At 68.9% G+C, this 457,457-nt stretch carries 421 protein-coding genes, 5 tRNA genes, 1 other RNA gene and 2 pseudogenes (2 of these 429 only partly in view); 207 read left to right on the top strand and 222 right to left on the bottom strand.

Annotated elements, in window-relative coordinates; genetic code table 11:
* The 5 genes from FE263_RS07980 to FE263_RS07960 all read right to left on the bottom strand — a co-directional run.
* Window positions 1-2,335 carry the 5' portion of a family 16 glycosylhydrolase gene (locus tag FE263_RS07980; RefSeq protein WP_138325410.1) on the bottom strand. Its footprint begins 401 nt before the window's first position, so 2,335 of the gene's 2,736 nt are visible here — the first part of the coding sequence; its start codon is at window positions 2,333-2,335; its stop codon lies off the left edge, out of view.
* 541 nt (window positions 2,336-2,876) lie between these two features.
* On the bottom strand, window positions 2,877-3,425 hold the full coding sequence (locus FE263_RS07975; protein WP_240759200.1) for a YdcF family protein: 549 nt from the start codon (window positions 3,423-3,425) through the stop codon (window positions 2,877-2,879).
* The gene (locus tag FE263_RS07970; protein WP_138325711.1) at window positions 3,409-4,656 is read right to left on the bottom strand and encodes a class I SAM-dependent methyltransferase; all 1,248 of its coding nucleotides are present in this window, start codon (window positions 4,654-4,656) and stop codon (window positions 3,409-3,411) included. The genes FE263_RS07975 and FE263_RS07970 overlap by 17 nt, the downstream gene beginning before the upstream one ends.
* A 55-nt stretch (window positions 4,657-4,711) precedes the next feature.
* The gene (locus FE263_RS07965; protein ID WP_138325409.1) at window positions 4,712-5,455 is read right to left on the bottom strand and encodes a glycine betaine ABC transporter substrate-binding protein; all 744 of its coding nucleotides are present in this window, start codon (window positions 5,453-5,455) and stop codon (window positions 4,712-4,714) included.
* Window positions 5,456-5,586: 131 nt separating this feature from the next.
* Window positions 5,587-6,609 (bottom strand): aKG-HExxH-type peptide beta-hydroxylase, encoded by a 1,023-nt coding sequence (locus FE263_RS07960; RefSeq protein ID WP_171033996.1) that lies wholly within the window; start codon window positions 6,607-6,609, stop codon window positions 5,587-5,589.
* A 201-nt stretch (window positions 6,610-6,810) separates the two neighbouring features.
* Between FE263_RS07960 and FE263_RS22055 the strand changes: the two genes are divergently transcribed.
* The gene (locus tag FE263_RS22055; protein WP_171033995.1) at window positions 6,811-11,247 is read left to right on the top strand and encodes a beta strand repeat-containing protein; all 4,437 of its coding nucleotides are present in this window, start codon (window positions 6,811-6,813) and stop codon (window positions 11,245-11,247) included.
* Here the strand turns inward: FE263_RS22055 and FE263_RS07950 are convergent, their stop codons facing one another.
* Window positions 11,248-12,135, bottom strand: coding sequence for a ferritin-like domain-containing protein (locus tag FE263_RS07950; RefSeq protein WP_240759292.1), 888 nt, complete (start codon window positions 12,133-12,135; stop codon window positions 11,248-11,250). It lies immediately after the preceding gene.
* Window positions 12,136-12,435: 300 nt separating this feature from the next.
* Here FE263_RS07950 and sucC point away from each other — a divergent pair, with 300 nt between their 5' ends.
* Together sucC and sucD are read left to right on the top strand one after the other, a co-directional pair.
* Window positions 12,436-13,653 (top strand): ADP-forming succinate--CoA ligase subunit beta, encoded by a 1,218-nt coding sequence (sucC, locus tag FE263_RS07945; RefSeq protein WP_138325407.1) that lies wholly within the window; start codon window positions 12,436-12,438, stop codon window positions 13,651-13,653.
* Complete coding sequence (sucD, locus tag FE263_RS07940; RefSeq protein WP_138325406.1) at window positions 13,653-14,528, top strand: succinate--CoA ligase subunit alpha; 876 nt, start codon at window positions 13,653-13,655, stop codon at window positions 14,526-14,528. Before sucC ends, sucD begins: the two co-directional genes overlap by 1 nt.
* A 49-nt stretch (window positions 14,529-14,577) precedes the next feature.
* Here sucD and FE263_RS07935 read toward each other — a convergent pair whose 3' ends face one another.
* From FE263_RS07935 to FE263_RS07915, 5 genes are read right to left on the bottom strand one after another with little or no spacing between them, the layout of a single operon-like run.
* On the bottom strand, window positions 14,578-16,704 hold the full coding sequence (locus FE263_RS07935; protein WP_138325405.1) for a beta-galactosidase: 2,127 nt from the start codon (window positions 16,702-16,704) through the stop codon (window positions 14,578-14,580).
* Window positions 16,705-16,731: 27 nt separating this feature from the next.
* The gene (locus FE263_RS07930; RefSeq protein ID WP_138325404.1) at window positions 16,732-17,610 is read right to left on the bottom strand and encodes a carbohydrate ABC transporter permease; all 879 of its coding nucleotides are present in this window, start codon (window positions 17,608-17,610) and stop codon (window positions 16,732-16,734) included.
* Window positions 17,607-18,527: a carbohydrate ABC transporter permease gene (locus FE263_RS07925; RefSeq protein ID WP_205880306.1), complete on the bottom strand. Its 921-nt coding sequence runs from the start codon at window positions 18,525-18,527 to the stop codon at window positions 17,607-17,609. The genes FE263_RS07930 and FE263_RS07925 overlap by 4 nt, the downstream gene beginning before the upstream one ends.
* The gene (locus FE263_RS07920) at window positions 18,527-19,807 is read right to left on the bottom strand and encodes an ABC transporter substrate-binding protein (RefSeq protein WP_138325403.1); all 1,281 of its coding nucleotides are present in this window, start codon (window positions 19,805-19,807) and stop codon (window positions 18,527-18,529) included. The genes FE263_RS07925 and FE263_RS07920 overlap by 1 nt, the downstream gene beginning before the upstream one ends.
* Before the next feature lie 27 nt (window positions 19,808-19,834).
* Window positions 19,835-20,860: a LacI family DNA-binding transcriptional regulator gene (locus FE263_RS07915; protein WP_138325402.1), complete on the bottom strand. Its 1,026-nt coding sequence runs from the start codon at window positions 20,858-20,860 to the stop codon at window positions 19,835-19,837.
* A 184-nt stretch (window positions 20,861-21,044) separates the two neighbouring features.
* On the opposite strand from FE263_RS07915, the gene bioB reads away from it, so the two are divergent.
* The 14 genes from bioB to FE263_RS07845 all read left to right on the top strand — a co-directional run bounded on the left by bioB (window position 21,045) and on the right by FE263_RS07845 (window position 33,023).
* The gene (gene bioB / locus FE263_RS07910; RefSeq protein ID WP_138325401.1) at window positions 21,045-22,049 is read left to right on the top strand and encodes a biotin synthase BioB; all 1,005 of its coding nucleotides are present in this window, start codon (window positions 21,045-21,047) and stop codon (window positions 22,047-22,049) included.
* Window positions 22,046-22,678 (top strand): 7-carboxy-7-deazaguanine synthase, encoded by a 633-nt coding sequence (gene queE, locus FE263_RS07905; RefSeq protein WP_138325400.1) that lies wholly within the window; start codon window positions 22,046-22,048, stop codon window positions 22,676-22,678. The genes bioB and queE overlap by 4 nt, the downstream gene beginning before the upstream one ends.
* On the top strand, window positions 22,679-23,398 hold the full coding sequence (gene queC, locus FE263_RS07900; RefSeq protein ID WP_138325399.1) for a 7-cyano-7-deazaguanine synthase QueC: 720 nt from the start codon (window positions 22,679-22,681) through the stop codon (window positions 23,396-23,398).
* A complete protein-coding gene (locus FE263_RS07895) occupies window positions 23,395-23,946 on the top strand; it encodes a 6-pyruvoyl trahydropterin synthase family protein (RefSeq protein ID WP_138325398.1) in 552 nt (183 codons plus the stop codon). The genes queC and FE263_RS07895 overlap by 4 nt, the downstream gene beginning before the upstream one ends.
* Window positions 23,943-24,407, top strand: coding sequence for a preQ(1) synthase (gene queF / locus FE263_RS07890; RefSeq protein ID WP_138325397.1), 465 nt, complete (start codon window positions 23,943-23,945; stop codon window positions 24,405-24,407). Before FE263_RS07895 ends, queF begins: the two co-directional genes overlap by 4 nt.
* 103 nt (window positions 24,408-24,510) lie before the next feature.
* Window positions 24,511-25,926: an aminotransferase-like domain-containing protein gene (locus tag FE263_RS07885; protein WP_408886160.1), complete on the top strand. Its 1,416-nt coding sequence runs from the start codon at window positions 24,511-24,513 to the stop codon at window positions 25,924-25,926.
* A gap of 261 nt (window positions 25,927-26,187) precedes the next feature.
* The gene (locus tag FE263_RS07880) at window positions 26,188-26,670 is read left to right on the top strand and encodes an MSMEG_0572/Sll0783 family nitrogen starvation response protein (protein ID WP_138325396.1); all 483 of its coding nucleotides are present in this window, start codon (window positions 26,188-26,190) and stop codon (window positions 26,668-26,670) included.
* A 13-nt stretch (window positions 26,671-26,683) separates the two neighbouring features.
* Window positions 26,684-27,718 (top strand): Nit6803 family nitrilase, encoded by a 1,035-nt coding sequence (locus FE263_RS07875; RefSeq protein WP_138325395.1) that lies wholly within the window; start codon window positions 26,684-26,686, stop codon window positions 27,716-27,718.
* Window positions 27,639-28,760 carry an MSMEG_0568 family radical SAM protein gene (locus FE263_RS07870; protein ID WP_138325394.1) on the top strand — a complete coding sequence of 374 codons (1,122 nt, stop codon included), beginning with the start codon at window positions 27,639-27,641 and terminating at the stop codon, window positions 28,758-28,760. Before FE263_RS07875 ends, FE263_RS07870 begins: the two co-directional genes overlap by 80 nt.
* A 14-nt stretch (window positions 28,761-28,774) precedes the next feature.
* On the top strand, window positions 28,775-29,335 hold the full coding sequence (locus FE263_RS07865; protein WP_205880305.1) for an MSMEG_0567/Sll0786 family nitrogen starvation N-acetyltransferase: 561 nt from the start codon (window positions 28,775-28,777) through the stop codon (window positions 29,333-29,335).
* The gene (locus FE263_RS07860) at window positions 29,335-30,306 is read left to right on the top strand and encodes a sll0787 family AIR synthase-like protein (RefSeq protein WP_138325392.1); all 972 of its coding nucleotides are present in this window, start codon (window positions 29,335-29,337) and stop codon (window positions 30,304-30,306) included. The genes FE263_RS07865 and FE263_RS07860 overlap by 1 nt, the downstream gene beginning before the upstream one ends.
* Window positions 30,303-31,439, top strand: a complete 1,137-nt coding sequence (locus tag FE263_RS07855) for an MSMEG_0565 family glycosyltransferase (RefSeq protein WP_138325391.1) — start codon at window positions 30,303-30,305, stop codon at window positions 31,437-31,439. The genes FE263_RS07860 and FE263_RS07855 overlap by 4 nt, the downstream gene beginning before the upstream one ends.
* The gene (locus FE263_RS07850; RefSeq protein ID WP_138325390.1) at window positions 31,432-31,728 is read left to right on the top strand and encodes an MSMEG_0570 family nitrogen starvation response protein; all 297 of its coding nucleotides are present in this window, start codon (window positions 31,432-31,434) and stop codon (window positions 31,726-31,728) included. The genes FE263_RS07855 and FE263_RS07850 overlap by 8 nt, the downstream gene beginning before the upstream one ends.
* 2 nt (window positions 31,729-31,730) lie before the next feature.
* Entirely contained in the window at window positions 31,731-33,023 is a 1,293-nt protein-coding gene (locus FE263_RS07845) for an MSMEG_0569 family flavin-dependent oxidoreductase (protein WP_138325389.1), read from the top strand.
* Window positions 33,024-33,044: 21 nt separating this feature from the next.
* Here the strand turns inward: FE263_RS07845 and FE263_RS07840 are convergent, their stop codons facing one another.
* Window positions 33,045-36,341, bottom strand: coding sequence for an amino acid permease (locus FE263_RS07840; protein WP_138325388.1), 3,297 nt, complete (start codon window positions 36,339-36,341; stop codon window positions 33,045-33,047).
* A gap of 144 nt (window positions 36,342-36,485) precedes the next feature.
* Between FE263_RS07840 and FE263_RS07835 the strand changes: the two genes are divergently transcribed.
* The 3 genes from FE263_RS07835 to FE263_RS07825 are packed head-to-tail and all read left to right on the top strand — an operon-like array spanning window position 36,486 to window position 39,715.
* Window positions 36,486-37,178 carry a transaldolase family protein gene (locus tag FE263_RS07835; RefSeq protein WP_138325387.1) on the top strand — a complete coding sequence of 231 codons (693 nt, stop codon included), beginning with the start codon at window positions 36,486-36,488 and terminating at the stop codon, window positions 37,176-37,178.
* A 3-nt stretch (window positions 37,179-37,181) separates the two neighbouring features.
* Complete coding sequence (locus FE263_RS07830) at window positions 37,182-38,663, top strand: mannitol dehydrogenase family protein (protein WP_138325386.1); 1,482 nt, start codon at window positions 37,182-37,184, stop codon at window positions 38,661-38,663.
* Entirely contained in the window at window positions 38,660-39,715 is a 1,056-nt protein-coding gene (locus tag FE263_RS07825; protein WP_240759198.1) for an aldo/keto reductase, read from the top strand. Before FE263_RS07830 ends, FE263_RS07825 begins: the two co-directional genes overlap by 4 nt.
* On the opposite strand, the gene FE263_RS07820 is transcribed toward FE263_RS07825, so the two are convergent.
* Window positions 39,691-39,942 (bottom strand): DUF3297 family protein, encoded by a 252-nt coding sequence (locus FE263_RS07820; protein WP_138325385.1) that lies wholly within the window; start codon window positions 39,940-39,942, stop codon window positions 39,691-39,693. The genes FE263_RS07825 and FE263_RS07820 overlap by 25 nt on opposite strands.
* Window positions 39,943-40,081: 139 nt before the next feature.
* Between FE263_RS07820 and FE263_RS22050 the strand changes: the two genes are divergently transcribed.
* Window positions 40,082-40,345 carry a hypothetical protein gene (locus FE263_RS22050; RefSeq protein ID WP_171033994.1) on the top strand — a complete coding sequence of 88 codons (264 nt, stop codon included), beginning with the start codon at window positions 40,082-40,084 and terminating at the stop codon, window positions 40,343-40,345.
* 12 nt (window positions 40,346-40,357) lie between these two features.
* On the opposite strand, the gene FE263_RS07815 is transcribed toward FE263_RS22050, so the two are convergent.
* The 7 genes from FE263_RS07815 to atpH form a co-directional block, all read right to left on the bottom strand.
* Window positions 40,358-41,644: a class I SAM-dependent methyltransferase gene (locus FE263_RS07815; RefSeq protein WP_171033993.1), complete on the bottom strand. Its 1,287-nt coding sequence runs from the start codon at window positions 41,642-41,644 to the stop codon at window positions 40,358-40,360.
* 241 nt (window positions 41,645-41,885) lie between these two features.
* Window positions 41,886-43,010 carry a class I SAM-dependent methyltransferase gene (locus tag FE263_RS07810; RefSeq protein ID WP_171033992.1) on the bottom strand — a complete coding sequence of 375 codons (1,125 nt, stop codon included), beginning with the start codon at window positions 43,008-43,010 and terminating at the stop codon, window positions 41,886-41,888.
* Between the two features lie 82 nt (window positions 43,011-43,092).
* The gene (gene atpC / locus FE263_RS07805) at window positions 43,093-43,509 is read right to left on the bottom strand and encodes an ATP synthase F1 subunit epsilon (RefSeq protein WP_138325382.1); all 417 of its coding nucleotides are present in this window, start codon (window positions 43,507-43,509) and stop codon (window positions 43,093-43,095) included.
* A gap of 4 nt (window positions 43,510-43,513) precedes the next feature.
* On the bottom strand, window positions 43,514-44,989 hold the full coding sequence (gene atpD, locus FE263_RS07800; protein ID WP_138325381.1) for a F0F1 ATP synthase subunit beta: 1,476 nt from the start codon (window positions 44,987-44,989) through the stop codon (window positions 43,514-43,516).
* A 28-nt stretch (window positions 44,990-45,017) separates the two neighbouring features.
* A complete protein-coding gene (locus FE263_RS07795; protein ID WP_138325380.1) occupies window positions 45,018-45,902 on the bottom strand; it encodes a F0F1 ATP synthase subunit gamma in 885 nt (294 codons plus the stop codon).
* A 3-nt stretch (window positions 45,903-45,905) separates the two neighbouring features.
* Window positions 45,906-47,444 carry a F0F1 ATP synthase subunit alpha gene (gene atpA, locus FE263_RS07790; RefSeq protein ID WP_138325379.1) on the bottom strand — a complete coding sequence of 513 codons (1,539 nt, stop codon included), beginning with the start codon at window positions 47,442-47,444 and terminating at the stop codon, window positions 45,906-45,908.
* Entirely contained in the window at window positions 47,444-48,031 is a 588-nt protein-coding gene (gene atpH, locus FE263_RS07785; RefSeq protein WP_138325378.1) for an ATP synthase F1 subunit delta, read from the bottom strand. Before atpH ends, atpA begins: the two co-directional genes overlap by 1 nt.
* Before the next feature lie 63 nt (window positions 48,032-48,094).
* On the opposite strand from atpH, the gene FE263_RS07780 reads away from it, so the two are divergent.
* The 6 genes from FE263_RS07780 (at window position 48,095) to FE263_RS07755 (ending at window position 54,534) form a co-directional block, all read left to right on the top strand.
* Window positions 48,095-48,643 (top strand): 2'-5' RNA ligase family protein, encoded by a 549-nt coding sequence (locus FE263_RS07780; protein WP_138325377.1) that lies wholly within the window; start codon window positions 48,095-48,097, stop codon window positions 48,641-48,643.
* A 112-nt stretch (window positions 48,644-48,755) separates the two neighbouring features.
* On the top strand, window positions 48,756-49,379 hold the full coding sequence (locus FE263_RS07775) for a YceI family protein (protein ID WP_240759291.1): 624 nt from the start codon (window positions 48,756-48,758) through the stop codon (window positions 49,377-49,379).
* A 139-nt stretch (window positions 49,380-49,518) separates the two neighbouring features.
* Entirely contained in the window at window positions 49,519-50,760 is a 1,242-nt protein-coding gene (locus FE263_RS07770) for a class I SAM-dependent methyltransferase (RefSeq protein WP_138325376.1), read from the top strand.
* A 66-nt stretch (window positions 50,761-50,826) separates the two neighbouring features.
* Window positions 50,827-51,927 (top strand): glycosyltransferase family 4 protein, encoded by a 1,101-nt coding sequence (locus FE263_RS07765; protein WP_138325375.1) that lies wholly within the window; start codon window positions 50,827-50,829, stop codon window positions 51,925-51,927.
* Window positions 51,928-53,187 carry a glycosyltransferase family 4 protein gene (locus FE263_RS07760; protein WP_138325374.1) on the top strand — a complete coding sequence of 420 codons (1,260 nt, stop codon included), beginning with the start codon at window positions 51,928-51,930 and terminating at the stop codon, window positions 53,185-53,187. It abuts the gene before it with no gap.
* An 18-nt stretch (window positions 53,188-53,205) separates the two neighbouring features.
* Complete coding sequence (locus FE263_RS07755) at window positions 53,206-54,534, top strand: glycosyltransferase family protein (protein WP_138325373.1); 1,329 nt, start codon at window positions 53,206-53,208, stop codon at window positions 54,532-54,534.
* Here the strand turns inward: FE263_RS07755 and FE263_RS07750 are convergent.
* The 3 genes from FE263_RS07750 to FE263_RS07740 are packed head-to-tail and all read right to left on the bottom strand — an operon-like array spanning window position 54,531 to window position 57,433.
* Window positions 54,531-55,700 (bottom strand): glycosyltransferase family 4 protein, encoded by a 1,170-nt coding sequence (locus FE263_RS07750; RefSeq protein ID WP_138325372.1) that lies wholly within the window; start codon window positions 55,698-55,700, stop codon window positions 54,531-54,533. The genes FE263_RS07755 and FE263_RS07750 overlap by 4 nt on opposite strands.
* On the bottom strand, window positions 55,697-56,848 hold the full coding sequence (locus FE263_RS07745; RefSeq protein WP_138325371.1) for a glycosyltransferase family protein: 1,152 nt from the start codon (window positions 56,846-56,848) through the stop codon (window positions 55,697-55,699). The genes FE263_RS07750 and FE263_RS07745 overlap by 4 nt, the downstream gene beginning before the upstream one ends.
* 3 nt (window positions 56,849-56,851) lie before the next feature.
* Entirely contained in the window at window positions 56,852-57,433 is a 582-nt protein-coding gene (locus FE263_RS07740; RefSeq protein ID WP_138325370.1) for a hypothetical protein, read from the bottom strand.
* A 282-nt stretch (window positions 57,434-57,715) separates the two neighbouring features.
* On the opposite strand from FE263_RS07740, the gene FE263_RS07735 reads away from it, so the two are divergent.
* Window positions 57,716-60,730 carry a glycosyltransferase gene (locus FE263_RS07735; protein WP_138325369.1) on the top strand — a complete coding sequence of 1,005 codons (3,015 nt, stop codon included), beginning with the start codon at window positions 57,716-57,718 and terminating at the stop codon, window positions 60,728-60,730.
* Here FE263_RS07735 and FE263_RS07730 read toward each other — a convergent pair.
* From FE263_RS07730 to FE263_RS07720, 3 genes are all read right to left on the bottom strand, one after another.
* Window positions 60,727-61,794 carry a hypothetical protein gene (locus tag FE263_RS07730; protein WP_138325368.1) on the bottom strand — a complete coding sequence of 356 codons (1,068 nt, stop codon included), beginning with the start codon at window positions 61,792-61,794 and terminating at the stop codon, window positions 60,727-60,729. The genes FE263_RS07735 and FE263_RS07730 overlap by 4 nt on opposite strands.
* Window positions 61,795-62,054: 260 nt before the next feature.
* Entirely contained in the window at window positions 62,055-63,386 is a 1,332-nt protein-coding gene (locus FE263_RS07725) for an MFS transporter (protein ID WP_138325367.1), read from the bottom strand.
* Window positions 63,387-63,411: 25 nt separating this feature from the next.
* A complete protein-coding gene (locus tag FE263_RS07720) occupies window positions 63,412-65,757 on the bottom strand; it encodes a primosomal protein N' (RefSeq protein ID WP_138325706.1) in 2,346 nt (781 codons plus the stop codon).
* Window positions 65,758-65,826: 69 nt separating this feature from the next.
* Between FE263_RS07720 and FE263_RS07715 the strand changes: the two genes are divergently transcribed.
* The 4 genes from FE263_RS07715 to FE263_RS07700 are packed head-to-tail and all read left to right on the top strand — an operon-like array spanning window position 65,827 to window position 69,362.
* Window positions 65,827-66,498, top strand: a complete 672-nt coding sequence (locus tag FE263_RS07715) for a hypothetical protein (protein WP_138325366.1) — start codon at window positions 65,827-65,829, stop codon at window positions 66,496-66,498.
* A 14-nt stretch (window positions 66,499-66,512) separates the two neighbouring features.
* Window positions 66,513-67,508 (top strand): tyrosine recombinase XerC, encoded by a 996-nt coding sequence (locus tag FE263_RS07710; RefSeq protein ID WP_138325365.1) that lies wholly within the window; start codon window positions 66,513-66,515, stop codon window positions 67,506-67,508.
* Entirely contained in the window at window positions 67,498-68,463 is a 966-nt protein-coding gene (gene pip, locus FE263_RS07705) for a prolyl aminopeptidase (protein WP_138325364.1), read from the top strand. Before FE263_RS07710 ends, pip begins: the two co-directional genes overlap by 11 nt.
* 35 nt (window positions 68,464-68,498) lie before the next feature.
* Window positions 68,499-69,362 carry an aspartyl protease family protein gene (locus tag FE263_RS07700; RefSeq protein ID WP_240759187.1) on the top strand — a complete coding sequence of 288 codons (864 nt, stop codon included), beginning with the start codon at window positions 68,499-68,501 and terminating at the stop codon, window positions 69,360-69,362.
* A gap of 80 nt (window positions 69,363-69,442) precedes the next feature.
* On the opposite strand, the gene FE263_RS07695 is transcribed toward FE263_RS07700, so the two are convergent.
* Both FE263_RS07695 and FE263_RS07690 read right to left on the bottom strand, forming a co-directional pair.
* On the bottom strand, window positions 69,443-70,759 hold the full coding sequence (locus FE263_RS07695; RefSeq protein WP_138325704.1) for an ammonium transporter: 1,317 nt from the start codon (window positions 70,757-70,759) through the stop codon (window positions 69,443-69,445).
* Between the two features lie 77 nt (window positions 70,760-70,836).
* Window positions 70,837-71,175 (bottom strand): P-II family nitrogen regulator, encoded by a 339-nt coding sequence (locus FE263_RS07690; RefSeq protein ID WP_138325363.1) that lies wholly within the window; start codon window positions 71,173-71,175, stop codon window positions 70,837-70,839.
* Between the two features lie 267 nt (window positions 71,176-71,442).
* On the opposite strand from FE263_RS07690, the gene FE263_RS07685 reads away from it, so the two are divergent.
* On the top strand, window positions 71,443-72,678 hold the full coding sequence (locus FE263_RS07685) for a UbiH/UbiF/VisC/COQ6 family ubiquinone biosynthesis hydroxylase (protein WP_138325362.1): 1,236 nt from the start codon (window positions 71,443-71,445) through the stop codon (window positions 72,676-72,678).
* A 128-nt stretch (window positions 72,679-72,806) separates the two neighbouring features.
* The gene (gene cysE, locus FE263_RS07680) at window positions 72,807-73,619 is read left to right on the top strand and encodes a serine O-acetyltransferase (RefSeq protein WP_240759185.1); all 813 of its coding nucleotides are present in this window, start codon (window positions 72,807-72,809) and stop codon (window positions 73,617-73,619) included.
* Window positions 73,620-73,789: 170 nt separating this feature from the next.
* On the opposite strand, the gene FE263_RS07675 is transcribed toward cysE, so the two are convergent.
* Entirely contained in the window at window positions 73,790-74,680 is an 891-nt protein-coding gene (locus tag FE263_RS07675) for a TrmH family RNA methyltransferase (protein ID WP_138325360.1), read from the bottom strand.
* A 120-nt stretch (window positions 74,681-74,800) separates the two neighbouring features.
* Between FE263_RS07675 and FE263_RS07670 the strand changes: the two genes are divergently transcribed.
* A tRNA-Tyr gene (locus tag FE263_RS07670) sits at window positions 74,801-74,886 on the top strand.
* A 90-nt stretch (window positions 74,887-74,976) separates the two neighbouring features.
* Here the strand turns inward: FE263_RS07670 and FE263_RS07665 are convergent.
* Window positions 74,977-75,573, bottom strand: a complete 597-nt coding sequence (locus FE263_RS07665; protein ID WP_138325359.1) for a CDP-alcohol phosphatidyltransferase family protein — start codon at window positions 75,571-75,573, stop codon at window positions 74,977-74,979.
* A gap of 100 nt (window positions 75,574-75,673) precedes the next feature.
* Window positions 75,674-76,138 carry a MarR family winged helix-turn-helix transcriptional regulator gene (locus FE263_RS07660; RefSeq protein WP_138325358.1) on the bottom strand — a complete coding sequence of 155 codons (465 nt, stop codon included), beginning with the start codon at window positions 76,136-76,138 and terminating at the stop codon, window positions 75,674-75,676.
* A gap of 378 nt (window positions 76,139-76,516) precedes the next feature.
* Between FE263_RS07660 and FE263_RS07655 the strand changes: the two genes are divergently transcribed.
* Together FE263_RS07655 and FE263_RS07650 are read left to right on the top strand one after the other, a co-directional pair.
* Window positions 76,517-77,044, top strand: coding sequence for a helix-turn-helix domain-containing protein (locus tag FE263_RS07655; protein ID WP_205880304.1), 528 nt, complete (start codon window positions 76,517-76,519; stop codon window positions 77,042-77,044).
* Window positions 77,045-77,124: 80 nt separating this feature from the next.
* On the top strand, window positions 77,125-79,299 hold the full coding sequence (locus tag FE263_RS07650) for a TonB-dependent receptor (RefSeq protein ID WP_138325357.1): 2,175 nt from the start codon (window positions 77,125-77,127) through the stop codon (window positions 79,297-79,299).
* Here FE263_RS07650 and FE263_RS07645 read toward each other — a convergent pair.
* The gene (locus FE263_RS07645) at window positions 79,296-80,672 is read right to left on the bottom strand and encodes a hypothetical protein (RefSeq protein WP_138325356.1); all 1,377 of its coding nucleotides are present in this window, start codon (window positions 80,670-80,672) and stop codon (window positions 79,296-79,298) included. The two genes, FE263_RS07650 and FE263_RS07645, sit on opposite strands and share 4 nt — an antisense overlap.
* 153 nt (window positions 80,673-80,825) lie before the next feature.
* Here FE263_RS07645 and FE263_RS22045 point away from each other — a divergent pair, with 153 nt between their 5' ends.
* Window positions 80,826-80,996, top strand: coding sequence for a hypothetical protein (locus tag FE263_RS22045; RefSeq protein ID WP_171033991.1), 171 nt, complete (start codon window positions 80,826-80,828; stop codon window positions 80,994-80,996).
* Between the two features lie 149 nt (window positions 80,997-81,145).
* On the top strand, window positions 81,146-81,598 hold the full coding sequence (locus tag FE263_RS22790) for a hypothetical protein (RefSeq protein ID WP_205880303.1): 453 nt from the start codon (window positions 81,146-81,148) through the stop codon (window positions 81,596-81,598).
* Between the two features lie 35 nt (window positions 81,599-81,633).
* Here FE263_RS22790 and FE263_RS07635 read toward each other — a convergent pair whose 3' ends face one another.
* The gene (locus FE263_RS07635; protein ID WP_138325355.1) at window positions 81,634-83,178 is read right to left on the bottom strand and encodes a protein adenylyltransferase SelO; all 1,545 of its coding nucleotides are present in this window, start codon (window positions 83,176-83,178) and stop codon (window positions 81,634-81,636) included.
* A 166-nt stretch (window positions 83,179-83,344) separates the two neighbouring features.
* Between FE263_RS07635 and FE263_RS07630 the strand changes: the two genes are divergently transcribed.
* The 3 genes from FE263_RS07630 to FE263_RS07620 all read left to right on the top strand — a co-directional run bounded on the left by FE263_RS07630 (window position 83,345) and on the right by FE263_RS07620 (window position 86,211).
* On the top strand, window positions 83,345-84,874 hold the full coding sequence (locus FE263_RS07630; protein ID WP_138325354.1) for a GAF domain-containing protein: 1,530 nt from the start codon (window positions 83,345-83,347) through the stop codon (window positions 84,872-84,874).
* A 141-nt stretch (window positions 84,875-85,015) separates the two neighbouring features.
* Window positions 85,016-85,396: a histidine kinase dimerization/phospho-acceptor domain-containing protein gene (locus tag FE263_RS07625; RefSeq protein WP_138325353.1), complete on the top strand. Its 381-nt coding sequence runs from the start codon at window positions 85,016-85,018 to the stop codon at window positions 85,394-85,396.
* The gene (locus tag FE263_RS07620) at window positions 85,297-86,211 is read left to right on the top strand and encodes a response regulator (RefSeq protein WP_138325352.1); all 915 of its coding nucleotides are present in this window, start codon (window positions 85,297-85,299) and stop codon (window positions 86,209-86,211) included. The genes FE263_RS07625 and FE263_RS07620 overlap by 100 nt, the downstream gene beginning before the upstream one ends.
* A 15-nt stretch (window positions 86,212-86,226) precedes the next feature.
* Here the strand turns inward: FE263_RS07620 and FE263_RS07615 are convergent, their stop codons facing one another.
* Window positions 86,227-88,515, bottom strand: coding sequence for a TonB-dependent receptor (locus FE263_RS07615; RefSeq protein ID WP_138325351.1), 2,289 nt, complete (start codon window positions 88,513-88,515; stop codon window positions 86,227-86,229).
* A gap of 165 nt (window positions 88,516-88,680) precedes the next feature.
* On the opposite strand from FE263_RS07615, the gene FE263_RS07610 reads away from it, so the two are divergent.
* Window positions 88,681-89,841 carry an acyl-CoA dehydrogenase family protein gene (locus tag FE263_RS07610; RefSeq protein ID WP_240759175.1) on the top strand — a complete coding sequence of 387 codons (1,161 nt, stop codon included), beginning with the start codon at window positions 88,681-88,683 and terminating at the stop codon, window positions 89,839-89,841.
* Window positions 89,838-90,809 carry an ABC transporter substrate-binding protein gene (locus tag FE263_RS07605; RefSeq protein WP_138325349.1) on the top strand — a complete coding sequence of 324 codons (972 nt, stop codon included), beginning with the start codon at window positions 89,838-89,840 and terminating at the stop codon, window positions 90,807-90,809. Before FE263_RS07610 ends, FE263_RS07605 begins: the two co-directional genes overlap by 4 nt.
* A 61-nt stretch (window positions 90,810-90,870) precedes the next feature.
* On the opposite strand, the gene FE263_RS07600 is transcribed toward FE263_RS07605, so the two are convergent.
* Window positions 90,871-91,671 carry a class II aldolase/adducin family protein gene (locus FE263_RS07600; RefSeq protein WP_138325348.1) on the bottom strand — a complete coding sequence of 267 codons (801 nt, stop codon included), beginning with the start codon at window positions 91,669-91,671 and terminating at the stop codon, window positions 90,871-90,873.
* 78 nt (window positions 91,672-91,749) lie between these two features.
* Complete coding sequence (locus FE263_RS07595) at window positions 91,750-92,832, bottom strand: LLM class flavin-dependent oxidoreductase (RefSeq protein WP_138325347.1); 1,083 nt, start codon at window positions 92,830-92,832, stop codon at window positions 91,750-91,752.
* A gap of 176 nt (window positions 92,833-93,008) precedes the next feature.
* Here FE263_RS07595 and FE263_RS07590 point away from each other — a divergent pair, with 176 nt between their 5' ends.
* Window positions 93,009-93,950 carry a LysR substrate-binding domain-containing protein gene (locus FE263_RS07590; RefSeq protein ID WP_240759172.1) on the top strand — a complete coding sequence of 314 codons (942 nt, stop codon included), beginning with the start codon at window positions 93,009-93,011 and terminating at the stop codon, window positions 93,948-93,950.
* On the opposite strand, the gene FE263_RS07585 is transcribed toward FE263_RS07590, so the two are convergent.
* Entirely contained in the window at window positions 93,925-94,110 is a 186-nt protein-coding gene (locus FE263_RS07585; RefSeq protein WP_138325346.1) for a hypothetical protein, read from the bottom strand. The genes FE263_RS07590 and FE263_RS07585 overlap by 26 nt on opposite strands.
* A 376-nt stretch (window positions 94,111-94,486) precedes the next feature.
* Between FE263_RS07585 and FE263_RS07580 the strand changes: the two genes are divergently transcribed.
* The 3 genes from FE263_RS07580 to FE263_RS07570 all read left to right on the top strand — a co-directional run bounded on the left by FE263_RS07580 (window position 94,487) and on the right by FE263_RS07570 (window position 95,857).
* Complete coding sequence (locus tag FE263_RS07580; RefSeq protein WP_138325345.1) at window positions 94,487-94,726, top strand: hypothetical protein; 240 nt, start codon at window positions 94,487-94,489, stop codon at window positions 94,724-94,726.
* A gap of 70 nt (window positions 94,727-94,796) precedes the next feature.
* Window positions 94,797-95,177: a response regulator gene (locus FE263_RS07575; protein WP_138325344.1), complete on the top strand. Its 381-nt coding sequence runs from the start codon at window positions 94,797-94,799 to the stop codon at window positions 95,175-95,177.
* Window positions 95,178-95,251: 74 nt separating this feature from the next.
* Window positions 95,252-95,857 carry a DUF2459 domain-containing protein gene (locus tag FE263_RS07570; protein WP_171033990.1) on the top strand — a complete coding sequence of 202 codons (606 nt, stop codon included), beginning with the start codon at window positions 95,252-95,254 and terminating at the stop codon, window positions 95,855-95,857.
* A gap of 9 nt (window positions 95,858-95,866) precedes the next feature.
* Here FE263_RS07570 and FE263_RS07565 read toward each other — a convergent pair whose 3' ends face one another.
* A complete protein-coding gene (locus tag FE263_RS07565) occupies window positions 95,867-96,055 on the bottom strand; it encodes a hypothetical protein (protein ID WP_138325342.1) in 189 nt (62 codons plus the stop codon).
* Window positions 96,056-96,189: 134 nt separating this feature from the next.
* On the opposite strand from FE263_RS07565, the gene FE263_RS07560 reads away from it, so the two are divergent.
* Entirely contained in the window at window positions 96,190-96,654 is a 465-nt protein-coding gene (locus FE263_RS07560) for a cupin domain-containing protein (protein ID WP_138325341.1), read from the top strand.
* Between the two features lie 18 nt (window positions 96,655-96,672).
* Here FE263_RS07560 and FE263_RS07555 read toward each other — a convergent pair.
* Window positions 96,673-96,746 (bottom strand) — tRNA-Gly (locus FE263_RS07555).
* 204 nt (window positions 96,747-96,950) lie between these two features.
* Between FE263_RS07555 and FE263_RS07550 the strand changes: the two genes are divergently transcribed.
* The 3 genes from FE263_RS07550 to nusG all read left to right on the top strand — a co-directional run bounded on the left by FE263_RS07550 (window position 96,951) and on the right by nusG (window position 97,853).
* Window positions 96,951-97,027, top strand: a tRNA-Trp gene (locus FE263_RS07550).
* 90 nt (window positions 97,028-97,117) lie between these two features.
* Window positions 97,118-97,312, top strand: coding sequence for a preprotein translocase subunit SecE (gene secE / locus FE263_RS07545; RefSeq protein ID WP_138325340.1), 195 nt, complete (start codon window positions 97,118-97,120; stop codon window positions 97,310-97,312).
* 10 nt (window positions 97,313-97,322) lie between these two features.
* Entirely contained in the window at window positions 97,323-97,853 is a 531-nt protein-coding gene (nusG, locus tag FE263_RS07540) for a transcription termination/antitermination protein NusG (protein ID WP_138325339.1), read from the top strand.
* Between the two features lie 72 nt (window positions 97,854-97,925).
* On the opposite strand, the gene FE263_RS07535 is transcribed toward nusG, so the two are convergent.
* The 3 genes from FE263_RS07535 to FE263_RS07520 all read right to left on the bottom strand — a co-directional run bounded on the left by FE263_RS07535 (window position 97,926) and on the right by FE263_RS07520 (window position 101,754).
* Entirely contained in the window at window positions 97,926-98,567 is a 642-nt protein-coding gene (locus FE263_RS07535; protein ID WP_138325338.1) for a PqiC family protein, read from the bottom strand.
* Window positions 98,564-100,219, bottom strand: a complete 1,656-nt coding sequence (locus FE263_RS07530; protein ID WP_138325337.1) for a PqiB family protein — start codon at window positions 100,217-100,219, stop codon at window positions 98,564-98,566. Before FE263_RS07530 ends, FE263_RS07535 begins: the two co-directional genes overlap by 4 nt.
* A 128-nt stretch (window positions 100,220-100,347) precedes the next feature.
* A complete protein-coding gene (locus tag FE263_RS07520; protein WP_240759167.1) occupies window positions 100,348-101,754 on the bottom strand; it encodes a paraquat-inducible protein A in 1,407 nt (468 codons plus the stop codon).
* Between the two features lie 181 nt (window positions 101,755-101,935).
* Here FE263_RS07520 and FE263_RS07515 point away from each other — a divergent pair.
* Window positions 101,936-102,010, top strand: a tRNA-Thr gene (locus FE263_RS07515).
* A gap of 67 nt (window positions 102,011-102,077) precedes the next feature.
* Here the strand turns inward: FE263_RS07515 and FE263_RS07510 are convergent.
* The 8 genes from FE263_RS07510 to FE263_RS07475 all read right to left on the bottom strand — a co-directional run bounded on the left by FE263_RS07510 (window position 102,078) and on the right by FE263_RS07475 (window position 113,573).
* On the bottom strand, window positions 102,078-103,184 hold the full coding sequence (locus FE263_RS07510) for a sensor domain-containing diguanylate cyclase (protein ID WP_138325335.1): 1,107 nt from the start codon (window positions 103,182-103,184) through the stop codon (window positions 102,078-102,080).
* 80 nt (window positions 103,185-103,264) lie between these two features.
* Window positions 103,265-105,286 (bottom strand): ATP-binding protein, encoded by a 2,022-nt coding sequence (locus tag FE263_RS07505; RefSeq protein ID WP_138325334.1) that lies wholly within the window; start codon window positions 105,284-105,286, stop codon window positions 103,265-103,267.
* 5 nt (window positions 105,287-105,291) lie between these two features.
* A complete protein-coding gene (locus FE263_RS07500; protein WP_138325333.1) occupies window positions 105,292-106,815 on the bottom strand; it encodes an ATPase domain-containing protein in 1,524 nt (507 codons plus the stop codon).
* An 87-nt stretch (window positions 106,816-106,902) separates the two neighbouring features.
* Entirely contained in the window at window positions 106,903-107,697 is a 795-nt protein-coding gene (locus tag FE263_RS07495; protein WP_138325332.1) for a hypothetical protein, read from the bottom strand.
* A 197-nt stretch (window positions 107,698-107,894) separates the two neighbouring features.
* Window positions 107,895-108,698, bottom strand: coding sequence for a DUF2189 domain-containing protein (locus FE263_RS07490; protein WP_138325331.1), 804 nt, complete (start codon window positions 108,696-108,698; stop codon window positions 107,895-107,897).
* A gap of 45 nt (window positions 108,699-108,743) precedes the next feature.
* Window positions 108,744-112,133 (bottom strand): cobaltochelatase subunit CobN, encoded by a 3,390-nt coding sequence (gene cobN / locus FE263_RS07485; protein ID WP_138325330.1) that lies wholly within the window; start codon window positions 112,131-112,133, stop codon window positions 108,744-108,746.
* 13 nt (window positions 112,134-112,146) lie between these two features.
* Complete coding sequence (cobW, locus tag FE263_RS07480) at window positions 112,147-113,190, bottom strand: cobalamin biosynthesis protein CobW (RefSeq protein ID WP_138325329.1); 1,044 nt, start codon at window positions 113,188-113,190, stop codon at window positions 112,147-112,149.
* On the bottom strand, window positions 113,187-113,573 hold the full coding sequence (locus tag FE263_RS07475) for a DUF1636 family protein (protein ID WP_138325328.1): 387 nt from the start codon (window positions 113,571-113,573) through the stop codon (window positions 113,187-113,189). Before FE263_RS07475 ends, cobW begins: the two co-directional genes overlap by 4 nt.
* An 85-nt stretch (window positions 113,574-113,658) precedes the next feature.
* On the opposite strand from FE263_RS07475, the gene cobU reads away from it, so the two are divergent.
* The 3 genes from cobU to FE263_RS07460 are packed head-to-tail and all read left to right on the top strand — an operon-like array spanning window position 113,659 to window position 116,272.
* On the top strand, window positions 113,659-114,198 hold the full coding sequence (gene cobU, locus FE263_RS07470; protein ID WP_138325327.1) for a bifunctional adenosylcobinamide kinase/adenosylcobinamide-phosphate guanylyltransferase: 540 nt from the start codon (window positions 113,659-113,661) through the stop codon (window positions 114,196-114,198).
* On the top strand, window positions 114,195-114,809 hold the full coding sequence (gene cobO, locus FE263_RS07465) for a cob(I)yrinic acid a,c-diamide adenosyltransferase (protein WP_138325326.1): 615 nt from the start codon (window positions 114,195-114,197) through the stop codon (window positions 114,807-114,809). The genes cobU and cobO overlap by 4 nt, the downstream gene beginning before the upstream one ends.
* 11 nt (window positions 114,810-114,820) lie before the next feature.
* Entirely contained in the window at window positions 114,821-116,272 is a 1,452-nt protein-coding gene (locus tag FE263_RS07460) for a cobyric acid synthase (RefSeq protein ID WP_138325699.1), read from the top strand.
* Here the strand turns inward: FE263_RS07460 and FE263_RS07455 are convergent.
* Entirely contained in the window at window positions 116,257-116,721 is a 465-nt protein-coding gene (locus tag FE263_RS07455; RefSeq protein ID WP_138325325.1) for a hypothetical protein, read from the bottom strand. The genes FE263_RS07460 and FE263_RS07455 overlap by 16 nt on opposite strands.
* A gap of 100 nt (window positions 116,722-116,821) precedes the next feature.
* Between FE263_RS07455 and FE263_RS07450 the strand changes: the two genes are divergently transcribed.
* Genes FE263_RS07450 through FE263_RS07440 form a run of 3 tightly spaced genes read left to right on the top strand, consistent with a single transcriptional unit; the run spans window position 116,822 to window position 118,805 of the window.
* On the top strand, window positions 116,822-117,871 hold the full coding sequence (locus FE263_RS07450; protein WP_138325324.1) for an SPL family radical SAM protein: 1,050 nt from the start codon (window positions 116,822-116,824) through the stop codon (window positions 117,869-117,871).
* Window positions 117,872-117,905: 34 nt separating this feature from the next.
* Window positions 117,906-118,382: an MOSC domain-containing protein gene (locus FE263_RS07445; RefSeq protein WP_240759154.1), complete on the top strand. Its 477-nt coding sequence runs from the start codon at window positions 117,906-117,908 to the stop codon at window positions 118,380-118,382.
* A 48-nt stretch (window positions 118,383-118,430) separates the two neighbouring features.
* Window positions 118,431-118,805 (top strand): hypothetical protein, encoded by a 375-nt coding sequence (locus FE263_RS07440; RefSeq protein ID WP_138325322.1) that lies wholly within the window; start codon window positions 118,431-118,433, stop codon window positions 118,803-118,805.
* Window positions 118,806-118,827: 22 nt separating this feature from the next.
* Here FE263_RS07440 and serB read toward each other — a convergent pair whose 3' ends face one another.
* Window positions 118,828-119,721: a phosphoserine phosphatase SerB gene (gene serB / locus FE263_RS07435; RefSeq protein ID WP_138325321.1), complete on the bottom strand. Its 894-nt coding sequence runs from the start codon at window positions 119,719-119,721 to the stop codon at window positions 118,828-118,830.
* Between the two features lie 27 nt (window positions 119,722-119,748).
* Between serB and miaA the strand changes: the two genes are divergently transcribed.
* From miaA to FE263_RS07410, 5 genes are all read left to right on the top strand, one after another.
* Window positions 119,749-120,741 (top strand): tRNA (adenosine(37)-N6)-dimethylallyltransferase MiaA, encoded by a 993-nt coding sequence (gene miaA / locus FE263_RS07430; protein ID WP_138325320.1) that lies wholly within the window; start codon window positions 119,749-119,751, stop codon window positions 120,739-120,741.
* A 99-nt stretch (window positions 120,742-120,840) separates the two neighbouring features.
* Complete coding sequence (locus FE263_RS07425; RefSeq protein ID WP_138325319.1) at window positions 120,841-122,679, top strand: acetolactate synthase 3 large subunit; 1,839 nt, start codon at window positions 120,841-120,843, stop codon at window positions 122,677-122,679.
* A 4-nt stretch (window positions 122,680-122,683) separates the two neighbouring features.
* Window positions 122,684-123,199, top strand: coding sequence for an acetolactate synthase small subunit (gene ilvN, locus FE263_RS07420; RefSeq protein ID WP_138325318.1), 516 nt, complete (start codon window positions 122,684-122,686; stop codon window positions 123,197-123,199).
* A 44-nt stretch (window positions 123,200-123,243) separates the two neighbouring features.
* On the top strand, window positions 123,244-124,263 hold the full coding sequence (gene ilvC, locus FE263_RS07415) for a ketol-acid reductoisomerase (RefSeq protein ID WP_138325317.1): 1,020 nt from the start codon (window positions 123,244-123,246) through the stop codon (window positions 124,261-124,263).
* Window positions 124,264-124,281: 18 nt separating this feature from the next.
* Window positions 124,282-125,634, top strand: coding sequence for a hypothetical protein (locus FE263_RS07410; RefSeq protein ID WP_138325316.1), 1,353 nt, complete (start codon window positions 124,282-124,284; stop codon window positions 125,632-125,634).
* A 23-nt stretch (window positions 125,635-125,657) separates the two neighbouring features.
* Here FE263_RS07410 and FE263_RS07405 read toward each other — a convergent pair whose 3' ends face one another.
* Both FE263_RS07405 and cobD read right to left on the bottom strand, forming a co-directional pair.
* Window positions 125,658-125,861: a hypothetical protein gene (locus tag FE263_RS07405; RefSeq protein ID WP_138325315.1), complete on the bottom strand. Its 204-nt coding sequence runs from the start codon at window positions 125,859-125,861 to the stop codon at window positions 125,658-125,660.
* Between the two features lie 85 nt (window positions 125,862-125,946).
* Complete coding sequence (gene cobD / locus FE263_RS07400) at window positions 125,947-127,035, bottom strand: threonine-phosphate decarboxylase CobD (protein ID WP_240759150.1); 1,089 nt, start codon at window positions 127,033-127,035, stop codon at window positions 125,947-125,949.
* Here cobD and cbiB point away from each other — a divergent pair.
* The 3 genes from cbiB (at window position 126,983) to FE263_RS07385 (ending at window position 129,223) form a co-directional block, all read left to right on the top strand.
* Window positions 126,983-127,954 (top strand): adenosylcobinamide-phosphate synthase CbiB, encoded by a 972-nt coding sequence (cbiB, locus tag FE263_RS07395; RefSeq protein WP_138325698.1) that lies wholly within the window; start codon window positions 126,983-126,985, stop codon window positions 127,952-127,954. The genes cobD and cbiB overlap by 53 nt on opposite strands.
* A 31-nt stretch (window positions 127,955-127,985) precedes the next feature.
* A complete protein-coding gene (bluB, locus tag FE263_RS07390) occupies window positions 127,986-128,639 on the top strand; it encodes a 5,6-dimethylbenzimidazole synthase (RefSeq protein ID WP_138325313.1) in 654 nt (217 codons plus the stop codon).
* A gap of 77 nt (window positions 128,640-128,716) precedes the next feature.
* On the top strand, window positions 128,717-129,223 hold the full coding sequence (locus tag FE263_RS07385; protein WP_240759145.1) for a phosphate-starvation-inducible PsiE family protein: 507 nt from the start codon (window positions 128,717-128,719) through the stop codon (window positions 129,221-129,223).
* Here the strand turns inward: FE263_RS07385 and FE263_RS07380 are convergent.
* Both FE263_RS07380 and FE263_RS07375 read right to left on the bottom strand, forming a co-directional pair.
* On the bottom strand, window positions 129,185-129,892 hold the full coding sequence (locus FE263_RS07380; protein WP_138325312.1) for a haloacid dehalogenase type II: 708 nt from the start codon (window positions 129,890-129,892) through the stop codon (window positions 129,185-129,187). The genes FE263_RS07385 and FE263_RS07380 overlap by 39 nt on opposite strands.
* Before the next feature lie 83 nt (window positions 129,893-129,975).
* Window positions 129,976-130,575: a TetR/AcrR family transcriptional regulator gene (locus tag FE263_RS07375; RefSeq protein WP_171033989.1), complete on the bottom strand. Its 600-nt coding sequence runs from the start codon at window positions 130,573-130,575 to the stop codon at window positions 129,976-129,978.
* 84 nt (window positions 130,576-130,659) lie between these two features.
* Here FE263_RS07375 and FE263_RS07370 point away from each other — a divergent pair, with 84 nt between their 5' ends.
* The gene (locus FE263_RS07370; protein ID WP_138325310.1) at window positions 130,660-132,021 is read left to right on the top strand and encodes a carotenoid oxygenase family protein; all 1,362 of its coding nucleotides are present in this window, start codon (window positions 130,660-130,662) and stop codon (window positions 132,019-132,021) included.
* A 27-nt stretch (window positions 132,022-132,048) separates the two neighbouring features.
* On the opposite strand, the gene FE263_RS07365 is transcribed toward FE263_RS07370, so the two are convergent.
* Window positions 132,049-133,353, bottom strand: coding sequence for a DNA recombination protein RmuC (locus FE263_RS07365; RefSeq protein ID WP_138325309.1), 1,305 nt, complete (start codon window positions 133,351-133,353; stop codon window positions 132,049-132,051).
* Window positions 133,354-133,495: 142 nt separating this feature from the next.
* On the opposite strand from FE263_RS07365, the gene FE263_RS07360 reads away from it, so the two are divergent.
* From FE263_RS07360 to FE263_RS07340, 5 genes are read left to right on the top strand one after another with little or no spacing between them, the layout of a single operon-like run.
* Entirely contained in the window at window positions 133,496-133,942 is a 447-nt protein-coding gene (locus tag FE263_RS07360; protein ID WP_240759144.1) for an MbcA/ParS/Xre antitoxin family protein, read from the top strand.
* A 15-nt stretch (window positions 133,943-133,957) separates the two neighbouring features.
* On the top strand, window positions 133,958-134,647 hold the full coding sequence (locus tag FE263_RS07355; protein WP_138325308.1) for an RES family NAD+ phosphorylase: 690 nt from the start codon (window positions 133,958-133,960) through the stop codon (window positions 134,645-134,647).
* Window positions 134,644-135,579, top strand: a complete 936-nt coding sequence (locus tag FE263_RS07350; protein ID WP_240759143.1) for an alpha/beta fold hydrolase — start codon at window positions 134,644-134,646, stop codon at window positions 135,577-135,579. The genes FE263_RS07355 and FE263_RS07350 overlap by 4 nt, the downstream gene beginning before the upstream one ends.
* On the top strand, window positions 135,576-136,313 hold the full coding sequence (locus tag FE263_RS07345) for an ABC transporter ATP-binding protein (protein WP_138325307.1): 738 nt from the start codon (window positions 135,576-135,578) through the stop codon (window positions 136,311-136,313). Before FE263_RS07350 ends, FE263_RS07345 begins: the two co-directional genes overlap by 4 nt.
* Window positions 136,313-137,065 carry an ABC transporter permease gene (locus tag FE263_RS07340; protein WP_138325306.1) on the top strand — a complete coding sequence of 251 codons (753 nt, stop codon included), beginning with the start codon at window positions 136,313-136,315 and terminating at the stop codon, window positions 137,063-137,065. Before FE263_RS07345 ends, FE263_RS07340 begins: the two co-directional genes overlap by 1 nt.
* Before the next feature lie 75 nt (window positions 137,066-137,140).
* On the opposite strand, the gene FE263_RS07335 is transcribed toward FE263_RS07340, so the two are convergent.
* The 3 genes from FE263_RS07335 to FE263_RS07325 all read right to left on the bottom strand — a co-directional run bounded on the left by FE263_RS07335 (window position 137,141) and on the right by FE263_RS07325 (window position 139,548).
* Window positions 137,141-137,431, bottom strand: a complete 291-nt coding sequence (locus tag FE263_RS07335) for a hypothetical protein (RefSeq protein WP_138325305.1) — start codon at window positions 137,429-137,431, stop codon at window positions 137,141-137,143.
* A 119-nt stretch (window positions 137,432-137,550) separates the two neighbouring features.
* Window positions 137,551-138,549: a zinc-dependent alcohol dehydrogenase family protein gene (locus FE263_RS07330; RefSeq protein ID WP_138325304.1), complete on the bottom strand. Its 999-nt coding sequence runs from the start codon at window positions 138,547-138,549 to the stop codon at window positions 137,551-137,553.
* 78 nt (window positions 138,550-138,627) lie between these two features.
* Window positions 138,628-139,548, bottom strand: a complete 921-nt coding sequence (locus FE263_RS07325; protein ID WP_240759142.1) for a LysR family transcriptional regulator — start codon at window positions 139,546-139,548, stop codon at window positions 138,628-138,630.
* Window positions 139,549-139,651: 103 nt separating this feature from the next.
* Here FE263_RS07325 and FE263_RS07320 point away from each other — a divergent pair, with 103 nt between their 5' ends.
* A complete protein-coding gene (locus FE263_RS07320) occupies window positions 139,652-140,350 on the top strand; it encodes a pirin family protein (protein ID WP_138325302.1) in 699 nt (232 codons plus the stop codon).
* 18 nt (window positions 140,351-140,368) lie between these two features.
* On the opposite strand, the gene FE263_RS07315 is transcribed toward FE263_RS07320, so the two are convergent.
* From FE263_RS07315 to FE263_RS07300, 4 genes are all read right to left on the bottom strand, one after another.
* Window positions 140,369-141,286 carry a hypothetical protein gene (locus FE263_RS07315; RefSeq protein ID WP_138325301.1) on the bottom strand — a complete coding sequence of 306 codons (918 nt, stop codon included), beginning with the start codon at window positions 141,284-141,286 and terminating at the stop codon, window positions 140,369-140,371.
* A 215-nt stretch (window positions 141,287-141,501) separates the two neighbouring features.
* Entirely contained in the window at window positions 141,502-142,434 is a 933-nt protein-coding gene (locus FE263_RS07310; RefSeq protein WP_138325300.1) for an ABC transporter substrate-binding protein, read from the bottom strand.
* 58 nt (window positions 142,435-142,492) lie between these two features.
* Complete coding sequence (locus tag FE263_RS07305; RefSeq protein WP_138325299.1) at window positions 142,493-143,578, bottom strand: ABC transporter permease subunit; 1,086 nt, start codon at window positions 143,576-143,578, stop codon at window positions 142,493-142,495.
* A gap of 10 nt (window positions 143,579-143,588) precedes the next feature.
* A complete protein-coding gene (locus tag FE263_RS07300; protein ID WP_240759140.1) occupies window positions 143,589-145,163 on the bottom strand; it encodes a sugar ABC transporter ATP-binding protein in 1,575 nt (524 codons plus the stop codon).
* A 143-nt stretch (window positions 145,164-145,306) separates the two neighbouring features.
* Between FE263_RS07300 and FE263_RS07295 the strand changes: the two genes are divergently transcribed.
* Entirely contained in the window at window positions 145,307-146,050 is a 744-nt protein-coding gene (locus FE263_RS07295) for an SDR family NAD(P)-dependent oxidoreductase (protein WP_138325298.1), read from the top strand.
* Window positions 146,051-146,083: 33 nt separating this feature from the next.
* Here FE263_RS07295 and FE263_RS07290 read toward each other — a convergent pair whose 3' ends face one another.
* The 12 genes from FE263_RS07290 to FE263_RS07235 all read right to left on the bottom strand — a co-directional run bounded on the left by FE263_RS07290 (window position 146,084) and on the right by FE263_RS07235 (window position 159,895).
* Entirely contained in the window at window positions 146,084-147,904 is a 1,821-nt protein-coding gene (locus FE263_RS07290) for a flavin-containing monooxygenase (RefSeq protein WP_138325297.1), read from the bottom strand.
* Window positions 147,905-148,057: 153 nt separating this feature from the next.
* Complete coding sequence (locus FE263_RS07285) at window positions 148,058-149,005, bottom strand: cation diffusion facilitator family transporter (RefSeq protein ID WP_138325296.1); 948 nt, start codon at window positions 149,003-149,005, stop codon at window positions 148,058-148,060.
* Window positions 148,998-149,504 (bottom strand): hypothetical protein, encoded by a 507-nt coding sequence (locus FE263_RS07280; protein ID WP_138325295.1) that lies wholly within the window; start codon window positions 149,502-149,504, stop codon window positions 148,998-149,000. The genes FE263_RS07285 and FE263_RS07280 overlap by 8 nt, the downstream gene beginning before the upstream one ends.
* A 459-nt stretch (window positions 149,505-149,963) precedes the next feature.
* Complete coding sequence (locus FE263_RS07275; RefSeq protein WP_138325693.1) at window positions 149,964-150,908, bottom strand: ABC transporter permease; 945 nt, start codon at window positions 150,906-150,908, stop codon at window positions 149,964-149,966.
* Between the two features lie 5 nt (window positions 150,909-150,913).
* On the bottom strand, window positions 150,914-151,855 hold the full coding sequence (locus FE263_RS07270) for an ABC transporter permease (protein ID WP_138325294.1): 942 nt from the start codon (window positions 151,853-151,855) through the stop codon (window positions 150,914-150,916).
* Window positions 151,855-153,291, bottom strand: a complete 1,437-nt coding sequence (locus tag FE263_RS07265; RefSeq protein ID WP_408886156.1) for a sugar ABC transporter ATP-binding protein — start codon at window positions 153,289-153,291, stop codon at window positions 151,855-151,857. The genes FE263_RS07270 and FE263_RS07265 overlap by 1 nt, the downstream gene beginning before the upstream one ends.
* Entirely contained in the window at window positions 153,275-154,288 is a 1,014-nt protein-coding gene (locus FE263_RS07260) for an ABC transporter substrate-binding protein (protein ID WP_138325292.1), read from the bottom strand. Before FE263_RS07260 ends, FE263_RS07265 begins: the two co-directional genes overlap by 17 nt.
* Before the next feature lie 38 nt (window positions 154,289-154,326).
* Window positions 154,327-155,433, bottom strand: a complete 1,107-nt coding sequence (locus FE263_RS07255) for a mannitol dehydrogenase family protein (RefSeq protein WP_138325291.1) — start codon at window positions 155,431-155,433, stop codon at window positions 154,327-154,329.
* A 1-nt stretch (window position 155,434) separates the two neighbouring features.
* Entirely contained in the window at window positions 155,435-156,445 is a 1,011-nt protein-coding gene (locus FE263_RS07250; protein ID WP_138325290.1) for a zinc-binding alcohol dehydrogenase family protein, read from the bottom strand.
* The gene (locus FE263_RS07245; protein WP_205880301.1) at window positions 156,442-157,428 is read right to left on the bottom strand and encodes an ABC transporter permease; all 987 of its coding nucleotides are present in this window, start codon (window positions 157,426-157,428) and stop codon (window positions 156,442-156,444) included. Before FE263_RS07245 ends, FE263_RS07250 begins: the two co-directional genes overlap by 4 nt.
* Complete coding sequence (locus tag FE263_RS07240) at window positions 157,421-158,899, bottom strand: sugar ABC transporter ATP-binding protein (RefSeq protein WP_205880300.1); 1,479 nt, start codon at window positions 158,897-158,899, stop codon at window positions 157,421-157,423. The genes FE263_RS07245 and FE263_RS07240 overlap by 8 nt, the downstream gene beginning before the upstream one ends.
* Before the next feature lie 9 nt (window positions 158,900-158,908).
* Window positions 158,909-159,895, bottom strand: a complete 987-nt coding sequence (locus tag FE263_RS07235) for an ABC transporter substrate-binding protein (RefSeq protein ID WP_138325289.1) — start codon at window positions 159,893-159,895, stop codon at window positions 158,909-158,911.
* Window positions 159,896-160,042: 147 nt separating this feature from the next.
* Here FE263_RS07235 and FE263_RS07230 point away from each other — a divergent pair, with 147 nt between their 5' ends.
* The 3 genes from FE263_RS07230 to FE263_RS07220 all read left to right on the top strand — a co-directional run bounded on the left by FE263_RS07230 (window position 160,043) and on the right by FE263_RS07220 (window position 162,745).
* The gene (locus tag FE263_RS07230; protein ID WP_138325288.1) at window positions 160,043-160,972 is read left to right on the top strand and encodes a GntR family transcriptional regulator; all 930 of its coding nucleotides are present in this window, start codon (window positions 160,043-160,045) and stop codon (window positions 160,970-160,972) included.
* Window positions 160,969-162,246, top strand: a complete 1,278-nt coding sequence (locus tag FE263_RS07225; RefSeq protein WP_138325287.1) for an L-fuconate dehydratase — start codon at window positions 160,969-160,971, stop codon at window positions 162,244-162,246. The genes FE263_RS07230 and FE263_RS07225 overlap by 4 nt, the downstream gene beginning before the upstream one ends.
* A 70-nt stretch (window positions 162,247-162,316) precedes the next feature.
* On the top strand, window positions 162,317-162,745 hold the full coding sequence (locus FE263_RS07220) for an RbsD/FucU family protein (protein ID WP_138325286.1): 429 nt from the start codon (window positions 162,317-162,319) through the stop codon (window positions 162,743-162,745).
* 12 nt (window positions 162,746-162,757) lie between these two features.
* On the opposite strand, the gene FE263_RS07215 is transcribed toward FE263_RS07220, so the two are convergent.
* On the bottom strand, window positions 162,758-163,339 hold the full coding sequence (locus FE263_RS07215; RefSeq protein WP_138325285.1) for a nitroreductase family protein: 582 nt from the start codon (window positions 163,337-163,339) through the stop codon (window positions 162,758-162,760).
* Entirely contained in the window at window positions 163,336-163,908 is a 573-nt protein-coding gene (locus FE263_RS07210) for a glutathione peroxidase (protein WP_138325284.1), read from the bottom strand. The genes FE263_RS07215 and FE263_RS07210 overlap by 4 nt, the downstream gene beginning before the upstream one ends.
* Window positions 163,909-164,073: 165 nt before the next feature.
* Between FE263_RS07210 and hisB the strand changes: the two genes are divergently transcribed.
* The 7 genes and pseudogenes from hisB to FE263_RS07170 all read left to right on the top strand — a co-directional run bounded on the left by hisB (window position 164,074) and on the right by FE263_RS07170 (window position 168,749).
* Window positions 164,074-164,670, top strand: coding sequence for an imidazoleglycerol-phosphate dehydratase HisB (gene hisB / locus FE263_RS07205; RefSeq protein WP_138325690.1), 597 nt, complete (start codon window positions 164,074-164,076; stop codon window positions 164,668-164,670).
* A complete protein-coding gene (locus FE263_RS07200; RefSeq protein WP_138325283.1) occupies window positions 164,667-165,044 on the top strand; it encodes a hypothetical protein in 378 nt (125 codons plus the stop codon). Before hisB ends, FE263_RS07200 begins: the two co-directional genes overlap by 4 nt.
* A 25-nt stretch (window positions 165,045-165,069) precedes the next feature.
* Complete coding sequence (gene hisH, locus FE263_RS07195; RefSeq protein WP_138325689.1) at window positions 165,070-165,717, top strand: imidazole glycerol phosphate synthase subunit HisH; 648 nt, start codon at window positions 165,070-165,072, stop codon at window positions 165,715-165,717.
* Window positions 165,717-167,070 (top strand): annotated as a pseudogene (hisA, locus tag FE263_RS22500) (1-(5-phosphoribosyl)-5-[(5-phosphoribosylamino)methylideneamino]imidazole-4-carboxamide isomerase). The gene hisH and the pseudogene hisA overlap by 1 nt, the downstream one beginning before the upstream one ends.
* Window positions 167,064-167,840, top strand: a complete 777-nt coding sequence (hisF, locus tag FE263_RS07180) for an imidazole glycerol phosphate synthase subunit HisF (RefSeq protein ID WP_138325280.1) — start codon at window positions 167,064-167,066, stop codon at window positions 167,838-167,840. Before hisA ends, hisF begins: the two are co-directional and overlap by 7 nt.
* On the top strand, window positions 167,837-168,367 hold the full coding sequence (locus tag FE263_RS07175) for a phosphoribosyl-ATP diphosphatase (RefSeq protein ID WP_138325279.1): 531 nt from the start codon (window positions 167,837-167,839) through the stop codon (window positions 168,365-168,367). The genes hisF and FE263_RS07175 overlap by 4 nt, the downstream gene beginning before the upstream one ends.
* 1 nt (window position 168,368) lies before the next feature.
* The gene (locus FE263_RS07170; RefSeq protein ID WP_138325278.1) at window positions 168,369-168,749 is read left to right on the top strand and encodes a histidine triad nucleotide-binding protein; all 381 of its coding nucleotides are present in this window, start codon (window positions 168,369-168,371) and stop codon (window positions 168,747-168,749) included.
* A 29-nt stretch (window positions 168,750-168,778) separates the two neighbouring features.
* Here FE263_RS07170 and FE263_RS22040 read toward each other — a convergent pair whose 3' ends face one another.
* From FE263_RS22040 to FE263_RS07145, 6 genes are all read right to left on the bottom strand, one after another.
* Entirely contained in the window at window positions 168,779-168,925 is a 147-nt protein-coding gene (locus FE263_RS22040; RefSeq protein ID WP_171033987.1) for a hypothetical protein, read from the bottom strand.
* A gap of 86 nt (window positions 168,926-169,011) precedes the next feature.
* A complete protein-coding gene (locus tag FE263_RS07165) occupies window positions 169,012-170,280 on the bottom strand; it encodes an Hsp70 family protein (RefSeq protein WP_138325277.1) in 1,269 nt (422 codons plus the stop codon).
* A 10-nt stretch (window positions 170,281-170,290) separates the two neighbouring features.
* Window positions 170,291-171,082, bottom strand: coding sequence for a 5'/3'-nucleotidase SurE (surE, locus tag FE263_RS07160; RefSeq protein ID WP_138325276.1), 792 nt, complete (start codon window positions 171,080-171,082; stop codon window positions 170,291-170,293).
* Window positions 171,083-171,094: 12 nt separating this feature from the next.
* Complete coding sequence (locus FE263_RS07155; RefSeq protein ID WP_240759136.1) at window positions 171,095-172,666, bottom strand: DHA2 family efflux MFS transporter permease subunit; 1,572 nt, start codon at window positions 172,664-172,666, stop codon at window positions 171,095-171,097.
* A gap of 24 nt (window positions 172,667-172,690) precedes the next feature.
* Window positions 172,691-173,896, bottom strand: a complete 1,206-nt coding sequence (locus FE263_RS07150) for an HlyD family secretion protein (RefSeq protein ID WP_138325275.1) — start codon at window positions 173,894-173,896, stop codon at window positions 172,691-172,693.
* Window positions 173,897-174,006: 110 nt separating this feature from the next.
* A complete protein-coding gene (locus tag FE263_RS07145; RefSeq protein ID WP_138325274.1) occupies window positions 174,007-175,638 on the bottom strand; it encodes an FGGY-family carbohydrate kinase in 1,632 nt (543 codons plus the stop codon).
* Between the two features lie 121 nt (window positions 175,639-175,759).
* Between FE263_RS07145 and FE263_RS07140 the strand changes: the two genes are divergently transcribed.
* The gene (locus tag FE263_RS07140; RefSeq protein WP_138325273.1) at window positions 175,760-176,533 is read left to right on the top strand and encodes an SDR family NAD(P)-dependent oxidoreductase; all 774 of its coding nucleotides are present in this window, start codon (window positions 175,760-175,762) and stop codon (window positions 176,531-176,533) included.
* A 215-nt stretch (window positions 176,534-176,748) separates the two neighbouring features.
* Here the strand turns inward: FE263_RS07140 and FE263_RS07135 are convergent, their stop codons facing one another.
* From FE263_RS07135 to FE263_RS07120, 4 genes are all read right to left on the bottom strand, one after another.
* Window positions 176,749-177,300: a DUF5384 family protein gene (locus tag FE263_RS07135; RefSeq protein ID WP_138325272.1), complete on the bottom strand. Its 552-nt coding sequence runs from the start codon at window positions 177,298-177,300 to the stop codon at window positions 176,749-176,751.
* Window positions 177,301-177,311: 11 nt separating this feature from the next.
* Entirely contained in the window at window positions 177,312-177,839 is a 528-nt protein-coding gene (locus FE263_RS07130) for a hypothetical protein (RefSeq protein ID WP_138325271.1), read from the bottom strand.
* A gap of 533 nt (window positions 177,840-178,372) precedes the next feature.
* Complete coding sequence (locus FE263_RS07125; protein WP_138325270.1) at window positions 178,373-180,688, bottom strand: FdhF/YdeP family oxidoreductase; 2,316 nt, start codon at window positions 180,686-180,688, stop codon at window positions 178,373-178,375.
* Window positions 180,689-180,750: 62 nt separating this feature from the next.
* A complete protein-coding gene (locus FE263_RS07120; protein WP_138325687.1) occupies window positions 180,751-181,071 on the bottom strand; it encodes an ArsR/SmtB family transcription factor in 321 nt (106 codons plus the stop codon).
* 84 nt (window positions 181,072-181,155) lie between these two features.
* Here FE263_RS07120 and FE263_RS07115 point away from each other — a divergent pair, with 84 nt between their 5' ends.
* A complete protein-coding gene (locus FE263_RS07115; protein WP_138325269.1) occupies window positions 181,156-182,253 on the top strand; it encodes an NADH:flavin oxidoreductase/NADH oxidase in 1,098 nt (365 codons plus the stop codon).
* A 317-nt stretch (window positions 182,254-182,570) separates the two neighbouring features.
* Entirely contained in the window at window positions 182,571-183,398 is an 828-nt protein-coding gene (locus FE263_RS07110) for an O-fucosyltransferase family protein (RefSeq protein ID WP_138325268.1), read from the top strand.
* A gap of 25 nt (window positions 183,399-183,423) precedes the next feature.
* On the opposite strand, the gene FE263_RS07105 is transcribed toward FE263_RS07110, so the two are convergent.
* The 6 genes from FE263_RS07105 to FE263_RS22495 all read right to left on the bottom strand — a co-directional run bounded on the left by FE263_RS07105 (window position 183,424) and on the right by FE263_RS22495 (window position 188,458).
* A complete protein-coding gene (locus FE263_RS07105) occupies window positions 183,424-184,038 on the bottom strand; it encodes an SOUL family heme-binding protein (RefSeq protein WP_240759134.1) in 615 nt (204 codons plus the stop codon).
* Window positions 184,039-184,066: 28 nt separating this feature from the next.
* A complete protein-coding gene (vapC, locus tag FE263_RS07100; protein ID WP_138325267.1) occupies window positions 184,067-184,477 on the bottom strand; it encodes a type II toxin-antitoxin system tRNA(fMet)-specific endonuclease VapC in 411 nt (136 codons plus the stop codon).
* Window positions 184,477-184,701 carry a type II toxin-antitoxin system VapB family antitoxin gene (vapB, locus tag FE263_RS07095; RefSeq protein ID WP_138325266.1) on the bottom strand — a complete coding sequence of 75 codons (225 nt, stop codon included), beginning with the start codon at window positions 184,699-184,701 and terminating at the stop codon, window positions 184,477-184,479. The genes vapC and vapB overlap by 1 nt, the downstream gene beginning before the upstream one ends.
* An 83-nt stretch (window positions 184,702-184,784) precedes the next feature.
* Window positions 184,785-186,506, bottom strand: a complete 1,722-nt coding sequence (locus tag FE263_RS07090) for an ABC transporter ATP-binding protein (protein WP_240759133.1) — start codon at window positions 186,504-186,506, stop codon at window positions 184,785-184,787.
* Between the two features lie 138 nt (window positions 186,507-186,644).
* Window positions 186,645-187,871: a CCA tRNA nucleotidyltransferase gene (locus FE263_RS07085; protein ID WP_138325264.1), complete on the bottom strand. Its 1,227-nt coding sequence runs from the start codon at window positions 187,869-187,871 to the stop codon at window positions 186,645-186,647.
* On the bottom strand, window positions 187,868-188,458 hold the full coding sequence (locus FE263_RS22495; protein WP_408886174.1) for a DUF1285 domain-containing protein: 591 nt from the start codon (window positions 188,456-188,458) through the stop codon (window positions 187,868-187,870). The genes FE263_RS07085 and FE263_RS22495 overlap by 4 nt, the downstream gene beginning before the upstream one ends.
* Window positions 188,459-188,827: 369 nt before the next feature.
* Between FE263_RS22495 and FE263_RS07075 the strand changes: the two genes are divergently transcribed.
* The 6 genes from FE263_RS07075 to FE263_RS07050 all read left to right on the top strand — a co-directional run bounded on the left by FE263_RS07075 (window position 188,828) and on the right by FE263_RS07050 (window position 198,298).
* Window positions 188,828-189,775: an AAA family ATPase gene (locus FE263_RS07075; RefSeq protein WP_240759279.1), complete on the top strand. Its 948-nt coding sequence runs from the start codon at window positions 188,828-188,830 to the stop codon at window positions 189,773-189,775.
* The gene (locus tag FE263_RS07070) at window positions 189,772-190,830 is read left to right on the top strand and encodes a DUF58 domain-containing protein (RefSeq protein ID WP_138325262.1); all 1,059 of its coding nucleotides are present in this window, start codon (window positions 189,772-189,774) and stop codon (window positions 190,828-190,830) included. The genes FE263_RS07075 and FE263_RS07070 overlap by 4 nt, the downstream gene beginning before the upstream one ends.
* Before the next feature lie 7 nt (window positions 190,831-190,837).
* Entirely contained in the window at window positions 190,838-193,606 is a 2,769-nt protein-coding gene (locus FE263_RS07065) for a DUF4159 domain-containing protein (protein ID WP_138325261.1), read from the top strand.
* Window positions 193,603-195,804, top strand: a complete 2,202-nt coding sequence (locus FE263_RS07060) for a VWA domain-containing protein (RefSeq protein WP_171033986.1) — start codon at window positions 193,603-193,605, stop codon at window positions 195,802-195,804. Before FE263_RS07065 ends, FE263_RS07060 begins: the two co-directional genes overlap by 4 nt.
* Window positions 195,805-195,815: 11 nt before the next feature.
* Entirely contained in the window at window positions 195,816-197,855 is a 2,040-nt protein-coding gene (locus FE263_RS07055; protein WP_138325260.1) for a prolyl oligopeptidase family serine peptidase, read from the top strand.
* 137 nt (window positions 197,856-197,992) lie between these two features.
* Window positions 197,993-198,298, top strand: a complete 306-nt coding sequence (locus tag FE263_RS07050) for a hypothetical protein (RefSeq protein ID WP_138325259.1) — start codon at window positions 197,993-197,995, stop codon at window positions 198,296-198,298.
* 21 nt (window positions 198,299-198,319) lie between these two features.
* On the opposite strand, the gene FE263_RS07045 is transcribed toward FE263_RS07050, so the two are convergent.
* From FE263_RS07045 to FE263_RS07030, 4 genes are all read right to left on the bottom strand, one after another.
* On the bottom strand, window positions 198,320-199,036 hold the full coding sequence (locus tag FE263_RS07045; RefSeq protein WP_138325258.1) for a hypothetical protein: 717 nt from the start codon (window positions 199,034-199,036) through the stop codon (window positions 198,320-198,322).
* Window positions 199,037-199,144: 108 nt separating this feature from the next.
* On the bottom strand, window positions 199,145-199,543 hold the full coding sequence (locus FE263_RS07040; RefSeq protein WP_138325257.1) for a low affinity iron permease family protein: 399 nt from the start codon (window positions 199,541-199,543) through the stop codon (window positions 199,145-199,147).
* Window positions 199,544-199,568: 25 nt separating this feature from the next.
* Window positions 199,569-201,887 (bottom strand): transketolase, encoded by a 2,319-nt coding sequence (locus FE263_RS07035; RefSeq protein ID WP_138325256.1) that lies wholly within the window; start codon window positions 201,885-201,887, stop codon window positions 199,569-199,571.
* 160 nt (window positions 201,888-202,047) lie between these two features.
* Window positions 202,048-202,509, bottom strand: coding sequence for a hypothetical protein (locus FE263_RS07030; protein ID WP_138325255.1), 462 nt, complete (start codon window positions 202,507-202,509; stop codon window positions 202,048-202,050).
* A 170-nt stretch (window positions 202,510-202,679) separates the two neighbouring features.
* Between FE263_RS07030 and FE263_RS07025 the strand changes: the two genes are divergently transcribed.
* Window positions 202,680-203,225: a hypothetical protein gene (locus FE263_RS07025; RefSeq protein WP_138325254.1), complete on the top strand. Its 546-nt coding sequence runs from the start codon at window positions 202,680-202,682 to the stop codon at window positions 203,223-203,225.
* A 6-nt stretch (window positions 203,226-203,231) separates the two neighbouring features.
* Here FE263_RS07025 and FE263_RS07020 read toward each other — a convergent pair whose 3' ends face one another.
* The 8 genes from FE263_RS07020 to zapE form a co-directional block, all read right to left on the bottom strand.
* Window positions 203,232-204,215 (bottom strand): aldo/keto reductase, encoded by a 984-nt coding sequence (locus FE263_RS07020; RefSeq protein ID WP_138325253.1) that lies wholly within the window; start codon window positions 204,213-204,215, stop codon window positions 203,232-203,234.
* Window positions 204,216-204,261: 46 nt separating this feature from the next.
* Window positions 204,262-204,975 (bottom strand): pyridoxine 5'-phosphate synthase, encoded by a 714-nt coding sequence (locus FE263_RS07015; protein WP_138325252.1) that lies wholly within the window; start codon window positions 204,973-204,975, stop codon window positions 204,262-204,264.
* Window positions 204,972-205,958 (bottom strand): 4-hydroxythreonine-4-phosphate dehydrogenase PdxA, encoded by a 987-nt coding sequence (pdxA, locus tag FE263_RS07010; RefSeq protein WP_138325251.1) that lies wholly within the window; start codon window positions 205,956-205,958, stop codon window positions 204,972-204,974. Before pdxA ends, FE263_RS07015 begins: the two co-directional genes overlap by 4 nt.
* A 28-nt stretch (window positions 205,959-205,986) precedes the next feature.
* Window positions 205,987-207,768 carry a dihydrolipoyl dehydrogenase gene (gene lpdA / locus FE263_RS07005; protein ID WP_138325250.1) on the bottom strand — a complete coding sequence of 594 codons (1,782 nt, stop codon included), beginning with the start codon at window positions 207,766-207,768 and terminating at the stop codon, window positions 205,987-205,989.
* 54 nt (window positions 207,769-207,822) lie between these two features.
* On the bottom strand, window positions 207,823-209,127 hold the full coding sequence (odhB, locus tag FE263_RS07000; protein WP_138325249.1) for a 2-oxoglutarate dehydrogenase complex dihydrolipoyllysine-residue succinyltransferase: 1,305 nt from the start codon (window positions 209,125-209,127) through the stop codon (window positions 207,823-207,825).
* 126 nt (window positions 209,128-209,253) lie between these two features.
* On the bottom strand, window positions 209,254-212,187 hold the full coding sequence (locus tag FE263_RS06995) for a 2-oxoglutarate dehydrogenase E1 component (protein ID WP_138325248.1): 2,934 nt from the start codon (window positions 212,185-212,187) through the stop codon (window positions 209,254-209,256).
* A gap of 240 nt (window positions 212,188-212,427) precedes the next feature.
* Window positions 212,428-213,381 (bottom strand): malate dehydrogenase, encoded by a 954-nt coding sequence (gene mdh / locus FE263_RS06990; protein ID WP_138325247.1) that lies wholly within the window; start codon window positions 213,379-213,381, stop codon window positions 212,428-212,430.
* Window positions 213,382-213,619: 238 nt separating this feature from the next.
* A complete protein-coding gene (gene zapE / locus FE263_RS06985; protein ID WP_138325246.1) occupies window positions 213,620-214,783 on the bottom strand; it encodes a cell division protein ZapE in 1,164 nt (387 codons plus the stop codon).
* A 130-nt stretch (window positions 214,784-214,913) separates the two neighbouring features.
* Between zapE and FE263_RS06980 the strand changes: the two genes are divergently transcribed.
* The 7 genes from FE263_RS06980 (at window position 214,914) to FE263_RS06950 (ending at window position 220,548) form a co-directional block, all read left to right on the top strand.
* Window positions 214,914-215,210 carry a hypothetical protein gene (locus FE263_RS06980; RefSeq protein ID WP_138325245.1) on the top strand — a complete coding sequence of 99 codons (297 nt, stop codon included), beginning with the start codon at window positions 214,914-214,916 and terminating at the stop codon, window positions 215,208-215,210.
* A gap of 96 nt (window positions 215,211-215,306) precedes the next feature.
* The gene (locus tag FE263_RS06975; RefSeq protein ID WP_138325244.1) at window positions 215,307-215,954 is read left to right on the top strand and encodes a 2OG-Fe(II) oxygenase family protein; all 648 of its coding nucleotides are present in this window, start codon (window positions 215,307-215,309) and stop codon (window positions 215,952-215,954) included.
* A gap of 14 nt (window positions 215,955-215,968) precedes the next feature.
* On the top strand, window positions 215,969-217,444 hold the full coding sequence (locus FE263_RS06970) for a sensor histidine kinase (RefSeq protein WP_138325243.1): 1,476 nt from the start codon (window positions 215,969-215,971) through the stop codon (window positions 217,442-217,444).
* Between the two features lie 18 nt (window positions 217,445-217,462).
* The gene (locus tag FE263_RS06965; protein WP_138325242.1) at window positions 217,463-218,803 is read left to right on the top strand and encodes a sigma-54-dependent transcriptional regulator; all 1,341 of its coding nucleotides are present in this window, start codon (window positions 217,463-217,465) and stop codon (window positions 218,801-218,803) included.
* Between the two features lie 162 nt (window positions 218,804-218,965).
* Complete coding sequence (locus tag FE263_RS06960) at window positions 218,966-219,751, top strand: hypothetical protein (protein ID WP_138325241.1); 786 nt, start codon at window positions 218,966-218,968, stop codon at window positions 219,749-219,751.
* Between the two features lie 147 nt (window positions 219,752-219,898).
* Window positions 219,899-220,135: a type II toxin-antitoxin system Phd/YefM family antitoxin gene (locus FE263_RS06955; protein WP_138325240.1), complete on the top strand. Its 237-nt coding sequence runs from the start codon at window positions 219,899-219,901 to the stop codon at window positions 220,133-220,135.
* 26 nt (window positions 220,136-220,161) lie between these two features.
* Entirely contained in the window at window positions 220,162-220,548 is a 387-nt protein-coding gene (locus FE263_RS06950) for a type II toxin-antitoxin system VapC family toxin (protein ID WP_240759277.1), read from the top strand.
* Here the strand turns inward: FE263_RS06950 and FE263_RS06945 are convergent.
* Window positions 220,515-222,671, bottom strand: coding sequence for an NAD(+) synthase (locus FE263_RS06945; RefSeq protein WP_138325238.1), 2,157 nt, complete (start codon window positions 222,669-222,671; stop codon window positions 220,515-220,517). The genes FE263_RS06950 and FE263_RS06945 overlap by 34 nt on opposite strands.
* 185 nt (window positions 222,672-222,856) lie before the next feature.
* Between FE263_RS06945 and FE263_RS06940 the strand changes: the two genes are divergently transcribed.
* The 7 genes from FE263_RS06940 to FE263_RS06910 all read left to right on the top strand — a co-directional run bounded on the left by FE263_RS06940 (window position 222,857) and on the right by FE263_RS06910 (window position 228,864).
* Window positions 222,857-224,440: a phytoene desaturase family protein gene (locus FE263_RS06940; protein ID WP_138325237.1), complete on the top strand. Its 1,584-nt coding sequence runs from the start codon at window positions 222,857-222,859 to the stop codon at window positions 224,438-224,440.
* A complete protein-coding gene (locus tag FE263_RS06935) occupies window positions 224,437-226,065 on the top strand; it encodes a phytoene desaturase family protein (protein ID WP_138325236.1) in 1,629 nt (542 codons plus the stop codon). The genes FE263_RS06940 and FE263_RS06935 overlap by 4 nt, the downstream gene beginning before the upstream one ends.
* Window positions 226,065-226,862, top strand: coding sequence for a lysophospholipid acyltransferase family protein (locus FE263_RS06930; RefSeq protein WP_138325235.1), 798 nt, complete (start codon window positions 226,065-226,067; stop codon window positions 226,860-226,862). Before FE263_RS06935 ends, FE263_RS06930 begins: the two co-directional genes overlap by 1 nt.
* On the top strand, window positions 226,859-227,965 hold the full coding sequence (locus FE263_RS06925; RefSeq protein ID WP_240759132.1) for a glycosyltransferase: 1,107 nt from the start codon (window positions 226,859-226,861) through the stop codon (window positions 227,963-227,965). Before FE263_RS06930 ends, FE263_RS06925 begins: the two co-directional genes overlap by 4 nt.
* A 17-nt stretch (window positions 227,966-227,982) precedes the next feature.
* Window positions 227,983-228,420: a DUF2141 domain-containing protein gene (locus FE263_RS06920; protein WP_240759275.1), complete on the top strand. Its 438-nt coding sequence runs from the start codon at window positions 227,983-227,985 to the stop codon at window positions 228,418-228,420.
* Window positions 228,421-228,440: 20 nt separating this feature from the next.
* Window positions 228,441-228,623 carry a hypothetical protein gene (locus tag FE263_RS06915; RefSeq protein ID WP_138325233.1) on the top strand — a complete coding sequence of 61 codons (183 nt, stop codon included), beginning with the start codon at window positions 228,441-228,443 and terminating at the stop codon, window positions 228,621-228,623.
* A gap of 64 nt (window positions 228,624-228,687) precedes the next feature.
* Entirely contained in the window at window positions 228,688-228,864 is a 177-nt protein-coding gene (locus tag FE263_RS06910; RefSeq protein ID WP_138325232.1) for a DUF1328 domain-containing protein, read from the top strand.
* Between the two features lie 74 nt (window positions 228,865-228,938).
* Here the strand turns inward: FE263_RS06910 and FE263_RS06905 are convergent, their stop codons facing one another.
* The 3 genes from FE263_RS06905 to FE263_RS06895 all read right to left on the bottom strand — a co-directional run bounded on the left by FE263_RS06905 (window position 228,939) and on the right by FE263_RS06895 (window position 232,442).
* Window positions 228,939-230,435 carry an FAD-dependent oxidoreductase gene (locus tag FE263_RS06905; RefSeq protein ID WP_138325231.1) on the bottom strand — a complete coding sequence of 499 codons (1,497 nt, stop codon included), beginning with the start codon at window positions 230,433-230,435 and terminating at the stop codon, window positions 228,939-228,941.
* Window positions 230,436-230,659: 224 nt separating this feature from the next.
* Entirely contained in the window at window positions 230,660-231,613 is a 954-nt protein-coding gene (locus FE263_RS06900; RefSeq protein ID WP_276611180.1) for an NAD(P)-dependent oxidoreductase, read from the bottom strand.
* A 73-nt stretch (window positions 231,614-231,686) separates the two neighbouring features.
* A complete protein-coding gene (locus tag FE263_RS06895; protein ID WP_138325228.1) occupies window positions 231,687-232,442 on the bottom strand; it encodes an SDR family NAD(P)-dependent oxidoreductase in 756 nt (251 codons plus the stop codon).
* A 255-nt stretch (window positions 232,443-232,697) separates the two neighbouring features.
* Here FE263_RS06895 and FE263_RS06890 point away from each other — a divergent pair, with 255 nt between their 5' ends.
* A complete protein-coding gene (locus FE263_RS06890; protein WP_138325682.1) occupies window positions 232,698-233,579 on the top strand; it encodes an AraC family transcriptional regulator in 882 nt (293 codons plus the stop codon).
* 76 nt (window positions 233,580-233,655) lie between these two features.
* On the opposite strand, the gene FE263_RS06885 is transcribed toward FE263_RS06890, so the two are convergent.
* Genes FE263_RS06885 through FE263_RS06845 form a run of 9 tightly spaced genes read right to left on the bottom strand, consistent with a single transcriptional unit; the run spans window position 233,656 to window position 239,622 of the window.
* Window positions 233,656-234,615, bottom strand: coding sequence for a nucleoside hydrolase (locus FE263_RS06885; protein WP_138325227.1), 960 nt, complete (start codon window positions 234,613-234,615; stop codon window positions 233,656-233,658).
* 36 nt (window positions 234,616-234,651) lie between these two features.
* A complete protein-coding gene (locus FE263_RS06880) occupies window positions 234,652-235,212 on the bottom strand; it encodes a demethoxyubiquinone hydroxylase family protein (RefSeq protein WP_138325226.1) in 561 nt (186 codons plus the stop codon).
* Window positions 235,209-235,712, bottom strand: a complete 504-nt coding sequence (locus tag FE263_RS06875) for a disulfide bond formation protein B (protein ID WP_240759130.1) — start codon at window positions 235,710-235,712, stop codon at window positions 235,209-235,211. The genes FE263_RS06880 and FE263_RS06875 overlap by 4 nt, the downstream gene beginning before the upstream one ends.
* The gene (locus tag FE263_RS06870) at window positions 235,702-237,051 is read right to left on the bottom strand and encodes an alpha,alpha-trehalose-phosphate synthase (UDP-forming) (RefSeq protein ID WP_138325225.1); all 1,350 of its coding nucleotides are present in this window, start codon (window positions 237,049-237,051) and stop codon (window positions 235,702-235,704) included. Before FE263_RS06870 ends, FE263_RS06875 begins: the two co-directional genes overlap by 11 nt.
* Entirely contained in the window at window positions 237,039-237,797 is a 759-nt protein-coding gene (otsB, locus tag FE263_RS06865) for a trehalose-phosphatase (RefSeq protein WP_138325680.1), read from the bottom strand. Before otsB ends, FE263_RS06870 begins: the two co-directional genes overlap by 13 nt.
* A 55-nt stretch (window positions 237,798-237,852) precedes the next feature.
* Entirely contained in the window at window positions 237,853-238,488 is a 636-nt protein-coding gene (locus FE263_RS06860; protein WP_138325224.1) for a DUF2155 domain-containing protein, read from the bottom strand.
* Entirely contained in the window at window positions 238,485-238,691 is a 207-nt protein-coding gene (locus FE263_RS06855; RefSeq protein ID WP_138325223.1) for a hypothetical protein, read from the bottom strand. Before FE263_RS06855 ends, FE263_RS06860 begins: the two co-directional genes overlap by 4 nt.
* A 1-nt stretch (window position 238,692) precedes the next feature.
* Window positions 238,693-239,259, bottom strand: a complete 567-nt coding sequence (gene mlaD, locus FE263_RS06850; protein ID WP_138325222.1) for an outer membrane lipid asymmetry maintenance protein MlaD — start codon at window positions 239,257-239,259, stop codon at window positions 238,693-238,695.
* Window positions 239,260-239,262: 3 nt separating this feature from the next.
* Window positions 239,263-239,622 carry an NADH-ubiquinone oxidoreductase subunit NDUFA12 family protein gene (locus FE263_RS06845; RefSeq protein WP_138325221.1) on the bottom strand — a complete coding sequence of 120 codons (360 nt, stop codon included), beginning with the start codon at window positions 239,620-239,622 and terminating at the stop codon, window positions 239,263-239,265.
* 188 nt (window positions 239,623-239,810) lie between these two features.
* Here FE263_RS06845 and FE263_RS06840 point away from each other — a divergent pair, with 188 nt between their 5' ends.
* From FE263_RS06840 to FE263_RS06825, 4 genes are all read left to right on the top strand, one after another.
* Window positions 239,811-241,400 carry a TSCPD domain-containing protein gene (locus FE263_RS06840; protein WP_338086686.1) on the top strand — a complete coding sequence of 530 codons (1,590 nt, stop codon included), beginning with the start codon at window positions 239,811-239,813 and terminating at the stop codon, window positions 241,398-241,400.
* 40 nt (window positions 241,401-241,440) lie between these two features.
* Complete coding sequence (locus tag FE263_RS06835; protein ID WP_138325220.1) at window positions 241,441-241,908, top strand: RidA family protein; 468 nt, start codon at window positions 241,441-241,443, stop codon at window positions 241,906-241,908.
* A 20-nt stretch (window positions 241,909-241,928) separates the two neighbouring features.
* Window positions 241,929-243,095 (top strand): GNAT family N-acetyltransferase, encoded by a 1,167-nt coding sequence (locus FE263_RS06830; RefSeq protein WP_138325219.1) that lies wholly within the window; start codon window positions 241,929-241,931, stop codon window positions 243,093-243,095.
* 73 nt (window positions 243,096-243,168) lie between these two features.
* Entirely contained in the window at window positions 243,169-243,363 is a 195-nt protein-coding gene (locus FE263_RS06825; protein WP_138325218.1) for a DUF2934 domain-containing protein, read from the top strand.
* 24 nt (window positions 243,364-243,387) lie between these two features.
* Here FE263_RS06825 and FE263_RS06820 read toward each other — a convergent pair whose 3' ends face one another.
* Window positions 243,388-244,608, bottom strand: a complete 1,221-nt coding sequence (locus FE263_RS06820; RefSeq protein WP_138325217.1) for an NADP-dependent isocitrate dehydrogenase — start codon at window positions 244,606-244,608, stop codon at window positions 243,388-243,390.
* Between the two features lie 154 nt (window positions 244,609-244,762).
* Here FE263_RS06820 and FE263_RS06815 point away from each other — a divergent pair, with 154 nt between their 5' ends.
* Entirely contained in the window at window positions 244,763-244,987 is a 225-nt protein-coding gene (locus FE263_RS06815; protein WP_138325216.1) for a hypothetical protein, read from the top strand.
* Window positions 244,988-245,017: 30 nt separating this feature from the next.
* Here FE263_RS06815 and recA read toward each other — a convergent pair whose 3' ends face one another.
* The 7 genes from recA to FE263_RS06780 all read right to left on the bottom strand — a co-directional run bounded on the left by recA (window position 245,018) and on the right by FE263_RS06780 (window position 249,886).
* Complete coding sequence (recA, locus tag FE263_RS06810) at window positions 245,018-246,055, bottom strand: recombinase RecA (RefSeq protein WP_138325215.1); 1,038 nt, start codon at window positions 246,053-246,055, stop codon at window positions 245,018-245,020.
* 360 nt (window positions 246,056-246,415) lie between these two features.
* Window positions 246,416-247,492, bottom strand: a complete 1,077-nt coding sequence (locus tag FE263_RS06805) for an EscU/YscU/HrcU family type III secretion system export apparatus switch protein (protein WP_138325214.1) — start codon at window positions 247,490-247,492, stop codon at window positions 246,416-246,418.
* A gap of 111 nt (window positions 247,493-247,603) precedes the next feature.
* Window positions 247,604-248,386, bottom strand: coding sequence for a flagellar biosynthetic protein FliR (locus tag FE263_RS06800; RefSeq protein WP_240759126.1), 783 nt, complete (start codon window positions 248,384-248,386; stop codon window positions 247,604-247,606).
* A gap of 46 nt (window positions 248,387-248,432) precedes the next feature.
* Window positions 248,433-248,705 (bottom strand): flagellar biosynthetic protein FliQ, encoded by a 273-nt coding sequence (locus tag FE263_RS06795; RefSeq protein ID WP_138325213.1) that lies wholly within the window; start codon window positions 248,703-248,705, stop codon window positions 248,433-248,435.
* Between the two features lie 50 nt (window positions 248,706-248,755).
* On the bottom strand, window positions 248,756-249,094 hold the full coding sequence (gene fliE, locus FE263_RS06790) for a flagellar hook-basal body complex protein FliE (protein WP_138325212.1): 339 nt from the start codon (window positions 249,092-249,094) through the stop codon (window positions 248,756-248,758).
* A complete protein-coding gene (gene flgC / locus FE263_RS06785; protein WP_138325210.1) occupies window positions 249,091-249,498 on the bottom strand; it encodes a flagellar basal body rod protein FlgC in 408 nt (135 codons plus the stop codon). Before flgC ends, fliE begins: the two co-directional genes overlap by 4 nt.
* 7 nt (window positions 249,499-249,505) lie before the next feature.
* Window positions 249,506-249,886: a flagellar basal body rod protein FlgB gene (locus FE263_RS06780; protein ID WP_138325209.1), complete on the bottom strand. Its 381-nt coding sequence runs from the start codon at window positions 249,884-249,886 to the stop codon at window positions 249,506-249,508.
* Between the two features lie 419 nt (window positions 249,887-250,305).
* On the opposite strand from FE263_RS06780, the gene FE263_RS06775 reads away from it, so the two are divergent.
* The 3 genes from FE263_RS06775 to FE263_RS06765 all read left to right on the top strand — a co-directional run bounded on the left by FE263_RS06775 (window position 250,306) and on the right by FE263_RS06765 (window position 251,708).
* Window positions 250,306-250,593 carry a flagellar biosynthetic protein FliO gene (locus tag FE263_RS06775; protein ID WP_138325208.1) on the top strand — a complete coding sequence of 96 codons (288 nt, stop codon included), beginning with the start codon at window positions 250,306-250,308 and terminating at the stop codon, window positions 250,591-250,593.
* Between the two features lie 35 nt (window positions 250,594-250,628).
* Window positions 250,629-251,360 carry a flagellar type III secretion system pore protein FliP gene (gene fliP / locus FE263_RS06770; RefSeq protein ID WP_138325677.1) on the top strand — a complete coding sequence of 244 codons (732 nt, stop codon included), beginning with the start codon at window positions 250,629-250,631 and terminating at the stop codon, window positions 251,358-251,360.
* Between the two features lie 69 nt (window positions 251,361-251,429).
* Window positions 251,430-251,708, top strand: coding sequence for a hypothetical protein (locus FE263_RS06765; RefSeq protein WP_138325206.1), 279 nt, complete (start codon window positions 251,430-251,432; stop codon window positions 251,706-251,708).
* A 16-nt stretch (window positions 251,709-251,724) separates the two neighbouring features.
* Here FE263_RS06765 and speE read toward each other — a convergent pair whose 3' ends face one another.
* From speE to FE263_RS06720, 9 genes are all read right to left on the bottom strand, one after another.
* Entirely contained in the window at window positions 251,725-252,588 is an 864-nt protein-coding gene (speE, locus tag FE263_RS06760) for a polyamine aminopropyltransferase (protein ID WP_138325205.1), read from the bottom strand.
* Window positions 252,589-252,773: 185 nt separating this feature from the next.
* The gene (gene speD / locus FE263_RS06755) at window positions 252,774-253,235 is read right to left on the bottom strand and encodes an adenosylmethionine decarboxylase (RefSeq protein ID WP_138325204.1); all 462 of its coding nucleotides are present in this window, start codon (window positions 253,233-253,235) and stop codon (window positions 252,774-252,776) included.
* Window positions 253,236-253,371: 136 nt separating this feature from the next.
* Window positions 253,372-256,191, bottom strand: a complete 2,820-nt coding sequence (locus FE263_RS06750) for a hypothetical protein (protein WP_138325202.1) — start codon at window positions 256,189-256,191, stop codon at window positions 253,372-253,374.
* 7 nt (window positions 256,192-256,198) lie between these two features.
* A complete protein-coding gene (locus FE263_RS06745) occupies window positions 256,199-256,822 on the bottom strand; it encodes a protein phosphatase CheZ (protein ID WP_138325201.1) in 624 nt (207 codons plus the stop codon).
* A complete protein-coding gene (locus tag FE263_RS06740; protein ID WP_138325200.1) occupies window positions 256,815-257,201 on the bottom strand; it encodes a response regulator in 387 nt (128 codons plus the stop codon). Before FE263_RS06740 ends, FE263_RS06745 begins: the two co-directional genes overlap by 8 nt.
* Window positions 257,202-257,222: 21 nt before the next feature.
* On the bottom strand, window positions 257,223-257,855 hold the full coding sequence (locus FE263_RS06735) for a MotE family protein (RefSeq protein ID WP_138325198.1): 633 nt from the start codon (window positions 257,853-257,855) through the stop codon (window positions 257,223-257,225).
* A gap of 56 nt (window positions 257,856-257,911) precedes the next feature.
* Entirely contained in the window at window positions 257,912-258,361 is a 450-nt protein-coding gene (locus FE263_RS06730) for a DUF6468 domain-containing protein (RefSeq protein WP_138325197.1), read from the bottom strand.
* Between the two features lie 30 nt (window positions 258,362-258,391).
* The gene (fliM, locus tag FE263_RS06725) at window positions 258,392-259,372 is read right to left on the bottom strand and encodes a flagellar motor switch protein FliM (protein WP_456306566.1); all 981 of its coding nucleotides are present in this window, start codon (window positions 259,370-259,372) and stop codon (window positions 258,392-258,394) included.
* A 125-nt stretch (window positions 259,373-259,497) separates the two neighbouring features.
* The gene (locus tag FE263_RS06720) at window positions 259,498-260,001 is read right to left on the bottom strand and encodes a flagellar basal body-associated FliL family protein (RefSeq protein WP_171033983.1); all 504 of its coding nucleotides are present in this window, start codon (window positions 259,999-260,001) and stop codon (window positions 259,498-259,500) included.
* Window positions 260,002-260,177: 176 nt separating this feature from the next.
* On the opposite strand from FE263_RS06720, the gene flgF reads away from it, so the two are divergent.
* From flgF to flgH, 4 genes are read left to right on the top strand one after another with little or no spacing between them, the layout of a single operon-like run.
* On the top strand, window positions 260,178-260,918 hold the full coding sequence (gene flgF, locus FE263_RS06715; protein WP_138325193.1) for a flagellar basal-body rod protein FlgF: 741 nt from the start codon (window positions 260,178-260,180) through the stop codon (window positions 260,916-260,918).
* Between the two features lie 38 nt (window positions 260,919-260,956).
* Window positions 260,957-261,742, top strand: a complete 786-nt coding sequence (gene flgG, locus FE263_RS06710; protein WP_138325192.1) for a flagellar basal-body rod protein FlgG — start codon at window positions 260,957-260,959, stop codon at window positions 261,740-261,742.
* A gap of 23 nt (window positions 261,743-261,765) precedes the next feature.
* A complete protein-coding gene (flgA, locus tag FE263_RS06705) occupies window positions 261,766-262,788 on the top strand; it encodes a flagellar basal body P-ring formation chaperone FlgA (protein ID WP_171033982.1) in 1,023 nt (340 codons plus the stop codon).
* Window positions 262,785-263,507 (top strand): flagellar basal body L-ring protein FlgH, encoded by a 723-nt coding sequence (flgH, locus tag FE263_RS06700; RefSeq protein WP_138325189.1) that lies wholly within the window; start codon window positions 262,785-262,787, stop codon window positions 263,505-263,507. The genes flgA and flgH overlap by 4 nt, the downstream gene beginning before the upstream one ends.
* A 55-nt stretch (window positions 263,508-263,562) precedes the next feature.
* Here flgH and dksA read toward each other — a convergent pair whose 3' ends face one another.
* Together dksA and FE263_RS06690 are read right to left on the bottom strand one after the other, a co-directional pair.
* Window positions 263,563-263,976 carry an RNA polymerase-binding protein DksA gene (gene dksA / locus FE263_RS06695; protein WP_138325676.1) on the bottom strand — a complete coding sequence of 138 codons (414 nt, stop codon included), beginning with the start codon at window positions 263,974-263,976 and terminating at the stop codon, window positions 263,563-263,565.
* 163 nt (window positions 263,977-264,139) lie between these two features.
* Window positions 264,140-264,601, bottom strand: coding sequence for a flagellar assembly protein FliX (locus FE263_RS06690; RefSeq protein ID WP_171033981.1), 462 nt, complete (start codon window positions 264,599-264,601; stop codon window positions 264,140-264,142).
* Between the two features lie 136 nt (window positions 264,602-264,737).
* On the opposite strand from FE263_RS06690, the gene FE263_RS06685 reads away from it, so the two are divergent.
* From FE263_RS06685 to FE263_RS06675, 3 genes are read left to right on the top strand one after another with little or no spacing between them, the layout of a single operon-like run.
* Window positions 264,738-265,841: a flagellar basal body P-ring protein FlgI gene (locus tag FE263_RS06685; RefSeq protein WP_138325186.1), complete on the top strand. Its 1,104-nt coding sequence runs from the start codon at window positions 264,738-264,740 to the stop codon at window positions 265,839-265,841.
* Window positions 265,838-266,161, top strand: coding sequence for a rod-binding protein (locus tag FE263_RS06680; RefSeq protein WP_138325185.1), 324 nt, complete (start codon window positions 265,838-265,840; stop codon window positions 266,159-266,161). Before FE263_RS06685 ends, FE263_RS06680 begins: the two co-directional genes overlap by 4 nt.
* Window positions 266,158-266,538, top strand: coding sequence for a hypothetical protein (locus tag FE263_RS06675; protein WP_138325184.1), 381 nt, complete (start codon window positions 266,158-266,160; stop codon window positions 266,536-266,538). Before FE263_RS06680 ends, FE263_RS06675 begins: the two co-directional genes overlap by 4 nt.
* Before the next feature lie 114 nt (window positions 266,539-266,652).
* Here FE263_RS06675 and FE263_RS06670 read toward each other — a convergent pair whose 3' ends face one another.
* Both FE263_RS06670 and panC read right to left on the bottom strand, forming a co-directional pair.
* Window positions 266,653-266,832: a hypothetical protein gene (locus FE263_RS06670; protein WP_138325183.1), complete on the bottom strand. Its 180-nt coding sequence runs from the start codon at window positions 266,830-266,832 to the stop codon at window positions 266,653-266,655.
* A 1,217-nt stretch (window positions 266,833-268,049) separates the two neighbouring features.
* Window positions 268,050-268,889 carry a pantoate--beta-alanine ligase gene (gene panC, locus FE263_RS06665; protein WP_240759123.1) on the bottom strand — a complete coding sequence of 280 codons (840 nt, stop codon included), beginning with the start codon at window positions 268,887-268,889 and terminating at the stop codon, window positions 268,050-268,052.
* Window positions 268,890-269,092: 203 nt separating this feature from the next.
* Between panC and FE263_RS06660 the strand changes: the two genes are divergently transcribed.
* From FE263_RS06660 to FE263_RS06650, 3 genes are all read left to right on the top strand, one after another.
* Window positions 269,093-269,572: a DUF983 domain-containing protein gene (locus tag FE263_RS06660; RefSeq protein ID WP_240759121.1), complete on the top strand. Its 480-nt coding sequence runs from the start codon at window positions 269,093-269,095 to the stop codon at window positions 269,570-269,572.
* A gap of 66 nt (window positions 269,573-269,638) precedes the next feature.
* Complete coding sequence (gene mtnA / locus FE263_RS06655) at window positions 269,639-270,772, top strand: S-methyl-5-thioribose-1-phosphate isomerase (protein ID WP_138325181.1); 1,134 nt, start codon at window positions 269,639-269,641, stop codon at window positions 270,770-270,772.
* Window positions 270,769-271,653 carry a DUF2272 domain-containing protein gene (locus FE263_RS06650; RefSeq protein ID WP_408886152.1) on the top strand — a complete coding sequence of 295 codons (885 nt, stop codon included), beginning with the start codon at window positions 270,769-270,771 and terminating at the stop codon, window positions 271,651-271,653. Before mtnA ends, FE263_RS06650 begins: the two co-directional genes overlap by 4 nt.
* A gap of 37 nt (window positions 271,654-271,690) precedes the next feature.
* Here the strand turns inward: FE263_RS06650 and FE263_RS06645 are convergent, their stop codons facing one another.
* On the bottom strand, window positions 271,691-272,101 hold the full coding sequence (locus FE263_RS06645; protein WP_138325180.1) for a rhodanese-like domain-containing protein: 411 nt from the start codon (window positions 272,099-272,101) through the stop codon (window positions 271,691-271,693).
* 191 nt (window positions 272,102-272,292) lie between these two features.
* On the opposite strand from FE263_RS06645, the gene FE263_RS06640 reads away from it, so the two are divergent.
* Entirely contained in the window at window positions 272,293-273,279 is a 987-nt protein-coding gene (locus tag FE263_RS06640; RefSeq protein ID WP_240759273.1) for a cysteine synthase A, read from the top strand.
* A gap of 3 nt (window positions 273,280-273,282) precedes the next feature.
* On the opposite strand, the gene FE263_RS06635 is transcribed toward FE263_RS06640, so the two are convergent.
* Together FE263_RS06635 and FE263_RS06630 are read right to left on the bottom strand one after the other, a co-directional pair.
* Window positions 273,283-274,563, bottom strand: a complete 1,281-nt coding sequence (locus tag FE263_RS06635; RefSeq protein WP_138325178.1) for an MFS transporter — start codon at window positions 274,561-274,563, stop codon at window positions 273,283-273,285.
* An 8-nt stretch (window positions 274,564-274,571) separates the two neighbouring features.
* Entirely contained in the window at window positions 274,572-275,888 is a 1,317-nt protein-coding gene (locus tag FE263_RS06630; RefSeq protein WP_138325177.1) for a PRC-barrel domain-containing protein, read from the bottom strand.
* A gap of 159 nt (window positions 275,889-276,047) precedes the next feature.
* Here FE263_RS06630 and FE263_RS06625 point away from each other — a divergent pair, with 159 nt between their 5' ends.
* From FE263_RS06625 to FE263_RS06605, 5 genes are all read left to right on the top strand, one after another.
* On the top strand, window positions 276,048-276,815 hold the full coding sequence (locus FE263_RS06625; protein WP_138325176.1) for an SDR family oxidoreductase: 768 nt from the start codon (window positions 276,048-276,050) through the stop codon (window positions 276,813-276,815).
* Window positions 276,816-276,905: 90 nt separating this feature from the next.
* Window positions 276,906-277,625: a response regulator gene (locus FE263_RS06620; protein WP_138325175.1), complete on the top strand. Its 720-nt coding sequence runs from the start codon at window positions 276,906-276,908 to the stop codon at window positions 277,623-277,625.
* Window positions 277,609-279,054, top strand: a complete 1,446-nt coding sequence (locus FE263_RS06615) for an ATP-binding protein (protein WP_171033980.1) — start codon at window positions 277,609-277,611, stop codon at window positions 279,052-279,054. The genes FE263_RS06620 and FE263_RS06615 overlap by 17 nt, the downstream gene beginning before the upstream one ends.
* A gap of 82 nt (window positions 279,055-279,136) precedes the next feature.
* Window positions 279,137-279,754 carry a DedA family protein gene (locus tag FE263_RS06610; RefSeq protein ID WP_205880299.1) on the top strand — a complete coding sequence of 206 codons (618 nt, stop codon included), beginning with the start codon at window positions 279,137-279,139 and terminating at the stop codon, window positions 279,752-279,754.
* A gap of 223 nt (window positions 279,755-279,977) precedes the next feature.
* Window positions 279,978-281,042 carry an SDR family oxidoreductase gene (locus FE263_RS06605; protein WP_138325174.1) on the top strand — a complete coding sequence of 355 codons (1,065 nt, stop codon included), beginning with the start codon at window positions 279,978-279,980 and terminating at the stop codon, window positions 281,040-281,042.
* Here the strand turns inward: FE263_RS06605 and FE263_RS06600 are convergent.
* On the bottom strand, window positions 281,036-281,902 hold the full coding sequence (locus FE263_RS06600) for a 4-(cytidine 5'-diphospho)-2-C-methyl-D-erythritol kinase (RefSeq protein ID WP_338086683.1): 867 nt from the start codon (window positions 281,900-281,902) through the stop codon (window positions 281,036-281,038). The two genes, FE263_RS06605 and FE263_RS06600, sit on opposite strands and share 7 nt — an antisense overlap.
* A 16-nt stretch (window positions 281,903-281,918) precedes the next feature.
* Entirely contained in the window at window positions 281,919-283,715 is a 1,797-nt protein-coding gene (locus tag FE263_RS06595) for a tetratricopeptide repeat protein (protein WP_138325172.1), read from the bottom strand.
* 79 nt (window positions 283,716-283,794) lie between these two features.
* On the opposite strand from FE263_RS06595, the gene FE263_RS06590 reads away from it, so the two are divergent.
* Both FE263_RS06590 and FE263_RS06585 read left to right on the top strand, forming a co-directional pair.
* Window positions 283,795-284,613 (top strand): uracil-DNA glycosylase, encoded by an 819-nt coding sequence (locus tag FE263_RS06590; RefSeq protein WP_240759119.1) that lies wholly within the window; start codon window positions 283,795-283,797, stop codon window positions 284,611-284,613.
* 129 nt (window positions 284,614-284,742) lie between these two features.
* Window positions 284,743-286,614, top strand: a complete 1,872-nt coding sequence (locus tag FE263_RS06585; RefSeq protein ID WP_138325171.1) for a transglycosylase SLT domain-containing protein — start codon at window positions 284,743-284,745, stop codon at window positions 286,612-286,614.
* Here the strand turns inward: FE263_RS06585 and FE263_RS06580 are convergent.
* On the bottom strand, window positions 286,589-287,494 hold the full coding sequence (locus FE263_RS06580; RefSeq protein ID WP_138325170.1) for a DUF4436 family protein: 906 nt from the start codon (window positions 287,492-287,494) through the stop codon (window positions 286,589-286,591). The genes FE263_RS06585 and FE263_RS06580 overlap by 26 nt on opposite strands.
* Window positions 287,495-287,712: 218 nt before the next feature.
* Between FE263_RS06580 and FE263_RS06575 the strand changes: the two genes are divergently transcribed.
* From FE263_RS06575 to FE263_RS06550, 7 genes are all read left to right on the top strand, one after another.
* The gene (locus FE263_RS06575; protein WP_138325169.1) at window positions 287,713-288,822 is read left to right on the top strand and encodes a substrate-binding domain-containing protein; all 1,110 of its coding nucleotides are present in this window, start codon (window positions 287,713-287,715) and stop codon (window positions 288,820-288,822) included.
* Window positions 288,819-290,348, top strand: coding sequence for a sugar ABC transporter ATP-binding protein (locus tag FE263_RS06570; protein WP_138325168.1), 1,530 nt, complete (start codon window positions 288,819-288,821; stop codon window positions 290,346-290,348). The genes FE263_RS06575 and FE263_RS06570 overlap by 4 nt, the downstream gene beginning before the upstream one ends.
* On the top strand, window positions 290,345-291,328 hold the full coding sequence (locus tag FE263_RS22380; protein ID WP_205880298.1) for an ABC transporter permease: 984 nt from the start codon (window positions 290,345-290,347) through the stop codon (window positions 291,326-291,328). Before FE263_RS06570 ends, FE263_RS22380 begins: the two co-directional genes overlap by 4 nt.
* Window positions 291,325-292,323 (top strand): ABC transporter permease, encoded by a 999-nt coding sequence (locus FE263_RS22375; protein WP_205880297.1) that lies wholly within the window; start codon window positions 291,325-291,327, stop codon window positions 292,321-292,323. Before FE263_RS22380 ends, FE263_RS22375 begins: the two co-directional genes overlap by 4 nt.
* 37 nt (window positions 292,324-292,360) lie before the next feature.
* Window positions 292,361-292,816 (top strand): DUF4864 domain-containing protein, encoded by a 456-nt coding sequence (locus tag FE263_RS06560; RefSeq protein ID WP_138325166.1) that lies wholly within the window; start codon window positions 292,361-292,363, stop codon window positions 292,814-292,816.
* The gene (locus FE263_RS06555) at window positions 292,813-293,502 is read left to right on the top strand and encodes a hypothetical protein (protein WP_138325165.1); all 690 of its coding nucleotides are present in this window, start codon (window positions 292,813-292,815) and stop codon (window positions 293,500-293,502) included. The genes FE263_RS06560 and FE263_RS06555 overlap by 4 nt, the downstream gene beginning before the upstream one ends.
* A 72-nt stretch (window positions 293,503-293,574) precedes the next feature.
* Window positions 293,575-294,570 carry a methyltransferase domain-containing protein gene (locus FE263_RS06550; protein WP_138325164.1) on the top strand — a complete coding sequence of 332 codons (996 nt, stop codon included), beginning with the start codon at window positions 293,575-293,577 and terminating at the stop codon, window positions 294,568-294,570.
* Here FE263_RS06550 and FE263_RS06545 read toward each other — a convergent pair.
* The 4 genes from FE263_RS06545 to FE263_RS06530 all read right to left on the bottom strand — a co-directional run bounded on the left by FE263_RS06545 (window position 294,563) and on the right by FE263_RS06530 (window position 298,760).
* Window positions 294,563-295,387, bottom strand: a complete 825-nt coding sequence (locus FE263_RS06545) for an FkbM family methyltransferase (RefSeq protein ID WP_138325163.1) — start codon at window positions 295,385-295,387, stop codon at window positions 294,563-294,565. The genes FE263_RS06550 and FE263_RS06545 overlap by 8 nt on opposite strands.
* Window positions 295,388-295,410: 23 nt before the next feature.
* Entirely contained in the window at window positions 295,411-296,775 is a 1,365-nt protein-coding gene (locus tag FE263_RS06540; RefSeq protein ID WP_138325162.1) for a DUF2142 domain-containing protein, read from the bottom strand.
* A gap of 87 nt (window positions 296,776-296,862) precedes the next feature.
* The gene (locus tag FE263_RS06535; protein ID WP_138325161.1) at window positions 296,863-297,615 is read right to left on the bottom strand and encodes an SDR family NAD(P)-dependent oxidoreductase; all 753 of its coding nucleotides are present in this window, start codon (window positions 297,613-297,615) and stop codon (window positions 296,863-296,865) included.
* A 152-nt stretch (window positions 297,616-297,767) separates the two neighbouring features.
* Entirely contained in the window at window positions 297,768-298,760 is a 993-nt protein-coding gene (locus FE263_RS06530) for a LacI family DNA-binding transcriptional regulator (RefSeq protein WP_276611179.1), read from the bottom strand.
* A 154-nt stretch (window positions 298,761-298,914) separates the two neighbouring features.
* On the opposite strand from FE263_RS06530, the gene FE263_RS06525 reads away from it, so the two are divergent.
* On the top strand, window positions 298,915-300,105 hold the full coding sequence (locus FE263_RS06525; RefSeq protein WP_138325159.1) for a phytanoyl-CoA dioxygenase family protein: 1,191 nt from the start codon (window positions 298,915-298,917) through the stop codon (window positions 300,103-300,105).
* Between the two features lie 4 nt (window positions 300,106-300,109).
* Here the strand turns inward: FE263_RS06525 and FE263_RS06520 are convergent, their stop codons facing one another.
* The 4 genes from FE263_RS06520 to hpnH all read right to left on the bottom strand — a co-directional run bounded on the left by FE263_RS06520 (window position 300,110) and on the right by hpnH (window position 303,355).
* A complete protein-coding gene (locus FE263_RS06520; protein ID WP_205880295.1) occupies window positions 300,110-300,541 on the bottom strand; it encodes a GNAT family N-acetyltransferase in 432 nt (143 codons plus the stop codon).
* Window positions 300,542-300,555: 14 nt separating this feature from the next.
* Window positions 300,556-300,777 carry a hypothetical protein gene (locus tag FE263_RS22035; protein WP_171033963.1) on the bottom strand — a complete coding sequence of 74 codons (222 nt, stop codon included), beginning with the start codon at window positions 300,775-300,777 and terminating at the stop codon, window positions 300,556-300,558.
* Between the two features lie 6 nt (window positions 300,778-300,783).
* Window positions 300,784-302,073: a hemolysin family protein gene (locus FE263_RS06515; RefSeq protein ID WP_138325158.1), complete on the bottom strand. Its 1,290-nt coding sequence runs from the start codon at window positions 302,071-302,073 to the stop codon at window positions 300,784-300,786.
* A gap of 109 nt (window positions 302,074-302,182) precedes the next feature.
* Window positions 302,183-303,355, bottom strand: a complete 1,173-nt coding sequence (gene hpnH, locus FE263_RS06510) for an adenosyl-hopene transferase HpnH (RefSeq protein ID WP_138325157.1) — start codon at window positions 303,353-303,355, stop codon at window positions 302,183-302,185.
* Between the two features lie 392 nt (window positions 303,356-303,747).
* Between hpnH and dxs the strand changes: the two genes are divergently transcribed.
* The 5 genes from dxs to hpnK all read left to right on the top strand — a co-directional run bounded on the left by dxs (window position 303,748) and on the right by hpnK (window position 310,193).
* Window positions 303,748-305,862 (top strand): 1-deoxy-D-xylulose-5-phosphate synthase, encoded by a 2,115-nt coding sequence (gene dxs / locus FE263_RS06505; RefSeq protein WP_138325156.1) that lies wholly within the window; start codon window positions 303,748-303,750, stop codon window positions 305,860-305,862.
* Window positions 305,863-305,864: 2 nt separating this feature from the next.
* Complete coding sequence (locus FE263_RS06500) at window positions 305,865-306,482, top strand: ABC transporter substrate-binding protein (protein WP_138325155.1); 618 nt, start codon at window positions 305,865-305,867, stop codon at window positions 306,480-306,482.
* A gap of 66 nt (window positions 306,483-306,548) precedes the next feature.
* A complete protein-coding gene (gene hpnI, locus FE263_RS06495; protein WP_138325154.1) occupies window positions 306,549-307,883 on the top strand; it encodes a bacteriohopanetetrol glucosamine biosynthesis glycosyltransferase HpnI in 1,335 nt (444 codons plus the stop codon).
* Window positions 307,884-307,889: 6 nt separating this feature from the next.
* Entirely contained in the window at window positions 307,890-309,314 is a 1,425-nt protein-coding gene (gene hpnJ, locus FE263_RS06490; RefSeq protein ID WP_138325153.1) for a hopanoid biosynthesis associated radical SAM protein HpnJ, read from the top strand.
* A 33-nt stretch (window positions 309,315-309,347) separates the two neighbouring features.
* Window positions 309,348-310,193: a hopanoid biosynthesis-associated protein HpnK gene (gene hpnK, locus FE263_RS06485; RefSeq protein ID WP_138325152.1), complete on the top strand. Its 846-nt coding sequence runs from the start codon at window positions 309,348-309,350 to the stop codon at window positions 310,191-310,193.
* A gap of 10 nt (window positions 310,194-310,203) precedes the next feature.
* On the opposite strand, the gene FE263_RS06480 is transcribed toward hpnK, so the two are convergent.
* From FE263_RS06480 to tsaE, 7 genes are all read right to left on the bottom strand, one after another.
* On the bottom strand, window positions 310,204-311,088 hold the full coding sequence (locus tag FE263_RS06480; protein ID WP_138325151.1) for an aldo/keto reductase: 885 nt from the start codon (window positions 311,086-311,088) through the stop codon (window positions 310,204-310,206).
* Window positions 311,089-311,131: 43 nt separating this feature from the next.
* The gene (locus tag FE263_RS06475) at window positions 311,132-312,412 is read right to left on the bottom strand and encodes a cation:proton antiporter (protein ID WP_138325150.1); all 1,281 of its coding nucleotides are present in this window, start codon (window positions 312,410-312,412) and stop codon (window positions 311,132-311,134) included.
* Between the two features lie 70 nt (window positions 312,413-312,482).
* Window positions 312,483-312,809, bottom strand: a complete 327-nt coding sequence (gene trxA, locus FE263_RS06470; protein ID WP_138325149.1) for a thioredoxin TrxA — start codon at window positions 312,807-312,809, stop codon at window positions 312,483-312,485.
* A gap of 72 nt (window positions 312,810-312,881) precedes the next feature.
* On the bottom strand, window positions 312,882-316,457 hold the full coding sequence (gene addA, locus FE263_RS06465) for a double-strand break repair helicase AddA (protein WP_138325148.1): 3,576 nt from the start codon (window positions 316,455-316,457) through the stop codon (window positions 312,882-312,884).
* Window positions 316,454-319,486, bottom strand: a complete 3,033-nt coding sequence (gene addB, locus FE263_RS06460; RefSeq protein WP_138325147.1) for a double-strand break repair protein AddB — start codon at window positions 319,484-319,486, stop codon at window positions 316,454-316,456. The genes addA and addB overlap by 4 nt, the downstream gene beginning before the upstream one ends.
* Entirely contained in the window at window positions 319,483-320,295 is an 813-nt protein-coding gene (locus FE263_RS06455; RefSeq protein ID WP_240759117.1) for a nucleotidyltransferase family protein, read from the bottom strand. The genes addB and FE263_RS06455 overlap by 4 nt, the downstream gene beginning before the upstream one ends.
* Window positions 320,292-320,789 (bottom strand): tRNA (adenosine(37)-N6)-threonylcarbamoyltransferase complex ATPase subunit type 1 TsaE, encoded by a 498-nt coding sequence (tsaE, locus tag FE263_RS06450; RefSeq protein ID WP_138325146.1) that lies wholly within the window; start codon window positions 320,787-320,789, stop codon window positions 320,292-320,294. Before tsaE ends, FE263_RS06455 begins: the two co-directional genes overlap by 4 nt.
* A 76-nt stretch (window positions 320,790-320,865) precedes the next feature.
* Here tsaE and FE263_RS06445 point away from each other — a divergent pair, with 76 nt between their 5' ends.
* The 6 genes from FE263_RS06445 (at window position 320,866) to FE263_RS06420 (ending at window position 327,430) form a co-directional block, all read left to right on the top strand.
* On the top strand, window positions 320,866-321,912 hold the full coding sequence (locus FE263_RS06445) for an NAD(P)/FAD-dependent oxidoreductase (RefSeq protein ID WP_138325145.1): 1,047 nt from the start codon (window positions 320,866-320,868) through the stop codon (window positions 321,910-321,912).
* Entirely contained in the window at window positions 321,909-323,060 is a 1,152-nt protein-coding gene (gene alr / locus FE263_RS06440) for an alanine racemase (RefSeq protein WP_138325144.1), read from the top strand. The genes FE263_RS06445 and alr overlap by 4 nt, the downstream gene beginning before the upstream one ends.
* A gap of 34 nt (window positions 323,061-323,094) precedes the next feature.
* Window positions 323,095-324,345, top strand: coding sequence for a tetratricopeptide repeat protein (locus FE263_RS06435; RefSeq protein WP_138325143.1), 1,251 nt, complete (start codon window positions 323,095-323,097; stop codon window positions 324,343-324,345).
* Window positions 324,346-324,406: 61 nt separating this feature from the next.
* A complete protein-coding gene (locus FE263_RS06430) occupies window positions 324,407-325,660 on the top strand; it encodes a D-amino acid dehydrogenase (RefSeq protein WP_138325142.1) in 1,254 nt (417 codons plus the stop codon).
* Window positions 325,661-325,772: 112 nt separating this feature from the next.
* A complete protein-coding gene (locus FE263_RS06425) occupies window positions 325,773-326,522 on the top strand; it encodes a bacteriorhodopsin (protein ID WP_205880294.1) in 750 nt (249 codons plus the stop codon).
* A gap of 11 nt (window positions 326,523-326,533) precedes the next feature.
* On the top strand, window positions 326,534-327,430 hold the full coding sequence (locus FE263_RS06420; RefSeq protein ID WP_138325141.1) for a Brp/Blh family beta-carotene 15,15'-dioxygenase: 897 nt from the start codon (window positions 326,534-326,536) through the stop codon (window positions 327,428-327,430).
* Here FE263_RS06420 and FE263_RS06415 read toward each other — a convergent pair.
* From FE263_RS06415 to FE263_RS06390, 6 genes are all read right to left on the bottom strand, one after another.
* Window positions 327,420-328,598, bottom strand: a complete 1,179-nt coding sequence (locus tag FE263_RS06415) for an alpha/beta hydrolase (RefSeq protein WP_138325140.1) — start codon at window positions 328,596-328,598, stop codon at window positions 327,420-327,422. The genes FE263_RS06420 and FE263_RS06415 overlap by 11 nt on opposite strands.
* Window positions 328,595-329,164 carry an HPF/RaiA family ribosome-associated protein gene (locus FE263_RS06410; RefSeq protein ID WP_138325139.1) on the bottom strand — a complete coding sequence of 190 codons (570 nt, stop codon included), beginning with the start codon at window positions 329,162-329,164 and terminating at the stop codon, window positions 328,595-328,597. The genes FE263_RS06415 and FE263_RS06410 overlap by 4 nt, the downstream gene beginning before the upstream one ends.
* A gap of 95 nt (window positions 329,165-329,259) precedes the next feature.
* Complete coding sequence (locus FE263_RS06405; RefSeq protein ID WP_138325138.1) at window positions 329,260-330,546, bottom strand: AmpG family muropeptide MFS transporter; 1,287 nt, start codon at window positions 330,544-330,546, stop codon at window positions 329,260-329,262.
* An 86-nt stretch (window positions 330,547-330,632) separates the two neighbouring features.
* On the bottom strand, window positions 330,633-331,046 hold the full coding sequence (locus tag FE263_RS06400) for a hypothetical protein (protein WP_138325137.1): 414 nt from the start codon (window positions 331,044-331,046) through the stop codon (window positions 330,633-330,635).
* 251 nt (window positions 331,047-331,297) lie between these two features.
* Entirely contained in the window at window positions 331,298-333,127 is a 1,830-nt protein-coding gene (gene typA, locus FE263_RS06395) for a translational GTPase TypA (protein ID WP_138325136.1), read from the bottom strand.
* A 195-nt stretch (window positions 333,128-333,322) separates the two neighbouring features.
* Entirely contained in the window at window positions 333,323-334,321 is a 999-nt protein-coding gene (locus FE263_RS06390; RefSeq protein WP_138325135.1) for an adenosine kinase, read from the bottom strand.
* A 171-nt stretch (window positions 334,322-334,492) separates the two neighbouring features.
* Here FE263_RS06390 and FE263_RS06385 point away from each other — a divergent pair, with 171 nt between their 5' ends.
* Window positions 334,493-335,281, top strand: a complete 789-nt coding sequence (locus FE263_RS06385; protein ID WP_240759115.1) for a bactofilin family protein — start codon at window positions 334,493-334,495, stop codon at window positions 335,279-335,281.
* Between the two features lie 49 nt (window positions 335,282-335,330).
* Here the strand turns inward: FE263_RS06385 and FE263_RS06380 are convergent, their stop codons facing one another.
* Complete coding sequence (locus FE263_RS06380; RefSeq protein WP_138325134.1) at window positions 335,331-336,014, bottom strand: GcrA family cell cycle regulator; 684 nt, start codon at window positions 336,012-336,014, stop codon at window positions 335,331-335,333.
* A 258-nt stretch (window positions 336,015-336,272) separates the two neighbouring features.
* Window positions 336,273-337,457, bottom strand: a complete 1,185-nt coding sequence (rnd, locus tag FE263_RS06375) for a ribonuclease D (RefSeq protein WP_138325133.1) — start codon at window positions 337,455-337,457, stop codon at window positions 336,273-336,275.
* A gap of 144 nt (window positions 337,458-337,601) precedes the next feature.
* On the opposite strand from rnd, the gene aspS reads away from it, so the two are divergent.
* Genes aspS through FE263_RS06360 form a run of 3 tightly spaced genes read left to right on the top strand, consistent with a single transcriptional unit; the run spans window position 337,602 to window position 341,336 of the window.
* Complete coding sequence (gene aspS / locus FE263_RS06370) at window positions 337,602-339,440, top strand: aspartate--tRNA ligase (protein ID WP_138325132.1); 1,839 nt, start codon at window positions 337,602-337,604, stop codon at window positions 339,438-339,440.
* Entirely contained in the window at window positions 339,437-340,252 is an 816-nt protein-coding gene (locus tag FE263_RS06365; protein WP_138325131.1) for a cell envelope integrity EipB family protein, read from the top strand. The genes aspS and FE263_RS06365 overlap by 4 nt, the downstream gene beginning before the upstream one ends.
* Window positions 340,253-340,307: 55 nt before the next feature.
* Window positions 340,308-341,336, top strand: coding sequence for a glycosyltransferase family 2 protein (locus FE263_RS06360; RefSeq protein WP_138325130.1), 1,029 nt, complete (start codon window positions 340,308-340,310; stop codon window positions 341,334-341,336).
* A gap of 33 nt (window positions 341,337-341,369) precedes the next feature.
* Here FE263_RS06360 and FE263_RS06355 read toward each other — a convergent pair whose 3' ends face one another.
* On the bottom strand, window positions 341,370-342,080 hold the full coding sequence (locus FE263_RS06355; protein WP_205880292.1) for a glutathione S-transferase family protein: 711 nt from the start codon (window positions 342,078-342,080) through the stop codon (window positions 341,370-341,372).
* Between the two features lie 105 nt (window positions 342,081-342,185).
* On the opposite strand from FE263_RS06355, the gene FE263_RS06350 reads away from it, so the two are divergent.
* Window positions 342,186-342,749 carry a TetR/AcrR family transcriptional regulator gene (locus FE263_RS06350; protein ID WP_138325129.1) on the top strand — a complete coding sequence of 188 codons (564 nt, stop codon included), beginning with the start codon at window positions 342,186-342,188 and terminating at the stop codon, window positions 342,747-342,749.
* 5 nt (window positions 342,750-342,754) lie between these two features.
* Here FE263_RS06350 and FE263_RS06345 read toward each other — a convergent pair whose 3' ends face one another.
* The 3 genes from FE263_RS06345 to rpsD form a co-directional block, all read right to left on the bottom strand.
* The gene (locus FE263_RS06345) at window positions 342,755-343,027 is read right to left on the bottom strand and encodes a hypothetical protein (RefSeq protein WP_138325128.1); all 273 of its coding nucleotides are present in this window, start codon (window positions 343,025-343,027) and stop codon (window positions 342,755-342,757) included.
* A gap of 25 nt (window positions 343,028-343,052) precedes the next feature.
* Window positions 343,053-344,597: a peptide chain release factor 3 gene (locus FE263_RS06340; protein ID WP_138325127.1), complete on the bottom strand. Its 1,545-nt coding sequence runs from the start codon at window positions 344,595-344,597 to the stop codon at window positions 343,053-343,055.
* 297 nt (window positions 344,598-344,894) lie between these two features.
* Entirely contained in the window at window positions 344,895-345,512 is a 618-nt protein-coding gene (gene rpsD, locus FE263_RS06335; RefSeq protein ID WP_138325126.1) for a 30S ribosomal protein S4, read from the bottom strand.
* Between the two features lie 240 nt (window positions 345,513-345,752).
* Here rpsD and FE263_RS06330 point away from each other — a divergent pair, with 240 nt between their 5' ends.
* From FE263_RS06330 to tenA, 12 genes are all read left to right on the top strand, one after another.
* Window positions 345,753-346,880 (top strand): alcohol dehydrogenase catalytic domain-containing protein, encoded by a 1,128-nt coding sequence (locus FE263_RS06330; RefSeq protein WP_205880291.1) that lies wholly within the window; start codon window positions 345,753-345,755, stop codon window positions 346,878-346,880.
* On the top strand, window positions 346,880-347,620 hold the full coding sequence (locus FE263_RS06325; protein WP_138325125.1) for an SDR family oxidoreductase: 741 nt from the start codon (window positions 346,880-346,882) through the stop codon (window positions 347,618-347,620). Before FE263_RS06330 ends, FE263_RS06325 begins: the two co-directional genes overlap by 1 nt.
* A 267-nt stretch (window positions 347,621-347,887) precedes the next feature.
* Entirely contained in the window at window positions 347,888-349,255 is a 1,368-nt protein-coding gene (locus FE263_RS06320) for a hypothetical protein (RefSeq protein WP_138325124.1), read from the top strand.
* Window positions 349,256-349,380: 125 nt separating this feature from the next.
* On the top strand, window positions 349,381-350,391 hold the full coding sequence (locus FE263_RS06315; protein ID WP_138325123.1) for a substrate-binding domain-containing protein: 1,011 nt from the start codon (window positions 349,381-349,383) through the stop codon (window positions 350,389-350,391).
* Window positions 350,379-351,389: an ABC transporter permease gene (locus FE263_RS06310; protein ID WP_205880290.1), complete on the top strand. Its 1,011-nt coding sequence runs from the start codon at window positions 350,379-350,381 to the stop codon at window positions 351,387-351,389. Before FE263_RS06315 ends, FE263_RS06310 begins: the two co-directional genes overlap by 13 nt.
* A complete protein-coding gene (locus tag FE263_RS06305) occupies window positions 351,386-352,180 on the top strand; it encodes an ATP-binding cassette domain-containing protein (protein WP_138325121.1) in 795 nt (264 codons plus the stop codon). The genes FE263_RS06310 and FE263_RS06305 overlap by 4 nt, the downstream gene beginning before the upstream one ends.
* The gene (locus FE263_RS06300; protein ID WP_138325120.1) at window positions 352,177-353,169 is read left to right on the top strand and encodes a hypothetical protein; all 993 of its coding nucleotides are present in this window, start codon (window positions 352,177-352,179) and stop codon (window positions 353,167-353,169) included. Before FE263_RS06305 ends, FE263_RS06300 begins: the two co-directional genes overlap by 4 nt.
* Window positions 353,170-353,180: 11 nt before the next feature.
* Window positions 353,181-354,191 (top strand): carbohydrate kinase family protein, encoded by a 1,011-nt coding sequence (locus FE263_RS06295; RefSeq protein WP_138325119.1) that lies wholly within the window; start codon window positions 353,181-353,183, stop codon window positions 354,189-354,191.
* A gap of 9 nt (window positions 354,192-354,200) precedes the next feature.
* On the top strand, window positions 354,201-354,674 hold the full coding sequence (locus FE263_RS06290) for a DUF3455 domain-containing protein (RefSeq protein ID WP_138325118.1): 474 nt from the start codon (window positions 354,201-354,203) through the stop codon (window positions 354,672-354,674).
* The gene (locus FE263_RS06285; protein WP_138325117.1) at window positions 354,671-355,810 is read left to right on the top strand and encodes an anhydro-N-acetylmuramic acid kinase; all 1,140 of its coding nucleotides are present in this window, start codon (window positions 354,671-354,673) and stop codon (window positions 355,808-355,810) included. The genes FE263_RS06290 and FE263_RS06285 overlap by 4 nt, the downstream gene beginning before the upstream one ends.
* A 57-nt stretch (window positions 355,811-355,867) precedes the next feature.
* Complete coding sequence (locus FE263_RS06280; RefSeq protein ID WP_138325116.1) at window positions 355,868-356,290, top strand: Rap1a/Tai family immunity protein; 423 nt, start codon at window positions 355,868-355,870, stop codon at window positions 356,288-356,290.
* Window positions 356,291-356,351: 61 nt separating this feature from the next.
* Complete coding sequence (gene tenA / locus FE263_RS06275) at window positions 356,352-356,978, top strand: thiaminase II (protein WP_240759113.1); 627 nt, start codon at window positions 356,352-356,354, stop codon at window positions 356,976-356,978.
* Window positions 356,979-356,981: 3 nt separating this feature from the next.
* Here tenA and FE263_RS06270 read toward each other — a convergent pair whose 3' ends face one another.
* Window positions 356,982-358,223 carry an NAD(P)/FAD-dependent oxidoreductase gene (locus FE263_RS06270; RefSeq protein WP_138325114.1) on the bottom strand — a complete coding sequence of 414 codons (1,242 nt, stop codon included), beginning with the start codon at window positions 358,221-358,223 and terminating at the stop codon, window positions 356,982-356,984.
* A 324-nt stretch (window positions 358,224-358,547) separates the two neighbouring features.
* On the opposite strand from FE263_RS06270, the gene FE263_RS06265 reads away from it, so the two are divergent.
* A complete protein-coding gene (locus FE263_RS06265; protein WP_171033979.1) occupies window positions 358,548-360,947 on the top strand; it encodes a TonB-dependent receptor in 2,400 nt (799 codons plus the stop codon).
* Window positions 360,948-360,975: 28 nt separating this feature from the next.
* Here the strand turns inward: FE263_RS06265 and FE263_RS06260 are convergent, their stop codons facing one another.
* Entirely contained in the window at window positions 360,976-361,668 is a 693-nt protein-coding gene (locus FE263_RS06260; protein WP_138325112.1) for a helix-turn-helix domain-containing protein, read from the bottom strand.
* Between the two features lie 181 nt (window positions 361,669-361,849).
* Here FE263_RS06260 and FE263_RS06255 point away from each other — a divergent pair, with 181 nt between their 5' ends.
* From FE263_RS06255 to FE263_RS06245, 3 genes are read left to right on the top strand one after another with little or no spacing between them, the layout of a single operon-like run.
* Window positions 361,850-363,838 (top strand): serine hydrolase domain-containing protein, encoded by a 1,989-nt coding sequence (locus tag FE263_RS06255; protein WP_205880289.1) that lies wholly within the window; start codon window positions 361,850-361,852, stop codon window positions 363,836-363,838.
* Complete coding sequence (locus tag FE263_RS06250; RefSeq protein WP_138325663.1) at window positions 363,838-365,142, top strand: peptide MFS transporter; 1,305 nt, start codon at window positions 363,838-363,840, stop codon at window positions 365,140-365,142. Before FE263_RS06255 ends, FE263_RS06250 begins: the two co-directional genes overlap by 1 nt.
* A gap of 17 nt (window positions 365,143-365,159) precedes the next feature.
* Window positions 365,160-366,710 carry a serine hydrolase gene (locus FE263_RS06245; RefSeq protein WP_138325662.1) on the top strand — a complete coding sequence of 517 codons (1,551 nt, stop codon included), beginning with the start codon at window positions 365,160-365,162 and terminating at the stop codon, window positions 366,708-366,710.
* On the opposite strand, the gene FE263_RS06240 is transcribed toward FE263_RS06245, so the two are convergent.
* The 3 genes from FE263_RS06240 to FE263_RS06230 form a co-directional block, all read right to left on the bottom strand.
* On the bottom strand, window positions 366,685-366,939 hold the full coding sequence (locus tag FE263_RS06240) for a hypothetical protein (RefSeq protein ID WP_138325111.1): 255 nt from the start codon (window positions 366,937-366,939) through the stop codon (window positions 366,685-366,687). The genes FE263_RS06245 and FE263_RS06240 overlap by 26 nt on opposite strands.
* 33 nt (window positions 366,940-366,972) lie before the next feature.
* Complete coding sequence (locus tag FE263_RS06235) at window positions 366,973-370,335, bottom strand: S41 family peptidase (protein ID WP_138325110.1); 3,363 nt, start codon at window positions 370,333-370,335, stop codon at window positions 366,973-366,975.
* A gap of 189 nt (window positions 370,336-370,524) precedes the next feature.
* Window positions 370,525-371,472, bottom strand: a complete 948-nt coding sequence (locus FE263_RS06230; RefSeq protein WP_138325109.1) for a glycosyltransferase family 2 protein — start codon at window positions 371,470-371,472, stop codon at window positions 370,525-370,527.
* Between the two features lie 349 nt (window positions 371,473-371,821).
* Between FE263_RS06230 and FE263_RS06225 the strand changes: the two genes are divergently transcribed.
* From FE263_RS06225 to cysN, 4 genes are all read left to right on the top strand, one after another.
* A complete protein-coding gene (locus FE263_RS06225) occupies window positions 371,822-373,504 on the top strand; it encodes an ArnT family glycosyltransferase (protein ID WP_138325108.1) in 1,683 nt (560 codons plus the stop codon).
* Between the two features lie 120 nt (window positions 373,505-373,624).
* A complete protein-coding gene (locus tag FE263_RS06220; RefSeq protein WP_138325107.1) occupies window positions 373,625-375,400 on the top strand; it encodes a hypothetical protein in 1,776 nt (591 codons plus the stop codon).
* Between the two features lie 58 nt (window positions 375,401-375,458).
* Window positions 375,459-376,430, top strand: a complete 972-nt coding sequence (cysD, locus tag FE263_RS06215; protein ID WP_171033978.1) for a sulfate adenylyltransferase subunit CysD — start codon at window positions 375,459-375,461, stop codon at window positions 376,428-376,430.
* A 26-nt stretch (window positions 376,431-376,456) separates the two neighbouring features.
* On the top strand, window positions 376,457-378,331 hold the full coding sequence (gene cysN, locus FE263_RS06210) for a sulfate adenylyltransferase subunit CysN (protein WP_240759105.1): 1,875 nt from the start codon (window positions 376,457-376,459) through the stop codon (window positions 378,329-378,331).
* A gap of 174 nt (window positions 378,332-378,505) precedes the next feature.
* On the opposite strand, the gene FE263_RS06205 is transcribed toward cysN, so the two are convergent.
* The 9 genes from FE263_RS06205 to ffs all read right to left on the bottom strand — a co-directional run bounded on the left by FE263_RS06205 (window position 378,506) and on the right by ffs (window position 386,861).
* Window positions 378,506-380,332, bottom strand: coding sequence for an N-acyl-D-amino-acid deacylase family protein (locus FE263_RS06205; RefSeq protein ID WP_138325105.1), 1,827 nt, complete (start codon window positions 380,330-380,332; stop codon window positions 378,506-378,508).
* Between the two features lie 167 nt (window positions 380,333-380,499).
* A complete protein-coding gene (locus tag FE263_RS06200) occupies window positions 380,500-381,519 on the bottom strand; it encodes a cation diffusion facilitator family transporter (RefSeq protein ID WP_240759103.1) in 1,020 nt (339 codons plus the stop codon).
* 9 nt (window positions 381,520-381,528) lie between these two features.
* A complete protein-coding gene (locus tag FE263_RS06195) occupies window positions 381,529-382,476 on the bottom strand; it encodes a DMT family transporter (protein WP_138325104.1) in 948 nt (315 codons plus the stop codon).
* A gap of 119 nt (window positions 382,477-382,595) precedes the next feature.
* Complete coding sequence (locus tag FE263_RS06190) at window positions 382,596-382,988, bottom strand: dihydroneopterin aldolase (RefSeq protein ID WP_138325103.1); 393 nt, start codon at window positions 382,986-382,988, stop codon at window positions 382,596-382,598.
* 4 nt (window positions 382,989-382,992) lie between these two features.
* Window positions 382,993-383,778, bottom strand: coding sequence for an SDR family oxidoreductase (locus tag FE263_RS06185; RefSeq protein ID WP_138325102.1), 786 nt, complete (start codon window positions 383,776-383,778; stop codon window positions 382,993-382,995).
* Entirely contained in the window at window positions 383,775-384,368 is a 594-nt protein-coding gene (gene recR / locus FE263_RS06180) for a recombination mediator RecR (RefSeq protein ID WP_138325101.1), read from the bottom strand. The genes FE263_RS06185 and recR overlap by 4 nt, the downstream gene beginning before the upstream one ends.
* A 32-nt stretch (window positions 384,369-384,400) precedes the next feature.
* A complete protein-coding gene (locus FE263_RS06175; RefSeq protein ID WP_138325100.1) occupies window positions 384,401-384,724 on the bottom strand; it encodes a YbaB/EbfC family nucleoid-associated protein in 324 nt (107 codons plus the stop codon).
* Window positions 384,724-386,688 carry a DNA polymerase III subunit gamma/tau gene (locus FE263_RS06170; RefSeq protein ID WP_240759095.1) on the bottom strand — a complete coding sequence of 655 codons (1,965 nt, stop codon included), beginning with the start codon at window positions 386,686-386,688 and terminating at the stop codon, window positions 384,724-384,726. Before FE263_RS06170 ends, FE263_RS06175 begins: the two co-directional genes overlap by 1 nt.
* Before the next feature lie 74 nt (window positions 386,689-386,762).
* An RNA gene (ffs, locus tag FE263_RS06165) (signal recognition particle sRNA small type) lies at window positions 386,763-386,861 on the bottom strand.
* Between the two features lie 81 nt (window positions 386,862-386,942).
* On the opposite strand from ffs, the gene nudC reads away from it, so the two are divergent.
* Window positions 386,943-387,863: an NAD(+) diphosphatase gene (gene nudC, locus FE263_RS06160; RefSeq protein ID WP_138325098.1), complete on the top strand. Its 921-nt coding sequence runs from the start codon at window positions 386,943-386,945 to the stop codon at window positions 387,861-387,863.
* A 22-nt stretch (window positions 387,864-387,885) separates the two neighbouring features.
* The gene (locus tag FE263_RS06155; RefSeq protein ID WP_138325097.1) at window positions 387,886-390,330 is read left to right on the top strand and encodes a glycoside hydrolase family 31 protein; all 2,445 of its coding nucleotides are present in this window, start codon (window positions 387,886-387,888) and stop codon (window positions 390,328-390,330) included.
* Window positions 390,331-390,346: 16 nt separating this feature from the next.
* Here the strand turns inward: FE263_RS06155 and panE are convergent, their stop codons facing one another.
* The 7 genes from panE to FE263_RS06120 all read right to left on the bottom strand — a co-directional run bounded on the left by panE (window position 390,347) and on the right by FE263_RS06120 (window position 399,247).
* The gene (panE, locus tag FE263_RS06150) at window positions 390,347-391,258 is read right to left on the bottom strand and encodes a 2-dehydropantoate 2-reductase (protein ID WP_138325096.1); all 912 of its coding nucleotides are present in this window, start codon (window positions 391,256-391,258) and stop codon (window positions 390,347-390,349) included.
* 21 nt (window positions 391,259-391,279) lie between these two features.
* Complete coding sequence (locus FE263_RS06145; protein ID WP_240759088.1) at window positions 391,280-393,484, bottom strand: malate synthase G; 2,205 nt, start codon at window positions 393,482-393,484, stop codon at window positions 391,280-391,282.
* Between the two features lie 22 nt (window positions 393,485-393,506).
* Window positions 393,507-394,811: a glycolate oxidase subunit GlcF gene (glcF, locus tag FE263_RS06140; RefSeq protein ID WP_138325095.1), complete on the bottom strand. Its 1,305-nt coding sequence runs from the start codon at window positions 394,809-394,811 to the stop codon at window positions 393,507-393,509.
* A 2-nt stretch (window positions 394,812-394,813) separates the two neighbouring features.
* A complete protein-coding gene (glcE, locus tag FE263_RS06135; RefSeq protein WP_138325094.1) occupies window positions 394,814-396,043 on the bottom strand; it encodes a glycolate oxidase subunit GlcE in 1,230 nt (409 codons plus the stop codon).
* A gap of 14 nt (window positions 396,044-396,057) precedes the next feature.
* The gene (locus tag FE263_RS06130) at window positions 396,058-397,548 is read right to left on the bottom strand and encodes an FAD-linked oxidase C-terminal domain-containing protein (RefSeq protein ID WP_456306565.1); all 1,491 of its coding nucleotides are present in this window, start codon (window positions 397,546-397,548) and stop codon (window positions 396,058-396,060) included.
* Window positions 397,549-397,575: 27 nt separating this feature from the next.
* Window positions 397,576-397,887 (bottom strand): c-type cytochrome, encoded by a 312-nt coding sequence (locus FE263_RS06125; protein ID WP_205880287.1) that lies wholly within the window; start codon window positions 397,885-397,887, stop codon window positions 397,576-397,578.
* Between the two features lie 70 nt (window positions 397,888-397,957).
* A complete protein-coding gene (locus FE263_RS06120; RefSeq protein ID WP_138325093.1) occupies window positions 397,958-399,247 on the bottom strand; it encodes a PQQ-dependent sugar dehydrogenase in 1,290 nt (429 codons plus the stop codon).
* Between the two features lie 142 nt (window positions 399,248-399,389).
* Between FE263_RS06120 and FE263_RS06115 the strand changes: the two genes are divergently transcribed.
* Window positions 399,390-400,196 carry an IclR family transcriptional regulator domain-containing protein gene (locus FE263_RS06115; protein ID WP_138325092.1) on the top strand — a complete coding sequence of 269 codons (807 nt, stop codon included), beginning with the start codon at window positions 399,390-399,392 and terminating at the stop codon, window positions 400,194-400,196.
* Window positions 400,197-400,206: 10 nt separating this feature from the next.
* Here the strand turns inward: FE263_RS06115 and FE263_RS06110 are convergent, their stop codons facing one another.
* Complete coding sequence (locus FE263_RS06110; RefSeq protein WP_138325091.1) at window positions 400,207-400,956, bottom strand: LytR/AlgR family response regulator transcription factor; 750 nt, start codon at window positions 400,954-400,956, stop codon at window positions 400,207-400,209.
* Window positions 400,957-401,166: 210 nt separating this feature from the next.
* Between FE263_RS06110 and FE263_RS06105 the strand changes: the two genes are divergently transcribed.
* Window positions 401,167-401,583, top strand: coding sequence for a UrcA family protein (locus FE263_RS06105; RefSeq protein WP_138325090.1), 417 nt, complete (start codon window positions 401,167-401,169; stop codon window positions 401,581-401,583).
* A gap of 10 nt (window positions 401,584-401,593) precedes the next feature.
* On the opposite strand, the gene maiA is transcribed toward FE263_RS06105, so the two are convergent.
* The 4 genes from maiA to FE263_RS06085 all read right to left on the bottom strand — a co-directional run bounded on the left by maiA (window position 401,594) and on the right by FE263_RS06085 (window position 407,357).
* Window positions 401,594-402,274 carry a maleylacetoacetate isomerase gene (maiA, locus tag FE263_RS06100; protein WP_240759084.1) on the bottom strand — a complete coding sequence of 227 codons (681 nt, stop codon included), beginning with the start codon at window positions 402,272-402,274 and terminating at the stop codon, window positions 401,594-401,596.
* Between the two features lie 273 nt (window positions 402,275-402,547).
* The gene (locus FE263_RS06095) at window positions 402,548-403,777 is read right to left on the bottom strand and encodes an NRAMP family divalent metal transporter (RefSeq protein WP_138325089.1); all 1,230 of its coding nucleotides are present in this window, start codon (window positions 403,775-403,777) and stop codon (window positions 402,548-402,550) included.
* A 58-nt stretch (window positions 403,778-403,835) separates the two neighbouring features.
* Window positions 403,836-406,529, bottom strand: coding sequence for an MGH1-like glycoside hydrolase domain-containing protein (locus FE263_RS06090; protein ID WP_138325088.1), 2,694 nt, complete (start codon window positions 406,527-406,529; stop codon window positions 403,836-403,838).
* Window positions 406,530-406,571: 42 nt separating this feature from the next.
* A complete protein-coding gene (locus tag FE263_RS06085; RefSeq protein ID WP_138325087.1) occupies window positions 406,572-407,357 on the bottom strand; it encodes an RlmE family RNA methyltransferase in 786 nt (261 codons plus the stop codon).
* 180 nt (window positions 407,358-407,537) lie between these two features.
* On the opposite strand from FE263_RS06085, the gene FE263_RS06080 reads away from it, so the two are divergent.
* Window positions 407,538-407,611 (top strand) — tRNA-Gln (locus FE263_RS06080).
* A gap of 387 nt (window positions 407,612-407,998) precedes the next feature.
* Window positions 407,999-410,221 (top strand): putative bifunctional diguanylate cyclase/phosphodiesterase, encoded by a 2,223-nt coding sequence (locus FE263_RS06075; RefSeq protein WP_138325086.1) that lies wholly within the window; start codon window positions 407,999-408,001, stop codon window positions 410,219-410,221.
* A 12-nt stretch (window positions 410,222-410,233) separates the two neighbouring features.
* On the opposite strand, the gene uraD is transcribed toward FE263_RS06075, so the two are convergent.
* Window positions 410,234-411,136: a 2-oxo-4-hydroxy-4-carboxy-5-ureidoimidazoline decarboxylase gene (gene uraD / locus FE263_RS22865; RefSeq protein ID WP_138325085.1), complete on the bottom strand. Its 903-nt coding sequence runs from the start codon at window positions 411,134-411,136 to the stop codon at window positions 410,234-410,236.
* Window positions 411,137-411,152: 16 nt separating this feature from the next.
* Complete coding sequence (pucL, locus tag FE263_RS06065; protein ID WP_138325084.1) at window positions 411,153-411,992, bottom strand: factor-independent urate hydroxylase; 840 nt, start codon at window positions 411,990-411,992, stop codon at window positions 411,153-411,155.
* A gap of 331 nt (window positions 411,993-412,323) precedes the next feature.
* Here pucL and FE263_RS06060 point away from each other — a divergent pair, with 331 nt between their 5' ends.
* The 5 genes and pseudogenes from FE263_RS06060 (at window position 412,324) to FE263_RS06045 (ending at window position 417,367) form a co-directional block, all read left to right on the top strand.
* Window positions 412,324-412,536: a hypothetical protein gene (locus FE263_RS06060; protein WP_138325083.1), complete on the top strand. Its 213-nt coding sequence runs from the start codon at window positions 412,324-412,326 to the stop codon at window positions 412,534-412,536.
* A 102-nt stretch (window positions 412,537-412,638) separates the two neighbouring features.
* A pseudogene (locus FE263_RS06055) lies at window positions 412,639-414,012 on the top strand (nucleobase:cation symporter-2 family protein); the annotation flags it as partial.
* Between the two features lie 48 nt (window positions 414,013-414,060).
* Window positions 414,061-414,621 (top strand): 2-oxo-4-hydroxy-4-carboxy-5-ureidoimidazoline decarboxylase, encoded by a 561-nt coding sequence (locus FE263_RS22485; RefSeq protein ID WP_240759264.1) that lies wholly within the window; start codon window positions 414,061-414,063, stop codon window positions 414,619-414,621.
* A complete protein-coding gene (gene guaD / locus FE263_RS06050) occupies window positions 414,618-415,970 on the top strand; it encodes a guanine deaminase (protein ID WP_138325082.1) in 1,353 nt (450 codons plus the stop codon). The genes FE263_RS22485 and guaD overlap by 4 nt, the downstream gene beginning before the upstream one ends.
* 2 nt (window positions 415,971-415,972) lie before the next feature.
* Window positions 415,973-417,367, top strand: a complete 1,395-nt coding sequence (locus FE263_RS06045) for an 8-oxoguanine deaminase (RefSeq protein WP_138325081.1) — start codon at window positions 415,973-415,975, stop codon at window positions 417,365-417,367.
* On the opposite strand, the gene FE263_RS06040 is transcribed toward FE263_RS06045, so the two are convergent.
* The 4 genes from FE263_RS06040 to FE263_RS06025 all read right to left on the bottom strand — a co-directional run bounded on the left by FE263_RS06040 (window position 417,364) and on the right by FE263_RS06025 (window position 420,455).
* Window positions 417,364-418,116 carry a DJ-1/PfpI family protein gene (locus tag FE263_RS06040; RefSeq protein WP_138325080.1) on the bottom strand — a complete coding sequence of 251 codons (753 nt, stop codon included), beginning with the start codon at window positions 418,114-418,116 and terminating at the stop codon, window positions 417,364-417,366. The genes FE263_RS06045 and FE263_RS06040 overlap by 4 nt on opposite strands.
* Window positions 418,117-418,196: 80 nt before the next feature.
* Window positions 418,197-419,264 carry a calcium/proton exchanger gene (cax, locus tag FE263_RS06035; RefSeq protein WP_138325654.1) on the bottom strand — a complete coding sequence of 356 codons (1,068 nt, stop codon included), beginning with the start codon at window positions 419,262-419,264 and terminating at the stop codon, window positions 418,197-418,199.
* A complete protein-coding gene (locus tag FE263_RS06030; RefSeq protein ID WP_171033976.1) occupies window positions 419,261-419,665 on the bottom strand; it encodes a hypothetical protein in 405 nt (134 codons plus the stop codon). The genes cax and FE263_RS06030 overlap by 4 nt, the downstream gene beginning before the upstream one ends.
* A gap of 19 nt (window positions 419,666-419,684) precedes the next feature.
* On the bottom strand, window positions 419,685-420,455 hold the full coding sequence (locus tag FE263_RS06025) for a P-loop NTPase family protein (protein WP_138325078.1): 771 nt from the start codon (window positions 420,453-420,455) through the stop codon (window positions 419,685-419,687).
* Between the two features lie 152 nt (window positions 420,456-420,607).
* Between FE263_RS06025 and FE263_RS06020 the strand changes: the two genes are divergently transcribed.
* Complete coding sequence (locus tag FE263_RS06020; RefSeq protein WP_138325077.1) at window positions 420,608-421,834, top strand: GumC domain-containing protein; 1,227 nt, start codon at window positions 420,608-420,610, stop codon at window positions 421,832-421,834.
* Between the two features lie 8 nt (window positions 421,835-421,842).
* Here FE263_RS06020 and FE263_RS06015 read toward each other — a convergent pair whose 3' ends face one another.
* The 4 genes from FE263_RS06015 to FE263_RS06000 form a co-directional block, all read right to left on the bottom strand.
* Window positions 421,843-422,283 (bottom strand): hypothetical protein, encoded by a 441-nt coding sequence (locus tag FE263_RS06015; RefSeq protein ID WP_138325076.1) that lies wholly within the window; start codon window positions 422,281-422,283, stop codon window positions 421,843-421,845.
* Between the two features lie 108 nt (window positions 422,284-422,391).
* On the bottom strand, window positions 422,392-424,161 hold the full coding sequence (locus tag FE263_RS06010; RefSeq protein WP_171033975.1) for an outer membrane protein assembly factor BamB family protein: 1,770 nt from the start codon (window positions 424,159-424,161) through the stop codon (window positions 422,392-422,394).
* A gap of 4 nt (window positions 424,162-424,165) precedes the next feature.
* The gene (locus FE263_RS06005; RefSeq protein WP_138325074.1) at window positions 424,166-425,947 is read right to left on the bottom strand and encodes an alpha-amylase family protein; all 1,782 of its coding nucleotides are present in this window, start codon (window positions 425,945-425,947) and stop codon (window positions 424,166-424,168) included.
* A 2-nt stretch (window positions 425,948-425,949) separates the two neighbouring features.
* Complete coding sequence (locus tag FE263_RS06000) at window positions 425,950-426,381, bottom strand: hypothetical protein (protein ID WP_138325073.1); 432 nt, start codon at window positions 426,379-426,381, stop codon at window positions 425,950-425,952.
* A gap of 119 nt (window positions 426,382-426,500) precedes the next feature.
* Between FE263_RS06000 and FE263_RS05995 the strand changes: the two genes are divergently transcribed.
* The 3 genes from FE263_RS05995 (at window position 426,501) to FE263_RS05985 (ending at window position 429,659) form a co-directional block, all read left to right on the top strand.
* Window positions 426,501-427,889 (top strand): ethanolamine ammonia-lyase subunit EutB, encoded by a 1,389-nt coding sequence (locus tag FE263_RS05995; RefSeq protein WP_138325072.1) that lies wholly within the window; start codon window positions 426,501-426,503, stop codon window positions 427,887-427,889.
* Window positions 427,882-428,673 carry an ethanolamine ammonia-lyase subunit EutC gene (eutC, locus tag FE263_RS05990; RefSeq protein WP_138325071.1) on the top strand — a complete coding sequence of 264 codons (792 nt, stop codon included), beginning with the start codon at window positions 427,882-427,884 and terminating at the stop codon, window positions 428,671-428,673. The genes FE263_RS05995 and eutC overlap by 8 nt, the downstream gene beginning before the upstream one ends.
* Window positions 428,674-428,828: 155 nt before the next feature.
* Window positions 428,829-429,659, top strand: a complete 831-nt coding sequence (locus FE263_RS05985; protein ID WP_138325070.1) for a C2 family cysteine protease — start codon at window positions 428,829-428,831, stop codon at window positions 429,657-429,659.
* 6 nt (window positions 429,660-429,665) lie between these two features.
* Here FE263_RS05985 and crcB read toward each other — a convergent pair whose 3' ends face one another.
* On the bottom strand, window positions 429,666-430,058 hold the full coding sequence (gene crcB, locus FE263_RS05980) for a fluoride efflux transporter CrcB (protein WP_138325653.1): 393 nt from the start codon (window positions 430,056-430,058) through the stop codon (window positions 429,666-429,668).
* Between the two features lie 120 nt (window positions 430,059-430,178).
* Between crcB and FE263_RS05975 the strand changes: the two genes are divergently transcribed.
* Together FE263_RS05975 and arfB are read left to right on the top strand one after the other, a co-directional pair.
* Window positions 430,179-433,841, top strand: a complete 3,663-nt coding sequence (locus FE263_RS05975; RefSeq protein WP_240759082.1) for a hydantoinase B/oxoprolinase family protein — start codon at window positions 430,179-430,181, stop codon at window positions 433,839-433,841.
* A complete protein-coding gene (gene arfB / locus FE263_RS05970; RefSeq protein ID WP_138325069.1) occupies window positions 433,841-434,263 on the top strand; it encodes an alternative ribosome rescue aminoacyl-tRNA hydrolase ArfB in 423 nt (140 codons plus the stop codon). The genes FE263_RS05975 and arfB overlap by 1 nt, the downstream gene beginning before the upstream one ends.
* Here arfB and FE263_RS22785 read toward each other — a convergent pair.
* The gene (locus FE263_RS22785; protein ID WP_276611174.1) at window positions 434,260-434,385 is read right to left on the bottom strand and encodes a hypothetical protein; all 126 of its coding nucleotides are present in this window, start codon (window positions 434,383-434,385) and stop codon (window positions 434,260-434,262) included. The two genes, arfB and FE263_RS22785, sit on opposite strands and share 4 nt — an antisense overlap.
* 159 nt (window positions 434,386-434,544) lie before the next feature.
* Window positions 434,545-435,366 carry a universal stress protein gene (locus FE263_RS05965; RefSeq protein ID WP_171033973.1) on the bottom strand — a complete coding sequence of 274 codons (822 nt, stop codon included), beginning with the start codon at window positions 435,364-435,366 and terminating at the stop codon, window positions 434,545-434,547.
* 97 nt (window positions 435,367-435,463) lie between these two features.
* Here FE263_RS05965 and FE263_RS05960 point away from each other — a divergent pair, with 97 nt between their 5' ends.
* The 6 genes from FE263_RS05960 to FE263_RS05935 all read left to right on the top strand — a co-directional run bounded on the left by FE263_RS05960 (window position 435,464) and on the right by FE263_RS05935 (window position 443,300).
* Window positions 435,464-435,979 carry a MarR family winged helix-turn-helix transcriptional regulator gene (locus tag FE263_RS05960; protein ID WP_240759074.1) on the top strand — a complete coding sequence of 172 codons (516 nt, stop codon included), beginning with the start codon at window positions 435,464-435,466 and terminating at the stop codon, window positions 435,977-435,979.
* Window positions 435,976-438,123 carry an FUSC family protein gene (locus tag FE263_RS05955; protein WP_138325066.1) on the top strand — a complete coding sequence of 716 codons (2,148 nt, stop codon included), beginning with the start codon at window positions 435,976-435,978 and terminating at the stop codon, window positions 438,121-438,123. Before FE263_RS05960 ends, FE263_RS05955 begins: the two co-directional genes overlap by 4 nt.
* Window positions 438,123-438,317 (top strand): DUF1656 domain-containing protein, encoded by a 195-nt coding sequence (locus tag FE263_RS05950; protein WP_138325065.1) that lies wholly within the window; start codon window positions 438,123-438,125, stop codon window positions 438,315-438,317. The genes FE263_RS05955 and FE263_RS05950 overlap by 1 nt, the downstream gene beginning before the upstream one ends.
* A gap of 24 nt (window positions 438,318-438,341) precedes the next feature.
* The gene (locus tag FE263_RS05945; protein WP_138325651.1) at window positions 438,342-439,253 is read left to right on the top strand and encodes an efflux RND transporter periplasmic adaptor subunit; all 912 of its coding nucleotides are present in this window, start codon (window positions 438,342-438,344) and stop codon (window positions 439,251-439,253) included.
* A gap of 11 nt (window positions 439,254-439,264) precedes the next feature.
* Entirely contained in the window at window positions 439,265-440,782 is a 1,518-nt protein-coding gene (locus FE263_RS05940) for an efflux transporter outer membrane subunit (RefSeq protein ID WP_138325064.1), read from the top strand.
* A 133-nt stretch (window positions 440,783-440,915) separates the two neighbouring features.
* Window positions 440,916-443,300 (top strand): TonB-dependent receptor, encoded by a 2,385-nt coding sequence (locus tag FE263_RS05935; RefSeq protein WP_138325063.1) that lies wholly within the window; start codon window positions 440,916-440,918, stop codon window positions 443,298-443,300.
* Here the strand turns inward: FE263_RS05935 and FE263_RS05930 are convergent.
* Window positions 443,278-443,448 carry a DUF2256 domain-containing protein gene (locus FE263_RS05930; protein WP_138325062.1) on the bottom strand — a complete coding sequence of 57 codons (171 nt, stop codon included), beginning with the start codon at window positions 443,446-443,448 and terminating at the stop codon, window positions 443,278-443,280. The genes FE263_RS05935 and FE263_RS05930 overlap by 23 nt on opposite strands.
* A gap of 8 nt (window positions 443,449-443,456) precedes the next feature.
* On the bottom strand, window positions 443,457-444,245 hold the full coding sequence (locus FE263_RS05925; protein ID WP_138325061.1) for a phosphate/phosphite/phosphonate ABC transporter substrate-binding protein: 789 nt from the start codon (window positions 444,243-444,245) through the stop codon (window positions 443,457-443,459).
* Window positions 444,246-444,386: 141 nt separating this feature from the next.
* Between FE263_RS05925 and FE263_RS05920 the strand changes: the two genes are divergently transcribed.
* Window positions 444,387-445,364 carry a fatty acid desaturase gene (locus FE263_RS05920; RefSeq protein WP_138325060.1) on the top strand — a complete coding sequence of 326 codons (978 nt, stop codon included), beginning with the start codon at window positions 444,387-444,389 and terminating at the stop codon, window positions 445,362-445,364.
* A gap of 53 nt (window positions 445,365-445,417) precedes the next feature.
* On the opposite strand, the gene FE263_RS05915 is transcribed toward FE263_RS05920, so the two are convergent.
* From FE263_RS05915 to FE263_RS05905, 3 genes are all read right to left on the bottom strand, one after another.
* Window positions 445,418-445,603 carry an entericidin A/B family lipoprotein gene (locus FE263_RS05915; RefSeq protein ID WP_138325059.1) on the bottom strand — a complete coding sequence of 62 codons (186 nt, stop codon included), beginning with the start codon at window positions 445,601-445,603 and terminating at the stop codon, window positions 445,418-445,420.
* 125 nt (window positions 445,604-445,728) lie between these two features.
* Entirely contained in the window at window positions 445,729-446,037 is a 309-nt protein-coding gene (locus tag FE263_RS05910) for a putative quinol monooxygenase (protein ID WP_138325058.1), read from the bottom strand.
* A 117-nt stretch (window positions 446,038-446,154) separates the two neighbouring features.
* Complete coding sequence (locus FE263_RS05905; RefSeq protein ID WP_138325057.1) at window positions 446,155-446,703, bottom strand: hypothetical protein; 549 nt, start codon at window positions 446,701-446,703, stop codon at window positions 446,155-446,157.
* 357 nt (window positions 446,704-447,060) lie between these two features.
* Between FE263_RS05905 and FE263_RS05900 the strand changes: the two genes are divergently transcribed.
* Complete coding sequence (locus FE263_RS05900; RefSeq protein WP_138325650.1) at window positions 447,061-447,582, top strand: hypothetical protein; 522 nt, start codon at window positions 447,061-447,063, stop codon at window positions 447,580-447,582.
* A gap of 48 nt (window positions 447,583-447,630) precedes the next feature.
* Here the strand turns inward: FE263_RS05900 and FE263_RS05895 are convergent, their stop codons facing one another.
* From FE263_RS05895 to FE263_RS05875, 5 genes are all read right to left on the bottom strand, one after another.
* Entirely contained in the window at window positions 447,631-448,524 is an 894-nt protein-coding gene (locus FE263_RS05895) for a hypothetical protein (RefSeq protein WP_138325056.1), read from the bottom strand.
* A 10-nt stretch (window positions 448,525-448,534) separates the two neighbouring features.
* Window positions 448,535-449,818 carry an AAA family ATPase gene (locus FE263_RS05890; RefSeq protein ID WP_138325055.1) on the bottom strand — a complete coding sequence of 428 codons (1,284 nt, stop codon included), beginning with the start codon at window positions 449,816-449,818 and terminating at the stop codon, window positions 448,535-448,537.
* Window positions 449,815-450,444, bottom strand: coding sequence for a hypothetical protein (locus tag FE263_RS05885; protein WP_138325054.1), 630 nt, complete (start codon window positions 450,442-450,444; stop codon window positions 449,815-449,817). The genes FE263_RS05890 and FE263_RS05885 overlap by 4 nt, the downstream gene beginning before the upstream one ends.
* An 86-nt stretch (window positions 450,445-450,530) precedes the next feature.
* Window positions 450,531-451,772 (bottom strand): efflux RND transporter periplasmic adaptor subunit, encoded by a 1,242-nt coding sequence (locus tag FE263_RS05880; protein ID WP_138325053.1) that lies wholly within the window; start codon window positions 451,770-451,772, stop codon window positions 450,531-450,533.
* Window positions 451,772-454,981 carry an efflux RND transporter permease subunit gene (locus tag FE263_RS05875; RefSeq protein WP_138325052.1) on the bottom strand — a complete coding sequence of 1,070 codons (3,210 nt, stop codon included), beginning with the start codon at window positions 454,979-454,981 and terminating at the stop codon, window positions 451,772-451,774. Before FE263_RS05875 ends, FE263_RS05880 begins: the two co-directional genes overlap by 1 nt.
* A gap of 211 nt (window positions 454,982-455,192) precedes the next feature.
* Here FE263_RS05875 and parE point away from each other — a divergent pair, with 211 nt between their 5' ends.
* Window positions 455,193-457,250: a DNA topoisomerase IV subunit B gene (gene parE / locus FE263_RS05870; RefSeq protein WP_138325051.1), complete on the top strand. Its 2,058-nt coding sequence runs from the start codon at window positions 455,193-455,195 to the stop codon at window positions 457,248-457,250.
* Between the two features lie 54 nt (window positions 457,251-457,304).
* Window positions 457,305-457,457, top strand: partial view of a hypothetical protein gene (locus FE263_RS05865; protein WP_138325050.1) — the 5' portion only. It continues 369 nt past the right edge of the window; only the first 153 of its 522 coding nucleotides appear in the window; its start codon is at window positions 457,305-457,307; its stop codon lies off the right edge, out of view.

Here is a 457,457-nt window from a genome sequence, read left to right as displayed (position 1 = left end):
CGGTCACGCCGGTGCCCGCCGTACCGCCCGTACCGCCCGTGCCGCTCGCCGACGTGATGAAGCTCATGCTGGCGGTGAGGTTCGACTGGTCGAGTGTCAGCTGCAGGGTGTGGGTGCCGGCCGTGGTCGGCGCCGCGAGGACGTAGCGGAACGAGCCGTCCGCCGCATTGTCCTGGATCACACCCTTGTAGCTGCCGTCGACGACGTCGCGCACCGTGGAGGCCGAGCCGATCGCTCGGTTGCCGATGACGACGAGCTGGCCATTGGTCTCGGTGATGCTGGAGATGGTGAACGATTTGGCGACCGTGGGGTCGGTGATGGTGATCGCCGAGGATGCCGCGGTTGTCACCGGGCTGGCCAGGCTGCTGGCCACCTGCACGGTGTCGCCGGTGTTGGCGAGGTGCAGCGCCACGGTGCCGGTGCCGTTGACGATGCTCACCGCCTGGTAGCCGCTCTCGACCGCGCCGGACCTGGTCAGCACTTCGGCATAGACCGTGCCGGAATTGCCCGACGCGGCGAGGTTGGTCGTGGTTATGGTTTCGGTGACGGTGACGCCGGCGCCGACCTTGGCTTCCTGCACGGAACCGGGCGCGGAGACACTGATGGTGGGCTTCGGCGCCGGCGTTGTGGTCGTGGCGCCCGGCACGGTGAAGCTCTTGCTGGCGGTGAGGCCGGACTGGTCCAGCGTCAGCTCCAGCGTGTGGTTGCCGGCGGTGGTCGGCGCCGCGAGATCGTAGGTGAAGCTGCCGTCCGCTGCATTGTCCTGGACCACACCCTTGTAGGAGCCGTCGATGTAGTCGCGCACCGTGCTGGTCGAGCCGATGGCGCGGGTGCCGGTGACGACCAGCGTGTTGTTCACGTCGGTGATGGAGGTGATCGTGAAGGTCGGGGCGGACGCTACGACGGGCGTCGTCGGGGCGACCGGCGCGGTCGCGACCGGATCGGTGATCTTGACAGCTGCCGACTTCGCGGTGACCGACGGCGAGGACGTGCTGTTGGCGACCTGGACGATGTCGCCCGACTGCGCGAGATGCAGGGACACCGTGCCGGTGCCGGCGGCGCCGATGGCGACCGCCTGGTAGCCGCTCTCGACGGCGCCCGACGAGGTCAGCACCTCGGCATAGACGGTGGAGACACCGGTCGCGCTGATCGTCTCGGTAACGGTGACGCCGGCGCCGGCGCCGGCCTCCTGGACGGTGCCGGGTGCCGAGACCGCGAGGGTCACCGGGATCGTCGGCGCGGTGGGAGCGGTCGGCGCGGTGGGCGCGGTCGCCGCCGCATCGGTGATGGTGATGGCGCTGGAGTAGCCGTTCACCGCGGCCGCGCCCGAGGTGTCGCTCGCAACCACGAGGAAGTCGCCGGTGTGCTGGAAGGGAACGCTGATGGTGGCCGTGCCGGCGCTGTTCAGCGTCACCGCGGTCCAGCTGCTCTCGGCGCCGTAGGTCTTGGTGAAGACCGCCTCGTAGACCGTGGCGCCGGGCGTGCCGGTTATGATCTCCTTGACCGTGACGCCGGCGCCGACGCTCGCTTCCTGCACCGTGCCGGGTGCCGAGACATTGATCGCGGCGGTGTCGGCGATCGGGCCGGATGGGGTGGCGGTCGTGGTCGTCGTGGTGATGGTGGAGGTTGCGATGCCGGCGCGGCTGATCTGAGCGGCCATCACGCTACCGGCGCCGCCATCGGAGGCGAGATCGGCGGAGGATGTATACTGCGCCTCGGTGACATACATGCCGACCGAACTGTTCTCGTTCTCGGCGCCCATTCCCATCACCTGGTTGGAGCCGCCGTGCGCGTAGTCGGTCGGCACGGTCGAGCCGGTGACCTGGTAGATCTCCTTGCCGTCGATATAGAAGGTTAGCGATCCCGCCTCCCAATCCATCGAATAGACATGCAGCTTGGTGAGGTCGAGGCCGGTGGTGCCGTGCGAGCTGTAGCCGTTGTCGCTGCCAGCAGAGGACTGGTAGTAGTGCAGCGTGGACATGGCGGTCTTCGAGTTGTCGAACGTCTCCAGCATGTCCATTTCGGTGATCAGCCCGGGAGCGGCACCGTCGAGCCACTGGTCGTCGGCGCGCCACAGCAGCAGGTAGTCACCGGCGCCCTGCCCGGAATACTCGTAGCGCGCCGTATAGCTGTACAGTCCGTAGCCCTCGCCTGCACTTGCTCCTGACGGGCTCTGCATGATCCCCATCGGGGTGTAGTCGGATCCCGACGAGCCGAGCCAAAGTCCCGCGGACGACAGCGAGTGTTCGTCGGAGTTTCCCCAGATGGTGGTGAACGGGGTGTTGTACAGGCTGGTAGTGGTGGTGAAGTTGACGTCGAAGGAACCGTTGCTCATCACACGGCTCCCTGTGCGGGAGCATTACGGTGAACGCTGCCATCGGCCCGGACCGCCGAGTTGTGTGCGGTATCGTAATGAACATGGCTGGGATTGGTCATGGCTGGAATTCCTTCGGGACAATCGATCGGGGGGTTAATTCAAGTATTCGGGAAATTCGGGACCGCGGGTGGTCCGGCGGCCTGCTGTCAAAATCGACCGGCAAGCCTTTGATGCTGAACCACGACGCGAGCTAAACATCTGTAAATGAATAAAATCCCGACCGGATGTCGAATTACGCAGTCACTCGCTTCCGGCTGGTTTGCAAAGTCTCGTTATAATGTCTCGCGTTTTTGATAGTCACATCTTCGATAGCAGCGTTCGGCCACTAGGTAGCGGGGTTATTCCTGAACCGCAATCGAAACCCGCTCATTGGATGACGAAAAAATACCGATTTCGTGATCAGCCGGGAGCAGGATTTGTTCGATCAAGACCCGGATTGAAAACAATACTGTAAAATACAGTATTTCCACGAATCCGTGAGACCTCGTGGGCCACCATGTCATGACAAGAGGCGTCGGAGGCTCCGGCGCCTTGCGATCGCAAGCAGCATCAGCATCGCGTCCCACGGCAGCGCCGGCACTTCGCGCAGCCGCCAGTACCAGCGCTTGCGCCATCGCGAGGAGGCCGGCATCGGCGGTGGCGGTGCCGGACGGGCCGCAACCCCGGCAAGCCGCAGCAGCAGCACGCAGCGAGGCAGATGATAGGCGCTGCTGGCTGCATAGACCGGGCCGCGGTGGTCGCGCGCGCGCAGGATCGCGGCGCAGGCCAGCACCGAGGCGAGGGTGTCGCGCGCGGTGTCCTCGCGCACGATGCGGTGGTCCGCAACTCCGTGCTCGCGCAGCATCGCCGCCATCGCCGCCGCTTCCGATGGGCCATGGCGGCCGATGCCGCCGGTCGGAATGTAGAGCGGGCCCTGCAGGCGCCTGCCGAGAGCCAGCGCAGCTCGCACCCGGCCGGCCAGCGTCGGGCTGGGCGAGCCGTCCGGGCGCAGTCCGGCGCCGAAGATGACGATGGCAGCCGGAGCCGCCGGATCAGCCCGGGGCGGCAAGCAGCACGCGATTGAGCCGGATGAGCGTTGCGGCGGTGTCCCGCCAGGCCGGCTCGAACTGCGCCGGCGCCACGCCGCGCTGGCGCATCGCCTCCGCGATGCCCCCCACCGTGCGCTCGCCGTCGATCAGGCCGAGCAGGGCGCGGGCCTGCGCGGGCAGCGGTATCCGCACCGCCAGGCGTCCGAAGGCGTGCGGCAGGCTGCCGTCCGGGCCGATCTGCCGCGCGAGCTCGGCCGCCGGCATCTCGCGCGCGACCGGCACCGCGTGCGGCGCCGTCGGGTCGGGCGGCGGCGGCGCCTCGCCCGGACGCGTCACATAGGCGATGTGGGTGTTCATGTTGCCGGCGAGCGCCTCGGCCACGGCGGCGCGGTCGAACGGCGGCATTGTCTCCAGCCGGGTGCGCAGCCTCGCATCCGGCAGCAGCAGGGCCGGGTCGTAGCGGGCTGGTTCCAACAGGCAGGCGATGGCCAGGCCGGACGCTTCCACCAGGTGCCGCAACGCCGGCACATCGTAGGCACGGTCGCGCGGGTTGAGCAGCAGGTCGTACAGTCCGGCATCGCCACCGCTGAGATGGTCGCCGAAATTGCCGTTGGCATGCAGCCATGCCGAGCGCGGCAGGTTGCGCATCACCCGCCGGGCGACGTCGAGGCGCCGTGCCGCCGGCTCGGCGGCCGGCGCCAGCAACGCGAGCGCGTCCTGCAGCATGTAGACGCCGGTGCGGCCATGCGGCGCATACACCATCAGGCCGATGCCGCCGCCCGGCGCCAGCAGCGCCGCGAGGTCCCGCAGGGTGCGTTCCGGCTCCGGCAGGTGATGCAGCACGCCGCAGCAATCGATGTAGTCGAACGGACCGATGCCGAGCATGCCGGTCTCCGTCAGGTCGGCCTCGCGGAAGGCGATGTTGGCAAGCCCGCGCACCTCCGCCCGCGCCTTCGCGATGCCGAGCGCTGCGCGCGAGCGATCGAGGCACAGCACGTGGCCCGGACGCCCGGCCTGGGCGAGTTGCTGCGCCAACATGATGGCGCCGTCGCCGGTGCCGCAGCCGGCCACCAGCACGCGCAGCGGTTGCGACCGGGACCGGGCGGCGCCGAATACCCAGTGGTCGATCTCGCGCAGATGTCCCGGGCTGCCGACGATCAGGCGGGTCCGTTCTTCGCGGGCATCGCGCGCCGGGTAGGGGTAGGCCTCGTACTGTTCGGCAAGCGCACGATCGGCGGCATCCCCGGTCATGCCTGCCCCGGGGGCCCGCTCCTCCCCCGCCGCCGGCGTCTCAGCTCCATGCTTCTCAGGCACGCGGTGACAGCCGGCCGCGCTGCCAGGCCTCGGCGGCCTCCTCGGCGCTCATCCCACCCGAGCGCATGGCGTGCGCCAGCGCGCTCACCACCTTGTTGCCAAGCGTCAGTTCGTCGAGTTCGTCGATCAGGTCTGCGTCGAGCGTTCCGCGCAGGTCGGCGCGCAGCAGCAGCCGCGCCTCCTGCTCACCCCCAAGCACACCGCCCGGATCGAGCAACGGCCGCAGCAGCTGGGCGTGCATCAGGGCGTGCGGCTGCGACAGCGGCACGATGCGCGCAGGAACGGCCTCCTCCGCCCAGGCCAGCGCGGCTGCCGCCGTCACCGCCTCGACCGCGTAGCCCTGCCGTCGCAGCCCGCAGGCGTCGAGTGCCCGCTCCGACAGTGCGGCGAGCGGGGTGCCGGCCTCGACCAGGATGCGCCGGTCGAAGCCGGATGCCGTGGCGAGCCCTTCGATCGTCGCCACCTCGCCGCCGGCGACGCACCAGACGAAGCTCGGCCGGTACAGCAGGCCGAGCGGCTGCATGCGGCCGGAAGCCAGCAGCCTGAGGTCGGTTGCCGGCAGCCAGGCGGTGGCGAGCAGGTCGATGGCGCCCTCCTCGATCAGCCCCGGCAGCGCCGCCGGCTCGCAGGGCACGTACTCGACCTCGAGATCGTGCGCCTCGAGCACGCGCGCCACCGCGGCCGCGCTGGCCTCGTGCACGAGCGTGTCCGCATAGCCCAGCCTGATCGTGTCCATCTGCTTCCCTGCCTCTCGATCGGCGGTTCCAGCAGGTGCGGCCCCGCTTCGCAAGAGCCGGTCCGCCGGAGCCGCCTCGCGCGCGGTCGAGCAGCGCCGGCAGCAGACGGCTGCCGCGACAGCCGGATGAACTAGCCGGTTGCCGAGGCTGCCTGCATGAAGGCGGTCGCCTCGTCCATCACGCGGCCGCCGGTTGCGGTCGGCAGGCCATGCGCGCGCACCACCGCGGCGCCGGCGCCGAAGGCACGGCAGGCGGCGTCGTGCGCGTGGGCGGCCTCGAGACGCTCAGCGGTGTCGAGCACGTCCCCGGCCAGCAGGCGCTGCAACGCGAAGGCCATGCGGGCCGAGACGAAGCTGGCATGCAGGATGCCGTCCATCGGCCGCGGATCGCTGCGCAGCGGGGAGGCGTAGAGCACGGCCGGATCGTTGCGGACCATCGGCGCTCCCTTCGACAACCCGAACAACAGCGCGTGCGCCGCTTCGTGCACCAGGCCTGCGGCCATCGAGACGATGGTTGGATGTCGCCAGGGGTTCAGGAACGCCGTGCCGCGCACCGCAAAGCAGGTGGCGCCCCCGAAGCCGTCCGGGCGATGCGCGGCGGCGGCAAAGACGGTTTCGGTGACCAGCACGTCGGTCTCTGCGGCGAGCGCCGGATCGGCGGTGGCAAGCGCAGAGCGCGCCTCGGCAAGCCGGCCGCGGGCATCGTGGACGATGTCGGCCGGCGCCGGCGCCAGCGCCAGCGACGAGCCCGGCTGTGCGAGCAGCACGCGCCGCATGCGCTGCCAGTCGACGTCGGGCAGCGAGGCATCGCCGAAGCCCCGCACGCTGCCCGGGATCCAGGCGAGATCAACCGTCGCTATCTCTGCCAGCCTCCGTGCCAGCGCGTCGGGATCGTCGCTGCGTGCGGCCTCGAGGCAGGCCTCGTGGAGCACGAACACCGACGGCGCGATCGCTGCCGTATTCGCGAGAAGGCCGGCCTGGCGGCGGAGCGCTCCCTGGTCGATCGCGATCACCCCGAGGCAGCAGCGGCCGAGTTCGATCAGGCTGCCGGCGAGCAGCGCGGCGACCGCGCGGTCGATCCGGCGCACGCGATGCGCATCCGGAAGGAAACCGAAACCTGTCGTGTCGCGGTCGTCGTGATTCCTGTGGAACATGTTCCGGCCCCGCTCGGCGCTCGCCTGATCAGCGCAAGCATTCAAAAGATGCCCGCTGATGTAATCGAGCATAAACCATTTGCGAAATCATTACGTAATAGTTTCTAACAGCGGCGGGTTTTTGCCGCTCGGAAACATCGACTGTGTCGCCGTCACGCAGAGACCCGCGCCTTTATTGATAGGTCCAGTCCGATGATTGCAATGACCGACGACCGGCCTTCCGCCGGCGCGCCGCAACGCCGGCTGCAGTTCGATCCGGCCAGGCTGCTCGGCTTCGCGCCCTCCCCACCGATGGTCGGCGACGGCTTCACCGCGTCCAACTGGACCCAGTTGGAAGCCGACATCGTCGCGGTGAACGCGGAACCCGGCAAACAGACGATCACCCTGTCCGCCAACATCGCCGAGACCGGCAACCTGACCGCGATCGACCTCCAGGCGCTCGCCAGCCTGACGATCATCGGTGACGGCCATACAATCGACGGCGGCGGCCTGTATCGCGGCCTGTTCGTCGAGGCGGGCACCGTCGCGGTGCAGAACCTGACTATCAACGACGCCGTGGCCCAGGGCGGCGCCGGCGGCACCGACACCGTTGGCGGTGGCGGTGGCGGCGGTGGTGGCGCCGGGCTTGGTGGAGGTGTCTTCGTCGGCGCCGGAGCCTCCGTAGTCTTGGACGCGGTGAGCTTCACAGCGGATGCAGCAATCGGCGGCGCAGGGGGCGGCGGGGGTGCCATCCCGATCTTTGCCGGCGGTGCCGGCGGCGGCGGCGGCGGGCTGGCAGGCGCAGGTGGAGCAGGGTTAATCAACATCGGCGGGTCTGGCGGCGTGCCGGGAGTGGGTGTTCTTGCCGGCGGAGCGGGCGTTGGCGGCATTGGCGGCGGGGATGGACCCGGTGGAACGGGAGCCTTTGGCGGCGGCGGTGGCGGCGGCGGGGATGGCAATGGCCCGACCGGCGGTGGTAGCGGAGGCTTTGGCGGCGGCGGCGGCGGCTCCGACTTCTTCTCCGGCGCCCCCAGCGGGAGCGGCGGCTTCGGCGCAGGCAAGGGCAATTCGCTAGCTTCCCCGGAAACCGGGGGCGGCGGCGGCCTGGGCGCGGGCGGCGACGTCTTCGTGCAGGCCGGCGGAGCGCTGACCATTGGCGCCGGTTCGCTCGGCATCGCCACCGTCGGCGGCGGTGCGGACGGCGGCAGCGCCGGGGCGGCTGGCGCGGGCTATGGCAGCGGGCTGTTCCTGCAGGGTGGCCCGGTCACCCTGGCGCCGGCCACCGGACAGACCCTCACAATCGCCGGCACCGTGACCGACGAATACGGCTCCGATGCGGGCCAGGCCACCGGCACCGCGGGCGCGCTGGTGATCGATGGCGCCGGCACGGTGGCACTCGATGGCCTGAACGACAGCTATACCGGCGGCACACTGCTGGAGCAGGGCACGCTGGCGCTGGGCGCGCCGGATGCCGCCGGAGGCTATGGCCCGGAGCCGGTCGCCGTGAACGTCGGCAGCGAGGTCGGCGCGCCGGCCGTCATTCCCGGCGGCATCACCTTCAGGAGCGGCGGCGATCCGGCCACCCTCGCCTTCTCGACCGCCAATGCGCCCACCCTCAACACCCTGGTCGGCTTCTCCACCGGCGATGTCATCGACGTGACCGATCTGGCCGGCGCGGCCCCGGTGCTGTTCGTGGGCGACGGCAACATCCTCACCGTCACCGGCAGCGACGACCACAGCGTCACCCTGCAGATGGACCCGTCCGCGCCGCTCGGCAGCACCCCGTTCTATGCCGTCGCCGACGGCAATGGCGGCACCGACATCTCGCTCGCACCACCGCCGATGCCGGTGACCGCAACGCTGGTGTCGGATACCGGCGCGTCGTCGACCGACGGCATCACCAACACGGACACGCTGCACGGCACCGCGACCGCGGGCGCCACCGTCACCCTTACCGAGGGCAACGCCATCCTCGGCAGCACGACGGCGAGCGATCTCGGCGCGTGGAGCTTCGCGCCGACCCTGGCGGATGGCAGGCACACGATCGTGGCGACCGCATCCGGAACCGGCACCGGGTCCGCCTCGCTCGGCTTCGTGCTCGACACCGCCCGGCCCGTTTCGACGTTCGGCGACATCGTGACGCGCGGTGTGAATAGCGGCGCACTGGCCATCGACATCCCGGTGCCGACCGAAACCGCCGGCCCCGGCGCCGCCCTGAGCGTCACCATCGAGGAGCTGCCCCGCGATGGCACGGTGACCCTGGCGGGCGTGGCGATCGGCATCGGCGCCACGATGACCGCCGCGCAACTGGGGTCGCTCGACTTCACCCCGACCCCGAACCAGTTCAACGTCCCGGCCTCGGCCCTGCTCTATGCGGTGACCGATCTCGCCGGCAACAGCTCGCTCGGCGAAGCCTTCCTCGCCATCGGTCCCGCGGTCGGACTGCCGGTCCCGGCGGACGCCACCCCGGTCGCCGTCGCCGAGAATGCCGATGCGACGCCGCTCGGCCTGCTGACGCCGAACGATCCGGATTTCGCCTCCGACCTGCTGACCGTTGCCGTGGATACCCTGCCCGACAACGGCAGCGTGACCCTGGACGGCGTGGCGCTCACGGCGAACCAGTCGCTGACCGTGGCGGACCTGGCCGCGCTGGATTTCACGCCCACCACAGGCGTGTCCGGGCAGACTTCGAGCTTCACCTACAGCGTGATCGACCCGGCGGCGAACACCGCCACCGGCAGCGTGACGGTGTCGGTCGGACCCCCGGCGCCGTCCACGCCGGTCCTCGCCGCCGGCAGCGACAGCGGCGCCCAGGGTGACGGGCTGACCAACGACAGCACACCTACGATCGACGGCACCGGCATCGCAGGCGACACCGTCACGCTGTATGTCGAGCAGGGAAATGCCGGGCCGGGTGCGGCCATCCTGGGCTCCGGGACAGTCGATTCCGAGGGCAACTGGTCGATCGTGAGCAGTCCGCTTGCGGATGGCGCCTATACCGTGCTGGCCGCGCAGGCGGATGGCCAGGGCATTCGCTCGACCGCCTCCGGACCGCTGGCGCTCACCATCGACACCGTGCCGCCGCCGGCGCTGGCCGTCAGCCAGACCTTCTCGGACGGACTGCTTGCATCGGTCGGGCCGCAGGACGTCGTCACCATCTTCCAGGGCGACCGGACGATCGCGAGACTCGGGGCCGACGACAACGGCGACGTCGCCTTCCTGCCCTCGATCCTCGCTGCCGGCAGCTACAGCCTGACCGCGACGGTTACCGACGCCGCCGGCAATGTGTCGCAGCCGAGCACCCCGCTCGCAATCGTCGTGGAACCCGACCGCAGCTTCGCCATCGACACCGATGCCGGCGCGCCGGTCGTCAGCCGGTACAGCGACACCGACGTGCTGCAGAGCCAGGCCACCACCCAGCTGAACAACTCGGTCGTCACGCAGAGCTTCTCGCCGGCCGATGCGCTGGTGCTGACCACCATCACCAACCCGGCCAACCTGCTCGCCCAGAGCGTGTCGGCGGAGGCCACCACGCGCAACATCTACGACAGCGCGGGCACCCTGATCGGCACCGTGGCGGAGGCCGGGGCGGCAGACGGCATTGCGGCGCCCGGGTTCCTGACCGCACCGGTCGCGAATGGCGCCACCACCACCACCGATGCCGTCGCCAACGTGATCGACCTGACGTCGCAGAACCAGACGCTGGCGCTGTCAGGCAACGACACCGTGATCGCCGCCAGCGGCAACGACACCATCAGCGCCGGGGCGTGGGCGGTGTCGGTGACCGGCGGTTCCGGCCTGCTCACCTTCTACGGCGGGATCGGGTCGAGCACCGTGGCCGGCGGCGCCGGAACCGCCACCATCGACGGAGGTGATGGCGGCGGCAGCTTCACCGGCGGGGACGGAGGCTCGAACGTGCTGGCGGCGGGGCGAGGCAACACCACGCTCGCCGGCGGCGGCAGTCACGACCTGCTGTTCGGCGGCGCCGGCGGCAGCGCCCTGTTCGGCAGCAGCGGCGGCCACGACACCATCATCGGCGGTTCGGGCGTCGGCACCATCTTCGCCGGCACCGCGGACCTGGTCTTCACCGGCAGCGGGCAGTCCACCGTCACCGGCGGGACCGGTGGCGACGATACCGTGATCGGCGCCGGCAACGGCGAGATCTTCGGCCGCGGCACGGACAACGCGCTGTTCGCCGGCACCGGCTACGACACGCTGCATGCAGGCGGGGGTGGCGATACGCTGGTCGGCGGCACCGGCCGCTCGGTGCTCGTGGGGGGCGCCGGCAGCACCGAGTTCATCGCGGGCGGCGGTGCCTCGACGGTCATCGGGGGGACCGGCAGCGACACGATCTGGGGCGGCGCCGGAACGCTGACGGCATCACTGGGCGGCGGTGCCGACACCGTGGTGCTCGGATCCGGCACGACCACAGTCGACGGCGGCGGCGATGCCGACCGCTACGACATCATCGCCGGCGAGGCCGGCGGACGGGACGTGATCGCGGGCTTCAAGACCGGCATCGACAGCATCTCGCTGTTCGGCTACGCGGCGGCGCCCACGGTCACCGTGGCCGGCGGCAACACGACGCTCGGCCTCGCCGACGGCACCATGGTGACGCTGCTCGGCGTCAGCCAGCTCGCACCCGGCTCGGTGATCTAGCTATTCGGCGGCAACCTGGCGCTGCGGAGCGCCACGACGGGCGCTGCCATACCGCCGCGGCGGCCGACCCGGCCGGATCACCGTCTCGAACTTGCGGCGGCGGCGCTGCATCAGACCGAACGCCACGCGCGCCGCACCCCGGCAGACGCGGCCGTGCGGCCTGAAGCCGATGGTCTTGAAGATCATCGCCACCGCGCGGTCGAGATGACCCTGCCTGTAGAAGCCCATTGCGCGGGCCATGTAGGCGGCGATGCAGCGCTCGTGATCGTACGCCATGCCCACCGGCTCGTTGGTGGTGTGGTAGGCGAAGGCAAGCTCGTCATCCTCCGTCTCGGTGACCCGGCCGAGGGCGATGCGGGTGCGCTGCCAGACGCCGATCCGCTCGCGCTTCAGGTAACGGTGCATGTGGTCGTAGAACAGCTTGAAGTGCCGGTACTCGTCGGCGGCGATCTGCTTGCAGATTGCCTTCAGCACCGGCTCGGCGGTGGCGTCGGCGAGTGCGGTGTAGAACGACGAGGTGCCGGTCTCGACCATGCAGCGCGCGATCAGTTCGCCGGTGCGCGAGCCACGCACCGAGGCGTCGACATCGAGCGGGATGTGGTAGCTCGCGCGGTAGCGCGCGAACGCCGCCGGATAGTCCCATGACGGATCGGCCAGCATCGCCCAGCGCCCGAGCGCGTCGCCGTGCTGCACCTCCTCGATCGCCCAGTTGTCGGAGGCGGCCTGGAAGGCGACGTCGTCGGTGAAGACGTTGTTGAGATAGACCGCGTAGTCGGTGCCGTTGCGCTCGACCACCGAGGCCGCCTTGACCAGCAGCAGCACATCCGGATCGACCAGGCTGGGGTCGAAGCGGTCCCAGGCCAGGTCGTCGACACGCCAATGCTTCATATCCACGCCTCTAGCTCATGCAAGGCCGCCCTACCTGGCGCCGCGCCATCCGAACAGCGTGAGATGCCACGGGTTCGCATCCAGGCAAAGGGCGGACGGCAACCTTGTGGCGCCCGGGCCACAGATCGAACGGCCGGAGCCCCAGGTGACTTGTTCCCGTCGGAGTGCGATGATCCGGGCTGCGCACTCCGGCATCCGGGCAACCGGCGGCCGGTCGCTGTCCCGCGACCGCCTTGCGGGGCAGCGCTTCACTGACCTCGGCCCGATCGTCCCGGGCACCCGGAAGGAACCCCTGCTGCGATGAATATCCATGAATACCAGGCCAAGACCCTGCTGAAGGGTTTCGGCATGCCAGTGCTGGAAGGGCGCGTGGCGCGCTCTCCCGAGGAGGCGCTGATCGCCGCCCGCACCCTCGCCGGGCCGGTGATCGTGGTGAAGTCGCAGATCCATGCCGGCGGGCGTGGCGCCGGGCGCTTCAAGGAGGACCCGAACGGCAAGGGCGGCGTCCGCCTGGTGAAGTCGCCGGACGAGGCCGAGGAAGCCGCGCGCGCGATGCTGAACAGCACGCTGGTCACCAAGCAGACCGGCCCCGCCGGCCGCGTGGTGCACCGGCTCTACATAGAGGACGGCTGCGACATTGCGCGCGAGCTGTACCTCTCGTTGCTGGTCGACCGCTCCACCGGCCGGGTCACCATCGTCGCCTCCGAGGAGGGCGGCATGGAGATCGAGGAGGTGGCGTCGCACAGCCCCGAGAAGATCATCAGCCAGAGCATCGATCCGGCCACCGGGTTCTCCGGCTATGTCGGCCGCAAGGTGGCCCGGCAGCTCGGCCTCGCCGGCAAGACCGCCGCCGCCTTCACCCGCGTGGTGCAATCCGCCTACGACGCCTTCGTGAAGCTCGACTGCGCCATCATCGAGATCAACCCGCTGGTGGTGACCGGCGCCGGCACCCTGGTGGCGCTGGATGCCAAGGTCAGCTTCGACGACAACGCGCTGTTCCGGCATCCGGAGCTCGAGGAGTTGCGCGACGAGGCCGAGGAGGACCCGAAGGAGCTGGAGGCCGCCCGTCACGGGCTGAGCTACATCGCGCTCGACGGCAACATCGGCTGCATGGTGAACGGCGCCGGCCTTGCCATGGCGACCATGGACATCATCAAGCTGGAGGGCGCCGAGCCCGCCAACTTCCTCGATGTCGGCGGCGGCGCCACCAAGGAGCGCGTGGTCGCGGCCTTCAAGATCCTGCTGTCGGACCCGAACGTCGAGGGGCTGCTGGTCAACATCTTCGGCGGCATCATGCGCTGCGACATCATCGCGCAGGCGGTGATCGAGGCCTCGCGCGAGGTGAAGCTGCACGTGCCGCTGGTGGTGCGTCTGGAAGGCACCAACGTCGAACTCGGCCAGAAGCTGATCGACGAGAGCGGGCTGCCGATCATCAACGCCGACGACCTGTCGGACGCCGCGCGCAAGATCGTCGCCGCCGTCAAATCCGAAACCGCCAAGAAGGGAGCGCGCGCGTAATGGCGATCCTCATCGACGCCGACACGCGCGTCATCACCCAGGGCTTCACCGGAGCCCAGGGCACCTTCCACGCCGAGCAGGCGATCGCCTACGGCACCAAGATGGTCGGCGGCACCACGCCTGGCAAAGGCGGCCAGACGCATCTCGGCCTGCCGGTGTTCGACACCGTGATCGAGGCGCGCGAGAAGACCGGGGCCACCGCCTCGGTGATCTACGTGCCGCCGCCGTTCGCCGCCGACGCTATCCTGGAGGCGATCGACGCCGAGATCCCGCTGATCGTCTGCATCACCGAGGGCATCCCGGTGCTCGACATGATCCGGGTGCGCGGCGCGCTGCTGCGCTCCAGGAGCCTGCTGGTCGGGCCGAACTGCCCGGGCGTGATCACCCCCGACGCCTGCAAGATCGGCATCATGCCGGGTCACATCCACCGTCGCGGCAAGGTCGGCATCGTGTCGCGCTCCGGCACGCTGACCTACGAGGCGGTGGCGCAGACCACGGCGGTCGGGCTCGGCCAGTCCACCTGCGTCGGCATCGGCGGCGACCCGGTGAAGGGGCTCGACTTCATCGAGGTGCTGGAGATGTTCCTGGCCGACCCCGAGACGGAGTCCATCGTCATGATCGGCGAGATCGGCGGTGCTTCCGAGATCGACGCGGCAGCGTTCCTGCGCGACAACAAGGTCAAGAAGCCGACCATCGGCTTCATCGCCGGTGCCACCGCCCCGCCGGGACGTCGCATGGGCCATGCCGGCGCGGTGATCACCGGCGGCAACGACACCGCGGCGGCCAAGATAGAGGCGCTGGAGAGTGCGGGCGTACGCGTGGCGCCGTCGCCGGCGGTGCTCGGCCCGACGCTGCTGGAGGCGATCCGCGGCTAGGGCAGACCCTACGGACGCATGAGGGAGCGGGGGCAGGCCGCCTCCCCCCTCACACCGTGCGGTCCGGTCGCAGCACGCCGCAGCCATAGGGTTCGAGATCGAGGGTCCCGCCCTCGATCCGCGCGCCGGTGACAAGCTCGGTCGCCCGCGGGATCCCGGCAAGGGCGACCGGGTCGGACCGGGTATTCTGCACGAAGAGCAGCTGGCGATCCGCCGCCTCGCGACGGGTCACCTCGACGCCAGCCGGCAGGTTCCGCAGCAGGGGCTCGATCCCGGCGCGTGCGAAGAGCGGCGGGAAGATCATCTCGACAAGCTCCGGGGTGAGGAAGCTGCCGACATAGACGACGAGGCCGCGTCCGACGGCCCGCGCGGTGACGGCGGGGACGCCGGCGAGGAACCTGGTGCTCCAGGTGGCAATCGTCTCGGTGCCCTGGTCGGGTGCCAGGCACTCGTACCACCAGCCGGCATCGACCGTCCCGCCCGCGGTGGCGATCGCGTGCCGGCGGCGGGAGGATTCCGCCGGCAGCGCCGCCAGATGCGGTGGCGTGCGATGACTGGCCGGCAGCGCATTGGCGCCGGGCGGCGGCAACGGTCCGAACTCGGTGACGGCGACACCGGCAAGCTCGCGCAGCGCGCCCGGCGGGGTCGAGGCGATCATGTGGTTGTCCGGCGTGTGCGCTCCCGTCCGGGCGCCGATGACGAGCACGCCGCCGGCCTCCACGAAGGCGGCAAGCGGGGCGGTCCAGCGCGGCTCCCAGAGCGCCCAGTGCGGGACGAAATAGAGCTTCAGGCGTCCGATCTCGTCCTCGGGATGCACGAAGCCGCATGCGATGCCACGCTCGTAGCAATGGCGGTGCAACGGTCCCGACGCCTCCTCCGGGCCCGGCAATCCGAGCGGATAGGCCTTCAGCCCCTCCTCGTTGTCGAAGTCGGGGCCGGCGATGCCGACATCCATGTGCACGGTGGTGCCGAGGATGGTCGCCGCCATCCGGCCGACCTCGCCGGCGAAGCGGGCCGCCTCGTCGTAGCGACGGCGCGGCACGTCGTCGTGGTCGATCACCCCCATCCAGTAGATCTCGGCGCCGTAATGCGCCGGACGCCAGCGGAAGAACATCAGGCCGTCGACACCGCGGGCAATGGACGAATAGGCCATGCGGCGCATCTCGCCCGGTTCCGGAACGACGGTCGCAAAGCCGGGCTGGCTGCCGAAGCCGCTCTGCTGCTCGGGCACGACCAGGTTGCCGGCGGCACCGCGCACGAGATCGAGCTGGACCGCCTGCAGCCAGGCATGGCCGGCGCGCTGGAACTCGTCCTTCAGCAGCGGGTAGACGTCGTAGCTGAGAAAATCGAGGTCGTTCGCAAGCGCGCCGCGCATGTCGATGTCGCGTATCACGCCGATATTGTGGGTTATGAACCAGTCCGGATTGACGGCGCGCAGGATCTCGACCTGGTCACGCTGGAACATCGCGGTCGCATGCGCCAGGTAGCGGTGATAGTCGAGCACGTGGGACGGGTTCGCGGCGACCGGCGCCATCGGGTACGGCGGATCGACGTGATCGAAATCTAGATAGTCCTGCGCCCAGAAGCGACCGCCCCAGGCCTCGTTGAGGCGCTCGACGCTGCCATGGCGCTCGCGCAGGAAATCGCGGAAGCCCGAGGCTGCGGCGGCCGAGTATGATTCCGAATACGAGGTGTTGAGCTCGTTGTCGGTCTGCCAGCCGATGACACCCGGCATGTCGCGGTAGTGCTCGGCCATGATGCGCGTGATGCGGCGGCTGTGCTCGCGGTAGCGCGGGCTGGTGTTGTCGGCATGCTGGCGCGAGCCGTGCCGGTGCGGGGCGCCCGTCGCGGTGACACGCAGCAGGTCGGGCTCCGCATGGGTCAGCCAGCGCGGCGGCGTCGCCGTCGGGGTGCACATCATCGTGCTGACGCCGTGCGACGCGAAGACCTCGACCGCGCGGTCGAACAGGGCGAAGTCGTATTGTCCGGGGCGCGGCTCGAACAGGTTCCAGGCGAATTCTCCCATGCGCACGACGTTGAATCCGGCGGCGGCGATGCGCCTGGCGTCGCGCTCGAGAAAGGCCGGATCGACATGCTCGGGATAATGCGGCACGCCAAGCAGGAAGCGGTCGAGGCTGAGGGTCCGCCACGCGGACAACTTCCGATCGGTCTTCATGAAAAACTCCGGTCAGGGGGGCAGCGGCTATTTCACGCCGCCAGAGGCGAGACCGCCTCGCCAGAAGCGCTGGAGGCCGAGAAAGGCCAGCAGCACGGGAAGGATCGCGACCAGCGAGCCGGTCATGACCAGCGGGAACAGCGCCTGCGAGCCGCCGCCGGCACTTGCGGTCGAGTACCAGGACGCCAGCCCCACGGTCGCGGGATACAGGCTCGGCGTGCTGAGCATGACCAGCGGCAGGAAATAGTTGTTCCAGGTGGCGACGAAGGAAAGCAGCAGCACGGTGACCGCGGCGGGCGTGATCAGCGGGAATGCGATCGTCGCGAACACGCGGAACTCGCCGGCCCCGTCCAGCCGGGCGGCGTCGAGCAGATCCGCAGGCACGGCCTGGTCGACATAAACTCGCATCAGGTAGACGCCGAGCGGGAAGACCAGGGACGGCAGGATGACGGCGAGCGGCGTGTCGACCATCCCGACCTTGCTCAGGAGCAGGAAGATCGGGATGGTGAGCGCCGTCTGCGGGATCATCACCGCCCCCAGCACGATCGCGAACAGCACGCCGCGTCCGCGGAACCGGTAGCGCGAGAAGGCGTAGCCGGCGGCGCTGCACAGGGCCGTCGCGCCGACCGCGGAGACCCCCGAATACAGCGCGGTGTTCAGCAGCCACCGGCCGAAGATGCCATCCTGGAAGGTGAAGACCGTCCTGATGTTCTGCCAGAGCGCGTTGCTGTGGCCGAACGCGAAGCCGAAGGTCTCGAACAGGTCGGACTGGGTCTTGGTCGATGCGATCAGCAGGTAGACCAGCGGCAGCATCGTGTAGGCGAGCGGAACGACGAGCAGCAGGGTGCCGAGGCGGCGCGACCGCCCATAGGCGGCCGAACCGGGTCGCAGGCCGACATACGTCATGAGGTTCCGCCTTCGCGCGTGCCGAGCATGAACAGGTATGAAATGACGGCGATCACCGCGCCGAGCACGAAGGAGACCGCGGCAGAATAATTGTATTGCTGATCGGTGAAGGCGAGCGCGTAGGCATAGACGTTCGGCGTGTAATGGTCGCCGATCACGGACGGCGAGATCGCGTGCAGGAGTTGCGGCTCGTTGAACAGCTGCAGGGTGCCGATCACCGAGAAGATGAGGGTCAGGACGATCGCGCCGCGAATGGACGGCACCTTGACGCGCAGCGCGATCTGCCAGGGTGACGCGCCGTCCATCACCGCCGCCTCGGAGAGCTCGGCGGGAACCGCCTGCAGCGCCGAATACAGGATGATCATGTTGTAGCCGACATATTCCCAGGTCACGACGTTGGCGAGCGAGGCCAGCATCCAGTGCGAGGACAGGAAATCCGGCGCCGGAATGCCGAGCGCGTGCGCGGCCTGGGTGAAGGGACCGAAACTCGGGCCGTAGAGATAGCCCCAGATCAGGGTCGCAACCACGCTCGGCACCGCATAGGGCACGAAGAAGGCGAGGCGGAAGGCGTTGCGGAACCAGATCGTGCCGCGGTCCAGCATGATCGCGATGGCTAGCGCCAGCGCCAGCATGACCGGCACCTGGAACAGCCCGAACAGCGCCATGTGCGCGATGCCGGACCAGAAATTGGTGTCGCCGAGAACGTCGATGTAGTTCTGCAGGCCGCTGAAGCTGGTGCCGCCGGCGAGGGTGTCGCGGAACAGGCTGAGCACCAACGCATAGGCGAGCGGCACGATCAGGAAGCAGGCGAACAACACCAGGAACGGCGCCAGCAGCAGGATGGGTGCGGACCGCGGTCCGGGCCACTGCATCGCCCGGCTTCGCGGCGGGTGCGGGATCGTCGCGGTCGTGTCCATCAGGTGGCGACCGTGAATCCCTGCTGGCGCGCGAACCGCACCACTCGCGCCTGCAGCGTATCGAACGCGCCCTCGAGCGAACCGCCGCTGCTCGCCACCGCGCCGCACTCGTTGCCGATCTGCGCCACGAAGTAGTCGTTGAACGGGCTCCACTGGAAATCGGTACCGACCTGCGACGAGGCTTTCGCGAACACCTGGTTGGCCGCCTGGCCGCCAAAGAACGGGTACGGCGTGTCGAGGAAGGACTGGTCCTTGAGCAGGCTGTCGAGCACCGGGAAAAGGAACTGCTTGCTGGCGAACGCGCGGGCCGGCGCCGATTGGCCGAGCAGCCACCGGATGGCGGTCGCGGCTTCCTGCTTGTGCTGGCTGGTGGCGGTGATCGCTAGCGCCGAGCCGCCATAGTTGCCGTTGGACGGTGCAGCTGCGTTCCATTGCGGCAGCAGCGCCGCGCGCCACTTGCCCGCACTGGACTGCGCGAATTGCGACAGGAAGACCGGGCCCCACGCAGCGGTGAGCCAGATCGCATAGCGGCCGCGGGCGAGCGACTGGTACCAGTCGGTGGTGAAGCCGGCCGAGGTGTCGACTGCCCTGGCGTCGATCAGCTTCTGCCAGTAGGCGGCGAAGCGCTGCGTGGCGTCGCTCTTGATGCGTATCGTGAGGTGGTCGCCATCGACCTGGAACGGACGCCAGCCGGCCTGCCAGAGCAGACCGGTGACCCAGCCGCCGTCGGAGAAGGTCGCATTGGTCAGGTAGGTGTCGGGGGAGGTCTTGCGCAGCGCCTTGGCGGCATCGGCGAATTCGTCCCAGGTCCTGGGTGGCTCGAAGCCGTGCGCCTTGGCGATGTCCTCGCGGTAGATCTGGCCCATCGGCCCGCTATCCCAGGGCAGCGCGTTGATCCGCCTGCCCTCGGTCACCTCCTGCCACGTGTACGGCACGTACTGCGCGGACATGTCGGCCATGCCGAGTTGCGCGAGGTCGGCCAGGCCGCGCACCTGGGCGAAGGAGCGCACCATGTCGAGCTCGAGCTGCACGATGTCGGGAGCGCCGGTGCCCGCCTTCAGCGCGGTGCGAAGCTTCGCGTATTCCGGCCCGGCCTGCCCGGCGTTGGTGAGCTGGAACTTCAGCCCCGGATTGGCCGCCGTGCACATGTCGAGCTCGACCTGCAGGTTCGGAAGCCAGCTCCAGACCGTCAGCGTCACCGGCTCGGCGGCGCGGGCCCGCGGCGCGAGGGCGGCAAAGGCCGAGGCTGCGAGCAGCGAACGTCGATGGATTTTCTTCATTTTTGTTCCTCCCTGGCTGGTTTTCGTTCAGGTCGAAGGTGGCGCCGTGCTGGCGCGTCGGATCAGCCGCGGCGCGCCGACCACGCGCAACGCGTCCGATGGTACCCCGTCCGGATCGGCGATCAGGTCGAGCAGCAGGTTGACCGAGCCCTCCGCGAGCGACGCGGTCGCGATATCGACCGTGGTGAGCGCGGGACGCATCTCGGCCGCCATCCAGATGTCGGTGATGCCGACGATCGAGAGCGCGCGCGGGACCGGGCAGCCGCGTTCTGCGGCGGCCTGCAGGGCGCCGATCGCCAGCAGGTCGTTGGTGGCGAGCAGCGCCGTGATGTGTGGATCGCTCTCGAGCAGCCGGCATGCGGCGCGGTAGCCGCCGCCGATGCTGTCCTCGTCGACCACGATCCGCGCCTTCGGCAAATCGATGCCCGCCTGGCGCAGCGCGGCAACGGCGCCGGCGAGACGCATGTTGTGGATCGGGACCCCGCTCGTGCCGCCGGTCAGGATCGCGATGCTGCCGTGCCGAAGCTCCAGGAGATGCTCGGCGGCAAGGCGACCGGCGGCGCGGAAATCGACGGTGACGCATGGCTTCGACGGGTAGGCGTCCGGCGCTTCCCAGATGGAGAGCACGGCGGGGACGCCGGCGGGAAGCATGGACAGCAGGTTCTTGCGGCCAAGATCGCTGCCGAGCACGATCAGGCCCTCCGAGAGTGGGCCGGCAACGGCATCCAGATAGGCCGTATCCAGCGTCCCGTCAGGCCTAGCCGCGTTGCAGACCAGCAGGAAATGGTCGCGCCGCCTGGCTGCGTGCTCCGCCTCGAGGGTGAACTGCGCATAGAACGGGTTCGTGATGTTGGTGAAGAACAGCGCGATGGTCGGCGCGCGCCCCTCGGCGAGCGCGCGGGCAAACAGGTTGGGGCGGTAGCCGAGTTCGTTGGCCGCCGAGCGCACGCGTTCGGCGGTCTTCACGCTGACCGATCCACGGCCGCGCAGCACGTTGGAGACGGTCGCTCCGGAGACGCCGGTCCGGCGGGCAATGTCGATCAAGGTCGGCAATGCCGCCCTCCCCGATTAAACGCTTAACCCGATCATACGGAGCGAGCCGCGGCGGTCAAGAAGGCGATAGTCCCGGCCCGGTTGGCGGGTGACGGCGGCACCTCGAGCGCGAGCGTTGCGCTTCAACCTGGGCGGCAGCTGTGGCAGAAGCCGGCTAGAAGATAGCCATAGAGGATCGTGGATCATGCCGGATGGTGGATCAGGCCGACCCGGGCCGGTGTCGGCGACGCGTCACGACTGGACCCGCGACGAGGTGGCGGCGCTGATCGCGTTGCCGTTCCCGGAGCTGCTGTTCCGGGCGCAGACGGTGCATCGCGCACGTTTCGACCCCACCGAGGTGCAGATCTCCACCCTGCTCTCGATCAAGACCGGTGGCTGCCCGGAGGATTGTGGCTACTGCTCGCAGAGCGTGCATCACGAGAGCGGGCTGAAGGCCAGCAAGCTGATGCAGGTCGAGGCGGTGCTCGCCGAGGCGCGGGCGGCAAAGGCCGGTGGCGCCAGCCGGTTCTGCATGGGTGCCGCCTGGCGCTCGCCGAAGGACCACGATCTGGAGGCGGTCTGCGCCATGATCGAGGGTGTGAAAGGGCTCGGACTGGAGACCTGCGTGACGCTCGGCATGCTGAGCGGGCCGCAGGCCGGACGGCTGCGCGAGGCCGGGCTCGACTACTACAACCACAACCTCGACACCTCGCCCGAATACTATGGCAGCGTGATCACCACGCGCACCTACCAGGACCGGCTGGACACGCTGAGCCATGTGCGCGACGCCGGCATCAACGTCTGCTGCGGCGGCATCATCGGTCTTGGCGAAAGCGAGGATGACCAGGCCTCGCTGATCGCCACCCTCGCCTGCCTGCCGCAGCACCCCGAGAGCGTGCCGATCAACCTGCTGGTGCGCGTCGCCGGTACCAGGCTCGAGGACGCCGTACCGGTCGACCCGATCAGCTTCGTGCGCATCATCGCCGCCGCCCGCATCACCATGCCGGCGAGCATGGTGCGGCTGTCGGCGGGACGCGAGAGCATGAGCGACGAGGCGCAGGCGCTCTGCTTCCTCGCAGGCGCCAACTCGATCTTCTACGGACCCAAGCTGCTGACCACCCCGAATGCGGTTGAGAGGCAGGACATGCGGCTGCTCGACCGCCTCGGGATGGTCCCGATGCAGATCGGTGGTACGGCGCCGGCATCATGAGCTACGCGGTCAAGGAGCTGTTCGCGACGTTGCAGGGCGAAGGCGCGCAGGCCGGGCGGGCGTCGGTGTTCTGCCGCTTTGCCGGCTGCAACCTGTGGTCCGGGCGTGAGCAGGACCGGGCGACGGCGACCTGCCGGTTCTGCGACACCGACTTCGTGGGCATCGATGGCGAGGGTGGCGGGAGATTCGCCGACGCGGCTGCGCTGGCCGATGCGATCGCCACCTGCTGGGTCGGGGGCGCCGAGGAGCGCTATGTCGTGTTCACCGGCGGCGAGCCGCTGCTGCAGCTCGATGCGGCACTGATCGCGTCGGTGCATGCGCGCGGCTTCACCATCGCGGTGGAGACCAACGGTACACTGGAAGCGCCGGACACGCTCGACTGGATCTGCGTCAGTCCGAAACAGGGCGCCGAGTTCCGGCAGCGTGCCGGGCACGAGCTGAAGCTGGTGTATCCGCAGCCCGGCCTGCCGCCGCAGCAGTTCGAGGCGCTGGAGTTCCGGCATTTCTTCCTGCAACCGATGGACGGGCCCGACCAGGCCGCCAATACCCGCGATGCCGTCGCCTACTGCCTCGCGCACCCGAAATGGCGGCTCAGCGTGCAGACACACAAGATGATCGGGATCGCCTGAGTGCCAGGCACCTTCATCACCGACCAGACGGCGCTGGTGCTGTTCTCCGGCGGCCAGGATTCCGGCACCTGCCTGGCCTGGGCGCTGGACCGCTTCGCGCATGTCGAGACGCTGGGCTTCGACTACGGCCAGCGTCATCTGGTCGAGCTGAGTTGCCGCGCCGCGGTGCGGGATGGGCTGATACGGCTGCACCCGGAATGGCGCGCACGGCTCGGCGACGACCACACGCTGTCGATCGACGCCCTCGGCCAACTCTCCGAGACCGCGCTGACCCGCGATGCCGAGATCATGCTGGGCGAAAACGGCCTGCCGAACACCTTCGTGCCCGGCCGCAACCTGCTGTTCCTGACCTTCGCGGCGGCCCTCGCGGTGCGACGCGGTGCGAGGCACCTGGTCGGCGGCATGTGCGAGACCGACTATTCCGGCTATCCCGACTGCCGCGACGACACCATCAAGGCGCTGCAGGTGGCGCTCAATCTCGGCATGGACCAGCGCTTCGTGCTGCACACGCCGCTGATGTGGCGCGACAAGGCGCAGACCTGGCAACTCGCCGACAGCCTCGGCGGTGCGCCGCTGGTGGAGCTGCTGCGCCGGGAAACCCATAGCTGCTATCTCGGCGATCGCAGCCTGCTGCATGCCTGGGGATATGGCTGCGGTCATTGCCCGGCCTGCGACCTCCGGCGCCAGGGCTGGGAATGCTACGAGGCCGCCGCCGCATGACCTCGCCGCAGCTGATGTTCAGCCGGCGCTTCTCGATGGGCCATCGCCTGATCCGGAGCGGTTCGGAGTCCTGCGCGTTGCCGCACGGCCATAACGAGACCGTCACCGTGCGGCTGCAGGCGACCTCGCCGCAGCGGCTCGACGGCGCCTCCAACATGGTGCTGCCGTTCGCCCGCGCGAAAACCACCTGGCATCGGTGGATCGACGATCATCTCGATCACGCCCTGCAACTCGGCGAGGACGATCCGCTGCTCGGCTGGTTCCTCGCCAACGAGCCCGCGCGCGCCAGCCGCATCGTGCTGACGCCCGGCGATCCCACCACCGAGCTCATGGCGTGCCTGATGATGTCCAAGCTCGCGTCGTTCCTGCAGGCGGATGGCGACCTGCTGCGCTGCGTCGAGATCCGTCTCGAGGAGACGCCCACCAACAGCGTGGTTTTCGACGGCGATCCGCTCGCCATGCTGCCCGCCACACGCCCGGCCGTGCAATGCTGGTGGCGCCGCGCCGACATGAGCTTCGCAGATCCGGTCAGGACACTTGCCGCATGAACGATCCATCCATCGCAGGCCTGACCCAGCTCGGCCAGCCGACCGTTCAGCCCGCGAGCCCGGAGCAGGCGGTGCTGGAACGGGTGTCGGCACCGCATCCCGGCAGGCAGTATCTGGTCCGTTTCACCGCGCCGGAATTCACCTCGCTCTGCCCGATCACCGGCCAGCCGGATTTCGCGCATCTGGTGATCGACTACGTGCCACGCGACTTCATCGTCGAGAGCAAGTCGCTGAAGCTGTACCTCACCAGCTTCCGCAACCACGGCGCCTTCCACGAGGCGTGCAGCGTGCAGATCGCGACCACGCTGGTGGAGCGGCTGGACCCGGTCTGGCTGCGCATCGGCGCCTACTGGTATCCGCGCGGCGGCATTCCGATCGACGTGTTCTGGCAGACCGGGGCTCCCCCCGCCGATGTCTGGATCCCGGCGCAGGACGTGCCGGGCTATCGCGGGCGGGGCTGAGGAAGCTCGCCCGCAGCCGCAAGGCTCCTCTGGCGCACCGCTTGCAGTGATCGTCCGGTCCCCGACATGCCGACAGGCGGTCGGGAGATCGGAGCAGATCGCGATGCAGGCGCCCCAGGACGAAGCCCTCATGGTCGTCTGGGGCCAGCGGCTGGCAGAACGCGGCGGGCCGCTGTACCTCGCGATCGTAGAGGTCCTGGAGCAATCGATCCGCACGGGTGAGCTGCGCGAGGGTGCGCGCCTGCCGCCGCAACGGGCACTGGCGCGCGGCCTCGCCGTCGACCTGACCACCATCACCCGCGCCTTTACCGAGGCCAAGCGGCGCGGCCTGCTCGATGCCTCGGTGGGGCGCGGCAGTTTCGTGCGTTCCGGCACCGGAGCATCGCGCTGGCGCGACGACCGCCAGGCGGTGATCGACCTCACGATGAACCTGCCGCCGGTGCCGGTGCAGCCGTCCCTGCAGCGCATGCTGCAGGATGGGGTGGCCCGGCTGCTGCGTCGGCAGGATGTCAGCGTGCTGATGTCGTATCGCCTCACCGTCGGCGCGCTCGAGGAGCGCCAGGCCGGCGTGCAATGGCTGCGCCCACTGCTGGGGCACCGGCCGGTGGACGAGATGCTGGTCACCCCGGGTGCGCAGAGCGCCATGGTGGCGGTGGTGAGCTCCATGCTGCAGGCCGGCGATGCGCTGGTCGCCGAGCAGTTCACCTATCCCGGCATCCGTGCGCTCGCCGCCCAGCTCGGGCTGGTGCTGTCCGGGGTCGGCATGGATGCCGAGGGCATGCGGCCGGACATGCTGGACCGCGTGCTGCGCGAGAGCGGGGCCCGCCTGGTCTACTGCACGCCGAACATCCAGAACCCGACGACCGCGACCATGTCGCTGCAGCGCCGGCACGACATCATCGAGGTCGCCGCCCGGCACAAGGCGATGATCCTCGAGGACGATCCGTACGGCCTGCTGCCGCACGATCCGCTGCCCGCGCTGGCAAGGCTGGCCCCGCCGCGGGTATTCCATGTCGCCACCGTGTCGAAGACGCTGTCGCCCGGCCTGCGCACCGCCTTCCTGGTGGCGCCCGGCCCCGACCAGGCGCAGCGCCTGACGGCGGCGCTGCGCGCGACATCGCTGATGGGCGCCGGCCTGCTGACCGGACTGACCGCGGACTGGATACGCAGCGGGCAGGCCGGCGCGCTGCTGTCGGCAATCCGCAGCGAGCTGGTGGCGCGACAGGAGATCGCGCGCAGCATCCTCGGCGAGAACTCGTGCTGCGCGCATCCGGCCGGCCCGCATGTCTGGCTTCGCCTGCCGCCGCACTGGAGCAGCACCGACTTCGTGACCTACGTGCGACGCCAGGGCCTGGCACTGGTGCCGAGCGATGTCTTCACCGTGGCGGGCGATGCACCCGGCCGCGCCCGCATAGCACTCGGAACCGCCGCGGATCAGGGCGCGCTGACGGAGGCTCTCACCGCCGTCGCCGCAGCGCTCGGCCACAAGCGCGCCCAAGGCTACCACAACGTGGTCTGAGCAGAACCTGGGCACGGGATGCGAACCGCGTGCAGCTTGTGCCTTCGATGAAGGCAGCCAGAAGCCGCCTGATCCAATCCTGCCTATTGCTCGCCCGGTTGTCTTGCATTGTATGGCAGCACGACCGTCGCTTGCCCTGATTGTATGGATCCCGGAGACGATCGGGACACTGGCACGGCGCTTGCGCTGCAGGCTGCGGGACAGAGGCCGCGGGATCCGCATCGGGCGGACCGCCCGCCAACCCTGTCGAGGGTCACCGCCATGCCGAAAGTCGAGAAAGCCCCGAACGTCACCGGCGACTATCTGGTCGACTACGAGGAGAAGGTGTTCGAGGACGTCCAGGCGAAAGCCGGCGAAAAGGCGCTCGTCACCTTCCATACGGTCGCCTTCGAGGGCTCGATCGGTTTCGTGAACCTGCTGCAGGCGACCCGCCTGAAGCGCAAGGGTTTCGAGACCACCATCCTGCTGTACGGCCCCGGCGTGACCCTCGGAGTGCAGCGCGGATTTCCACGTCTCGGTGACGAAGCGTTCCCCGGCCACCAGAACTTCAACAAGCAGATCACCAAGTTCATCGAGGAGGGCGGCAAGGTCTATTGCTGCCGGTTCGCGCTGCAGGCGCTGTACGGCCATGGCGAAGGCTCGCTGATCCCCGGCATCATCCCGATCGCGCCGCAGGACGTGCTCGACCTGGTGCTGCTGCATCGCCGCGACAACGCCTTCATCCTCGACACCTGGACCCTCTGAGCAGGCGCCGGCGATGGCCGCGACCACCAGGCAGAAGATAGTCCGGGCCGCCGCGATCCAGCTCTGCCCGGTGCTGGAAAACGGCGACGGCACGGTGGAAAAGGTGCTGTCGGCGATCGCGGAGGCGGCGGCGCGCGGCGTCGAGATCGCGGTGTTTCCGGAAACCCTGGTGCCGGCCTATCCATACTTCTCCTTCGTGCGTCCGCCGGCACAGATGGGCGCCGAGCACATGCGGCTCTACGAGCAGGCGGTGAGCGTGCCGGGTCCGGTGGTGAACGCGGTCGGTCAAGCGGCCCGCGCATGCGGCATGGTGGTGGTGCTTGGCGTCACCGAGCGTGACCACGGCTCGCTGTACAACACGCAGCTGGTGTTCGACCGCGACGGCACCCTGCTGCTGAAGCGGCGCAAGATCACGCCCACGTTCCACGAGCGCATGGTCTGGGGTCAGGGCGACGGCGCCGGCCTGCGCGTGGTGGAGAGCGCGGTCGGCCGCATCGGCGCGCTCGCGTGCTGGGAGCACTACAATCCGCTGGCGCGCTACGCCCTGATGGTCCAGCACGAGGAAATCCACTGCGCGCAGTTCCCGGGTTCCATGGTCGGCCAGATCTTCGCCGACCAGATGGAAGTGACGATCCGCCACCATGCGCTGGAAGCAGGCTGCTTCGTCATCAACGCCACCGGCTGGCTGACGCCGGAGCAGATCACGTCCATCAGTCCGGACGAGACCCTGCAGAAGGCGCTGCGCGGCGGCTCGTGCTCGGCGATCATTTCGCCCGAGGGCGTGCATCTGGCGCCGAAGCTGACCGAGGGCGAGGGCATGGTGGTGGCCGACCTGGACATGGCGCTGATCGTCAAGCGCAAGCGGATGATGGACAGCGTGGGACACTACGCAAGACCGGAACTGCTCCGCCTGCTGCACGACAAACGCGAAGCGCACGTGGTGCGCGCGACAACGGGGAGCCGACACGATGGCGATGCAACCCTTGCTGGATACGACGAGCCGCACCCTGATCACCGACCTGCAATCGCTCGGCCTGCGCCTGGCTGATGCGGATGCCGACGGTGTCGGCCTGCACAGCCGCCGCGGTGGTGCGGGGCCGTCCGACCACAAGGCGATCAGCATCGGCGGCCAGACAATCATGGTGCCGATCCATACTCATGCCGCGGGCCTCTCCCCGTTCTCGGCGAGGCCGCCCGGACCGGAGGGTGTGACCACCCTGCTGCAGGACGGCCGCGCGGTGGCCGAGATCGCGTTCCCGCGCCAGCCGCGCTTCTACCGCATGCAGACCTTCGACGGCGTGCCGTATTGGAAGATCGCCCTGCTGCACGGCCGGGATACGCTGGCGACCACCGTGCTGCAGACCTGCATCCGCTACCGCGATCGCCGCACGGCGTGCCAGTTCTGCGCCATCGGCCAATCGCTCGATGCCGGCAGGACGGTTGCGCACAAGACGCCGGACATGCTGGCGGAAGTCGCACGCGCGGCGGTGCTGCTCGACGGCGTGCGGCACATGGTGATGACCACCGGCACGCCCAATATCGACGACCGCGGCGCCGCCGTGCTGTGCGACAGCGCCTTCGCGGTGAAGGCGGCGATCGACCTGCCGATCCAGGTGCAGTGCGAGCCGCCGCGCGATCCGGCCTGGTATGCGCGGCTGCACGCCGCCGGCGCCGACAGCCTCGGGATGCATCTCGAAGGCGCCACCCAGGCGGTGCGCGAACGGATCATGCCCGGCAAGGCGACCGTCTCGGTCGAGCGCTACATGGAGGCGTTCGCCCACGCCGTGCCGGTGTTCGGGCGCGGCCAGGTCAGCACCTACATCCTGGCCGGGCTCGGCGACACCCCGAACGAGATCCTGGCGCTGTCGGCGCGACTGGTGGCACTCGGCGTGTATCCGTTCGTGGTGCCGTTCGTGCCGATTTCCGGCACGCCGCTGCAGGACCACCCGGCGCCGGCGCCCGCGTTCATGCGCGCGGTGCTGGGTCCGCTCGGCGCCATGCTGCGCGACGCCGCGATGTCGTCGAGCGACGTCAAGGCCGGCTGCGCGCGATGCGGCGCCTGCTCGTCGCTGTCCGCCTACGAGCACTGAACAGGGGCCGCGCCATGCCGATCTGCGACGAGACGGACGCGCCGTTCCTGCCGGGCGAGTACGCCATCCTGATCGCGCGCCATCCGTGGGAGCGGGCCGGGCATTTCGCGCTGCGCCGTCAGGTGTTCTGCCTCGAGCAGCAGTTGTTCGAGGGCAGCGACCGGGACGCCATCGACGACGACGCCACGCCGATCGTGGCGACGACCACCATCCTCGGCAGTCCGCACAGCGTCGTCGGCGCGGTCCGCATCCACCAGGAACAACCCGGCCTCTGGCGCGGGTCGCGGCTTGCGGTGCATGCCGATCATCGCCGGATCGGCAGGCTCGGCACCGAGCTCATCCGGCTTGCCGTGTGCACCGCGCATGCGCGTGGCGCGACCCGGTTCCTGGCGCAGGTGCAGGTGCAGAACGTGCCGCTGTTCCGGCGCCTGCACTGGATGTCGCTGGAGGAGATCACGCTGTGCGGGCTGCCGCACCACGTCATGCAGGCCGACCTTGCGCGGTATCTGCCGCACGGGCTCGACCGCACCCGGCTGATCCGCCCGCTGGACCCGGCGGCGAGGCAGGCCGCCTGATGGACCTGGAACGCCTCGCCCTGGCGCTGCGGGACGGACCGGCTTTCGCCGCCAAGCGCGACATCGCGCCGGTACTGCGGAGCCTCGCACTCGGCGAATTCGACCCCGAGGCCGGACGGGCGATCGCGATCGGCGACGACTGCGCGGCGATCCCCGACGGCGACGGCACCCTGCTGCTGGCCATCGAGGGCTTCCTCGGCAGCCTGGTGGAGGCGATGCCGTGGTTCGCCGGCTGGTGCGGGATCATGGTCAACCTGTCCGACATCGCAGCGATGGGCGGGCGGCCGATCGCCGTCGTCGACGCGCTCTGGGCGCCGGACCAGGCGCACCGGGAGCCGATCCTGCGCGGCCTTGCCGACGCGTCTCGCGCCTATGGCGTTCCGGTGGTCGGCGGCCATACCGGGGCGGGTGCCGCCGCCAATCTCGCGGTGGCGGTGCTCGGCCGGGCGCAGCGCCTGCTGACCAGCTTCGACGCCAGTCCCGGCGACCTGCTGGTGGCGGCGGTCGACCTGCGCGGCGCGTGGCACGAGCCGTATCCGTTCTGGGACGCCGCCAGCCGTGGCGCGCCGCCGGAGCGGCTGCGCGCCGACCTCGACATCCTGCCGCGCCTTGCGGAAGCCGGGCTGTGCCGCGCCGCCAAGGATATCAGCAATGCCGGCCTGGCCGGGACCGCGCTGATGCTGGCCGAATGTTCCGGCATCGGCATCACCCTCGACCTGGAGCGCATCCCGCGTCCGCCCGGCGCGGGTATCGAGCGCTGGCTTGGCGCCTTCCCGAGCTACGGCTTCCTGCTCGCGGTGACGCCGGACCATGTGCCCGCGGTGCTGCAGGCGTTCGCGAGCCGCGACATTGCCGCCGCGGTCATCGGCACCTGCGAGCCCGGCAGCCGGCTCGACCTGCTGCATGAGGGCGTCCGCGCCACCTGCTGGGATCACGCCGAACACAGGCTGCTCGGCTGCGCGCCGCCATGAGCATCGCCATCCTCGCCCACTCCACCAACCCGCGCGGCGGCGTGGTGCACGCGATGCAGCTCGCCGAGGCGCTGTGCGACGCCGGCCACGATGCCACCCTGATCGCGCCGGACGCCTCGGGGCGCGGCTTCTTCCGGCGCACGCGCTGCCCTGCCCTCGCCATCCCCGCGCGCCCGGAGCCGGACACCGTCTCGATGGTGGCGCGCCGGATCCGGGAAATCGCCGACTTCCTGCAGGCACCCGCGACGCGCCGCTTCACCCTGTTCCAGGCCCAGGATTCGATCTCCTCGAACGCGCTGGCCGATCTTGCGGAACGCGGCGTGATCGAGGGCTACTTCCGCACCGTGCATCACCTCGACCGCTTCGAGGATGCGCGCCTCGCATCCTGGCAGGAGCGTGGCCTGCGCGGCGCCCGCGCGGTCGGCGTGGTCAGCCGCCTGTGGCAAACCCGCCTGCTGGAGAGCCACGGCATCGAGGCTACGCTGCTCGGCAACGGCGTCGACCGCGCACGCTTCTCGCCGGCGCCGGACGGACGCGAGGCGGCGCTGCGGTCGCGTCTCGGCCTGCGCGCCGGCGACCGGGTGGTGCTCGCCATGGGCGGGATCGAGGCGCGCAAGAACACGCTCGGCACGTTGCAGGCGGTGCTGTCGCTCGCCGCTCGCGACCCGTCGCTGCGGATGGTGGTGGCCGGTGGCGCCAGCCTGCTCGACCATTCCGCGCAGCGCGCCGCGTTTGCGGCCCTGCTGTCGGCATCGGGGCACGCGGATGCCATCGTGCAGGCCGGGATCATCGACGATGCCGACATGCCGGCGCTGTACCGCATCGCCGACCTGCTGGCCTGCCCGTCCCTGGAGGAAGGCTTCGGCCTGTGCCCGATCGAGGCGATGGCCTGCGGATGCCCGGCGCTGGTGTCGCGGATCGCGCCCTTCACCGAGCATCTCGAAGCCGACGAGGCGGTGTGGGTCGATCCGCACGATGCCGGCAGCATACGGGACGGCATCGTGCGGGCGCTGCGGCCGGACATCGCGCTTCGCCTGCGCAGGCAGGGCCCGGTGACGGCCGCACGCTTCGACTGGAACACTGTCGCGGCCCGGCACCGGGATTTCTACGCCAGGGAGACGATCGATGCCTGAGATGCGGTTCAGGATACGCTGGCCGGATGGCACCGAGGCGCTGTGCTATTCGCCGTCGCTGGTGATACGCGATCATCTCGACCCGGGCCGCGATTATCCGGTGGCGGAGTTCGTCGAACGCAGCCGCATCGCGCTCGGCATCGCCAGCGAGCGCGTCAGGGCACGCTACGGCATGGCGTGCTCGCGGGCGCTGTCGCAGATCGATCGCATCGAGCATCGCGCACGCGATTTCGCAACCCGTCCCGACAGCAGGGTGACGGTGCTGTCGTTCCATGACGGGGGTGGCTGACGATGGACGCCGTTGCTGCCTTATCCGTCCCGGCCCGCATCCCGGTCGCCATCGTCGGTGGCGGCCAGGCCGGCCTGTCGCTGAGCTGGCACCTCAAACACGCCGGCATCGCCCATGTCGTGCTGGAGCGCGCGACGCCGGGCCATGCCTGGAGACACGAGCGCTGGGACAGTTTCTGCCTGGTGACGCCGAACTGGCAGTGCACCCTGCCGGGATATCCCTACCAGGGCGACGATCCCAACGGCTTCATGGTCAAGGGCGAGATCGTCGCCTATCTCGACGGCTTCGTGCGCAGCTTCGATCCGCCGGTCCGGGCCGGCGTTTCGGTCGAGCGCCTCGCCGGTGCCGGCACCGGCGGCTACCGGCTCGAGACCAGCGCCGGGCCGATCGAGGCCGGCCAGGTGGTGATCGCCACCGGCGGCTACCACGATGCGATCATCCCGCCGTACGCGAGCGCGATCGATTCCGCGATCAGGCAGCTGCATTCGTCGGACTACCGCAATCCCGCGTCGCTGCCGCGCGGCGCCGTCCTGGTCGTCGGCACCGGACAATCCGGCGCGCAGATCGCCGAGGATCTGCATCTCGCAGGGCGGGCCGTGCATCTCTGCGTCGGCGGGGCGCCGCGCGTCGCCCGCTTCTACCGCGGCCGCGACGTGGTCGAGTGGCTGCACCTGATGGGCTACTACGACATCCCGGTCGAGAAGCATCCCCTGCGCGAGGGCGTGCGCGACAGGACCAACCACTACGTCACCGGTCGCGACGGCGGCCGGGATATCGACCTGCGTCGCTTCGCGCTCGAGGGCATGACGCTGCACGGCACGCTGTCCGGCGTGCAGGCAGGCCGTGCGTCGTTCCTCGACGACCTCGCCGGCAATCTCGACGAGGCCGACCGCACCAGCGAGGGCATCAAGCGCAGCATCGATGCCTGGGTGGAGAAGCAGGGGATCGAGGCGCCCACCGAAGCTCCCTACGTGCCGCCCTGGCAGCCGCCACTGGGTGCGGCGCCGCTCGACCTCGCGGCGGCCGGCATCGGCAGCATCGTCTGGTGCATCGGCTTCAGGCCGAACTACCGCTGGATCGAGGTGCCGGTGTTCGACGGCGCCGGACGGCCGACCCATCATCGCGGCGTCACCCCGCAACCGGGCTGCTACTTCCTCGGCCTGCCCTGGCTGCACACATGGGGCTCCGGCCGCTTCTCCGGCATCGCGCGCGACGCCGCGTACCTTGCCGAACGAATCGCCGCGACCGTCGCCGAACATTCTTTCGAACAGGCGCCGACGCAGGAGCCGGCATAGGCGCCCGCATCGGGCCGGTGCTCAGGCGGCCTGGCCCTCCAGGCAATCCATGGTGGTGGCTGTCCGCGACGACAGCATCGCGACGACCTCCGCCTCCGGCAGCGGCTTCGAGAAGAGGTAGCCCTGGCCGAAGTCGCAGCCCATCTGCGTAAGCTGCAGCGCCTGTTCCTGGCATTCGATCCCCTCGGCGACGACCTGCATCCCCATGCCGGTGGCCAGCGCCATGACCGTCTTCACGACCTGCCGGCTATCGGTGTCCTCCACCATGCCGGACACGAAGGAGCGGTCGATCTTAAGGATGTCGATCGGAAACCTGTGCAGGTAGCTGAGCGAGGAATAGCCGGTCCCGAAATCGTCGACGCTGAGCTGCACGCCGAACAGCTTGAGCTGCGAGAGGATGTGCACCGCCCGGGCCGGATCACCCATCGTGCCGCTTTCGGTGATCTCCAGCTTGATCGTGGCAGGATCGACGCCGGTCTCGATCAGGATCCGCTGGATCTCTGGCACCAGGTCGTGTTGCGCGAACTGCCGCGGCGAGATGTTCACGCTCATGCCCAACTTGCGCTCCTGGCCGAACCGCTGGTTCCATATCAGGCTGGTCAGGCAGGCTTCGCGCATGACCCACAGTCCGAGCGGCACGATGAGGCCGGTCTCCTCGGCGACGGTGATGAAGTCGCCCGGAAAGATGAGGGGACCGCCAGGGACCTGCCAGCGCACGAGGGCCTCGAAGCCGACGATCTCCGCGGTCGGCAGGGCGACGATCGGCTGGTAGTGCAACAGGAATTCCTGGCCTTGGAGGGCGCGACGCAGGTCGTTCTCGAGATGCATGCGCGTCGTCACCGACGCGAGCAGGAACTCGTTGTAGACTTCCACCCGGCTCTTGCCGAGGCTCTTGGCGCGATACATCGCAAGGTCGGCGTCGCGGAGGATGTCGGACGCCGAGCCGGATCCGCCGCAGCTGGTGGCGACGCCGATGCTGGCCGACATGTGGACACAGTCACCGGCGATCATGAAAGGCGTGCCGAGGGCAAGCTGGATGCGATCCGCCACCTTGACTGCATCCGCGGCCGACTGGATGCCGCCCATCAGCACGATGAACTCGTCGCCGCCCAGCCGGGCCAGCACGTTCCTGGCATCCTCGTCCGGCGCACCGCGGTCGGCCTTGCGCAGGAGCAGGCTACGGAAGCGGCTGGCAACCTGCATCAGGAGATCGTCGCCGGCCGCGTGGCCCAGGCTGTCGTTGACGATCTTGAAGCCATCGAGATCGATGAAAAGCAGGCCGCAGGCACTTCCCCCCTGATCGCGTTGCCGGGCAAGAGACCGTTCCAGGCGCTGGATGATGAATGCGCGGTTCGGCAGTCCGGTCAGGGCGTCATGCAGGGCTTCATGAACCGCCACTTCCTTGGATTCGAACAGGTCGTTGCGTGCCTTGCGCAGCCCCTCGCAGGCGCGGTTCAGTCCGATGGCAACTTGCTTCACGCCGTGCTGCAGCAGGTTGAAGCTCTCCGCCATGGCGCCGAGCTCGTCACGCGAGGCGACGACGACCGGGACGATGTCGATCGAGGCATGCGCCGCCTGCAGGTTGCCTTCGCCAAGCGCGTTCATCGCCGTCGCCAGATCCCGGATGGTTCCGGATGCAAGGCGCATCGCCGCCGCGCTGACCTCGTTCGCGGAGTGGGCAACCATGCCGGGCAGCACGATGCCGACGGTCACGGTCAGCATCGCGACCGCCACGAAGATGTCCTCGAGTACCACGACGAGGCTGCCGTGCAGGTTCGGGATCGAGGCGACGGCGAGGATGTAGCCCACGGAGTCGATCGCCAGCACCAGCAGCATGGCCCCGGTCAGCTTGACATGCAGGCTGCGGCCCAGCTGCAACCCCAGCCCCTTGCGGGACCGGTCCTCCAGCATCCGCATGGCGTACAACCCGGCACCGGCCAGGGCCATCAGGAGCCCGAACACCACGGTGGGCAAGCCGAACTGCTCGAACCCGAGCAGCGCGCTGCAACACCAGACGATCGCGGCGCAGACACCAAGCCCGATGGTGCCGCGTGGCGCCCGATAGGGCCGCGCCGCCCCGGGAGCGTCGCGCCGCAGCAGCCATACCGCGACGCTGGGCAGGCCGATGCCGATCAGGTAGGTGAAATTCGCCGCGGCGATCAGCCAGATCGGGTCGCCGATCAGCAGGAACAGGATGGCGAAAGCCGCGGTCAGCAGGATCGCCACCCATGGCGCATCGGTGCGTGAACGCCAGCCCAGGATGGTCGGCAACAGCCCGTCCTCGGAGAGCTGCGCCAGTGCCCGCGAAGCGCCGCTGACCGCCTGCATGGCGGCGGGCAGCATGTTGAACATCATGAAGCCGATCGCCGCCGACTTCGCGAAGCTGCCGAAAACCGGTGCGAATGTCGGGCCGAGAACCTGCCCGAGATCGCGGCCAAGGGCGTCCGGTCCAAGCGTGCCGAGCCAGACGAGCGGCAGGAGCACGAAGTAGACCGCCGCCATCAGGGCGCTGGCGAGCATCGCGCGCGGCACGTTGCGCTTCGCATCGATGGTCTCGCCGACATGGCACGTCGCGGTCTCGAACGCCGGAGCCCCGAACCCGACCAGGTACAGCCCGGCCATCACCGACGTGATGGACCCGAACCAGCCAGGAAACGGCGAGGTCAGGTGGAAATCCACCGCCTGCGTCCAGTGCATCCGGCCCGACAACAAGGGTGCCAGCATCGAGATGAAGGCGAGCGTGGCGGCGGCGACGGCCACCGGTATGGCGAGCCGGGCGGACCATACGATGCCGCAGAGATTGAGGGCGGTGCAGGCCAGCACGAGCACGCAGGCGATCGACCAGACCGGGACGCCGGGGAGGCACCACTGGCCGATGGCGGTCGCCGACAGGATCGCGGTGATCCCGCATGTCGGCACCCAGCCCCACCAGTAGCAGACGCCGGTCAGCGCCGACAGGATCGGGCTGTAGGGACGGAAGGCCTCGGTGCAGGCCGCCGCGATGCCACCGACCCGGTTGGGCGACATCAGCACCAGCTCGGTCCAGCCCGGGGCCGCGGCATAGCCGAGCAGCAGGCCCAGGATCAGGAGAAGGATCGCGGCGCTGCCCTGCCCGGGAATGTGGCCCTGCCCGACGAACAGTGCCGCGATGAGGAACAGGCTCTGGTTGCTGCCGCCAATGGCCAGCGCCGTGGTCCCGAGCCAGCCCAGCCGCCTCGGATGCGGCCGCGGGCACGCTTCATCGCCGGGTGATACCGCCTCATGCACGACGATCTGCCGATCCTCGTTCATCCCGGCCTGCGCGATGCTGCATGTCATGACCGATACTAGGCAGCGAGTGCTCAAGAAGTGCTTAAGGTGCCGGTACCGACGCTCAGGCGGGTGCGAACTTCGGCCATAGGCGACCGCCCGGGGCCGGGCTAGTTTTCCGGCTGTCGTCAGGCAACGAAAACGCAGGCAGCCATGGTCTTAACGTCGGATCCCTCCACGCAGCCGGGCGTGCGGCTCTTCCTCGACAGCGCCGATCGCGGCGCCTGGGAGCGCTGGCTGCCGAGCGGGATGTTCTTCGGGATCACCACCAACCCGACCATCCTGGATGCCGCCGGCCTCGCCTGCCGCCTGCCGGTGATCGCCGACCTCGCGCGCGACGCCTTCGCGCTCGGCATCGAGGAGCTTCAGGTGCAGACCTGGGGCACCGACACCTTGCCGCTGGTGCGCAACGGCCTTGCCCTCGCCGCGCTGTCGCCGCGCATCGTGGTCAAGGTGCCGGTCACCTTCGAGGGCGTTCGGGCGGTGGCGGCGCTGCACCGCGAGGGCGTCCGCACCACCCTCACCGCGGTCTATGCGCCGCACCAGGCACTGACCGCCGCCGCCGCCGGCGCCGACTACGTGGCGCCGTATTTCGGTCGCATGGGCGATCTCGGCCACGACGCACTCGCCGCGATCGTGGCGATGCGCGATATCCTGGCAGCCTCCGGCCGCGCCACCCGGCTGCTGGTGGCCAGCATACGCAGCGCCGACGACCTGGCGCGCCTCGCCGCCGCCGGGCTCGATACCTTCACCTTCGGCACCAAGGTGGCCGAGGGGATGTTCTCCGACGAGAACACCGCCAACGCTGCGGCAACCTTCGAAGCCACCGCAGCCAGGGGCGCCTGAGCCATGGCCGACAGCAACCTGCTCGCCACCCTGCCCGCCGGCATCGCCCGCCCGGCGTACGATCGCAGCCGCGTCCGCGCCGGCATCGCGCATCTCGGCGTCGGCAACTTCCACCGCAGCCACCAGGCGTTCTATCTGGACCGGCTGCTGGCCGACGCATCGCAAAACGGCTGGGGCATCCTCGGCATCGGCATCCAGGACACCCACCCGGAGCGCGACAAGGCGCTCGCGCTGCAAGCCCAGGACGGCCTCTACACCCTCACCATCTGTCCGCCGGATGCCGCCGCCGAGACCGTGCTGATCGGCGCCCTGGTCGAGTATATGCACCTGCCGAACGACCCCGAGGCTGTGCTGCGCCGGCTGGCCGAGCCCGCGATCCGCATCGTCAGCCTGACCATCACCGAGGGCGGCTACAATCTCGACGAGCATGGCGGCTTCCGGCTCGAGCAGCCCGATGTCGCCGCCGATCTTGCCGCGGCAGGAACCGGGACCGCGCCGCGAACGGTGTTCGGCCTTGTCGTCGAGGCGCTGCATCGGCGCCGGACCAGCGACACCGGCCCGTTCACGGTGCTGAGCTGCGACAACCTGATGCATAACGGCCAGGCCGCACGCGCTGCCTTCGTGGGCTTCGCACGCGCCCGCGATCCCGGACTCGCCGACTGGATCGAGACCGAGGTCAGCTTCCCCAACAGCATGGTGGACGGTATCGCGCCGTTCGTGTCCGCCGACGATGCGGCCCGCCTGAACGACCGCAGCGGCGCCGCCGACCGGGCGCCGGTGTTCCGCGAGGACTTCACCCAATGGGTGCTGGAGGACCGGTTCTGCGCCGGCCGTCCGCCGCTGGAGCAGGTCGGCGCGCAGTTCACCGACAAGGTGGACCCGTACGAGCTGGTCAAGCTGCGGATGCTGAATGCCGGCCACACGGTGATGGCGCTGCCGTCGATCCTGCTCGGCCACCAGCTGGTGCACGAGGCGATGCAGGACGAGCTGGTGAGCCGGCTGGTCGAGCGCTACCTGTCGGAGGACGCAGCACCGCACCTGACCGCGCCGCCCGGCATGGCCACCGCCGACTATGCGGCGCTGCTGCTGCGACGGTTCCGCAATCCCAACATACGCGACCAGGTCAGCCGGATTGCCGGGCAGAGTTCGGCCAAGCTGCCGGTGTTCCTGCGTCCGACCGCCGAGGCGGTGCTGGCATCCGGTGGCGATCATCGCCGGATTGCCTTCATCGCGGCTGCCTTCGTGGAGTATCTGCGCGGCCAGGATGATTTCGGCCGCAGCTTCCCGGTCGCCGAGCCTGCCCTCACGGTGCCGGACCTGGCACTCGCCGCGCGCCACGACCTCACGGACTTCCTGCGCATGAGCCCGTTCGCCGGCTGGAGCCTGGAGCGCTATCCCGACTTCATCGCCGAAGTCGGCCGGCAGCGCTCGGCGATCCGTGCACAGGGCACCCGTGCGGCGCTGCAGGCCCTGCTGCAGCCTTGATCCCGACACGATCCCTCGGTCGCTCCGGGCTTGCGGTCAGCCGGCTCGGCTTCGGCGCCAATGCGATCGGCAACCTCTACGTCGCACTCGACGAGAACGATGCACGGGATGCGGTGGACGCCGCCTGGGACAGCGGGGTGCGCTACTACGATACCGCGCCGCTCTACGGCCACGGCCTGTCGGAGCGCCGGCTCGGCGACCGGCTGCGTGTCCGGCCGCGCGACGACTATGTGCTGTCGAGCAAGGTGGGGCGGCTGCTGCGGCCGCACGGACGCACCACGCCACACCGGCTGTCGGTGGCGGAGGGCGGCATCTTCGAGGGCGAGCTGCCGTTCCGCCCGGAATTCGACTTCTCGTACGACGCCACCATGCGCTCCTTCGAGGACAGCCTGCAGCGGCTTGGGCTGGCACGCATCGACATCCTGCTGATCCACGACGCCGACGAATGGACGCATGGCGACGCCATCGGCGACCGGCTGCGGGAGGTGGAGACTGGCGCGTTGCGTGCCTTGCGGCGGCTGCGCGACGAGGGGGCGATCTCGGCGTTCGGCGCCGGCGTCAACCAGGCCACCGCCTGCGAGCGGCTGATGGATCTTGGCGAGTTCGACTGCTTCCTGCTCGCCGGCCGCTACACGCTGCTGGAGCAGGATGCGCTCGACGGCCTGCTGCCGCGCTGCATGGCGCAAGGCGTGTCGATCATCCTCGGGGCGCCGTTCAATTCCGGCATCCTGGCGACCGGCGCCATTCCCGGTGCGCGCTACAACTACCAGCCGGCCGATACCACGATCCTGGAGCGGGTCGCGCGCATCGAGGCAGTCTGCGGTGCGCACGACGTGCCGCTTGCGGCGGCGGCGCTACAGTTCGTGCTGGCGCATCCTGCGGTCGCCAGCGTGATCCCCGGCGCGAGATCCGCCGCCGAGGCGCGCCGCAACGCGGAGCTGGTCGCAACGCGGATCCCGGTGGCGCTCTGGGACGACCTGCGGGCCGAGCGGCTGCTACGTCCGGATGCGCCCTCGCCGGCTACGGTTCAGGCCGGAGCGTCCTTGAAGTAGGGCTCGACGGTGCCCTGCAGCTTCATCGTCATCGGCGCGCCGGTGCGGGTTACGGTCTTGCCGACAGTCAGCCGGACCCAGCCCTCGCTGACGCAGTACTCCTCGACATTGTCCTTCTCGACGCCCTTGAAGCGGATGCCGATGCCGCGGGCGAGGATGTCGGCGTCATGATATGGGCTCGTGGGGTCGACCGAGAGCCGGTCGGGGGGCGTCGTTGCGGTGCTCATGCTCGTTCTTCGTCCGTCGTTCGGGCCGGTCATAGATCGTCCGCACCGTGATGGCGAGACCGGGGGGTGGCAGGCCATTTATGTTTGCAATCGAAACAAAAATCCGCTAGCGTCTCGTTATTGAAGCGGAACCCCTGTCATGCAGATCGCCTCCATAGCATCTCCGCCGGTCCGGGCAGCGTCATCGCCCGCCGCCCCAGCCGTGGCTGAAGCGGCGCCGGCCATCGCTACGGCTCCACGTGTGCTAAATCCGGACCTGCATCTCGATCCCAGCCTGGGCATCGTGGTGACCGAGTATTTCAACCAGCACGGCGACGAGACGCAGCAGTTTCCGACCCACAAGGCAATCGAACGCTACCAGATGTTCGGGATGACGAAGACCAGCGCCGGTTCGGCATCGTAAGGTTCCGGCTCGTCAGGACAAGGCGGCCGAAGCGGAACCTGCGGAGAATTTCAACGAGCATTCGAAATCGATTATTGCGCGGTCGATCGCAAGCCCGCTCCTCTCGACGAAGTCCTGCCATTCCGGCAGCTCGAACATCTGCTCGTTGAAGCCGTTCGACAGCTCCGCGATATAGGCCGGCTCGAGCGGGTTGACGACACAAGGCTCGCGGACCGCCACGAAGCGACCGTTCGGTGACAGCAGCGGAGTGAGACGCTTCAGGAACTCACCGGGCAGCGGGATGTGGTGCAGGGCCGCACAGATGCAGATGATATCGAAGGTCCCCTCGCTGAAGGGAGGATACATCATGTCGAAGGCACCGAACGCTGCCCTTCCCTCGAGTACTGCCGGGAAGCGGCCATGCATGACAAGGGCAAGGGCCTGCATGACGTGGGAGATGTCCGAGACCACCACCTCGGTGTCGGGATCGGCGATCCGCATCGACATCGGATGGATGCCGGCACCGACCTCGAGGATGCGCGGGCGCGCCACCCCGGCATCGCGAAGCCCAGCCACGACCTCACGCAGGAAGTCGTCGCCGCGCTCGACATCCGCCTGGACATCGAACTGCTCGCGTCGGTCACGGCGCAGGGCCGGAAAGCCGGGGAGATCCGGCGGCGTGGCGGTGACCCGCATCTCCAGCACCGGCGACGCGTCGAACCACCGGACGGTGTCAATCGCGACAGCCGCCGGGGCCGGACGCCGCTGCCATGGCGGCTTCCATCCGGACGGCGCCGGCGGCGACGCCACGCCTTGCGTCACCAGCAGGAAATGGAACCGCACGAGATGCTCGCCGGTGGCGCCCGGCGGCAGCCGCACCAATGCCGGGATGGTCAGCTCGGCGCCGGGGTGGAGCGGGACAGGCAGGGCCGACCGGCTCGCCTCGAAATCCATCGGCTCGCCGAGCGGCGTGAATAGCCGGTAGCTGAGAAACAGCCTGGTCGTCTCGTTGGTGAACAGCGGCAGTCGGGAGCCATTCCGTAGCCGGATCGAACGATACTCGCCCTCGTCGCTGCGCAGGGTGCCGGGCTGATGCGATGTCAGGCAGGTCACGTGCTTCAGCGCGTCCTCGATCTGCTCCGCGGTGAGCGACACGACCTGCCTGGCTTCGGGCTGCGCCTCGAACCGGGCGAAGAAGTTGGCGAACTCGGGATGCGACGGCGTACGGTACTTCACCAGGCTGACGAGTGCAGCCTCGACTTCCCGGCGATGCGGTTCGCCGATGCGGAACGCCTCCATCACCCGGTCCGGAATCGACACCACCTCTTCCGGCCGCATCAACAACGGCACGCCACTTTCAACCGGGTAGATGGCGGCACATCCGGTGCAGGTGAAACAGGCTTCCGAAGCAGCAAGGACGGCAGCGCAGGCCGGACAGCGCAGGTGACCGGAAGCAGCCAGCGTTTGCCACAGCGTAAGCTGGCTGGTGTGGTCTGGTTCAGAGTGGGCCAGATCGGGACTCACGGGCAGCGACCTCCGTTTCGGGCAGTCAGCGACGGCTTCATCGCCGAACACGCACCTGCTGCAAGCGCTGCACCAGGGACCGCAGCGGCGCCGTGACGCGCCATGACGTCGAGCCTTCGAGGGCGGCGACCTGCTGCAGCGCGACCTCCAGGCGATCGCGCAGGCCTGCGGCTTCCGCCTCGCTCCTGGCCCGCTCCGCTTCGCTGCGCATCAGCGCCGCATGGGTCCTCTCGTAGCGAACCGGCGTCGCCCAGGTCGATAATCCGCCATCCTCGCGTGTGAGGTCGGGCTCGGCTGCGAGCAGCCAATCTATCTGGGACTGCTGCTCCAGCAGGGCATTCTTCAGCAGCTCGACCCGCCTTGCCTCCAGGACCTCCGCGGTCATGGCGGCCGTCCGTTGCGCGGCACCCCGTCGCAGCCAGACAAAGAACTCATGCGCTCCTGGAGCAGCCGAACGCTCCACATGCAGGTCGATCTTGCCGAGCCTGCTGAGTTCCAGGATCAGCAGCTCGAAACTCTTCGGCACGAAATGCCAGGCGTGCAGGTCGTGGTAGTTTTCCGAGCTTTCGTAGAAGGCGTAATGGTCCGCTGCCTTGTTCAGGCTATGCAAAAGCCGGATCCCGCGGATCGGGTGCTGGCCCCAGGATTCTACCCCACCGTCCGTTACCGCGTAGGCGTAGTGGTCGAACGCGCGCTCCCCGGTATGACGGGTGCGTCGCTCGGCGTGTGCCTCCAGGACCTGCCCGGTCGTCGTCAAAGGCTGGAAGTAGTCGAAGCAGTATCGCTTGTCGGGCACCGCCAGCACCACGGCGCCATCAGGCTTGAGCAAGGTCTGCGCGGCCTGCAGGAATGCCACCAGGTCGGGCGTGTGCTCGATCACGTGGCTCGCAAGAAAGATGTCGAAGCTGCCATGCTGCGCCTCGGGCACCGCATCGCTCAGCGACCCACCCTTCCAGACGAAGTCCACCGTCTCGATCCGGCCGGGATCGATGCCAGGAAGGCCGGCGTATTTCTCGACGAGGCCTTCGCGGCTCAGGTGATCGATCGTCTGGCTGTTCCAGCCGTCCGCCTTGGGTGCGATCGGATTGAAGCTCGGCCCGATCTCGATGATGCGGCTGTCCCTGGGGTATGCACCCAGCAGGGTTTCGGTTCGGCTCGACACGCTCGGACACTCCTGGCCCATCCGCCGCTGTGCGGACGGCAGGCCGCCTGGTCCGCTTCCGGCAACCTCTCTGTTCGACGCCCTACCGCTCCGCCGCCTCGACATGCGCCCGTGCCGACTGCAGACGGTCGAGATACGGGTCGAGCGTGGTGATGTCGGACTTGTCGGCGTTGTCGTAGGCGCGCTCCGCCTCGGCCAGCCTCGCCTCGCCTTCGGAGCGCGACAGCTCGCGCAGGGGCGTCGCCTCGTCGGCCAGGATCGTGCAGCGATCGCCGGTGATCTCGGCAAAGCCGCCGGCGACGAAGAACTGCTCGCTCGGAGTGGCCAGCCCACGGCCTGCGTCATAAAGCGAGACCAGCCCGCCGCGCAGCAGCACGATCATCGGCGCATGCTCTTCCATCGCCGCGAGGTCGCCCTCGGATCCCGGCATCACCACCATCTCGACGCTGCGCGACAGCAGGCGCTTCTCCGGGCTGACGATCTCGACCTCGATCGGCACCGGATCAGTCCTTCTTCTTGGAGGCTTCGTGCTTGGCCACCGCCTCGTCGATCGAGCCCACCATGTAGAAGGCGCTCTCCGGCAGGTGGTCGTACTTGCCGGCGACGATCTCCTTGAACGAGCGCACGGTGTCCTCGATCGAGACCAGCTTGCCGGGTGCGCCGGTGAATACCTCGGCGACGTGGAACGGCTGGCTCAGGAAGCGCTGGATGCGGCGCGCGCGGGCCACCGTCTGCTTGTCCTCCTCGGACAGCTCGTCCATGCCCAGGATCGCGATGATGTCCTGCAGCGACTTGTAGGTCTGCAGGATGCGCTGCACGTCGCGCGCGACCTGGTAGTGCTCGTCGCCGACGATCTTCGGGTCGAGCGAGCGCGAGGTGCTGTCCAGCGGATCGACCGCCGGATAGATGCCGAGCTCGGCGATCGAGCGGTTCAGCACCGTGGTCGCATCCAGATGCGCGAACGATGTCGCCGGCGCCGGGTCGGTGAGGTCGTCGGCGGGCACGTAGATCGCCTGCACAGAGGTGATCGACCCCTTCTTGGTCGACGTGATGCGCTCCTGCAGCGCGCCCATGTCGGTCGCCAGCGTCGGCTGGTAGCCCACCGCCGACGGAATGCGGCCGAGCAGCGCGGAGACTTCCGAACCCGCCTGGGTGAAGCGGAAGATGTTGTCGACGAAGAACAGGACGTCCTGGCCTTCCTCGTCGCGGAAATACTCGGCGACGGTCAGGCCGGACAATGCCACGCGCGCACGCGCACCCGGCGGCTCGTTCATCTGGCCGTACACCAGCGCCACCTTGGAGCCCTCGGTGTCATGCTCGTTGAGCTTGATGACGCCGGCATCCTTCATCTCGTGGTAGAGATCGTTGCCCTCGCGGGTGCGCTCGCCGACGCCTGCGAACACCGACACGCCGCCATGCGCCTTGGCGATGTTGTTGATCAGCTCCTGGATCAGCACCGTCTTGCCGACGCCGGCGCCGCCGAACAGGCCGATCTTGCCGCCCTTCAGGTAGGGGCATAGCAGATCGACCACCTTGATGCCGGTCACCAGGATCTCGGCCGACGCCGCCTGCTCCTCGAAGGAGGGGGCGTCGCGATGGATCGGGTAGTGCGCCACCGCCGTCACCGGGCCGCGCTCGTCGATCGGCTCGCCGATGACGTTGAGGATGCGGCCGAGCGTGCCGGGCCCCACCGGCATCATGATCGGCGCCCCGGTGTCGGTCACCTCGGTGCCGCGCACCAGCCCGTCGGTGCTCTCCATCGCGATGCAGCGCACCTCGCGATCACCGGTCTCCTGCGCCACTTCCAGCACCAGGGTCTGGTCGCCCACCCGGCAGGTCAGCGCATTCAGGATGTAGGGCAGGTCGCCGGTGAACTGCACGTCCACCACCGGTCCGCGCACCTGGGTGACGCGGCCGACGACGTTGCCTCCGGACGGCTTGGCCTGGGTCTGGGTGGGAGCCTCGGTGGTGTAGGACATGGATCAGTTCCTTCGGCGAGATCGGGTCTCAGACGGCATCCGCGCCGGAGATGATCTCGATGAGTTCCCGGGTGATGTTGGCCTGGCGGGTGCGGTTGTAGGTGAGCGTGAGGCGGTCGATCGCCTTGCCAGCATTGCGGGTGGCGGAATCCATCGCGGTCATGCGGGCCCCCTGCTCGCCGGCGGCGCTCTCCAGCATGGCGCGGTAGATCTGGATCTGCAGGTTGCGCGGCAGCAGACGGGCCAGGATGGTCTCCTCGTCCGGCTCGAACTCGTAGGTTGCGCCCTGGTCCTCGCCACGCTCGTTGTCGTTCGACGGTAAGGATAGCGGGATCAGCTGCAGCTCGGTCGGCGTCTGCGACATGACGTTGTTGAAGCGGTTGAACAGCAGCGTGCAGACATCGAACTCGCCGGCCTCGAACATACGCACGATGCGCTCGCCGAGTTCGTTGGCGGCGCCGAACGCCACGTCCTTCCCGGCAGAGCCGGGCACCCGGTCGATCACCTTCTGGCCGAACTCGCGCGCGAGATAGTCGGCCCCCTTGCGCCCCACCGGCAGGATCTTGACGGTCTTGCCCTGCCCCTCGAGCCGGCGCGCCAGGTTGCGGGTGGCGCGGCCGAGATTCGAGTTGAAGCCGCCGGCGAGCCCGCGATCCGAGGTCACCGGCACCAGCAGATGCACCTGGTCCTTTCCGGTGCCGGCCAGCAGCGGCGGCGCACCATCGCGACCGATGACGCTGCGCGCGAGTGCAGCCAGCATGCGCTGCATCGCCTCGGCATACGGGCGCGCGGCCTCTGCCCGGGCCTGCGCCCGGCGCAGCTTGGAGGCCGCCACCATCTTCATCGCCGAGGTGATCTTGCGCGTCGACTTGACGCTGGTGATCCGCCCGCGCAGCTCCTTCAGGGAGGCCATGCGTCAGTCCTGCGTGAAGCGCTTGGCAAAGCCGGTAAGGAACTGGGTGAGCTTCTCCTCGGTATCCTTCTTGATCTCGCGCTGGTCGCGGATGGCTTCCAGGATGCCGCCGCCATCGGCGCGCAGCTCGGTCAGGAAGTCGCGCTCGAACTTCACCACGCGCTCGACCGGCACCTTGTCGGTGAAGCCGCGGGTGCCGGCGAACAGTACGGCGACCTGCTCCTCGACCGGATACGGCGTATTCTGCGGCTGCTTGAGCAGCTCGGTCAGGCGCGAGCCACGGGCAAGCTGCTGCTGGGTCGCGGCATCGAGATCGGAGGCGAACTGCGAGAACGCCGCCATCTCGCGATACTGCGCCAGCTCCAGCTTGATCTTGCCGGCGACCTGCTTCATCGCCTTGATCTGCGCTGCCGAGCCCACGCGCGACACCGAACCGCCGACATTGACCGCCGGCCGGATGCCGCGGAAGAACAGTTCGGTCTCGAGGAAGATCTGGCCATCGGTGATCGAGATCACGTTGGTCGGGATGTAGGCCGAAACGTCGCCGGCCTGGGTCTCGATCACCGGCAGCGCCGTCAGCGAGCCGCCGCCGAACGCGTCGGACATCTTGGCGGCGCGCTCGAGCAGGCGCGAATGCAGGTAGAACACGTCGCCGGGATACGCCTCGCGCGCCGGCGGACGACGCAGCAGCAGCGACATCTGCCGGTATGCGACCGCCTGCTTGGACAGGTCGTCATACGCGATCAGCGCGTGCATGCCGTTGTCGCGGAAGAACTCGCCCATCGCGCACCCGGTATAGGGGGCGAGATACTGCATCGGCGCCGGATCGGACGCGGTGGCGGCGACCACGATGGAATATTCCATCGCGCCGTTCTCCTCGAGCGTGCGCACGATCTGCGCCACGGTCGAACGCTTCTGGCCGATCGCGACATAGATGCAATAGAGCGACTTCTTGTCGTCGCCGAGGTCGTTGACCTTCTTCTGGCCGATGATGGTGTCGGTGACGATGGTGGTCTTGCCGGTCTGGCGGTCGCCGATGATCAGCTCGCGCTGGCCACGTCCGATCGGCACCAGGCTGTCGATCGCCTTGATGCCGGTCTGCATCGGCTCCGACACCGACTGCCGCGGCATGATACCGGGCGCCTTCACCTCGGCGCGGCGGCGCTCGACGTTGGTGAGCGGTCCCTTGCCGTCGATCGGGTTGCCGAGCCCGTCCACCACGCGCCCGAGCAGGCCGCGCCCGACCGGCACGTCGACGATGGTGCCGGTACGCGCCACCGTGTCGCCCTCGCGAATGGTGCGGTCCTCGCCGAACACCACGATGCCGACATTGTCGCTCTCGAGGTTCAGCGCCATGCCACGCAGGCCGGAGCCGGGAAAGCTCACCATCTCGCCCGACATCACGTTCTGCAGGCCGTAGGCGCGCACGATGCCGTCGCCGACGCTGAGCACGGTGCCGGTCTCGGCGATATCGGCCTCGCTGTCGAAGGAGGCGATCTGCTGCTTGAGGATGTCCGAAATCTCGGCGGGACGGATTTCCATCACGCGGCTCCCTTCATGGCGTAGTGCAGGCGGGCGAGGCGCGACTTCAGGCTGGCATCGTACAGACGCGCGCCGATGCGCACGACGAGGCCGCCCAGCAGAGCCTCGTCCACGCTCTCATGGATATCGACGCGGCCGTAGCCGGCTTCGGCAAGCCGGGCGCGCAACTGGGTGCGCTGCAGGTCGGTCAGGGCATGCGCGCTCGCCACCTGCGCCACGGTGATGCCGCGCCGGCTGGCGACCTGGGTGGCGAACGCGGCCAGGATCGCCCGCAGCGCCGGCAGCCGGCGGTTGTTGGCGATCACGCCGGCAAAATGACGGATGGTCTCTCCGAAGCCCTGGCGGTCCAGGATCGCCAGCGTCGCGTCCCGCGACTGCACGACATCCAGGGTCGGGCTGGCGAGCAGGCTGCGCAGCGGCGCGCTCTGGTCGATCAGCCGGACCAGCGAGGCGGCCTGGTCGACCACCTCGTCGAGGCGGCCCTGCTCTTCGGCATAGTCGTAGAGGGCGGTCGCGTAGCGTCCGGGCATTCCACCCGCGTGTGCGGCACCTGTCGTTGCGCCCTCTGGCACTTGCGGCGTTCCCATCTACTGCGTTGTTTTCCGGCGGTGGACTGCCGTCCCTGCTGCGGGGCGTCTAGCATGGGGGGCATGACCACGCAACCAATCGGCAGCCCTCCGGACGCGCTCCAGCCGGCCTCGCTGCTGCTCACCCTGACCCTTGCCGAGCCGGCGCAGTCGACCTTCCAGGCGCTTCGCAACCGGCACTTCCCGGCCGACCGCAACCTGGTGCCGGCGCACGTCTCGCTGTTCCATACCCTGCCCGGCGCCGAACGCGGCGCGATCGTGCGCACCCTCTCGGGCCTCGAGGTGGCGCGCCCGGCGATCCTGGTGCAGGCGCCGCACCCGCTCGGCGCCGGAGTCGCCTTCCCGCTAGCATCGCCGGAACTGCAGGCCCTGCGTGCGCGGCTGGCTGCCGCCTGGGCGCCATGGCTGACGCGCCAGGACCGGCAGGGCTACCGGCCGCACGTCACGGTGCAGAACAAGGTCGGCCGGGAGCAGGCGGCAGACACCCTGGCCCGGCTGTCCGACGGCTTCGTGCCCTGGTGGACCGAGGGCGCCTGCGTGCGGCTATGGCGCTACCTGGGTGGCCCCTGGGAAGCGCTGGAGCGGTTCGAGCTGCAGCCGCGCATGGAATGACAAGGCCTTGCATCCGGCCGGGGCCTCAGGGCTAGGCATCAAGCCGGGTTGAGCAGCCGGTCGCGGTGGGGCAAGTTGCGCATCTCATTGCGATTGGAACGCCCGGATGACGATGACCGCTCCCGCGATCGGAATGGCCGCACTCGCCGTGTGCGCCCTGGCGCCGGCTCTGGCCGCGGCCCAGGCGCCGTCTCCGGCGAGCAGCGATCCGGCCAGCGTGCAGGGCGGCAGCTACGCCATCGAGCCGAACCACACCCAGGTGCTGTTCAGCGTCTCGCACATGGGGTTCTCGACCTTCCACGGCCAGTTCACCCAGTCGTCGGGGTCGCTCAGCCTGGATGCGAAGTCGCCGGCCGACAGCCGCTTCGAGATCCACGTGCCGACGCGCTCCGTGCTGACCAGCAACGCCAAGCTCACCGGCGAGCTCAAGAGCGATGCCTGGCTGAATGCCAAGGCCGACCCGGACATCACGTTCAGGTCGACCAGGGTGACGCCGACCGGCAACGGCGAGGCGGATGTCGCAGGCGACCTCACGCTGCACGGGCAGACGCATCCGGTGACGCTGCATGCCAGGCTGGTCGGCGCCGGGGTGAACCCGCTCGACAAGAAATACACGGTCGGATTCGACCTGAGCGGGACGCTGCAGCGGAGCGATTTCGGAGTTAAGACCTATGTGCCGTTGATCGGCGACACGGTGACCCTGACAATCGCCGGCGTCTTCGAGAAGCAGGCATAGCGTCGAACTCCCTGACCGGGTGACCGCATAATCCTCTGCTTCGTCGCGGCGGATCGTGCGCACGCGGTGACGGCGTCATCACCGCTGCCACACTGCGGCACCCGCCGACATCCCGAATTCCAGCCATGGAAGCCCAGTCATGGATCAATCGAGCATAGCGTCCGCGGGTCAGGCACTTGATCCCGACGCCGTCATCCAGTCGACGTTGCAGGACCGGGCCTTCCAGGAGTTCCTCACGCTCTTCCTGCAGAAGGACGTGAAGACATGGAGCACGGAGCGGGAAAAGGCGCTGCTGTACGGCCTCGCCGCTTCCCGCGCCTCCGACGGCGTGATCGTCGAGCTCGGATCGTATTGCGGCGGCTCGGCCTCGTTCTTCGCCAAGGGGCTCGACAGTCGTGCCGGGTCGGGCCGGGTGGTCTGCGTCGACCCGCTGCTCGGGGCACCGCCCTGGCTCTGCCTGCCCGCGGGGATGTTCACCCTCGACGTGCTGCGCCGCAACCTCGGAAGCCTCGGGCTGGAGCACAGGATCGACCTGAAGGTTGGCGACAGCTACTCGGTCGGTGCGGCGTGGCCCGCCGAACCGATCGATATCCTGCTGATCGACGGCGACCACAGCTTCGAGGGGGCGATGCGCGACCTCGAATGCTGGGCCCCCAAGATCAGGGACGGCGGGATCCTGCTGTTCGACGACATCGACAACATCCACGAGATGCGGGTCCTCGACGAGATCATGAAGCAGATGTCGACGCTTGCCCGGATCGGCACCGTCGACGGCATCGGTGTTTATCAGGTCAGGGGCGGCCAATGGGCGCTGCTCGACGAGTTGCGCGGCCTGCTCGACCTGCGCGGCATCCACCGGCCGTGGTCATTCGATGCCGTCCATGCCACGCCCGTCGCGTCGCCCTACAGGCATACCAGGTACTGGACCGATCCGACCTTCGATATCGGCTACGACCTGGGCTACCTGGCGGTCGCGCAGAAGGGTGACTACGGGATCTTCGGGACCCCCGCGGCAGAGCTGAAGCAGTTGATCATGTCGATCCAGACCGACCGCGGCGGCGGCGACCTGCATGTCGGTGCCAGCCCCGCAGGCTACGGCACCGGTTTTCGCCTGATCGGTTGCGATCCGCATGATGCGCCGCAGATGGTGCGGCTGCTGCTCCCCGGCGGACTGGTGCTGTGCGCGAGCGAAACCCCGATGGCAACCGAGGAGGCGGAGCGCCTCTGCGAGGTGATGCGCAAGGCCGGCCTGGACGGCGTCGGTCAGGGCGGTGGTGCGAAGCCGCTGTTCTGGGGCGTCGCCGGCATCAGTGCGCTTCCGGCCACCAGGCTGGTCGAGGCGCTGATGGCGGTGCGGCGCCCTGCAAGTCCGGTTGCATGAGAGGCGTGTTCGCAGGACCCGCCTGCAGCGCCTGGCCTGCTCCCGTCACCGGGGTGGCCTCCTGAGATGCTGCGGGTTGCGCATCTCACTCCGGCCTACTTCTCGGATCTCTCCGTCGTCGGTGGTGGCGAGCGCTACGTGTACTACCTGGCGCATGCGCTCAGGCAGGCGACGGAAATCGACCAGACGGTGTTCTCCATCGGCGCCACGGCGAGGAGCTTCAACCAGGAGGGTATCCCGGTGAAGGTGCTGCGCAACGAGTCGCCCTCGCCCGAGCCGATGGAGGGCTTCTCGTCCGCGCTCTGGACCCAGCTCAAGGGCTTCGACCTGGTGCACGTGCACCAGTCGCTGTCGCTGTTCGGCACCTACTCGACCCCGATCGTCCGCTCCCTCGGGATCCCGATGGTCGGCACCGACCTCGGCGGCGGCGAGAACGCGCTGATGCTGCAGGGCCGCGGTCTCGAGCTGTTCGGCGGCATCCTGTCGATCTCGCGCTATGCCCACAGCCTGGTCGACGGCTACTTCAGCGGCCCGCACGAGATCCTCGTCGGGCCCGTCGATACCGATCGCTTCTGTCCGGACGAGACCATTCCGCGCGATCGCAAGACCGTCCTGTGCGTCAGCCGGATTCTCCCGCACAAGGGGATCGACCGGGTCATCAAGGCCCTTCCGGACGGCCTGCGGCTGATCATCGCCGGGCGCGTCTATGACCAGCACTATTACGGGTTGCTCAAGGAAATGGCTGCCGGCAAGGACGTCAGCTTCGAGCACGACGCCGACGATGACCGGCTGCTGCGGCTCTACCGGACCGCCGGCCTGTTCATCCAGGCCTCCACCGCGCTCGACATCTACGGGCGTGTGATCGGCAAGCCCGAACTGATGGGACTGACCAGCCTCGAGGCGATGGCGTGCGGCCTGCCCGCGGCGGTGGCCGATACCGGCTCGCTGCCGGAACTGGTGCCCGATCCGCGCTTCGGCCGCATATTCTCGAGCCACGAGGAGCTTGTCGGCCTGCTGACCGACTATTCCTATGGCATCTGGCCTGCCCCGGGCGCCAGCGCCCTCGCCTGCCGGCATGTGGTGGCGAACCACGGCATGGCGGCCATCGGCTCGCGCCTGGCCGCGTTCTACGCGAGCCTGGTGCCGGAAAAGACAGCGACCTCCTGAATGCGCATCCTGTTTCTCAACAACCTGTTCCCGCCGCTGGTGATCGGCGGCTACGAGATCGCCTGCGCGAACGTCGCGCGCGCCCTGGCAGGCCGGGGTCACGATATCCGCCTGCTGACCACCTGGTCGCACCTGCCGCTGCTGGCGGATCAGCCCGCCTGGGTGGATCGCAGCCTGGACCTGCAATGGTTCATCCCGCATCTCAGCCCGGAGCCGAAGGTCCAGGAGCGGGCGATCCACGCCTCATTCTGCACGATCTATCCCAACACGCTTCGCCTGCTGCAGGTGGTTCGCGAGTTCCGCCCTGACATCGTCTACGTCTGGAACGTCGCGGGGATCGGTGGCGTGGCGCTCCTGGATCTGCTGAACCAGGTCAAGGTGCCGTGGGCGATCCACCTGATGGACCGCATTCCCGCCGAACTGAAGGCCCACGTGCCGCCCACGATCCTGGGCCTGTTCAACGCCCAGGGCGCTGAGCTCTATGCCACGGCCCGCATCATCTCCATGAGCCAGCATCTGGTCGACGAGATCGAGCAGGTCGGACATATCGGCTTCCCGCAAGGCGTGGATCTGATACCGGGCTGGGCGGACGAGACCGACGCCCTGCCCCATGAGCCTTACCTCAGGGATGGCGAGGCGCGTTTCGTGACCGCGGGCACCGTGCGGCCGCACAAGGGGATCGACCTGATCCTGCAGGCGAGTTCGGCGCTCAAGATGTCGGGACGCGAGTTCAAGGTCGACATTTACGGAGATGGCGAAATCCAGCGCTACGTGGATATGGCGCGGACGCTGCAGGTCGACGACCGCGTCAGCTTCAAGGGCTCGCGCCGGCAGCCCGAACTCCTCAAGCTCTATGCCGAATACGATTGCTTCCTGTTCCCGACCTGGGAGCGCGAACCGTTCGGCTTCACCCCGGTCGAGGCCGCGGCCAGGGGCGCCATTCCGATCATGACGCGCAACTGCGGCGCATCCGAGCGGCTGGTCGACGGCGTGCACTGCCTGAAGATCGAACGCAACGTCGAAGACCTCATCGAGGCGATGACGATGATCACCGACCGGCATGTCGACCTGGAGGCGATGGGCCAAGCCGGACATCGCCTCGGCACGTCCGACCTGTCGTTCTCGCATTCCCTCGACCGCGTAGAGGCCGTGCTGCGCGGCCACGCACGCGACTGGCAGACGGCGCTCGCGGACGATCCCAAGCTACCGCTGCTCGCCTTCCTGAAACACAATCTCTCGCTGGCCTTGAGATTCGGATAGTCTAGAGGAGTTCGCTGGATGGACCTTGGCCGGATAAAGCAGCGGGGACGATCGAAATCCCTGCTGGGGTGGCTCACGAACCCGGTCCGCTCGGTTTTCTGGAAGCTTGCGATCCCTTACTACGAGGGGATCGCCAGCGAGGTCGATGTCGACCAGAAGCGCAACCTCGCGACAAAGCTCTCGGACTGGCAGGACGACCTGCTCGACCGGCTGGAGGAAGCCGTCCTGCCGCAGCTCGAGACCCGGATCGCCCCGAAACTGTTCGAAAGCCTGCAGCCGGAGCTGTCCCGCAAGCTCGAGTTGTCGATCGGCGACCGCGTCGGCGCGCTGGCGGTCGAGCGGCTGAAGGCGCTTGTCGCGGAACGGCTGGAAGTCCTGGTGAACGCCCGCATGACCGGCGCGCGCAAGGACATGGTAGCGCTCGCCCACCGGCTTTCGGGGCTGGAAAGCGAAGCCGGGAACAGCCAGGCAAAGCTGCAGGCACTGCGCGTTTTCTCCGAAGGCCTGGATGTAAAGGTGCTGTCGGAGGTGCAGGCTGCACGCGCCTTCACGCAGGCCCTGCAGCTCGAGAAGAACAACGAGATCGCCTCGCTGCGTGACGCGGTCAACGGCCTGTCGGCGCAACTCGCCGAGAGCTATGTCCGGTATGGTCTCCTGGCACAGAGGATCGAGGCGCTCGCCGGGCATGGCCGGTCGGGCCAGGCCGAGGAAATCCAGGGCCCGCAATCCGGCGGCCGGCAGAACCGTACCCTGATACAATACGCCTCCGGACCGGAGCACGAGAACCTGTTGGCGCTGACGTTCGAAGTTCATTCCCGATACTGCCGGCAGCACGGCATCGAGTATTGGATCGACAACACCCCCGATACCAAAGGCCGCTCACCGCACTGGCGCAAGGTCGAATTGCTCATCGAGGCGATGGCGCAGGGGTACGATCAGGTCGCCTGGGTGGATACCGACTGCGTCATAGTCGATCCGTCAGTCGATATCTTCGCGGCGAGCGGCTTCGGGATCGCCGTGTGCGAGAGTTTCGACAGCCCCACGATCGAACGACACCTCAACACCGGTGTTCTTCTTGCCGGACGCTCGGACGCGACGATCGAGTTCCTCAAAGCCTGGAACGAGATGCCGACCGGAGGAAGGTGGGAGGACCAGTCCGCCTTCATCGACCTGATGGCCACTCGCCCGTATCGCGACCTGCTGACCGTCCTGCCGAACCGCTTCAACTGCCTGGCTGAACATATGGAAGCTCGCGAGCCGATCATCAGGGCCTTCCATGGCGATCCGGACCGGGCTCAAAAGATCGCCGCACTGATCAGGCAGATCGGGATAACGCCGGGGCTCTAGTCGCGGCCATCTGCGAACAGGCCCTGGATGATGGCCTCGTAGGTCCTGTCGTAGTTGAAGCCGCCGGCCCGCACGCGGGCACGGGCGATGAGGTTGTCGATCGCGCCGGACGCCCGGTCCCGCCTGAGCGACGCGTAGGCCTCATGCAGCGACGCCACGCTGTACGGGTCGAAGTAGTAGCCGCAATCGCCCACGACCTCCGGCATCGAGCTGGAGACCGAGCTGAGCACGGGCGTGCCGGTGGCCATCGCCTCCAGCAGCGGCAGGCCGAAACCCTCGAAGACGGACGGGTAGATCAGCCCTGCCGCCCCGACCAGCAGGGCGGTGCGGAACGCCTCGTCCACGAAGCTCGTGAACACGATGCGGCCCGCCGCCAACGCCCCCTGCAGCCCGCGTTCCGCCGCCTGTGACGTGAAGCTCTGGCCCCAGGCCTGGCGCCCGGCAAAGACGATGCGGACCTCGTCGAGGATTGCGGGATGCTCGGCGGCCCATTGCAGTACCAGGGCAGCGTTCTTGCGCGGCTCGATGGACCCGAGCACCAGCAGGTACGGCTCGACCGGCCGCCCGCCGAGCAGCCCGCGCATCCGGTCGACCAGGCCAGGCTCGATCGCGTTGCCGAGCAGCGCGACCCGGAGCCGTTCCGGGCCGACGCCATAGATCCAGGCGAGGTCACGGGCGGTCGCTTCCGAGATGCAGAACAGGATCTCGGTGCACGCGATCTGCTCGGCAAGATCCGCCACATACATGCCGGCCGCCTCGGGCGGATGGCATTCTGGCGTCAGGATCATCGAGAGATCGTAGACGATCTTTCCCTCATACGGGTACAGCTTCCGGGCCGGACGCAGATCCGTATACAGGCCGACGGTCCGGTGCAGCATGCGGCTCTCGCGCAGGCTGTCGCGTATCGCGCGGGCGGGTTCGAAACGCTCCGGCCGCCCGTTCAGGCTGCTGCCGCTATGCTCGTCGAGACATCGGCGCACGCTGTCATGGTCGATCCAGCTTCCGTCCAGCTCGAAATACAGGTCGAGCCAGTCTTCCCGCAGGAAACGCTTGCAGAGCTCGGCGATGACGTTGGGAATGCCGGTATAGTATCGCTCCCGCAATGGCCCGATGTCGATGACCAGGGGCCGCCGTTCCGCCGAGCCGCCCGCTGCGCGATTGATCATGGCGTATTCCGGGCAAGGCGGATCGTGAGCTGTTCGAGGTTGGCCGCGAACGCGTCGATGCCGAACCTTTGCCCGGCCAGCGAGCGAGCCAGCATCGCCTTCTGCGTGCGAGCGGCGCCGTCGAGGGCGGCGGCGGCCAGGACGGCGTCGCGTACCGCTCCGGGCAAGGGAGGATGGCAGGTCAGCTTCAGGTCCCGCGCGATCGGCTCGTCCTCCCCGTCATAGCGTGCCTCGCCGGTCTCGATCGTCACCGCGGCCTCCGGTGGCAGGAAGCTCGCGGTGCCGGAATGCCGGCTGGTCACCAGCGGCACGCCTTCCAGCATCGCCTGCACCAGTGGCAGGCACAGGCCGGAGGCGACATCCAGCTGCAGGAAGAAATCGGCGTCGTCGAACAGGCCCTCGATCTGCCTCGCACGGATCGGCCCGGCGCGGACATCGACGACCCCGTCGGCGAGCACACCGCGGGTCATCCCCGCCACACAGGCGACCACCTCGTCGTGAAGGCGCGGCTCGTCGTCCTGCACGTGGATCACGAGGCTGAGCCCCGCCCGCTGCCTTGCTGCCTCGATGAAGCCCGCCAGCATGGGTTGCATCTGGCGACGCGCGCGACCCGGTGCGACGAGGCCGAGGAAACGGCCGCCGTGCCTGCTGGCCCGGGGCGGCGCCGCTCCGGTCGGTGACGGGACATGCGGTGGCATCGTCATCGCCCGGTCGACGCCGGCCGCGCGCAGCGCATCGCGGGTGAAGTCGGTGCAGCACAGCACGGCATCCGCCATCCGCAACACCCGCACCTGGTCGGCGAACGGATCACCGCCATACGGCGTGTTCGAGAGTTCCGGAAAAGCCCAGTCGCACACGTAGAGATTGGGAAGTCCGTGAAACGGCCTCAGGTGCTCGATCGGCTTGACCGCAAGATGCCGGTCGCCCTGCCGCGCGCCGAGGATCTGCCGGGCAATTGCGGTCTGGTAGATCTCCGGCCTTGCCACCGGCGCGACGTCGTAGCCACAGGCCGCAAGACTATCCCGATAGAGCGCGGAGAGCGCCTTCCACTCAGGATGCCGCGGCCGGCCCGTACCCTCGTCCCGGCGCTCCGCCTGGATGACCAGCCGCTCCTCGAGGATGGTGTCGCTGACGAAAATCCGCGCCATCGTTCAGAGCGACCGGGAGAGCTGGTACAGCCCCTCAAGCGTCACCAGTCCCGCCGCCTCGCCGGTGGCAGGCCCGGACGGGAGGACAGGCCGGAGCACTGCGCCGGTATCCGGACGGTGCGACGTTTCCGCTTCGGACGTCGTCGAGCCGGCAGCCGGCGGCGCCGCCGGATCACCTGCAGCCGGTGCGGGCAATAGCGCCCGGTCCCGCATCGGCAGCATCGCGGCGAGCCTGCGCTTCAGGCGGCTGGCGAGGCGGACGAGGGTCGGAACGCGCCGAGGCGCCGGCTGGTCCCGCAGCGCATTCACCTCAGCCTGCAGGCCGAGGGCCCAGGCATGGGTTGCCGCGATGATGCCGTGCAGGCGATCGATCTCGACACGCTGCTCGACTGCTTCGGCTTCCATGCGGGCGATCCGCGCCTGTTGCACGGCCGCTTCCGCCTCCTCGGCCAATGCCCATCGGATGAATCCGGCCAGCCTCGTGCGATCCGCATGCAGGCCATCCGTCCCGATCTCCGCTCCCGGCACCACGATGCGGTCGATCGCCGGCGAGGCTGTCGCGGGCGCTGCTGAGCGATGAGCCATCCGATCTCCGAGTCCAGGTCACTGTAACGATCAAAAACAGCGTCATCCATATGACAAGGTGCCGCGAGGTCGTGAAGTCCCGGTCGCCACGGCGGCGCAGCCGGTTCAAGCCCCTCGCCCGCGCGGCGTCGAAGATTGACTGGCGGGTGATCGGGCTCTAGAGCCCGGACGCTTCTCTGTTCAGGCATCGGGATACACTGGAGCACAGGCTGCAGCCTGTCCTGGCACGGGTTTGCGGTTGAGCGACAGGACGGCTGCGACGACGGCCAGCGGAGGTATTCGATGACCTTGGAGAAGACCAGGCGACGGATCCATCTGCTTCGCATGGGCCTGTCCACGCTGCCTGCGATCTACCGGCAGGAACCCAGCCCGCGGCGGGTCGCCGGCAAGATCTGGTTCGTCACCACCCGCCGGGGCCTGGTCGGCCTGCGGCAATGGCTCATCGAGTCGCTTCCGCCTCCGGAGCCGGCCAGCGTTCCCGCGCCGGAGGCGATCGAGGTCGCCGCCGATCCCGCCCCGGAGCCGGAGGCGCCGCCCGCCGCCGATCAGCTCAAGGTGATTTCCGACGAGGAGTATGCGGCGTGGCTCGAGCGCTACAGCCTGCTGCAGGATCACGAGGTTGCGGCGGCCCGGCGGCACCTGGCGTCGCTCGACCTGCCGGAGCTGCTGATCCTGGCGGTGATCCCCGCCTCCGGCGTGGCGTCGATAACCGCCATGGTCGCGTCCTGGCAGGCGCAGATCCATGCGGGATGGCGCGCCGCGATCGTGATCCCGCCCGACCTGGACCCGGCCGATGCGGAGCTCCTGCGCTCCGCCGTCGCCGAAGATGCAAGGGTCTCGGTCGTATCGAGCGCGGAAGAGATCGAGGCGGCGCGCGCGCAGGTCGGATACACTCTGCTCTGCTTCGAGCCGTGCCTGCTGAACAGCCTCTCCGCCTACATGTTCCTGGAGGCAGCGGCCCGGACCGGGGCGTCCATCGTCTATTCGGATAACGATCACGTCCGTGACGATGGCAGCCGCTGCGAGCCGCAGTTCAAGCCGCAGTTCTCGCCGGAATACCTGGCGCGCTACAACTATGTCGGCAATTGCCTGCTTATCTCGCGCGCGGTGCCGATCACGTCCGCCGAGGCGGCAGCGCTACCGACGCTGACGCTCGCCGACTTCGACAGGCTGGTCGCACGCCTGGTTCTCGACATCCCGGAAGCCGACCGCCGCATCGAGCATCTGCCGTTCCTGCTGTTCCACGTTGCCGGCAGGCCGGCCAGAGCCGAGCATGACCTGCCGTCGTTCGCCGACACCGGGCCGTCGGTCTCGATCATCATCCCGACGCGCGACGGGCTCGACCATCTCAAGCCCTGCATCGACAGCATCCTGGACAGGACGGCCTACGACCTCGAACTCGTCGAGATCATCGTCATAGACAACAACTCGACCAGGCCGGAAACCTTCGCCTACCTCGAGGAGATTGCCCGGCGTCCGCGTATCTCCGTCGTCCGCTATCCCCACCCCTTCAACTTCGCCGAGATCAACAACGTCGGCGCGGCGGCCGCGACGGGAGACATACTGGTCTTCCTGAACAACGACACGCTGGTCCATGATCCGGCCTGGCTCAGCAAGCTCGTGGGCCATGCGCGGCAGCCGGGCGTCGGCGTGGTCGGCGCGAAGCTGCTGTTCCCGGACGGCACCATCCAGCATGGTGGCTGCGTCGCCGGCGCCAGCATGGGCACGGTGCAGCATCTGCTGAGCTTCCTGCGGCCGGAGGATGTCGGGCGGATCGACCATACGCGGGAGATCTCGCTGGTGACCGGCGCGTGCATCGCGATCCGCAGCCAGGCGTTCCACCAGGTCGGCGGCTTCGATCCGATCCTGCGCATCACCTGGAACGACGTGAAGACCTGCCTGGAATGCCTCGCCGCCGGGCTTCGCAACATCTATATCGCCGATCCGCTGCTGATCCACGACGAGTCCAAGACCCGGGAACTGGACAACACCGCGGCGCACTACGTCCGCTACTTCAGCGAAGGGCACTACACACGGCGGAATGCGCGCCGGTTCTTCCATGACGATCCGGCGTACAGTCCGAACCTCTCGGTCGACAAGGCGGTCGATCTGGCGGAGCCGCCGCGGGTGCGACGCCCCTGGTCCCGCCCGGCCGGACCGCGGCCGCGCATCCTGCTGCTCAGCGTGGTCTGGAAAGTCGGTTTCGGCGTGCCGGTGGTGATCCAGCAGCATGCGCGCAAGCTGGTGCAGGCCGGCTACGAGGTCATCATCGGGGGTCCGGCCGCCGACAACGAGATGAGCTTCCCGGGATGCGAGCGCGCGATCCTCGGCTCGGCGCTTGATGCCGCCGTCTACGCCTTCAGGAGCGACGTGTCGCTTGTCGTGGCGCACACGCCGCCCTTCTTCGAGGTGCCGGTACTGATCGGCGGCCACATCCCGGTGCTTGCCTACGACTACGGCGAACCGGCGGCGGAGTTCTTCCCGGAGCCGACCCGTTCCTACCTCATCAATGTCGGCTACCAGAAGCGGGCGGCGGCGGCGCTCACCACCACGATCGCCACCATCTCGCAGGCGGTGAAGGACGAGACGCTGAACAAGGATGCGATCGTGGTCGGCCTCGGCAACTCGCATCTGCCATCATGGACGGAAGAGCTGCGGCCGGACCGCGCGCGCATCCGTGCGGGCCGGGGCTGGGAGGATTGCTTCGTGATCCTCACCGTCTGCCGCTTCCACGAAAACGAGCGGGTCTACAAGGGCCTCGACAAGATCTCCATGATCCTGCGCGAGTTTCCCTATCTCTATCCGGACCACTCGAAGCGGCTGGTCTGGGCGCTTGCCGGCGCCGGCACGCCGACCGACGTCGAGCAGGCGGAGCGGCTCGGCTTCACGGTGTTTCCCAATCTTCCGGACGCGGACCTCGCCGATCTCTACAAGGCGGCCGACGCCTACATGGGATTCTCCCGATGGGAGGGCTACAATCTCGGCATATCCCAGGCGCTGGCGATGGGATTGCCGACGCTCGGCTCCGACATCCCGGCGCACCGCGAATTCGGCATTGCGACCACCAATAGCGTGCTGGTCGCCAGCGCCTGGCTTGCCGGTGAGATCGACCGGCGCGCAGCGTCGTCACTGGAGCACCGGGTCGCCACGGTCTACGACTGGGACCGCAGGGCCGAGGATTTCGTTGCCGTCGTCGATTCCATGCTGCAGCAGTCGATGGCATCCCACCCAAGGGCCGGAGCATCGTCCGCGGTCTGGGAGGATTTCCCGGACATCATGAAGGCCGACGACGACTAGAAGGAGGCGCCGGTCACCGCGCCGGTCGAGAGTTCAGCCCGGGCCTGCGACGGCGGGCGATCCTGCATCCGGTGGGGTACGTCGATCATGTCGCGCAGGCGACGTGCGGCGGCAGGGTGTTCGGCCTTCAGGATCATGCAGATCTGCCGGCATATATCCTCGGTCCCGGCCGGAAGCCGGACCGGAGCGTTCGACCGGACAGGAACGAAGCCCGAGAGGTCGATATCAAAGCCGGTGATGTCCTGGATCGAGCGTTCGAGAAGCCTTCGCATGGGTGCGGTCTCGAGGCATGAAGCCTCTATGACGAGATCGACATGAGGTTCGCACAAACTCTCCGCCACCAGTTGCATCGCCAGGAAGGCTGCGATCAGCGTCTGTATCTCCAGCTTGCGGGCGAGGTCATTGTAGTGGCCTACGCACTCCCCCAGGCCGATGTCACTCGGGATGTGGGGGATGTCCAGGAGGCCGCACAGCCTCCGCAACGGACCGCGCTCGGCGCGGCTCAGCGCGTAGAGCGGTATCATGAGGAAAGTGGGGTTTCCGGTTTCCTGGTGCAGGCGCCAGCCGGAGTGGAACTGTTCCATCGGACACCGGCGAAGCATGATCTGTATGGCCGCGGGAAAATACCGCCGCAGCCACGCAGCACGTCCGAGCGCGCGGGTGAACTTGAGGACCGGTTGCCGCTCCTTCTCGTTCGCCAGATCGATCAGACCCTGCAGATACCTCTGCAGTTTCCGGTTCGGGACGGCGGGGGGATCGAAATACCCCTGCAGGGCGAAAGCCTTGTCGAATAGCCGGACGCCGCCTGGGTTTCCCTGCAGGAGCGGCCTGAACTCCGCGAAATACGGCTCGTCGAGTGCGGGATGGTGCAATCCGGCGTCACGCGGCCGCATCCGTTCGAGTTGGTCGATGGAGAGCGTCGCCAGAACCTCGTTCAGCGGCTCGTAGAAGGCCATCACGGCCGGATCGATCCGGAAGCGGCTCCATAGCCAGGTGCCGCTCGTGCGGAAGCCGGTCTGGAGGAACACGGGTGGATCGGTGAACGAGGAGAACTTGCCCGGCATCGGCCGATCGTCGTTGATACCCGAGTTGCGCTGCAACAGTTTTGTTAACGTTCTATGACGGGTAGATGCACATTATGGTGTCCCGCAACCCCGGGGAAACCTCGGCATGCCGCTCGGCGCACGGACGGTTTCGCGCGCACCGCATACGATGTAAATTCTCAGGATGAACGAGCGGAGCCGGCTCGGGCATTGTATGGATTGCCGGACTGCATCGCCGCACGACGCTCAGTATGGCGACTTGCTGCCAGGCCGATCCCGGGTCAGTGTCCCCCGACCACCGCCCCCGCCGCGCGGTCGGCGTCGAGTTGCCTTTGCACATCGTCCGGAAGCGTGAGGAACCAGGCCAGGACCGCGCTCCCCAGATACATTCCGGCATAGATCGCCATCACTCCGAACACGCCGACCCTGGACTGGAACAGGGCAACGACTGCAGGGCCGATCCAGACACTGGCGCCGGCGCCGAGGTTGAGCATCGACATCGCCGCCGGTTTGTCCTCCGGCGCAAGATACGGCATCAGCGCCGACAGCGGCACGTATCCTGCCAGCGTCAGCCCGTAGAACGCGCCCGCCGCCAACGTGAGCAGCATGCCGTCGGGGCCGTAATGCGTCGGCACCCAGTACAGCAGCAGGGTGCTGACCGTGCAGCCCAATCCGCCGATCAGCATCACGGTCCGGCGCCAGGTCAGCCAGTCGCTGACGATGCCGGACAGCAGGTTGCCGATGATGTTGCTGGTGAAGATGCATGCCGTCACTTCGAGCCACTGGCTCAGGGTGAAATGCAGCACCTTGGTGAAATAGATCGGCAGCATCACCAGCAAGCCGAACTCGGCGGCAGTGTTCACCGCGCGCACGATGCAGCCGATGCCGACCTTGGGATGGGCGCGCACGATGGCGAGGCTCGAGAACAGCGCCCGGACCGGATGCTCGCCGGCATCTGCGCGGCGCTCCGAGCCGCTCGGATCGCGCACCCCGAGCAACGCGACCAGGCCGCCGGCGATCACCACGCCGAGGGCCAGCCAGAGCGTGCTGTAGGAGCCGATCAGCGGGATCGACACCCGCGCCAGGATCGAACCCAGGGTCGGCAGTCCACCGGTGAAGGCGAACCAGAACCAGCCCACCGCGGAGCCGAGCCGGTTCGGATGCACCGTGATGACGATCCAGACCAGGAAGCCGAACGCGAACAGCGGGTAGCCGAAGCCGCGCAAGCCGTAGAACAGCAGCATCAGGCCGTAGCTGTGCGACGGGATCGCAATGGCCAGGAACAGCACCTGGAACACCACCCAGATCGCGAGCCCCGCCATCATCACCCGGCGTGGCCCGATCACGTCGGCGAGAGCCCCGGACAGCCAGGAGGAAATCGCCGCCGCCACGCCATAGACCGTGACCAGCACTGCAACGTCGTGTTCGACCAGGCCGCGCCGGACCAGGAATGGCGACAGGTAGGCACTCTCCACGCCGTCGCCGATCATGAACACCAGGGTGCCGACGAAGCCCCAGAACAGGGCGGTCGGCAGGCCGATGCGGGCGAGCAGGGCGTTCTCGTGCCCGCCTCCCGGCCCGGTTCCGGCGGAGACGTTCCTGCGATCGGCCATGACGGATATCCTTCCGTTTCGATCCCTACAGAAATGATACCGGATCGACATCGATGTCGACCCGCACGCCGCGTCCCGGCTGCACCTGCGCCAGCCACTCGCGCAGAATTGGTTGCACCGCCACCTCGCGCCGGGTGCGCAGCAACAGACGGCGCCGGTGCCGCCCGCGCAGGATCGCCAGCGGAGCAGGCGCCGGTCCCAGCACCGTCACCGCCTCGCCACGCGGCGCCGCCCGACCCAGCGCGCGCGCGGTCTCGTCGGCGGCCTCGGCGCTGTCGGCGCTCACGATCAGCGCCGCCAGCCGGCCGAACGGCGGCCAGTGCCCCGGACGGCGCGCCTCCGCCTCGCGCCGCATGAAGGAAGCGAAATCGTTGGCGATCAGCGCCTGCATCACTGGATGCTCCGGCGTGTAGGTCTGCAGCAGCACCTGCCCCGGCGCCTCCGCCCGCCCGGCCCGGCCACCGACCTGGTGCAGCAGCTGCACCGTGCGCTCCGACGCGCGCAGGTCGCCGCCGGCGAGGCCGAGATCGGCATCCACCACCCCCACCAGCGTGAGATGCGGAAAGTGCCAGCCCTTGGCGACGATCTGGGTGCCGATGATGAGGTCCACCTCGCGTGCCGCGATCCGCCGTACCGCCTCCGCCGCCGCGTGCGGCCCGGGCAGCGTATCGCTCGCCATCACCAGGATGCGCGCCTCGGGGAACGCAGCCGTCGCCTCCTCGGTGATGCGCTCCACCCCCGGGCCGATCGCGGTCAGGCTGCCCTCTGCCCCGCAGGCGGGGCATTTCGGAGGAACCGGCTCGGTATGGCCGCAATGGTGGCAGGTCAGGATGCGCCGGGCGCGATGCTCGACCAGCCAGGCGGTGCAGTTCGGGCACTGCACGCGGTGGCCGCAGGCACGGCAGAGCGTCAGGGGGGCATAGCCGCGCCGGTTCAGGAACAGCATCGCCTGCTCGCCACGGGCGAAGGTGGCGTCGATCGCCGTCTTCAGCACCGGCGACAGGAACAGCCCGCGCCCCGGCGGGGCATCGCGCATGTCGATCGGCGCCACCGATGGCATGCTGGCGCCGCCATGCCGCGCCGCAAGGGTCACGCGCCGGTAGCGGCCGGCCTCGGCATTGGTCAGCGTCTCAAGGCTCGGGGTGGCGGAGACCAGCAGGATCGCCGCCTGCGACAGCCGCGCCCGCACCACCGCCATGTCGCGGGCATTGTATGTGACGCCGTCCTCCTGCTTGAAGGCGGTCTCGTGCTCCTCGTCGACCACGATCAGCCCGAGGTCGGTGAACGGCAGGAACAACGCCGAGCGTGCGCCGACCACCACCCACGCCTCGCCGCCGGCCACCGCACGCCAGGCGGCGCGACGCTGCTTCGAGCCGAGATCGGAATGCCAGACCGCCGGCGGGGTGCCGAACCGGCGCGTGAAGCGATCCAGCCACTGCGACGACAGCGCGATCTCCGGCAGCAGCACCAGCGCCTGCCGGCCCTCCGCGATGCAGGCCGCGACCGCCTCCAGGTAGACCTCGGTCTTGCCCGATCCGGTCACCCCCTCGAGCAGCGTCACCGAGAAGCGCCGCTCATGCACGGCCCGGCGCAGCATTCCGGCATTGGCCTGCTGGTCGTCGGACAGGACCGCAGCGTCCGGGTGCGCCGGGTCCGGGCGATGGAACGCAGCCTCCCGCCGCATCGGCACCTGCACCAGCAGCCCGGCCTCCGCCATGCCGCGCAGCACGCCGGCGCCGGTGCCGGCGGCGCGGGCCAGCTCGGCGGTCTCGCGTGGTGCGGCACCCTCCGGCATCGCCGCCAGCACCCTCGCCCGGGACGGCGTGATGCGGGCGTCCTCCGGCGGCGACGGCGCGCGCTGCCAGCCGACGACCGCGCGGACCGGATCGTAGGCGTTGAGCCTGAGCGCCATCGCCATCACCAGGCCGGGCGGCGTCAGGGTGTAGCCGGCGACCCAGTCGACGAAACGGCGCGAGGCTACCGGCAGGGGCGGCACGTCGAGCACGGCGCTGACCGGCTTCAGCCGATGCGCCGGCACCGGCGGGCTCGGCGGGGTACGGAACTCCGGCGGCAGCGCGGGATCCTCGTCCCACACCACGCCGACCTCGGCGCGCCGGTTGAGCGGCACCATGACGACGTCGCCGGGCTGCAGCGCCAGCTCCGGAGGGGCCAGATAGTCGAAGGCGCCGGCGAACGGGTAGGGCAGCAGCACCTTGACCCTGGCAGCATCCGTGACCTGCGCCTCGCCGGCTTCCTCCTGGCCCAGCAAACCTGCCACCCGCTCCGGCTTTTTGTTCTCGTGCGGCGGCGCTGCGGCTAACCTAGGGCTCGTGATGACCAGGAACTCTTCTTCAGGCGGGCGTGGCCGCATTGCGTCACGCGGGAACGATCGGGCCCGCATCCTGCGGCCCGGCGGTTCGCCCGGCAATCGGAACCCTGCGTGAACCGCGACCTGCCGGACGCCGACGCCGTCGCACGCTTCCTGCGCGACAACCCGGAATGGCTGGCCGGCCAGTCCGACCTGTACCAGCGGATGGCGCCGCCGCGACGCGTGCATGGCGAGATCCTGGCCGACCACATGGCGGCGATGCTGGACGAGGCACGCCGCCAGGCCGCAAGCGCCGATGCCCAGGCGGCCGGCATGCTGCGGGCGCTGCGGGCCGGCGCCGGCCTGGCCGGACAGGTGCAGGAATGCATCCTGGCCCTCGCGCGCACCGATGACCTTGCCGCCTGCATCCTGAACGACATGCCGGCGCTGCTCGGCATCGACGCCGCCCTGCTGTGCAGCGAGGGAGGCACGCCCGCCTCCCTGCAGGCGCGCGGCCTGCCGCCGGGTGCGGTGGCCGAACTGCTCGGCCGGCGCGACGTGGTGCTGCGCGCCGGGCCCGACGACCGGTTCGCCTTGCATGGCGAGGCCGGGCTGCTGGCGCAGCACGACGCGCTGCTGCGGGTGTCGGCGGCCGGCATGCCGCCGATGCTGCTGGCGCTGGCGGCGCGTGACGATACCATCCTGAACGACGCCCAGCGCGACGGCGCCGGGTTTGCCGCACTCGGCTTCCTCGGACGCGTGCTCGCCGCGCGCATCGAGGCGCTGTGGGACGCGGTCTCCTGAGCACGCCGTCCGGGATGAGCGGCGCCGAGGCTCTCGATGGGTTCCTCGCCTGGATGCGCGACGAAAGGCGTGCGTCGTCCAACACCCTGGTGGCGTACCGCCACGACCTGGCGGGCTTCCTCGGCTTCCTGACCCGGCATCTCGGCGCCGAGCCCGACCTCGCGGCGCTGGCGAGCGTCACGCACACCGACCTGCGCGCCTGGCTTGCCTCCGAAGCCACCCGCCTCGCCGCCGCCGCGCGACGCCGGCCGCGCTCCAGCCCGGACGGCAACAACCGCAGCCGGGCGCGCGAGGCCTCGGCGTTGCGCGCCTTCTTCCGCTACCTGGCGCGCCGGCATGGGGTCGAGAATGCCGCCCCCGGCCTGCTCGCCGCTCCGCGCCCGAAGCCGCGCCTGCCCAGGCCGCTGACCGTGGCGCAGGCGCTCGAGCTGCCGGCGGGGATCGCCGGCGAGGCCACGAACCGGTTCGCGGCGCTGCGCGACGAGGCGCTGTTCACCCTGCTGTACGGCGCCGGCCTGCGCATCGGCGAGGCGCTGGCGCTGGATTGCGGCATGGTGCCGGCGACCACCGACACGCCGTTGCGGGTGCGCGGCAAGGGCGGCCGTACCCGCCTGGTGCCGCTGCTGCCTGCGGTGCTGGCGGTGCTGCATCGCCTGCTGGCCCTGCATCCCGCAGCCGGCGCCGGGGGCCCGCTGTTCTGCGGCGTGCGTGGCGCGCGGCTGGACCCGGGGGTGGCGCAGCGCACCCTGCGGACGTATCGCCGGCTGGCAGGCCTGCCGGAACATGCGACGCCGCACGCGTTGCGGCACTCCTTCGCCACCCACCTGATGTCGGGCGGCGCCGACCTGCGCGCCATCCAGGAGCTGCTCGGCCATGCCAGCCTGTCCACCACCCAGCTCTACACCCTGGCCGACGAGACCCGCCTGATGAAGGTGTGGGAGACGACGCATCCACGGGCCAGCAGGCGAGCGGCCGTTCCACCGATAAAGGACGTTCCCGATGCCGGCTGACGCCCCGCCACGCGGCTTCTACCCGCCGGTCGAGCCGTACGCGCGCGGCCACCTCGACACCGGCGAGGGTCATTCGATCTACTGGGAGCTGTGCGGCAACCCGGACGGCATCCCGGTGGTGTTCGTGCATGGCGGTCCCGGCGCCGGCTGCTCGCCGATGCAGCGGCGACTGTTCGACCCCGGGCGCTACCGGATCCTGCTGTTCGACCAGCGCGGCTGCGGCCGGTCGACCCCGCATGCCTCGCTCGACAACAACACCACCTGGCATCTTGTCGCCGACATCGAACGCCTGCGCGAGATGCTGCGCATCGAGCGCTGGCTGGTGTTCGGCGGCTCGTGGGGTAGCGCGCTGTCGCTGGCCTATGCGCAGGCGCACCCCGACCGCGTCACCGGCCTCATCCTGCGGGGCATCTTCACACTGCGACGCGCCGAGCTGCTCTGGTACTACCAGGACGGCGCCTCCTGGTTGTTCCCCGACCTGTGGGAGCACTTCCTGGCGCCGATCCCCGAGGCCGAGCGGCACGACATGATGGCGGCCTACCGGCGCCGCCTGACCGGCCCGGACGCCGAGGCACGGCTGGCGGCGGCGCGTGCCTGGAGCCTGTGGGAGGGCCAGACGCTGACCCTGCGCCCCAGCCCGGACCTCGCCGTGCAGCACGCCGACGACACCTACGCCCTCGCCTTCGCCCGCATCGAGAACCACTACTTCGTGCATGGCGGCTGGCTCGAGGAGGGCCAGCTGCTGCGCGACGTGCCGCGCATCGCCCACCTGCCGTGCGAGATCGTGCAGGGCCGCTACGACGTGGCGACCCCGGCACGCACCGCCTGGGAACTGCACCGCGCCTGGCCCGCCGCCCGCTTCCACATGATCGACGATGCCGGTCATGCGACGACGGAACCGGGCATCCTGTCGGCGCTGATCGCCGCCACCGACCGGTTCGCGGCACGCGGCTGAACGCCGCACTCGCCCTGGCGGCCCTGCTCCCGCTGGTGGCGCCTGCCGCCCCAGCCTGCGCCGCGATCTGCGTGCGTGATCCGGTGGCGAGCCTGGAGCTGCGCGACGATGGCGGCTTCCTGTCGGTCGCCGCCACCATCGCCGGCCGGCCGGTTCGATTGATGCTGGATACCGGATCGGATGCCGGGCTGGTGCGCCCGGAGGCGGTGCCGGCGTTCGGGCTGGCTGCGGCCGGCATCGGCCAGGTCCGGCTGCACGGCACCGGCGGCAGCCTGTCCGCCGCGCTGGTCGTATTGCCGCGCCTCGCCTTGGGTCCGCTCCCGCTCGGCGACGTCGCGGTGCCGGTCGGCGACCTGCCGGGCGCGCCGAACCTGACGCCGCCGGTGATCGGCTTCCTCGGCGGCGACGTGCTGGGCCGTTTCGACCTCGACTTCGACATCCCGCACGGGACGCTCACTCTCTACCGGGTCGCGCTGCTGTCCCTCGCCTGCGCGCCGCCGCCGGCCTGGTCCGGGCAATACCGCAGCGTCGCCCTGCAGCGCCACGGCGTGCTGCTGTCGCTGCCGGCGAGCCTGGATGGCCACTCCATCACCGCCCTGCTCGATACCGGCGCACGCTCGCGCATCGTGGACGGGCGCACGGCGCTGGCGGTGGGGGTGGGTGCCGAGCGCCTGGCGGCGGATCCCGGAGGCCTCACCAGCGGCATCGACATGCGCGAGCAGACCTACCACTGGCACCGCTTCGCCTCGCTCGCCATCGCAGGCCAGACCCAGCTGCGACCGGTGCTCACCGTGGCGCCGCTGCCCGGCCCGTTCGAGATGCTGCTCGGCACCGACTGGCTGGCCGGGCAGCGGGTGTGGATCTCGTACTCGACCGACCGGATGTTCGTGATGCGGTGACGGTGCGCCCGCGGCCGTGAACGGAAACGGGCGCTCCTCGCGGAGCGCCCGTGCCGTCGGATGGTTCGAGTGTGGTCGGGTTACTGGATGCTCTCGCCGTGCAGGGTCATGTCCAGGCCCTCGAGTTCCTGCTCGTCGGTGACGCGCAGGCCGATGGTCAGGTCGATGATCTTGAGCAGCACGAAGGACAGCAGGCCGCTCCAGATCAGGGTGATGCAGACCGCCTTCGCCTGGATGATCAGCTGCGCGATGCCGCCGACGGTTCCCGCCGGCGACGCGTCGGTCGCAGACAGCGGCCCGTAGGCGAACACGCCGGTGAGCAGCGCGCCGACGATGCCGCCGACGCCATGCACGCCGAAGCAGTCCAGGCTGTCGTCGTAGCCGAGCATGTGCTTGAGGGTCGAGGAGGTCCAGAAGCAGATCACGCCGGCGGCGACGCCGATGATGATCGAGGCGCCCGGCAGCACGAAGCCCGAGGCCGGGGTGATGGCGACGAGACCCGCCACCGCGCCGGAGATCACGCCCAGCACGGTCGGCTTGCCCTTGGCGATCCACTCCGCGACCATCCAGCCGAGCGCGGCCGCGGCGGTCGCGATCTGGGTGACCGCCATCGCCATGCCTGCCCGGCCGTTCGAGCCGACCGCGGATCCGGCGTTGAAGCCGAACCAGCCGACCCAGAGCAGCGAGGCGCCGATCACCGCGTAGGTCAGGTTGTACGGCGACATGTCGTCATGGCCGTAGCCACGGCGCTTGCCGAGCACCAGGGCGCACATCAGGCCGGCGATGCCCGCGTTGATATGCACGACGGTGCCGCCGGCGAAGTCGATGGCGCCGAACGCGCCGACCCAGCCGATCGGGCTCCAGACCCAGTGCGCGATCGGCGCGTAGACCACGAGCGACCACAGCACCATGAAGATGCACATCGCGCTGAACTTCATGCGGTCGGCGAAGGCGCCGGCGATCAAAGCGGGGGTGATGATCGCGAACGTCATCTGGAACATCATGTAGACGCTCTCGGGGATCGTCATCACGGTGGCGTTCGAGCTGCCCGCCCCGAGCGTGAAGCCGATGTCCGAGCCCTTGGTGATGTTCGAGCCGATGCCGTTCAGCATGAAGCGCGACAGGTCGCCGATGTAGGGCGAGCCGGTGGTGAAGGTCAGGCTGTAGCCGATGACGGTCCAGGTGATGGTCACCAGGCAGCAGATCGTGAAGGCCTGCATCAGGGTGGCGAGCACGTTCTTCTTGCGCACCATGCCGGCGTAGAACAGTGCCAGGCCCGGCACCGTCATCATCAGCACCAGAGCGGTGCTGGTCAGCATCCAGGCGGTGTCGCCGGTGTCGATCTTGGGCGGCGGCGGCGGCGGGGCCGGGGCGGCGGCCAGCGCCGGGGCAGCCATGCAGAGCAGCGCGGCCAGGGCGGCCGTGGTGATGCCTGCGGTGGCCACGGACAGGCCGTGGCGGTTGCGGATGATGCTCACAGCGCGTCGTCTCCGGTCTCACGGGTGCGGATGCGAACGGCACGGATGATCTCGGAGACAAAGATCTTGCCGTCGCCGATCTTGCCCGTATGCGCCGATTGCAGGATTGCATCGACGACCTGGTCCACCATGTCGTCGGTGACCGCGACCTCGATCTTCACCTTGGGGAGGAAACTGACGTGATACTCCGCGCCCCGGTAGATCTCGGTCTGTCCCTTCTGGCGACCAAATCCCTTCACCTCCGACACGGTCAGCCCCTGCACGCCCAACGGCGTCAGCGCTTCCCGTACGTCGTCGAGCTTGAAGGGCTTGATGACTGCTGTAACGAGCTTCATCCCACCTCACTCTGCCTTGGTCTCAATGCCTCGGCTGTTCCCGCCCAGCCCCCACCGGACCGAGCTGCCGCCCTTCCGGACACGAGCCGGTTTGACACGGGCCCGTTCCAAAAATCGTGCCAGAGCAGAGGTCCCGGCAGGGCCGGAACCCGCAGGCTGCCGGCCCGCCTCGCCCGCCATGCCCAGGGCGGCACGCGGGGTTCCGGCCGGCCTGTTTACCGGCCACACTGTTCGTTCCGACCGCCCAATTTTTAGGCATGCCCCACTATGGCTTCTGATCACGATCGCCCACCCGGGGCCACCGACGTCCGGGACGCAGAGGTCGACGTCTGCATCGTCGGCGCCGGACCGGTTGGGGCAACGCTGGCCTGCCGGCTGGCGGCCGGCGGGGTCCGGGTCGCGGTGATCGATCGCGCGGCGCTGCCGCCGATGGAGCACCCGGACTTCGACGGCCGCGCCTACGCCATCGCCGCCGGTTCCCGCCGCCTGCTGGAAGCCGCCGGGGTCTGGGAACGGCTGCCGCGCCCGTCCTGTCCGATCGAGGGCATACGGGTGTCGGACGGCAGGCCCGGGCAGCCCGCCTCGCCGCTGTTCCTGCACTTCGACCAGCCGGCGCCGGGCGAGCCGTTCGGCTGGATGACCGAGGCGCGCAGCCTGCGGGTGGCGTTGAACGACACGCTGCATGCCTCCGCACTGGTGCGCCTGCAGGCGCCGGACGAGGCGCGGGTGGTTCGCGGGCCGGCCCACGCGACCATCGTCACCAGCTCGGGCACAACCTTGCGGGCGCGGCTGGTGGTGGCGGCGGAGGGGCGCGAGAGCAGGCTGCGCGCCGAGGCCGGCATCCCGGTTACGCGCTTCGCCTATCGCCAGACCGGCATCGTCAGCGCGGTGGCGCACGAGCGGCCGCACGGCAACATCGCACTGGAGCATTTCCTGCCCGGCGGGCCCTTTGCCCAGCTCCCGATGTCGGGTGGCGAGGCCGGGGAGCATCTCTCGGCGATCGTCTGGACCGAGCGCGAGGCACCGGCGACGCGGCTCGCCAGCCTCGACGACGCCGCCTTCGGCCGCGAACTGCAGCGCCGCCTCGGCCACCATCTCGGTGCGGTGCGTCCGGTAGGCCGGCGCTGGACCTACCGGCTTGGCGCGCTGCACGCCCATCGCTACGTCGCCGGACGGCTGGCCCTGATCGGCGATGCCGCGCACGGCATCCACCCGATCGCGGGGCAGGGCCTCAACCTCGGCTTCCGCGATGTCGTTGCACTTTCGGCGTTGGTGATCGAGGCTGTCGCCGCCGGACGCGACCCCGGCGAGGCTGCCCTGCTGGCGCGCTACCAGGCGCAGCGGCGACCGGCCAACCTCGCCATGCTGGCCGCCACCGATGTGCTCGACCGACTGTTCAGCACCGACAACCCGGCGCTGCGGCTGGCGCGCGGGCTCGGCATCGGCGCGGTGCACCGCCTGCCACGGCTCAAGCGCGCCTTCGTCGCCCAGGCTATGGCTTGAAACAGGACGCTACGGGGAAAGCAAGGACCTGGCCCGGGCGCCAACGATCACGCGATTCGCAACACGCCCGTGCACGCACTACTCTCTCTTGAACCGCAGCAGGCGCCGGACCACAGCACATCATGGACATGAGCGTCACCACCACCGACACGGTGGCCGTCGACCAGCTTTGGGACCGCCTGCGCAACGAGGCCGGGGCCTGCCACGACCCGATCATGGCCAGCCTGATCGAGCTGAACCTGCGTGTGCATCGCAGCTTCTCGTCGGCGCTCGCCGCCCTGCTCGGCCGCAAGCTGGCGGACAGCGCCGTGCCGTCGCGCGCCCTGATGGAGCTGGTCACCGAGGCGCATCTCGCCGACCCGCTGATCGTGGAGGCCGCCGCCGTCGACCTGGTGGCGATCAAGGAGCGCGATCCCGCCTGCCCCGACCTCACCACGCCGTTTCTCTTCTTCAAGGGCTTCCAGTCGCTGCAGGCGTACCGGGTGGCGCACTGGCTGTGGGCGAACGACCGCCGGCATCTCGCGCGGCACCTGCAGAGCCGCGTGTCCGAGGCGTTCGGCCTGGACATCCATCCGGCGGCAAAGCTCGGCCGGCGCATCCTGATCGACCACGGCACCGGCATCGTGATCGGCGAGACCTCGGTGCTGGAGGACGACGTCTCGCTGCTGCAGGGCGTGACCCTGGGCGGCACCGGCAAGAACGAGGGCGACCGCCATCCCAAGATCCGCCGCGGGGTGCTGCTCGGCGCCGGCTGCAAGATCCTCGGCAACATCGAGATCGGCGAGGGCGCCAAGGTAGGCGCCGGCAGCATCGTGCTTGAGGCGGTGCCGGCCTACACCACGGTGGTCGGCAACCCGGCCCGTCGGGTCGGCACCAAGCACTCGTCGATGCCGGCCTTCACCATGGACCAGACGCTACCCCCCCTGGACTACATCATCTGAAAGACCGCACCGGGCTGGGCCATGTCGGTCATCCGACGCGGCTTTCCGCGCTTCCGGTACTCACGGCCAGGAGGCCGATCCGCTCCGGTTCTATACAGCCACGCCGGGCGGCGCCCAAAGGGCGCCTCTGACATGACCTGGCCCAGCCCGGCGCGGTTTTTTCGTGCCGTTCAGGCAGACTGGCTCTGGCGTATCAGTTCGTAGAGGGCTACGGCGGCAGCGTTGGAGACGTTCAGGCTTTCCATTCCGCCCGGCATGTGCAGGCCGGCGATCTCGTCGCAGGTCTCGCGCGTCAGCCGGCGCAGGCCCTCGCCCTCGGCGCCCAGCACCAGGGCGACGCGACGTTCGCGGAAGGCGTCGCCCACCAGCACGCCACCGCCGGCGTCGAGGCCGACTACCCAGAGCCCGGCCGCCTTCAGGGCGACCAGCGTGCGCGACAAATTGACGGCGCGCAGCAGCGGCATGGTCTCGAGCGCGCCGGATGCCGCCTTGGCGAGCGCCCCGGTTTCCTCCGGCGCATTGCGATCCTGCACCACGACCGCCGCCGCCCCGAACGCCGACGCCGAGCGCAGGATGGCGCCGACGTTGCGCGGATCGCTGACCTGGTCGAGCACCAGCACCGGACCGGGACGCTGCAGCGCCGCCTCCAGGGTGGGAGACGCCAGCGGATCGGCCTGCAGGGCGGCCCCCTGGTGCACCGCGTCGCGCCCGACCAGGGCGTCGAGCCGCGCCCGATCGGTGCGCTCCACCGCCAGCGGCCAGGGCGTACCGTTGCGGGTGCCGAGGCGCTGCGTCAGCGTCGCCTCGGCCTCCTCGGTCAGGAGCAGGCGGCGCAGCCTTCGCTGCGGATTGCGCAGCGCCGCCTCGACCGGATGCAGGCCATAGAGCCAGAGACCGCCGCCACTGCCTCTCGGTGCCGCACCGGACCGGGCGGCCCCATGCGTACCGGCATGGGCGCGGTCGGGCTGGGTTTGCGACGATCGGGGACCGGGCGGCCTTGCCTTGGCGGCGGGCGGGCTGGCCGGGCGGGTGGTCTGTCCTGCAGGGGGTCTGGATCGCATGCGGCGGGAGCATAGAGGGCACCGTCGGGGACGTCACGGCGCCTGGAGCACCGGCCGGGCTCGGCGGGCCCGAAACCGACATTGACACGCCAGGCGATCAGCCTTAGTCCGCCTCCCACCGGAGGGGTGCCCGAGTGGCTAAAGGGGGCGGACTGTAAATCCGCTGGCGTACGCCTACGTTGGTTCGAATCCAACCCCCTCCACCAGCGGTCGCCAGTGACCGACAATGTCGGTCTCGCGCTCAAGCAGGACCCGGTCGTTTCGAGGCCATCGGTCGCTACCTTCCAGCCTCGTGGCTAATTCCCCTCGCTGCCTGCCAAGGTCGCGGACGGGCGAACGGCGAAGCAGACGACGGCGGCGGCAAGTGGCGTGCAGGTCCCGACCAGCAACAGCACGATGTCGCTCCAGCCGCACCAGATCGCCAGCGGGAGAAGCAGCATGGCATCATCGGGATCGAACGGCCGGCGCCGTCCCGGATCCGGATCGGGACGCGAGACGTTGAGGCGCCAGAACAGGGTGATCACGCCAAGCGCTCCGCTCAGGCCGAGAAGCGGCGACAGCGAAGGCACGAGGGCCGCGCGTGTCCCGATGCCGAGGCCGATGAACGTCGCCATCGTCGAGAAGCAGTCGGACACGAGGTCGTAGCGCGATCCCATCACGCTGAAGCGGCGCGTGTGGCGAGCCAGGGCTCCATCAAGGCGATCGAGGATGCAGGACACCAGAAGCAGGGCGGCGCCGACATCCAGCCAGGGTCCGCCATAGGCGACGGCAACCGCAGCCGCCAGCGCTGTCGCGAGGCGCACAGACGTCACGTGGTCTGGTGTGATCGGGGTAGACGCCAGGCGCACCACCAATGGATCGAGGGATCGATGCAGCAGGGTGTGGTGGCTCATGGCGTCAGGCTGGTCCGGAGGCGGCCCTGCTCAACCTCGCGTAACCGTGGGAGTTGCTAGCTTCCCGGGACGCTGGCGCATCACCGACAGCACCGTCGCGTCAAGGCTGCATCGGGCGGTCGGCGGTCGCTTTCTTGTCCAGGCCGTTCACCAGCCTGGTCAGCAGGTCACGCAGCATCGCCACTTCGGTAGCCGTCAGGTTTCCCTGCAGCCGCTGTTCGACTTCCCCGTTCAGCCGGATCATCTCGGTCCACAGTGCCTGACCCTTGGCCGTCAGGTGGATCAGGCGGGCCCGCCCGTCGGTCGGATCCGGTGCCAGTTCGACATAGCCGAGGGCTGCGAGATCCTCGACCAGGTAGGTCATGCTCTGCTTGGTCATGCCGGCGCGTGCCGCAATCACGCTGACACGGCTGCCGCCGTCCTCGAGATGACGGAACACCGCGCCATGCGATGGCCGGATGTCCCAGTATCTTCCAAGCGCCAGCGCATCGTAGGTCCCTGCGACGAACACGTCATAGACGCGCCGCAACAGCAGCCCGAGCGGTCTCGAGGTTCCGACCGGCATGGTTCTTCGACGTGCTCCCGAACTGAAGCTTGACAGCTTAGTAAGTAATTCTGTCTAATATGGTTCACGGTAGAATGCCGTAACCAGCACGGTAGCCAATACCCTCATCCTGGTCAGCCACCGGATGGTTGACGAACCTGCGATTGCTGCGCGGTCCGAAGGCGCAGCCCGGAGCTACACAATGGGCAACGCCCTCCCGGAGAAACGTCAAGGGCACGACACACGGACGGCCGCCCGGCATGCAGCGCGACGAGCGAAGGCAGGTTCGATTGCGGTGGATGGCCGCATGCCATCGCCTGGCCTCCGGCATGAACCCGTCGGCCGCGACCGGATCGACCGCAGCAACGATCGAGCGCTCGAGGAAACGAGGATCGGGCCGTGACGAAACATATCCTTCAGGTCCGTCGCAAGAACCTGAAGCTGGGCCTGTATCCGATGGACGGCCACTACTACACCTGCAACGCGCTCAAGCCGAAGCTGGATGACGAGATCCAGTTCTGGCTCGAGACGGCGCCGGACACCTGGATGTGCGGCTGGACGTTGGTGTTCGGACGGGACTTTTCCTTCACCACCGCGATCAAGGTCGGCGAAACGATCCAGGTGAGACTTCCGGAGGCCGGCGCAACGGACGGATCGAAGGCCGTTCCCCATGCCGTGGGCCGCAACTCGGTGCAGCTGGGCGAGACCCTCAGGCGACTGCGGCAGCGGGCCGGCCTTACCCAGAAGGCGGTAGCCGTAGCCTTGGGCTTCTCCATGCCGAGCGTGATCGCTGCAGTCGAGGCAGGTGCGGCGCCGGTCGAGGTTCGCCACTGGAAGAAACTCGCAAGGCTCTACGATGTGAGCCTGACACGCATGGCCCTGCTCATGCAGACGATGGGAACCGACGCGGACGAGGAAAGAGCCTGATCATCCCTCATGGGAGTCCTGGACAGCCTCGATGAATTGAACCTACAACGTTATAGTATAACGTTGCACTGCCCGGCCCGATGCGTGTTCCTGTCCGACCCCTTCTCCTGCTGATCCCGTTCGCCTGCGCGGGTGTCGCCTGCCCCGGAGCACGGGCACAGACGGCGCCGGGTGCCACGCCGCAGGATACGGTGGTGGCCTCGACCTTGCCGGACCGGCCGGAGCAGATCACCGTCAGGCTCGACTTGGCGCGGGCGGGGCTGCAGTCCGACACCGGCGCCGAGGTCTATCGCTTCGGCCCGTCCGCGCTACGCACCATCCCGCAGGGCGACAACACGCCGCTCAACCAGGTCCTGCTGCAGGCGCCCGGCGTCGCGCAGGACAGCTTCGGCCAGATCCACGTACGCGGCGACCACAACGAGGTGCAGTTCCGTCTCGACGGCGTGCAGCTGCCGGAAGGTCTGGCGGTGTTCGGCCAGAGCCTGGAGACCCGCTTCGCACACGACCTGTCGCTGGTCACCGGGGCGCTTCCTGCCCAGTATGGTTTCCTTGATGCCGCCGTCATCGATATCGACGTCAAGAGCGGCAGCAACTCGCCCGGAGGCGAGGTATCGCTCTACGGCGGGGCACGGGACTATCTCCAGCCCTCATTGGCGTACGGCGTCGCATCCGGGCGCTGGGACCTGTTCGTCACCGGGGACTTCCTGCACACCCGCGTCGGCATCGAGAACCCGACCAGCACCTTCGAGCCCATCCACGACCTCAGCAACCAGTACCACGGCCTGGCGAAGCTGACCTTTACCGCCGATGCGGATACGCGCCTCAGCCTGGTGGCCGGCGTGTCCGATGCGGAGTACCAGATCCCCGACAATCCCGGCCAGGTCCCCGGGCTCGGCCTGTCCTATGACGGCATCACCGGCTTCGACAGCCGCAACCTTGCCGAGCACCAGAAGGAGATCACCGATTTCGGCATCCTGTCGCTGCAGAAGGTGATCGGCAGCCTGACCCTGCAGAGTTCGGTCTTCACCCGCTACAGCAGCCTGTACTACTCGCCGGATGCGGTCGGCGACCTGCTGTTCGACGGCATCAGCCAGACCGCGGCACGTTCCGTGATGTCGACCGGCTCGCAGACCGATGCAGGCTGGCGGATCGACGACAGCCACACGCTGCGTGCCGGCGAACAGGTTTTCGTGGAGCGCAACGTTTCGAGCACGCACTCCGTCGTCTCGCCGCAGACCGGTACCGATGACGCCGGCAATCCGGTATTCGGCAGCACGCCGCTCTCGATCGACGACGGCTCCGGCAAGACCGGCATGGTCTACGGCCTCTACATCCAGGACGAATGGCGCATCCTGCCCCGGCTCACCATCAACTATGGCGTCCGCTTCGACGGCGTCAGCGAATATGTCAGCGCGACCCAGCTCAGCCCGCGCGTCAACGTGGTATGGCGGCCGACCTGGACCACCACCGTGCATGCCGGCTATTCGCGCACCTTCACGCCGCCGCCGTTCGAGCAGGTCACCAGCAACAGCATCGGCAGCTTCGTCGACACCAGCGCCGCGGCGTCGGTGCTGCGGAACGACAGGGTGCAGCCGGAGCGCGACAACTACTTCGATGGCGGCGTCGACCAGATCGTGCTGCAAGGCCTGCATCTCGGCCTCGATGCCTACTACAAGCAGGCCGCCAACCTGATCGACGAGGGCCAGTTCGGCGCACCGATCATCCTGTCCGCGTTCAACTACGCGCATGGCGAGGTGCACGGCTACGAAGCCAGCACGACCTACGATCGCGGACCGCTGTCGCTGTATGCGAACGTCGCCTGGTCGCGCGCCATCGGGAAGGACATCGTCTCATCGCAATTCGACTTCACCGCCGGCGAACTGGCCTATATCAGCAACCGCTGGATCCATCTCGATCATGACCAGCGCTGGACCGGATCGGGCGGCGCCGCCTGTTCGCTGTTCCACCGAACCGATCATCCGCTGCGCGCTTCCGCCGACCTGGTGGTCGGCTCCGGCCTGCGCGCCGACGGCGAGGTTCCGAACGGGCGTGCGCTGCCGGGCTACTACACCATCAACCTCGCCTTCGTGCAGAGCTTCGGGAGCCTGGCAACGCGCGGCACCAGCCTGCGGCTCGACGTGCTGAACCTGCTCGACCGCCGCTACATCATTCGCGACGGCAGTGGTGTCGGTGTCGGTGCGCCGCAATATGGACTGCGCCGCAGCATCCTCGCCGGGATCACGCAACGCTTCTAGTCGGTGCCCTCGAACGTCCGCAGCATGCGCGTGGCCGCGGCAACGGCTTCGGCCACCGCCGGACGGCGATAGTGCCAGCGCGGATCCGGATCCGGCGGATGGATCGCCATCGTCGCATTGGCCTCGAACAGCAGCACCGATCCGCCGGCGTCGATCGCAAAGTCGATGCCGGCGTAGTCGAGGCCGAGTTGCGCCGCGATGCCGCGCAGCGCCGTCATCGCGCGCACCCCGAGGCAACCCTGCATGTCGGCAAGGAAGCGGCGCTCCTCCTCGCGGTAGCACGCATCCTCCGCCATCGCCGCGGTGAAGTAGTGCACCTTCCAGTGCCTGCTGAGGGCGAGGTGCAGCGGGTACAGTTCGCCGCCGATCAGCATGACGCGATACTTGTGCCAGAGCCCGTCGGGGCGGCGCGCATCGAGCCTCTCCATGGCGAGGAGTTCGTCGCCCGGCAGCGACGCCGCCGCCTTCGCCAGGCCCGCCCCGGACGTGACCTCGATGAAATGCCGCCCCGTATGCAGCCCCGGCACGCGGAGCAGCAGCGGAAAGCCGAGCACCCCCGCCGCCGCGATCCGGGCGCGCGGCAGGCAGAGCATGCGCGGCGTGACCACGCCCGGCACCGCGGCCAGCCTGCCGGCGTTGTGCAGCCTCGTGGTGCGGCACACGTGCGCCGGCTGGTTGATCACCGGCGTCCGGTCGTCGGCCAGCAGCCGCTCGGCGCAGGCAAGGGCTACCCCGCCCAGGTCGGCGTCGCCGATCGCGTTCACCACCAGGGCATGCGGCGGCAGCGGGCTGCCCTCCGGATGATATTCGGGGCAGAGCGTCGTCACCGCATAGCGACGATCGTCGATCCAGCGCCGCACCGGGACATTGCCGCCGCGCGCACATACCAGCAGCAGCAGGCCGATGCCGTCGCCCGGCCCGCGATAGCGGCGCCGGCTCGTCGCATGGCCTGCGAAGCCGCGATGACGGGCCAGTGCCGCCGCCGCCGGATCGCCTTCCGCCTCCAGCAGCTGCGCCATCGCCTCGTGGGCCGGCCGGCATGCCGGGTCCGCCGCCAGCGCGCGGTCGAGATGCACCCGGGCCGCCGCCACCTCCCCATCCTCGAGCAGCAGGATGGCGAGGGCCGCCTGCGCCACAGCATTGTGCGGATGATGAAGCGCTGCCTGTTGCCAGGCGGTGCGGGCGGCGGACCGGTAGCCGCCGGCAAGGGCGAGCGCTCCGAGTTCGACCAGCGCCGGACACAGCGTCGGCTGCGTCCGCAGCAGGTCGAGATAGGCGGCCCTGGCGGCATCGTCCGCTCCGCTCGCGGCGAGATGGCGGGCCTGCGCCAGATCGCGCCGGGTCGCCGCCGCGTCCGCCTCGCCGTGCATCATGGCTCCCCGCCCCGGCCCTGCCGCGTGCTGCGACGCTAGGGGTGCGCGGTTAACACTTCCTCAAGGCGTGACTGCGCGAAGAGGCAGCTTTTGTCGTGCATTCGCTATATGATGAAGGAAAGGCAATCGAGCCGCAGGGAGACCTCCACCGCCATGCCCTTCGACGGGATCGATTTCGAGCCGAAGCGTGAGAAGCGCGAGCGCGCCGGTCCGAGCGACAACCTGGTCACCGTGCTGATCGTGCTCCTCGCGATCTGCATGCTGGTGACGCCGATCTCGATCGCCGGTCTGGTCGATACCGTCCGCTACCTGCACGGCAACTGACGTCCCTTGCCTCGCGTCTGCAGGAGCCCGACCCGTTGACACGGGAGCGGTTCACCGGGATGTGAGACCCGGTGCAATGTTCGCGTTACGTTGCCGGACCATATTCCGTCAGGCGATCATCGTTGTCGATCAGCTTGGCCGGAATTGAAATGAAGCAGTTGTCACCATCATCTTCCGTCCTGTCGCCGGTCCGCGTCGCCAGCCGGGCGGCACGCCTGTCACGCCTCTTCGGCGCCGCAGCGCTCCTCGGCGTTGCCGGGTGCACCGTGACGCCGTACGGCTACGGCTATGGATATGGCTACCCCGGCTACTACTACGGTGGTTACGGCGGCGGTTACGGCTATCCGTACTATGGCTATGGTTATCCGGCCTACTACGGCGGCTGGACATGGGGCGCTCCGTATTTCGGCTACGGCCTGGGTTACTATGGCGGCTTCTACGGACGCGGTTTCGGCTACGGCGGCTACCGTGGCGGCTATGGCGGTTACCGTGGTGGTTATGGCGGCTACCGCGGTGGCTACGGTGGCGGCTATGGCGGGTTTCACGGAGGCGGGTTCGGCGGCGGCGGCCATGGTGGGTTCGGCGGCGGCCACGGCCGCTGATGGCGATGGCCTGATCGCGACCTGAGGTATCTTCCTCAGGTCCCGCAGAAGGTCGCCGCGACGACCTGTTCCGGGCGCGGCGGCAGTGCATACGCCGCACGGCCCGGCTGATTGTCGAACGGTCGCCGGAGAACCTCGACAAGATCCTCGAGCGGCCCGGTCGTCCCGGTCTCGGCAGCCACCAGGGCGTGCTCGACCTGGTGGTTGCGCGGGATGAAGGCGGGGTTGACATTGCGCATCGCACGCAGCCGCTCCATCGGTTCACCCGCTTCCTGCGCGGTCCGCTGTCGCCAGGTGGCGAGCCAGTCGTCCACGGCCATCGGTTGCGCGAACAGCGAGCGGAACGCCGCCATCGCCTCCTCGCCGGCACCGGGCGCCGCGAGGTCGGACAGGCGCCGGAACGTCAGGGTGAAGTCGGCACCCTGCCCGGCCATGATGGTCAGCAGGTCATGCGCCAGCGTCCGGTCCGTGTCCTGTCCGGTCATCAGCCCGAGCTTGCGCCGGAATGCCGCGTCCCAGGCCGCCTGGAACCGGTCTGGGAAGGTCGCAAGGGCCGCGTTGGCGGCATCGACCGCTTCCTGCGGGTCGCTGCCCAGCAGCGGCAGCATGGCTTCCGCCAGGCGCGCCATGTTCCAGTGTCCGATCTGCGGCTGGTTGCCATAGGCATAGCGACCGCCGGCGTCGATCGAGCTGTAGACCGTGCCCGGATGGAAGCTGTCCATGAAGGCGCAGGGCCCGTAGTCGATGGTCTCGCCGGCGACCTGCATGTTGTCGGTGTTCATGACGCCGTGGATGAAGCCGACCGACTGCCAGAGCGCGATCAGCGCTGCGGTCCGGGCGACCACCTGCTCCAGCATGGCGCGATACTGCGTGCCAAGCGGCGCAGGATCCGACGATGCGACCTCCGGATAGTGTCGCGCGATGACATGGTCGGCCAGCAGGCGCAGGCCGTCGACATCCTCGCGGGCCCGGAAGAACTGGAACGTGCCGACCCGGACGTGGCTCCTGGCCACCCTCGTCAGCACCGCGCCCTGCAACGGACGCTCGCGCCGGACGGTCTCGCCGGTTGCCACCACCGCCAGCGACCGCGTGGTGGGAATGCCGAGCGCCGCCATCGCCTCGCTGACGATGAACTCGCGCAGCGCCGGGCCGAGGGCGGCACGGCCATCGCCACGACGCGAGAACGGGGTCGGTCCGGAGCCCTTCAGCTGGATGTCGCGTCGCACCCCATCGCGGCCGATCACCTCGCCCAGCAGCAGCGCCCTGCCGTCGCCGAGCTGTGGCACGAAATTGCCGAACTGGTGGCCGGCATAGGCCATCGCCAGCGGCTCGGCGCCTTCCGGCACCGTGGCTCCCGCCAGCACCTGCACCGCATCCGCGTTGCCGAGGCGATCCGGATCGACGCCCAGTTCGATCGCCAGTCCCCGGTTGAGGCAGATCAGGCGCGGCGCCGAGACCGGCGTGGGATCGACACGGGCGAAAAAGCGCGACGGCATCCGGGCGTAGGAATTATCGAAGGCAAATATCGCTTCTGGATGAGAAACGACATCCCGCAATACGGTATCACTTGCGTCAGGCATAGCTGATCATCTCTGTGCATCCTGGGACTACTTGAACTTCAATGGGAAGTCGGATCGAGAACTTCAAGAGGGGGAATATACTCGTGATACTCAACAATATACTTAGTGGTTAACGGGTAATTAACCTACGGTGCTGCATTCTTCACCCGGATGAGGCGGTTCTTCTATGGATGTCCATCCCGAGACGAGCGCCGATGGATCGCCTCGCCGCGACGCTCCTGGCGACCCGAAACTGCAACCGGAGCCGCCCGCGGGCAAGCTGCCTGTCGTCTTCGACCCGGACCTCTGCGAGCGCGAGGCCATCCATATCCCGGGTGCGATCCAGCCGCACGGGGCGCTCCTGGCCACCCGCCCGTCGGGCTGGCGCATCACCCACTGCAGCGCCAACCTCGCCGAGATCCTCGGGCGGACGCCGCATTCCGTCCTCGGGACCCATCTTGCGAGCATCGTCGGCCCCGCAGCCCAGGGCAGCCTGCGCGACCTGCGACCCTACGCCAAGATGTCGCTCGGGAGGTTGGCGGCGGATGCCGTGCCGGGTAGCGCCGTTCCACGCCGTACGCTGCAGCTGAGCGCCTTCCATTCCGGCGACCGGGTGTGCATCGATTTCGAACCGGTCCGCCTGGACGCCGGCCAGCAGCCGCCGGAAGACCTGCTGCGATCGGTGCTGGACAGCTTCAAGTCCGCCACCAGCCAGGACAGCCTCTGCGCGCTCGCCGTCGCCGGCCTGCAGACGATCTCCGGATACGACCGGGTGATGGCCTACCGCTTCGACCGGACGGGACCCGGCAGCGTCGTGGCCGAGGCGCACGCGCCGCATCTGGAGTCCTGGCTCGGCCGGCGCTACCCGGCCAGCGATATCCCGGCGCAGGCGCGGCGCCAGTACATGCTGCAGCGGGTCGGCGCGGTGGCGGACAGCCGCTACGAGCCGGTGCCGCTGCTGACCGGTCGCCGGCTCGAGGATGCGACGCCGCTCGACCTCACCTACAGCGCGCTGCGCAGCGTCTCCCCGGTGCATCGCGAATTCATGTGCAACATGGGCACCGCCGCCAGCCTGACCGTCGGGCTGTCGCACGGCCCCGACCTCTGGGGGCTGCTGATCTGCCATCATGCTGCGCCGCGCGTTGCCGGGCCGGACCTGCGCGCCGCGGCCGACCTGATCGGCCAGGTGGTGTCGCTGCTGCTCGGCAGCCTGAACGAGGCTGAGAGCTTCGCCGCCCGCAATGCCAGCCAGACCACGCTGCATGACATCACCGAACGGCTGTCCCGGCCCGAGGCGCTCGCCGAGGCCCTGGGGCACGCTCACACGGCGTTGTTGCGGCTCGTCGGGGCAACCGGCGTGGCAGTCCGCATCGGCGGGGTCTGCCGGTGCTATGGCCAGACCCCCGGCCCGGTCGTCGCGGCGGACATCGTCACCGTCCTGCAGGCGGTGCCGCGCACCGGCAACGACCTGATCGCGGTCGACGGGCTGAGCCGGCTGGATCCGAAGTTCGCGTCGTTCGCCGCCATCGCCAGCGGTGCGCTGCTGCTCACCCTCGATGCCGCCGCCGAGGACGTCATCCTGTGGCTGCGCCCGGAACGCAGCCGCACCACGACCTGGGGTGGCAACCCCGACGCGCATGGCTCTCTCGACCGCGAGACCGGCAGGATCACCCCGCGTACGAGCTTCGCTGCCTGGATCCAGTCCATCGCCGGCTAGTGCGACCCGTGGAGCGCGATCGACGAGACGCTGGCACACGACCTGCAGGCGGCGATCGGCAGCGAGACCGAACACCGCACGAATTCGGAGCAGGCCTGGCTCGAGCATTACCGCAAGCTCAGCGACAGCCTCGAGCAGCGTGTGCTGCAGCGCACGCAGATCCTGGAGGCGGAGACGCAGGCGCGCCAGCGCGCCGATGCGATCCTGCAGCAGGCGCAGAAGATGGAGGCGATCGGACAGATCACCGGCGGTGTCGCGCACGACTTCAACAACATGCTGGCCGTGGTGCTCGGCAACCTGGAGCTGACGCAGGCGCGGACCAGCGACCCGGTCATGAAGCGGTTCATCGCCAACGCGCAGCAGGCGGCCGAGCGCGGCGCCAAGCTGACCGACCACCTGCTGGCCTTCGCGCGCAGCAGCCGTTGCGGCGCGAGCCGTGCGACCTCAACCGCCTCACCACCGACTTCGCCGAGCTGGTCCGGCGCACCGTCGGCGCCGGCATCGAGGTCAGGCTGGCGCTGACCGAGCCGCTCTGGCCGGTGATGCTGGATGCGACGCAGTTCGAGATGGCGCTTCTCAACCTTGCGGTGAATGCCGGCCGGGCGATGCCGCAGGGAGGGGTGCTCGAGATCGCCACCCGCAACATCGCAGCCGGCGACGAGGAGCTGCCGGCCGACCTCGAGGTCGGCGACTATACCTGCGTCACCGTACGCGACGACGGCGCCGGCATGCATCCCGAGGTCGCCGCCCGCGCCTTCGAGCCGTTCTACACCACCAGCGCGGGGGGCAAGAGCACCGGCCTCGGGCTGAGCCAGGTGTATGGCCTGTGCAAGCAGCTCGGTGGCAGTACCAGGCTCACCAGCCGGATCGACGGGGGTACCAGCGTCAGCCTGCTGCTGCCGCGCGCCCAGCACGCCCCCGCCGCCAGCGCAGTGGCCGAACCGCTTCCCCCGGCACCGCCCGCCTGCTCGCCCCCCGGGGATGCCAGGCTGCTGGTGATCGACGACGATCCGGAAGTCCGCGAGGTCACCGTCGAGACGCTGCGCGCGCTCGGCTTCGACGTGGTGTCCGCGGAAAGCGCGAAGCTGGGCCTGGACATCCTGCAGAGCGGCGTGCGGCTCGACCTGGTGGTGACCGACTTCTCGATGCCGGAGATGAACGGCGTCGAGTTCATCCGGCACGCGCACCGGTCGCATCCGGGCCTGCCGTGCCTGCTGGTCACCGGCTACGCAGAGACCAGCGCCTTCGCCGACGCCATCGCCGGCGGCATCACCATCCTGCGCAAGCCATACCGGATGCGGGAACTGGCCGACACCATCCAGCGCCTGAGGGCCTGACGCCGGCGGCCAGACTCACAGTGTGTAGCGCAGCGTGAACATGACGGTCCTCGGGTCGGCGTAGCTCGCGGCCCAGATGACCGGGATGCCGTTGCCTTGCACGAAGCTCAGGCTTTGCGGATAGCGGCGGTCCAGGATGTTCCTGGCGGCCAGCGTCGCGGTCCAGTTCTGGTGCGGACTGGTCCAGCTGATCAGCGCATTCAGGTAGGTCTGCTCGGGCAACTCGGTCTGCGAATTCTCCAGTGCATCGGTGAACACCGCGGTCTGGAAACTGATGTCGCCGGCGAGCCGGACCTTGCCGGGGATCTGCCTGGGCAGCGGCAGGATAAGGTTGCTGGCGATATCGAACTGGAACCGCGGGCTCTCCGGCAGCCGCTCGCCGCTGTGCGGGGTGTTGTTGATGGCCAGCCCGGTGGCGTAGAGGCTGCTCGAATAGCTCCCGTTGAAACGGTCGAGCTCCGCGAACAGGTAGGAGGCGGTTGCGTCGATCTCCCAGATCGGCAGCACATGCCACGCGGTCTCGATCTCGGCGCCGAGCGAATGGCCGTTGCCCGCATTGTAGCGCCGGCTGAGGCCGGTCGACGGATCCAGCGTGGTGATCTGGATGTTCTGGAAATCGTTGTAGAACAGTGCGCCGTTCAGCATCAGCCGGCCGGGCAGCGGATCGCTCTTCACGCCCACCTCGTAGGTGGTCACCGTCTCCGGGCCATACGGCAGCAGCGCCTGGTTGCGCCCCAGCGCAGTCGGCGTCTGCGCGCGGTAGTCGTAGCCCGCCGACTTGCCACCCTGGGAGATCGTCACGTACGGCGCCACATGCGGCGCCAGCTGCCAGTCGAGCGAGCCCTTCGGCAGCAGCCGCGACCAGGACTGCTGCGCGCTCGCGGTCCAGTCCTGCCCTCCGGGCGGTGCGTTGAACAGAGCGCCGAGATCGCCGGCGACGTTGGCCACATAGCCCGGGGTGGAGCCGAGCGAGTTCAGCACCTCGGAGTTCGAATGCTGCTCGTAGTTGTAGCGCAGACCGACCGAGGCGGTCAGGGTCGGCAGCACCTTGTACTGTGCAAGGCCATAGGCCGCGTAGTTGCGGGTGATCTGGTCGATCAGCGCCTGCACCGGCTGGAAGCGGATGTTCGATGCGACATTGGTCTGCGTGCCGAAGGTGTTGTTGGCGCGGCGTGCCGTGTACCAGTCCTCGTAGAAGAAGTAGGCGCCGGCGGTGAAGCTGAAGCGGCCATAGTCGCCGGTGAGCTTGGTGTCCTCCTGGTAGCTGCGGTCGCGATAGTACAGCAGCTGCGAAGTGCGGGCGTAGGGATCGCCGGTGTTGTCGTAGTAGCCGGTATCGTCGTAGCCGCGTATCCCGGTCACCGACGACAGCCGCAGATGCGGATCGAGCTGGTAGCCGACGGTCCCGGTGAAGCCGGCCTCGCTGTAGTTGTTCTTCGGGTAGATCGAGGAATACAGGCCGTATCGATACGGGTTCAGCAGGTTGCCGTAGCCGCGGTTGGTGCTGCCGTCGCTGGTGCCGTCGAAGCCGAGCGTGATGTCGAGCGCGTCCGTCGGCGTGAAGCGCAGCTTGCCGTGCGCCTGGGTGTAGTCGATATCGTTCTCGTCCTGGTCGAGCGTGTAGTTGTGGTCTACGCCGTCGCGCGCATGATGCTCGACCGCGAGGCTCGCATAGACACGGTCCGGCACCAGCGCGCCGCTGGCGGCGAAACCCGCCACCCACTCGTCGTAGGTGCCGTAGCCGGTCTGCGCGGTGAAGCGTGTGGTATCGTCCGGCACCACCGTGCCGATGCGCACCGCCCCGCCCTCGGCCTGGTGGCCGGTGGTGAAGCCGACCGGACCGCGATCGATCTGGATTGCGTCGATGTCGAGCAGTTCCTGCATGGTGCCGATGGTCCGCGGCAGGTACACGCCGTCGATATAGGTGCCGACCGACGGTTCGCCCTGTGCGTCGAGTTCGCCGATGCCGCGGATGAAGTAGTTCGAGTTGGAATAGCCGACGGTGGCGCGCGGCTGGTACAGGTTCGGCGTGAGGTTGGTGATCTGGCGGGTGGTGCCGATCGCGAGCTGCTGCAGCTTGCCGGCGCTCAGCAGCGAAGTGGACGCCGCCACATGCTGCAGGCGGTCATGCCGCAGCGCGGAGCGGCCACGCCCGACCACCTCGACATGCTCCGCGACCGGCGCCTTCCTCTGCCGCACCTGATGGCGGGATGCGGCTGGGGGGTCTGCGGGGGCGGCGTCGGCAGGGCCGGATGCGACGCAGGCGATCGAGGAGATGAGAAGCAGGGTGCGGCGACGGGACATGGTGATCCGGCTGGTGATGGTCGGGCCGGTATCACGTCATTCAACCGCGTGCTTTTCAATAAACCACTTTAATTAATCGTTCAATGTATCACATCACCATTTATCACATGTGGAGACGAGTGGTTTCGCACTATGCTCGGCCCGACAAGCCCGGAGACCGAGCCGTTGGACGGCATTGCCCTGATCGAAGCGACGGACCGCACCGACCTGCAGCACCTCGTTGCGCGTTTCGCCTCCCGCGCGGCGCGACATGACGAGACCGCGACGACTTCGCGCGAGAACCTCGCCGACCTGCAGGCGGCCGGCCTGCTGGCGCTGACGGTGCCGCATGAGGCGGGCGGCGGCGGCGGTGGGCTGGCAGCGGCGGCAAACGTGGTCGGGCGCGTCGCCGAAGGCGATCCATCCACCGCGTTGATCCTGTCGATGCAATACCTGCAGCACGCCGCGGTCGCGCGCTCCACCCAGTGGCCGGAGCGGCTGCGCGCCGTCGTGGCCCGTGCAGCCGTCGAGGATGGCGCGCTGCTGAACGCCTTGCGGGTCGAGCCGGATCTCGGCACCCCGGCGCGCGGCGGCCTGCCGGCGACCGTGGCCCGTCGCACCGGCGACGGCTGGGCGGTAACCGGCAGCAAGATCTACTCGACAGGCTCGACGGTGCTGCGCTGGGGCGTGGTGTGGGCACGCACCGACGAGGACGCGCCGCGCGTCGGCGGCTTCCTGGTGCCGATGGACGCACCGGGCGTCAGCATCGAGCGCAGCTGGAACCAGCTCGGCATGCGCGCCACCGAAAGCCACACGGTGCATCTCGACGATGTGCGGCTGCCGCCCGACCATGCCGCCGACATACGCCCGCCCGCCGCCTGGGGCGCGCCCGATCCGGTGCAGTCGGTCTGGGGCAGCATCGTGATCGCCTCGCTGTATGACGGCGTGGCGCGCGCCGCCCGTCGCTGGCTGCTCGGGTTCCTGCGCGACCGGGCGCCGACCAACCTGGGTGCTCCGCTCGCCACCCTGCCCCGCTTCCAGGAGATCGTCGGCGAGATCGACGCCCTGCTGCTGGCCAACCGGCTGATCCTGGCGGCTGCGATCGCGGAAGAGGCGGCGGGCGGGACAACGAATTCGGCACAGGGCGGCCTGGTGAAACACCTGGTGACCGAGAACGCGATCCGGGCGGTGGAGAAGGCACTGGCGGCAACCGGCAATCCCGGGCTGAGCCGGGACAACCCGCTGGAGCGGCATTATCGCGACGTGCTGTGCGCGCGCGTGCACACGCCGCAGGCGGATGTCTCGCTCGGGCTCTCCGGACGCCTGTCGCTGGCGGCCGCACCATGAGTCCGGGCACGATTCCGACCCGCCGGGAACTGCTCGCCGGGGCCGCCGCCGCCTCGATGTCGCTGCTGTCGCCGGCGCGCGCCGCCGCGGCGACCACGCTGCGCGTCGCCACCTTCCGCGGCCAGGACCAGACCCTGCTGCCCGGCACCGGCCAGGATCGTTTCCCGTACCGGGTGGTGTTCAGCGAGTTCAATGCCGGCAACCTGATCACCCAGGCGATCAACGCCGACGCCATCGATGTCGGCGCCTGGAGCGAGATCCCGCTGGTGTTCGCCGCCGCCGCGCATTCCGACGTGCGGGTGGTCGCCGTCATGGAAGGACCGACCACCGGCCAGGCGGTACTGGTTCCGAAAGGCTCGGCGGCGCGCTCGATCGCCGACCTCAAGGGTAGGCGCGTCGGCTACATACGCGCCACCACGGCGCATTATTTCCTGATCCGCATGCTGGCACAGCACGGGCTCGGCTTCAGCGACATCCAGCCGGTGGCGCTGGGCATGAGCGCCGGCCTGACCGCGATGAAGTCCGGCGCGCTGGATGCCTGGGCGACCTACGGCTACGCGATCCCGGAGATCATCCAGCAGACCGGTGCGCGCGTGCTGCAGAACGCGGTCGGCATCCTGTCGGGCAACTACCTGATCGGCGCCAATCCGCGCCGGCTGGGCGATCCGGCCTTCCGCGCCGCCACGGCCGACTACATCGAGCGGCTGGGCCGGGCCTACACGATCCTCGACGCCGACAAGGTGCGCTGGGCGAAGCTGGTGGCACCGGTGGTGGACGTGCCCGAGCCGTACGTGCTTGCCACCCTGCGGGAGCAGGAGCGGCCGTACCGCCTGCGCGCCATCCGGGCCACCGACATCGCCAGTGCCCAGGACGTGTCGGACGTCTTCGCGCGCGCCGGGCTGCTGCCGCCCGGCGTGCGGGTTACGCCCTACTTCACGGATATCCTGAGCCCGCTGCTGAACGCCTGAAGATCCGGTCGCCGCCGTAGCCGGGTTGCCCGGCGGCGACCGGTCGGCAGGGAATTCGTGTTCAGTCCAGCAGGTCGGGTTCGGCGGCGGTGATCAGCTCGTAGAGCGGCTGGAACGAGAACGCGCCGCCGCGATGGGTGCCGGTCTGGCTCGCGGTATGCAGGGCGATGTCGTGCGCGATCGGCCTGGGCTTGCCGGCGGCATCGGCGAGCAGCTGTGCATGGGCGGCGTTGTCCATCGCGATGAACCACCAGGCGGCGGCCTCGACCGTGGGGCCGACGGTGAGCAGGCCGTGGTTCTGCAGGATCAGCGCTTTCTTGTCGCCGAGCGTCCTGGCAAGCCGCACGCCCTCGCTCTCGTCCAGCACCACGCCGGTGAACGGATCGAACAGCGCATGGTCCTGGTAGAACGCGCAGGCATCCTGGGTCAGCGGATCGAGCAGCCGGCCGAGGGTGGAGAACGCCTTGCCGTACGTGCTGTGGGTGTGGGCCGCTGCTATCACGTCCGGACGCGCCGCATGGATCGCGGAATGGATGGTGAAGCCGGCGGTGTTGATCGGCTGGTCGCCGATCAGGATGCGGCCCTCGTGGTCGACCAACTGCAGGTCGGACACCCGGATCTGGCCGAAATGCCTGGCCAGCGGATTGATCCAGAACTGCTCGGGGAACTCCGGATCACGCGCGGTGACATGGCCGGCCAGGCCCTGGTCGAAGCCGTAGCGCGAGAACAGCCGGAAGGTGGCGGCGAGCTGCTGCTTGCGATGCAGCCGCTCCTCCTCGAACGTCGCCGCGGGCGGGCGCTCGCGGAGTTGGAACTGGCGCGGCGCGCTGCCTGGCTGCCGGGTACCGGTGATGGCGTTCATCGCAAACTCCTGTCTGGATCGGGGGATCAGGCGGCGGCGGTATGGTTCGGCCTCACGCGGCGGCGGCCTGGTTCGGCCTCACGCGGCGGCGGCCTGGCCAGTCTCGCGGGCGACCAGCGCCCGGACGCGCGGCAGCAGGTCGCGGCCATAGAGGAAGGCGTCGAGCAGCGGATCGAAGCCGCGTATCAGGAAGGTGGTGATGCCGAGCCGGTAGTAGTCGAGCATGGCGTCGGCCACCTGGTCCGGGGTGCCGACCAGCGAGGTCGAGTTGCCCTTCGCACCTACGAGGGCGGCGATCCCGGTCCACAGCCGCTTGTCCAGCCGCGTGCCCTGCGCCGCCGCCGCCAGCAGCCGGCGGGAGCCCTCGTTCTGCGGCGCCTCCACCACCTTGCCCGACGCACGCTGCAGGTCGCGCGCCTCCTCGAGGATGCGGTCGGCGCGAGCCCAGGCGGCCTCCTCGGTGTCGGCGACGATCGGCCGCAGCGACAGCGAGAAGCGCGGCGTGCGGCCATGGGTGGCGGCGGCCGCGCGCACCCGGGACAGGCTCTCGCGCACCTGCTCGTAGGTCTCGCCCCACAGCGCGTAGATGTCGGCGTGCTTGCCGGCGACCGCGATCGCCTCGTCGGAGGACCCGCCGAAATAGATCGGGATGCCCTCCGGCCGGTACGGCTTGATCGCCGAGAAGGCGTTGCTGGTGCGATAGTAGCGGCCTGCGTAGTCGAACGGCCTGGTCGCGGCCCATTCCGCCCGCACCACGTCGAGATACTCGCTGGTGCGGGCGTAGCGCTCGGCCTTGGTGGTGTAGTCGCCATCCGCCTGCAGCTCGGTGTCGCTGCCGCCGGTGATGACATGCACCGCGACCCGGCCACGGGTGATGTGGTCCAAGGTCGCCAGCTGGCGGGCCAGGATGGTGGGGGCGTTGAAGCCGGGCCGGTGGGCGATCATCACCCCGAGGCGGGTGGTCACGCTGGCGGCATGCTGCGCCACCAGGATGCTCTCCGGCGAGGTCGAGTGGAACGCGAACAGGGTGCGGTCGAAACCCGCATTCTCGTGCAGCTTGGCCGCGGTCTCGACATGCACGAGGTCGATCGCCTCCGGCGGCGCCTTGATCGTCTCGGACTGGTTGGTGTTGCCGATATAGCCGATGAACTCGACAGCCATGCTGACCTCCACCCGGACATCGTGGACCGGGGCATGTGGAACCGGGACATAAAAGACCGGAAACGATCGTGGATTCTGGATGGGCCGCTTAAACCACGTTGATATAGCGCGCTCCAAACCACTATTGTCAAAGCGACGATTTCACGATGCTCATGGAAGTCGCACAGGAGGTCGGAGTGCAATCGACAACGCGACACAACGTGATGCCGCTGCGGGCAGTGGCCGGCCCGGCCATCCGGCCGAAGCACATGGCGACCAACGTGCCGACCGATCTGCTGCGCTCGTTCATCGCCATCGTGGATGCCGGATCGATGGCGCGCGCCACCGGCGTGATCCTGCTGACCCAGTCGGCCCTGAGCCTGCAGATGAAGCGGCTGGAGGATCTGCTGCAGCAGAGGTTGTTCCAGCGCAGCGGGCGCTCGCTGCTGTTGACGGCGGCCGGCGAGGAACTGGTCAGCCTCGGTCGCCGGCTGCTGGCGCTGAACGACCGTATCGTCGCCTCGCTGGGCAGCGAGCCGGAGCCGGAGCCGCTGCAGCTCGGGCTGGTGCAGGACTTCGCCGATACCGTGCTCCCCGGCGTCCTGGCCTCGTTCGGGGCGAGCCATCCGCGGTGCCGCCTGCAGGTCCGGGTCGCCGGGTCGGCGGAGCTGCTCGACCGCTTCGAGGCGTCGCGGCTCGATGTGGTGATGTGCGTCGGGCGCCACGGGGAGTTGCGCCACGGCACCAGCGAGGTGGTGGCGGACGTGCCGATGCGCTGGATCGGCAATCCTGCGCTGGTGGATGCCGAGGAGTTGCCGCTGGTCCTGCTGGAGCCGCCCTGCGCCTTCCGCACCGCCCTGCTGGAAAGCCTGGACCGCGCCGGACGTCCGTGGCGGATCGTGCTGGAAACCTCGACCTTGCCCGGATTGCGGGCGGCGTTGCGCGCGGGCATCGGGATCAGCTGCCGGACTACCGGCTATGCCGTCTCGGAGGAACTGCCGCTGCTGGCGCCGGGCAGCCTGCCGCCTCTGCCCCGGATCGACTACGTGCTGCTCAACCGCGCGCCGGAGCGGGCGCCGGCGCTGGAAATCGCCCGTCTGCTGACGGAAGCCGTCAGCGCTCGTCCCGCTTCAGCCTAGCCTTCGCGGCGTCGATCTCGCTGGTGCCGGGGTGTTCCGGCGCGAGATCGGGGGGATTGTCCGGAAAGCCGCCATGAGAGTCGGTGCGGCGGCGCTTGTTGTCTTCCTGACCTGGCTTGGTCTCGTAATCGGTTTCTTTCGGGCCTTCTGCGTCGGTCATCGCCTGCGGTCCTGCTGCATGTCGAGGCGATAACCCGGATCTGCCGCGGCGGCTTTTCCAGCCGGATGTCACAGATGCTTGTGCCTTGCGGCTGCACCGGCACGCCCGATATGGGAAACACCTGGTTCTGGCAGCGGTGCAGGGGCTACCCGGCACAATTGCGTCAACGTAGCGACGGGTTGCCGTCGGGCATTCCATTCCCGCTCGAGCCGGGGCATATCACGGCGTGCGATCCCGATCGAGGGAGCGGGCTGATGCCGCGTCCGGTCCCGGTGTCGCAAGTCATTCATGACCGGGAAGGTCAGGGTCCTCTGTCAGGCAGGGGGTCCAATTTCGCGCGCCCAGTTCGCGCAGCACGTGCAGGAGGCATTCGAAGATGGTCAAGCGTCGCAAAGAGGAAGAGATAGCCGGCGTCCTGGAATTCGAGGGGCGGACCAGCGAGGATCCGGAATTCCTGGAGTGGGTAGCCGGGCACAAGGCGACCAACGGCGGCAAGATCCGGGTCAGCCAGGGCGGTCGCGGCGTTCGCGTCATGTTCGCCAAGGAAGCCGACATGGTGCTCTGGCAGGCACGATCCGATCAGGCCGCGAAGCGTAAGAAATCCGCAACATCCTGAGGCGAACTTCGCTACCTACCGGGAGTTGTATGTGCTCTAGGCAGAGCCAACCGGTGGGACTCAACAGAGCGTGTGCATTCTGCTCGTCGAAGACGAGGCGATGATCCGGGAGATCATGGCCGAAAGCCTGCAGGATGCAGGCTTCGAGGTCATGCAGGCCGAGGATGGCGAGCGGGCGGCGGATCTGATCCGTCATCCCCCGCTGGTCTTCTCTGCCCTGGTGACCGATTTCCATATGCCGGGCACCATCGATGGCGCCGGCGTCGCCGAGTGCATGAGGCGATGCTGGCCCACCGCGCCGGTGGTGATCGCATCCGGCCGTCCGGAGGTGTTCCGCCCCCACTGGCAGAGCCAGCACGGCTACGGTCTGCTCCGCAAGCCATACCTGCCGCACCAGCTGGTCGAGATGATGCGCAGGCTGCTGCCACTGCCGCCCCGGGCCACGCCATAGCCGACTGGCGGATCCGCATCTGCGCGGCGTTGGCCGGATCGCTTGCCGGATGCGCGATCGGACCAGTCCGGTGCGTGCCGGGAGCGCTGCCCCCGGATCAGGACCAGGTCACCGTCATCGATCAGGGCTGGCACACGTCGATCGCCCTGCCCGCACGAGAGCTGAGCGGCGGACTCGCGGTGTATCGCCGCATCTTCCCCGGGGCCGCCTACTTCGTGTTCGGCTTCGGCAAGCGGACCTTCATGATTGCGCCGGTCGAGGAGCCCGGAGAATGGCTGCTCGGCCCGTTTCCCGGGCCTGGCGCCATCCAGGTGGAGGGACTGTCGGCGCCCGCCTCGGTCGCCTACCTGCCGCCGGTCACCACCGTGACGCTCCCGCTCCCCGCAGATGGCGCGCACCGCATCGCCGAGGCGATCTGGGACAGCCTCAGGCACGAGGCCGACGGCATGCCGGTCAGTATCGCTGCCCGGCCATGGCACGGGACGCTGTTCTACGCCACCACCGCCAGTTACGGGCTGGACCACACCTGCAACGCCTGGACCATGGAGATGCTGCAGCGTGGCGGCGCCCTGGCAACCGCCGGCAGCGTCGTGCTGGCAAGCCAGGTCATGTACCGGGTGCGTGACACGCGGGGCAGCGTATGTCCGCTGCCGCCTGGCGGGAAGGCGGCAGCGCGGTGATGTCGGGCGTCAGTTCGGGCAGGGCGGCGCGGTACCATCCGTGCAGGCCGGGACCTTGGCCCCGGACGGCATGATCACGTAGACCGGGCGAGCCGGGGCCGAGCCGCCGCTCGACGAGAAGCAGCCAGCCAGCAGGCCGGTCATGCTCACGACCACGATCGCGCGCCCCATCGTCGACATCACTCGTGCGCTTCTCATCATCTTCTCCTGTGCCATACCGTGGGACGGTTCCTACTGCAGCGGCAGGCCGTTGCAACCCACCAAGGCCTCGCTCAGGCAAGCTTGTTCGCGCAGGCTTGTCCCCGCCACGCCATCGCGACAGCATGCCGGCCATGCCCGATCTTCCAGACCTGCGTGACCCGGCGATACCCGCCACCGTCGTCATGGCCGCACTCGGCCTGCAGCCGCATCCCGAAGGCGGCCATTACCGCGAGGTCTGGAACCCGGCCGATGCGGATGGCGGCCGTGGCGTCGTCAGTTCCATCCTGTTCCTGCTCGCCGCGGGAGAACGCTCGCACTGGCACCGCGTCGATGCGACCGAGATCTGGTTCTGGCAGGGCGGCGCTCCCCTGCTGCTCGGGATAGCCGGGCCGGTCGCCGGCCGGCGGACGATCCGGCTCGGTCCGGACCTCCGGAGCGGCGAGGCGCCGCAGGGACTGGTGCCATCGGGCGCCTGGCAGGAGGCGCGCAGCCTGGGTGCCTGGACACTGGCCAGTTGCGTCGTGGCGCCGGCATTCCGCTTCGCCGGATTCGAGCTTGCGCCGTCCGGCTGGGAGCCACCACCGGGTCCAGCATGAGGTTCGGGGGCCGGCACGTGGAGCGGGCGGAGGGAATCGAACCCTCCTCGGTAGCTTGGAAGGCTACTGCATTACCACTATGCTACGCCCGCGCAGGAGACGTGCTGCGCTTCTAGCGCCGCGACCTGCCGGGCTGCAAGCCTCGCTTCCCGGCGCGGGCAGCGCAAGCGGCGCCGACGCGACAGGGTCTTGACTTTGCACCGCGCTCAGCTTCTTTACGCCCCCTGCGCCGGGTTCAGGCAGCGGTCCGGCCCACCTTCGCGGGTGCGGCAGGATGGCGGTGAAGGCGGCGATGCAGGGGTGTAGCTCAATTGGCTAGAGCGCCGGTCTCCAAAACCGGAGGTTGCGGGTTCGAGACCCTCCGCCCCTGCCACTTGCCCGCCCGGCCCGGCGGACCCGGTTCAACAGGTTCGGGTTGCCGGGTTCATCCGGTTCGGTTTGGTCGAGTTCTGGAAGGTGCGGCGTGACGGTCAGTCCTGCGAAATTCGTGCGCGAGGTGCGGTCGGAGGTGACGAAAGTCACCTGGCCGACGCGGCGTGAGACGCTGGTAACGACCGGCCTCGTGCTGGCGATGGCGGCCATAACGGCAGTCTTCTTCTTTGCGGTCGACCAGATCATCGGCCTGGGCGTGCGCGCCCTGTTCGGCCTGGGAGGCTGAGGAGCGGGTCATGACGAAGCGTTGGTATGTCGTTCACGTCTATTCTGGCTTCGAGAAGAAGATCGCCCAGCAGATCAAGGAGCAGGCCGCCCAGAAGGGCCTGGCCGATCATTTCGACGAGGTGCTGGTGCCCTCCGAGGAGGTGCTCGAGGTGCGGCGCGGCCAGAAGGTCAGTGCCGAGCGGAAGTTCTTTCCCGGCTACGTGCTGGTCAAGATGGAGCTGACCGACGACGCCTGGCACCTGGTCAAGGACACACCCAAGGTTACCGGCTTCCTGGGCACCCGGATGCGTCCGTCGCCGATCAGCGAGGCCGAGGCCGAGCGGATCATGAAGCAGACCCAGGAGGGTGTGGAGCGTCCGCGTCCGTCCGTGCTGTTCGAGATCGGCGAGCAGGTGCGTGTCGCTGACGGCCCGTTCACCAGCTTCAACGGCACCGTCGAGGATGTCGACGAGGAGAAGGGTCGCCTCAAGGTCAGCGTCTCGATCTTCGGCCGCTCCACCCCGGTCGATCTCGAATACGGCCAGGTCGAGAAGGTCTGAGGCCTGCGTCCACTGCCGGCCGATAGTTGGCCGGAAGCGGGGCGGTAGCTCTCGGGGCGGCTGCCCCGGCTGTCAGGCGGGGGGCAGCGCGGCCGGGGGAACCGTCCGTGCCATCGTGGCGATCTGGTCGGCGACCTGTCCGACCAGAGCGCTGAGCGCGCCCACCAGCTCCGAAGTGCCCGGACCGGTCGGCTCGAGATGCAGATGCAGGGACCGGGTGATCCCTGGACCGCTATCCGGCTTGTGCACCGAGATGGTCGCCTGCAACTCGGCACGGCCCTCGGTATCGGCGGCAAAATGCTCCACATCCAGCTCCACCAGAAGCGCTGGCGAGTTCGAGATCGCGCTGCCCTGGGTGAACACGGCTGTGCCGGGCAGTCGCTGGTTGAGGTCGAGCGCCAGCGTGCGGCCGATCAACTCGTCCAACGAATCCGCCCAGGCGGCGTCCTTGATGGTGACCAACCGGTAGTCCGCGTTGTTGCGCACGATGTGGTCACGCTGCAGGCTCGGCGTGATGGTCGGTGTCCGCACCTCGAGGTTCAACGGCCCGCCCGGCGCCGCCGTCCCGGGTATGAAGGCCAGCGTGTAGTAGGTCGGGTCCGAACCACCGCACGCAGCCAGCGGCAGCCCCGCCCCGCCCAGCATCGCGCACGCGATCAGGTTGCCCAGCAGGGCGCGACGGTGGAGCGACGATACGGCCGGCAGTGTGGTCATGGGGTGCTCCGGCCGAAGATCAGCGACGAGGGATGGCGGTTCAGGTAGTCGGTAAGCGCTCGGATGGAGCGTGCCGTCGAGCCCAGCTGGTCGAGGGTTCGCTGCAGGCTGTTGTGGAAGTCCGAGTTGCCGCCGTAGGACGCGAGCGCGCCATTGGCGTTGTCGATCGCTTTCTGCAACTGATCCGAGATCGCCGGCAGCTTCCGCATGAATGGCGTCAGGCCCTGGTCGGCGTTCTTCACCAGGTGATTGGTGCTGGCCAGCGTCTGGTCGAGTTCCACCAGTGCCTGCTTCAGCTGCGGGCTGGCCACGGTGGCGTCGGCATGGGCGAGCAGGCTGCTCAGGCTGTCGCCGATCTGCGACAGCGGCAGCGCCGCCAACTTCGCGGACACCGTCGACAGGCTGTCCATGATCCCGGCCATGCCTCCCGGCTGGCTCGGCAGCACGATGGCATCGCCCTCGAGCGAGATCTTCTCGGGCTGCGCCTTGGGCACGAAGGCCAGCGAGATCATGGCGCTGCCGGTCAGCAGGTTGGAGGTATCGGTCTCGGCGCGCAGGCCGCGATTCACCATGGCCTGGGTGATGGTGAAGATCGAGTTGCCCTGCATCTCCTGCTCGGACAGCACCCGCTCGGGCTGCACCTCCATCGCCACCCGCACCTGGGCATCACCGGTGTTCTGGTCGATCTCCAGCTTGACCTCGGTGACCTCGCCGACCTGGATGCCGAACATCTCGACCGGACTGCCGGTATCGAGACCCTTCACCGAGGAGCGCAGGTAGGTCACGACCTGGACTCGCTCGTGGTAGCCGGCAGTGTCGGCAGCCTGCTTGCTCTCGTAGAGCTTGAACACGGTGCCGCTTGGTGCCTGCTCGGCGTGCAGGCCGCGGCGTTCGCTGGGCAGCCCGAAGGCGACGCCGCCCGATATCAGCGCCTGCAGGCTCTCGACCTGGAGGTGCAGCCCGCTGCTGCCGCCGAAGTCGACCCGCAGCCCGGACACGTCCCAGAAGCGGGTGTCGCGGCGCAGGTAGCCATCGAATGGATGCTTGACGAAGACCTGCACCGGGATCGGGCCACGCCCGTCCGGCGGCAGCTTGTAGCCCAGCACCTCGCCAGCCTGCACGTCGCGGAAAAACACCGGCGACCCCTGGCCGATCGAGCCGAGCGACCCGGTCATCAGGGTGAAGGTCTGGCCGGGCTCGTCCGAACGGACCCCCGGCGGTGAATCCAGCCCGACGAAATTGGTCTGGCCCGGCTCGCCGCCGCCCTTGCCCGGATCGATGGCGATGAACGCCCCGGAGACCAGGGTCTCGAGGCCGCTGATGCTGGCGCCGTCGAGGCGCGGCCGAACGACCCAGAACTTGGCGTTCTTGGTCAGCATCGGCGCTGACTGCGCACGCATCTGCACGCGCACGTCGACATGCTGAAGGTCGCGGCTCAGCTCGATGCCCTCGACGGTACCGAGGCCGACCGACTTGTGCTTGACCTGGGTCTGGCCGGCGGTGAGGCCGTCCGCGTCGTTGAACTGGATGGTGATCTCGGGACCGCGCCGCGAGATGGTCTGCCAGCCGAGATAGGCACCGATCGCGACAACGATGATCGGGATCAACCAGATCAGCGAGAACCGCGTCGGGCGTGCTCCGGCCTCCGGCACGCCGCCCTGGCCTGGGGGCGATCCGCCGCCCGATGATCCGCCCTGGCCGCCAGTAGCCTGGCCACCCGCTTGGCCACCTGCACCCTGGCCCGCCCCCTGCTGGCCCGGGGTGCCGCCTGTATTGCCGCTCACGCCTGTGCTGGCTCCGCCGTTGCGGGGCCCTGTGGCCGCCGCGTTTCTCCGAAGGCCGGCCCGTTCAGGCCGGCTGCGTCCCACATGACCCTCGGATCAAAGCAGTCGGCCGCAAAAATCGTCAGTATCACAACTGACGCGAAAGACATCATTCCCGCGTCGGCATTGACGTTCGCCAAGGCATTGAAGTGCACCACGGCCACCAGGATCGAGATCATGAACACGTCGATCATCGACCAGCGGCCGACAAAATCGATGATCCTGAAGATCTTGGACCTCAGCACCAGCCGGCTGGCGGACCCGCGCCAGGTGGCGAAGCACATTATGCAGAGCCCGAGCACCTTGAGCACGGGAACCGTGACGCTGGCGAAGAACACCAGCAGGGCAAGCGGCAGCATGCCGGAGTCGTAGAGTTCGCCCACACCCTGCAGGATGGTGTGATCGCCGCCGCGGCCGAGCTTGATGATGGTCATCACCGGGAAGGCGTTCGCCGGCAGGTAGAGCACCACGGCGCTGAAGATCAACGCCATGGTCCGCCTTACGCTGTCCGGCTTGCGCCGGTACAGCCTGGCGCCGCAGCGTGGGCAGCCGCCGACGCAATCCTCGCAGGACAACCTCGCCTGCGAGACCGACACCAGGCCGCAGGACAGGCAGGAGACCATGTGCTCCGGCGGCGGCGGCACCTCCTCGAGGTCGATCTCCGGACCGAACGGGCGCTGCACCGGGTGCCGGTGCGCCAGCCGGACCTTGCGGCGTGACCAGATCACGTCGGTGTCCAGCGTCGAGTCCGTTACGCCGAGTGTCAGCATCAGGCCGCCAAGCGCATACACCGCGGTGCCGACCTGGATGTCCGCAAGGTCGATCAGCTTGGTGTAGGCGACCAGCACGCCAAGCATGTAGACCTCGATCATCGACCAGGGCCGTAGCCGGTCGTACCAGCGCATCATCGACGTCACCCGCAGCGGCAGCCGGTGATGCAGGGCGCCGAACAGGATGCCCAGCATGAGCATGATGACGATCGCGGGGAACACGATGGTGACCAGCGCGATCAGTCCGCCGGCCAGTCCCCAGCCATCGCGAAGCAGCTCGATCGGCCCGGTGAACAGGGTGATGGTGCGGCTGCGGCCATAGATGCTGATGGTCATGAGTGGCTGGGTGATGCTGAGCAGGTAGAGCACCAGCGAGGTCAGGCAGAACGCGAGCGGGGTGGCGATCGGCGGATTGGTGCGGCGTCGGCCGAGCATGGTCTCGCAGCGGCTGCAATGCATGATCTGCCCAGGTTGCAGGTCGGTCGACCGCTGCACCAGGCCGCAGACCGGGCACTCGCAGAATTGCGGCATCGCGCGCAGGGAGGAAGAGGGCGGCCGCAGCATGGCGCCGAGACGGGCCGAACGGGTGCTCACAGCACGGTCGCCCGGGCGGCGGAAATCAGGTCGGGCACCGGGCGGTCTCCGTGTCAGGCGCCCGGGCAAATGGTGCGGGGCAGCGCGGTCGACAAGCAATCTGGCACAGAAACATCAACAGGCCATGAAAGACCGCAGGTTGCAGCAGCACCGGGGAGTTTGTATAGGGCGCATGCAGTCTGCCGACATAGCTCAGGGGTAGAGCAACTGATTCGTAATCAGTAGGTCCTCGGTTCAATTCCGAGTGTCGGCACCATTGCGAGCCGAAGATGCAGGCCATCCCCGCGCTGCCAGCCCGGGCAGACCCCGCCGGTGCACGCTGATCAGGGCCGCGAGCACGATACGCCCGCGACTGGTGCGAACCGGGCGTGTCCGGGGTTTACGTGCCCGGCGCCGCAGGCAGAGGAGACTGCCGCCGCCGCGGGTGGCTCGGGGGCGGCCACGACCCTGCCGCGGCCCGCCTGCTTGGCGGCGTAGAGCGCCTTGTCTGCCGCCAGCAGCATTTTCCCGGCGTCGCGGTGCGGCGGTGCGCAGGCGTATCCGATCGAGCCGCCGATGGTGAACTCCGCGCCTTCCAGCACGACAGGTGATGCAAGGGCCGAAAGGATGCGCATCCCCAGCCGTTGCGGCGCGCTCGGCGGGAACGGGCCACGCATCAGGATGGCGAACTCGTCGCCGCCGAGCCGCCCGGTCAGGTCGGTCGGCCGGATGACGCTGCGCAGGCGGCAGGCGACGTCGCGGAGCACCGCGTCTCCCTGCGCGTGCCCGTATGTATCGTTGATGATCTTGAAGCGGTCGAGATCCAGGCAGAGCACCGCGCACCCGGTGCCGGCGCCCGCGGCCTGCACGGCACGCTGCAGTTCCGGTTCGAACCAGGAGCGGTTGGCCAGGCCGGTCAGGGGGTCGTGCAGCGCCGCGCGTTGCATCTGCTGCAGGCTGTGGTGCAATTCCAGGACCGATCCCACTCCGGTGGCCAGGGCGGCAAGCTGCCGGCGGCCGGCGGCATCCATCAGGCGCGGCCGCACATCGATGATGCACAGCGTGCCGAGCGCATGCCCTCTCGCCCCGACGATGGCGGCTCCGGCATAGAACCGGATGTGCGGACTGCCGGTGACCAGATCATTGTCGGCGAACCGCGCATCCAGCCGGGCATCCTCGACCACCATGACCTCGTGCGGGGCCAGGATGGCGTGGGCGCAGAACGACATCTCGCGCGACGTCTCGCAGACCGCACCGAGACCGATCTCTGCCTTGAACCACTGGCGCTCCGCATCGATCAGGGAGACCAGCGCGATCGGCACCTCGAAGAACGCAGCCGCGAGTTCCACGAAAACCTGGAACCGTGGGTCCACCGGAGTGTCGAGGATCTCGTAGGACAGCAGCTCGGCTAGGCGGTCGGCTTCATCTCGTGGGGTCGCGGCCATGGGCATAGGCGTCGGTCCCGAAGGGGTGAGGACGCCGACTATGCCTGTTGCCCGTTAATGCCCGGTGAAGGGATCCCGATAACCGGTCACAACCCGCCAAGCACCACGCGCAGCTTCTGCGCCAGCTCGTCGCGGCGATACGGCTTGTTCAGCACCGGCAGGTCCTGGCCGATCGCCTGCCCGGCAGCGCCATCGCCGACATAGCCGGAGGTGAGCAGCACCTTCAGCCCGGGCCGCAGCCGTTGCGCCTCGACCGCCAGCTGCGCGCCGTTCATGCCCCCCGGCATCACCACGTCGGAGAACAGGATGTCGATCCGCTCCGGCCCGCGCAGATGCTCCAGCGCCTCGCGGGCGTTGCGCGACACCACGACCTTGTAGCGCAGCTCCTCCAGGCTCTCGACGGCCATGCCGAGGACCTGCTCGTCATCCTCGACCAGCAGCACGGTGTCGCCGATGGACGCCCGGCGCAACGGCACCATGCCCGCCGCATCCTGCCGCTCCTCGACCATTTCATCGTTGGAACGCGGGAAATGAAGCCGGACACTGGTGCCGACGCCGGGCGTGCTGTCGATGACGACGTCGCCGCCGGCGCTTCGCATGAAGCCGTAGACCTGGCTCAGGCCGAGGCCGGACCCCTTGCCGACCTCCTTGGTGGTGAAGAATGGCTCGAACGCCCGCTTGAGGGTCTCGTTGTCGATGCCGGCGCCGCTATCGGTCACGCAGACCATCACGTAGGCGCCGGGCGCGATGCCGCGCTCGGCGACAGCCTCGGTCGGCAGATGGACGTTGCGGCATTCCAGGCGGATGGTGCCACCGTCCGGCATCGCGTCGCGCGCGTTCACCACCAGGTTCAGCACCGCGGACTCGAATTGCGCCGGATCGACCCGTACCGGATGGACCGCCGGATCGAGCTCCACCTGCAGGTCGATCGCCTCGCCCACGGCGCGCTGCGCCAGCGCCCGGAACTCCAGCAGCAGCCGGTTCGGATTGAGGGTCTCGGGGCGCGACATCTGCCGGCGCGAGAAGGCCAGCAGCTGCTGGGTGAGCTGCTCGCCGCGACGCGCCGCCGTCATCGCCGCCTCCGCCAGCCGCACGATGCGGTCGGTGCGATCGGGGCGGCGGATCATCATGTCCAGGCCACCGACGATGACCGTCAGCAGGTTGTTGAAGTCATGCGCGACGCCGCCGGTGAGCTGGCCGATCGCCTCCATCTTCTGCGCCTGGTGCAGAGCATCCTCGGTGCGCCGTCGGTCGGTGGTGTCCATCACCACGCCGGCCATACGCACCGGCTCGCCATCCTCAGCGTATTCGACACGGCCACGGACGTCGATCCAGCGCACCGCGCCATCGCCGCGCCTGATGCGGCACTCGATCTCGAGCCCGCCATTCAAGATCGCACGGTCGAACGCACGCCCGACCGCGTCGCGATCCTCCTCGACGACATGCCGCAGGAAGATCGCGCGTCCCCACTTCGGCTGCTGGCCCTCGACCGGCAGGCCGAAGATCCGGTCGTGCCGGCGAGAGCGGCGCGCAGTGTCGTGGCGGAGGTCCAGGTCCCACGATCCCATGCCGGCGCTGTCGAGGGCGAAGGCCAGTGTCTCGCGCGCCGCCTCGAGTTCGCCGGTGCGCTCGGCGACGCGCAGCTCCAGCGTGTCGTTGAGCTGCCGCAGCGCATTCTCGCTCTGCTCGCGACCGGCCAGCAGGTCGCGCGTCTGGTATTGCCGCCGCCGCGCCCGCAGCGCCGAGGTCGCGGCACTGGTCAGGGTCTCGGCGTTGATCGGTCGCTCGAGCAGCACGACGTTGCCCAGTCGATCGAGCAGGGCTGCGGCGCGCGGCGGCCTCGAACCGGTCTGCCGTGTGGCGAGCACGATAAGCGGCAGGTCCGACCACGACGGCTGGCCTGCGATCCAGTCGAGCACCGGCTCGAGATCCGCACCGGACAGGCTCTCCTCGGTGACCACCGCGCCGCCGATGTTGCCATCCAGGCTCTCGCGCAGGCCGGCGAGGCCGGCACATACCGTGCAGACGATCCCGGTGCGCTGCAGCACCTGCCCGATAATGGCGGCGTCGCGCCCCCGCGGCGCGAGGATGGAAAAGTGCTCGGGCAAGACGCCTAGTCCGACGCCCCCGCAGGCCGTCCGGCTGCCGGCGCCAGCAGGTCGAGATCGCCCTTGTAGGATGGCAGGCCGCTCAGCACGCCCTCGAAGTCGTGCAGCGCCTCGCCGACCTGCAGCCCGTGCGGCCCGAGCTTGAATTCGCGGATGGTGCGCTCGTGCGCCCGGGTGCGGCTCTTCACCGTCGAGATCGCGGTCCGCACCTCGCCCCGGGCCTCGAAGAAGCGGAACAGCAGGATGCTGTCGCTGAGATAGCTGAGGTCGACATCCGACCGCACCTCGCCGATCAGGCCGTGCTGGCCGAGGATCATCACCGTGTTGGTGCCCTGCTGGTTCAGGTAGTTCAGCAGCTCGTGCATCTGCAGCAGCAGGTAGTGCTCGCCCGGCATCGCCTGCAGGTAGGCGTTGAGACTGTCCACCACGACGAAGGTCGCATGGCGCCCCTCCACCGCCTCGCGGACACGCCAGGCGAACTCGCCGGGCGACAGCTCGGCCGGATCGATCTGCTGGATGGTCAGCCGGCCGTCGTCGACATAGGGCTGCAGGTCCATCCCCAGGGCGGCGCTGCGCGCGATCAGGGTGTTGATGCCCTCGTCGAAGAGGTAGTACGTCGCGCGCTCGCCGCGACGCAACGCCGCCAGCATGCAGTTCACCGCGGTGGTGGTCTTGCCGACCCCGGAGGGCCCGGTGAGCAGCGTGTTGGTGCCGGCGACCAGACCGCCACCGAGCAGGGCATCGAGCCCCGCGTTGCCGGTGGAGTTCGGCACCGCCTCGAAGTCGCGGTGGTGCTGGTTGGCGACCAGGCGCGGAAACAGGTGCAGGCCACCGGTGTCCAGGATGAAGTCGTGGTAGCCACCGCGGAACTTGATGCCGCGCATCTTGACCACCCGCAGCCTCCGGCGCTCGGCGCCGAACTCGCGCGGCGCCTGCTCCAGCGAGATGACCCCGTGCGCGATGCTGTGCAGCTGCAGGTCGGTGGGCTCCGAGGTTCGGTCGTCGAGCAGCAGCACGGTGCATTGCCGGCTGGCGAAGAAGTGCTTGAAGGCGAGGATCTGACGACGGTAGCGCAACGGATTCTGTGCCAGAAGCCGCATCTCGGACAGGCTGTCGAACACCACGCGCGACGGACGCAGCTCCTCGACGCGCTGCATCACTTCCCGCGTGGTCTCGCCCAGCTCCACCTCGGATGGATGCAGGATGGATTGCTCGCGCTCGGGATCCAGGCCGACCTCTCCGACCATCTCGAACAGGGTCAGGTCCTCGAGCGACCAGCCATGGCTGGCAGCGACGGCGCGCAGTTCGTCGGCCGTCTCGGACAGCGTGATGTAGAGGCCCGGCTCGCCGCGTCGTGCGCCCTCCAGCAGGAACTGCAGCGAGAGGGTGGTCTTGCCGGTGCCGGGCGTGCCTTCGACCAGGTAGACGCGGTCCTTGGTCAGCCCGCCGCCGAGGATGTCGTCCAATCCCTGGATCCCGGTGGGGGCACGCGAGGCCTGCGGCAAGCCGCTGGGCAAGTCTTCAGGCATCATTCACCACGTGGACCGGAGGTCGTTTCCCCTACCATAGGCCTTCAGTCTTCAACAATCGCCGGCTGGCAGCCGCCGGGACCGCGTCTAGCCCTTGCTCTTGATCCACCACTTGACCGGCTGCGGCTCGCGGGTGCTGACCCGCGGCTTGGCCTGCTGGCGGCGGACCCTGGGTGGTATTGCGGCCGCCTCGGCAGGACCCGGCTGCACCCCGAGCGGCGCCGCGGCTTCGATCGCCTGAGCGGGGGCCTGGGCAGCGGCAGGCATGGCGGCCAGCGGGGCGGCAGGCGGCTCGGCCTTCTGTGCGAGCAGGGCGGCCGCTTCCTCCTGCGACACGCGCAGCGATGCGCGCGTCTCGTTCAGGTCGATCTCGAGATGCGCAAGACGGGTCTGCGCGTTCTGAAGGGCGAGCCGTGCCTCGGACAGGGCACGTTCGGCATCCTCGCGGGCACGCCGCTCGCGCGCCAGCTCGTCGCGGGCGGCATCGAGCACGGTGCGGCCCTGATCGCCGGCCTCGTGGTGGCTGCCCTGATGGCCCGGGCCATGCGCCTGTCCGGGGCCGTGCGCCTGGCGATCCCGCCCGGCATACTCGACCACGACATCGCCATCCTGGACGAAAGCCGGGCGCTTGAGCTTGTGCATCGGCGACGCAGCGCGGCGCTGCAGTCCCGCCGACCCGCCGCCGGACTGGGTCTGGCCGCCTTGGCGGAACGGATCGCCGTTGCGTCCGGCATCATGCTGCTGGGCGTCGTGCCCGGGCGAGGCGCCACCCATTCCGCGTCCCAGACGGGCGAGCGCCTGGCGGACGCCCTCTTCGGACAGCGAGGTCTCGGATTGATCGTCCGCGTCGGTCGTCCCGCGCAAGACTAGCTTCTCAGGCAAGCTGGATCCTATCGAACTTGGATAAAAACATAGAATTCATCTCGATCAGCGTTACGACGACATCGATCCCGCCGGCCTTCCGGCTACAGCCCGATCGTTGTCTCGTTCACGATGTGGACGAATACTTGCTGGATAGCAGCATTCCAAGGCGCCGACAACAACACGCGGCGCGAGTCCCGGCGGCGCTGTCGGGACCGCTAGCGACGCTCCAGGGCCGGGGCCTCGACCAGCCGGCGGTACAGATGCCAGGTGGCATGGCCGAGCACCGGGATCGCCACCGCCAGGCCGACCAGCAGCAGCAGTCCGCCGATCAGCAGCGACACCGCCACGATCAGGCCCCAGAGCAGCATCGTCAGGGGATTGCGCGCCATCACCGCGAGCGAGGTGCGAATCGCCGTCGGCACGTCGACGTTGCGATCCAGTATCATCGGGAACGACACCACGCTGATCGACAGGGTCAGGATCGCGAACAGCAGTCCCATGAAGTTCCCGAGAACAATCAGTATCAGTCCCGAGGCACTGACCATCTGGTATGTCATCTCGGACAGCGATCCCATGCTGTCGGGGTCGAACAGCGCGGTATAGGTCGAGCGCGCCACCACCATCCACAGCATGAATACTACCAGCAGTACCAGCGCCATCTGGATGATGTGCGGCAGCGCCTTGGACTGCAGCACGGCGAAGGCATCCCGCCAGGACACCGGCAGGCGGCGCTCGCGTCGCCGGCTGATCTCGTACATGCCAAGCGCCGCCACCGGGCCGATCAACGCGAAGCCGGTGGCCATCGGGTAGAACAGCGGCAGGACCCGGTAGCCAGCGGTCAATTTTGCAGCCAGCACGGCGACCACAGGATAGATCACGCAGATGAAGGCGAGCTGCGTCGGCACCTGGCGGAAATCATCGAAGCCGGCGCGCAGCGCCGCGAACAGGTCGGCGGGGGAGATACGCCGGATGACGACCGCAGGAGCCCGCTCACGCCGAGCCGTCAGGGAAACACCCATCACGCACTCCGTCACGACTGGAACCGGCTCCAGGGCCACGCAAGACTAGCATCGTTCCGGTCCCGCGCCAGGACTATCAGGGACGACGGGGTCCGCTCCGGCCCGGGCGTGCAGCGCCATCACGACCGAGTTCGCCCGCGGTTGCCACAGGCCGCGGGCGATGGCGTCGCAGAAGCGGGCGTGCATGTCGGCCCGGGCGTCCGGGTTGCTCCGCCGCAGGAAGTCGTCGACCGCCGGATCGCCCAGGGTGGCCGCGTACACCAGCTCGTACTGGCGGTCGAGCCGGTCCGGCAGGGTCCGCCCGAATGCGTGCAACCCGGCGACGCCGCGGGCGATCTCGGCGGCGCCGCGATAGCCGTGCCGCATCATGCCGGCGAGCCAGTCCGGATTGGCCAGCCGACCACGGGCGACGCGCGCCACCTCCTCGGCGACGCCACGAAGCCGCAGGGCATCCGGCCGGCTGCTGTCGGCATGATAGAGGGCAGGCGCGGCGCCGAGCAGGGCGGCGGCGGCGGCATAGCCACCTTCGTGGGCCGCGTAGTCCGGACTGTCGAGCACGTCGGTGCCGGCATGGTCCTGCTGGTGCAGCAGTGCCTGGCTGGCGGCGACACGTTCGGCGAAGGCATTTCCCGCAGGACGCCCGGCGGCGACGTCCGCGCCGGCATAGGCGGTCGCGGAGGCGTCCAGGTAGGCCTGCCCGATGGCGTCGCGTCCGGCGTTGCCCAGCACGACCAGGGCGCCGGCGCCGTAGGCCCCCGCCGCCGGGCCGAAGATGCGCGCCGGCGCCGCCTCGCCGAGTGCCGCAAGCGGATTGAACTCGGGGCTCTCGCCACGCGAGGCCACCGCGCGCACCGCCTCGTCGAACAGGAGCATCTGCGCCTCGAAGCTGTCGCGGAACAACCCGGACACGCGCAGCGTCACATCGACGCGCGGGCGGTCGAGGAGTGCCAGCGGCACGATCTCGATCCCGGTGACGCGGCCGGATCCCTCGTCCCAGACCGGCCTCGCCCCGATCAGCACCAGCGCCAGCGCCAGGTCCTCGCCGCCGGTGCGCAGCGTGGTGCTGCCCCACAGGTCGATCACCAGCGAGGCAAGCTCCTCGCCGCTCTGCTGGCGATGGCGCTCCAGCAGCAGCGACGCCATCCGCTCGCCCAGCACCATCGCGCCGCGGGTCGGCACCGCGCGTGGATCGATCGCATAGAGGTTGCGCCCGGTCGGCAGCACGTCGAGCCGGCCGCGGCCGGGTGCGCCGGCCGGTCCGGCTGGCACGAAGCGGGCGTCGAGGGCTGCCAGCAGCGCCTCGCCCTCGCCCCGCACGGATGCCTCCAGGGCGGCATCGACCTGCGCGGGGTCGGCCGCCGGGGTGCCGGCGAGCAGGCTGTCGCGCAGGGCACCGAGGGCCGGCGGCGTCTCGCCGAACACGTGCAGCCCGTCGCGTATCTGCAGGTCCTTCACGTCGCACAGCCAGGCATCGAGCCGGGCCAGCGCCTGCTCGTCGTCGAGCTCGCGGTCGGCGCCGCTCTCGGCAAGCAGGCCGAGATCGCCGGCACGGGTCAGGATCTCCTGGCGCAGCATGGCGCCACGGCGGCGATCGAGGCCGTCGGCGGCGGCATAGTCGTCGATCAACCGCTCCAGCGCGCGCGCGCCCTCGCCCGCCTGCGCCTGCACCATCGGCGGGGTCAGGTGGCCGATGCAGACCGCGCCCAGCCGCCGGCGCGCCACCGCGGCCTCGCCCGGGTTGTTGACGATGAACGGATAGATCACCGGCAGTCCGCGCGTGAGGGCCACCGGCCAGCACTCCGACGACAGCGCCGCCGCCTTGCCGGGCAGCCATTCCAGGGTGCCGTGGGTGCCAAGATGCACCATCGCGTGGATGTCCAGCCCGAGGCGCAGCCAAAGCATGAAGGCGACGTAGGCGTGTCGCGGTGGGGTGTCGGCGTCATGGTAGCCGGTGCGGCGGTCGCCGCTGCTGCCGCGATCGGGCTGCACCGCCAGCGTGACGTTGCCGAACCGCAGATGGCGCAGGCGGAAGCTGCCCCCCGAGCAGGCAGGGTCCCGGCCGGGCGCGCCCCAGGTGCTGTCGAGCGCGTCGTTCAGGGTGTCGGGCAGGGTAAGGCGCAGCCGGGCATACTCGTCGAGCGACAGGAACGGCGCCGGTTCGGCATGGCACAGCGCGTCTGCCAGGCTGGTCTCGTCGCCCGGTGGCTCGACGCGATAGTCGGTGCAGTGCAGGCGATGCAGGATGGCGCGCAGGCTGGCGAAGCTGTCCAGCCCGACCGCGTGCGCCTGCTGGCCGCCGATGCCGGGATAGTCGGACAGCACGATGGCGATGCGGCGCTGCGGCGCCGGCGTGCCGCCGAGCCTGGCCCAGCCGGCGGCGCGGTCGGCGGCCAGCGCGACGCCGTCCGCATCCGGCCGGTTGATGGTCCGCGCGAGGCCGGCCGCCTCGCCGCCCCCGTCCTCGGCCGCCTTGAACGAGATCGCCGCGGTGAGCAGCCGGCCATCGAGTTCCGGCAGCACCACCTGCATGGCGAGGTCGGTCTGCGACAGGCCGCGGCTGCTCGCCTGCCAGGCCTCGCGCGCCGCCACCGCGAGCACGACCTGCAGCACCGGCACGCCGACGCAGTCGAGCGGCGATACCGAGGTCACGGGGTCCTTCGCCGAGAATGCGGTGGCGCTGAGGATCACCGCCGGACGCCAGGCGAGCAGGCGCGAGACCACGAAGGCCGCCGCCTCGGATTGCTTGAGGCTGCTGGCGAACAGCGCGCGCACCGCAAGCCCGCGCGCCCGCAGCGCCCCGGCCAGTGCCAGCACCGCGGTGACGTCGCCGGCGGCTAGATGCGAGCGGTAGAACAGGATGACGGCCAGGGGAGCGCCGGCCGGTCGTGGTCCGGGCAGCTCGAATTCCCCGGCCTCCGGCAGTTCCTCCGGCATGGCGCCGTCATCCGCGTCCAGGCCTCCGAGATGGGCGGCGAGCGCCAGCGCGTGACGGGCGTTGCGGGTACCGCCCTGGCGCAGGAAGCCGTCCATGCGTTCCCAGTGCGCGGGCGATACCGTGCTCCATTCGGCGAGCCGCGGGTCGCGCCGCTCGCAGCCCGGCAGCAGCAGCAGCGCGATCCCATGCGTCCGGCAATGCGCCGCCACTTCCTCGACGCCGTAGCGCCAGTAGTCAAGGCCACCAAGAAGCCGGATCACCACGCACCGCGCCGGCGCCACCACCTGCTCGATCAGCAGGTCGACCGACATCGGATGACGCAGCCGCGACAGGCTCTCGAACCTGGTCGCGATGCCCGGAAGGTGTCCTGCCGCCTGCCGCCAGGTGCCGAGATCGCTGTCGGAGAACGACAGGAACAGCAACGGCGCGTCCGATGGTCCCGGATCGTACGCTGCCTCTGCCTCGTCGAGCGACCGGCTCTCGCGTACCAGCAGGTGCATCCGGAGCCCGGCCTCAGGCCGGCTGCAGCGCCGCCGCCGCGACGGTGCGTTCGATGGCGGCGCGGTCCAGGCCACGGAGGCCGATCACCACGATATGTCCGTCGCGCGGTTCGCCCGGCGCGAAGCCGCGGTCGTACTGCTGGCGGAACCGGGTGCCGACCCCCTGCACCGCCAGCCGCCGCGGCTTGCCGCGCACCGCGGCGAAACCTTTCATGCGCAGGATGTCGTGCTCGGCCGCTACCTCGGCCAGCACCGCGACCAGATGCTCCGGTGTCTCGACTTCGCCCAGCGTCACCACCAAGCTTTCGAAATCGTCGTGCTCGTGGTCGGCGTCGAGATCGTGGTGCGATGGCCGGCCGTCGAGATCGTCCTGTGCCGATGCCCCCAGGCCGAGCAGGATGGCGGGATCGAGCCGACCCTCGCGGGCGCGCAGGATCTTCACCGCGCGCGGGATGGCGGCGGCGATGTCACGCTCCAGCACGGCGCAGGCGGCATCGTCCAGCAGATCGGTCTTGTTCAGCACCACGAGATCCGCCGACAGCAGCTGGTCCTCGTAGACCTCGGCGAGCGGGTTGTCGTGGTCGAGCGACGGGTCCTCGGCGCGCTGCCGGGCCACCGCCTCCGGATCGTCGGCAAAGCGACCGGCTGCCACCGCCGGCGCGTCCACCACGGTGATGACGCCGTCGACCGTCATGCGGGTGCGGATGCTCGGCCAGTTGAACGCGCGCAGCAGCGGCTTCGGCAACGCCAGCCCGGAGGTCTCGATCACCACGTGCCCGGGTGGATCGGCGCGGTCGAGCAGCTTCTCCATCGTCGGCAGGAAATCGTCGGCGACGGTGCAGCACAGGCAGCCATTGGCCAGCTCGATCACGTCGTCGTCGGTGCAGCCCTCGATCCCGCAACTCCGCAGCGTGTCGCCATCGATGCCGAGCGCTCCGAACTCGTTGACGATCACCGCGATGCGCCGGCCACCCGCATGCTCCAGCACATGGCGCAGCAGGGTGGTTTTCCCGGCGCCGAGGAAGCCGGTGATGATGGTGGCCGAAACCAGGCTCATGCAGTGTTCCCCGAGAGGTCTGGAAGTGCCGGGATGCGCCCGTGCACCATGGTCGCGAGCGAGGCCGGGCGACGGGACGGCATCACCACCCCGGTCGCCGACGCCGCATAGATAGCCGCGTAGTCGAGCAAGTCGGAGGCATTCTCGATCTCGAGGCCGCCGAGCAGGTAGCTCCACTTGCCCGGCATGGCGATCGACGCCGAACAGCCGCCGGCGCAGTTCGACAGGCACTTCGCCTCGAGCACCACGACGGCGCCATCCTCGCGCGCCTGCGCCAGCGCCCGCAGATGGGCATGCAGACGTGCGCCGGGTGCCTGGTCGCCTTCGCGCACCTCGTGGCCGGCCCGGCAGGTGGTGCAGACATGCAGGATCGCCACGTTCATCGTCTGCTCTCCTTCGTGCCTGGATTGGTTGGTGCGGGGAACACAGACTAGGCTTGTGCTCCCAGACCGGTCAAAGCCCCCACCCTTGTCACAGCCTCCCACGCACCCTCCCCACCTTTCCCTCGTTCTCGGCGGCGCGCGCTCCGGCAAGAGCCGCCACGCCGAGGCCATGCTGACGGCAATCCCCGAACCCTGGCTGTATGTCGCCACCGGCGAGGCCTGGGACGACGAGATGCGCGCCCGCATCGAGATCCATCGGTCCCGTCGCGCCAGGGGCTGGCGGACGGTGGAGGCGCCGCTGGCGCTGGCCGAGGCCCTGGCGGATGCGGCGGCGATGCCGGCGCTGGTGGACTGCCTGACGCTCTGGCTCACCAACCTGCTGCTCGGCGAGCATGACGTGCCGGAAGCGGTCGACCGGCTCGAGCAGGCGCTCGCCGCCCGGACCGCGCCCACCGTGCTGGTGGCGAGCGAGGTCGGGCTCGGCATCGTGCCGGAGAATGCCCTGGCGCGGCGGTTCCGCGACGAGGCCGGGCTGCTGCACCAGCGCCTCGCGCGCCTCGCGGACCATGTCGTGCTGGTAGCCGCCGGGTTGCCGCTGGTACTCAAGCAGGAGACCGCTGGATGACGGATGATGCGGACGAGGCAGCCCGCCACCGGGTCAAGATGGAACATCGCAAGGCGGTGCAGGACCGCGAGGTGGCCGGCAAGACGATCGCCTCGCGCGGCCTGCTGATCGTCCATACCGGCCCGGGCAAGGGCAAATCCACTGCCGCCCTTGGGTTGATGCTGCGCATGATCGGGCGCGGGCGGCGCACCGCCATGGTGCAGTTCATCAAGGGGGCGTGGGATACCGGCGAGCGCCGCGTGCTGGAGGGCTTCGGCGAGCTGGTCGAGTGGCACACGATGGGAGAGGGCTTCACCTGGGAAACGCAGGACCGCGACCGCGACGTCGCCGCCTGTGCCCGCGCGTGGGACACCGCCTGCACGCTGCTCGCCCGCGACGACCTCTCCCTGCTGGTGCTCGACGAACTCAACATCGCGCTGCGCTACGGCTATCTCGAACTCGACACCGTGCTGGATGCCCTCGCGGCGCGGCCGCCGATGCTGCATGTCGTGGTCACCGGCCGCAACGCGAAGCCGGCCCTGCTGGAGGCCGCCGACCTGGTCACCGAGATGACCCAGGTGAAGCATCATTTCGCAGCGGGCGTGAAGGCGCAGGAAGGCATCGAGTTTTGAGCCTGGCCCTGATGATCCAGGGCACCGGCTCGTCGGTCGGCAAGTCCACGCTGGTGGCCGGACTTGCGCGGGCGCTTACGAAACGCGGCCTGCGCGTGCTGCCGTTCAAGCCGCAGAACATGTCGAACAACGCGGCGGTGACCTCGGATGGCGGCGAGATCGGCCGTGCTCAGGCGCTGCAGGCGCGGGCCTGCGGCGTGGCGCCGACGGTGGACATGAACCCGGTGCTGCTGAAGCCGCAGAGCGAGGTGGGTGCACAGCTTGTCGTGCTCGGCCGCGTGCAGGGCAACTTCAGGGCACGCGAGTACCAGGCGCACAAGCCGTCGCTGCTGCCGGTGGTGCTGGACAGCTTCGAGCGCCTGCGCGGGGCCGCCGACATCGTGCTGGTGGAGGGCGCCGGCAGCGCTTCGGAGACCAACCTGCGCGCCGGCGACATCGCCAACATGGGTTTTGCCCGCGCGAGCGATACGCCGGTGGTGCTGCTCGGCGACATCGACCGTGGCGGCGTGATCGCCAGCCTGGTCGGCACCCAGGCGGTGCTCGATGCCGACGACGCCGCCTGCATCAGGGGCTTCATCGTCAACCGGATGCGCGGCGATGCGTCGCTGTTCGACGAGGGCATGCGCACCATCGCGCGCCATACCGGCTGGGCAGCCCTCGGCCTGGTGCCGTTCCTGGATGCGGTGCGGGCGCTGCCGGCGGAGGATGCCGCCGACCTGCACGGCACCGCCGCCCATCCGCAACATGGCAGCCTGCTTATCGCGGTGCCGATGCTGCCGGGGATCGCCAACTTCGACGATCTCGACCCTTTGCGCGCCGAGCCCGGCGTGACGCTGGTCATGGTGCCGCCCGGTAAGCCGCTGCCGACGGGTTGCGCGGTGGTGATCCTGCCCGGCTCGAAGGCGACGCTGTCCGACCTTGCCGTGCTGCGGGCGCAGGGCTGGGACATCGACCTGCGCGCGCACCATCGCCAAGGCGGCCGGATCCTCGGACTATGCGGCGGCTACCAGATGCTCGGGCGACGCATCGCCGATCCGGACGGGATCGAGGGGCCGGCGGCGGAGGCGGAGGGGCTGGGCCTGCTGGACATCGAGACCGTGCTGACGCCGCACAAGCGGCTGTCGATGGTCTCGGCGACCCTGGCGGACGGCGAGAGCGTGCAGGGCTACGAGATGCATCTCGGCTTGACCCGGGGACGCGATACCCGGCGCCCCGTGCTGCTGATGCCGGACGGACGGCAGGACGGCGCCATCTCCCCGGATGGACTGGTATCCGGCACCTACCTGCACGGCCTGTTCGCCGCCGACGACGCGAGGCGGGCCTGGCTCGGCCAGCTCGGGCTACCGGCCGCGCCGCGCCGTCACGAGGCCGGGGTCGAGGCGGCGCTGGACGCGCTGGCGGCGCATCTCGAGTCGCATGTCGACATCGACAGGCTGCTCGAGATCGCTCAGAGCCGCCCGTAGGCGCGGCTGGACGGCGACAGCGGCACCAGCGAGTAGCGCAGGTTGTCCTGCGAGAGATCGACACGGCCGTTCGGACCGAGCGGCACCAGCACCCGGTTCGGCAACATTGCGTACGTCGATATCTGGCTGTTCGGCAGGTTGTGCAGATGAAGGATTGCGGGACCGGCGGGACCCTGATCGCGGGTGATCGTCCAGCGATCGCCCCAGATCAGGTTGCGGTCGCCGAGATTGTCGAACGTGGTCTGCGCCTGGATCGCCTGGATGTCGTATTCGCCCTGGGTGTCGCCCGGGTTGCCGTGCAGCACCAGGTCGACGAAGGACGGGCTGATCCCGAAGCCGGTCGGCTGCCGGCCCTGCCAGCTTCCGAACACCGGCCCGGTGGGTTCGCAACCCGCGACCGCGCCGACGAGGGCCAGGATCGAGCAGGTGCGGAGAAACTTCGACTTCATGACGTAATGCCTATCGGCTGACGGTGCGGAACGGCCGCATCCCCCGTCCGGTTCAGGCGACCCCTTGGCGGCCTGTCGTTGCCATACGACATGGGACGCCATGCCCGATTTTCGACCATGGATCCCAAGACGTGTGCTGGTCACACCGGCCGCGCTGCGTTTCGAGCACGGCAGCGCGATGGTGGAGCGGGCGGCGCAGGCCGGGTCCGAGATCGTGCGCCTCGCCTCGGACCGCCTGAGCGGGCTGCCGGACAGCTACCGCGACGCGAAGAGCACGATGGCGGTGGTGGTGGCCTCGCCGAGCCGCCGCCGTCCGCAGCCGATCCCGCCGAGCGCCGACTGGCGGTTCGACCTCGCCGAGGGCTGCCCGGCGCATTGCCAGTACTGCTACCTGGCGGGCTCGCTGGCCGGGCCGCCGATCATACGCGCCTACGCCAACCTGCCGGAGATCCTGGCCGAGCTGCCGCCGTTGCTGGGCCAGGGCACAGTCACCTCGCGCTCGACCGCGCGCGCCGCCGAGGGCACCACATTCGAGTGCTCCTGCTACACCGATCCGCTCGGCATCGAGCACCTGACCGGCAGCCTTTCCGCCTGCATCACCCGGTTCGGCGCATGGGACGCGCCGGTACAGCTGCGCTTCACCACCAAGTTCGATGCCGTGGCGCCGATCCTTGGCCTCGCGCATGGCGGGCGCACGCGGATCCGGTTCTCGCTCAACGCCGCGTCGGCGGAGCGGCTGGAAGGTGGCGCGCCACGCATGGACCGGCGGCTGGCGGCGCTGCGCGCGGTGGCGCAGGCGGGCTATCCGGTCGGGCTGACGATCGCGCCGATCCTGCCGCTGCCGGGCTGGCGGCAGGAATACGACCGGCTGCTTGCTCTGGTGGCGGAGGCGCTGGACGGCGTGCCCGACCCTGCCCTCACCGCCGAGCTGATCACCCACCGCTTCACCGACAAGTCGAAGGCGGTGCTGACCGGCTGGTATCCGGGCAGTCCGCTGCCGATGGACGAGGCCGCCCGCACCCGCAAGCTGACCAAGTTCGGCACCGGCAAGTGGGTGCTGCCGAAGGCCGAGATGAGCGAGATGCGCGGCTTCATGACCGCGGCGCTGCAACGCCGGCTGCCCGAGGCCGCGCTGCTGTACTGGACCTGATCCGCTGCTGAACCCGTCCTCGCCACTGGCGGCCTTGCTCGACGCGCCGGCGAGGCCCGGCGTGGTGCGCTGGATCGGCGTACGCCCGCAACGTCGGCTGCCGCTGGTGGCAGTGCCGGAGGTGGCGCTCGATCCGCAGCTTGGCCTGGACGGCGACCATTATGCCGGCCGTGGCAGCCGCAACCGCCAGGTCACGCTGATCGCCGCCGAGCAGCTGGTCGCGATCGCTTCCTACCTCGGCCTGGATCGCATCGAGCCCGGGCGCCTGCGCCGCAACCTGGTCGTCGCCGGCTTCAACCTGCACGGCCTGAAGGGCCACGCGCTTCGGGTCGGCGACGCGGTGCTGGAAGTTACCGGGGACTGCCACCCCTGCTCGCGCATGGAGGCCGAGTTCGGCCCCGGCGGCTACAATGCGGTGCGCGGCCATGGCGGCGTCACCGCCCGGATCCTCGCCGGCGGCATGGTCCGTCTCGGCGACGCGCTATCGCGCGTAATCCCGATGCGCGCATGATCCCGTCGCATTCGGCAGGCATCGCCTGAGCCGAGCTGGAGAGCGACCATGGACATCCCGGTCATGCCGCACCACGATCAACGCAAGATGTTCCGGGTTCCGGTATCCTGGTCGTCCCGTGCCGTGCTGCATGCCAGCACGCGCGGCGAGGTCGAAACCCCGGGGAAGATGCTGCTCGACCTGTCTGCCAGCAGCCAGCAGGACATCATCGCCTTCCTGCGACGCAACCTGGATGCGACCGTGACAGGCGGCATCCTGCAGCTGGTCTATCTGCCGCCTCTCGACGACCGGGAAGAAAGCCTCGACGGCGCCTCCCGGTGTTTCATGTTCGGCCGTCACGGCGAGGCCCTGGTCCTGGACCAGCTGAAGGCGATGCTGCAGGAGAAAGGCCTGGTGGAGGCCAGGGCCTGGCTGGAGTTCTGAGCCGCAACCCGAACGACGCCGTTCAATCCTCGCGGAAGGCGGAGACCGGGTAGCCCTGCGCGAACAGCAGGGCGCGCAGGTCGGCGTGGTCGATGCGGGTCTCGATCGCGGCCGCCACCACCGGCTTCGCATGGAATGCGACGCCGAGCCCGGCTTCCGCCAGCATGTCGAGATCGTTGGCGCCGTCGCCGACCGCGAGCGTCGCCGAGAGCCGCAGGCCGCGCGCGGCAGCGAGCTCGATCAGCCGGGCGCGCTTGGCACTGCGGCCAAGGATCGGCTCGCCGACCTCGCCGGTCAACGCCCCGTCCGCTTCCAGCAGCGTGTTGGCGTGATGCTCGTCGAAGCCGCAGAGCGCCGCGATGCGCGACGTGAACCAGGTGAAGCCGCCCGACACCAGCGCGCAGCGGGCGTTGTGCGCCCGCATGGTGGCGACCAGCGTGCGGGCGCCGGGGGTAAGCGCGGTCGCTGCCAGCACCCTCTCCATCGCCGCCGTCTCCAGGCCGCGCAGCAGCGCGACGCGCGCACGCAGTGCCTCGGCAAAGTCGATCTCGCCGTTCATGCTGCGCCGGGTGATGGCGGCGACCTGCTCGCCGACCCCGGCATGGGCGGCAAGGTCGTCGAGCGTCTCGGAGGTGACGATGGTGCTGTCCATGTCGGCGACCAGCAGCCCCTTCCGGCGACCGCGGGCGCGGGTGATCAGCACGTCGACCGACTGCCCGGTGAAGGCGGCGCGCAGCACCGCCGGACTGGGCTGGCTGAAGGAGTGCGCCGGACAGGGGATATCCACCGCCTCGCCCGGCGACAGGATGAACGGCTCGCCGCCGCCCACCATCTCGCGCGCCACCCGGATCATCGCCGGGGTCAGCGTGGCAGCCTTGCGGTCTGCGACCAGGGTGAGGATACGGGGGAACGCCATGGTCGGGCGTGTGGCAGGGATGGGTCGGTGAATCAAGCGCACGCGGGGGACGCTCTTGTCGTCGCCGGCCCCACCTGCAGCGGCAAGTCGGCGCTGGCGCTCGCCCTGGCGCGGGAACTCGACGGCATCGTGATCAATGCAGACTCGATGCAGGTCTATCGCGAGCTGCGCGTGCTGACGGCGCGGCCGACCGCAGCCGAGGAGGCGGCCTGTCCGCACCGGCTGTACGGCGTGCGCCCCGCCGCCGAGCCGGGCAGCGTCGCCTGGTGGCGCCACGAGGCGCTGGCGTGCCTGCACGAGGCCTGGTCACTGGGAAAGCTGCCGATCCTGTGCGGCGGCACCGGACTGTATTTCCGCGCCCTCACCGACGGGCTGAGCGCGGTGCCCGATCCTGGCGAGGCGGCCCGCACCGAGGCCCGTGCCCTGCTGGACGAGATTGGGCCCGCCGCCTTGCACGCCCGCCTGTCGGCGCGCGACCCGGACACCGCCTCGCTGCTTCGCCCGTCCGACGGCCAGCGGCTGGCGCGCGCCTGGGAAGTGCTTGCCGGCACCGGGCGCGGCCTGTCGGCGTGGCGCGACAATCCGGGCCTGCCGCCGGCGCCGGCCCGGTTCACCGCCCTGCGGCTGAACCCGGCGCGGGCGGATCTGCGTGCCGCCATCGCTGCGCGCTTCACCTCCATGCTGGCAAACGGGGCGCTCGAGGAGGTGGCGGCGCTGCTGGAACTCGGACTGCCGGAGGAATTGCCAGCGATGCGGGCGCACGGCGTCCCGGAGCTTGCCGGCGTGCTGCGTCGTGGCGATCGACTGGAGGAGGCGAGCCGACGCGCGATCCTCTCGCAAGGCCAGTACACCAAGCGGCAGGCGACCTGGTTCGCGCATCACGATCTCGCCCCGAAAACCCGCACACACATAATCGATCAGCGCATACCTGATATGACGCAATTTTCGGAAAGGCAGTGGCAAGAAATCTTGTCATTTGTTCGAAGCAGCGTTGACGCGCCGCGCCAACCTCGCCCATAACCCCGGCACCGCGCACAACCCGTGCTGCCGTAGCGGCCTTGCCGCTTCGTCAACCGACCAGCGGAGCACGATCTTCCGATCCTGCTCCGGGAGCAGGACATGAACGCAACCACCGACCTCGGGGACCGCCGCCAGCATGCCGGCCAGGACGGCACGGCGGTCTCGACCCCGTCGCTGAACGGTGCCGAGGTGCTGCTCCGTGTCCTGCAGGAGCAGGAGGTCGAGGTGGTGTTCGGCTATCCGGGCGGCGCGGTGCTGCCGATCTATGACGCGCTGTTCAAGCAGAACTCGATCCGCCACATCCTGGTGCGGCACGAGCAGGCCGCGGTGCATGCCGCGGAAGGCTACGCGCGCTCCACCGGCAAGACCGGCGTGGTGCTGGTGACCAGCGGGCCGGGTGCGACCAATGCGGTGACCGGGCTGGTCGACGCGCTGATGGACAGCATCCCGCTGGTGTGCCTGACCGGCCAGGTGCCGACACACATGATCGGCAACGATGCCTTCCAGGAAGCCGACACCACCGGCATCACCCGGCCGGCCACCAAGCACAACTACCTGGTGAAGCGCGCCGGCGACCTCGCCCGTACCGTGCACGAGGCGTTCTACGTGGCGCGCAGCGGCCGGCCCGGTCCGGTGGTGGTGGACCTGCCGAAGGACATCATGGTCGGTCCGGCCAGCTACACGGTGGCCTCGACCGCGCCACACCGTTCGTATCGTCCGATCACCGAGCCGCGCATCGAGGCCATCCGGCAGGCGGTGGCGCTGATCAAGCGCGCGAAGCGGCCGCTGTTCTACACCGGCGGCGGCGTGATCAATGCCGGACCCGCCGCCTCCGAGGCGCTCGGGCGGCTGGTGCGGCTGACCGGCTATCCCTGCACCTCGACCCTGATGGGGCTTGGCGCCTACCCCACCACCGACCCGCAATTCCTCGGCATGCTCGGCATGCACGGCACCTTCGAGGCCAATCTCGCGACGCACGGCTGCGACGTGCTGATCAATCTCGGCGCCCGCTTCGATGACCGCGTGACCGGACGGCTGGATGCGTTCTCGCCGGGTTCCGCCAAGATCCATGTCGATATCGACCCGTCCTCGATCAACAAGATCGTGCCGGTGGATGTCGCCGTTGTGGGCGACGCCGGACGCGCCATCGAGATGATGATCGAGGCCTGGCACGAGGACCGCGCCGAGCCGGACCGCGAGGCGCTGGCCACCTGGTGGCGGCAGATCGAGGCGTGGCGCGGCATCGACAGCCTGCGCTACAGCCAGGACCCGTCGCCGTCCGCCATCATCAAGCCGCAGCATGCCGTGAAGCGGCTGTACGAGCTCGCGCGCGAGACCGGCCGCGACAGCTTCGTCACCACCGAGGTGGGCCAGCACCAGATGTGGGCGGCGCAGTACTACGCCTTCGAGAAGCCGAACCGCTGGATGACGTCGGGCGGCCTCGGCACCATGGGCTACGGCCTGCCGGCGGCGGTCGGCGTGCAGGTGGGGCATCCGGAGGCGCTGGTGATCGACATCGCCGGCGAGGCCAGCACGCTGATGAACATCCAGGAGCTTGGCACCATCTGCCAGTACCGGCTGCCGGTGAAGCTGTTCATCCTGAACAACCGCTACATGGGCATGGTGCGGCAGTGGCAGGAGCTGCTGCACGGGTCACGCTATTCCGAAAGCTACAGCGAGGCGCTGCCGGACTTCGTCAAGCTGGCCGAGAGCTTCCACGGCACCGGGATGCGCGCCACCTGCCTCGGCGAGCTGGACGACACCATCCGTGCGATGCTCGCGCATGACGGCCCGGTGATCGCCGACATCTGCGTCGACGAGGCGGAGAACTGCTTCCCGATGATCCCGTCGGGGGCGGCGCATAACGAGATGATCCTGGGACCGGACCAGAACGAGCAGGCCGCCAGAATCACGGTCGAAGGGATGATGCTGGTATAGGCCGATGGCAAGCACGGACGAGACCGAGATCACCGCCGTCATCTCGGTGCTGGTCGAGAACGAGGCCGGTGCGCTGGCGCGGGTGATCGGGCTGTTTTCCGGCCGCGGCTACAACATCGAGAGCCTGACGGTGGCGCCGGTCGAGGATGGCCGCAACCGCAGCCGCATCAATATCGTGACCTCCGGCACCCCGATGATCATAGAGCAGATCAAGGCCCTGCTGGATCGGCTGGTGCCGGTGCATCGCGTCGCCGATCTCACCAAGGATGGTCCGCACGTCGCCCGCGAGATGGCGCTGATCAAGGTGGTCTCCACCGGCGAGCTGCGTTCCGAGGCGCTGCGCATCGCGGATGCGTTCCGGGCGCGTCCGGTCGACACCACCACAGGCAGCTTCGTGTTCGAGCTGACCGGCGCCACCGACAAGCTCGATGCCTTCATCGAGCTGATGCGCCCGCTCGGACTGGTGGAGATCTCGCGCACCGGCATTGCCGCCATCGCGCGCGGTCCGCATACCATCTGATTTCCAGGCTTCCGACTTCCCCAACAGCAAGAGGAACTGCGCCCATGCGCGTGTACTACGACAGCGACGCCGACGTGAACCTGATCAAGTCCAGGAAGGTCGCGATCGTCGGCTATGGCAGCCAGGGCCACGCGCACGCCAACAACCTCAAGGATAGCGGCGTCACCCAGCTCGTGGTCGCCCTGCGTCCGGGTTCCGCCGGCATCGCCAAGGCCGAGGCCGCCGGCCTCAAGGTGATGAGCCCGTCCGAGGCCGCCGCCTGGGCCGACGTGGTGATGGTGCTCACGCCGGACGAGCTGCAGGGCGATCTCTATGCCGAGCACCTGGCGCCGAACCTCAAGCAGGGTGCCGCGATCGCCTTCGCGCATGGCCTCGCGGTGCATTTCCGCGTCATCGAGCCGCGTCCGGATCTCGACGTGTTCATGATCGCGCCGAAGGGCCCCGGCCACACCGTACGCTCCGAGTACGAGCGCGGCGGCGGCGTGCCCTGCCTGGTGGCGGTGGCGCAGGATCCGTCCGGCAACGCGCTGGAGATCGCGCTGTCGTACGCGAGCGCGATCGGCGGCGGCCGGGCCGGCATCATCGAGACCAGCTTCCGCGAGGAATGCGAGACCGACCTGTTCGGCGAGCAGACGGTGCTGTGCGGCGGCCTGGTCGAGCTGATCCGCGCCGGCTTCGAGGTGCTGGTGGAAGCCGGCTACGCGCCGGAGATGGCGTATTTCGAGTGCCTGCACGAGGTGAAGCTGATCGTCGACCTGATCTACGAGGGCGGCATCGCCAACATGAACTACTCGATCAGCAACACCGCCGAATACGGCGAGTATGTCACCGGCCCGCGCATCGTCACCGCCGAGACCAAGGCGGAGATGAAGCGGGTGCTGCACGACATCCAGAGCGGCACCTTCACCCGCAACTGGCTGCTCGAGAACAAGGTCGGACAGGTTGGCTTCAAGGCGACCCGCGCCCGCGTCAACCAGCACCAGATCGAGGAGGTCGGCGAGAAGCTGCGCGCGATGATGCCCTGGATCGGCAAGAACCGCCTGGTCGACAAGACCCGCAACTAGCCGCCCCGCCACCAGGCGATGTTCAGCAGGTGGCAGCGCTGGCTGCTGCTGGCCGGCTTCGCGTTGCTGGTCGCGCTGCGTCTGCCGCACACCTGGGCGCACGGTCGGTTCCAGGACGAGGAGGCCACGGTCTTCCTCGCCTACGCCTGGCATCGGCCGTGGCTGGACGCGCTGCTGCGTCCCTTCGCCGGCTACTGGAACCTCGCCGCCAACGCCACCACGCTGCTGGTGGCGTCGCTGGTGAAGGCGGGCGCGGTCCCGCTGGAGCGTGCGCCCTATCTCACCATGACGATGGCGCTCGCGGTGCAGATGATGCCGGCGGTGCTGATCCTTACCGGCACGGCAAGCTGGCTGCGTTCCCGCCTCGCGGTGATCGGATCGCTGCTGATGATCGCGATCGCACCCTCCACCGAGGAGGTGTTCCTCAACGTCCTGCACATCCAGTTCCACCTGGCACTCTGCGCGGCGCTGATCCTGGCCCTGGATGCGCCGCGCCGGCGGATCGTGCAGGGCGCGTATGGCGCGTTGCTGCTGCTGGCGCCGCTGTGCGGGCCGGTTTCCATCGTCCTGCTGCCGCTGTTCGCCCTGCGCGCGCTGCTCGATCGCGACAGGCGGCGGCTGGGGCAGCTGGCGGCGCTCGCCGTCGGCGCTGCCATCCAGATGCTGCTGTTCTATGGCCCGAGCCCGCTGCGCGGCCATCTTCTCGATCCCGGCACGCTGGCGGCGACGCTGTTCGTCCGGCTGCTCGCGCTGCCAGCCCTCGGCATGCCGGTCGCGCGGGTGATCGGCTACCTGCTCTGGCAGTCGGAAATCTCAGGCGGCCATGGCTGGTGGATCCCGGCGGCGTCTGCCGTGGCCCTGTTCGGCCTGCTCGCCGTGCAGGCGGCGCGGCGGAACGACGGCGCGGTCTGGCTGGTGCTGGCCTGCCCGTCGATCGCGTCCGCCTCGTTCGGCTTCGGCATGATCATGCTCAACAGCTTCGCGCCGTTCGACCTCGCTGCCGAGCGCTACGATTTCCTGCCGCTGGTGCTGCTTGGCCTCGGGTTGATCGCACTCGCGATGCGCGAGCGATCGCCGGGTCGGCCGGTCCATGCCGCGCTCTGCCTGCTGATGCTGTGCACCGGCGCCCTGCACTACACGAAGCCGTTTCCGGCGTTTGCCCAGGGCCCGTCGTGGCCGGCAGAGGTACGGGCCTGGCAACTCGACCATCGCCACGCCCTTGCGGTCTGGCCGCAGCCCTGGGCTGCCGACCTGTCCGACCAGGCGCGGTCCTGCTCACCGCCGGGACGCGATCCGGCGGCCTCGACGGATCCGCGCTACTGCGAGAGCGGCTGGGCCGCCGGCTTCTACCGCCGCGCGACGTCGCGGTAGATCGTCCGGCCGCAGCCGATCCTTCAGCGTGCCCTTGTCTCGTCGGTGGCAAAGCCGTCGCGACCCTGGCTCGACGCGATCTCGCCTGATCGGGCACCCTCGTTGCGCACGATGCGGTAGCCGGCACGGTTCAGCGACCGGATGCCCAGCAGGTCCAGGCCCGGCACGGCATCGCGTATGGCCATCAGGTCGGCCTGGCTGAGATGAGTGGTGCTGCTCTCTGGCATCGGGCTGGTCCGTTCGAACGTGGTGTGGAGTCGGCGGGTCGATCCGGCCCGGTAGCGCGTTTCGACCGTCGCACGTTAGGCCTGATTAAGACAGCGCAGCGGTGGCCAAAGCCCCCTCGAGACGAGCCCACCCTCCGGAATCGCCAGGCAGTCCCAACCGCAGCAGGTCCGGTTGGTGTTCGAACCTGCGTACCAGCACTCCTGCCTCGCCCAAATGCGCATACAGCCGCGTTGCCTGCCGCACCTGGTAGAGGCGAAACAATGCCGTGCCGCCGCGGGAACGCCATCCGTATCGAAGCAGCAGCCGGTCGAGTTCCGCGCCGTCCCCAAGCAGTCGCTCGGCCATGCCGGCGCGCCATGCTTCGTCCGCCAGCGCGGCGCAACCGGCCTCGATGGCGAGGCCGCCGATCGCCCAGGGGCCGAAGGCGCTGCGCAGCCGCCCCGCGAGGCCGGGCGAGGCCAGCACGAAGCCGAGCCTGATCCCGGCCAGCCCGTAGGTCTTGCCGAACGAGCGCAGCACCAGCAGCCCGGGATGCGGCAGCGCTGTGCCGAGGCTCGCCATGTCGGGTTCCAGGTCGAGGAATGCCTCGTCGCAGATCAGCACGCCGCCCTGCCGGGCCAGCCCGGCGGCCAGGGCGAGCAGCCGCACCCGATCGGACCGGGCGCCATCCGGATTGTTCGGATTGCACAGCACCGCCGCGGTGCCGGGCAGCATCGCGCCGCGCTCGAACGCTTCCAGTCCGGCCGCCGCCTCGACCGGCCGGCCGGCATGGCGCCAGGCGGCCGCGTGCTCGGCATAGGTCGGCGAGAGGATGACCGCGCGGCTGCAGCCGAGCAGATGCGGTAGCAGGCTGATGGCGATCTGCGTGCCGGGCGTCGCCACCACCATGTCCGGGTCCGCGACCCCATAGGCCCGGGCCGCCACCGCCTGCAGCCGCGACAGCTCCTCGGGCTCCGGCAGCCGGGCCAGCCGTGCGGGATCGATCGGAGCGAGCGGATAGGGGTGCGGGTTGATCCCGGTCGAGAGATCGAGGAACGGCTGTGGCGCGGAAGGGAAGCGCCGGCGTGCCTCGATCAACCGGCCGCCATGTGCGATGCCCGCGGCGATGGCGGGTGCAGGCATGGTGACGACCGGGTTGGGAATTGCGCTGGCCGGACTGGTGATCGAAGGCATCCTTGGCTATCCGCCGCCGCTGTTCCGGCTGTGGCGCCATCCGGTGGTGTGGATCGGCGCCCTGATCGGCTGGCTGGATCGCAGCCTGAACCGGGAGAACTTGCCGCAAGCCCGGCGACGGCTCAACGGCGTGCTTGCCCTGCTGCTGGTCGCGGGCGCCACGGCCCTGGCCGGCGGCCTGCTGCAGGCACTCGCGCTGGACCTGCTGCCCCGCACGGCCGGCATCCTGCTGTGCGGCCTCGTCACCAGCAGCCTGCTGGCGCAGCGCAGCCTGTACAGCCATGTGTGCGCGGTCGCCGACGCGTTGCAGGCGGAGGGGCTGCAAGGCGGGCGCGCGGCGGTTTCGCACATCGTCGGACGCGACCCGGCCAGCCTCGACGAGCCGGCGGTGATCCGCGCCGCCATCGAGAGCCTGGCCGAGAACTTCTCCGACGGGGTGACCGCCCCGCTGCTGTGGTGCGCCCTGCTCGGCCTGCCCGGCATCGCCGCCTACAAGGCGATCAACACCGCCGACAGCATGATCGGTCATCTGAGCGAACGGCATCGCGCCTTTGGCTGGGCTTCGGCACGGCTGGACGACTGGGTGAACCTGCCGGCCTCCCGGCTGGCCGCCGCCTGGATCGCGCTGGCGTCGCCACGGCGGCTGGCCCGCTGCTGGCGCATCGTCCGGCGCGACGCCCGGCTGCATCGTTCGCCGAACGCCGGCTGGCCGGAAGCCGCGATGGCCGCCAGCCTCGGCCTCCGGCTCGCCGGCCCGCGCGACTATGCCAGCGGGCGGGTGGACGATCCCTGGATCGGCGACGGCGACCGGCCGGCGAGCCTGGCCGACCTGCGGCGCGCCCTGGTGCTCTACCGCCGCGCCTGCGCGCTGCAGCTGCTCGTGACCGCGATGCCGCTCGCCCTGCTTGCGGCTGCTTGACCGGGCCTGCAAAGCCGCCTTGGTTCCACCCATGCCGCTGACCCCGCTCGTATCCCCGGAGTTCGACGACGCATTCCGCGGGCACCTGCACACGCTGTTCCGCTGGCGACGCGACGTCAGGCACTTCCGCACCGACCCCCCGCCCGCCGGCCTGCGCTCCCGGCTGATCGAGAGCTGCGCGCTGGCGCCCTCGGTGGGGCTGAGCGAGCCGTGGCGGCTGGTGATGGTGGACGACCCGTCGCGGCGCGCCGCGGTGCGGGACAATTTCGTTGCCAGCAACCGGCAGGCCCTGCAGTCGGTGCAGGCCGGCCGCTCGGCCCTCTATGCCAGTCTCAAGCTGGCCGGGCTCGACCGCGCGCCGTGGCAGCTTGCGGTGTTCTGCGAGGCCGATCCGGTGCAGGGCGGTGGTCTGGGACGGCAGAGCATGCCGGAGACGCTCGCCTACTCGGCGGTGATGGCGATCCACACGCTCTGGCTGGCGGCGCGCGCGGAGGGTGTCGGCCTCGGCTGGGTGTCGATCCTCGATGCCGGGGCGATGACCGCGGCACTGGACGTGCCGGCGTCGTGGCGCTTCGTCGCCTATCTCTGCATGGGCTACCCCGCCGCCGAGGACGACGTGCCGGAGCTCGAGCGGACCGGCTGGGAGACCCGCGGCGATCCGGGCGTCATGATCCTCCAGCGCTGATCCGTCGTTGCGCCGACGTGACAGCGTGTGGCATCGCGTCTACCAGTGCGACAAGACTAGAGGTGGGACACTCTGCCGTGGCCGGTTCAGGGATGGAAAACTCGCTCTACGATCGCTTCGAGCACGCCATCGTGCTTGTGCTGACGGCGGCGGTCGTCGTCCTGGTTGCGCTCTCGACCTATCACCTGATTGCCGCGGTGATCCTGCTGGTGATCGACGACCGGCTCAACCCGGCCGACCCGGGGACCTTCCAGCGCGTCTTCGGCATGTTCTTCACGGTGGTCATCGGCCTCGAATTCAAGCACTCGCTGGTGACCGCGGGCGGCCCGGAAAGCGTGGTGCGGGCACGCTCGATCATCCTGATCGGCATGCTGGCGACGGTGCGGAAATTCATCGTGCTCGATCTCGGCACCGTCAATGCGCTGGAGCTGTTCGCGATCGCCGCCGCCGTCCTGTCGCTCGGCGTGGTCTACTGGCTGGTGCGCGACCAGGACGGCAAGATCGCCGTGTTCAGGGCGCGGCAGCACGCCCGCGAGGAACATCCCTCAAAGTCGGCGCCGGATGATCTGGTCCGCCACTCCTGACAGGCCGTTCGACACGATCTCCGGCTGCGGCACGCCCGGCAGCCTGAGCGCCGCATGACCCGGACGCTGCACCAGCGCGGCCATCCAGCCGGCAGCCTGGGCGCCGATGGTGTCCCAGCCATGCGCCGCCACCAGGCATAGCTCGCCCGGAGCGACATCGAGCGCCGCGGCGACATGGCGATACGTCTCCGGCGCCGGCTTGTAGCGATGCACCGCATCGACGCTGAACATGCGCTCGAAATGGACGTCCAGGCCGCTGCGCTCCAGCGGGCCGCCCTGCGGATCGGGGGCCGAGTTGCTGAGCGTCACCAGCCGCAGGCCGGCCCCGCGCAGCCGTTGCAGCGCCGGCACCACGTCGTCGTGCGGCGCCAGGTCGCGCATCCGCGCGCGCAGCTCGTTGAGGTCGGATGTCTCGATGGCGATCCCGCGCGTCTCGCCCAGCATGCGCAGCGTGCCGGCGCCAAGCTGCGGGAACGCCACGTAGAGACCGGCGAGCGTCACCGACTGCGCGTAGAGCAGCAGCTGGTTGAACCAGTCCTGCAGCGCGCGCGCCTCGCCGAACAGCCGCACGAACAGCGGTTCCAGCCCCGACAGGTCCAGCAGGGTTTCGTTGACGTCGAACACGATGAAGGATGGGGCGATGACGGAAGGCTGGACCTGGTCGGGCATCGGGACGCTCCGCAACAACAGCCTCGACTATCGCATGACCTGCGATGGCCGGCTGGAGGTTTCCGGTGTCGTTCGGGCGCGCATCACCAGGTCGGTGCGGGGGCCGGGGCCGGACGTCGCCCGGCATCGGCCGACAGCACCGCATCCAGGATCTGCTCGTCGCTCAGGGCCGTGCGCGATGCGATCGACTGCAGGCGCCCGTCGATGGCCAGCAGCGACAAGCCGTGCACCAGCGACCACCGCGCGGTCGCGGCGAGAAGCCGGGTGGTGTCGGGGTTCTCGCCGGCCAGCAGAGCGAACGCCGCCTCACGCGCCGCCACCAGTCCTGCATGCATGCGGTCGAGCTGGTCGGAGCGGAACATCAGCAGAAACAGGTTCGGGTTCTCGCGGGCGAAGGCAACGTAGCCGCGCCCCAGGCCGCGCCGCCGCGCGCCGCCACCCCGCCGGACGGTCGCGGCCTCCGCTGCCATGCGGTCGCGCAGCCGTGTGAAACCGACGGCGGCCAACGCGCTGAGCAGCTCCGCGAAGTCCCGGAAATGGTGCGCCGGCGACGCATGCGAGACGCCAGCCTCGCGCGCCACCGACCGCAGCGTCAACGCGCCGATGCCGTCGCGCCGCAGGATGCGCTCGGCCGCCTCCAGCAAGGCGCCATGCAACGAACCATGGTGATAAGGCCTGGGCATCCGCATCCTTACACTGGAAAGTTCAAGCTTGACGAGCCCCGTCCGGCTCCGCATCCTGACACTGTCTGGATTGGAGTTCGAACAATGGTCGATCTTCATGACGGCAATCTCGCGCCGGTCTCCATCGAACGGGACGTGGCGGCGCTGCACGTCGAAGGCGAACTGCCGCGCGATCTGTGCGGCGCCTTGCTGCGCAACGGTCCCAACCCGCAGTTCCCGACCGATCACCCGGGCGCGCACTGGTTCACCGGCGACGGCATGCTGCACGCCATCCGCCTGCATGCAGGCGCCGCGTCGTACAGCAATCGCTGGATCCGCACGCCCAGGTTCCTGGCCGAGCGCGCCGCCGGCCGTGCCCTGGACGGCGGCTGGGCCGGCGCAGACGGATCCGGGCGGACCTTCGCGGCCGGCGCCGCCAACACCCATGTCGTCCTCCATGCCGGCAGGCTGCTTGCCCTCGAGGAACAGCATCTCCCGATCCAGATCGATCCCGGCACGCTTGCCACCGTCGCAAGCTGCAGCTTCGGCGGTGCGCTGGACGGACCATTCACGGCGCATCCGAAGATCGATCCGGCCACCGGCGAGATGATCTTCTTCGGCTACCACGCGGACGCGCCGCGCGGCGCTGGTCTGCTATGGGGCGTGGTCGACCGGTCGGGACGACTGGCCCGGCTCGAACGCTTCGCCGCACCCTTTGCCAGCATGGTGCACGACTTCATCGTGACGCCCTCGAGCATCGTGTTCCCGATCATGCCGCTCACCGCGAGCCTGGCGCGGCAACAGGCCGGTGCGCCGCCGTACCTGTGGGAGCCGGAGTACGGCACGCATGCCGGGATCATGCGCCGCGATGCGGGCGTCGACAGCCTGCGCTGGGTGCGTGCCGAGACCGGCTTCGTGTTCCACGTCATGAACGCCTGGGAGGAGGGGCAGAACGTCGTCGCCGACCTGATCGAGCACGCGGCGCCACCGCTGTTTCCGAGGGCGGACGGCCATGCCCCGCCGGCCGGCCAGGGCGGGCGACTGTCGCGCTGGACCATCGATCCCGCCTCCGATCAACTGCGTGTCGAGGTCCTCGACGAGATCGGCGCCGAGTTCCCGCGCATCGACGACCGCTTCGCCGGACGGCGCACGCGGCACGGCTGGATGGCGGCGAGCACGGATGGGCATGCGCTCGACGCGGTGGCGCATCGCGACGACGTCAGCGGGGCACGCCGGCTCTGGAGCGTTCCGGATGGCGACGCGGTCTCGGAACCGGTGTTCGTGGCGCGCGGCCAGGAGGAAGGCGACGGCTGGGTGCTGGCGGTGGCCTGGCGGGCTCGCGAGGCCGCCAGCGACCTGGTCGTGCTGGACGCGCGCGAGGTCGGGCGCGGGCCGGTCGCCAGCGTCCGCCTGCCGCAGCGGGTTCCGTCCGGCTTCCACGGCAACTGGATCGGTGCGGCCCCCTGAGGATCCCCGCCGGCCCGCACCCCGGTGTCAGGGCTCCGACCCTGCCCCGGCAACCGCGTCGGCCTCCAGCGCATCGAACGGGAGATCGAGCAGCGACGCCGCCTCCGCCGCATCCGGCGCCTCGATGCCGCGCAGCTTGCGCGCTACCACGCGGGTGCGCCGGCGCGCCTCCTCGATCGAGCTCGACATCGCCGACGCGTTGCGCCCGAGCTTCTCGAGTACACCATCCATCTTGACCATCTCCTGCCGCGTGGCGCCGAGCAGCTGGCTGATGATCTCGGTCTTCTCCTCCAGCGCCAGCGTCACGTAGCCCAGGTGGATGGTGCGCAGCAGCGCCGGGATCAGGCTCGGGCCCATGATCATCACGCGCTGGGTGCGGCCGATCTCGTCGATCAGGCCGGGCACGCGGGCAATCTCGGCATACAGCCCGTCGGTCGGCAGGTACAGCACCGCGAACTCCACGGTGATCGGCGGCACGATGTATTTCGAGGCGATCTTGCGCGCCTCGAGGCGCACCATCTGCTCCAGCGCACGCCGCGCGGTGCGTTCGCCATCGGCATCGACCTGCTCGACCGCCTGCAGCAGCCGCTCGTAGGCCTCGGTCGGGAACTTGCTGTCGATGGCCAGCAGCGGCCGGACCGCACCGGGGCCACCGCCACGCATCGGCATGCGCACCGCGAACTCCACCACCTCGGAGCTGCCCGCGCTGAGCTTGCAGTTGCTCTCGTAGGCGCCGGTCGGCAGCACGTCGTCGAGGATGGCGCGCAGCTGCGCCTCGCCCCAGCCGCCGCGAGTCTTGACGTTGGAGAACAGCCGCTTGAGGTCGCCGATCTGGGCGGTCATCGCCGCCACCTCGCCCATCGCCTTCTGCACCGCGCCGAACTGCTCCAGCACGCGCTGGAAACTGGTCTGCATCTGCTTCTCGACGGCGGCATGCAGCTGTTCGTTGACCGAGGACTGGATGGCGGCAAGCCGTCGCGCCGACTGCTCGGACATCTCGCGCAGGCCGTTCGCCATCGCCACCCGCGCCTCGCCCTGCTCGCGCGCCATCATCGTGGTCAGCGTGCCGAGCCGCTCGCTGACGTCGTTGCGGTTCTGCTCGATGCGGCCGACCAGGATGCGCTCGATCTCGCCAAGGCGGATCGCGGTGCGCTCGGCATCCGCCACGCGCGCCGCCTGCTCGCGTTCCGCCAGCACGCCGAGCCGGTGCAGCATGTCGGCCTCCTCGCGCGGGGCGGGATCGTGCAGCGCGCGCAGCACCAGGAAGCCAACGACGAGGGTCGCAACCGCAACCAGGAGCGCCAGCGAGGCCAGCAGGACGGCAACGGACATCGGCGCGACTGCAGCCTCTCGTATCGTATCGCCCCAAGCTGTAGCCGGGTGGCCATCCATCGCGCCAATCGGCGGCGGCGGATCGTCTTGAAGTCAATTGACGGCATCCCTATAGTACTCGACTCTCAGGATCAACGTCGCCATGCAACCGCCCGCAATCGTACGGCAGACCGACCCTGCTTCCATGGGTTCCACGGCCCCGGGCTCGGCCCACTACGCCGATCCGGTCAGCCAGGAAGAGGCCGCGGCCATGCTGCGCGCTTCCTTCAACCTGTTCACGCGCTGGCAACTCGATGCACAGCAGAGCCGCCGATTGCTTGGTTCGCCCAGCGAGCGAACGTTCCAGCGCTGGAAGGCCGGCGACATCGCCAGCATCCCGCACGACACCGTCTGCCGTCTCGGCGACCTGATGGGTATCCACAAGGCGTTGCGCTACCTGTTCACCGATCCGCAGCGCGGCTACGACTGGATACGCAAGCCGAGCCCTGCCTTCGGGGGCCGTTCCGCCCTCGACCGCATGCTGCAGGGCGCGCCGACCGATGTCGCCGCCATACGCGGCTATCTCGATGCGGAACGGGCCGGCTGGTAGCCGGACGCCGGAACCTTGCGCCTGCGCTGGAAGAAATCGCATCGCATCATACGCACCGTCTATCCGACGGTGCATCTGTTCGAGGACATCGCCGACCCCGCCGACTGGGACAGGATCGCGCGAGCCGAGGCCCGCAGCAATCCGCGGCTGCGCGACGAGATCGGCAACCTTGCCCTGGTGCCGGTGCATCGCCGGGTCGGCGGCGCTACCGCGACTTTGGTGATGGGAGCCTTCACCCATGCCTCGACGCTGCGTCCGAGCCGCTTCTCGGACGGCAGCTTCGGCGTCTGGTATTGCGGCGACCGTTTCGAGGTGGCGCTGGCCGAGACCGCCTACCATTTCGAGGAATTCATGCGCGCAACCGGCGAGCCCGCCGCGGACGCCGATTTCCGCGAGCTCACCTGCGCCATCTCCGGCAATGTACACGATCTGCGCAAGTCGGATCCGGAACACACCCTTGCGCCGGACGACTGGAGCGCGGGACAGAAGCTCGGCCGCAGGCTGCGTGACCAGGATCTCGACGGTGTGGTATATCCGAGCGTGCGCAGCCAGACGGGTTTTGCGGCCGGAATGTTCTGGCCGAACTGCGTGACGCTGCCGGTGCTGCAGTCACGGCAGTTCCGCTATCGCTGGGACGGCAGCCGGATGACCGCCTGGTTCGAGCACGGCACCCGCGACTGGGTGCCCTACGAGGTGTTCGCATGAAGAACCCACCGGACACGAAGCCCGCCAGGTCGATGCCGGAGTTCTTCCCGGGCTTCGCCACCCATCGCATCGAGACCGCGACCGGCGTTACGATCCATGCCCGCAGCGCAGGGGGTGGTGCTCCGGTGCTGCTGCTGCATGGCTATCCGCAGAGCGGCGCCACCTGGAATGCCGTCGCCCCTCGCCTTGCTGCAGCGCGCCGGGTGGTGGTGGCCGACCTGCGCGGCTACGGCGACAGCGGCAAGCCGGACAGCACGCCGGATCATGCCCCCTATTCGAAGCGTGCGATGGCGGCCGACATGGTGGCGGTGATGCGCGCCCTCGGGCACGAACGCTTCGCCGTCGTCGGACACGATCGCGGCGGCCGTGTGGCGCATCGCATGGCGCTCGACCATCCGGGTGCGGTCGCGCGCCTCGCCGTGCTCGATATCGCGCCGACGCTGACCATGTACGACCGTACCGACTTCGCCTTCGCCCAGGCGTACTTCCACTGGTTCTTCCTGACCCAGCCAGCACCTTTGCCGGAACGCCTGATCGAGGCGCAGGCGGCTTTCTTCCTGGACTGCCAGTTGCGGCGGCAGAGCAGGACCGAGGGCGTGCCGGTGGCGGCGGTGGCGGCGGAATATCTGCGTTGCTACACGGCACCCGGCGCGATCCACGCGATGTGCGAGGATTATCGTGCCGCCGCCGGCATCGATCTCGAGCATGACCGCGCCGACGACGCCGCCGGACACCGCATCGCCGCGCCGCTGCTGGCGCTTTGGGGAAGCAAGGGTACCGTCGGCGCGCTGTACGACGTGCTGCAGACCTGGCGCGACAAGGCTGCCTCGCCCAGCCTGGTCACCGGCACCGCGCTGCCCTGCGGCCATCTGCTGCAGGAGGAGCAGCCCGACGCGGTGCTTGCGCGATTGATGCCGTTTCTCGACACGTGAGATCGGACGATCGTCCGCCCGGTCTCGAAATCAGCGGTCTCACCCTGCGCTACGGCTCGCAGACCCTGTTCGACAACCTCGCCCTGACGGTGCCGGCCGGGCAATATACCGTCATGCTGGGGGCCAGCGGCGTCGGCAAGAGCAGCCTGCTGCGCGTCGCCGCCGGTCTTGCCGCCCCCGATGCAGGGCGCATCGTGGCCACGGACGGTCTGCCGGTCGCCGGCCGCATTGCCTGGATGGGGCAGCGCGACCTGCTGTATCCCTGGCTCTCGGCGATCGACAACGTCACCCTCGGCGCCCGGCTGCGCCATGAGCGGCCGGACCGCGCGCGTGCCCTGGACCTGCTCGGGCGGGTCGGGCTGGCGGACCGTGCCGGGTCGCTGCCGGCCGAGCTGTCGGGCGGCATGCGGCAGCGCGCCGCGATCGCCCGCACGCTCTACGAGGATCGTCCGATCGTACTGATGGACGAGCCGTTCTCGGCGCTCGACAGCATCACCCGTGGCCGCGTGCAGGACCTGGCGGCCACCCTGCTCGCCGGTCGCACCGTGCTGATGATCACGCACGACCCGCTGGAGGCCTGCCGGCTCGGCGAGCGGCTGGTGGTGCTGTCGGGAGCGCCGGCAACGCCTGGCGAACCCGTCGTCCTGCCCGGCGCGATCCCCCGCCCGGCCGACGATGCCGAGGTGCTGCGGACCATGGCGAGCCTGCTGCGCACCCTTGGCGCCGCAGCGTGATGCCGAAGCTCGCCGTCGCGGTCCGCCCGCTGCTCACCCTCGCCGGCCTGCTGGCGGTGTGGTGGGGGGTCAGCCGGAGCAGCGGCATCCCGGCTTTCCTGCTGCCCGACCCCGGCTCGGTGGCGACGGCGCTCTGGCACCAGCGCGACCTGCTGGCGTGGAGCACGCTGACCACCCTGACCGAGACCGTGCTCGGCCTGCTGATCGGCACCGGGCTCGGCGCGACGGGTGCGCTGGCGATGGTGTTCTCGCCACGCCTGGAGCGCTGGCTGATGCCGCTGCTGCTGCTCAGCCAGGCGGTGCCGGTGTTCGCCCTCGCCCCGCTGCTGGTGCTGTGGTTCGGCTTCGGCATCGCGTCCAAGGTGGTGATGGCGGTGCTGGTGATCTTCTTCCCGGTCACCGCCGCCTTCGCCGACGGGTTGCGGCGCACCGCGCCCGGCTGGCTCGACCTCGCCCGCACCATGGGCGCCTCGCCGCTGGCCATCCTGCGCCATGTCCGGCTGCCGGCGGCGATGCCCGCGTTCGGTGCCGGATTGCGCATCGCCACCGCGATCGCCCCGATCGGCGCGGTGATCGGCGAATGGGTCGGCGCCTCGGCGGGGCTCGGCTACGTGATGCTGAACGCCAACGCACGCATCGAGACCGACGTGATGTTCGCCGCCCTGTTCGTGCTGGCGCTGATGACGGTGCTGCTCTGGACCCTGGTCGACCGGCTGCTGCGCCGGCTGCTGTATTGGGTGCCGGAGGGGTGAGGTCTCGACCATGATCGAAGCATGTCGGTCCGGGCAGGCCCTATCGGCAGCGGCGTGTATATTCCGCCCCGGACGTCAGGGATCCCGTAGCTGCTCCTCGGCCTGTCCCGTCACCGTGGTCTTGGTCCGAGGCCACCCTCGCCCACGAATATACGGTACCCAGGCCAACGCCAGACCGACCGTCAGGGTGACAGCGAAACCTCTAGCGTGAACTAGTCCCTCGCCACCCCGAACGGTGACGGCGGCCACCACCAGAGCGGCGAACAAGGCCGCTCCAGAGGCAAGGACGGCGCCGAATACACCGGCGTGCAACCAAAGCACGACCAGTGTGGCGAACAGGACTACACCGACGACGAATTCAAGCATGCGAGATCCGGACTGGCTTCGAGTTATCGATCCAACTTGTTCCGCTCGCAATACTATTTTCAGGCGTGATGGCCGTGCGCTAGTCCGGTCCTCAATGTGACAGGAGGGGGATTGCCTCCTTAATCGCCGACCGTCACCACGATCTTGCCGACCTGTTCGTTGGATTCGAGGAAGCGGTGCGCCTCCACGATCTGCTCGAGCGGGAACGTCCGCGCGATCACCGGCTTCAGCCGGCCGGAGGCGAGCCCCTCCAGCACGTAGCTCTTGCCGGCTTGCAGCCGCGCTGGATCACGGCTGATCTCGAACAGGGTGTAGCCGCGTATCGTCAGGCCCTTGCCGAGTGCCGCGAACAGCGGGAACGGCGTCGGCTCCGGGCTGAGTGCGCCATACTCGAACAGGATGCCGCCTTCCGACAGCGCGTTCGCCAGCTTCTCGACGGTCGGGCCGCCGACCGGGTCGAAACCGATACGCGCACCCTTCCCGTCGGTCAGCCGCTGCACCTCGGCGACGAGGTCCTGCTCGCCGGTGCGTATCACCGGCACCCCGGGCGCCGCGCGCTCGAGGGCCGCCTGCTTGGCGCCGCTGCGGGTCAGGGCGATCGGCCTGGCGCCGGCGGCGAGGCTGATCTGGATCGCGGCGAGGCCGACGCTGCTGGTCGCGGCCGGGATCAGCACGAAGTCGCCGGTGTGCACGTGGGCGAGATCCACCAGGGCGCCCCAGGCGGTCAGGTACTGCATCCAGGACGCTGCGGCCTCGTTGAAGCCCAGATGGTCCGGGTTCGCCACCACGGCATGCACCGGAGCGATCACCTCGTCGCCATACATGCCGTACTGCATCATCGAGAAGGCCGGGATGGTGCTCACCGCCTGCCCCGGCCTGAAGCCGTCGACACCGGGGCCGACCGCATCCACGATGCCGGACGCCTCGTAGCCCAGCGTCGACGGCAGGGACGGGGTCTCCAGATACTGGCCGAGGCGGAACATCGCCTCCGCCCGGTTCAATCCGATGGCGCGGACCTTGATGCGGACCTCGCCTTCGCGGGGCTCGCGGCGGGGCTGCTCCTCGATGCGCAGGACCTCGGGTCCACCGGTCTCATGGAAGCGTACGATACGCGGCATGGCGATCTCCTCGTGTGGGGAAGCAGGTTGTCCGCCCTGCCCGGCCGGCACGCAATGTCGGGTCGGGCCGAACCGGGATCACGACAGGGTGCGCGACCAGACCACCGCACCCGGCGCGAAACGCTGCGCCAGGAAATCGAGCAGCACGACGATGCGCGGCGGGCGCGGGCCACCCGGCAGCGTCACGAGATTGAGCGATGCCTCGGGCGCCGACCAGTCGGGCAGCACGATGACCAGCCTGCCGTCCCGCACCGCCTCCCACGCCAGGAAATCCGGCTGCAGCGCCAGGCCGTGGCCGGCCTCGGCGGCATGGGCGAGCGCGTCCGCGTTGGTCGCGGTGAGCGGTCCGCCGACCTGCACCGCCACCTGCTCGCCATCGCGGCCGGTAAAATGCCAGGTCTCCCCGCTGGCGAGGTAGCTGTAGCCGAGGCAGGCATGCCGGCGCAGGTCATCCGGATGCAGCGGCGTGCCGTGACGGGCGAGATAGGCGGGTGCTCCCACCACCCAGCGCCGCACCGGGCACAGGCGTCGCGCCAGCAGGCTGGAGTCCGGCAGCCTGCCGATGCGCAGCGCGATATCGACACCGCCGGCGACGAGATCCACCACCCGGTCGTCGAGCTGCAGGTCGATCGACATCTCGGAATAGCGCGACAGGAAGTCCGGCAGCGCCGGCGCCACGTGACGCAGGCCGAACGACATCGGCGCCCCCAGCCGCACCCGGCCGCGCGGGGCGGAAGCCCCGGCATGGGCCTGCGTCTCCGCCGCCTCGCCCTCGGCCAGGATGCGGGCGGCGCGTGCAACCAGTGCATGGCCGGCCTCGGTCAGCGTCACCTGCCGCGAGGTCCGGTGCACCAGCCGCTCGCCGAGCCGCGTCTCCAGCCGCTGCAACGCCTTCGACACCGTGGCGGTGGAGAGCTGCAACTCGCGGGCGGTGGCGGCAAACGAGCCGGTAGCGGCAATCCGGGCGAAGATCGCCCAGGCCTCGAAATCAGGCAGCACCGGCAAACCTCACGAATGGAAACGATGCGTTGCCATTGTTTCCATATTCTTCATGCCGGTCGAGCCCCATGTTCGCCCTGCATCCAACGAGGAGGATTTTCCAATGCTCGAACACCGGCCGTTCACCAGCCTGGGCGGCGCCGACCATGGCTGGCTCAAGGCGAAGCATCATTTCTCGTTCGCGAGCTACAACGACCCCAAGCGGATGGGCTGGGGCGCCATACGGGTGTGGAACGACGACGAGATCGCGCCGCAATCGGGATTCCCGCCGCATCCGCATTCCGACATGGAAATCATCACCTACGTCCGCGACGGCGCCATCACCCACCAGGACAACCTGGGCAACAAGGGACGCACCGAGGCCGGCGACGTGCAGGTGATGTCGGCCGGGTCCGGCGTGCGCCATGCCGAATACAACATGGAGGATGCGACCACCCGCATCTTCCAGATCTGGATCCTGCCTGATGGACGCGGCGGCGCGCCGTCCTGGGGTGCCAGGCCGTTCCCGAAGACCGACCGCTCCGGCCGCTTCGTGACGCTGGCGAGCGGCTTCGCGGACGACGCCGACGCGCTGCCGATCCGTGCCAGCGCCCGCGTCATGGGTGCGACGGTGAAGGCCGGCGAGACCGTCACGCTCGACATCGATCCGGCCCGGCATGTCTATCTGGTGGCGGCGCGTGGCTCCGTCACGATCGAAGGCACCACGATCGCGACCCGTGACGGCGTGGCGATCACCGGCAGCGAGCGGATCGAGATCCAGGGCGTCGAGGATGCCGAGATCGTGCTGGTGGATGCGGCCTGAGCCGATGCCGGTTCGCGGCTAGCGGCTGCCGAGCGAGGCCTGCATGCCGAGCCGGACGACGGTGCGGCGAAGCGTATCGAGGCCGGTGGCGCGCTCCTGCTGCATCAGGGCAAACGGGGTGCTGCCATCGAACGGCGCCGCTTCGAGCGGCTTGCGCAACCACTCCCTTGCGCTGATCTGGAGCATGCCCAGGCGGTCATCCAGTTCGTGCAGGCCGGCCAGCCGGGCGGCCTCGGGCGGGCTGAGCCGGAAGCGTGGACGGGTGCCCTTTTTCGTCAGGCCGCCGGCGTGGCCGAGCAGGTCGAGGGCGTCGAGATCTGCGACCTGCCACTTGTCCATCAGCGCCCAGAAGGACGCCGAGGATCCGCTGCTGGCTTGCTGCGCCACGCTGATGGTGGGACGTGTGATGGGTGTCGCGGGGATGGGCTCGGGCTCCGGTGCCGGATCGGGTGTCCAGCGACTGGGCGCTATCGTGGCGGGCGCGTGGGCCTCTGCAGGCGGCGGCGGCGGCAGCAGCAGGGAGATGCGTCCGGCGGGCTCGTCGCCGCGCAGATCCACCGCGAACAAACTCACCAGATCGTCCAGCAGGCTGCCGATCTCGTCGATGCGGGCCTGCACCGCGGACCGTCCGGGCGTCGGCGCCGGGCCGCCATCCCGTTGCGGCGCCGTCGGAGGAGCTGCGTCCGCCATCGCGAGCAGTCGCGCGCGGTATGGATTGCTGGTGTCCAGGGCCTTCGCCGAGGGCAATGCGGTCGGGTCCCAACGACCTGATCCGGCCGTCTGCACCGCCTGCAGCAACCGGCTTGCCGCCGCGCCGCTCAGGGTGCCGGCATTGCGCATGCGGCCCCGCTGCAGCAGCAGGCGCGCATCATCGATATCCGAGGCCGCCAGACGCAGCAGCCCGGCAAGCACACGAGAGACGGACTTGTTCGGCAAATGCAACCGTCACCGGGTGTCGGAAGTTAGCTTCTGGTCTCCCCACCACGAGCCGCCTGTGGTGGCAACCCTGCGAGCGAGGTGACTTCCATGCTGATCGTCCTGTGCATGTTCCTGCTGATCGTCCCGACCGTCGCCGTCGCGATGCTCGGATCGCGGTAGGTCCCAACTCCAACTCCGGCGCCTCGTCAACACGAGGCGCCGGTTTCGCAGTTTTAGTGCTGGGTCCAGCCGGTGTAGCTTGCCACCGTCTGCGCGTTGACCAGCTTGGGCGCCATCAGCGTCACCTTCTCGGCCGGCGGATGGCCGTCCATGATCCCCACCGCCGTCTTCAGCGCAAGGCTTCCCATCGTATACGGATCCTGCGAGGCGGATGCCTTCACCAGTCCACCGGCCTGGATTGCCTGGACGATATCCGGCGCCCCATCAACCGACGTGATGACGATGCTGTCGCGATGGGTCTGCTTCGCCGCCAGGCTGGAGCCGATCGCCTGCGGGTCGTTGATTGCGAACTCACCGGCGATGTCCGGGTAGCGGATCAGGTAGCCCTGCATCACCGCCATGCCGCCCTCGCGCGAGCCCTTGCCGTCCTGGTCAGCCGACAGCAGCTTCACGTCGGGCGCCTTCGCCAGCGCCTCCTTGCAGCCTTTCACCCGGTCGGTGACCGAGGAGACCTGCGGACCGTTCTGGATGATGACGTTGCCCTTGCCGCCGATGTCCTTCAGCAGCTCCTCGCAGGACAGACGGCCGGCGGCGACGTTGTCGGTCATTACCGTGGCATCGGCGCCGGTGGCGGCCACGTCGGCGGCGACCACCACGATGCCGGCCTTCTGCGCGCGCTTGATCGCCGGCAGGATGGCGTTCGGATCGACCGCGTTCAACACGATCACCTGCACGCCCGAGGCGATGAAGTTGTCGATCTGGGTGAACTGCTTGTTGAGGTCGTAGTCGGCCGAGACCGCGACCACGCGCGCGTCCGGGTTGAGCGACTTGGCCTCCGCGGTGATGCCCTTGGTCATGGCGACGAAATAAGGATTGCCGAGCGAGCCGAGCGTAACGCCGACGCTCTCGAGCTTGGCCGCCATGGCAGGCTGCGCGGCTGCCAGGCCGAGAGTGGCAGCCGCCGCGAGCAGAAGGGTCCGGGACATGTCTGTGTTCCTTGGAGATTTTTCGTGGAGTGAAGGTCGCAAGTCGGTCCCGGCGGGTTCAGGTGCGCGCGCCACCCTGCTGGCGGAACCGGTCCAGGGCCACGGCGCCGATGATCACCAGCCCCTTGACGATGAACTGCCAGATGTCGGAGACGCCGAGCAGGATCAATCCGTTCGATAGCACAGCGATGATCAGCGCGCCGATCAGCGTGCCCCAGATCGAGCCGATGCCGCCGACGAACGAGGTGCCGCCGAGAATGACCGCGGCGATGGCGTCGAGTTCGTAGGACTGGCCGAGCTGCAATCCGTTCGCCGCATACAGCCGCGCCGACGACATCACGCCGCCGAGGCCGGCAAGCAGGCCGGACAGCGAATAGACGAACATCAGGATGAGCGGCACGTTGATGCCCGACAGCCTCGCCGCCGCCGGGTTGCCGCCGACCGCGTAGATGCGCACGCCGAGCACGGTGCGCTTGAGCACGTACCAGGACACCAGGATCACCGCGACGGCGATGATCGCAAGCCACGGGATCGCAACGCCGGGGAATATCGTCAGCCCGTCGTTGCCGATCCAGGCATAGGACAGGTTCGGATTGAAGATGGTGTTGTCGGCACCCATCAGGCGCGCAAGGCCGCGCACCGCGGTGAGCGAACCGAGTGTCACGATGAAGGGCGGAAGTTTTCCGTAGGCGATCAGCCCGCCGTTGAGGCCGCCGATCACCAGGCCGATCAGCAGGCACACCGGGACCGCGAAGCCGCCGCCGATCGACCACAGCGAGGCGATCAGCGCGCCCATCGCGGAGGCCGCCAGGATGGAGCCCACCGACAGGTCGATGCCGCCGGTCAGGATCACGAAGGTCATTCCGGCCGCGAGCACGCAGTTGATCGAGGCCTGCTGCGCCACGATGGACAGGTTCTGCCCGGTCAGGAAGCGGTGACCGCCGAACAGATGGAAGCCGATGGCGAGCAGGATCAGCACCGGCAGCATGCCGGCGGCCTGCAGGGTGGAGCGCAGCCGGACCTGTCGCGCCGACAATCCGGCACCGCCGAACGGCGCCTCTGCCGTGGCCGCGCTGGAAGTCGATACGCCGGAAGCGGCCGTCGGCACGGCCTTGGTGGGAACGTCGCTGTCGATCGGTTGCATCGGCGTTTTCCTAGGCCGCTTCCATGCCGGCGGCGTGTGCCATGATGTTCTGCTGGGTGATTGCCTCGCCGCCCGCACCCCCGACGCTGCCGACGATGGCGCCCTCGCGCATCACCAGCACGCGGTCGCAGATGCCGACGATCTCGGGCAGCTCGGACGAGATCACCAGGATCGCGATCCCCTTGCGCGCAAGCTCGTCGATGATGCGGTAGATCTCCGACTTCGCGCCGACATCGACGCCGCGCGTCGGCTCGTCCAGGATCAGCACCTTCGGACCGGTCTCCAGCAGGCGGGCGAGCAATATCTTCTGCTGGTTGCCACCGGAAAGGCTGCCGACGGTAACCAGCGGACTGGCCGCGCGCACACGCAGGCTGCGGAACGCATCGGTCGCACGTTGCGCCGCCCGCTTCAGGTCGAGCGCCATGCCGCCTTTCGCGTCGCGCGCGATGACGCCGAGATTGATGTTGGCGCCACACGACATGTCGAGGAACAGCCCGAGCGCCTTGCGATCCTCAGTGAGATACGCGATCCCCCGCTCCAGTGCCTCGGCCGGGCCGCTGACGGTGACCGGTACGCCGTCGAGCCTGATGGTGCCGCCGGTGGCGCGATCGGCGCCGAAGATCAGGCGCGCCAGCTCGGTGCGCCCGGCGCCGACCAGCCCGGCCAGCCCGAGCACCTCGCCGCGGTTGATCGAGAACGAGCATGGCTTCACCCGGCGCCCGCCATCGGTCAGGCCGTCCACTTCCAGCACCAGGTGCGGGTGCACGACGTCGGGGTCGTGCTCCTTGGTGTAGAAGCTCGACAGGTCGCGCCCGACCATCATGCGCACGATGGCCTCGGCGTTGATGTCGCGCTTGCCGAGATCGCCCGCGTAGCTGCCGTCGCGCAGCACGGTGACGCGGTCGGCGAGCTCGTAGACCTCGGCCATGCGGTGGCTGATATAGATGATCGCGATGCCCTCGGTGCGGAGCTGCTTGACCAGCCGGAACAGCCGGTCCGTCTCGCGCGAGCTGAGTGCGGTGGTCGGCTCGTCGAGCACCAGGATGCGCGACTTGCCGTGCAGCGCGCGTGCGATCTCGACCATCTGCTGCTCGGCGATGGACAGCGTGCCGACCAGCGCGCGCGGACCGAAGGGCGCCCCGAGGCGTTCCAATACCGGCGCGCAACTCGTCTCCATCGCGCGGCGGTCGATGCGCCCGCCGGCATGGCTGATCTCGTCGCCGAGATAGATGTTCTCGGCGACTGTGAGGTTCGGCGCGAGGGCCAGCTCCTGGTAGATGATCGCGATGCCGGCGCGCCGGGCGGATTGCGGCCCGTCGATCACGATCGGATTGCCGTCGATCAGGATCTCGCCGCCGGCATCAGCGCGATGCGCCCCGGACAGGATTTTCATCAGGGTGGACTTGCCGGCGCCGTTCTCGCCCATCAGAGCCATGATCTCGCCGCCCCAGGCCTTGAGACGGACGTCGCGCAACGCCTTCACCCCGGTGAAGGTCTTCGAGATGCCGCGCATCTCGATCGCCGGCACGCCCGGCGCCGGATTGGCGGGGTCGTAATTGCCCTGGTCCACGGTCGTATTGTCCACCGGCTCGCTCCTCCCGGGAGCGTGATTGTTGCAGGCATAGAAGCCGTTGGGCGGGATGGATGCAAGTGGCGGCGGACACCCGCTTGCGCTCGCCGCCGGGCATCCCATTATCCTACCGGTCAGTATGTTAATGGAGGACAATTATGGCTAGGTTGAATGGCAAGGTCGCGATCGTCACCGGCGCTTCAAAGGGCATCGGCGCCGGCATCGCGCTGAGACTGGCGGCGGACGGTGCAAGCGTCGTCGTCAACTACGCACGCAGCGTGGACGGTGCGGAACGCGTCGTCTCGGCGATCAGGGAGGCCGGCGGACAGGCGACGGCGGTGCAGGCCGACATCTCGCAGCCCGAGCAGATCAAGACATTGTTCGAGAAGTCGAGGGCCGCATTCGGTCATGTCGATATTCTTGTCAACAATGCCGGGATCTACGAGTTCGGAGATCTCGCAAGCATCACCGCGGAATCGATCGACCGCCAATTCGGATTGAATGTCAGGGGCCTGATCCTGGCGACGCAGGCGGCGGCGGCGGCGTTTCCGGCCACCGGCGGCGTGGTGGTCAATATCTCGTCCGGCGCCGGTGTCACGCCGATCGCGCAGGCGCAGGCGTACAGCGCAACCAAGGGCGCGGTCGACAACCTGACCCGCTCGCTCGCACTCGAACTCGGGCAGCGCGGCATCCGTGTGGTGGGCGTGGCTCCCGGCCTGACCGCCACCGAAGGCACCAGCGAGATGGGCGAGGAAGGTGCCGCGCCGTTCGTCGCGCGCACGCCGCTCGGACGCATCGGGACGCCGGCCGACATCGCCGACGCGGTCGCGTTCGTGGTGTCCGAGGATGGTCGCTGGATCACCGGCGAGACGCTGCAGGTCGGCGGCGGGCTGCGTCTCTAGATCGGACCAGGATGATCGGCGAGGTGCTCCCCCTTACGACAGGTGGTGCACCTCGCCGAGGCCGTACACCGGCGTCGAGATACCTTCCAGCCGCGCCTTGAGCTGCAGCGCCAGGTAGAGCGAATAATGGCGCGACTGGTGCAGGTTGCCGCCGTGGAACCACAGGCCGTCCTGACGGGTCGGCTTCCACATGTTGCGCAGCTCGCCCTCCCACGGCCCCGGATCCTTCAGGGTGCCTGAGCCGAGCCCCCAGCATTTTCCCACCCGGTCGGCAACCTCCTGGCTGATCAGCCGCGCGGCCCAGCCATTCATAGACCCGTATCCGGTGGCATAGACGATGAGGTCGGCGGGCAGTTCGGTGCCGTCGGTCAGCAGCACCGAGCGCTCGCGGATCGCCTCGACCCCGACACGGCTTTTCAGCTTGATGCTGCCGTTGGCGATCAGCTCGGACGCACCGACGTCGATGTAGTAGCCCGAACCGCGGCGGACGTATTTCATGTACAGCCCGCTCTCGTCGTCACCGAAATCCAGCATGAATCCGGACTGCTCGAGGCGCGCGTAGAATTCGGCGTCGCGGTCGCGAATGGCCCGGAACACCGGCGTCTGCAGATCCGGCATGACCCGGTACGGTTGCGAGGCAAAGATCAGGTCCGCACGCTCCGTGGTGATGCCGCTGGCGACAGCCTGCTCCGAATAGAGCACGCCGGTGGCCAGCTCCATCAGGCTGTCCGACCGCGCCACCAGCGTCGACGTACGCTGCACCATGGTGACGTCGGCGCCGTTCTCCCACAGGTCGGCGCAGATATCGTGCGCCGAGTTGTTCGACCCGATCACCACCGCCTTCCTGCCGCGCCAGGCCTCCCCGCCCGGATGTTTGCTGGAATGGTGCTGCTCGCCGGTGAAGCTCTCCGCACCCGGATAGGCCGGCACGTTCGGCAGCCCGGACATGCCGGTCGCCAGCACGAGATGCTTCGGACGCAGGGTGATCTCGCTTCCCCCGCGCTCGACGGTCACCTCCCACTCCTGGGCGTCATCGTCGTAATGCGCCTTGGTGCAAACGGTGGAATGCCAGCAGGCCAGCTCCATCGTCTTCTCGTAGGCCTCGAGCCAGTCGGCGATCTTGTCCTTCGGCGCGAACACCGGCCAGTGCTCCGGGAACGGCAGGTACGGCATGTGGTCGTACCAGACCGGGTCATGCAGGCAGAGCGACTTGTAGCGGCGGCGCCACTGGTCGCCGGCATTGGGATGCGCGTCCACGATCAGCGTCGGCACGTCGAGGTTGCGCAGCCGGGCGCCGAGGGCGAGCCCGCCCTGGCCGCCGCCGACGATCAGCACGTAGGGCTGCGTGGTGACGCCGAGCGACGCCGCCTCGGCCTCGCGCCGGTCGCGCCAGCTCTGCCGCCCGGGTGCCACGCCGTGCGCGGCGCCGAGCGGACGCGTCGCGCCGCGCTTCTCCTCGTGGCCCTTGAGCTCGTCGGCGGTGGTGAGCAGCGTCCAGCACAGGCCGTCGCGCAGCCGCAACAGGCCCTTGCCGCGGGCGACCGCGGTCTCGAAGTCGAACCAGGCGGTGACCACGCCATCCGCCTCGGTCGCCGGCTCGCTCATTCGCCAGTCGTGGGGCTTGATGTGCGGGAGGGTGGTGTCGAGCATGGCGGTGATCTCGTCCCGCCCCTCCAGGGTCTTGATGTTCCAGGTGAAGGCGATCAGGTCGCGCCAGAAGCCGGCGGGCTCGAACAGCCGGGCGGCCTGGGCACCGTCGTTGGTGCGGAGGGCGTGGTCGAACTGCCGTAGCCAGTCGGCGGCGGCGCGGCTGGGCGCATCGAGGACGGTGGCGGGCTCAAGGGTTGTCGACATGGCGGACCTCCTCGGAATGGCTGGCTGGCCTCCGGGCGGCACCGTGCGGCGCCTGGACATGCCGGGCTGTGTCCCGACGCATGCACTGCCTCCCGTATTGTTCGTTGAGGGAAGCATCCACCCGAAACCGGGCCGAGGGCAATGGCGGTGCGGTCAGACCGCGGCGCTGCGCAATCCCGACCGGTGCGCCTGGGTCCGTTGCGCCTCGACGAAGATGCGGGTCATTTCCGGATGGGCGCGCTGGATGCCCTGCTCGATCCGGGTCACCGCATCCTGCACCGCGCCGGCGGACATCTCGTCCTCGAAATCCAGGCTGAGTGCGAGCAGGACGTCGCTCGGGCCGAAATGCATCGACATGACATCGTTGACCCTGCGCACGCCGGGCTGCTGCGCCAGCCGGCGCACGTTGTCGCAGATCTCCGGCGCCGCCGCCTCGCCGGCCAGCAGGCCGTGGCACTCGCTGGCGAGGAACCACGCGGTGCAGGCCAGCAGGATCCCCACCAGCACGGAGGCGATGCCGTCGAACACCGGCGCGTGCAGCAGCTGCGACAGCAGCAGGCCGCTTGCCGCCACGCAGATGCCGAGCAGCGCTGCGGAATCTTCCATCAGCACGGTGAACACCGTCGGGTCCTTGCTGTGCCGCAGCGCCTCGAACCAGCCGCGCCTGTCCTTGCTGCGCCTGAACTCGCGCAGCCCGATCACCAGGGTGGTGCCCTCGATCAGGAACGCGGCGCCCAGCACCCAGTAGTTCACCCAGATGTCGGTCACCGGTCGCGGCGAGACGATCTTCAGCACACCGCCATAGATCGACACCCCGGCGCCAAGGCCGAAGATCAGGATCGCGACCACGAAGCTCCAGAAATACAGCCGCAGCCCGTGCCCGAAGGGATGGCTCGCAGTCGGACGCTGCGCCGCCTGGCGCAGGCCGATCAGCAGCAGGCCCTGGTTGCCGGTATCGACCAGCGAATGCGCCGCCTCGCTGAGCATAGCCGAGCTGCCGGTGAACAGGCCGGCGGCAAGCTTGACGGCGGCCACGGCAAGGTTGCCGGCCAGCGCCGCGTAGATCACCAGCCTGGAGCCGGCAGCGGCGCGCTCAGCCATGCGCGGCGACGGCCGGCTCCAGTTCGATTCGTGTGGCCGGCCCGTCGTCCGGCAGGATCTCCAAGCGCACGGGACGGTTCTCGCCGATGTCGTGCCAGTCTGCGCGTATCTGCCGGGCCTGCCTGCCGATGCCGAGTTCCGACGCGCCGAACACCACGCGCTGCAACTGCAGGCAGCTGGCCGCCTCCAGCACTACGCGATACGGCCGCTTGCCGGAGGTGCCGACCAGCGCCACCGGCTTGCCGGCATCCTCGGCGGCGGCAACCGCGGTGGTGAACACCCGCGTCTCCCAGTCGCCGACGATCTGCTCCGCATCCTCGCCCTCGCCCTCGCCCGGTGCGCCGGCGTGGACCGCGACCAGGACGACATCCTGCCGCGCCGGATCGTTCTGCTCGAGCAGGCGGGCGAGATGGGCGAGCTGGTCGGGGTCGTGTATGCCGACCACCGTGGCAGGGAGGACGAAGCGCGCGATGGTGGAGGGGGATTTTGCTCGGCTCATCGCGGGAGCGCCCGGCGAGTCTTGGCCAGTAGGGCGCGGACTACGCGTAGGACGGATGCTTCAACGGGAGACTCGAACCAGCGGAGCATCATGTGCAGTATCCTGGCCGATGCGGACGTAAAGCGGCGATGTGCGTTTGACAAGATGTACGTAAAGTCTGCGTAGTGACGCCGCCTGCTACATCAGGCGGATGGACGGCTTGGTCGGGCCGGATGCGTGCTTGCGGTGCCGACGATCAGAACTTAGGGCTACGCGGTGACGACGAGCGACGCCGCCTCCGCCTCGTTCCGGTCGCGCGAGCTCCGCCGCCCGGGTGCCACGCCGTGCGCGGCGCCCAGCGGACAAGTCGGGCCGCGCTTCCCCTCGCGGGCGTTGAGTGTGCCGACATGGCGTTGAGCGTCGGGCCAGTTGAATAACCGGGACTAATTCGCGGGCATCTCATCGCGATCTACCGCGCAGTCACGCCGCCCGCTCTCCCCCCGCCGCAGTAATCACTCCGATAATCACCAGCCCCGTCAACACCATCCGGGTCCCGGCCCCGAACCCCAGCGTGTTCAGCATCGACACCAGCAGGAACAGGAATAGCGCCGCCCCCCACACCCCCGCCGGGCTAGCCCGGCCGCCATTCACCGAGGTCCCGCCGATCACAACCACCGCGATCGAGGACAGTAGATACTCCACCCCCATATCGAGTGACGCTCCGCCGGAGAAGCTCGCCAGCAGCACGCCGCACACGGCGCTGAGCACGCCAGACAGCGCATAGGTCGCCACCGCCACCAGGTTGACCTGCAGCCCCGCCAGCCTTGCCGCCCGCCGGTTCTGTCCGATCGCCGACACCGTGCGTCCGAAGATTGTCCGCGCCAGCACCAGGGACACCAGCAGGCTCAACGCCAGCGCCACCAATGCCGCCAGCGGCAACCCGAGCGGTGCTGCGGTGGCGAACCAGGCCAGCGCCGGCGGCGGCTTCACCAGCAGCCCGCCGCCGATCTCGATGGCGATGGACTGCACGATGAAGCTCGCCGACAGGGTGGCCACGATCGGCGGGATGCGCAGCAGGAACACCAGCCCGGCATTGGCGAGCCCGACCGCTGCACCCGCCGCCAGTGCCGCCAGGATGCCCGGCACGATGCCACCGTTGCTGCCGTCCATCACCTTCATGCCGATGACGCCGGCGAGCGCGATGGTGGACGGAATCGACAGGTCCACGTTGCCGGGGCCGAGCGTCACCACCACCATCTGGCCGAGGCCGACGATCACGTAGAAGGTGCCGAACGCGAGGGCCGCGGTAAGCGCCCCGCCGGCGCCCTGCCCGGCCGCGACCGCCGCCACCAGCCAGACCACGATGGCGGCAGCGAACGACCATGACCAGGGCTGCCGGACCAGCCAGCGCAGCCGCGCGGACATCGCACTCACGCCTCGCGCTCCCGGCCGGTAAGCGCTCGCAACGCCAGCACGGCGATCAGGATCGCGCCCTGTGCGCCAACCTGCCAGTCGGCACCGAGATGCAGGAAGGTGAGCGCGGAGCTGGCCAGGGCAAGAGTGAGCGCGCCGATCACCGTGCCGATCGGCGCGATGCGGCCGCCGAAGAAGCTGCAGCCGCCCAGGATCGAGCCCGCCACCGACAGCAGCGTGTAGCGCTGCGCGATGTTGGCGTCGGCCGACGTGGTCAGTCCGACAAGTGCCAGCCCGGACAGCACGCCGAAGCAGCCGGCCAGCGCGTACAGCGTCATGCGCGCACGCAATGCCGACCAGCCGGCGCGTTCCACCGCACGCGAGAAACCGCCCATGCCGCGCAGCACCACGCCAAACGAGGTGCGCATCATCAACACGTGGGTGAACAGGCCGATCACCACGCAGGCCACGATCGGCAGCGGCACCAGCGGCATGTGGAAGCCCACGAAGCTCGCGAGCCAATCCGGCGCGTTGCCGCCCGGCGACGGCAGCAGCAGGATCGCGAGCCCGAGCCAGACGAACGAAAGCCCCAGCGTGACGACGATCGACGGAAGCTGCCGCCACTGCACCAGCGCGCCGACCGCGGCATAGCCCGCGATGCAGCCGAGCAGCGCCAGCACGCCAAGCCAGGGCCGGTCATGCAGCCAGGTCGCGGTGATGCAGGCGACCAGCCCGACGAAGCTGCCGATCGACAGGTCGAGGTCGTTGATGGTCAGGAACATCATCTGCGCGATGGTGGCGAGTGCCAGCGGCACCGCCAGGTTGAGCATCAGGTTGAGGCCGAAATAGCTCATCGTGCGCGGCTGCAGCCAGAAGATGGCGCCGAGCAGGATCACGAACGTCGCCACCGGCAGCAGCAGGCGCGCATCGACACGCACGGGCAGGACTGCACGGCCCATCAGAACGACGCCTGCAGCACGCGTTCCTCGGTGATCTCGTCGGGACCCAGTGCCGCCATGATGCGGCCCTCGCGGAACACGTAGACGCGGTCACACTCGTACAGCTCGTCCATCTCGGTGGTGTACCAGAGGAAGGTGCGTCCGGCCGCCGCCTGCGCGCGGATCATCGCATAGACATCCTGCTTGGTCTGCACATCGACGCCGCGCATCGGGTCGTCCATCAGGATGATGCCCGCGTCGCTGTCGAGCGCGCGCGCGAACAGCGCCTTCTGCTGGTTGCCGCCCGAGAGCGACAGGATCGGGTTGCCCATGTCGGGCGCACGGATCTTCATCCGGCCGCGCCACTCCTCCGCCGACGCCTCTTCGCTCGCGAGGTTCAGCAAGCCGTGCCGCAGATGCTTGCGATAGGCGCCCACGGATATGTTCTCGCCGATCGACCACAGGGGAAAAACGCCGTCGCGCTTGCGGTCGCCGGCGACCATCGCCATCGTGCGCGCCGAGAACAGGTCGACCAGGAACTCGGTCTGCCCGTGCCCCGCGAGGCCTCCGAGGCCGATCACCTCGCCCTGGTTGGCGACCAGCGGCTCGCCACCCTTTGGGGTCGCCCGCAGCACCTGGCTGCTGCCGGTGCGACGATCCGCCGCCAGGCGCGCTACCGAGGCCCGGTGCGTGCCGCCGCTCATCAGCGCAACCAGGCTGTCGCGATCATGTACGCCGGCGGGATCGCAGCCGACCACGCGGCCGTCGCTCATCACCGCGATGCGGTCGGCACTCTCCAGCACCTCGTGCAGCATGTGCGTCACCAGCAGCACGCTGCAGCCCCGCTGGGTCACGCGCCCGATATGCGCGAGCAGTTGCGACGCGGTGGAGGCGTCGAGCGACGAGGTCGGCTCGTCGAGAATGACCAGCCTGGGTGCGATGTCGGTGGTGGTGAAGGCGCGCGCGATCTCCACCATCTGACGCTCGGTCAGCGACAGCGACGCCACCGTGGCGCCGGCGCGTATGCGGTGGCCGGGAAACACCGTGTCGAGTGCTGCCTCGATCAGGGATGCCGCCCGGCGCGACCAGTTCCAGCCACGCAGGCCGGGATGCACCAGACGCGTGTTCTCCGCCACCGTCAGGTTCGGGCAGAGCGACAATTCCTGGAACACGCAGCGTATGCCGAGCGCCCGCGCCGCGCGCGGATCGTGCACAGAACCGGGCGCGCCCGCGACCTCCATGCTGCCCGATGTCGGGGCGAGCGCCCCGGTCAGCAGGTTGATCAGCGTCGATTTGCCGGCGCCGTTATGGCCGACCAGTCCCAGGCACTCGCCCGCCTCGATGGTGAGATCGACGCCGTCCAGGGCGCGGACCGGGCCGAAGCTCTTGGCGATTTCGGTGAAACGGACCAGGCTGTGCGCCCGGTCCGCATGGCTTGACTCAGTGGCCAACGGCACGCAGCTGCTCGGCATCCTGCTGGGTGTAGAGCTTGTTGGCGAGGCCGCCGCTCGGGGTCTTGGCCAACGTGTCGGCCAGCGTGTCCTGGCTGATCTTCAGGTACGGAACCTGCAGATCCTTCGGCGGCGGGTGGCCGTCGAGCACCTGCTGCGCCACCCAGAACGCCAGCGTCACCACGCCCGGCGCGATGCTGGACGACATCGTGGTGTAGCCGTCCTTGTCGTGCTGCTGCTTCCACCAGGCGAGTTCGTCCTGGCGGTTGCCCATGATGATGATCGGCTCCTTCCGGCCGGCTGACGAGAACGCCTGCGCCGCGCCATAGCCGTCGCCGCCCTCGGTCAGCACGCCGGCAATATCGGGCAGCCCGGGCAGCACGCCGGCGACCGCCTTCTGCGCCACCGTCTGCGTCCAGTTGCCGTAGACCGTGCTGACCAGATGGAAGTTCGGATGCCGCTTCAGCTCGTCCAGCATGCCCTGGTTGAAGGCGTCGTCGATCGAGGTGCCGGCGAGGCCGCGTATCTGGATCAGGTTGCCACCCTGCGGCAGCCGCTGCGCGAGATACTCGACCTGCTCGGCGCCCATGCCCTTGAAGTCCACCGTCAGCCGCCACGCGCACGGCGCGGTGACGACGCCGTCGAACGAGATCACGGTGATGCCGGCATCGCAGGCCGACTTGATCGCGCCATTCAAGGCATTCGGCGAGGCGGCGTCGATGACGATGGCGTCGTAGCCCTGCAGGATCATGTTCTGGATCTGCGCGGCCTGCTCGGTGACCTGGTTCTCGGCGGTGGTGAAGGCGGGCGCCTCCTTGACGATGCCCATCTTCACCGCCTGGCCGGTGGCGTCCGTCCAGCTTGTCAGCATGGTCTGCCGCCAGCTGTTGCCGGCATAGTTGTTGGACAGCGCGATCCGCTTGCCCGCGGTGGCTGCATCCGCATGCGCCGCCGACAGCAGCAGCATCGCGGCGAAGCCAAGACCTGCAATCCTGCTCGTCATCGAACCTGGTTCCTTGTTGCTCGTGTTGCTTGTCATGGTCACGCGGCCGCCTGCAGGACCGCTCGCAGCCGGTCCATGCGCTGCTCCGGCGCCACCCGCCGCGCCAGGTCCAGCACGCCGCCGATGCGGATGCGAACCTTGCTCTCGTGGTTGCGCGCGATGTCGGCGAGACGGTGGTCGAGGAACGGGTTGCGGAAGCGGTCCATGGTGGTGGCGCGATAGGCGGGCGCACCGTCGTCGCCGACGGCCGCGAATACCGGCAGAACTTCCTGCTCGTGCACCGCATCGAGAAAATCGCGCTGCTCCGGGATCTCCAGGATCTCGCGTACCGTCATCTCCGGCGGCAGGCCGTCCTGCTGCCAGCGCGACACCAGCACGCTGTGGCCGAGATTGAGGATGAACAGCTTGCGCTGCTCGTAGCGCTCCAGCGACGCCGCCACCTCGATGCAGGGATGCCGGCAGAACGGCACCAGGCCGGGCTGTGCCTCGATCGCCCAGAGCGCATACGGTTCGGCCACCGCGCCGATCGGCTGCAGCGGCGTCGGCACGATGCGGTCGACCAGCGTGTTGACCCAGCGGCAGCGCACCTGCAGCCACTCGCGGAACCCGTCCGGCGCATCCCATTCGCGGCTCGCGGCGAGCACGATGTCGCGCAGCATGCCGCCGTTGCCGACCTGCAGCTCGCACGGATACATCTCCAGCGGCTCGGCGCGATGCCGGTAGCGTGCCAGCAGCAGCCGCGCCAGCCGCGCCGGAAACGAACGAGCGTGCAGGGGCCCCTGCGCATCGTCGGGGTGCAGGTCGTAGCCACGCTCGGCGGTGTTTGAGACCAGCACCCGGGCCTCGTGCACCACGATATCCTCGATCGCGTCCCAGTCCCGTGCGGCCTGCAGCGCGCGGGTCACGCTCGACACCTCGACGCGCCGGTCCACCACGGCGCCGTTCTCGAGGCCGCGTATCTGCACCGGGAACGGCCCGGCATTGAAGGCGGCCACGCGACGCGCGCTGTCCGCGCTGTCGGTGGTCTGCACCACGGTGATCGGTCCGGGCGCGTCGCCGGAGGCCAGCGCCTCGGAGACGAACAGGTCGACATGCGCCTGCAGGAAGCGGCTGGTGCCGAACTGCACGATGGGGGTGACGGTCACGCTATACCTCGATGGTGGCCTTGATCACGCCCGCCTCCGGCCGTAGCCAGCCCGGAAACTGCGCCACCGCCTCGTCGAGGGTTGCATGATGGGTGCGCAGTGCCGCGACCGGGATGCTGCCCTCGCGCATGCGCGTCACCACCTCGGCGAAGTCAGCCGGCAGCGCGTTGCGGCTGGCCAGCAGCGTGGTCTCGCGCTTGTGAAACTCCGGATCGGAGAACCCGATCTCCTCGCGCACCACGCTGAGCAGCACGTAGCGGCCGCCATGGCCGACATAGCGCAGCCCGTTGCGTATCGAGCCGACGTTGCCGGTGGCATCCACCACCACGTCGAAGAATTCTCCTCGTGTCGCCTCGGCGAGCTTTGCCTCGGCGTCGGCGTCGGCGAGCAGCACCGCATCGGCGCCGAGCGCGGCGAGCGCCACGTCGAGCCGGTCCTGCCGGCGGTCGATGACGCTGACCTTCGCCCCGCGGGCCTTGGCGAACAGGATCGCCGCGATGCCGATCGGCCCAGCTCCTACCACCAGCACTCGGTCCTGCGCGGTGACCATCCCACGTGCGATGCCGTGCGCGCCGATGGCGAGGAATTCCACCATCGCCGCCTCGTCGAGGCCGATACCGTCGAGCGGCACCACGTTCCCCGCCGGCACCGCAAGCAGTTCCGCCATGCCGCCATCCTGGTGCACGCCGAGGACGGAGATGTTGCGGCAGCAGTTGGTCAGCCCGCGCCGGCAGGCACGGCATTCCCCGCACGACAGGTATGGCACCACGTAGGCCGCCTGCCCCGGCCGCAGCGCACTGCCGGACGGGGCATGCACCACCTCGCCGGCAAGCTCATGCCCCATCACGCGCGGATATTGCAGGAACGGATGCGAGCCCTCGAAGATGTGCAAATCGGTGCCGCACACGCCGACGCGCCGGATACGCAGGATCGCCTCGCCGTCAGCGGGAACCGGATCCGGCCGCTGCACCACCAGGAGGCGACCCGGCGCCTCGCACAGCAGAGCCTTCACGAACGCCTCCGGCGGCGCTGGTCGAAATACACGATGACGATGATCAATCCCCCGGTGATCACCCGCTGCCAGAACGGGTTCACGTTGAGCAGGTTGGCGCCGTTGTTGATCGTGGTCAGCAGGATCGCGCCCAGCACCGGCCCGATCACCGTGCCGACCGCGCCGAACAGCGAGGTGCCGCCGATCACCGAGGAGGCGATCGACTGCAATTCCCAGCCATCGCCGGTGGTGGCGACGCCGATGCCGATACGCGACGCGGTCAGGATGCCGGCGAACGCCGCCAGCGTCGCCGAGATGATGTAGGCGAGATAGATCGTGCGCCCGACATTGATGCCGGACAGGCGCGCCGCCTCCGGATTGCTGCCGGCCGCATAGATATGCCGGCCCCAGCGCGTCTGGTGCAGCAGCAGCCCGGCCGGGATCGCCACCAGGATCACCATCCAGAACAGGTTCGGAATGCCCAGCACGGCGCCGCGCGAGAACGCGCCGAAGCTGCGCGGAAACCCCGCGATGGTCTGGCCGCCGGTCATCAGCAGCCCGATGCCACGGAGCGCGGTCAGGGTCGCCAGCGTGGTGATGAACGGCGGCAGGCGCATCTGCACGATGGCGAAGCCGTGGAACATGCCGATGGCGACACCCATCGCCAGGGTGATCAGGCACGCCAGCGCGATCGGCACGTGCGCCACCAGCAGCATCGCCACCACCGTGCTGGCTAGGCCGACCACGGCACCCACGGACAGGTCGATGCCGGCGGTGATGATGACGAAGGTCTGGCCGATCGCGATGATGGTCCAGAGCGACGCCTGCCGCATCAGGTTCACGAAATTGCCGGTGGTGGCAAAACTGTCCGTCGAGATCGCCAGGATCACCCAGAGCAGCAGCAGCAGCCCGAGCAGCGTCAGGCTGAGCAGGAAGGCGAAGCGCTTGCGGGCGCCGGATTTCGGCACCGGCAGACCCGGCACCTCGCGCGCGACTTCAGACACCGATCGCCTCCCTGAGGATGGTTTCCTGCTCCACCTCGCGTGGCCGGTAGCTCGCCACCAGCCTGCCGGCGCGGAACACGTGCAGCCGGTCGGCGAGGTCGCGCACTTCCGGCAGGTAGGACGAGATCAGGATCACGCCGGCGCCGTTATGCAGCAGCTTGGCGATCAGCTTGTAGATCTCGACCTTGGTGCCGACGTCGACGCCGACGGTGGGCTCGTCGAAAATAAACAGGTCGGCGCCATGGCTCAGCCATTTGCCGATCACGATCTTCTGCTGGTTGCCCCCGGACAGCGTCGCGGCCAGCGCACCCTGCGAGGCGGTGACGATGCGCATGTCGCGTATCTGCCCGCCGGCAGCGCGACGCTCGGCGCCCGCATCCATCATGGGCCCGCGGCTCAGGCGGTCGAAGATCGGTGCGTTGAGGTTGAACCCGACACCGAGATTGAGGCACAGACCCTGGTCGCGCCGGCTTTCCGGCACCAGCGCGATGCCGAGATCGATCGCCTGCCGCTCGCGCCTGATGTCGACGCTCTTGCCCTTGAACTCGACGGTGCCGCCAGTCGCGCGGGTGCGGCCGAACAGGCACTGCACGAACTCGCTGCGGCCGGCGCCGACCAGGCCATACAGCCCGACCACCTCGCCCTTGCGCACATCGAGGCTGATATCGTTGAAACCCGGCCCGCTGAAATCGGTGACGCGCAGCAGCGTCTCGCCCTGCGACACCTCCTCCTTGTAGTGCACTTCCTCGATCGAGCGCGCCACCATGTCACGGATCAGCGCACGCTCATCGGTCTCGGCGGTGACATGGGTCGCGATCAGCACGCCGTCGCGCAGCACGCTGACCCGGTGGGAGAGCTCGAAGATCTCCTCCATGCGGTGGCTGATATAGACGATGGTGACGCCATCCGCGTTCAACCGGCGCACCAGCCGGAACAGCTGGTCGGTTTCCTGGCGGGTCAGGTAGCCGGTCGGCTCGTCGAGGATCAGGAAGCGGGTGCCGCGCATCGCCGCCCGCGCGGTGGCGACCAGCTGCTGCTGGCCGATGGTAAGCTCCCCGAGCATGGCGCCGGCGTCGATGTGGAAGCCGAGATCGTCCAGCACGCGCTGCGCCTCCCGACGCATCCTGCGCTTCTGCAGGAAGCCGCCGCCGCTGCGCTCGTCGCCCAGGAACATGTTGGCCGCGACATCGAGATGCCGGCACAGCACGACTTCCTGGTGCACCGCATTGATGCCGAGCGCAATCGCGTCGTGCGGGGTGGCCAGCGCAACCTCGTCGCCGCGCCAGCGGATTTCCCCGCCGGTGCGCTCATATGCACCGGTGAGGATCTTGATCATGGTCGACTTGCCGGCGCCGTTCTCGCCGACGAGGGCGTGGATCTCACCCTCCTCGAAGGCGAGGCTGACCGCTTTCAGCGCGTAGGTGCCGGTGAACCGCTTGTCGACACCACGCAGCTCCATGATCGTGGTCACGGCAGTTGCTCAGTTCAGCTTCGGGTTGAGCAGCTCCTGCGAGCGCGGCGTGTCGAGGTTCGCCTTGGTGATGACGTTGACGCCGGTATCGACATTCTTCGGCACCGGCTGCCCGCGCGACGCCGCAAGCGCGGTCTTCACCCCGTCATAGCCCATGCGATACGGGTCCTGCACGATCATCGCCGCGATGGTGCCGTCCTTCAGGAAACCGACGAGCTTCTGGTCGCTGTCGAACGCCACCGTGCTCAGCTTCGGCGGATGGATCTCGGCGATCGCCTGACCCGCACCCTCGCTCATGGTGAGGTTGGACGCGAAGATGCCGACCAGGTTCGGATGCGCGGTCAGCAGGTCGTTGGCGATATTGAGCCCGGTGGTGACCTGGCCGTCGCCGATACGCACCGCGATGATCTTCAGGTCAGGGAATTTCTTTCCGAGTTCTTCCTTGAAGCCCTGCGTGCGCTGGTCGAGGGAGCCCACGCCCGGCAGCGAGACGATCACCGCGACGTCGCCCTTGGCGCTGCCGTTCTTGGCGGCGATCGCGGCGCCCAGCGCATCCGCCGCCTTGCGGCCACCCTCGACGTTGTCGGTGGTGAGGAACGAGGTGAACGCATCGGTGTCGGCGGCGCTATCGATGCCGATGATCTTGACCGACTTGGCGGCGTCGGTGATCGGCGCACCGAGGGCGGCGAACTGCGTCGGCGAGATCACGATGGCGGCCGGATGCTCGGAAACCGCATTCTCGAGAGCGGTGATCTGGCCGGGGATGTCTGCTTCGCTCTGCGCGCCGAGCAGCGGCACGTTGACGCCGAGATCCTTGCCGGCCTTGCGCGCTCCGGCCTGCACGATCTGCCAGTATTCCGCGGTGGTGTCCTTGACGATCACCGGAATCGTTTCGGCAGCCCGCACCGCGCCCGCGACCGGCGCGCCTGCGATAAGCGCGGCACCCGCCAGCGCGCCGAGTGCGCGACGACGCCCGGTCGACGATATAATGCTCATGTCGTTCTCCCTGTTCGGCTCTCTCGGCCGGTCACCCGGGCGGGTATTGCCCACCTGTGTTTCTTATAGGATAAGGAACAGGCCACGCTGTCAACAGGCACAACGATACGGGCATCCCGCAAGAGGACAGCCTGGCGACTGGGAAGAATGTCGAAGCCGAACACCCTGTTCAAGCAGGCATATAATCGCAGCCTCGACCTGATCGCGGACCAGGCGGCGCTGCCGTCGGAGCCGGAGCTGAGCGCCGCGCTTCAGGTCAGCCGGACCACCATACGCGCCATCCTGCACCGCCTCGCCGAACAGGGCCTGCTGGCCCCCGTGCCGCACGCCAGGCGCATCCTGCGGCTGCCGGCGGAACAGGATTATTTTCCGAAGGACGAGGTCGATCCGATCGCGGTAGTGATCGAACGCCGCTTCATGCAGAAGATCCTCGCCGAGGGGAGCCTGCCGGGCGGCAGCATCAATGAACTGGAGCTGGCGCGCGAGGTCGGCGTCAGCACGTCGTCGGTGCGCGAGTTCCTGATCCGCTTCAGCCGGTATGGGCTGATCGAGAAGCGACGCAACAGCACCTGGATCCTGAAGGGCTTCACCCGCGCCTTCGCGCTGGAGTTGACCGAGGTGCGCGAGATGTTCGAGCAGCGCTCGGCGAAACACTTCATCGGCCTGCCGCCGGAGCATCCGGCCTGGCGGGACCTCGCGCAGATCGAGGCGCTGCATGATTCCGCGCGGCGGCACGACCCGATCGACGAGGCCGACTTCGCCATCCTCGACGAACGCTTCCACCGGCTTATCCATGCCGCGTCGGACAACCGCTTCGTGACGGATTTCTACGACGTCATCGCCCTGGTGTTCCACTACCACTATCGCTGGAACAAGTCGGATGCGGCCCGTCGCAACCGGGTCGCGATCGACGAGCACCTTGCCTATATCGCCGCCCTGCGCAGCCGCGACCGCGTAGCGGTGGACCGTGCCTGCCGCACGCATCTTCGCTCCGCACGACAAACGCTGCTCGCCTCCATCGTGTTCGTCGACGAGCCTTCCGTCCGTGCAAGCCAGACCCTGGAGACATCACCATGACCCGGATCACCGGACTGCGCAGCCTCGACATCCGGTTCCCGACCTCGCTTGGCCTGGACGGCTCGGATGCGATGAACCCGGACCCCGACTATTCCGCCGCCTACGCGATCCTGCTGACCGACGATGCGTCGCTGGAAGGCCACGGCCTCACCTTCACCATCGGTCGCGGCAACGAGATCTGCTGCCGCGCCATCGACGCCCTGGCGAGCCGCGTGATCGGGCTGGACCTCGACTGGATACGCGAGAACCCGGCGCGGTTCTGGCGGCACGTGACGTCCGACAGCCAGCTGCGCTGGATCGGTCCCGACAAGGGCGTGATGCATCTCGCCACCGCCGCGGTGGTGAATGCGGCGTGGGACCTCTGGGCGAAGGCGGATCGCAAACCGCTCTGGCGGCTGGTCGGCGAGATGAGCCCTGCCGAACTCGTGCGCTGCGTTGATTTCCGCTACATCACCGACTGCATCACGCCGGACGAGGCGATCGAGCGGCTGCAGGACAGGCAGGCCGGCAAGTCCGAGCGGATCGCGACGCTGCTGAAGCACGGCTACCCCTGCTACACCACCTCGGCCGGCTGGCTCGGCTATGACGACGCCAAGCTGACGCGGCTCTGCGAGCAGGCGGTGGCGCAGGGCTTCACCCATATCAAGATGAAGGTCGGCCACGACCTAGCGGACGATATCCGGCGCCTGCGCATCGCGCGCGAGGTGATCGGGCCCGACCGCCGGCTGATGATCGACGCCAACCAGGTGTGGGATGTCGGCCAGGCGATCGACTGGGTGCGGCAGCTCTCGTTCTGCAACCCGTACTTCATCGAGGAACCGACCAGCCCGGACGATGTCGAGGGCCATCGCGCCATACGCGAGGCGGTGGCGCCGGTGCGCGTCGCCACCGGCGAGATGTGCCAGAACCGCATCCTGTTCAAGCAGTTCATGATGCGGTCCGCGATCGACATCGTGCAGATCGACAGCTGCCGGCTGGGCGGGGTCAACGAGGTGCTGTCGGTGCTGCTGATGGCGGACAAATACAACCTGCCGGTGTGGCCGCATGCCGGCGGCGTCGGGCTGTGCGAACACGTCCAGCACCTCTCGATGATCGACTATGTCGCGATCTCGGGCACCATGCAGGACCGGGTGATCGAGTATGTCGATCACCTGCACGAGCACTTCCTCAACCCCTGCATCATACGCGACGCCGCCTACCAGGCCCCCACCGCGCCCGGCTACTCGACCACGATGCGCTCGCAGGCACTGGAAACATTCCGGTTCAGAGGCTAAGCAGACTGCTCAAAATAGACACAGTCGAAATCGGCTCGTCATGAAATCGGGCTGGGAGAGCGTTCGTACCATGCTGCGTGGAATTGACCCCCTGCTCACCCCCGGCCTGCTGCATACCCTGGCCGCGATGGGCCACGGCGACCGCATCGCCATCGTCGACGCCAACTTCCCGGGGGCCTCGAATGCGCGGCTGCTGCACGAGTTGCCCGGCATCGATGCCGGTGCCGTACTGCGCGCGGTGCTGTCGCTGCTGCCGCTGGATGATTTCATCCCCGACCCGGCGGTGACGATGCAGGTGGTGGGCGACGCCGACATCGTCCCGGAAGCGGTGCGGGACTTCGCCACCATCCTGGCCGCGCATGACGGACCGAGGCCCGCCAGCGTCGAGCGCTTTGCGTTCTACGAGCTTGCCAAGAGCGCCTTCGCGATCGTGCAGACCGGCGAGACCCGCCTCTACGGCAACATCATTCTCGCCAAGGGCGTCATCAAGCAGTTCTGACGCTCGCCTGGCTCACGCTTCGGCGTGCGCCGGCCAGACGACGACATGCCCGGCCAGCGACGGGCGCGGCGCGGCTTGCGGCGGCTCCGCCGGCGTGCCGACGAACAGGAAGCCGGCGAGCGTATCCGGCGCCTCGAAACCAAGTCCGGCCTGCACCAGCGGATCGTAGGCATTGGCGCCGGTTACCCAGATCGCGCCGAAGCCGGTGGCATGGATCGCGTTCAGCAGGTTCATCGCGCCGGCGCCGACCGCCAGCATCTGCTCGGATTGCGGCACCTTGTGGTCGACGCGAAGGCGGGCACCCAGCGCGATGGTCAGCGGCGGGCGCAGGAACTTGCCGCGCTGCTTGTCGATCAGCGCGGCCGGCGCCTCCGGGTCGCGTGCCCGCAGCGCGGCCTCGACGAGGTCCGCCATGCGGGTGCGGGCCTCGCCGCGTATCAGCACGTAGCGCCAGGGCGTCAGGTGGCCGTGGTCCGGGGCGCGCAGCCCGGCCGCGAGAATGCGCTCCAGCACGTCGCCCTCCGGCGCCGGCTCGACCAGCCTGGACACCGACACCCGCGACAACAGCATGTCGAGACCGGCGAAATCCGTCATCCGGCGTGGCCGGCGGTCTGAGGCTGCTTCGCGAGCTCGGTCTTGACGGCGTCGGTGACCAGGGCGTGGTCCGGCGGCACGTCCGGGGAGAAGCGGGCAACGACGCTGCCGTCGCGTCCGATCAGGAACTTCTCGAAGTTCCAGAACACGTCCTCCGGCGGCGGCGCGTGGCCGAAGGAGGCCAGCCGCTCGCGGAAGGCGCCGTCCGGATTCTGCTGCGCCTGCGGGGCCGCCTGCAGCAGCGCCGCATAGAGCGGATGCCGGTCCGGCCCGTTGACTTCGATCTTGGAGAACATCGGGAAGTCGACGCCATAGGTGCTGCTGCAGAACTCGGCGATCTCGACGTCGCTGCCGGGCTCCTGGCCGCGGAATTGGTTGCACGGGAAGCCCAGCACGGTGAGGCCGCGCTCCCGGTGGTTGGTATAGAGCGTTTCCAGCGCGTCGTACTGCTTCGTCAGTCCGCACTTGGAGGCGACGTTGACCACCAGCAGGACGTCGCCGGCATAGTCCCCGAGGGTGGCATCGCTGCCGTCGATGCGCTTGACCGGGATGTCGCGGATCGCTGTCATGGGACTTCTCCTGGGCTGTCGGCCGTCCAACCCGCAACCTGACGTGCCGCCGCGACCCAGACAAGGGGCCGGGCGCCGTCCCGGTGCGGCCCGGTGGCATCGGACGCGGCCATCCTGTAGGAGTTTGCCGTCATGGATGCAGACCCCGCCCCCACCTCGGCTCCCATCGCGACCCGCCGCACGGCCGAGGTGCGGCGCGTGACCGGCGAGACCAGTATCGCGCTCACCCTCGGGCTCGACGGCAGCGGCCAGACCCGTATCGCCACCGGCATCGGCTTCCTCGACCACATGCTGACCGCACTCGGCAGGCACGCCCTGTTCGACCTCGCGATCGAGGCGCGGGGCGACCTGCATGTCGATTTCCACCACACCACCGAGGATACCGGCATCGCGCTCGGCCAGGCCTTCGCGCGCGCCATCGGCGACAAGCGCGGCATCCGGCGCTACGGGCACGCGGTGGTGCCGATGGACGAGGCGCTGGTGGAAGCGGCCATCGACATTTCCGGCCGCTCGTTCCTGGTCTGGGACGTGCGGTTCCCGCGTGACAAGATCGGCGAGATGGATACCGAGCTGTTCGAGGAGTTCTTCCGCGGCTTCGCCTCCAATGCCGGCCTCGCCCTGCACGTCACGCAGAAGGCGGGCAGCAACAACCACCATATCGCCGAGGGCTGCTTCAAGGCGGTGGCACGCGCCCTGCGCATGGCGAGCGAACCCGATCCGCGCGCGTCGGACGCCATCCCCTCGACCAAGGGTGTGCTGTGAAGCTGTACAGCTCGCACTTCCACCCGCCGGACTCGCCGCGTGCCGGTGCGCCGCCGGTGCTGGTCCGGGAGGGCATCGCCTGGCGCTGCATCGTCCTCGGCTGGCTCGGGCTGCTGTTCGCCGCCTGGATGCCGGCGCTGCTGGTCGGCGCCGTCAGCCTGCCGGTCCTCGCACTGACGCGCCACCTGCCCGGGCACTGGGTCATGCTGGCCGGTATCAACATACTGGTGGCGTTCTTCGCCAACGACCTGCGGCGCTGGGACCTGCGGCTGCGCGGCTTCACCGTCGGTCCGCTGGTGGCCGGGCGCGATGCCGGCGAGGCTCTGCTGCGCCTGCTCGATCACCGGCCGGAGCTGCTCGGAGGCGGTGCTTGACCCGCGCTGGGCCGGAACGCGGATGATGCGGGTCGCGGTGGTCGACTACGCGGGCGGCAACCTGGCGTCGGCGGCACGGGCGCTCGAGGAGGCGGCCCGCCTGGGCGGCATCGACGCCAGTATCTCGATCACCGACGACCCTGCCGAACTGCGCGCCGCCGGGCGCATCGTCCTGCCCGGGCAGGGCGCCTTCCTCGACTGCGCGACCGGCCTGGGCGCGGTGCCCGGCCTGCGCGATGCGCTGGTCGACGCGACCGACGGCGGCACCCCCTTCCTCGGCATCTGCGTCGGCATGCAGCTGATGGCCGATCGCGGCCTGGAGCATGGCGAGACCCGGGGTCTCGGCTGGATCGCCGGCGAGATCGCGCCGATGCGGGTGCCCGGCCTGCGGCTGCCGCAGATGGGCTGGAACGAGCTGCTGTTCACGCCGGGCGCGCATCCGCTCACCGCCGGCCTGCAGCCGGGCGACCACGCCTACTTCGTGCATTCGTATGCGCTGCGCGCGCACGCGGCGGACGATGTCATCGCCACCACGGACTATGGCGGCCCGGTGCCGGCGCTGGTCGCACGGGGGAATCGTGCCGGCACCCAGTTCCATGTCGAGAAGAGCCAGGCGGTCGGGCTGCGCATCCTCGCCAACTTCCTGCTCTGGTCGCCGGCGGGGGATGCCTGATGCAGGCCGATGGATCCAACGCTTCCGTACCGAGCCGGCTGGCGGTCGAACGGGTCACCGGCCTGGACGACGACGACATGCAGGGGCTGTGCGAGGCGACCTCCGCGGCAATCCTCGACGGCGGCGGCTTCGGCTGGGTGAAGTCGCCGGGCCGCCAGGTGCTGGAGCGCTATTTCCGCGGCCTGCTGATGGTTCCGGAACGCACGCTGTTCGTCGGCCGCCTCGACGGCATCATCGTCAGTGCGGCGCAGCTGGTGCGGCCGCCGCGCAACAACGAGGCGCAGGCGATGAGCGCCACCCTGATGCACAGCTACGTGGCGCCCTATGCGCGCGGCCACGGGCTCGCCCGCATGCTGACCCGCGAGGTCGAGAGCTGCGCGCGCGCGATGGGCTACCAGGTGCTCAATCTCGACGTGCGCGAGACCCAGGTCGCGGCGATCGCACTCTATCGCAGCCTGGACTTCACCCACTGGGGTACCCACCCGCACTATGCGCGGGTCGGCGGCCGGGTGGTGCGCGGCCTGTTCTTCACCAAGCGCCTGCAATCGGGCGGGATCCTCGATGCCTGAGACTTCCGTGGTGTCGGGTGGCAACCGGCGGCTGACGCTGTATCCCGCCATCGACCTCAAGGACGGCACCTGCGTGCGGCTACGTCGTGGCGAGATGGCCGGCGCCACCGTCTACTCCGACGATCCCGGTGCGCAGGCCCGTGCCTGGGGCGAAGCCGGCTTCGGGTGGTTGCACGTGGTCGACCTGAACGGCGCCTTTGCCGGTCGCTCGGTCAACGAGGCGGCGGTACGCGCGATCCTCGCCGCCGCCCGGGTGCCGGTGCAGCTCGGCGGCGGCCTGCGCGACCTCGCCGCGATCGAGACCTGGCTCGAGGCCGGCATCGCCCGGGTCATCCTCGGCAGCGCCGCGGTGAAGGACCCGGCGCTGGTGCGTGAGGCGTGCCGCCTGCATCCCGGCCGCATCGTCATCGGCATCGATGCCCGCTCCGGCAAGGTGGCGACCGAGGGCTGGGCGGAGACCTCGGAGCTGAGGGCCATCGAGCTGGCGCGGCGGGTCGAGCAGGAGGGTGCGGCGGCGATCATCTTCACCGAGATCGAGCGCGACGGCATGCTGTCAGGCCTCGACCTGGAGCAGACCGCCGCCCTGGCCGGGGCGGTGCGCATCCCGGTGATCGCCAGCGGCGGCGTCGGCACGCTCGACCACCTGGTGGCGCTTTGCGATGTGGCCCGCGACCGGCTGCCGGAGCATTCCGGGATCGAGGGGGTGATCGTCGGGCGTGCGCTCTATGACGGCCGCATCGACCCGGCAGCGGCGCTCGCGGCGCTGGGTGGCGCCGCATGCTGAAGCTGCGCGTGATCCCCTGCCTCGACGTCAAGGATGGCCGCGTCGTCAAGGGCGTGAACTTCGTCTCGCTGCGCGATGCCGGCGATCCGGTGGAGCAGGCCGCGATCTACGACGCCGCCGGCGCCGACGAGCTCACCTTCCTCGACATCACCGCCAGCCACGAGCAGCGCGACACCATCCTGGACGTGGTGAGCCGCACCGCCGCGCGCATCTTCCTGCCATTCACCGTCGGCGGCGGGGTGCGCTCTCCCGAGGACATGCGCCGCCTGCTGCTTGCCGGCGCCGACAAGTGCGCGATGAACTCGGCGGCGGTGGCGCGCCCGGCCCTGGTCGCGGAGGCGGCGCGCAAGTTCGGCAGCCAGTGCGTGGTGGTGGCGGTCGATGCGCGCGCCGACGGCCATGGCGGCTGGGAGGTGTTCACCCATGGCGGCCGCACGCCGACCGGGCTGGATGCGGTGTCCTGGTGCCGGCAGGTCGAGGAGGCTGGCGCCGGCGAGATCCTGCTGACCTCGATGGACCGCGACGGCACCCGCTCCGGCTTCGATCTCGACCTGCTGGGCGCGGTCTGCAAGGCGGTGCGGGTGCCGGTGGTGGCGTCCGGTGGGGTCGGCGAGCCGGCGCATTTCATCGACGGCGCACGGGCCGGAGCCTCCGGGCTGCTGGCCGCCAGCGTGTTTCATTTCGGCCAGTTCACGGTCGGCGAGGTGAAGGCCGCGCTGGCCGCGGCGAGCCTGCCGGTCCGTCTGCAGACACAGGAACAGACTGCATGAGCAAGGACGCCAAGGGCGGTGGCAAGGGGGCGAAGGCTACCGGCCGGGCGGCGGGCAAGACCGCGTCCAAGCCGCCTGCCAAGTCCGCACTACGCAAGAAGGTGCAGCGGCTGACCAGCGCCAAGACGCAAGGCCTCGCGGCGAAGCCATCGAAGTCCGCGTCGCTCGAGACCGGCTCGACGGCTTCCGTCCTCGACCGGCTGTTCGAGACAGTGGTGGCCCGTCGCGACGCCGATCCGAACGTCAGCCATTCCGCCCGCCTGCTGTCGCGCGGCACGCACAAGGTGGCGCAGAAGTTCGGCGAGGAGGCGGTCGAGTGCCTGATCGAGGCGGTCGCCGGCAACGGCGACAAGCTGATCGGCGAGAGCGCCGACGTGCTGTACCATCTCATCGTGCTGTGGGTGGATGCCGGGCTGCGGCCGGATGCGGTGTGGAACGAATTGCGCCGGCGCGAGGGGGTCAGCGGCATCGCCGAAAAAGCGTCGCGGTCCCGCTGGGTGCCGGCCGGACGCAATACGGGAGAATGAGATGACGGTTTCCGGCCTGGGCCCCTACGACAACGGAAACATCTTCGCGCGAATCCTTCGCCACGAGATCCAGGCGACCCTTGTGTTCGAGAACGAACATGCGGTGGCGTTCAACGACATCTCGCCGCAGGCGCCGACGCATATCCTGGTGATCCCGCGCGGCGCCTACGTCTCGTTCGCCGACTTCGCCGCTCGCGCGGGTGATGCGGAAATTTCAGGCTTTTTCCGGGCGGTCAGTACGGTTGCCACCCAACTCGGTCTGGATGCCTCGGGCTATCGCCTGCTGAGCAATATCGGAGACCATGCCGGACAGGAGGTGCCGCATTTCCACGTTCACCTGTTCGGTGGCAAGCCGCTCGGGCGGATGCTGGCTTCGAGCTGAAGCCTGCCGCCGCCCGCGCAGTCAACCGGTCAGGAGCTTTCGCCCGGGTGGCCCTTCGACACGCCGTTGTTGTTGAAGGTGCCGGTCGGGCCGGAGTTGGTGTTGCCGGACGTGCAGGCGCCGAGACCGATCAGCAGGGTGCCGATCAGGATCCGACGGATAAGCTTGGCGTGCATTGGGAGAGGCCTTTCCTCGTAATCGACTGTACTGCGCGTGCAACGACTGCAAGGGGCCGGATTTCCCATCCTGGAATGTGACAGCTTCATTGTGATCGCAGCCTGGCCCGCCCGATCAGCGCCAATCCCTCCGCAACCGAAACGAACTCGCCGCCGCCGGACACGCGCCCTGCGCCGAAGCGCTGCTCGAACATGCCGCGCACCGCGGGCACGAACGAGGTGCCTCCGGTGAGGAACACCCGGTCGATCTCGTCGGCGCGCATGCCGGCCCGGTCGAGCGCCCGCCCGACTGCCGCCGCCATGCGGGCGAGGTCGGCGGCAATCCAGCCTTCGAACTCGTGCCGCGCGATACGGCGCTCGACAGCGAAATCGCCATGCTCGAAGCGCAGCACTGCGAAGTCCGCGTGTGAGAGCTCCGCCTTGGCGGCACTCACCGCCTGATACAACGGATAGCCCATCTCATCCTCGATCAGGCGTATCAGCGTGCGCAGGCGTTCCGGATGCTCGCTGGCCGCCGCCACCTCGGCGATCTCGCGCAGCATGCGCGGGGTGCGCATCAGCGACAGGCGGTGCCAGCGCGCGAAGCCGGAGAAATATTCCGGCGGCACCGGCAGCGCGTTGCCCATGATGGAATAGCTGTCGCCGCGGCCGAGCAGCGGCGAGATCGCCTGGTCGATGATGCGGGCGTCGAAGCTGTCGCCGGCGATCCCGACGCCGGCACGGCCGAGCGCCGTGATGACCGGCGCCGGTTGGCCCGGCTCGAAGCGCAGCACCGAGAAGTCGCTGGTGCCGCCGCCGAAATCGCCGATGAGCACCGTCGCAGCCGCATCCAGCTCCTGGGCGAAGCGGAACCCGGCTGCCTCCGGCTCCAGCGCCACCTCGATCCCCCGGTGTCCGGCCTGCGCGAAGCTGGCGCGCAGGCGGGCCTCCCCGAAAGCGTCATCGGCGAACTCGCCGGCGAACTGCACCGGACGCCCGACCACCAGCATGGCGTCTGTCGTCGCTTCGCCGAGCAGGTCGCGCAGGAACAGTGCGACCATCTGCTCGAGGCCGTGCATGCGTCCGAAGATATTGGTCTGCACGAAGCTCTTCTGGGCAAGATAGCTTTTCATCGACATGATCAGCCGGCTGTCGAGCGGATCGTCGAGATAGGCCTGCACCGCCGCCGGCCCGGCTGCATGGTGCAGCAGGCTGCGTCCCCGTGCATCCTCGCTCCAGAAGCAGAGCACGGTGCGGAAGGCATGCAGCTGCGCCTGCCCGAATGCGTGCATCCGGGTGACGATGCTGCCATCCGCCGCAAGCTCGGCCACCACGCTGTTGGTGGTGCCGAAATCGATACCGAGAAGAGGTCGCATCAGGAGAAGGTCAGGCCGCTCCGACGGCGTCGCGCAGGCGGTCCAGCACCGCATCGTCGGTACGCTCGAAGCGCAGCGGCGTCACCGAGATCGCGCGGCGGTCGAGCGCCGCCGCCTCGCTGTCGGCGGCATCCTGGCGCGACCGACGGCTGATCTGCAGCCAGTGGTAGTCGAGCGTGCGCGGATCGGCGCGCGACAGGATCTCGATGCCGTCGAGCAGCCCCTCGCCCTGGCGCGTCACCGTCAACGGGCCGGCCTGGTCCGGCGCGCAGGCCGGAAAGTTCACGTTGAGGCAGGCGCTGCCGCTCCAGCCGGCCCCGCCCTTCGCACTTTCCGAAAGCCGGCGGATCACCGGCCCGGCGAGTGCAGCGGCGGTCGGCCACGGCACCGCGGCGCGATCCTCGAAGGCCTGGCTGAGCGCGATCGACGGCACGCCGAGCAGCAGCCCGGTCATCGCCGCCCCCACCGTGCCGGAAAACACCGTCTCGACGCCGAGATTGGCGCCACGGTTGACGCCGGACAGGATCATGTCGGGCGCCGCATCGCGCAGCAGATGCCGCACGCCGAGCACCACGCAATCCGCCGGCGTGCCCTGCACCGAGAAGCGCCGCTCGCCCAGCGTCTCGATGCGCAGCGGCGCGTGCAGGCTGAGCGAGTGCGAGGTGCCGCTCTGGTCATGCGCCGGCGCCACCACCCAGACCTCGCGGGCGAGGGTGGCGGCCACCTGCTCCAGCACCGCCAGCCCGGGGGCGGCGATGCCGTCGTCGTTGGTCAGCAGCACGCGCTCGAAGATCGGTTCCAATGTCGTGCTGCCCTAATGCGCGGCCGGTGCCTTGCCACCGCCACCCGGCTTGTTCGGCGACAGCAGCCAGCACAGCGGCACGATGGCGAAGCAGGCCACGGCAAAGGTATGGAAGGCGTCGTTGTAGGCCAGCGCCGAGGCCTGCTGGATGAATTCCTGGTAGATCTGGTGGGTGACGCCGCCATCCAGCGACGCCTGCGACCGCCCGAGCTGCGTCAGGTATTGCCGGGTGTGGAAGTTGTAGTCGTTGTACGGCTGATGGAACGGCGTCATCCAGTGCACCATGTGCGCCTCGCGTATCTGCGTGCGCTCGGTAATCAGCGAGGTCGCGCACGAGATGCCGATCGAACCCATGACGTTGCGCATCATGCTGAACAGCGCCGCAGCGTCACCGTTCAGCTCCTTCGGCAGCGTCTGGTAGGTGACCACGCTGATCGGCACGAACAGGAAGGCGAGGCAACTCGCCTGCGCCATGCGGTAGAACACCAGGGTGCGGAAGTCGATCGACAGCACCAGGTGCGCGGAATACATCAGGGCCGCGCCCATGATGAAGAAGCCGAAGGCGATGACGAAGCGCGCCTGCACCCGCTTCAGCACCTGTCCGATGAACGGGATCAGCACGATGATGCCGAGCGCGCCCGGTGACAGCACCAGTCCGGCCAGGGTGGCGGTGTAGCCGATCACCTGCTGCGAGAATTGCGGCACCAGAACAGCCGACGAATACAGCACGAAGCCGACGGCACCGATCAGCAGCGCGCCCACGGCGAAATTGCGGTCGCCGAACACGCGCAGGTCGACCACCGGCTTCTTCACCGTCAGCAGCCAGCCGATGGCGCCGAGGATGCCGGTGACGGACAGGAAGGCCAGGATGCGTATGAACGGCGAGCCGAACCAGTCGTCGTCCTCGCCGCGATCCATCATCACCTGCAGGCAGCCAAGTCCGAGGATGATCAGCGACAACCCGACCACGTCGATCGAGGATTTGCGCTTCTGCGCCCAGGGCGGATCCTCGACCAGGGCGGCCACCGCCAGCACGCCGGCGATGCCGATCGGCACGTTGATGAAGAACACCCAGCGCCAGGACGCATTGTCGGTGATGTAGCCGCCGAGCGTCGGACCGAGCACCGGGGCGACGATGGTCGCGAGTGCGGTGATCGCGAACGCGCCGGAACGCTTCTCCGGCGGGAAGGTGTCGAGGATGATGGATTGCTGGTTCGGCTGCAGGCCACCGCCGAACAGCCCCTGCAGCATGCGGAATATGATCAGTTCCGGCAGGTTCTGCGACATCCCGCACAGGAACGAGCACACCGTGAACATGGCGATGCAGATCATGAAATAGCGCTTGCGGCCGAGCACCCGGCCGAGCCAGCCGGACACCGTGAGCACGATGCCGTTTGCGGCGAGATAGGCGGTCAGCGCCCAGGTGGCGTCGTCATAGGAGGTCGAGAGGTTGCCCGCGATGTGCGGCAGCGCCACGTTCACGATGGTGGTGTCGAGCACCTCCATGAACGCCGCCACCGTGACCACGATGGCGATCAGCCACGGGTTGGCCTTCGGCTTCCAAGGCTGCTGCGAGCCGCTCACCGGGCCATCCTCATTCGCCCGCTCTCATCTGCCCGAGGCCGACTTGGTGTCGACGGTCGGCTCGACCGAGATGCCGAGCGGCAGCGGGATGTTCGGGTTCAGCCCGTCATCGATGATGATCTTGACCGGCACGCGCTGCACGATCTTGACGTAGTTGCCGGTGGCGTTCTCCGGCGGGAAGGCGCTGAACGCGGCGCCGGAGCCGTTCTGGATGCTGTCGACGTGGCCTTCCAGCTTGAGGGACGGGTAGGCGTCCACCGAGATCTTCACCGGCTGGCCGGGGCGGATGTCGTTGATCTGGGTTTCCTTGAAGTTGGCGGTGATCCAGACTTCCGGCTCGACGATCGAGAACAGCGACTGCGCCGCCTGCACATAGTTGCCGCGCTCGACGTTGCGCTGCGAGATCCAGCCGTCGTGCGGGGCGCGGATCACCGTCCATTCCAGGTTGAGGTTGGCGAGGTCGAGCTGCGCCTGTGCCTGCGCGAGCGATCCCGCCTGCTGGGTGATGCGGGTGGTGGCATTGCCGATGTTGCTCTGGATCGGCGTGTTCTGCTGCACGGTGCCCTGCGCCTGCAGCACCTGGCCCTGCGCCTGCTTCAGTCCGGCGGTCGAGTTGTCGACCGCCTGCTGCGTGGTGGCGGCGCGGGCGATGTTGTGCTGGCGCTTGTATTCGGTCTCGGCGTTGAACTCGTTGGCCTCGGCGATCAGCAGCTGGCCCTGCGCCTGCTTGAGCTGGCCCGGGAAGTTCTGCTTCGCCACCTCGACCTGGTACCTGGCGCCTTCCAGCTGACCCTTCGCCTGCTCCAGCGTTGCCGCCGCCTGGTCGTGGGTGGCCTGGTAGTTGCGCGGGTCGATGCGCGCCAGCACCTGGCCCTGATGCACGAACTCGTTGTCGTTGACGTCGAGCTCGACCACGTAGCCGGCGACATGCGGCGCGATCGTGATGGTGCGGCCGGCGGTGAAGGCGTCGTCGGTGCTCTCCTCGAACCGGGTGGTCCACCAGTAGAAGAACCCGCCGACCACGACGATGATGATGAACAGGATGAGTCCGAGCCGCACCCAGGGCTTGGCCTTCTGGCGCGACTGCTCGCGCTTCTGCTCCTGCTCGCTGGCCTTCTTGTCGTCGGGATTCTTGGCAGAGTCGTCAGGCTTGCCCTGCCCGGAGGACTTGCCCTGCTCGGCGGACTTGTCCTGATCCTTGTCATCCCCGGAAGAGTCGTTCTCAGCCATTCATGCCTCAAAGTTCGCCCAAGGGGATGCAGCACCCGATCCGATCGGGCGCTGACCGACCCGTTCGGTCAGTTTTAGACATGAACCGGCGGGGCCGGCAACCGCGCCGGTCAGGCTGAAGACATGAGGGCGCGATAGGCCAGCTGGTCCTCGGTCATGCGCAGGAACACCCGGTACTTGCGGTCGTGGAAATCCCGCACCGCCGGATCCGGCTCGATGATGCGGCCGGCGCGGGTCATCGCCGCCATGCCATCCTGCACGGAGGCATAGGCGCCGCCGGCCACCGCGCCGAGCACCGCGGCGCCCAGCAGCACCGCCTCCGGCTCCTCCGGCAGCACGATGCGGCAGCCGGTGGCATCGGCGTGCTCGCGCAGGAAAGTCGGGTTCTTGTTGTGACCACCGGAGGCCAGGATGGTGTCTATGCGGTAGCCGGTCGCGTTCAGCGTCTCGACGATGTGCCGGGTGCCATACGCCAGCGCCTGCAGGGTCGCCAGATAGAGGCGGGCCAGGTCGTCCGGACCGGCCGACAGGCTCAGGCCGGAGACCATGCCGCGCAGGCTGCTATCCGCGCGTGGCGAGCGGTTGCCGTGGAAGTCCGGATCGACATGCAGCCCGGCCGCGAGCATGGCCGGATGCGCGACGCCCTCGGCCTGCGCCATCGCCGCCAGCCGCTCGTTCAGCACCGGGTAGATGCTGCCCTGCTCCGGCTTCAGCCCGGCATAGGCGGCATGGGTCTGCACCACATGGTCGACCAGGCTGCCGACCGCGGACTGTCCGGCCTCGTTGAGCCACATCCCCGGCACCATGGCGGAGAAGTACGGCCCCCAGATGCCCGGGACGAAGCGTGGCGCGTCGGACACCGTCATGTGGCAGCTCGAGGTGCCGCCGACGAGCGCAAGGCGCTGGTCGAAGCCGGGACCATCCGGAAGTGTCACGCCGATGGTGCCGATCCCGCCGGCATGGGCATCGATCGCAGAGGTGCCGATCGGGGTGCCGGCCGGCAGTCCGAGCGCCTCGGCGGCCTCATGGCCTAGCCCGTCGCCCTGACGGGTGCCGATGGGCAGCACGTCGCGGCCGATCCGCGCGAACCCTTCGTCGGCCAGCATGCCGAGGCCGATCGCCCGGAAGAAATCATCGTCCCAGCGCTGCTCGTGGCCCAGATAGGTCCATTTGCAGACCGTCGAGCAAAGCGAGCGCGCCTCGGAACCGGATGCGCGCCAGGTCAGGTAGTCCGGCAGGTCGAAGAACAGGGCAGTCCGGCGGAACGCGTCCGGCAGCGTCTCGGCCAGCCAGAGCAGCTTCGGGGTCTGCATCTCGAGCGACACCCGGCCGCCGACATAGCGCAGCACGTCATGGCCGCCCTGGTTGATGCGGTCAGCCTGCGCCTCCGCCCGGTGATCCATCCAGACGATGACGTTGCGCGCATCCTCGCCGTCCGCATTCACCGCGACCGGTCCGCCCGAGGCATCCACCGCCACCAGCGAGCAGGTCGCGTCGAAGCCGATGCCGCCGATCCTCACCCCTTCCCCGCTGGCCGCCACCGCCTGCCGGACGCAGGCGCAGACCGCGCGCCAGATATCGTCGCCCGACTGCTCGACATGGTCAGGGCGCGGCCGCCAGGTGCGGATCGGCTCGACATGCTGGCCGAGAGCCTTGCCGCGGGCCGTGAATACCCCTGCCCTGGCGCTGGTGCTGCCCACGTCGACGCCGATGAAGGCGAGTTCGCCTTTCGCTGCGCTCATCCTGTCCTCCCTGAGGGGTGCGAAGATGACGCCGGACCGCGCCGAGGGCAACGTGCCGACCCGGTGGACTTGACGCCCCGACGAGGCGCTACGCATCGTGCCGGCCAAACGGAGGAACATCATGTATCTGGAAAAGTACAAGCTAGACGGCCGCATCGCGGTCATCACCGGCGGCGGCCAGGGGATCGGCTACGCCTGCGCCCAGGCGCTCGGCGAGGCCGGCGCCACCGTGATCCTCGGCGAGATCGATCCCGCTCGGTCGGAGCAGGCGGCGCAATCCCTGCAGGCGCTCGGCATCAAGGCGTTCGGCGAGACGGTCGACGTGACGAAATCCGAGCAGGTCGCGGCACTCGCCGAGCGGGTGAAGGCGGCACACGGCACCCCGCACATCCTGGTCAACAACGCCGGCATCGCCAAGAGCGACGTCCGCGCCGAGGATACCTCGGACGCGCACTGGCGCCTGCACATGGACGTCAATCTCGATGGCGTGTTCTGGTGCTGCCGCGAGTTCGGCCGCCTGATGCTGGCCGAGGGGCGCGGCGCGATCGTCAACATGGGCTCGATGTCGGGCGAGATCGTCAACAAGCCGCAGCCGCAGAGCTTCTACAACGCCTCCAAGGCGGCGGTGCATCACCTGACCAAGTCGCTGGCCGCCGAGTGGGCCGCGCGCGGCGTGCGGGTCAATGCGGTGGCGCCGACCTACATCGCCACCCCGCTGACCCTGTTCGGCAAGGAGAACAAGGAAATGTTCCAGACCTGGCTGGACATGACCCCGATGGGCCGCCTCGGCGAGCCGGACGAGATCGCCTCCACCGTGCTGTTCCTGGCGTCCGATGCGTCCAGCCTGCTGACCGGCAGCATCGTGCTGGCCGACGGCGGCTATACCAGCTGGTGAACGAACCAGGCATTCCCGACTGCCGGATCATGTCCGGGCGGCTGTGAAAGCAGTAGGATCCGCATCAGCGTCCTGCGTCAGCTGGCACGTGACGCTGATGCGAAATCACCGCAAGGTGCGCAGCGAGAGCGTTCTTCGGGGATCGGCTATCTCGCAGAACCTGGCACAGGCATTGCCAGGCATGCGCGAGATGGATTGCGAAACGCTTAGGCGCCCTACCTCGCGTGTGCAGACCCGACCCCATCGATCGCGGTGTCCCTGGTCTTCCCCAGGGCTGCGGCATCAACCTCTGCCTCGCCAGTCCTTTCCAGCAGTGTTCTCGCACCCATCGAGAGGTTCCGTGTGGCGATTGCCTCGCTTTCCGTCACATCCGTCTCGGCCCCCTTCTTGGCCAGGTCTCGGTCGATATAGTCGTTCTCCCGTGCCACGCGGGTCTTCACCGCCTGCAGATCAAGCACCTGGCGCTGGATTGCCAGCGCCCTCAACTGGTCCTGGTAGGACTGGTCCCGCTGCTGGCTTGCCCTGGCCGATGCCACGCGCTCGTTCTCGCGCGCAAGCCGGGCATCGGCCTGCGCCTGCGAGTGCCTGGCCTGGACCTGGCGATCACGCTGTTCTCGCTCCCGCTGGTCCGCCTGCGCGGACCGATACTGCTCCTCCTGTTGTTGCTGCGCGGAGAAGACCGCATCGATCTCGCTTGATGGCACCTGCGCCAACGCAGGCAGCGGCGCGAGAAGGACCAGTCCTAGACACCAGGGTCTGAAGATCATCGTCGCACTGCCTAGGTCTTGGTGATGACGGGGCAGCTCGCATTCGGCTGGATGCGTGTCACCGTAGGCGAAGTCTCGATCATAATCGCCCGGCCTGGAACATACTCGCAGATCTTACCAACCTGCGCCGAGTTGAAGGTCTGCCCGTCCTCGACGTACGTGATGGAGACGCCGGCCACCAGCACACTGTCAGGAACGATGGAACCATCGGCCACCCCGAGCGCACCGCCGCCGACGGCGCCGAGCGCTCCGACTGCAAGAACATCGTGTTGCGCAAGTCCACCGCCAAGAAATGCGCCGCCCACGGCTCCGAGAAGCCCGACCGCAAGCTGCGCAGTCTGTCGGTTTGCGGAGTTGTCCACCTTGACACGAGCCGGCATGACGGCGAGCACCGTCACAACCTTGGCGGCCTGCCGCGAGTTGACCTGGTCGGATGTATAGACGTCCGCTCTCGCATCTTCTCCGGGAGCCTGGCAGGCCGTTAGTGTCGATACGAGTAGGAACGTGGATACGATGGTCGCTGAATGAAGCTTGAGCATCTGTCTGTTCCAGTCATGTTCTTGTTTTGTACCCTTTATGTTCTACATGGCTTTGGTGAGTGGACCTTTAAGGCAGCCAATGCGTTGTTGAGCGATCTAACCGTCGTGCTGCATCTGCCCAGGCAGGACCCTGTCGCAGAGGAACCCGACTCCAGGCCCTCCCCGGTAGCCGACAGCCTTACAAGGATGGGCCGGTTCGCCGAGTGGAACCGACTGGACGCGTCGAACCGAGACGCGAACCTCGACGATCGGACATCGTTGCGGAAGTAGTGTCCGTCGACCGGGATGTCCGCTTCTACCGACGCAGGCGTCCAGCAAGGCGATGGCCGTTGCGCCCGCTTGTACGCCAACGACACCGCCGGCTCGCATCCAGTCTCGTGCCTTTCCTGACGAGACAAGCTGAAGGTGCGAGATCAGCGCCCAAGGGCATTGCTGATCTGTCCGCCAACTTGTGCGTCACAGGAGGGCGGAGCAGTCTTCAACCTGATGGCGACCTAGCAACGATAACGTGGATCCCGCCTTCTCTCACGTTGCTAAGCAACCTGGGCGGCGCCGGTCTGGGTGCCGGTCCGCTCGAAGCCTGCCCGGTCCGGACCGGTATCGGCCACCACGCGCACCGGGATCGACTTCGCCGCCGGGGTTCCGGACAGTTGGTCGAAATGCTCGAGCGGCAGCAACGGATTCAGTTCGGGATAATAGGCGGCGATCGAACCGCTCGGCAGCGGATAGGTCAGCAGCGTCAGGTTGCCGACACTTCGCACGATCCCATCCCCGGTGATGGTCTCGACCCGGACCTTCGACATCGGCGACAGCCCGCGCTCGCGCATGTCGCCCTCGCTCATGAACACCACCATGCGGTCGTTGCGGACACCACGGTAACGGTCGTTGTAGCTGTAGATCGTGGTGTTGAACTGGTCGTGCGAGCGCACCGTGGCGAGCCGCATCATGCCAGGCTCGGTGATCGGGTTGTTCATCGCCACGCCCTCGAACACCAGAAAATTGGCGCGCCCGCTTGGCGTGCGCCAGACCCGCTCGCGCGCGCCGTTGTAGAGATGGAAGCCGTGCGGCTGCTTCAGGCGCTCGTTGTAGTTCGCGAACAGCTTCGGGTAGACCTCGGCGATGGCGTCGCGGATCAGCGAATAGTCGGCGACATACTGCTCCCAGGGCACCACGCTGCGCGGGATGGTGGCACGCGCCATGCGGCAGACGATGTCGATCTCGGACAGCAGGTCGGGGCCCGCCGGCTCCAGGATGCCCTTCGACGCCATCACGTTGGACATCGCGTCCTCGATGCTGATCGACTGCCGCCCGGTCTTCTGCACGTCGTATTCGGAGCGCGCGATGCAGGGCAGGATATAGGCCTTGCGCCCGTGGATGACGTGGCCGCGATTGAGCTTGGTGGTGACCGCGACCGTCATCCGGAGGCGCGACATCGCCTCGTAGGCGATCGGCGTGTCCGGGATGGCGTGGATGAAGTTACCTCCCATGCCGATGAACACCTTCGCGGTGCCGGCGATCATCGCGCGCACGGTATCCACGACATGATGGCCATGATCGCGTGGCGGCTCGAAACCGTATTTCGCCTTCAGGTTGTCGAGATATTCGGCGGTCGGCTTCTCGTCGATGCCGACGGTGCGGTCGCCCTGCACGTTGGAATGGCCGCGCACCGGGCAGATCCCCGCCCCCGGCTTGCCGAAGTTGCCTTTCAACAGCAGCAGGTTCGCGATCTGCTGCACCGCGCGGCTGCCCTGCTGGTGCTGGGTGATGCCCATGCCGAAGCAGATGATGGTCGCCTTCGAGCGCGCGTAGATCGCGGCCACCCGGCGTATCTGCGCCTGCCCGAGGCCAGAGACCGCCTCGATCTCGCTCCAGCCGGTTGCCTCGATATCGGCGGCCAGCGCCTCGAAGCCCTGGGTATGCTGCTCGATGAACCCCTGGTCGAGCGCGTCCGGCGTTTCGAGCAGCACCTTCATGATGCCCTTGAGTACCGCCATGTCGCCGCCGATGCGGACATGGCAGAACTCGCTGGCGATCGCAGTGGAGCCGAAGGTCGCCATCTGCACCGCGTTCTGCGGCTCGGTGAACTTGATCAGCGCCTGCTCGGGCATCGGGTTGATCGCCACGATCGGCACGTTGCGATGCCGTGCGGCAACCAGCTCGGTCATCATGCGCGGCGAGTTGGTGCCCGGGTTCTGGCCGATGATGAAGATCGCCTCGGCGCGGGCGAAGTCGCTGATCACCACGGTGCCCTTGCCGATGCCGATCGAGTGCGGCAGCCCGCGGCTGGTCGGCTCGTGGCACATGTTCGAGCAGTCCGGGAAGTTGTTGGTGCCGAACTCGCGGATGAACACCGAATACAGGAAGGCGGCCTCGTTGGAGGTGCGCCCCGAGGTGTAGAATTCCGCCTGGTCCGGATTGTCCAGCGCCCGCAACTCGGCGCCGATATCGGCAAATGCCGCATCCCAGCTGCACGGCACGTAGTGGTCGGTTGCGGCGTCGTAGCGCATCGGCTCGGTCAGCCGACCCTGCTCCTCCAGCCAGTAGTCGCTCTGCAGCGCCATCTCGCTGACCGTGGTGCTGGCGAAGAACTCGCGGGTCACCCGCTTGCGGGTGGTCTCCACCGCCAGCGCCTTGGCGCCGTTCTCGCAGAACTCGAAGGTCTTGACCCGGTCCGGCGTCGGCCAGGCGCAGCTCGAACATTTGAATCCGTCCGGCTTGTTCATCGCCAGCAGGGTGGTGGTGCCGCGGGCGATGACGCTCTGCTCGCGCAGGATCTTCGCGGTGGCGCCCAGCGCACCCCAGCCGCCGGCCGGATGCATGTAGGTCTTGTAGCTGGGCTGGTCGGACATCGCAGGCTTCCTTGGTCGCGCGTGAGGTTCTGGTCTGGCTGGTCCGGTTTATTGACCCAGGCTTAACATGGTCCGGACGAAAGCGCTTCCGTGTCGACGATTGCGGCCAGCAGGCCTGGGAACCGCCGGTCGAGTTCTGCCCGTCGCAAGGCGTTCATGTGGGTCACCCCGTCGCTGCGGGTCCAGACCAGGCCCGCCTCGCGCAGCACCCGGAAGTGGTGCGAGACGCTGGATTTCGGACGCCCGCCATCGAGCGCGCCGCAGCTCGCCTCACCCTCGCGGGCAAGCTGCCTGACGATGCCGAGGCGCACGGGATCACTCAGCGCATGGAGCACACGCTCAAGCAGGAAGGTTTCGGGTCCGGGATGGCTGAACGCCCGCATCAACGTGACGCTACCACGCAGGCGCCTATCTTGCCATCGTTCGATCAGTATAGAACTATCGAAAGGACCGACGGGAGCAAGACCATGGCTGGACTGTTCGACCCCTACACGCTCAAGGGCGTGACGCTGCGCAACCGTATCGCGGTCTCGCCCATGTGCCAGTACATGGCCGATGACGGCATGCCGAACGACTGGCACCAGGTGCATCTGGCCGGCCTGGCGCGCGGCGGTGCCGGGCTGGTGGTGGTGGAGGCGACCGCAGTGGCGCCGGAAGGCCGCATCACCCCGGGGTGCACCGGGTTGTGGAGCGACGCCCACGCGGAGGCATTCCGGCCGCTGGTGCAAGCAATCCGCAAGGCGGGATCAATTCCCGGCATCCAGATCGGCCATGCCGGCCGCAAGGCGAGCGCCAACCGGCCTTGGGAAGGTGACGACCACATTCCGGACGGCGATCCGCGCGCCTGGCCGACCATCGCGCCCTCCGCGGTGGCCTTCGGCGGCGGCCTGCCCAAGGTCCCGGCGGCCATGAGCCTGGAGGACATCGCCCGGGTGCGCGACGATTTCGTGCAGGCGACGATCCGTGCCCGTGATGTCGGCTTCGAGTGGCTGGTGCTGCATTTCGCGCATGGCTACCTGGGCCAGAGCTTCTTCTCGACGCACTCCAACCGGCGCGACGATGCCTATGGCGGCAGCCTGGAGAACCGCAGCCGCTTCCTGCTGGAGACGCTGGCGGCGGTGCGCGCGGTGTGGCCGGAGGACCGCCCGCTGACGATGCGGTTCGGGGTGATCGAGTTCGACGGGCGCGACGAGCAGACCCTGTCGGAATCAATCCAGTTGATCCGCCAGGCCAAGGCGACCGGTCTGGACTTCCTCGATGTCAGCGTCGGCTTCTCCACCCCGGAGGCGAAGATCCCCTGGGGCCCGGGCTTCATGGCGCCGGTCGCCGCCCGCATCCGGCGCGAAGCCGACATCCCGGTAGCGACCTCCTGGCTGATCAGCGAGCCGCTTCAGGCGGATAGCATGATCCGGGAGGAGCAGCTCGATCTCGTCATGCTCGGACGCCCGCTGCTGGCCGACCCGCACTGGCCATATGCCGCCGCCCTCGAACTCGGCATCGACCGCGCCGCCTGGACCCTGCCACCCCCGTACGCGCACTGGCTCGAGCGCTACCGGGCAGCCTGATACGCCAAGTATTTCGGTTCCAGCAGCATCATCCGATCGACGATCGAAACCACCGGATGATGCTCCGGCGCCGGAAGTGCAACGTTTTCCGCCATTTGCCGATCAGCCGCGATTGCCGGCCGCCTACATAATGGCGGGTCCGCCGCGCCATCCGTTGTGATAGCTATCCGTAAGCGTCAAGATGTAAAACAAGCAGAGAGGAAATTCCCACCGCAACTGCCGTTCAAGCAATCCTTGAAAGTCGGGTCTTGCGATCAGGGCTAGAACGCTAGGGGTAAGGCGCGGTGTCAAAGCCTCCGGTTGTCATCCACAACGTCTTGAACAGCAACTTTGCCAATCTCCTGATCAAGTATATCTACGCCAAGAAGCTTCAACGCGCAGTACCGGGCAGCATTCTCTCGAACTACATCATACGACCCTGGCAGATCGATAACCCCGAAGTCTCGCAGCAAGAACCGCGGATGGTCGAACCCGGCGACGATCATAGGATCGACCACGAGCGGGTTGTCTATTTGGCCCGGACCGGCTCGATAGAACGCGTCAATCTTCGTGGCCATCTTCAGCGGATGGAGAATCTTCTACCCAGGGAAGAGTGCAACATGCTTTTTCCTGCTCTGGACGCAGGACAATTGTCCTTCGGCGGCCAGTTCGTCGTCTGCCCTGTTCGAGGCGGCGAGGTATTGGATGCAAGGCATCCTGGTTACAGCCTGCTGCCGGTCGGATTCTACCAGGAGGTAATCCAGATGACCGGCCTGCATCCGGTCTTCATGGGGCAGACGGAGGACAACGCCTACATGAGGGAACTGCGGGCTGAATTTCCCCGCGGGGTGTTCCTGCCACCACTCGGGCCGCTGGCCGATTTCGAAACCATCCGCTGCGCCAGCAACCTGGTTCTGCCATTGAGTACATTCTCCTGGCTGGCCGCCTGGCTTTCGAATGCCCGCCAGATCGTGCTCCCCGTTTTCGGCCTCTTCAATCCGGAGCAATATCCGGATGTCGATCTGCTGCCGTTGGGCGACGACAGATATTCGTTCTACCAGTTCCCGTTCCACCATGCCGTCTCGCTTGAACGCTACGCCAAGGCACATGCCGATCTGCAGGGACGTTGGCGCAAGGTCGAGCCGGGGTCATTCGCACATCTGTGACCGCTCGATCAGCGAGCCCAGGCGATCACCGTGCGGCGCTGGCAAGCCGCACCACGGCCTCGTTGCGCCGCAGTGCCGGGATCGTCCAGGGCGGGTCGTAGAACCACGCGAATGGCAGGCCGTCGATGCGCAGCCCGGTGCCGGCGAGGCCTGACAACAGGCGGGCGTCGGCATCAGCGACCGCGGCGCGTGTAGGCGTGCCGGAGTAGCGCAGCACCGCGACGGTCTCGGGTGGCGCCTCCACCAGGGCGACGGCCGCGTTGTTCGGCACCGGCAGGCTGGCGATCGTGCTTCCGGCCGGCATGAAGAACCGCACCCGCCACTCGCCGGAGCCGGCGCGGCTCTGGCTCACCGGCGCGGTCATCCCGATGGACCGGGACTGGGCCACCGGGGCGGTCATGGCGATGCTGCGGCGGTCGCGGTTGCCGCCGAAGATGTAGCCCGCCAGCCGCTCGAAGCCGACGCTGCGCGCCCGGATCTCGTCCCCCGAGACGAGCGTCTCGGCGGCGACGCGCGGACCGTACTGCCGGATCTCCACCGCTCCGAGCCTGCGCTCGACCGTGTAGGCGGGCTCGTGGACCGTGCGGACCCCGAACACCGAGCATCCCGTGGTGAGCAGTCCGGACAGGATCGCCGCCATGCACCCTCGCATCATCCTGTTCGGCATCCTACACCGCCGCAGCCAGCCAGTCTTCGCAGCGCAGCCCATCGACCCGCTGGAACTCCCCGAGGTTGCCGGTCACCACCACCAGCCCCCGGCTGCGGGCGTGTCCCGCGATCATCAGGTCGTAGGCGCCGATGACGTTGCCACTGCGCTCCAGGCTGGCCCGGATGTCCGCGGTGTGCGCCGCTGCCGCGCTGTCGAACGGCAGGACGCTCAACCGGCTGGCGAAGTTCTCGACCAGCCGCCGGTTCTCGGCCGGATGCGCCGACTTCTCGGCGCCATGGAGCAGCTCGAACAGGACCACGTCCGACGTGCCGAGGGCGGTCGCCTCGGCATTGAAGCGTGGCCGCAATCCCGCCGGCCGGTCGCGCATGACTCGTATGCAGAGGTTGGTGTCGAGTAGGTAGCGCAGCATCAGAAGCTGTCGCGGACCTGTGCCTCCGGCTGCCCGCGCTCACCCAGATCGACACCGCCGGCCTCGAAGAAATCGTCCCAGGATGCATCCACCGGCACGATGATCCGGCGCGGGCCATCCTGCAGGATCGTCACCTCGCGCACCTCCGAGCCGAAGGCGACCGCTTTCGGCAGGCGGACCGCCTGGGAGCGGTTGGACAGGAACAAGGTTGTCTGCGCAAGCATCGGACGGCCTCCATATCCACGAGGGATATACATAGCTTGTTGGCTGCGAAGTGCAAGGAGCTCTTGTCAGGCCCGCCCGGCAATCAGAGCTGCAGCCCCTGCGTACGCACCAGCCGCGCATACAGCCCGTCCCGCTCCATCAGCTCAGCATGGGTGCCGCACTCTGCCGCACGGCCGTCGCTGAGTGCCACCACGAGATCAGCGGAGCGCACCGTGGACAACCGGTGCGCCACGATGATGGTGGTGCGGCCGTGCCGCAGCCGGGCCAGCGCGTCCTGCACCACCGCCTCGCTCTCCGTGTCCAGGGCGCTGGTGGCCTCGTCGAGCAGCAGCAGCCGCGGATTGCGCAGCAGCGCCCGGGCAAGCGCCACCCGCTGCCGCTGGCCGCCCGAAAGCCGCTGGCCGCCGGTGCCGACCCGGGTCTCGAAACCCTCCGGCAACGCGTCGATGAAGTCCTCCGCTGCCGCCGCCCGCGCCGCCGCCCGTACCGCCGCCTCGCTCGCTTCCGGACGGCCCATGCGTATGTTGGCGCCCACAGAGGTGTCGAACAGCAGCGTGTCCTGGCTGACATAGGCGATGGTGCCGCGCAGGTCGGCCAGCCGCAGCCGGCGCAGGTCGATGCCGTCGAGCAGGATGCGGCCGCCGCTGGCGTCGTGCAGGCGCGGGATCAGCGACAGCGCGGTCGACTTGCCCGCCCCGGACGGCCCGACGAGGGCCACCGTCAGTCCGGGGGCGGCGTCGAAATCCAGGCCGCGCAGGCCCTCGCGGCCGTCCGGATAGACGAACCAGACATCCTCGAAACGCAGGTGCCCGCGCCCCTCCGGCAACGCCACCGCATCCGGCGCCTCCGACACGTCCGGTGGCTCGTCGATCACCGTGAAGATGCGCACCAGCCCGGCGAGGCCCTCCTGCACCGCCGCGTTCAGCGAACCGAGTGCCCGCAGCGGCCGCGAGGCCAGCAGCAGCGAGGCGACGAAACCGGAGAAATCGCCCAGCGTCGCGCCGCCGGCGGAAGCACGCCAGCCGGCGAAGCCGAGCACGGCGGCGACCGCTGTGCCGCCCAGCACCTCCAGCACCGGATCGACCCTGGCGCGGCCACGGGTGATGCGCAGCATGGCGCCGTGCAGCAGGTCGAAGGAGCGGTCGGCACGCTGCTCCTCGGCCTGCTCGAGGCGATACACCCGCACCGTACGGGCCTGCGCGAAGCTCTCGTTCAGCAATGCCGCGGTGTTGCCGATCTGCTCCTGCATGCCGCCCGAGGCGCGGCGCACCCGCTTGCCGATGCGCTGGATCGGCACCGCCGCCACCGGATACAGCAGCGCCGCGATCAGGCTCAGCTCCCAGTCCATGTAGATCATCGCCACCACCAGGCTGACCACGGTGACGCTGTCGCCGAAGGCGTTCACCGCGCGGATCATCGCCTCGCGTATGGTGATGGCGTCGGTGGTGAAGCGGGCGGCAAGCTGGGCCGGCGCCTCGCGCTCGATGCGGGCCACGTCGGCGCGGATCAGGTGGGTGAACATCTTGCCCTGCAGGCCGCGTATGACGATCAGCACCAGGTTCTGCACGGCGATGGTCTGGCCGTACTGCGAGGCGGCCTTGGCGGCGGTGATCAGCACCACCAGCGCCGGCACCTGGTACAGGATGCGCGGATCGTGGGCGGCGAACATGTCGAGGGCGCGGCTGATGACGAACGGATAGAGGCCGGTCAGTCCGGCCATCAGGGCGGTCAGCGCGCCCACCGTCACCAGCCTGCCGCGATAGTGCCGCACCTCCTCGCGCCAGAGCCGGCGCAGCAGGGCCATCGAGGTCTGCTCGGCCGCCACTTCCGAAGCCCCCGACCCTGAGCGAGGCGCTGGCCGGCTGGCGGCCTCACCTTCTGTCAGCGGCACTGCATCCATGGCCGCCCTCTAGCAGCACCGGCTGCGCTCTGGAAGCAGGCGCTACTTCGCAAGCACGCCGGCCTCCCGGGCGCGGTCCAGGCAGTGGGCGAGGCAAGCCGCATGATCGGCGCTGCAGCCGCCCTGCAGCCACCAGCCGCGCGTCGCCGCCAGCAACCGTCCGAGCGCGGGACCGGCGGGCAGCCCGATAGCCAGCAGGTCGCGCCCGGCCAGTGGGAACACCGGCGGCGCCATCGCCCGCAGCCGGGCGCACACCGCGCACCAGCCGCCCGGGTTTCCGCCGTCATGCCGAAGCCAGCCGCGGCCGAGCAACAGGCTGGCCGGCTCGTCCGCCAGCATCCGTCGCAGCGCCGCATCGTCGAGGCCCGCTACCGGCGCCGGCCGGTCGGCCAGCAGGGCGGCCAGCTGCTCCGCCTCCGCCCGGGACAGCCGGAGCGCATCCGCAACCGGTCCGGCCGGGCCGCGAACCAGGGCGGCGAGGCGCAGCACCGGATCGCCGGCGACTTCCTCCGGGATCGCCAGGTGCGCCAGCCGCCGGACCAGCCGGTCCGCCGCCGCACCGCCAGGCAGCAGTCGGTCGAGCACGCCGAGCGACTGCATCAGCAGCAAGGTCGCCGCCGGGTCGGGGGCCAGCAGGATGCGACGCAGTTCCGACCACACCCGCTCGGCGGACAGGCCGTCGAGCGCCGGCAGGGCGGCGGCAATGGCGTCGACCGCCTCCCGGTCCGGCGCGCCGGTGCCGTAGCGGGCCTGGAACCGGAAGTAGCGCAGCATCCGCAGCGCGTCCTCCTCGATGCGCTTCGAGGCGAGGCCCACGAAGCGCACATGGCCGGCGGCAAGGTCGGCGGCCCCGCCGAAATAGTCGTGCAGCACGCCATCGCGGGTCAGCGACATGGCGTTGATGGTGAAGTCGCGGCGCGCCGCATCCTCCCGCCAGTCCGTGGTCCAGGCGACCACGGCGTGCCTCCCGTCGGTCGCCTCGTCGCGCCGCAGGGTGGTGATCTCGATCGGATGGTCGAGCACCAGGGCGGTCACCGTCCCATGGGCGAGTCCGGTCGGAATGGTGCGCAGGCCGGCCTGGCTCAGACGCTGGATCACCGCGTCGGGCGGCAGCGGGGTGGCGAGGTCGATATCCATCGATGGCCGCCCGGCGAGCAGGTCGCGCACCACGCCACCGACCAGGCGCGCCTCCGGAAGCACCTTCCAGACCTGGTCGAGCGCATCCTTTCCAGCCAGCCGGGAAACGCCGAACCCGGCGTCAAGGGTCACTGATCGTCCGGCGTCAGTGGTCCGATCGGGAAGAACACGCCGCGGCTCCACACGCCGGCGCAGTCGCGCCCCCGGCAATGGCCCGGGACGGAAATCGCGGCCAGTTCGTAGTAGACCGCGCGCGACACCCTGGCCTGGATCGCCGCGGCACCCTCGCCGCGAACATGCAGGTATGGCGCCGGGCCGTGCCCCTCGGCGCAACGCGGGCGCTCCCAGTCGACCGTGAGCGCATGATCGGGGCCGGCGCAGATGATTTCGTCGATGTTGGTCCTGAAGGAGAGCGTCTGGCTGCGTCCGGCGCCCTGCCAGTCCAGCTCGACCGCGACGAACGGTACGTCCTCCACCTCGATCGAGCCGCGCTCGACCGGGGTCTCCAGCCAGTAGGTGCCCTGCCCGTCGCGCACCAGGACGCTGGAGAACAGGCACACCAGCGGCTTGCGGCGGATCGGCGAGCCCCGGTACAGCCAGGTGCCATCCCGCTGGATCAGGAACGGCAGCGCTCCGCACTGGGCCTGGGTCCTGGGCGCCCGACCGGCGGCAGGCTGCGTGGGGGCAAGGGAGCAGTCCGCACGGTAGCCCTGGCGGATCGCGGGGCCAGGGGGCAGCAGCGCGTCGAAGACGGCCGGGCCGTGCTTCTGCGGCACCGTTCCGAACCGATCTGAACCCTCAGCACTCACACGCTCTTCCCATCGTGTTGACTTGCAGTTCCTCGATATAGGGAGCGCTGACCGCTTGATGAAAGCCCCGGACCTGTCAGATTGAGCAGGTGCCGGCGTCGTCCGGGCGGTGCCGCGATCGTTGTTGTATCCTGGCATCAACCACCCCAAGAGGCATCGGCAAGCGCCGCCGGCCGGAGGATCGCGATCATCGACAAGGATCAGGCGGGGGAACGCCACGGCACCGGCGCAGACCGTCCGGACGATGCCGCAGCCGATGCGGTCGCGCAGGCCGACCGGCTGACCGGGCGCCTCGGCGAGGTGCGGGCGCAGATCGGCCAGGTCATCTACGGCCAGCAGCAGGTGGTCGGCGAGGTGCTGGTCTGCCTGCTCTCGGGGGGCCACGGCTTGCTGGTGGGCGCCCCCGGCCTCGGCAAGACGCTGCTGGTCGAGACGCTGGGCACCGTCCTCGGCCTCGCCGCCAAGCGGGTGCAGTTCACCCCGGACCTGATGCCCGCCGACATCACCGGCAGCGAGATCCTGGATGAGACCCAGGACGGTCGGCGCGGCTTCCGCTTCGTGCCCGGCCCGGTGTTCTGCCAGCTGCTGATGGCCGACGAGATCAACCGCGCCAGCCCGCGAACGCAGTCGGCGCTGCTGCAGGCGATGCAGGAGCACCGGGTGGCGGTGGCGGGCGTCGACCATCCGCTGCCGCGCCCGTTCCATGTGCTGGCGACGCAGAATCCGATCGAACAGGAGGGCACCTACCCGCTGCCGGAAGCGCAGCTCGACCGCTTCATGCTGCAGATCGACCTCACCTATCCGAGCGAGACCGACGAGCGCGCCATGCTGCTCGCCACCACCGGCGCGCGGGCGGGGGTGGCGAAACCGGTGCTCGGTGCCGGCGAACTGGTGGCGGCGCAGACCCTGATCCGTGGGTTGCCGGTGGGCGAGACGGTGGTCGACGCGATACTGCGCCTGGTCCGCCAGGCCCGGCCGGAGAGCAGCGACGACCGCCGGCTGGCGCGCGACATCGCCTGGGGGCCCGGACCGCGCGCGGCGCAGGCGCTCATGCTGGCCTGCCGGGCGCGGGCCCTGCTGGATGGCAGGCTGTCGCCAAGCATCGAGGATGTCATCGCCCTGGCGCAGCCGGTGCTGCGGCATCGCATGGCGCTGACCTTCGCGGCGCGCGCGGAGGGGTCCACCCTGCCGGGCCTGATCGACGGCCTGTTGCAAAGGCTTGGATGAGCTTCACCGCCTCCTGGCGGTGGCCGCGGGGCCGCGGTCGTGGCGTCGGGGCGCCGGCCACCGGGGAGCCTGATAGCCGGCGGGCTGGCGCAGCTCCCGCGACCGCCTCCCCCCGCTCCCCGCATGCGGCCCTCGCCGAGGCGCAGGCGATCGGGGCGAGGCTGCCGGCGCTGCTGGTCGCTGCCGAGCAGGTGGCGAGCACGGTCGCCCAGGGCGTGCATGGCAGGCGGCGCGCCGGCATGGGGGACAGCTTCTGGCAGTACCGGGCGGCGGTCCCGGGCGAGCCGGCCACGCGGATCGACTGGCGGCAGTCGGCCCGGTCGAGCCGTGCCTATGTCCGCGAGATGGAGTGGGAAGCGGCTCAGACCGTCTGCCTGTGGCCCGACCTCTCGCCCAGCATGCGCTGGCGTTCCACCCGGCAGCTGCCGACCAAGCTGGAGCGGGCGGAGCTGCTGCTGCTGGCCCTGGCCTCGCTCGCCCTGCGTGGTGGCGAGCATGTGCGGCTGGCGACCGGCGCCGGACGCACCGGGCGGGTGTCCGGGCAGCATGCGCTGGCGCGGCTGGGCGACCAGCTCCTGCATGCCGGAGCGCTGGCGGAAGAGCGCGATACCAGCCCCGGCCTGCCCGATCCGGCGCTGGAACTGCCGCGCCGCTCGCGGCTGGTGCTGGTCGGCGACCTGCTGGCGCCGCCGGACCGGATCGAGGCGCTGTTCGTCCGGCTTTCCGCGATGCCGGTCGGCTGCCATGTGCTGCAGGTGCTGGATCCGGCCGAACTCGACATGCCCTATCGGGGCCGCGTTCGCTTCGAGGGACTGGAGGGCGAGGCGCCGATGCTGGTACCGCGCGCCGAGGATGTGCGCGGCCCCTACCTGGAGGCGCTGCACCGGCACCAGGAGGCGCTCGCCGCCCTTTGCCGCAATGCCGGCTTCGGGCTGACGCTGCACCGCACCGATACGCCGCCGCAGACGGCGCTGCTCGACCTGCACCAGGCGCTGTCGGCGCAGCGTGCCGGAGCACCCGCCGCAGCCGTCCGCCCCGTCGGATCCATGTCGTGACCCTGGCATGATCCTGCTCGCCCCCTGGCTGCTGCTCGCCGTGGCGGCGCTGCCGGTGCTGTGGTGGCTGCTGCGCGCCATCCCGCCGGCACCGCGCCGGCAGGCTTTCCCGGCCATGCTGCTGCTCGCCGGCCTGGCCCAGCGCCGGCAGGAAACCCGTCGCGCGCCGCCCTGGCTGCTGCTGCTCCGGCTGCTCGCCGCCCTGCTGCTGATCGCCGGACTGGCGCAACCGGTGCTGGTGCAGCACGGCACCTCGCGCAGCGGCAGCGGCGGGATGCTGGTGGTGCTGGACAATGGCTGGGCGGCGGCAAGCGAGTGGCCGCAGCGCATCGCGGCGGTCGACGCCGTGCTCGACCAGGCCGGACGCGATCACCGGGGCGTGGCCCTGCTGACCACGGCTCCCCTGGCGGCGGGGGCGGGCATGCCGCATGCCGCTCCGGCCCTGGTCCCCGCCTCCCAGCTGCGCGCCATGCTCGATGCCATGCGGCCAACCGCCTGGAACACCGATCGTGGCCACGTCGTGCTGCCGGGTTCGGGGATCGGGCAGGTGATCTACGTCGCCGACGGCGTCGCCACCGCCGCGGACCCTGGCTTCGGCGCGGCACTGCGGCGGCTGGCACCGGTTACGGAACTGCGTGCCGACACCGCGTCCCTGCGCCTGCTGCTGGCGCCGCTGCCGCAGCCGGACCGCCTTGTCGTCCGGGTCGGCGCGTTGCCCAGACCCATGCTGCGCGGCTTCACGGTACGCGCGGAAGATGCGCAGGGCGGCGTGCTTGCACGGGTGCAGGGACGCATCCCGTCCGGTGCAGGGGTTGGCGACGTGGCGCTCGTGCTGCCGGTCGAGCTGCGCAACCGCATCGCCCGGCTGGCGCTCGACGGCGTACCCGGTACCGGCGGCATCCGCCTGTTGGACGAGGGCGACCGGCGTCGCCCGGTCGGGCTGATCGGCGGCGGTGGCTTCAGCGACACGCCGCTGATCGGCCCGCTGTTCTATCTCGAGCGTGCGCTGTCGCCGGATACCGAGCTGCGCACCGGCGACGTGGCGCACCTGCTGTCGCGCCAGATCTCGGTGCTGATCGCGCCGGACGGCGCCCTGGACGATGCCGCCAGCCGCGACCGGGTATCTGCCTGGGTGCGTGGCGGCGGCATGCTGGTCCGCTTCGCCGGCCCCCGCCTCGCCGCTCTCCAGCAGCAGGCGCCGGACCAGGCAGCGCCGGACGACGCCGATGCAGACGATGCAGGCGCGCAGGTTGCCCGGAATGCAGCCGACGACCTGCTGCCGGGCCCGTTGCTCGGCGGCTCCCGGACCCTGGGCGGGGCGATGTCCTGGACCCATCCGGCGACGCTGGCACCGTTCCCGCCGGATAGCCCGTTCGCCGGCCTTGCCGTGCCATCGGATGTCAGCGTCAGCCGGCAGGTGCTGGCGCAGCCGGCGGCCGACCTCGACCGTCGCACCTGGGCCAGGCTGTCCGACGGCACCCCCCTGGTCACCCACGTGCCGCTGGGCTCCGGTCAGGTGGTGCTGTTCCACGTCACCGCCACCGGCGACTGGTCCAGCCTGCCGTTCTCCGGCCTGTTCGTGCAGATGCTGCACCGGCTGGTGGAGCGCTCGGTCGGACAACTCGCACAGGACCGGGATGCCGCCGGTGGCGACGTCATGCTGGCGCCGTTCGCGACATTCGACGGCGATGGCGTGCTGGGACCGCCGCCGCCCTCGGCCCTCGGCGTACCGGCGCACGCCATCGGCCACGTCGCCGCCTCCGCCGCCCACCCGCCGGGACTGTATGGCCCGCGCTCCGACCGCCGGGCGCTGAATGCCGGCGACGCGCTACCTGCACTGGCTTCGAGTGCCGCAATCGGCACCCAGTCCGATCTCGCCGACCGTGCCCCTGACCGCCCGCTCGGCCCATGGCTGCTGGCAGGCGGGCTGCTGCTGCTGGCCATCGACCTGCTCGCGACGCTGTGGCTACGCGGCCTGCTGCGTCTGCCTGCCCGCACCGGCGCCGCGGCAGCGCTGGTGCTGCTGTGCCTGGCAGGAAGGCCCGCGCATGCCGATCCGGTCCCGGCCGCGGCGGAGGAGACCCGTCTCGGCTTCGTCGTCACCGGCGACGCGCACACCGACCTGGTGTCGCGCCAGGGCCTCGAAGGGCTTTCGAGCTATGTCAACGCCCGCACCTCCGCGGTGCTCGGCCACCCGGACCCGGTGCAGCCGGGCCATGACGACCTCTCGTTCTACCCGTTGCTGTATTGGCCGGTAACCACCGGCGCGCATCCCGACCCCACCGCGATCGCCGCCCTGAACACGTACATGAGCCATGGCGGCATCCTGATGATCGACACCCAGGCCGGCGCCGAGCCCGGCCTGGCAAGCAATCCGGGTGACGAAGGCGACGGCGCGCGCGCCCTGCGGCAGGCGACGCGCGGGCTCGACATTCCGCCGCTGGCACAGGTCGGCACCGGCCACGTGCTGGCGCACAGCTTCTATCTGCTGCACGCCTTCCCCGGCCGTACCGTCGGCGCGCCGGTCTGGGTGGCGGCCGGCGCCGACCAGGGCAACGACAACGTCAGCCCGGTGATCATCGGCGCCAACGACTGGGCCGCCGCATGGGCGGTCGACGAGACCGGCGGGACCCCGTACGCGGTCATCCCGGACGGCGAGGCGCAGCGCACCATGGCCTACCGGTTCGGTGTCAATGCGGTGATCTATGCGCTGACCGGCAACTACAAGGCCGACCAGGTGCACGTCCCCGCCCTGCTGCAGCGCCTCGGCGAATGAACGCAGCTTCCCCGGCGGCTATCTCGCAAGCAGGCGGCGTGCTGTCGCACGTGGCTTCGGTGGGCTTCGCGCCGCTGCTGCCGACGCCGCTGCTGATCACCCTCGCGATCCTCTGTGTCCTGGCGCTCGGCATCGGCTTCGCGCTGCGGGCCGGCGGCACCGCCTGGCGCCTGGCCGGCTTCGCGCTGCTGCTCGGCTGGCTCGCCGGCCCGCATCTGGTCCGCGCCACCTGGCAGGCGCTGCCGGAGACCGGGCTGCTCGTGCTGGACCAGACCGCCTCGATGTCGGTCGCACAGCGACGCCAGCTTGCGCAGGCCGCCGCGACCCGGCTGCGCGAAGAGGCCGGCCATATCCCCGGACTGACGCTGCGCACCGTCGTGGTGCCGCCGGGCAACCCCGCGACCGGCGGCGGCACCAGGCTGTTCGCGGCCATCGGGCGAGCCATCTCGGATGTGCCGGCTGGCCAGCTGGCCGGGGTGATCGCGGTCACCGATGGCCAGGTGCACGACGTGGCGCAGGCCGCGCAGGATCTCCCACCGGCTTCCGGAGCCACGGCGGCGGCGGTGCCGTTCCAGGCGCTGATCGTGGCGTCCGGCGAGCAGACCGACCGCCGGCTGCGGGTCCTGTCGGCGCCGCCCTACGCCATCATCGGCCATGACGCGACGATCCGCGTGCAAATCGAGGATCTCGGGCCGCCGACGGCTGGCCAGCCGGATGCGGGCGCGCATGCCACGCTGACCCTCAGGCGGGACGGCGAGACACCCATCACCCATGAGGTGCAGGTCGGCGTGGCGCAGGACATCACCCTGCCGGTCACCCATCCGGGGCCGATGCTGGTGCAGCTCACCGCATCCACCCTGCCCGGCGAGGTCTCCACCCTGAACAACCAGACGGTGGTGCAGATCAACGGCGTGCGCGACCGGCTGCGGGTGCTGCTGGTGTCGGGCGCGCCGAACCAGGGCGAGAGGGTCTGGCGCCGGCTGCTGAAGGCCGACCCGGCGGTCGACCTGGTGCATTTCACCATCCTGCGGCCGCCCGACAAGGACGACACCACGCCACTGAACGAGCTGGCGCTGATCGCCTTCCCGACCCGCGAGCTGTTCCAGGAGAAGATCGACAGCTTCGACCTGATCATCCTCGACGGCTTCGAGAACCGCGGCATCCTGCCGCTCGCCTACCTGCAGAACATCGCCGACTTCGTGCGCGGCGGCGGTGGCCTGCTGCTCACCGCAGGGCCGGAGTTCATTGGCCGTGGCAGCCTGCAGGATACGCCGCTCGGCGACATCCTGCCGGTGCATGTCCCCGAGGAAGGCGGCCTGGTGCAGCAAAGGTACCGGCCGGCGCCCACCACGCTCGGACGGCGCCATCCGGTCACCGCGGACCTGCCGCAGATCCCTGCCGCCGATGCCAGCGGAGAAGCCGGCTGGGGTCCGTGGTATCGCGCCCTGCGGTCCGACCAGTCGCATGGCGAGGTGCTGCTCACCAGCCCGGACGGCGCCGGCGGGCAATCGCCGCTGCTGGTCCTCGACCATGTCGATCGCGGGCGTGTCGCGGTGCTGCTGTCCGACCAGATCTGGCTGTGGTCGCGTGGCGAGGGCGGCGGCGGCCCGCAGGCGGAGCTGCTGCGCCGGATTGCGCATTGGCTGATGAAGGAGCCTGACCTCGAGGAGGAGCAGCTGCGGGCCCGCATCGAGCAGGGCCGCCTGCTGGTGACGCGCCGCTCGATCGACGCCCAGGCGGCGCACGACGTGCAGGTGGTGGCGCCGGACGGCGATCGCGGCAGCCTGCAGCTGGCCTCCGCCGGTGGCGGCCTGTTGCGCGGCAGCGGCAAGGCGGAGGCGCCGGGCATCTGGGAGGTCACCGACGGTACGCGGCACGCCTATGCGGCGGCGCTGCCCGGCGATCCCGAGGAGATCGCCGACCTGCGTGCCACCGCGACCAGGCTGGCGCCGGTGGCGGCCCGGACCGGCGGCGGCATCGCATGGCTCGGCGACGATCCGGCGCAGACCGTGATACCGCAACTGCGGCTGGTGCAGCGCGGGGCTAACGCGCATGGCGATGGCTGGATTGGCCTGGCCCGCACCGGCGCGCATGTGGTGACCGGCACGCGCACCGATCCGTTGCTGCCGGCATGGCTGGTGCTGCCGGTGCTGCTGGCCCTGCTGTTCGCCGCCTGGCGCCGCGAAGGCCGGACCTGAGGGGACACGACATGACCGACCTGCCGACACTCGCCGACCCCGACCGCGACCCCTGGCTCTGGCTCGAGGAGGTCGAAGGGGAGCGCGCCACCGGCTGGGCGGACGCGCAGACCGCCGCCACCCTCGCGCGCTTCGGCGGTGCCCGATACGACGCCGACCGCGAGACGCTGCGGCTTCTGCTCGACCGCCCCGACAACCTGCCGGTGCCGACGCGGCGTGGCGGCCTGCTGTTCAACTTCTGGCGCGACGGTGCGCATCCGCGCGGGCTCTGGCGCCGCACCACGCTTGCCTCCTATCGCAGCGCTGCGCCGGAGTGGGAGATCCTGCTCGACATCGACGCCCTGGCGACCGACGAGGGCGAGGACTGGATCTGGCAGGGTGCGTCCACCCTTCATCCCGATCATCGGCGCGCCATCGTCTCGTTGTCGCGCGGCGGGAGCGACGCCTCGGTACTGCGCGAGTTCGACCTTGTCGGGCGGCGTTTCATCGTGGGCGGCTTCACGCTTCCCGAAGCCAAGGGCGGTGTCGACTGGCTGGACGGCGAGACGCTCCTGCTGTCCTCCGCCTTCGGCGGCGCTACCGCGTCCGGCTATGCCAGAACGGTCCGGCTCTGGTCGCGCGGCACCGATCCGGCCAAGGCCACGGTACTGATCGAGGTGCCGCACGAAAGCATGGGCGCCGGCGGCGGCTACGATCGCGAGGAGGACCGGCTGGTGTTCACCGACCAGACCGGCTTCTTCGACAGCACGATGTGGCTGGGAGACCGCAACGGACCTGCCGAGCGCATGCAGTGGCCGACGGACGCCTCCGCACGCTGGAGCCGTGGCTGGCTCGCGCTGCGGCCGCGCACGGCCTGGACGCTGGGTGATGCGACCCATGCGCCGGACAGCGTGCTGGTGATCCGGCTGGCGGATTGGCTTGCGGGCAGCCGCGAGGTGCGGGTGGCGTTCACGCCGCAGCCGCGCCGCGCCCTGCAGGGCATGTTCTGGCTCGATGGCCGGCTGTTGCTGAGCATCCTCGACGAGTTGCGTCCGGTGTTCGTGCTGCTGACACCCGGCGGCTGGGAGGAGCGAACCATCGAGGGCCTGCCGCAGGTCGGCACCGCAAGCGCCTGGCCGTTCGATGCCGAGGCGGAGGAGAGCGACGGCAGCCTGCTCGCCGTGGTGCAGGATCCGGTCACCCCGCCAACGCTGCTGCTGGTGCCGCCGGATCTCTCGGCGCCGGCGGTGCTGAAGCAGGCTCCCGCCGCTTTCGATGCGACCGGTCTGGTGGTCACCCGGCACGAGGCTGTGTCGTCGGACGGCGAGCGCATCCCCTACGTGCAGACCGGACCGGCGACGCAGGATGGCAACGCCCCTGTGCATCTGTCCGGCTATGGCGGCTTCCGGCTGTCGCGACTGCCGACCTACGGGGTCGCCACCGGCAAGCTCTGGCTGGAGCGCGGCGGCACCGCGGTGGTGGCCAACCTGCGCGGCGGCGGCGAGTTCGGCACCCGCTGGCACGAGGCCGGCCGACGCGAAGGCAAGCGGCTGTCGCACGACGATTTCGCCGCAGTCGCCGCCGACCTGGTGCAACGCGGCGTCACCAGGCCTGCGCGGATCGCCGCCGAGGGCCGCTCCAACGGCGGGTTGCTGATCGCCAACATGCTGACGCGCTACCCCGGGCGGTTCGGCGCGCTGTTCTGCACCATCCCGCTGATCGACATGCGGCGCTATTCGAAGCTGCTCGCGGGTGCGAGCTGGATTGCGGAATACGGCGACCCGGACGTGGCGGCGGACTGGGCGTTCCTGGGACCGATGTCGGCGTATCATGCAGCCGAGCCGGGCCGCCCCTATCCGCCGATCCTGCTCGCCACCGCGCGACGCGACGACCGCGTGCATCCGGGCCACGCGCGCAAGATGGCGGCCAAGCTGCTGTCGATGGGCTACGACGCGAGCTTCTACGAACCGGCCGCGGGCGGCCACGGCTACGGCAAGGACAATGCCGAGGTGGCAGGCTTTGTCGCTCTGGGGTTCGAGTTTCTGCGCCGGTCGATCGGCTGGCAATCTTGAGGTCCGGAGCGTGGCCGCCCCGGCTGGCGGCTCCACCCTTTCGCGTCGTTGGCCACACTATTGTCTCAAACTCCCCATAGCTCTCGCGTTGTGGTCGAGTGTGATCGCAGGCGCCCCCACACGGCGCGGGAGGAAACATGGACAAGAACGTACTCTTTCTGCTGGGCGCCGTCGGCGCCCTCGCGAGCGCCGCCCCGGCACGTGCCGAGATGGCGACAATCGACAACGCCCTTACGCCGGCTGCCTCGTATGCCGATCTGCTCAAGCCGATCCCGAACGCGCTGCAGGTGCTGCATAGCGAAGCCGCCGCGGCCGAGGCGGCCCCGCAGGCCACGGCGCCCGCGGTGCAGGATGTGCAGCTGCTCCTGCCTCACCACCATCACCACCACCACCGCTATCACCGCCGCCGGCACTACCATCACCACCACCACCGCCCCTACTGAGCAGGTGGCACCGGCGCCGGGCTATCCGCCGCCGGACCGGCTCCCCCTGGCTGCCGCCAGCAGCCGGCGGTAGGTGCCGTCGAACACCGTGCTGGTCGCCGAGGTCCACTGGCTGTCGGCGCCAAGCGACGAGCGGCTTTCATAGATGCGGCGCGACTGCAATTCCCGCTCCGCCGCTTCTTCCTCCGACATCGGCACCAGTTCGGGTGCGTCTTCCTCCGAGACCAGGGTGATCTGCATGAACGGCTCGCCGGGCCGGAACACATGCGCCTCGCCCTCCCGGGGGGCCTTGAAGACCGCGAAATAGATCATCGGCCACCAGTGGCGGATGATCGCCGGTACGGCGATCGGAGCGGTGCCCGTCGTGTCGGTAAAGAAGCGCGGGTGCGGCTCCGTCTTGAGCGCGAGGCCGTCCGCGACCTTGAGGTCCAGCAGAAGCTGGTAGGTGAAATATTCCGTGCCGAAGTTGCGGAATGGCGGCCGGCGCTCGTCCCCGCTGCCGAAATCACCCTCAAATTCAAGCTTTCCATCGCGCCTGCTTACCCGCAGCTCGTCCGGGTGCGGATAGCATAGCTCGATGCCGGCGCGCGCCGCTTCGGTGAAGGGGAGGCAATGCCAGGCATGCTCCATCGAGCCGTCCCGTCTCGGCTCGGACACGCCGGCCCAGCCGGGCACCTCCATCCTGGTGCGGCGGGGAACCAGTCCGGGCTGCTGCGACCTGTATTTCACGACCGGCATGCCCGACCTCCGCTTGTTGCCACGTCAAAATAGTTGTGGTCCGGTCCGCCGGTCCCGTGAGGCACCCGCCGCCGCATGGCATTTCGCGGTTGGCTGGTGCCAGGCAACTCAGCCCCGCCCCATCGCCTCCCGGTTGCCCGGGTCGTCCGGCTCGCTCTTGTGACGCCGGGCAAGCTCGACGAAGCCGCCCTTGATGCGCTCGAGCTCGTCGGCTTTCATCTCCTCGAGGTCGAGCAAGGCGAGCCGTGCGCCTTCGGTCACGCGCAGCAACTCGTCGATCTTGACCTGCAGCGCATCGGTGTCGCGATTCTGGGTGTTCTGGATCAGGAACACCATCAGGAACGTGACGATGGTGGTGCCGGTATTGATCACCAGCTGCCAGGTATTGCTGTAGCCGAAAAGCGGCCCGGTGACCGCCCAGATGATGACCAGCGCGGCGGCGGTGATGAAGCTCAGGGGTCGTCCGCAGGCGCGTGCCGTGGCTTGCGCCAACCTGTCGAAACTCATGCCGCCACCTCGATCCGATCCGCGGTCACGACGCAGCCGACAGCCGCCGCCCGCCATGACGCTGCACCGCGCGCACGATCGAGTCTACGTCGATGCCGTTCAGGGCATAGAGGTCGGCGATGGTGCCGGTCTGGCCGAACCGCTCCACACCGAGCGACACGGTGCGATGGCCGCACACCGAACCAAGCCAGCCGAGCGTCGCCGGATGGCCGTCCGTCACCGTCACCAGCAGGCAATGCCGCGGCAGCCGGGACAACAGGCGCCCGACATGGCTCTCCTCGCTCTCGCCGCGCTGTGCCGCGGTCCAGCCCGACAGCAGCCGGTCGGCCGAGGTGATCGCCAGAACGCCGATGTCGCGATAGCCGTCGCCGAGCCGGCCCGCCGCCTGCAGAACCTCGTGGCCGATGCAGCCCTGGTAGGCGAGCACGATCTCCGCATTCGGGCCGGGCTCGCGCCACCAGCTGGCGCCGTCGATCACGTCGCGCGCAAAATCCGCGCCGCTCCGGCGCGACGGCTGCGGCAGCGGCCGCGTGGTCAAACGCAGATAGATCGATCCGCCATCCTCCTGCTGCATGTACACGAAGGCCCAGTCCATCAGGACGGACAGTTCGTCCAGGTAGGCCGGCTCGTAGGCGACCAGCCCGGGCTGGCTGATGCCGATCAGCTGGCTGCCGATCGACTGGTGCGCGCCGCCTTCCGGCGCCAGCGTCACCCCCGACGGCGTGCCGACCAGCAGGAAGCGCGCATCCGAATAGCAGGCATAGTTCAGCGCATCGAGGCCGCGGGCGATGAACGGGTCGTACACCGTCCCGACCGGCAGCAGGCGCTCGCCGAACAGCTCGTGCGAGAGGCCGGCGGCGGCCAGCAGCAGGAACAGGTTCATCTCGGCAATGCCGAGCTCGAGATGTTGCCCGGTGTCGGCGAAGTGCCATTTCTGCGTCGACGGGATGCGTTCGTCCCTGAAGGTATCGGCAAGCTTCGCGCGGGCGAACAATCCGCGCCGGTTCACCCACGGGCCGAGATTGGTCGACACCGTGACATCCGGCGAGGTGGTGACGATGCGGTCGGCGAGCGGGCTGCCGGACGCGCCGATGCGGTCGAGGATCTTTCCGAAACCGGCCTGGGTCGAGAGCTCGGCATCGTCGAGCGGCACCGGACCGGCACTCTCCGCCATTGCGGCCTGGTAGCGGCGCGGGCCGCCGGCGAAGAACGGCACGTTGTCCAGGAAACGATGCAAGGCGGCGGGGTCGTCGACGGTCGCGAGCGGCTCCCATTCGTCACCCGGCGCGACGCCCATCCGGGACTGGAAGTCGGCCATCTGGTCAAGCGTCATCAGCCCGGCATGGTTGTCCTTGTGCCCGGCGAGCGGCGTCTTCCAGCCCTTGATGGTGTAGGCGAGGAACACCGTCGGCCGATCGTGGTCGATGGCATCGAACGCCGCCGCCAGCGTCTGCACGCACTGGCCACCGAGATTGTTCATCAGCTCGGCGAGTTCGTCGTCGGTGCGGCGGTCGAGCAGCGCCGTCACCGGTCCCTGGTCGCCGATCGCGTCGAGCAGCCGGCGTCTCCAGGCAGCACCGCCCTGGTAGGTCAGCGCCGAGTAGAGCTGGTTGGGGCACGCATCGATCCAGGCGCGCAGCCGGTCGCCGCCCGGCTCGGCGAACGCCGCCTGCTGCAGCGCGCCGTATTTCAGCCGAACCACGTCCCAGCCGAAGGCGCCGAAGATCGCCTCGATGCGCTGCCAAAGCCCCTCGCGCACCACGCCGTCGAGGCTCTGGCGGTTGTAGTCGATGATCCACCAGCAATTCCGCAGTCCGTGCTTCCAGCCCTCCTGCAGGCACTCGTAGATGTTGCCCTCGTCGAGTTCGGCATCGCCGACCAGCGCGATCATGCGGCCCGGCTTGCGCCCGGCCGTCCAGGCGCGCGAGGCAAGATAATCCTGCACCAGCGAGGCGAAGGCGGTGACGGCGACGCCAAGCCCGACCGATCCGGTGGAGAAGTCCACGTCGTCGGTATCCTTGGTGCGGCTGGGATAGGACTGCACGCCGCCGAGGCCGCGGAACCGCTCCAGCCGTTGCCGGGTCTGGTTGCCCATCAGGTACTGGATGGCGTGGAACACCGGACCGGCATGCGGCTTGACCGCCACCCGGTCCTCGGGGCGCAGCACGTGGAAGTACAGCGCCGTCATGATCGAGACCATCGAGGCGCAGGAGGCCTGATGGCCACCGACCTTCACATCGCCATCCTGCTTCGGCCGCAGGTGGTTGGCATTGTGGATGGTCCAGCAGGCAAGCCAGAGCAGGCGCTGCTCGAGGGTCTTGAGGTGCGTGATCTCGGTGGCCATGCCGGTCCCCCACGGACGTGCCGGCCGTCTGGCCAAGCAGCAAAGAAGGATAATGCATGCGGTTCTTGAGCACAGCCCTTGCACGGCTTCTGAAGGAGATGTGTCTATCGATTTCCAGAGGCGCGAAGGAAGATCGCTCACCGATGTGAATGGTCCCTGATCAGCGCTCCGGAGCTCCGATCTTGACCTCCACGTTCACGGAGGGGCCATGGGTTGCCGACCTACGCACGCTCGACGGTATGTCAGACATCGGCTTGAGCTTCAAAATGCCGAGCTGCGAAAGACGCGTCTCGATGCTGCCTCGGGTGCGACCAAAATGTTCTGCGAGACGCTTATAGCCGAAGCCCTGTTTCCAGAAGGAGGCCAACTGGGCATCCAACTCTGCGCTCCAGGCGGTATTTGTTTTGGGATGGTTGATATCACCGTCAGGCCGAGAAGTCGTTTTGGGGAAAAGGCTCCGCACGCCCCTGGCGACCTCGCGCCACTCCGTCTCGGTCAGATCCATCACCTGACCCGAGGGCATCGTTAGCTTTGCCCTTGCACCATCCAGGGTCTTGATCCGCTCGAGACGCATGACCGACGACCCGGCGACCCATTCTTGATCAGGAACGACTCTCAACATCTGTTTGGACCTACCTGTCGGCCGCACCCTGCGATCCTCAGGGAGTTCTAGCCGCCAAGGTGTGAAGGAAGTGCTAGGGAAAGCATCGAGGACACTTGAACTCGCCGCAGCATCCCTGGCACATCGGTTTACGTATCAATCACGGTCGTGACCGGGTGATGGAGAGTGGCTTGACGTCGACCCTCAGGGTAGCACGGGAATTAAACTGTCTCGCGCTGGCGCTTATCCTCGCCGGCTGCGGCTACGGTGCGTCGCGTGACGCGCACAAGGCGCAGATCGGGATGATCGGCATGTCTGCCAACGACGTGCAGGCCTGCGCCGGGCCGCCGGACAAGACGGTGCAGCTCAACCCCACGACGCAGCTGTTTTCGTACGTCTACAAGCCGTCGGCCACCGGGGGACTGACCGTCGACCTGCCGCTCAACCTGGGCGGCATCTCGCTCGGCGGCAGCGGCACCTATTGCAGCGCCAATCTGCGGCTGGTCGACAACAGGGTCACCGACCTGCATTTCACCGGCGACAACGACAAGGCGGTCGGCGAGGACGGCGTCTGCGAACCGCTGGTCCGTGGCTGCCTGCGCCAGCCGGAGCCGACCATGCAGCCAGCCAGCACCTGGTCGAGGGCGTCCGGCTTCCATCCACCCCCGGAGCCGGCCCAGCCCGCAGCGGCCGAGGTCACCGCCGCCCCGGCCGCCGCCACGCCAGCGAAGAAGTAGCCCGGTTCAGAAGCCGGCCACCGCGTGCGGCACGTAGTCGGCCTCCAGGCGCTCGATCTCGGCATGGTCGAGGTGGAGGGTCAGGGCCTCCAGGGCGTCCTTCAGATGGTGCTCCTTGGAGGCGCCGATGATCGGGGCGGTGATGCCCGGCTTGTGCAGCATCCAGGCCAGTGCCACCGCGGCGCGTGACGCACCGCGCGCCTCGGCCACTGCACCGACCGTATCCACGATCTTGCCGTCGGCTTCGGCGGTCTGCTCGTACAGCTTGCGCGAGAACGCATCCGTCTGGTCGCGCTTGGTCTCGCCTGCGGCGGAGCGCGGACGCGCCAGCTTGCCACGCGCCAGCGGGCTCCACGGAATGACGCCGATCCCCTCCTCGCGGCAGAGGCCGAGCATCTCGCGCTCTTCCTCGCGATACAGCAGGTTGAGATGGTTCTGCATGGACACGAATCGCGTCCAGCCATGCCTGTCGGCGAGATAGAGCGCCTTGGCGAACTGCCAGGAATACATCGACGACGCCCCGATGTAGCGCGCCTTGCCGGCCTTCACGACGTCGTGCAGCGCCTCCAGCGTCTCCTCGATCGGGGTGTGCGGATCGAACCGGTGGATCTGGTACAGGTCCACGTAGTCGGTGCCGAGCCGCGTCAGCGACTGGTCGATCTCGGACAGGATCGCCTTGCGCGACAATCCGCCGCCGTTCGGATGCTTGGCCATCACGCCATGCACCTTGGTCGCCAGCACGATCTCGTCGCGCTTTGCATATTCCTTCAGGGCGCGGCCGACGATCTCCTCGCTCGATCCGGCCGAATACACGTTGGCGGTGTCGAAGAAATTGATGCCGGCTTCCAGCGCCTGCCTGATGAACGGCCGGCTCTGCTCCTCGCCCAGCGTCCACTCATGCGGCCCACGGTCGGGCTCGCCATAGGTCATGCAGCCAAGGCACAGCCGCGAAACCTTGAGGCCGGTGCGGCCAAGATTGACATAATCCATGCAAAAACTCCTCCAGCTCCGGGCCGATGCAATCAGCCCCGTCGTCTCAAGCGCGGGCTGCCTGGATCAGCCCGCGCATATGCCGGACAACGTGCGGCAGGCCGTGCAGGATCGCTTCCCCGATCAGGAAGTGCCCGATATTGAGCTCACGTATTTCAGGAATGGCAGCCACCGGACCGACGTTGTCGAAGGTCAGGCCGTGCCCGGCATGCACTTCCAGCCCGAGACGGGTCGCGAGCCGTGCGCCCACACGCAAGCGGTCCAGCTCGGCCTCCGGATGATGCGCATAGGCGCCGGTGTGCAGCTCGACCACCGCGGCCCCCAGTGTCGCCGCCGCCTCGATCTGCGCAGGATCGGCATCGATGAACAGCGACACCCGGATGCCCGCCGACGACAGGCGGGACACGATCGGCGCCAGCGTCTCCATCTGGCCGGCGGCATCCAGCCCGCCCTCGGTGGTCACCTCGGCGCGCCGTTCCGGCACGATGCAGCAGGCATGCGGACGCAGCGCATCGGCGATGTCGGCCATCTCGGAGGTCGCCGCCATCTCCAGATTGACCGGCGCCTCGATGCCCGCCGCGATGCGCCGCAGGTCGTCGTCGCGTATGTGGCGGCGGTCCTCGCGCAGGTGCAGCGTGATGCCGTCGGCGCCGGCTGCGATCGCCGCCCGCGCGGCGTCGAGCGGATCGGGATGCAGGCCACCGCGGGCATTCCGCACCGTCGCCACGTGGTCGATGTTGACGCCCAGGCGACAGGTCATGCAGCTGAACTCCGGTTGCGCGCGATGGTGTCGGCAAGACGCAGCGCCTCGACCAGGCTGACCGGCGACGCAATGCCCCGGCCCGCGATGTCGAACGCCGTGCCGTGATCCGGCGAGGTACGAACCAGATCCAGGCCCAGCGTCACGTTGACCCCGCGCTCCATGTCGAGCGTCTTGAGCGGGATCAGCGCCTGGTCGTGATACATGCAGATCGCCGCATCGTAGCGCGCGCGGGCCGCCGGCGTGAACATGGTGTCGGGCGGCATCGGCCCGACCACCGCGATGCCCTCGTCCGCCAGAGCGCGCATTGCGGGCTCGATCAGGCTGGTCTCCTCGGTTCCCATGCGGCCGCTCTCGCCGGCATGCGGGTTGAGGCCTGCCATCGCCAGCCGTGGCGAGGCGATGCCGAAATCCCGCACCAGAGCGTCGCGGGTGGTGCGCGTCACCCGGATGATCTCCGCCGTGGTGAGCGTCTCGACCGCGCGGCGCAGCGAGCAATGCACCGTCACCGGCACCACGCGCAGCGACGGGCCCGCCAGCATCATCACCTCGGCGCCGGGCGTCTGCATCAACGCGCCGAGATATTCGGTGTGGCCGGGATAGGCAAAGCCCGCCGCCTGCAGCACCGCCTTGCTGATCGGGTTGGTCACGATCCCGCTCACCACGCCCGCCTGCGCCAGCGCAACCGCGCGCGCGATGCTGCCGGTGATGGCAGGGGCATTGGCGCTGTCCGGCCGCCCGGGCACTGCCGTAGCCGCGAGGTCGATCGGCCACACCGGCAGTGCGTCGGCGAAGATTGCGGCCGCCTCCACCGGATCCGACAGCACCGCCAGAGGACAATCGGCGCCGCCGGCACAGGAACGCAGCCAGGCAGGATCGGCGATGATCAGGAATGCCGGCCCGGTCGAGCGCAACATCCGCCACGCGGCGATGGCGATCTCGCCGCCGATCCCGGCCGGGTCCCCCATGGTCAGCGCCAGCATCGCGTCCCTCCGCCGGCCGTTTGCGTCGTCAGATATGCAGCGCGCGTCCCTCGACGGCGAGCGCCGCTTCCTTGACCGCCTCGTTCAGCGTCGGATGCGCGTGGCAGATGCGCGCCACATCCTCCGAGCTGGCCCCGAACTCCATCGCCGTCGCCAGCTCCGCGATCAGCGTGCCGGCGTCCGGACCAAGGATGTGCGCGCCCAGGATGCGGTCGGTCTTCTTGTCGGCCAGGATCTTCACGAAGCCATCGGTCGCCGCCATCGCCCGCGCACGCCCATTGGCGGTGAACGGGAACTTGCCGACCGTGTAGGCGACGCCGTCCGCCTTCAGCTCCTCCTCGGAGCGCCCGACCGCCGCCACTTCCGGCCAGGTGTAGACCACCGACGGGATCACCCCGTAATTCACGTGCCCGGCCTGCCCGGCAAGGATCTCGGCCAGCGCCACGCCCTCGTCCTCGGCCTTGTGCGCCAGCATCGGTCCCGAGATCACGTCGCCGATGGCATGGATGGACGGGATATTGGTCGCATAGTGCGCGTCGGTCTTCACCCGCTTGCGATCGTCCAGTTCGACGCCGACGTCCTCCAACCCGACGCCCTCGCTCACCGCGCGCCGGCCGATCGCCACCAGCACGACGTCGGCCTCGATGGTGGTGGCCTCGCCACCCTTGGCCGGCTCCACCGTCAGCGTGACACCCTTGTCGGTGGTCTCGGCCTTGGTGACCTTGGACCCCAGCCTGAACTTCAGCCCCTGCTTGTCGAGCACGCGCTGGAACGACTTCGCGATCTCGTTGTCGAGACCGGGAACGATGCGGTCGAGATACTCCACCACGGTGACCTCGGCGCCGAGCCGGTGCCAGACGGAGCCGAGCTCCAGCCCGATCACGCCGGCGCCGATCACCACCAGGTGCTTCGGCACGCTCCCCAGCTCCAGCGCTCCGGTCGAGGTGACGATGCGCTTCTCGTCGATCTCGATGCCGGGCAGGCCGATGCTGTCGCTGCCGGTGGCGATCACGATGTTCTTGGCGGAGAACGACTTGCCGTCCACCTCGACATGGTTCGGGCCGGTTATCTTGCCGGCGCCCTTCAGCCAGGTCACGCCGTTCTTCTTGAACAGGAACTCGACGCCCTTGACGTTGGCATCCACCACGCCGGCCTTGCGGGCGTGCATCCTGGCGAGGTCGAGCCTGATGCCCTCCACCATGATGCCGTGCTGCGCGAAGCTCGACTCGATCTCGTGGAAGTTCTCCGACGACTGCAGCAGCGCCTTCGACGGAATGCAGCCGATGTTGAGGCAGGTGCCGCCGAGCGTCGCACGCTTCTCGACGCAGGCGGTCTTGAGCCCAAGCTGGGCCGCGCGCAACGCACAGACATAGCCGCCCGGACCGGAGCCGATGACGATCAGGTCGTAGTCGGTATCGCCGACTTCCTTCGCAGGCGCGGCCGGAGCAGCGGTAGGCGCCGGCGGTGCCGCCTTGGCGGGACTGGCCGAGGTCGCGGGCGTTGCCTCCTTCGCCGCCGAAGCCGGCTTCGACTTGGCCGCGGGATCCGGAGCCTTGCCGCCCGCCTGGACTCCGCCGGCCTCGATCGTCGTCAGCACGGCGCCGACCGCGACCTCCTCGCCCTCCTGCACCGCCAGCGGACCCAGCACGCCGGCCTCCGGCGCCGCCACCTCGACGCTGACCTTGTCGGTCTCGAGCTCGACCACCGCCTCGTCGGCCGCGACCGCATCGCCCGGCTGCTTGATCCAGCGCGCCACCGTCGCGGTCGTCACGCTCTCGCCCAGCACGGGCACCTTGATCTCGGTCGCCATGGTATCGTGTGTGTCCTGATCTCTTCTGATGCCGCAGAGGTGGGGAGCCGGGCGCTAGATCTCCAGCAGCAGCCGGCGCGGATCCTCCACACCTTCCTTGACACGCACGAGGAAGCTGACCGCTTCCTTGCCGTCGACGATGCGGTGATCGTACGAAAGGGCCAGGTACATCATCGGCCGGATCACCACCTGTCCGGCCACCGCGATCGGCCGGTCCTGGATCTTGTGCATGCCCAGGATCGCCGATTGCGGTGGGTTCAGGATCGGCGTCGACATCAGCGAGCCGTAGATGCCGCCGTTGGTGATCGAGAAGGTGCCACCGGTCAGCTCGTCGAGCTTGAGCTGGCCGTCGCGCGCCCGCTTGCCGAAGCTCGCAATGCCGCGCTCGATCGCAGCGAAGCCCATCTGGTCGGCGTCGCGCAGCACCGGCACCACCAGTCCGTTGGCGCCACCGACGGCGATGCCCATGTGCACGAAATTGCGATAGATCACGTCGTCGCCGGCGATCTCGGCATTGACCGCCGGAAACTCGCGCAGGCCCGCGATGCAGGCGCGCACGAAGATCGACATGAAGCCGAGCCGTGCGCCGTTGTGCTTCTTCTCGAACGCCTCGCGATACTCGGCGCGCATCGCCATCGCCGCACTCATGTCCACCTCGTTGAAGGTGGTGAGGATTGCTGCGGTGTTCTGCGCATCCTTGAGCCGGCCGGCGATGGTCTTGCGCAGCCGGGTCATCTTGACCCGCTCCTCGCGCGGATCGTCGGCGCGCGCGGCAGCCGGCGCCGGAGCGGTCTTCGCCGCCGGTGCCGCCGGACGCTCCAGGAAGGCGAGCACGTCGCCCTTGGTGATGCGGCCGTCCTTGCCGGTACCCTCGCCGACATCGCCGGACCTCACGCTGCGCTCGGTCATCAGCTTGGCGGCGGACGGCAGCGGAGCATGGCCGGCGACATCGGCCGGTGGCGTCGCCGGACGGGAAACCGGGCCACTGGTGCGCGGCGGCGGATTGACCCCGCCCGAGGGGTTGGCAGCCTCGCGCGCCGGCTTCTGTGCCGCGGCGGGCGCCGGAGCGGGTTCGGCCGGAGCCTGAGCCGGAGCCGCCTGGCCGGTGGGCTTCGCGCCGGAGCTGCCCTCGACCGTGGTCAGCAGCGAGCCGACCTCGACCTCGCCGCCCTCGTCCACCGCATGGGCGCCGAGCACACCGGATTCCGGCGCCGCGACCTCGACGCTGACCTTGTCGGTCTCGAGCTCGACCACCGCCTCGTCCGTGCTGACGGCGTCGCCGGGCTGCTTCAGCCAGCGCGATACGGTTGCGCTCGTGACGCTCTCACCCAGCGTCGGAACCTTGATCTCGGCAGACATGCGCTTCCTTCGGTCTTTGCAGGCGCCCCGGCCTGGGCGTCATGCGGACGTTCCTGCGGCTTTCCGGGCAGGATCTGCTGGTCGGGGACTGGAAGGCCCCACGGTGCTGTTCGGGTCAATCTGCGCTCAGGCGGATGCCCCGTCGAGACCCAGCGCCTCGCGCACCAGCGCCGCCTGCTCGCTGGCATGGGTGCGCGCGAGCCCGGTCGCGGGGCTGGCAGCACCCCGGCGGCCGACATAGACCGGCCGCGTCGACTTGTGGCCGATGGCGGCGAGCACCGCCTCGATGCGCCGGTCCAGGAACGACCACGACCCCATGTTCTCGGGCTCCTCCTGGCACCAGATCACCTTCGCGTTCGCGTACGGCTTCAGCGCCTCGCCGAGCTCGTAGTCGCTGAACGGATAGATCTGCTCCAGCCGCAGCAGCGCCACGGTGTCGGCCTTCTGCTCGCGGCGCTCGGCCAGCAGGTCGTAGTAGACCTTGCCCGAGCAGATCACGACGCGGGTCACCTGCTCCGGCGCCGCGATGGTGTCGGTCTCGCCGATCACCGGCAGGAAATGCGTGCCATCGGCCATGTCGGCCACCGCGCTCACCGCCAGCTTGTGCCGCAGCAGCGACTTCGGCGTCATCATGATCAGCGGCTTGCGGTAGTTGCGCTTGAGCTGCCGGCGCAGGGCGTGGAAGTAGTTCGCCGGCGTGGTGACGTTGCAGACATGCATGTTGTCCTCGGCGCAGAGCTGCAGGTAGCGCTCCAGCCGGGCAGACGAATGCTCCGGACCCTGGCCCTCGTAGCCATGCGGCAGCAGCATCACCAGGCCGGACATGCGCAGCCACTTGGTCTCGCCGGAGGCGATGAACTGGTCGATGATGACCTGCGCGCCGTTGGCGAAGTCACCGAACTGCGCCTCCCACAGCACCAGGGTGCGCGGGTCGGCCAGCGAGTAGCCGTACTCGAAGCCGAGCACGCCGAACTCCGACAGCAGCGAGTTGTAGATCTCGATGCCGGCCTGGTCGGGGCCAATATTGTTCAGCGGCACGTATTCGTTCTGGTTGGACTGGTCGATCAGCACCGCATGGCGATGGCTGAAGGTGCCGCGCTGGCAATCCTCGCCGGACAGCCGCACCCGGTGGCCCTCGACCATCAGCGAGCCGAATGCCAGCGCCTCGCCGGTGGCCCAGTCGATGCCCTGCCCGGAGGCGAACATCGCACCCTTGGCCTCGATCTGGCGCACGATCTTGGGGTTGGCGTCGAAATCCGCCGGCACCAGCGACAGCGCCTGCCCGACCTCGTCGAGCACGTCGCGGGAGACGCCGGTCAGCTCCTCGTGGCCGTTCTCGCCTGGCTGGTGCACCAGCGGCTGCTTCATGCCGGACCAGCTGCCCTCCAGCCAGTCCGCCTTGTTGGGCCGATAGGATTTGGCCGCCTTGAAGGAGTCCTCGAGCTTCGCCTGGAAGGCCTCCCACTGCGCCGCGGCATCCTCGGCGGAGATCGCCCCCTCGCGCACCAGTCGCTCGGCATACAGCGTGCGGCTGGTCGGCCGCGCCCGGATCGCCTTGTACATGGTCGGCTGGGTGAAGGCCGGCTCGTCGCTCTCGTTATGGCCGTAGCGGCGGTAGCACACGATATCGAGCACGATGTCGGTGGCGAAGCGCTGCCGGAATTCGGTGCACAGGCGGGCGCAGAACACCACCGCCTCGGGCTCGTCGCCGTTCACGTGCAGGATCGGCGACTGCACCGCTTTCGCGATGTCGGTGCAGTACATGCCGGAATAGGCATGCGCGGAGACCGTGGTGAAGCCGATCTGGTTGTTGACGATGAGGTGGATGGTGCCACCCGTGCGGTAGCCGATGAGCTGGCTCATCGCCATCGTCTCGTAGACCAGGCCCTGGCCGGCGAATGCCGCGTCCCCATGCATCAGGATGCCCATCGCCGACCGGCGCGTGGCGGTGTCGCCCGACATGTCCTGGTAGGCGCGCACCTTGCCGACCACCACCGGATCGACCGCTTCCAGGTGCGACGGGTTCGGCTGCAGCGAGATGTGCACCTTGTGGCCGGCGATCTCGACATCGACCGAAGTGCCGAGATGGTACTTCACGTCGCCGGAGCCCTGCACGTCGTCGGGCTTGAACGACGCGCCGCCGAACTCGCTGAAGATCGCGGTGTACGGCTTGCGCACGATGTTGGCGAGCGTGTTGAGCCGGCCACGGTGCGGCATGCCGATGGTGATCGAGCGCACGCCGTCATGCGCCGCCTCGTCGATGATCGCCTGCAGCGCCGGGATGGCGACCTCGCCGCCCTCGAGCCCGAACCGCTTGGTGCCGACATAGCGCTTCTGGCAGAACGCCTCGAAGCCCTCCGCCTCGGTGAGCTGGCGCAGGATCTCGTTCTTCTGCTCGGCGGAATACATGTCCCGCCAGCGGCCACCCTCGATGCGCTCCTGGATCCAGTCGCGCTGTGCGGGGTCCTGCACATGGGCGAACTCGACGCCGACCGGGCCGCAATAGGTGTGCCGGATCGCCGCCAGCACCTCGCGCATGGTGGCGGTCTCGCCGCCGAGCAGGTTGGACATGGCGTGGCCGAGATAGATCGGCCGGTCGAAATCGTCCGGCCCGAAACCGTAAGTCGCCGGATTGAGATCGGCATGCTGCTTGGGGATCTGCAGGCCGAGCGGATCGAGTCGGGCCTCCAGATGGCCACGCACCCGGTAGGCGCGGATCATCTGCATGGCGCGCAGGCTGTCGTCGGCGGCGGCGCGCACTGCCTCGGCGGACGGCGTGCCCCCCGCCTTTGCGTCCCCGGGCTTCGGCGCGGCATCGTCCTTGACCGGCGCCGGCATCGGCCGGGCCGCCGCGGGCTCGACCTCGAAGTGCCGCGGTGCCCAGGAGGCTCCGGAGGCATCCTTGGCGATCGCCAGGCCTTCCTCGCCGAGGGCCGCAAACAGGTCGACATAGCTGGGATCGACGCTGTCCGGATCCTCGACCCACCTTGCGTAGAGATCGGCCAGGTAGGCGGCATTTCCGCCGCTGAAAGCCGAAGCGAGGATATCGATGCCCGCCATGAAGAACTCCTAGCAACGCGCCCGGCGCGCTGGTCGCGCCGGTCCGGAACCGTGCGGAAGAGATAATACCGTGATCACACTACCGTCGCGTGCATTCACCCGTGGCAGGCATGCTGTCAGCGCATGGACGCTGGCGTCAGCATGCCGCCAGGTCGGGGTTCGAGCTTCAGGTTGGCAGGACGGCATCGTCTGCAAGCACGCAGGATCCGGCCAGCAGGAGCCGGCAGGATCCGTGCTGGTTCAGGCGCCGATCTTGCGGAAGTCGGCCAGCAATTTCTTGACCGCCTCGCAGGAGGCATCGAATGCCGCCTGCTCGGCCGGCTCCAGCTTCACCTCGATGATGCGCTCGACGCCGCCGGCGCCGATCACCACCGGCACGCCGACGTAGAAGTCGGTCTGGCCGTACTCGCCGGACAGCTTCACCGCGCAGGGCAGCACCCGCTTCTTGTCGCGCAGGTAGCTCTCGGCCATCGCCACCGCCGAGGCCGCTGGCGCGTAGAACGCCGAGCCGCGCTCGAGCAGCTTGACGATCTCGCCGCCGCCGTTGGCGGTGCGGGTCACGATGGCGTCGATCTTCTCCTGGGTGGTCCAGCCCATGCGGATCAGGTCGGGCACCGGGATGCCGGCCACCGTCGAGTAGCGGGTCAGCGGCACCATGGTGTCGCCGTGGCCACCCAGCACGAAGGCGGTGACATCCTCGACCGAGACGCCGAACTCCTGCGCCAGGAACAGCCGGAAGCGCGAGCTGTCGAGTACGCCGGCCATGCCGACCACCTTGTGCGCCGGCAGGCCGGACTTCTCCTGCATGACCGCGACCATGACGTCGAGCGGGTTGGTGATGACGATCACGAAGGCGTCCGGCGCGTGCGCCTTGATGCCGTCCGCCACCTGCCCGATCACCTCGGCGTTCTTGGCGAGCAGGTCGTCGCGCGACATCCCCGGCATTCGCGGGAAGCCGGCGGTCACGATCACCACGTCGGCGCCCTTGATGGCTGCATAGTCCGAACCGCCGGTCAGCGTGGCATCGAAGCCGTCGACCGGGGAGGACTGGGCCAGATCCAGCGCCTTGCCGGCCGCGACGCCGCCGAACACGTCGAACAGGACGACGTCGCCCAGCTCCTTCAGGCCGATGAGGTGGGCGAGCGTGCCACCGATGTTGCCGGCGCCGATCAGCGCGATCTTGTTGCGGGCCATTGGGCTTCCCTCAGGAGGTTGGTTCCAGGCGCGCGGGAGAGCAGCGCCGACACGCTTGCAATGCGGCTGCTTGCTAGTCCCGCTTCATAAAGTCGGCAAGACCCGCGGACGTCCCCCTCAGGGCAGATGAGACACATCCAGGTACGCCTGCCCCCCCTTCAAGGCAGGTGAGGCAGATCCGGGTATGCCTGGCCCCCCTCAGGGCAGATGAGGCAGATCCGGGTATGCCTGGCCCCCCTCAGGGCAGATGAGGCAGATCCAGGTATGCCTGGCTCTGCATCTCCTCCAGGCGCGAGGCGGTACGCTCGAACGCCTTGGCGCCCTCGCCGCGCTGGAAGATGCGGTCGGGGCGGTCGGCGGCGGAAGCCACCAGCTTCACCTTCTGCTCATAGAGGGCGTCGACCAGGACGATGAAGCGGCGCGCGACGTCGAAATTCTCCGGCCCGAGCCGCGGCACGCCGTCGATCACCAGCGCCGGGTAGCGCGAGGCAAGCGCCAGGTAGTCACCGGCGCCGAGCGGTCGATCGCACAGCGTCTCGAAATCGAAGCGGGCGACGCCGCCGGCGGCCAGCGGCACCACGAACGGGCGCCCCATCACCGTCAGCGTCTCGGGTCCGGCGACGGCATCCTCCGCCAGCTGGTCGAAGGCCGCATCCAGCCGCAGCTCCGCGCGCGCATCGGCGGGCACGTGCCAGGTAGCCATGCCGCGCAGGCCGCCTCGCCGGTAGTCGCGCGGGCTGTCCAGCAGCACGGTGTCCATCTCGCGCCGGATGGTGGCGATGAAGGGCCTGAAGGCGTCGCTGCCGGGGCGGCCCTGGAACAGATCCTCAGGGCGGGTGTTCGAGGTCGCCACCACCACCACCCCGCGCTCGAACAACGCGTCGAACAGCCGGCCAAGGATCATCGCGTCGGTGATGTCGTTGACCTGGAACTCGTCGAAGCAGAGCAGGATGGCGTCGGTGCTGATCGCCTGCGCCAGCGGCGGGATCGGATCGGTGAGCGACGGGTCGGCACGCTTCATCGCATGCAGCCGGCGATGCGCGTCCTGCATGAAGCGATGGAAGTGGATGCGCTGCTTGCGGCGCACCGGCGCCACCTCGAAGAACAGGTCCATCAGCATCGACTTGCCGCGTCCCACATCGCCGACCAGGTAGACCCCGCGCGGACGGGCGGCGGTGCGGCTGGCCCGTCCGAACAACCCGCGCAGGCCACGCCGGGCGGCATGGGCGGCGGGATAGGTCCGCAGCTCCTCGAACAGCTGGTCCAGCCGGGCGGCGGCACGCTGCTGCTCCGGATCGGCTGCAAGCTGGCCGTCGGCGACGCGCTGGCGATAGGCAGCCAGCGGACCCGCCGCCACCGCCTGGGTCTCGGGCATCTCCGTCGGCGACAGCTTGGAGCTCATCCGGCGGCAATAGCGGTCGGCGGTGGCGGGATCAACGATCGCTGTGCGCCGCTGTCACTGAATCGCGATCAGGTAACCCTTGGCCCACCCCATCCATTACGGAATTGTCTCAATCAGGGCCGACGTACAGATGTCGCTTTTCCATTCCGCCCGCTTCAGCCTCTGCCTTGCCGGCTTTACCGCCGTCATGCTGTCGGGCCCGGGTGGCGCCATGGCCGCGACTCCCGGGGAAGGCCTGCGCATGACCATCGAGCGGCCGCATTTCACCTGCGAGAGCGGCGGCAGGACATTATCCAGGGTCGCCTACCATCTGCACGAGGCCGCACCCCAGCAGGGTGTGTTGCCCTGCTGCGACGGCCAGATCGTCTGCGCGCAGTTCCTCTCCACCAGCACGGTGGTGCGCCCCGGCCAGCGCTGGCACAGCTAGGAGCGCCTGCGGGAGGGGGACCATCCTGCGACACGGCTTGAAGCGGCGGCCGCACGGCTCTACGTCCCCGCAAGCACCAGGGATCCGCACCAGGCCATGCTCAAGACCGACCTCCTCGATCTGCGCTACGATGCGCTGCTGGCCACACCGGTGGCGAACGACCCATTCGCGCACGTCGTCGTGCCCGGCTTCGTGCCGGACGAGACGCTGCGCCGGATCGTTTCGGAGCTGCCAGCGATGTCGAGCGGCGGCTCGTTCCCGCCCTCCTCGCTGCGCCTGCAGCCGATCGTCCGAGCCCTGGTCGATGAGCTCGAGGGTCCACGCCTGCGCGACGGCATCGCCTCGAAGTTCGGGCTCGATCTTGGCCACAGCCCGACGATGCTGACGCTGCGTGGCCGGACGCGCGAGAAGGATGGCCGCATCCATCGCGACTCCGTCGCCAAGCGGGTGACCGTGCTGCTGTACCTGAACCCGGAAAGCAAGAGCTGGGCGCGTCGCGAAGGCTGCCTGCGCCTGCTGCGCAGCGGCACCGACCTCGAGGACTATGCCGTCGAGGTGCCGCCGGTGAACGGCACCCTGCTGGTGTTCCCAAACGGCGCCAACACCTGGCACGGCCACCGGCAATATGTCGGCCGTCGCTATGCGATCCAGCTGAACTACATGGCCGAGGGTCCGAAGGCGCGCAGCGAGATGCGACGCCACCGGTTCTCCGCGTTCGCGAAGAAGTTCGCCTCCGCCTCCTGACGCCGCCCGCCCGCATGCACTCCCTGCGGGCCAGGCTGTGGACGCTGTGGCTGCTGGCGACGCTGGTGGCGCTGCTGGTCGGCACCCTGCTTGTCCAGCTGGCACGCAACTCGGAAACCGCCATGCGGGCGCGGGCCGGCGCCGAGCTCAGCCATGCCTGCGACCTGATCCACGACAGCTTTGCCTTCTATGCTACCGGATGGAGCGGCGACGATGCCGGGTCCAGCGCGACCCGGCACGACCTCGATGCCGTGCTGGCCGCTGCCCTGGCAGGCCAGTCGGGTGTCTCGGGCGGCTTCTGGCTGCGCGAACGCGGCGTGCTGGCGGCCCGCATCGCCGGCAACGATCGGCCGGATGCCGCGCAGGTCGCGAGAGCCGCCGAGCTTGCGGTGTCCGGCGAACGCACTGCCAGCGTCCGCGGCCGATCCGGCGATGACACGCTGGTGGCTGCCTGTCCCCTGGCCGGCCCGTTCCCGGGCTTTGCCGCCTGGACCGCCACCCGCCCGCCCTCGACAGGGCGCGACCGGCTCGGACTCGGTCTTGCCGGGCTGGCGGTGCTTGTGCTCGGCATCGCCGGCTGGCTGGTCTGGATCACCATCGGCTGGAGCCGGCGCATACACGGCATCGAGGTTGCGCTGCAAAGGCACGATGTCGAGGCGCTGCCGGTGCTGGCGCCCACCGGCGAGCGCGAGCTCGACCGCATCGTCAGTGCCCTCAACGATGCCGGGCGACGCCTGGAAGCCGCCCGGCAGCGCAATGCCGCCCTCAGCGAGCGCGTCGCGGTGGCCGAGCGGCAGGCGCTGCTGGGGCGCATGGCTGCAGGCATCGCGCACGAGATACGCAATCCGCTGGCCTCGATGCGGCTGCGTGCGGAGAACGCCCTGCATGGCGAGGCCGCCCGCCGCGACCCGTCGCTGAAGGACCGCGCACTACAGGCCGCGCTGCAGCAGGTCGCCCGCATCGATGGGCTGGTCACCGAACTGCTGACCATGGCCGAGCGACGCCAGCCGCGACGCCGGCCGGTGCCGGTGGCGGCGTTCATGCAGGAGCGGCTGGCCGGGCTGCGCGACCTCGCCGAGAGCAGCCAGGTGGAACTTGCCGCCGATCCGCCGCCACCCGGCGTGGACTGGCCGATGGATGACGGGCTGATCGGCCGGGCCCTGGACAACCTGCTGCTGAATGCCGTCCAGCACAGTCCGCCGGGGGGCACCGTGCGGCTGGCGGCGCTGCAGGAGCCGGCGGGACTGCGCTTCACCGTAAGCGATGACGGTCCCGGGGTGGCAGCCTCGATGCTGCCGGACCGGTTGTTCGAGCCGTTCGCCGGCGAGCGGCCGGATGGCACCGGCCTCGGCCTGGCCATCGCGCGTGAGCTGGCCGCAGCGGACGGCGCCGAGCTGGGTCTGGTCCAGGCTTCGGCAAGAGAAACCAGACGGAACGGCGCGGAGGGCGCGGTCTTCAGCCTGCTGCTGCTGGCCGATGCCAGGCCTTAGGACCAGGGTCGTGAGCACATGAGCCGCGTGCTGGTGATCGACGACGATGCGGCGCTGCGCGAGAGCCTGGCGGAGACGATCGAGGATCTCGGCCACCAGCCGGAGACGGCTGCGCATGGCGAGGCCGGGCTCGTCCGCATCGCCGGCGGCGGCATCGATGCGGTGCTGCTCGACCTGCGCATGCCGGGCCTCGGCGGGCTGGAGGTGCTGGCCCGCATTCGCGCCCTGGCGTCGCCACCGCCGGTCGGGGTGCTGACCGCGCACGCCACCGCCGCCAACACCATCGAGGCGATCCGGCTTGGCGCCATCGACCACCTGACCAAGCCGGTCGGGCGCGATGCGCTGGCGACCCTGCTGGGACGATTGCTGCGATCGGCCACCGCGACAGCGCCGGCGGACGCGGAGCAGGCGGCGCGCGAGCCGGAGACGCTGGTCGGCGCCTCGCCGCAATGGCGCGAGGTGCAGAAGGCGATCGGGCTGCTCGCCGACAGCGACGCCAGCGTGCTGATCACCGGCGAGACCGGAACCGGCAAGGAGGTGGTGGCGCATTCGATCCACGCGCACGGCCGTCGCCGCCGCAAGCCTTTCGTCGCGGTCAACTGCGCCGCGATCCCGGCCGAGCTGCTGGAGAGCCAGCTGTTCGGCCATGTGCGGGGCGCCTTCACCGGCGCGGTGTCGGACCGGCCCGGCTCGTTCCGGGAAGCCGATGGCGGCACGCTGTTCCTCGACGAGATCGGCGACATGGACCTGGTCATGCAGGCCAAGCTGCTGCGCGCGCTGCAGGAGCGCGTCGTGCTGCCGGTCGGCGGGCGGCCGGTGCCGGTCGACGTGCGCATCCTGTCGGCGACCCATCGTGACCTGGCCTCCCGGGTCGCCGGGGGCCGCTTCCGCGAGGACCTGTTCTACCGCCTGGGCGTGGTGCCGCTGCACCTGCCCGCCCTGCGCGAGCGCAGCGCCGACATTCCGCTGCTGGCCCGGCATTTCCTGCGCCTCGCCGATCCCGCATCGCCCCGCCGGCTCGGCGACGCGGCCAGCCGGCGCCTGCTGGCGCACGGCTGGCCCGGCAACGTGCGCGAGCTGCAGAATGCCATGCAGCGGGTCACCGCCATGGTCCGGCAGCGGGAGGTCGACGCGTCGGATATCGCCTTCCTCGGCGCAGGGAAGGGAGCTGCGCGTGACGACGCCGAGCCTGGCCCCGGGGAGACCCTTGACCAGGCGGTCAGCCGGCTCGAGACGGCGATGATCCGGCGTGCGCTGGCGGACAGTCATGGCAACCGGACCGAGGCGGCACGGCGCCTCGGGATCCACCGGCAGCTGCTGCACACCAAGCTGCGCCGCTACGGGCTAGACGCCGGCTGACGCCGTCCGGATACCGGACGGCCCGACCGGATGCCGGACGCTCGGAAGCCACACTGTCCGCGTCCTTCGCGTTCTTTTTCAATGGCTTGGCCGATGGCACAAGGCTTGGAACAGGAGTGTCGAGGGGCGCAGTCGTGCTCCGGAACCACAAGGACCAGCTTCATGACCAAGAAGTCCCATCTGGCGCCGCTCGCGGTGACCCTGCTCTGCGGCGCTGCCACCATCGCGGCGGCACAGGTCGTCTCCCGGGAGGGTGGCTATGATTACGGCCAGCTCCCCACCTTCCGCGGCACGGTGTCGCAGTACGACCTCACGCCGCGCGGCGATATCGACGGTCTGCTGCTGGCCGATGGCACCGAGGTGCATTTCCCGCCCCACCTCGGCACCCAGGTCGCCGCTGCGATCCGCCCCGGCGACAAGGTGACGATCCAGGGCCTGAAGGCGCGCATGCTCCCGCTGGTGCAGGCGATGGCGATCAAGGCCGACCATGGCGGCGCCATCATCACCGATAACGGTCCGCCCGGTGGCCCTGGTCCTGGCCCTGGCCCTGGTCCTGGTCCTGGTCCCGGCATGCGTGGCCCCGGCGGTCCGCCGCCGCCCGGCGGTCCGGAGGCGATGGGTCCGCAATCGACCATCACCGGCGTCGTCAAGCAGCAGCTGCACGGTCCGCGTGCCGACCTCAACGGCGTCCTGCTGCAGGACGGCACCGAATTGCACCTGCCGCCGCCGGAAGCCGACCGGCTGTCCGACCAGCTGAAGCCGGGGCAGACGATCACCGCGCGTGGCGACTTGCTAGTGAACGGCCTCGGACGGGTGATGGCTGCGCGGGCGATCGGACCCACCGCCGACCATCTGACAACCATCGCCACCCCGATGCCGCCACCGCCGGACGGTCCCGGCGACGTGCCGGACGGTGGTCCGGGTGGCAGCCCGCCGCCGGCGCAGTAAACGGGGAAGCAGGTGGCGGCGTCGGGCCTGCTCCGACGCCGTGGCCCCGGCAGATATGTGGCCTGCACAAATTGAACCAGGTGAATCTGGTCCGACTCAGTCCGCGGTCCGACTTGGTCCGCGGGCCAGCTTAGTCCGGGGCCGACCATGCAGACGCTCAACATCCATGCCGCCGAGACGCAGTTCTCCCGGCTCGTCGAGCAGGCAGCCGCCGGCGAGGAGATCGTCATCGCGCGTGCCGGCAAGCCGGTGGCGCGGCTGGTGCGCTTCGACGCGGCACCGCCCGGAGCCCGTCGCGAACCCGGATGCCTCGCCGGGTTGCTGACGGTGCCGGCAGGGTTGGATGCGCCACTGCCGAACGACGTGCTCGCCACCTTCGAGTAGCACCGGAAGGACCGACGCCCGTGCGAATGCTGCTCGACACCCACCTGCTGCTCTTGGCCCTCGGCGAGCCGGGTCGCCTGGACCGCGGCACCCGCGACCTCATCGCCGACACCGGCAACGAGGTGCTGTTCAGCGCGGCCAGCATCTGGGAGATCGCCATCAAGACGGCGCTTGGACGCTTCGACTTCAAGGTGGCGCCGGAGGCCATCGTCGACGGAGCCCGTCGCACCGGCTTCACCGGACTGCCGGTGCGGCCGGCGGCGGCGGCGCTGGTCGCGAGCCTGCCACCACTGCATCGAGACCCGTTCGATCGCCTGCTGGTGGCGCAGGCAATGACCGAGCCGGCGCGCCTCTATACCGCCGACCCGATGCTGCCACCCTACTCCGAGCTGGTCTCGCTGGTTGCCTCGTAGGACCCCTCGCCGCCGGACAGGACCTCCGGAACGTTGCGCGCCAGTTCCTCGAGCCAGACCCGGGCATTGCCGTCCGAAGGCGCCCGCCAGTCACCTCGCGGCGACAGCGACCCGCCGGTGGACAGCTTGGGCCCGTTCGGCATCGCCGAGCGCTTGAACTGGCTGAACCCGAAATACCGGCGCAGGAAGAGTTCGAGCCAGTGACGGATCTCGCCGAGCGTGAAGTCGCGCCGGCGGTCGTCGGGGTATCCCGCCGGCCAATGGCCGAGCGCTGCATCGCCCCAGGCCCGCCAGGCCAGGAAAGCAACCTTGGAGGGCCGGAAGCCGTAGCGCAGCGTATAGAACAGGTTGAAATCCTGCAGCGCGTACGGCCCGATCTTCTGCTCGGTGCTTTGCAGCACGGCATCTTCGCCGGCCGGCACCAGCTCGGGCGAGATCTCGGTGTCCAGGATCAAGCCCAGCACGTGCAGCGCCGGCGGCTCGAACTGCCCGGTGGCGATCGACCAGCGGATCAGGTGCTGGATCAGCGTCTTGGGCACGCCGGCATTGACGTTGTAGTGCGACATCTGGTCGCCGACGCCGTAGGTGCACCAGCCCAGCGCAAGCTCCGACAGGTCGCCGGTGCCGAGCACCAGCCCGTCATGCTGGTTGGCGAGGCGGAACAGGTAGTCGGTCCGCAGCCCGGCCTGCACGTTCTCGAAGGTGACGTCGTAGACCGGCTCGCCACGGGCGAAGGGGTGGTCCATCTGCTCGAGCATCAGCCGCGCGGACGGCCGGATGTCGAGCACCGCGTGCGCCACGCCGAGCGCCTGCATCAGCGCCATGGCGTTGTTCCGGGTGCCGTCGCTGGTCCCGAAGCCGGGCATCGTGTAGCCGAGGATGCTGGTGCGCGGCAGGCCGAGCCGATCCATCGCCCGGGCCGCTACGATCAGCGCCTGCGTCGAATCCAGGCCGCCCGACACCCCGATCACCAGCCGCCGCATGCCGGTGGCGCGCAGCCGCTGTTCCAGGCCGGAGACCTGGATGTTGTACGCCTCGAAGCAGTCCTGGTGCAGCCGGGCGGCGTCCGAGGGTACGAACGGGAACCGCTCGATGGGCCGATGGAAGCCGATATCCCCGGTCGGCGGCTCAAGCGTGAAGCCGATGCGGCGATAGGGCGCATCCCCGCTCCCGCCCCGGCGGTGCCGCTCGCCCCAGCGGTTCTGCTCGAATGTTCCCATGCGGGCGCGCTCCTGCCGCAGCAGGTCGAGATCGATGTCCGCGATCGCGGTGCGCGGGCCAGCCGGGAAGCGCTCGGTCTCGGCCAGCGGGGCGCCGGCTTCGAAGATCGAGACCTGGCCGTCCCAGGCGACGTCGGTGGTGCTCTCGCCCTCTCCGGCGGCGGCGTAGAGATAGGCGCACAACCCGCGCGCGGACTGCGCCTGGCACAGCAGGCGGCGCATTTCCGCCTTGCCGACGGTGATGTTGCTTGCCGACAGGTTGCAGGCCACCGTGGCGCCGGACAGTGCGGCGAGGCTGCTCGGCGGCACCGGCACCCAGAGGTCCTCGCAGATCTCCGCGTGCACGACCAGGCCGGCGACGTCCCCGGCCTCGAACAGCAGGTCGGTGCCGAACGGCACGTCCGCCCCCCCGAGCCGGATGCTGCCGCCGGCGAGGCCGGCACCGGCGGCGAATTGCCGGGCCTCGTAGAACTCGCGATAGTTCGGCAAGTAGGATTTCGGCACCACGCCGAGGACGCGTCCGCGATGGATGGCGACCGCGCAGTTGAACAGGGCGCCGTCGCCGCGCAACGGTGCACCGACCAGGATCAGCGGCAGGAACCCTACCGAATGCACCCGCAGGCTTTCGATCGCCGCCTCGACCGCGTCGAGCACGGCGTCCTGCTGGCGCAGATCCTCTATGGTGTAGCCGGACAGGCCGAGTTCCGGGAACACCGCGACGGCGGCGCCCTGCCCGCCGCATTGCCTGGCCAGCGCCGCCGTCGCCTCGGCGTTGGCGGCAGGATCGGCGAGGCTGACCGGCAGGGTGCAGGCCGCAACCCGTACGAAGCCGTGCCGGTAGATCGAGCGGAAGTCGGGCGAAGCGCCGGCCCGGGGGTCCGCTGGGGAGGACGATGCGTTCACCCTGCTCTCTTGGACATACGGACGGACGGTTGCAAGGGCCGGCCATGGTCCGGGCTGCTTCCTTGTCCACACGAAAACATGGCCACTGCCGCGTTGGAACGAAAGATGCCACAAAGCTGTTGCAGGCCCGATGAACTGGAGAGCGGGAGAGATGACGGAGCCTTCGCACCGATGAGCAGGCGGCAATGAGCAGGGCCGTATCGATCATCGGAGCCGGACCCGGAGGCCTTGCCAGCGCGATGCTGCTGGCCAACGCGGGCGCCGACGTCACGGTCTACGAACGACACGCGCAGGTCGGCGGCCGCTCCGGCACCGTCGAAGGAGCATCGCCGCAAGGCCGGTTCCATTTCGATATCGGACCGACCTTCTTTCTGTACCCGCGCATCCTTTCGGACATCTTCGCCGAGTGCGGCCGCTCGCTGGAGGACAGCGTCGAGCTGATCCGGCTGGGGTCGCACTACGACCTGCTGTTCGAGAACGGGCCGCGCATGACCGCGACCAGCGACATCGAGGCGTTGCAGCGATCGGTCGCCACCATCTCGGAGCACGACGCCGCCGCCATCCCGGCCTTCCTGGCCGACAACCGCGCCAAGCTGGAGGCCTTCCGGCCGGTGCTGCAGCGTCCGTTCGGCAGCTGGCGCGACCTGCTGAGGCCGGACATGCTGCGTGCCTTGCCGCTGTTGCGCCCGGGCCGCTCGGTCGACCGCGACCTGAAGAGCTTCTTTTCGGACCCGCGCGTCCGGCTCGGCTTCTCGTTCCAGAGCAAATACCTCGGCATGTCGCCGTATCGCTGCCCGAGCCTGTTCACCATCCTGGCCTTCATGGAATACGAGTTCGGCATATTCCATCCGCGTGGCGGCACCGGTGCGGTGATGCGCGCCATGGCGGACGCGGCGCGCCAGATGGGGGTACGCTTCCGGATGAACGAGCCGGTGCGAGAACTGCTGATCGAAGGCCGCCGCGTCACCGGGCTACGCACCGATGCCGGTGTCAACAAGTCCGACGCCGTGGTGCTCAACGCCGACTTCCTTGCCAGCATGACGAACCTGGTGCCGGATGCGAAGCGCCGGCGCTGGACCAACCGCCGCATCGCACGCAAGCAGCTGTCATGCTCCACCTTCATGCTGTACCTGGGCATACGCGGCACCCTGCCCGACGTCGCTCACCACACGATCTTCCTGTCGCGTGACTACGAGCAGAACTTCCGGGAAATCAACGAGGGCCGCATCGCGCCACAGGTTCCGTCCTTCTACATGCAGAACGCCTGCGTCACCGATCCGGCGCTGGCACCGCCCGGCTGCTCCACCCTGTATGTCCTGGTGCCGGTCGGCCATACCCGCGAGGGTGGGCTCGACTGGAGCGACGCAGAGCGCGCGCGCTACCGGGCGCTGGCGCTGAAACGGCTGCGCGATGCCGGTTTGCCGGACATCGAGGACCGTATCCTGTTCGAGAAGGTCATCACCCCTACCGACTGGGAAGCCGATCTCGACGTTCATCGCGGCGCGGTTTTCAATCTCGCGCATTCGTTGCCCCAGATGCTGAATTTCCGGCCGCATAACCGCTTCGAGGATCTCGACGGCGTGTATCTGGTGGGCGGTGGCACCCATCCGGGCAGCGGCCTGCCGGTGATCTTCGAAGGTGCCCGCATCAGTGCCCGCCTGCTTGCCGATGATATCGGTCTCAGGCAGGTAAACACCGAAATGACCTGGTCCGATCGTCCCGCCGCCGCCTCCCCGGTCGAGGCGCTCGCAGAAAGGAACCCGCTTTGAGCCTCTCTCGTGCGTCGTCCGGCCCGGTCGGAGTGATCGGCGCCGGCCTCGGCGGTCTCTCGGCTGCCTGTACGCTGGCGGCACGTGGGCACAAGGTCGTGCTGTTCGACAAGAACCCGTGGCTCGGCGGCAAGGCCGCCGTGCATAGCGACCAGGGCTACCGCTTCGACATGGGCCCGACCATCCTGACGGTGCCGTCGGTGCTGGAGCGTATCTTCGCCGAGGCCGGCGAACGCATGAGCGATCATCTCGATCTTCGCCGCATCGATCCGCAGTGGCGCTGCTTCTTCGAAGATGGCAGCGTGCTCGATCTCGATCAGGATCCACGCCAGATGGCGGCCCGGCTGCGGCAGTATTCGCCGCAATCCGAGAAGGGCTACGGCGACTTCCTCGCGATGAGCGAGAACCTGCACGAGGTCAGCAAGAAGTTCTTCTTCTGGCGCTCGGTGCAGGACATCGGAGACACGCTCGATTTTCGCAAGAACTTCGACATCAAGACGCTCAAGGATGTGCTGAGCCTGCGCATGGGCTCGACCGTGGCGCGCGAGATACGCAAGCGGGTGCCGGACCCCCGTGTCGCGCAGATGCTGGATCATTTCGTGCAGTATGTCGGTTCGTCGCCGTATCTGGCGCCCGCCGTGCTGAGCAGCATCGGCCACATGCAGACACAGGAAGGCGTCTGGTATCCGATCGGTGGCACCCGCGCGGTGCCGGAGGCGCTGACCGCGCTGGCCGAGCGGCTCGGCGTGGACATCCGCCCCGATACCGGCATCGCACGCATCGTGCGCGAGCATGATGGCCGTGATGCCCCGGTCACCGGCGTGGTCACCGAAGCAGGCGAGACGGTGTCCTTGCGCGCCGTGGTGTCGAACATGGACAGCGTGCGCACCTATCGCGAATTGATCGGTGGCGAGGCGGATCGCCGCTTCACCGGGCGCAAGTCGCGTGAGGCAGCCTGCTCCGGTGTGGTGCTGTATCTCGGCCTCGACCGTGCGTACGAGCATCTGGCGCACCACGACTTCGTCTTCTCGCGCGATCCGAAGGAGGAGTTCGACTACATCTACCACAAGGGCGAACCGGCTCCCGATCCGACCTGCTATATCGCGGCACCCGCGCGCACCGAGGCAGCGGTCGCCCCGCCCGGCGGTGACGCGCTCTACATCCTGGTGCATGCACCCTACCTGCGTCCGCACCATGACTGGTCGCAGATGCTGCCGGCCTATCGCCGGGTGATCTTCGACAAGCTGGCACGTACTGCCGGCCTGACCGATCTCGAAAGCCGGATCCGCACCGAGCGGGTGCTGACGCCTGCGGATATCCACGAGCGCTATCGCGTGTTGGACGGCGCCATCTACGGGCTCGCCAGCCACGGCCGCTTCATGGGGGCGTTCAAGCCCGGCAACCGGTCGCGCGAGGTGCCTGGCCTGTATCTCGCCGGGGGCGCCGCGCATCCTGGTCCCGGCATGCCGATGGTGATGATGTCGGGCTGGATCGCAGCGGACGCGCTCGATACCGACGCCAGGTCCAATTCGGGATCGGCGGTCGCCACCGGAAGCCGGTTCGGTCGCAAGCGATCGGCTGGAACTCCGGCCAGCCAGCCTGCCCTGGTGCGCCAGGGCAGCTGATGGCGTCTGGGAGCGATCCGGTCGCGCTGCGGTCGGAGCCGCTGTTCCGGCTATTCGCCTCCTATTTGCGCTTCAGCTTTTCCCGCAGCTTCCATGCCGTGCGGTTGTCCGGCGCCTTGCCGGCTTGGCCGCCGCAGCAACCGGTCATCGTGTACAGCAATCACCCGTCCTGGTGGGATCCGGCGCTGTTCATCCTGGTTACCGACCAGATGTTCCGCGGCCGGCCCTGCTTCGGCCCGATGGATGCGGCGTCGCTCGAACGCTACGGTTTCTTCCAGCGCCTCGGCGTGTTCGGCATCGAGAAATCGTCGCTGCAGGGCGCCCGCCGCTTCCTGCAGGTCAGCCGGGACGTGCTTACCCGCAGCCGCGGTCCGGCCGGGCGGGGGATGGTCTGGATCACCGCCGAGGGTGGCTTCACCGACCCTCGCAGCCGGCCTATCACCCTGCGTCCGGGGATCGCGCATCTCGCCCGCTCCATGCCGGACGCGCTGCTGGTGCCACTGGCAATCGAATACGGGTTCTGGAACGAAAGCCGCCCGGAAGCGATGATCCGATTCGGCACGCCGATGGTCGCCGATGCCGGCCTGCGAACTGCGGAGTGGACGTTGCGGCTGCAGGGCGCACTCTCGGCGGAAATGGATGCGCTGGCGCTCGACGCCATGAGCCGGGACAGCGCTCGCTTCCAGCGCGTGCTGCGTGGCCGGAACGGGGTATCGCTACCATACGACCTGTATCGCCGGCTGCGTGCCCTGCTGGCCGGAAGGCCGTTCTCTCCGGCGCACGAGGAGGAGGCTTGAACACCCTGATGATGCTGGGCAACCTGTCGCTCGGCCTTGCGACCCTGCCGATGCTGGTGGCACTGAGCAATCTCGGGCTCATCCGCCGCCCCGGCCTTGCACAGCTGCCGCTGGAGATCTCGGTGCTGATCCCGGCCCGCAACGAGGCCACCAATATCGGCGAGGCGGTCGCCTGCGTCCTGGCCAGCGCCGGCTGCACGATCGAGCTGCTGGTGCTGGACGACGATTCCACCGATGCGACCCCGGAAATCCTGGCTGCCATCGACGATCCACGGCTGCGTGTGCTGCATGCGCCAGGCCTGCCGAGCGGCTGGTCCGGCAAGCAGCATGCGTGCGCCGTGCTGGCGCGGGAGGCACGGCACCCGCTGATGGTGTTCCTGGACGCCGACGTGCGACTGGCGCCGGACGCGCTCTCCCGGATGGGTGGCTACATGCAGGTCCATCCGGCGCTGGGTCTCGCCAGTGGTTTCCCCCGCCAGGTGACACGGAGCTGGTCGGAGTGGCTGCTGCTGCCGCTGATCCATCTGCTGCTGCTCGGCTACCGTCCGCAGGCGCTCGATCGAGATCCCCGCATCGCCGGTTTCGCCGCCGGCTGCGGGCAGTTGTTCATCGCCCGGCGCGAGGCCTACCAGCGGGTCGGTGGCCACGCCCGCATCCGCGCCTCGATGCATGACGGGTTGACCTTGCCGCGCGCGTTCCGCAACGCAGGCTTCGGCACCGGCCTGTTCGATGCCACCCGACTGGCCAGTTGCCGGATGTATGCGCGGTTCCAGGAGGTCTGGGACGGACTGGGCAAGAACGCCACTGAGGGGATGGCGACGCGGCGGGCGCTGCCGATCTGGACCATCCTGCTCGGCGGCGGTCATGTGCTGCCGTTCGTGTTGCTGATCGAGAGCCCGGCAAGTCTGGTCGTCTGGGCGGCCTGCGCGCTGAGCCTGGGACTGCGCGGGTTGCTCGCGTTCCGCTACCGCCAGGATGTGCGCAGCGTATTGGCCAGCCCGTTCGGGGTGACGATGCTGCTGGTCCTGCAGTGGAACGCGCTGGTGCGTGCGGCACGTGGGCGAACGGCAACGTGGCGCGGCCGCGCCTATCCGATGCAGTAGGGAATTCCACCTTGAGAGTGATCGTTTCCCTGAAGTCGGGTCTTGGCGCGCTGGTCATCGCCGGATTGCTGGCCGGCGTGGCGCAGGCGGCGAGCCTGCAGGTCGTGGTCGGAAATATCCGTGATGCACGTGGTCATGTCCGCATCGGCGTCTGCACCCGGCAGGAATTCCTCGGCGACCTGTGCGTCCACCATGCCGTGGTTGCGGCCCATCCCGGCACCGTGACGGCGACCATCGACGATATTCCCCCGGGGGCCTATGCCGTCGCGGTCTATCAGGATGTCGACGATAGCGGGCACCTCAAGCGCGGTTTCTTCGGGATGCCGCAAGAGGATGTAGGATTTTCGCGCGATCCCTCGCTAGGATTGGGGCCGCCGGGTTTCGATGCGAGCGCGTTGCGCATCGGCGACGTCGGTGGGCGTATCGTTGTCACCATGCACCATTTCGGGAGCTGAACCCCCTCATGCACAAATTCATGCAACGCGCACTCGCGCTCCCCCTGCTGGCGACGCTGGCCGTGGGCGTTCTACCGCTCGTCGGCCAGACCGCCATGGCGCAACCTGGCCCTGGGTTCGATCGCGATCATCGCCCCCCGCCGCCGCCGCGCCATTATCGTCGCCATCACCACTACTACCGGCACGTGCTGCCGCCGCGGTAAATTCGGCGCAGGCAGCAACTCTCGCAGTTCTGATAAGTTACGACCCGAGGCAACGGAGGCTGTCATGGAACTGCTTCACTGGACCCTGGTGTTTCTTGTCATAGCACTGGTCTGCGCCGTGCTTGGCTTCGGCGGGTTCGCCGCTACTTTTGCCGGCATCGCGAAGATCCTGTTCTTTATCTTCCTCATCCTGTTCGTGGTCAGCCTGGTGATGGGCCGCGGACGCGGAAGCCGTCTCTGAAGCGCGTCGCCTGACGAAAAACAGCCGTAGGAAACGGGCCTGATCTTCCGGATCGGGCCCGTTTCGTTTGACTATCAATCCGGCACGCCGTCGAGGCGATGCGCAAGCAGGGCGGTTTCGGCCTCGCGCTGGCAGGCGACGATGCCGACGACGGTGGCGCCGTCATACTGGCGGGCCAGGAATACTCCCTCTTCGAGATCACCATCGATCTCGACGCGGTCGAATTGTTCCGGATGGCCGAGATACTCGAACCGCTTGCCGAAATGGTAGGTCCAGAAGAACGGCGGCTGCTCGAAGCGCGCGTTGCCACCCAGCATGTTGCGTGCGGCGATGCGCGCCTGCTGCTGCGCCACACGCCAATGCTCGATGCGTACGCCCTCCTGCTTGCCATATGGAAACCTCGTCACGTCGCCGGCTGCGAAGATGCCGTCCGTGGCTCGCATATCGGTCCCGACCGAGATGCCGCCGTCGGGCGACAGTCGGAGCGACGCCGCAAACGCGGTAGCAGGCCGCACGCCGAGACCTGTCAGCACGACGTCGGCCTGTAACCGGGTTCCGTCATCCAGGATCGCCGCCTGCACCCGGACCGCACCCTCGATTGCCACGATCCGGCGAGGTGAGGCAAAAGCCACGCCGTGCGTCTCGTGCAGGCGCCGGAACATGGCACCGATCTCGCTGCCGAACTGCCGCTCGAACGGCGTCTCCTTGTCGCTCACCACGGTGACCGCCACGCCACGCTCGCGCAAGGCCGATGCCGCTTCCAGGCCGATGAAGGAGGCGCCGGCGATCACCACCCTCGCGCCACCCTCAAGCGCCGGCAGCAGCCGTCGTGCATCGTCGAGCGAGCGCAACAGATGCACCCCGGGCAGGCCGGCACCCGGCACATCGAGCGGACGGGCCTTGCCGCCGGTGGCGATCAGCAGGGCGTCGTAGGCGAGCACCGTGCCGTCGGTGAGCGTGACGTTGCGCGCCGACTGGTCCAGGGCGGCTGCCTCGCCGTTGATCCGTTCGATGCGGTGGCTCTCCCAGAACTCGTTCTCGCGCAACGGCGCCACCTCGTCCGGCGGCATCGCACCCTGCAGCACGAACTTGCTGAGCGCGGTGCGGTCGTACGGCGGATCGGCCTCGGCACCGACCAGGATGACGCGGCCGGTGAAGCCGAACTCGCGCAGCGCGGCCACGGCGGCGGTACCGGCGGCTCCCGCGCCGAGCACCAGCATGGTGCGGGCATCGACCGGTCCCGGCGCCACCGCCGGCGCCGGCGGCAAGGGCTCGTCCGATACCCGGACATCGCCATCGGCGATCTCGACCGGATAGCGGGTGAGCGGATCGAGCGCCGGCGGTTCCAGCAGCGAGCCATCCGCGATCGCGAAGCTCGCCTTGTGCCATGGGCAGACCAGCCGTCCGTCGCAGACCGCGCCCTCTTCGAGCGGAGCGCCGGCATGCGGGCAGTCGGCCCCGAAGGCATGCACCACCTGCCCGTCCCGCAGCAGCAGGATCGCGGTTTCGCCGATCTTCACCCGGACCGGGCGAAGCTGCTTCAGCATGTGCAGCGTTGCGACCTTCTGCATCGAACGGACCTCCTCGACCCAGCAGCCGGAGCGCCCGGCGGCGGCACGGGTTGCCTGGGGCCGTGCCGCCCGCCCAGGCGCCCCTGGCGAAAACCGGAGGCTGCGGCTCGGGTCATCCGCCGCTTGCAGACGCGGGCCGCTTCGCTGGATCGGCGCTGTCGCGGGGCGTCGGCACCGGGATCGAAGCGTGGTGCAAGATCGGGCGGCCCTGCCGCCTCGTGTCGTCAGGCGCCTCGCCGGCTGTCGGGATCGAGGGTGAATTTCGCCATCGCCGACCAGTCCTCGTTGCCGTACCCTGCATCGACGGTCTCGCGCATGCGCCCATGAACCGCGTCGAGCATCGGCAGGTCACGGCCGATGCCCGCGGCGGCCTCGGACGCAAGCCGGAGATCCTTCAGGCCGAGTATCGCCTTGAAGCCCGGTTCATATCGCTTCTGCGCGATGTTGGCAGAATAGGTCTGGTAGGCGCGGCTGCCGAACAGGGTGTTCAGGATCAGCTCGAAAAAGCCGCTGCGATCAAGGCCATGCGCTTCCGTGAGGACGACCGCTTCCGCCATCGCCTCGATCGCCATCGTGATCATCATGTTGCAGGCGAGCTTGGCGGCATTTGCGGTCGGGGCATCGGAGCCCATCTCCCAGATGCGGCCGCCGATGACATCCAGGATGGGACGCACCTTGTCGATCGATGCCGGGTCGCCGCCGGCGAGGATGTTGAGTTCGCCCTTGGTGGCGACGTCCGGGCGGCCGAGCACTGGCGCCGAGACGTAGCCACGGCCTGCATCCTGATGTGCGGCGACAAGCTCGCGGGCGAACGCCACCGAGATCGTAGAGGCTACGACATGCACCATCCCTTCGCGGCCGCCGGCGAGAAGGTGTCGGTCCAGCACGACGCTGCGAATGGCATCGTCGTCGGACAGCATCGTCATGACGGCGTCCGCATCGAAGGCCTCGGCGGCAGAGCCGACCATCTGTACACCTTCGATGGAGCCGCCCGAGCGATTCCAGGCTCTGACCTGGTAGCCTGCTGCCGCGAGATTGCGTGCCATGGCGCTGCCCATGGCACCGAGACCAATAAAGCCAACCTGCATCTGGAAGAAACTCCTTGAAGAGGAGGAAACGGGGAGAGTGCTACCGGGCCACGAAGCCGGGTCGGCTTCCTGCCTGGAGCCTGATCTTATCGATCAGGCTCGGCTTGTCGTCAGATAGGGCAGCCGAGTCCGATCGAATGGGATCGCCTGATCGGATGCTGCTCTAGATGGTCTGACCGCCTGAGACTTCGATGCGCTGGCCGGTGACCCAGCGGTTGTCGGCGCCGAGCAGGCTCGCAATCATCGGCCCGATATCGTCCGGCACGCCGACGCGGCCAAGCGCCGTCATGGCTGCGAACTGGCGGTTGAGCTGCGGCATGTCGCGCACCGCACCACCCAGGAAATCGGTCTCGATTGCGCCGGGGGCGATTACGTTCACGGTGATCCCGCGCGCGCCGAGTTCCTTCGCCAGGTAGACGCTCAACACCTCGACTGCGCCCTTGGCCGCGGAATAGGCCGAGAAGCCGGGCACCGAAACGCGGGTGAGGCCGGAGGAGAGATTCACGATACGGCCGCCGTCGGCGAGGACAGGAAGCAGGGCCTGCGTGAGGAAGAACACGCCCTTCACATGCGTGTCAAACAGGGCGTCGAACTGCGCCTCGGTAGTCTCGGCGAAGCTCGCCATCTCGCCCTGGCCTGCGTTGTTGATCAGGTGATCGAGGCGGTCGCGGCTCCAGGTCTCCCGAAGTGCGGAGCGGACGGTTTTCGCGAACGACCCGGCGCCGGCGATGCTGGTGACGTCGAACTGCAGTGCCACGGCCTTGCGGCCCAGCGCCTCGATCTCGGCGACGACGGCGTCCGCCTCCCCGGCGCCGTTGCGATAGGTCAGGATCACGTCACCGCCGTGGCGCGCGATGCTGAGGGCGGTGTTGCGGCCAAGTCCGCGGCTTGCACCGGTCACGAGTGAGATGGTGGTCATCGGGATGCTCCGTCAGGATGAGTGTTGCGGTGCCGCCTTATGCATCCGCGACGACAGCCCGTATTGCCCAATGCTCCGGCATTCTTGCCCGATAATCCGATCTGGAGGAGATCCTGCCAGGCGCGGAGGCGTTTTGATCGTTTCGCTGCATGGTTTGTCTGGAATACCGCGATCTGATGCAGGAATAGTTGATTGCCCGATCGTAGCATCCCACACTGTAGCGATGGAACGTCCTGCGGTGTCGCCGTGAACCACATGCTGCTCGATGCCGTGCGTCGGCACGCCGCGGCGCATTGCCGCAATGGCGTCGCGCCCACGCCTGTTCCAGGTCTCACGGTCCTGCGCGAGACGATGCCGACCGCCTTGCAGTACGGGGTATCCAAGCCGCTGGTGGCGATCGTTCTCCAGGGCGGCAAGCGTGTGACGATGGGCGACAGTACCTTCGACTTCGGGGCCGGGGAGTCGCTGTTGATCACCACGGACGTGCCTACCGTCAGCCAGATCACGAGGGCAAGCGCGGGTGTTCCCTATTTCTCCCTTGTGGTGGACCTGGATCCCACCGTGATCGAGGGGCTGGTGACGGAGATGGGCTCCGTCCCCTTCGCGTCCGGACAGCCGGTCCGCGTCGATGCGACCGATGCCGAAGTGACCGACGTGGCGCTGCGGCTGATGCGTCTGCTCGATCGTCCTGCGGCCCTGGCCGTGCTTCGGGACCAGCTCGTTCGCGAACTTCATTTCTGGCTGTTGTCGGGGCGGCATGGCGGCGCCGTACGAGCACTCGGCGTCACTGACAGCTATGCCCAGCGTGTCGCCCGCGCCGTGGCCATCATTCGTTCGGACTACACCAGGGCTTTGCGTGTGGAGGTGCTCGCCGAGGCAGCCGGGATGAGTGCGTCAGCCTTCCACGAGCATTTCCGGGCGATCACGTTGCTCACCCCGTTGCAGTTCCAGAAGCAGCTCCGCCTGATCGAGGCGCGACGCATGCTCATCGCCGAGGGCGTGACGATCGGCAACGCGGCCTACGAGGTCGGCTACGAAAGCGTGCCGCAGTTCACCCGCGAATACGGACGAATGTTCGGGCTGCCGCCGGCCCGTGACATCAGGGCGGCTCGAACACGTCTGAGAGCCACGGCTTGACCGGGCGAGCGTCGCCGGCCTGACGCACACAGCCTCTCGAACCACTCCGGAGGGGCGACCTCCATGGCAGCGACAGCTAGCGCGAGGCGGACGGATCCTGGAGCCGGCTGCGCAACAGGCCAAGTAATCTGGAGCGGTCGACATCGAGGCAGGCCCGCACATTGGCGCCGCCGGGCTGCTCCACCGTCGCACCATCGTCGCGCACGGCCAGTCGGAGCGGCACCGGACGGCAGACCGACGCATCGAGCAGCCAGGCGACCGGCACCACGTCGAACACCACCGGGACCGGGCCCCAAGGATTGTTCACCGACCACTGGGCGTAGAGCGCGCCGAGCGCCCGGTCGAGCGGATCCGGCCTGGCGAACACCGCCTGTCGCATGGCGAGCGGCACCGCGACCTCGGTGGCGTCCAGCGGCATCAGGACGATGCTTGCGCCGCTCGCGAGAAGCCGCCGCATGTCCCGCGTATCGGCGCGGATGTTGTATTCGGCGCCCGGCCCGGCGCTGGTGGTGCCCGGCACCCGTCCGTAGCCGCGGCGCACCGATCCGCCCATCATCACGACCTGGCGCACCCGCCTGAACGTGACCGGATCGCGCGCAATGGCGGCGCCGATGGTGCTGAGCGGCGCGATGGCGATCAGCGTGATGGTGCCGGCGGGGGCCGCGCGCAGCCGGTCCAGCAGAAGCGCGACCGCGTCGGGTGCGGGCGCGCCGGAACCCGCCGCCGCCCACTGCGCCTGGGTGAAGCGCGTAGGATCGGCGGTCGACGGGCCGGTCCCGATCGCCACGCCGTCGCGGCTGGCGGAATGCAGCAGCCGCCGCACCAGCCGCGTCCGCAGCGCGGTGTCGCCATAGCTGGTGGTGACCGCCTGCAGCCTGATCTCGGGAGATCGCAGCACCAGTGCCAGCGCGAAGGCATCGTCGATGTCGTCGCCGATATCGGTGTCCAGGATGACCGGACCGATCGCTGCTGCGCGTGCATTGCCGGCCCACATCAGGAGCGGCAACAGTGCCACGCAGCGCATCAGCCACCGCATGGGCCGCCTGCCGGGATGCGCGGACGGCGGCGTGCGCTACAGGATCTCGCTGACCGCGATGGCCGCGCGGCAGCCGAGCTTGATCACCCGGGACATGGCGCGATAGGCCGGTGCCAGTTCGGCCTCGTTGGCCAGACCGATATCGCGATGCTCGAGCTCCTCGGCACGGAACTGCTCGATGGTGTCGCGCAGTTCGCCTTCTTCCGGCCCGAGGACGGCAGCCTGAGCCGCATAGTGCTCGTCGATCGCCTCCTCGACGGCCACGGTGCACGCCATTGCCGCCCGCTCGCCGATCGCCGCGGTCACCGCTCCCAGGGCGAAGCCGGCCACGTGCCAAATCGGCAGCAGCGCCGTCGGACGCACCCGCCGCCGCGCCACCAGCGCCTCGAACACCTGCTTGTGGTGGGTCTCCTGCTCCTTCATGTGGCGGAGGATGTCGCCCTTGGCGCCGCGGCCGAGCACCGCGAGCTGGCCGGCATAGATGCGTTCAGCACCATACTCGCCGGCATGGTCGACCCGGATCATGCGGGTGATCCGGGTGGCCTGGTCGGGTTCGCCGGGCTGCGTCACGGGTGGGGAATACTGGACCTGGCTCATGCTGACCTCCGGGGCCGCCACGTGATGACGGCGACGATGACGGACATGGTGGCGGCGAACATCAGATCCAGCGTCGCCATCGAGATCGGCAGCCAATCGATCAGGCGGTTCGGCGCATCGCACGGCTTGACCGGCCGCAGCGGCATCGAGGCAAGCCGCTCCGCCATGCTGCCGCCCGCGCCGAGCCGGCTGAAATGCGGTGCCTGGCAGGCCGGCAGCGGATCCGGCCACCAACCCTGCTCGACGCCGACATGGGTAAGCGCGAGCGCGATCGCAGCCAGCAGCGGCAAGGCGAGCAGCCACGCCAGGATCCGCGCCACCCGCGCCGGCGCCAGCAACGCGGCCAATCCGAGCAGGACCAGGATACGGTACGGCCAGCGCTCCAGCAGGCAGAGCGCGCAAGGCGCCATCGACATCAGGTGCTCGGCGATCCAGGCCGCTGCCAGCGCGGCGAAGCCGCCGGCCGCGGCCACCGCGCCGGCGCGTCGTTCAGCTCGCACGCGGCTGCTGTTTTCCGAGTGCCGCGAGGAAGCTCTGCGCCCAGGTCCCCGCGGTCACCTGATGCACCGCGCGATCCATCGCACGCCAGCGCTCGATGCGCTCGGGCTGCTCCATCGACAGCGCCTGATGCAGGCCCTCGGCGATCTCGTCCGGGTCGTACGGATTGACCATCACCGCCTCGCCCAGCTCCGGGGCGGCGCCGGCAAAGCGCGACAGCACCAGCACGCCGGGGTCGGTGGCGTCCTGGGCGGCGACATACTCCTTGGCGACAAGGTTCATGCCGTCGCGCAGCGGCGTCACCAGCGCCACCCGTGCATAGCGATGGAACCCCGCCAGCGTCGGGCGGGGGATCGCACGCGTGATGTAGCGGATCGGCATCCAGTCGAACTCGGCCCACTCGCCGTTGATCCGCCCGGCCTGCTCGTCGAGGCGCCGGCGCAGCGCCTTGTATTCGGCGACATCGCCGCGCGACACCGGCGCGACCTGCAGGAACGTGACGCGGCCGCGATGCTCCGGGAAACGCTTCAGCAGCCGCTCGTAGCCCTGGAAGCGCTGCGGCAGGCCTTTCGAATAGTCGAGCCGGTCGACGCCGAGGATAAGCGCGCGGTCGTGCATGCTCTCCTTCAGGCGTTCCAGATCGGGGCCGCCGACAGCCTTCTCGGCCTGCGCCGCGAACTCGTCCGGATCGATGCCGATCGGGAACGCGCCGGTGGCGGCGGTGACATTCTCGGCAGCGAGTGCCTGGTCGACATGCAGCCGGTCCTCCTCGGTCTGCAGGCCGATCAGCTCGTAGCTGGCCAGCGAGCGGATCAGGTGGGCAGCCCCGGGCAGCGCGCCGAACAGCGCTACCGGCGGGAACGGCGTGTGCAGGAAGAAGCCGATGCGATTCCGGACCCCGATCGCGCGCAGGGCCTCGCCGAGCGGGATCAGGTGGTAGTCCTGCACCCAGATCACGTCGTCCGGCTTCAGCAGCGGCGCCAGCGCCTTCGCGAAGACCTCGTTCACCGCGAGGTAGGTCTCGAGATCCTCGCGGCTGTACTCCACCAGCCCCATCCGGTAGTGGAACAGCGGCCAAAGGATGCGGTTCGAGAAGCCCTGGTAGAAGCCCTTGTGCTGCTGCGGGGTGAGATCGATCGTCGCGTACGTGACGCCGCCCTGCGTGCTGGTCTTCGGCTTCGTCTCGCCGTTCTTGCCGGCGCTGATCTGTCCGGACCAGCCGAACCACAGGGTCGGCTGTCCCTGGATCGCATCCTTCAGCCCGACCGCGAGCCCACCTGCCGGATTGCCACGCTCGCGCGGCGACGGCACCCGGTTGGAAACGACGACTAGACGGCCCACGCCCGCTCCTCCCCGGCGGCGAGCGCGGTCAGCCAGCGCCGCACGCTCTCCGGCTCGTCGAAATCGGCCGGGATGCGATAGCCGGTGCCGCCAAGCGCGATCGCGGCCCGGATGCCGTCCTCATCGGTCACGTCGTCGCCGATGAACACAGGCAACCGCCCGAGGAACGGCTTCTGCTGCATCAGGGCGTGCACCGCCGAGCCCTTGTCGGTGCCGTGCGGCCGGATCTCCCAGGCCATCTTCGCGGTCTGCACGTGGAATGCGCCACCCGAGCCCTCGGCCATGCGCTCCGCCGCCTCGCGCAACGCACCCTCGGCCTCTGGTGCTGCGCGATAGTGCAGCACGAAGCCGGTCGCCTTGCGCTCGACCCGGGCGCCCGGGTGCGCGGCCACCAGGGCTTCCGCCGCCTCGAGCCATGCCGCGGGGACCGGCGGCACCGGTACCCGCACCAGCTCCGCATCCGGGTTGCGCCGCATGGCGATGCCGTGCTCGCCGGCCACCGCGTACGGGACGCCGGGCAGGAACTCGTCGATCTGCGCGATCGGCCGGCCGGTGACGACGGCCAGCGCGTCCCCGCACAGGGCCCGAAGACGACGCAGCGTGTCGGACAGCCCGTCCTGCACGCGCACCAGTTCCGGCGCCGGCGCGATATCGACGAGGGTGCCATCGAAATCGAGCAGGAAGGCAGCGCGCTCGATTGGCGGCAGCTTTGGCCGGCTGGCCGCGGCTTCCGGGTTGGCGATCATCCGGGAACGGCCGTCATCGAGACGTTGCATTGCATGGGCCGGCTCGCCTGCCTGTTCAGTTCTGGGGCGCCGACGGTGCCGCCGGCGCGGACGGATCGGGCTGCCCGGTGGGATAGACCGGATCCGGCGTCTGGTCGACGCCCCCCGGCGCACCGACGGGCGGCGGCGCAGGCTCCGCCTGGATCGTCGGCAGGCCCGGCTGGCCCGCGTCGGTAGCCGATCCGGCGGTGCCCGCCGCCGGCGCAGGAGGCGCCGCTGCCACCAGCGGCGGCGCCGCAGGGGCGACGTCGCCGCCCGAGCAGGCGACCAGCCGGACCCCGTAGACCGGGCTTTCGAAGATATCGACATAAGGCTCGGCGGCGAACATCCAGCCCGAGAACGGCTTCGTGTCCGGATGGCGGTCCTGCACGCCGATCGATGCGGCCGCGTCCGGCGACAGGCCGGGCGGGTGCACCAGGCAGTTCTGCGCGGTGATCGTCAGGCTCTTGTAGGTGCCCGACTTGCCGGCCTCGATGGTCAGCGTCTCGGTATGCGCGTCGAGCTTGTCGAGGACGCGCACCACCGCCTGCGCCTTGCCCTGCCAGGTGTCTGGCGGATACATCGTGGGCGGCGTCACCAGCTCCGCGGCATGCGCCGGCGCGGCCAGGACGAAACCGGCAGCGAATGCCGGGGCCAGACGGAGCCTCCTCACGAGGCTCGCATCGGAGGCTGGAGGGAAGCCACCATGCGCGTCAGGATCGACCGCATGGCCTCCGGATCGACGCCCATCAGCACCGCATCCTCGAAAGCGTCCCGCAGCACCCCCTGCAGCTCGGCATGATTCTCCTCGAGCACGCGCAGCTTTTCCCGGCAGGAAACCGGCGAGCCATCCGCCTGCGGCCACGCCTCGCTCATGTCAGTGGCTCGGCAGTTCGTCGGACGGGCTGGCGCCCTGGCCACCGGCAGCGGGTTGCCTGGCCGCCTTGTTCGCCTCCGCCTGCTTGGTCATCGTGTCGGTGACGGTGAAGATGAACTTGCTGAGCAGCTGCTCCAGGCTGATCGAGCCCTGTGTCTGGGTGATCCGTCCGCCCGGCGCGAGGAAACCGTCGGCACCGCCCGGCGCCAGCGCCAGATACTTGCCGCCCAGCAGGCTGTCGGACGTCACCACGATCGAGCTGTCCGGCGGCAGCTTGATGTCCGGTCGCACCGTCAGGGTGACGATCGCCTGGTAGGTCTTCGGGTCGACAGTCTCGGCCACCACCTGTCCGACGTTGACGCCGGCCATCCGCACGTCGGAGCCGACATCGAGGCCGTCGACATGATCAAATTGCGCCACCAGCTGGTAGCCGGTCTGCGACCGGCGGCCGTTGCCGACCACCGCCGCGGTGATCAGGGCCACCAGCACCACCAGGACCACGAGGCCGGCGAGCAGTTCGACCGGATCGTGTCGACGCGCCGGGGCGTCCGTCATCACCTCAGCCATATCTCAGCTATCCGGTGTCCAGGCTTCGTAGTCGCCGGTCGAGGTCGGACGCCGGCCGCCATTGTAGTCGCTGCCGGGTGGCCGGTAGCCGCCGGGTTCACCGGTCAGGTTGGGCTGGAAGGGCAGCTGCCATGGCTTGCGCGCGGTCGGCGGCAGCGGATTCTCATCGGCATTGTGCAGCCAGTTCCACCACTCCGCCGGCACCGCGGAGGGGTCCTCGCCGGGCCGGTAGATCACCCAGCGCTTGATCCGCTTGTGCGCGACGCGCGGGCGGCGATCCTCGTAGTAGGCGCGGCCGTCCGCATCCTTGCCGATCAGCCGGCCCCTGAACATCGTGAAGAGTCGCGTGCCGATGGTGGTCATTTGGTGAATATAGCCACCCCGTACAGACCGGTCCATCCGCGCCCGGGCGAGGCCAGGCGGCGGCCTCTGCCGGACCCTGGCCGCGGCGGCCGAGTTATCCCCCATATCCCCAACATCCTGTGGCATGTATAGATTGCAGGCCCAACATACAGCTTGGGTGCCACGTCCGGGTTCGCTAGCATCCCGGCATGAACAGCCAGCCAACCCGCCGAGCCCTGCCCCGGATGCGTCGCAAGCAGATGCTGACGAAGAACCGGGCCGCCTCGTTCTGGAACGGGGTGCGGATGCGAACCCTGGCCGCCAGCCCCGACCCGGACGAGCCGCCGCGGATGGTGACGGTGCCGGCCGACTGGGACCAGGACGCCGGCGCCGCCTTTGCCGCGATGGCGCCCGGGACCGGACGGGCTTCGCTCGCCGACGCATCGATGCTGTGGGTCGGACCGCTGGCCGATCATCCGCAGGCGTCGCACGGCCTCGCCACGCGCCTGCTGGACCTGCTGCTCCGCCGCGCCGCGGCCCCGCTGCCGGCGGTGTGGCACGGTCTGCGCGGATCGGCGCCCGGCTTCGTGCTCAACCTGGCGGCGTTCGCACAGCCGGAAGGCGGGCTGGAGATCGACGATTTCGTGCAGGCCTGCGAGACGCTGGCAGAGGCGATGCACCTGCTGCAGCCGTCCGGACAGACGCCATGCTCGCTGCTGCTGAGCAACCTCGATGCCTGCCTCGCGGCGCTAGGCCTCGACTATGACAGCGACCCGGCGCGCGCCGTCGCCGCCTGCCTGTGCGCGCTCGCCACCACCGCGATGCATCCGCACAGCGTGCCGTCGCGTCCCGGTGCGTCGGCCGGCAGCGTACCGCCGGCCAGCCCGGTGCCGGGACTGACCAGGTTCGCCCTTGCACGCTGGCAGGAGGCTGCCCTGCGCGGCCGCCGGTCCGGTCGCAGCCCGACGCACGAGCTGCTTCCGGAGACCGGACCGATCGAGACCGGCCTGACCGCACCGGGCCATGCGCTGGCCAGCTGGACCGATGCGCTGCTCGGGGTCGAGGCCTGCGGCGCTGCGCCGCTGTTCTCGCCGCTGCGGCCGGATGGCAGGCTCGCCGCGAGCACTCTGGCTCGACTGGCGGCACGCGGCATGAGCCCGGAAGCCGCCCTTGCCGCCAGCCTCGCCGGCAACCCGGTGGTGGCCATCGCCGGGCCGGCGGCTACGGAGACGATGCATCGCGCCATCACGCCTTTCCTGGACCGGGCCCCGGAGGCGCCGACGGAGGTGCAGGCGCCGATGCGCGCGGCTGCCGGCGGCGGTCGTCGCGAACTGCCGGCGCGTCGCAGCGGATTCACGCAGAAGGCCACGGTGGGCGGACACGCGATCTACCTGCGGACCGGGGAATACGAGGACGGCCGGCTCGGTGAGCTCTCGATCGCCCCGGCGCGCGGCAGCCCGGTGCAGCGCGGCCTGCTCGAAGCGGTCAGCCAGGCGGTCAGCCTTGGCCTGCAACACGGGGTTCCACTCGAGTCGTACGTCGAGACCTTCGCCTATGCCCGCCTCGGCCCGGGCGGTGCAGTCGAGGGCGACGAGGCGGTGGGCAGCGCAACCTCCACGCTGGACTACGTGTTCCGCACCCTGGCGCACGCCTATCTCGGCCGCAGCCTGCCGGACCAGCCGCAGAACGCGGTGCCGGCGGAGGAGCCGGACGACGCGTTGCTGCCGCTCGATCTGCCGCGTGAGACCCATCGGCCCTCGGGACCGCGCCGGCGGCACGGATTGCGGCTGGTCGGTTGATCCGGTAGCGAATGTGGCCTCGGTGGTTGAAGGAGCGCGCATGAGCACTGGCAACGTCACGAACCGGCTCGCGAACCTCGGCATCGTCCTGCCGCAAGCCGCCGCTCCTGTCGCCAACTACGTGGCCGCGGTCATCACCGGCAATCTGCTGGTCATCTCCGGCCAGCTGCCGCTGGTCGACGGCACGCTCAGCCTGCGCGGCAAGCTCGGCGGCGAGGTCGATCTCGAGCAGGGTGTCGCGTGCGCGCGTGCCTGCATGGTCAATGTCCTGGCGCAGCTGCAGGCGGCGACGGGTTCGCTCGAGCGGGTGGTGCGCGTGGTACGGCTGGGCGGCTTCATTGCCTGCACGCCTGACTTCACCCAGCACGCCGCGGTGATGAACGGCGCTTCCGACCTGGCGGTGGCGGTGTTCGGGGATGCCGGCCGCCATGCAAGATCGACCATCGGCGTCGCCTCGCTGCCGCTGGACGCACCGGTGGAAGTCGAAGGCCTGTTCGAAATCGGCTGAAGGCGCTCCATATCGGCTCCATGCCTGACCAAAGCCTCTCGCTCAGCCTGCATCCGGCCATCAAGAGCATCGAGCCCGAGAAGTGGGACCGATGCGCCGGGACCGACAACCCGTTCGTCAGCCATGCCTTCCTGTCCGCCGTCGAGGATAGCGGCTCGGCCGGCTCGCGCACCGGATGGCTGCCGCGACATGCGGTGCTGAGCCAGGGTGCGGAGATCCTCGCCGTCGCGCCGATGTACGCAAAGTCGCACAGCTACGGCGAATACGTCTTCGACCATGGCTGGGCGGCGGCCTTCGAGCGCGCCGGCGGCCAGTACTACCCGAAGCTGCAGGTGGCCTCGCCGTTCAGCCCGGTGCCGGGACCGCGACTGCTGATCAGCCCCACGGTGCCGGCCGACCGACAGGGCGCCATCATGCAGGCGATGGCGGAGGCGCTCAGCCAGGCCTGCACCGAGCTGTCGCTCTCGTCCGTCCACGTGACCTTCTGCCGGCCGGAAGAATACGAGAGCCTCGGCGAGGCAGGCTGGCTGCAACGCCTGGGCACCCAGTTCCACTGGGAGAATGCCGGCTACGCCAGCTTCGACGACTTCCTGGCCGGCTTCAATTCGCGCAAGCGCAAGGTAGTGCGGCGCGAGCGGCGCGACGCCAATTCCTGCGGGCTGGTGTTCCGCACCCTGCGCGGCAGCGAGATCACCAAGGCGCACTGGAAGGCGTTCTACCGCTTCTACACCTCGACGGTGGATCGCAAGTGGGGCAGCGCCTACCTGACCGAGCGCTTCTTCCCTTTGCTGTCCGAGCGGCTCGGCGACCGGGTGGTGCTGATGCTGGCAGAACATGAGGGTCAGCCGGTTGCCGGCGCACTCAACCTGCTCGGACGCGACGCACTGTATGGCCGCAACTGGGGCTGCCTCGGCGACTGGCCGTTCCTGCATTTCGAGCTCTGCTACTACCGGGCGATCGACTTCGCGATCGAACACGGCCTCGCCCGGGTTGAAGCCGGCGCCCAGGGTGAGCACAAGATCCAGCGCGGCTACCTGCCGAAGCCGACCTACTCGGCGCACTGGATCGCGCACCCGGGCCTGCGGCGAGCCGTCGCGTCGTTCGTCGACGAGGAGCGCGAGGCCCGGCTGCAGGAGATGGAGGCCCTGGCGGAATACTCACCCTACCGCCAGGAAGCGCCTGAATGAAAACAGGATTGTTAGCGCAACGAGAGGTGGCCCGGGTCGTTTCACGGTCATCCGGGGCAGGACATCACGAGCGATGAATGACGAACCCAACCGAAACGACGAGCGGGTCAGGGTCAGGGCCTACGTGCTGTGGGAGCGGGACGGCCGCCCGCACGGGCGCAACGAGGCATACTGGGCCGAGGCGCTGCGCCAGATCCAGGACGAGGAGCGCGAGAAGAGCGAGACGGCCGACGGCGTCACCGCGGAAAGTCGGCCCGACCATCACTAGCCGGGCCGATGATCGCGCCGCAGGTCAGCTGCGCTTCGAACTCGCCTGCATGTTCTCGTCGATCTTGGCGAGGAAGTCCTCGGTGTTGAGCCACTTCGCCTCGGGTCCGACCAGCAGCGCGAGGTCCTTGGTCATGAAGCCCTGCTCGACGGTCTCCACGCAGACGCGCTCAAGCGTCTCGGCGAAGTTGGTGACGTCCGGCGTGTTGTCGAAGCGGCCGCGATAGGCAAGGCCGCGGGTCCAGGCAAAGATCGAGGCGATCGGATTGGTGCTGGTCGGCCTTCCCTTCTGATACTCGCGATAGTGCCGGGTCACGGTGCCGTGCGCCGCTTCGGACTCTACCGTGTTGCCATCGGGCGCCAGCAGCACCGAGGTCATCAGGCCCAGGCTGCCGAAGCCCTGTGCCACGATGTCGCTTTCCACGTCGCCGTCGTAGTTCTTGCAGGCCCAGACATAGCCGCCGGACCATTTCAGCGCGGCGGCCACCATGTCGTCGATCAGCCGGTGCTCGTAGGTCAGGCCGAGCGCATCGAAATCGGCCTTGAACTCCGTCTCGTAGATCTCCTGGAACACGTCCTTGAACATGCCGTCATAGGCCTTCAGGATGGTGTTCTTGGTCGACAGATACACCGGCAGCTTGCGGTCGCGGCCGTAGGTGAGGCTGGCGCGGGCGAAGCCGGTGATAGAGTGCTTGGTGTTGTGGATGCCGAGCGCCACGCCCGGCCCCTTGAAGTCGTGCACTTCCATCTCGAGCGGCGCGCTGCCGTCGGCAGGCGTGTAGGTCAGCGTGACCCGGCCCGGACCGGGGATCTTGGTCTCGGCAGCACGGTAGATGTCGCCATACGCATGGCGGCCGATGACGATCGGCTGCGTCCAGTGCGGCACCAGGCGCGGCACGTTCGAACAGATGATCGGCTCGCGGAAGATGGTGCCGTCGAGGATGTTGCGGATGGTGCCGTTCGGCGATCGCCACATCTTCTTGAGCTTGAACTCGGTGACCCGCGCCTCGTCCGGCGTGATGGTCGCGCACTTCACGCCGACGCCGTAGGTCCTGATCGCATTGGCGCTGTCGACCGTCACCTGGTCGTCGGTAGCATCGCGATGCTCGATGCCGAGGTCATAGTATTTCAGGTCGATATCGAGATACGGCAGGATCAGCTTCTGCTTGATGAAGCTCCAGATGATCCGGGTCATCTCGTCGCCGTCGAGTTCGACGACCGGTTCCTTCACCTTGATCTTGGCCATGCTCTGCATCCTGTCGGGTGGCGATCCGGAGCGCTGCCCGGATCAGTTCGACGCCCTCCTTCGCATCCCGGACCCAGAGCGGCAAGCCTGGCCACTTGCGAACGATTATCAATCGCGCATAGGCTGATAGGGGCGCAGCCGAAGGATCACGCCCATGCAACGCTTCCTTAGCACCGGCCCCGCCCTGGTCGCCGCCCTGATGTCGGCGGAGCGTCAGGCTGGACCGGCACCGGCAGGCAACCGGACGCCGGGGGAGATCGCGTCGCTGCTGGCGATCCGGCTGCAGTTCGCGCGCCGGCCGCCGCGCCAGAGATCGGCCCCGGCCGGGTTAGACGCCGACATCCTGGGCGTTGATTTCAGGCGCGGGATCCGGGCCTGAAACGGGAGACTCCGATCAGGCCGCGCATGTTCAGTCAGCCGCGTCGGCGGCGTCCTGCTCGTCGGGCGCCACCAGCATGGCATTGGCGACCACGCCGGCCTGCTCGCGGACCTTGCGTTCGATCGCCTCGGCCATTTCGGGATGCTCGCGCAGGAACTGCTTGGAGTTCTCGCGTCCCTGCCCGATCCGCTGGCTGTCGTAGCTGAACCAGGCACCCGACTTCTCGACGATGTTGGCCTTGACGCCAAGATCGATCAGCTCGCCCATCTTGCTGACGCCTTCGCCATACATGATGTCGAACTCGACCTGCCGGAACGGCGGCGCCATCTTGTTCTTCACCACCTTGATGCGCGTCTGGTTGCCGACGACCTCGTCACGCTCCTTGATCTGGCCGATGCGGCGGATGTCGAGCCGGATCGAGGCATAGAACTTCAGCGCGTTGCCGCCGGTGGTGGTCTCCGGGCTGCCGAACATGACGCCGATCTTCAGCCGGATCTGGTTAAGGAAGATCATCATCGTGTTGGAGCGCGAGACCGTGCCGGTGAGCTTGCGCAGCGCCTGGCTCATCAGGCGGGCATGCAGTCCGACATGGCTGTCACCCATGTCGCCCTCGAGTTCGGCGCGTGGCACCAGCGCCGCCACGCTGTCGATCACCAGCACGTCGATGGCGCCGGAACGCACCAGCGTGTCGGCGATCTCGAGCGCCTGCTCGCCGGCATCCGGCTGGCTGATCAGCAAATTGTCGACATCGACCCCGAGCTTGCGAGCATAGCCGGGATCAAGGGCGTGCTCGGCATCGATGAACGCGCAGGTGCCGCCACGCTTCTGCGCCTCGGCGATCGCATGCAGCGCCATGGTGGTCTTGCCGGAGCTTTCCGGACCGTAGATCTCGACGATCCGTCCACGCGGCAGGCCGCCGATGCCGAGCGCGATATCCAGACCGAGGGAGCCGCTGGAAATGACGTCGGCGATCTCGCTTCCGCGTTGCCCGAGACGCATCACGGAGCCCTTCCCGAAGGCCCGTTCGATCTGGCTGAGCGCTCCCTCGAGCGCCTTCGACTTGTCCATGCTTGTTTCCTCAGGGCCCGGATGCCGTAGGGCCGAATGATGTCCAGGAAGGTCTCACAGGCCGACACGTCGCCGCAACGCCACGACTCGGCACGCTATCGCTCAACTCATAATCGAAGGTTAACGGGCCTGCCGCCGATCCAGCCAGACTGGCCCGGCGGGCTTTCGGCACCAAAGGGACTTCCGGCACCGGGTAGCGTCCGGCCAACAAGTTTTCGGTATGTGGATATTAACCAATCATCAGGCTTTTGTTCTCGTTTGTTCTACTAGAACAAACCATGATCAGGCAAGTGATTTTGTGGCTCATTCCGTGGCTGACCCCGTGCCTCGTTCTTCGGCTCATCGAACCCGCCATGCGGGCTAGCGGACTGCAGGCGGTCCCGGCGGTGGCCGTCGCAGGCGCCACACGTAGGCAATGATGCCCGCCACCGCCTGGAAGTGCTCGCGCGGGATCTCGGCATCGAGCGGGAGCGCATACAGCGCACGTGCCAGCGGCGGGTTCGACACCAGCGGCACCTTGTTGTCCATCGCCAGCTCACGAATGCGCGCCGCGATCTCGCCCGCCCCCTTCGCCACCAGCTTCGGCGCAGACTTGCCGCCGGTCTCGTAGACCAGCGCGACCGCGTAGTGCGTCGGGTTGGTCACCACCACCGTCGCCTTCGGCACCTGGTCCATCATGCGCCTGCTGGCCCGCTGCCGCCGCATCTGCTTGATGCGTCCCTTGACCAGCTGGTCGCCCTCGCTCTCCCGGAACTCGTCACGCAGCTCCTGCTTGCTCATGCGCAGCTTGCTGGTGTGCCGGTACCGCACCCACATGACATCGAGCACCGCGATTGCGCCCTGCACGGCGAGCAGCATCAGCGTGGCATCGAGGCTGAGCCGGAGCGCGCGCGCGGCGAGCGTCCCCGCATCCCAGTCGGATGATCGCCACAGCACCGGCAGCAGTCCCGCCAGCACGTGACGCAACGCCATCGCGAAGGCGATCAGCTTCACGACCGCCTTGCCGGCCTCCACCGCGGTCTCGCCGCCGAAGATCCGCTGCAGCCCACGCATCGGGCTGACCCGGCTGAATTGCGGCATCATCGCCGTCGGGCGCAGCAGCAGGCCGGTCTGCAACACGGTCACCACCAGGGCGCCGGCGGCTGCGGCCAGCACCGCCGGCCCGGCCATCGCAGCGCTCGCCATCAGCGCCTCCCGCCAGACCGTCGCGGCGCCGTTACCGGACAGGTCGACAAATGCGACATTCGCCATCATGCCGCGCATCTGCATGACGAAGCGACCGGCCCGGTCCGGCAGCGTCATCATCATCGCCAGTACAGCGACCCCGATCCCCGACAGCGCCTGCACTTCGCGCGAGATGGCGACCTGCCCGTCCTCGCGCGCCTTGGCGAGCCGCTTGGCGGACGGGGCTTCGGTCTTGTCTTCGCGGTCGGCCACGAGAGGACCCTAGAGCGGCAACCGACCGCTCGGGATCGCTTCGCGATGCCGAGTGCCGGATAGCGCCGTTCCAACGCACGACACGCGGAGCATGATCGATCGCATCATGCCCTAGCGGCCCGGCAGGGTGTCGAAACCCGTCTGCAGGGCCTGCATCCAGTTGTGCAGGATCGGTCCAAGCAGCAGGCCGAACAGCAGCAGGCCGCCAAGCACCTGACCCGGCAGGGACAGCTGGTAGACCTGCAAGGTCGGCAGCAGCCGGGCCAGAACGCCGAGCATCAGCTGCCAGAGCAGTCCGACCAGCACCAGCGGCGAGGCCAGCCGCAGCGCCAGCGCGAAGCTGTTCTCGGTCGCCACCGCGACGCTCTGCACGATGTCACCGGTGGGCAGGGGCATGCCCGGCGGCAGCAGGCGATAGCTTCCGGCCAGCGCCCCGAGGGGCAGCGCATAAAGGCCCGAGGACAGCACCAGCACCGGTGCCACGATCGCCAGCAGCCGGCTGAGCGCACTGGTCTGCGAGCCGAGATCGGGGTCCGGCTGCAGCACGCTGGACAGGCCGATCATGGTCGAGATGATCTGGCCCGCGATCGGCAGCGACAACGCCAGCAGCCGCGCGAGCCAGCCGATCAGCAACCCGCACGCCAGTTCGGCGGCAATCAGCGCGACCAGCTGCGGCACCGGAAGCTGCGGCGCCGGCAACAGCGTCCGCACGCCCGGGTAGATCAGCACGGCGATCCCGACCGCCAGGGCCGCGCGCACAACCATCGGGATCTCGCTCTCGCCGATGCCCGGCAGCACCATCACCGCGGCGCTGACGCGGCACAGCACGAGCATCAGGCCGAAGGCGAGCCCAGGCAGCGCCGCCAGCAGGGTGGCCGCGTCCGATCCGTTCACCGGCGTCCATGCCAGCGATACACCACCGCGGCGATCGTCCGGGACATCATTGGCCGCCCACGGCGATCAGCCGGTCGAGCAGCCCATGCGTGAAGTCGGTCAGCGTCGCGTACATGAACGGGCCGGCGAGCATCAGCGCAGCACCCAGCGCCAGCACCTTCGGCACGAAGGCGAGCGTGCTTTCGTTGATCTGGGTGACCGCCTGGATCAGCGACACCACCAGGCCCACGCCCATCGCCGTCAGCAGGCCGGGTGCCGCAAGCTTCAGCACCACGACAAACAGGTCGCGCAACACCACCGCGACATCGACTTCCTGCATCGCGGGGCTCCGTTGACTGCGCACCGGGATCTGTCCGGGAACGCAGCCTGCTAGATTTGCATCTTCATGACGTCTTGATAGGCCTGCACGACGCGATCGCGTATCGCCACGGTGGATTGCAGCGCGAGTTGCGCACGCGACACCGCGGTCACCACATCGGTGATGCTCGCCTCGCCGGCGATCCCCTTCGCAGACTGCAGGTCCGCCTGCTGGCCGCTCTCCACGACGCCGTGCATCGCCCGCTCCAGCGTTGCGCCGAAGCTCGAGAGACCGTCGGCGGAGGCGCCGTCATCGCCTTCGTCGACACCGACGGGTGACGTGCCGCCCTGCACGCGGGCATAGGCGCTGACCGCGCTCGATGCGCTCAGCGAGAAAGGATCGCCGCTCATTTCAGCATGTCGATCGTCCGCGTCAGCATCGAGCGCGTCACCTGCATGACATTCAGGTTGGCGCTGTACGAGCGCTCGGCCTCGCGCATGTCCATCAGTTCCACGAAGCTGTTGACGTTGGGCATCTTGACGTATCCCTGGGCGTTCGCCGCCGGATGCGACGGGTCGTACTTCATGGTGAAGTCAGTCATGTCCTTGCCGATCCGCTTGACCGACACCGTCTGCGCCCCGGTTGCGGGATCGAGCACCTCGGCGAACGTCACCGTCTTGCGCCGATACGGATCCGCTCCCGGCGCCGAGCCGGTGGTATCCTGGTTGGCGAGGTTCTCGGCGATGACGCGCAAGCGGCTGGTCTGCGCCTCCATGCCGGCCGAGGAGATATCGAGCGCCTTGGAGATGTCCATCTTCCGATCAGCCCTTGCCCAGCGCCGTCGAGAACATCGCCATGTACTTGCTGTAGATATTGGTCACCAGGCGCTGCTGGTTGTCGGTCTCGGCAACCTTGGTCAGCTCGTCTTCCACGGAGACACGGTTGCCATCCGGCGATCGCTCGTGGCCCGGCACCTTGATCGTGCCGAACGCGTTGTCGGTCCCTCCGAGATGCATCGCGTTGGTGCGCACCGGCGCCACCATGAAGCCCGACAGCGCGGCCTCGAACGGACGCTCGTCGCTCGGCTCGAAGTTCGGCGTATTGGCGTTGGCGACGTTGCGCGCCAGCACACGCTGCCGGTCCTCCAGCCAGTCCAGCTTGCGCTCCGCAAGGGAGAACAGGTCGCCCGATCCGGATGTCATGATACAGCGCCTTCCCCCCTACAGCCGCAACATTGCAGACACCTCCTTATAATTCGTTAACGGAGGTGACATGCCTCTACACGGATCGATATCGCAATGGATGCGCCGGCATGTCATACTGGCTGGATGTTGCAACGCCATGAGCCTGCCCGGCCGGCAAGAACGTCCGGCGGCACGCCATCCAAGGTCGAGATGCCCGCGCAGGCGCCTGTTCCGACCTCGGCGGCCAGCCACGCCATGTTTCCGGCAGGGCAAGACATCCGCCTCGATGGGCCGCCAATAGAAATCGGACGGCTCCGCGAGCGGGCATCCGCTCACCATGCAGATAAGCGGGTGCTCTCCCGGCCGTGCCTGCTGGCGGTACGGGCCGATGTGGAACGCGTCACCGTATTGCTGCAATCCCTGCAGGAGGCGGCGGGATGTCCATCCACGACCTGCTGACGATCGGCTCCGGGCTTGCGGCGGTCATCGTCATGATCCTGCTGGTCCGCCACGGCACCCGGCTGACCGGGCACCTCGCCCGGCGCGGCAAGGCGCAGACGATGCTCGCGGTGCGGGCGTCGCTGGCGATAGACGGGCGACGCCGGCTCAGCCTGGTCGAATGCGACGGGCACCGGCTGCTGCTGCTCAGCGGCGGCGCGAACGACGTCATGCTCGGCTGGCTGCCAGCCGAGGCGCCGCCGCCGCCCCGGAACCCCTCGTCTTGACACCCATCCGGTGGCGCGACGGACTGCGGCTGCTGATGTCGGCGCTTGTGGTCGCGATCACGCTGGCAATCGGGGCGGTGCCGTCAGAGGCGCAATCGGTCAGCATCGATCTCGGCCAGGCCGGCGCGGCGGGCGCCACCGGGCGGCTGTTCCAGCTGACCGCCGTCATCACGCTGCTATCCCTGGCCCCGAGCCTGCTGGTCATGGTGACCGCCTTCACCCGGATCGTCATAGTGCTGTCGCTGCTGCGAGGCGCGCTGGGGGCGCAGGGCACCCCACCGAACACGGTGATCATCGGCCTGACGCTGTTCCTGACCTTCTTCGTGATGCAGCCGACGCTGGACCGCGCCTGGAGCACCGGGATCGCGCCCATGCTGGCGGGCCAGATCGGCGAGATCGAAGGGGCAAAGGCAGCCGCCGAGCCCTTCCGCCATTTCATGCTGCTCAATGTCAGGCCGCCCGACCTGACCCTGTTCCTCGACATCGCCCACCTTCCTCCACCTCCGGTGGCTGCCGATACGCCGTGGCGCGCCCTGGTGCCGGCCTTCATGATCGGCGAACTGCGGCGCGGGTTCGAGATGGGCTTCCTGCTCTACATGCCGTTCCTGGTGATCGACATCGTGGTCTCCAGCGTCCTGATGAGCCTCGGCATGATGATGCTGCCACCAAGCGCCATATCGTTGCCGTTCAAGCTGATCTTCTTCGTGCTGATCGATGGCTGGCACATGATCGCCGGCAGCCTGGTGCAGAGCTTCGCCACCGGCTGATCGAGTAGCCCGGGAAGCCTGAACCGCCGGGGAGGTGCCACGTTCATCTCCCGCAACAGGAGATGCCCGATGAAGCAGCCGCATACCGAGGACGGCGTCCAGCACAGCGATGGTCAGCAGGACACCGGTAACCACAAGAAGCCGGATGCACCGGATGCGGGTGGCGCCGATCGCTTCGGCGGCACCCGGGCCGGAAGCGGCAACGTCGAGGGTGGCAGTTCGACGGATAGCAGGCAGTCAGGTCCGGATATCGAACGCCTGCGCCCGCTCGAGCAGGGCGGCGAGGACGTAACCGGACCCGATCATGCCAACCGGGCAGCCGAGCGGGACGAGCGCGGCCGGCTGTAAGGCCAGCCTCGTTCCGTCAGCCGGGCAGGCACTTGGCGATGTATGGCGGCAGCACAAACGCTGCCGCCTGCACTTCGGGCGACCAGTAGCGAGTGGTGCCCAGGATCCCGGCCCGGGTGGCCCGCTTGCGAAGTACTGTTGCGTCCGTCTCGATACCATGGCCCTTCGAGGCGACACCAAGCGTCATGAAACCACCGACATAGGTTGGCACCGCCGCGACATAGGCTGAAACGTGGGGAAAGAAGCGAGCGCGACGCTCGCTTGTCTCACGCAATTCATCGGACTGCATGAACGGAACGCCGCACTGGTTGACGATGATACCGTCGGCCGTCAGCACGCGCGCGCAATTCTCGTAGAACTCGTCGGTGAACAGGACCTCGCCGACGCCTACCGGGTCGGTACTGTCCACGATGATCACGTCGAAGCTCGCGGCGGGTGCGCGCACGACATAGTCGATGCCGTCCCCGATGATCACATCGCCCCGGGGATCCTGCCAGGCCTCGCCGGCAATGTTGGGAAGAAACTCCTTCGAGAGCCGGATCACTTCGCCATCGATCTCGACCATGACGGCACGCGTCACGGTACGGTGTTGCAATACCCTGCGCAGCACCCCGCCATCCCCGGCGCCAATGATCAGGACGTTCCGGGGATCGGGATGCCCGAGCAGGGGAACGTGCGCCAGCATCTCCTGATAGACGAACTCATCGCGCTCGGTGATCTGTATGACGCCGTCCAGAACCAGTACACGGCCATGCGTCTCGCTCTCGAAGACGACGATGTCCTGGTATGGGGTCCTGACCCGGGCAAGCTCGTGAAGAACACGGAACCGCTGTCCCCAAGCTTCGTACAGGCTCTCGTTGATCCAGACAGCTTCCGTCATGGCTTGGTCCCTGCTTGCATTCGTTCGGGTCACCCAACGGGCGAGAGCGTCCGGACGTATCGGTTATCGGCCGACGCCAGAAAAAAGGCCGGGTTGACCCCGGCCTTCGTCCGAACCGCTTCCACTCAAAGAATAAAGCTTGAACCGGCCCGTGACAGGTTCAAGTCAGGCGTAGGCAGGCCGTCTCAGAAGACGCGACCACGCCTCTGTTCATCGAGATCGATACGCGCGGCCTGGAACGTACGCTGCAGAACCGGGATCGCGAGATGCGGATCACAGGCGCCGCACATGAATATGTCGACGGCGGCAAAGCCCCGCTCCGGCCAGGTGTGGATCGAGATGTGGCTCTCGGCGAGCACCACTACGCCGGAAACTCCACCATTTGGTGTGAAATGGTGGAAATGACTGTGCAGGATCGTGGCACCGGCGGTGACCGCGGCCTCGCAGAGCGTCCGATCGATGACAGCAGGGTCTCCAAGATTCTTGGCATCCCAAAGGTCGACCAGCAGATGCATGCCGGCAAACTTCATTCCGTCCTTTTCGACGAAATAGTCTTTACAATCCGCATCCTCGCAGGAGGAAGCAGTTGAAATCTGGTTATTGCTCGGAGAATCCGAGACCATCCCCAGTTGAGCAAGTGCGTTCATCACGTACCCCCGAACCAGTAGACGGCCTGTTGGGCGAAATCGCCCCCTTGGGCCAAGAGCGGCGGGAAATAGGTCCTACCGCCCCCTGACGCAAGCCCTTTCTAAGACCGATGTGCGATTAGGCGGTTCCTTCCGCCTATTTACCAAGCGCTTTGACCGCAACCGTCATGCGATGGAGCGCCGCCAGATCCTCACCGGCGTCAGGTGGCTGGTCGGCTGCGGTCAGCAACTGGAAGAGCGCCACGGTATCGGGATCGGTCAGGCGTCCCTGCACAGCATTGCGGACCTGCGCCTGGCGCAGAACGTCGCCTGCGCGGGAGGCGGCGGACGCGAGCCTGAGTAGAAGATCCTGTTGTTCGTGCGAAAGCGGTCCGGTGGCCGATATCGAAAGATCAGACAGTTTCGACAGTTTGGCAGCGGCGTCGCGCCACTTTCCCTGCTTCATCAGCAACTCTGCCGCCAGATCCAGCGCCGCCGCCGATGTCAGATCCTTCACTTCAGCCAGCGCCTCGTCAACGCGATCGTCAGCCGCGAGCCCTCGCGCCAGCAGCATCCGGCGCTGCTCGACGACATCCAAGGGAAGATCCGCTCCATCGGAGTCCTGTAGTGCCTGGCGCAGACCGCTTAGATCGTCACGCTGAAGATCGAGGCTGGCGAGCTTGGCCCCGAGCTTAGCTTTCTCCAGTCCGGGCTTGGCCGCACTCATCAACGTCCTGACCAGCGGAACAGCCTGCGCCGGCAGATCCAGCTCACCGAGCCGATCAACCAGATATTGCGCGAGGCGCTCGCCATCCGGTCCCTTCGGCACCAGATCCATGTTGGCCTCGATCATGGCAGCTTCCTTGAAAGCGTTATCGGACCCCGTCCCTGCCGGCGCTGCCGCGAGCTGTCTCAGCACCTCGCCGGCACGCACCCTGATGGCATCCTGCTGCTCGGGAAACAGCGCGGCGGTCTCGCGCAGCAGCACCAGCGCCTCGCCCCACTGCTGCGCCTGCACCCTCAGGTCGGCGAGGTCGAGGCGGGTTGGAAGCTCTTGACCAGCGATCCGTGCGTCCAGGAGGTGGCTGTCCAGAATGTCCGCCGCCTTCGCGGCCGTGATGTCGCCGTCGTGAAGGCGCAAGGCAACAAGCTTCTCGGTCGCCAGGTCGGCGATCCGCAGGTCGAGATCGGAAGTGAGTTTCTTCAGCGCCGTCGCGGCGTCGCGATCGTGACCTCGACGCACCGCAAGAATTGCCTTCGCATAGGCGACCGACGCTCCGTCGGGGAGCTTTTCTACCAGCGCCGCCTCGGGATCGTTGCCACCTCCCACCAGGGATTCCGCAACGACTGGTAGCAGAACTGACAACAGCGGCTGCGGATAGCTCTGCAGCAGCGCCATGTTCGCCGCGAGCAGCCGTGCTGCGTCGGCACGTGCCGGATCAGCGCGCGCCAGGCTGATCCCGTGCCAGACTGCCACTTCCGGACTGTCGGTGTAGCCTGGGTCGCTCGGACAATCATCCTCCTCCGGCTGGCGGTCCAGCACGCTTGCGGCCAGACGCACGATCCGTGTCAGCCGGGCGCAGGCCTGCCTCGCATCGTCCGCCACTCCCACCTGCGCCAGGGTGAAGGCCTCCGCCGCGTCACCCAGGGACAAGGCGGCTTCGGCAGCCACCAGACGTTGCTTGAACCGGCTACCGGCGGGCGCGGCGGCAGCGGCGGCGACAGCCTGCTTCAAGCGGCGATACAGCGTCTCCCGTGTCCCGCGGCGCAGCAGCAGGATGCGAGCACCGGTAGCGTCCGGTAGAAGCTGCACGTCCTCGCCGCCAGGCGGCAAAGCAAGCGCCGGCGGGTCCAGTCCAGAAACAAGGAAGGCCGATCGCGTCGGTCGCATCTCGATCCGGTCGGAGAGCGGTGAAATGACCACTCCGAGGGTGGTTGCATCTATCGTGTAGGCATGTCCCCTGCGGGCATGTTCGAACGCCTCGGCCCCGGATCGAACGGTCCCGACCAGCAGGTTATCCCCCGTATGAGGATCGGGCACGATCACCACCCGACCGGGGCTCGAGACGGGAAGACGCAGGTTCTTGTCATAGAGGACCGGTTCGATCGGGACAGTCTTGCGGTCCGCAGGCGCAGTCTGCAGCAACCAGCCGGCCGGAACCCGCTGCAGCAGGAGTTGCGACGCATCCCGGTCCGGGAGCGTCAGGAGTGTCGCCTCGGGCAGCAATCCGATGCTGGCCCCGGTCGCGAGCTTCTCGCGCGAGACCTGGGACAGATCCAGTATCCGCGCCGCATCGAAGACGACCACAGTGTCGGAGCCGCTCGCGAAGGCGGCTGCCCCGACTCCCTTCTCGAACGGCAGCAACAGACCGGGGCCCCCACCGAGCCCGAAGCTGGCGCCATCCACCAGGGTGGCGCGCAGGAAGGCGGATCCTGCTGTTGGTAACTGCTCTGTTGGGCTTACCCGGCTGGACTGATCCGGCGAAGAGGCAACTCCCGGCTGCGGCGAGGGCGGCGGACCAGCCGGGCGCTCACCTTCCACGATCGCCACCAGAGGAACCGGAAGTCCAGGCAGCATCGCGGTGTTATCGGTCGCCAAGGGCACTGGACCGGCCTCCGGAACCACCTTGAGAAGCAGTTCCTCACCGGCGTGGCTCACCACCACCCGGTTCGACTTGCCGATGTCAAAGCGCAGCAGGCCTCCGGTGACCGTGATCCGGCTCATGCTGCGCGTCTTGTCCACCGCAGGCTGTACAAGGGTCTCACCCATGGCACGCAGGACAACATGACCATCCTGCTGGATTAGCGAGAAGGCTCCGACTGACCGCAGACGCACTGTCAATACGCTGCCGTCATCCTGTTCCGAGACTGAGACTTGCGCGCGCCGCGTGCTGGCAAGGCAAGTCCGCCCACTTGCGCCGATTGCCAGCAGGACGACGATAGCTGCCAACGCCCCCGAGATGAACTTGCGTGTCAAGCAGATTTCAGTCGAAGCTCGCCAGCAGCTTGTCGACATCGGATTGGTCCATTGCACTGCGCGCCAGTTGCGGGCCATTCAGCAGGCCGTCACCCTCGACGACCGGCGACGATGTGGACGCCGTGATGGACGCCTTGCCGAACGTCATCACGATGCGCGCGATCGTCGTCTCGATCGTCTTCAGTGTCGACACGACCTTGGTGATCCGCTGTCCTGTAATGTCCTGGAAGCTGCAGGACTCGTAGATCTTGCTGGTTGCATCCTGCAGCTTGCGGGCAGCCTCGCCCTCCAAGGTATCGCCGAGCATGTCGAGGGTCTCGCAGGCCTCGAGAATAGACTCCGTCGCAGCAGCGGTATGCGACACGATTGCATCCAGCTCATCGGTAGCACAGGGGATGTAGCTGACGGTGATATCGTCGACCTTGAGGGCCGCGATCTCCAGCCGGGCCGTTGCCACCGCCTCGCCCAGGGCGCCGATCTCATGCAGAAGCGCGGTTTCGCGATGACTGATGTCCCCCGTCATGCTGCCCAATACCGCCAGCACCACGTCGGTCACCAAATCCGGCTGGCCAACGGGATAGCGCCGTTTCAGGTCGACCAGTCGATCGGCAAGGTTCTGCACGTCATGCATTGCCCAATACCTTCTCGATCTTGCCCTTCAGGGTCTCGGCGTTGAACGGCTTCACGATATAGTTCGAAACACCCGCCTGCTTGGCAGCCACGACGTTCTCGGTCTTGCTCTCGGCCGTGATCATGATGAACGGAAGCGTCTTCAGGCGCGTGTCCTTGCGAACCTCGGTGAGGAGCTCCAGGCCCGTCATCGGCTGCATGTTCCAGTCGCTGATCACCAGGCCGTAGTTGCCCACCCTGAGCTTGCTCAGCGCCTCGCCGCCATCCATCGCCTCTTCGACATTGTTGAAGTCGATCTGCTTCAACAGGTTGCGAATGATCCTGAGCATCGTCTTGTAGTCATCAACGATCAAGACGTTCATTGATTTGTCCATCGACATGATTATTCCTGCCTTGATTAACTACTTGTTGTTGGAAGAGACCTGTTGTGGCTCCGGCACGTCTTGTCTGGTGCGCATCTGCGCCAGCATCTGCGTTGCCATCCTTGCCCGCTCTGGCTGCATTGCGGCAAGCACAGCCGCCGCCTTGCGCTCGTTCATTCTGTCGAGCACCTCGAGCAGGACATGGATGTCCAGCACGTCGAATATCGCCGCTGCGTCACGCGGCTTCATCGCTTCGTAGACCTTGACCAGTCCGCTCCAGTTCGCGCTCTGTCGCTGCTTGCGTGCCCCGTCCAGCTCCTCGAGACTGCTCTGCAGGCTGGCAAGCCGATCGATCCTGGTCTCGAGCTTTGCCTCCGCCGCCTCGATGACTGTCTTGCGATCGTTGATTTTACGCTCCCGCGCATCCAGCTGTTCGCTGCGCTGCCGTAGCTCCTGCAGCAATGCACGTTCTGTGGCATCGACCTCGACCGCCGGCGTCGTCTTCCCGCTGCCGCCGGGTGCGATACCTACGGCCGCGACCGGATTGGCTCCGCCAGACTTCGCCGCGGCAACCTTAGGAGGCGCCGCCGGGCTCGACGCTGCGGGGCCATCGAGAGCCGCCTTCGCCTCGCTGGCGAACGTCACCACCTTGGCAGACAGCAACATCGCCATCACAACGATCGTCATAGGCAGCAGGCGTGGAGGAGAAGCCCGGAGTTTCATGGTCTTCACCGCGCCATACGGAGGGCACGGAGGAGTTCTTTCTCAGCCTGGCTGCGAACCCGGCTTTCCTCGGCCAGGACCGGCTCACTCGCAATCGCTTGCAGGACCGGCGTCCGGACGGGATCGGCCGCCACCGCCACCGTCGGCGGACGCCCTTTCCTGACCAGCCCATCGAGCTGATCGGCCAGCTTCTCGCCGCGCTCGGTCAGGAAGCCGAGATCGTTCTTCAGGATCTTCGCCTGTTCGACATGCCTGGCGATCTGCCGCCCGGCGCCGTCTGCTACCGTTCGCAGCCGCTCGATGCTGCCCTCCGCCTGACGGGTACTCTCGTTGAAGCCCAGCACGAGCTTCTCCAATTCCGCCCGGTCCCGCCGCAGCACTCCGAGCGCCCGCTCCAGTCGCACCGCGTGAAACAGCACCATGACCAGGAGCCCGATCAACAGCGCGTCAAGCATCGTTTGCATGTTGGTCATCCCGCTTCCATTTCAGACCCTGCGGAGGCTGGCTGGGTCGGCGGCATTCTGCGGCCGCCCAAGCACCTGATCGATCCGCACCGCAATCCGGTTCTTGCGCCGACCGACGCGTCCTTCGAACAGCGTGACAGGGCCGCAGCGGAGCTGCACCGGCGCATCGGGGCCGTGCCGGAGAGTGAACTGGTCCCCCGGCTTGAGGGCAATCACATCGGACAGCCGCATGAGCTGTTCATCGAGCACTACGTCCAGATCGACTTCGGTGCTCCAGAGCTCCTCGGCGAGATGGGTTTCCCAGATCGAGTCTCGACCGAACTTCTCGCCCATGAACTGCTGCAGCAGCAGCTCGCGCACCGGCTCGAGTGTGGCATAGGGCAGCAGCAGTTCCATGCATCCGCCCCGGTCCTCCATATCGATGTGCAGCTTCGCCAGGACCGCGGCGTTCGACAGCCGGGAGATCGCTGCAAAGCGCGAGTTGACCTCCAATCTTTCGAACCGAAAGCTGATCGAGCAGAGCGGATCGAAACTGGCGGACAGGTCGGCGAGTACGACCCTGATCAGCCGCTCGACGAGCATGCGCTCGATCGTGGTGTACGGCCGGCCCTCGATCCGCATCGCGGCCGTGCCGCGCCTGCCTCCGAGCAGCACATCAACGATCGAGTAGATCATCGCGGAGTCGATGACCATCAGGCCGTAGTTTTCCCACTCCTCTGCCTTGAAGACGGCGAACATGGCCGGTAGCGGCACGGAGTTGAGGTAGTCGCCGAAGCGAAGCGATACGACGTTGTCGATCGACACCTCGACGTTGTCGCTGGTGAAGTTCCTGAGGCTGGTCGACATGATCCGGACGAGCCGGTCGAAGACGATCTCCAGCATCGGCAGGCGCTCGTACGAGACAAGACCCGAGCTGATGATACGCTGGATCCCGCTCTCGCCGGTATCGTCCCCGGCTACGTCGCCAAAACCGAGTAGCGAGTCGATTTCCGCCTGGTTCAGGATCCTTGCGGGCTCGCTTGGAAGCGCAGCGCCGGCGCTGGCGGCCTCGACCTCGGCGTCGCCGGCTGTCGCATCCTCCTCGGTCTCGGCACCCCAGGCGGCGGCGAGCGCGTCGTCGTCATCGCTCATTGGATCAGGACCTCGACGAACAGCACGTCCAGGATCTGGACCGGCGCCACGATGCTGTCGATGCGGTTGATCAGGGCCTCCCGCAGGCGATACGTCCCCTCGCCGCCATGCAACTCTTCCGGCCTCGTGCTGCGCAGGTAGGTCTGGAAAGCATCAAGGATGCGGGGCATGTTGCTGGTCACCGCGGCCGCGTCAGCCATATGTGCGATCTCGATCTTGGCGCGCAGCTTGACGAAGACCGCACGATGCGTGCCGGTGTCGAGGTTTGTCACGACGTCTGCCACATCCAGCAATGACGGTTTCTCGTTGACCGCCGCGACTTCGTGCTTGGCCTTGCCGCCTCCGAGCAGATGAGGAAGAAGGCCAGAGAACCACAGACCGGCGATTATGGCTGCAACAAGGATGACTACAGCTACAAGTAGGAGTAGCTTTTTCTTGCCGGATTTCTTGGTCCCCGGTTCGGTGACCTCAAGCTCCTCTGTAGTGGCGGCCTTGCTCATCACTGCCTTCCTGGGATGATCGCGAACAGCAAGGCCTGAGGCCGTTCCGCTGGTTTCCGAAGCATGCGCCCGACAGGTTAAGAACTGGTGTGTAGTCGTTCCCCACCCGGATCGGCGCCCGCTAACCATTTGGTAGGGTTTACGGAGCAGGATGAGGCCTCGCGAAAGGTCTCATCATGGAAAATCCAACCTACATCGCGCTGTCCCGGCTGGATGCCCAGCAACGCACGATGGATGTTATTGCGTCCAACATGGCGAACGCCAACACCGCTGGCTACAAGACCGAGCGCGTCCTGTTCAGCGACTACCTCGTCTCGCAGAAGGATACCGACGTCGCGCCCGGCGGCCGTGTCCTTGCCTTCACCCAGGACCGGGCGACCTATCGCGATCACACCGCAGGGTCGCTTACCCAGACCGGCAACCCACTCGATCTAGCACTAGGCGGCAACGGCTTCTTCTCGGTCCAGACGCCGTCAGGCGTACGGTTGACCCGCTCCGGCAGCTTTGCCCTGCAGGCAGACGGCACGGTGGTCGACAGTGCAGGCAACAGCCTGCTCGATAGCGGCGGAAGCCCGATTCAGCTACCGCCGGGAGACAGCAAGATACAGATCGCGGCCGACGGGACCATCAGTGGCGCCAGCGGCCAGATCGGCAAGGTCGGGGTCGTCGACGTGACCGACCTCAATGGCTTGACGCCGGAGGGAGGCAAGCTGTTCCGCAGCACAGTCCCGCCGCAGCCGGTCGCTCAGCCAAAGATCGTCCAGGGTGCCATCGAGTCGAGCAACGTGCAGCCGATCTCGGAGCTCACCACCATGATGCAGACCGAGCGCGACTTCCAGTTCGTGACGCAGTTCGTGCAGAGCGAGAATGAGCGCCAGCAGAACAGCATCGACAAGATTACCCAGACGCAGAGTTGAGCAGGCTCAGCGCATCGGTCGGCAGGCAGGAGTAGGACATGCGCGCACTTGATATTGCCGGCACCGGGATGCAGGCACAGCAGACCAACGTGGAGGTCATATCGAACAACATCGCGAACATGACAACAACTGGGTACAAACGGCGCAGGGCAGAGTTCCAGGATCTGATGTATCAGAACCTACGCCGCGTAGGTTCGAACAGTTCCGATAGCGGATCGGTTGTGCCGTCGGGTGCGCAGATCGGCCTCGGCGTCAAGACCGCCGCGATCTATCGCATCAGCGAGCAGGGAACGCTGCAGCAGACCAGCAACAGCCTCGACCTGGCAATCCAGGGCAACGGCTATTTCCAGGTTACCTTGCCGTCCGGGGATACCGCCTACACCCGTGACGGAACGTTTGCACTGGCCGCTGACGGCACGATCGTGACGTCCGACGGCTATTCCGTAGCCCCCGGGATTACGGTGCCAGCCAATGCGCAGAGCGTCACCATCAATGGCTCGGGTCAGGTTCAGGTGACGATCGCCGGGCAGACTGCCGCATCGACTGTCGGACAGATCCAGCTTGCGGTATTTCCGAACGAGGCGGGTCTCGATGCGCAGGGCGACAACCTGTTGCTGCAGACGACGGCTTCGGGAAGTCCGACCAACGGCAATCCGAGTGCCGCGGGATTCGGCAGCGTCATGCAGGGCTTCGTAGAGGGTTCGAACGTCAACGTCGTGACCGAGATCACCAGCCTGATCACGGCACAGCGTGCCTACGAGATGAACAGCAAGGTCATCACGGCGTCCGATGATCTCATGCAGACCCTGACCAACCTCAAGTGATGAGGGTCCACCGGCTCCCTGTCATGCTTGCCGTCGCGTTGGTGGCAATCACGCCGGCGGATCACGGACGGGCTGCCCAACCGCGCCTCGTTGTCAGCCTGCACTCGGATACGGTCAGGCTTTCGGACCTGTTCTCCGGTCTCGAGCCCGGTCAGGATTGCACGATCGGCCCGGCCCCGGCCGCCGGACAGCGGATCGTCATCGCAAAGGCGCAACTCGTCGCGATAGCAGGCCAGTTCAGCGTCGACTGGCAGCCCGGCGACAGCTCCCCTAGCGTCATCGTCGAGCGGAGGGGCCGCCAGGTTCCTCGGGAACAGATCCTTCCTGTCATCCAGGCCGCCCTGGTTGGCCTAGGCGCCCCAGCCGACAGCGAACTTTCGGTAAGCAACTTCATGGCTCCGCTGGTGCCGGCGGAGTTCAGCGGGTTGCCGGACATCGAATCCCTCACCTACGACAACGGCAATGGCCAGTTCATTGCGCAACTGGCGTTCGACACCCCGGGGTCCGAGCCTGTCCGGCTTCGCATCGCCGGCACCGCCGAGGAACTGGTCGAGGTTCCGGTGCTGTCGCATCCGCTGGCGGCCGGAAGCGTCATCGGGCTCCAGGATCTCCGGACGATCCGCGTCCGGCGTCGCCTGGTGAGCGAACGGCTGGTGCTGGTGTCGACAGATGCCATCGGGATGGCGCTGCGGCACCAGATGATCGGCGGCTCGCTGATCACCCACGATGCGCTGACCAGGCCGCTTCTGGTTTCACGGGGGATGCCAGTCCTGCTGCGTATCGAGGGCGCCGGTCTTACGCTGACGATGCAGGGGGAGGCGATCGATGGCGGAGCGCTCGACGACCGCATCCACATCCTCAACAGCAGCTCCCGCGCGGTGCTGGTGGCGCAGGTGATCGGCCCAGGACTGGCGCGCGTCGATCCTGGAGCCGCGCCTGTCATGCTGGCATCGGCGCAGGGCGGCCTGCCCCCGTCATCCTCCCTGCCCTCGTTGCGCGAACCGGCCCAGTCTGTAGCATTCGAGCCGGGGAGCTCCGGCCCGTGATCCGGCTGCTGCTGCTATTTCTGCTGCTGCCGGCTGCCGGCTGCGGCGCACTCTCGCGGCTGTCCGACCTGGGGCGGCCACCGGCGATGACCGCCATCACGGATCCAACGGTCGCACGCGACTACAAGCCGCTCAGCATGCCGATGCCTGCGCCGGAACAGGCACCTACTCAGGTGGCCAGCCTGTGGCGACCCGGTAGCCGGGCCTTCTTCCGGGACCAGCGGGCGGCTCAGGTCGGCGATCTGCTGACTATCCTGGTCGAGCTGACCGACAACGCCGACTTCGAGAACAATTCCACTGCCACCCGGGCAGGCAGCGAAGCCATGGCGATCCCCAATCTGTTCGGCATCAAGGGAAAGATCATCTCGAAGGTGACCGGCGCAGGATCGCTGTCGACCAACAGCAACAACAGCAATGTTGCAACGGGCAGCCTGAAGCGGAACGAGACCATGACGCTTCGCCTGGCTGGCACGATCACCCAGGTGCTGCCGAACGGGAACCTGGTGGTAGCCGCGCGCCAGGAGGTCCGCATGAACAGCGAGTTGCGAGTGCTCCAGGTGAGCGGCATCGTACGGCCGCAGGATATCGCCAGCGACAACACCGTGACGCACGACCGCATGGCCGAGGCCCGGATCTCCTACGGCGGCAAGGGGCAACTTACCGACCTGCAGACACCACGCTACGGCCAGCAGCTCATGGACATCGTGCTGCCGTTCTGACCGGAGCAGCCGGCGGCTGCGGTCCTGCCCCCGGGGAGCGCAGCCGCCCGACCTTTCAGTCGTCGCGATGCACCTTTTCCATGCGTTCGTGACGCTCCTGGGCCTCGATCGACAGCGTCGCGATCGGCCGGGCTTCGAGACGCTTGAGGCCGATAGGTTCACCGGTCTCCTCGCAATAGCCGTAGACGCCGTTCTCGACCCGGCGCAGGGCAAGGCCGATCTTGGCGATCAGCTTGCGCGCCCGGTCGCGGGTCCTGAGCTCCAGTGCGCGATCGGTCTCGACGCTAGCCCGGTCTGTTATATCAGCCTCGTGGATACCACCCTCGGACAGGCTGGCGAGGGTGCCATCGGCCTCCTTCAGGAGTTCCGCCCGCCACTTGAGCAGCTTCAGCCGGAAATACTCGGTCTGGACGGGATTCATGAAATCCTCGTCGTCGGACGGCCTGTAGTCTGGAGGCAAGGTGATCATCATCGCCGACCCTAAAGACACGCTAGCCCGGGGCCGATGCCCCGTCAGCAGTTCAACCGATGGCCATGACCCCGCGCACGTCGCCGTGATCTGGCAGATCCGCGCGGCTTATAGCCACACGGAAGGCCCGCGCCAAGAGAAGAAGCCGGTCGTCACCGTTCGGTCACAGGAGCGGGCGGTGGGCTGCTGTCAGCCGGCCAAGCCGGATGCTTTCGATGCCGGCGCGCAGGCGGATCGAGACGAGGATGCCGGCCAGGCCAGGATCCTCGGCTTCCGGAAGATCGGAAAGTGACGCTCGCAGCCGCAGGAGAGCCGCCTCCGCATCACTAGCATCGAGCAGATCGCGCTGGATGGCGGCCAGGGCGGCCAGCACGTCCCGTCCCCGCCGGCGGGCCTCACGATCGGTGACCCGTCCGGCCCCCTGATGCGGGGGCCCGATTTCCTGCAGTGCCAACATGCTTCCCGCCAACGCAACCGTCGCGCGTGCGGTGGCGTCGTTGCCCGCTCGCTGTACCAGGGGCGGTTCTGCAACCACCGCGAAATCCGGGCCGAGCCGAGCGCCCTGGCGGGTCTGCAAGGATGCTTCAGGCGGCGGCACGACGGCGCCAATGGCCGTAATCGACATCGGATTGTTCCCCATGGCCTGACAGTCGGCGCCCAGAGCCTCATCCTATCATTTCGAAGCCGGCTCGGTCGTTGAGAGTTTCTTCGTACTTACCAGGCATGCTCGGCATTGAAGAAGAGTATCGCCAAGGATCCGCATGCTGCTCGCGCGCCTACTTTTCCTGTTGCTGATCGTGCTTGCGGCCCGGCCCGCCGGCGCCGAGCAAGTACGCATAAAGGATATCGCCGACTTCGAGGGTATCCGCAGCAACCAGCTGATCGGGTATGGCCTGGTGGTCGGACTGAACGGCACCGGCGACCGGTTGAGCAACTCCGTCTTCACCCGTGAGTCGCTTATCAGCATGCTCGAGAGGCTCGGCGTGAACATCCGCGACCAGGAGGCCAAGCTCCAGACCAAGAACATCGCGGCAGTCATGGTGACGACGGATCTGCCTGCCTTTGCCCACGGCGGCAGCCGGATCGACGTCACCGTCTCGGCGGTCGGGGACGCGACCGATCTGTCGGGAGGCACACTCCTGGTGACACCGCTGATGTCTGCGGACGGCGAAGTCTATGCAGTCGCACAGGGACAACTGGTGACAAGTGCGTTTTCCGCCAAGGGCGCCGGAGCATCGGTGACGCGCAACATTCCGACCAGCGCACGGATGGCCAATGGCGCAACGGTAGAGCGCGAGGTCGCTGTCGATCTGAGTGCGCGCACCGACATGCACCTGTCGCTTCGCAACCCCGACCTCACCACGGCGGAGCGGATCGCCGCGGTGATCGACAAGGGTCTTGGACAGGCGGTCGCGCGCGCCACGGACCCCAGGACGGTCGTGCTGGCGCTCAGCGGACGCGATGTCGTCGGCACGCTATCGCAGATCGAGGACATGCTGGTCGAGCCGGACAGCCCGGCGGTCGTCGTCGTCGACGAGGCGAGCGGAACCATCGTGATGGGAGACAACGTCCATATCAGCACGGTGGCCATCGCCCAGGGCAACCTTACCATCCAGGTTGCCGAGACGCCGGAAGTATCGCAGCCGGGATCGCTTTCCGGAGGCAAGACGGTGATTGTGCCCCGGACCAGCGTCCAGGTGGATACCGGTGCGGGCAAGCGGCTCGGGATCCTGGAGAACGGACCGAGCCTGCGTGACCTGGTGAGCGGTCTCAACTCCCTCGGCGTCGGCCCGCGCGACATGATCAGCATTCTGCAGACGATCAAGGCAGCGGGGGCTCTGCAGGCCGATCTGGTGGTGCGATGACAACTGGCAGCGGAACACCAGCAGTTGGCGAAGGCGCCTCGACCGCGGGCCTGGCCATCACCCCCAAGTCCGAAGCGGTAGACCCGCGGGTGTGGAAAGCGGCGAAGGATTTCGAGGCGATGGCGATCGGGCAGATGCTCGAGCCGATGTTCTCCACCGTCGACACGACGCAAGGTGAGTTTGGTGGCGGAGTGGGCGAACAGAACTTCAAGCCGATGCTCGTGACGGAGATGGCGAAGGCGGTGGAGCAACGCGGTGGTCTTGGCCTGGCAGCGCCGGTTTATGCCCAGATGCTGAAGATGCAGGAGAAGAAGAGTTGAGCCCGCTACCGGCCACCAGACAGTTGCTCGACGTTCTGGAGGCAGAGAATTGCGTCCTGCGCCGGCTCGATCTGCCGGCGGCGGCTGCGCTGCTTGCCGACAAGCAGCATGCGATCGAGTTGTTCGACCGGGCCTGGTCGTCGCAACCGATACCTCCGCAGCCGGATCCAGAATTAGGGAGCCTGGCTCCCCTGCTCCGCGCCGCTGCGGCGGAGAACCGTAGATTGCTGGAGCGCGCCATGACGGTGCAACGCCGCATCCTGTCATTGCTGGCGCAAGCGGCCCGGGATCAAGCTCCGGAAGGACGGTATGGAGCACAGGGCAGCCAACGCTACACCCGGAGCGAATCACCGTTTGCGCTCAATGCACGCGCCTGATGGTTAAGGTGATAAGCCGGCCGAGCCCACCGTAGACTGGAGCGGCCCGGCCAAGCACCGCAATCCGGCCGGACACTTCCATGCCCGGCCGGATCTCGGCTTCACCTCAGCCTGTCACTCGTTGTCGAGATGCTCGTTCGCGAAGACCTCGCCCTCGTGGACCTCGTCAACCAGATCGGTATCGGTATCAGGCGTCTCGCTGGAGACCTCCTTGCGACCGCGGCGGCCTGGGGATCCGCCTCGCAGCGTCTCGGCAGCCTGCTTGCGTGTGGTCGCACTCGGCGAGCGCCGCATCTTGACCGCCGCGTCGCTTCGCGACGTCGAGGCACGCGGTTCGCTACCCGAAGCGCCGGATGCCGTGCCACGAGGCTTGCGTGTCGCGGTCGTAGTCGCTGCCTTACGTCCGTTGGAGGCCTTGGCCTTGCGGGTCGTGCTGGCACGCTCGGGACTCTTGCGGGAAGCAGCCCCCCGCGTGGTTGCCGTACGGGCCGCTGCGGCAGCACGCGGCTTACGCGCCGTGGTGCCACGCGTCGTAGTGCTCGCCGTGCGCTTGCTCGTACGCGAGGTTGCCGTCTTGGCTGTGCGTGCCGGTTTCCGCGTCGTCGCAGTCTTGGTTGTGCGGGTCGATGTGCGAGCGGCAGTCCGCTTGGTTCCGGTCTTGGTCGCGCTTGCCCGCGCCGTAGCCGTCCGCGCCGTTGCACTTCTACCCGTTCCAGTCCTGGTCGAGGCGGTCCTGGTCGTAGCGGTCCTGCCGGTTGCAGTCCGGGTGGTGGAGGTCTTCCGCGGCGCCGTCTTGGTAGCAGCGGTCTTGCGGGCAGGTGCTGCCCGGGTTGCAGTCGCACGCTTCGTGGTCGTAGCCGCACGCTTCGTGGTCGTAGCCGCGCGCTTCGCCGTCGTCGTCGAGCGCTTGGTAGCTGCGCGGGTCGCGGTCGCTTTCGCTGTCCGTTTCGCCGGCGCCTTCACGGTAGCCCGGGTCGACGTCTTGGCGGCGGCGGTCCGGCTCGAACCGCCACGCGCTGTCGCAGACTTGCTGCCGGGCTTCTTGGCAGCGGCCGAGGCCGTCGCAAATGTCTTACCAGTCCGGGTGGTGCGCGCGGCGGAGCCGCTCCTGCCGGTTCCCGCTGTCCGGCGTCCCCCAGCCTTCACGGCCATGGCCTTGGCGCGTGGAGTCTTGTCGCGCGGGCCCGGCGTCTTCGAGCTGTCATCGGTACTCATCGTGTGGCCTTTCTGTAGTCCTGTGTAGGTCGGGTTCCGGACGGTGGGGACGCTCGGCGTGATGCTCATTCCTGACCGTGATACTATCGGTCACCTGCCGGACAGGCGCTGCGACGATCCGCGAATCGCGACTCGGACGCGCACAACACGTAAACCTATTCCCCGACCTCAGATAACTGTCAATCAAAAGCAACCGTTACTGAAAAGTTCCGGCTGATGTTGCAGTTCGGGCGCGAAGCCCGGCCACGAGGAAGCGGTAACGGGATTACCGCTGTCTCCCGACTGCTTCAGGAAACTTACAGACCGGTGCGCCTGGGGCCGCCGGGCAGGACCACTTCGAGATTGTCGAGAAGGCGGACGCTTCCGAGACGGGCAGCCGCCAGCAGTCGCGCCCCGGGCATCAATTCGGCGGCGGGATGGAGCGAACCGCCATCGACAAGCGCGAGGTATTCGACCGAGAAACCGCGCAACGTGAGATCCTCGCGCGCCGTGGCCAGGCACACATCCACCTCGTCGCCATCGAGGATCGCCTGCGCCAAACGCGACAGGCATCGATACAGCGCCGGCGCCCGCTCACGCTCCTGCTCGCCCAGGAAGCGGTTCCGCGACGACATCGCGAGCCCGTCGGGTTCGCGCAGCGTCGGCACGCCGATGATCGCGACCGGCATGAACAAGGCGTCGACCACGCTGCGTATGACCTGGAGCTGTTGCCAGTCCTTCTCGCCGAAATAGGCGCGTTGCGGCGATACCTGGTTGAGTAGCTTTGTCACCACCGTCGCCACGCCGCTGAAATGGCCCGGGCGCACATCGCCTTCCCAACCCAGGGCCGCACCCTGAGGCACGATCCTGATCTCGTCCCCCGCGGGATACATGGTCTGCACCGACGGCAGCCATGCGAGATCGCAGCCTGCCTGGCGCAGCAGCTCGAGATCCGCACTCTCGTCGCGCGGATAGCGCGCCAGGTCGTCGCTCTGGTTGAACTGCGTCGGGTTGACGAAGATCGATGCCGCCACCGGTGCGCCGCCATGTTGGGCGGCTTCGAGAAGGGAAAGATGGCCGGCATGCAGGGCGCCCATGGTCGGGACGAGTGCCAGGCCAGGCCCCAGAGACGCGATCCCCGCGGCGAGTTCATCCAAGGTTCGTGCGACGTACATACGGGCTCTCGCGAAGTGATCGTTGAGCTCCGGAGGTGCGCGTTCGGGACGCCGGACGCAAGCCGGGATGCGGATCGCGAAGCCCTCGCATACCGGCCGCATCGGCGGACGGCGCTTGATCCGGACCCACAACGTGAAGACATACAGCTGGTCAGGGCAACCAGCCCGGTGCAGCGGGGCATGTCATGCGAGCGGTCATCGAGACGGACGAAGGCGGCACGACCAAGGCCACGATCTTGCCGCCCGCGACAGTGCCGGAGGATGACGAAGCCCGCGCCTGGCTCGAAGCCCAGTCGCTGCCGCCGCTCGTGTCGATGGTGCTGCACGGCCTGTCCGCACGCTGCCCGGTCTGCGGCGCAGGCCGTCTCTATGCCGGCTATCTTCGACTGGTGCCACGCTGCAGCGCCTGCAAGGCGCCGCTCGGTGCAGTCCGCGCGGACGATGCGCCGCCCTACTTCACCATCTTCATCACCGCGCACATCATCATCGCCCTGGTGGTGCTGTCGACACGGTCGAGCAGCTTGCCGATCTGGTCGTTGATCGCGATGCTCGTGCCGTTGACCCTGGTGGTGGCTTTGCTGTTGTTGCGCCCGGTCAAGGGCGCCACCGTCGGCGTGATGCTATCGCTCGGCCTGATCGGCGCCCACCGCGACGGCGCCGACTGAAGCAATGTCCTGCAGAGCCCTGGTCGCGCTCCACCCCATCGCCTGGCCCCACCCCGAGGAGTGCTCATGAAGATTGACGGCATCGCGTATCGCAGCGTCTGGATCGATACCGAGGATGGCTGGTCACTACGCGTGTTCGACCAGACGCGGCTGCCCTGGGCGACAGAGATCCTCCGGCTCACGACGCGCGACGAGGTCGCGCGCGCCATCGCCACGATGCAGGTGCGCGGCGCACCACTGATCGGCGCCGTCGCCGCCTACGGGCTTGCGCTGGCGCTGCGCGCGGACAGCAGCACCGAGGCCCTGGAGCGCGATGCGGAGATCCTTGCGCGCACGCGACCGACCGCCGTGAACCTGCGCTGGGCGATCGAGCGCATGCTGACCAGGCTGCGCAACACCGCGCCGCCGGAGCGCGTTGCGGCCGCCTATCTGGAGGCCGGCCTGATCTGCGACGAGGATGTGGCACAGAACGAGGCGATCGGACGTCACGGGCTGGAATTGATCGAACAGGCCGCCGCCGGCCGTGCGACGCCGGGACGAACGGCACGCGCGAGCCGGACGACGCGCCCCGACCGGGTGAACGTGCTGACGCATTGCAATGCCGGATGGATCGCGACGGTCGACTGGGGCACAGCGCTGGCGCCGATCTACATGGCGCACGATCGCGGCCTCGACGTGCATGTCTGGGTGGACGAGACCCGTCCGCGCAACCAGGGCGCGGCGCTGACCGCGTGGGAACTAGGCCGCCACGGCGTGCCGCATACCGTGATCCCCGACAATGCGGGCGGTCATCTGATGCAGCATGGCGAGGTCGACCTGGTGATCGTCGGCACCGACCGCGTCACCCGCTCGGGCGACGTCGCCAACAAGATCGGCACCTACCTGAAGGCGCTTGCCGCCGCAGACAACAACGTCCCGTTCTGGGTGGCGCTGCCCTCCACCACCATCGACTGGCGCATGCGCGACGGCCTGCGCGAGATCGAGATCGAGCAGCGCGATCCAGGCGAGGTCACCCGCATGACCGGGCGCACGGACGACGGCAGCATCACCACGGTTCAGATCACCCCCGACCACAGCGAGGCCGCGAACCCTGCCTTCGACGTGACGCCGGCCCGGCTGGTGACCGGCCTGATCACCGAGCGCGGACGCTGCGACGCCAACGAGGCAGGTCTCGCCTCGCTGTTTCCGGAACGCGCATGACCGGGCGCAACCTCGCGAGCCTCGGGATGCGGACCCATCTGGCGCTCGCCGTCGCCGCCCTCGCCGGCTGCAGCGCCGCTCCCCGGCAGACGCCGGTCGCACAGTATTCGCATACGGCGGGACCGGTCGGTCCGGATGCACACGTGCCGGATTTCGTTACGCGCAACTTCGAACCGTTCACGCGGGCGGACGCCATGGCGATCGCGTTGCGCGAGTGGCGGCTGTTCGGCGAACCGGTCGATGACGACGACCCCGAGGCGCGGCCCGACCCGGTATCGGCAAGCGTCAAGCCGGAACGGCTCCCCGGGCTTTGGCAGCGCGTCGGGGAATACTGGTGGATCGGCCAGGATCCGTATGAGAGCGAGGTCGACTGGACCGGGAAGCACGACAGCGATGGCCGCGCGTTCGCCTTCCAGGACGATGCCCGCTACGCCTGGTCGGCTGCCTTCATCTCCTATGTGATGCGGGTCAGCGGCGCCGGCGCCCGGTTCCCGTACTCGCCGAACCACGCCACCTATATCAATGCGGCGGCCGCCGGCTCCGCACCGGCGCTGCGGGCGCAGGATCCGTCGCTCTACGCGCCGATGCTTGGAGACCTGATCTGCGCCGGCCGTGGCTCGAGCCGTGTCATCCGCTTCCACAACCTGCCGACACGCGACCTGTTTCCGGCGCATTGCGGCCTGGTGGTGGCGCGCACGCCCGGACAGATCTCGATCATCGGCGGCAACGTCGACGATGCGGTCTCGATGACGCACGTGCCGGTCGGACCGGCGGGGCTGCTGGCAACCGCCGACGGCAACTTCTACGACACCCGCTACTCGTGGTGCGCGGTGCTCCAGGTGATGTACGACGCCGACGCCGAGAACTCCGCCGACGATTGATCGACCCGGGTTCCGGCGTGATGGCGGGATCCGGCTCTCAGCGCTGCCGCCACGGCAGGCCGCTTGCCTTCCAGCCGGCCACGGCACCGCGATGGCCACGCGCATCCGGCGGGCCCTCGAAGCCGTCGGCGACATTATAGACGCGCTCGAAGCCGATGCTGCGCGCGGCCTCGGCTGCCGCCAGGCTGCGGGCGCCGCTGCGGCAGATGAAGTAGATGTCCTGCTCCGGTTGCAAGCCGGCCTGGGTCAGCTGCTGAAGGAAATGCGGGTTCGGCGCGCCGGTGGGAAATGCCTGCCACATGATCAGCAGCACCTGGCGCTGCAGCGGCGCGAGATCGGGCAGGCCGACATAGGTCCACTCGGCATCGGTCCGCACATCGACGAGCTGCGCAGCCGGATCGGCGGCAAGGGCCTCCCAGGCCTGTTGCGGGGCGACGTCCTCGACCATCTCGTATACTCCTGCGTGGGGCGGTCCGGCGGTGGCCGATCCTGCCGTTCCATGGCGTGTGGCGAAGGTGGCTCCTGATGGCTGAAAGCACAAATCGGTCCGCCGTTTCAGGATCATCGGTGCCTCGTCCGGATGCGAACGCAGCCGATGCGTGGCCGGCGGCGCATGGCTGGCGCGACGCTTCTCCGGACATGCTGGCCGCCATCGGTGGCACGCCGCTGATCCTGCTGAAGCGTGCCTCGGAGGCAACCGGCTGCACCATACTGGGCAAGGCGGAGTTCATGAATCCGGGCGGCTCGGTGAAGGATCGCGCGGCGCTCGCCATCATCGAGGCAGCCGAGGCCGAAGGGCGGCTGGAACCCGGCGGCACCATCGTCGAGGGGACCGCCGGCAACACCGGCATCGGCCTTACCCTGGTAGCCAACGCGCGCGGCTACCGCAGTGTCATCGTCATGCCGGAGACGCAGAGCCGGGAGAAGATCGACTTCCTGCGCATGATCGGCGCCGACCTGCGCCTGGTGCCGGCCAAGCCGTTCCGCGACCCCGGCAACTATGTCCATGTCTCCCGCCGGCTTGCCGAGGAGACCGGCGCGGTCTGGGCCAACCAGTTCGACAACCTGGCCAATCGCGAGGGCCATCGACGCGGCACCGCAACCGAGATCTGGCAGCAGACCGGCGGTGCGGTGGACGCCTTCACCTGCTCCTGCGGCACCGGCGGTACGCTCGCCGGCGTCTCCCTCGGCCTGCATGAACTGGCAGCACGCGACGGCAAGCCGGCGCCGCGCATCGTGCTGGCCGATCCGCATGGGTCCGGGCTGTATGGCTGGGTGAAGTCCAACGACCTCGGCGTCAGCGGCAGCTCGATCACCGAGGGCATCGGCCAGTCACGGGTGCCCGGCAACCTGGAGGGGGTCGCCATCGACGACGCGGTGCGCATCGGTGATGCCGAGGCGCTCGGGCAGGTGTTCGACCTGCTGCAGTTCGAGGGCCTGTCGATCGGCGGATCAGCCGGGATCAACGTCGCTGCGGCGATCCACGTCGCCCGATCGCTTGGCCCCGGCCATACCGTGGTGACCATCCTGTGCGACAGCGGCGCGCGCTACCAGTCGAAGCTGTTCAACCCGGCCTTCCTGCGCGAGAAGGGGTTGCCCGTGCCGGACTGGCTCGAAGCAGCCTGACGACTAGCCCCGGGCGCGCCGCACCGACGGCATCCGGCGCCGGACGGTGTCTCGCGGGGTGGTCTCGGCGAACAGCAGCCAGACCATCAGCACGCAGGCCACCCCGGCCGCAGCCAGGATCAGGAACGCCAGCTGCGGCGACCGGTCGGCTGCGAAACCGGCCAGCGTGGTGCTGAAGGTAGCCCCGGCGCCTACCGCCAGGCCGAAGAAGCCCATGCACAGGTTGAAGCGCCCGGTGCCCCGGGTCAGGTCGGCTGTGATCAGCGGCAGCATCACCCCGAAGCAGGCACCGCTGACGCCGTCGAACATCTGGAACAGCACGGTGAGCCAGGGGTCGCTGCTGGTCGCCAGCAGCAGCCCGCGTATCGGCAGGGCCGCGAAGCCGACCAGCATCACCGGCCGCCGGCCAAGCGTCTCCGCCAGCCGGCCGACCTGCGGCGACAGCACCGCCACCACCAGCTGCGGCAGCAGGATGCAGGCGGCGATGATCAGTTCCGCCTGCTGCGGTGCCTCTCGGGTGACACGCCCGGCCGCGAGCGGCAGCATGCCGGCGTTGGAGAGGTGGAACAGGGCGGCGCACACCGCGAAGGCGAACAGCCGGCGGTCGCGCAGCAGGCTGAGCACCGAATGCGAAGCCGTCACCTGGGTTCCGGCATCGTCGGGGTCGGCGGCGGCGGCGGCGTCCGGGATCCTGAGCTTCGGCCGCTCGATCGCCCGCAACGCCAGCAGCCCGGGAAGCGCCAGCGCCGCGCCCAGGAAGAAGGTCGCCCGCGCGGAGACCGCGTAGCCGACGCCACCCATGAGCCCGGCCGCCAGGGCGTTGCCGATCGAGCCGAAGCTGGCATTGCGACCGAGCCGCCGCCCGAGTTCGCCGGGCTCGCCACCCTGCGTCATGCGGGCCGCGACCAGGCTGAGGGTGATTGCGGCGATCGCCGGATTCAGCATGCAGCTGGCGAAGCCGTGCAGGATCTCCGCCCCCATCACCGGCAGGCGCTGCGGGAACAGCACCAGCAGCAGGCAGGAGGCAATGATGGTGACGATCGCACTGGCGGCGGCGACGTGCTTGTTGTGCAGCGCATCGACCAGCGCCCCGGCGGGCACCTGGCTGACCATCGCGGTGATGGTCCCGGCGCTGAGGGCGAGGCCGATCTCGCCCTGGGTCCAGCGCTCGCTGGTGAGGTAGACGGCGATGAACGGCCCGAATGCCGTCTGCAGGTTGGCCACGAAGAAATTGAGCCAGTCCAGACCCTGCTGGCTGCTCAGTCGGAGGGAGCGGAGCCGCACCCTGCTGCTCAGTGCGACTGCTGCTGGGCAGGTTGCGAGGATGGTTCCGGCCGGGATTTCGAACCGGCATGCGGCGCGTCGGCTGGCCGCTCCGGAGTGAAGGCGCCCGGCACCGGATGCAGCGGCGCGGCCGGTTCGGGCTGATGCGCGGCGCCCGCCGATATCTCGACCTGGTGGCCGACATCGACCCGGCTGACCGCCGGGTCCTCGACATCCGAGGCGGCCGGCGTTGGGGATGCGGGCGCAGGGACGGACGAAGCCGGGGCGGCTGGCCCGGGGGCCGCGGGTGCGGCAGTGGGCGCTGCGCCTGCCGGGATGGCAGTCGTCCCGGACCCGGCCACCTGAGCTGCTGGCAGTTTCGCCGTGGACGCAGCCCCTTTGACATTCGCAGCCGGGGTGCCGGGGGCGTCGACGGTCCCCTCGATCACCGTGACCTCCTCGTTGCCGTCGTAGGCCGGCGCGGACTTCACCTGGGCTTCGGTCAGCGGCAGCTGCAGCGGGTCGCGGAAGTTGCGGCCGGCCAGTGCGAAGCGCTCCCAGGCGATGGCGATACGCCGGTTGCCGACGCCGAGGAAGCCACCGACATCCACCACCAGCGCGGCAGGTTCGCCCTTCTCGTCCACCAGCACGTCGATGACGTGGCCGATCTGTCCCTTCTCCTTGCCGATGACGACCCGGTCGATCAGGGCCGCAAGCTTGAACTTCTGCAGCCTGAGGGTCTCCTCCGGACGGACCGGGCGGGTCGTGGGGTGCGCCGGCTGCTGTTCCTTCGGAGCGGTCGTGGGCGCGGCGGTGGCCGGAGGCGCTGCCGCACGGGTGTCGGCGTGACCCGGGTCCGGCGTCGCAGCCGCTGGTCCGGTGGATGCCGGCGCGGCCGAGGCGGGGCTGGTGGATGGGCTGCCGGCGGATACCGGGGAAGGCGATGCGGACCCGGCGGCGGTCGACGACGCCGGGGTAGCGGGGGCCGCTGTCGCCGGGGTGGGACTGCTGGCGGCCGCGGGCCTGGCCTCCGGAGCCGGCGCCGTCCGATCGGGCGCAGCCGGGGACGCCGGAGCCGGCGAGGCATCCTCCGAAGCACCCACGGCCACTGGCAGCGGATCGACGACAGGCGGCTGCACCGGTGCGGGAGCCGCCGGCGGGGGCTCGCTGTCTGCGCGCGGATCCAGCCGGACGATCGCGGGCTCCGGCGGCGGCATGGCGGCAGCCGGCGCCTTCGGATGCGGCACCGAGAGCGTCTGTGCCGTGCCGCTGCCCGCCCACGCGGCACAGACCGGCAGCACCATGACCAGCGGCACCCATGAACGCAGCGCAGGCAGCATGATCATCGCAATCCTTCTGGCGAGGCGATCATCCCTGCGCCGGCCGCCGGCGGCAAGTTCCAGCCGGGGACGGCTGCGGCGAGGGCCCGGCCGCGATGCATCCGGGGCGCCGTCGCCGCGTTCGGCCGGGGCCATCCCGAGACCGTGCCCGAACTGGAATTTAGCATGACCGTATCCGGACCCGCCGACCCTGGACCCGTCGCAGTCGTGACCGGTGCGGCGCGCGGCATCGGGCGTGGGATTGCATCACGCCTGATCGCCGGCGGCTGGACCGTGTTCGGCCTCGACACCGACGCCGGCGGCCTCGCCAGGGTGATGGACGAACATGGCGGCACCGCCGGCGGCTTCCTGCCGATCCCGGCCGACACCGGACGGCGCGAGGATATCGAGCGCGCGATGGCGCAGGTCGAGGCACAGGCCGGGCATCTGGACGGCCTGGTCTGCAATGCCGGGATCATGGCGCGCGCGCCGCTCGAGCGGCTGGATCCGGCGGACTGGGACCGCGTGCTCGCCGTCAACCTCACCGGACCGTTCCTGCTGGCACGCGCAGCGGCCCGCCTGCTCAGGGCGGAGCGCGCCACTGGCAGCGCGGGCGCCATCGTCAACATCGCCTCCACCCGCGCGCGCATGTCCGAACCCGGCACCGAGAGCTATGCCGCCTCCAAGGGCGGCCTCGTCGCCCTCACCCACGCCCTGGCCCTCAGCCTGGGGCCGGACATCAGGGTGAACAGCATCAGCCCGGGCTGGATCGATGTCGGCGGCGCCGAACTCGGCCCGGCCGACCACGCCCAGCATCCCGTGGGGCGGGTCGGCACCGTCGCCGACGTGGCCGGGCTCGCGGCCTGGCTGCTCGGGCCGGAGAGCGGCTTCGTCACCGGGGCCGACTTCGTGATCGATGGCGGCATGACGCGCAAGATGATCTACGTCGAATAGGTGGCTGCAAGGCTGTTACATTGGGAATTGATACGGAGTGTTACCCGGCCTGCCCGCCCCCGCCGGAGGCGGGCTAATGTAACAGCCATCATGGAAACCCTGCCCCATATCCTCATCGTCGACGACGATCGCGAGATACGCGATCTCCTCGCCCGCTTCCTCGAACGCAACCGCTTCCGCGTCACCGCGGCGCGCGACGGCCGCGAGGCGCGCCGCGCCTGGAGCGCCGGACACTACCAGATCGTGGTGCTCGACCTGATGCTGCCGGGCGAGAGCGGCCTCGACGTGGCGCGCTGGCTGCGCAGCCAGGGCAACGTGCCGATCATCATGCTGACCGCGATGGCGGACGAGACCGACCGCATCATCGGGCTTGAGCTCGGCGCCGACGACTACCTGCCGAAGCCGTTCAACCCGCGTGAGCTGCTGGCCCGCATGCGCGCCGTCATGCGGCGGACCGCCGAGCAGATCGAGAGGAAGCCGGAAGGCGACCGCAGCGTGCTGCGCTTTGCCGGCTGGGTGCTGGAGCCGACCCGCCGCCGCCTGCTCAACCCGGACGGTGTCGAGGTGCCGCTGACCGGGGGCGAATACGAGCTGCTGGTGGCCCTGCTCGACCGCGCCAACAAGGTGCTGACGCGTGACATGCTGCTCGACCTGCTGCGCGGGCGCCAGGCCGGGCCGTTCGATCGCGCCATCGACGTCGCCATCAGCCGGCTGCGGCGAAAGCTGGAAGACGACGGCCGCAACGCCCAGGTGATCAAGACCGTACGCGGTGGAGGCTACGTGCTGGCTGCCGATGTCGAACGGGTCTGATCCCGCCCTGACGAACCGGCAGACGAACCGGCCGCTCTGGCTGCTGCTGTTGCGCACCGTCCGGCTGCTGCGCGCCGTGCTGTCGCCGCTCTGGCCGCGCAGCCTGGCCGCCCGCACCGCGCTCGTGCTGCTGGCCGGCCTCGGCACCGTGCAGGCCGCCGGCCTCGCCATCCACGCCCTCGATCGCATCGCACTCGACCGCGGCGAACTCGAGCACGAGACCGGCATGCGGGTGGTGGCGATCTACCGCTCGATCGTCGAGACCGACCCCGGCCAGCGCGACAACGAGGTCGCGCACATGCACCTGCCGAACGGCTTCAAGGTCAGCCTGACGCCGGGTCCGCAGACCGCGGACCTCGATCCGGCCGGCCTGCAGATGCAGCACATGGTGCGCACCAGCCTGCAGCTGATGCCGTTCCCGATGCATCTGCATCCGACGCAGATGATGGCCGGCGCCAACCACGGCAAGCGTCGCTTCGAGGTGTCGATGCACCTGCCCGACGAAAGCCGCTGGGTCACCATCGCCTTCCGGGTGCCGCCGCCCAACCTGTTCTCGTCGCCGACCTTCCCGATCGCCTTCACGCTGATGATCGTGGCGACCGGGGTGCTGACCAACTGGGCGGTGCGCCGGCTGACCGCGCCGGTGCGCACGCTCGCCGCCGCGGCGGAGGCGCTCGGACGCGACGTCAACGCGCCGCCGCTGCCGGAGGATGGGCCGCTCGAAGTACGTACTGCGGCGATCGCCTTCAACACCATGGCGACGCGCATACGGCGCTTCGTCACCGACCGCACGCTGCTGCTGACCGCCATCGGGCACGACCTACGCACGCCGATCACCCGGCTCAAGCTGCGCTCCGAATTCATCGAGGACGACGACCTGCGGCGCAAGTTCACCGCCGATCTCGACGAACTGGAAGCCATGGTCTCGGCCACCCTCGCCTTCGGCCGCGACAGCGCCAACCGCGAACCGCTGGTGGCCCTCGACCTCACTGCCCTGCTCAGCACCATCCTCGACGAGGCGGTCGATGGCCGCCCCGACATCACCAACCAGGTCGGCTTCGCCACCGAGCCGCCGGTGGTCACCATCAAGGCGCGATCGCTGGCGCTGAAGCGGGCGCTGGCCAACCTGATCGGCAACGCCATCGTCTATGGCGGCGGCGCCATGGTGACCCTGAAGCCGCCGGGCGAACTGTCGCAGGAATACGTGACCGTGCTGATCGACGATGACGGGCCGGGCCTTGCGCCCTCCGACCTCGAACGCGTGTTCGAGCCGTTCGTGCGCGTCGAGGCGAGCCGCAACCGCGAGACCGGCGGCACCGGCCTCGGCCTCGCCATCGCGCGCAACATCATCCGCGGCCATGGCGGCGACATCACGCTCGGCAACCGGGCCCCGAGCGGCCTGCGCGCCACGGTGACGCTGCTCGCCTAGGCGGCGCACGGCGAGAAAGCTGGCAGCCGGGCCCCGGCGGTGTCACAAGGGCCGCCGCGACCGGAACGGAAGGCTCAGGCCCTTGATCGAACTTCTCGCGGCCTGGATCACCGGCGTGATCTCGGCCGGCGGCTATGCCGGCGTGGCGGCGCTGATGGCGCTCGAATCCGCCTGCATCCCGCTGCCCTCCGAAGTCATCATGCCGTTCGCCGGCTACCTCACCTCCACCGGACGCTTCAGCCTGCTTGGGGTGGCGCTCGCCGGTGCGATCGGCTGCAACATCGGCTCGACCGTCGCCTACTGGATCGGCGCCACCGGCGGTCGCCGCTTCGTCGACCGCTACGGCGGCTGGGTCCTGCTCGACCACCACGATCTCGACGTGGCGGAGCGTTTCTTCGCCCGCTTCGGCACCCCGGCGGTGCTGATCGGCCGCGTGCTGCCGGTGGTGCGCACCTTCATCGCGCTGCCGGCCGGCATGGCCAGGATGCGGCAGCTTCCTTTCCAGCTCTACACCTTCGTCGGTTCGTTCGTCTGGTGCTACGCGCTGGCAAAGGTCGGCGACCAGCTTGGCCGGCGCTGGGACAGCGACCCGCGGCTGCGCGCGGTGATGCATCAGTTCCAGCTCGTCGTGCTGGTCGTCCTGCTGGCGGCGATCGGCCTTTTCCTCTGGCACAAGCTGCGCCGCCGCCGCCGCGTCTGAGACGCAGGAAGAGCGACGCCGCCGGGCGCGCCGGATCGACCAGATCGACAAGCCGCGCGAACTTCCGGTCGGCCTGCTCTAACGCGACGCCGATTTCGGGGACGAACGGGACGCCGCTCCGGCCGCCTGACACCCCCGCTGGCGCCCCGCCGGCGTTGCCCCGGCAAACCGTCGGCGTCGCGACTGCGTTCCGCCTGCTCAGGATCGGGAGAGCAGCAGCGCAATGACGAAACAGGTCGTCGTGATCACCGGAGCCGGCGCCGGTGTCGGCCGCGCCACCGCGCGCGAGTTCGCCAACAAGGGCTGCGACGTCGGGCTGATCGGGCGGGATCGCGACCGGCTGGACGCCGCTGCCGAGGAACTGCAGGCGTTCGGGGTGCGCACGGCGATCGCGGTGGCCGACGTCGCCGACGAGGATGCGGTCGAGGCGGCGGCGGACAGCATCGAGGCGGCGCTCGGCCCGATCACGGTCTGGGTCAACAACGCCATGGCGACGGTGTTCTCGCCGGTGGCCGAGATCACCGGTGCAGAGTTCCGCCGCGCCACCGAGGTCACCTATCTCGGCACGGTCTTCGGCACCATGGCGGCGCTGCGCCGGATGCGCCGGCGCGGGTCGGGCACCATCGTCAATGTCGGCTCCGCCCTGGCCTACCGGTCGGTGCCGCTGCAGGCAGCCTATTGCGGCGCGAAATCGGCGATCCGCGGCTTCACCGACAGCCTGCGCTCGGAGATCCTGCACGACGGCGACGCCATCTATCTCACCATGGTGCACCTGCCGGCGATCAACACCCCGCAGTTCTCCTGGGCGCTGAACCGTACCGGCCAGCGGGCGCAGCCGGTGCCGCCGATCTACGAACCGGAAATCGCCGCCCGCGCCATCGTATTCGCCGCCTTCCATCATCGTCGCGAGATCTGGGTCGGCTTCTCGACGGTGAGGGCGATCCTGGCCAACCGGGTCGCGGCGGGGCTCGCCGATCGCTACCTGGCCCGCGCCGGCTACAGCGGCCAGATGATGAAGCAGAAGGCGGACCCGGACGCGCCGAACAATCTCTACGAGAGCGTTCCGGGGGCCTACGCGGCGCACGGCAACTTCGACGACCAGGCGCGCACGCGCAGCTACGAGCTGTTCACCAGCCGGCACAAGCTTGGGGTCGGCCTGCTGGCAGCCGGGCTGATCGGGCTGGCGGCGCTGCGAAGCGCGGTCGGCAAGACCGCCGAGCCTGGATCCAAGGCGGTGCCGGGGCCGGGGCCGATGCCGAAGCGGTGCCCGGTGCGCTGGCCCTACTGAAACAGGCCGCCTGACCAGCGCCACCAGCGCGCTGGAAAGTCCGCCCGGGCTTCGGCCCGGACAGCAGCATCGGGGCTTTCGAACAGGGCGAAACAGGTTGCACCGGATCCGCTCATGCGCGCGAGCAGGGCGCCGGGGAGCGCCGCCAGCCTCTGCAGCACCTCGTCGATCGCCGGACAGAGGGCACGCGCCGGTGTCTCGAGATCGTTGGTCAGCCCTCGCAGCCCCTCCGCCAGGGCCGCGGCGCTCGGCCACGATGGCGGCAGCTCCGCCGCCGGGCTGAACTCCGGGGCGCGTGACCGGAACACCGCCGGCGTCGAGACCGCCTCGCCGCAATTCACCAGCATCATGCCGACCTCCGGCATCGCCGGGCCTGGCGTCAGCACCTCGCCGACCCCCTGCATCCGTGCGGGATGCCGGGCGAGGCAGACCGGCACGTCGGCGCCCAGGCCGGTGGCGATCGCGTGCAGCTGGCCATCGGCAATTTCGTGCAGGCCCCAGAACCGGCGCAGCAGCCGCAGCGTCGCTGCCGCATCGGCCGAACCGCCACCGATGCCGGACGCCACCGGCAGATGCTTGTGCAGCACCAGGTGCGCCCCCGGAAGCGACCGCCCCGCCGCTGCCGCCAGCGCCCGCGCCGCCCGCAGCACCAGGTTGTCGGCTGCCGGCCCGGCTTGCAGCTGAGCGGCGAACGGACCGTCGAGCGACAGTCCGATTGCGTCGGCAGGCGCCACCGTCAGGCGGTCGAAGGCACGCGGGAACACCGCGAGACTGTCGAGCAGGTGGTAGCCGTCCGCCCGGCGGCCGGTCACGTGCAGGTAGAGATTGACCTTCGCACAGGCGATTTCCTCGCCTTCCATCGCTGCCGTCATCCGGTCAGGGAACCGAGACCGGCAGCGCGTCCGCTGCACCGACCGGATCGCCACCCTGCTGCGCCGCAGCCGAGAGTGCCGCGCGCAGACGCGCCTCCTGCTGGCGGTCCGGATGCAGGTTGAGCGCCCAGAGCCACTGATCCCTCGCCTCGACATGACGGCCGGCAGACCAGTACGCCACCCCGAGATGGTAGTTGACGGTCGGATCCTCCGGAATCTGCTCGGCGGCTCGCTCCAGCGTACGCACCGCGCCCGGGACGTCGTTCTGTCGATACATCGCCCAGCCCAGGCTGTCGCGGATCGAGCCGTCATCCGGCTTGGCGTCGAGCGCACGCTCGATCATGCGTCGCGCCTGGTCCAGGTCATGATTGCGCTCGACCCAGCTGTAGCCGAGATAGTTCAGCAGGAACGGCTGCTCCGGCGCGAGCGAGAGGGCCTGCTGCAGGTCGGACTGCGCACGTGGCCATTGCCGGTCACGATCATAGGCGGTGGCGCGCGCGAACAGGATCGGCCAGTCGTCGGTCGCGAGCGGCGACATCAGGGCGATGGCATGGTCGTAGGCGGCGATCGCCTCCCTGAAGTGACCCTCGTCCTGCAGCAGGTCGCCAAGCGACTGCAGCGGCTCCGGCCGCTTCGGATACGTCGTCGCCAGCCGGGCCAGGATCGCATGCGCGTCGGCGCGATCGGTGGCGCCGCCGAGAGATGCATCGAGAGCGGCGATGCGCAGCGCCGCCACCGGCGCCAGTGGATCGCCCGGCCTGATCTGCCGCAGCGTGCCGAGTGCCTGCTGGGTCTGGTGCGCGCCGCTCTGCAGGTCCGCGAGCAGCAGGCGCGCCGGCGTCAGGTCCGGCTGCAGGTCCAGGGCGAAGCGCAGCATGAAGCTTTCCGCCTCCTGGCCGCGCGGAGCCTGCTGCTGGATCAGCGTCGCCATCGTCAGGTAGGCGAGCGCCAGCCCTGCACAGGCCGGCCGGGTGGCCCCGCCCAGCCGGGGTGTCGTCAGGGACGAATCCAGGCCGGACTCGGCGATCGCCAGCAGCGGCACCGCCTTGACCAGCGCATGCACCATCCCCTGCGCGATCGCCGGCTTGCCGTTGCGGGCGAGGAAGCCGCCATACTGCTCCACCAGGACCATGTCCGAGCCCGGATACAGCGACAGGGCCTGTGCATACAGGGCAGCCGCCTGGTCGTTGCGGCCGGCGAGGTCGGCGATCATCGCCGCATGCAGCGCATAGACCCCGGCGATCGGGTTGCCCTGGGTCAACGGCACCAGCCGCGTCATCGCGAGATCGGTATGGCCGGCGCCCTGTTCCGCCCACGCCAGCAGCAACGGCTGCAGCAACTGGTTCAGCGGCGTCTTCTCGATCCCGCCATAGCTTGCCTGTGCGCCGGCCCAGTCGCCGGCAAGCGCCCGGGCATTGCCGCTTACCAGCGGGGCGAGCGGGTTGGAGGTGATCAGGGGGGCCAGCCGGACAGCATCGGGACGGCCGGCCAGGGTCGAGAAGATGAAGGCCTGGCTGCGTAGTCCGGGATCGCCGGGGTCGCTGCCGAGCACCTGCAGCAGCCGTCCCGAGGCGGCATCGGCATCGCCGAGCGCTCCGGCCACGACCCCGCTCAGATAGGTGCCGAACGGCGGCGCCGTCGGCTGCGCCGCCGCGGCACGCGCGGTCTCCGGAGCCGCGCGGGCCGACACCGCCAGGATCAGCGCGCCGGCTGCCAGGGCGACGACACGACCTGCGCCGTGTTGCGGGATGCGCCCGGTCTGGCGTGCAGGCTGGCGTCGGACACGGCGTGCGGTGGGCATGGCGCCACGCTACCAGCGCAGCCCCGCTCCCGCTATCCTGGCCTCCCGGCGAAAGAAAGCCGACGGAGTTTGCCGCCGCTTGCCACTCGACCTGACAGTCCCGGACATGCTTGCGCTGTTGCGTCTGCAGATCGAGTGGGGCGCCGACGAGGCGCTCGCCGATGACGCGATCGACCGGCTCGCCGCCCGGCCGGCGATCGACGTGCCGGCCCGGGCGCCGCTGTCCCGGCCGCCACTCGCCTCGACGGCGCCGGCGACCCAGGCCCGGGGACAGCTGTCGCGCGGCCAGGTCGCCCAGGCGCAGGCCGCAGCCGATGCTGCCGACAGCGTGCCGGCGCTGCTGGCGGCGATCCGCGACTTCACCGGCTGTCCACTGCGCGATACCGCCGGACACACCCTGCTGCCCGAGGGCGATCCCGGAAGCGGGCTGCTGCTGGTCGGCGAGATCCCCGACGCCGAGGAGGACCGCGCCGGGCATGCCTTCGCCGGTGCGCCCGGCGCGCTGCTCGATCGCATGCTCGGCAGCATCGGACTGGCGCGCGAGAACATGCTCCGTACGCCGCTGATCCCCTGGCGCCCCCCCGGGGACCGCAAGGTCAGCGCGCTCGAGCTCGCCACCTGCCTGCCCTTCCTGTTCCGGCTGGTCGCCCTGGCCCGGCCGCAGCGCCTGGTGCTGCTCGGCGTTCGCCCGACGCGGGTGTTCGCCGGTGAGGAACAGGCTCTGGCAAGGCTGCGCGGGCGTTGGCGCGAGGTCGCCGTCGCCGGGCTCGACACGCCGGTGCCGGTGCTGCCGATGCGCCATCCGTCGCACCTGCTCGCCAACCCGCTGGCGCGCCGGGAGGCCTGGCAGGACCTGTTGCTGCTGCGTACCACCCTGGATGCAGATCGATCACAGTAGCGTGACGCTGCCGTTGCCGTTGCTGGCAAAGTCCGGGTTGCACCGCCGGGGCGCATGGCTGCCAGTTTGAAATAGGATTGTTTGCCTCGGATCCTGCGACTAGGTCGCCCGGATGCCAGGGACACAGCTATGACGAACCGGGCCCGCGGGGCAGCGATGCTTGCCTCCGCTGCCATCCTGGCCGGCGCGGTCTGCACGCCGGTGCTGGCGCAGCGCCAGGACGACGCCCTGGTCCACGACGCTCCGCGGCGCCTCGATGCCGCCCCGGTGGAAGTGGCTTCCGCCAGCCTGCGTCTCTCCGGCGCAGGGCACGCCGTCGAGAGCATCCCGCTGCCTCGGCCGCTCGACCCAGTCGACGCCGCCCGCATTGCCCGCATCTTCGCGCTGCAGGGCGCCGGCGACCTGGAGCAGGCTGCCCGCGAGACGGCTCGACTTCACGACCGGGTCCTCGTGCCGGACATCCTTGCCGACCGCATGCTGCGCTCCGGCAGCCAGGCACGGGTAGCCGACGTGACGCAATGGCTGCGACGCTGGCCCGACCATCCGGACGCCCCGCGCCTGAAGCGTCTCCTCGTGGTGCAACTGCATCAGCGACCGGCGAACGACAACTCGCCGGGTCAGGTCGTCCCCACGCCGACCAGTACCCTCCCGTATCCCCTTGCGGAGGAGGCCGATCCGGCAGCGTTCATCCTCCGCCGCAACCGGCTGCTCGACCGCACGGTCCGCGAGCGGCTCCAGCAGGGACCCACGGGCGCCCGCAGCGCGCTGCGGCTGGTCCGTCAGACGAACTTCCCCGATCCGCTCTATGCCGCGATGCTGCGTGCCGAGATCGCCCGCACGCAGTTCGCGCAGGGTGAGACCGGCGATGCCCTGCGGACGGCGATGGCGGCGTCCGCAGGGTCCGATGGACGCATCGGCCTTGCCGGGTTCGTCGCCGGCCTCGCCGCCTGGCGGACCGGCGACCGTGCCGGCGCGACGCGTCGTTTCGAGCAGGCCTCCCGCGCCAAACTCACCGCCCCCGGCATCACCGCCGGGGCCGCCTTCTGGGCCGCGCGCGGTCATGCGGCCGCCGGAGACGCCGCCGAAGCACGCGGCTGGCTACGCGAGGCTGCCGCCTACAACCACACCTTCTACGGCCTGCTGGCGTCGCACCTGCTGGAAACGCCGGACGCCGACCCGGCGGCTGCGGCGCCTCGCGTGCTGGGTGAGGCCGATGTCGAGGCCGTCGCCGCCATGCCGGCGGGCCGGAGCGCCTTCGCCCTGCTGCAGGTCGGCCAGCCTGCCCGGGCCGAGGCGACGTTGCGCGCCATGCGGGGCAATGCGCCGCTCCGTGGTGCGGTGGCGCGGGTGGCATACGCTGCCGGCCTGACCGCCCTGGCGACGCAGATCGAGACCACCCTGCCTGCGCCCGGCGGCGCCGGCGGCGCGGACGTCGAACGGATCCACTCCCGCCTGCCGCGCCTGCAACCGCGCCACGGCTTCACGGTCGATCCCGCGCTGGTCTATGCGCTGGCCAGGGTGGAATCCAACTTCGACAACCGGGCGGTGTCGGGCGCCGGCGCGCACGGCCTGATGCAGGTGATGCCGGTCACCGCCCGCTTCATGCAGGACCAGGGCAGCCCCGCCCGGCATCGCGGCGGCAACCTCGCCAACCCCGCGGTCAACCTGGAACTTGGCCAGGACTACGTCATCTACCTGGCCGGACAGGATGGCGTGCGCAGCGACCTCATCCGCCTGCTGGCAAGCTACAATGCCGGGCCGAACGCACTGGCCAGCTGGCATATGGACAGCGAGGGCGGCGATCCGCTGCTGTTCATCGAGAGCCTGCCGAACTCCGAGACGCGCGACTTCGTGCACCGAACGCTGGCCTGGCTCTGGGTCTACGCCGCCCGCATGCAGCGGCCCTCGCCGTCACTGGACACCCTGGCCCAGGGCGGTTGGCCGCGCTTCGACGAGGAGCAACATACCCCCCGCCTCACTCCGGTGGCGCTGCCGCACTGACGTCTCGGCTCCGCTCCGGCTCCACATGCACCCAGCTCGCGACCACGATCGCCAGGGAGCAGACCGCGGCGACCTCGGCCCACAGGAAGACGAACAGGTCGGCGAATACCCCGAGCGGGGCGAAACCGGGCAACGCACCGCGCAGCGCTGGCAGCGCGAAGACGATCGCCGCCACCGCGCTCATCAGCGACGGATCCGGCCGGCGGCGGCGCAGATAGACCAGCGTGCCGATCGAGGCGGCACTGTAGGCCAGCACGATCATGCCGGCATAGCCGGCCAGCGCGAACGCCGTGAAGGCCTCGCTGCGCCGGATATCGAAGCGGATGCGCTCGCGCCCGTCGGCCTCGATGGCGATCCTGGTGCGCAGCCGGTAGCCGAGCACCCGCTGCCAGTCGATCAGGGTGATCGGCAATGCCACCGGCGTATTGCCCGGCACCGACGGCACCAGGAAGCAGCGCAGGGCCAGGGTGGCCCGGTAGCGGTCCAGCGGATAGTCGCTGATGTCGCCGCCATAGAGATCGAGCTCGATCGGCGTCGTCGGCGGCGGCTGGTGGACATGCACCTCGGTGCGTTCGCCAAGGCCGTCATGGGTCGTGAGCAGCACCAGGTTGCGGTCCGGGCTGGCCACGCCGTCCGGACCGGCGACCGGCTCGACCGTCAGCCGGACCTGCATGGCGTCGCGCACCGTGTCGACGCTCATCACCTCGAGATAGAGACGCACCGGACGCAGCGGTCCCGGGTGGGCGGCGAAGCTGCGCTCGGGCGGCAGGTCCAGGCGCTGCGAGCCAAGGAACAGCAAGACGTAGGTGACCAGCGCGACCGCAAGCGCCGCCAGCAGATGCAACGGCCGGCTGACGCGCAACGAGTGGAACGTCTGCATCTTCCGTGTGCTTCCAGAGGAGCCCCGGCTTCAGGCGGGCGCTGGACTTCAACCGTTACAACACCATGCAGGGCGAGCGGACGCAAACAGCCATGCAGCGGGCGATCATCATCGCCTGCCTCGTCGCGGTCCGCCCGATGGACAACCGGCCGCGGGCTACGGCAAGTTAGCGCAATCAAGCCGGTGTGCAGACCGGTCGTCTTCGGGGGAATGACAGGATGAAGATCTCGAACCTGGCCGCATGCCTGCTGGCAGGCGCCATGCTGGCGTCTGGCGCGATGCCGGCGAATGCCGCGACCTACGACCCGCAATGCTTCCGCGCCGCCGCCGCCGCCGGAGCCACGGTGCAGCTGCCGGCGAAGCACGGCCCGTATCGCATCGCCTTCGCCAACGGCTTCATCGGCAACGGCTGGCGGGTGCAGATGATCCAGACCCTGCGCGCCTATGCGGCCCAGCCGGACGTCGCCAAACAGATCAAGGAGTTGCGCATCGTCAGCGTCGGGACCGACGTGTCCGCGCAGATCGCGGCGATGGACAACTTCATCAACGCCGGCTTCGACGCCATCCTGATTGATGCCAACAGCCCGACCGCTTTCAAGCCGGTGCTGCGCCGCGCCCAGAAGGCCGGAGTGCTGATCGTGAGCTTCGACAACACCTTCGATCGCACCGGCAAGGAGACCAACCTGATCCAGGTCAACCAGGACCAGAGGGCGATGGGCCAGATGATGGGTGACTGGCTCAACTCGACCATGAAGGAAAAGAAGTCGGTGCTGGAAGTGCGCGGCGTGCCGGGCAACAGCGTCGACCGCGATCGCCACGAGGGCTTCCGGGCGGCGATGGCGAAGGATCCGGGCGTGCAGATCACCGAGGTGGTCGGCAACTGGGACGACGGCACCGGCCAGAAGGCAGTGGCCGACGCGCTCGCCGTGCATGGCAACTTCGACGGCATCTACACCCAGGGCGGCAGCATCGGCGTGACGCACGCGGTGATGGATGCGGGCAAGGGCTTCATCCCGATTGCCGGCGAAGGCGAGAACGGCTTCCGCAAGCTGATCGTGGCGCACGCCAACGACGGGCTGCTGGGCGACAGTGCCGGACAGTCGCCGGCGCTGGTCGCGGTGGCATTGAAGGCCGCCCTTGCCGCGCTCGATGGCCGCGCGCTGCCGCAGGAGATCGCGGTGCCGATCCCGGAGGCGAACTACAAGACGCTGGTCGCCGGCAAGACCTACTTTCCGGATGTCAGCGACACCTTCTTCGCCGCCAGCGACTTCCCGGTCTGCTCGATCAACCTCGGCGCCAAGGATATCCTGGGCGCCTCCGGCAAATGAGCGATCCGGTGCCGCTGCTCGAGTTGCGGCACGTCGTCAAGCGCTATGGCGCCGTCACCGCCCTCGCAGACGGCAACCTCGCCTGCGGGCGCGGGTCGATCCATGCGGTGCTCGGCGAGAACGGCGCCGGCAAGAGCACCCTGATCAAGGTGATCTCCGGCGTGGTGCAGCCGGACGAGGGCGAGATGCTGCTCGACGGCACGCCGGTGCGGTTCAGCAACCCGCTGGATGCGCAGGCGCGCGGCATCGTCTGCGTGTTTCAGGAACTCTCGCTGATCCCGGACCTGAGCGTCGCCGACAATATCGGCCTGGTTTCGCCACCACGCCGCTTCGGACTGATCGACGACCGCGCCCAGCGCCGGCGCGCCGAGCAGTTGCTGGCACGGGTCGGCGTCGAGGGCATCGATCCGCGCGCGCGGGTGCGGGACCTGCCGCTGTCGCGCCGGCAGATGGTCGAGATCGCCAAGGCGCTCGGCCGGGATCCGAAGCTGCTGATCCTGGACGAGGCGACCTCGGCGCTGACCTCGGAGGATGTCGGCCGCCTCAGCGACCTGCTGCTGCGGCTCAGGCGGGAGGGCATGTGCATCCTCTATATCTCGCACCGCATGCACGAGATCCGGGCACTTGCCGACACCTGTTCGGTGTTCACCAACGGCCGCCATGTCGCGAGCTTCGAGACACGCGCGCATGGCGAGGACGAGATCGTCCGCATGATGATCGGCCGCGAGGTGAGCCAGGTGTTCCCGCCACGTCCCGCCGCTCCCGCCACGCCGCTCGCGCCAGTGCTGAGCACGCACGACCTCGGCTGGGAAGACCGGCTGCGCGGCATCAGCCTCGCGGTGGCGCCGGGCGAGATCCTCGGGCTGGGCGGGCTCGACGGCCAGGGCCAGCGCGAGTTCCTGCTGGCGCTGTTCGGTGGGCTGGGCGGCTGCACCGGCGAGATCCGCGTCGACGGCAAGCCCGTCACGCCGGGCAGCCCGCTTGCCGCGAAGGCGGCGCCGCTCGGGATTGCGCTGATCCCGGAGGACCGCAAGACCGAGGGGCTGATGCTGGCGATGTCGGTCGCCGACAACCTGACCGCCGCCACGCTGTCGCGCTGGCGCCGTGGACCGCTGCTCGACCGGGCTCGCGAGAGGAGTGCCGTCGGCGACATCATCCGGCGCATGCAGATCAAGGCGGTGCCGTCCCTGCCGGTGGCGACGCTGTCGGGCGGCAACCAGCAGAAGGTGGTGATCGGCAAGTGGCTGCTGGACGAGCCGCGCATCCTGCTGCTGTGCGACCCGACGCGCGGCATCGATGTCGGCACCAAGCAGGAGATCTACCGCCTGCTGCGCGAACTTGCCGATGGCGGCTGCGCGATCCTGCTGTACTCGACCGACTACCACGAGCTGATCGGGCTGTGCGAACGGGTGGCGATCTTCTATGGCGGGCGCGTCGTGCGCACCCTCGAGGGCGACGGCATCACCGAGGAGGCGATCATCGCCAGCGCGCTCGATATCCATCCGACGACGCAGCCGGCCGCATGAACGGCTCCGACATCCGGCTGTTCGCCCGGCACAACGCCATCCCGCTGCTGGCCGGCGCAGTCTTTGCCGCAATGTTCGTGCTCTACCTCGCCCTGCAGCCACGCGGGGTCACCGTCGGCACTCTGGTGACGGCCTCGAACAAGGGCGTGCTGCTGGCGCTGATCGCCTGCGCGCAGACGCTGCCGGTGCTGACCGGCGGCATCGACCTGTCGGTGGGCGCCATCGCGGTGCTGGCGAACTGCCTGGCCTCCACCCTGCTTGGCGGCAGTGGCCTTTCACTGGTGGGCGGTGTCGCGGCGACGCTGGCGGCGGGTGCGCTGGCCGGCGGCTTCAATGCGGTCGCCGTGGTATGGGGCCGGCTGCAGCCGATCATCGCGACGCTTGCCACCAGCTCGATCTTCTACGGCATCTCGCTGCTGCTGCGTCCCGACCCCGGTGGCGACATCAACGACGACTTCGCCAGCGCCCTCACCGGCGACATCCACGGCATCCCGACCACGCTGATCATCCTGCTCGCCGTGCTGCTGCTGTTCTGGCTGCCGTTCCGCCGCACGCTGATCGGACGCGGCGTGTATGCGGTGGGCTCGGCGGAGGCGGCGGCCTACATGTCGGGCGTCCGCATCGCGCGCTCCAAGGCCTGCGCCTATGTGCTGAGCGGCGTGCTCGCCAGCCTCGCCGGGCTGCTGCTGACCCTGATCGCCGAGAGCGCGCAGGCCAGCGCGATCCAGGCCGGCGACCTCACGCTGAACGCCATCGCCGCGGTGGTGATCGGCGGCACCTCGCTGTTCGGCGGCATCGGCGGGCTGGTCGGCTCGGTGATCGGCGCCTTCATCCTGCGCACCATCGGCGACCTGCTGTTCGTGCTGGCCGCCTCGCCGCTCTGGCAGCCGCTGTTCCAGGGCCTGATCCTGCTCGCGGCGGTGAGCCTCGGCGCGATCCCGCTGCTGCGCAATCGCAACCGGCTGGAGAGCTTCCGGTGAGCGGCGCCCCTTCCCGCGCCCTTGCCACCCGGGCGGCCTTGGCCAGTCGCATCGACCTGCCGCTGTTCGCTTCAAGCCTCTGCATCCTGGCGATCCTGGCCATCGGCGCCGCGTTCAACCCGAGCGTGGTGTCGCCGCACTACCTGATCCAGCAACTGCAGAGCGCCGCGTTCCTCGGCATCGTCGCCTTCGGCGCCATGCTGGTGATCCTGCTCGGACATATCGACCTGTCGGTGCCCTGGACGGTCGCCGCCGCGGCCATGGTGTCCACCGGTCTCGCCGGGCAAGGCGGGGCGGGCGGCGGTGGCGGCGGCCTCCTCGCCCTGCCGATCGCGCTTGCCGTCGGCGCCGCGATCGGCTTCGTCAACGGCCTCGGCGTTGCCTACCTCCGTATCCCGTCGATGATCTTCACCCTGGGCGTGAATGCCGTGCTCCAGGGCCTGATGGTGCTCTATACCGGCGGCTCGGCACCGCCCTCGACCGCGCCGCCGATCGCGCGCGCGCTGTCCGGCGGCCACCTGATCCCGGGCGTCGCCAACGCCATCCCGATCTGGGCGCTGCTGGGCGTGCTGGTCACCGTGCTGCTGCGCGCCACCCCGTTCGGACGTGCGGTCTACGCGATCGGCAACCGCGAGCGCGCCGCCTACATGTCCGGCATGCCGGTGCGCCGCGTGGTGCTCGGCTGCTTCACGCTCGCCGGCTGCGCCAGCGCGCTCGCCGGGCTGCTGGTGACCGGCTATGCCGGCAAGGCCTACCAGGGGATGGGCGACATCTACCTGCTGCCGGCGATCGCCGCCGTGGTGCTCGGCGGCACCAGCATCATGGGCGGCCGCGGCCGGACCAGCGGCACCGTCGCCGGCACCATCCTGATCGTGCTGCTGCAGAGCATGCTGGCGGTGATGCAGATGCCGGATGCCGGCCGGCAGATCATCTATGGCATGGTGATCTTCGTAATGCTCTTGATCTACGGTCGCGGCCACGTGTTGCGGACTTGAAACGGCCGGCGGGCCCTGGCGGGAGGTTGGGTTGCGGATGCGCTGGACACTGGGGCTGCTCCTGCTCCTCGCCGCCCCCCCATCACTGGTCGCTCCGGGCCTGATCGCTCCGGCATGGGCCGACCCGGTTCCCGATGCCGACCGGGACGCCATACGCGGCGTCATCACCGCGCAGATCCAGGCCTTCAGGCGCAACGACGGACCTGCCGCCTACAGCTACGCCGCCCCCGGGATCCGCGCCCACTTCCCCGATGCGCCGCACTTCCTCGCCATGGTGCGCTCCGCCTACCCGTCGGTGTTCCGACAGCGTTCGTACAGCTTCGGCACGCTCGAACCCGATCCCGCGGAAGCCGGCATCCTGGTCCAGAAGGTCGTGTTCTTCGCGACCGACGGCGGCGCGTCGCAGGCCCTGTACTCGATGCAGCACGAGCCGGACGGGCGCTGGCTGATCGCCGGCTGCGCCCTGATCACCAACGGCCGCGTGGAGATGTGAGCGCGGGTCTGACCCCTGCGCGGCACGCAGGCGCCGTGCGGCATTCCCTGCTGTCGCGCGAGCCGGGCTGGCAGTTCAGCGTGATGCTGGCACTCGACGTGGTCATGCTGTTCGTCGCCGTTCCGGCGCTGACCGCCGGAGAGGTGGATCGCAGCCTGGTCTTCCTGCTGCAGTTCATCCTGGCGGCGATCGCCATCGGCCTGCTGGCGAAGTCGCCGTGGCTGCGCGGGGCGCTGGCGGCTTCGTTCGCGATCCCGCTGCTGGCGCGCCTGCTGCCCGGCCTGCTGCCGCAGGCGACGACGCTCACCATGGTGTTCGCCTACAACGTGCTGGTGACGGCGGCGATGGCGCGCGCGGTGTTCGGGCCCGGCGAAGTCAACCACCACCGGATTGCCGGCGCCATCTTCATCTATCTCAATGTCGGCCTGCTGTTCGCGGTGGCCTATACCGGATTGCAGCTTGCCATTCCCGGAGCGTTTTCCGGACTGGCGGATCACGCGCGGCCGCACCCATCGTCGATGATCCATCTCAGCTTCTCGACGATGACCGCAATCGGCAACAGCGGGATCACACCGCAATCGCCGTTTGCCGCCAGCCTGTCGGACCTGCAGACCATCGTCGGGCAGTTGTTCCCGGCCATCCTGCTGTCACGGCTCGTCGGGCTGCATGTTTCCCGAAGTCGCTAGGCGAATGGGGGTCGGTTGGTGTCGCCTTTCGAAATCAACTAGCGTCATGCCGGTCTGAAGGAGATCCGCGACTTGGATGCAGCAGCCGCAGCGGCCAGTTCCCTCGCCGATCTCCACAGCCGTCGCATGCATGCGCTTCTGGAGGGGCTCGATATCTCCGGCACCAGCGGGCTGGAGTTCGGCGCGCTGCATAATCCGATCATGCACAAGCCGACGGCCAGCGTCCTGTATGTCGACCATGTCGACACCCAGGCGTTGCGTGCGAAATACGCCGCGGACCCGAATGTCGATCCCGGCCGCATCGTGGCGGTGGACATCGTCTGGAACAGCGGCACGCTCGACAGCGCCTGCAACGGACGCCGCTTCGACTATGTCGTGGCGTCGCACGTGATCGAGCACATACCCGACCTGGTCGGCTGGCTCGGGCAGTTGAAATCCGTGCTGCGCCCGTCCGGCACGGTGCGGCTGATCATTCCGGACCGTAACTACTGCTTCGATTACCGCCGCGAAACCAGCTCGGCGGCGGATGCGATCCTGGCCGCCCGGGACGGCATCATGATGCCCGGACCGAGGCAGATCCTCGACTTCATGCTGCAGTATGCGCCGCGCGACGTGGGCGAGGCCTGGCGCGGCCAGCCGGGCTCGGATCCGCTGCCGACCCGCCAGAACTACGACTGGGCGATTGCCACCGCGGAGGACGCGGTGTCGAACGGCGCCTATCATGACGTGCACTGCTGGGTGTTCACGCCGCTGGCGTTCGCTCGCCTGATGCGCCAGCTGGCCACATACGGGCTGATCGGTTTTGCCTGCACGCGATGCACCGCGACCGCCGAAGGCAGCCTCGACTTCTTTGTCCACCTGATGGCGACCGACGATGCAGGCCTGATCGCCGACAGCTGGAACTGGGCGGTCGCGCAGCATCAGCCGCAACCCGCAGATCTGCCCCGCCAGGACTTTCACGACCGGGAGCTTGTCGCACGGCTGAAGGCCGAAATCTCTGCGCTGCGCGCTTCGACGAGCTGGCGCGTGACGGAGCCGTTGCGCCGCCTCGTGACACGCTTCAGATAAGAGCTGCCAGCGCCTCGAAGGCCTGGATCTTCTCCACCGGAACCAGGGCCTGGTTCCAGGCCTGCATGTCGAATTCGAGTTCGGCGCTGCGGACGGCAGGTCCCTTGGCCTGCAGCCGGTACGGAACATAGCGGCTGGCTGCCACGAAGCGGTTCAGCCAGACGAAATCCGCCGCCTGCAGAACCTCGAGGAAGATCACCGGGCGATAGAGCCGGACGATCCAGCGCGCTCCCTTCAGGACCGCCGCCTCATGGCCCTCGACATCGATCTTGATGACCGAGACTTTCCTCCAGCGATAGCCGGACAGAAGCAGCGCGCGGTCGAGACGCCTGACCGGCACCGTATCCTGCCTGATGTGGCTCGACTTGAAATGCGGGTTCAGCGACGCGCTGGTCTCGACCAGGCCGTGATCGTCGGGCGGGATGTAGAGGTTCGCCGATCCGTTGCGGTCACCGATCGCCTGCCCGGAGAGGCGCACACGAGCGGCCACCCCGTTGAGGTCGGCGTTCCTCTGCGCGATCGCCCGGATCGCCTCGACCGGCTCGAAGGCAAGCACCCGGCTGCGCACCTCGGCGCTCGCCGCAAGCAGCGTGTAGAAGCCGGTGTTGCACCCGACATCCATGAACAGGCCGGGCCAGCGCCGGACCGCGGCCACCAGGAATTCCGGCAGTGGACGCTCGAACTCCGTCCAGCCGTGCTCCTCGACGCTGTTGGCGATCTGGTCGTGCCGGCCGCTGTTGTCGAACTTCAGCACCAGGTCGGGCCGGCTGCTCGATGCGCGCGTCCGCTTCCCGCCTTCGGCATCCCGGTGATCCATGAGGCGAAGGTTCCTTTGCAGGCCTACAGGTAGTAGCGCCACACGATCGCCCGCACCACGAGGGCGATGGAGAAGGCCGGGACGATGCACAGCACGATCCGGATCGTCGCGCGGAGCCTTGAGGCCGGCATGCGCAGGCGTGGCAGCACCAGCGGCGACAGCAGGGCCAGCGGCAGGAAATACCGCCCCTGCACCCCCTCGATGAACCGGGCGCCGGTGGGGGTCCAGCTCAGATACTGGAAGAACAGGATCGCGAGGCAGGCAGCCGCGATGCAGCACGCCACGGCCAGGCGTACCCGTCCCGGCAGGGCCGGCAGCTCCTGCGGACAGCTCGAGGCGAGTGCTGCAAGCAGCACCGCACCCGCCGCCGCATAGTACGGCAGCGGCAACGGCGTATCGAGCCAGCCCAGCACGCCGATGAACTCGCGTCCCCAGTTCAGCCCCGCATGGACATCGTCCGCGATGCTGTTGGCGACCACTTCGGGAAACCGCCAGGGGGCTGCACCGAGCGCATGCAGCTGGCGCGATATCGCGACGGCCGAAGCCGGGAGCTGGCTCCAATGGCGCGCGACCACCGACCAGCACACCGTCGGCAGGATGACGGCGGCGAAGGCGGCCAGTCGGCGGCGCATCGAAAGCGCCGGCGGCGCAAGCAGGATGCAGGCGACCGGCAGGTAGGGCGGTCGCGCCATCAGGACCAGGGCGAGTGCGAGGCACGCCACGACCAGGCCCCGTCCCTGATGGCGAAAGACGGCCCGCAGCCGGCTGGCGGCGAGCGTCGCCAGGGCGATCATCGGACCGTCCTGCGACACCGACGCGAACAGGGCGAGCGGCATCGGCAGGCACAGCAGGGTGAACAGGAACGGCGCCATCTCCCCGGCCCCGGCGATCGCCAGGACGGCGATCGCGATGCTGGACGCACCGGCCACCAGGCGCGCAAGCGCCAGCGTGCGGGGCACCGAGAGCCTGGTGATGCGGCCCACATCGATGGCGATCGCCGCCGGCCCATACAGCACCGGCGGGTAGATCGCGGTGTTCGGGAACGGCACCTTGCCGCGCCCCGCCGGCTTCCAGGCGATGGCGCCGGCCGCGTCCAGCATCGGCCTGTTGACCTTGTGCTCCGGATGGAACCTGATGCCGTCGAACAGCGCGCCTGCGGCCGGGATTGCCCGGTCGATCCGGCCACCGGTGGAGCCGTCCGGTGTCGCGGTCGCCACCAGGGCGCCCAGTGCCACCTGGTCGGCCCGCTCGAACTGGGTGAGTTCGTCGGCGGCCTGGAACGGCGGCATCAGCAGCGCGAGGACGATCACCGCCATCGTCGCGTAGGCGCAGAACAACGCCGCCAGCAGGTCCGGGCGCTTCGACAGGGTGCCCAGGGACATGGCCATCCGTTCAACCTCGACAGCAACCCTGCCGGCGCAGGGCTGGCCAGGATAGCCCGAACGCCATCACGGCCGACAGGCGGGCCGGGCCTGCTACATGCCGTTGCCGCCGGCGACCAGCAGGCACTCCCCGGTTATCCAGCTCGCCTCGTGCGAGGCAAGGAAGGCCACCGCGTTGGCGATGTCCTCGGGCTGCCCGGCGCGGCGAAGCGGCGTGCTGGCCACCGTGGTGGTCTCGAACTCACCGCCGGCGAGACCGCCGGACACCGTGCCTTCGGTGATCACGAAGCCCGGGTTGATGCCGTTGACCCGTATCCCGCGCGGCGCGAGTTCCTTTGCCAGCGAGCGGGTGATCGCATCCACCGCCCCCTTGGTGCCGACATAGACCGAGGCGCCCGGTGGGGCGAGCGTGCTCACCACCGATCCGATATTCACCACGCTGCCGCCCGACGACGGGAACAGCGCCAGCGCGGCCTGCGTCGCCAGCAGCACGCCGAGCACGTTGGTGTCGTAGTGGCGCCGGAAGTCCGGCACCGAGACGGTTTCGAGCGGGCCGAAACCATAGACGCCCGCGTTGTTGACCAGGACGTCGACGCGGCCGTATCGCTCCCGGACCGTCTCGAACAGCCGGGCCATATCGTCCTCGCTCGCCACGCTGGCCGCGATCGCGACCGCCTTGCCGCCGGCGGAGACGATGCGGTCCACCACCAGGTCGGCGCCTTCCCGGCTGGAGGCGTAGTTGACGACGACGACGGCGCCTTCCGCTGCAAGCCGTTTCGCGATGCCGGCGCCGATGCCTTTCGATGCGCCGGTGACGACGGCGATGCTGTCCGTGAACCTTGCCATGACGACCAATCTCCAGGTTGCGGCGCTCGCACAGCCAGAAGCGAGCCGGGCATCGCGAGCCGCCGTCGGCAGCACGTGGTCGGTGGCAGGGTGATCCGGAAGCCACGGAAAGTACTCAGGCGCCGGGCCGATGCGGCGCAGTTGCAACCCTCTCAGACAGTCTCGGGGAGATTGTACGGCGTCGCGATCTGCACCCCGGAGCGCGGCGCGGACGTTGCCGCCGGCAGGGCGCGGTGGGCGCGCATGATCTGCTGGCAGGCAGCGCGCATGTCCTGGCGCAGGTCGTGATGCAGCACCGCGCTCAACCTGCCGGCGTGCAGCAGCGCGATATTCTCGGCATCGAGATCGTGACCGATGAAGACGCGACAGCAGCGGCCGGCAGCCACGAAGGCGTCCAGCAGCGCCGTGTTGCCGCCCCCGATTGAATAGACCGCCTCGATCCCCGGGTGCCGGGCAAGCGCCGCGCGGGCGAGCAGGCCGGTCTCGCCATGGTTGCCGTGTCCCTCGGTGATCGTCACGATGCCGGGAGGCGGACGGCGGCGGCCGATGGCGTGCCGGAAGCCGGCCTCGCGCTCCTCCTCGCCGTGGAAAAGGTTGCTGCTCAGGCTGACCAGGATCTCCGCCGGCGCGTCGCCGAGCCACTCGCCGAGCAGGTAGGCGGCGGTCTCGCCGGCAATGCGGTTGTCGATGCCGACATAGGCGGTGCGGGGTGACGCCGGCAGGTCGGTCACCAGCGTCACCACCGGGATACCGGCCCGCGCCAGGGCAGCAACGGATGCGACGATCGCCTCGTCGTCGCGAGCCTTGAGCAGCACGCCGTTGCTGCCGCGGAGCGCGATGCGTTGCAGCATCGATGCCATCCCGGCAGCCGGCATGGTCTCGTGCGTCTGGTAGCGGCAACGGAACAGGGCGGGGTGCAGGCCCGGCAACTCCGCCTCCAGCGCCGCGCGCACCGCCTCGGTGAACCGCGGCGGCGCTTCCATCACGATGTCGATGATGAACTTGCGTCCGGCGAGGCCGAGCTGCGTGCTCTGCCGGTCGAGTTCGCGCAGCGCCTGCTCGACCCGGCGCGCGGTATGGGCGCGCACGCCGGGACGGTGGTTCAGCACCCGGTCCACGGTGGCCTCGCTCACCCCGGCCTGCAGGGCGATATCCTTGACCAGGTAACGGTTCGACAGGATACGCCTCCGCGAGCAGGGCGGTCAGTCTGATGGTTTTCTGAGGGATTGCCGAGGGGCGGAACGGGGTCCTGCGGACGTATGGCTCGACAACCGCGAACGAGCGCCAGGAGCAGACGCCATGGAAACCGAACTTGCCGGGAACCGCCGCCGCCGTGGCTGGCTGCGGGAGACAGATTGCGACATCGAGGAGTTCGCACGCCAGCAATCGCGTATCACCGAGGCCGCCGACTATCCGCATGCCATCGAGATCGCCGGCAACGTGCCGGTGTATGACGGCGACCTCGTCCGCCGCGCCGCCGGCAAGCCGCAGGCAAGACAGGCGCTGCAGGCCGAATGGGCGGAGGCGATGACCGCCGGTCCCGGCATCGTCGCCTTGCGGAGCGCCTTCGCCGATCACGGGGTGATCGACGCCGCCACCGTCCGCTTCGACGAGATGATCGCGGAGGAGCGCGCGGCCGGTCGCGTCGCCGCCGATCACTTCGCCAAGCCCGGCGCCAATGACCGGGTCTGGAACGCGCTGGAGAAACTGTGCCTGCGGGACCCGGCGCTGTTCGCGGCCTACTACGGCAACGACGCCATCGCGATGATCAGCGAGGCCTGGCTCGGGCCGGCGTACCAGGTCACGTCGCAGGTGAACTGCGTCAATCCCGGTGGCGCAGCACAGTCGCCGCATCGCGACTACCATCTCGGCTTCCAGTCGCCGGCGGAGATCGAGCGCTATCCGGCGCATGTGCACCGGCTGTCGCCGCTACTCACACTGCAGGGAGCGGTGGCGCATTGCGACATGCCGCTGGAGAGCGGGCCGACGCTCTACCTGCCCTACTCGCAGGGCTACGAGGCGGGCTATCTCGCCACCGGCAGGCCGGAGTTCCGTGCCTGGTTCGAGGCCCACCATGTCCAGCTGCCGCTGCGCAAGGGCGATGCGGTGTTCTTCAACCCGGCGCTGTTCCATGCCGCCGGGCACAACCGCTCGGCCGGTATCAGGCGCATGGCAAACCTGCTGCAGGTCTCGTCCGCGTATGGACGGGCGATGGAGACGGTCGACCGCACCCGAATGAGCCATGCGCTGTATCCGGCGCTGCTTTCCCTGCGCACCGCCGGCGCACTGTCCGACCGCGAGGCCGCCCATGCGGTCGCGGCCTGCGCCGACGGCTACGCCTTCCCGACCAACCTCGATCGCGATCCGCCGGTCGGCGGGCTGGCGCCGGAAAGCCAGGCGGCGCTGATGCTGCGCGCGCTGTCGGCGGGCTGGACCGCTGCCGCCTTCGACGAGGCGCTCGATCGCCAGGCGGGCAACCGGCTGAGCTGAGCGCTCAGCCGCCTTTCCGCAGCGGGCGCCGGTAGCGCAGGCCGGCGCCGGTGAACCCGTTCGCCAGGCAGAAGGCGTCGAGATCGGGCTGATCCCCGGACACGGCCATGTCCAGAGTGTCACAGCCGGCGGTGCGGGCCGCCTGCGCCGCCGCCTTCAGCAGCAACCGGCCGATGCCGCGCCGGCGCTCGTCCGGCGCGACCAGGAGCAGGCTGATCCCGGCCTGTGGCGCCGGCGACAGCAGCGTGCGATGCCAATGCACCACAACGACGCCGCTGGGCGGTCCCCAGGCCAGCGCAACCAGGGCGGTTCCGGTCGATTGACGGATTGCCTCCAGGCGCTGTGCGACCTCGTGCGGCGGCAGGCTGATGCCCACCTGGGCGAGCAGCTCGGACAGGCCGGCCGCCTCCTGCGCTCCGGCGGCGCGGATCTCCATGCCGTAGCGGTTGCTCAGGCGGACGCCCTCGCCGATGCGAACACCACGCCGGGCATGCCGGAGCCGGTCGCGGACAGGCGGTCGTGACCGGACGCTGCCATTCCGCACACAGGGGGGGCGGGCAAGCCGGACCGGCCGGCACCGGACGCAGGCGCCTCGTCCGGACCGAAGGCCAGCAGCTCGACCCGGACGAACCTGCCGTCATCATGCATCGCGACAAGCTTTCGGAGGGTCACCGAAGATCAGTTCTCCGCCAGCTTGGTCCGGCTGGCGCGCACCCGCTGGACGCGGCGGCCATCCATTTCCACCACCTCGAACATCCAGCCCGAGAAGGCCACCTTGTCGCCGACCGCCGGCACCCTGCGCAGCAGGGCGAGGATCAGGCCTGCCAGTGTGTGGTAGCTGCCCTCCGCCGGCAGGTCGCCCAGCAGCAGCCGGTCCTTCACCTCGTCGGCGGCGAGCGTGCCATCGAGGCTGACGACGCCGTCGTGCACATGCGTCGGCACCGGCTTGGCGCCCGGCTCGGCATGGTCGCCGACGATGGCGGCGAATACGTCGGCGCTGGTGACGATGCCCTCGAAGCTGCCGTACTCGTCGAGCACCAGCAGCAGCCCGATCGGCAGCCCGCGCAACCGCTCCAGCGCATCGAAGGCGCTGATCGTCTCGGGCACAACCTGCGGCGCGCGCATCAGGGCGTCCACCGAAAGCTCGTGGCCGTCGAGCATCAGGTCGAGCGCGTCCTTGACCAGGATCACGCCGACCGGGTTGTCGACATCGCCGTCACAGACCACCAGACGGGTATGGATGCCGGTCTTCAGGGCCGCCACGATCTCCTCGCGGCCGGCCTGGCGCTCGAGCCACGACAGCTCGTTGCGCGGCGTCATGATGGCGCGCACCGGCCGGTCGGCGAGGCGGAGCAGCCGCTCGATCATGTTGCGCTCCTCGTGCTCGAACACCCCGGCCTGGGCGCCCTCGGCGAGCACGGCGCGCAATTCCTCCTCGGTCACCGTCTGGCGCGGCTCGCGCCTGATGCCGGCCAGCCGCAGCACCAGCGAGGAGGATCGGCTGAGCAGCCATACCGCCGGTGTGGCGACGCGCGACAGCACCACCAGAGGCAGCGCCAGCCTCGCCGCGATGACCTCGGGTCGACGCAGCGCAAGTTGCTTGGGGACCAGCTCGCCGAGCACCAGCATCAGGGCGGTGATGACGATGACCACCAGCGTCAGCGCCAGCTGGTTGGCGAACGGCCGCAGCACCGCTACACGCTCCAGGTAGGGCGTCAGCGAGGAGGCGATGCGAGCGCCGCCGAAGGTGCCCTCGATGATGGAGACCAGGGTGATGCCGACCTGGACGGTCGGCAGGAAACGCTGCGGGTCCTCGGCCAGCTTGCGGGCACGGTCGGCGCCCGGCACCCCGCGACGCTCCAGCACGGCGAGCCGGGGCCGCCGGGCCGAAATCAGCGCCAGCTCCCCCATGGCGAAGACGCCGTTGAGCAGCACCAGCAGCAGGACGAGAAAAACGGAGAACAGCATGTCCGCATCCTATGGGTGCGGGCAGCTTCAGGCCAGCAAGTGGGCACCGGTTGGCGAGGCGCCCCGTCCTGTGGGGCGCCTCATCCTGCGGAGCCGCGCCCCGGCCAGATCAGTCGGCGGCGTCGGCGGTCTCGGAGGCGACGCGCTTGACCACCGGAGCCTTGGCCGGCTTGCGCGCCTTGATCTCCTCCATGGCCTCCTCGACGTGCTTGCTGAACACGTATTCCGCCGGGCGCTGGTTCGCGAGCGAGATCTCGGGCGCCATCTCGCCTTCGGTCTGCGGGCCCTTCAGCGCCACCTTGAGGATGTGCAGCGGACGCTTCACGGCGTCCATCACGGCGGTGGACTCGTAACCGGAATGCACCATGCAGTCGGCGCACTTCTCGTAGTTGCCGGTGCCGTACTGCTCCCAGGCGGTGTCGTCCATCAGCTCCTTGAAGCTCGACGCATAGCCCTCGCCGAGCAGGTAGCAGGGGCGCTGCCAGCCGAACACGTTGCGCAGCGGCTTGCCCCACGGGGTGCAGTGGTAGGTCTCGTTGCCGGCCAGGAAGTTCAGGAACAGCGGCGACTGTGTGAACTTCCACTTCTTCCCCTTGCCGTAGCGGAAGATGTCGCGGAACAGCTGCTTGGTCTTCTGGCGGTTCAGGAAGTGGGCCTGGTCGGGCGCACGCTCGTAGGCGTAGCCGGGGGCGGTCATGATGCCGTCCACACCCATCGCCATCACCTCGTCGAAGAAGTCGGCGACCCGCTTGGGGTCGGCGCCATCGAACAGGGTGCAGTTGATCGAGACCCGGAAGCCGCGCGCCTTCGCCTTCTTGATGGCGGACACCGCGCGATCGAACACGCCGTCCTGGCACACCGACTGGTCGTGCATGGTCTGGTCGCCGTCGAGATGCACGTCCCAGGAGAAGTATGGATGCGGCTGGTAGTCGTCCATCTTCTTCTCGAGGAGCAGCGCGTTGGTGCACAGGTACACGTACTTCTTGCGCGCCAGCAGGCCGCTGATGATCTGCGGCATCTCCTTGTGCAGCAGCGGCTCGCCACCGGCGACCGCGATCACCGGTGCGCCGCACTCGGTGTCGGCGTCCAGGCACTCCTGGACCGACAGGCGCTGGTTCAGGATCGGAGCCGGGTAGTCGATCTTGCCGCAGCCGGCGCAGGCGAGGTTGCAGCGGAACAACGGCTCCAGCATGAGCACCAGCGGGTAGCGCTTGCGTCCCGACAGGTGCTGCTTGACGACATAGGCGCCAACTCTCACTGCCTGCATCAACGGTACGGCCATTCGAACTCCGCTCCTGTGCCGGCGCGCATGGCCGGACTGCTGGCGGCACCGGGGCCCCGGGCGCGACAGCATTGTTAACCCAGTCTAGGTAGGACAGTGTCTTGGTAAGTCGATCGGTGTAAGTCCGGGCTCGTTCTTAAACTAGGGGTGCGGCGTCTCACAATCACCGGCAATCCAGATGGCACACAGGGGTCTGTGGCAATACCGCAACAGTATTCCAGGCGTGTCTGGCAAAACCAGGGTGGTTGTGTCTAGAAACGCTATCGGACATCGCTCGAATCCGGTGCCAGAACGTTGGCCAGAACCGAATGGCAGCTTCACGAACGAACGGAATGGCCGGGCTGGATACGGTGTTTGACATGATAACTGCGGGCACGAGAGGGAACTGACCGATGGACCACAAGCACCCCGCGACACCCTCTCCCGGCGCCGCGTCCCCTGCTTCCGGCCACGCTCCTCAGGACCGCACCCCGCGTGACGGCAAGCTGCGTCCGGTCGAAAGCGGCGTGGGTCGCAACGCCGACGGCAGCCCGCGTACCCCCCTGCTCGACCGCATCCGCTCCCCGTTCGACCTGCGCAACCTGTCCGCCGAGCAGCTCGCCCAGGTCGCCGACGAGCTGCGCGCCGAGACGCTGGACACCGTGTCGACCACCGGCGGGCACCTCGGAGCGTCGCTGGGGGTCGTCGAGCTGACCGTCGCCCTGCATGCGGTGTTCGATACCCCGCGCGACCGGCTTATCTGGGACGTCGGCCACCAGACCTACCCGCACAAGATCCTGACCGAGCGCCGCCACCGCATCCGCACGCTGCGCCAGCCAGGCGGCCTGTCCGGCTTCACCCGCCGTTCCGAGAGCGAATACGACCCGTTCGGCGCGGCGCACTCATCGACCTCGATCTCGGCCGGCCTCGGCATGGCCACCGCGCACGACCTGCTGGCGCACGAGGACCCGGCGCTGAAGGACCGGCACGTCATCGCGGTGATCGGCGACGGCGCCATCTCCGCCGGCATGGCCTACGAGGCGATGAACAACGCAGGCTCGTCCGGCGCCCGCCTGATCGTGGTGCTGAACGACAACGAGATGTCGATCGCACCGCCGGTCGGTGCCATGAGCAACTACCTGTCGCGGCTGATGTCGTCGCGTTCGTTCCTGAACCTGCGCGACTTCGCCGGCCGCGTCGCCAAGCGGCTGCCGCAGCCGATCGAGCGCACCGCCAAGCGCGCCGACGAATTCGCCCGCGGCATCCTGACCGGCGGCACGCTGTTCGAGGAACTCGGCTTCTACTACGTGGGTCCGATCGACGGCCACAACATGGACCACCTGCTGCCGATCCTGCGCAACCTGCGCGAGGCCGACGAAAAGGGTCCGGTGCTGCTGCACGTGATCACCCAGAAGGGCCGCGGCTATGCGCCCGCCGAGGCGTCCGGCGACAAGTTCCACGCGGTATCGAAGTTCAACGTCGTCACCGGAGAGCAGACCAAGGCTCCTCCCGGACCGCCGACCTACACCTCGGTGTTCGCCCAGGGCCTGCTGGCCGCCGCCGAAGCCGACCCAAGGATCGTGGCGATCACCGCCGCGATGCCCTCCGGCACCGGGCTGGAGAAGTTTGCCAAGAAATATCCCGACCGCTTCTTCGACGTGGGCATCGCCGAGCAGCATGCGGTCACCTTTGCCGCGGGCATGGCGACGGAGGGCATGAAGCCGTTCTGCGCCATCTATTCGACCTTCCTGCAGCGCGCCTACGACCAGGTCGTGCATGACGTGGTGCTGCAGAACCTGCCGGTGCGCTTCGCCATCGACCGCGCCGGGCTGGTGGGAGCCGACGGCGCCACCCATGCCGGCTCGTTCGACCTCAACTACCTCGGCTGCCTGCCGAACATGACCATCATGGCGCCGTCCGACGAGCTCGAACTGCTGCACATGACGGCGACTGCCGCCGCCTACGACGCCGGCCCGATCGCCTTCCGCTATCCACGCGGCAATGGCAGCGGCCTGGTGTTGCCGGCTGCCGGCGAGATCATCGAGATCGGGCGTGGCCGGGTGCTGCGCGAGGCAGGCCGGCAGAGCGGCCGCGAGAAGGGCGGCATCGCGCTGCTCAGCCTCGGCACCCGCCTGGACGACGTGCTGCGCGCCGCCGACGAGCTGGCCGCCCGCGGCCTGCCGCCGACGGTGGCCGATGCCCGCTTCATGAAGCCGCTCGACACCGCCCTGATCGAGCAGCTGGCCCGCAACCACGCCGTGCTGATCACGGTTGAGGAAGGTGCGGCGGGCGGCTTCGGCGCCGCGGTCATGCACCACCTTGCCCATACCGGCCTGCTCGACAACGTCCGGTTCCGGCCGATGACGCTGCCCGACACCCTGATCGACCACAACACGCCGGCGGCACAGATCGCCGAAGCCGGCCTCTCCCCGCGTCATGTCGTCAGGATGGCGCTTCGTGCCCTTGGGGTGCCCGACGAGGCGGCGGAGGGGTTGTCGGTAGGACGCTCCGGCCCGACATCGTACTGATCATGCGCCGGATCCCCGCCCTCGTTGCGCTCGGCCTGGGCGTGCTCTCCTTGTCGTCTCCTGAACCGGCGGCGGCGCAGGATGCGTCTGCCGCGGTAGCCCCGATCACCCGGCTGTATGCGGCGCTGACCCAGACCGAGCAGCATTCCTCGGAGCCCTTCACGCAGCGGGCGCAGGCGCTGGCTCCGGTGGTCGACCAGGCACTCAGCGTGCAGACCATCCTGCAGAGCTCGGTCGGGCTGCGCTACAGGACGCTGCCGGCCGATCAGAAGCAGGAGCTGCTGCAGGCGTTCCGGGACTTCACCATCGCGCGCTACGTCTCGAACTTCAGTGGCAACGGGGACACCCTGACGGTGCTGCCGGGTACCCATCCTTCTCCCTATGGGTCGGACCAGATCGTGCAGACGCAGATCTCGAGCGGCGGCGGGGCGCCGACCGAGGTCGACTATGTCATGCGGCATTTCCCGCAGGGCTGGCAGGCGGTGGATGTGCTACTCGACGGCCACATCAGCCAGGTCGCTGTACAACGTTCCGATTTCGGTTCGACCCTGTCGTCCGGGAGTGCTATGCCCCTGATCGAAAGCCTCAAAAAGAAGACACAGAGCTTTTCCAGTAGCTGACTGGGCTGAACCCAAGCCTGAACCGGTGCCTTACCCCTGCATGTTCTGCCTTTGTCGAAACTGCCCATGAGTGCGTTGTCGCACCCGCTTGTGGCGCTTGCAGCTGCCGCAAGCGCAGTTGCGGCGTTCGGCTGCGCGCAGGCCGCCGCGGGGGCCTGGATGGTGCACCGGTTCGACGCCTTGACCCGCCGTGCCGCCCTCTCGGCGAGCGCGCTGACCGAAGCGGTGCTGCCCGCGGTGACCGTGCTCAAGCCGCTGCATGGCGACGAGCCGATGCTCGAGCATGCCCTCACCCAGTTCATCGAGCAGGACTACCCGCACCTGCAGATCGTGTTCGGGGTGCAGGACCCTGCCGATCCGGCGATCGCGGTCGTGCAGCGGTTGCGCCAGCGCTATCCCGGCCAGGATCTCTCGCTGGTGGTCGATCCCACTCCGCATGGGCCGAACCGCAAGATCGGCAACCTCATCAACATGCTGCCGCACGCGGCGCATGATCTGCTGGTGATCTCGGATTCCGATATCCACGTCGCACCGGACTATCTGCGTCATGTGGTGACGACGCTGCTGCGGCCGGGCACCGGGCTGGTGACGACCCTCTATCGCGGCGTTCCGGCCACCATGAGCCTGATGCAGCGGCTGGCGGCGGGGCAGATCAACCACAACTTCATGCCGGGTGTGCTGCTCTCCCGCCTGCTGGGCCGGCAGGACTGCCTGGGCTCGACCATGGCTCTGCGCCGGTCGACGCTGGAGGCGATCGGCGGCCTCGCGGTGCTGTCGGCACACGTCGCCGACGACAGCGTGCTTGGCCGGCTGGTGCGGCGCGAGGGCCTGAACATCGAGATCGCGCCATCGATGACAGCCACCACCACTGCCGATACCGGGATCGGCGACCTGTTTGCGCACGAGCTGCGCTGGGGCCGCACCGTTCGCATGGTCGAGCCGGTCGGATACGGCCTGTCCGCCGTGCAGTTTCCACTGTTCTGGGCTGCGATGGCGCCGCTGCTGAGCTCCGGCGCCATCTGGGGCTGGTGGGTCTTCGCGGTGGTCTGGCTGTTGCGCGGCGTGGCGGCGGCACGCATCGACCGCACCATCGGGGCGTCCAGGGTGATGCCGTTCCTGCTGCTGCCGCTGCGTGACTGGCTGTCTGCCGTGGTGATGGCGGCGAGCTTCACCGGGCGGCGCGTTGCATGGCGCGGCCAGACCCTCCATGTGACGGGCTGGAAAGCCCGCCCGGCCGGTCATTCGGAGCAGCTATTTCCTGAACCCGGCTTTTCCGGCCCGGTATTTCACGAGCCGGCGCTGGCGGCGCTTCCCTCGACTGCCGTATCAGGCCACTACGCGGCGCGCCCGCCGCTCGCCCAACACACCCTCGTCCGCCAGACGCTTGCGCAAGGTGACTGACCCATCATGATGAATACCCTGTTCCTGCAGCCACCCTCCTTCGACGGCTTCGATGGTGGCGCAGGCTCGCGCTACCAGGCCAAGCGCGAGATCAAGTCGTTCTGGTATCCGACCTGGCTGGCCCAGCCGGCGGCCCTGATTCCCGGCAGCCGCCTGATCGACGCCCCGCCGGCGCGCCTCGGCATGGAGCCGGTGCTGGCCGACGCGATGACGCGCGACCTGGTCGTACTGCACACCTCGACGCCGTCGTTCGCGTCCGATGTGAAGGTCGCCCAGGCGCTCAAGGACGCGAAGCCATCGCTCAAGATCGGCATGGTCGGCGCCAAGGTCGCGGTGCAGCCGGAAGAGAGCCTGCTGAAGGGCGCACCGATCGACTTCGTCGCCCGCAACGAGTTCGACTTCACCTTGAAGGAAGTGGCCGAGGGCCGCGACTTCAAGGACATCGACGGTATCTCGTATCGCGACGCAAATGGCGGGATCGTGCACAACCGCGAGCGTGCCATGATCGAGAACATGGACACGCTGCCGTTCGTGACGGACGTGTACAAGCGCGACCTGCGCATCGAGGACTATTTCATCGGGTACCTGATGCACCCGTACATCTCGATCTACACCGGCCGCGGCTGCAAGTCGCACTGCACCTTCTGCCTGTGGCCGCAGACCGTCGGTGGACACCGCTACCGCACCCGTTCGCCGGAGCACGTCGCCGAGGAGATCCGGCAGGCGAAGCGCAATTTCCCGCAGGTCCGGGAGTTCTTCTTCGACGACGACACCTTCACCGACGACCTGCCGCGCGCCGAGGCGATCGCGAAGGAGCTCGGCAAGATGGGTGTCGTGTGGTCGTGCAACGCCAAGGCGAACGTGCCGCGCAAGACGCTGCAGGTGCTGAAGGAGAACGGCCTGCGCCTGCTGCTGGTCGGCTACGAGAGCGGCAACCAGCAGATCCTGTACAACATCAAGAAGGGCATGCGGATCGACGTCGCGCGGGAGTTCACCAAGAACTGCCACGAGCTCGGCATCAAGATCCACGGCACCTTCATCCTCGGCCTGCCGGGCGAGACGAAGGAAACCATCCAGGAGACCATCCGGTTCGCCACCGAGATCAACCCGCACACCCTGCAGGTCAGCCTGGCCGCACCCTATCCCGGCACCTTCCTGCACAAGCAGGCGACCGAGAACGGCTGGCTCGACGAGAAGAATGCCGAGCTGATCGACGAGCACGGCATCCAGATCGCGCCGCTGACCTACCCGCACCTGTCGCACACCGAGATCTTCGACAGCGTCGAGACCTTCTACCGGAAGTTCTACTTCCGGGCGCCGAAGATCGCCTCGATCGTCGGCGAGATGGTGCGCAGCCCGCAGATGATGAAGCGTCGCCTCCGCGAGGGGGTGGAGTTCTTCCAGTTCCTCAAGGAGCGCCACGCGGCCTGAGGCTGCGCCGTCTCAGGACCGGCGGTTCTCCCGATGCCCTCGCGTCGCGTGATCTTCTCGGCCGACGATTTCGGCTTAAGCCCGGAGGTCAACGAGGCCATCGAGCGTGCCCACCGCGAGGGTGTGCTCACCACCGCGAGCCTGATGGTGGCCGGGCCCGCCGCCGCCGATGCGGTCAGGCGGGCACGGCGCCTGCCCGGCCTGCGCGTCGGGCTCCACCTGGTGGTGATCGAGGGCCGCGCCAGCCTGCCGCCGGACAGGATCCCGCTCCTGGTCCGCGCCGATCGCGGCTTCGGCCGCAACCAACTCGGCCTGGGAGTACGATACTTCTTCCAGCTGCCAGCCCGCCGTCAACTTGCGCTCGAGATCGCCGCACAGTTCCGCGCCTACGCCGCCACCGGCCTGCGGCTGGACCACGCCAACGCGCACAAGCACATGCATCTGCATCCGACGGTGGGTGCGCTGCTGGTCGAGGAGGGTGTCCGGAACAGGCTGCCGGCCATCCGCATCCCATGCGAGCCGGCCGGACCGATCCGCCAGGCCGACGCAACCGTCGACAGCGTGGGCGCCAGGCTGCTACGGCAATGGACCCGCATCCTGCGCATGCAGGCGCGAAGGGCCGGGCTGCGCACCAACGACCACTGCTTCGGCATCGCCTGGAGCGGCCACATGACGAGGGAGCGCGTCACGTCGCTGATCCCGCACCTGCCGCCGGGCCTGAGCGAGATCTACTTCCATCCCGCTGCCGGACGCGGGGACCTTCTGAGGCAGCTGATGCCGGACTACGCACACGAGGCGGAACTGGCCGCCCTCTGTGCGCCCGATCTGCCGGCCGCGCTGGCGCGTGCCGGGGTCGAGCAGACCTGCTGGAACGGCTGATCCCCGCGGATCAGGCGGCCTTCGCGAACACCGCCTTGCCTGCCGCATCGAGACGCGCGAACTCGTCGTCCGACAAGGTGATCCCGGCGCCGGCCATGTTGTCCTCGAGATGCGCCGCCTTGGAGGTGCCGGGGATCGGCAGCATCACCTTGCTGCGCTGCAGCACCCAGGCGAGCGCCACCTGGCTGGGCGTCGCGCTGCGCGCCTTGGCAATCTCATCCAGCACCGAACCCGGCTTGGCGAGATTGCCGGCGGCGAGCGGATACCACGGGATGAAGCCGATGCCGTTCGTCGCGCAGTAGTCGAGGACGGCCTCGCTGGTGCGGTCCACCAGGTTGTAGCGGTTCTGCACGGTTGCGACCGGGAACACCTTGCTGGCCGCCTCGATCTCCTCGACGGTCACCTCGCTCAACCCGGCGTGGCGGATGATCCCGTCATCGAGCAGCGACCGGATGGCGGCGAACTGCTCGTCGCGCGGCACCTTGCTGTCGATACGGTGCAGCTGCCACAGGTCGATGCGCTCGAGCTTGAGGTTGCGCAGGCTCTTGAGCGCCTGCTGGCGCAGATATTCCGGACGGCCGACGGGCTTCCAGATATTCGGGCCGAGCCGGGTCAGGCCGCCCTTGGTGGCGATCACCAGGCCGGCCGGGTAGGGATGCAGGGCCTCGGCGATCAGCCACTCGGACACGTCAGGGCCATAGCTGTCGGCGGTGTCGATGAAGTTCACCCCGAGTTCCGGCAGCCGCCCGAGCGTACGCAGCGCTTCGGCACGATCCTCCGGCTCGCCCCAGATGCCGCTGCCGGTGACGCGCATGGCGCCGTAGCCGAGACGGTGCACGGTCAGGTCGCCGCCGATGCTGAAGGAACCGGAGAGGCTTGCGTCCGGAAGGCTCATGACTTGGATCCTCACGATGGGGTCAAGACATGGGGGTGTTGTTTCAGGCTTCCACCTGCCGGGTGGCCAAGTGCCCGATGCGCGGGAGCAGGACGCGCAGCAGCGGGCCGGTCAGCACCGTGGTTGCGACCGCCATCACCACCAGCATGGTGAACATCTTCGGCGGCAGCACCCCGAGATCGCGGCCGACATCGAGCACGATCAGCTCCATCAGGCCGCGCGTATTCATCAGCGCGCCGAGGATGGCGGCGTGCGGCGCATCCAGTCCGGCCAGCCGCCCGGCCAGGTAGCCGGCGCACAGCTTGCCGCCGATGGCGGTCGCCAGCACCAGGGCCAGCCAGCCGAGGTCGGCGGCATCCAGACCGAGCAGGTCAGTATGCAGGCCGGTATAGGTGAAGAATATCGGCAGGAAGAACACCAGCACGAAGCGCCCGACCTGGAGTTGCCAGGCGGCGACGAAGCCGGCATCGCGGTGGAACAGCAGGCCGGCCGCGAAGCCGCCGAAGATCGGGAAGATGCCGATCCGCCAGGTGCATAGCGCCAGCGCGAACATCAGGCACAAGGCTGTCGCCAGCAGGTTCGGCGGAAGCTGGCCGTCCGGCGCGACCGGGAAGGCCGCCAGCAGCCGGCGCGACAGTGGCCAGAGCACGAGCCGCCAGGTTGCAGCCAGCAGGGCGATTGCCAACGCCCGCGCCAGCAAGGCTGCCGGCGACAGGCCGCCGGTAGCGTAGGCGGCAACCGCCCCGAGCAGCAGCCAGCCGAGGACGTCGTTCAACGCCGCCGCCGAGATCGCCAGCAGCCCGACCGGCTCGCGCGCGAGGCCGAACTCCACGAGGATGCGGCCGAGGATCGGCACCGCGGTGATCGCGAGTGCTACGCCGCAGAACAGGCTGTACGGCACCAGCGGAAGGCCGGGTGCAAGCGCCGGCGCGGACAGCCAGCCCAGCCACACGCCCAGTCCAAACGGCAGCGAAACCGAAAGCAGTGCGGTCGCCACCACGCCTGATCGGGCGCGCCCGGCCGGGAGCCGCGAGAATTCGAACCCGCTGCCGATCTGGAACATCAGCAGGATCAGCCCGACCTGGCTGATCATGGTGACCGGTCCGGCAGCCGACGCCGGGAACAGCGTCGCCGACAGATGCGGGCAGAGCCGCCCGAACAGGGAAGGCCCGAGCAGCAGTCCGGCGACGATCTCGCCGATCACCCCGGGCTGGCCCAAACGGCGAGCGACCCCGTTGCAGGTGCGGGCCGCCGCGATCATCACGATGAGCTGGACCAGCACCAGGACCAGCAGCGTCTCGGGGGCGTGCCGGGGCGACGTCATCCGGTCAGCCTAGGGAAGTGTCAGCCGTTCCGAAACGCCTGCGATGGAGCGGCCCTGGGTGGGGGGAGCCCTACAGGCTCTCGCGCACCCACTCCTTGAGCTGGCTCTTCGGCAGCGCGCCGACCTTGGTGGCGGCCGGCTTGCCGTCCTTGAACAGGATCATGGTCGGGATGCCGCGCACCGCATAGGTGTTCGGGGTCATCGGGTTCTCGTCGATGTTCACCTTGGCGACGGTCAGCCGACCCTTGAACTCGGCGCCGATCTCCTCGAGCGCCGGGGCGATCATCTTGCAGGGGCCGCACCACTCGGCCCAGAAATCCACCAGCACGGCGCCCTCGGCCTTCAGCACGTCGGTCTCGAAGCTGTCGTCGGTCACGGCGACGGTGTTCTCACTCATGGCCAGGTTCCTTTCCGGCGCCGTGGATCGGCGTTGTGATGTTCAGGCAAATGGGCCGATCGCGCATCTGGATCAAGCAGCGACACCGGCGCCGGGAGCATAGCGGTCGAGCAGCCGGTCGGGCAGTTCCATCACCGAGGCGGCCTCGGTCCAGACCAGCAGGCACCGCACCGCGCGCCGTGGATAGAGCGACCGCAGCAGGGCGCGGTAGGCCGCCATCTGCCGCAGGTAGAGCACCGGCGTCTGGTCCGCCACGGCGGGCGGCGCGTGGCCGCTCTTGAAGTCGCAGACCGTGACCCGCCCGAACTCGATGCAGAGCCGGTCGACCTGACCGGTCACCACCACCCCGCCTACGAGTCCCGTCAGCGGCTGCTCGGCTCGGCCGGCCGGACCGAACAGGGCGGCGAGCCGGGGATCGCCGATCACCGCCAACGCCTGCCGTACCAGCGCCTCGGCCTGCACCGGCCCCAGACCGTGGGCGGGGCGCGCGGCATAGGTGGATGCCGCCGCCGCCTGCTCCGCCTGCGGCACGGCGGGCAGGTGCTGCAGCAGGAGATGCATCAGCCGCCCGCGCTGCAGGGCCGCATCCCGGCCGCCCGGCGCGGATGGCTGCCGGGCGAGCGGCGACCGCAGCGCAGGGCGCGGTCCGTAGGCGACATCGTCCGGCCGGCTCGGCGCCAACGGATTGGGAATGGCGGGCTCCGGCGGCGGCGCCACGGCCTGCCAGAGGGGTGCGCTTCCCAGCCACTCCGGCAGCGGCGCCGGCTTGGTCCGGGCGGGCGCTGCGGGGCTGGTCGGCTGGATGGCCGGGATGGCAGTGCCGGTCTCTATCAGCAGCCGCTCTCCCGGCCACGCCGTCGCGGAGGCGGCCTCGAACGGCACGGCGACGGCACCGGCGCGCTCGAAGCCGCGCCGGCACAGCTCGTACCAGCAATTCTCCGGCAGCGTCCGCTTCGCCCCCCAGCCGCACACCACCAGCCTATCGCTGGCGCGGGTCAGCGCCACGTAGAGCAGCCGGTTCTGCTCCTCGGCGGCGGCCTCGCGCAGCAGGGCGGCGAGTGCGCGGGTCGGCAGCGAGGCCAGCTCGGCGCGCGGCACCCAGAACGGCAGCGCCACCCCGGTGAGCGGATCGCGGGTCCAAAGCAGGGTCTCGTCGCCCGGCGGGCTGGACAGCGTGTCCGGCAGCACCACGAGACGCGCCTGCAGCCCCTTGGCGCCGTGCACCGTCATCACCCGCACCGCATCGCCGGCGCTGTCGGGCTCGCGCTTGATGAACTCCTCGGAGCTGCGGATCCAGTGCAGGAAACCCTGCAGGGAGGCGGCGTGCGCGGCCTCGTAGCGCAGTGCCGCCGCCAGCAGCTCGTCCACCGGCTCCGAAGCCTCCGGCCCAAGCCGCGCCAGCAGGCGCGCCCGGCCGCCGCGCGCGCCCAGCGCCTCGCCCAGAAGCGCATACGGCGAGGCGAAATCGACACGGCGGAACAGACCGTCCAGCAGGCTCCAGGCCCGTGCCCAGTCCTCCCGCCCGGCATGGCGGTCGCGCAGGCTGTCCCACAGGCTGGCGCCCCCACGCGTGGTGGCGAGCGCCATCATCGCATCGTCGGTAAGGCCACCCAACGGGCTGGTCAGCACAGAGGCGACGGTGAGGTCGTCCTGCGGCAGCAGCAGCGCGTCGCACAGCGCCAGCAGGTCCTGCACCGCGATCTGGTCGACAAGGCCGGTGCGCACCAGGGTCGCGACCGGCACGCTCTCCGCCTTCAGGGCACGGATCAGCGAGCGCACGAACGGGCTGCGCCGCGGCACCAGCACCAGCACGTCGCCGGCGGCCAGCGGCGCGGCACCGGGGAGCGCCGGGCGGCCGATCTCGCCGGCGATCCAGCGCGCCAGATGCTCGGCGAGGCGCTGCGGGGCGGAGCGCTGTCCGGCATTGCGCGCCGGCGCCTGCCAGGGACCCGGACCAGGCTCGGCCTCCTCCACCGGCGTGAGCGGCCATAATTCCACGCGGCCGGGCTCGCCGACGCGGGAGGCGCGATGCTGCAGCAGTTCGCCCTGCCCCGGCTCCGCCACGCCGCGCGACGCGACCGGGTCGGCGAACACCGCATCCACCAGGCGCAGCACCGGCTCGACGGAGCGGAACGACACCGTCAGCGACGGCTCGCGCCACTGCTCGCCACCGTCCACGACACGCGCCCGGAACCGCTCGCGCCAGCCATGGAACTGCCCGGGATCGGCGCCCTGGAACGAGTAGATCGACTGCTTGTAGTCGCCGACAGCGAAGATGGTGCGCGGCAGCGTACGCGAATCACCGCTCCCGGGCCCGGCATAGGGGGTGGCGCCGTGGCCCGCGAAGAACTCGCCGGTCAGCGACCAGGCGATCTGCCATTGCAGCGGCGAGGTATCCTGCACCTCGTCGAGCAGCAGATGGTCGATGCCGCCGTCGAGCTTGAACAGCACCCAGGCCACGCCCGGATCGTCCAGCAGCGCCAGGGTCCGGGCGATCAGGTCGTCATAGTCGAGCATCCCGCTCTCGGACTTGCGTGCGGCGTGCCGGGCCAGGATCGGCAGTGCCACCGCCAGCAGCGCCGCCGTCAGCCGCGCCATGCGCAGGGCCCGGCGCGCGTCCTCGACCGCGAGCACCCGCTCGGCCTCGGCGGCGAGGGCGTCGGCAATCTGCGGCTGGTCCTTCAGCAGGTTGCCGCGGAACGGCTTGCGCGCCTCACCAGCCTGGGTCAGCAGCAGGGCACACCACTGGTCCCAGGATGTCGCGCGCGCACCTGCGCCCTGGGCCAGCCAGTCGAGCCAGACCAGCGCGGTCGTACGGGCACCGGGCGCACCACGTTCCCGCACCACCTCCAGCGCCGCGCGAAGCCTGGCCTCCCCGGGCCACGCCACCGCCTGCGCGAGGACCTCGCTCTCGTCGCGCTGCGCGACGCGGGTGGCCCGCCACAGCGCCTCGTGCAACGCCTCGGGAGACAGCGAAGCAAGATCGGCGAGGCCGCCGTCGCCGGGCGCCCTCGAAGCCGCCTGCAGCTTGCCGACCAGCGCCGAAAAATCCGCGGCCGAGATCTGCCCGGCGAGCATGCCGAGCGACGCATCCAGCCCGGCGCGGGCGGCCAGCACCGCCTCCACCGCCTCGTTCAGCGCCACCCGCGCGTCGGTATCCTCGGCGAGCCGGAAGTGCGGGCTGATCGCGGCCTCCAGCGGGAACCGCCGCAGCAGCGACTGGCAGAAGGCGTGGATGGTGCCGATCCGCATGCCGCCGGGCAGGTCGAGCACGCGCGCGAACAGCGCCCGCGCCGACGCCCGGGTGGCAGCATCCGGCGGCACCTCGAGCGCCGCCAGTTCGATGTCGAGTTCGCCGTCGTCCAGCGTCACCCAGCTGCCGAGCCGTCGCTGCAGCCGGATCGACATCTCGGCGGCGGCGGCCTTGGTGAAGGTCAGGCACTGGATGCGTGCCGGGTTGGTGCCGGGCACCAAGGGCGCGCCGGGCTCCGAACCGATCGCCGGACGCGGCAGCATCAGGCGAAGCAGCCGGTCGATCAGCAGCTTGGTCTTGCCGCTGCCGGCGGAGGCGGAGACGAACACCGAGACCTGCGGGTCGGAGGCCAGCGTCTGCTGCCGGTTGGCCTCGGCGATCGGGGTCAGGGTCACTCGCCATCCTCCCGAGCGGCGCTCCACTCCGCGACACGCGCCAGCAGGGCGTAGTCGGTGTAGCGCGGCGCCGAACCCGGGCGCGGCTGCGACAGGTAGGGCTGCGACGGGTCGTCATACTCCGCGACCAGGCCGCGCAACGCCTCCCAACAGCGATCGACCAGCTCCTGCAGCTCGGCCTCATCCTTGCCGACCCGCATCTCGCTGCCCGGCTCATGACCACCGGACAACCGCCAGTAGACCAGGCCGGCGGTCTCCCCGGCCAGCTCCGGCCCGAACGCGCCGATCCGCGCCATCGCCGCCTCCAGCACCAGCTGCGACGACCAGCCCTCCTTGACCTCCTTGCCCCTCGGCAGGGTGCCGGTCTTGTAGTCGAGCAGGCAGAGGCCGCCGTCCGGGTTGACCTCGATCCGATCGGCCCGGCCGCGCAGCTCGAAATCGCCGCCGGGCAAGGCCTGTAGCACCGCGCGGCCGCTGCATTCGGTGGCGATGCGCGCCGGCGGCCGCTCCGCGCGGCGCACCGCCTCGGTCTCGGCCACCCAGTCGGCGATGCGCAGCAGACGCGGCCGCCACCAGGCCGCCAGCGCCGGCCGCAGCGCCGCGGCTTCGAGTGCGTCCAGGAACGCCCCGCGCAACTGCCGCCCGGCATCGGTGGGCCAGGCGGCGCCGTTGGCGGTCAGGAAGCCGGCCAGCGCATCATGCACGATGGTGCCGTAGTCGGCCGCGTCTGCCGCTTCCTCCAGCGGACGCAGGGCAGTCAGGCGCAGCACGTGGCGGGCATGGATCGCATACGGGTCGCGCATCCAGGTCTCGATCTCGGTCACGCTCAGCCGGCGCGGGCGCAGGGCGACCGGCGGGGATGGCCGGGGCGGCGCCACCGGCCGCGGCGGCCCGTCCGGCTGGTCGAGCTGCCGCAGCCACGACGCCGCCGGATGCAGCGCCAGGGCCTGTCCCCTGCCCTGCAGCCAGGCATCCAGCCGCACCAGCCAGCGTGCCGGCACCGCAGGCGAGCCATCCCGGCGGCCCGGGCGCGACAGCACGATCTCCGGCGCACAGCAGCAGGCGGTCAGGAAGTCGTGCGCCGTCTCGCCGACCCGCTGCTCGGGCGACGGCAGCCCGGCCTGCGCCCGCATCGGCCGGCTCATCCATGGCCCCGGATCGGCGGCGGGCGGCCAGACGCCCTCGACAAGGCCGCCGAGTACCGCAATCTCGACCGATTGCAGGCGCGCCTCCAGCAGGCCCCAGATGAACAGCCGCGGATGCTCGGCGCCGGCCTCGCGACCGCGCAGCGCGCGCCGGCTGCGCACCGCGACCCCGGCAAGCGTTGCCTCCAGCAGGCCGGCCAGCACGCGCGTCGGCTGCGGCGGCAACAGGCCGGCATGCCCGGCCAGCGCGGAGATCCGCTCGGCCAGGGCGTTGCCTTCCTCCAGCGACCACAACACCTCGCCGCCGGACAGCTGGTCGGTCTGCGCCAGGGCCTCCGCCGCCTGCACCAGCGCATCGAGCAGGTCCGGCAGGGCGACCGCGACGCCTCCCCGGAACAGCCGGAGCAGCGGCTCGAGACGGTTCTGCAGGTCGTCGAGGAAGCCATGCAGCGCCTCGGGCTCGCGCATCCGCCGGCGCGGGTCGGCCTCGGCCAGGCGCAGGGCGACATGCAGCCCGTCGAAGCCGGGGGCCGGCGCCGGACCGCGCAGGCAGGCCAGTTCGAGCAGGCGCGCCAGCCGGCGGCACTCGCCGGCCGCGCGGCCGGCGGCGGCGAGCGGGTGCTTGAGCAGGGCCAGCAACGCGACCGGCGCCAGGCCGTCGGCACAGGCCTCCGCAAGCAGGCGCAGGAAGATCGCCGGCGGCGTCGACAGCAACGGCTCTCCGGCGCTGTCGTCGATCAGCACGCCGAACCGGGTGAGCTCGACCACCACGCGGGCGGCGAGGCCACGATCGGGAGTGATCAGTGCAGCCCGCCGTCCGGGAGACTGCAGCGCATCGCGCAGCACCAGGGCGATCGAGGCGGCCTCTTCCTGCTGATCGGCCGGATCGAGCCGGCTCATCCCGCTGAGGTCGGCCGGGTGCGGGTCGAGCCATTCGCCGAGCGCCTGCTCCGGCAGCAGCACCGTCTGCAGCGCCGCAACCCGGGCAGCCGGGATATCGCATTCCGGCTTGTGTGACGGCAGCAGATCGGCCCAGTCGGCGACTGCCTCGCGCCCGACGCCGAGTGCTGCCAGCACCTGGCGCAGCCCGGCCTGGGCGTGGCTGTCCGGCAGCGACGCGAAGTCGGCATCGGTCAGCGAACGGTCGAGGGCGGGCAGTACCACCAGCCCGCCAGGACGCCTGGCGATGGCGGCCAGCAGGGTGCCGAGCGCCGGGCTCGCAACCGTGAAGCCGGCCGCCCAGACCGGCTCGCCGGCGTCGCCGGGTTCCTCCCACGCGGCCGCCTGTGCACGCAGCAGCGCGTTCTGGCGTTCCACCGGGTCCATCAGCCCCTGCTCGGCAAGCCAGAGCGGCCAGGCCTCGGTGACGATGGCGAGGAAATCCAACGTCTTCTGCCAGTGCTCGGCATGGGTCTCGGCAAGCTGCGGCAAGGTGGCGGCAAGATCGGTCTCGGCGCGCTCGGCCTCGTCGATCAGCTCAGCAAGCGACTGTGCGAGCAGCCAGGCCTGGTCGGCGGTCGGCACGGTGCCGAAATTGTCGCCAGCCGCGAGGATCATCCGCGCCAGCACCGCCAGCCGCTGCATCGGCTCCACGGCGGGCGGCAGGTCGAGCACGCCGGCCAGCGCCAGCGGGGCCTCGTCGAGACCGCCCGCCGCCACGATGCGCGGCAGCAGCAGCACGCGCCCGTCGGCGGCGCGCAGGAATGCCTCCGTGAGTGCCCGCGCCGCGCGACGCGTCGGCAGCACGATCATGCCGCGCCCGACCGCCTCGGCCCAGCCGGCCGGGTCGGTATCCCTGCCCGCCTGCCGCAGCCACCGGTCCGCCAGGACGTCGAGGAAGCGCAGGTGGCCGGGAATGGCGGCGACGTCGGCGGGCGCGCTCACGTATTGGGCGGCCCGAAGTTCGGATCGCGCAGCGCCCGCTCCGTGGCGACAATGTCGGACGGGCGCGACAGGTGGAACCAGGGCCCGTCATGCACCACCGCGCGCAGCCGCCCGGCGCCGATCGCCTGGTCCCAGAGCAGGTTCATGCCGAAGCGCCCCGCGCGCGGGCTGCCGGTTCCGATGCCGGCGATCGGCGCCCGCCTGAAGAGGTTGGGCGACACGATCTGCACGCCCGAATAGACGTACGGCACGATCTCGTTCTCGTCGCGACGGCGGACCAGGCCGTCGGCGTCGATCGCGAAGTCACCGGCGCCGACCTCGCCGACCGCCCAGGGAATCCGGCTGACCAGCAGCATGACGTCGTGGCGCGCCGGGTTGAACGCCTCGGCCAGCCTGGCCAATGCCGGCCGCGGGCCGTCCAGCCAGAAGCTGTCGCCATTGACGACGAAGAACGACGCGGCGTCGCCAAGCAGCCCCGCGGTCATCGCGGCGAGCACGCCGCCCCCGGTATCGAGCAGCTCCGGCTCATGCAGCAGGGTGGTGCGCGGACGCCCGGTGCGGCGCGCCGAGCGTGCCAGCAGATGCCGGTCGAGGTCCGCGGAACGGTAGTGCGCGTTCACCACCACCGCCTCGACGCCGGCGGCATCGAGGCGGTCGAGAGCATGGTCGATCAGCGGCTGCCCGGCGACCACCAGCAGGGGCTTGGCAGTCTGCTCGGTCAGTGGACGCATGCGCCGCCCGAAGCCCGCCGCGAGCAGCATCGCATGGGTCGGGCTGGTGCGCGGGCGCGGCCCGAACAGGTCCATCATCCGGCAGGCGCGCCGGGTGGGAGTGCCAAGAGCGCGTCGCGCCGGCCGGGCCAGCCGCTGATCCTCGCCAACCGGCCATCCGCGTCGTCCACCACCGGGGCAAGGCCGATCGCCAGCGCATCGTCCGGCCGCAGCGACTGCAGCCGGTCCGGCCACTCCACCAGCACGACGCCCTCGCGCGCCTCTTCCCAGCCGAGTTCGGGCAGGCCGGCCGGACCGTCCAGCCGCCACAGGTCGAAATGCGACACCGGGCCAAGCGGCGATTCGTATTCCTGCACCAGGGTGAAGGTCGGGCTCGGCACCTCCATCGCCGGATCGCGGCAGAGGGCGCGCAGCAGCGCCCGTGCCAGCGTGCTCTTGCCGGCGCCGAGCGGGCCTTCCAGCAGGACGCTGTCCCCCGGCCGCAGCAGCCCGGCGACGCGTCGGCCCAGCGCCTCGGTGTCGGCCAGCCGCGCGAGCAACAGTTCCACCGTCCCGGAGTCGGCCTCGCTCATGGCGCCATCTTGCCGTAGCGCCGGCCGGCTCCACAATGTAGTCCGCACCGCACGAACGCTGGACGGGGACAGGGGCATGGCCGAGACGATGCAGACGGATGTGGCGATCATCGGCGCCGGGCCGGCCGGGCTGTTCGCGGCGTTCGAGTGCGGGATGCTCAAGCTATCCACCGTGCTGATCGACGCGCTCGACGAGGCCGGCGGCCAGTGCGCGGCGCTGTATCCGGAGAAGCCCATCTACGACATCCCGGCGCATCCCGCGATCGAGGCAGGGGCGCTGATCGCATCCCTCGAGCAGCAGATCGCGCCGTTCGCGGTGCCGCGCCTGCTCGGCCGCCGTATCGAGCGGCTGGACGGCAGCCGTGGCGCCTTCGCGCTCGGAACCGATCGCGGCGACGTCATCCATGCCCGTGCGGTGATCGTCGCCGCCGGCGCAGGAGCGTTCGGTCCGAACCGGCCGCCGTTGCCGGGGCTCGAGGCATACGAGCGGACCGGCAGCGTGCAATATTATGTCCGCCGCAAGGAGGCCTTTCGCGGCAAGCGGCTGGTGATCGCCGGCGGTGGCGACAGCGCGATCGACTGGGCGCTGGAACTGCGCGACATCGCCTCGCACGTCACCCTGGTCCATCGCCGCGCCAGGTTCCGTGCCGCACCCGAGAGCCTGGCGCAGCTCGAGGCGGCGTCCGGGCCCGGCGGTCCGATCGAGCTGGTGGTGCCATACCAGCTGCACGCCCTGCATGGCGAGGATGGCATCCTGGGCGCCGTCGAGGTGGCGACCCTCGACGGCGACGTGCGGCGCATCGAGGCCGATCACCTGCTGGCCTTCTTCGGCCTGTCCACCGACCTCGGGCCGGTGGCGCAGTGGGGGCTGCAATCCGCGCTGCATCACATCCAGGTCACGCCGAGCACCTGCGAGACCTCGATGCCCGGCGTGTTCGCGATCGGCGACGTCGCGACCTACCCGGGCAAGCTGAAGCTGATCCTGCAGGGCTTCAGCGAGGGGGCGATGGCGGCGCATGCGATCCATCCGATCGTGCATCCGCACACCGCGCTGCATTTCGAATACTCGACCAGCAAGGGCCTGCCGACCGCAGCGTCCGGCGTGGCACCCGCCGCCGCGTGAGCCACGCCTCGGACACCGGCCCGGATCCCCTCGCACTCGAGTCGGGCGGTCTGCTGACCATCGACCTCGATGCGCTGGCCGCGAACTACCGACTGCTGCGCGACCGTGTCGTTCCCGCGCGCTGCGCCGCCGTGGTGAAGGCGGACGGCTACGGCCTGGGCGCGCCCCTCGTCGCGCGACGGCTGCAGGCGGAGGGCTGCCGGGACTTCTTCGTGGCACAACTCGGCGAAGGCATCGCGCTGCGGCCGCATCTCGGCGACGACTGCAGGATCCTTGTCCTGAACGGCCCGTTCCCGGGCAGTGCCGCATTCTTCGAGCGCCACCGGCTGTTGCCGGTGCTGAACAGCCTGGAGCAGATCGCCGAGTGGCAGGCCCTGTCGGCGATGCTCGGGCGGCGGCTGGATGCCGCGATGCAGACCGACACCGGGATGTCGCGCTACGGCCTGTCCGGCACGGATCTGCGGCGGATCGCAGACGAGCCGCACCGGCTCGACGGCATCCGGCCCAGCCTGCTGATGAGCCATCTCGGGTGCGCAGACACGCCCGGACACCCGATGAACCGCCAGCAGATCGAGCGTTTCTGCGAGCATCGGGCGCTGTTGCGTGGGGCGCTCGGCGATGTGCCGGCCAGTCTCGCCGCCTCCTCCGGCATCATGCTGGGACCGGAGGCGCATTTCGACATGGTGCGGCCGGGTGCCGCGCTGTACGGCGTCAATCCCGGGCCGGGCGCCAACCCGATGCATCCGGTGGTGCGGCTGCAGGGGCGCGTGGTGCAGACACGCTGGATCGAGCCGGGCACCAGTGTCGGCTACGGGGCACGCTTCACGGCACAGCGCCGCACCCGGATCGCGACGCTGGCGGTCGGTTATGCGGACGGCTTCCTGCGCGCCGGCGGCGGTGCCGGGATCGCCACCCTGCCGGACGATCCGACCGCGCTGCCGGTCGTCGGGCGCATCTCGATGGATTGCCTGGGGCTCGACGTCACCGCGCTCGGCGACCGCGAGCTTGCGGCCGGCAGCCTGATCGACCTGATCGGCCCGCATCGCCCGCTCGACGACGCGGCAGCAGCGGCCGGCACCATCGGCTACGAGATGCTGACCGCCCTCGGGTCACGCCATCAGCGGCGGGTGTTCGGGCAGCAGGCGTAGCACCACCAACATCGTTACGTGCTAGCCTGGCGGCATGGATGAGCCAGGCCCACGGTCGTCCGCGATCGACAAGGCGCGCATCGATACGTTGATGGCGGCAGGGGAACTGGGCGAGGCGGTGCACGCGCTCCTCGCGCTGATCATCATCGAACCCGACTGCGGCCCGGCCTATCAGAAGCTTGGCGTAGCCTATCTGCGCCTGCAGGGATTCCGGTCGGCCGAGCACTACTTTCTCGAAGCGGCACGGCGGATGCCTGACGCTGCGGACGCTTTCGATGGGCTGGCCGAGACCTATGGCTATCTGGACGACGTGGGACGGGCGCGCCAGGCCGGCCGGCACGCCCTGGTGCTCAAGGATGCGGGCATTCCCTTCATCCTTCGGGCGCTGCCATCGATGCGGCGCGGCCCGGCTGCCGGCGGCCTGATCAGCTTCAGCCTGTTCGGGTCCGACCCGCGCTATTGCGAGACGGCGATCCTGAATGCTGCCGTCATACCTGGTCTGCTACCGGGATGGGTCGGCCGGTTCCATGCCGATGCGACGGTGCCGCCGATGGTGCTGGATCGCCTGCGGGAAGCCGGCGCCCAGGTGGTTATGGTGGAGGGCGCACGGCATTCGCTGCCCGGAACGATGTGGCGCTTCCTGGCCCTCGACGACCCGGACGCCGGCGCGGTGATATGCCGCGATGCCGACAGCCTGCTGAACGAGCGGGATGCGGGTTGGGTGAGCGCGTGGATGGAAAGCGGTTTGCCGTTCCACATCATCCGCGACTATTTCAGCCACTGCGAGCTGATGCTCGCCGGACTGTTCGGCGTGCGCGGCGGTGTTCTTGCGGGCATCGAGGACATCATGCGGCACTGGCTGTCCACGGGCACCCAGGTCAGCCGCTGGACCGACCAGTACTTCCTGAGGAGCTGCATCTGGCCGCTGGCCCGGGACGCTTCGCTGACGCACGACCCGATTTTTGCCTATGGCAGCCTGGTGGCGCCGGGTACGCGGCAGGTGCCTGACCAGTACGACCATGTCGGCGCCAACCACGGCAGCACCGTCATGGAAATCAAGCTCGATCACCCCGATGGCTGTGCGGTGCATTGGTCGCTGGTGGATGCGGCGGGCAAGGGCGTGAGCTGTGACTACGTCGGCGCCCTGCGTGACCGCCGGGTCGCCATCTCGCTCCCCCGGAGCCATGGCGAGCGCATCCGCCGCGGCGAATGGAAGGTCGAGTGGCGGTTGACGCCACCCGAGAGCGGCTCACGGGATCGCTCCGCAGCGCCGGGCGTTGCATAGGCCGCTCCATCAACCGACAAGCCGAGCCGGATCGACCGGGCCCGGCTCAGGGAATGCGAATTTGAAGATCATCGTGCTTGGCGGCGGCGTCATCGGCGTGACCTCGGCCTGGTATCTGGCGAAGCTCGGCCATGAGGTGGAGCTGATCGATCGCCAGCCGGCAGCCGGGATGGAGACCAGCTTCGCCAATGCCGGGCAGGTCTCGCCGGGCTATTCGACGCCCTGGGCCGCCCCTGGCCTGCCGCGCAAGGCGATCGGCTGGATGCTCGGCAAGCACAGCCCGCTGGTGATCCGGCCGCGGCTCGATCCGGCGATGATACGCTGGATGATCCAGCTCTGGCGCAACTGCACGGCCGAGGCCTACGACCGCAACAAGAGCCGCATGCTGCGCATCGCCGAATACAGCCGCGACTGCCTCGGCGACCTGCGCCACGAGACCGGCATCACCTACGACGACCGCCAGCGCGGACTGATCCAGTTGTTCCGCACCCAGGCGCAGCTTGACCACGCCGCCGACGACATGCGCATCCTGGCAGAGAGCGGCGTCGACCATGAGCTGCTCGACGTCGACGGCATCGTGGGCGCCGAGCCTGCCCTGGGCCGCACCCGGCACCTGCTGAAGGGCGGCCTGCGGCTGCCGGGCGATGAAAGCGGCGATGCGCACCTGTTCACCCAGCGACTGGCGGCGCTCGCTGCCGGGCAGGGCGTGCGGTTCCGCTACGACACCGGCATCACCGGCTTCCGCACCCAGGGCGACCGGATCGCCGCGGTCGAGACCAGCGCCGGGCCGATCACCGGCGATGCCTACCTGGTCGCCACCGGCAGCCACACCCCGGCCCTGCTGAAGCCGCTCGGCATCCGGATCCCGGTCTACCCGGTGAAGGGCTACTCGCTCACCATCCCGCTGACCGATCCCGATCGCGCGCCGGTCTCGACCGTCAACGACGAGACCTACAAGGTCGCGATGACCCGGCTCGGCGACCGCATACGCGTCGGCGGCACCGCGGAGCTGACCGGCTACGACACCAGGTTGCGCCCGGAGCGGCGCGAAACGCTTGAGCTGAGCTTCAACTCGCTGTTCGGCGGCGGCGAACTGTCGCGCGCCACCTTCTGGACCGGGCTGCGGCCGAACACCCCGGACGGCACGCCGATCGTCGGCCACGCCGGGCGCTGGAAGAACCTGTGGCTGAACACCGGCCACGGCACGCTGGGCTGGACCATGGCCTGCGGCTCCGGACGGCTGATCGCCGACCTGATCAGCGACCGTCGCCCGAACATCGAGCACGCCGACCTGTCGATCGCCCGCTACGGCTGAACCGGCCCGCTACACCGTCGCCCCCCGATCACTTCGTCTCGCCATCCGGTCCGACGAGCAACCTTCCGTAACGGTCCGTCTTGCAGCCCGCGTCTCAACGGAGCGGACCGCCTTGAATTCCCACACCCTCAACTGGGCTACGGCCATCATCATGCTGGCAGGCGGCCTCGGTATCCTCGCCACCGGCAAGCGCCGCACGGCGTCGGAGGAACTGCAGACCGTGCTGCACGGCATCGTGCCGCTGATCGCCGCCTGCTCCTACTTCGCGATGGCGATCGGCCAGGGCTCGGTCGTCCTGCCCGCCGTCGCTTCCGCCGGCCCCGGCGCCACCCGCATCTTCTACTTCGCGCGCTACATCGACTGGACCCTGACCACGCCGCTGCTCCTGGTCACCGTCTGCCTGACCGCGATGCATGGCCAGCACAAGCGCGCGGGTGCCTTCGCCGGCATCGTGCTGGCCGACCTGATGATGATCCTGACCGCCCTGTTCTTCGGAGCCTCCGAGGTCCCGTGGATCAAGTGGACCTGGTTCCTGATCTCCTGCATCGCCTTCCTCGGCGTCTACTACGTGCTGTGGGTGTCGAACCTGCAATACAACCGCAGCGAGCGCGACGACGTGCGCGCGAGCTACCGCCAGGGCAGCACGATGCTCTCGGTGCTCTGGCTGCTCTACCCGGTCGTGCTGCTGGTGGCGCCGGACGGCCTGAACGTCATCAGCGATCCCATGAGCGTGATCGCCATCTCCATCCTCGACGTGCTCTCCAAGGTGGCATTCGGCTTCCTGATGGTCGCCTCCGACACCAGGATCACCGAACGCGACCTCCGCGAGACCCAGGGCAAGCCGACGCTGCGCGCCGCCTGAGCCGCGCAGGCATGCTCTGGCTTGCGTGGCCGGTGCTGGCGCTGGTCAGCTGGCTGCAGCCGGCCTGTGCCGAGGGTTGCGCCCTCGCCGCGATCATCCTGCTCGGCGTGCCGCACGGGGCGCTGGACGGCGAGATCGCGCGCCCCTGGATGCGCGCCCGCTTCGGGATCGGATGGTTCGCCGCCTTTGCGGTCCCCTATCTCGGTCTTGCGGCACTCGTGCTGGTGGCCTGGGATGTAGCCCCCAGGTCGAGCCTCGCCGTCTTCCTGGCCGGCTCGGTCTGGCATTTCGGCGCCGGGCAGCCGGGCAAGGCGTCCGTCCTGCGCATCGTGGCGTTCGGCGGCCTGCCGATCGCCCTGCCGTCCCTGTTCCATCCGGCGGCGACGGCGGCGGTGTTCCAGACCGTCGCGCGGGCGCCGATCCCGGAACTGTCCGGCATCCTGCGGAGCTGCGCCCTGGTCTGGCTGCTCGCAGCAGCCGGCTGGCTCACGCAGTCCGATCCAGCCGGTCGCCGGCGCCGGATCCTGCAGGCGGCGGGGCTCGCCGCGACGTTCGCGCTGCTGCCGCCGCTGGTGGCCTTCGCGCTGTATTTCGTCACCATTCACGCACCGGCGCACATGCGCGGCATCGCACGCGACCCGGTGCGTGCCCCGCGGGTCGATCCATCCAACGTCATGCTCCGGTCGCTGCCGCTCACCGCGCTCACCCTGCTGATCGGCGCATCACTGTTGCCGCTCTATGATGCCGGTAGTGGCAGCTTCATCGACCGCCTGCTGGCGCTGACCATCCAGGGGCTGGCCGCCCTGACCCTGCCGCACATGCTGCTCGACGCAGTCACTGCCGCGCCGGCCGGCCGCATCGCCTGGGATGAAGCCGACCGGAACCTCCGGCATTACCCTACGGCCTGAACAGTCGTTGCAGCAGGTCGGCAAGATCGGCGCGCCAGAGGTCGAACTCGTGCGCGTGGCCCGGCGCCTGCTCGTAACGATGGCGGATGTGCAGCCCGGTCAGCCGCGCCTCGAACTGCTCGGTCGCGGGCAGCACCAGCCCGTCGCGATCGCCCACCGTCAGCACGAAATCCTTCAGTGTCGCGTTGACCCGCGCCGGGTTCGCGAGCCCGGCCTCGATCAGCGCATTCGGCGGCGCCTGGAGCGGGCCCGGGCTGAAGGCGCCGATCCAGTGGAACAGTCCGGGATGGCCCAGGCCGGAGCTCAGGGTCTGGTAGCCGCCCTGCGACAGCCCGGCGATGGCGCGGCCGTCGGCATCGTCACGCACCGCGTAGTGCGACTGCACGTAGGGGATGATCTCGTGGGTCAGTTCGGCATCCGCCGACAGGGCGTTGCGCGCGAAGAACTCCGGCACCAGACGCGGGCCGGGGAAATCCTCTGCCACCGGAACCTCCGTCTCGGTGTCAGGGGCCACCACGATCATCGGCCGCGCCTTCCCCGAGGCGATCAGGTTGTCCAGGATCTCCGGCAGCCTTCCCTCGAACACCCAGGAGCCGGAAGTATCCATGAAGCCGTGGTAGAGATAGAGCACCGGCAGCCGGTCACCCGACGGGGTGTATCCGGGTGGCGTGTAGACGTACATCTGCCGGTCGGCGTGCAACGCGTCCGAGTGGTAGCGCACCGAACCGACCACGCCATGCGGCACGTCGCGGTCATCGAGCAGGCTGCCGGGCACCAACACCAGCGACGTGTTGGCCTGCCGCTGCGGCTTCTGCAGGGCGGCGCCGGTATCGATCGAACGATAGCCGTCGACGCTGAAATAATACTCGTACATGTCCGGTGCGAGTGGTCCCACGGTCGTGCTCCAGACGCCATTCGACGCCTTGCGCATCAGCGTCGCGGGCGGCGTCACGGTGGGATCGACGTTGCCGAGGAACAGGGTCACCCGCCGGGCATCGGGAGCGAACAGGCGTAAGGTGATACGGCCACCGACCGGCTTTCCGGTCACGTACTCGCCGAGCGCCTGGCTCGAGGGCGGCTTGGCCGCGACGTTGGAGTTGGTCGCAGCACCCGCCGGGGCGGCGGCCAGCAGCGCAAGGGACGCAGCGACGGCCGCCGCCCGCCTCATCCCTTGCGGCCGCCGACGCGCACCTTGGTCGCGGTCGGCCCGGCGCTGCCGGCCTCCTCGACATAATGCACCAGGTCGCCTTCGCGCAGGGTATCGAAGTCGCCGTCGGTCACGCTGTCGCGGTGGAAGTAGATCTGCGAGCCGGTGCTGTTGAGGATGAAGCCGTGATCCTGGCCCGGCTCCTTCAGCGTCACCTGGCCCGACAAGGCGGAGGCGCCGGGAGATGCGACGTTCTCGCGGACATGGCCCTTGTAGCCCTCGAGCTGCCGCTCCGCCGCTTTGAAGGCGTCGCGGAGCGCGGTGTAGACGTCCGGATTGGCGTAGCGCTCCTTGGTGTGGTGCGGCTCGCGCGACACCGCGAGGTCGCGCCCTGGCACCGACAGGATGATGTGCACCTCGAACTGGTTGCCCTTCTGGTGCTGCTGGTGCAACGCCTCGATCGACACCCGGCAGGCGGTCAGCCTCCCGTAGCGGGTTTCCAGCTTGTCGACATGCTTGCGTATCTCGGCCTCGACGCTGTCCGAATGCTGCAGACCGTGGAATGCGATCTCGAGAGGGATTTCCATCCTGAGCCAGCCTTTCTTATCCGGCCGGGCTTGGGCCCGGTCGTTCCCGACGATACGCCGGTTGCGGCCGAGGTCCAGCCGGGGCCGGTCCGGGGTCAGGGCCGGGATGCGAGCGGCGCCGGCCGTGGCGGCAGGCCCGAAGGGTAGCGCCGCATCAGGGTGAGCATGATCAGGATGCCGGGCAGCGCGCACAGGATGGCGCCCGAGAAGAAGACCGGCCAGCCGAGTGCCTGTGCCGCGATCCCCGTACCGCCGCCCAGCGTCCGCCAGGCGATCGGAGCCATCGAGGACAGCAGCGCATATTGCGTGGCGGTGTATTCGGTCGAGCAGAGGCGCGACAGGTAGGTCAGGAAGGTGGTGGTGGCGAGCGCCTCGGCGAAGCCCTCGACGGTAACCTTGGCGAGCAGCATCGCGGTCACCGGACCGGCCTGCCACAGCGCAAGATACAGGCCCATCGAGGCCATCTGCACCATCGCCGCGATGATCAGCGTGCGCGAGCCGCCGTAGCGCGCGACGCAGAAGGCGCTGGCGGCGGCACCGCACAGCGCCGCAGCCAGGGCCGGCAGCCCGTTGGCGAGCGCAACCGCGTCCCGTGAGAAGCCGAGCGCGTGGTAGAAGGGGGCCGCCATGGTGTCGGCGAGCTGGGTGCCGAGGTTGAACAGCAGCACGAAGGCGACGACCAGGCCCGAGCCGGGCCGTGCCAGCAGGTCGCGTAGCGGCGCCACCACGCGGGCCCTGAGCTGCTCGTCCCACCCGCCGCCGGCGGGGTGCGGGCCGACCAGGCGGGCCGGCTCCCGGATCAGCAAGGTCGCCAGCAGCCCGAGCAGCGAGCAAAAGGCCATCGCGACGTAGGCGCCGTGCCAGCCGATCCTGCCGGCCAGCCAGATCGCACCGGCACCGGAGACCTGCATCGCGATCCGGTAGCCCCAGACGTAGCAACCGAGCGCCGCCGCCTGCAGCCTGGGCGCGAAGCTCTCGATGCGCCAGGCGTCGATGGCGACGTCCTGCGTCGCCGAGCAGAACGCGAGCAGCAGGGCGGCCAGCACAAGCGCCAGAGGGTGGCGGTTCGGGTCGGAGACCGCCATGAGCAGGATCGCCCCGGTCAGCGCCGCCTGCACCGGCAGCAGCCAGCCGCGACGGCGTCCGAGGCCGGCGAGTGCTCCCGGTGGTGCGCGATCGAGAATCGGCGCCCAGAGGAACTTCAGCAGGTAAGGGAGACCGATCGAGGCGGTCAGTCCGATGGCGCGGAGCGAGACGCCGCTCTCGCTCATCCATTGCTGCAACGTGAAGAAGGTCAGCAGCAGCGGCAGGCCCGACGCGAAGCCGAGCAGGCCCATCAACGCGAGCGGCCGGCGCCCCGTGGCCGGCGGTTCACCCGCCATCGATCAGCGACGAAAGACGACAGGGCGGACGGGGTGACCCCGCCCGCCCGGCATTCCCAGGCGGATCGGCTTCAGCCTGATCGGCGTCAGCCCGCGGGCTGCGGATACGGCGTGCTGTTCAGCTTCTTGTGGTGATGGTGGTGGTGGTGATGCGTCCCCGACCTGTGGTGGTGGTGCCGGTGATGCGTGGTGGTGCCGGTGGTGCCTGCCGCCGGGTTGTTCTCGGCGGGTGCCGTGGTCGAGGGTGCGGCCGCGGACGGTGCCGTGGTGGCGGGCGGCATCGTGGCGGGTGCGGTCTCGGCCGGTGGGGTGGTGGTGGCCGGGGCGGACATGGCCGGGGCCGGAGCGCTCGGTGTGGCGGACGGTGCTGCCGGGGTGCTGGTGGCCGGAGCCGCCATCGTGTTCGGAGCGGTCGTCGTCGTCTGCGCGATAGCCGGAGCGGCCGTCGCCATCAGCGCGAACGCCGAGGCGGTGGCAAGGAACCGGGTGGTGAGCGTCATGGAAGTCTCCGATACTGGGAGATGCGAAGGGATGCAGGGGCCGCATCGGAGGATGCCGCTTGCAGATCGTTGCATAGCACGAAGCCGTATCAACGTCGTGCGGGAAAGTTCATCCACGCTTGCAAGTTTCCGGCGGACTTGCCTGATTTACAACACAATCATCGTTGCATTCGGCGATCAGATCATTCCCCGAATGCACCGTAGCCGTCCCGGCCCGCGAGGTGCGAGACCCGCAAGCCGGAACGACCCGATCAGGCCGCGTCGCTGTCCGACTTGCGCTCGGCGCGCTTGCGCTGGTGCGGGTCGAGGTAGCGCTTGCGCAGGCGAACCGCAGCCGGGGTCACCTCGACCAGCTCGTCGTCCTCGATATAGGCGATCGCCTGCTCCAGGCTCATCCGGCGCGGCGGCGTCAACAGCATCGCGTCGTCCTTGCCGGCGGCGCGGATGTTGGTGAGCTTCTTTTCCTTGATCGGGTTGATCTCGAGATCCGACCCGCGCGAGTGCTCGCCCAGGATCATGCCGACATAGACCTTCTCGCCCGGGCTGACGAACAGGGTGCCACGCTCCTGCAGGTACCAGAGCGCGTACTGCACCGCCGAGCCGTCCTCGGAGGAAATCAGCGAGCCGTTGCGGCGGCCCTCGATCGGACCGGCCCAGGGCTCGTAGCCGATGAACGAGCGGTTCATGATGCCGGTGCCACGGGTGTCGGTCAGGAACTCGCCGTGATAGCCGATCAGGCCACGCGACGGGATGCGGAAGGTCAGCCGCACCTTGCCGCCGCCGGACGGCCGCATGTCCTGCATCTGGCCACGGCGCAGGCTCATCTTCTCGACGACGACGCCGCTGAAGGCCTCGTCGACGTCGATCAGCGCCTCCTCGAACGGCTCCTCGCGCTCGCCGGTCTCCTCGTTGGTGCGTGTCAGCACCCGCGGCCGGCCGATGGTGAGCTCGAAGCCCTCGCGCCGCATGGTCTCGATCAGCACGCCGAGCTGCAACTCGCCACGGCCCGCAACCTCGAACGCCTCGCTCTCCGGGCTGTCGGTGACGCGGATGGCGACGTTGCCCTCGGTCTCGCGGATCAGCCGGTCGCGGATCTGCCGCGAGGTCACCTTCTTGCCGTCGCGGCCGCCGTACGGGCCGTCGTTCAGGCGGAAGGTCATGGTGAGCGTCGGCGGATCGACCGGGATCGCCGGCAGCGCCGCGGTGACTTCCGGCGACGCGATGGTCTCCGGGATGGTCGCCTCGGACAGTCCCGCCACCGCGATGATGTCGCCGGTGCCGACCTCCTCCACCGACACCCGCTCCAGGCCGCGGAAGGTCAGCAGCTTGGTGAGCCGCCCGGTCTCGACCACGGTGCCGTCGGCGCGCAGCACGCGCACCGGCATGTTCAGGCGCGCACGTCCCTGCTCGACGCGGCCGGTCAGCACGCGGCCGAGGAAGTTGTCGTATTCCATGATGGAGGCGACCATCGCGAACGGCGCCTCGGTATCGAGGTTCGGCGCCGGCACGTGGCTCAGCACCAGGTCGTAGAGCGCCGAGAGATCCTTGCGCGGCCCCTCCAGGGTGGTGTCGGCCCAGCCCTGCCGGCCGGACGCATACAGCATCGGGAAGTCGAGCTGGTGGTCGTCGGCGCCGAGTGCCGCGAACAGGTCGAACACCTCGGTGTGGACCTCGTCCGGGCGGGCATCCTGGCGGTCGACCTTGTTCACCACCACGATCGGGCGGATGCCGCGCGCCAGCGCCTTGCCGACCACGAACTTGGTCTGCGGCAGCGCGCCCTCGGCGGCATCGACCAGCACGATGGCGCCGTCCACCATGTTGAGGATGCGCTCGACCTCGCCGCCGAAATCGGCATGGCCCGGCGTATCGATGATGTTGATCCGAACGCCCTTCCACTCGACGCTGGTGCACTTGGCGAGGATGGTGATGCCGCGCTCGCGCTCGAGGTCGTTGCTGTCCATCGCCCGCTCGGCCACGTGCTGGTTGTCGCGGAAGGTGCCGGACTGTCGCAGCAACTGGTCCACCAGGGTGGTCTTCCCATGGTCGACGTGGGCGATGATGGCGATGTTGCGAATTTCCATGACGGTCTGACCCGGCTTTCTTCAGCGTGCGGGCAGCCGGCACATCGAGCCTCCGGAACACGATATCCGGGGGCCAGGCAGCGGCTGCAATGAGTGGGTGGTACGCGGCTAGATAATGGTGCAGCGCACGCTTTGCACGCTTTAACTTTCGATGACGTCCAGCGCCGTGCGACTCACCCGCGACGAGGGGGGTGTCTAGAGGCCCGCGAGCCGACGCAGGTCGGCCTCCGGACGCGCGCCGTAGTGCGAGATGATTTCCGCCGCCGCGACCGACCCGACCCGGCCGCACTCCGCCAGCGAACGCCCCTGCGTCAGGGCGGTGAGGAAGCCGGCGGCATAGGCATCGCCGGCACCGGTCGTATCCACCACCCGGGTCGGGACCGCGGCGACACGCACCCGCTCGTCACCCTGCACGACAACGCTGCCATGCTCGGAGCGGGTCAGCACAGCCAGCGCCACGTCGCGCGAGGCATGCCGGGCGGCGGCCTCGAAATCCTCGGTCTCGTACAGCGACAGGATCTCGTGCTCGTTGGCGAACAGGATGTCGACGCCGCCCGCCACCAGCTCGAGGAAGGCGGTGCGATGCCGGCCGACGCAGAACGGGTCCGACAGGGTCAGCGCCACATGACGTCCGGCATCGTGTGCGATCTCGGCGGCACGGCGGAAGGCGCGCTGCGCCTCCGGCGGATCGAACAGGTAGCCTTCGAGGTAGGTGACGCGCGCCCCCTCGATCGCCTCGGCCAGCACGTCGGCCTCGGCGAAGGCGGTGCAGGCGCCGAGATAGGTGTTCATGGTGCGCTGGCCGTCCGGCGTCACCAGGATCACGCACAGGGCGGTATCGCGGTCGCCGCGCATCTCGTCGCTGAGGGGAGCGGACGGGAATGCGATCCCGGCGGCCTCGATATCCTGCCGGAACACCCGGCCGGCCTCGTCTTCCGCCACCTTGCCGAGATAGGCCACGCGGGCGCCAAGGGACGCCGCCACCACGCAGGTATTGGCCGCCGAGCCGCCGCCGGTGCGCGCGATCGGCTGCACCAGGCCGACGATCTCGGCCGCCCGTCGCGCATCGATCAGCGACATGCTGGCCGGCACCATGCCCTGCTGCTCCGGGAAGCCCGCCGGCACCGGCGCCAGCACGTCCACGATGGCATTGCCGATGCCGACGATGTCGAAAGCCGCTTCGGCGAATTGCATGGGGCGATGGTCCGTCATGGGGGGCGTGCTGCGCGTATCATCCGGCGCGGCACAGCGGCAAGGGTTCCACCCTGCCCGATCTCCCGCTCCGGCCGCTCGATTTAAGCTTGTCGTTGCAACAGCGCCACCGTCGCGTGTATGGCGGTCGCAACGATTTATCGGGGCGGGGCCGTGTTCAAGCGACGCAAACCAGACGAGGTCCCGTCGGTCGCCGGCCCGGCGACCATCGTGGTGCCGACCGGGACCGGCCGCGGCGATCCCGGCGCCGGGCTCGGCCTGCCTGCCTATCCACCCGGTCCCGGCGCCCCGCCCTCGCCATCCGGCGCGACCGGCGTCACCGACCTGCCTTCTCCCCCCGCTAACCGACAGGAGGCCCCCTTGGGTCGTGCTCCGTTCTCCACCCCGCCGTTGCCGACCGCCCCGCCCGCCCCGCGCCCCGGCGGGCTCGGGCCCAGTACCGGTCCGGGCCTGGCGCCCCCCTCAGCGCTGCAGTCGAATGGCGGTCAGCGGCCGCGCGAGGCGACCGAGAAGCGCACCCTGGTGGTCGGGCGCGGCATCAGCGTGCAGGGCACCGTGCAGGATGCCGAGCGGCTGGTCGTCGAGGGCACCGTGGAAGCCAGCATGATCGAGGCGATCGAGCTGCATGTGGCGCCGGGCGGCATGTTCCGCGGATCCGCCAAGGTGCAGGATGCCGAGGTCGCCGGCACCGTGGACGGCACCCTGACCGCCAGCGGCACGCTGACCATTCGTCCGACCGGCCGGGTGATCGGCAGTGCGAAGTGCGGCTCGTTGACGGTGGAGCCCGGTGGCCAGGTCACCGGCCAGTTCGAGACCAGCTTCGGCCAGGGCGGGGCTGCCGCGACGGTGGCGCCGGCGGGCGTATCGGAACCGGTGGTGCCGGCGCCGGTGCTGCCGCAGGCGGTGCATCCCGAGGAAGGCAGCGCCGCCTCGCTCGGCTGATTGATGAAATCCCCGCCGGGTTCGCAACACCCGGTCGGGGCTACTGCCCTCAGGCGGTATCGCGGCGATCGCGCAGCTTCACATAGGCAAGCTGTGCATGCTCGGTGCAGTACGGCTTGCCCGGGATCGGATCGCCGCCGCAGAAGCGGAACTGCTTGGTGCCGGGCTCGCCCAGCGGCCAGCAGCAGGCGAGACGACGGCGTCCGACCTCGCTGCGGCCGAGGCCCGCCTGGTGCCCCTGCTCCTCGATCCCGCCAGACGGGCGACCGGAGCCGGCTGTATCGACGACGCGGCGCCGCATCGGGGTGACATTGGAGTGGCCCAGGCTGTCGGCGGCTGGAGACGGGGAGACCGGACGCAACTGGGCGTCGGGCGTGTGGTGGCCGCGAGGAGCCTGGTTGATCGCCTGCACCGGCGCAGGGACCGGCCGTTGCGAGGTGGCGGTCTCGCCGGACGGACGCGCCGGATCGGGACGCGCGGCCACGGTGCGGAGCGCATTGCGGGCGGCCATCGCATGACGGATGCCGTCCGCGGTCTTGCCGGCCGGTGACGTTCCGGGCGCACCGGTCAAACCCTTGCGGATCGGCGATGGCCGGGGCGGCAGCGTCAGGCGATGCGCCTTGCCGACCACGGCATTCTTGGTGATGGACATCCGCCGGCCGATCTCGGCCGTCGAGTGGCCTTCCTGCCAGAGACTGCGCAAACGGGAGATCGTCTCCTCGTTCCATTCCATCGCCCGGCTCCTTCTGGATGGGAGAGCCAACGATATGACAAACAGGCCCCGATCTCAACGAAGCGACCACAAAATCTTGTGGACGGAATCGCGCGAAACCCCCACCTGTCGTGTGGATAACTAAAATATAACGATATCTTATCTCGTGTTTAGCGCAACCTGCAGGCCACCAGAACGAGCCGATCCTCCACCTGAAAACCAGTCGGGATGCAACCCCGACTCGGGCATGACTCCGCTGCCGCCGTCCGATTCGAGGCCCTACTGGTCCGCCCGCAGCAGCCTGATGCGCTTGCCGTCGACGCCGAGCGAGATCGCGCCGCTCTTGAGCGCCAGCGCATCCTCGCCGAATACGGTGCGGCGCCAGCCGTGCAGCGCCGGGATGTCCGGCACCTCCTCGACCGCCAGGCGGTCGATCTCCTCGGACGAGGCCAGCAGCCGCGGCGCCACGTCGTGCTGTTCCGCCTTGGCCGCGAGCAGCACCTTGAGCAGCGACACCAGGGCGGGCGACGGGCGCGGGCCGTCCTTGCGCGGCATCGTCGGCAGGCTCGCCTCCGGCTCGATGCGCGCCGCCTCGATGGCGGCGAGCAGCCCGAGGCCGGCGCGGCCCTCGGCGAAGCCGCGGCTGACCCCGCGCATCCGGCTCAGCGCCTCGATGTCGCGCGGCGCGGTGGCGGCGATCTCCAGCAGGCTCTCGTCCTTCAGCAGGCGCGAGCGCGGGATGTTGACCCGCTGCGCCTCGCGGTCGCGCCACGCGGTGATCGCCCGCAGGATGCCCAGCATCCGCCGGTTGCCGGTGCGCGGCCGCAGCCGCTCCCACAGCGTCTCCGGATCCGGTCGGAAGGTCTGCGGGTCGGCCAGCACCGCCATCTCCTGCGCCACCCATTCGAGCCGCCCTTCCCGCTCCAGGCGGGCGCTCAGCTTCTCGTACACGTCGCGCAGGTACGTCACGTCGGCGGCGGCGTAGGCGACCTGCGCCGGTGACAGCGGGCGGGCCGACCAGTCGCTGAACCGGTGCGCCTTGTCGATCTCGCCGCCGGTGAGCGACGCCACCAGGCTGTCATAGCCGACCTGGTCGCCGAACCCCGCCACCATGGCGGCCACCTGGGTGTCGAACAGCGCGGTGGGCAGCCGGCCGAACCTGTACAGGAAGATCTCCAGGTCCTGCCGCGCGGCGTGGAACACCTTGACCACCGCCGGGTCGTCGAGCAGCGCCGCCAGCGGTTCCAGATCCAGCGTCTCCACCACGGTGTCGATCACCGCGACCTCGGTGGCGCCGGCCAGTTGCACCACGCACAGCTCCGGATAGTAGGTGCGCTCGCGCACGAACTCGGTGTCGATGGTGACGAAGCGCTCCTGGCGCAGGCGCTCGACCAGGGCGGCGAGCGAGGCGGTGTCGGTGACGAGCACCGGCTCGGGATAGGGGGATCGTGCGGGACGTGGCATGGCGAGGCTGTTACACCCGCATGCGCGGCCACGGAAGCAGCCGGGCCGCACCGCTCGCCTGCACATTGACAGGCCACCGCCCCGGCGGCTTCTTGCGCCAGAGGCTGTCCCGGATGGCCGATCTCTACTTGCCAGGACATTTCCATGCATCCGTATCGCACCCATAGCTGCGCCGCCCTGCGCGGCACCGATGCCGGGCAGACCGCCCGCCTGTCCGGCTGGGTGCACAGCAAGCGCGACCATGGCGGGCTGCTGTTCATCGACCTGCGCGATCATCACGGCATCACCCAGATCGTGTTCCCGGCTGGTTCCGACCTGCTCGCAAGCGTGGAGAAGCTGCGCGTCGAGAGCGTGATCACGGTGACCGGCGAGGTGGTGCGGCGCGAGGGCGCCACCGTCAATCCGAAGCTCGCGACCGGCGAGATCGAGCTGCGCGCGAAGACGCTCGAGGTGCAGTCGGCCTCCGACGTGCTGCCGCTGCAGGTCGCCGGCACCGAGAGCTATCCGGAGGAGCTGCGGCTGCGCTACCGCTACATCGACCTCCGCCGCGACAAGCTGCACCGCAACATGATGCTGCGCGCCGGCGTCATCGCGAGCCTGCGGGCGCGGATGATCGCGCAGGGCTTCACCGAGTTCCAGACGCCGATCCTGACCGCCTCCAGCCCGGAAGGCGCGCGCGACTTCCTGGTGCCGGCACGGCTGCATCCGGGCCGGTTCTACGCCCTGCCGCAGGCGCCGCAGCAGTTCAAGCAGCTCGCCATGATCGCGGGCTTCGACCGGTACTTCCAGATCGCGCCCTGCTTTCGCGACGAGGCCGCCCGTGCCGACCGCTCGCCGGGTGAGTTCTACCAGCTCGACTTCGAGATGAGCTTCGTGACGCAGGAGGACGTGTTCGCCACCCTGGAGCCGGTGATGGCCGGCATCTTCGAGGAGTTCGGCCAGGGCCGCGCGGTGAGCCCGGCGCCGTTCCCGCGCATCCCGTACGACCAGGCGCTGAAGCTGTACGGCTCCGACAAGCCCGACCTGCGCAACCCGCTCGTCATCACCGACGTCACCGCCCGCTTCGCCGGCTCCGGCTTCGGCCTGTTCGCGCGCATCGCCGCCAGCGGAGGCACCGTGCGGGCCATTCCGGCTCCGGGTGCAGGCGGCCGGCCACGCTCGTTCTTCGACAAGCTGAACGAGTGGGCCCGCTCGGAAGGCGCCGGCGGTCTCGGCTACATCACCTTCGACGAGCAGGGCGCGGCGCAGGGTCCGATCGCACGCAATCTCGAGCCCGATCGCGCGCTGGCGATCCGCGAGGCCTGCGGACTGGGCGCCGGCGACGCGGTGTTCTTCGCAGCCGGCGCCGCCGCCGAGGCGGTGAAGTTCGCAGGCCTGGTGCGCACCCGGATCGCGACCGAGCTCGACCTGGTGGAAAAGGAAGCGTTCCGGTTCTGCTGGATCACCGACTTCCCGATGTACGAGGTCAACGAGGAGACCGGGCAGGTCGATTTCAGCCACAACCCGTTCTCGATGCCGCAGGGCGGGCTGGAGGCGCTGAACAACCACGATCCGCTGACCATCAAGGCCTACCAGTACGACATCGTCTGCAACGGTATCGAGCTGTCCTCGGGCGCGATCCGCAACCACCTGCCCGAGGTGATGATCCGCGCCTTCCAGATCGCGGGCTATCCCGAGAGCGAGGTCGAGGCGCGCTTCGGCGGCATGCTGAACGCGTTCCGCTACGGCGCCCCTCCGCATGGCGGTTCGGCGCCAGGCGTCGACCGCATCGTCATGCTGCTGGCCGACGAGCCGAACATACGCGAGGTCATCCTGTTCCCGCTCAACCAGCAGGGCGAGGACCCGATGATGGGCGCGCCCGCCCCGGTCGAGGCGAAGCGGCTTAAGGAATTGTCACTGCAGCTCGACCTGCCGCCGGTCAAGACCGTGGGCGGCCCGCTGCGGTCGGTGCCCCAGGCTCCACCGGAGATATCCGGGCGATGACGGCGCGGCTGCAGGCGCTGGTCCCGGTCATCCTGGCCGGCCTGATCCTGACGGGCGTTGATGGCGCAGCCCTCGCGGCCTCGCTGGCGGCGCACCGCGCGACGTACGAGCTCAGCCTGGACCGTGTGGAAGGCGGCGGCGTGGTGGCCGCGACCGGCCACATGACCTACCAGGTGACCGACACCTGCACCGGCTGGGCGACGCAGCAGCAGTTGCGCCTGCAGACGGTCACGCGCGATGGCGGCCCGACCAACCTCGTTTCCGACTACGCGACGCTGGAGAGCAAGGACGGTCACCACCTGACGTTCGACATGCGCCAGCGCGCCAACGGCGCCACCACCGAGCAGGTGCGCGGCGAGGCGACGATCCCTGCACCCGGATCATCCGACGGTGCCGGCAGCATCGCCTACACGCTGCCGCATCCGGCGAAGCTGGCGCTGCCGCCTGGAACGCTGTTCCCGATGGCGCACACGCTGGCGATCCTGCAGGCGGCGGAAGCCGGCAAGAAGTCCCTCGCGCCGGTGTTGTTCGACGGCACCGGGCCGGACGGCGCACAGGACACCTACGTGCTGATCACCGGGTTGCAGCCGCCGCCGTCACAATCCGACCGTCCGCCGCTGGCCGCCCTCGGGTCGGCGCAGGTGCACGTGGCGTTCTTCTCGCGTGCGCCTGGGACCATCTCGCCGGACTACGAGGCGGCGATGCGCTACTTCAGCAACGGCGTGTCGGACCGCGTACTGATGGATTTCGGCACCTTCACGATGCGGGCCACCATGCACGACTTCGTCCTCGGCAAGCCGGCGCATTGCTGATCCGGCATCGTCGAATGGTGCTACGGTAGTCGCAAGCTGACAGGCCGACACCGCCATGGCGCGCGTACGCTGCATCATGATGCAGAAGGATGAAGGCCAGCTCCTGGATTCCTGGCTGAAATACTACGGCTACCTGTTCGGTTTCGAATGCCTGGAAGTGCTGGACAACGGATCGCGCGATCCGCTGACCTGCTTCATCCTTGCGCAGTTCGAGGCGGCCGGCGTGCGGGTCCACCGGCAACATGTCGGCAACGCAGCCTTCGAGCAGAAGGGCGCAATCGTGCACGGCGTCATCAACGAATGGGACCGCACCCTCGAATACGATTTCGCGCTGCCCTGCGACTGCGACGAATTCCTGGCGCTGTTCACGCGTGGCGGCCTCGAATGCTCGCGCGACGCGATCCATGCAGGTCTCGACGCGCTGATCGAGTGCGACCAGGTGCTTGGCATACGCACGTCGCTGTTCAACGTCCCTTCGCAGCCCGACTGGTTCCACCCGGAGATGTTCCCCAAGGGGTTCCTGCCGAGCCACACCATCCTTGATCTCGACAGCGGCTACCACGAACCAAGATCGCGGCTGGCGGCTGGCATGCGCGACACCGACTTCACCTACCTGCACTTCCACAACAAGCCATTCGAGACCGTGCAGGACCATACGCGGCGAAAACTGCATCGACGCGTCGATGTCGACGACCGTGCGGCGCTTGCACGTTATGCCGGTGCCGGGGCGCACATGACCAAGGACCTGCTGATGTCGCGCCTGGAATACGTGCACCAGTTCGACCGGCGGATCACCGTGCGCTTCGAGCAGTTCACCGACCAGATCCGTGCGCTCGGATCGCGCGAGGGCCTGCTGACCGGCGATGCCACGTTGCCGCGCCGCCACCAGAGCAGGCCGGGCGGGCCGGCGACGATCCGGCTGCCGCCTGACGACAGCCGGCCGGCGCGACTGATCGCGTTCGATGGCGACGCCTACCTTGCCGGCAATCCCGACGTCGCATGCACGAACCGCTCCGGTCTGCCGCACTACCTCTTTTACGGTTTCTACGAGGGCCGTGCGTTGGCCGGCACCGAGCTGCAGTAAAACCCGGCAGGCCAGGTCGGCTATAGCCTTGCTCTAGGCGGGACCGTCGAGCTCCGGCACGCCGCTGCTGCGGTCGGCATAGGCGGCCCTGAAGCCCGGACGCAGCTGCCAGCGACGCCAGTAGGCGTCCAGATGCTCGAAGCGCTCGTCCAGCGGCGTCGCGTTGACGGGGAACTTCGAGAAGGCGATCGCGGTCGCCAGCGTCATGTCCGAGAAGGTCGGGGCGTCGCCGCCGAGCATCCAGTCTCGGCCGTCGGACAGATGCTGGTTGACCAGCCCGGCATGCGCCAGCGCCTCCTTGCGGCAATGCTCGCCCCAGGCCGGGTTGCTGGTCAGCTCCAGCTTCGGCCCCAGGCCCTGGTGCAGCACGTGGAAGGCGGTGACGATCCGGTAGAGGATGTGCACCCAGATGCGGTTGTTCCACATGGTGTCGAGCCCCTGCTCCATCGGGGTGTCGCCCATGATGCGGCGGCCGGGATGCGCCTGGTCGAGATAGCGCGCGATGGCGTCGGTCTCGGCCAGATAGCTGCCATCGGCCAGCTCCAGGGTCGGGGTCTCGCCCCACGGGTTCATCTTCAGGTGCCGCCACTGCCGCTGCTCGCCCACCGGCGACATGTCGTAGACATGCTCCTCGTAACGGTCGGCGATGCCCTTCTCGTGCATGAACAGCCGGAGCCGCTGTGGATTGGGGAAGGCCGAGGGCGAGGTGAACAGGCGCAGCCGGGCCGGAATATCTGTGCTCATGATCGTTTCCCTACCATGTGGTTGGTAGAGTAGCGATAGGCCTTCAACTCGGGATCGTCAAGTCCTATCTATCACTTGGTAGGTGTATGGGCGGGACGATCGGGGATGAGTTCGAATTCGAGGGAAGAGATCCTGGCGGCGGCCCGGCGCACGGCGATGGCGCATGGCTATGGCGGGCTGAACTTCCGCGACCTCGCGCGCGATGTCGGCATCAAGGCGCCGAGCATCTACCATCATTTCCCGAGCAAGGCGGATCTCGGGGCGGCGGTCGCCCGGCGCTACTGGCAGGACATCGCGGCCGACCTGGAGGCGATCTCGACCGGCTCGGCGGATGCGCTCGCTGCCCTGCGCCGCTACCCGGAGATCTTCCGTGCCTCGCTGGAAAGCGACAACCGGATGTGCCTCAGCAGCTTCATGGCGGCCGAGTCCGACGATCTGCCGTTGCCGGTGCGGCAGGAGGTACAGGCCTTTGCCGACGTCAACGTGGCCTGGCTGCGCCGGCTGCTGATCGCATCGGGCATGGTGGCGGAACAGGCCAGCCACGATCGCGCCCGCGCCATCTACGCCGCCGTCGCGGGCGCCCAGCTGATGGCGCGGAGCCGGTCGGATATCGCCCTGTTCGATGCGCTGATCGGGAACTACCGCCAGGCGGGCCTGCTGCCGGCCTGACCGGGTCAGTCCGCCAGCCCCGCCTCCCAGAGCAGGTCCTTCACCGCCGCACGATCCGGTGCCGCCGCGAGGCACGCGATCGCGTCCATCAGCCGCGCCGCCTCCTCGTCGATACCGTCCAACTGCGGCACGGGTGGCGGCGGCTCCGGCGGCGGCTGGTCCTTGCGGTGCATCGGCAAGCGGCATGCCGTGCAGGTCAGCAGGGCACGATAGCCGGCCAGCGCCGTCAGCTTGCAGCCTGGGCAGACATAGAGCTTCCGGCGTGGCCGGCGCGTCATGATGCAGGAAGCCCGGCGTTCCCGATCAAGTCGGGCTGCTGCCGATCTGCTTGATGTCCACAAAGGTCAGCTGCGGGTTGGCTTCGGCGGTGCGGCGCATCATGAAGGCGGAGCTGGCCAGGAAGACCGGGTCGCCGTCGAGATCGTCCGCCAGCGCCGAGCGGTTGCCGGCGATGAACGCTTCCATGCGACCGCGGTCGCCGCTGACCCAGCGCGCCAGCGAGAACGGCGTGCTCTCGAAGCCGATCGCCACCCCGTATTCGCCCGCCAGCCGCGCCTGCAGCACGTCGAGCTGCAGGGTGCCGACCACGCCCACGATCGGCGGCGCGCCATCCTGCGGGCGGAACAGCTGCACCACACCCTCCTCGGCCAGCTCGGTCAGCGCCTGGCGCAGCTTCTTCGCCTTCATGGCGTCGTCCAGCCGCACCCGGCGCAGGATCTCGGGGGCGAAGTGCGGGACGCCCGTGAAGCGCAGATCCTCGCTCTCGGTCAGGGTGTCGCCGATGCGCAGCGTGCCGTGATTCGGGATGCCGACCACGTCACCGGCAAACGCCTCCTCGGCCAACTGGCGGTCGCGCGCGAAGAAGAACTGCGGCGTGTGCAGGGCGAACTGCTTGCCGGTGCGTACGTGGCGCAGCCGCATGCCGCGCTGCAGCCGCCCCGAGCAGATGCGTGCGAATGCCATGCGGTCGCGGTGGTTGGGGTCCATGTTGGCCTGGATCTTGAATACCAGCGCCGTCATCGCCGCCTCGTCGGCCTTCACCTCGCGGGTCTCGGTCGCCTGTGCGCGCGGCGGCGGCCCGAACGAGACCAGGGCATCGAGCAGATCCAGCACGCCGATCTCGCGCATCGCGCTGCCGAAGAACACCGGCGTCAGCGCACCGGCATCGAAGCTCTCGCGGTCGAACTCCGGCAGCGCTCCCTGCACCAGCTCCAGCTCCTCGCCCAGCGCCTGCAGACGCGGGTCGGACTGCGCCAGCTCCTGCGTCAGGTGCATCTCGCGCGCGCGCAGGTCGTAGGTGCCGACGAACGTCGCCGCCCGCCCGACCGGCCATGTGGCGGGTGCCGTATCCAGCGCCAGCGTGCTGCCGACCTCGTCGAGCAGTGCGAACGGGTCCTGCGCCTCGCGGTCCATCTTGTTGATGAAGGTGATGATCGGAATGTCGCGCAACCGGCAGATCTCGAACAGCTTGCGCGTGCGCTCCTCGATCCCCTTGGCCGCATCGATCACCATGACCGCGGAATCCACCGCCGTCAGCGTCCGGTAGGTATCTTCGGAGAAGTCCTCGTGCCCCGGCGTATCAAGCAGGTTGAAGATGCAGCCGCCGTACTCGAAGGTCATCACCGAGGTGACGACGGAAATCCCGCGCTCGCGCTCGATCCCCATCCAGTCCGACCGCGTCCGCCGCCGCTCACCCTTGGCCCGCACGTTGCCGGCAAGCTGGATCGCGCCACCGGCCCGCAGCAGCCGCTCGGTCAGCGTGGTCTTGCCGGCATCCGGATGCGAGATGATCGCGAACGTCCGCCGCCGCGCGATCTCGGTGCGCATCTGCTCAACGCTGTCGGACATAACTTCACCCTGAAGAAAGACGAGGGCCCTGCCCTCGACCCGCCAGGGCCAGCGGCCCCGGACCCGCAAACACAAAGGCCGGACGGAGTAACCCGCCCGGCCCAAGACCCTACTTGCTTACTCCAAGCACACGGAAACATGGTCCGAGAGTGGGCTACGCTGAGTCAGAGGCGCCTTAGGCGCCGGTCCGGCGTGTCTTTCCGAGGACCGGAGCGGAGCGGCCTCCTGGCCGTGAGCACCGGAGCGCAGGAAAGGCGCGTCGGATGACCAGCGTAGTGCGCTATCGGACCATGTTTTTTAGCGGCTGTAGAACTCGACTACCAAATTCGGCTCCATCGTCACCGGGTACGGCACGTCGGAGAGCTTCGGCGAACGGGTGAAGCGACCCTTCATCGCGCGGTGGTCGACCTCGAGATACTCCGGCACGTCCCGCTCGCCGTTCTGAGCGGCGTCGAGCACCACGGCGAGCTGCTTGGACTTCTCGCGCACCTCGATCACGTCGTTGTCGCGCACCAGAAAGGACGGGATGTTGACCTTGCGGCCGTTCACCGTGACATGGCCGTGGTTGACGAACTGCCGGGCCGCGAACGGCGTGAGGGCGAACTTGAGGCGGTAGATCACCGCATCGAGCCGGCGCTCCAGCAGGTCGATCAGGTTCTCCGAGGTGTCGCCCTTGCGACGGACCGCCTCGTCATAATACTTGCGGAACTGCTTCTCGCTGATGTTGCCATAGTAGCCCTTGAGCTTCTGCTTGGCCATCAACTGGATCGAGAAGTCGGTGGGCTTCTGCTTGCGGCGCTGGCCATGCTGGCCAGGTCCATAATCGCGCTTGTTGATCGGCGACTTCGCGCGGCCCCAGAGATTGACGCCAAGGCGGCGGTTGATCTTGTACTTGCTTTCCAGGCGCTTGCTCATGGCAAACCCTTTCGTCTGGTGCGACCGGTATGTCCGACGCTCGTGTTGCACCGGTAGGCCACGACCTGATGGTCGCGACGGGCGCGGTCCGCGTTATCGGCAGCCTGCCGTTGTGGCATGGCTTGCCGACCGGATCCGTCCACGTTCCCGGCAGTAGGTCGGGGCCTATAGGGCTGATGCCCTGGCCTGTCAACGTGAAGCGCTGTCCGCTATCCTGCCGGGAAACGGAGGAGCGCTTCAATGTCAGGTTCGGATATCCGCCCCGGCTCGAACACCAGGATGACCGCCATCGTCTGCCATGGTCCCGAGGACTACCGGGTCAGCGACGTGCCGCGGCCGACGGCGGGGCCGCGCGAGGCGGTGATCCGGATCGCGTCCTGCGGCATCTGCGCCAGCGACTGCAAGTGCTGGCAGGGCGCCAAGATGTTCTGGGGCTCGGACACGCAGACCGCCTACGTCAAGCCGCCGGTAATCGCCGGGCACGAGTTCTACGGCGTGGTGGAGGAGCTGGGCGAGGGCGCCGCCGAGCATTTCGGCATCCGGCCGGGCCAGCGCGTCATCGCCGAGCAGATCGTGCCCTGCGACAAGTGCCACTACTGCCGCACCGGCTCCTACTGGATGTGCGAGGTGCACAACATCTTCGGCTTCCAGCGCGAGGTCGCCGACGGCGGCATGGCCGAATACATGCGCCTGCCGTCCACCGCCCGCCTGCATGTCATCCCCGACGAGATGCCGCTCAACGACGCCGCAATCATCGAGCCGCTGTCCTGCGCCATCCACACCGTGCAGCGCGGCGACATCCAGCTCGCCGACGTGGTGGTGCTGGCCGGCGCCGGGCCGATCGGGCTGATGATGGTGCAGGTGCTCAAGCTCAAGACGCCGCGGAAGATCGTGGTGATCGACATGTCGGACGAGCGGCTGGCGCTGGCGACGCAGTACGGCGCCGACCTCACCATCAACCCGACCCGGCAGGATGCCAGGGCCGAGGTGATGGCGGTCACCGGCAACTACGGCTGCGACGTCTATATCGAGGCCACCGGCTCGCCGGGCGGCGTCACCCAGGGGCTCGACCTGGTGCGCAAGCTCGGCCGCTTCGTGGAGTTCTCGGTGTTCGGCAAGGAGACCTCGGCGGACTGGTCGATCATCGGCGACCGCAAGGAGCTCGACGTGCGCGGCTCGCACCTGGGGCCGTACTGCTACCCGATCGCCATCGACCTGCTGACCCGCGGGCTGGTCACCTCGGACGGCATCGTGACGCACGAGTATGATCTGCACGACTGGGACGAGGCGATACGCAGCGCCAGCTCGATGGACAGCATCAAGGTGCTGCTGACCCCGGGCAGCACCCGCCGCGGGGCGATCGCCTGATGGCCGCCGATCCGAAGGAGTTCGAGGGCCGCACCGCCCTGGTGACCGGCGCCGGCAAGGGGATCGGCCGGGTCATCGTGGAGCGCCTGACGGAGCGCGGCGCCCGGGTGGTGGCGCTGAGCCGCTCCGCCGCCGACCTCGAGAGCCTGCGAGCGGAGACCGGATGCATCGCCATCGCCGCCGACGTGGCCGACATCGAGGCCACCCTGGCGGCGCTGCGCGAGGCGCCCGCCATCGACCTGCTGGTGAACAATGCCGGCATCACCCACCTGGCGCCTTTCACCGAGACCGCCCAGTCCGCCTTCGAGGCGGTGATGGCGGTCAACGTGCTGGCGCCCATGCGCATCGGCCAGTTCGTGGCGAAGCGGCTGATCGAGGCCGGGAGGCCCGGCGCGATCGTCAACGTGTCGAGCATCGCGGCCGACGTCGGCATCGCCGAGCACACCGCCTACTGCGCCTCCAAGGGCGCGCTGGACGCGATGACCCGGGTGATGGCAGTCGAGCTCGCCCCGCACGGCATACGCACCAACAGCGTCAACCCGGTGGTGACGCTGACGCCGATGGCGGTGGTCGCCTGGTCGGACCCGGTCAAGGCGGGGCCGATGCGCAGCCGCATCCCGATGGGACGCTTCGTCGAGCCTGGCGAGGTCGCCAACACCGTCTGCTACCTGCTCGGCGACGGCGCCTCGATGATCAACGGGGTCTGCCTCGCCGTCGATGGCGGCTTCCGGGCGGCGTGACGCAGCACGATTCGCCGCTCGTTAAAAGCCTCATAATTCACAGACTATTCCTGAGCCGACACGAGTCCGGTAAAGATTTCGTGGTTTTATTTATAGCATCCTGTTAGGAGGAACCTGTGCCCGGGCGGTATCGCACGGTCGACTTTTCGACACTCGATGACTGGATCTCAGACCTTGAGCGCCACGATCCCCGGGCCGGATGTTCGGATCCCCACCCCGGTCACGGGGCCGAGCTCGACCATATCTCCGAAGGCGGTAGTGCCGGAGTTGACCTCAGGCTCCCGTGTCCGCACCGGCGTCATGCTGCTGCCGTGCCTGGCGATCCTGCTGTGGCCAGCCCTGCTGAACGGCTATCCGCTGGTGTTTGCCGATAGCGGCACATATCTCGGCCAGGCGATCCAGCACTATCTCGGCTGGGACCGGCCTGCCTTCTACAGCCTGTTCCTGTTCCTGCTGCACTGGAAGATCAGCACCTGGCCAATCGTGGTGGTCCAGGCCCTGCTGACCCTCTACGTCCTGGGCGCCGCGATACGCGCCTTCGTGCCGGGCCTATCGCCGCGCCTGCTGCTGCCGCTCTGCGCCATCCTCGCGGTCCTCACGCCGCTGCCCTGGTTCGTCGACCAGATCATGCCGGACCTGTTCACCGCCCTGCTCGCAATCCTGATCGCCATCCTGGTGCTGGCGCCGGCCGGTTTCGGTCGCCTGGAGATGCCCGCGATCGCCGGCCTCGCCACCGCCATGATCGTCTTCCACCTGTCCCACATCTGGATCGCGCTCGGGCTGCTGGCGATCCTGTTGCCGACCCGCCGCTGGCTGGGCGCGAGCAGCGTGCTTGGCTGGCGTGGGCTGGCGCTGGCGGCCTCGCCGCTGCTGGCCGCGATCGCCATGCTGTGCGCGGTGAACTGCGCCGCCTTCGGCCGCCTGTCGGTCTCGCCGTTCGGCAACGTCTTCCTGCTTGCCCGGCTCCTGTACGACGGACCGGCCGAAGTCGTGCTGGAACGGGATTGCGGCACCGTGCACTGGCACATGTGCCGCTACATCGACGTGCTGCCGCCGCACCGGACGCTGTATCCGAGCTCGGACGACTTCCTCTGGGAACCCAAGGGCCCGCTCCACAGCCTGGGCGGCGCCAAGCTGCTCTCGCTTGAGGCCGGATCGATCATCAGCCACGCGCTGCACGAGCAGCCGCTGCAGGTGCTACGAGCAAGTCTGTCCAATCTCGGCCACCAGCTTCTGCTGTTCCAGTCGGGGGACGGGCTGCACGCCTGGCCGGGCGAAGTCGGCCCGGTCATCCTGCGCAACTTCCCGGCTGGCGAGCGGCGTGCGTTCCTCGCCTCCCGGCAGTCGCGCGGCGTGCTCGCGGTGCCGGACTGGCTGCGGCTGCTGCACGTCCTCGGCTATGTGGCCGGGGTCGTCGGCACGATGGCGTGCCTGGTGGTCGGGATCGTCAGGCGTAGTCCGATGGCCCTGCTCTGCGCCGCCGTGCTGCTCTGCCTGCTCGGCAACGCCGCGGTGACCGGCATCCTCTCCGGACCGCACGACCGCTACCAGAACCGGGTGATCTGGCTCGCCCTGCTGGCGCCGCTCCTGGTCGCGGCGACACACCTGAGCCGGGCTGTCCGCAACACGCGGTAGCGTCTCGGGCAGGACCGGCACGGGCCGGCAAGCGGCTCGCCATTGTAGCGGTTTGACAGGATCCGCGCTCGATCCTTTATTATGGTTCCGGCAGCCGCACAAAAGATGCGGCGTCGGAGGACAACATGAGCAGGACCATTGAAACGACCAGCCGGCGTGGCTGGCTGGCTCTCGCATTGATCGCAGCCTTGCCGACGTCCCTGGCCACCGGCCTGGCCTCGCCCGCGAGATCGGCCGACGGCATTCTCGTCGGCTTGGTCACCAAGACCGAGGTGAATCCGTATTTCGTCAGCCTGCGCCGTGCCGCCGAGGCCGAGGCGCGCGCACGCGGTGTCCGGCTGATCGCGCGCGCCGGCAAGTTCGACGGCGACAACGAAGGCCAGGTTGCGGCGATCGAGACGCTGATCAGTGCCGGGGCCCGCGGCATCCTGATCACCCCGAACAACTCGACCGGTCCGCTCGGCGCCATCGCCAAGGCCCGGAAGGCCGGCATCGTGGTGATTGCCCTGGACACCGCCACCGATCCGGCGGACGCGGTCGATGCGACCTACGCCACCGACAATTTCCAGGCCGGCGTCAAGCAGGGCCGGTACGCCCGCCACGCGCTGGGCAGCAAGGCGCCGCACCTCGCCATGCTGGACGGCACGCCGGGCGGCACCGTCGACACCTTCCGCCACAACGGCTTCCTGCAAGGCTTCGGCATCAAGGAAGGCGATCCGGCCGTCGCCGGCAAGCAGATCACCAACGGCGCCCAGGACAAGGGACAGACCGGAATGGAAAACCTGCTGTCGGCGCATCCCGACATCAACGTCGTCTACACCATCAACGAACCCGCCGCCGAGGGCGCCTACGCCGCGCTGCGTGCCGCCGGGCGCGAACACGACGTGGTGCTGACCTCGATCGATGGCGGCTGCCTGGGCGTCAAGTACGTGAAGCGCGGCGCGATCGCGGCGACCGTCATGCAGTTCCCGGCCAAGATGGCGAAGGCCGGCGTCGACGCGGTGGTCGATTTCGCAAAGGGCGGCTCGAAGCCGTCCGGCCTGCACGATACCGGATCGGCGACCATCACCGACCACCCCTTCCCCGGCCTCGACCAGCACGACACGGCCTGGGGCCTGACGAAGTGCTGGGGGTAGGAGAAGCCACCAGCACCGTTGCGACGCCGCGTACCGGGGTTGGCACCAGGCTGCTGCGGCAACTGGCGCTGAACCCCGTCGCCGGGTCGCTGTTCACCCTGCTGCTGTTCTGCGCGATCTTCTCGGCGACCACGCACACGTTCCTGACGCCGAACAACCTGTCGCTGATCGTGCAGCAGAGCGTGATCGTCGGAGCACTCGCGGTCGGCGAGACGCTGGTCATTCTCAGCGCCGGCATCGACCTGGCCAACGGCGCGATCTGCGTGCTCGGCACCATCGTCGCCGGCAAGCTGGTCGATGCCGGCTACCCGGCGCTGCCCTGCCTGCTGGCGGCGGTGGCGCTGTGCACCGCGGTCGGCGCCGTCGCCGGGCTGCTGGTCAGCCGCCTGCGCCTGCCGCCGTTCATCGTGACGCTGGGGCTGCTCGGCATCGTCACCGCCGCCACCCGGCTGATCTCGCAGGGCGGCGCCTTTCCGGTGATGGACGACCTGCTGGCGTGGAGCGGCAATTCGCTTCGCATCGGTTCCGCACCGATCACCTACGGCACCATCATCCTGGCCGGGTTGTACCTGCTGGTCTGGTACATGCTGACCCAGACCGCCTGGGGCACCCAGGTCTACGCGCTCGGCAACAACCCGGAAGCCGCGCGGCTGGTCGGCATTCCGGTGCGACGCCGGCTGCTGTCGATCTACAGTCTTGCGGCGCTGATCTACGGTGTTGCCGCCTGGCTGGCGCTGGGGCGCATTCCCAACGCCGACCCCAACGCGCTGCAGACCGCCAACCTCGATAGCATCACCGCGGTGGTGATCGGCGGCACCAGCCTGTTCGGCGGACGCGGCAGCCTGTTCGGCACCCTGATCGGCACCCTGATCGTCGGCGTGCTGCGCAACGGCCTCACGCTGGAGGGTATCGATCCGCTCTGGCAGGATCTGGTCACCGGCATCCTGGTGATCGCGGCGGTGGCGCTCGACCAGCTGACCCGGCGGCGCCGGACATGAGCGATCTCCCGGTTCTGGAAGCAAGAGGCATCACCAAGAGCTATGGCCATGTCGCGGTGCTGCACGGAGTGGATTTCGAGGTGCGCGCCGGCGAGGTGATGGCCATCGTCGGCGACAACGGCGCCGGCAAGAGCACCATGATCAAGACCCTCTGCGGCGCGGTGCAGCCGGACGCCGGCGAGATCCTGCTCGACGGCGCGCCGGTGCGGTTCGCCACCCCGCTGGACGCGCGCGCCAGCGGCATCGAGACGGTCTACCAGGATCTCGCGGTGGCGCCGGCGCTCGACATCGCCTCGAACCTGTTCCTCGGCCGCGAGCTGCGCCGAGCGGGGCCGCTCGGCCGCGTGTTCCGGATGCTCGACAAGCCACGCATGCGTGCGGAGGCGCAACGGCACATGGACGAGCTGCGTTTCCGACTACCGGCGATCACCAACGCAGTCGAGGCGCTCTCCGGCGGCCAGCGGCAGGGCGTCGCGGTGGCGCGCGCGGCGGCCTTTGCGCGACGGCTGGTGATCATGGACGAGCCGACGGCGGCGCTTGGCGTGCGCGAGACCGGGCAGGTGCTCGACCTGATACGCAGCGTGCGCGACCGCGGCCTCGCCATCGTGCTGATCAGCCACAACATGCCGAACGTGTTCGAGGTCGCCGACCGCATCCATGTCATGCGGCTGGGACGCCGGGTCATGCTGACCTCGCCGAAGCAGTCCAGCATGGCCGATATCGTGGGCTTGATGACCGGTGCGATCCCGGCGCATGCAGGGGCGTCACAGCCCGAGGAGGCGCGGCCATGAGCCGTCTCGACGACAAGCTCGCCAGCATACGCAACGGCACCTACACCCGCGCCGACTTCATCATCGCCGACGCCAAGGATGGCGACATGGGGCCGAGCCTGACCTCGACCGGCCCGGCGCGCGACAGCGACGGCAACTATTCGCGGCACCGCACCCGCGACGAGTTCCTGGGCGAGATCCGGCTGATCATCGAGCAGGACGTCGTCGACATCATGCTGGCCTCGGTGTCCAACATAGAGCGGCTGCGCGAGACCGGCGCCTTCCGCGGCAGCGGCGTGACGCCGGCGATCCGAGCCAACGACGCCACCGACATCTGGGTCTGCCGCGGCGCGAGCTACGCAAGGCAGCCGTCGCGCGGCTACCGCACCGCCGATCTCGATCTCGCCCGCACCGCGACCGGCGCATCTCTCGGGCTCTACTCGATCACCTTCAACAACGACCTCGATGCCGACATCGCCTCGCTGCACGAGTTCGCCACGTTCCGTCGCGATGCGCGCCGGCATGGCTGGCGCTATTTCCTCGAAGTGTTCAACCCGAACGTCGACTGCCGCATCGATCCCGCACTGGTCCCGCACTACATCAACGACGTCATCCTGCGCAGCCTCGCCGGCCTGACCCGCGCCGAGCGGCCGGAATTCCTCAAGATCGCCTATAATGGCCCGAAGGCGCTCGAGGAGCTGGCCTCGTGCGACAGCAGCCTGATCGTCGGCGTGCTCGGCGGCGGCGCCGGCACCGCGCGGGACTGCTTCGAGCTGCTGCACCAGGCGGAGAAATACGGCGCCCGCGTCGCGCTGTTCGGCCGCAAGATCAACCTCGCCGAAAGTCCGCGCGACATGGTGGCGGCGATGCGCCATGTGGCCGATGGCTCCCTTGCGCCGGAGGAAGCTGTGCGCGTCTATCACGACGCCCTCGGCAAGCTCGGACGCCGTCCGCTGCGGCCGCTGGAGGATGACCTGCTGCTCACCGAGACGGTGCTCCAGGCAGGCTGAAGGCAGCGGCGATGGCCCCTAGAGCAGGTTTCGTCACCGGCGGCTGCTGGTGCTTCGACCGCAACAAGACCATCCCGTTCTGGCCCGGGGAAGACCAGTCGGTCTCGGTGCAGTCGGTGCTCACCCGGGGCGGCGGTTCGGCCTGCAATTTCGCCATCGCCATGCGCCGTCTCGACCCGGCCATTCCGATCGAGACCATCGGCCTGGTCGGCAACGACGAAGAGGGCCGCTTCCTGATCGCGGAATGCGATCGCCACCGCATCGACCGCAGCCGGCTGCACGCCACCGATGCCGCGCGCACCCACCTCACCGATGCGTTCTGCTCGGAGCGTTCCGGACGGCGGACGCATTTCTTCGAAGCCGGCACCAGCGACCTGCTGGCTCCGGCGCATTTCGACTTCACCGCGACGACCGGCCGGTTCCTGCATCTCGGCCTGCCGGGCATCCATCGGCTGATGGACGCGCGCAACGGCGGCGACGCGAATGGCTGGGTCAGCGTGCTGCGCGCCGCCCGCGCGGCCGGCCTGCGCACCAACCTCGAACTGGTGACCATCGATGCGGACCGGCTCGCGTCGCTGGCGCGGCCCTGCCTGTCGCTGCTCGATACGCTGGTGGTGAACGACTACGAGATCGGCGCGCTGGCCGGCATCGACACCGTCGCGGGCGGCGTGACCGACATCGCCGCCTGCCTGCACGCGGCGCGCGTCATCATGGAGCTGGGCGCGATGTCGGTGCTGGCGGTGCACTACACCATGGGCGGCTTCGCGCTGTCCCGCGACGGCGCGCTGGCGCAGCAGGGCTCGGTCGCGATCCCGCCCGAACTCGTGGCGGGCGCGAACGGCGCCGGCGATGCGTTCGCGGCCGGCTTCCTGCGCGTCCTGCACGATGACGGCCCGCTCGACGAGGCGCTGGCGCTCGGGCACGCCACCGCGGCGGCCAGCCTGCGCCATATCGGCACCACGGACGCCATCGAGACCCGCGCGGAGTGCCTGGCGCTGGCGGAGCGGTGGGGCTGGCGCTAAGAGCCACCGATGGTGAGTGCGAGACTTGCGGTCCTGGGCATCCCGATGGCGCTGGCGGCGGGTGCCGTCCCGGCGCACGGCTCCGGCGTGATGGCACTGCAGGGCCGCGGCGTGCAGATCTATGTCTGCCAGGGCAGTCCGGAAGCCCATGCCTGGAAGCTCGTCGGGCCGGAGGCAACGCTGACCGATGCCGCCGGCAGACCGGCCGGCCGCCACTACGCCGGGCCGGCCTGGCAGGCGAGCGACGGCAGCACCGTGATCGGCGCGGTGGTGGCCTCGGCCAGGCCCGACGGTGCGATCCCGTGGCTGGTGCTGCGGGCAACGTCGCATGCCGGCAACGGGATGTTTGCCGGCGTGACGTTCGTGACCCGCTCGCAGACGGCGGGTGGCCTGCCGCCTTCGGGCGGCTGCGACGCCGCCCATGCGGGCATGCGCGCGCGCTCACCCTACAGCGCTACCTACAGCTTCTTCGGGACACCGTGAGCAGGCCGGGCTGGGCGATCGGCCTGATGACCGGAACGGTGCTCGACGGCAATATCGACATCGCCCTGCTGCGCAGCGATGGCGAGGGGATAGCGGAATTCGGGCCCTGGACGCTGGCACCCTATCCGGATGCGGTGCGCGCCCTGCTGCCGGCGGTGCTGGCGGCGGCGCGCGCCTGGAACTTCACGGGAGCCGAGCCTGCCATGTTCGCCGAAGCGGAAGCCGCCCTGACGCGCGCGCAGTCCACGGCGGTGACGGAGTTCCTGCAGGCGAACCGCATCCCGGCGGCCGACATCGAGGTCATCGGCTTCCACGGCCAGACCGTCCTGCACCGCGCCCCGGCAGACGGCCGGCCCGGACGAACCCGGCAACTCGGCGACGGTGCCTTGATGGCGCGGCTGACCGGCATCGACACCGTGCATGACTTCCGCAGCGCCGACGTTGCGGCCGGCGGCCAGGGCGCGCCGTTGGCGCCGATCTATCATGTCGCCCTGCTGCGCGCCTCCGGGGCCGGCCAGGCAGCGGGCGAGCCCGGCGCGGTCCTCAACCTGGGCGGGGTTGGCAACATCACCAGTTGGGATGGTAAAGCCGGCATCGTCGCCTTCGATACCGGGCCGGGCAATGCGCCGCTGAACGACTGGATCCGTCGCCACGGCGCCGGCGAGATGGACCGCGACGGCCTGATCGCCGCCGCCGGACGCGTCGAAGAGGCGCGGCTGCAGCAACTGCTCGCGCATCCCTGGCTCGATCGCCCATTCCCGAAATCGCTCGACCGCGACGACTTTTCCGCCTCCATGGTGGACGGCCTGACCCTGCAGGACGGCGCCGCCACCCTGACCGCCTTCACCGCCGGCTGCGTCGCACGTGCCGTCGGACTGCTCCCTGTCCGGCCGCTCCGGCTGGTGGTGTGCGGTGGCGGCCGGCGCAATCCGACGCTGATGCGCATGCTCGCGGAGCGCACCGGCATCGACATCCAGGACGCGGAAATGCTGGGTTGGCGCGGCGATGCCATCGAGGCGGAGTGCTTCGCCTATCTCGCACAGCGTTGCCGGCGCGGGCTGCCGATCAGCTTTCCCGGCACCACCGGCGTTGCTACGCCTGCAACCGGGGGCGTGCTGAACCTCGCAGGCCGGTAGCTGTTGCAACTGCCGCCGGTGGATCACGTTCCGGCTGCGACGCCAGGGAGTAGCGGCATGCGAAGCAGGATCGTGGGATTGTGCGCGGTAGCGGCAGCAGCCTGGCTTCCAATCGCAGCCCAGGCGCAGGATCCGGACGCCAGTCCGTACAGCTACAAGCGGCCCTCGCCCACCACCATCACCAATTTCCAGTCGCTGTTCGACATGTGCGTCAGCGCCAGCAACGATACCCGCGCACGCAGCGAGCACGCCCTGTGCGTCGGCTATTTCACCGGCATCATCGACCTCTATGTCAGCGAGACCGCCCCGGCCGCGCGCAGCTTCTGCCTGCCGACCAACCCGCCGCTGACCCGCCAGCAGGGCCGCGACAAGCTGGTGGTGTGGGCCGGGAGCAACCCGTCGGCGATGAGCGAGCCGGCCACGGTCGGCGTGCTGCAGTTCCTCGACGCCAGCTTCCCGTGCGGCGCGCCGGCGCAGTGACCTGACCTTGCCTGTTCTTGAACCGGGCCGGCTATTCGCACGGCTCCGCAGGGATTGCGCCTTGGAATGGGATGCCTATGTTCGGCACCCATTCCTCACCGGTCTTGCCGACGGCACGCTGCCCGCCGAAGCTTTCCGTACCTACCTGGTGCAGGACTACCTTTATCTCCTGCAGTATGCGCGCTGCTACGCGCTCGCCATCTACAAGGACGGCCAGGCTGCCTCGATGCGCAGCACCGCGCGTCTGCTGGCAGGTCTGCTCGATACCGAACTCGGGTTGCACATCGAGTATTGCGCGCAGTGGGGGTTGAGCGAGGACGACCTCGCGCGTGAGCCGGAGTCGCTGGAGTTGCTGGCCTATACTCGCACGATACTGGATTACGGCCAGAGCGGCGATATCCTCGACCTGATGGTGTCGCTGTCCGCCTGCCTGATCGGCTATGCGGAAATCGGCCTACGCCTGCTTGCCGATCCTGCGACCCGTCGCGAGGGCAATCCCTACCTGCACTGGATCGAGGTCTATGGCGGCGAGCACTACGTGGCACTCGCCAACCAGGGTGCACGGCGGCTCGACGAACTGGCCATCTCGCACGGAGCGGATGCCCGCTATGCCATGCTGAAGCGCTGCTTCAGGACCACCGTCCTGCTGGAGACCGCATTCTGGACACCCCGCCCGCTCCGGACTTGAGCATCAGCGGTCGAAACGGCTCGCGCGATACGGCTCGGTTGCCACCAGCGGCGGTTCGCCGCAGATCATCTCGGCAATCACCCGTCCGCTGACCGGACCGAGCGTGTGGCCCTGGTGGCCATGGCCGAAATTGAACCACAGACCGGCGTGCCGGGGCGCTGGGCCGATCACCGGCAGCATGTCCACGGTGCAGGGCCGCGCACCCATCCAGACCGGATCCGCGGTCGGCGCCTCGAAGGCGAGCAGTTCGCGCGCATACGTCTCGCTGCGCCCGAGCTGCACAGGCGACGGCTTGTCGCCGAGCAGGGCGAACTCCGCACCGGTGGTCACCCGCAGGCAGTCCTGCATCGGTGCCAGCATGACGCCGTTGCGCATGTCGAGCAGGGCGGTGGCGGGCAGCGTCGCACAGGCGAATTGCCGATGGTAGCCGCGCTTGACGAACAGCGGCAGACCGTAGCCCAGGTGGCGCACGAAGCCGTCCGACCACGGGCCGAGTGACACCACCGCCGCATCCGCCTCGACGATGCCCCCGCCGGCGGCGATCCGCCATCCGGCACCCTGGCGTTGCAGCGTGAGCGCGTCCCCCAGCAGGACCCGGCCGCCAAGATCGCGCAGACGCTGCGCATACCGTTCGACCAGTGCGCCCGGGTCGCGCACCGACCAGGGATCCTGCCAGTGGATCGACCCGGCGAGCCTGCGTCGCAGCGCCGGTTCTGCCTGCGCCAGTTCGTCGCCATCGGTGACAGACATGGCGAGGCCATGCAGATCGGCGACCGCCCGGGCCTCGGTGGCGAAGGCGGCCCACTGCCGGCGGTCGCGGAAGATCTGCCGCCAGCCGACACGCCTGACCAGGTCGTCGGCGCCGGTATTGCCGAGCAGCAGCGCATGCTCCGCCGTCGCGTGCCGGATCAGCGCCGCATAGGCTTCGGCGACCGGACCGTAGTTGCGCTGCAGGGAGTTCCGCCAGTAGCGGTACAGCCGTGGAGCAAGGCGAGGCAGCGCTCCCGGGCGGTAGCGCACGGCGTTGCCGCGCCGGGAGGCGACGGCCCAGAGCGTGGGAAAGTCGGTCGGGAAGGCGTACGGGCGCACCGCCTCGCTCTGGATGAGGCCCGCGTTGCCGTAGGAGTTTTCGCGTCCGGGGGCCTGATGGTCGACGAGGGTGACGTCCTGGCCGCGCAGGGCGAGCTGCAGGGCGGTCGAGGTTCCGACCATGCCGGCCCCGAGTACGATCACGTGCCGGCGCATCGACCATCCATACCATGCAAGTGCCCCGCTCTAGCTTAAAGTCCTGGACAGAGCAACGTTGTCCCACAGGGGATGGTTTTGGCGATAATCAGGGCATTCTGCCTGCAATCTCATCGATCCCTGCCCGTCTGCACGCCAGAACGATGCCTGTGCCGCAGCTTGTGCGGCAGCCCCCAACGCTGGCCTGCGGCTTGCTTATGTGCTGCATTATCCTGACTGGGACACTTCATGCAGCCTGATGACCCATCGATCGGTTGCTCTCCTGCCGAGGCCCAGAGACGCCGGAAGGCGGTTGGCAACATGCAGACCGGGGACGCGGACATCATGACGAGCAGATCCCAGCGGCATCGGTCCACCCGATCGCGCCGCACCGCCGGCCTGCAGTCGTGGCCCCTGGGCTTCGGCCTCGTCGTCCTCACCCTCGCCAGCCCGCTTGCTGCCGCGCAACCTCAGGACGCGCCGTCGGCTGGCCAGCCGGTCACGCGCGGCAAGACCAGGCCGGGCAGCACGCCGTCGCCGGATGTCGCCAAGCCAGGCACCCAGGTCGAGCAGATCGTGGTGACCGTCAACAAGCGTCGCGAACTGGCGCGCACGGTCGCAAACAGCGTCACCGCAATATCCGGCAGCACGCTGGACCGGCGCCAGCAGATCAGCGTGCAGGACCTGGTGGCCGAGGTGCCCGGCCTGTCGGTCGAGGCGGACCAGAAGACCGCGGTACGCATCGTCCTGCGCGGCCTCAATACCGGTGGCGGCGGCACCACCGTGGCGTCCGTGCTCGACGACGTGCCGATCAATCCCGAAGGCGCGCAGAACAACGCTTCCACCAACTCGCCCAACCTCGAGACCTTCGACCTGTCGCGCATCGAAGTGCTGCGCGGCCCGCAGAGCAGCCTGTACGGCGCCACCGCGGAAGGCGGGCTGATCAAGTACGTCACCAACCCGCCTGTCATGAACCTCTACAGCGGCGCGCTGGAAGGCGGCTTCAACGGCGTGACCGGCGGCGGCGTGGGCGGTTCGTTGAAGGGCTTCGCCAACCTGCCGATCATCAAGGACCAGCTGGCGGTCCGCATCACTGCCTGGAACGAATGGCTGCCCGGCTATGTCGACGATCCGGCCGCCGGCAAGTCCAACAGCAACAGCGGGCAGCAGTATGGCTGGCGCGCCTCGGCGCTCTGGACGCCCAGCGTGCTGCCCGGCCTGTCGGTACGCCTCACCGCCGAGCGGCAGACGCTCATCGTCAACAACGCCGACTTCGTCCAGGTGGCGGGTGCCGCGGTCACGCCGCTGGCGCCCGGCGGCGGACAGCTCTCGCTGGTGAACGGCCTGCGCAACAACACGCTGCTCACCAGCCCGGGCCAGAGCGAGGTCGGCACCTACTACGCCAATGTCAGCTACGACATGGACTGGGCGACGGTGACCTCGATCACCAGCTACGCCTTCAACAATTTCAGCAACCACGCCGACACCTCCAACCAGAACATCGCGGCAGGCACGTCTTACTCGGATTATTTCGGCAGCGTGTATGGCCAGCCGATCGACTTCTACGAGCGCCAGGACTCCGACACCGACAAGTTCAACCAGGAACTGCGCATCGCCTCAGATCCGGGCACGAGACTGTTCGGACGCCAGTTCGACTGGCTGGGCGGCTTCTTCTTCACCCGCGAGAACGAGGCGTTCCAGCAGTTCTTCGATGCGAGACCGACCGCAAACCTCGCGCAGGTGCTGTCACCCGCCCTCGGCGGCGCCACCGTCGGTGGGCCGCTATCGGAATACGCCTTCTTCGGCCAGGTGGATTATCACCTGCTGCCCTCGTTCGACGTGGCGCTCGGCGGACGCTGGAGCGGCAATGCGCAACGCTCGCAGGCGAGCTATGGGTGCTGCGTACTGTACGGCCCGACCTTGTACCTGCCGCAGATCTCGTCCAACAGCCACGATGCACTGTATTCTGTCGAACCACGTTGGCGACCGACCGACAACACCATGCTCTACGGACGGCTGGCCACCGGCTATCGGCCGGGCGGCCCCAACATCCCGGTCCCCGGCGTCCCGGGGATCCCGAACACCTACCAGCCGGACAGCGACGTCAGCTACGAGGTCGGCGTACGACAGGACCTGTTCGACAAGCATGTAAGCGTCGACGTCACCGGCTATTGGGTGAACTGGCACAACGTACAGATCGCCTCGATCTTCAACACCCCTGCAGGGGACTTCACCGTCAACGGCAACGCGGGCAGCGCTTCGAGCAAGGGCGTCGAGTGGGATATCGCCTGGGTGCCGGTGCGCGGCCTCACCCTCGAGGCGGTCGGCGACTATGCCGATGCGCACCTGGATGTGGATGCGCCTGGACTGGGTGGCGCGCGCGGCGATGCGCTGCCGTACGTCCCGGTGATGAGCGGCAGCCTGAATGCCGACTACAACTGGCACATCGACGACAAGACCGCGGCCTTCGTCTCGGGCAGCTGGAGCTTCGTGGGCACGCGCTACACCAGCTTCTCGCCCACCCCCGCCATCACCTCGTCGCATGTGCCGCTGCCGGCCTACGCGACCGGGTCGATCCGACTCGGCCTGTCGCGCGGAGCGTATCGCGGCGAGCTCTATGTCAACAACATCAGCAACGTGCTGGCCTTCACCTACTATTCCAACACCGGCGGCGCCGACCAGACCGGCCAGGCCACCTTCATCCAGCCGCGCACCATCGGCATGCTGCTACGCGCCGCCTTCTGATGCAGGCAGCCCTTCGTGCAGCGCAAGGTCATGCGGTGCTTCGCGAGGGCCGGCGTCGGCGGGTCGCAGCCGGGGATGCCGGCGCCCTGGATACCGGAACCTGCGGCACCTGGCTCGTTGCGCTGTCGAGCAGCTCTTCCTGGCTGGTGGAGCACACCACCAGGGCGACTGCGTGCTCGCAGCCCTCCGCCAGTACGTAGCCGTGCCCCATGCGGCTGTCGATATAGATCGCCTCGCCCGCCTTCAGCACGGTGGGATCATAGAATTCCGTATGCACCACCACCGAGCCCTCGATGACGAAGAAGAATTCCTGGCCGCCATGGCGCAGCAGCGGACCGAACTCGGCGAGCGACTTCGCCTTCAGGTGCGCGAAGATCGGGATCATGTCCTTGTCGCGGAGCTCGGGCGCGAAATAGTTGTAGTCGTAGTTCGGCGTCACGATCTGCAGCGCATTCGACAGCGTCGCCACGCTGCGGCGTCCGTTCGGCGCGGCGCGCGCTTCGTTGCCGGGCTCGGCGAACATGTCCGCCATCGGGATGTTCAGCCGCTCGCTGATGGTCTGCAGCTTGTCGTAGGTGAGCGTCAGCCTGTCATGCTCGACCTTGGCCAGCGTCGAGAACGGGATGCCGGTGCGGCTGCTCATCTCTTTCAACGTCAGCCCATGGCGGATCCTGAGCGCCCGCATCGACGAGCCGAGCGTTGGTCTGTTGGAGGCGCTCATCGCTGTCTGCTCCGATCGAGGTTAGGTGCGGCACGGGTTCGATGCAGAACATCCCACATCGCGCTGCAATTTTCCAAACAGGATTGCTTTATCCCGTAGAGGACCATAACAAGTCTGCAAGAGGCGACCGCTGCGGGTCGGCCATGCCGGAGCGAGCGGAATGGGTCTAGGAACAGTCGCCTTGGTTTCCCTCGGCCTGCTCGGCCAGACTCCAGTACCGGGGCCGACGCCGAGCATCCTGCCACCACCCATCGCCGACGCAACGACATCGACGATCGCCACGCCAGCGATGCCGGCGGCGGCGCTGACAAAGACCGACCTCGATGCCTGGCTCGACGGCTACCTGCCCTACGCCCTGCATAGCGGCGACATTGCCGGTGCCGTGGTGTCGGTTGTCAAGGACGGCCAGGTGCTGACCCTGCGCGGCTACGGCTATGCCGACGTGAGAAAGCGCATCCCGGCGGATCCGGAAAAGACCCTGTTCCGGCCGGGTTCGGTTTCCAAGCTGGTGACCTGGACCGCCGTGATGCAGCTCGTGGAACAGCACAAGCTCGACCTAGACCGCGACGTGAACGACTATCTCGACTTCACCATCCCGCCGTGGCACGGCCAGCCGGTGACGCTGCGCCAGATCATGACGCACAGCGCAGGGTTCGAAGATGCGGTCAAGAACCTGCTGAGTTTCGACACCCGGCATGTCACGCCGATCGATGCCTATCTCAAGGCCTGGATCCCGGCGCGCATCTTCCCCCCGGGCAGCACGCCCGGCTATTCCAATTGGGCCACGACGCTCGCCGGCTACATCGTCCAGCGCGTCTCGCATCTCCCGTTCGACGACTATGTCGAGCAACGCATCTTCTCCCCGCTCGGCATGCACTCATCGACTTTTCGCCAGCCGCTGCCCGATCGCCTGCGCGGCCAGATGGCGGTAGGCTACGGCCTCGCCTCGCAGCCCGGCCATGGCTTCGAGGTGGTGGTCCCGGCGCCGGCCGGCGCGCTGTCGTCCACCGCCGCCGACATGGCGCGCTTCATGATCGCGCACCTCCAGGGCGGCACTCTCGACGGCGCCCGCATCCTGGCGCCGCAGACCGCTTCCACCATGCACACAAGCCCGCTCGACCATATCGACAAGCTGTCGCTGCTGCCGCCGCTGAACCGGATGGAGCTCGGCTTCTTCGAGACCAACGCGAACGGCCACGAGGTGATCGGGCATCTGGGCGACACCGACTATTTCCATACCAGCCTGCATTTGTTCATCAACGACGGTGTCGGCCTCTACGTGTCCTTCAACAGCGTCGGCCGCGACGGCGCGGTGCAGACGCTGCGCACCGCGCTGTTCCACGACTTCGCGGACCGCTATTTCCCGGCGCCGGCGCGTCCCGCCGCCGAAGTGCCTAAGGAGGTGGCCGCACGGCACGCGGCGATGATGGCCGGACACTGGACGGCGAGCCGGCGCTCCGAGGGAAACTTCCTCGCCATCGTCGGCCTGCTCGGACAGGCCGGCGTCTCGACCGACGCCGCCGGGCACCTGGTGGTGAGCGACATTTTGCAGCCCGGCGGCGCGCCCCGCCACTGGGAGGAGGTCACTCCGTTCGTCTGGCAGGACATCGACGGCTATGACCGGCTGGCGGCCAAGGTCGAGAACGGACGCGTCGTGCGCTGGAGCTGGGACCTGATGTCGCCGTTCGAGGTGATGCTGCCGGTGCCAGCCAGCCGCAACGCCGGCTGGATCCTGCCCGCGCTGGCGGCGGCCCTGGTCGTCCTGCTGCTCAGCTTCCTGGCCTGGCCCGCGGGCTGGCTGATCCGGCGCTACCATGGCGTGGCGTCCGGTCTCGCCGGCAGCCGCCTGCACGTGGCGCGCGCCACCAAGCTCACCAGCCTCCTGGCGGTCGCGGTGCCGGTCGGCTGGGGGTTGCTGATCCTGAAGATGCTGTCCGACGACACCGCGTTCAGCAGCGCGTCCGACCCGGCCCTGTGGGCCCTGCAGATCGGCGGCATGGTCTTCCTGGTGGGCGCGGTGCTGCTGTCCGCCTGCAACGCCGTCCTGACCTGGCAGGACCGTTCCGGCTGGCTGGCGCGCGCCTGGAGCCTGCTGCTGGTGCCATCCGCGCTGCTGCTGCTCTATGTCGCCTACAGCTTCGGGCTGCTCGCCATGACGGTGCGGTATTGATGCACGCCACGGCGCATCCCGGCCTGCACGAGCGCATCTGGTTCGGCCATCCGCCCGGCCTCACCATCCTGTTCCTCACCAACATGTGGGAGCAATTCTCCTATTACGGCATGCGCGCGCTGCTGGTGTTCTACATGGTCAAGGAGTTGATGCTGACGCAGACGGCGTCCTCCTTCATCTACGGCGCCTACACCTCGGCCGCCTACTTCACGCCGATCATCGGCGGCATCCTGTCCGACCGCATCCTCGGCCGCCGCCGCGCGATCATCATCGGCGGTTCCATCATGGCCGCCGGGCACTTCATGATGACGTTCGAGCCGCTGTTCTATTTCGGCCTGCTCACCATCGCGCTGGGCAACGGACTGTTCCTGCCCAGCCTGCCGGCACAGGTCGATCATCTGTATGCGCATGACGACCCGCGCCGTCCCTGGGCCTACAGCGTCTACTATGTCGGGGTGAATATCGGCGGTTTCCTGGCGCCGCTGGCCTGTGGCGCGGTCGGCGAGATCTATGGCTGGCACTACGGCTTCGCGGTTGCCGGTGTCGGCATGGTGGCGGGCCTGGTCATCTACCTGGCAGGCGGCCGGCATCTCCCTGCCGAGCCTGCCCGTGCATCGCTTCCGGTCGCGACGAGCCGGCCGGTGGAACGCAATGCTGTCCTCCTGCTGGTCGCCCTCGGCCTGTCGGTGACGGTATTCCGCAGCGCCTACGAGCAGGTCGGCAACACCGTCGCGATCTGGACCGACGTCGGCATCGACCGGCATATCGGCCACGGCATGAGCGTGCCGCTGACCTGGTTCCAGGCGCTCAACTCGTTGTTCGTCATCCTGTTCACCAGGCCGCTGCTGGCGTTCTGGCAGCGTCGCACCCGTGCCGGTCATGTCCAGCGCCTGGCGCGGCGCATGTGCACCGGTGCGCTGATCGTCGGCGCGTCCTACCTGCTGCTCGCCCTGGTCGCATGGCAGGCCGCTGGCGGACGCGCATCCGCGCTATGGCTGGTCGGCTTCTTCGCGCTGCTGACCCTGGGCGAGTTGTTCATCCTGCCGACCGGTCTCGGCGTGTTCGCCCGGCTCGCTCCGGCGCGGCTCGGGGCAACCACCGTCGCCGCCTGGTTCTTCACCATCTTCAGCGGCAGCCTCAGCGCCGGGCTGGTCGGAACACTCTGGAGCCGCATGCCGCCCGCCATGTTCTTCACCATGCTGGCGGCGCTCGCGGCGCTGTCGGCCATCCCGCTGTTCATGCTCGACACGCCGCTGCGTCGCGCGGAAGCCGATGCCGACCGCGTCGCGGCAGTCTTGCCGTGAGGCGCGCAGTGATCGGCATGCTCGCATTGGCCGTCGCCGCGCCGGCGTTGGCATCCCCGCCCGCGAACTTCGCAGAACGCGTCGACGCCCTGCGCCAGCAGATCGGTGTGCCCGGCCTCTCCATCGTGGTGGTCGAGCACGGCCGCACCAGCTTCCTGCACGGTTCCGGGGTACGCGCCCTCGGCAAGCCGGATCCGGTCGACGCCGACACCATCTTTCCGACCGGATCGACCGGCAAGGCCTTCACCGTCGCGGCCCTGGCGACGCTGGTGGATGCCGGGCGCATCGGCTGGGACGACCGGGTGATCGATCGCCTGCCCGGCTTCCAGATGTACGACCCCTGGGTCACCCGGGAAATGACCATACGCGACCTGCTGGTGCATCGCTCCGGCCTCGGTCTCGGCGAAGGCGACCTGGTGTCGGTGCCGCGCAGCAACCTCTCCCGGGCCGAGGCGGTGCATCGGCTGCGTTTCCTCAAGCCGGCGACCAGCTTCCGCAGCGGCTTTGCCTACGACAACGTGCTGTACATGGCGGCAGGCGAGCTCATCGAGGCGGTGAGCGGCAAGAGCTGGGAGGACTACGTGCGCGAGCACGTCCTCGTCCCGGCCGGCATGCTGCACTCCACCAGCGACGATGCCGGCCGGTATCGCGATCCGGATCGCGCCTTCCCGCATGCCCGGACCAGCGGCCTGGTGCGCGGCGCCGGACCCGCCCTCGCCTTCGACGAGCATGACGAGCTCGGCCGCGACCTCGCACCCGCGGGGGGGCTTGCCATCAGCGCCCGCGACATGGCGCGCTGGCTGCAGATCCAGCTTGCGCATGGCCGGCTGCCGCAGGGCGGCCGCCTGTTCAGCGAGGCGGCGCATGACGAGATGTGGAAGCCGGAGGTGCTGCAGCCGATCGATGCGGAGCCGCCGGCGCTGCGCGGCACGCAGCCGATGTTCAACACCTACGCCATGGGCTGGGAAGTCCGTGACTATCACGGCGCCCGGCTGGTCTGGCATGCCGGCGGCATGCTGGGGTTCCAGAGCATCGTCGTGCTGCTGCCGGACCAGGATGTCGGCTTCGCGGTCGAGATCAACAGCGAGGAGCCGGCGATCCTGTTCGGCCTGATGTACGAGCTGCTCGATCATTATCTCGGCCTGCCGTTCAGCGACTGGCCGAAGCGGTTCCAGGCCGACGCTGCCACCAGGCTCGATGCCGCCGTGCAGCGCGTCCGGACGATGCAGGCCAGACCGCCCGCGGGCAGTCCGTCCGCACCGCTCGACCACTATGCCGGCCGCTATGCGGATGCGTGGTACGGGCAGATCGTGGTCGGCCAGCAGAAGGACGGCCTGACCATCGACTTCCGCTCGACGCCGCGCATGTCGGGCAGCCTCGAGCACTGGCAGTACGATACGTTCCTGACGCATTTCACCGACCCGACGCTCGAGCCGGCGCTGGTCACCTTCGCGCTCGATGCCACCGGCCATGTCGCGCGTGTCAGCATGACGCCGTTCTCACCGGTCGCCGACTTCAGCTACGACTACCAGGACCTGGATTTCAGGCCGTCGGCATCGTCCCGGTAGGCCGATCGCTGCCTTCGCCCCAGAAGATCACGGCAGGTGGTGCAAAGCGCCTGCTTTCCTCGCCCTTCACGAACACCTCCGTGTCGGCCCCGAACCAATACGCCGGAGCTTCCGCCTCGGTCATATCCCGATCGAGCGCATAAGTTTCGCCGTCGCGGATGACCGGGCCGATGGTCGACCACGCCGCGCCCCGATCGGTGTCGAGAGCCGGACGGATCGTCGTCGGCACCCTGCCGGCCATTTCCTGCGGTGTCCGGTTATCCTACTTCTGCGACGCTCCCGCAGGCGGATAAGCCGGCAGCAGCGGCGGCGGGGCGGGCTTCACCGTCGGGGTGCGGTCCAGCTTGTCGGTCAGCATCTTCACCGCGGTCTCGAGCTGGCGATCATGGTCGGCCATCAGCTCACCCGGCTCGTCCTCGACCACGACGTCCGGATCGACGCCGTGATTCTCGATCACCCACTGGCCGTCCAGGCCGTACAGCGCATCCTCCGGCACCGTGATGTAGCCGCCATCGAGCATCTTCCACAGGCCGCGTATGCCGCGCACGCCGCCCCACGTACGCATTCCGACCAGCGGGCCGAGACCGTACTTGCGGAAATAGAACGGGAAAATGTCGCCGTCCGATGCCGAATACTGGTTGATCAGGGTGACCTTAGGCCCGTCGATCAGCTGCTGCGGAATTGTCATGGCAGCGTGCTCGCGATTGGTCGACATGCCGACCAGCACCCGGCGCAACCGTTCCAGCAGCATCTGGTCGATGTTGCCGCCACCGTTGTAGCGGTCGTCGACGATCAGCGCCTGCTTGTCGGTCTGCGGGTAGAATTGCCGGATGAACTGCTCCATCCCCTTGGCTTCCATGTCGCTCAGGTAGATGTACGCCACCCGTCCGCCCGACAGCTTGTCCACCAGGGCGCGGTTATGCTCGATCCAGGACTGCTCGCGCAGCGGCAGTTCGTCCGCCACCGGATCGACCGCGACATCGCGCCTCGGTCCGGTGGCGCCTGCCGCGACGGTCAGCGTCACCGGGGCCTCGACACCCACGAAAAGACGGTACGGATCGGTCGGCGCCTTCAGCTCCTGGCCATTCACCGCCAGCAGGTAGTCACCGTCCTTGACGCCGACGCCGGGTGCGGTGAGCGGGCTGCGATATTCCGTTCGCGTGTTGTCGCCCGGATAGACATGCCCGAAACGATAGCGGCCGGATGCACTGTCGAGCGCGAAATCCACCCCCAGCAGCATGGTCGGCACCCAGTCGGTCGGATTGCCGTCGTCGCCGCCGCCGACATAGGTGTGCGAGTTGCCGAGCTCGCCCTGCACCTGGCCGATCAGGTAGTTGAGATCCTCGCGCGAGCCGACAAGCGGCAGCAGCTTCGCGTAGCTGTCATGGACCGCCTGCCAGTCGACGCCGTTGGTTTTGGTGCTGAAGAACAGGTCGCGCTCCAGCCGCCATGCGTTGCCGAACATCTCGGCCCATTCCTGCTTCGGCTCGACCTGCATGCGCATGCCGCCGAGCTCGAGTTTCTTCTTGTCGCCACCATTGGGCTTGGTTTCGTCGATGCTGTAGCCCGGACCTTCCTTGACCAGCACGTGCGCGCCGTCGGCGGCGAGCGCGTAGCCGTCCAGACCCTCGACGATGGTCTCGTCGTGCCGCTTCTCCATGTCGTAGGCGTGCAGCGCCGGCTTCTCGCCGGGCAGCGGCCCCTCGATCATCTGCGGCGGCGTGCTCTGGTAGAACACCCGGTCGCCACGCGCATCGAGTGCGGCGATATCCATCGCCGGCACCGGCAGCGGCACCGCGCGCGCCATCAAGCCGTCCAGGTCGATGTGGACCGGAGGGCTGGCGCCGGGATGCCAGCCGGCATCGTCGGCTTTCTTGTCCTGCTTCCAGGCGCCTTCCTCGGAACGCGGCGCGAACGGCGACGCCGTGTCGCGGGCCAGCGTCGCGGCGTAGATGCCGCTCTGCTTGATGGTGGCGATGTTGAACTCGGTCTCCGACAAGGTCGGGTTCTCGTGCCGTGCCGAGACGAAGAACAGGTACTTGCCGTTCGGCGAGAACACCGGGTCGGAATCATTCTCGAAGTCGCTGCTGACCTTGGTCGCATGGCCGCCGGCGACGTCGTACAGGTAGATGCCGCGCTCGACCTGGTTGCGGGCGATGCTGTAGGCGAGCCACTTGCCGTCCGGCGACCAGGCGGCGTCGTGGATTTCCGAGACCGGATCGGACGCAACCTGGCGCGGCGCCGAGCCGTCGAGGCCCACGATCCAGAGCCGGTGCTCGCCATCCGGGAAGGCCAGCGACCTGCCGTCCGGCGACCACACCGGAGTATAGAAGAAGCCGCCCGGGAAATGCGTCAGCAGCCGCTCCGGCCCGCCCGCCGCCGGACGCACGGCGATCTGCTGGTTGCCGCTGCCGTCGGTGCTGTAGGCGACTTGGCTGCCGTCCGGCGACCAGGCCGGATGGTCCTCGTCGGCGTTGCTGCTGTGGGTCAGGTTGCGGATCGCGCCATGCTCGGCAGGCACGCTGAACAGGTCGCCGCGGGCGGAGAACAGCGCGCGCTTGCCGTTGGGCGACAGCGCGTAGTCGATCTGCTGCGCGGTGTCGGTGTCGCGGATCTGCTCCGCCGCCTTCACCCACCGCGTCCCGGTGCGGGTGCCGTCGTCCGGCACGCTGACCGCGACCTTGTGCAGCGTCTCGGACGGCAGGTCGATGACATACAGGTTGCCGCCCTGCTGGAAGCTGATGCCGGGGGTGGCGCTCCCCTGCGGCGCATTGGCATCGCCGATCGTCGGGCTGTCGATGTCGTAGTCGGTGAAGTGGGTGACCTGGGTGGTCTCGTGACTGTCCAGGTCATAGCGCCAGATGTTGGCGCGGCGATGCTCGTCGCGGTCGGACAGGAAATAGATCCGGCGGCCGAACCACATCGGCGAGGTATTGGTGCCGTGCCAGTCGGTGATCTGGTGCAGCACCCGGCTGTCGAAGTCGTAGGTGTAGACTTGCTGCGCAAGACCGCCGTCGTAGCGCTTCCAGGTGCGGAAATCGCGGAAGATGCGGGTGTAGGCGATGCTGTGGCCGTCCGGGCCGAAGCTCATGTAGCCGGAGCGGTCGAGCGGCATCGGGGTGGCGAGGCCGCCGCTTACCGGAACGGTGAATGCGCGCGGGAACCAGTCGTGCCAGGCCATCCGGCGCGACAGGAACACGATGCTCTTCGAATCCGGCGTCCAGCCGATGACCAGGTTGTCGGGTCCCCAGCGTGTCGGGGCGTGCGCTACGATGTCGGAGTGATACGTCAGGCGGCGTGCGGCGCCGCCTCCGGCCGGGATGACATAGACATCCTGGTTGCCCTGATAGCTTGCGGTGAAGGCGATCCACTGCCCGTCCGGCGAGTAGCGCGGCGACAGGTCCTGACCGGGATCGGCGGTCAGCCGACGGGCGACGCCGCCGCTGCGGTCCACCACCCAGAGATTGCCGTACGCGACGAACACCACGGAACTGCCGTGCAGGTTGGAGAACCGCATCAGCGTTGGCGCCGGAGCCTGGTCAGGAGCCGGAGCCTGGGCATTCGTTGCGACCGCCGGCGCCAGCAGGGCAGCCAGGGTCAGGGCAAAGCCGGTCGATCGTCGCATGCAGTCACTCCTCGCGCGGGCCGCCTAAGGCCCGGCAGCGCGTCGACGCCATAGCATCGCCGGAACCGGACGCCCAGCGCGGCAATATCCCGGCGTGGTGATTGCGGTGTGCCTGCGGAGCGGTGGGTCCAGGCCTCCTGGGCCGGCGGCGGATCGGCGAGCGCGACGCGGTCGCTCGATTGCGGCCTGCTAGCTGACCCTGCGCATCTGCGCGACCCCGGAGCTTATCGCCGGCACCGCGAGATAGGTCAGGCGCTTGAATTCCTTGCGACCGCGCGAGGTGGAATCCAGGATCAACCCGCACACCATGCTGAGGAAGGACAGCAGCACCAGCGCGCTCGCCAGCACCGCGGTCGGCAGCCGCGGGACCAGCCCGGTGTGCAGGAACTGGAGGATGACCGACGTGCCGAGCAGCAGGCCCAGTGCCAGCATGACGGCACCGATGATCGAGAAGAACTGCAGCGGCCGCTCCTCCTTCACCAGCGTCACGATCGTGCGAAGGATGCGTATGCCGTCGCTGTAGGTGCGCAGCTTGGAGGCGGATCCGGCCGGGCGATCGCGGTAGGCGGTATTCAGTTCGTCCACCGGCATGCCCAGTTCGAGCGCATGGACCGTGAATTCGGTCTCGGTCTCGAAGCCCGAGGCGAGTGCGGGGAATGTCTTGACGAACCGTCGCGAGAACACGCGATAGCCCGACAGCATGTCGCTGACCCGGTTGCCGAAGATCTGCCGCACCATCCCGGTAAGGACGACGTTGCCGAGCCGGTGACCCGGCCGGTAGGCGGCCTTGATGTCGGTCACGCGGGCGCCGGTGACCATGTCGAGCTGGTCGTCGGCCAGCATGCGCACCATCTGGGCGGCGTCTGCGGCTTCGTAGGTGTCGTCGCCATCGACGAGTACGTAGGCATCCGCCTCGATGTCGGCGAACATCCGTCGCACGACGTTGCCCTTGCCCTGCATCCGCTCAAGGCGAACCACCGCACCGGCGGCGCGGGCCGCAGCAACGGTGCCGTCGCGCGAGTTGTTGTCGTACACGTAGATCGTCGCCTCGGGCAGACTGGCCCGGAAATCCCTGACCACCTTCGAGATCGTTACTTCCTCGTTGTAGCACGGGATCAAGACCGCGACCCGCATCATGCCAATCCGTTCATGGAAGTGATCCTACCGCAGTCGGTGCCCATCGAATTGACTGTCACTAGCATCATTATAGGGTATAACACAATCTTTGTAGCGCATCTATACAGGACGGGTCGGTTCTCGATTTGGGCTGTCGCGCCAGCGCCACGTTATCTTTCGGGCGTGTCTTTCCAGTTGCCTGATGGCGCGTGGCGACAGCCCTACTCCCGTGCCCATCGCCCGTGGCCGGCGAAATCCGCTTGGTCGGGTGCTGGCGTCGTGTATTACGATCGCCCGCCGCACAGGTACGGGCCCTGCGCCCGGAACGTTGTTATCCCGCTGACAAGCTTTCTAGCCTCCGGATGAAGACATGCGTTCCTCTGCACCGCTGCGTTCCATCGACAAACAGGTCTACGTGCGAGGCGGAAGCCGGGGTACATTTTCCGCCGCCGCCATCCTGCTGTGCATCGCGGCGGTCGCGGCAAGCCTTGCGCTGCCAGCCGGCTTTGCCGGCTGGGACGACCTTCACTACCTCGAGGCGGCGCAGCGCTGGCTGACCGAGGGCGTCCACGTCCCCGCCAACCACTGGGCAACCCGGCTGCCCTACGTCCTGACCCTTGCCGCCAGCCTTCGTCTCTTCGGGGTGTCCGACTTCGCGCTGACGGTTCCCAACACGATCCTGTTCGGCATCATGCTGCTGCTGCTCTGGCGCATCGCAGCGATGCTGCCGCGCAAACGGACCGCCTTCTGCAGCGGCCTGGTCGCCGCCGCCACGCCGCTCTTCTTCCGGATGCCTACCACCTACTACCCGGAGGTCATGGAGGTCGTGCTCGCAGCCGGCGCCACCGTCCTGACCCTGTCGGCGCTCGCGCCGGACCCGGGGCGTGATCCGGCGATGGCCGGCGCCCCCGCACGGCGGCCGGGTAGCAGTCGTACCATCTGGTTGCTGGCGGCCGGACTGTGCGGCGGGGTCGGCATCCTGGTACGGCAGACCGCCCTGTCCGTGCCGGTCGCCCTGAGCGTCCTGATCCTGCTCACGGATCGTGCCGCTGCGGGCAGGCTCGACTGGCGACGGTCGGGGCTGGGCGTGCTGCTGCTGGCGACCGGCTACGCGGTTCCGGTGGTGCTCGAATGCCTGTTCTACATGGTGATGACGGGGCATCCGCTGGAGCGGTTCGCCATCGACAGCCGCCACGTGCTGATCTGGAGCGCGCACATGCGCGGCAACACCTTCACCGGCGGTTCGCCCCTGTTCAACTGGAAGCTGGCGGCACGGTGGGACGTGCCGTCGCTGATCCGGGTGCACTGGACCATCAATCCGCTGCTTCGGGTGTTCGTGGCGCCAATCATGCTGCTGACCCCGTGGTTCTGCGTGGCCGGTGGCGTGCTGGCGGCCCGCATGGGCGGCTTCGCCCGGATCTACGCGATCTTCGCCGCCGTCGGCTTCATGGCGCAGTACGTCCTCAACACCTTTGTCCTCGTGATCGCCCCGGACACCCGCTACTTCAGCGTCGGTGTTGCCCTGGCCATACCACTGGCAGGATTGCTGCTCGCCTCCCTGCCGCGTGCCCGTTCGGTCGCCGTGGCCGCCCTGCTACTGGTGGCGCCTTGCCTGCTCGTGGTGCCCCTGGAGCCACTCCCCGCGCACATGATGCCCGGCTTGCAGCGCTTCCTTTCGTTTCACGATACGGCCCCGGGCCGGCCGCCAGATGACGGTGCGGTCTACGTCAGCCCCTACGTGATGGACGCGGCCACCATCCTGTTTGCCAACCAGCCCGACCTCGCCCGGCGCGCCGAGCGCTTCACCAGCCCCGATCAGATCCCGGTCGGCGCCCTCGCGGTCGTCGATGCCTTCGACTGGGAGGGCACGGATCTTCGGCAGAGATGCCCCGGGCAGGGACCGAAGTGGCAGACGGTCGATACCGCCACGCGGCCGAGCATCTACTGGAGGGTGCTGCAGGGAGCCGGGCTGGCACGCCATGTACCAGGTGCCGTCGCACGCCCGCTCGAGCGCGAAAAGGATCGACTGACGCTGGTCCGGCGCGCTTGTTGAGCTGGCAGGCCCGGTCGTGCCGGACAGGTCGGTGGACCACGGCGCTCACGCTTGCTCGCTTTCATGGCCGGTCCAGGATGCTCTACGCCTGATGGTTGACGCAGCAGGAAGGCCATCGCCATGACGGCACCGATCGTTCGTCGTGCCGGCTCGCCGGCAGATGCCGATGGTCCGGCCGTCATGGGCTCTGGGCTGCCACCGGACCGGGACGGCCGAAAATCCACGACGTCGCGATGGCTTCATGTCCTGGGCGGCCTGCTGCTGCTGGCGATCGGGGCGCTTCCCAGCCTGCTCATCGGCTTTCCGCTCGCCGAGAGCGGGGCCCGCGACCAGGACGTGGCGCTGCGCTGGCTCAGCGGCTTCAGCCGCGCGCTGGCGGATGGCGTGCTGTGGCCGCGCTGGCTGATCGACGACCAGTTCGGCTTCGGCAGCCCGGCCTTCTTCTTCTACCCGCCGCTGGCCTATCTGGTGGCCTCGATCCTGTCATTCCTGCCGGGCATGAACGCCGACATGGCGATCCGGCTGGGGATGGCCCTGTTCGCCGCAATCGGCTTTGGCCTGGCCTGGCGGCTGGTCCACCTGCTCGGCGGTGGGCGCCAGGCTCCCCTGCTGGCGGGCCTGTATGTCGCGACACCATGGCCCGCCTTCGTCGACCAGATCGCGCGCGGGGCATTCGCCGAATATGCGACCATCGCCGTGCTGCCGCTGGTCGGCATGGTCCTGCTCGTGCCGCCGGCTCGCACACCGATGCGGATCGTAGCCACCGGCGTCGCCTACGCGCTGCTGATCCTGACCCACCTTCCCGTGGCCGTGCTCGCGGCGGCCGTCGGGCTGCTGTATCTGCTGCTGACCCGTGATCCCGCCCGGATCGGATGCTTCCTGGCCGGGATGCTGCTGGCCGGTGCCCTGGCCGCTCCGCTCCTCATCCCGGCGATGACGATGCAGGGCCAGATCAGCGCGCGGTTCTGGAAGCTCGCCGGCGCCGGCGCGGCGTCGGAGCTCCTGTTCGGTGGCCACAACTACGGCCGCGCGATGACGGTCCTTAAATACGCCTGCTTCGCCGTCTTCTCGCTGACGCTGGTCATGCTGAAGCCGTGGCGCGCATCTGGCCGCACCCTGCCCGCGATCATGCTGGGGCTCTGCCTGCTCGGGACCACCATCCTGACATGGCCCGCCTGGAAGTACCTGCCGTTGCTCCCGCTGGTGCAGTTGCCAGTACGGCTGTTCGCCGTCATCCCGCTGTTCTGGATCGCGGCGCTGGCCGTGCAGGGCGGCATCGGACCTGGCTGGCGGCGCATCGTGGTGAACCTGCTGCCCGCGGCGATGACATTATTACTGACCAGCGGCGTCCTGGCGGCGTTCACGACCCACCGCGACATCGAATTCCACGTGCTGCCGAGCGACCAGCGCGTACAGTACGCGCTCCGGCAGCCACTGCTGAATGCACCGGAGTATCTTCCCGCCGGAGCCGACCGGGAGGGGCGGACGCGCATCGTGGTCGGCACTCCGATGCTAGACCGTTCCGGATGGCCGCAGGATCTCCCCAGGGTCATCGACGGCGCCGGATCCGTCATCGAGACGCGGACGGCGAACGGCTTCACGCTGCACGTCGACTGCCCGGCGCGCTGCCGGGTGCTGTCGCGACAGTTCTGGTTTCCGGGCTGGCGGGCGAGCGGCGGAAGCCTGCATGCGGATCCCGCGACCGGCCTGATCCTGATCGATCCGGACGTTGCGCACGGGGTCGTCACGGTGGTGCGGGTGCACACGTGGCAGGAACTGGCCGGCTTCGCCATGAGCCTGGCTGCAATCGTTGCCTGTGTCGTCATGACCGGCATCTCGCTGCACCCGCGTAGCCGGGTCGGCCAGCCTGATGCTGGTCCGCAACGGGTGGTTTGACCCCCGGACCATGGACGGGGCAGGACCGCCCGGTCCGCCCGAGTGTTGCAAGCCAGACATGGCAATCCCGACGCGCGCCGCGACCGGCCGGCGTTGGCTTGCGTCACGCGACGCACTGCGCCACTTGGTCCGCATGACCTCGCATCTCAGGCGCCTGGAGAACGAAAGCATCCTCATCCTGCGGGAGGTGGCAGCCGAGTTCCGCGCGCCGGTGATGCTGTATTCGATCGGCAAGGACAGCGCGGTGATGCTGCACCTGGCGATGAAGGCGTTCCATCCCGGCCGCCCGCCGTTCCCGCTGCTGCATGTCGACACCACCTGGAAGTTCCGGGAGATGATCGCCTTCCGCGACCAGACCGCGGCGAGGCTCGGCCTGACGCTGATCAGCCACACAAACGAGGATGGCCGCGCCCAGGGCATCAACCCGTTCGACCACGGCTCCTCGTACTACACCCACATCATGAAGACCGAGGCCCTGAAGCAGGCGCTGCGCCAGCACGGTTTCGACGCGGCGTTCGGAGGTGCGCGGCGCGACGAGGAGAAGAGCCGCGCCAAGGAACGGATCCTGAGCTTCCGTACTGCCGCCCATGGCTGGGATCCGAAGGACCAGCGGCCGGAGTTGTGGAACCTGTACAACACCCGCATCGCGGCGGGAGAGTCGATCCGCGCCTTTCCGCTGTCCAACTGGACCGAGCTCGATGTCTGGCAGTACATCCAGGCCGAGAACATCCCGATCGTGCCGCTCTATCTCGCGGCGCCGCGCCCGGTGGTGCATCGCGACAACATGCTGATCATGGTCGATGACGAGCGCATGCGGCTGCGCCCGGGCGAGATCCCGGAGACGCGCATGATCCGGTTCCGGACGCTGGGCTGCTATCCGCTGACCGGTGCGGTGGACAGCAACGCCACCACGATCGAGCAGATCGTCGAGGAGATGACGGTGTCGCGCACCTCCGAGCGCGAGGGCCGCGCCATCGACCATGACGAGGCCGGCTCGATGGAGAAGAAGAAGCGCGAGGGTTACTTCTGATGGATGGCTCGTCGCAGGCCGGCCCTATGCCGAAGCCACTCCCAGGCAACAGCGCGCTGTTGCGCTTCCTGACCTGCGGCAGCGTCGATGACGGAAAGTCCACCCTGATCGGCCGGCTGCTGTACGACACCAAGCGCATCCTGGCCGACCAGATGGTGGCGCTGGAAAAAGACAGCCGGCGCTTCGGCACCACCGGTCCCGACCTCGATCTCGCCCTGCTGGTGGACGGTCTGGAGGCGGAGCGCGAACAGGGCATCACCATCGATGTCGCCTATCGCTATTTCGCCACCGACCGCCGCTCCTTCATCGTCGCCGATACGCCGGGCCACGAGCAGTATACCCGCAACATGGCGACCGGGGCGTCGACCGCCGATCTCGCCATCCTGCTGGTCGATGCGCGGCACGGCATCATGACGCAGACCCGCCGGCACGCCTTCATCGCCAACCTGCTCGGCGTGCGGCACCTGGTGCTGGCGGTCAACAAGATCGACCTCGTCGGCTACGACCAGGCGCGGTTCGACCAGGTCGCCGCCTCGTTCGAGGAGATGGCGAGTGGATTCGGTTTCGCCAGCGTGCGGGCGATCCCGATCTCGGCGCGCTACGGCGACAACGTCACCGAAGCCAGCGAACAGCTTGCCTGGTACGGTGGCCCGACCCTGCTCGCGCATCTGGAGCAAGTCGACCTGGTCGATGCGAGTGCCGCGAGCGGGCAGCCGTTCCGCATGCCGGTGCAGTGGGTGAACCGGCCCGATCTGGATTTCCGCGGCTATTCCGGTACGGTTGCGAGCGGCTGTATCCGTCCCGGCGACCCGATCGTCGTGGCAGGCTCCGGGCGCGAAAGCCGGGTCGCGCGCATCGTCACCATGGATGGCGATCTGGCACGGGCCGGAGCCGGCGACGCGGTGACGCTGACGCTGGCGGACGAGCTCGACATCTCGCGCGGCGACGTGTTCGCGCAACCGGATGCGCGTCCGGAGGTGTCGGACCAGTTCGCCGCCCGCATCGTGTGGATGGACGATGCGCCGCTGCTGCCGGGTCGGTCGTATCTGCTGAAGCTTGGCACCCGCACCGTCACCGCCTCGGTCAGCACGCTCAAGCACAAGGTCGACATCAACACCTACGACCGGCTTGCGGCCAAGGAACTGCGTCTCAACGAGATCGGCACCTGCAACCTGTCGCTCGCGTCTCCGATCGCCTTCGACCCATACGAGCAGAGCCGCACGATGGGTGCGTTCATCCTGATCGACCGGCTGACCAACCGCACCGCCGGCGCCGGCATGATCAAGTTCGGGCTGCGCCGCGCCACCAACATCCATCGCCAGGCGACCTCGGTCAGCAAGCAGGCGCGCGCGGCGCAGAACCGCCAGAAGCCGTGCGTGCTGTGGTTCACCGGCCTGTCGGGCTCGGGCAAGTCGAGCATCTCCGACCTGGTCGAGCGTGCGCTGCATGCGCAGGGTCATCGCACGTACCTGCTCGACGGCGACAACATCCGGCATGGCCTGAGCCGTGATCTCGGCTTCAGCCAACCGAGCCGGGTGGAGAACATCCGCCGCGTCGGCGAGGTGACCAAGCTGTTCGTCGATGCCGGGCTGATCGTGCTGGCATCGTTCATCTCGCCGTTCCGGGCGGAGCGCCGCATGGTGCGCGACATGCTGGAGCCCGGCGAGTTCATCGAGGTGTTCGTCGATACGCCGCTGGAGATCTGCAAGGCGCGCGATCCGAAGGGGCTTTATCGCAAGGCGCTGGCCGGCGAGATCACCAACTTCACCGGCGTCGACAGCCCCTACGAGGCGCCGGAACAGCCGGAGCTGCTGCTCGAGGGTGGTGCGTTCGAGCCGGCTTCGCTGGCCGAGCGGGTGCTCGACCTGCTGCGCGTGCGCGGGGTCATCGGCAGCGAGTAGGCGGATGCGCTGGAAAGCCGGCCGCTCCCGTAGCCCGCTGCAGCAAGCGTGGACGCCTGCAGGATCGTTCTGCTGGTCCGCCGGCCGAGGTGCGACGCAACTCCCTGGGGTAGCGGTTCCCTGGAAGTGCGTGATCAATGCTTGCCTTCAGCCTTCTGCCTGAAGGCCGTCGCGTTATCGGATTGAGTTCGCATCCTCCAGACCGACGACAGTAGAACAGCCGACAGCCAGGGTTTTCCCGAGGGTATCGGCCGTCCCTGGTGACAGGAAACGGCCGTACCCCTGCACCCGCCCGAGATCGGGCGCGAACCCCTCCGTCCGGCTCCAGGCCAGCCGGCCGTTGATGATCGTGGCCCGCATGGCGGCGTCGTTGCGGTTCACCAGGCGATTTATCCCGAACCCCTGCATCGGGGCCTCGGACACGGCGTCGAGCTGTTCATCGAGACCGGTCGGGTCGACCACCGCGATGTCGGCGCGATCGCCTTCGCGCAGGGTGCCGGCATCGAGCCTGTACCAATCCGCAAGCTCACCGGTCAGGCGCCATACCGCCTGCTCCACCGACATGAACGGCCGGCCCGCGAGCGCCGCATCGCGCACGTAGCGCAACATCCGCAGTCCGAAATTATAGGCCGCGAGCGATCGCACGTGTGCGCCGGAATCGGTGAAGCCGATCTGCACCTGAGGGGAGCGGAGCAGCCTGTGCATGACCCACGTCCGGTGGTTGCCGAGGCAGGTGCGCCAGCGCAGCGCCTCCCGATGCTCGCCCACCAGGTCGAAGAACGCATCGACCGCGTCCTGCCCGCGTGCACGGCCGATGGCGGCGAAACTCAAGCCGACCATGCCGGGATCGGGACAGGACACCACGAATGCATCCGAAAGATCGCGATGCCACAAGCCACGGCTGAGTACGCCGCGCATCTCGCGCTTGAAGCGGCGGCGGAACTCCGGGCAGGCGGGATGGGCGTAGCGCGCATCGGCGTCGCGGATGTCGCGCAGGGTTTCGCCGGCGGAAAACTCCTCGAACACGCCCATTTCCAGGCCGTCGCAATACACCATGAACGGGACGGAGAGCATCTGCCAGCGGAAGTCGCCACGCAGCAGCCGGTTGGCCACGAAGCCCACCAGCCGGGTGCCGAGATGCATGGTGGGATGCGCCTTGAGATCGATCGCTGTGATCATCGTCGTGCGCAACGGCCGCGAGCGGCCCAGCCCGGCCGCCTGCCACAGGAACGCGAACAGGTTGATCTTGGTCACCGCGTTCGGCGCGCCCTGCATGATGGCGTCCCGCTCGCGAAGCACGCCGAACAGCCGAGCGAATTCGCTCCACCCGGCATGGCTGGACGGCAGCGGGCGCGACCACACCCGGTCGCCGTCCATCTTCTCGAGCCGGGTCGTCATCACCGACAGGCCGAGGAACCCGGCATCGAGCGCTTCGCCGAGCAGACGCTGCATGGCTTCGAGATCGACCCGCGAAGGTGCCGCACGGTCGGCGGCGCGCTCCAGCCCCATCACCGCGGCGCGCAGGTCCGAGTGCCCTACGAAGGCGCAGACATTCGGGCCGAGCGGCTGCGCATCGATCCAGGCGCGATAGCCGGCGGCATCGCTCCAGGTCTTTTTCCGTCGCAGCAGCTGCAGCACGCTGTCGCGCGGCAATGCCTCGACCCGGGTGAACAGGTCCGCACAATCCTCCGGGTCGGCATTGACCATGGAGATCGAGCAGGAACCGAGACACACGGTCGTCACGCCGTGCCGGATGCTCTCGCCGAGCGACGGCTCCGCCATGATCTCGGCATCGTAATGGGTGTGGATGTCGAGGAAGCCGGGCGTCACCCAGCAGCCGGCGGCGTCGATCAGTCGTGCGCCGATGCGGGGAAGGTTGTCGGCGACCTGCGCCACCCGTCCGTCGCGCAGGCCGACATCGACATATCTGCCCGGGGCGCCCGTACCGTCGAAGACGAGACCGTCGTGAATAACGGTGTCGAAAGGTGTCTGCTGCAGCATGGGCTTCTTCCGACGCAACTCGTGACCGTCCGCCCCGCCAGGCGTGGTCACGCCGCTCGACATCGGGCGGCCACAAAACGATCTGGTATCGTAACCGTCTTGTAGCCGGTCCAGGCGCTGGAAGCTATCGCGGTTCGGCCGCTGGAGTTTCCCGGCGCCACGCGCAGCTATGGCGAGGCCGGGCGCCCCACGCGCGTATCCAGCCGCTCGTCATCGATGCCGAGCGGTTCCAGGTGCGCGGTCACCTCGACGGTGCCGGCCAGGATCGCCACCACCGCGGCCTCGGTGATATCGCCGATCTCGTGGCCGCGCTCGACGCTGAGATCGCCATCCACCTCGAGATGATATTCGACGAAGGTGCGGTCGCCGGCGAACCGGGTACGCAGGTCGTGAATGCTGCGGGCACCCTTGCAGGCCAGTACCGCCTGGCGGATGCGCTGGCGTTCCTCGCCCGGCAGCTCCCGATCGAGCAGTTGCAGCAGCGCCTCGTTGGCGATACCGCGCGCGCTCCACAGCATGCCGCCCGAGATGACGAGGGCGAAGGCGGGGTCGACGCGGGTCCAGCCGGTCAGCCGTGTCACCACCAGCGCCAGCAGCACCGCTGCATTCACCGCGACGTCGGTCAGGTAGTGCGCGCGGTCGGCGGCGATCGCGGTCGAGCCGGTGCGCCGGATCACCCAGCTCTGCATCGCCACCAGGCCGGTGGCGGCGGCCAAGCTGAAGGCGATCACCCACAGCCCGATGCCGAGATCGTGCAGCCGCTCCGGGAACACCAGCCGCTGCACCGACTGGATCGCCAGCACCAGCGCGGCTCCGGCCAGGAAGGTCGCCTGGGTGAAGCCTGCCACAGCCTCGCCCTTGCCGTGGCCGAACCGGTGGTCGCGGTCGGGCGGGCGCTCGGCGTAGCGGACACCAAAGAACGTCACCAGGCTGGCGCTGGTGTCCACCAGAGCGTCGACCGCCGACGTGAGCAGGGCGACCGAGCCGGTGGCGAGCCAGGCCAGCAGCTTGATCGCCACCAGCACGATGGCCACGGCCAGGCTGGCCTGGCTGGCGAACCGCCTCAGCGACGCGCCGCTATGATCCTGCTTCGACATCGCCCCGCTTCTACGTCCCCACTTCGGCACCACACCCGGCTTGTACAGCCTGCCGGCCGCAACGATGTGCGGCCCGGCGTATGCGGTCAATCGCGGCTTCTATCCGGCGGCGTGCGATGCCGAGGCGGCAGCGACGGTCGCCGGGAGGTGACGGGAAGAGCTGGCATGGAGCATCAGCAGCCCGAACAGGACTGCGGCGATCCCCGCCCACTGGTGCAGCGCGACCTGCTCCTTGATGAGCAGCCGGGCCAGCAGCACGGTCACCACGCTGGCAAGCGAGGCGAGCACGGTAGGCACCGCGACATCGCCGCCGGTCACCGCGAGGGTCAGGGCGACGAACGCGCCGGAGGCGGCGAGGCCGGTGCCGAGCACGACCGGCAGCTGGCCAAGCCGCGGCGGCGACAGGTCGCGGCGCATCAGGCCGCCGACGCTGCCGAGCAGCGCGCATCCGAGCACGTAGTAGAGCCAGACCGGGACCAGGTGGCCAAGCCGCGGCACCGCGTAGTGCGCCTGCACGCAGAAGCCGATGCCGTAGAGCACGGCGGCGACGCTCGCCAGGCCGATCCCGCGCGGGACCCCAGCAGGGCTCGCCTGCACCTGGCCGGCACCCGAAGCGGGCGGCACCGACGCCAGGGCGGCGCCCAGCACTGCCACCGCGATGCCGCCGAGGGCGACCAGCCCGAGCGGCTCGCCGAGCAGCATCGACAGCAGCGCGGTGATCGCCCCGTAGGTGGCGACGATCGGCATCACCACCGAGAACCGGCCGATGGTGAGGGCGCGATAGAACACCGCCGTGGCGGCGAGGATCGTCAGGTTGGAGCCTACCGCGAACGCCCAGGCCGACCAGGGTTGCGCGAAGGCGGCGCGGGCGGCGCCGTTGCCGGACGCATCGAGAGCGATCCACAAGGTCAGAAGCGACGCCGAGCATAGCTCACCCCAGAACAGCGTACGCCAGACTCCCACCTCGCGGCTGGAGAACTTCGCCACGAAGTCGCTGACGCCATAGAGCAGGGCCGTGAGCAGGCCGAATTCGATTGCCGGGTCCATCTACTGGCAGGTGCCCTCGCAAATGCTGCTTTGCAACACAAAGCTGCATCCGAAGCGGTATCTTCAACCCAGCCCTGCCCCTGTCGCGGCTCTCGGCCCCGATCGCGGCTCGCGCGGTTTCAGGGTCGGCGCTCGATCTCCACCCCGACGGCGGCGATCTCGTCGAACACGTCGAGCTTCTCCACCCGCACCCGCACCACCCGGATGCGGCTGTCGGCCAGCACGCCGGCGGCGATGCGTTCCGCCAACGTCTCCACCAGCCGCACGTGCCCCTCGGCGAGGATCCGGCGCACCAGCGTCACCACCCGCTCGTAGGAGACCGTGCGCGACAAGTCATCGCGGCCGACAACGAGGCCGGGCTGGTCGTCGATGCCGAAATCGATGTTGAGGCGCACCCGCTGGGTCACGCCATGCTCGTGCGGATGCACGCCGATCGTCGCCTCGACCAGCATGTCGCGCAGGAACACGCGCCGCAGCGGCGGCAGGTCGGGCCAGGGCGGCAGCAGCGACACCGTCCTATTCCTCCGGCGCGGCGCGGCCGGCGGGCGCCGGGTGCCATTGCAGATGCTGGCCGCCATCGAGGGCCAGCATCTGGCCGGTCACCGACGGCAGGCACAGCAGGGCGATGGCGGCACGCGCAACCTCGTCCGGATCGGTGCCGCGGCCGAGCGGCACGCTCTCGCACTGCGCCCGGAACTGCGCCTCGCTCTGGCGCGGGCTCGGCAGGGCGGGACCCGGGCCGATGCCGTTGACACGGATGCGCGGCGCCAGCGCCAGGGCCATGGATTGCGTCAGTGCCCACAGCGCCGCCTTGGAGGCGGTATAGGAGACGAAGTGCGGGGTGAGCGACCAGACCCGCTCGTCCAGCATGTTGAGCACCACGCCGTGGCACCCCTCCGGCAAGGCGCGGGCGAAATCCTGCATCAGCCGGAACGGCGCGCGCAGGTTGGGGCCGAGATGTGCGTCCCAGCTCTGAAGTGTGGCGTCGTGCCATTCGTCGCGCTCGAACGTACTGGCATTGTTGACCAGGATGCCGAGCGGTCCGAGGGCGGCGGCGGCGGCCGGGCACAACGCCGCCACCGCGTCCTCATCCGCGAGATCGGCGGCCAGCACGCAGGCCTCGACCCCGTGGGCGCGGATCTCGCCGGCAGTGCGCTCGGCATCGTCGCGGTGCGAACGGCAGTGCAGCGCCACCGCGACGCCTGCCTCCGCCAGGGCCAGCGCGATCGCCCGCCCGAGCCGGGCGCCGCCGCCGGTGACCAGGGCGGCGCGCGGGATCGAGGTCGGGATCCGCAGGATCATGACGCGCGGCGCGCCATCAGGGCCGCCGCCAGGGTGCCATCATCGAGCACGTCGAGCGCGCCGCCCATCGGCACCCCCTGCCCGACCCGGCTGATGGTGGCGCCCGATGGCGCCAGCCGCTCGCTGAGCCAGTGCTGGGTGGTCGCCCCCTCGACGGTGGCGCCGAGCGCGAGGATCACCTCGCGCACGCCACCCGCTTCCAGCCGCGCCAGCAGCGGCGACAGGTTGAGGTCCTCCGGCCCGATGCCGCCCAGCGGCGACAGCGTGCCGCCGAGCACGTGATACAGGCCGCGATGCACGCCGGCGCGCTCCAGCGCCCAGAGGTCGCCGACGCCCTCGACCACGCAGATCAGCCCCTGGTCGCGGTTCGGATCGCTGCAGACCGTGCACGGATCGCGGCTGTCCAGGTTGCCGCAACGGGCGCAGGTGCGCACCGTGCGGGCCGCCTGCTCCATCGCATTGGCCAGTGGCAGCAGGCGCGCCTGCGGCTGGCGCAGCAACCCCAGCGCCGCGCGACGCGCCGAACGCGGACCCAGCCCCGGCAGCTTGCCGAGCAGCTCGATCAGGCGCTCGATCTCCGGACCGCCCATGTGGCGCCTGCGTCAGCCGGAACCGGTCCGCCTCAGAACGGCAGCTTCATGCCGGGCGGCAGGTTCAGCCCGCCGGTGACCTTCTGCATCTCGTCGGCGGTGCGCTCCTCGAGATGACGCTTCGCCTCGGCATGCGCCGCGACGATCAGGTCCTGCAGCATCTCCATCTCGGCGGGATCGGCGAGCTTGGGGTCGAGGCTGATGCGACGCAGGTCGCCCTTGCCGGAGAGCGTGATGGTCACCAGCCCGGCGCCGGCGCTGCCCTGGACCTCCAGGGTCTCGAGCTTGCCCTGCATCTCCTCCATCTTGGCCTGCATCTGCGAGGCCTGCTTCATCAGCCCGGCAAGGTTCTTCATCAGTCGTTCTCCGGTATGTCGTCTGGCTCGAAGGTGAACTCGCCCGGTCCGGGAGGTTCCGCGCCGAGCGGGGTGAAATCGGCCTGCGCATCATCCAGCAGGGCGGGCGTCTCGGGCAGCAGGCCGTACTCGTCCAGCCTGGTGTCGCGCAACGCCCCGATGCGTGCGCCCGGGAAGGCATCGAGGATCGCCTGCACCAGCGGATGCGACTCGGCGGCGGTGCGGCCCTTCGCCTCGACCTCGCCAGACTGCTCCGCCAGGGTCGGCTCGCCACGCTCGCGAGAGATCGCGATGGTCCAGCGTGTTCCGGTGCCCTGCAGCAGGATAGCGCCAAGCCGCTGGGTGAGGTCGCGCGGCGCTTCAGGCTCGCAGCGGATCTCGATCACCGGGGCGGCAAAGCGCACCAGATGCACGCAATGCCGCAGATGGCCGTGCAGGCTCGGCTCGCGCCGGGTGGCGACGTAGGCCACCACCTCGCGCCAGCTCCTGAGCGACGGTGCGGGGTCCGGGTCCGGGGTGGGTGGAAGGTCCGCGGCCGGCGCGGGGACAGGCTGGCTCAACGCGTGCGCCGACATCGCGCCGGCCGAGGGACCACCCGGCAACCTGAGCACGCCACCGCCCGGCTCGGCGGCCGGTGGCGGACGCACGGGATCGGGCACGACGGGCGAAGCTGCTGGACCTGCCTCGTTCAGCCGACGCACCAGTTCGCCAGGGGTCGGCATGTCGTGCACGTGGCACAGCCGGATCAGCACCATGTCCGCCGCGTCCTGGCGATTGGGCGCCTGCTCGATCTCGGCCACGCCTTTGAGCAGCATCTGCCAGGCGCGCCCGAGCACCGCCATGCCGAGCCGGTCGGCCAGCGCCACGCCGCGCACCCGCTCCACCTCAGGCAGCTCGCGGCTCTCGCGCAGCGCCGGCAGCGCCTTCAGGCGGGACAGCGTGTGCAGCAGCTCCAGCAGGTCGGACAGCACCAGGCCCGGATCGGCGCCACGCTGGTAGGCGGTCTCGCTAAGGCTCAGCGCCGTTGCGGTGTGGCCCGCCATCACCGCCTCGAGCAGGTCGAAAACCAGCCCGCGATCGGCCTGGCCGAGCATGTCGGCGACCATCGCGCCGTCGATCATGGACGGGCCGTCCCCGCCTGCCCCGGCACCCCCGCCGCCTTCCCCGAGCGAGATCGCCTGGTCGAGCAGGGACAGCCCGTCGCGCACCGAACCATCGGCGGCGCGTGCGATGATCGCCAGCGCGTCGGTGTCGATGCTCGCACCCTCGCGCCCGGCGATGCGGCCGAAGTGGGTCGCCAGTTCGCTCTGCGACACCCGGCGCAGGTCGTAGCGCTGGCAGCGCGACAGCACCGTCACCGGCACCCGGCGCAGCTCGGTGGTGGCGAAGATGAATGTCACCTGCGCCGGCGGTTCCTCCAGCGTCTTGAGCAGCGCGTTGAACGCGTTGCGCGAGAGCATGTGGACCTCGTCGATGATGAACACCTTCATCCGCGCCTGGATCGGCCGGTAACGGGTCACCTCGATGATCTCGCGTATGTCGTCGACGCCGGTATGGGAGGCGGCATCCATCTCCAGCACGTCGGGGTGCCGGTCGGCGAGGATGGCGACGCAGTTGGCGCACACCCCGCACGGGTCGGCGGTCGGACCGCCGTTGCCGTCCGGTCCGATGCAGTTCAGGGCGCGCGCGATGATGCGGGCGGTGGTGGTCTTGCCGGTGCCGCGCACGCCGGTGAGCATGAAGCCGTGTGCCACCCGCCCGAGCTCGAACGCGCGGCGCAGGATCCGCACCATCGCGTCCTGGCCGATCAGCTCATCGAACTTGACCGGGCGATAGGCACGCGCCAGCACGCGATACGGAGCCGGTGCGACGGCGACCGGGGGCTCGGGGTCGCCGAACAATCCAGCACCGGCGGGCTCCGGATCGGGCAGGGTATCGGATTTGTGCAGGTCGGGATCTGACACCAAGAGCGACCTGATCCGGATCCTGTGCGTTGGACTGCCGCGTCCCGGATCCTTCTCAGGCCGGGTCCGGGCAAGGTGGGAGGCCGAACAACGACCCGTGCGGAAACTCGCTGCGGCTGCTTCCTTCCGGACCTGACCGGGTTGGCAAGGCGCTCGTCCGCCGCCGACCTCCCGGGTGCATCTTAACATGTGATGGGGGTTCGGTCACAAGTGGCTCCCGACCGGAATTGATCCCGACCAGATTGCGAGGCCGCATGCACGCCAACTTCTACACCGGCAACCCGCTGGACCGGCTCGCCCTGCGGCGCGACGACGAGCCCTACATCAACGCGCTGCTGCACGATCCGGCCAGCCGCTTCCTGCCGGTCTGGCGTGACCAGCACCTGGTCGGCGGGGACGATGTCCTGCGCGTCGGCATGCCGACGCGCGAGGCGCTCGGGCAGAGCATCGAGGCGCTGGACCGGCTGCCCTGGGTGCTGCTCGGCCTGCAGGAAGCCGGCGCGGTATTCGCGGTCGATTTCGGCGGCCTTGAGCAGCCGGGCGACATGGTGCCGGCGAAACTGGGCCGGTTCGAGCCGCTGCGACCGCTGGCGCCGTCGCTGCCCGCCGAGGAGGCGGCCATCCTGGCGCAGGCGCGTGGCCTGCTGCACTGGCGGCGCAACCACCTGTTCTGCGGCCATTGCGGGCATGCGACGGTCCCCGAGCAGGGCGGCTACCGCCTCGCCTGCCCGCAATGCAGCCTGCAGCATTTCCCGCGCACCGATCCAGTGGTGATCATGCTGGTGCACCACCAGGGCCGCGCCCTGCTCGCCCGCGGCGCTCGTTTCCCCGGGCGGCGGCTGTTCTCGGCGCTGGCCGGCTTCATCGAGCCCGGCGAGAGCGCCGAGGAGGCGGTGGCGCGCGAGGTGTTCGAGGAGACCGGCGTTCGCCTGCGCGGCATCGAGTATCATTCGAGCCAGCCCTGGCCGTACCCGAACTCGCTGATGCTGGGCTTCCTGGCAGAGGCCGAGGGGACCGAGCTTGCCCTGGACGAGAACGAGATCGTCGAGGCGCATTGGCTCACCCCGGACGAGGTCAGGCACCCCGAGCGGCTGGATATCGAACTGCCCGGCGCCACCGCGATCGCGCATAGCCTGGTCGCCGCGTGGCTGGACCGGGTGTCTCGCGGTGAGTGACGCGTCCCGGGATCCGGGGCCGGTGGTAGCCCCCGTCCCCGGAGGGGCCGAATGGCGGCGCGGGCGGTTCGTCATGCGTGTCGTGGCGCTCCGCGACGATGTGCTGCGGGTGCGGATCGGACGCAGCCGGGCATTGCCGGAGGACGCGTCCTGGGCGGTGCTGCCGGAGGCGCGCCTGCACTCCGTGCCCGTCACGCCGGAGCCGGGCGGCTTCTCCACGAAAGCCGTGCGGGTGCGGATCGATGCCTTCACCGGCACGCTCAGGGTCACCGACCTGCAGGGACGGCCCATCGTCGAGGACGCTGCCGACGCGCCGTTCTCGGAGAACGATGGCGCCTTCACCCTGACCAAGGCGCTGCCGGAGGGGATGCACATCTTCGGGCTCGGCGAGAAGGCCGGCGCGCTCGACCGGCGCGGCCGCAGCTTCGTCATGTGGAACACCGACGCCTACCGCTACCAGGAGAGCACCGAGCCCCTCTACAAGGACATCCCGTTCTTCATCGGGTTCGAACGGGGCCATGCATATGGCCTGTTCCTGGACAACACCTTCCGTACCCGCTTCGAGTTCGGCGTCCGCCACCCCGAGCAGCTATCGTTCGGCGCGGATGGCGGTGCGATCGACTACTACATCATGGCCGGCCCGACGCCCAAGGACGTGCAGCGCGCCTATGCCTGGCTGACCGGACCGCCGCCGCTGCCGCCGCTGTGGTCGTTCGGCTACCAGCAGAGCCGGTTCAGCTACATGTCGCAGGCGGAAGCGCTTGCGGTGGCGCATCGCATGCGCGCCGAGCGCATGCCGTGCGACGTGATCTGGTTCGATATCGACGTGCTGCAGAACCACCGCGCCTTCGTGGTGAACGAGACGGCGTATCCGGACTTCCCCGGCCTGGTCGAGGAACTCGGCCGCCTCGGGTTCCGCGCCATCGTCATCACCGACCTGCATGTCGAGCGGCTGGCAGGCTACGCGCCGTGGGAGACCGGTGTCGCCGGCAATCATTTCGTGCACGACGCGAACGGCGGCATCTACATCGGCAAGGTCTGGCCCGGCGACTGCGCCTTTCCGGACTTCACCCGCAAGGCCACCCGCGACTGGTGGGGCACGCTGCTGCGCCACGAGGTGCTGGTGGATCATGTCGCCGGCATCTGGAACGACATGAACGAGCCGTCGGTGTTCGGCACGCCGACGCGCACCATGCCGCTCGACAACGTCCACCGCATCGAGGAGCCGGGCTTTGCGACACGCAACGCCAGCCATCGCGAGATCCACAACGTGTTCGGCATGCAGAACGCACGCGCGACCCATGACGGCATGCTCGCCCTGCGCCCGGACCGGCGCCCCTACGTGATGTCGCGCGCCACCTATGCCGGCGGGCAGCGCACCAGCGTGGTGTGGACCGGGGATAATTCCGGCACCTGGAACCATCTGCGCATGAGCACGCCGATGCTGCTCGGCCTCGGGCTCGGCGGCTTCGCCTTCGCGGGCTGCGATCTCGGCGGTTTCGCAGGCTCGTCGCCGCCCGACCTGCTGACGCGCTGGCTGCAGCTCGGCATGTTCAACCCGATCGCGCGCGGCCATGCCGACAAGGGCAGCCGGCATCGCGAGCCCTATTTCGATGGCGAGCCGCATGGCACGATCCGTCGCGCCGCCATCGACGAGCGCTACCGGCTGCTGCCGTACATCTACACGCTGGCGGAGGAGGCCTCGCGCAGCGGCCTGCCGATGATGCGTCCGCTGTTCATGGAATTTCCGGATGCGGCCGGCGGCTACGCGCTCGACCTCGAAGGCGGCAACCAGTTCATGTGGGGCAGCGCCCTGCTGGTGGCGCCGGCGCCCTACCCGGAGGAGGTCGACCGCTACCAGGTGATCCTGCCGCTGGGAGACTGGTACGACTACTGGACCGGCGCACGCATCGTAAATCCGGAACCGGCGACGCTGACCGGTGGCAGCGGCACGACGGCGCAGGCCGGCGACGATCCCGAACTGATGCCGCACGGCATCGACCGCACCCCGCGGCTCGACCTGCTGCCGGTCTTCGTACGCGCGGGCAGCATCATCGCGCGCCAGCCCCTGGTGCAGAGCACGAGCGAGACGCCGCAGGGACCCCTGGAACTCGCGATCTATCCAGGGCCCGACTGCCACGGCTCGGTATATCTCGATGACGGGGTGAGCTTCGGATATCGGCACGGCGAATATTTCCGGGCCGGGCATCGCTGCTCCCACGCCGTCGATGGCAGCTTCACGGTGCGGCTCGGTCGGCACGAAGGCTCGTTCCGGCCCTGGTGGTCGCATCTCGAACTGGCGATCCACGACGCCGATGCGCCAAAGAGTCCCGTCACGCTCGACGGCGCCGATGTGCCGGACGTTCGTTACGATGCCGTGACACGCGTCCTGCGCATCGGGATCGCCGACCGTCCGGCCGGCGGATCGCTGGTGCTGCCGCCACACGCGGTCCGCCAAGCCGGCTGAGCCGGCCGGCGCCGCTTCAGGCCGCCTTCGAGTAGATCGCGAGCTGCGTGACGGCGGCGTGCAGCAGCGGCGCCTGCACGCCCACTTTCTGCCCACGCTCCAGCAGGTCACCCAGGATCTGGTCGGCCTCCACGGCGGCGCCCTTCTGCAGATCGCGGTACATCGACGAGGTCTGGATCTCGCCTTGCCGGGTGAGCATGCCGCGCGCGCCCTGCAGCAGCGCCGGCTTCGGAGCGTGGCCTAGCGCGGTCACGATCGCGGCGACCTCGTCCAGGAACCGGTCGATCACCTCGCGGCCGCCGGCCTGCAGGATCTCGCCGACCGAGCCGCGCATCAGGCAGCAGATGCCCCCCAGCGTGGCCAGCACCAGCCACTTGTCCCACATCTCCTGCTCGATCGCAGGCGACAGCCGGGCATCGAACCCGGCGCCCCGCATCGTTGCATCCAGCCGCTCGATACGGTCCGACCGGGTGCCGTCGCGCTCGCCATAGGCCACCTCGTGCGTCGGCGTCATCTGCACGATGCGCCCTTCGCCATCGAGATCGCCGGCGATCTTGCACAGGCCGCCAAGCACCGGCTGTTCGCCGAACCGCGCCACCAGGGCGTCGACATGGCGCATCCCGTTCAGCAGCGGCACGATCATGGTGTGCGGGCCGACCGCCGGCGCCAGATCCGCGACCGCCGCGTCGAAGCCGAAGCTCTTCACCGCCAGCAGCACGACATCGAACGGTGCGTCCAGATCGGAGGCGAGCACCAGCTTCGGCTGCAGCGTCACGTCGCCATGCGGACTGACGATCCGCAATCCGCCAGCCTGCAGCTGCGCCGCGCGCACGGGACGCACCAGGAAGGTGACGTCCCGCCCCGAATGCGCGAGCCGGCCGCCGAAATATCCGCCGGTGGAACCAGCGCCGACGACCAGAACCCGCATGGACTGCTCCCTGAAGCGGTGTCAGGCGGCAGTCTGCAGCCGCTTCGCCTCCCGGCGCCAGTGGTGCAGCGTCTCCTCGGTGTAGCCGTTCGCCTGCGTGGCGCCCTTGAACACCAGGTCGGAAGCCGCCTTGAAGGCCGGACCGTCGAAGGCCGGCGCCATCGGTCGATAGAGCGCATCGCCCTCGTTCTGGCGGTCGACCACCCCCGCCATCCGGCGCAGCGACGCCTGCACCTGCCCGGCATCGACCAGCCCGTGCGTCAGCCAGTTGGCGATGTGCTGGCTGGAGATGCGCAGGGTGGCGCGGTCCTCCATCAGCCCGACATCGTCCATGTCCGGCACCTTCGAGCAGCCGACGCCCTGATCGACCCAGCGCACCACGTAGCCCAGGATCGACTGCACGTTGTTGTCGAGCTCCTGGGCGATCGCCGCCGCATCGGGCCGGTCGTTGCCTAGCAGCGGCTCGGTCAGCAGCGTCGCCAGCGGGGCCGGCGCATCGTGCGCCAGCGCATCCTGCCGCGCCGCCACCTCGACCTCGTGATAGTGCAGCGCATGCAGGGTGGCCGCCGTCGGCGACGGCACCCAGGCGGTGCTGGCGCCGGCCTTCGGATGTCCCGACTTGGTGGCCAGCATCTCGGCCATGCGATCCGGCGCCGCCCACATGCCCTTGCCGATCTGAGCCTTGCCGCGCAGCCCGCAGGCCAGCCCGATGGCGACATTGCGCTGCTCGTAGGCACCGATCCACGGCGTGCTCTTGATGGCGGCCTTGCGCACCACCGGACCGGCCTGCATGGCGGTATGGATCTCGTCGCCGGTACGATCGAGGAAGCCGGTATTGATGAACACCACCCGGTTGCGCGCGCGCGCGATGCAGGCGGCGAGGTTGGCGCTGGTGCGGCGCTCCTCGTCCATGATGCCCATCTTGATCGTGTCCGGCGCCAGACCCAGCAGCCGCTCGACGCCGGCGAACAACGCATCGGTGAGCGCCACCTCGTCGGGACCGTGCATCTTCGGCTTCACGATATAGACCGAGCCCTTGCGGCTGTTGCGCGTGCGACCCTCGGCCCTGAGGTCGTGCAGCGCGCACAGGCTGGTCACCGCGGCATCGAGAAAGCCTTCCGGCGTCGGCTGGCCGTCCGGTCCGAGCACCGCATCGGTGAACATGTGGTGGCCGACGTTGCGTATCAGCATCAGGCTGCGGCCGGGCAGCGTGAGGCTGCCGCCATCGGGCGTGGCGTAGCGTCGGTCCTCGGCGAGCCGGCGCTGCAGCGTCTCGCCGGCCTTCTCGAACGACGCCGACAGCGTGCCCTGCATCAGGCCGAGCCAGTTGCGATAGACCAGCACCTTGTCCTCGGCATCGACCGCGGCGACGCTGTCCTCGCAATCGATGATGGTGCTGATCGCCGCCTCGAGAACGACATCCGCCAGACCGGACGGACTGTTGCGGCCGATCGGATGCGCGCGGTCGAGCAGCAGCTCGACATGCAGCCCGTGATGACGCAGCAGCACCGCGCGCGGCTCGCCGGCGGAACCGTCATATCCGGCGAACTGCGCCGGGTCGGCCAGCTCGGTGCCGGTGCCGTCGGCCAGTTGCACGGAGAGTTTCCCACCCTCCACGGCGTAGCGCGCGACATCGCCGTAGGTGCCGTTGGCCAGCGGCGCGATCTGGTCCAGCAGCAGCCCGGCGCGACGCACCACCTCGGCGGCGCGCTCCTTGTTGAAGCCACGCCCACGCGCCCACGGACCGTCCTCGGCGACTGCGTCGGTGCCGTACAGCGCATCGTACAGGCTGCCCCAGCGCGCGTTCGCGGCGTTCAGCGCGTAGCGTGCGTTGGTGACCGGAACCACCAGCTGCGGCCCGGCCAGCAGCGCGATCTCGTCGTCCACGTTGGCGGTCTCGACGCTGAACGGCGAAGGCTCTTCGACCAGGTAGCCGATGCGGCGCAGCAGGGCAATCTCACCCTCCGGATCGGGTGCCTCGCCGGCCCGTGCCGCATGATAACGGTCGAGTTCCGCCTGCAGCGCATCGCGCCTCGCCAGCAGTTCGTGCAGGCGCGGCGACAGCTCGGCGAGCAGGCCGGCATAGCCGCTCCAGAAGGCGTCCGGAGCGATCCCGGTGCCGGCCAGCGCCTCGTCGGCCACGAAGGCGGCGAGCCCGGACGCGATCGACAGGCCAGCCTGCCGGGTGCGCCCATCCTGACTGGTCGGCATCGTCGGTTCGGTCATCAGCTTCTCCTCTGGCGTTGGGTCAGACGGCAGCCTGCAAGGCGTTTGCGACAAGGCCGGGCGGACGCGGGCCGCCGGTGGCCCAATCCAGCAATTCGACGGTGTGCAGCACCGGGATCCCGGTGCCGGTCGCGATCTGCGTCATGCAGCCGATATTGCCGGCGGCGATCACATCGGGCCGGGTGCGCTCGATATTGGCCACCTTGCGGTCGCGCAGTTGCCCGGCGATTTCCGGCTGCAGCAGGTTATAGGTGCCGGCCGAGCCGCAGCAAAGATGCCCTTCCGGCACTTCCGCCACCTCGAAACCGGCCGCGGCCAGCAGCTTCCTCGGTTCGGCCTGCACCCGCTGGCCATGCTGCAGCGAGCACGCGCTGTGGTAGGCGACCCGCTGCCCGGTCACGATCGACGGACGCTGCAGCCCGATCTCGCCGATCACCTCGGTGATGTCGCGGGCGAGCGCGGAGATGGTGCGCGCCTTGTCCGCCAGCTCCGGATCGGTACGGAACATGTGCCCGTAATCCTTCACCGTGGTGCCGCAGCCGGACGCATTGATGACGATGGCATCCAGGCCGCGCTGCTCCAGCTCCTCGCTCCAGGCCAGGATGTTGGCGCGTGCCAGGTCGTGGGCGTCGCGCCCGAGATGATGCGTCAGCGCGCCGCAGCAGCCGGCGCCTCGGCTCACCACCACCTCGCAGCCATGTCGGGTCAGCAGCCGGATCGTCGCCTCGTTGATCTGCGGCGCCAGCACGCGTTGTGCACAGCCGATCATCAGCGCGACGCGCCTGATCCGCGTGCCCTCGGCGCGATGGCGGCGCGGGCGATCCATACGGGAGGCGCGCGGCAACCGGCTCGGCGCCATCGACGCCATCGCGCGCAGCTTCGCCGGCATCAGCGGTATCAACGGCTGGCCGAGGCGGCGGGCCAGCAGCATGGCGCGGAACCGGCCCGGCTTCGGCAGCACCATCTCCAGCATCCGGCGCATTGCCCGATCCTGCCAGGGCCGCCGGTAGGTCCGCTCGATATGCTGCCGGGCGTGGTCGACCAGGTGCATGTAGTTCACGCCCGACGGGCAGGTTGTCATGCAGGCAAGGCACGACAGGCAACGATCGATATGCTTCACCACCTTCTCGGTGGCAGGCCGGTCGTTCTCCAGCATGTCCTTGATCAGGTAGATGCGGCCGCGCGGGCTATCGAGCTCGTCGCCGAGCAGCACATAGGTCGGACAGGTCGCGGTGCAGAAGCCGCAATGCACGCAGGCACGCAGGATGCCGGCCGACGAGGCGGTATCCGGATCGGCGAGCTGCGCCTCGGTGAACCTGGTCTGCATCGTCAGACGCCTTCCTGCATGCGGCCCGGATTGAGGATGCCGACGGGATCGAAACCCGACTTCACCCGCTGCGCCAGCGCGCGCAGGGATGCCGGCTCGGGCTGGAACACCGGCACCGAGGCGCGCGCAGGGTCCGGCGCGCGCAGCAGCATGGCGTGCCCCCCCGCCGCCGCGACCGCGCCGCGCACGATGGCCGCTCCGCAATCGTCGCCGGCCTGGTCGGGTGCGAGGCTGACCCAGAGCAGGCCGCCGCCCCAGTCGTAGAAACCCTCCGCGCCGATGCGCGCCGCCTGTATGGCATGCAGCACCGACGCCGCCGACGCGGGCGTCGGGCAGACGCGCCACACCACGCTGTCGGTGCGCGCCAGCAACGGCTGCACCGCGCCGATCGCGGCCCACACGGCGGTGCTGGACGCATGGTCGAGGAGGTGACACTCGCGTCCCTGCCGCAAGGCTTCGGCCTGCAGGGCCTCCGCGCGATAGGCCACCGACGGGCCGGGACCTTCGAGGCGCAGAACCGTCAGGCTGCCGCCCGCCCCGGCCGGGCCCGCGACGCGCGCTGCCACCGCTGCCGGCAGATGCGCCACCGACGACACCTCGTGCGGCGTGTTGAGGGCGGCGGCCATCGCCCGGATCGCGGCCTCGTCTTCCAGCCCGGCCAGCAGCACGCTGCACTCCTGCTCCGGCCGCGGCAGCACGCGAACCGACAGCTCGGTCAGCACCGAGAGCGTGCCATAGGCGCCAGCCTGCAGCTTGCAGAGATCGTAGCCGGTGACGTTCTTCACCACCTTGCCACCAGCCTTCCAGGCCTCGCCACGCCCGTTCACCGCCGCGAACCCAAGGAAATGATCGCGTGCCGCACCCGCCCGCACCCGCCTCGGTCCGGCGAGGTTGGTCGCCACCACGCCACCCAGGGTCGGCTCGCTCCCGGAGGTGCCGAGCAGGGCGCTCCAGTCCGGCGGCTCGAAGGCCAGCATCTGGCGCTCGGCGTCCAGGGCGGCGGCGATGGCCCGCATCGGCGTCGCCGCCTGCGCGGTGAGCACCAGTTCCGGCGGTTCGTAGTCCAGGATGCCGCTGAGCGCCGCGACCTCGAGCCGGTGCTCCGGCCGGTTGGCGCGACCCAGGCCACACTTGCTGCCACCGCCCACGATCTCGAGCGGCTGGCGTTCGGCCGCCGCCCACGTGACGATCTCCGCGACCTCGGCGGCGCTGGTCGGCCGGAAGCTGGTCATGTCGTCCGCCGCCGTCAGAACCGTGGCAGCTCTGGGAACCGGGTCTGCCCGGCATGCACGTGCACCCGGCCGAGCTCGGCGCAGCGGCAGAGTTGCGGGAACACCTTGCCCGGATTGAGCAGGCTGTCCGGATCGAAGGCGCATTTGAGCCGCTGCTGCTGCTCGAGATCGGTGTCGTCGAACATGGTGCCCATCAGGTCGCGCTTCTCGACACCGACGCCGTGCTCGCCGGTCAGCACGCCACCGACCTCGACACACAGGCGCAGGATGTCGTTGCCGAACTCCTCGGCGCGCTCGAGCTCACCCGGCTGGTTGGCGTCGTACATGATCAGTGGATGCAGGTTGCCGTCGCCGGCATGGAACACGTTGGCGACGCGCAGCTTGTACTGGCCTTCCATCTGTTTCATGCGCGCCAGCACGTCACCCAGGCGGCGACGCGGAATGGTGCCGTCCATGCAGTAGTAGTCGGGCGACAGGCGCCCCACCGCGGGGAACGCCGCCTTGCGGCCGGCCCAGAAATTCAGCCGCTCCGCCTCGTTCTGGCTGACCCGGCAACTCGTCGCGCCATGCTGTCCGGCGATGTCCTCGACGGCGGCAACCAGATGGTCGATCTCCGCCTCGCAGCCGTCGAGCTCGACGATCAGCAGCGCTTCCGCATCCAGCGGATAGCCCGCATGCACGAAGGCTTCCGCCGCCTGCACCGCGAGCTTGTCCATCATCTCCATGCCGCCGGGGATGATGCCGGCGGCGATGATCGCGGCCACGCACTCGCCGGCACCGACCACGCTGGGGAAACCGATCAGCAGCGCCCGCGCGCCAGGAGGCTTCGGCAGCAGCCGCACGGTCACTTCGGTGACCACGCCGAGCAGTCCCTCGGAGCCCACCATGACGCCGAGCAGGTCGTAGCCGGCGGCGTCGAAATGCTTGCCGCCGAGCCGCACCACCTCGCCATCGATGGTGATCATCTCGATGCCGATCACGTTGTTGGTGGTCAGGCCATACTTGAGGCAATGCACGCCGCCGGAATTCTCGCCGACATTGCCACCGATGGTGCAGGCGATCTGGCTGGATGGGTCGGGCGCGTAATAGAAGCCCTGGTCCTGCACCGCATGGGTGATGGCGAGGTTGGTCACCCCGGGCTGCACCACCGCGCAGCGGTTGGCGATGTCGATCTCCAGGATGCGCTTGAACTTGCCCATGCCGAGCAGCACGCCATCGGCGAGCGGCAGCGCGCCGCCGGAGAGCGAGGTGCCGGCGCCGCGCGGTACCAGCTTGATGCCGTGCTCGCTGCAATAGCGCATCACCCGGCGGACCTGGTCCACCGTCTCCGGCAGCACCACCACCATCGGCAGCGTGCGGTAGGCGGTCAGGCCGTCGCTTTCATAGACCCGCCGCTCCTCCTCGGAATCGATAACCCCCTCCCCCGGCACGATGCGACGGAGGGCGGTGACGATCTCGGCCCGGCGCGAGAGCACGGCGCCGTCCGGAACTGGCATTGTGAGCAAGGCGTCCTCCGGGCCGGCGCCGCAGCCCTATTTTGCCGGCAGGCTGTGATAGTAGGCAGCGAGATCCGCTATCTGGGCATCGGTGAGCGGCTTTGCCATCATCGACATCATTTCGTTCTGCCGTGCGCCGGTATGGAACGCGGTCAACTGGGCGGAAAGGTAGGCCTCGTTCTGGCCGGCGAGATTGGGCGCATCCGGCGTCACGGCGATGCCCGCCGGTCCGTGACAGGCGGAGCAGCGCACGGCCAGGGTCTTGCCGGCCGCGATATCGGCGGCTTCGGCCTGCACGCCCACCATCGCGATGGCGGCGGCAGCGAGTAGTGTGGTCGCTCTCAACACGTGCGGAAAATCCTCTCTTCGTGAACCGTGCGGCCCGCCATCGCAGGACAGCGGACCGCGCCGGGACAGGCTACTTCGCGCTGTAGGTGATGCGGTAGACCGCGCCGGCAAAATCGTCCGACACCAGCAGCGAGCCGTCGCGCATCTGCTCCACGTCGACCGGGCGGCCGTCATAGGCGCCGTCCGAATTGAGCCAGCCCTCCGCGAACGGCTTGGAGCCGGCCGAGGTGCCATCCGGCCGGATGAAGGTCACCATGACCCGCGCGCCCACCGCGGTGGTGCGGTTCCAGGAGCCGTGCTGGGCCGAGAAGATGGCGCCCTGGTATTCCTTGGGAAACATCTTGCCGTGATAGAACGACATGCCGAGATCCGCGGCATGCGCCACTTCCTCGACCACCGGGAATACCAGTCCGGCCGGCGGCGTCTGGTCCTTGTACTCGACAGTACGGACATGCCCGCCGCCATACCACGGGAAGCCGAAGTTCTGTCCCATCTTGCTGGCATGGTTGATCTCGCCTGGCGGGATATCGTCGCCCATGCCGTCGACCTGGTTGTCGGTAAACCAGAGCGTGTGGTCCTTCGGGTCGAAATCCAGGCCGACCGAATTCCGCACGCCGTGCGCGTAGGTCTCGCGGTCGGTGCCGTTCTGGTTCATGCGGATGATGGCGCCCATCCCGGCCTTGTAGAACTTGTCGTACTTGGCGGGCGCATAGACGTTGTACGGCTGGCCGACCGCGATATACAGCTTGTTGTCAGGTCCCACCCGGCAGGCACGGGCGGAGTGGTTGAAGCTCTCCTCGTCGGCCGGGATGAGGTCACCTTGCTTGACGACGGTCGACACCGCGACGTCGGCATTCTCGTAGAAGAATTCCGCAGCCGGAAACTGCAGCACGCGGTTCTGCTCCACCGCATACAGCATGCCGTCGCGCGAGAAGCAGATCCCGTTCGGGTTCTTGAACTCGAGGGTGCCGGCGAACTCCTTCACCTCGGTCGCATGGCCGGAGCGGGTGCGGTCGGTCAGTGCATAGATCTTGTCCTTGCGGGTGCTGACGAACGTCACCACGCCCTGCGGCCCGATGGCGATCATGCGTGCATCCGGGACCTGCGCATACAGGCTGATCTTGAAGCCGGGTGGCAGCTTGATGTTCGCCAGGGTCTTCTCGATCTCGGCGGCATGGTCGGGATCCTGCGGGATCAGCGGGATCCGCTTGGCGCCGGTCGAGTGGAAGTCCTCGAGCTTGTTCATGGCGTTCGGCGAGCTGCCCGCACCGGAAGCGGTTGCATCCTGCGCGCGCGCAACCCCGCCCGCCACCAGCGCAAGGCCGGCGGCAGCACCTGCCACCTTCCAGGTCATCTTCATTGAGTTCTCTCCCCGTCTCGGAAGTCGTTATCCAGCGCCCCGAGTACTTCTCATCCCAGCATGAAAACCGTCTTCGTGGAAGGCTTTCCCGCATGGCGAGAACGAGCTACATGACCGTGGGTAAATCAGCGGCTTAGACAGCATGACGACGCGTACCGGGCTCGTGCGCGGAGGCAGCGACCAGGTGCAGTCCCTGGTCCGGGCGCTGTCGCTGCTGAACCGCATCGCGGAAGCGCCTGAAGGCGGCATGAGCCTGACCGAGCTTGCGCAGCAGGCCGGCCTGCCCTCCTCGACGGCGCACCGCCTGCTCACCACGCTCGAACAGGAGCGCTACGTGCGCTTCGACCAGGACAGGCGGCTATGGTCGATCGGCATGCAGGCCTTCGTGGCCGGCTGCGGCTTCACCAAGACACGCAGCCTGATCGGGCTGGCGCGGCCGCACATGCGCGTGCTGATGGAGGAGACCGGCGAGACGGTCAATCTCGCCGTCGAGGATGACGGCATGGCGGTCTACCTGGCGCAGGTCGAGTGCCGGCAGATGATGCGCGCCTTTGCCCGGCCGGGTTCGCGGGTGCCGCTGCACTGTTCCGCCGTCGGCAAGGCGATCCTGATGTCGTGGTCGGACAAGGCGCTGGCGCGCATCCTGCGTCGCCAGGGCATGCAGTGCCTGACCGTGAGGACCATCGGCAGCCCGGCCCTGCTGCGCGCCGAACTAGAGCGCTCGCGTCGCGTCGGCCATGCGATAGACGACGAGGAGCATGCCGTCGGGCTGCGATGCCTGGCCGCACCGATCCATGACGAGAACGGCGACGTCGTCGGCGCCATCTCGGCATCCGGCCCGATGGCGCGCATGACCGACGAGCGCCTCGGCCCGGTCGCCGCCCTGGTGGTCGGCGCGGCGCGGACGATCTCGCACGAGCTGGGTGCGCGGCGTCCAGAAGCCGGGTGAGCCGGCAGTCCTACATCTGCCGGAACAGGTGCCGGTAGGCGTCGCTGACCGCGAGACATGTGCCGGTGGTGCGCAGCCTCACCCGCATCTCGGAATGATCGCGACTGATCCTGTCGATGGCTTCGACATTGACGATCGTCGAGCGGTGGATCTGCCAGAAGCGGTCCGGATCCAGCTGGGTGACCAGCTCCTTCACCGGACGCCGGATCAGGGCTTCGCGCAAGCAGGTGTGGACACTGGTGTATTTCATGCCTGACTGGAAATACTGGATGTCGGATACCCTGATGAGCTCGATGTCGTTCCCGCGCGACGCCTTGATCCAGGTTATGTAGTCCTTCGGCCGTATCGCCGGGAGCAGCCCGCGCACCATCGCCTCCACCGACGAAGTTGGTGTGCCGAGGCGCTGCCTGAGTCGCTGCAGCGTGCTTGCCAACCGCTCGTCGTCGAACGGCCTCAGCACGTAGTCGGTGGCACCCAGCCGGAAGGCATCGACGGCATGGTGGTCACGGTCGCTGAGGAACACGACATGGCAGTTGGCGGAGAGCCGCCGCGCCACCTCCAGGCCACCCAGCGGCGGCATCTCCGTATCGAGGAACAGCACTTCCGGCTGCCATGTCGTGGACAACGACAGGACCTGGAGGCAATCGCCGGCGGCGGCGACAATCCGCAGTTCCGGCCACAGCCTGCGCAGGCGCGCCTGCAGGTCGCTGTGCATGTTGCGCTCGTCCTCGGCAATGATCGCACTGACGGTGTCGGCCATGTCCCAATCGCTGCTGAGCGGGCGGGGGCGACGTTCGCGGTGGTTCCACCGCCTTCGTCACACGTATCGAGCCGTCCGTCGCCCGGTGGCGGAAGAAATGTTCCTGGTCCCGTACGATTGCACGACGGATCCGATGCCGGACACTACTTCGGTTTCGGCGACCTCCGTCTGGGAAAAACAAAAAGCATCCCTTTTAGTCAGGAGATCATAATGGACTCGCTCGGCAAACTTGCCACACTCGCGATCCTGTTCACCGGTGCCGCTCTGATCCTCGATCTCACCCCCGCATCCGCGGCGGCGCCCTCGCGCGAGGAGGTCACTGCCGACGGCGACATGGCGGTCGTCACGCGCGCGGTCCCGGTCTCCGACCTGAACCTGGCAGCGCCCGATGACCAGCGACGGCTGCATCATCGCATCAGCGTGGCCGCACGGCGGGTCTGCATGGACGCCGGAGGGAACACGATCGTCTCCGACGACAGCCTGTTCGACTGCTACCAGCGTGCGATGGGTGACGCCTGGGCAGTGGCCCGTCAGCGGATCCAGATGGCATCCACCGGATCGGCGCTGGTGGCCCAGGCGACGGCATCGGCTGCCCCGGTGGAAGTCGCGACCGCCCTGGGCCAATAATCCGGCGCGATCAGACGGGACCGGGCGCGCCGACCTGGACCAGCGGGTCGGCGCGGCTGAATGGGTCGTGCCTGTTGCACTCGGCGACGATGCGGTCGACGGTCGGGATGTTGTCCACCTTGATCCTGAACACCCGGGCGACCGCCTCGACGCTGGCGAGGCAGATATCGGCGATCGTCAGGCTGTTGCCGTGGCAGAACCTGCCGGTCGCCGGGTCGTCCCGCAGCCGAGCCTCGATGTCGGTGAAGCCGCGGGTAAACCACTGGGTCTGCCAGGCACGCCATGCCGCATCGTCGAACCCGGCTGCCTCCTTCAGGTATTTCCGCACCCGCGGCACAATCAGCGGATGGGTGTCGCTGGCCATCGTGGCGGCCAGCGAACGCACCCGTGCCCGGCCATACGCATCGGCCGGCAGCAGCGCCGGCTCGGGATGCTGCTCGTCGAGAAATTCCAGGATCGCCAGCGACTGGGTGAGCGGCGCATGCCCTTCTACCACCAGCGCCGGGATCGCGCCCTGCGGGTTGATCGCCAGGAACTCCGGTCGCAGATGCTCGCCGCCATCGATGTCGACCAGCCGCTCCTCCGCGGCCAGCCCCTTGAGCGCCAGCGCCACCCGCACCCGGTACGTCGCCGAGGTGCGCCAGTAGGCATAGAGGGTCAGATGCGGCTTGCTTGCACTCTGGTCGGCCACGCGTCGTCTCCCGGATGGTTGGCGCCGATCATGCCGCGACCGGCCGGTTGCGGTCCAGCGCGCCGCCTGCAGGACGAAGAAGCCGATGCCTGCCGCCGGGTTGATCGCGAGGAAGTCCGGATTGCGCTACTCGCCGGCATCGACATCGACCAGGACCTGCTGCGCCATCAGGCGCAGAGGGTCAGGCCTGGCCGGATGGTGCCGATCCGGCCGGTCATGCCTGTCCGCCGCATGGACACGCAACCGGGAATGCCGGCTGGGCGGGCCTGCAGTCTACAGCACGAAGAAGCCGATGCTGGCGGCGGCCATCACCAGGGTGGCCAGCCAGCCGAACGCCAGCATCGGCCGCGACAGGGTCAGGCGGCCCATGATGCGGCCGTTCGAGGCGATCAGCATCATCACCGCCATCACCGGCGCCGACAGCACGCCGTTGACCACCGCGCTCCAGTAGAGCGCCTTCACCGGGTCGAGCGTGGTGAAGTTGAGGCCGATGCCCGCCACGGTCGAGACAGCGATGGTGGCATAGAACGATTTCGCCTGCAGCAGCCGGCGGTCCAGGCCCTCGCGCCAGTGCAGCGCCTCCGACAGCGCATAGGCGGACGATCCGGCCAGCACCGGCACCGCCAGCAGGCCGGTACCGATGATGCCGGCGGCGAACACCGCGAAGGTGGCGACGCCTGCGATCGGCCGCAGCGCCTCGGCCGCCTGCGACGACGTCTGGATGTTGGTGACCCCGCTGGCATGCAGCGTGGCGGCGGTCGCGAAGATGATGAACAGCGCGACAAGGTTGGAGGCGCCCATGCCGATGACGGTATCGAAGCGGATGCGGGAGAACTGCGCCGGCGCGGCGCCCGGCGTGACGCAGAGCGGCGGGACCTTGCGTCTCCCGCGATCCTCGACCTCGAGCGCCGCCTGCCAGAAGAAAAGATACGGGCTGATCGTCGTGCCGAGCACCGCAACCAGGGCGGTCGCGGTGGCGCCGTCGAAGCTGAGATGCGGCAGCAGGGTCGCCGCGAGCGCCCTGCCCCAGGGTACGTGCACGGTGAACACCACCGCCACGTAGGAGAACAGCGAGACCGTCAGCCATTTCAGCAAGCCGGCATAGACGGCATAGCTGACGAAGATCTCCGCGACTACGCAGAGGATGCCGAACCCGGTGGTGTAGAGCCTGGAACTGCCGCCGAGCAGCAGCTTGAGCGCCGCGCCCATCGCGCCCAGGTCGGCGCCGAGATTGATCGTGTTGGCGGCCAGCAGCAGCAGCACCACGCCGCGCACCAGCCAGGACGGGTAGTGCCGGCGCAGGTTGTCGGCGATGCCACGTCCGGTGACGCAGCCGATGCGGGCGCTGATCTCCTGGATCACGATCATGAACGGCAGGCTGAACAACATGGTCCAGGCGAGGCCGTAGCCGAGTTGCGCGCCGACCTGGCTGTAGGTGGCAATGCCGCTCGGATCATCGTCGGCCGCCCCGGTGATCAGGCCCGGGCCAAGCCTGCGTATCATGCTCGAAGGCGGCTGCGAAAGCGCGCTACCAGCCGCCCCTACCTCTGGGATGGGGAGGTCAGGCAGGTGGGGCACGCGGCGCCGGCGGCTTCGCGGCGGGCTTCCGGGCCAGCAGGTTGGCGACCAGCCCGGTCCAGCCGGTCTGGTGCGACGCCCCCAGCCCGCGGCCGCTGTCGCCGTGGAAATATTCGTGGAACAGCACCAGCCCGGCGAAATGCGGATCGCTCTGCATCATCGCATCCTCACCGAGCGACGGCCGTCGGCCATCCTCGTCCTTGAGGAACAGCCGGGTCAGGCGCAAGGCGATCTCGTCGGCGATCTCACGCAGCGTATGGAACCGTCCGGAGGCGGTCGGACACTCGACCAGGAAGTCACGGCCATAATAATGGTAGAACCGGTCGAGCGCCTCGACGATCAGGAAGTTGACCGGAAACCAGATCGGCCCGCGCCAGTTCGAGTTGCCGCCGAACATCTCGGTGCGGCTCTCGCCCGGCTCGTAGCCGACATGGATGCGGGCACCGTCACTCTCGAAGACGTAGGGATTATCGGCGTGGTGGCGCGACAGCGAGCGGATGCCGTAGTCGGACAGGAACTCCGCCGGATCCAGCACGCGCAGCAGCAGGCGTTTCATGCGATGGCCGCGCAGCAGCGACAGCAGCCGGCGCTCGCCCAGGCCCGGCTCGTCCCAGCGCGCCACCAACCCGGCCAGGTCCGGACGGCGGCTCAGGAACAGGTGCAGCCGGCGCGAGAAGCGCGGCAGGCGCTTCAGCAGGTCGGGCTCCAGCGTCTCGACAGCGAACAAGGGCGTCAGTCCCACCATCGAGCGCAGCTTGAGTTCCTGCATGCGACCGTCCGGCAGGTTGAGCACGTCGTGGAAGAACTTGTCGGTTTCGCTCCACAGCCCGACGCCGCGCTCGCCGATATCGTTCAGCGCCTGGGCGATGTAGAGGAAATGCTCGAAGAACTTGCTGGCGATATCCTCGAACGCATTGTCCTCCAGCGACAGCTCCAGCGCGATGCGCATCATGTTGAGCGCGAACATCGCCATCCAGGCGGTGCCGTCGGTCTGGTCCAGATAGCCGCCCATCGGCAGCGGCCGCGAGCGGTCGAACACGCCGATATTGTCGAGCCCGAGAAAGCCGCCCTGGAACACGTTGCGGCCCTGGTTGTCCTTGCGGTTGACCCACCATGCGAAGTTCAGCAGCAGCTTGTGGAAGATCTGCTCCAGGAAACCGCGGTCGCCCTGGCCGCCATTGGCCTCGCATTCTATCTGGTACACCCGCCAGGCGGCCCAGGCCTGCACCGGCGGATTGCTGTCGCTGAAGTTCCATTCGTAGGCCGGGATCTGGCCATTCGGGTGCATGTAGCTTTCCGACGCCAGCAGCAGCAGCTGTTCCTTGGCGAAGTCCGGATCGATCAGCGCCAGCGTCAGGCAATGGAAGGCAAGATCCCAGGCGGCGAACCAGGGATATTCCCACTTGTCCGGCATCGAGATGATGTCTTCGGCATTCAAGTGCCGCCAGTCATGGTTGCGGCCACGCCGGCGGCTGTCCGGCGGCGGCGGCAGCGTCGGATCGCCGCGCAGCCACCGATACACGTCCATGCTGTAGAACTGCTTGTTCCAGATCATGCCGGACAGTGCCTGGCGCTGCACCAGCCGCGCGTCCGGATCAGGGATGTCCTTCTGCAGCGAGGCATAGAACCGGTCGGCCTCGGCGCGTCTCGTCTCGACCAGGCTATCGAAGCCGGCGAACGGCGGAATGATCGGCTCGCCACGCACAAGTCGCACGCGCACCGTCCAGGCTTCCCCCGGCGCCAGCACGTGCTCGTGCAGGGCGGCGCATTTGGTCGCCGGACCCTCGCGCCGGATCGCCCGCGCGTCACCGTTCACGATATACTCGTGGAAGCCGTCCTTGTAGACGCCATCGCCTTTCGGCAGTCCGATCACCGCCGGGTTGGTCTCATTCTCGCAGAAAACGACCTCGGTGCCGGGTTCTACATGGAAGGTGTAGTGGCCCAGCATGCGGTGCTCGGCAACGATGCAGGAGCGGCCGTAGCTGCGCATGGTCGGCTTCGGATGGTTCTCGCGCCACGACCAGTGGTTGGCGAAGAACATCTGCGGCAACACGAACAGCCGTGCGGGTTCCGGACCGCGATTGGTGGCGGTGACGCGCATCAGCAGGTCGGCCTCGTCGGCCTTGGCGTATTCGATCATCACGTCGAAATACCGGCCCTCGTCGAACACGCCGGTCTCGATCAGCTCGAACTCGTCCTCGTGGCGCGAACGCCGCCGGCTCTCCTCGACCAGCCGCTCGTATGGGAATGCCGCCTGCGGATATTTATAGAGCATGCGCAGATACGTGTGCGACGGCAGCGCATCGAGCTGCCAGTACAGCTCCTTGACGTCCTCGCCATGGGTGCCCTGCGGGCCGGTCAGGCCGAACAGCCGCTCCTTCAGCATGCGGTCGCGGCCATTCCACAGGGCGAGTGACAGGCACAGGCGCTGGGTGTCGTCGCAGATGCCGGCGAGCCCATCCTCGCCCCAGCGATACACCCGCGAGCGGGCCTGCTCGTGCGGCAGGTAGCCCCAGGCATCGCCGTTGTCGCTGTAGTCCTCGCGGACCGTGCCCCATTGCCGGTCGCTCAGATATGGGCCCCACAGGCGCCAGTTGCGCATGCCGTGCCGGTACTCGTCGAGCCTCCGTCGCTCGGCGTCGCGCGGGCGATGATCTGGGGACCGGGATCCGCTCATCTCTGCATGAGGCGGGTAATGGAGCGTCCGGTCAACTTTCGATCAACGTTCGGAGAGCAGTTCCCGCAACGCCTCCGCGCGTTCCGGCCGGAAGCCGGTGGCGACCACGTAGAGCTCGCTGGATTCCTTGCGGCTGGCCGGAGGCTTGGCGTGCCGCACCTGGGCGAAGGCCTGCTTCATCGGCAGCAGCATGTGCTTCTCGGAGCCGCCCTGGAACACCTTGGCGACGAAGCCGCCGCCCTCGGCCAGCACCTGCAGCGCGAACTCCAGCGCCAGCTCGGCGAGTGCGATGATGCGGAGGTGGTCGGTGGCGGCGTGCCCGGTGGTGTTGGGCGCCATGTCCGACAGCACGAGGTCCGCCGGGCCGCCAAGCAGCGCACGCAGCCGGTCGGGCAGCTCCGGATCGTTGAAGTCGCCCTGGATGATGGTAGCGCCGGCGACCGGCTCCACCGGCAGCAGGTCCACCCCCACCACCTCGGTGGCGCCGCGCTGCACCGCCACCTGCGCCCAGCCGCCGGGGGCCGCGCCGAGATCGACGATCCGCTGGCCGGGACGGATCAGCCCGAAGCGATCGTCCAGCTCGATCAGCTTGAAGGCGGCGCGGGAGCGGAACCCCTGCTTGCGGGCGGCCACCACATAGGGGTCGTTGAGCTGCCGCTGCAGCCATTTCTGCTGGGCGGTAGTGCGGCCGCGGGCGGTGCGCAGCGAGACGCTCTTGCTGCGGGTTGCACCGACGCCGTCGGTCGTCGCCTTGCCGGCACCGCCCTTTCCGGCACCGCCCTTTCCGGCACCCCCTCTTCCGGCGACTGGGCCGCCCTTGCGGTTCATCAAGCAGCTCCTCAGCGCGGGCCGTGGCGCGGGATGCGCCGGATGGCCGGTGGCGCGAGCCCTAGCATTCCCAGGACAAAGGCGCACCCTCCGAGGCGCCGCGGCCGGGAAGCGGTTGCCAGAACCCGGACCGGATGGTAGATGCCGCCCGCCGCACGGATCAATGCCGCGCGGGCCGCTTGGGGGATAGTTTAGCGGTAGAACTACCGGCTCTGACCCGGTCAGCCCTGGTTCGAATCCAGGTCCCCCAGCCAACGGCGCCGCGCGCCCATCAAGAAAGCCTGAGGCTTTCTGCTCCGTCCAACCGCCTCCCTGTAGCGTCGCTTCAGAGCGAGCCGAGAAGGTCGTGAGACCACCTGGTGGCGGAGCGCGCTTTGCCGCCCCCGGGCGAGATGGAGCGCCATCGGTGCCCCCACCAGCAGCGCGAGCCCGACATTCGGCGATACGCTTGCATGGCGCATGCCGGGATACCCCCATGGTCCAAAGATCTCCGCACGGACGGAGATAACCACCGTCATGACGAACGCTGCGACGTGAACGAGCGGCATCGGCAGAAGTCCGGTCGTTAAGTCGATCGTAACGATAACGGACTAGACAGGTCGTGGACGCCATCAGGTGACCTCAAAAGGACCGCAGCCGAGATGTCGCGCTCGTTCGATCTCAGAGCCATCAAGACGTTGGCTGCAGCGGCACTCACCGCTATCGTCATTATCGTCTTCATGCTGCCGTTGCTGGCATCGCGCATCGACAGGCAGGCGCGCCACCGCGAAGGCGAGTTTGTCGCCGCAAGCTTCGCACGCGAGGTCGATATCCTGCGCAACCAGATCGGATCGGCCGCGAACTGGGATCCGGCGATCATCCATCTCGACCGCCATTTCGATGCGGCGTGGGCGCAGAGCGAGTTGACCGCTACGAACGACCGCGATGTCGGCAGCCGGATCGTCATAGTGCTGGATGCCGGGAATACCGTCCTGTTCGCGCGAGAACATGGCAGGACGATGCAGGCTGGCCGAGCCGAACTGGTGCGGCTGGCGGCCGGCGACATCGTCGCGACGATCCGCACGCTGGAGGCGGCGCGGGACGCGGCAGCCGCTCGTCATGCCCCGGATGCCGAACAAAAGCCTGCGTCCTGGATCGATGGTAGCGCCGTGGTGCTGGTCTCCGGACGGCCTTTTCTCGTCGTCGCGAGCCTGGTCGGGTCGGATAGCGGCAAGCTCGCGCTGACCCACCGCCGCGCACCGATCTCCCTGCTAATCTCCGATCTTCAGGCCACGATCATGCCGCAGGTGGGGCGCCGGCTGCAGCTGGTCGGCGCCGAGCTCACGGCAGCGCTTCCCGCCGGGACGCGCGCCTCGTTCCCGCTTCGGGACGGTCGTGGTGAGGTCATGGCAGTGTTCTCATGGCAGCCTGCGCGTCCGGGAACGATGTTGCTCGACGCTGCACTACCGCCGATCCTGATCGTCATCGTCGCGCTGCTCGGTGCCGTGCTGCTGGCCTACCGCCAGGGCGTGCAGGGCACCCGCATCCTGATGGACGCCGAAGCACAGGCGCGGCATCTGTCGCTGCATGACGGCATCACCGGATTGCCGAACCGCAGGAGCCTGTCGCGCCTGCTGGACCAGGCGCTTGCGCAGCGGGCTGGCGCGGGCGACGAGGTCGCCATCCTGCTGTTCGATATCGACCACTTCAAGTCGATCAACGTGACCTTCGGCAACGTGGTCGGCGACGAGCTGATCCAGCTGGTCAGCTCGCGCCTGCAACAGCTGTGCGAATCCGGCCAGATCTGCGGACGGTTCGGCGGCGACGAATTCCTGTTCATCCTGAGCGGTGATGCAGCCTGTGCCGGCCCCGAGGCGGCAGGTGAATTCGCGAGGCGCGTGCTGGCCTGTTTCGGGACGCCGATCAGCCTGTCCGGCAACATGATCCAGGCCAGCGCCTGCATCGGCATCAGCGTGGCCAAGGCCGGTAGTGTCGGGGCCAGCGATTTGCTGTGTCAGGCCGATCTCGCGCTCTGCAAGGCCAAGGCGGCGGGTGGCGGCGTCGAGCAGCTGTTCGACAGCGAGATGGAGCAGGCCCGCGGCCGCCGGCGCGCACTCGAGCAGGATCTCCGCCAGGCACTCAGGGACGGTGCGATCGGCGTTGCCTACCAGCCGCAATTCGATCGCGACCGCATGGTCGGGGTGGAGGCGCTGGCGCGCTGGACGCACAAGGATCTTGGACCGATCTCGCCGGCGGTCTTCGCGCCGCTGGCGGAGGATTGCGGACTGATCGGCATCCTGGGGATGCAGGTCCTGCGGCACGCGTTCAACGACAGTCGCCGTTGGCCGGACCTGCGCGTCGCCATCAATGTCTCGGCCAGGCAGCTGCAGATGCCTGATTTCGTTGCTTCTGTGCACGATCTCGTGGTCGAGATGCAGGTCGACCCGAGCCGGTTCGAGCTGGAAATCACCGAGGGCGTTTTGGTAGCCAACAACCAGGAAATGCAGACCACGCTGCAGAGCCTGCACGGCATGGGATTCACCATCGCCATCGACGATTTCGGCACCGGGTATTCGAGCCTGAGCTATCTCCAGCGGTTTCCGGTCGACAAGATCAAGATCGATCGCAGCTTCGTCTGCAAGTTGCCGGATGACCGGCAATCCTTCCTGATCATCTGCGCCATCGTGCACCTCGCGCAGGCGCTGGACATGGCTGTGATTGCCGAGGGCGTAGAGACCGAGGCGCAGCAGCAGATGCTGATACGCGCCGGCTGCACGCGCACCCAGGGCTTCTTCAAGGGAAGACCGATGGCCGCCGAATTGATCGCGCATCTTGCATCGCCCGCGGCGATGTCTGCGGCAGCCGAAGCGCGCTCGGCGGCCTGACCGGACGCGCCCTCAGCTGCCGCGATAGGTGCTGTAGCCGAATGGCGACAGCAGCAACGGCACGTGGACATGGCCGGGCGTACCGCGCACCCGGAAGCGGATGGTGATGCGGTCGTAGAAGCCGGGATCAGGGTCGGCAGCGCGCCATGCCTCGACATCGAAGTCGATCGCGTAGCTGCCGGGGCGAAACGCCTCGCCGGACAGCAGCGGCTGATCGCAGCGGCCGTCGGCGTTGGTGATATGGCTGGAGAGCGTCTGGCCGTCGCGCGACAACTCCAGCCCGAGCCCCGCTACCGGGCGTCCATTGGCGAGGTCCAGCACATGCACGGTCAGAGCGTCTCGCACCGCCGTATCGTGCGCTGCGGCGGGCGCACCGGCGGTGTGCCGGTGATCCGGACCATCCGGCGAGGTGACGATGTCCTCCAGCCGGAAACGGGCGATCCGCGCCACCTCGGCGAACGCCGTGCCGACCTCCGCCTCCCTGGTATTCTCCAGCCGCCGGTGCATGGCGGCAAGGATAGCGCTTGCATCCCGCTGGCCACGCACCGCGATGATGAACGGGAAGCCGAAGCGGTCGCGGTAGCGGCGGTTGGCGGTCTCCAGCGCGTCAGCTTCCAGTCGGTCGAGGGCGCCTAGGCCGACGCCGCCCTGCTCGGCCGCCGATGCCGCCGACAGCCGGCCGCCCGCACCGAGTTCGGGATGCAGCCGCAGCAGCGCCAGCACGGCGTCCGGACCGGCATCGCGCACGACCCGGACCATGGCGGCGTGAAGGTCCTCGACACTGCCGAACGGGCGCGACGCCCAGGCATGGTCGGCGATCCAGGCGGAATGCTCGAAGACGTTGCCGAGGCGGGCGCTGAACGCCGGCGCGTCGAGGTCGGACAGTTCGGCCAGGCTGATGCGGCGGGGGATCATCGCAGCGCCTCCGGCCTCAGGAGCGGCCGACGGTGCATTCGATCTGCCCGTGCGGCTCGTCCGTGGGAACGAATACCGCGTTGTCCGAGGACAGGCCGAACGGCGCCAGGTTGACCGGCAGGTAGTGCTTGTTCGGGCAGGACAGGCTGATTTCCTCAATCTCCGGGGCGCATGCGAGCGCCGCCTCTCCCATGCGCAGCAGGCTGTCCTGCAGGCTGTGACTATAGGTGGTCGCGAACACCTCCAGCATGGTCTCCAGGATGGCCGCATTGACCGCCGGGCAGTCGGCGGGCACCCGCGACCAGCGCCAGGTCGCGTCCATCGACGTCGCCGCGATGCGGTCACTGGTTTCCGGCAAGGTGGTGAACTCGTCCATCACATAATTCTCCCAGCCGGACCCGGTGGTCTTCATGAAGCTGTAGCCGGTGAAGCCGGAGACCACCGACACCGTCCCGCGGTCGGCTCCTACCCTCGCAAAACCCTGGCCGTTGCCGTCCAGGATGAAGCCGTGCGGATGATCCCTGCCGCCGAAACGCGCCCGCAGCCATTTCGTCTCATGCGTCGTGACCGTCGCGGACGCGACCTGCGGATAGAGATGAAGGAACCGCTGCGCCAGCCGCTCCGCGAACTCCTCGGCGGCGTCGTCCAGCGCCTCGCGCGCCACCACGTAGGTGAGGTTCTTGATGGTGTCGGTCGCGATCACCAGGCGATTGTCCGCCGCGGTGTAGGAGGCGCCGAAATCACCCTCCAGCATCGCCTGCACGGCAAGTTCGCGAACCTCGTGATGCTCACAATCCTTGTGCACGCGCATGACCCTTACCCGGGCCTTGCCGTAGCTGTTCCGGATCAGTGGCATCGCGCTCTTCCTCGAGGTCGGTGGTGGATCATGGCACGCCGACAGCAGGCGCCGGCCCGGCCGGGCAGCAATCGCCATGCCATCGACCTGCCGGGCGGTGCTCCCGCGCCTGTCGGGGCAGCCGCCTCACCGCGAGTGCGGAACCCTAACTGCCTGATGGATCTATTCTTCAAGCCTGCGTGAACGGTATTGCGGGCCGTTAGGATATCGTTAGAAATTCGCTCCCGTAGGGGACCCGGCGCCCGGCAAGGCTGACGATCGTCGAACACTGCGTGTCCTGTCCAGCCTGCGGCGGCTATGGCCCGCCGACCGGCCGTGCAGGCTGAGTTGCGTGTCTAACCGGGGGCTGAAGATGTTCGAGTATCGTATCCAGGTCCGGGACGAGGCCGGCAAGACGGTACGCACCCTGGTCTTCTACAGCGACACCGACGACGCCGCGCGCGAGGTTGCTTTCGGACTGAAGGCGACCCAGGGCTCGATCGAGGTCTGGAGACGGGTCTCCGAAGTCGCTCCCGAACGGCCAGGCCAGGCCTTCCTGCACTGAACCGGCCGTAGACCCCCGCCCGATGGCGTAGATCTTGCGTGCCGATCCGGACTGTCCGCGCAGGGGGCCACCTTCGTGGTCGCGTCGGGAGGGGCATCGCGAATGAGCGCCATCGTGCAGGATGCGGGACCGATCGCAGCATCGCCCGCCCGGACCCGGATCCATCCGGTCGACGAGATGCTCCCGGTCGGCCAGCTTGCCCTCTATGGCCTGCAACACGTGCTCGCCTTCTATGCCGGCGCCGTGCTGGTGCCGATCATCCTGGCCGGTGCGCTCAAGCTCGATGCCAGTCAGCTGATCCACCTGATCAATGCCGACCTGTTCACCTGCGGCATCGCCTCGCTGCTGCAATCGGTCGGTTTCCGCAACATCGGCGTGCGGTTGCCGCTGCTGCAGGGTGTGACGTTCGCCGCCGTCAGCCCGATGATCGCCATCGGGCTGGCCGCGGGCGGTGGCACCCAGGGCCTGCTCGCCATCTACGGGTCGGTGATCGTCGCCGGGCTGTGCACCTTCGCCGCCGCCGGCCAGTTCGCACGCCTGGTCCGCTTCTTTCCCCCCGCGGTCACCGGCAGCGTCATCCTGATCATCGGCGTGGCGCTGCTGCCGGTGGCCGCCAACGACATCGTCCTCGGCAGCGGGCCGGGCGCCATCCAGCATCCGGTGGCCGTCCGCAACCTGCTCTACGGCTTCGGCACGCTCGGCCTGATCATCGCCATCCAGCGTCTGTCGCGCGGCTTCATGGCAACCATCGCCGTCCTGGCGGGGCTGGTCGCCGGCACGCTGGCGGCATGGCTGCTGGGTGACGCGCGGTTCGGCGAAATCGCCGGCGCCGCCTGGGTCGGCACCACCTCGCCGTTCTATTTCGGCATCCCGCATTTCAGCGTGGCGGCGATCCTGTCGATGCTGATCGTCATGCTGATCACCATGGTGGAGACCACCGGCGACGTGTATGCGACCGGCGAGATCGTGCGCTACCGGATCGAGCCCGAGGACATCGCGCGCGCCATCCGCGCCGACGGCATCGCGACCTTCATCGGCGGCATCCTGAACTCGTTTCCCTATACCTGTTTTGCCGAGAATGTCGGGCTGGTGCGCCTTACCCAGGTCAGGAGCCGCTGGGTGGTGGCTGCCGCCGCCGTCATCATGATCGTCCTCGGTTCGCTGCCGAAAGCCGCCGCCATCGTCGCCGGCATTCCGCTGCCGGTGCTGGGCGGTGCGGCGCTGGCGATGTTCGCCGCGGTGGCGGTGGTGGGCGTGCAGACGCTGGGCCGGGTGGATTTCAACAGCCACGGCAACATCGTCATCGTCAGCACCAGCCTCGGGCTCGGCATGCTTGTCACGGTGCAGCCGTTCGTGGCCGAGGCGTTGCCGGCCTGGACGCACATCATCTTCGGCAGCGGCATCACCCTTGGCGCGCTGTCGGCGATCGGCCTCAACATCCTGTTCAATCACCTCGGCGGCACCCAGGAGGCGATCGCCGGGCGGCCGAACCACAGGCTGGTGACGCTGGCCGACGTCAACGCGATGGACCGCGGCCGCTTCGACGCAACCTTCGGCGGCCTGGTGGAGAACACGCCGTGGGTGCTGGAGCGCACCTGTGCGATGCGGCCGTTCGCCGATACCGCATCCCTCCGGGCGGCGTTCCACGACGTGCTGCTGACCGGGACACCGGCCCAGCAGATGCAGCTGTTGAACTCCTTCGCTGATCTCGGCGATGAGGAGGCCGCCACCGCCGGTCCGGAAACCGTTCCGGCCATCGAGACGCGCGACGCCTACCGGCTCGACCATGACAAGGCCGGCATGAATGGCCTCGGGCGGGCCGAATACGACGAGGTGCGTGCGCTGGCCCGCGCGTATCGCAAGCATTTCGGTTTTCCACTCATCGTCTGCGCCCGTGAGGTCGAGCGCTACGAGCGGATCCTGGCGCAGGGCTGGTACCGGATGGCCAACGCACCGTCCGTCGAGCGCGCGACGGCGCTGGTCGAGATCGCCAAGATCGCCAACTACCGGCTCGACGAGCTGGTGGCCAATGCCAACCCGATCACCTCGGCGCAGCTCGACCGCTTCACCCGGATGGTGGCGTGACAGGCAGACGGGTCCGGGCGTTGCGCGGCCGCACGCTCGACTTCACCGGCAATCCATTCGAGCAAGCGGCCGCCGACTGCTTCAGCTCCGAGCCGGACGGCCTAGTGATCATCGAGGACGGCAGGATCACGGCGACCGGCCCCTGGAACGAGCTGCGCCATGCGGTTCCGGAGGATGTGCCTGTCGAGACCTACCCGGACTGTATCCTGAGCGCCGGTTTCATCGACTGCCACGTGCACTACCCACAGCTCGGCATGATCGCGGCGCACGGCGAGCAGCTGCTGGAATGGCTCGAGAAATACACCTTCCCGACCGAAGCGAAATTCCACGATCGCGCCCATGCCGATGCGGCGGCACGACTGTTCATGCGCGAGCTGCTGCGCGCCGGCACCACCACCGCCGCGGTCTACTGCACCGTGCATGTGCAGTCGGTCGAGGCATTCTTCGAGGAGGCGTCTCGCTACGATGCCTGCATGATAGCCGGCCAGTCGCTGATGGACCGCAACGCTCCGACCGCGATGCTGCAGACCGCGCAGCAGGCGCACGACGACTGCGTGGCGCTGATCGGGCGATGGCATCGCCGCGGACGCCAGCTCTACGCGGTGACGCCACGTTTCGCGCCGTCCAGTACCGAGGCGCTGCTGGAGGTCTGCGGCACCCTGCTGCGCGACCATGACGGGCTCTACATGCAGACCCACATCGCCGAGAGCCGTGCGGAGGTCGAGTGGGTCTCGCGCCTGTTTCCGACGCGCGCCAACTATCTCGATACCTACGCGCATGCCGGACTGGTCGGACCGCGCGCGATGCTGGGCCACGGCATCCATCTCGACGAGCCGGAGCTGTGCACCTGCCACGCCACCGGCGCCGCGCTGGCGCATTGCCCGACCTCCAACCTGTTCCTCGGCAGCGGCCTGTTCCGGTTGTTCGACGCGCTGGATCCGGACCGTCCGGTGCGCGTCGGCCTCGGCACCGATATCGGCGCCGGAACCAGCCTGTCCCAGCTCAGGACGATGGGGGAGGCCTACAAGGTGGCGGCGCTGCAGGGTTCCAGGCTCGGCGCCATCCAGGCCTACTGGCTGGCCACCCTCGGCGCTGCACGCGCGCTCTATCTCGACGATCGCCTCGGCCGTCTCGCCCCTGGCTATGCCGCCGACATCGTCGTGCTGGACCCCGGCGCGACACCGCTGCTGCAGGCGCGCATGGCGCTGTGCGAGAGCCTGGAGGAGCGCCTGTTCGTGCTGATGACGCTGGGCGACGAGCGCGCCGTGCGCGCGACCTATGTCGCCGGCCGCCGCGTGTACGATCGCGAGTCCGCGCGACAGTTCACCTACGCCGGCGCCGCGGCCTGAGCATGCCGACCCTGCTCGCCCGCGGTGCCGAAGTCGTCGTGACCATGGATACCGGGCGACGCGAGTTGCGCCAGGCCGGGTTGTTTGCGCGTGACGGCGTCATCGAGCAGGTCGGGCCGGACGAGAGCCTGCCCGCCACCGCCGACATCGTGCTCGACCTGCGGCACCAGATCCTGTTGCCCGGCCTGGTCAACTGCCATCACCATCTCGACCAGACGCTGACGCGCAACCTGCCGGCCGGACAGGATGCCGCGCTGTTCGGCTGGCTCGCCGCGCACTACCGGGTCTGGGCGCGCCGCACGCCGGAGATGTCGCGCACCGCGACGCTGGTGGGGCTGGCCGAACTGGCGCTGTCCGGCTGCACCACGGTGTTCGACCACGCCTACCTGTTCCGCAACGGCTGCCGGATCGACGACCAGATCGCCGCCGCCGCCGAGATCGGCGTACGCTTCATCGCCTCGCGCGGCTCGATGTCGCGGGGACAGAGCCAGGGTGGCACTCCCCCCGACGAATGCGTCGAGGACGAGGATGCCATCCTCGCCGACAGCGAGCGGGTGATCGCGCGCTACCACGACCCCTCGCCCGGAGCGATGTTGCAGATGGTGCTGGCGCCGTGCTCGCCGTTCTCGGTGACCGATCGGCTGATGCGCGACACCGCCGCCCTCGCCCGCCGCCATGGCGTCCGGCTGCATACCCACCTGTGCGAGACGATCGACGAGCAGCGCTACACGCTCGACCGGTTCGGTCGACGGCCGGTCGAATACATGCAGGATCTCGGCTGGGTCGACGAGGATGTCTGGTACGCTCACGCCGTCCATGTCGACGATGCCGAGATCGCGACCCTCGCGGCGCACCGCACCGGCGTGTGCCATTGCCCGACCTCGAACATGCGGCTCGCGTCCGGTATCGCACCGGTGATGAAATACCTGCGCGCCGGCGTTCCGACCGGCCTCGGCGTCGATGGCAGCGCGTCCAACGACGGCTCGAACATGCTTGCCGAAACCCGCCAGGCGATGCTGCTTGCGCGCCTGCAGCTTGGACTGGACACCAATGTCGAGCCCGGTGCGGAGCGCGACCCGGCCTCCTGGATGTCGGCGCGGCAGGCGCTCGAACTGGCGACGCGTGGTGGCGCCGAGGTACTTGGCCGACAGGATATCGGCGCGCTGGAAGTCGGCCGGCGCTGCGACTTCTTCACGCTGGACCTGCAGGCGGTCGGCTACGCGGGTGGCCTGATCGATCCGGTCGCCGCGATCGTGTTCTGCGCGCCGCAGAACGCACGCACGACGGTGGTCGAGGGCCGCATCGTCGTGCAGGACGGCCGTATAGCGACGCTGGAAATGGACGCCGTGATTGCGGAGCACAACAGGCACGCACAGCGCCTCGTTGCGATCGGCTAGCGTCTGTCGATGGCCTGTTCCAGCCCGCCTGATTGCGGTGGTAAAGCGTCCTGAGCTGATCTGCGCAGGCATTCGGCCGCGCGTTCCGTCGCAGCTCGGCGCATCGCGATGAACGGTGCGATCGTCTCGCGCGTGCTGGCGAGCAGTTCGGCGGGAGCAGACCTAGGCGAGCCCGTCCGGTACGGGGGCTCGGGATCATATTCCATCTGCAGCTGTATCCCCTGGGCGATCCCGGAGCCCGCCAATTCCCCGACCACCGTCAGCGCGAAATCGATGCCGGATGTGACGCCTGCGCCCGTTATGCGGCTTCGATCACGGACAACCCTGTTGGCTACCGGATGTGCGCCCAGGAGGCCAAGCTGGTCGAGCGACGACCAGTGACATGTCGCCTGATATCCGATGAGCAGACCCGCAGCTCCCAGCACGAGAGAGCCGGTGCAGACGGAGGTGACCAGACGACAGCCCGGTGCGATGCGGCGGAGAAAATGCAGCGTCTCCTCGTCTTCCATCAACGCAATCTGGCCGGGACCGCCCGGAACGCAGATCACGTCCAGGCTTCGACAGCTGTCGAATGTGGCGTCGGGCAGGATCCGCATCCCCCGATCAGACGTGACGGGGCCGATCGACTTCCACAGCAGCTGCACCTTGGCTCCCGGCATTCGCCCGAACACCTCGGCGGGACCCGTGAGATCCAGCTGTGTGAGGTTCGGAAAGAGCACCAGCCCGATATTCACCACCGTGGGATTCATGCCATTCACCATCGAGGAACCGACTTCGCAGACACTACCCGATTGGATGGGGGGTGCGATGGGTCGCTGGCAACGAGCCTTCAGGCAAAGAAGAACGCGATCCCCAGCGCGACATACACCCCGATCAGCAGCACGCCCTCGAACCAGGTCGTCTCGCCGTCGCCGGCAATGACGTTGACGATGAAGGCGGCCGACGCGATGGCGAACAGGTCGAGCGGGCTGCGGAATACCAGGGTCATCGGGCTGCCGATCAGCCAGGACAGGATCACCAGCAGCGGCGCCACCACCAGCGCGATCTGGATCGCGGACCCGATGCAGATGCTCATCACCAGCCCCATGCGGTCCTGGCGCGCGAACCACACCGCGGAGAACAGGTCCGCAATGGTGCCGACCAGCGCCAGCACGATGACGCCGAGGAATACCGTCGACAGATGCAGGCTCGCCGCCGCATCCACCAGCGCATCGGAGATCAGCTCGCTCTCCAGGGCGGCCGCCACCGTTGCCCCCGCCAGCACGCCGAAGCACAGCCAGAGCGGCCACGGCTTGCCGGCCGCGCGCTCGGCCTCCTCGCCGCGTGCGAACACGTCGCGATGGGTGATCAGCGTGTAGACCAGGTTGCCGCCGTAGATCAGCAGCAGCAGCACCGAGACGGCCAGGCTCAGCGCCTCGTCCCGCCCGGCTACACCAGGGGAGTGCGCGACCGAGCGGCTGGTGTAGTCGAACACCGCCGGCAGCAGCAGGGCGATCACGATCAGGATCAGCATGCTGGAGAGCTGGCCGGCGCGGGCGCGGTTGAAGGTCTGGCGATCGCGCGAGACACCGCCGGCGACGATGGCAAGCCCGAGGCCGAGCAGGCTGGTGCCGATGATCGAGCCGGTGATCTGCGCATGCACCACTTCGGCCTGGCCGCGCGCCAGCACGAACAGCGCCAGCAGCAGTTCGGCCAGGCTGCCCAGGCTGATGGTCAGCAGCCCGCCGATCGCGGGACCGGTGTGCTCGGCAAGCTGCTCGGTGGCGCTGCGTATCCAGTCCGCCAGGATGCCGACGCCCGCGATGCCCGCCACGAACACCCAGATCGGCGGCAGCCCAAGGGCGTAGTGCAGCAGCGGTGCGATCGGCACCAGCGCCAGCAGCGCCAGCCGGATCATCGGCCCCACGCCGGCTTGCGGTTCGACCAGGCTTCCAGGAAATCCTCTCCTTCGCCGATGCTGTGGGTTCCTGCGTCCGGCAGCCGCACCGACACCGTCCAGCGATCCCCCGAGCAGACGATCGAGAAGTCGAAGCCACCATGCGGCGGCGTGTCGATCAGGCCGAGCAGCTCGGCATGTGCCCGGTCCGGCAGCGGCTCGAGATCCACCACCTTGCGGGTCCGCGCCGGCGGCAGCGCCACGACGCGCTGCGGGTCGCACGGACGCAACGCCTGTTCCGGGAAGGCGGCGCGTCGGGCGGCGCCGTTGACCTGCCAGACGCAGAGCCACCCCTCGAAGCCACGATCGGCGTTGCGCTGCAGGATCGTCATCGGCGGCCCGCCGCTGACGAGTTCGACCATGTCACCGGGTTTCATCGCATCAGAACCAGCGTCTCGCCCAGGATGGCAGGTGGGAGCGGCGCCGGTTGAGGATCACGCCGATGACCTGGCCGCCGAACCGATCGATCGCCGTCCTGGCCTGTGCCACCATGGCGCGCGGCGTGGTGTCGGCGCGCACCACCAGGGCGGTGCCGTCGCAGTAGCGGGCAAGGCCGACGGCGCCCGGCGAGGACAGCGCCGGCGGGCAATCCAGCACCACCATCGCGAAGCGTTTGCGCAGGGCGTCGAACAGCAGCTGCAGGTCCGCGGGCGACATGCCGTAGATGCCGTCGGCGGCATTCGACAGGCGGGCCAGCAGCAGGTTCGGCGCCAGGCTGCGCAACGCCGTTTCCGACAACGACGAGGTTCGGAAGGCATCGATCAGCGATGGCGGCTGTTTCTCGCCGGATGCCGTCGCGGAAGGCGGATTGCAGTCGAGCCGAAGCACCGGCAGCCCGATCTGGCGGACGGCGGTCTCGGCCAGGGACGCGGCGACTTGGCTGGTGCCCTCGCCCGCCACCGACGCGATGATCTGCAGCACGAACGGCCGGTGCTGCTCGTTGAGCGCCAGCACCGCGTGCAGCAGGTGCAGGATCTGCGGGTCGGGCGCCCCGGCACGCAGGCTGGTGGATAGCGACCGGGCCTGCGCCCCTGTCTGCGCGGGCGGGGCGTCGGCGGCACCGGTTTCCGCAGTCGTGACGGCCGCCTCCTCGGGGTCGCTTCCCGCATCCGCTGCCAGGGAGGGCCAGGAGCCGCCGTGGCCATCAGCCATTCATGCTTTCCGCGTCAACCACTCCACCCGGTAGCGACCATCGCACGCCATGGCAATGGCTCTCCGGCGCACGGAGGCCTCTTGCCGCCTTCCCGATCAGACGATACCGGTGAGCGTGGCGCCGCATGGGCGGGCCCGGACCGGACGCACCCATGGATCAGTCGGTCGAGCGCGCCGAGCATCGTCATAAGCCGGCCCTGACGGGCCAGGCCCTCCGGCAGGATGGACGGCTGGCGGCTGCCATCGAGGCGGCATATCGCGACCGCTGGCGTATCCTGGGCGCCGTCGTCGCCGGACTGCTGGTGACCGACCTCGCCGCGGTCCTGGTGACACCGCAGTACACCGCCGATGCCGAGCTGCTGGTGCTGCCCGCGTCCGGGGCGCCGTCGCCGGCCGCCACCACGCCGCACGGGGACGCGCTGCGTGAGCTCGACATCCTGCGCAGCCGGCCGCTGGCGGATGCCGTGATCGCGTCGATCGGGCCGCAGCTCCTGTATCCCGGGGTCGGCCCCGAGGCGGCCGCGACGCGCTTCGCCAGCCGGTTCAGCGCGAATGGCGACGGGTCCGGCACCGTCGTCGTGGTCCGCTTCAGCCATCCGGACCCGGCCATCGCGGCGCAGGTGGTGAACCGGGCGGTGGCGATCGATCTCGCGATGCGGGCCAGGCTCTACGACGATGGCCGGCAGCGGCTGCTGACCGGCCAGGTCGCCACGCGGCGGGGACAGCTGGACGCCGCCGAGCGCGCCTACGCGGACTTCACCGCGGCGCACGGCTCCCGGTTCGACACCGGCATCGACATCCTGCTGCATCGCCGGGACAGCCTGGAGCACGATCTGGATCAGGCGCGGTCCGACCTCGCCCGGGCCAGGGCCGGTCTGCCGGAGGGAACCACGCGACCGGATCGGCTGCAGACCCAGCAGGAGGTCGCCGGCGCCGGGGCCCGACAGGCCATCGCGTCGCAGCGACTGGATCAGGTCGGGCAGGAACTTCGCGACCTCGAGGCGCAGGAGCCGGAGTTCCAGCGGCTGCAACGGCAACGCAATCTCGCCGCCACCGCGTGGGAAGCCGCGGCGCAGGCGCTGGACCAGAGCCGCATCCCAGGCAGCCTCGATGCGGCATCGACCAGCGTGCGGGTGATCCAGCCGGCGGTGATGCCGGTGGCAGCGTCCAGCCTGCGCCTGCTGATGCTTTCGGTGGGCGGACTGCTGAGCCTGCTGGCCGGGCTTGCGACAGCCCTGCTCTGCGCCCGGTTCCGGCGCGGCTTCAACGATCCGGGACGGCTGGAACGCGAACTCGGGCTGCCGGTGCTGACCAGCCTGCCCGAGTGGCCGAGGCCGGCGCGCGCCCTCGCCCTGACGAAGGCGACGCCGTCGCGCTGACGGGTTGTTCAGAAGCCGGGCAGGCGCGGTGCCGGCTCCGGCGATCCCGAATGCGCGCGACGCGGCCGGACGGCACGCTCCTGTTGGTCGCGGCGCAGGCGCAGGAACTCGTCGACGATGCGGTCGAAGGTCTGCCAGAGCGGCTCGTCGCCGCGCCGCTCCTGCAGGATGACGCGGTGCGCGGCGAGGGTGACGTTCAGGGTGCCGCGCGTGGTCTCCGGCCGCGGCATGCGCATCTGCAGCAACGCCTTCTCGACCTCGTCCAGCGGCTTGCCCATCGCGTCCGCGATCTGCCCCGGGTCGATGCCCCTCCGCCTCATCTGGCGCGCCTGGCTCGCCTCCTGCCGGCTCAGCAGCATCGCCGGGCGTAGCGCCTCGGTGCGCTTGGACATCTCGCCGGACCCGCTGCCGGGCGCTTTTCCCCGGAACGCGTCAGTGGATGCATTCATCGACGCCATGCCCGCCTCCTGAGCGCGTCCGCGCTCCGCGACTCGATCCATCAACCAAACCTGTCACAGCAACGCGGCGATCGCCAAATCGAGGAGGCGGCGCTGAGGTCAGGCAAGTTCCAGCACCAGGATCTGACCGCCATAGGTCGGCACCAGCACCCGGCCATCCGCAATGACGGGACGGTTGAATTTCGGATGCAGAAGGCTCCAGTTCCAGTCCTGCGAATCCCACAGCGGCACGATCTCGCCGCCGCCGCCCGGGAAGAGCGCGAAATCGGACGCGTCGTAGGCCAGCAGCCGGGACGTGGTGATTTCCATGTTCGCATCGCCATACGGGATCATCGCCCAGACGATGCCGCCGGCGTCGCCATCTGCGGAAAGCGCAAGGCTCCAGCCCGGCATTCCGCCGCCGCGCGCCATCGCCGAGGCATACGCGACGCTGCAGGCGAGGTAGGTCGAGGAACGATCCGGCCGCAGCTGCCAGGCACGCAGGTTGCCGTTCTCGCCGCCGCAGAAATGCATCCAGCCATGCCGCGCGCTCTTCCACGCCAGCATGGTGCCGTGCAGGTGGTGCGTCACGTTGCCTGAAAGGATGTTGAGCGCGGCCGGATTGTCCGGCGCCGGCCGCACCGCCGCATCGAAGTAGGTGTACAGGATCGGCGGCGCCGCCAGCCTGCCATAGTTCGATGGCGTTGCAGCCGGCGTGAGGTCGGTCGGCAGCGTCTTGCCCGGGTCCGCCAGGCTGATCGTGTAGAGCACGCCGTCCTTGGACGAGACCAGACCGATCCCGAGTTCCTCGACCAGCACGATGCCGGACGCGCCGAGATCCTGGTCACCCCAGGCGGAGCCCATGTCCGCCGGAGCGATGCCGGCGCGTGCAAGATGCGCGACATGGCGGAAGTTGGATGGCACCGGCCCGCGCGGCAGCAGAGCCGCCGCTGCCGGCGAAGGCGGCGCGGTGCCTGTGCGCGCATCGTCGCTCCAGGGCGACCACCAGCCGGTGACCGCCAACGCGGCACCCTTGCCGGGGGTGGGTGCCGCATAACGCAACCGCACCACGCTCTCGCCGAAATCGTGGACGCCGTCGAAATCGCCGTTGCCGGTCACCACCCAGATGGCGCCGTCGGATTGCACCGCCGGCGCGGCGCCGCTCATCCAGATGCCGCCGCCGCTGCCACGCGCGGTGGAGCACCAGGTGGCGGCGAGGCTCCAGCGGGCAAGGTCCACCGCGATCAGCCAGCCGCGCGCGCTGGCCGCAGTCTCGGCAATGGTGCCGAAGGCGATCAGCAGGGCGCCGCCGGCGATCGCCAGGCCGGCACGCTGCTTGCGCTCCATCGAGCGGAAACGCTGCACCGGCAGGCCGTCGCCGGGATCGAATACGGCGCCTTCCAGCGAAAGCGGCGGATGCACCATGTCGCCGGTCGCGACATCGAGGGCTGCGGCGAAATGCTGGCCGCCCGCGGCGCTGCCGTCCGGGCTGGTCCAGTAGCAGACACACAGCCGGCCGGTGGCGGTATCGATCACCGGCGTCGAGAGGATGCCCCAGGCGATGTTGATGTTGTGGGCGTCGATGGCGACGGTGCCGCGGATCGGCGGCCCGAGATATTGCGTCCACAGCAGTGCGCCGGTGTCGGCATCGAAGGCGTGCACATGGTTGCCCATGGTGGCCTGGAACACCACGTCGCGGCGTGCGCCCTGGATCGCGATACCGGGCAGGTAGAGCGGTTGTGCCTCGAGGCGCGGGTCGTCCGGGATGTGCAGGATGCGTGCCTGCCTGATCCCGCGGCCGCGCACCGATCGCGGCGACAGCACCGTCTCGCCGGTATTGCCTCCGGTGCGGGCGGCATCGAACGACCGCGTGGTCACGCTGGCTGCCATGGAACTAGCCCTTCTCCAGGGTGATGCGGTCGACATGCTGCGGAGCCGAGTAGGTGACGATGGCGACGAAGCGCATCGGGTCGGGCAGGCCATCGCCGGTCAGGTGCAGGCTGCACCAGCCGGTGCCCGCCGGCCGCGCGGTCAGGGCATTACCGTCTTCGCCGTGGCGGCGGATCGTGCTGCCGAGCAGGCGACCCGCTTCATCCGCGATCTCCAGGACGATGGAGGAACCAGCCGGCGGTACCGCTTCCGGCTGCATCCCGAACACGATGTCGGTATGCGCGTCGGCATAGATGCGGCCGACCTGCAACCGCCCGACGCGTAGCGCGGGGATGTCGAGATCGTCGGCGCCGAAGAACTCCTGCGTGGTCGATCTCCGGTTGACGGAGGGCGCACGATCCTGGCCAGTTCGCGAAAAGCACAGGTAGCTCTGTCCCGACAGGTAGGCGTTGGACGGGATCGTGAAGGTGGCGCGGCCGTCCGCATCGGTGCGGATATCGGCATGCCGGCCGGTATAGTCGTGCAGCGCGACGCCGCCGCCGAAACCGGTCGCACAGGTGATGGTCCGGCGGTTCCAACTGTCGAAGTTGAGCGCGGTCAGCAGTCCCGGGCCGCCGGTACGCTCGCGGACGATCACACCGTCATCGAGCCATCGATTGACGGTGGCGCCCGCTGCCAATGTCTCGTGGATCCAGACCAGGTTGTCGATCCAGGGCTTGAGGCCATAGGCGCCGGGCCAGACCTCGCCGTCGAAGTAGTCCTTGCCGTAGACGAACGGATAGCCTTCCGAGGTCAGCAGCCAGGCATAGGCGAGCAGCTTGCTGGAGACGATCTGCTCGCCGGGCGAACTGTCGGTGTCCGGATTATCGACGAAGGTGCAGGCGAGGAACGGTCTGCTGGCCAGGTAGCCGGCGCCGTCGAGTTTGCGCGGATCCAGGCTGGCGCAGGCGGACTGCAAGGCCCAGTGCAGGGTGAAGTCCTCGACCAGCGCACGCGAGTTCATGGTGTCGCCGGTGGCCCAGGCATCCAGCAGCGCCGGATTGCCGTCGAAGAACTCCGCATAGGCAAGCCGCCCGGCCATCGCGCGGCTGCGCATGAACTCCGACACGAAGGGCGCCCAGGTCCCCTTGGCATCGTCGAACCGCATGCCGTCGGCGCCGGTGGTACGGAACAGCCAGTCGCCGTAGTCGAGCGCGTCCTCGATCGTGTAGCGGACCGGCTCGCAGTTCTGGAAAACCTTCTCGCGCCCGAACGGGAAATCGTCGGACGGCGCCGGCACCGCATCCTCGCGCCCGAACGGCGGCACCGGGTCGTCATTGCCGGTATTGCCGCGAAAGCAGCCGGGATGCATCGCGCCGCGCCCATCCAGGGTGATCGCATCGGCGCCCAGGTAGCGGAACACGCCCGGACCGCCGTTCTCGCCGATGAGCTGGTGCAGCACCACGTCGAGATAGACGTCCAGCCCGGCCGCGTGACAGCAGGCGACGGCACGGCGCAGCTGCTCGACGCTGCCGTAGCGCGTCGTGGTGCTGCCCTGCTGCGGCTTGCTGCCGAGGTCACGCGGATCGAAGACGCCGTAGCCGTCGCAGCCGCGTCCCGCCCCGCCCTGCGCCTTGCTCGCAGGCGGCAACTGGATGGCGGTGAAGCCGATGCCACGCAGGCTCGCCGCCTGCATCGCCACGAAATCCCACAGCCAGGCGGCGCCCGGATCGGTGCTCGGCGCCGGAACTGTGACAAGCTGGCCTTCCGCGAGGAACCGACCCCAGGCGATCAGCGCGACGCCCATCGTCAGCTTCGCGGTGCGGCGGATCGGGCCGGCTGGAATGCAATCTCGGCGCAGCGCCGAAGCAGCGACGCCAGCGCAAACCCGCACAGCGCCATTGCCGCGCTCCACAGGCCAAGCGCCGCCACATCGGCCCAGCGGTGTCCCGGCCCGACCCCGCCCGCAAGATTATCGAGGCAGAGCAGCACCGGCAGGGCCCAGATCAGGCGGCGGCTGTACTGCGTAGCCAGACCGAGCAGGATCGCGCAGCCGAGATAGGAGACATTCACCGGCAGTGCCGGAAGCTGCGGAAATGCCTGGCCCAGGGTGGTCGCGCCGGCATCGCAGAGGCCGCAGGCGGTGGCGAGCCAGCCGATACGCACGTGCGTCGGTCGTCCCATTCCGGCCGCGCAGCAGGCAAGCAGGCTGTCATAGCCGAGGGAGATGCCGCCGATCATGCCTGCTCCTTGCGCTGCCGGGATGACGACTAGCCTGTCCCACTTGATCCCGGCGCAGGAAACTTGCGTCGCGCGACGAACGCAGCCAGCCTCCAGCGTGGCCTGCACGCGGAGGAGCCGTGGCGTATTCCAGCAGCCTCGACGGCACCCGGTACCGCTTCGACGACCTCAGGACGCTGCTGGCCGCGGCGTCGCCGGCGCGTTCGGGCGACAGCCTCGCGGGGCTTGGCGCCCGCAGCGATGCCGAGCGCGTCGCTGCCCGCTACGCACTGGCCGACCTGCCGCTCCGGCACATCCTCGACACCGCAATGGTGCCGTACGAAAGCGACGACGTCACCCGGCTGATCGTCGACAGCCATGATACCGTCGCCTTCGCTCCCATCGCGCACCTCACCGTCGGCGGGTTCCGTGACTGGCTGCTGTCGCACGCGGCCGACGAGGCCACGCTCGCCGCCATCGCTCCCGGCGTGACGCCCGAAATGGCCGCCGCCGCCAGCAAGCTGATGCGCAACCAGGACCTGATCAGGGTTGCGTCGAAGATCCGCGTGGTCACCCGGTTCCGCAACACCATCGGCCTGCGCGGAACACTTGCCTCGAGGCTGCAGCCGAACCATCCGACCGACGACATGCGCGGCATCGCCGTCTCCACGCTCGACGGCCTGCTGTACGGCACCGGCGACGCGGTGATCGGCGTCAACCCGGCGACCGACAGCGTCGAGAACGGCATCGCCCTGCTCGACATGCTCGACCAGGTGCGGTCGCAATACGGCATCCCGACGCAGACCTGCGTGCTGACGCACGTCACCAACACCATCGAGATCATCGCACGCGGCGGCGCCGTCGACCTGGTGTTCCAGTCGATCGCCGGCACCGAGGATGCCAATCGCAGCTTCGGCGTAAGCCTCGCGGTGCTGCGCGAGGCGCAGGACGCGGCGCTGTCCCTGCGGCGGGGCACGCTCGGCGACAACGTGATGTATTTCGAGACCGGCCAGGGTGCTGCGCTGTCCGCCGGCGCGCATCACGGCATCGACCAGCAGACCGTCGAGGCGCGTGCCTACGCGGTGGCGCGCGCCTTCCGGCCGCTGCTGGTCAACACCGTGGTCGGCTTCATCGGCCCGGAATACCTGTATGACGGCAAGCAGATCATCCGCGCCGGACTGGAGGACCATTTCTGCGCCAAGCTGCTCGGCGTGCCGATGGGCTGCGACGTCTGCTACACGAACCATGCCGAAGCCGACCAGGACGACATGGATGGGCTGATGACCCTGCTCACCGTCGCCGGGGTGAATTTCCTGATCGTGGTGCCAGGCGCGGACGATGTCATGCTCAGCTACCAGAGCCTGTCCTTCCACGACATGCTGACGCTGCGCGGCCTGTTCGGCGTCGGACCGGCGCCGGAATTCGCCGACTGGCTCGACCGCATGGACATGCGCGACACCGACGGGCGGATGCGCCTGCTGGATCCGCAGCACGGCCGGCTGGCGCGGCTCGCGTCGCCACATGGTTGAGGTGGCACCGGCAGCCGATCTGCCGGGCGATCCCTGGGCCAGCCTGCGCGACGCCACCCGGGCGCGGATCGGTCTGCGCCGCACCGGTGATGCGCAGGTCCTGGACGACGTATTGGCGTTCCAGCATGCCCATGCGCGAGCGCGCGACGCCGTGCATGCGGCACTCGACGGCGCAGCACTCGCCCGGGCGGTGGCGCCGCATCCCTCGCTCCAGGTGCGCAGCCTCGCCCTCGATCGACCGACCTATCTGCGCCGCCCGGATCTCGGCCGCCGTCCCGACCTGGCGAGCCTCGCGGCGCTGTCGCAACTCGCCGCCACCACCTCCCCGCCGGACGTGGCATTCGTCGCCGGCGACGGGCTGTCCGCAGTCGCCGTGCAACGCCATGCCGCGCGCCTGTTCCACGCCTGCCTCCTCCGCCTGCACGGCTGGCGGGTCGCGCCGCTGGTCATCGCGACACAGGCACGGGTCGCGCTTGCAGACGAAGTCGGCGCCGCGCTGGGCGCATCCCTGGTGGTGGTGATGATCGGCGAGCGGCCGGGGTTGAGCGTCGCCGACAGCCTGGGAGTGTATTTGACCTGGGCGCCTCGCGCGGGCCGGCGCGATGCGGAGCGCAACTGCGTGTCCAACATCCACGAACCCGACGGCCTCGGCATCGAGGCGGCGGCGGACCGGATTGCGTGGCTGATGAACGCGGCCCGGCGGCTGCAACTCACCGGCGTCGGGCTGAAGGATGCATCGCCACCGCTGTCCGGTGACGGCCAGCGCGTACGGCTGTCGCCCTAGGCGGTCGGAGATTCGTATCGTCTTCACCGGCGGTTAAGGATCGCACGCTAATTCTGGATGCGTCTCCGGAATGGCTGGGTTCGTGACGTGCGGCGCCAGCGAACGGTTCACCCCTCGAGACCGCATTGCGGCCGAACTGCACCAGGACCAACGACGTGACGAACTCCAATTCGCTGCAAGACGATACCGGCTTCGGCCTGTTCGGGCCGCCTGCGATAACGCCGCCGGATGTGTTCGCCGCCGCTGCGATCTCGCCGATCGCCTCGAAGGCGGCGGCCATGGTGCAGACGCTCTACGTGACCGAGCCCGGCACCGGCGCCCCGGTCAGCGTCGCCGACATCAACCAGGACCAGCTCGGCGACTGCTACCTGCTCTCCTCGATCGGCGAGATCGCGCTGCTGAAACCGAGTTTCATTTCGGGTTCGATCCACCTCAACGGCAGTGGCACCGAGGCGGTCACGCTCTACAGACCGACCCAGTCCTATTCGCACGGGATCTACACAACCGGCTTCAACGCGGTCACCGAGACGGTGGCCAACAACTTTCCGACCAACTCCGTGAACAGCGGCGCCACCCAGGACGTGGTCGGCAACCAGAAGGAGATCTGGCCGCAGGTGCTCGAGAATGCCTATGCCAGCCTCAATGGCGGCTACAACGCCATCGGCAACGGCGGCAGTCCGGTGGTGGCGATGGAGGAGCTGACCGGCCATGCGGCAAGCGCCATGTCGCCGGCCAGCCTCACGCTCGCGAGCCTGCAATCCGACGTATCGGCGGGCGACCTGATCGTCATGGACACGCTGAACAGGAACGGCCTGAGCAACGGCCTGTATGGCGACCACGCCTACATGTTCGACGGCGTGAAGGGCACCGGAACGGCTGCCACGCTCACCCTGCTCAACCCCTGGGGGATCGACCAGCCGACTCCGATCCTGCTGTCGCAGCTCTCGAAGAGCTTCGCCGAGGTCGATCTCGGACACCTGACCTGACGGGTGCTACCGCCGTGCCCCGAGCTGGAACCCCGCTGCCACCGCTGCGAGGCACAGCAGGACGGAGAGCGTCACGTTGAGCAGCGCCATGCCGGCGCGGCCACCACGCAGCAGTTCGAGCGTCTGCAGGCTGAACGAGGAGAATGTGGTGAAGCCGCCGCATAGTCCGACCATGACGAACACGCGCAGCGCCTGGCTGGCGGGCAACACCCCGCCCGCCACGGTGCCGGCGGCGAACAGCCCGATCACGAAGCTGCCGGCGATGTTGATCAGGATGGTGCCCCAGGGGAACGCGCTTCCCCAGGCCGCGGTGGTGACCACGCCGATCAGGTAGCGCAGCACGCTGCCGAGGGCGCCCCCGGCTGCCACGAGCACGATCATCAGCATGAAGGTCTCCACATCCGGCCGGGCCATGCCGGGCGGCAGTCCCGGGGGCAACGGTGGTGGACAGGATTAGCGTGCCAGCCTACGGCAGGCCAGTTGCACCCAGGCAGAGGGCGCACCCAGGCAGGAGGCCGCATGACCATGACGAGCCCACCGCCTGACAATGGAGGCAAGTCCGGCCAGTGGCGGTTCTGGATCGATCGCGGCGGCACCTTCACCGACATCGTCGGCTGCGACCCCGCCGGCGCGCTGCACACCGCCAAGCTGCTGAGCGAGGATGCCGGCCGATACGCCGATGCCGCGCTCGCCGGCATCGCCGGCATGCTCGGGGTAGCGGAGAGCGGCCCGATCCCGCCCGGCCTGGTCGCGGAAGTCAGGCTCGGCACCACGGTCGCGACCAATGCGCTGCTCTCCCGAACCACCGCGCCGGTGCTGCTGCTGGTCGATGCCGGCTATGCCGACCTGCTGCGCATCGGCGACCAGAGCCGGCCCGACCTGTTCGACCTCGCCATCCGGTTGCCGGAGCCGCTGCCCGGCCAGGTCGCCGAGATCGTCGGGCGCATCGCGGCGGATGGCAGCCTGCTGACCCCGCTCGACGAAGCCCATGCTTGCGGCGTGCTGTCGGCGGCGCGCGCGGCCGGCATCGAGAGCTGCGCCATCGCGCTGATCCATGCCTGGGAGCATCCCGGCCTGGAGCAGCGCCTCGCCAAGCTCGCTCGCGACGCCGGCTTCACCCAGGTCTCGACCGGCCATGCGGTAAGCCCGCTGCTGCGGCTGGTGCCGCGCGCGCAGACGGCACTGGTGGACGCCGCGCTGTCGCCGATCCTGCGCCGGCACACCGCGCACCTGGCGGCGGCGCTCCCCGGCGTCCGGCTGCTGTTCATGCAGTCGAGCGGCGGCCTTGCCGACGGCGCGCACTTCACCGGCTGCCAGGCGATCCTGTCCGGACCGGCCGGCGGCATCGTCGGCGCCGCACGCACCGCCGAGGCGGCCGGGCTGCCTCGCGTCATCAGCTTCGACATGGGTGGCACCTCGACCGACGTGGCACTCTATGACGGCCAATTCGAGCGCAGCTACGACACCAGAATTGCCGGCCTCGGCCTGCGCATCCCGGTGCGGGTGCCGATGCTGGCGATCAACACGGTGGCGGCCGGCGGCGGCTCCATCCTGCGCTTCGACGGCTCCCGGCTGCGGGTCGGACCGGCCAGCGCCGGCGCCGCTCCCGGTCCGCGCGGCTACGGACGCGGCGGTCCGCTGACCGTCACGGACGCCAACATCGCGCTCGGCCGGCTGGTGCCCGACCGTTTCCCGCGCCTGTTCGGCCCGAACGGCGACGCGCCGCTCGACGCCCGCGCCGTGCATGACGGCTTCGCTGGGTTGGCGGACGAGATCGACGATGCGACCGGCAGCCGGCCGCACCCGGACGATCTGGCGGAAGGCTTCCTGCGCATCGCGGTCGACAACATGGCCAACGCGATCCGCGAGATCTCGGTGCGTCGCGGCGAGGACCCCCGCGACTACGCCCTGCACTGCTTCGGCGGCGCCGGCGGCCAGCATGCCTGCCTGGTGGCCGAGGCGCTGGGCATGCGCACGGTGCTGGTGCATCCGATGGCGGGGGTGCTGTCCGCCTTCGGCATGGCGCTGGCCGCCCGTGTGGTACTGCGCGAGCAGGCGGTCGAGCGGACGCTGGACGAAGATGCGTTGCCCGACCTGCTGCACTTGGCATACGCGCTCGAGTGCGAGGCGCGGGCGGCGCTCGCCGAGCAGGATGTCGCCGAGGCCACTGTGACGCGGCGGCTGCATCTGCGCCGCAGCGGCTCGGATGCGGTGCTGGTGGTGCCGCTCGAGACACTGCCGCAAATCGAGGTGCGCTTCCTGGAGCAGCACCGCGCGCGGTTCGGTTTCGATCCGCATCCTGCCGGCATCATCTCCGGCGGCATCATCGTCGACGCGGTCGCGGTCGAGGCGGCCGAGCCGGCGCCGTCCCCGCCACTCGCCGCTGCCTCGCCGCGCCCGGCCGGTACCTCGTTGCAGCCGCTCACGCCGGTGCGGTTCCGCAGTGGTGGCCACGTGCACGAGGCGATGCTGTTCGACCGCGCCACGCTGTGCGCCGGTGATATCCTCGACGGCCCCGCACTCGTCAGCGAGGCCAACGCGTTGACCGTGATAGAGCCCGGATGGCGCGCCGCCATCACCGCGCGCAACGACATGGTGCTGACACGCGACGCGACGCAACATCTGGACGGCACCACGGCGCAACAGGCCGATCCCGACGCGCTGCGCGTCGAGCTGTTCCGCAACCTGTTCATGACCATCGCGCAGCAGGCCGGCAGCGTGCTGCAGAACACCGCGCAGAGCGTCAACATCCGCGAGCGGCTGGATTTCTCGGTGGCGCTGTTCGACCAGGATGGACGCCTGGTCGCCAATGCGCCGCACGTTCCGGTGCATCTCGGCGCGATGGGCGAGAGCGTGCGCACCGTGCTGCGTCGGCGCGGCGACACGCTGCGGCCCGGCGATGCGATCGCGCTCAACAATCCGTTCGACGGCGGCACGCATCTTCCGGACATCACCGTCATCACGCCGGTGTTCGACGATCCCGATGCGCCGCCGGTGTTCTTCGTCGGCTCGCGCGGGCATCACGCCGATATCGGCGGCATCACGCCGGGTTCGACGCCCGCATTCTCGCGCCGGCTTGACGAGGAGGGCGTCGTCATCGACGATTTCCAGATCGTCTCCAGCGGCGTCCTGCGCGAGCGGGAGTTCCGCGACCTGCTTGCAGCCGGCCCGTATCCGGCCCGCAGCCCGGACGTCAATGTCGCCGATATCGCAGCCCAGGTCGCCGCCAACGCCCATGCCGCGCGCGCCCTTCAGGCTGCGATGCGCCGGCACGGCACCGACTCCATGCGCACGGCCATGCGCGACGTGATGGCCAATGCCGAGGAGAGCGTGCGGCGCGCCATCGACCGGCTCGAGGATGGCGCGTTCCGGCTGCGGATGGATGGCGGCTCCGCGCTGCAGGTCGCGGTCCGCATCGACCGCGCGGCGCGCGAGGCGGTGATCGACTTCACCGGCACCTCGGCGCAGCATCCGGGCAACTTCAACGCGCCGCCGGCGGTGGTGCGCGCGGTGGTGCTGTACGTGTTCCGCTGCCTCGCCGGCGACGACATCCCTCTCAACGACGGCTGCCTGGTGCCGCTGCGCATCGTGATGCCGCCCGGCAGCTTCCTGTCGCCGGCGCCCGGAGCCGCAGTGGTGGCCGGCAACACCGAGGTCTCGCAGGCAGCCTGCGTCGCACTCCTCGGCGCCCTCGGCCGGCTGGCCAGCAGCCAGGGCACCATGAACAACCTGCTGTTCGGTGACGCCACCCGGCAATACTACGAGACCATCTGCGGCGGTGGCGGCGCGGGGGCGGATTTCGATGGCGCCAGCGCGGTGCAGAGCCACATGACCAATACGCGGATGACCGATCCCGAAGTGCTGGAACGGCGCTTTCCGGTGCGGCTGGAAGCGTTCGCCATCCGGCGCGGCTCCGGCGGCATCGGCGCACATCGTGGCGGCGATGGTGTCGAACGGCGGTTGCGCTTCCTGCAGCCGATGACCGCGGTGCTGGTCGCCTCGTCGCGCGAGCGCGGCCCTTTCGGACTGCGGGGCGGCGCGCCCGGCCTGCCCGGGGAGCAGCATATCGAGCGCGCCGATGGCAGCATCGAGCCGATCGGCGGCATCGCGCAGATGCAGTTGCAGGCTGGCGACCTGCTGTGCGTCCGCACGCCGGGTGGCGGCGGCTATGGCAATCCCTGATGCGCCTCGATATCGCCAACGGCCTCTCCATCGACGAGAGCGAGATCGAGATCAGCTTCATCCAGGCCGGTGGCCCTGGCGGCCAGAACGTCAACAAGGTGGCGACCGCCGCGCAGCTTCGTTTCGATGCCCGGTTCACCCTGTCGCTGCCGAACCCGGTCAAGGCGCGACTGCAGGCGCTCGCCGGCCAGCGGGTGACGCGCGACGGCGTCATCGTCATCACCGCGCGGCAATATCGCTCGCAGGATCGCAACCGGCAGGATGCGATCGAGCGCCTGCTGGCCCTGATCCGCGAGGCCGCGGAACCGCCGGTCAAGCGGCGAGCGACCCGGCCCTCCTTCGGCGAGCGACAGCGAAGGCTGGAGACCAAGAGCCACCGCTCGGCAACAAAGCGAAACCGGAGCTTCCGCGATCCTGATTAGGCGGTAGGGGCTTTCAGGTCGCCGACGACAAGGAACAACCCGGTGCCGATGAACAGCGCCATGAACACGATGGAACCCGGGTTCGACGCCATCGGCTGTCCGGGATCGTTGCACGCGTCCATGGATGATCGATCCGGCCATGCAGAGCCCGAACGAGATCTGCCAGATCTGGCGCACGAGCTTCGGCAGCATCGGTGGTGTACCGGCCCACCGCACGACTTCCCCGGCTTCGAGCTCCTTGGCGACGCCGGCTTGCGGTGCCCACATCCTCGGACGCCCGATCAGGTCGCCGTCAGGATCGGGATGCGGCCGTCCTCGATCACCTTGAGCAGCGTCCCTCCCAGCGCCGTCCCGGTGCTGCCGGGTGGGTGCGAGCGGCCGCAGACGCCCATCACCACCAGGCTCGCCCGTTCCCGGCGCATCGTGTCCAGGAGGCCGCGGCCGGTCTGGCGGTGTGCATTGTCCTGCACCAGCAGCGCCGCGTCGTCGTTCCACAGCCTCGCATAGGACAGGATCGCCTCGCGCGCCTGCTCGCCCACCGTGTTGCGGCCGATCACCACCACCCGCACCCGCCGCGCCCGCGCCAGCAGCGGCAACGACTGCGCCAGCGCATGCGAGGCTCCGGCGCTGCCGTCCCAGGCGACAACCACGGTCTCAAGCAGGGATGCCGGATCGATGCGTGCCATCGGCGCCAGCAGCACGGCGCGTCCGGAGGCCAGCAGCGCATCCCGGAAGCCGCGCTCGCCACGGGTCGCGGCCAGGATGCCGTCCTCGCTGACCAGACGCCCGGCGGAGCGCGTCACCATCAGGTCGCAGGCACGGCCGAGCGCCGCGCTCGCATACACCACGCCATCCGGGATCACCTGCCAGGCGGTGGCGATCCGGTGGCCCGCCGATACGCGGCGCGCCCAGCGTTCGTAGAGGGCCGGCAGCGATCCCCCCTCGGCATCGGCCGGCACCGGTCCCGGTTCCGGCTCGTCGAGCGGGTCGGGCACGTAGGCGACCTCGATCTGGGCGCCGGTCGGAGCGGCGAGATGCAGCGCGATGTCGAGCAGCGCCTCCGCCTCCTCCGGACCGGGTAACGGCACAAGGATCCTGCGCATGGACGGCTCCCGGGAGAGGTTGGATGTTGTGATAAGCCTGAACGACGAAAGATCAAGCACGTGGCGGTCGCCTGGCCGAGTGGCGAGCATGCATATCATGTGGAGACTTCCTATCCGTCGCGCTATAGCCTTCGGCATGTGCGGCGACAGCATCGGGATGGTGGAGTTCGGCCGGCGCATGTCGCGGCTCGGCGCCGGCTGGCGTCGCGAGGTCGATCTCGAACTACGCCATTTCGGCCTCACCGAGGCCACCTGGCGGCCCATCCTGATGCTGGGCCAGATGGAGGCGCCGGCGCGGCAGACCGATCTGGCGCGCGCTCTCGACATCGAAAGCACCTCGCTGGTGCGGCTGCTCGACCGGCTCGAGCAGGGCGGCCTGATCGAGCGCGTCGGCGACGTGCTCGACCGGCGCTCGAAACGGATCAGCGTGACCCCGGCCGGCGCAAATCTGTACCGGCAGGTCTATGCGGTCTGCGAGGCGGTCGGCACCCGCGTGCTGGCGGCGGTCAGCGAGGACGAGCGGCGGCTGTGCGCCTCCATCTTCGACCGCATCGAGCGCGCCATGCTGCAGCGGCCGGCCGATGATGCGCCGGACGATCGGCAGCGTTCATGACGCTGCCCCGCCCCGCGCCTGCCCTCCTGTCCTGGCGCAACCTCATCCACGACATCGTCCCGTTCCGGCAGCACGGCCCGACCATGCTGTACTGCCTGCGGACGCTGACCGCGATCGGGGTTGCGCTCTACGTCGCGTTTGCCTTGCAGCTGCAGGCGCCGCTTTCCTCGGTGATCACCGTGCTGATCGTGGCCAACCCGGTCAGCGGCGCACTCGTCTCCAAGAGCCTCTGGCGCCTGCTGGGCACCTTCATCGGCGCCTCGGCGGCAATCCTGCTGATGGCGGCCTTCGCGCAATCGCCGATCCTGTTCTACCTCGCGCTGTCGCTCTGGATCGGCGCCGCCTGCGTGTTCTCGACCCTGCTGCGCTTCTTCAAGGCATACGGCGCGGTGCTCGCCGGCTACACCATCATCATCGTCTGCGCCTCCGCCTTCGCGCATCCCGAGACGGTGTTCCTGAGCGCGCTGTCCAGGCTGTCTGCGGTCTCCGTCGGCATCGCCTCGGCGGCGCTGGTATTCCTGCTGACGGCGGTGCGCCCGCCGTCCCGCCTCGCCGACGCCACTCGCGCGACCATCCGGAACACTGCCGCGGCCCTCGCCGATGCCCAGGGCTTCTTCCGCGTGCAGCCGCCTCCGGCCGCCGAGCGCGACGATGCAGCCGCCGCGCTGGCCACGCACGCCGGCACGACCCGGCCGGGGGCGTTGCCGGAATCCTTCTATGACTATCGCGGCACCCTGATCACGCAGGCGAACGGCCTGCTCGAGATCATCGAATACGCCGCCGCCGACAGCACCGAGGTCGCCCGCCGTGCCGGACGGCTGCGCGCGGGCGTCGCCAGCCTGCTCGGGACCCTTGCCTCGCTGCATCCGCTGCATCACCGGCTGCGCCACGCCGCCGAGGCGATGACCGGCGCCGACGAGGCCATCGCCGCCCTGGGGTCCTACACGGAGACCGAGGCGCCGCAACTGCTGGCCGGCCTTGCCGCGGCGCGTGACCGGCTGGCGGCGAGACGCGAGGGCGGCGGCATTCCAGCCCCCGGGCGCGACGACCTCGAACAGCTCGGCGCCATCGAGCGCACGCACGACCTGCTCGACCGCCTGCACGAGACCGTCAGCCGACTGTCCGACCACCCCTCGCCAACCACCAGGCGGCAACAAGTCCGGCTGCGGCCCTTTCTCGACTGGCCGACCGCGCTGCGCAACGGCCTGCGCGGCTTCATCGTGACCATGCTCGGCTGCCTGTTCTGGTATGTGACCCGGTGGCCCTCGGGGCCGACCCTGCTCGCCTACCTGGTGCCCGCCGCCTGCCTGCTGGCGACCAACCCGAGCGCGTCGCGCGCCAGTATCGACTTCGCCCTCGGTACGCTGCTGGCGATCCCGGCCAGCTACGTCTGCGAGACGCTGATGCTGCCGCAGATCACCGGCTTTCCTCTGCTGCTCGCAAGCCTTGCGATCGCATTGCTGCCCGGCATCTGGCTGCAGTTTCATCCACGCCACGGCCTCAAGGCGTTCGGCTACGTGGTGTTCTTCAATGCCATGATCAGCGTCGGCAACCCGATCCGCTTCGACGACATCGCGCTCGTCAACGGCTGGCTTGCCTTCATCATCGGCACCGCCGCGCTGGTGGTGGTGTTCCGGGCGCTGCTGCCGCCGAACCCGGTGCGCGACATCGAGCGCCTGGTCGCCTCGCTCGCCCGCGCCGTCGCCCGGCTCGGCACCGGACGCCGGCCACCGGGGCACGAGGTGTGGGAGAACATGCAGATGCAGAAGACCCTGCGTCTGATGCAGCGCGTGCAGGCGATGCCCGGCCCCCCGCGCCGCGACATCGTCGACAGCGCCTTCATCGCCGTCGAGATCGGCTGCGACGTCCTGCGGCTGCGCCGGCTGCTGCTGCAGACCGAGCTCGGCGCGCCCGCCAGGGCGTCGATCCGCGACGCGCTGGACGCCATCGGACGGCTGCGGCGGGATCCGCACGATGCGGCGCGTGCGACCGGAACGGCGGCGCGGATCGTGCTGCCCGACGACAGTCCGGGCGCCCGCCGCCTCGCCGCCATCCTGCACGAGCTGTCGGTGCTGATCGAGGCGGTGCCGGACTTCTTCGTCTACTTCGGTCCCTCCCTGCAGGCCGGGGAGAGGCGCGCCTGATGCTCAGCGAGGCGAACCTCGACGGCGTGCTGTTCGCGCCGATCGTGCTTTATGCGCTGGCGGCGCTGCCGATCACGCTGCTGCTGCGCACGGTGATGTGGCGGATCGGCTTCATGCGCCTGGTCTGGCACCTCGCCCTGTTCGAGGTGGCGCTCTACCTGAGCGTGCTGTCGCTGCTCGTCCTGCTGGTCTGAGAGATTAGGCGTCCGATGCTGGTCCTGTCCCTGTTGCGCGGCGCGATACGCGTCGCGATCACCCTGGCGATGGTCGCCCTGGCCGTCTGGCTCGGCGCCGCGCTCTGGCGCACCTACATGGTGGCACCCTGGACCCGGGACGGCCGCGTGCGCGCCTACGTGGTGGATGTCGCCCCGGAGGTGTCCGGCACCGTCACCGAGCTGCTGGTGCACGACAACCAGTTCGTGCATCGCGGCGATGCGTTGTTCGTGATCGATCCGGTGCGCTTCCGCATCGCCATCGCGCAGGCGCAGGCACAGCTCGAGACCGCGCGCGAGGATCTGCGGCTGCGGCAGTCGGACGCCAGGCGCCGGCAGGGGCTCAGCGGCATCGTCTCCGCCGAGGAGCGCGAGCGCTTCACCAGTGTCGCCGACACCGCGCAGGCGGCGGTCGATTCCGCGCAGGCTTCGGTGGATCTCGCGCAGCTCAACCTTGCCCGGGCCACTTTGTATGCACCGGTCAACGGCTACGTCACCAACCTGCTGTTGCGCAACGGCGACTACGTCAATGCCGGCCAGCCGCGTCTCGCGGTGCTCGATTCCGACAGTTTCTGGATCTACGGCTATTTCGAGGAGACCAAGCTGCAGGGCGTGCATGTCGGCGAGCCGGCGCGCATGAAGCTGATGGGTTACGACGCGCTGCTCTCGGGCCATGTCGAGAGCATCACGCGCGGCATCAACGACCAGAACGGCAATCCGGACCGGCTCGGCCTGCAGGATGTCAGCCCGGTCTTCACCTGGGTGCGGCTGGCGCAGCGCATCCCGGTGCGCATCCATATCGACCAGGTTCCCGCCGGCATCACGCTGGCCGCAGGCATGACATGCTCGGTGAGCATCGGGCGCGAGGCGGATCGCAATCATGCACGGCTGGGCTCCTGGTTCGAGGACCATCTCTGAGCGGCGCCGTGATGAGGCGCATCATCGAGGTCGTGCTGGCCGGCGGATTGCTGACCGGCTGCATGCTCGGGCCCGACTACAGGCCGCCGCGCACGGATGTGCCCGGCAACTGGACCGAGCATCCGGCCACGCCGGAAGAGCTGGCTCGCACGCGCGACCAGCTGCGCGCCTGGTGGGCGGCGTTCAACGATCCGATCCTCGACCAGCTCGTGCAACGCGCCATCGACGGCAACCTCGACCTGCAGATCGCCGGCCAGCGACTGCTGTCGGCGCATGACGTGCGCGACGAGGTTGCCGCCCAGCTGGCGCCGCAGGTCGATACGGTGGACCAGGCCGGCATCCAGCGCTTCTCGACCACGCTGCAATACCCGCCATTGCCCGGCATCTCGTCGAGCAACCGGTTGTGGGCGCCCGGTTTCAGCGCCAGCTGGGAGCTCGACGTGTTCGGGCGCATACGCCGCTCCATCGAGGCGCAGGACGATGAGCTCGGCGCCGACATCGAGGCGCGTCGCGGCATGCTGGTGGCGATCCTCGGCGAACTCGTGGACGACTACGTCACCCTGCGCGCCACCCAGCGCCAGATCGCGATCGCGCGGCAGAACATCAAGACGGCGCGGCAGGCGCTGGACCTGGCCAACCGCGTGTTCACCGAGGGCCTCGGCACCAACCTGCAGGTGGCGCAGGCGCAGGCCGAGCTGGAAACCGAGCAATCCTCGCTGCCGCCGCTGCAGACGCGCGTCGCCCAGCTGGCCCACGCGATCGGCGTGCTGCTGGGCGAGATGCCCGGCAGTGTCGAGGCAATGCTCGAGACGCCGGCGCCGTATCCGACCGTGCCGGCACTTCCGGTGACGCTGCCGTCGATGGTGATCGCCAACCGGCCGGACATCAGGCGTGCCGAGCGGCAATACGCCGAGGCCACCGCGCGCATCGGGGTGGCGGTCGCGCAGCTCTATCCAGACTTCTCGCTGCCGCTCTCGCTGGGGTTGCAGTCCAGCATGATCCACGAGCTGCTGGCAGCCGACAGCCTGGCCTTCCAGCTCGTGCTCAGCGCCGCGCAGCCGCTGTATCATGGTGGCAGGCTGAGCGCGCAGGTGCGCCAGGCCCGTGCCGAGGCGGAGGCCGGACGACTTGCGTACCGCCAGACCGTGCTGACCGCCTTCCGCGAGGTCGAGGACCGGCTGGTCGCCTATCGCAACGACCGCCTGCGCGACGTCACCCTGCGACGCGCCGCCGCCGACAACGCGCTGGCGCTCGATCGCGCACGTCGGCTGTATGCCGCCGGACTGGTGGGCTTCCTCGACGTGCTGACGGCGGAACGGGCGACCCTGCAGTCGCAGGATCTCGCTGCACTCGGCGATCTCGCCGAACTGACCGATGCGGTGGCGCTGTACACCGCTCTCGGCGCCGGCTGGCAGGGCGTGCCGCTGACCGCGACGCAGTTGCCGGTCGACGTGACGACCCAGCACACCCTCGCGCAGCATGGCTGGCTGAACCATGCGGGGCACCTGCCGAGCGAGGTCCTTCCCTGACCGGCGTCGACCCGGAAATAGTCTCTCTTGAGCAACAAGATTGCGTCGTCTGCCCGGAGGCGGCGGGCACTCGGGATCCTGGCATCGGGCTTGCTTTGCGGCACTGCCAACCGCAACCAGGAGCTTCCGGCCCATGCCTCCACGCCTTGCGATCGCAGCCCTCCTGGCGACCACCACCCTGTCCGGCCTCGACCGCAAGGCGATGGCCCAGACTGCCGCGACGGCGACGCCCGCCGCCACCAGGGCAGCGGCGGGGGGTGGCGAGGAGTCTATCGTCGTGCAGGCGAGCAAGGGCCACCATAGCGCGGACGGTGTCACCGGCCTGCAGCCCGGCGGCGGCCTGATCAAGAAGGAGGTGGCGCCGAAATCGCGCAGCACGGTCAGCAAGGACTACATCGCCAAGCAGGCGCCGGCGCAGAGCCCGTTCATGCTGGTGCAGCTGCTGCCCGGCGTGGTGGTTTCGGAAGTCGATCCCTGGGGGCTGTCCGGCGGCCAGATCTCGATGCGCGGCCTCGACAACACCGAGATGGCGTTCATCTGGGAAGGCTCGCCGATCTCCGACGTGGGAGCGTACACCACCTACCCGTCCGAATTCGCCGACAACGAGAACCTGGAAGATCTCAGCCTGCAGCAGGGCTCCTCGAACATCGACACGCCGACCATCAACGGCTCGGGCGGCCTGTTCACCTTCCATGACAGCGAGCCTACCGACAAGTTCGGCGGCCTGGTCGACTACGGCTATGGCACCTACAAGTACAACCGCGAATTCATTCGCCTGAACTCCGGCGAGATCGGCAATACCGGCATCAAGGCGTTCATCTCGTATTCGCACCAGCACGACGTCGCCTGGCGCGGCTCCGGTACCGACGAGAGAAACCATATCGACTTCAAGGCGGTGAAGGAGTGGGGCCAGGGCAACCACGTGTCGGTCGTCGGCGCCTACCAGTGGTCGACGCAGAACAGCTACACCAACCCGACGCTGGCGCAGTGGGGACAGTACCGCACCTCGTATAATTTCGACGGCACCTACACGCCCGGCGACAGCAACTACTGGAAACTCAACCGCAACCCGTACAGGAACGTCAATCTCAGCGCGCCGTCGCACTTCACCCTCACCGACCGATGGAGCGCCGACTTCACGCCGTATTTGTGGCGCGGCTACGGCAACGCCACCATCGGAACCGGGCTGTATCAGACGCAAAACTACCAGGGCGCCCAGCTGATAAACAGCCCGAGCGTTCTACCGTACCCGATCACGCCGTCGGCTGCGAACAACTTCGCCAACGCCGAAGGCATCCTCGCCTTCGAGGACAGCCAGTATCGCGGCGGTTTCACCGCCAAGACCGACTACCGTTTCGGGATCAACGACTTCTTCGCCGGCTGGTGGTTCGACTACTCGAACGACCACGACACCGAGCCGTACAGCCCGGTCAGCTACATCGGCGAGCCAAGCAACGTCTATGGCGAGGTCTCGAACATCAAGGCGCTGAACGGCCTGCGCCTGCTCGGCCAGGATATCGACACCAAGACCAGCGTGAACGCGCTGTTCCTCGGCGACACCATCAGCCTGCTGAACGACCGGCTGAGCATCCAGGCCGGCTTCAAGGAAGCGATCGTCAACCGTGATGGCACCAACAACCTCCCCGGTCCGCAATACAAATCTAGCATCAACGATGCGCAGCCGCTGCCGGCGATCTCGGCGCGCTACCAGATCAACAGCAGGAACCAGGTGTTCGCCAGCGTCACCACCAATTTCCGCTCGCCGGTGAACACCACGCTGTACAACACCTATAGCTACGTCGACGGCTCCACCACCTTCCTCGGCGGCAACAACGTCCGCGACGAATACTCCATCTCGGAGGAACTCGGCTACCGCTATGCCGGCGACCTGCTGGTCGCATCGGCCACCTATTTCCACTACAACTTCACCAACCGCCAGCTGCAGAGCGTGGTGCCGGGCACCAACAACGCCATCACCACCGACATCAATGCCGGCGGCCAGACCTCGGACGGTGTCGATCTCGAAGCCGGCCTGCGGCCGATCGGGCATTTCCGCCCGTATGTCTCCGGCCAGTACCTGCATGCCACCATCGACAACAACATCGAGGCCGGCGGCGACTACCTGCCGACCACCGGCAAGACCGCGGTGCGCAGCCCCGCCTGGGTGTTCTCGGCGGCGCTCGACTACGATGACGGCCGCTTCTTCGGCAACTACACCGTGCGCTATATCGGGCGGCAGTTCGCGACCTTCATGAATGACGAGGTGCTGCCGGCGTACTACGAGATGGGCGGCACGGTCGGCATGCGCTTTTCGGATATCGGGCCGGCCAAGGCGCCGACGATCCAGCTCAACCTGATCAACCTCACCAACAACCAATTCCTGTCCGGCATCAACTCGCTCACCACCAATGCGAAGACCACCACTGGCGTCTATGGCACCACGGTCCCGGGGTCGGCGCCGACCTACAATATCGGCGAGGGCTTCGCCGCCATCGTCACCGTGAAGTCGGCGTTCTGACGTCTGCCCTGGCCTGCTTCGCCGCCCGGCGGCAGGCCTCCGAACAGTATTGGACCTCGTCCCACACGCGGGCCCATTTCCGGCGCCAGGCGAACGGCCGGCCGCACTGCACGCAGGTCCGGCTCGGCAGGTCCCCCTTGCGCCGCATGGGTCCGGTCACCGCAGCACCGCCATGCCGGCTTCCGACGCCTGGCGCTCCAATTCCGCGATGACCGCATACCCGGCCTCGTCGAGGATTTGGAAATCCTCGATCAGCAACGCCTCGCGTACCGCCGCCAGCGCCGGGTCGCGCAGCAGGCCGGCAAGCGCCGCCCTCAGGACGGTCAGCTCCGTATCCGTAGTACCGGTCGCGGTCACCAGCGGCAGCCCGGGCGATGCGGGCGTCCAGTCCAGCAGGCGCACGCCATCGAGGGCTTCGGGCCGGATCCGGCGCAGCAGGGCAAGCGTCACGCAGTCGATGGCGGCGAGACCCGCGTGCCCGCCCCGCACCGCGCGCAGGCTCTCCACATGCGACCCGGTGACGATGATGTCGCGAAAGAACGGCGCGCCGCGCGCCAGCGGCGCCACTGCGGCGCGAAGCAGGTTCATGCCGGAATTGCTGTCGCTGCCGTTGATCGCGCCGATGACGCGACCGCGCAGGTCCTCGAGGCTGCCGGCGGGATCACCGGCGCCGATCACGATGGCGCTGCGCATCCAGGCGCCCTCGCAGCCGGGCGCCCGGTAGCAAGGGGTCGCCACCAGCCGGACCCGGGCCCGCAGCGTGCCGACCAGCGGATAGCCGCAGGTCTGCGCCATCAAGAGGTCTGGGTCACGCCACAATGCGAGCAGCTCCGCCGGTTTCTCACGATGAGGCGGCAACCCCGCGAGGCCGGCGCTGGACAGCCGGCGCAGCAGCGCGTCGGCGAACGCATCGGTCGCCCAGGCGAGCTCCGGCAGATCGTACATCGGCAGGGCCAGGCGACGGGCCCGTATATCACGCAACAGCAGTGGACTTAATCCGAATAGCGACTTATCTAGGTGTTATTAGCTTCTTGCTAACTTACTCGAGAGATACTGCTGCACGCCAGGGGGAGGCGAACCGACATCATGAGCCTGTCCATCGTCAGTCGTGCCATCGTCCCCGGAGGTTCCAGGGTTAAAGCCGTGCCGAGCCGTGTGGAATGGCCGACGGTTGCGCTTGCCGCCGTGATCTATGGCGGCTGGCTGGCGCTGACGGCGATGCAGGGGGCGTTGCCCTGGTGGCTGCTGTTGCCGGCCGGCGCTTGGCTCACCGCCTGGCACATGTCGCTGCAGCACGAGGTGCTGCACGGCCATCCGACCCGCTGGACCTGGCTCAACGACCTGATCGGGTTCGTGCCGTTGAGCCTGTGGCTGCCCTATGCGCGCTATCGGGACGATCATCTCGGTCATCACCGCGACGCCAACCTCACCGACCCGATCGACGATCCGGAGAGCTACTACGTCACCAGCGGGGATTATCTGCGCCGCGGCCGCCCCGGCCGGGCCCTGCTTGCGGTCTGCAATACCCTGGCTGGCAGGGTGCTGGTCGGCCCGGCGCGGGGGATCGTCGGCTTCCTCGCCGCCGAGGGAGTGGCGCTGCGTGACCGTCCCGGGTTGACCCTGCGGATCTGGTTGCCGCACCTGGCGGCAGTCGCCTGCATCCTGCTGTGGCTGCATCTCGCCTGCCACATGTCACCGCTGCGCTACATCGCCTGCTTCGTCTATCCGGGTTACGCGCTGGCTCTCGTGCGATCGTTCGCCGAGCATCGCGCAGCGGAGGAGCATCGCCATCGCACCGCCATCGTCGAGAACACTCCGGTGATGGGGCTGCTGTTCCTGCACAACAACCTGCACGTGGTGCATCATCTGCGGCCCGCGCTTGCCTGGTACCGGATCCCGGCGTTCTATCGCTCGCGTCGCGAACGTCTTGTAAGGCTCAATGGTGGCCTGCTTTACAACGGCTATTTGGACGTTGCGCGGAGGTTCCTGCTGCGCAAGCACCACGAGGCACCGCATCCCGCCACCGGGCCCACGGGCGGCGCCCGGCCCAGGCAGGCACGCTGAAACGTACCCGACACCCGGAGCCCATAAGGTCTCCGGGTGTCGAGCGCCGCAGGCTACTGCTTGGCGGCGCCGGTGCTGCCGGTGACCTTGTCCTGGGTCTGGTCGGTGACGTGGGTCACGTCATGGCCGGCCGCGCTGACATCCTTGCCGGCACCGGAGATGGTGTTGCAGGCAGTCAGCCCAAGCAGACCCAGGCTCAGCGCAGCAGCGGCGAGCAGGCTTGATTTCTTGCAGTTCATACGAATTTGCTCCGGTTGATTACGACACGGATACAAAACGTCGCGGGAAACTGCCGGTTTCCATCCGAAGCCACGAGTGTGGCGCAAAAGCGGATCTGTTGCTTTTGCGCCATCCGGCGTCGGTGTCAGGCCGGAGCCAGCACGTGGATCACCCGGCTGGCGACGATCGCCTTCGTCTGGGCGCCGTAGGCCACCATGTGGGGCGACGCCGCATGCGCCCGCAGCGCATCCAGGCTGGCCCACTTCTCGACCACGATGAAGCTGTCGGCGCCGATCGGGGTCTGCATCGGACCGGCATCGGCCGCATCGATCACGGGGCTGTATTCGATGCAGCCATCCTCGGCGTGCACCGCGGGCATGTTGGCGCGGAACGCAGACAGCAGCCGGTCGCGCTGGCCGGGGTGGGCAGTGATGATGGCGAGGACCTGGATCATGGCGAAGCCTCCTGCAGCATGATCCGTTCGATCATGCGCTGGTTGTCGTTCCCTGCAGCATGATCCGATCGATCATGCTGCGGCTTGTCGTTCATGGACGGACGAAGCCGGGGTTCCTCAATCGGTGGTCTTCGGCCTGACCACGTGGTGGTGATGCAGCGGGCGATGCCTGCTCCTGGCATGCTCGACCAGCGGCGGTGCCGCGGGCGCCGGTGGCGGCGGCAGCGCCACGCCGGTCGCGTCGTCCGTCACGTCCACCACGAGGGCGGAGCGGGGCTTGCCACCCCCCGGCACCAGGCTCACCACGAACCGGTCCGGGCCGGCATAGGCGGTCTCCGCCGTGTAGGTCACGTAGGTCTTGTTGTTGAAGTTGTAGATGAAGGCCTTGCCGTGCGCCGGCAGGGTGCCGAGCACGAACGAGGCATACGAGCCACCGCCGCCAGGCTGGTCGATCGCCACGTCGCACAGGCCGTCGTCGCTGCGTGCCTTGATGGCGACGCTGCGATCGCCGCCGGCGCCGGTCACCGGGCCGATGCTGCAGGCGGCCGAGCGCTTGAGGTAGCCGAACGGATTGGGCGCGACCGCTTCCGGCGGAGGCGGCTTCTGCACGCAGCCAGCCAGCAGCCCGGCCGTCGTGAGACTCGCAAGGACGACACGCACACGCACTCGGCAGCTCCGCTCATGGCTGGCCGCCCGGCACCCATGCGGTGAGCCTGGGCGATTCGGGACGGGCAGATTGACGGGTCCGTGTAGATCAAGCGATGCGCCGGCGGAAGCCTTTGCACGCGCCGGCGGCAGGGGACGCTGTCGATTTGCTCGCGCAACGTGCCGCGGTCGGCGGGCACCGCAGCGGGGCAGTTGTAATTCTGCATCGTGTGCCCTCGGCACGAGTGGCGGGCCTGTCGCTCGCTGGCGGCGCCGGATGGCCGCTAGTATACTGTGATATCGCGACACCCCGCCCAGGTCTGGAATACCCGAATGTCCCCAAGCATTGGCCGCCGCCGCCCGATCACCCGCCTCGTGATGGGCCTGTCCGCCTGGGCGCTGCTGGCAGCGCCGGTGCTCCAAAGCCGGTCGGCGCTGGCCGCGACGCAGTGCGGCATGTCGCCGGCACGCGAGGCATTCGATGTCCAGGGCCTGAAGAGCGAGCTGATGGTGACCGCGCTCTCCTGCGGCGAGCAGGACCGCTACAACGCGTTCGTCGCCAAGTTCAAGCCGGCCCTGAACAACGAGGAGGATGCGCTGCGCCGCTACTTCGAGACCTCCTACGGCCGCTCGGCGCAGCGCGAGCATGACGACTACATCACCCAACTCGCCAACGTGCAGTCCGAGCGCGGCCTTGCCGCCGGAACCTCGTTCTGCCTCCAGCGGGTCAGCATGTTCGACGAGGTGCAGGCTCTCGACAACCCGGCCGACCTCGGCGGGTATGCGGAGGCCAAGGACATCGTTCAGCCGGCGACCTACGACACCTGCGCGGCGCCGGTCGCCGAACACCCGGTCCGCGAGCGCCACATACGCCGCGGCCGCTCCCGCCACAGCGCCTGATACCCGGCGCATGAAGCCGGCCTGTGTCGCCGTCCCCGGCGGTGCGGGTCAGCCGGCGGTGGGATCGGCCGGAACGGCCGCGGGCGTCGCGCTGTCGTAGCCACGACGCAGCAGGCGCGACCAGCGCTGCATCCAGTTCGCTTCTGCCTTGCTACCGCCATCCGCCTGTGGACGCACCAGCAGGGTTGCGCCCATCCAGCCGCTGGCATCGGCGCGGAACCAGCGCAGCTCGACAAGGGATTGCGGCACCGTCACATCCATCGCCTGGAGACGCTCGATCGCCCGGCGCTGGATGATGAACGGGCCTTTCCCCTCGGTGATCTCGCTCGTGCGCAGCGGCCGCATCACCCAGCATTCGTGCGCCGCCGACGCAGCCCCGGGATCGCTCTGCTGGCTGGCAAGTGCAGCCGGGTCGTAGCATGCGCCGCTCGGACGCGTCCCGTCATCGGGGGCGACGATCGGCGGCGGCGCCGTCAGGCTGAGCAGGCCGGTGATCTGACCGCCGCCGGTGCGTCCGAGCACGGTGGATTGGAGCGGATGCGGACCGCCGTCGCGCACCACCATGAGTTCGATCCAGTCACCCGCCGGCAACGGCACCTGTCGCCCGGCAAACTGGATGGTGCCATGCCGGGGCGGACCGAGCGGCGGTGCGGCCAGGGTCGCATAGTCCGGCGCCGGCGTGTCGGGAGGCGGGGCGAAATGCGGCAAGGCCCCGGACTGGCCGGCAGCAGCGCCGGCATGCGGATGCAACAGCGGCACGCCGAACAGCCGGGCGGTCTGCGCCTTCGACGCCGCACCGGCCACCGCGCCGGACCAGGCTGCGCTCAGCCGGGCCGGCATCGCGGGCGGGAACATCGCCGCCAGCGCCGTGCTGCCGACCGCCGCGAACAGGGCCAGCCGCCAGGACGGCGCGCGTCGCCAGAGCCGCCCGAATGCGGACACCCGGGTCCGCTCAGCCCAGCCGCTCGGCCGGCGCGCGCAGGTCGGCGCCGACCGCCTGCACCCCGTCCACGCCCTGCACCAGCTTGACCCGCGTAGCGCCCTGCTGGCGCGCCTCGATCAGCCCGTCGCTGACCATCTCCTCGATAGAGCGCACCAGGTCGCGCGCACTGGCGCCGTCGCCGAGCCGCGCCTGCTTCTGCATCACCTCGAACAGCAGCTCGGCGTCGATGCCGCCCGGTGCGATGTCCAGCCCGTAGCCGGCGATCATCGCCTCCATCTCAAGGGCCGCGACCCGCGCCACGTCGAGGCCCTCCAGCGAGCGGAACACGAAGATGCGGTCGATGCGGTTCAGCACCTCGGGTGCGAAGCCCGCCTGGCGGAGTGCGACCACCGAGGCGCCGCGCAGGGCTTCCGCGTCGCCTGCGTGGCGGATCGCGATCTCGCTCAGCACGTCGGTGGCGATGTTGGACGTCAGCATGAAGATCGCCCGCGTGGTCGAGACCTGGGCGCCGTTCGAGGCCTCGCTCACATGGCCGTCGTTCCAGGCGCTGAGGAACTTCTTGAAGACGTCGGGGTGCGCCTTCTCGATCTCGTCGAGCAGCACCACGCTGTCCGGCGTCTCCTTCAGGCCACCGGTCAGCTTGCCGTAGCTGTCGGAGCCGACATAGCCCTTCGGCGAGCCGAACAGCTGCGTCGCCGCGTGCGGGCTGCTGAACTGGGTCATGTCGAAATGCAGCAGCTTGCGGTTCAGCGCCAGCGCCAGCCGCTTGCTGAGGTAGGTCTTGCCGGTGCCGGGCGGACCCGCCAGCAGGAACACGCCGACCGGCTTGCCGCGCGTCTGCAGGGCGAGCCGGCGGCGCAGGGTGGAGGCGATGTCCTCGCAGACCTGGTCCTGCCCGATCACCTGCGCCCGCAGCGTCTCGGTCAGTGCCGAGGCATCGATGAAGGTGGCCTTCTCCTGCTTCGACAGCAGCTGCTCGAGCGCCTCGCGATTGGTCAGCCGTGCCAGGACATCCATGATCCACCCCTGCCGCTTGCCGTTCGCCGCATCCGCCTGCGCCCTGAGGCTGCGCGGCCGGTCGCCGAGGCGCCACTCATACACCAGCCCTGCCAGCACCAGCGTCCACGTCGACGCCGCGATGCCGGTGTAGAACCAGCCGATCCGTCCCAGCCAGGCCAGCATAGCACCCGGCGACAGGTGCAGCTGCATGGCGATCTGCACCGTCGCCAGCGTCAGGAACGCCAGCATCATCAACGGCATCAGCCGGGTTGCCGCAGGCAGCAGGCCCTTCATTGCACCACCACCCCGATGTTGAGCGCCTGGCCTGGCCCGACCGGCTCCAGTTCCAGCGGGCCGGTGGCGGTCACCGCTCCCATGTGCACGTCGCTGCGCGCCGAGGCGCCGACCGGCTGCAACGAGACGATCCCGGCGCGATCGATCGGCAGCGTCACCAGCACCGGCGCATGGCCCAGCGCCACCGTCTGGGTCAGGCCACCGGCGGTCACCTGCACCGTCGAGCCGCCGCCGATATCGAACAGCGGCAGACGCACCAGCCGCAGCCGCCGGCGCTGCGCTGCCTGGATCAACGCGTCCTGCTGCACCGCCGGCAGGCCGAGCGCGACAACCGCCGCCTGCATGTCGGACGCCGGCAGCGCCTGCGCCTCGACCAGTCCGTGGATGGCGTTGGGGCCGTTCGGATCCTGCACCTGCGAGGTGGCGCCGGCCGGTCCGAGCCCGAGCCCAGGCGCCAGCGCGGCGATCTGCGGCTCGAAGCGCAGCGTGACGCCCGCCACCACGATCAGCGCCAGCAATCCATAGAGAAAGCGCTGGCCGCCACCCGAAGCCTGCTCGGGCATCGGGCTCGGCGGCAGGCTCCGCATCCTGGCGGCTTGCAGATCGGGCACATCCGGTTTCGCCATGCCGGGATGATCGCAAAGCAGCCCAGGCACCGCAACGGCCACGGCTCCGCGGTTACCGCTTCTTACAGAGGAGGCTGTAGTCGTGCTCAGCCGGACGCCGTCCGCGTCTCGCCCTGCTTGCCACCCTTGTTCTGCAAGACATGCACCTTCTGGCCGTCCTCCAGTTCCGATGGGGGGTTGATCACCAGCTTCTCGCCTCCCCCGAGCCCGTGCACCACCTCGGCCTCCTCGCCGAGATCGCGTGTCAGGCTGATCGGCGTCAGCTTGACGGTGCCATCATCCTGCAGCACCGCGACCCGAAGGCTGGAGCTGTCGAAGATCAGCGCGGAGTCCGGGATCATCACCACCGCTTCCGGCCGCTCGAGATGGAACATCATGTTCACGAAGAGGCCGGCGGTCAGCATCCCGTCCGGGTTGGGGATGTCGACCTCGACCAGCAGCGAGCGCGAGTTCTGCGCCAGCGACATGGAGGTGCGGGTGATGGTGCCGGTGAACACCTGGTTCGGCAGCTCCGGCACCCTGATCTCGGCCTTCACCCCGTCATGCATGCCGGGAAACTGGCTCTGCGGAACATAGACCTGGCAGCGCAGGACATCGTCGCGGTCGATATGCAGCAGCGGGGTTCCGGAACTGGAGTCGCTCTGCACAAGGTCGCCGATATCGACCTGTCGTGTGGTGATCACGCCGTCGAACGGCGCCACCACCCGCTCGAAGCCGGTGAGCGACACCAGCCGGTCGATGGTCGCCTGCTGGGCACGGATGTTGGCGGCCGCCACCCCGATGCCAGCCTGCGCACTGGCGACGCTCTTCACCGACACGTCGGTGTTGGTGGTCTGGGTGTCGGCGTTCTGCCGCGTGTCCCAGCCCTGGCTGGCGAGCGTGGTGGCGCGGTACTTGTTCAGCTTGGCGAGCTTGGTGTTGGACTGCGCCTGGTCGAGCGAGGCCTGCGCCTGGAGCAGCGCCGCCTCGAGCTGGCCAAGCTGGGCACGCGCCTGGGCGAGCTGCGCATCGAGGTCGGGTGCCGCGATACGCAGCAGCAGGTCGCCCTTGTGCACCTTGCTACCGATATCGACCCGCCGTTCGGCGATGTAGCCGGTCGCCCGCGCATAGAGGTCGGCGGAGTCATAGGCGACGGTCTGCCCGGGCAGGTTGATCGGGTGGTTGTTCACCGTGCGTTTCGCCACCGCGACATGCACGTCGGGAACGAAATTGACCTCGGCGTGCTGGGTGTCGTCGGCGGCGCGCGACTGCTGCCAGTGGTTGAAACCGCCCCAGCCGATCAGCAGCGCCAGCGGCACCGCTACCCAGAGAGCCTGCACGGGACGCATCAGATGTAGTCCTCCGGATCGCGGACGGGCTTGGAACGCAGCAGCGTGTAGAGGAACGGCACGAACAGCAATGTCGAGACGGTGCCGACGGAGATGCCGCCGATCACCGCACGGGCGAGGGCTGCATTCTGCTCACCGCCCTGGCCGAGATCGAGTGCCATCGGGATCAGGCCGACCACCATCGCGCCCGCAGTCATCAGCACCGGCCGCAACCGGGTTTCGCCGGCCATCTGCGCCGCCTCGGCGGCCGAGCAGCCGGTCTCGATGCGGTGCTCGCGGGCGAACGTCACCAGCAGGATCGAGTTCGCCGATGCCACGCCGACGCTCATGATGGCGCCCATCATGGAGGCGATCGAGAAGGTGGTGTGGGTGATGAACAGGCTGAGGATGATGCCGCAGAACACCAGCGGCAGCGCGCACAGAACCACGAACGGATCGCCCCAGTCCTGGTAGTTCAGCACCATCAGCAGGTAGACCGCGATCACCGCCACAAGCAGCCCGATCTCGATGTGCGAGAAGGCGCTGTCCATGCTCTGGATCTGGCCGCGTATCAGGATGCGGTCGGGCGGCTTGAGATGGTGCTGCTCGTCCGCCACCACATGGCGGATGGCGGCTGCCGCGCTGCCGAGATCGCGGTCCTGCACCGCCGCATAGACGTCGTAGCTCGGCTCCGTGTTCACGTGGCTCAACACCGACTGCTCGGTCTGTCGGTGGAAGGTGGCGACGTTGGTCATCAGGCTGACCTGCTGCGCGACCTGGGTGTTGTTGCTGGAACTGGACTGGATCGGCAGCGCCTCGACCGCATCAAGGGTCGATTGCCGGTATTCCGGCGCCTGCACCCAGAGCTGCCACGGGATGCCTGTCTTCGGATCGGTCCAGAAGTTCGGAGCTACCTGGAACGAGCCGGACAGGGTGATGTTGACCTGATTGGCGACATCCTGCTCGGTCAGGCCGAGTTCGGAGGCGCGCTGGCGGTCGATGTCGGCGAAGAACTCGGGTGCGTCGGTGATCTGCTGGATATGCACGTCGACCAGCCCGGGCAGCGTCGCGAGCTTGCGCGCGATGCGCTTTGCCGAGGCGAGGTCGGCGATCTGGTGCCGGCCGTGCACCTGCACGTCGATCTGGGAGGGCACCCCGAAATCCAGGATCTGGGTAATCATGTCGGCCGGCTGGAAGTAGAACAGCGCGTCCGGATAGCGGCGGCGCAGCTCCTGCCGCAGCGTTCGCGTCACCGCTACCGCGGACACGCCGTTCTTCAGCGTCGCCAGGATCTGGCCATCATAATAGGCGACGAAGGTGCCGTCGTCGAAGGCAAGATTATAGTTCAGCGACGGCAGGCCGATATTGTCGACCACGACGGCCACGTTGTTCTTGCCGGCGACATCCCGGATGGCCTGCTCGGTGCCGGCGAACAGCTTGGCGGTATCCTCGATTCGCAGGCCAGGACGCGCCCGCACATGCAGCGCGATCTGGCCGGAATTGATCTGCGGGAAGTAGTCCTGGCCGATGAACGGGAACAGGCAGCCGCCGAGCAGCAGCACGCAGCCCGCGATCAGGCCGGTCGCCAGCCGGCGCCGCAGCGCGATTTCGAGCAGTGCGGCATAGCCCTTGTGGAAGCGGTCGAAGCGCCGCTCGAAGCCGCCATGGATGCGGGCGAACAGGCCGGGCTTCTTCCCCTCCTTATCGCTCCCGTCACCGGCGTCCCGCTTCGCCTCCTCTTTGCGTCCGTGCTCGGGTGCGACCAGCACGTCGATCAGGATCGGCACCAGCGTGCGCGAGAGCAGGTATGAGGCGAGCATGGCGAACACCACCGCGAGCGCCTGCGGGGTGAAGATGTATTTCGGGGCGCCAACCAGGAACAGCACCGAGACGAAGGCCGAGCAGATCGACAGCGTCGAAATCAGCGTCGGCTTGGCGATGCTGGCGCCGCCCTCCACCACGCTCTCGCGGAATCCCTTGCCGCTTTCCAGCACCCGGTAGGTGTTCTCGATCGCCACCGTCGCGTCGTCGACCAGGATGCCGACGGCGAGCGCGAGGCCGCCCAGGGTCATCACGTTCATGGTCTCGCCGATGGCCGCGCACACCGCGAGCGAGGTCAGGATGGCGAGCGGGATCGACACCAGTATCACCAGGGTGGCGCGCCAGGAGCCGAGGAACAGCAAGATCATCAGCCCGGTCAGGGCGGCGGCGATGCAGCCCTCCTGCACCACCTCGCTGATCGCATCGGAGACGAACACCGACTGGTCGAAAAGCGAGACGATGTGGATGTCCTTCGGCGCCGAGGCCAGGATGCTAGGCATCATCGACTTGACCGCGTTCACCACGTTCAGCGTCGAGCTGGTGCCGTTCTTCAGTACCGGCAGCAGTAGTCCCAGCGCGCCGTTCACATGCACCATGTTCTGCTGCGGCGGACCGCCGGCGCGGGCGTAGCCGACATCGCGCAGCAAGATCGGCGTGCCGTTGACCACCTTCAGCGGCATCGAGTTCAGCCGGTCGAGAACGTTCGGCAGCGTGTTCATCCGCACGATGAACTGGGTGGAGCCGAACTTGGCGAGGCCCGACGGCAGCGTCAGGCTCTGCGCGTTGATCGCGGTCACCACATCCATCGGGGTCATGCCGCGGGCGGCCAGCGCGTGCGGGTCGATGTCGATCTGCACCTGCTGCGGCACGCCGCCATATGGCGGCGGCAGGGTCGAACCCGGCGTCGTCTGCAGCGTCGATCGCAGCCGGAAGCGCATGTAGTTGTAGACGTCGGCCTGGCTCTCGACCTCGGAGGTTGCCGCGATCTGGATCACCGGCACGGAGGACGCCGAGAATTGCAGGATGATCGGCGGCTGGATGCCGTTCGGCAGCTGGCCACGGATCGAGTTCATCGCCGCGGTGACCTGGGTGAGCGCCAGGCTGATATCGGTGCCGGGCTGGAAATAGACCTTGGTCAGGGTGGTGCCCTGCAGGGTCGTGCTCTCCATGTCCTGGATGCCGGTGACGTTGTTGCTCAGCGCCAGCTCGGAATAGCTGGTGACCTGGTTCTGCATGTCCGGCGTGTCGAGCCCGGTATAGGTCCAGATGATGCTGACCACCGGGATATTGACGGACGGCAGCACGTCCTTCGGCATCAGCACGGCGGCGCCGCCACCGGCCAGCAGGATCAGGATCGACATCACATAGAAGGTCACCCGGTATTTCAGGGCGAACATGACCAGCTTCACGAGGCAGGGATCTCCGGCGGACCGATGACAGAGCGCTGGTCGGACAAAATGGTTCGGGCAGTCGGACGATCCCAGGGTCCTGGCATGTATCGAATCGATACGGAGGCGCTGCTGACGGTCCTGTCACGCCCGCATTGACAGGGCGGGGCGATCCGGGGCCTTGGACAGCAACTGCTTGACCATCGGGCCCCTGGCAAAGCAAGAACACAGCATGAACGACCTGTTTCCACGCAAGACCGCAGGCGCTGCCTCGCGACCCGCCCCAGGCGCGTCGAAGGCTTCCAGGGCGTCGGGCAAGGGCGCTTCCCCGGCGGCCTCGAACGGCGGCTACGATGCACGCGACATCGAGGTGCTGGAGGGACTCGAGCCGGTGCGGCGCCGGCCCGGCATGTACATCGGCGGTACCGACGAGACCGCCCTGCACCACCTGGCCGCCGAGATCCTCGACAACGCCATGGACGAGGCGGTGGCGGGACATGCCAGCCTGATCGAGTTCACCCTGGAGGCCGACGGAAGGGTCACGGTACGCGACAACGGACGCGGCATCCCGGTCGACCGGCACCCCAAGTTCAAGGAGCTGTCGGCGCTCGAGGTGATCTTCACCACGCTGCATTCCGGCGGCAAGTTCTCCGGCAAGGCGTACGAGACCTCCGGCGGCCTGCATGGCGTCGGCTCCTCGGTGGTCAATGCGCTGTCCTCGTCCCTCGAGGTCGAGGTGGCGCGTGACCGGGCGGTCTGGCGACAGGCCTACGAGCGCGGCCGGCCGCTCGGGCGACTGGAGAAGGTCGGCGCCACCCAGAACCGGCGCGGCACCCAGATCCGCTTCCTCCCGGACGAGCAGATCTTCGGACCGCTGCAGTTCAATCCGAAGACCTTGTATCGGCTGTGCCGTTCGAAGGCGTTCCTGTTCCGCGGCGTCACCCTGCAATGGCGCTGCGACGCCGCACTGCTGAAGGGCGCCAGCAGCGACGTGCCGGAAGAGGCACTGCTGCATTTCCCCGGCGGCCTCGCCGACAGCCTGCGAGACGAACTGGGCGAGCCGGCCCGCCTGCTGGCCGAGCTGTGGTCCGGCGAGGCCGCCCTGCCCGCTGCACCGGACGGCAAGTCGACCGGCCGGCTGGAATGGGCGATCGCCTGGCTGGAGAGCGGCGAGGCGGCGCTCGCCTCGTTCTGCAACACCATCCCGACGCCGCAGGGCGGCACCCACGAGACCGGCTTCCGCAACGCCCTGCTGCGCGGCCTGCGCAATTGGGGCGAGCACCGCCACAACAAGCGCGCGCAGCAGGTGACGGCCGAGGACCTGCTCGGCTCGGTCGCCGCCAAGCTCTCGGTGTTCATCCGCGAGCCGCACTTCCAGGGCCAGACCAAGGAGAAGCTGACCAGCGCCGAAGCGACGAGGCTGGTCGAGACCGCGCTGCGCGATCGCTTCGACCACTGGCTGTCCGGCCATCCGGCGCAGGCCGACAACCTGCTCGCCTTCATCATCGAGCGCGCCGAGGAGCGGCTGCGCCGGCGCGAGATGAAGGACACGCCGCGCAAATCGGCGACCAGGCGGCTGCGCCTGCCCGGCAAGCTCACCGACTGCACCCGTGAGAACGCCGCCGAGACCGAGATCTTCCTGGTCGAGGGCGACAGCGCCGGCGGCTCGGCCAAGCAGGCGCGCAACCGCGAGACCCAGGCGGTGCTGCCGTTGCGCGGCAAGATCCTCAATGTCGCGAGCGCCTCCACCGAGAAGCTGCGCCAGAACCAGGAGCTGCGCGACCTGGTTGAGGCGCTCGGCTGCGGCGTCGGCGAGCGCGCCGAGATGGCCCGCCTGCGCTACGGCCGGGTCATCATCATGACCGACGCCGACGTGGACGGGGCGCACATCGCCTCTCTGCTGATGACCTTCTTCTACCGCGAGTTGCCGGAGCTGATCCGTGGCGGCCACCTGTACCTGGCGCAGCCGCCACTGTACCGGCTCACCCAGGGGGCGAAGACGATCTACGCGATGGATGACCGCGACCGCGAGCGCAAGCTGAAGTCGTCGTTCAAGCCGAATGCCAAGGTCGAGGTCAGCCGCTTCAAGGGCCTGGGCGAGATGCCACCCGCCGACCTCAAGGCCACCACGATGGACCCGGCGCGGCGCACCCTGCTCAAGGTAGTGGCCGCCCCGGAGGACCGCGCCGAAACCAGCACCATGGTCGAGAGCCTGATGGGCCGGCGGCCGGAGCTGCGCTTCCAGTTCATCCAGGACCACGCGCGCGGGGTCGAGCTGCTGGACGTGTAGCGGACTGCCGGGCTGCGCCCCCAACGCAGGGATCGACACACGAGCCTGATCGAGGTGCCACTCCGTATCAGCATCGCGCAGAATCTGATTGATTCTGCAACGATTATTCAGGCATCAAGCTCCCGGTTAAAAGACTGGGAATGCAATGACGATCACTGTCACCTTGGGCCCGGTTTCGGCACCTACAGCGTGACCTACGACCTCTCC

This window comes from Lichenicoccus roseus (assembly GCF_005844085.1).
Lineage (GTDB): Bacteria > Pseudomonadota > Alphaproteobacteria > Acetobacterales > Acetobacteraceae > Lichenicoccus > Lichenicoccus roseus.
This window is presented reverse-complemented; position numbering and strand designations above follow the sequence as displayed.

Coding starts and splice junctions, on each gene's coding strand:
- FE263_RS07970 (WP_138325711.1), bottom strand. CDS start 4,656: ATGACCGGGGATGCCGCCGATCGTGCGCTTGCCGAACAGTACGAGGCC.
- FE263_RS07965 (WP_138325409.1), bottom strand. CDS start 5,455: ATGGACACGATCAGGCTGGGCTATGCGGACACGCTCGTGCACGAGGCC.
- FE263_RS07960 (WP_171033996.1), bottom strand. CDS start 6,609: ATGTTCCACAGGAATCACGACGACCGCGACACGACAGGTTTCGGTTTC.
- FE263_RS22055 (WP_171033995.1), top strand. CDS start 6,811: ATGACCGACGACCGGCCTTCCGCCGGCGCGCCGCAACGCCGGCTGCAG.
- FE263_RS07950 (WP_240759292.1), bottom strand. CDS start 12,135: ATGAAGCATTGGCGTGTCGACGACCTGGCCTGGGACCGCTTCGACCCC.
- sucC (WP_138325407.1), top strand. CDS start 12,436: ATGAATATCCATGAATACCAGGCCAAGACCCTGCTGAAGGGTTTCGGC.
- sucD (WP_138325406.1), top strand. CDS start 13,653: ATGGCGATCCTCATCGACGCCGACACGCGCGTCATCACCCAGGGCTTC.
- FE263_RS07935 (WP_138325405.1), bottom strand. CDS start 16,704: ATGAAGACCGATCGGAAGTTGTCCGCGTGGCGGACCCTCAGCCTCGAC.
- FE263_RS07930 (WP_138325404.1), bottom strand. CDS start 17,610: ATGACGTATGTCGGCCTGCGACCCGGTTCGGCCGCCTATGGGCGGTCG.
- FE263_RS07925 (WP_205880306.1), bottom strand. CDS start 18,527: ATGGACACGACCGCGACGATCCCGCACCCGCCGCGAAGCCGGGCGATG.
- FE263_RS07920 (WP_138325403.1), bottom strand. CDS start 19,807: ATGAAGAAAATCCATCGACGTTCGCTGCTCGCAGCCTCGGCCTTTGCC.
- bioB (WP_138325401.1), top strand. CDS start 21,045: ATGCCGGATGGTGGATCAGGCCGACCCGGGCCGGTGTCGGCGACGCGT.
- queE (WP_138325400.1), top strand. CDS start 22,046: ATGAGCTACGCGGTCAAGGAGCTGTTCGCGACGTTGCAGGGCGAAGGC.
- FE263_RS07895 (WP_138325398.1), top strand. CDS start 23,395: ATGACCTCGCCGCAGCTGATGTTCAGCCGGCGCTTCTCGATGGGCCAT.
- queF (WP_138325397.1), top strand. CDS start 23,943: ATGAACGATCCATCCATCGCAGGCCTGACCCAGCTCGGCCAGCCGACC.
- FE263_RS07885 (WP_408886160.1), top strand. CDS start 24,511: ATGCAGGCGCCCCAGGACGAAGCCCTCATGGTCGTCTGGGGCCAGCGG.
- FE263_RS07880 (WP_138325396.1), top strand. CDS start 26,188: ATGCCGAAAGTCGAGAAAGCCCCGAACGTCACCGGCGACTATCTGGTC.
- FE263_RS07875 (WP_138325395.1), top strand. CDS start 26,684: ATGGCCGCGACCACCAGGCAGAAGATAGTCCGGGCCGCCGCGATCCAG.
- FE263_RS07870 (WP_138325394.1), top strand. CDS start 27,639: ATGGCGATGCAACCCTTGCTGGATACGACGAGCCGCACCCTGATCACC.
- FE263_RS07865 (WP_205880305.1), top strand. CDS start 28,775: ATGCCGATCTGCGACGAGACGGACGCGCCGTTCCTGCCGGGCGAGTAC.
- FE263_RS07860 (WP_138325392.1), top strand. CDS start 29,335: ATGGACCTGGAACGCCTCGCCCTGGCGCTGCGGGACGGACCGGCTTTC.
- FE263_RS07855 (WP_138325391.1), top strand. CDS start 30,303: ATGAGCATCGCCATCCTCGCCCACTCCACCAACCCGCGCGGCGGCGTG.
- FE263_RS07850 (WP_138325390.1), top strand. CDS start 31,432: ATGCCTGAGATGCGGTTCAGGATACGCTGGCCGGATGGCACCGAGGCG.
- FE263_RS07845 (WP_138325389.1), top strand. CDS start 31,731: ATGGACGCCGTTGCTGCCTTATCCGTCCCGGCCCGCATCCCGGTCGCC.
- FE263_RS07840 (WP_138325388.1), bottom strand. CDS start 36,341: ATGACATGCAGCATCGCGCAGGCCGGGATGAACGAGGATCGGCAGATC.
- FE263_RS07835 (WP_138325387.1), top strand. CDS start 36,486: ATGGTCTTAACGTCGGATCCCTCCACGCAGCCGGGCGTGCGGCTCTTC.
- FE263_RS07830 (WP_138325386.1), top strand. CDS start 37,182: ATGGCCGACAGCAACCTGCTCGCCACCCTGCCCGCCGGCATCGCCCGC.
- FE263_RS07820 (WP_138325385.1), bottom strand. CDS start 39,942: ATGAGCACCGCAACGACGCCCCCCGACCGGCTCTCGGTCGACCCCACG.
- FE263_RS22050 (WP_171033994.1), top strand. CDS start 40,082: ATGCAGATCGCCTCCATAGCATCTCCGCCGGTCCGGGCAGCGTCATCG.
- atpD (WP_138325381.1), bottom strand. CDS start 44,989: ATGTCCTACACCACCGAGGCTCCCACCCAGACCCAGGCCAAGCCGTCC.
- FE263_RS07795 (WP_138325380.1), bottom strand. CDS start 45,902: ATGGCCTCCCTGAAGGAGCTGCGCGGGCGGATCACCAGCGTCAAGTCG.
- atpA (WP_138325379.1), bottom strand. CDS start 47,444: ATGGAAATCCGTCCCGCCGAGATTTCGGACATCCTCAAGCAGCAGATC.
- atpH (WP_138325378.1), bottom strand. CDS start 48,031: ATGGGAACGCCGCAAGTGCCAGAGGGCGCAACGACAGGTGCCGCACAC.
- FE263_RS07780 (WP_138325377.1), top strand. CDS start 48,095: ATGACCACGCAACCAATCGGCAGCCCTCCGGACGCGCTCCAGCCGGCC.
- FE263_RS07775 (WP_240759291.1), top strand. CDS start 48,756: ATGACCGCTCCCGCGATCGGAATGGCCGCACTCGCCGTGTGCGCCCTG.
- FE263_RS07770 (WP_138325376.1), top strand. CDS start 49,519: ATGGATCAATCGAGCATAGCGTCCGCGGGTCAGGCACTTGATCCCGAC.
- FE263_RS07765 (WP_138325375.1), top strand. CDS start 50,827: ATGCTGCGGGTTGCGCATCTCACTCCGGCCTACTTCTCGGATCTCTCC.
- FE263_RS07760 (WP_138325374.1), top strand. CDS start 51,928: ATGCGCATCCTGTTTCTCAACAACCTGTTCCCGCCGCTGGTGATCGGC.
- FE263_RS07755 (WP_138325373.1), top strand. CDS start 53,206: ATGGACCTTGGCCGGATAAAGCAGCGGGGACGATCGAAATCCCTGCTG.
- FE263_RS07750 (WP_138325372.1), bottom strand. CDS start 55,700: ATGATCAATCGCGCAGCGGGCGGCTCGGCGGAACGGCGGCCCCTGGTC.
- FE263_RS07745 (WP_138325371.1), bottom strand. CDS start 56,848: ATGGCGCGGATTTTCGTCAGCGACACCATCCTCGAGGAGCGGCTGGTC.
- FE263_RS07740 (WP_138325370.1), bottom strand. CDS start 57,433: ATGGCTCATCGCTCAGCAGCGCCCGCGACAGCCTCGCCGGCGATCGAC.
- FE263_RS07735 (WP_138325369.1), top strand. CDS start 57,716: ATGACCTTGGAGAAGACCAGGCGACGGATCCATCTGCTTCGCATGGGC.
- FE263_RS07730 (WP_138325368.1), bottom strand. CDS start 61,794: ATGCCGGGCAAGTTCTCCTCGTTCACCGATCCACCCGTGTTCCTCCAG.
- FE263_RS07725 (WP_138325367.1), bottom strand. CDS start 63,386: ATGGCCGATCGCAGGAACGTCTCCGCCGGAACCGGGCCGGGAGGCGGG.
- FE263_RS07720 (WP_138325706.1), bottom strand. CDS start 65,757: ATGCGGCCACGCCCGCCTGAAGAAGAGTTCCTGGTCATCACGAGCCCT.
- FE263_RS07710 (WP_138325365.1), top strand. CDS start 66,513: ATGAGCGGCGCCGAGGCTCTCGATGGGTTCCTCGCCTGGATGCGCGAC.
- pip (WP_138325364.1), top strand. CDS start 67,498: ATGCCGGCTGACGCCCCGCCACGCGGCTTCTACCCGCCGGTCGAGCCG.
- FE263_RS07695 (WP_138325704.1), bottom strand. CDS start 70,759: ATGGCTGCCCCGGCGCTGGCCGCCGCCCCGGCCCCGCCGCCGCCGCCG.
- FE263_RS07690 (WP_138325363.1), bottom strand. CDS start 71,175: ATGAAGCTCGTTACAGCAGTCATCAAGCCCTTCAAGCTCGACGACGTA.
- FE263_RS07685 (WP_138325362.1), top strand. CDS start 71,443: ATGGCTTCTGATCACGATCGCCCACCCGGGGCCACCGACGTCCGGGAC.
- cysE (WP_240759185.1), top strand. CDS start 72,807: ATGAGCGTCACCACCACCGACACGGTGGCCGTCGACCAGCTTTGGGAC.
- FE263_RS07675 (WP_138325360.1), bottom strand. CDS start 74,680: ATGCGATCCAGACCCCCTGCAGGACAGACCACCCGCCCGGCCAGCCCG.
- FE263_RS07665 (WP_138325359.1), bottom strand. CDS start 75,573: ATGAGCCACCACACCCTGCTGCATCGATCCCTCGATCCATTGGTGGTG.
- FE263_RS07660 (WP_138325358.1), bottom strand. CDS start 76,138: ATGCCGGTCGGAACCTCGAGACCGCTCGGGCTGCTGTTGCGGCGCGTC.
- FE263_RS07650 (WP_138325357.1), top strand. CDS start 77,125: ATGCGTGTTCCTGTCCGACCCCTTCTCCTGCTGATCCCGTTCGCCTGC.
- FE263_RS07645 (WP_138325356.1), bottom strand. CDS start 80,672: ATGATGCACGGCGAGGCGGACGCGGCGGCGACCCGGCGCGATCTGGCG.
- FE263_RS22045 (WP_171033991.1), top strand. CDS start 80,826: ATGCCCTTCGACGGGATCGATTTCGAGCCGAAGCGTGAGAAGCGCGAG.
- FE263_RS22790 (WP_205880303.1), top strand. CDS start 81,146: ATGAAGCAGTTGTCACCATCATCTTCCGTCCTGTCGCCGGTCCGCGTC.
- FE263_RS07635 (WP_138325355.1), bottom strand. CDS start 83,178: ATGCCTGACGCAAGTGATACCGTATTGCGGGATGTCGTTTCTCATCCA.
- FE263_RS07630 (WP_138325354.1), top strand. CDS start 83,345: ATGGATGTCCATCCCGAGACGAGCGCCGATGGATCGCCTCGCCGCGAC.
- FE263_RS07615 (WP_138325351.1), bottom strand. CDS start 88,515: ATGTCCCGTCGCCGCACCCTGCTTCTCATCTCCTCGATCGCCTGCGTC.
- FE263_RS07605 (WP_138325349.1), top strand. CDS start 89,838: ATGAGTCCGGGCACGATTCCGACCCGCCGGGAACTGCTCGCCGGGGCC.
- FE263_RS07600 (WP_138325348.1), bottom strand. CDS start 91,671: ATGAACGCCATCACCGGTACCCGGCAGCCAGGCAGCGCGCCGCGCCAG.
- FE263_RS07595 (WP_138325347.1), bottom strand. CDS start 92,832: ATGGCTGTCGAGTTCATCGGCTATATCGGCAACACCAACCAGTCCGAG.
- FE263_RS07585 (WP_138325346.1), bottom strand. CDS start 94,110: ATGACCGACGCAGAAGGCCCGAAAGAAACCGATTACGAGACCAAGCCA.
- FE263_RS07580 (WP_138325345.1), top strand. CDS start 94,487: ATGGTCAAGCGTCGCAAAGAGGAAGAGATAGCCGGCGTCCTGGAATTC.
- FE263_RS07565 (WP_138325342.1), bottom strand. CDS start 96,055: ATGAGAAGCGCACGAGTGATGTCGACGATGGGGCGCGCGATCGTGGTC.
- FE263_RS07560 (WP_138325341.1), top strand. CDS start 96,190: ATGCCCGATCTTCCAGACCTGCGTGACCCGGCGATACCCGCCACCGTC.
- nusG (WP_138325339.1), top strand. CDS start 97,323: ATGACGAAGCGTTGGTATGTCGTTCACGTCTATTCTGGCTTCGAGAAG.
- FE263_RS07535 (WP_138325338.1), bottom strand. CDS start 98,567: ATGACCACACTGCCGGCCGTATCGTCGCTCCACCGTCGCGCCCTGCTG.
- FE263_RS07510 (WP_138325335.1), bottom strand. CDS start 103,184: ATGCCCATGGCCGCGACCCCACGAGATGAAGCCGACCGCCTAGCCGAG.
- FE263_RS07500 (WP_138325333.1), bottom strand. CDS start 106,815: ATGCCTGAAGACTTGCCCAGCGGCTTGCCGCAGGCCTCGCGTGCCCCC.
- FE263_RS07490 (WP_138325331.1), bottom strand. CDS start 108,698: ATGGGTGTTTCCCTGACGGCTCGGCGTGAGCGGGCTCCTGCGGTCGTC.
- cobN (WP_138325330.1), bottom strand. CDS start 112,133: ATGCACCTGCTGGTACGCGAGAGCCGGTCGCTCGACGAGGCAGAGGCA.
- cobW (WP_138325329.1), bottom strand. CDS start 113,190: ATGAGCCTGGTTTCGGCCACCATCATCACCGGCTTCCTCGGCGCCGGG.
- FE263_RS07475 (WP_138325328.1), bottom strand. CDS start 113,573: ATGAACGTGGCGATCCTGCATGTCTGCACCACCTGCCGGGCCGGCCAC.
- cobO (WP_138325326.1), top strand. CDS start 114,195: ATGACGGATGATGCGGACGAGGCAGCCCGCCACCGGGTCAAGATGGAA.
- FE263_RS07460 (WP_138325699.1), top strand. CDS start 114,821: ATGATCCAGGGCACCGGCTCGTCGGTCGGCAAGTCCACGCTGGTGGCC.
- FE263_RS07455 (WP_138325325.1), bottom strand. CDS start 116,721: ATGAAGTCGAAGTTTCTCCGCACCTGCTCGATCCTGGCCCTCGTCGGC.
- FE263_RS07450 (WP_138325324.1), top strand. CDS start 116,822: ATGCCCGATTTTCGACCATGGATCCCAAGACGTGTGCTGGTCACACCG.
- FE263_RS07440 (WP_138325322.1), top strand. CDS start 118,431: ATGGACATCCCGGTCATGCCGCACCACGATCAACGCAAGATGTTCCGG.
- serB (WP_138325321.1), bottom strand. CDS start 119,721: ATGGCGTTCCCCCGTATCCTCACCCTGGTCGCAGACCGCAAGGCTGCC.
- FE263_RS07425 (WP_138325319.1), top strand. CDS start 120,841: ATGAACGCAACCACCGACCTCGGGGACCGCCGCCAGCATGCCGGCCAG.
- ilvN (WP_138325318.1), top strand. CDS start 122,684: ATGGCAAGCACGGACGAGACCGAGATCACCGCCGTCATCTCGGTGCTG.
- ilvC (WP_138325317.1), top strand. CDS start 123,244: ATGCGCGTGTACTACGACAGCGACGCCGACGTGAACCTGATCAAGTCC.
- FE263_RS07410 (WP_138325316.1), top strand. CDS start 124,282: ATGTTCAGCAGGTGGCAGCGCTGGCTGCTGCTGGCCGGCTTCGCGTTG.
- FE263_RS07405 (WP_138325315.1), bottom strand. CDS start 125,861: ATGCCAGAGAGCAGCACCACTCATCTCAGCCAGGCCGACCTGATGGCC.
- cbiB (WP_138325698.1), top strand. CDS start 126,983: ATGGTGACGACCGGGTTGGGAATTGCGCTGGCCGGACTGGTGATCGAA.
- cobD (WP_240759150.1), bottom strand. CDS start 127,035: ATGCCTTCGATCACCAGTCCGGCCAGCGCAATTCCCAACCCGGTCGTC.
- bluB (WP_138325313.1), top strand. CDS start 127,986: ATGCCGCTGACCCCGCTCGTATCCCCGGAGTTCGACGACGCATTCCGC.
- FE263_RS07380 (WP_138325312.1), bottom strand. CDS start 129,892: ATGCCCGACCAGGTCCAGCCTTCCGTCATCGCCCCATCCTTCATCGTG.
- FE263_RS07375 (WP_171033989.1), bottom strand. CDS start 130,575: ATGCCCAGGCCTTATCACCATGGTTCGTTGCATGGCGCCTTGCTGGAG.
- FE263_RS07370 (WP_138325310.1), top strand. CDS start 130,660: ATGGTCGATCTTCATGACGGCAATCTCGCGCCGGTCTCCATCGAACGG.
- FE263_RS07365 (WP_138325309.1), bottom strand. CDS start 133,353: ATGTCCGTTGCCGTCCTGCTGGCCTCGCTGGCGCTCCTGGTTGCGGTT.
- FE263_RS07360 (WP_240759144.1), top strand. CDS start 133,496: ATGCAACCGCCCGCAATCGTACGGCAGACCGACCCTGCTTCCATGGGT.
- FE263_RS07350 (WP_240759143.1), top strand. CDS start 134,644: ATGAAGAACCCACCGGACACGAAGCCCGCCAGGTCGATGCCGGAGTTC.
- FE263_RS07340 (WP_138325306.1), top strand. CDS start 136,313: ATGCCGAAGCTCGCCGTCGCGGTCCGCCCGCTGCTCACCCTCGCCGGC.
- FE263_RS07335 (WP_138325305.1), bottom strand. CDS start 137,431: ATGCTTGAATTCGTCGTCGGTGTAGTCCTGTTCGCCACACTGGTCGTG.
- FE263_RS07330 (WP_138325304.1), bottom strand. CDS start 138,549: ATGCCGCGTATCGTACGCTTCCATGAGACCGGTGGACCCGAGGTCCTG.
- FE263_RS07320 (WP_138325302.1), top strand. CDS start 139,652: ATGCTCGAACACCGGCCGTTCACCAGCCTGGGCGGCGCCGACCATGGC.
- FE263_RS07310 (WP_138325300.1), bottom strand. CDS start 142,434: ATGTCCCGGACCCTTCTGCTCGCGGCGGCTGCCACTCTCGGCCTGGCA.
- FE263_RS07305 (WP_138325299.1), bottom strand. CDS start 143,578: ATGCAACCGATCGACAGCGACGTTCCCACCAAGGCCGTGCCGACGGCC.
- FE263_RS07295 (WP_138325298.1), top strand. CDS start 145,307: ATGGCTAGGTTGAATGGCAAGGTCGCGATCGTCACCGGCGCTTCAAAG.
- FE263_RS07290 (WP_138325297.1), bottom strand. CDS start 147,904: ATGTCGACAACCCTTGAGCCCGCCACCGTCCTCGATGCGCCCAGCCGC.
- FE263_RS07285 (WP_138325296.1), bottom strand. CDS start 149,005: ATGGCTGAGCGCGCCGCTGCCGGCTCCAGGCTGGTGATCTACGCGGCG.
- FE263_RS07280 (WP_138325295.1), bottom strand. CDS start 149,504: ATGAGCCGAGCAAAATCCCCCTCCACCATCGCGCGCTTCGTCCTCCCT.
- FE263_RS07275 (WP_138325693.1), bottom strand. CDS start 150,908: ATGTCCGCGCGGCTGCGCTGGCTGGTCCGGCAGCCCTGGTCATGGTCG.
- FE263_RS07270 (WP_138325294.1), bottom strand. CDS start 151,855: ATGGGCCGTGCAGTCCTGCCCGTGCGTGTCGATGCGCGCCTGCTGCTG.
- FE263_RS07260 (WP_138325292.1), bottom strand. CDS start 154,288: ATGACGAGCAGGATTGCAGGTCTTGGCTTCGCCGCGATGCTGCTGCTG.
- FE263_RS07235 (WP_138325289.1), bottom strand. CDS start 159,895: ATGAGCATTATATCGTCGACCGGGCGTCGTCGCGCACTCGGCGCGCTG.
- FE263_RS07230 (WP_138325288.1), top strand. CDS start 160,043: ATGTCGAAGCCGAACACCCTGTTCAAGCAGGCATATAATCGCAGCCTC.
- FE263_RS07225 (WP_138325287.1), top strand. CDS start 160,969: ATGACCCGGATCACCGGACTGCGCAGCCTCGACATCCGGTTCCCGACC.
- FE263_RS07220 (WP_138325286.1), top strand. CDS start 162,317: ATGCTGCGTGGAATTGACCCCCTGCTCACCCCCGGCCTGCTGCATACC.
- FE263_RS07215 (WP_138325285.1), bottom strand. CDS start 163,339: ATGACGGATTTCGCCGGTCTCGACATGCTGTTGTCGCGGGTGTCGGTG.
- FE263_RS07210 (WP_138325284.1), bottom strand. CDS start 163,908: ATGACAGCGATCCGCGACATCCCGGTCAAGCGCATCGACGGCAGCGAT.
- hisH (WP_138325689.1), top strand. CDS start 165,070: ATGCGGGTCGCGGTGGTCGACTACGCGGGCGGCAACCTGGCGTCGGCG.
- hisF (WP_138325280.1), top strand. CDS start 167,064: ATGCTGAAGCTGCGCGTGATCCCCTGCCTCGACGTCAAGGATGGCCGC.
- FE263_RS07175 (WP_138325279.1), top strand. CDS start 167,837: ATGAGCAAGGACGCCAAGGGCGGTGGCAAGGGGGCGAAGGCTACCGGC.
- FE263_RS07170 (WP_138325278.1), top strand. CDS start 168,369: ATGACGGTTTCCGGCCTGGGCCCCTACGACAACGGAAACATCTTCGCG.
- FE263_RS22040 (WP_171033987.1), bottom strand. CDS start 168,925: ATGCACGCCAAGCTTATCCGTCGGATCCTGATCGGCACCCTGCTGATC.
- FE263_RS07165 (WP_138325277.1), bottom strand. CDS start 170,280: ATGCGACCTCTTCTCGGTATCGATTTCGGCACCACCAACAGCGTGGTG.
- FE263_RS07150 (WP_138325275.1), bottom strand. CDS start 173,896: ATGGCTGAGAACGACTCTTCCGGGGATGACAAGGATCAGGACAAGTCC.
- FE263_RS07145 (WP_138325274.1), bottom strand. CDS start 175,638: ATGAGCGCAGCGAAAGGCGAACTCGCCTTCATCGGCGTCGACGTGGGC.
- FE263_RS07140 (WP_138325273.1), top strand. CDS start 175,760: ATGTATCTGGAAAAGTACAAGCTAGACGGCCGCATCGCGGTCATCACC.
- FE263_RS07135 (WP_138325272.1), bottom strand. CDS start 177,300: ATGATCTTCAGACCCTGGTGTCTAGGACTGGTCCTTCTCGCGCCGCTG.
- FE263_RS07130 (WP_138325271.1), bottom strand. CDS start 177,839: ATGCTCAAGCTTCATTCAGCGACCATCGTATCCACGTTCCTACTCGTA.
- FE263_RS07125 (WP_138325270.1), bottom strand. CDS start 180,688: ATGTCCGACCAGCCCAGCTACAAGACCTACATGCATCCGGCCGGCGGC.
- FE263_RS07120 (WP_138325687.1), bottom strand. CDS start 181,071: ATGCGGGCGTTCAGCCATCCCGGACCCGAAACCTTCCTGCTTGAGCGT.
- FE263_RS07115 (WP_138325269.1), top strand. CDS start 181,156: ATGGCTGGACTGTTCGACCCCTACACGCTCAAGGGCGTGACGCTGCGC.
- FE263_RS07105 (WP_240759134.1), bottom strand. CDS start 184,038: ATGGCGGCGATCCTGTCCGGACTGCTCACCACGGGATGCTCGGTGTTC.
- vapC (WP_138325267.1), bottom strand. CDS start 184,477: ATGCTGCGCTACCTACTCGACACCAACCTCTGCATACGAGTCATGCGC.
- vapB (WP_138325266.1), bottom strand. CDS start 184,701: ATGCTTGCGCAGACAACCTTGTTCCTGTCCAACCGCTCCCAGGCGGTC.
- FE263_RS07090 (WP_240759133.1), bottom strand. CDS start 186,506: ATGGCCCTGCTGCGCCGGCTCTGGCGCGAGGAGGTGCGGCACTATCGC.
- FE263_RS07070 (WP_138325262.1), top strand. CDS start 189,772: ATGAGCTTCACCGCCTCCTGGCGGTGGCCGCGGGGCCGCGGTCGTGGC.
- FE263_RS07065 (WP_138325261.1), top strand. CDS start 190,838: ATGATCCTGCTCGCCCCCTGGCTGCTGCTCGCCGTGGCGGCGCTGCCG.
- FE263_RS07060 (WP_171033986.1), top strand. CDS start 193,603: ATGAACGCAGCTTCCCCGGCGGCTATCTCGCAAGCAGGCGGCGTGCTG.
- FE263_RS07055 (WP_138325260.1), top strand. CDS start 195,816: ATGACCGACCTGCCGACACTCGCCGACCCCGACCGCGACCCCTGGCTC.
- FE263_RS07050 (WP_138325259.1), top strand. CDS start 197,993: ATGGACAAGAACGTACTCTTTCTGCTGGGCGCCGTCGGCGCCCTCGCG.
- FE263_RS07045 (WP_138325258.1), bottom strand. CDS start 199,036: ATGCCGGTCGTGAAATACAGGTCGCAGCAGCCCGGACTGGTTCCCCGC.
- FE263_RS07040 (WP_138325257.1), bottom strand. CDS start 199,543: ATGAGTTTCGACAGGTTGGCGCAAGCCACGGCACGCGCCTGCGGACGA.
- FE263_RS07035 (WP_138325256.1), bottom strand. CDS start 201,887: ATGGCCACCGAGATCACGCACCTCAAGACCCTCGAGCAGCGCCTGCTC.
- FE263_RS07030 (WP_138325255.1), bottom strand. CDS start 202,509: ATGTTGAGAGTCGTTCCTGATCAAGAATGGGTCGCCGGGTCGTCGGTC.
- FE263_RS07020 (WP_138325253.1), bottom strand. CDS start 204,215: ATGGATTATGTCAATCTTGGCCGCACCGGCCTCAAGGTTTCGCGGCTG.
- FE263_RS07015 (WP_138325252.1), bottom strand. CDS start 204,975: ATGACCTGTCGCCTGGGCGTCAACATCGACCACGTGGCGACGGTGCGG.
- pdxA (WP_138325251.1), bottom strand. CDS start 205,958: ATGCTGGCGCTGACCATGGGGGACCCGGCCGGGATCGGCGGCGAGATC.
- lpdA (WP_138325250.1), bottom strand. CDS start 207,768: ATGGCGACCGAGATCAAGGTGCCCGTGCTGGGCGAGAGCGTGACGACC.
- odhB (WP_138325249.1), bottom strand. CDS start 209,127: ATGTCTGCCGAGATCAAGGTTCCGACGCTGGGTGAGAGCGTCACGAGC.
- FE263_RS06995 (WP_138325248.1), bottom strand. CDS start 212,187: ATGGCGGGCATCGATATCCTCGCTTCGGCTTTCAGCGGCGGAAATGCC.
- mdh (WP_138325247.1), bottom strand. CDS start 213,381: ATGGCCCGCAACAAGATCGCGCTGATCGGCGCCGGCAACATCGGTGGC.
- zapE (WP_138325246.1), bottom strand. CDS start 214,783: ATGAGCTCCAAGCTGTCGCCGACGGAGATGCCCGAGACCCAGGCGGTG.
- FE263_RS06980 (WP_138325245.1), top strand. CDS start 214,914: ATGTCGCTTTTCCATTCCGCCCGCTTCAGCCTCTGCCTTGCCGGCTTT.
- FE263_RS06975 (WP_138325244.1), top strand. CDS start 215,307: ATGCTCAAGACCGACCTCCTCGATCTGCGCTACGATGCGCTGCTGGCC.
- FE263_RS06970 (WP_138325243.1), top strand. CDS start 215,969: ATGCACTCCCTGCGGGCCAGGCTGTGGACGCTGTGGCTGCTGGCGACG.
- FE263_RS06965 (WP_138325242.1), top strand. CDS start 217,463: ATGAGCCGCGTGCTGGTGATCGACGACGATGCGGCGCTGCGCGAGAGC.
- FE263_RS06960 (WP_138325241.1), top strand. CDS start 218,966: ATGACCAAGAAGTCCCATCTGGCGCCGCTCGCGGTGACCCTGCTCTGC.
- FE263_RS06955 (WP_138325240.1), top strand. CDS start 219,899: ATGCAGACGCTCAACATCCATGCCGCCGAGACGCAGTTCTCCCGGCTC.
- FE263_RS06950 (WP_240759277.1), top strand. CDS start 220,162: ATGCTGCTCGACACCCACCTGCTGCTCTTGGCCCTCGGCGAGCCGGGT.
- FE263_RS06940 (WP_138325237.1), top strand. CDS start 222,857: ATGAGCAGGGCCGTATCGATCATCGGAGCCGGACCCGGAGGCCTTGCC.
- FE263_RS06930 (WP_138325235.1), top strand. CDS start 226,065: ATGGCGTCTGGGAGCGATCCGGTCGCGCTGCGGTCGGAGCCGCTGTTC.
- FE263_RS06915 (WP_138325233.1), top strand. CDS start 228,441: ATGCAACGCGCACTCGCGCTCCCCCTGCTGGCGACGCTGGCCGTGGGC.
- FE263_RS06910 (WP_138325232.1), top strand. CDS start 228,688: ATGGAACTGCTTCACTGGACCCTGGTGTTTCTTGTCATAGCACTGGTC.
- FE263_RS06905 (WP_138325231.1), bottom strand. CDS start 230,435: ATGCAGAAGGTCGCAACGCTGCACATGCTGAAGCAGCTTCGCCCGGTC.
- FE263_RS06895 (WP_138325228.1), bottom strand. CDS start 232,442: ATGACCACCATCTCACTCGTGACCGGTGCAAGCCGCGGACTTGGCCGC.
- FE263_RS06890 (WP_138325682.1), top strand. CDS start 232,698: ATGCTGCTCGATGCCGTGCGTCGGCACGCCGCGGCGCATTGCCGCAAT.
- FE263_RS06885 (WP_138325227.1), bottom strand. CDS start 234,615: ATGCGGTGGCTGATGCGCTGCGTGGCACTGTTGCCGCTCCTGATGTGG.
- FE263_RS06880 (WP_138325226.1), bottom strand. CDS start 235,212: ATGAGCCAGGTCCAGTATTCCCCACCCGTGACGCAGCCCGGCGAACCC.
- otsB (WP_138325680.1), bottom strand. CDS start 237,797: ATGATCGCCAACCCGGAAGCCGCGGCCAGCCGGCCAAAGCTGCCGCCA.
- FE263_RS06855 (WP_138325223.1), bottom strand. CDS start 238,691: ATGAGCGAGGCGTGGCCGCAGGCGGATGGCTCGCCGGTTTCCTGCCGG.
- mlaD (WP_138325222.1), bottom strand. CDS start 239,259: ATGGCTGAGGTGATGACGGACGCCCCGGCGCGTCGACACGATCCGGTC.
- FE263_RS06845 (WP_138325221.1), bottom strand. CDS start 239,622: ATGACCACCATCGGCACGCGACTCTTCACGATGTTCAGGGGCCGGCTG.
- FE263_RS06840 (WP_338086686.1), top strand. CDS start 239,811: ATGAACAGCCAGCCAACCCGCCGAGCCCTGCCCCGGATGCGTCGCAAG.
- FE263_RS06835 (WP_138325220.1), top strand. CDS start 241,441: ATGAGCACTGGCAACGTCACGAACCGGCTCGCGAACCTCGGCATCGTC.
- FE263_RS06830 (WP_138325219.1), top strand. CDS start 241,929: ATGCCTGACCAAAGCCTCTCGCTCAGCCTGCATCCGGCCATCAAGAGC.
- FE263_RS06825 (WP_138325218.1), top strand. CDS start 243,169: ATGAATGACGAACCCAACCGAAACGACGAGCGGGTCAGGGTCAGGGCC.
- FE263_RS06820 (WP_138325217.1), bottom strand. CDS start 244,608: ATGGCCAAGATCAAGGTGAAGGAACCGGTCGTCGAACTCGACGGCGAC.
- FE263_RS06815 (WP_138325216.1), top strand. CDS start 244,763: ATGCAACGCTTCCTTAGCACCGGCCCCGCCCTGGTCGCCGCCCTGATG.
- recA (WP_138325215.1), bottom strand. CDS start 246,055: ATGGACAAGTCGAAGGCGCTCGAGGGAGCGCTCAGCCAGATCGAACGG.
- FE263_RS06795 (WP_138325213.1), bottom strand. CDS start 248,705: ATGCAGGAAGTCGATGTCGCGGTGGTGTTGCGCGACCTGTTTGTCGTG.
- fliE (WP_138325212.1), bottom strand. CDS start 249,094: ATGAGCGGCGATCCTTTCTCGCTGAGCGCATCGAGCGCGGTCAGCGCC.
- flgC (WP_138325210.1), bottom strand. CDS start 249,498: ATGGACATCTCCAAGGCGCTCGATATCTCCTCGGCCGGCATGGAGGCG.
- FE263_RS06780 (WP_138325209.1), bottom strand. CDS start 249,886: ATGACATCCGGATCGGGCGACCTGTTCTCCCTTGCGGAGCGCAAGCTG.
- FE263_RS06775 (WP_138325208.1), top strand. CDS start 250,306: ATGTCCATCCACGACCTGCTGACGATCGGCTCCGGGCTTGCGGCGGTC.
- fliP (WP_138325677.1), top strand. CDS start 250,629: ATGTCGGCGCTTGTGGTCGCGATCACGCTGGCAATCGGGGCGGTGCCG.
- FE263_RS06765 (WP_138325206.1), top strand. CDS start 251,430: ATGAAGCAGCCGCATACCGAGGACGGCGTCCAGCACAGCGATGGTCAG.
- speE (WP_138325205.1), bottom strand. CDS start 252,588: ATGACGGAAGCTGTCTGGATCAACGAGAGCCTGTACGAAGCTTGGGGA.
- speD (WP_138325204.1), bottom strand. CDS start 253,235: ATGAACGCACTTGCTCAACTGGGGATGGTCTCGGATTCTCCGAGCAAT.
- FE263_RS06745 (WP_138325201.1), bottom strand. CDS start 256,822: ATGCATGACGTGCAGAACCTTGCCGATCGACTGGTCGACCTGAAACGG.
- FE263_RS06740 (WP_138325200.1), bottom strand. CDS start 257,201: ATGTCGATGGACAAATCAATGAACGTCTTGATCGTTGATGACTACAAG.
- FE263_RS06735 (WP_138325198.1), bottom strand. CDS start 257,855: ATGGCGATGTTGCTGTCTGCCAAGGTGGTGACGTTCGCCAGCGAGGCG.
- FE263_RS06730 (WP_138325197.1), bottom strand. CDS start 258,361: ATGCTTGACGCGCTGTTGATCGGGCTCCTGGTCATGGTGCTGTTTCAC.
- FE263_RS06720 (WP_171033983.1), bottom strand. CDS start 260,001: ATGAGCAAGGCCGCCACTACAGAGGAGCTTGAGGTCACCGAACCGGGG.
- flgF (WP_138325193.1), top strand. CDS start 260,178: ATGGAAAATCCAACCTACATCGCGCTGTCCCGGCTGGATGCCCAGCAA.
- flgG (WP_138325192.1), top strand. CDS start 260,957: ATGCGCGCACTTGATATTGCCGGCACCGGGATGCAGGCACAGCAGACC.
- flgA (WP_171033982.1), top strand. CDS start 261,766: ATGCTTGCCGTCGCGTTGGTGGCAATCACGCCGGCGGATCACGGACGG.
- dksA (WP_138325676.1), bottom strand. CDS start 263,976: ATGATCACCTTGCCTCCAGACTACAGGCCGTCCGACGACGAGGATTTC.
- FE263_RS06690 (WP_171033981.1), bottom strand. CDS start 264,601: ATGTCGATTACGGCCATTGGCGCCGTCGTGCCGCCGCCTGAAGCATCC.
- FE263_RS06685 (WP_138325186.1), top strand. CDS start 264,738: ATGCTGCTCGCGCGCCTACTTTTCCTGTTGCTGATCGTGCTTGCGGCC.
- FE263_RS06680 (WP_138325185.1), top strand. CDS start 265,838: ATGACAACTGGCAGCGGAACACCAGCAGTTGGCGAAGGCGCCTCGACC.
- FE263_RS06670 (WP_138325183.1), bottom strand. CDS start 266,832: ATGCGGCGCTCGCCGAGTGCGACCACACGCAAGCAGGCTGCCGAGACG.
- FE263_RS06660 (WP_240759121.1), top strand. CDS start 269,093: ATGCGAGCGGTCATCGAGACGGACGAAGGCGGCACGACCAAGGCCACG.
- mtnA (WP_138325181.1), top strand. CDS start 269,639: ATGAAGATTGACGGCATCGCGTATCGCAGCGTCTGGATCGATACCGAG.
- FE263_RS06650 (WP_408886152.1), top strand. CDS start 270,769: ATGACCGGGCGCAACCTCGCGAGCCTCGGGATGCGGACCCATCTGGCG.
- FE263_RS06645 (WP_138325180.1), bottom strand. CDS start 272,101: ATGGTCGAGGACGTCGCCCCGCAACAGGCCTGGGAGGCCCTTGCCGCC.
- FE263_RS06640 (WP_240759273.1), top strand. CDS start 272,293: ATGCTGGCCGCCATCGGTGGCACGCCGCTGATCCTGCTGAAGCGTGCC.
- FE263_RS06630 (WP_138325177.1), bottom strand. CDS start 275,888: ATGATCATGCTGCCTGCGCTGCGTTCATGGGTGCCGCTGGTCATGGTG.
- FE263_RS06625 (WP_138325176.1), top strand. CDS start 276,048: ATGACCGTATCCGGACCCGCCGACCCTGGACCCGTCGCAGTCGTGACC.
- FE263_RS06620 (WP_138325175.1), top strand. CDS start 276,906: ATGGAAACCCTGCCCCATATCCTCATCGTCGACGACGATCGCGAGATA.
- FE263_RS06615 (WP_171033980.1), top strand. CDS start 277,609: ATGTCGAACGGGTCTGATCCCGCCCTGACGAACCGGCAGACGAACCGG.
- FE263_RS06605 (WP_138325174.1), top strand. CDS start 279,978: ATGACGAAACAGGTCGTCGTGATCACCGGAGCCGGCGCCGGTGTCGGC.
- FE263_RS06600 (WP_338086683.1), bottom strand. CDS start 281,902: ATGGAAGGCGAGGAAATCGCCTGTGCGAAGGTCAATCTCTACCTGCAC.
- FE263_RS06595 (WP_138325172.1), bottom strand. CDS start 283,715: ATGCCCACCGCACGCCGTGTCCGACGCCAGCCTGCACGCCAGACCGGG.
- FE263_RS06585 (WP_138325171.1), top strand. CDS start 284,743: ATGACGAACCGGGCCCGCGGGGCAGCGATGCTTGCCTCCGCTGCCATC.
- FE263_RS06580 (WP_138325170.1), bottom strand. CDS start 287,494: ATGCAGACGTTCCACTCGTTGCGCGTCAGCCGGCCGTTGCATCTGCTG.
- FE263_RS06575 (WP_138325169.1), top strand. CDS start 287,713: ATGAAGATCTCGAACCTGGCCGCATGCCTGCTGGCAGGCGCCATGCTG.
- FE263_RS06570 (WP_138325168.1), top strand. CDS start 288,819: ATGAGCGATCCGGTGCCGCTGCTCGAGTTGCGGCACGTCGTCAAGCGC.
- FE263_RS22380 (WP_205880298.1), top strand. CDS start 290,345: ATGAACGGCTCCGACATCCGGCTGTTCGCCCGGCACAACGCCATCCCG.
- FE263_RS06560 (WP_138325166.1), top strand. CDS start 292,361: ATGCGCTGGACACTGGGGCTGCTCCTGCTCCTCGCCGCCCCCCCATCA.
- FE263_RS06545 (WP_138325163.1), bottom strand. CDS start 295,387: ATGGATCACCGGGATGCCGAAGGCGGGAAGCGGACGCGCGCATCGAGC.
- FE263_RS06540 (WP_138325162.1), bottom strand. CDS start 296,775: ATGGCCATGTCCCTGGGCACCCTGTCGAAGCGCCCGGACCTGCTGGCG.
- FE263_RS06535 (WP_138325161.1), bottom strand. CDS start 297,615: ATGGCAAGGTTCACGGACAGCATCGCCGTCGTCACCGGCGCATCGAAA.
- FE263_RS06525 (WP_138325159.1), top strand. CDS start 298,915: ATGGAAACCGAACTTGCCGGGAACCGCCGCCGCCGTGGCTGGCTGCGG.
- FE263_RS06520 (WP_205880295.1), bottom strand. CDS start 300,541: ATGGAGATCCGCGCCGCCGGAGCGCAGGAGGCGGCCGGCCTGTCCGAG.
- FE263_RS06515 (WP_138325158.1), bottom strand. CDS start 302,073: ATGCTGTTCTCCGTTTTTCTCGTCCTGCTGCTGGTGCTGCTCAACGGC.
- hpnH (WP_138325157.1), bottom strand. CDS start 303,355: ATGGCCGTACCGTTGATGCAGGCAGTGAGAGTTGGCGCCTATGTCGTC.
- dxs (WP_138325156.1), top strand. CDS start 303,748: ATGGACCACAAGCACCCCGCGACACCCTCTCCCGGCGCCGCGTCCCCT.
- FE263_RS06500 (WP_138325155.1), top strand. CDS start 305,865: ATGCGCCGGATCCCCGCCCTCGTTGCGCTCGGCCTGGGCGTGCTCTCC.
- hpnI (WP_138325154.1), top strand. CDS start 306,549: ATGAGTGCGTTGTCGCACCCGCTTGTGGCGCTTGCAGCTGCCGCAAGC.
- hpnJ (WP_138325153.1), top strand. CDS start 307,890: ATGATGAATACCCTGTTCCTGCAGCCACCCTCCTTCGACGGCTTCGAT.
- hpnK (WP_138325152.1), top strand. CDS start 309,348: ATGCCCTCGCGTCGCGTGATCTTCTCGGCCGACGATTTCGGCTTAAGC.
- FE263_RS06480 (WP_138325151.1), bottom strand. CDS start 311,088: ATGAGCCTTCCGGACGCAAGCCTCTCCGGTTCCTTCAGCATCGGCGGC.
- FE263_RS06475 (WP_138325150.1), bottom strand. CDS start 312,412: ATGACGTCGCCCCGGCACGCCCCCGAGACGCTGCTGGTCCTGGTGCTG.
- trxA (WP_138325149.1), bottom strand. CDS start 312,809: ATGAGTGAGAACACCGTCGCCGTGACCGACGACAGCTTCGAGACCGAC.
- FE263_RS06455 (WP_240759117.1), bottom strand. CDS start 320,295: ATGATGGACCTGTTCGGGCCGCGCCCGCGCACCAGCCCGACCCATGCG.
- tsaE (WP_138325146.1), bottom strand. CDS start 320,789: ATGAGCGAGGCCGACTCCGGGACGGTGGAACTGTTGCTCGCGCGGCTG.
- FE263_RS06445 (WP_138325145.1), top strand. CDS start 320,866: ATGGCCGAGACGATGCAGACGGATGTGGCGATCATCGGCGCCGGGCCG.
- FE263_RS06435 (WP_138325143.1), top strand. CDS start 323,095: ATGGATGAGCCAGGCCCACGGTCGTCCGCGATCGACAAGGCGCGCATC.
- FE263_RS06420 (WP_138325141.1), top strand. CDS start 326,534: ATGCTCTGGCTTGCGTGGCCGGTGCTGGCGCTGGTCAGCTGGCTGCAG.
- FE263_RS06415 (WP_138325140.1), bottom strand. CDS start 328,598: ATGAGGCGGGCGGCGGCCGTCGCTGCGTCCCTTGCGCTGCTGGCCGCC.
- FE263_RS06410 (WP_138325139.1), bottom strand. CDS start 329,164: ATGGAAATCCCTCTCGAGATCGCATTCCACGGTCTGCAGCATTCGGAC.
- FE263_RS06405 (WP_138325138.1), bottom strand. CDS start 330,546: ATGGCGGGTGAACCGCCGGCCACGGGGCGCCGGCCGCTCGCGTTGATG.
- FE263_RS06400 (WP_138325137.1), bottom strand. CDS start 331,046: ATGACGCTCACCACCCGGTTCCTTGCCACCGCCTCGGCGTTCGCGCTG.
- typA (WP_138325136.1), bottom strand. CDS start 333,127: ATGGAAATTCGCAACATCGCCATCATCGCCCACGTCGACCATGGGAAG.
- FE263_RS06390 (WP_138325135.1), bottom strand. CDS start 334,321: ATGCAATTCGCCGAAGCGGCTTTCGACATCGTCGGCATCGGCAATGCC.
- FE263_RS06380 (WP_138325134.1), bottom strand. CDS start 336,014: ATGGAATGGAACGAGGAGACGATCTCCCGTTTGCGCAGTCTCTGGCAG.
- rnd (WP_138325133.1), bottom strand. CDS start 337,457: ATGCCACGTCCCGCACGATCCCCCTATCCCGAGCCGGTGCTCGTCACC.
- aspS (WP_138325132.1), top strand. CDS start 337,602: ATGCATCCGTATCGCACCCATAGCTGCGCCGCCCTGCGCGGCACCGAT.
- FE263_RS06365 (WP_138325131.1), top strand. CDS start 339,437: ATGACGGCGCGGCTGCAGGCGCTGGTCCCGGTCATCCTGGCCGGCCTG.
- FE263_RS06360 (WP_138325130.1), top strand. CDS start 340,308: ATGGCGCGCGTACGCTGCATCATGATGCAGAAGGATGAAGGCCAGCTC.
- FE263_RS06355 (WP_205880292.1), bottom strand. CDS start 342,080: ATGAGCACAGATATTCCGGCCCGGCTGCGCCTGTTCACCTCGCCCTCG.
- FE263_RS06350 (WP_138325129.1), top strand. CDS start 342,186: ATGAGTTCGAATTCGAGGGAAGAGATCCTGGCGGCGGCCCGGCGCACG.
- FE263_RS06345 (WP_138325128.1), bottom strand. CDS start 343,027: ATGACGCGCCGGCCACGCCGGAAGCTCTATGTCTGCCCAGGCTGCAAG.
- FE263_RS06340 (WP_138325127.1), bottom strand. CDS start 344,597: ATGTCCGACAGCGTTGAGCAGATGCGCACCGAGATCGCGCGGCGGCGG.
- rpsD (WP_138325126.1), bottom strand. CDS start 345,512: ATGAGCAAGCGCCTGGAAAGCAAGTACAAGATCAACCGCCGCCTTGGC.
- FE263_RS06330 (WP_205880291.1), top strand. CDS start 345,753: ATGTCAGGTTCGGATATCCGCCCCGGCTCGAACACCAGGATGACCGCC.
- FE263_RS06325 (WP_138325125.1), top strand. CDS start 346,880: ATGGCCGCCGATCCGAAGGAGTTCGAGGGCCGCACCGCCCTGGTGACC.
- FE263_RS06315 (WP_138325123.1), top strand. CDS start 349,381: ATGAGCAGGACCATTGAAACGACCAGCCGGCGTGGCTGGCTGGCTCTC.
- FE263_RS06305 (WP_138325121.1), top strand. CDS start 351,386: ATGAGCGATCTCCCGGTTCTGGAAGCAAGAGGCATCACCAAGAGCTAT.
- FE263_RS06300 (WP_138325120.1), top strand. CDS start 352,177: ATGAGCCGTCTCGACGACAAGCTCGCCAGCATACGCAACGGCACCTAC.
- FE263_RS06295 (WP_138325119.1), top strand. CDS start 353,181: ATGGCCCCTAGAGCAGGTTTCGTCACCGGCGGCTGCTGGTGCTTCGAC.
- FE263_RS06290 (WP_138325118.1), top strand. CDS start 354,201: ATGGTGAGTGCGAGACTTGCGGTCCTGGGCATCCCGATGGCGCTGGCG.
- FE263_RS06280 (WP_138325116.1), top strand. CDS start 355,868: ATGCGAAGCAGGATCGTGGGATTGTGCGCGGTAGCGGCAGCAGCCTGG.
- FE263_RS06270 (WP_138325114.1), bottom strand. CDS start 358,223: ATGCGCCGGCACGTGATCGTACTCGGGGCCGGCATGGTCGGAACCTCG.
- FE263_RS06265 (WP_171033979.1), top strand. CDS start 358,548: ATGACGAGCAGATCCCAGCGGCATCGGTCCACCCGATCGCGCCGCACC.
- FE263_RS06260 (WP_138325112.1), bottom strand. CDS start 361,668: ATGAGCGCCTCCAACAGACCAACGCTCGGCTCGTCGATGCGGGCGCTC.
- FE263_RS06250 (WP_138325663.1), top strand. CDS start 363,838: ATGCACGCCACGGCGCATCCCGGCCTGCACGAGCGCATCTGGTTCGGC.
- FE263_RS06245 (WP_138325662.1), top strand. CDS start 365,160: ATGCTCGCATTGGCCGTCGCCGCGCCGGCGTTGGCATCCCCGCCCGCG.
- FE263_RS06235 (WP_138325110.1), bottom strand. CDS start 370,335: ATGCGACGATCGACCGGCTTTGCCCTGACCCTGGCTGCCCTGCTGGCG.
- FE263_RS06230 (WP_138325109.1), bottom strand. CDS start 371,472: ATGATGCGGGTCGCGGTCTTGATCCCGTGCTACAACGAGGAAGTAACG.
- FE263_RS06225 (WP_138325108.1), top strand. CDS start 371,822: ATGCGTTCCTCTGCACCGCTGCGTTCCATCGACAAACAGGTCTACGTG.
- FE263_RS06220 (WP_138325107.1), top strand. CDS start 373,625: ATGACGGCACCGATCGTTCGTCGTGCCGGCTCGCCGGCAGATGCCGAT.
- cysD (WP_171033978.1), top strand. CDS start 375,459: ATGGCAATCCCGACGCGCGCCGCGACCGGCCGGCGTTGGCTTGCGTCA.
- cysN (WP_240759105.1), top strand. CDS start 376,457: ATGCCGAAGCCACTCCCAGGCAACAGCGCGCTGTTGCGCTTCCTGACC.
- FE263_RS06205 (WP_138325105.1), bottom strand. CDS start 380,332: ATGCTGCAGCAGACACCTTTCGACACCGTTATTCACGACGGTCTCGTC.
- FE263_RS06195 (WP_138325104.1), bottom strand. CDS start 382,476: ATGGACCCGGCAATCGAATTCGGCCTGCTCACGGCCCTGCTCTATGGC.
- FE263_RS06185 (WP_138325102.1), bottom strand. CDS start 383,778: ATGATCCTGCGGATCCCGACCTCGATCCCGCGCGCCGCCCTGGTCACC.
- recR (WP_138325101.1), bottom strand. CDS start 384,368: ATGGGCGGTCCGGAGATCGAGCGCCTGATCGAGCTGCTCGGCAAGCTG.
- FE263_RS06175 (WP_138325100.1), bottom strand. CDS start 384,724: ATGAAGAACCTTGCCGGGCTGATGAAGCAGGCCTCGCAGATGCAGGCC.
- nudC (WP_138325098.1), top strand. CDS start 386,943: ATGCACGCCAACTTCTACACCGGCAACCCGCTGGACCGGCTCGCCCTG.
- panE (WP_138325096.1), bottom strand. CDS start 391,258: ATGCGGGTTCTGGTCGTCGGCGCTGGTTCCACCGGCGGATATTTCGGC.
- FE263_RS06145 (WP_240759088.1), bottom strand. CDS start 393,484: ATGACCGAACCGACGATGCCGACCAGTCAGGATGGGCGCACCCGGCAG.
- glcF (WP_138325095.1), bottom strand. CDS start 394,811: ATGCAGACCAGGTTCACCGAGGCGCAGCTCGCCGATCCGGATACCGCC.
- glcE (WP_138325094.1), bottom strand. CDS start 396,043: ATGACCAGCTTCCGGCCGACCAGCGCCGCCGAGGTCGCGGAGATCGTC.
- FE263_RS06120 (WP_138325093.1), bottom strand. CDS start 399,247: ATGAAGATGACCTGGAAGGTGGCAGGTGCTGCCGCCGGCCTTGCGCTG.
- FE263_RS06115 (WP_138325092.1), top strand. CDS start 399,390: ATGACGACGCGTACCGGGCTCGTGCGCGGAGGCAGCGACCAGGTGCAG.
- FE263_RS06110 (WP_138325091.1), bottom strand. CDS start 400,956: ATGGCCGACACCGTCAGTGCGATCATTGCCGAGGACGAGCGCAACATG.
- FE263_RS06105 (WP_138325090.1), top strand. CDS start 401,167: ATGGACTCGCTCGGCAAACTTGCCACACTCGCGATCCTGTTCACCGGT.
- FE263_RS06095 (WP_138325089.1), bottom strand. CDS start 403,777: ATGATACGCAGGCTTGGCCCGGGCCTGATCACCGGGGCGGCCGACGAT.
- FE263_RS06090 (WP_138325088.1), bottom strand. CDS start 406,529: ATGAGCGGATCCCGGTCCCCAGATCATCGCCCGCGCGACGCCGAGCGA.
- FE263_RS06085 (WP_138325087.1), bottom strand. CDS start 407,357: ATGAACCGCAAGGGCGGCCCAGTCGCCGGAAGAGGGGGTGCCGGAAAG.
- FE263_RS06075 (WP_138325086.1), top strand. CDS start 407,999: ATGTCGCGCTCGTTCGATCTCAGAGCCATCAAGACGTTGGCTGCAGCG.
- uraD (WP_138325085.1), bottom strand. CDS start 411,136: ATGATCCCCCGCCGCATCAGCCTGGCCGAACTGTCCGACCTCGACGCG.
- pucL (WP_138325084.1), bottom strand. CDS start 411,992: ATGCCACTGATCCGGAACAGCTACGGCAAGGCCCGGGTAAGGGTCATG.
- FE263_RS22485 (WP_240759264.1), top strand. CDS start 414,061: ATGGACCGCGGCCGCTTCGACGCAACCTTCGGCGGCCTGGTGGAGAAC.
- FE263_RS06045 (WP_138325081.1), top strand. CDS start 415,973: ATGCCGACCCTGCTCGCCCGCGGTGCCGAAGTCGTCGTGACCATGGAT.
- FE263_RS06040 (WP_138325080.1), bottom strand. CDS start 418,116: ATGAATCCCACGGTGGTGAATATCGGGCTGGTGCTCTTTCCGAACCTC.
- cax (WP_138325654.1), bottom strand. CDS start 419,264: ATGATCCGGCTGGCGCTGCTGGCGCTGGTGCCGATCGCACCGCTGCTG.
- FE263_RS06030 (WP_171033976.1), bottom strand. CDS start 419,665: ATGGTCGAACTCGTCAGCGGCGGGCCGCCGATGACGATCCTGCAGCGC.
- FE263_RS06025 (WP_138325078.1), bottom strand. CDS start 420,455: ATGGCTGATGGCCACGGCGGCTCCTGGCCCTCCCTGGCAGCGGATGCG.
- FE263_RS06020 (WP_138325077.1), top strand. CDS start 420,608: ATGGATCAGTCGGTCGAGCGCGCCGAGCATCGTCATAAGCCGGCCCTG.
- FE263_RS06015 (WP_138325076.1), bottom strand. CDS start 422,283: ATGAATGCATCCACTGACGCGTTCCGGGGAAAAGCGCCCGGCAGCGGG.
- FE263_RS06010 (WP_171033975.1), bottom strand. CDS start 424,161: ATGGCAGCCAGCGTGACCACGCGGTCGTTCGATGCCGCCCGCACCGGA.
- FE263_RS06005 (WP_138325074.1), bottom strand. CDS start 425,947: ATGGGCGTCGCGCTGATCGCCTGGGGTCGGTTCCTCGCGGAAGGCCAG.
- FE263_RS06000 (WP_138325073.1), bottom strand. CDS start 426,381: ATGATCGGCGGCATCTCCCTCGGCTATGACAGCCTGCTTGCCTGCTGC.
- eutC (WP_138325071.1), top strand. CDS start 427,882: ATGGTTGAGGTGGCACCGGCAGCCGATCTGCCGGGCGATCCCTGGGCC.
- FE263_RS05975 (WP_240759082.1), top strand. CDS start 430,179: ATGACCATGACGAGCCCACCGCCTGACAATGGAGGCAAGTCCGGCCAG.
- arfB (WP_138325069.1), top strand. CDS start 433,841: ATGCGCCTCGATATCGCCAACGGCCTCTCCATCGACGAGAGCGAGATC.
- FE263_RS22785 (WP_276611174.1), bottom strand. CDS start 434,385: ATGGACGCGTGCAACGATCCCGGACAGCCGATGGCGTCGAACCCGGGT.
- FE263_RS05965 (WP_171033973.1), bottom strand. CDS start 435,366: ATGCGCAGGATCCTTGTGCCGTTACCCGGTCCGGAGGAGGCGGAGGCG.
- FE263_RS05960 (WP_240759074.1), top strand. CDS start 435,464: ATGTGGAGACTTCCTATCCGTCGCGCTATAGCCTTCGGCATGTGCGGC.
- FE263_RS05955 (WP_138325066.1), top strand. CDS start 435,976: ATGACGCTGCCCCGCCCCGCGCCTGCCCTCCTGTCCTGGCGCAACCTC.
- FE263_RS05950 (WP_138325065.1), top strand. CDS start 438,123: ATGCTCAGCGAGGCGAACCTCGACGGCGTGCTGTTCGCGCCGATCGTG.
- FE263_RS05940 (WP_138325064.1), top strand. CDS start 439,265: ATGAGGCGCATCATCGAGGTCGTGCTGGCCGGCGGATTGCTGACCGGC.
- FE263_RS05935 (WP_138325063.1), top strand. CDS start 440,916: ATGCCTCCACGCCTTGCGATCGCAGCCCTCCTGGCGACCACCACCCTG.
- FE263_RS05930 (WP_138325062.1), bottom strand. CDS start 443,448: ATGCGGCGCAAGGGGGACCTGCCGAGCCGGACCTGCGTGCAGTGCGGC.
- FE263_RS05925 (WP_138325061.1), bottom strand. CDS start 444,245: ATGTACGATCTGCCGGAGCTCGCCTGGGCGACCGATGCGTTCGCCGAC.
- FE263_RS05920 (WP_138325060.1), top strand. CDS start 444,387: ATGAGCCTGTCCATCGTCAGTCGTGCCATCGTCCCCGGAGGTTCCAGG.
- FE263_RS05915 (WP_138325059.1), bottom strand. CDS start 445,603: ATGAACTGCAAGAAATCAAGCCTGCTCGCCGCTGCTGCGCTGAGCCTG.
- FE263_RS05910 (WP_138325058.1), bottom strand. CDS start 446,037: ATGATCCAGGTCCTCGCCATCATCACTGCCCACCCCGGCCAGCGCGAC.
- FE263_RS05900 (WP_138325650.1), top strand. CDS start 447,061: ATGGGCCTGTCCGCCTGGGCGCTGCTGGCAGCGCCGGTGCTCCAAAGC.
- FE263_RS05890 (WP_138325055.1), bottom strand. CDS start 449,818: ATGAAGGGCCTGCTGCCTGCGGCAACCCGGCTGATGCCGTTGATGATG.
- FE263_RS05885 (WP_138325054.1), bottom strand. CDS start 450,444: ATGGCGAAACCGGATGTGCCCGATCTGCAAGCCGCCAGGATGCGGAGC.
- FE263_RS05880 (WP_138325053.1), bottom strand. CDS start 451,772: ATGCGTCCCGTGCAGGCTCTCTGGGTAGCGGTGCCGCTGGCGCTGCTG.
- parE (WP_138325051.1), top strand. CDS start 455,193: ATGAACGACCTGTTTCCACGCAAGACCGCAGGCGCTGCCTCGCGACCC.